General features: G+C 42.0%; 393 protein-coding genes and 2 tRNA genes (1 of these 395 only partly in view). 204 read left to right on the forward strand and 191 right to left on the reverse strand.

The features are described 5' to 3' along the window. Positions 1–327: 327 nt before the first annotated feature. Entirely contained in the window at positions 328–1,956 is a 1,629-nt protein-coding gene (locus WJR50_RS00005) for a S41 family peptidase (protein ID WP_341291146.1), read from the reverse strand. Between the two features lie 239 nt (positions 1,957–2,195). On the opposite strand from WJR50_RS00005, the gene WJR50_RS00010 reads away from it, so the two are divergent. From WJR50_RS00010 to WJR50_RS00030, 5 genes are read left to right on the forward strand one after another with little or no spacing between them, the layout of a single operon-like run. Continuing rightward, entirely contained in the window at positions 2,196–2,942 is a 747-nt protein-coding gene (locus WJR50_RS00010) for an iron-sulfur cluster repair di-iron protein (RefSeq protein WP_341291147.1), read from the forward strand. After that, entirely contained in the window at positions 2,943–3,359 is a 417-nt protein-coding gene (gene ruvX / locus WJR50_RS00015; protein ID WP_341291148.1) for a Holliday junction resolvase RuvX, read from the forward strand. It begins immediately after the preceding gene. 3 nt (positions 3,360–3,362) lie between these two features. Next, positions 3,363–3,929 (forward strand): peptide deformylase, encoded by a 567-nt coding sequence (def, locus tag WJR50_RS00020; protein WP_341291149.1) that lies wholly within the window; start codon positions 3,363–3,365, stop codon positions 3,927–3,929. A 4-nt stretch (positions 3,930–3,933) separates the two neighbouring features. Continuing rightward, on the forward strand, positions 3,934–5,097 hold the full coding sequence (locus WJR50_RS00025; RefSeq protein ID WP_341291150.1) for a methionine aminotransferase: 1,164 nt from the start codon (positions 3,934–3,936) through the stop codon (positions 5,095–5,097). Next, positions 5,094–5,900: an amidohydrolase gene (locus WJR50_RS00030; RefSeq protein ID WP_341291151.1), complete on the forward strand. Its 807-nt coding sequence runs from the start codon at positions 5,094–5,096 to the stop codon at positions 5,898–5,900. Before WJR50_RS00025 ends, WJR50_RS00030 begins: the two co-directional genes overlap by 4 nt. Here the strand turns inward: WJR50_RS00030 and WJR50_RS00035 are convergent. The 5 genes from WJR50_RS00035 to rpmH form a co-directional block, all read right to left on the reverse strand. Beyond that, entirely contained in the window at positions 5,889–6,284 is a 396-nt protein-coding gene (locus WJR50_RS00035; protein WP_341291152.1) for a hypothetical protein, read from the reverse strand. The genes WJR50_RS00030 and WJR50_RS00035 overlap by 12 nt on opposite strands. Continuing rightward, on the reverse strand, positions 6,281–8,500 hold the full coding sequence (locus WJR50_RS00040; protein WP_341291153.1) for a T9SS type A sorting domain-containing protein: 2,220 nt from the start codon (positions 8,498–8,500) through the stop codon (positions 6,281–6,283). Before WJR50_RS00040 ends, WJR50_RS00035 begins: the two co-directional genes overlap by 4 nt. 207 nt (positions 8,501–8,707) lie before the next feature. Continuing rightward, complete coding sequence (locus WJR50_RS00045; RefSeq protein ID WP_341291154.1) at positions 8,708–10,369, reverse strand: S41 family peptidase; 1,662 nt, start codon at positions 10,367–10,369, stop codon at positions 8,708–8,710. A 31-nt stretch (positions 10,370–10,400) separates the two neighbouring features. Then, positions 10,401–10,763 carry a ribonuclease P protein component gene (gene rnpA, locus WJR50_RS00050; RefSeq protein WP_341291155.1) on the reverse strand — a complete coding sequence of 121 codons (363 nt, stop codon included), beginning with the start codon at positions 10,761–10,763 and terminating at the stop codon, positions 10,401–10,403. Positions 10,764–10,889: 126 nt separating this feature from the next. Further along, positions 10,890–11,048 carry a 50S ribosomal protein L34 gene (rpmH, locus tag WJR50_RS00055; protein ID WP_341291156.1) on the reverse strand — a complete coding sequence of 53 codons (159 nt, stop codon included), beginning with the start codon at positions 11,046–11,048 and terminating at the stop codon, positions 10,890–10,892. Between the two features lie 205 nt (positions 11,049–11,253). Here rpmH and thrA point away from each other — a divergent pair, with 205 nt between their 5' ends. The 3 genes from thrA to WJR50_RS00070 all read left to right on the forward strand — a co-directional run bounded on the left by thrA (position 11,254) and on the right by WJR50_RS00070 (position 15,405). Then, complete coding sequence (gene thrA / locus WJR50_RS00060; protein ID WP_341291157.1) at positions 11,254–13,740, forward strand: bifunctional aspartate kinase/homoserine dehydrogenase I; 2,487 nt, start codon at positions 11,254–11,256, stop codon at positions 13,738–13,740. A gap of 117 nt (positions 13,741–13,857) precedes the next feature. Further along, the gene (locus WJR50_RS00065) at positions 13,858–15,033 is read left to right on the forward strand and encodes a thiolase family protein (protein WP_341291158.1); all 1,176 of its coding nucleotides are present in this window, start codon (positions 13,858–13,860) and stop codon (positions 15,031–15,033) included. 114 nt (positions 15,034–15,147) lie between these two features. After that, positions 15,148–15,405: a hypothetical protein gene (locus tag WJR50_RS00070; RefSeq protein WP_341291159.1), complete on the forward strand. Its 258-nt coding sequence runs from the start codon at positions 15,148–15,150 to the stop codon at positions 15,403–15,405. A gap of 31 nt (positions 15,406–15,436) precedes the next feature. Here WJR50_RS00070 and WJR50_RS00075 read toward each other — a convergent pair whose 3' ends face one another. After that, complete coding sequence (locus WJR50_RS00075; protein ID WP_341291160.1) at positions 15,437–16,792, reverse strand: peptidoglycan DD-metalloendopeptidase family protein; 1,356 nt, start codon at positions 16,790–16,792, stop codon at positions 15,437–15,439. A 511-nt stretch (positions 16,793–17,303) separates the two neighbouring features. On the opposite strand from WJR50_RS00075, the gene WJR50_RS00080 reads away from it, so the two are divergent. From WJR50_RS00080 to WJR50_RS00105, 6 genes are all read left to right on the forward strand, one after another. Continuing rightward, positions 17,304–20,051: a 2-oxoglutarate dehydrogenase E1 component gene (locus WJR50_RS00080; protein WP_341291161.1), complete on the forward strand. Its 2,748-nt coding sequence runs from the start codon at positions 17,304–17,306 to the stop codon at positions 20,049–20,051. Between the two features lie 40 nt (positions 20,052–20,091). After that, positions 20,092–21,723, forward strand: coding sequence for a 2-oxoglutarate dehydrogenase complex dihydrolipoyllysine-residue succinyltransferase (gene odhB / locus WJR50_RS00085; RefSeq protein ID WP_341291162.1), 1,632 nt, complete (start codon positions 20,092–20,094; stop codon positions 21,721–21,723). Positions 21,724–21,816: 93 nt separating this feature from the next. Next, positions 21,817–22,230 (forward strand): hypothetical protein, encoded by a 414-nt coding sequence (locus tag WJR50_RS00090; RefSeq protein WP_341291163.1) that lies wholly within the window; start codon positions 21,817–21,819, stop codon positions 22,228–22,230. Between the two features lie 180 nt (positions 22,231–22,410). After that, entirely contained in the window at positions 22,411–23,814 is a 1,404-nt protein-coding gene (gene lpdA, locus WJR50_RS00095) for a dihydrolipoyl dehydrogenase (protein WP_341291164.1), read from the forward strand. Positions 23,815–23,899: 85 nt separating this feature from the next. Next, positions 23,900–25,198, forward strand: coding sequence for a serine hydrolase (locus WJR50_RS00100; protein ID WP_341291165.1), 1,299 nt, complete (start codon positions 23,900–23,902; stop codon positions 25,196–25,198). Beyond that, positions 25,176–26,375, forward strand: coding sequence for a C40 family peptidase (locus WJR50_RS00105; RefSeq protein ID WP_341291166.1), 1,200 nt, complete (start codon positions 25,176–25,178; stop codon positions 26,373–26,375). The genes WJR50_RS00100 and WJR50_RS00105 overlap by 23 nt, the downstream gene beginning before the upstream one ends. Before the next feature lie 56 nt (positions 26,376–26,431). Here WJR50_RS00105 and WJR50_RS00110 read toward each other — a convergent pair whose 3' ends face one another. The 6 genes from WJR50_RS00110 to tpiA form a co-directional block, all read right to left on the reverse strand. After that, on the reverse strand, positions 26,432–26,974 hold the full coding sequence (locus WJR50_RS00110; protein ID WP_341291167.1) for an NUDIX hydrolase: 543 nt from the start codon (positions 26,972–26,974) through the stop codon (positions 26,432–26,434). 188 nt (positions 26,975–27,162) lie between these two features. Further along, a complete protein-coding gene (locus WJR50_RS00115; protein ID WP_341291168.1) occupies positions 27,163–28,530 on the reverse strand; it encodes a dipeptidase in 1,368 nt (455 codons plus the stop codon). Positions 28,531–28,603: 73 nt separating this feature from the next. Beyond that, positions 28,604–29,245 (reverse strand): glycerol-3-phosphate 1-O-acyltransferase PlsY, encoded by a 642-nt coding sequence (plsY, locus tag WJR50_RS00120; RefSeq protein ID WP_341291169.1) that lies wholly within the window; start codon positions 29,243–29,245, stop codon positions 28,604–28,606. A 117-nt stretch (positions 29,246–29,362) separates the two neighbouring features. After that, positions 29,363–34,213 carry a hypothetical protein gene (locus WJR50_RS00125; RefSeq protein WP_341291170.1) on the reverse strand — a complete coding sequence of 1,617 codons (4,851 nt, stop codon included), beginning with the start codon at positions 34,211–34,213 and terminating at the stop codon, positions 29,363–29,365. Between the two features lie 166 nt (positions 34,214–34,379). Beyond that, complete coding sequence (prmA, locus tag WJR50_RS00130; RefSeq protein ID WP_341291171.1) at positions 34,380–35,216, reverse strand: 50S ribosomal protein L11 methyltransferase; 837 nt, start codon at positions 35,214–35,216, stop codon at positions 34,380–34,382. Positions 35,217–35,218: 2 nt separating this feature from the next. Next, a complete protein-coding gene (gene tpiA, locus WJR50_RS00135) occupies positions 35,219–35,977 on the reverse strand; it encodes a triose-phosphate isomerase (RefSeq protein ID WP_341291172.1) in 759 nt (252 codons plus the stop codon). Between the two features lie 132 nt (positions 35,978–36,109). On the opposite strand from tpiA, the gene trmD reads away from it, so the two are divergent. Further along, a complete protein-coding gene (gene trmD, locus WJR50_RS00140) occupies positions 36,110–36,787 on the forward strand; it encodes a tRNA (guanosine(37)-N1)-methyltransferase TrmD (protein WP_341291173.1) in 678 nt (225 codons plus the stop codon). Here trmD and WJR50_RS00145 read toward each other — a convergent pair. Further along, positions 36,784–37,416 carry a hypothetical protein gene (locus tag WJR50_RS00145; protein ID WP_341291174.1) on the reverse strand — a complete coding sequence of 211 codons (633 nt, stop codon included), beginning with the start codon at positions 37,414–37,416 and terminating at the stop codon, positions 36,784–36,786. The two genes, trmD and WJR50_RS00145, sit on opposite strands and share 4 nt — an antisense overlap. Positions 37,417–37,766: 350 nt before the next feature. On the opposite strand from WJR50_RS00145, the gene WJR50_RS00150 reads away from it, so the two are divergent. Beyond that, positions 37,767–39,227, forward strand: coding sequence for an MltF family protein (locus WJR50_RS00150; protein WP_341291175.1), 1,461 nt, complete (start codon positions 37,767–37,769; stop codon positions 39,225–39,227). On the opposite strand, the gene crtD is transcribed toward WJR50_RS00150, so the two are convergent. The 4 genes from crtD to WJR50_RS00170 all read right to left on the reverse strand — a co-directional run bounded on the left by crtD (position 39,224) and on the right by WJR50_RS00170 (position 42,921). Continuing rightward, positions 39,224–40,699 (reverse strand): 1-hydroxycarotenoid 3,4-desaturase CrtD, encoded by a 1,476-nt coding sequence (gene crtD, locus WJR50_RS00155; RefSeq protein ID WP_341291176.1) that lies wholly within the window; start codon positions 40,697–40,699, stop codon positions 39,224–39,226. The two genes, WJR50_RS00150 and crtD, sit on opposite strands and share 4 nt — an antisense overlap. After that, complete coding sequence (locus WJR50_RS00160; protein WP_341291177.1) at positions 40,692–41,063, reverse strand: transmembrane 220 family protein; 372 nt, start codon at positions 41,061–41,063, stop codon at positions 40,692–40,694. Before WJR50_RS00160 ends, crtD begins: the two co-directional genes overlap by 8 nt. 102 nt (positions 41,064–41,165) lie before the next feature. After that, positions 41,166–42,092, reverse strand: coding sequence for a sugar phosphate isomerase/epimerase family protein (locus WJR50_RS00165; protein ID WP_341291178.1), 927 nt, complete (start codon positions 42,090–42,092; stop codon positions 41,166–41,168). Positions 42,093–42,144: 52 nt separating this feature from the next. After that, on the reverse strand, positions 42,145–42,921 hold the full coding sequence (locus WJR50_RS00170; protein WP_341291179.1) for a 3-keto-disaccharide hydrolase: 777 nt from the start codon (positions 42,919–42,921) through the stop codon (positions 42,145–42,147). Between the two features lie 348 nt (positions 42,922–43,269). Between WJR50_RS00170 and WJR50_RS00175 the strand changes: the two genes are divergently transcribed. Together WJR50_RS00175 and WJR50_RS00180 are read left to right on the forward strand one after the other, a co-directional pair. Beyond that, on the forward strand, positions 43,270–44,415 hold the full coding sequence (locus tag WJR50_RS00175; RefSeq protein WP_341291838.1) for a Gfo/Idh/MocA family protein: 1,146 nt from the start codon (positions 43,270–43,272) through the stop codon (positions 44,413–44,415). A 220-nt stretch (positions 44,416–44,635) separates the two neighbouring features. Further along, on the forward strand, positions 44,636–45,376 hold the full coding sequence (locus WJR50_RS00180) for a head GIN domain-containing protein (RefSeq protein WP_341291180.1): 741 nt from the start codon (positions 44,636–44,638) through the stop codon (positions 45,374–45,376). 64 nt (positions 45,377–45,440) lie between these two features. Here WJR50_RS00180 and WJR50_RS00185 read toward each other — a convergent pair whose 3' ends face one another. Continuing rightward, positions 45,441–45,689, reverse strand: coding sequence for a hypothetical protein (locus tag WJR50_RS00185; RefSeq protein WP_341291181.1), 249 nt, complete (start codon positions 45,687–45,689; stop codon positions 45,441–45,443). Between the two features lie 112 nt (positions 45,690–45,801). Then, positions 45,802–46,968 (reverse strand): magnesium/cobalt transporter CorA, encoded by a 1,167-nt coding sequence (corA, locus tag WJR50_RS00190; protein WP_341291182.1) that lies wholly within the window; start codon positions 46,966–46,968, stop codon positions 45,802–45,804. A gap of 170 nt (positions 46,969–47,138) precedes the next feature. Between corA and WJR50_RS00195 the strand changes: the two genes are divergently transcribed. Further along, entirely contained in the window at positions 47,139–47,570 is a 432-nt protein-coding gene (locus tag WJR50_RS00195; RefSeq protein WP_341291183.1) for a high-potential iron-sulfur protein, read from the forward strand. 42 nt (positions 47,571–47,612) lie between these two features. Here the strand turns inward: WJR50_RS00195 and WJR50_RS00200 are convergent, their stop codons facing one another. Continuing rightward, positions 47,613–48,938 (reverse strand): DUF58 domain-containing protein, encoded by a 1,326-nt coding sequence (locus tag WJR50_RS00200; RefSeq protein ID WP_341291184.1) that lies wholly within the window; start codon positions 48,936–48,938, stop codon positions 47,613–47,615. A gap of 64 nt (positions 48,939–49,002) precedes the next feature. On the opposite strand from WJR50_RS00200, the gene WJR50_RS00205 reads away from it, so the two are divergent. Both WJR50_RS00205 and WJR50_RS00210 read left to right on the forward strand, forming a co-directional pair. Further along, a complete protein-coding gene (locus tag WJR50_RS00205) occupies positions 49,003–49,257 on the forward strand; it encodes a DUF6364 family protein (RefSeq protein ID WP_341291185.1) in 255 nt (84 codons plus the stop codon). Continuing rightward, on the forward strand, positions 49,226–49,669 hold the full coding sequence (locus WJR50_RS00210) for a type II toxin-antitoxin system VapC family toxin (protein ID WP_341291186.1): 444 nt from the start codon (positions 49,226–49,228) through the stop codon (positions 49,667–49,669). The genes WJR50_RS00205 and WJR50_RS00210 overlap by 32 nt, the downstream gene beginning before the upstream one ends. On the opposite strand, the gene WJR50_RS00215 is transcribed toward WJR50_RS00210, so the two are convergent. From WJR50_RS00215 to WJR50_RS00235, 5 genes are all read right to left on the reverse strand, one after another. Next, the gene (locus WJR50_RS00215; protein ID WP_341291187.1) at positions 49,666–50,295 is read right to left on the reverse strand and encodes a transposase; all 630 of its coding nucleotides are present in this window, start codon (positions 50,293–50,295) and stop codon (positions 49,666–49,668) included. The two genes, WJR50_RS00210 and WJR50_RS00215, sit on opposite strands and share 4 nt — an antisense overlap. 112 nt (positions 50,296–50,407) lie before the next feature. Next, positions 50,408–50,926, reverse strand: a complete 519-nt coding sequence (locus WJR50_RS00220; RefSeq protein ID WP_341291188.1) for a helix-turn-helix domain-containing protein — start codon at positions 50,924–50,926, stop codon at positions 50,408–50,410. A 106-nt stretch (positions 50,927–51,032) separates the two neighbouring features. Continuing rightward, a complete protein-coding gene (locus WJR50_RS00225; protein ID WP_341291189.1) occupies positions 51,033–52,019 on the reverse strand; it encodes an AAA family ATPase in 987 nt (328 codons plus the stop codon). A gap of 4 nt (positions 52,020–52,023) precedes the next feature. Further along, positions 52,024–53,163, reverse strand: a complete 1,140-nt coding sequence (locus tag WJR50_RS00230) for a DUF4350 family protein (protein WP_341291190.1) — start codon at positions 53,161–53,163, stop codon at positions 52,024–52,026. Then, positions 53,160–53,912 (reverse strand): DUF4129 domain-containing protein, encoded by a 753-nt coding sequence (locus WJR50_RS00235; protein ID WP_341291191.1) that lies wholly within the window; start codon positions 53,910–53,912, stop codon positions 53,160–53,162. The genes WJR50_RS00230 and WJR50_RS00235 overlap by 4 nt, the downstream gene beginning before the upstream one ends. 235 nt (positions 53,913–54,147) lie before the next feature. On the opposite strand from WJR50_RS00235, the gene WJR50_RS00240 reads away from it, so the two are divergent. Then, entirely contained in the window at positions 54,148–55,293 is a 1,146-nt protein-coding gene (locus WJR50_RS00240; protein ID WP_341291192.1) for a Gfo/Idh/MocA family protein, read from the forward strand. A gap of 67 nt (positions 55,294–55,360) precedes the next feature. Here the strand turns inward: WJR50_RS00240 and WJR50_RS00245 are convergent, their stop codons facing one another. Next, positions 55,361–56,254, reverse strand: coding sequence for a DUF7847 domain-containing protein (locus WJR50_RS00245; protein ID WP_341291193.1), 894 nt, complete (start codon positions 56,252–56,254; stop codon positions 55,361–55,363). Further along, positions 56,241–57,239 carry a stage II sporulation protein M gene (locus WJR50_RS00250; protein ID WP_341291194.1) on the reverse strand — a complete coding sequence of 333 codons (999 nt, stop codon included), beginning with the start codon at positions 57,237–57,239 and terminating at the stop codon, positions 56,241–56,243. The genes WJR50_RS00245 and WJR50_RS00250 overlap by 14 nt, the downstream gene beginning before the upstream one ends. Before the next feature lie 89 nt (positions 57,240–57,328). Between WJR50_RS00250 and WJR50_RS00255 the strand changes: the two genes are divergently transcribed. From WJR50_RS00255 to WJR50_RS00300, 10 genes are all read left to right on the forward strand, one after another. Further along, positions 57,329–58,027 (forward strand): RDD family protein, encoded by a 699-nt coding sequence (locus WJR50_RS00255; protein WP_341291195.1) that lies wholly within the window; start codon positions 57,329–57,331, stop codon positions 58,025–58,027. A 9-nt stretch (positions 58,028–58,036) separates the two neighbouring features. Then, complete coding sequence (locus WJR50_RS00260; RefSeq protein WP_341291196.1) at positions 58,037–58,255, forward strand: hypothetical protein; 219 nt, start codon at positions 58,037–58,039, stop codon at positions 58,253–58,255. A 205-nt stretch (positions 58,256–58,460) separates the two neighbouring features. Next, positions 58,461–59,018, forward strand: a complete 558-nt coding sequence (locus WJR50_RS00265) for a Uma2 family endonuclease (protein WP_341291197.1) — start codon at positions 58,461–58,463, stop codon at positions 59,016–59,018. A 154-nt stretch (positions 59,019–59,172) separates the two neighbouring features. Continuing rightward, positions 59,173–60,270, forward strand: coding sequence for an alginate lyase family protein (locus tag WJR50_RS00270; protein WP_341291198.1), 1,098 nt, complete (start codon positions 59,173–59,175; stop codon positions 60,268–60,270). A gap of 195 nt (positions 60,271–60,465) precedes the next feature. Further along, complete coding sequence (locus tag WJR50_RS00275) at positions 60,466–61,722, forward strand: parallel beta-helix domain-containing protein (protein WP_341291199.1); 1,257 nt, start codon at positions 60,466–60,468, stop codon at positions 61,720–61,722. A gap of 4 nt (positions 61,723–61,726) precedes the next feature. Then, a complete protein-coding gene (locus WJR50_RS00280) occupies positions 61,727–62,839 on the forward strand; it encodes an SO2930 family diheme c-type cytochrome (protein ID WP_341291200.1) in 1,113 nt (370 codons plus the stop codon). 160 nt (positions 62,840–62,999) lie between these two features. After that, a complete protein-coding gene (locus tag WJR50_RS00285; RefSeq protein WP_341291201.1) occupies positions 63,000–64,100 on the forward strand; it encodes a helix-turn-helix domain-containing protein in 1,101 nt (366 codons plus the stop codon). 85 nt (positions 64,101–64,185) lie between these two features. After that, positions 64,186–64,512, forward strand: coding sequence for an ArsR/SmtB family transcription factor (locus tag WJR50_RS00290; RefSeq protein ID WP_341291202.1), 327 nt, complete (start codon positions 64,186–64,188; stop codon positions 64,510–64,512). A 49-nt stretch (positions 64,513–64,561) separates the two neighbouring features. Further along, positions 64,562–65,443, forward strand: coding sequence for an arsenite methyltransferase (locus WJR50_RS00295; RefSeq protein ID WP_341291203.1), 882 nt, complete (start codon positions 64,562–64,564; stop codon positions 65,441–65,443). Positions 65,444–65,494: 51 nt separating this feature from the next. Next, on the forward strand, positions 65,495–66,109 hold the full coding sequence (locus tag WJR50_RS00300; RefSeq protein WP_341291204.1) for a low molecular weight phosphatase family protein: 615 nt from the start codon (positions 65,495–65,497) through the stop codon (positions 66,107–66,109). A 4-nt stretch (positions 66,110–66,113) separates the two neighbouring features. Here the strand turns inward: WJR50_RS00300 and WJR50_RS00305 are convergent, their stop codons facing one another. Beyond that, on the reverse strand, positions 66,114–66,767 hold the full coding sequence (locus WJR50_RS00305) for a phosphoribosylanthranilate isomerase (RefSeq protein WP_341291205.1): 654 nt from the start codon (positions 66,765–66,767) through the stop codon (positions 66,114–66,116). A 36-nt stretch (positions 66,768–66,803) separates the two neighbouring features. Between WJR50_RS00305 and WJR50_RS00310 the strand changes: the two genes are divergently transcribed. The 3 genes from WJR50_RS00310 (at position 66,804) to WJR50_RS00320 (ending at position 69,768) form a co-directional block, all read left to right on the forward strand. After that, positions 66,804–67,847 (forward strand): methyltransferase, encoded by a 1,044-nt coding sequence (locus tag WJR50_RS00310; RefSeq protein ID WP_341291206.1) that lies wholly within the window; start codon positions 66,804–66,806, stop codon positions 67,845–67,847. A 115-nt stretch (positions 67,848–67,962) separates the two neighbouring features. After that, positions 67,963–69,018, forward strand: coding sequence for a sugar phosphate isomerase/epimerase family protein (locus tag WJR50_RS00315; RefSeq protein WP_341291207.1), 1,056 nt, complete (start codon positions 67,963–67,965; stop codon positions 69,016–69,018). Positions 69,019–69,042: 24 nt separating this feature from the next. Continuing rightward, a complete protein-coding gene (locus tag WJR50_RS00320) occupies positions 69,043–69,768 on the forward strand; it encodes a 3-keto-disaccharide hydrolase (RefSeq protein WP_341291208.1) in 726 nt (241 codons plus the stop codon). A 433-nt stretch (positions 69,769–70,201) separates the two neighbouring features. Here the strand turns inward: WJR50_RS00320 and cysN are convergent, their stop codons facing one another. The 4 genes from cysN to prmC form a co-directional block, all read right to left on the reverse strand. Beyond that, positions 70,202–71,488, reverse strand: a complete 1,287-nt coding sequence (cysN, locus tag WJR50_RS00325) for a sulfate adenylyltransferase subunit CysN (RefSeq protein WP_341291209.1) — start codon at positions 71,486–71,488, stop codon at positions 70,202–70,204. Positions 71,489–71,522: 34 nt separating this feature from the next. Next, complete coding sequence (gene cysD, locus WJR50_RS00330) at positions 71,523–72,428, reverse strand: sulfate adenylyltransferase subunit CysD (protein ID WP_341291210.1); 906 nt, start codon at positions 72,426–72,428, stop codon at positions 71,523–71,525. A 24-nt stretch (positions 72,429–72,452) separates the two neighbouring features. Further along, on the reverse strand, positions 72,453–73,052 hold the full coding sequence (gene cysC / locus WJR50_RS00335) for an adenylyl-sulfate kinase (RefSeq protein WP_341291211.1): 600 nt from the start codon (positions 73,050–73,052) through the stop codon (positions 72,453–72,455). A gap of 96 nt (positions 73,053–73,148) precedes the next feature. After that, a complete protein-coding gene (prmC, locus tag WJR50_RS00340) occupies positions 73,149–74,033 on the reverse strand; it encodes a peptide chain release factor N(5)-glutamine methyltransferase (protein WP_341291212.1) in 885 nt (294 codons plus the stop codon). Between the two features lie 28 nt (positions 74,034–74,061). Here prmC and WJR50_RS00345 point away from each other — a divergent pair, with 28 nt between their 5' ends. Continuing rightward, positions 74,062–75,060 (forward strand): bifunctional diaminohydroxyphosphoribosylaminopyrimidine deaminase/5-amino-6-(5-phosphoribosylamino)uracil reductase, encoded by a 999-nt coding sequence (locus WJR50_RS00345; protein WP_341291213.1) that lies wholly within the window; start codon positions 74,062–74,064, stop codon positions 75,058–75,060. On the opposite strand, the gene WJR50_RS00350 is transcribed toward WJR50_RS00345, so the two are convergent. Further along, a complete protein-coding gene (locus WJR50_RS00350) occupies positions 75,050–75,682 on the reverse strand; it encodes a cytochrome c oxidase subunit 3 (RefSeq protein ID WP_341291214.1) in 633 nt (210 codons plus the stop codon). The genes WJR50_RS00345 and WJR50_RS00350 overlap by 11 nt on opposite strands. 135 nt (positions 75,683–75,817) lie before the next feature. Between WJR50_RS00350 and mfd the strand changes: the two genes are divergently transcribed. Both mfd and gldJ read left to right on the forward strand, forming a co-directional pair. Beyond that, on the forward strand, positions 75,818–79,168 hold the full coding sequence (gene mfd, locus WJR50_RS00355; RefSeq protein ID WP_341291215.1) for a transcription-repair coupling factor: 3,351 nt from the start codon (positions 75,818–75,820) through the stop codon (positions 79,166–79,168). Between the two features lie 255 nt (positions 79,169–79,423). Next, positions 79,424–80,638 (forward strand): gliding motility lipoprotein GldJ, encoded by a 1,215-nt coding sequence (gene gldJ, locus WJR50_RS00360; RefSeq protein WP_341291216.1) that lies wholly within the window; start codon positions 79,424–79,426, stop codon positions 80,636–80,638. A 50-nt stretch (positions 80,639–80,688) separates the two neighbouring features. Here the strand turns inward: gldJ and WJR50_RS00365 are convergent, their stop codons facing one another. Continuing rightward, positions 80,689–81,366, reverse strand: a complete 678-nt coding sequence (locus tag WJR50_RS00365; RefSeq protein ID WP_341291217.1) for a ComF family protein — start codon at positions 81,364–81,366, stop codon at positions 80,689–80,691. Between the two features lie 119 nt (positions 81,367–81,485). Here WJR50_RS00365 and WJR50_RS00370 point away from each other — a divergent pair, with 119 nt between their 5' ends. The 8 genes from WJR50_RS00370 (at position 81,486) to WJR50_RS00405 (ending at position 93,196) form a co-directional block, all read left to right on the forward strand. After that, entirely contained in the window at positions 81,486–81,845 is a 360-nt protein-coding gene (locus WJR50_RS00370; RefSeq protein WP_341291218.1) for a hypothetical protein, read from the forward strand. Positions 81,846–81,848: 3 nt separating this feature from the next. Beyond that, complete coding sequence (gene xth, locus WJR50_RS00375; protein ID WP_341291219.1) at positions 81,849–82,616, forward strand: exodeoxyribonuclease III; 768 nt, start codon at positions 81,849–81,851, stop codon at positions 82,614–82,616. 104 nt (positions 82,617–82,720) lie between these two features. After that, on the forward strand, positions 82,721–86,035 hold the full coding sequence (locus WJR50_RS00380) for a DUF4175 family protein (protein ID WP_341291220.1): 3,315 nt from the start codon (positions 82,721–82,723) through the stop codon (positions 86,033–86,035). Between the two features lie 3 nt (positions 86,036–86,038). Then, positions 86,039–86,440, forward strand: a complete 402-nt coding sequence (locus WJR50_RS00385; RefSeq protein WP_341291221.1) for an ATP-binding protein — start codon at positions 86,039–86,041, stop codon at positions 86,438–86,440. Between the two features lie 56 nt (positions 86,441–86,496). Next, positions 86,497–86,898 (forward strand): rRNA maturation RNase YbeY, encoded by a 402-nt coding sequence (ybeY, locus tag WJR50_RS00390; RefSeq protein ID WP_341291839.1) that lies wholly within the window; start codon positions 86,497–86,499, stop codon positions 86,896–86,898. Between the two features lie 39 nt (positions 86,899–86,937). Then, positions 86,938–88,800: a tRNA uridine-5-carboxymethylaminomethyl(34) synthesis enzyme MnmG gene (gene mnmG, locus WJR50_RS00395; RefSeq protein ID WP_341291222.1), complete on the forward strand. Its 1,863-nt coding sequence runs from the start codon at positions 86,938–86,940 to the stop codon at positions 88,798–88,800. A gap of 83 nt (positions 88,801–88,883) precedes the next feature. Then, positions 88,884–90,935, forward strand: coding sequence for an Ig-like domain-containing domain (locus tag WJR50_RS00400; RefSeq protein WP_341291223.1), 2,052 nt, complete (start codon positions 88,884–88,886; stop codon positions 90,933–90,935). A 416-nt stretch (positions 90,936–91,351) separates the two neighbouring features. Further along, complete coding sequence (locus tag WJR50_RS00405; protein WP_341291224.1) at positions 91,352–93,196, forward strand: tetratricopeptide repeat protein; 1,845 nt, start codon at positions 91,352–91,354, stop codon at positions 93,194–93,196. A gap of 59 nt (positions 93,197–93,255) precedes the next feature. Here WJR50_RS00405 and WJR50_RS00410 read toward each other — a convergent pair whose 3' ends face one another. From WJR50_RS00410 to lysA, 6 genes are all read right to left on the reverse strand, one after another. Further along, positions 93,256–94,272, reverse strand: coding sequence for a sodium:calcium antiporter (locus WJR50_RS00410; protein ID WP_341291225.1), 1,017 nt, complete (start codon positions 94,270–94,272; stop codon positions 93,256–93,258). A 62-nt stretch (positions 94,273–94,334) separates the two neighbouring features. Continuing rightward, positions 94,335–95,174: a hypothetical protein gene (locus WJR50_RS00415; protein ID WP_341291226.1), complete on the reverse strand. Its 840-nt coding sequence runs from the start codon at positions 95,172–95,174 to the stop codon at positions 94,335–94,337. A 74-nt stretch (positions 95,175–95,248) separates the two neighbouring features. Continuing rightward, positions 95,249–95,323: transfer RNA gene (locus WJR50_RS00420), tRNA-Val, on the reverse strand. Between the two features lie 47 nt (positions 95,324–95,370). After that, positions 95,371–96,465 (reverse strand): S41 family peptidase, encoded by a 1,095-nt coding sequence (locus WJR50_RS00425; RefSeq protein ID WP_341291227.1) that lies wholly within the window; start codon positions 96,463–96,465, stop codon positions 95,371–95,373. Positions 96,466–96,487: 22 nt separating this feature from the next. Further along, a complete protein-coding gene (locus WJR50_RS00430; RefSeq protein WP_341291228.1) occupies positions 96,488–97,297 on the reverse strand; it encodes a hypothetical protein in 810 nt (269 codons plus the stop codon). Position 97,298: 1 nt separating this feature from the next. Beyond that, complete coding sequence (gene lysA, locus WJR50_RS00435) at positions 97,299–98,558, reverse strand: diaminopimelate decarboxylase (RefSeq protein WP_341291229.1); 1,260 nt, start codon at positions 98,556–98,558, stop codon at positions 97,299–97,301. A gap of 112 nt (positions 98,559–98,670) precedes the next feature. Here lysA and WJR50_RS00440 point away from each other — a divergent pair, with 112 nt between their 5' ends. Next, positions 98,671–100,485 (forward strand): MutS-related protein, encoded by a 1,815-nt coding sequence (locus tag WJR50_RS00440; RefSeq protein ID WP_341291230.1) that lies wholly within the window; start codon positions 98,671–98,673, stop codon positions 100,483–100,485. An 89-nt stretch (positions 100,486–100,574) separates the two neighbouring features. Here WJR50_RS00440 and WJR50_RS00445 read toward each other — a convergent pair whose 3' ends face one another. Then, positions 100,575–102,017, reverse strand: a complete 1,443-nt coding sequence (locus tag WJR50_RS00445) for a sulfatase (protein ID WP_341291231.1) — start codon at positions 102,015–102,017, stop codon at positions 100,575–100,577. An 89-nt stretch (positions 102,018–102,106) separates the two neighbouring features. On the opposite strand from WJR50_RS00445, the gene WJR50_RS00450 reads away from it, so the two are divergent. The 4 genes from WJR50_RS00450 to WJR50_RS00465 are packed head-to-tail and all read left to right on the forward strand — an operon-like array spanning position 102,107 to position 105,527. Beyond that, positions 102,107–103,249, forward strand: a complete 1,143-nt coding sequence (locus WJR50_RS00450; protein WP_341291232.1) for a 5-(carboxyamino)imidazole ribonucleotide synthase — start codon at positions 102,107–102,109, stop codon at positions 103,247–103,249. Then, positions 103,246–103,776: a 5-(carboxyamino)imidazole ribonucleotide mutase gene (gene purE, locus WJR50_RS00455; RefSeq protein WP_341291233.1), complete on the forward strand. Its 531-nt coding sequence runs from the start codon at positions 103,246–103,248 to the stop codon at positions 103,774–103,776. The genes WJR50_RS00450 and purE overlap by 4 nt, the downstream gene beginning before the upstream one ends. Before the next feature lie 24 nt (positions 103,777–103,800). Continuing rightward, positions 103,801–104,589, forward strand: coding sequence for a DUF429 domain-containing protein (locus WJR50_RS00460; RefSeq protein ID WP_341291234.1), 789 nt, complete (start codon positions 103,801–103,803; stop codon positions 104,587–104,589). A 14-nt stretch (positions 104,590–104,603) separates the two neighbouring features. After that, a complete protein-coding gene (locus tag WJR50_RS00465; RefSeq protein WP_341291235.1) occupies positions 104,604–105,527 on the forward strand; it encodes a bile acid:sodium symporter family protein in 924 nt (307 codons plus the stop codon). A gap of 351 nt (positions 105,528–105,878) precedes the next feature. Here the strand turns inward: WJR50_RS00465 and WJR50_RS00470 are convergent, their stop codons facing one another. The 4 genes from WJR50_RS00470 to WJR50_RS00485 form a co-directional block, all read right to left on the reverse strand. Then, entirely contained in the window at positions 105,879–106,016 is a 138-nt protein-coding gene (locus WJR50_RS00470) for a PIN domain-containing protein (protein WP_341291236.1), read from the reverse strand. A 439-nt stretch (positions 106,017–106,455) separates the two neighbouring features. Continuing rightward, on the reverse strand, positions 106,456–107,529 hold the full coding sequence (locus tag WJR50_RS00475; protein WP_341291237.1) for a VWA domain-containing protein: 1,074 nt from the start codon (positions 107,527–107,529) through the stop codon (positions 106,456–106,458). Next, entirely contained in the window at positions 107,519–108,430 is a 912-nt protein-coding gene (locus WJR50_RS00480) for a hypothetical protein (protein ID WP_341291238.1), read from the reverse strand. The genes WJR50_RS00475 and WJR50_RS00480 overlap by 11 nt, the downstream gene beginning before the upstream one ends. Before the next feature lie 13 nt (positions 108,431–108,443). Next, positions 108,444–109,340 (reverse strand): DUF58 domain-containing protein, encoded by an 897-nt coding sequence (locus tag WJR50_RS00485; RefSeq protein WP_341291239.1) that lies wholly within the window; start codon positions 109,338–109,340, stop codon positions 108,444–108,446. 278 nt (positions 109,341–109,618) lie between these two features. Between WJR50_RS00485 and WJR50_RS00490 the strand changes: the two genes are divergently transcribed. Continuing rightward, positions 109,619–114,583 carry a translocation/assembly module TamB domain-containing protein gene (locus tag WJR50_RS00490; protein ID WP_341291240.1) on the forward strand — a complete coding sequence of 1,655 codons (4,965 nt, stop codon included), beginning with the start codon at positions 109,619–109,621 and terminating at the stop codon, positions 114,581–114,583. Here the strand turns inward: WJR50_RS00490 and WJR50_RS00495 are convergent. Together WJR50_RS00495 and deoC are read right to left on the reverse strand one after the other, a co-directional pair. Further along, complete coding sequence (locus WJR50_RS00495; RefSeq protein WP_341291241.1) at positions 114,580–114,852, reverse strand: acylphosphatase; 273 nt, start codon at positions 114,850–114,852, stop codon at positions 114,580–114,582. The genes WJR50_RS00490 and WJR50_RS00495 overlap by 4 nt on opposite strands. 2 nt (positions 114,853–114,854) lie before the next feature. Then, a complete protein-coding gene (deoC, locus tag WJR50_RS00500) occupies positions 114,855–115,511 on the reverse strand; it encodes a deoxyribose-phosphate aldolase (RefSeq protein WP_341291242.1) in 657 nt (218 codons plus the stop codon). A gap of 163 nt (positions 115,512–115,674) precedes the next feature. Between deoC and WJR50_RS00505 the strand changes: the two genes are divergently transcribed. After that, positions 115,675–116,325: a porin family protein gene (locus WJR50_RS00505; RefSeq protein ID WP_341291243.1), complete on the forward strand. Its 651-nt coding sequence runs from the start codon at positions 115,675–115,677 to the stop codon at positions 116,323–116,325. A 62-nt stretch (positions 116,326–116,387) separates the two neighbouring features. Here WJR50_RS00505 and WJR50_RS00510 read toward each other — a convergent pair whose 3' ends face one another. The 4 genes from WJR50_RS00510 to WJR50_RS00525 form a co-directional block, all read right to left on the reverse strand. Then, a complete protein-coding gene (locus WJR50_RS00510; protein ID WP_341291244.1) occupies positions 116,388–116,852 on the reverse strand; it encodes a hypothetical protein in 465 nt (154 codons plus the stop codon). Between the two features lie 61 nt (positions 116,853–116,913). Continuing rightward, positions 116,914–118,056 carry a cysteine desulfurase family protein gene (locus WJR50_RS00515; RefSeq protein WP_341291245.1) on the reverse strand — a complete coding sequence of 381 codons (1,143 nt, stop codon included), beginning with the start codon at positions 118,054–118,056 and terminating at the stop codon, positions 116,914–116,916. 46 nt (positions 118,057–118,102) lie between these two features. Then, entirely contained in the window at positions 118,103–119,497 is a 1,395-nt protein-coding gene (gene glmM / locus WJR50_RS00520) for a phosphoglucosamine mutase (protein ID WP_341291246.1), read from the reverse strand. 54 nt (positions 119,498–119,551) lie between these two features. Beyond that, a complete protein-coding gene (locus tag WJR50_RS00525) occupies positions 119,552–119,782 on the reverse strand; it encodes a hypothetical protein (protein ID WP_341291247.1) in 231 nt (76 codons plus the stop codon). A gap of 133 nt (positions 119,783–119,915) precedes the next feature. On the opposite strand from WJR50_RS00525, the gene mazG reads away from it, so the two are divergent. Further along, positions 119,916–120,704 carry a nucleoside triphosphate pyrophosphohydrolase gene (mazG, locus tag WJR50_RS00530; RefSeq protein ID WP_341291248.1) on the forward strand — a complete coding sequence of 263 codons (789 nt, stop codon included), beginning with the start codon at positions 119,916–119,918 and terminating at the stop codon, positions 120,702–120,704. A gap of 29 nt (positions 120,705–120,733) precedes the next feature. Here the strand turns inward: mazG and WJR50_RS00535 are convergent, their stop codons facing one another. Further along, complete coding sequence (locus WJR50_RS00535; RefSeq protein WP_341291249.1) at positions 120,734–120,886, reverse strand: lmo0937 family membrane protein; 153 nt, start codon at positions 120,884–120,886, stop codon at positions 120,734–120,736. 68 nt (positions 120,887–120,954) lie between these two features. On the opposite strand from WJR50_RS00535, the gene WJR50_RS00540 reads away from it, so the two are divergent. Further along, the gene (locus WJR50_RS00540) at positions 120,955–121,824 is read left to right on the forward strand and encodes a UbiA family prenyltransferase (RefSeq protein WP_341291250.1); all 870 of its coding nucleotides are present in this window, start codon (positions 120,955–120,957) and stop codon (positions 121,822–121,824) included. A gap of 30 nt (positions 121,825–121,854) precedes the next feature. Here WJR50_RS00540 and WJR50_RS00545 read toward each other — a convergent pair whose 3' ends face one another. The 3 genes from WJR50_RS00545 to WJR50_RS00555 form a co-directional block, all read right to left on the reverse strand. After that, positions 121,855–124,563, reverse strand: a complete 2,709-nt coding sequence (locus WJR50_RS00545) for a cation-translocating P-type ATPase (RefSeq protein WP_341291251.1) — start codon at positions 124,561–124,563, stop codon at positions 121,855–121,857. A gap of 333 nt (positions 124,564–124,896) precedes the next feature. Continuing rightward, positions 124,897–125,082: a hypothetical protein gene (locus tag WJR50_RS00550; RefSeq protein WP_341291252.1), complete on the reverse strand. Its 186-nt coding sequence runs from the start codon at positions 125,080–125,082 to the stop codon at positions 124,897–124,899. Positions 125,083–125,293: 211 nt separating this feature from the next. Further along, positions 125,294–125,920, reverse strand: coding sequence for a toxin-antitoxin system YwqK family antitoxin (locus WJR50_RS00555; protein ID WP_341291253.1), 627 nt, complete (start codon positions 125,918–125,920; stop codon positions 125,294–125,296). Positions 125,921–126,234: 314 nt separating this feature from the next. On the opposite strand from WJR50_RS00555, the gene WJR50_RS00560 reads away from it, so the two are divergent. From WJR50_RS00560 to WJR50_RS00570, 3 genes are all read left to right on the forward strand, one after another. Continuing rightward, the gene (locus tag WJR50_RS00560) at positions 126,235–127,875 is read left to right on the forward strand and encodes a sodium/sugar symporter (RefSeq protein WP_341291254.1); all 1,641 of its coding nucleotides are present in this window, start codon (positions 126,235–126,237) and stop codon (positions 127,873–127,875) included. Positions 127,876–127,885: 10 nt separating this feature from the next. Beyond that, positions 127,886–129,043, forward strand: coding sequence for a galactokinase (locus WJR50_RS00565; RefSeq protein WP_341291255.1), 1,158 nt, complete (start codon positions 127,886–127,888; stop codon positions 129,041–129,043). An 80-nt stretch (positions 129,044–129,123) separates the two neighbouring features. Then, positions 129,124–130,173 (forward strand): UDP-glucose--hexose-1-phosphate uridylyltransferase, encoded by a 1,050-nt coding sequence (locus WJR50_RS00570; RefSeq protein ID WP_341291256.1) that lies wholly within the window; start codon positions 129,124–129,126, stop codon positions 130,171–130,173. Positions 130,174–130,351: 178 nt separating this feature from the next. On the opposite strand, the gene WJR50_RS00575 is transcribed toward WJR50_RS00570, so the two are convergent. Together WJR50_RS00575 and WJR50_RS00580 are read right to left on the reverse strand one after the other, a co-directional pair. After that, a complete protein-coding gene (locus WJR50_RS00575) occupies positions 130,352–134,488 on the reverse strand; it encodes a carboxypeptidase-like regulatory domain-containing protein (RefSeq protein ID WP_341291257.1) in 4,137 nt (1,378 codons plus the stop codon). Beyond that, complete coding sequence (locus WJR50_RS00580; RefSeq protein WP_341291258.1) at positions 134,485–134,886, reverse strand: BlaI/MecI/CopY family transcriptional regulator; 402 nt, start codon at positions 134,884–134,886, stop codon at positions 134,485–134,487. Before WJR50_RS00580 ends, WJR50_RS00575 begins: the two co-directional genes overlap by 4 nt. Positions 134,887–135,208: 322 nt before the next feature. Here WJR50_RS00580 and WJR50_RS00585 point away from each other — a divergent pair, with 322 nt between their 5' ends. The 4 genes from WJR50_RS00585 (at position 135,209) to rsgA (ending at position 138,689) form a co-directional block, all read left to right on the forward strand. Continuing rightward, entirely contained in the window at positions 135,209–135,661 is a 453-nt protein-coding gene (locus WJR50_RS00585) for a Fur family transcriptional regulator (protein WP_341291259.1), read from the forward strand. A 48-nt stretch (positions 135,662–135,709) separates the two neighbouring features. Further along, positions 135,710–136,339, forward strand: coding sequence for a peroxiredoxin (locus WJR50_RS00590; RefSeq protein WP_341291260.1), 630 nt, complete (start codon positions 135,710–135,712; stop codon positions 136,337–136,339). Positions 136,340–136,513: 174 nt separating this feature from the next. Next, positions 136,514–137,761 (forward strand): 3-deoxy-D-manno-octulosonic acid transferase, encoded by a 1,248-nt coding sequence (locus WJR50_RS00595; protein WP_341291261.1) that lies wholly within the window; start codon positions 136,514–136,516, stop codon positions 137,759–137,761. Between the two features lie 4 nt (positions 137,762–137,765). Further along, positions 137,766–138,689, forward strand: coding sequence for a ribosome small subunit-dependent GTPase A (gene rsgA / locus WJR50_RS00600; RefSeq protein ID WP_341291262.1), 924 nt, complete (start codon positions 137,766–137,768; stop codon positions 138,687–138,689). Position 138,690: 1 nt separating this feature from the next. Here the strand turns inward: rsgA and WJR50_RS00605 are convergent, their stop codons facing one another. After that, on the reverse strand, positions 138,691–139,224 hold the full coding sequence (locus WJR50_RS00605; RefSeq protein ID WP_341291263.1) for a DUF421 domain-containing protein: 534 nt from the start codon (positions 139,222–139,224) through the stop codon (positions 138,691–138,693). A gap of 120 nt (positions 139,225–139,344) precedes the next feature. Continuing rightward, the gene (locus WJR50_RS00610) at positions 139,345–140,250 is read right to left on the reverse strand and encodes an alpha/beta fold hydrolase (RefSeq protein ID WP_341291264.1); all 906 of its coding nucleotides are present in this window, start codon (positions 140,248–140,250) and stop codon (positions 139,345–139,347) included. Positions 140,251–140,413: 163 nt separating this feature from the next. On the opposite strand from WJR50_RS00610, the gene WJR50_RS00615 reads away from it, so the two are divergent. The 3 genes from WJR50_RS00615 to WJR50_RS00625 all read left to right on the forward strand — a co-directional run bounded on the left by WJR50_RS00615 (position 140,414) and on the right by WJR50_RS00625 (position 142,782). Then, complete coding sequence (locus WJR50_RS00615; RefSeq protein WP_341291265.1) at positions 140,414–140,830, forward strand: hypothetical protein; 417 nt, start codon at positions 140,414–140,416, stop codon at positions 140,828–140,830. 18 nt (positions 140,831–140,848) lie between these two features. Continuing rightward, positions 140,849–141,517, forward strand: coding sequence for a DUF2306 domain-containing protein (locus WJR50_RS00620; protein ID WP_341291266.1), 669 nt, complete (start codon positions 140,849–140,851; stop codon positions 141,515–141,517). A 98-nt stretch (positions 141,518–141,615) separates the two neighbouring features. After that, positions 141,616–142,782 carry a Gfo/Idh/MocA family protein gene (locus WJR50_RS00625; protein ID WP_341291267.1) on the forward strand — a complete coding sequence of 389 codons (1,167 nt, stop codon included), beginning with the start codon at positions 141,616–141,618 and terminating at the stop codon, positions 142,780–142,782. Between the two features lie 49 nt (positions 142,783–142,831). Here WJR50_RS00625 and WJR50_RS00630 read toward each other — a convergent pair whose 3' ends face one another. Both WJR50_RS00630 and WJR50_RS00635 read right to left on the reverse strand, forming a co-directional pair. Beyond that, complete coding sequence (locus tag WJR50_RS00630; protein WP_341291268.1) at positions 142,832–143,176, reverse strand: hypothetical protein; 345 nt, start codon at positions 143,174–143,176, stop codon at positions 142,832–142,834. Between the two features lie 2 nt (positions 143,177–143,178). Next, the gene (locus tag WJR50_RS00635) at positions 143,179–143,754 is read right to left on the reverse strand and encodes an RNA polymerase sigma factor (RefSeq protein WP_341291269.1); all 576 of its coding nucleotides are present in this window, start codon (positions 143,752–143,754) and stop codon (positions 143,179–143,181) included. A 216-nt stretch (positions 143,755–143,970) separates the two neighbouring features. On the opposite strand from WJR50_RS00635, the gene WJR50_RS00640 reads away from it, so the two are divergent. The 6 genes from WJR50_RS00640 (at position 143,971) to WJR50_RS00665 (ending at position 148,032) form a co-directional block, all read left to right on the forward strand. After that, positions 143,971–144,534 (forward strand): hypothetical protein, encoded by a 564-nt coding sequence (locus WJR50_RS00640; RefSeq protein WP_341291270.1) that lies wholly within the window; start codon positions 143,971–143,973, stop codon positions 144,532–144,534. A 6-nt stretch (positions 144,535–144,540) separates the two neighbouring features. After that, on the forward strand, positions 144,541–144,846 hold the full coding sequence (locus tag WJR50_RS00645) for a winged helix-turn-helix domain-containing protein (protein ID WP_341291271.1): 306 nt from the start codon (positions 144,541–144,543) through the stop codon (positions 144,844–144,846). Between the two features lie 2 nt (positions 144,847–144,848). Next, a complete protein-coding gene (locus WJR50_RS00650; RefSeq protein ID WP_341291272.1) occupies positions 144,849–145,346 on the forward strand; it encodes a DUF2306 domain-containing protein in 498 nt (165 codons plus the stop codon). A gap of 30 nt (positions 145,347–145,376) precedes the next feature. Next, positions 145,377–145,943: a hypothetical protein gene (locus WJR50_RS00655; protein ID WP_341291273.1), complete on the forward strand. Its 567-nt coding sequence runs from the start codon at positions 145,377–145,379 to the stop codon at positions 145,941–145,943. A gap of 614 nt (positions 145,944–146,557) precedes the next feature. After that, positions 146,558–147,199, forward strand: a complete 642-nt coding sequence (locus tag WJR50_RS00660; RefSeq protein ID WP_341291274.1) for a hypothetical protein — start codon at positions 146,558–146,560, stop codon at positions 147,197–147,199. Between the two features lie 110 nt (positions 147,200–147,309). Beyond that, positions 147,310–148,032, forward strand: a complete 723-nt coding sequence (locus WJR50_RS00665) for a DUF72 domain-containing protein (RefSeq protein WP_341291275.1) — start codon at positions 147,310–147,312, stop codon at positions 148,030–148,032. A gap of 29 nt (positions 148,033–148,061) precedes the next feature. On the opposite strand, the gene WJR50_RS00670 is transcribed toward WJR50_RS00665, so the two are convergent. Further along, positions 148,062–148,769 (reverse strand): YciC family protein, encoded by a 708-nt coding sequence (locus WJR50_RS00670; protein WP_341291276.1) that lies wholly within the window; start codon positions 148,767–148,769, stop codon positions 148,062–148,064. A gap of 158 nt (positions 148,770–148,927) precedes the next feature. Here WJR50_RS00670 and WJR50_RS00675 point away from each other — a divergent pair, with 158 nt between their 5' ends. Beyond that, entirely contained in the window at positions 148,928–149,845 is a 918-nt protein-coding gene (locus tag WJR50_RS00675; protein ID WP_341291277.1) for a response regulator transcription factor, read from the forward strand. Positions 149,846–149,863: 18 nt separating this feature from the next. Here WJR50_RS00675 and WJR50_RS00680 read toward each other — a convergent pair whose 3' ends face one another. The 4 genes from WJR50_RS00680 to WJR50_RS00695 are packed head-to-tail and all read right to left on the reverse strand — an operon-like array spanning position 149,864 to position 153,239. After that, positions 149,864–151,045, reverse strand: a complete 1,182-nt coding sequence (locus WJR50_RS00680; RefSeq protein WP_341291278.1) for a serine hydrolase domain-containing protein — start codon at positions 151,043–151,045, stop codon at positions 149,864–149,866. 33 nt (positions 151,046–151,078) lie between these two features. Continuing rightward, on the reverse strand, positions 151,079–151,414 hold the full coding sequence (locus WJR50_RS00685; RefSeq protein ID WP_341291279.1) for a DUF4238 domain-containing protein: 336 nt from the start codon (positions 151,412–151,414) through the stop codon (positions 151,079–151,081). Then, positions 151,414–151,962, reverse strand: coding sequence for a DUF4238 domain-containing protein (locus WJR50_RS00690; protein WP_341291280.1), 549 nt, complete (start codon positions 151,960–151,962; stop codon positions 151,414–151,416). Before WJR50_RS00690 ends, WJR50_RS00685 begins: the two co-directional genes overlap by 1 nt. Positions 151,963–151,976: 14 nt before the next feature. Continuing rightward, positions 151,977–153,239, reverse strand: a complete 1,263-nt coding sequence (locus WJR50_RS00695; protein ID WP_341291281.1) for a serine hydrolase domain-containing protein — start codon at positions 153,237–153,239, stop codon at positions 151,977–151,979. Positions 153,240–153,356: 117 nt separating this feature from the next. Here WJR50_RS00695 and WJR50_RS00700 point away from each other — a divergent pair, with 117 nt between their 5' ends. Both WJR50_RS00700 and WJR50_RS00705 read left to right on the forward strand, forming a co-directional pair. Further along, positions 153,357–153,710: a PadR family transcriptional regulator gene (locus WJR50_RS00700; protein ID WP_341291282.1), complete on the forward strand. Its 354-nt coding sequence runs from the start codon at positions 153,357–153,359 to the stop codon at positions 153,708–153,710. Further along, the gene (locus WJR50_RS00705) at positions 153,695–154,798 is read left to right on the forward strand and encodes a CPBP family intramembrane glutamic endopeptidase (RefSeq protein ID WP_341291283.1); all 1,104 of its coding nucleotides are present in this window, start codon (positions 153,695–153,697) and stop codon (positions 154,796–154,798) included. Before WJR50_RS00700 ends, WJR50_RS00705 begins: the two co-directional genes overlap by 16 nt. Positions 154,799–154,930: 132 nt before the next feature. On the opposite strand, the gene WJR50_RS00710 is transcribed toward WJR50_RS00705, so the two are convergent. After that, positions 154,931–155,128, reverse strand: a complete 198-nt coding sequence (locus tag WJR50_RS00710; RefSeq protein ID WP_341291284.1) for a hypothetical protein — start codon at positions 155,126–155,128, stop codon at positions 154,931–154,933. Between the two features lie 226 nt (positions 155,129–155,354). On the opposite strand from WJR50_RS00710, the gene WJR50_RS00715 reads away from it, so the two are divergent. Together WJR50_RS00715 and pafA are read left to right on the forward strand one after the other, a co-directional pair. Then, on the forward strand, positions 155,355–157,034 hold the full coding sequence (locus tag WJR50_RS00715) for an arylsulfatase (protein WP_341291285.1): 1,680 nt from the start codon (positions 155,355–155,357) through the stop codon (positions 157,032–157,034). A 141-nt stretch (positions 157,035–157,175) separates the two neighbouring features. Beyond that, positions 157,176–158,819, forward strand: a complete 1,644-nt coding sequence (gene pafA, locus WJR50_RS00720; RefSeq protein ID WP_341291286.1) for an alkaline phosphatase PafA — start codon at positions 157,176–157,178, stop codon at positions 158,817–158,819. A gap of 183 nt (positions 158,820–159,002) precedes the next feature. On the opposite strand, the gene WJR50_RS00725 is transcribed toward pafA, so the two are convergent. Both WJR50_RS00725 and WJR50_RS00730 read right to left on the reverse strand, forming a co-directional pair. Further along, the gene (locus WJR50_RS00725) at positions 159,003–159,872 is read right to left on the reverse strand and encodes an alpha/beta fold hydrolase (protein ID WP_341291287.1); all 870 of its coding nucleotides are present in this window, start codon (positions 159,870–159,872) and stop codon (positions 159,003–159,005) included. Then, the gene (locus tag WJR50_RS00730) at positions 159,862–160,404 is read right to left on the reverse strand and encodes a TetR/AcrR family transcriptional regulator (protein ID WP_341291288.1); all 543 of its coding nucleotides are present in this window, start codon (positions 160,402–160,404) and stop codon (positions 159,862–159,864) included. Before WJR50_RS00730 ends, WJR50_RS00725 begins: the two co-directional genes overlap by 11 nt. A gap of 121 nt (positions 160,405–160,525) precedes the next feature. Between WJR50_RS00730 and WJR50_RS00735 the strand changes: the two genes are divergently transcribed. Both WJR50_RS00735 and WJR50_RS00740 read left to right on the forward strand, forming a co-directional pair. After that, complete coding sequence (locus WJR50_RS00735; RefSeq protein WP_341291289.1) at positions 160,526–161,584, forward strand: class I fructose-bisphosphate aldolase; 1,059 nt, start codon at positions 160,526–160,528, stop codon at positions 161,582–161,584. 181 nt (positions 161,585–161,765) lie between these two features. Further along, positions 161,766–162,161 (forward strand): BT0820 family HAD-type phosphatase, encoded by a 396-nt coding sequence (locus tag WJR50_RS00740; RefSeq protein WP_341291290.1) that lies wholly within the window; start codon positions 161,766–161,768, stop codon positions 162,159–162,161. 14 nt (positions 162,162–162,175) lie between these two features. On the opposite strand, the gene WJR50_RS00745 is transcribed toward WJR50_RS00740, so the two are convergent. Continuing rightward, positions 162,176–163,312, reverse strand: a complete 1,137-nt coding sequence (locus WJR50_RS00745) for a BamA/TamA family outer membrane protein (RefSeq protein WP_341291291.1) — start codon at positions 163,310–163,312, stop codon at positions 162,176–162,178. 28 nt (positions 163,313–163,340) lie between these two features. Continuing rightward, positions 163,341–165,947 carry an AsmA-like C-terminal region-containing protein gene (locus tag WJR50_RS00750; protein WP_341291292.1) on the reverse strand — a complete coding sequence of 869 codons (2,607 nt, stop codon included), beginning with the start codon at positions 165,945–165,947 and terminating at the stop codon, positions 163,341–163,343. A 224-nt stretch (positions 165,948–166,171) separates the two neighbouring features. Here WJR50_RS00750 and WJR50_RS00755 point away from each other — a divergent pair. Next, a tRNA-Val gene (locus tag WJR50_RS00755) sits at positions 166,172–166,246 on the forward strand. A 72-nt stretch (positions 166,247–166,318) separates the two neighbouring features. On the opposite strand, the gene WJR50_RS00760 is transcribed toward WJR50_RS00755, so the two are convergent. The 6 genes from WJR50_RS00760 to WJR50_RS00785 all read right to left on the reverse strand — a co-directional run bounded on the left by WJR50_RS00760 (position 166,319) and on the right by WJR50_RS00785 (position 172,997). Then, positions 166,319–168,703 (reverse strand): hypothetical protein, encoded by a 2,385-nt coding sequence (locus tag WJR50_RS00760; RefSeq protein WP_341291293.1) that lies wholly within the window; start codon positions 168,701–168,703, stop codon positions 166,319–166,321. After that, the gene (locus WJR50_RS00765) at positions 168,678–169,244 is read right to left on the reverse strand and encodes a hypothetical protein (RefSeq protein WP_341291294.1); all 567 of its coding nucleotides are present in this window, start codon (positions 169,242–169,244) and stop codon (positions 168,678–168,680) included. The genes WJR50_RS00760 and WJR50_RS00765 overlap by 26 nt, the downstream gene beginning before the upstream one ends. Positions 169,245–169,270: 26 nt before the next feature. Further along, positions 169,271–170,077 carry a DNA-primase RepB domain-containing protein gene (locus WJR50_RS00770; protein WP_341291295.1) on the reverse strand — a complete coding sequence of 269 codons (807 nt, stop codon included), beginning with the start codon at positions 170,075–170,077 and terminating at the stop codon, positions 169,271–169,273. Positions 170,078–170,322: 245 nt separating this feature from the next. Next, positions 170,323–171,537 (reverse strand): primase-helicase family protein, encoded by a 1,215-nt coding sequence (locus WJR50_RS00775; RefSeq protein ID WP_341291296.1) that lies wholly within the window; start codon positions 171,535–171,537, stop codon positions 170,323–170,325. A 63-nt stretch (positions 171,538–171,600) separates the two neighbouring features. Beyond that, entirely contained in the window at positions 171,601–171,945 is a 345-nt protein-coding gene (locus WJR50_RS00780) for a helix-turn-helix domain-containing protein (protein WP_341291297.1), read from the reverse strand. 125 nt (positions 171,946–172,070) lie between these two features. Beyond that, a complete protein-coding gene (locus tag WJR50_RS00785) occupies positions 172,071–172,997 on the reverse strand; it encodes a hypothetical protein (protein ID WP_341291298.1) in 927 nt (308 codons plus the stop codon). Between the two features lie 134 nt (positions 172,998–173,131). Between WJR50_RS00785 and hsdR the strand changes: the two genes are divergently transcribed. From hsdR to WJR50_RS00820, 7 genes are all read left to right on the forward strand, one after another. After that, positions 173,132–175,507, forward strand: coding sequence for an EcoAI/FtnUII family type I restriction enzme subunit R (gene hsdR / locus WJR50_RS00790; RefSeq protein WP_341291299.1), 2,376 nt, complete (start codon positions 173,132–173,134; stop codon positions 175,505–175,507). A 2-nt stretch (positions 175,508–175,509) separates the two neighbouring features. Beyond that, positions 175,510–176,751, forward strand: a complete 1,242-nt coding sequence (locus WJR50_RS00795; protein ID WP_341291300.1) for a PDDEXK-like family protein — start codon at positions 175,510–175,512, stop codon at positions 176,749–176,751. After that, positions 176,717–178,156, forward strand: coding sequence for a type I restriction-modification system subunit M (locus WJR50_RS00800; RefSeq protein ID WP_341291301.1), 1,440 nt, complete (start codon positions 176,717–176,719; stop codon positions 178,154–178,156). The genes WJR50_RS00795 and WJR50_RS00800 overlap by 35 nt, the downstream gene beginning before the upstream one ends. Positions 178,157–178,271: 115 nt before the next feature. Beyond that, positions 178,272–180,131 carry a restriction endonuclease subunit S gene (locus tag WJR50_RS00805; protein WP_341291302.1) on the forward strand — a complete coding sequence of 620 codons (1,860 nt, stop codon included), beginning with the start codon at positions 178,272–178,274 and terminating at the stop codon, positions 180,129–180,131. A gap of 194 nt (positions 180,132–180,325) precedes the next feature. Then, positions 180,326–181,483: an ImmA/IrrE family metallo-endopeptidase gene (locus WJR50_RS00810; RefSeq protein ID WP_341291303.1), complete on the forward strand. Its 1,158-nt coding sequence runs from the start codon at positions 180,326–180,328 to the stop codon at positions 181,481–181,483. Further along, positions 181,480–182,052, forward strand: a complete 573-nt coding sequence (locus tag WJR50_RS00815) for a DUF4411 family protein (protein WP_341291304.1) — start codon at positions 181,480–181,482, stop codon at positions 182,050–182,052. The genes WJR50_RS00810 and WJR50_RS00815 overlap by 4 nt, the downstream gene beginning before the upstream one ends. A gap of 42 nt (positions 182,053–182,094) precedes the next feature. Next, positions 182,095–182,973 carry a hypothetical protein gene (locus WJR50_RS00820; RefSeq protein ID WP_341291305.1) on the forward strand — a complete coding sequence of 293 codons (879 nt, stop codon included), beginning with the start codon at positions 182,095–182,097 and terminating at the stop codon, positions 182,971–182,973. On the opposite strand, the gene WJR50_RS00825 is transcribed toward WJR50_RS00820, so the two are convergent. The 4 genes from WJR50_RS00825 to istA all read right to left on the reverse strand — a co-directional run bounded on the left by WJR50_RS00825 (position 182,966) and on the right by istA (position 187,462). Then, positions 182,966–183,682, reverse strand: a complete 717-nt coding sequence (locus WJR50_RS00825) for an HNH endonuclease (RefSeq protein ID WP_341291306.1) — start codon at positions 183,680–183,682, stop codon at positions 182,966–182,968. The two genes, WJR50_RS00820 and WJR50_RS00825, sit on opposite strands and share 8 nt — an antisense overlap. Further along, positions 183,679–184,425 (reverse strand): hypothetical protein, encoded by a 747-nt coding sequence (locus WJR50_RS00830; protein WP_341291307.1) that lies wholly within the window; start codon positions 184,423–184,425, stop codon positions 183,679–183,681. Before WJR50_RS00830 ends, WJR50_RS00825 begins: the two co-directional genes overlap by 4 nt. Positions 184,426–185,121: 696 nt before the next feature. Beyond that, positions 185,122–185,859 carry an IS21-like element helper ATPase IstB gene (gene istB / locus WJR50_RS00835; protein WP_341291308.1) on the reverse strand — a complete coding sequence of 246 codons (738 nt, stop codon included), beginning with the start codon at positions 185,857–185,859 and terminating at the stop codon, positions 185,122–185,124. A 25-nt stretch (positions 185,860–185,884) separates the two neighbouring features. Next, a complete protein-coding gene (istA, locus tag WJR50_RS00840; protein ID WP_341291309.1) occupies positions 185,885–187,462 on the reverse strand; it encodes an IS21 family transposase in 1,578 nt (525 codons plus the stop codon). Here istA and WJR50_RS00845 point away from each other — a divergent pair. Further along, positions 187,461–187,586: a hypothetical protein gene (locus WJR50_RS00845; RefSeq protein ID WP_341291310.1), complete on the forward strand. Its 126-nt coding sequence runs from the start codon at positions 187,461–187,463 to the stop codon at positions 187,584–187,586. The genes istA and WJR50_RS00845 overlap by 2 nt on opposite strands. Here the strand turns inward: WJR50_RS00845 and WJR50_RS00850 are convergent. From WJR50_RS00850 to WJR50_RS00870, 5 genes are all read right to left on the reverse strand, one after another. Further along, positions 187,567–189,306 (reverse strand): SBBP repeat-containing protein, encoded by a 1,740-nt coding sequence (locus WJR50_RS00850; protein WP_341291311.1) that lies wholly within the window; start codon positions 189,304–189,306, stop codon positions 187,567–187,569. The genes WJR50_RS00845 and WJR50_RS00850 overlap by 20 nt on opposite strands. Positions 189,307–189,508: 202 nt before the next feature. Beyond that, positions 189,509–189,829: a helix-turn-helix domain-containing protein gene (locus WJR50_RS00855; protein ID WP_341291312.1), complete on the reverse strand. Its 321-nt coding sequence runs from the start codon at positions 189,827–189,829 to the stop codon at positions 189,509–189,511. Further along, the gene (locus tag WJR50_RS00860; RefSeq protein WP_341291313.1) at positions 189,819–190,307 is read right to left on the reverse strand and encodes a hypothetical protein; all 489 of its coding nucleotides are present in this window, start codon (positions 190,305–190,307) and stop codon (positions 189,819–189,821) included. Before WJR50_RS00860 ends, WJR50_RS00855 begins: the two co-directional genes overlap by 11 nt. Before the next feature lie 328 nt (positions 190,308–190,635). Further along, positions 190,636–192,090: a site-specific integrase gene (locus WJR50_RS00865; RefSeq protein ID WP_341291314.1), complete on the reverse strand. Its 1,455-nt coding sequence runs from the start codon at positions 192,088–192,090 to the stop codon at positions 190,636–190,638. 326 nt (positions 192,091–192,416) lie between these two features. After that, positions 192,417–193,178, reverse strand: coding sequence for an NUDIX hydrolase (locus tag WJR50_RS00870; RefSeq protein WP_341291315.1), 762 nt, complete (start codon positions 193,176–193,178; stop codon positions 192,417–192,419). Positions 193,179–193,258: 80 nt separating this feature from the next. On the opposite strand from WJR50_RS00870, the gene WJR50_RS00875 reads away from it, so the two are divergent. From WJR50_RS00875 to WJR50_RS00890, 4 genes are all read left to right on the forward strand, one after another. Continuing rightward, positions 193,259–194,131 (forward strand): alpha/beta hydrolase, encoded by an 873-nt coding sequence (locus WJR50_RS00875; RefSeq protein ID WP_341291316.1) that lies wholly within the window; start codon positions 193,259–193,261, stop codon positions 194,129–194,131. Between the two features lie 36 nt (positions 194,132–194,167). Continuing rightward, the gene (locus tag WJR50_RS00880; RefSeq protein ID WP_341291317.1) at positions 194,168–195,793 is read left to right on the forward strand and encodes a carboxylesterase/lipase family protein; all 1,626 of its coding nucleotides are present in this window, start codon (positions 194,168–194,170) and stop codon (positions 195,791–195,793) included. Positions 195,794–196,068: 275 nt separating this feature from the next. Beyond that, entirely contained in the window at positions 196,069–197,541 is a 1,473-nt protein-coding gene (locus tag WJR50_RS00885) for a carboxylesterase/lipase family protein (RefSeq protein WP_341291318.1), read from the forward strand. A gap of 236 nt (positions 197,542–197,777) precedes the next feature. After that, complete coding sequence (locus WJR50_RS00890; RefSeq protein ID WP_341291319.1) at positions 197,778–200,057, forward strand: PAS domain S-box protein; 2,280 nt, start codon at positions 197,778–197,780, stop codon at positions 200,055–200,057. Between the two features lie 17 nt (positions 200,058–200,074). On the opposite strand, the gene WJR50_RS00895 is transcribed toward WJR50_RS00890, so the two are convergent. The 8 genes from WJR50_RS00895 to WJR50_RS00930 all read right to left on the reverse strand — a co-directional run bounded on the left by WJR50_RS00895 (position 200,075) and on the right by WJR50_RS00930 (position 207,337). Next, on the reverse strand, positions 200,075–200,977 hold the full coding sequence (locus tag WJR50_RS00895) for a bile acid:sodium symporter family protein (RefSeq protein ID WP_341291320.1): 903 nt from the start codon (positions 200,975–200,977) through the stop codon (positions 200,075–200,077). 76 nt (positions 200,978–201,053) lie between these two features. Beyond that, the gene (locus WJR50_RS00900) at positions 201,054–201,329 is read right to left on the reverse strand and encodes an Rdx family protein (protein WP_341291321.1); all 276 of its coding nucleotides are present in this window, start codon (positions 201,327–201,329) and stop codon (positions 201,054–201,056) included. Between the two features lie 98 nt (positions 201,330–201,427). After that, on the reverse strand, positions 201,428–201,550 hold the full coding sequence (locus WJR50_RS00905; RefSeq protein ID WP_341291322.1) for a hypothetical protein: 123 nt from the start codon (positions 201,548–201,550) through the stop codon (positions 201,428–201,430). Between the two features lie 93 nt (positions 201,551–201,643). Then, positions 201,644–202,006 carry a hypothetical protein gene (locus WJR50_RS00910; protein WP_341291323.1) on the reverse strand — a complete coding sequence of 121 codons (363 nt, stop codon included), beginning with the start codon at positions 202,004–202,006 and terminating at the stop codon, positions 201,644–201,646. A gap of 174 nt (positions 202,007–202,180) precedes the next feature. Next, entirely contained in the window at positions 202,181–204,370 is a 2,190-nt protein-coding gene (locus tag WJR50_RS00915; RefSeq protein ID WP_341291324.1) for a glutamine synthetase III family protein, read from the reverse strand. A 317-nt stretch (positions 204,371–204,687) separates the two neighbouring features. Continuing rightward, a complete protein-coding gene (locus WJR50_RS00920) occupies positions 204,688–205,767 on the reverse strand; it encodes an AI-2E family transporter (RefSeq protein WP_341291325.1) in 1,080 nt (359 codons plus the stop codon). Positions 205,768–205,858: 91 nt separating this feature from the next. Further along, a complete protein-coding gene (locus tag WJR50_RS00925; RefSeq protein ID WP_341291326.1) occupies positions 205,859–206,095 on the reverse strand; it encodes a hypothetical protein in 237 nt (78 codons plus the stop codon). Between the two features lie 216 nt (positions 206,096–206,311). After that, positions 206,312–207,337, reverse strand: coding sequence for a toll/interleukin-1 receptor domain-containing protein (locus WJR50_RS00930; protein WP_341291327.1), 1,026 nt, complete (start codon positions 207,335–207,337; stop codon positions 206,312–206,314). A 664-nt stretch (positions 207,338–208,001) separates the two neighbouring features. Between WJR50_RS00930 and WJR50_RS00935 the strand changes: the two genes are divergently transcribed. Further along, positions 208,002–208,652 carry a PQLLE family protein gene (locus WJR50_RS00935; RefSeq protein ID WP_341291328.1) on the forward strand — a complete coding sequence of 217 codons (651 nt, stop codon included), beginning with the start codon at positions 208,002–208,004 and terminating at the stop codon, positions 208,650–208,652. 389 nt (positions 208,653–209,041) lie between these two features. After that, a complete protein-coding gene (locus tag WJR50_RS00940) occupies positions 209,042–209,347 on the forward strand; it encodes a hypothetical protein (RefSeq protein ID WP_341291329.1) in 306 nt (101 codons plus the stop codon). A gap of 31 nt (positions 209,348–209,378) precedes the next feature. Here WJR50_RS00940 and WJR50_RS00945 read toward each other — a convergent pair whose 3' ends face one another. From WJR50_RS00945 to WJR50_RS00990, 10 genes are all read right to left on the reverse strand, one after another. Beyond that, positions 209,379–209,714: a hypothetical protein gene (locus tag WJR50_RS00945; protein WP_341291330.1), complete on the reverse strand. Its 336-nt coding sequence runs from the start codon at positions 209,712–209,714 to the stop codon at positions 209,379–209,381. Positions 209,715–209,767: 53 nt separating this feature from the next. After that, entirely contained in the window at positions 209,768–209,995 is a 228-nt protein-coding gene (locus tag WJR50_RS00950) for a hypothetical protein (RefSeq protein ID WP_341291331.1), read from the reverse strand. A 261-nt stretch (positions 209,996–210,256) separates the two neighbouring features. Then, positions 210,257–210,496: a hypothetical protein gene (locus WJR50_RS00955; protein WP_341291332.1), complete on the reverse strand. Its 240-nt coding sequence runs from the start codon at positions 210,494–210,496 to the stop codon at positions 210,257–210,259. Between the two features lie 182 nt (positions 210,497–210,678). After that, the gene (locus WJR50_RS00960) at positions 210,679–211,026 is read right to left on the reverse strand and encodes a hypothetical protein (RefSeq protein WP_341291333.1); all 348 of its coding nucleotides are present in this window, start codon (positions 211,024–211,026) and stop codon (positions 210,679–210,681) included. Positions 211,027–211,029: 3 nt separating this feature from the next. Beyond that, the gene (locus WJR50_RS00965) at positions 211,030–214,611 is read right to left on the reverse strand and encodes a fibronectin type III domain-containing protein (RefSeq protein ID WP_341291334.1); all 3,582 of its coding nucleotides are present in this window, start codon (positions 214,609–214,611) and stop codon (positions 211,030–211,032) included. Between the two features lie 58 nt (positions 214,612–214,669). Further along, positions 214,670–220,753, reverse strand: a complete 6,084-nt coding sequence (locus WJR50_RS00970) for a T9SS type A sorting domain-containing protein (RefSeq protein ID WP_341291335.1) — start codon at positions 220,751–220,753, stop codon at positions 214,670–214,672. Positions 220,754–220,785: 32 nt separating this feature from the next. After that, positions 220,786–222,867, reverse strand: coding sequence for a hypothetical protein (locus tag WJR50_RS00975; RefSeq protein WP_341291336.1), 2,082 nt, complete (start codon positions 222,865–222,867; stop codon positions 220,786–220,788). Beyond that, complete coding sequence (locus WJR50_RS00980; RefSeq protein WP_341291337.1) at positions 222,861–227,264, reverse strand: hypothetical protein; 4,404 nt, start codon at positions 227,262–227,264, stop codon at positions 222,861–222,863. Before WJR50_RS00980 ends, WJR50_RS00975 begins: the two co-directional genes overlap by 7 nt. Positions 227,265–227,269: 5 nt before the next feature. Continuing rightward, positions 227,270–228,982: a hypothetical protein gene (locus tag WJR50_RS00985; protein ID WP_341291338.1), complete on the reverse strand. Its 1,713-nt coding sequence runs from the start codon at positions 228,980–228,982 to the stop codon at positions 227,270–227,272. A 565-nt stretch (positions 228,983–229,547) separates the two neighbouring features. Continuing rightward, positions 229,548–230,222 carry a haloacid dehalogenase type II gene (locus WJR50_RS00990; RefSeq protein WP_341291339.1) on the reverse strand — a complete coding sequence of 225 codons (675 nt, stop codon included), beginning with the start codon at positions 230,220–230,222 and terminating at the stop codon, positions 229,548–229,550. Positions 230,223–230,330: 108 nt separating this feature from the next. Between WJR50_RS00990 and WJR50_RS00995 the strand changes: the two genes are divergently transcribed. Together WJR50_RS00995 and WJR50_RS01000 are read left to right on the forward strand one after the other, a co-directional pair. Then, positions 230,331–231,464 (forward strand): sialidase family protein, encoded by a 1,134-nt coding sequence (locus WJR50_RS00995; protein ID WP_341291340.1) that lies wholly within the window; start codon positions 230,331–230,333, stop codon positions 231,462–231,464. 291 nt (positions 231,465–231,755) lie between these two features. Next, entirely contained in the window at positions 231,756–232,085 is a 330-nt protein-coding gene (locus WJR50_RS01000) for a hypothetical protein (RefSeq protein ID WP_341291341.1), read from the forward strand. Positions 232,086–232,158: 73 nt separating this feature from the next. On the opposite strand, the gene WJR50_RS01005 is transcribed toward WJR50_RS01000, so the two are convergent. After that, the gene (locus WJR50_RS01005; protein WP_341291342.1) at positions 232,159–233,133 is read right to left on the reverse strand and encodes a sugar phosphate isomerase/epimerase family protein; all 975 of its coding nucleotides are present in this window, start codon (positions 233,131–233,133) and stop codon (positions 232,159–232,161) included. 80 nt (positions 233,134–233,213) lie between these two features. Here WJR50_RS01005 and WJR50_RS01010 point away from each other — a divergent pair, with 80 nt between their 5' ends. Continuing rightward, entirely contained in the window at positions 233,214–234,257 is a 1,044-nt protein-coding gene (locus WJR50_RS01010) for a carbon-nitrogen hydrolase family protein (RefSeq protein ID WP_341291343.1), read from the forward strand. 30 nt (positions 234,258–234,287) lie between these two features. On the opposite strand, the gene WJR50_RS01015 is transcribed toward WJR50_RS01010, so the two are convergent. The 7 genes from WJR50_RS01015 to WJR50_RS01045 all read right to left on the reverse strand — a co-directional run bounded on the left by WJR50_RS01015 (position 234,288) and on the right by WJR50_RS01045 (position 244,671). Beyond that, entirely contained in the window at positions 234,288–237,167 is a 2,880-nt protein-coding gene (locus WJR50_RS01015) for a T9SS type B sorting domain-containing protein (protein WP_341291344.1), read from the reverse strand. A gap of 103 nt (positions 237,168–237,270) precedes the next feature. After that, on the reverse strand, positions 237,271–238,800 hold the full coding sequence (locus WJR50_RS01020; protein ID WP_341291345.1) for a tagaturonate reductase: 1,530 nt from the start codon (positions 238,798–238,800) through the stop codon (positions 237,271–237,273). 30 nt (positions 238,801–238,830) lie between these two features. Continuing rightward, positions 238,831–240,483, reverse strand: coding sequence for a UxaA family hydrolase (locus WJR50_RS01025; RefSeq protein WP_341291346.1), 1,653 nt, complete (start codon positions 240,481–240,483; stop codon positions 238,831–238,833). A gap of 55 nt (positions 240,484–240,538) precedes the next feature. Then, positions 240,539–241,330, reverse strand: a complete 792-nt coding sequence (gene blaOXA, locus WJR50_RS01030) for a class D beta-lactamase (RefSeq protein WP_341291347.1) — start codon at positions 241,328–241,330, stop codon at positions 240,539–240,541. A gap of 14 nt (positions 241,331–241,344) precedes the next feature. Continuing rightward, positions 241,345–242,577: a serpin family protein gene (locus tag WJR50_RS01035; protein ID WP_341291348.1), complete on the reverse strand. Its 1,233-nt coding sequence runs from the start codon at positions 242,575–242,577 to the stop codon at positions 241,345–241,347. A 100-nt stretch (positions 242,578–242,677) separates the two neighbouring features. Next, positions 242,678–243,550 carry an aldose 1-epimerase family protein gene (locus tag WJR50_RS01040; protein ID WP_341291349.1) on the reverse strand — a complete coding sequence of 291 codons (873 nt, stop codon included), beginning with the start codon at positions 243,548–243,550 and terminating at the stop codon, positions 242,678–242,680. Positions 243,551–243,633: 83 nt separating this feature from the next. Further along, complete coding sequence (locus WJR50_RS01045) at positions 243,634–244,671, reverse strand: RluA family pseudouridine synthase (RefSeq protein WP_341291350.1); 1,038 nt, start codon at positions 244,669–244,671, stop codon at positions 243,634–243,636. Between the two features lie 158 nt (positions 244,672–244,829). On the opposite strand from WJR50_RS01045, the gene WJR50_RS01050 reads away from it, so the two are divergent. Together WJR50_RS01050 and WJR50_RS01055 are read left to right on the forward strand one after the other, a co-directional pair. Beyond that, positions 244,830–245,762 (forward strand): 1-aminocyclopropane-1-carboxylate deaminase/D-cysteine desulfhydrase, encoded by a 933-nt coding sequence (locus tag WJR50_RS01050; RefSeq protein WP_341291351.1) that lies wholly within the window; start codon positions 244,830–244,832, stop codon positions 245,760–245,762. Between the two features lie 42 nt (positions 245,763–245,804). After that, a complete protein-coding gene (locus WJR50_RS01055; protein ID WP_341291352.1) occupies positions 245,805–246,518 on the forward strand; it encodes a TapB family protein in 714 nt (237 codons plus the stop codon). A 37-nt stretch (positions 246,519–246,555) separates the two neighbouring features. Here WJR50_RS01055 and WJR50_RS01060 read toward each other — a convergent pair whose 3' ends face one another. Together WJR50_RS01060 and radA are read right to left on the reverse strand one after the other, a co-directional pair. Then, positions 246,556–247,158, reverse strand: coding sequence for a DUF2179 domain-containing protein (locus WJR50_RS01060; protein ID WP_341291353.1), 603 nt, complete (start codon positions 247,156–247,158; stop codon positions 246,556–246,558). Positions 247,159–247,259: 101 nt separating this feature from the next. Beyond that, a complete protein-coding gene (gene radA, locus WJR50_RS01065) occupies positions 247,260–248,651 on the reverse strand; it encodes a DNA repair protein RadA (RefSeq protein ID WP_341291354.1) in 1,392 nt (463 codons plus the stop codon). Between the two features lie 197 nt (positions 248,652–248,848). On the opposite strand from radA, the gene WJR50_RS01070 reads away from it, so the two are divergent. The 3 genes from WJR50_RS01070 to WJR50_RS01080 are packed head-to-tail and all read left to right on the forward strand — an operon-like array spanning position 248,849 to position 251,554. Then, positions 248,849–249,985, forward strand: coding sequence for a type III polyketide synthase (locus WJR50_RS01070; protein WP_341291355.1), 1,137 nt, complete (start codon positions 248,849–248,851; stop codon positions 249,983–249,985). Between the two features lie 37 nt (positions 249,986–250,022). After that, entirely contained in the window at positions 250,023–250,895 is an 873-nt protein-coding gene (locus tag WJR50_RS01075) for an SDR family oxidoreductase (RefSeq protein WP_341291840.1), read from the forward strand. A 20-nt stretch (positions 250,896–250,915) separates the two neighbouring features. Further along, entirely contained in the window at positions 250,916–251,554 is a 639-nt protein-coding gene (locus WJR50_RS01080) for a TVP38/TMEM64 family protein (RefSeq protein ID WP_341291356.1), read from the forward strand. Here WJR50_RS01080 and WJR50_RS01085 read toward each other — a convergent pair. Genes WJR50_RS01085 through WJR50_RS01095 form a run of 3 tightly spaced genes read right to left on the reverse strand, consistent with a single transcriptional unit; the run spans position 251,551 to position 253,375 of the window. Next, positions 251,551–252,192 carry a DUF4178 domain-containing protein gene (locus WJR50_RS01085; RefSeq protein WP_341291357.1) on the reverse strand — a complete coding sequence of 214 codons (642 nt, stop codon included), beginning with the start codon at positions 252,190–252,192 and terminating at the stop codon, positions 251,551–251,553. The genes WJR50_RS01080 and WJR50_RS01085 overlap by 4 nt on opposite strands. 54 nt (positions 252,193–252,246) lie before the next feature. Then, positions 252,247–252,957 carry a PspA/IM30 family protein gene (locus WJR50_RS01090; RefSeq protein WP_341291358.1) on the reverse strand — a complete coding sequence of 237 codons (711 nt, stop codon included), beginning with the start codon at positions 252,955–252,957 and terminating at the stop codon, positions 252,247–252,249. A 19-nt stretch (positions 252,958–252,976) separates the two neighbouring features. Next, complete coding sequence (locus WJR50_RS01095; RefSeq protein ID WP_341291359.1) at positions 252,977–253,375, reverse strand: YbjN domain-containing protein; 399 nt, start codon at positions 253,373–253,375, stop codon at positions 252,977–252,979. 108 nt (positions 253,376–253,483) lie between these two features. On the opposite strand from WJR50_RS01095, the gene WJR50_RS01100 reads away from it, so the two are divergent. Next, positions 253,484–254,158 (forward strand): NUDIX hydrolase, encoded by a 675-nt coding sequence (locus tag WJR50_RS01100; protein WP_341291360.1) that lies wholly within the window; start codon positions 253,484–253,486, stop codon positions 254,156–254,158. Here WJR50_RS01100 and coaD read toward each other — a convergent pair. The 6 genes from coaD to WJR50_RS01130 all read right to left on the reverse strand — a co-directional run bounded on the left by coaD (position 254,155) and on the right by WJR50_RS01130 (position 259,260). Next, the gene (coaD, locus tag WJR50_RS01105) at positions 254,155–254,604 is read right to left on the reverse strand and encodes a pantetheine-phosphate adenylyltransferase (protein ID WP_341291361.1); all 450 of its coding nucleotides are present in this window, start codon (positions 254,602–254,604) and stop codon (positions 254,155–254,157) included. The two genes, WJR50_RS01100 and coaD, sit on opposite strands and share 4 nt — an antisense overlap. Continuing rightward, a complete protein-coding gene (locus tag WJR50_RS01110) occupies positions 254,605–255,492 on the reverse strand; it encodes a DUF3822 family protein (protein ID WP_341291362.1) in 888 nt (295 codons plus the stop codon). Positions 255,493–255,536: 44 nt separating this feature from the next. Then, on the reverse strand, positions 255,537–256,118 hold the full coding sequence (locus tag WJR50_RS01115) for a hypothetical protein (protein ID WP_341291363.1): 582 nt from the start codon (positions 256,116–256,118) through the stop codon (positions 255,537–255,539). Positions 256,119–256,181: 63 nt separating this feature from the next. Next, entirely contained in the window at positions 256,182–256,682 is a 501-nt protein-coding gene (locus WJR50_RS01120; protein WP_341291364.1) for an NUDIX domain-containing protein, read from the reverse strand. Between the two features lie 426 nt (positions 256,683–257,108). Further along, positions 257,109–258,464, reverse strand: coding sequence for a DUF4270 family protein (locus WJR50_RS01125; protein ID WP_341291365.1), 1,356 nt, complete (start codon positions 258,462–258,464; stop codon positions 257,109–257,111). Further along, positions 258,448–259,260 carry a glycogen/starch synthase gene (locus WJR50_RS01130; protein WP_277486012.1) on the reverse strand — a complete coding sequence of 271 codons (813 nt, stop codon included), beginning with the start codon at positions 259,258–259,260 and terminating at the stop codon, positions 258,448–258,450. The genes WJR50_RS01125 and WJR50_RS01130 overlap by 17 nt, the downstream gene beginning before the upstream one ends. A gap of 127 nt (positions 259,261–259,387) precedes the next feature. Between WJR50_RS01130 and panC the strand changes: the two genes are divergently transcribed. The 6 genes from panC to WJR50_RS01160 all read left to right on the forward strand — a co-directional run bounded on the left by panC (position 259,388) and on the right by WJR50_RS01160 (position 264,943). Next, positions 259,388–260,242, forward strand: coding sequence for a pantoate--beta-alanine ligase (gene panC / locus WJR50_RS01135; protein WP_341291366.1), 855 nt, complete (start codon positions 259,388–259,390; stop codon positions 260,240–260,242). 119 nt (positions 260,243–260,361) lie between these two features. Further along, entirely contained in the window at positions 260,362–260,712 is a 351-nt protein-coding gene (gene panD, locus WJR50_RS01140) for an aspartate 1-decarboxylase (protein ID WP_341291367.1), read from the forward strand. Between the two features lie 4 nt (positions 260,713–260,716). Beyond that, entirely contained in the window at positions 260,717–261,751 is a 1,035-nt protein-coding gene (locus WJR50_RS01145; protein WP_341291368.1) for a lysylphosphatidylglycerol synthase transmembrane domain-containing protein, read from the forward strand. Between the two features lie 114 nt (positions 261,752–261,865). After that, the gene (locus WJR50_RS01150) at positions 261,866–262,570 is read left to right on the forward strand and encodes a zinc metallopeptidase (RefSeq protein ID WP_341291369.1); all 705 of its coding nucleotides are present in this window, start codon (positions 261,866–261,868) and stop codon (positions 262,568–262,570) included. Positions 262,571–262,715: 145 nt separating this feature from the next. Then, entirely contained in the window at positions 262,716–263,855 is a 1,140-nt protein-coding gene (locus WJR50_RS01155; protein WP_341291370.1) for an acyl-CoA dehydrogenase, read from the forward strand. 164 nt (positions 263,856–264,019) lie between these two features. Next, positions 264,020–264,943, forward strand: coding sequence for a helix-turn-helix domain-containing protein (locus WJR50_RS01160; protein WP_341291371.1), 924 nt, complete (start codon positions 264,020–264,022; stop codon positions 264,941–264,943). Positions 264,944–265,001: 58 nt separating this feature from the next. Here WJR50_RS01160 and WJR50_RS01165 read toward each other — a convergent pair whose 3' ends face one another. The 3 genes from WJR50_RS01165 to WJR50_RS01175 form a co-directional block, all read right to left on the reverse strand. Then, entirely contained in the window at positions 265,002–265,454 is a 453-nt protein-coding gene (locus tag WJR50_RS01165; protein ID WP_341291372.1) for a methylglyoxal synthase, read from the reverse strand. 73 nt (positions 265,455–265,527) lie between these two features. Beyond that, positions 265,528–266,136 carry an IMPACT family protein gene (locus tag WJR50_RS01170; protein ID WP_341291373.1) on the reverse strand — a complete coding sequence of 203 codons (609 nt, stop codon included), beginning with the start codon at positions 266,134–266,136 and terminating at the stop codon, positions 265,528–265,530. Positions 266,137–266,149: 13 nt separating this feature from the next. Continuing rightward, positions 266,150–267,685, reverse strand: a complete 1,536-nt coding sequence (locus WJR50_RS01175) for an NAD(P)H-hydrate dehydratase (protein ID WP_341291374.1) — start codon at positions 267,683–267,685, stop codon at positions 266,150–266,152. 216 nt (positions 267,686–267,901) lie between these two features. Between WJR50_RS01175 and WJR50_RS01180 the strand changes: the two genes are divergently transcribed. From WJR50_RS01180 to WJR50_RS01220, 9 genes are all read left to right on the forward strand, one after another. After that, positions 267,902–268,285, forward strand: coding sequence for a RidA family protein (locus WJR50_RS01180; protein ID WP_341291375.1), 384 nt, complete (start codon positions 267,902–267,904; stop codon positions 268,283–268,285). A gap of 12 nt (positions 268,286–268,297) precedes the next feature. Further along, on the forward strand, positions 268,298–268,774 hold the full coding sequence (locus WJR50_RS01185) for a hypothetical protein (protein ID WP_341291376.1): 477 nt from the start codon (positions 268,298–268,300) through the stop codon (positions 268,772–268,774). Positions 268,775–268,888: 114 nt separating this feature from the next. Next, positions 268,889–270,430, forward strand: coding sequence for a glutamate--tRNA ligase (gene gltX / locus WJR50_RS01190; protein WP_341291377.1), 1,542 nt, complete (start codon positions 268,889–268,891; stop codon positions 270,428–270,430). A 7-nt stretch (positions 270,431–270,437) separates the two neighbouring features. Beyond that, positions 270,438–270,659 carry a hypothetical protein gene (locus WJR50_RS01195; RefSeq protein WP_341291378.1) on the forward strand — a complete coding sequence of 74 codons (222 nt, stop codon included), beginning with the start codon at positions 270,438–270,440 and terminating at the stop codon, positions 270,657–270,659. 84 nt (positions 270,660–270,743) lie between these two features. After that, positions 270,744–271,382 carry a 2OG-Fe(II) oxygenase gene (locus WJR50_RS01200; RefSeq protein WP_341291379.1) on the forward strand — a complete coding sequence of 213 codons (639 nt, stop codon included), beginning with the start codon at positions 270,744–270,746 and terminating at the stop codon, positions 271,380–271,382. Positions 271,383–271,585: 203 nt separating this feature from the next. Then, complete coding sequence (locus WJR50_RS01205) at positions 271,586–272,359, forward strand: TIGR00266 family protein (protein WP_341291380.1); 774 nt, start codon at positions 271,586–271,588, stop codon at positions 272,357–272,359. A 150-nt stretch (positions 272,360–272,509) separates the two neighbouring features. Next, the gene (locus WJR50_RS01210; protein ID WP_341291381.1) at positions 272,510–273,007 is read left to right on the forward strand and encodes an RNA polymerase sigma factor; all 498 of its coding nucleotides are present in this window, start codon (positions 272,510–272,512) and stop codon (positions 273,005–273,007) included. After that, entirely contained in the window at positions 272,991–273,596 is a 606-nt protein-coding gene (locus WJR50_RS01215; protein WP_341291382.1) for a hypothetical protein, read from the forward strand. The genes WJR50_RS01210 and WJR50_RS01215 overlap by 17 nt, the downstream gene beginning before the upstream one ends. 51 nt (positions 273,597–273,647) lie before the next feature. Then, positions 273,648–274,202: a DUF3267 domain-containing protein gene (locus tag WJR50_RS01220; protein WP_341291383.1), complete on the forward strand. Its 555-nt coding sequence runs from the start codon at positions 273,648–273,650 to the stop codon at positions 274,200–274,202. Here WJR50_RS01220 and WJR50_RS01225 read toward each other — a convergent pair whose 3' ends face one another. Beyond that, positions 274,203–274,823, reverse strand: a complete 621-nt coding sequence (locus WJR50_RS01225; protein ID WP_341291384.1) for a methyltransferase family protein — start codon at positions 274,821–274,823, stop codon at positions 274,203–274,205. Positions 274,824–274,905: 82 nt separating this feature from the next. Here WJR50_RS01225 and amaB point away from each other — a divergent pair, with 82 nt between their 5' ends. The 5 genes from amaB to WJR50_RS01250 all read left to right on the forward strand — a co-directional run bounded on the left by amaB (position 274,906) and on the right by WJR50_RS01250 (position 281,602). Next, the gene (gene amaB, locus WJR50_RS01230) at positions 274,906–276,471 is read left to right on the forward strand and encodes an L-piperidine-6-carboxylate dehydrogenase (RefSeq protein ID WP_445223445.1); all 1,566 of its coding nucleotides are present in this window, start codon (positions 274,906–274,908) and stop codon (positions 276,469–276,471) included. Between the two features lie 138 nt (positions 276,472–276,609). Then, positions 276,610–276,960 carry a bleomycin resistance protein gene (locus tag WJR50_RS01235; protein WP_341291386.1) on the forward strand — a complete coding sequence of 117 codons (351 nt, stop codon included), beginning with the start codon at positions 276,610–276,612 and terminating at the stop codon, positions 276,958–276,960. A 91-nt stretch (positions 276,961–277,051) separates the two neighbouring features. Beyond that, positions 277,052–277,582 (forward strand): SRPBCC family protein, encoded by a 531-nt coding sequence (locus WJR50_RS01240; RefSeq protein ID WP_341291387.1) that lies wholly within the window; start codon positions 277,052–277,054, stop codon positions 277,580–277,582. After that, complete coding sequence (locus tag WJR50_RS01245; protein WP_341291388.1) at positions 277,579–278,181, forward strand: GNAT family N-acetyltransferase; 603 nt, start codon at positions 277,579–277,581, stop codon at positions 278,179–278,181. The genes WJR50_RS01240 and WJR50_RS01245 overlap by 4 nt, the downstream gene beginning before the upstream one ends. Before the next feature lie 202 nt (positions 278,182–278,383). Beyond that, positions 278,384–281,602 (forward strand): S41 family peptidase, encoded by a 3,219-nt coding sequence (locus tag WJR50_RS01250; RefSeq protein WP_341291389.1) that lies wholly within the window; start codon positions 278,384–278,386, stop codon positions 281,600–281,602. Between the two features lie 60 nt (positions 281,603–281,662). On the opposite strand, the gene WJR50_RS01255 is transcribed toward WJR50_RS01250, so the two are convergent. From WJR50_RS01255 to creD, 3 genes are all read right to left on the reverse strand, one after another. After that, the gene (locus WJR50_RS01255; protein WP_341291390.1) at positions 281,663–282,472 is read right to left on the reverse strand and encodes a DUF1338 domain-containing protein; all 810 of its coding nucleotides are present in this window, start codon (positions 282,470–282,472) and stop codon (positions 281,663–281,665) included. A 37-nt stretch (positions 282,473–282,509) separates the two neighbouring features. After that, positions 282,510–283,862 carry a saccharopine dehydrogenase C-terminal domain-containing protein gene (locus WJR50_RS01260; RefSeq protein ID WP_341291391.1) on the reverse strand — a complete coding sequence of 451 codons (1,353 nt, stop codon included), beginning with the start codon at positions 283,860–283,862 and terminating at the stop codon, positions 282,510–282,512. 72 nt (positions 283,863–283,934) lie between these two features. Further along, complete coding sequence (creD, locus tag WJR50_RS01265) at positions 283,935–285,356, reverse strand: cell envelope integrity protein CreD (protein WP_341291392.1); 1,422 nt, start codon at positions 285,354–285,356, stop codon at positions 283,935–283,937. 94 nt (positions 285,357–285,450) lie between these two features. On the opposite strand from creD, the gene WJR50_RS01270 reads away from it, so the two are divergent. Continuing rightward, entirely contained in the window at positions 285,451–286,671 is a 1,221-nt protein-coding gene (locus WJR50_RS01270; protein WP_341291393.1) for an NAD(P)-dependent oxidoreductase, read from the forward strand. 61 nt (positions 286,672–286,732) lie between these two features. Here the strand turns inward: WJR50_RS01270 and rho are convergent, their stop codons facing one another. Next, entirely contained in the window at positions 286,733–288,484 is a 1,752-nt protein-coding gene (rho, locus tag WJR50_RS01275) for a transcription termination factor Rho (protein ID WP_341291394.1), read from the reverse strand. 304 nt (positions 288,485–288,788) lie between these two features. Here rho and serS point away from each other — a divergent pair, with 304 nt between their 5' ends. Further along, positions 288,789–290,063, forward strand: a complete 1,275-nt coding sequence (gene serS, locus WJR50_RS01280; RefSeq protein ID WP_341291395.1) for a serine--tRNA ligase — start codon at positions 288,789–288,791, stop codon at positions 290,061–290,063. 58 nt (positions 290,064–290,121) lie between these two features. Here the strand turns inward: serS and WJR50_RS01285 are convergent, their stop codons facing one another. From WJR50_RS01285 to WJR50_RS01310, 6 genes are read right to left on the reverse strand one after another with little or no spacing between them, the layout of a single operon-like run. After that, complete coding sequence (locus WJR50_RS01285) at positions 290,122–290,484, reverse strand: hypothetical protein (RefSeq protein WP_341291396.1); 363 nt, start codon at positions 290,482–290,484, stop codon at positions 290,122–290,124. A gap of 9 nt (positions 290,485–290,493) precedes the next feature. Continuing rightward, positions 290,494–291,945 (reverse strand): glycosyltransferase family 2 protein, encoded by a 1,452-nt coding sequence (locus WJR50_RS01290; protein ID WP_341291397.1) that lies wholly within the window; start codon positions 291,943–291,945, stop codon positions 290,494–290,496. Continuing rightward, on the reverse strand, positions 291,942–293,024 hold the full coding sequence (locus WJR50_RS01295; protein ID WP_341291398.1) for a HEAT repeat domain-containing protein: 1,083 nt from the start codon (positions 293,022–293,024) through the stop codon (positions 291,942–291,944). The genes WJR50_RS01290 and WJR50_RS01295 overlap by 4 nt, the downstream gene beginning before the upstream one ends. Positions 293,025–293,061: 37 nt before the next feature. After that, complete coding sequence (locus WJR50_RS01300; RefSeq protein ID WP_341291399.1) at positions 293,062–294,282, reverse strand: YaiO family outer membrane beta-barrel protein; 1,221 nt, start codon at positions 294,280–294,282, stop codon at positions 293,062–293,064. Continuing rightward, positions 294,279–294,653 (reverse strand): response regulator, encoded by a 375-nt coding sequence (locus tag WJR50_RS01305; protein ID WP_341291400.1) that lies wholly within the window; start codon positions 294,651–294,653, stop codon positions 294,279–294,281. The genes WJR50_RS01300 and WJR50_RS01305 overlap by 4 nt, the downstream gene beginning before the upstream one ends. A gap of 12 nt (positions 294,654–294,665) precedes the next feature. Beyond that, positions 294,666–295,037: a hypothetical protein gene (locus WJR50_RS01310; RefSeq protein WP_341291401.1), complete on the reverse strand. Its 372-nt coding sequence runs from the start codon at positions 295,035–295,037 to the stop codon at positions 294,666–294,668. Positions 295,038–295,260: 223 nt separating this feature from the next. Between WJR50_RS01310 and WJR50_RS01315 the strand changes: the two genes are divergently transcribed. Beyond that, on the forward strand, positions 295,261–295,503 hold the full coding sequence (locus WJR50_RS01315) for a hypothetical protein (RefSeq protein WP_341291402.1): 243 nt from the start codon (positions 295,261–295,263) through the stop codon (positions 295,501–295,503). On the opposite strand, the gene WJR50_RS01320 is transcribed toward WJR50_RS01315, so the two are convergent. Genes WJR50_RS01320 through WJR50_RS01330 form a run of 3 tightly spaced genes read right to left on the reverse strand, consistent with a single transcriptional unit; the run spans position 295,504 to position 298,195 of the window. Beyond that, a complete protein-coding gene (locus tag WJR50_RS01320; protein ID WP_341291403.1) occupies positions 295,504–295,995 on the reverse strand; it encodes a dihydrofolate reductase in 492 nt (163 codons plus the stop codon). Continuing rightward, entirely contained in the window at positions 295,992–296,930 is a 939-nt protein-coding gene (gene fmt, locus WJR50_RS01325) for a methionyl-tRNA formyltransferase (protein ID WP_341291404.1), read from the reverse strand. Before fmt ends, WJR50_RS01320 begins: the two co-directional genes overlap by 4 nt. A 41-nt stretch (positions 296,931–296,971) precedes the next feature. Continuing rightward, positions 296,972–298,195 carry an exo-beta-N-acetylmuramidase NamZ family protein gene (locus WJR50_RS01330; protein ID WP_341291405.1) on the reverse strand — a complete coding sequence of 408 codons (1,224 nt, stop codon included), beginning with the start codon at positions 298,193–298,195 and terminating at the stop codon, positions 296,972–296,974. A gap of 115 nt (positions 298,196–298,310) precedes the next feature. Between WJR50_RS01330 and WJR50_RS01335 the strand changes: the two genes are divergently transcribed. Then, the gene (locus WJR50_RS01335) at positions 298,311–299,543 is read left to right on the forward strand and encodes an ABC transporter permease (protein ID WP_341291406.1); all 1,233 of its coding nucleotides are present in this window, start codon (positions 298,311–298,313) and stop codon (positions 299,541–299,543) included. On the opposite strand, the gene WJR50_RS01340 is transcribed toward WJR50_RS01335, so the two are convergent. Continuing rightward, positions 299,544–300,275: a polyprenol monophosphomannose synthase gene (locus WJR50_RS01340; RefSeq protein WP_341291407.1), complete on the reverse strand. Its 732-nt coding sequence runs from the start codon at positions 300,273–300,275 to the stop codon at positions 299,544–299,546. It lies immediately after the preceding gene. 106 nt (positions 300,276–300,381) lie between these two features. Between WJR50_RS01340 and WJR50_RS01345 the strand changes: the two genes are divergently transcribed. Continuing rightward, a complete protein-coding gene (locus WJR50_RS01345) occupies positions 300,382–300,978 on the forward strand; it encodes a D-glycero-alpha-D-manno-heptose-1,7-bisphosphate 7-phosphatase (RefSeq protein WP_445223443.1) in 597 nt (198 codons plus the stop codon). A 2-nt stretch (positions 300,979–300,980) separates the two neighbouring features. Here WJR50_RS01345 and WJR50_RS01350 read toward each other — a convergent pair whose 3' ends face one another. Beyond that, positions 300,981–301,496 (reverse strand): hypothetical protein, encoded by a 516-nt coding sequence (locus WJR50_RS01350; RefSeq protein ID WP_341291409.1) that lies wholly within the window; start codon positions 301,494–301,496, stop codon positions 300,981–300,983. A gap of 155 nt (positions 301,497–301,651) precedes the next feature. On the opposite strand from WJR50_RS01350, the gene cysQ reads away from it, so the two are divergent. From cysQ to WJR50_RS01375, 5 genes are all read left to right on the forward strand, one after another. Beyond that, positions 301,652–302,455 carry a 3'(2'),5'-bisphosphate nucleotidase CysQ gene (gene cysQ, locus WJR50_RS01355; RefSeq protein ID WP_341291410.1) on the forward strand — a complete coding sequence of 268 codons (804 nt, stop codon included), beginning with the start codon at positions 301,652–301,654 and terminating at the stop codon, positions 302,453–302,455. Positions 302,456–302,529: 74 nt separating this feature from the next. Next, positions 302,530–303,615, forward strand: coding sequence for a mannose-1-phosphate guanylyltransferase (locus tag WJR50_RS01360; protein ID WP_341291411.1), 1,086 nt, complete (start codon positions 302,530–302,532; stop codon positions 303,613–303,615). 25 nt (positions 303,616–303,640) lie between these two features. Continuing rightward, the gene (gene gmd / locus WJR50_RS01365; protein ID WP_341291412.1) at positions 303,641–304,753 is read left to right on the forward strand and encodes a GDP-mannose 4,6-dehydratase; all 1,113 of its coding nucleotides are present in this window, start codon (positions 303,641–303,643) and stop codon (positions 304,751–304,753) included. Positions 304,754–304,757: 4 nt separating this feature from the next. Further along, positions 304,758–305,690, forward strand: coding sequence for a GDP-L-fucose synthase (fcl, locus tag WJR50_RS01370; protein WP_341291413.1), 933 nt, complete (start codon positions 304,758–304,760; stop codon positions 305,688–305,690). 16 nt (positions 305,691–305,706) lie between these two features. Then, positions 305,707–305,889: a PspC domain-containing protein gene (locus WJR50_RS01375; RefSeq protein WP_341291414.1), complete on the forward strand. Its 183-nt coding sequence runs from the start codon at positions 305,707–305,709 to the stop codon at positions 305,887–305,889. A gap of 90 nt (positions 305,890–305,979) precedes the next feature. On the opposite strand, the gene dxs is transcribed toward WJR50_RS01375, so the two are convergent. Continuing rightward, positions 305,980–307,899 carry a 1-deoxy-D-xylulose-5-phosphate synthase gene (dxs, locus tag WJR50_RS01380; protein WP_341291415.1) on the reverse strand — a complete coding sequence of 640 codons (1,920 nt, stop codon included), beginning with the start codon at positions 307,897–307,899 and terminating at the stop codon, positions 305,980–305,982. A 200-nt stretch (positions 307,900–308,099) separates the two neighbouring features. Between dxs and WJR50_RS01385 the strand changes: the two genes are divergently transcribed. Together WJR50_RS01385 and WJR50_RS01390 are read left to right on the forward strand one after the other, a co-directional pair. Next, positions 308,100–308,855 carry a segregation and condensation protein A gene (locus tag WJR50_RS01385; RefSeq protein ID WP_341291416.1) on the forward strand — a complete coding sequence of 252 codons (756 nt, stop codon included), beginning with the start codon at positions 308,100–308,102 and terminating at the stop codon, positions 308,853–308,855. After that, positions 308,855–309,925: a lysylphosphatidylglycerol synthase transmembrane domain-containing protein gene (locus tag WJR50_RS01390; RefSeq protein ID WP_341291417.1), complete on the forward strand. Its 1,071-nt coding sequence runs from the start codon at positions 308,855–308,857 to the stop codon at positions 309,923–309,925. The genes WJR50_RS01385 and WJR50_RS01390 overlap by 1 nt, the downstream gene beginning before the upstream one ends. Positions 309,926–309,982: 57 nt before the next feature. Here the strand turns inward: WJR50_RS01390 and WJR50_RS01395 are convergent, their stop codons facing one another. Beyond that, on the reverse strand, positions 309,983–310,402 hold the full coding sequence (locus WJR50_RS01395; protein WP_341291418.1) for a nucleoside-diphosphate kinase: 420 nt from the start codon (positions 310,400–310,402) through the stop codon (positions 309,983–309,985). Between the two features lie 150 nt (positions 310,403–310,552). Between WJR50_RS01395 and WJR50_RS01400 the strand changes: the two genes are divergently transcribed. From WJR50_RS01400 to WJR50_RS01410, 3 genes are all read left to right on the forward strand, one after another. Further along, entirely contained in the window at positions 310,553–311,641 is a 1,089-nt protein-coding gene (locus tag WJR50_RS01400) for a S66 peptidase family protein (RefSeq protein ID WP_341291419.1), read from the forward strand. Positions 311,642–311,740: 99 nt separating this feature from the next. Next, positions 311,741–312,820: a dipeptide epimerase gene (locus tag WJR50_RS01405; protein WP_341291420.1), complete on the forward strand. Its 1,080-nt coding sequence runs from the start codon at positions 311,741–311,743 to the stop codon at positions 312,818–312,820. Between the two features lie 80 nt (positions 312,821–312,900). Then, positions 312,901–313,977: an aminotransferase class I/II-fold pyridoxal phosphate-dependent enzyme gene (locus WJR50_RS01410; RefSeq protein ID WP_341291421.1), complete on the forward strand. Its 1,077-nt coding sequence runs from the start codon at positions 312,901–312,903 to the stop codon at positions 313,975–313,977. On the opposite strand, the gene WJR50_RS01415 is transcribed toward WJR50_RS01410, so the two are convergent. Further along, complete coding sequence (locus WJR50_RS01415) at positions 313,978–316,218, reverse strand: DUF5916 domain-containing protein (RefSeq protein ID WP_341291422.1); 2,241 nt, start codon at positions 316,216–316,218, stop codon at positions 313,978–313,980. Positions 316,219–316,507: 289 nt separating this feature from the next. Here WJR50_RS01415 and carB point away from each other — a divergent pair, with 289 nt between their 5' ends. Together carB and WJR50_RS01425 are read left to right on the forward strand one after the other, a co-directional pair. Beyond that, on the forward strand, positions 316,508–319,321 hold the full coding sequence (carB, locus tag WJR50_RS01420; RefSeq protein WP_341291423.1) for a carbamoyl-phosphate synthase large subunit: 2,814 nt from the start codon (positions 316,508–316,510) through the stop codon (positions 319,319–319,321). A 200-nt stretch (positions 319,322–319,521) separates the two neighbouring features. Next, positions 319,522–319,815: a DUF4834 family protein gene (locus WJR50_RS01425; protein WP_341291424.1), complete on the forward strand. Its 294-nt coding sequence runs from the start codon at positions 319,522–319,524 to the stop codon at positions 319,813–319,815. Between the two features lie 50 nt (positions 319,816–319,865). Here WJR50_RS01425 and WJR50_RS01430 read toward each other — a convergent pair whose 3' ends face one another. Next, on the reverse strand, positions 319,866–320,744 hold the full coding sequence (locus WJR50_RS01430) for a DMT family transporter (protein WP_341291425.1): 879 nt from the start codon (positions 320,742–320,744) through the stop codon (positions 319,866–319,868). Positions 320,745–321,064: 320 nt separating this feature from the next. Between WJR50_RS01430 and WJR50_RS01435 the strand changes: the two genes are divergently transcribed. Both WJR50_RS01435 and WJR50_RS01440 read left to right on the forward strand, forming a co-directional pair. Next, positions 321,065–321,697, forward strand: coding sequence for a peroxiredoxin family protein (locus WJR50_RS01435; RefSeq protein WP_341291426.1), 633 nt, complete (start codon positions 321,065–321,067; stop codon positions 321,695–321,697). A 2-nt stretch (positions 321,698–321,699) separates the two neighbouring features. After that, on the forward strand, positions 321,700–323,112 hold the full coding sequence (locus WJR50_RS01440; protein ID WP_341291427.1) for a GAF domain-containing protein: 1,413 nt from the start codon (positions 321,700–321,702) through the stop codon (positions 323,110–323,112). Positions 323,113–323,132: 20 nt separating this feature from the next. Here the strand turns inward: WJR50_RS01440 and WJR50_RS01445 are convergent, their stop codons facing one another. The 5 genes from WJR50_RS01445 to WJR50_RS01465 form a co-directional block, all read right to left on the reverse strand. Next, a complete protein-coding gene (locus WJR50_RS01445) occupies positions 323,133–323,930 on the reverse strand; it encodes an inositol monophosphatase family protein (protein ID WP_341291428.1) in 798 nt (265 codons plus the stop codon). Positions 323,931–323,939: 9 nt separating this feature from the next. Further along, positions 323,940–325,592, reverse strand: coding sequence for an apolipoprotein N-acyltransferase (gene lnt / locus WJR50_RS01450; protein WP_341291429.1), 1,653 nt, complete (start codon positions 325,590–325,592; stop codon positions 323,940–323,942). Beyond that, the gene (gene rsmI / locus WJR50_RS01455) at positions 325,564–326,244 is read right to left on the reverse strand and encodes a 16S rRNA (cytidine(1402)-2'-O)-methyltransferase (protein ID WP_341291430.1); all 681 of its coding nucleotides are present in this window, start codon (positions 326,242–326,244) and stop codon (positions 325,564–325,566) included. The genes lnt and rsmI overlap by 29 nt, the downstream gene beginning before the upstream one ends. 84 nt (positions 326,245–326,328) lie before the next feature. Further along, the gene (locus WJR50_RS01460) at positions 326,329–326,559 is read right to left on the reverse strand and encodes a 4a-hydroxytetrahydrobiopterin dehydratase (RefSeq protein ID WP_341291431.1); all 231 of its coding nucleotides are present in this window, start codon (positions 326,557–326,559) and stop codon (positions 326,329–326,331) included. 120 nt (positions 326,560–326,679) lie between these two features. After that, positions 326,680–326,946, reverse strand: coding sequence for a DUF493 family protein (locus tag WJR50_RS01465; protein ID WP_341291432.1), 267 nt, complete (start codon positions 326,944–326,946; stop codon positions 326,680–326,682). Between the two features lie 544 nt (positions 326,947–327,490). Between WJR50_RS01465 and WJR50_RS01470 the strand changes: the two genes are divergently transcribed. The 5 genes from WJR50_RS01470 to rny all read left to right on the forward strand — a co-directional run bounded on the left by WJR50_RS01470 (position 327,491) and on the right by rny (position 333,298). Next, positions 327,491–328,084: a T9SS type A sorting domain-containing protein gene (locus WJR50_RS01470; protein ID WP_341291433.1), complete on the forward strand. Its 594-nt coding sequence runs from the start codon at positions 327,491–327,493 to the stop codon at positions 328,082–328,084. A 308-nt stretch (positions 328,085–328,392) separates the two neighbouring features. Beyond that, positions 328,393–330,816: a phenylalanine--tRNA ligase subunit beta gene (pheT, locus tag WJR50_RS01475; RefSeq protein WP_341291434.1), complete on the forward strand. Its 2,424-nt coding sequence runs from the start codon at positions 328,393–328,395 to the stop codon at positions 330,814–330,816. A 126-nt stretch (positions 330,817–330,942) separates the two neighbouring features. Then, on the forward strand, positions 330,943–331,239 hold the full coding sequence (locus WJR50_RS01480) for a hypothetical protein (RefSeq protein ID WP_341291435.1): 297 nt from the start codon (positions 330,943–330,945) through the stop codon (positions 331,237–331,239). A gap of 15 nt (positions 331,240–331,254) precedes the next feature. Beyond that, on the forward strand, positions 331,255–331,557 hold the full coding sequence (locus WJR50_RS01485) for a cell division protein ZapA (RefSeq protein ID WP_341291436.1): 303 nt from the start codon (positions 331,255–331,257) through the stop codon (positions 331,555–331,557). A gap of 130 nt (positions 331,558–331,687) precedes the next feature. After that, on the forward strand, positions 331,688–333,298 hold the full coding sequence (gene rny, locus WJR50_RS01490) for a ribonuclease Y (protein WP_341291437.1): 1,611 nt from the start codon (positions 331,688–331,690) through the stop codon (positions 333,296–333,298). 82 nt (positions 333,299–333,380) lie between these two features. Here the strand turns inward: rny and WJR50_RS01495 are convergent, their stop codons facing one another. Together WJR50_RS01495 and WJR50_RS01500 are read right to left on the reverse strand one after the other, a co-directional pair. Then, positions 333,381–334,424 carry an IS630 family transposase gene (locus WJR50_RS01495; protein WP_341291438.1) on the reverse strand — a complete coding sequence of 348 codons (1,044 nt, stop codon included), beginning with the start codon at positions 334,422–334,424 and terminating at the stop codon, positions 333,381–333,383. Between the two features lie 100 nt (positions 334,425–334,524). Then, entirely contained in the window at positions 334,525–335,334 is an 810-nt protein-coding gene (locus WJR50_RS01500) for an XRE family transcriptional regulator (RefSeq protein ID WP_341291439.1), read from the reverse strand. Between the two features lie 132 nt (positions 335,335–335,466). Here WJR50_RS01500 and WJR50_RS01505 point away from each other — a divergent pair, with 132 nt between their 5' ends. Further along, a complete protein-coding gene (locus tag WJR50_RS01505) occupies positions 335,467–336,648 on the forward strand; it encodes a PAS domain-containing sensor histidine kinase (RefSeq protein WP_341291440.1) in 1,182 nt (393 codons plus the stop codon). A 112-nt stretch (positions 336,649–336,760) separates the two neighbouring features. On the opposite strand, the gene WJR50_RS01510 is transcribed toward WJR50_RS01505, so the two are convergent. Beyond that, the gene (locus WJR50_RS01510) at positions 336,761–339,340 is read right to left on the reverse strand and encodes a phosphoenolpyruvate carboxylase (protein ID WP_341291441.1); all 2,580 of its coding nucleotides are present in this window, start codon (positions 339,338–339,340) and stop codon (positions 336,761–336,763) included. 323 nt (positions 339,341–339,663) lie between these two features. Between WJR50_RS01510 and WJR50_RS01515 the strand changes: the two genes are divergently transcribed. Beyond that, positions 339,664–340,887 carry a cytochrome P450 gene (locus WJR50_RS01515; protein WP_341291442.1) on the forward strand — a complete coding sequence of 408 codons (1,224 nt, stop codon included), beginning with the start codon at positions 339,664–339,666 and terminating at the stop codon, positions 340,885–340,887. 88 nt (positions 340,888–340,975) lie between these two features. Here the strand turns inward: WJR50_RS01515 and WJR50_RS01520 are convergent, their stop codons facing one another. Together WJR50_RS01520 and WJR50_RS01525 are read right to left on the reverse strand one after the other, a co-directional pair. Beyond that, positions 340,976–341,389: an STAS/SEC14 domain-containing protein gene (locus tag WJR50_RS01520; protein WP_341291443.1), complete on the reverse strand. Its 414-nt coding sequence runs from the start codon at positions 341,387–341,389 to the stop codon at positions 340,976–340,978. Between the two features lie 11 nt (positions 341,390–341,400). Continuing rightward, positions 341,401–342,930, reverse strand: coding sequence for a GAF domain-containing protein (locus tag WJR50_RS01525; RefSeq protein ID WP_341291444.1), 1,530 nt, complete (start codon positions 342,928–342,930; stop codon positions 341,401–341,403). Between the two features lie 366 nt (positions 342,931–343,296). On the opposite strand from WJR50_RS01525, the gene WJR50_RS01530 reads away from it, so the two are divergent. The 3 genes from WJR50_RS01530 to WJR50_RS01540 all read left to right on the forward strand — a co-directional run bounded on the left by WJR50_RS01530 (position 343,297) and on the right by WJR50_RS01540 (position 344,910). Then, positions 343,297–344,181: a zinc-dependent peptidase gene (locus WJR50_RS01530; RefSeq protein WP_341291445.1), complete on the forward strand. Its 885-nt coding sequence runs from the start codon at positions 343,297–343,299 to the stop codon at positions 344,179–344,181. A 240-nt stretch (positions 344,182–344,421) separates the two neighbouring features. Then, on the forward strand, positions 344,422–344,607 hold the full coding sequence (locus WJR50_RS01535; protein ID WP_341291446.1) for a CsbD family protein: 186 nt from the start codon (positions 344,422–344,424) through the stop codon (positions 344,605–344,607). Positions 344,608–344,739: 132 nt separating this feature from the next. Further along, complete coding sequence (locus tag WJR50_RS01540) at positions 344,740–344,910, forward strand: hypothetical protein (protein WP_341291447.1); 171 nt, start codon at positions 344,740–344,742, stop codon at positions 344,908–344,910. Between the two features lie 194 nt (positions 344,911–345,104). Here the strand turns inward: WJR50_RS01540 and purU are convergent, their stop codons facing one another. Beyond that, the gene (gene purU, locus WJR50_RS01545) at positions 345,105–345,968 is read right to left on the reverse strand and encodes a formyltetrahydrofolate deformylase (protein ID WP_341291448.1); all 864 of its coding nucleotides are present in this window, start codon (positions 345,966–345,968) and stop codon (positions 345,105–345,107) included. A gap of 229 nt (positions 345,969–346,197) precedes the next feature. Here purU and WJR50_RS01550 point away from each other — a divergent pair, with 229 nt between their 5' ends. The 3 genes from WJR50_RS01550 to WJR50_RS01560 all read left to right on the forward strand — a co-directional run bounded on the left by WJR50_RS01550 (position 346,198) and on the right by WJR50_RS01560 (position 350,423). Next, positions 346,198–346,935, forward strand: coding sequence for a DUF547 domain-containing protein (locus WJR50_RS01550; RefSeq protein WP_341291449.1), 738 nt, complete (start codon positions 346,198–346,200; stop codon positions 346,933–346,935). Positions 346,936–347,030: 95 nt separating this feature from the next. Beyond that, positions 347,031–347,834 (forward strand): AraC family transcriptional regulator, encoded by an 804-nt coding sequence (locus tag WJR50_RS01555; RefSeq protein WP_341291450.1) that lies wholly within the window; start codon positions 347,031–347,033, stop codon positions 347,832–347,834. Between the two features lie 96 nt (positions 347,835–347,930). Then, positions 347,931–350,423 (forward strand): TonB-dependent receptor, encoded by a 2,493-nt coding sequence (locus WJR50_RS01560; protein ID WP_341291451.1) that lies wholly within the window; start codon positions 347,931–347,933, stop codon positions 350,421–350,423. Between the two features lie 70 nt (positions 350,424–350,493). Here WJR50_RS01560 and WJR50_RS01565 read toward each other — a convergent pair whose 3' ends face one another. The 7 genes from WJR50_RS01565 to WJR50_RS01595 all read right to left on the reverse strand — a co-directional run bounded on the left by WJR50_RS01565 (position 350,494) and on the right by WJR50_RS01595 (position 364,142). Further along, positions 350,494–351,861, reverse strand: coding sequence for a sensor histidine kinase (locus WJR50_RS01565; RefSeq protein WP_341291452.1), 1,368 nt, complete (start codon positions 351,859–351,861; stop codon positions 350,494–350,496). Between the two features lie 109 nt (positions 351,862–351,970). Then, a complete protein-coding gene (locus tag WJR50_RS01570; protein ID WP_341291453.1) occupies positions 351,971–352,543 on the reverse strand; it encodes a carboxymuconolactone decarboxylase family protein in 573 nt (190 codons plus the stop codon). 171 nt (positions 352,544–352,714) lie between these two features. Further along, positions 352,715–353,590, reverse strand: a complete 876-nt coding sequence (gene sucD / locus WJR50_RS01575; RefSeq protein ID WP_341291454.1) for a succinate--CoA ligase subunit alpha — start codon at positions 353,588–353,590, stop codon at positions 352,715–352,717. A 105-nt stretch (positions 353,591–353,695) separates the two neighbouring features. Further along, positions 353,696–355,597 carry a heparinase II/III domain-containing protein gene (locus WJR50_RS01580; protein WP_341291455.1) on the reverse strand — a complete coding sequence of 634 codons (1,902 nt, stop codon included), beginning with the start codon at positions 355,595–355,597 and terminating at the stop codon, positions 353,696–353,698. Positions 355,598–355,659: 62 nt separating this feature from the next. Beyond that, entirely contained in the window at positions 355,660–358,854 is a 3,195-nt protein-coding gene (locus WJR50_RS01585) for a polysaccharide lyase family 8 super-sandwich domain-containing protein (protein WP_341291456.1), read from the reverse strand. Between the two features lie 173 nt (positions 358,855–359,027). After that, positions 359,028–360,827 carry a RagB/SusD family nutrient uptake outer membrane protein gene (locus tag WJR50_RS01590; protein ID WP_341291457.1) on the reverse strand — a complete coding sequence of 600 codons (1,800 nt, stop codon included), beginning with the start codon at positions 360,825–360,827 and terminating at the stop codon, positions 359,028–359,030. 21 nt (positions 360,828–360,848) lie between these two features. Further along, the gene (locus WJR50_RS01595; RefSeq protein WP_341291458.1) at positions 360,849–364,142 is read right to left on the reverse strand and encodes a SusC/RagA family TonB-linked outer membrane protein; all 3,294 of its coding nucleotides are present in this window, start codon (positions 364,140–364,142) and stop codon (positions 360,849–360,851) included. Between the two features lie 617 nt (positions 364,143–364,759). Between WJR50_RS01595 and WJR50_RS01600 the strand changes: the two genes are divergently transcribed. Continuing rightward, the gene (locus WJR50_RS01600) at positions 364,760–365,125 is read left to right on the forward strand and encodes a hypothetical protein (protein ID WP_341291459.1); all 366 of its coding nucleotides are present in this window, start codon (positions 364,760–364,762) and stop codon (positions 365,123–365,125) included. 187 nt (positions 365,126–365,312) lie between these two features. Then, positions 365,313–366,782, forward strand: coding sequence for an SLC13 family permease (locus tag WJR50_RS01605; protein WP_341291460.1), 1,470 nt, complete (start codon positions 365,313–365,315; stop codon positions 366,780–366,782). 48 nt (positions 366,783–366,830) lie between these two features. Here WJR50_RS01605 and WJR50_RS01610 read toward each other — a convergent pair whose 3' ends face one another. Both WJR50_RS01610 and WJR50_RS01615 read right to left on the reverse strand, forming a co-directional pair. After that, complete coding sequence (locus tag WJR50_RS01610) at positions 366,831–367,400, reverse strand: DUF3109 family protein (RefSeq protein ID WP_277485828.1); 570 nt, start codon at positions 367,398–367,400, stop codon at positions 366,831–366,833. A 64-nt stretch (positions 367,401–367,464) separates the two neighbouring features. Beyond that, entirely contained in the window at positions 367,465–369,159 is a 1,695-nt protein-coding gene (locus WJR50_RS01615; protein ID WP_341291461.1) for an N-acyl-D-amino-acid deacylase family protein, read from the reverse strand. A gap of 239 nt (positions 369,160–369,398) precedes the next feature. Between WJR50_RS01615 and WJR50_RS01620 the strand changes: the two genes are divergently transcribed. The 3 genes from WJR50_RS01620 (at position 369,399) to WJR50_RS01630 (ending at position 372,535) form a co-directional block, all read left to right on the forward strand. Continuing rightward, positions 369,399–370,490 carry a mechanosensitive ion channel family protein gene (locus WJR50_RS01620; protein ID WP_341291462.1) on the forward strand — a complete coding sequence of 364 codons (1,092 nt, stop codon included), beginning with the start codon at positions 369,399–369,401 and terminating at the stop codon, positions 370,488–370,490. A gap of 135 nt (positions 370,491–370,625) precedes the next feature. Further along, complete coding sequence (locus WJR50_RS01625) at positions 370,626–372,107, forward strand: M28 family peptidase (protein ID WP_341291463.1); 1,482 nt, start codon at positions 370,626–370,628, stop codon at positions 372,105–372,107. Between the two features lie 26 nt (positions 372,108–372,133). Further along, positions 372,134–372,535, forward strand: coding sequence for an ACT domain-containing protein (locus WJR50_RS01630; RefSeq protein WP_341291464.1), 402 nt, complete (start codon positions 372,134–372,136; stop codon positions 372,533–372,535). A 1-nt stretch (position 372,536) separates the two neighbouring features. Here WJR50_RS01630 and WJR50_RS01635 read toward each other — a convergent pair whose 3' ends face one another. Both WJR50_RS01635 and WJR50_RS01640 read right to left on the reverse strand, forming a co-directional pair. Then, positions 372,537–373,454, reverse strand: coding sequence for a serine hydrolase (locus tag WJR50_RS01635; protein WP_341291465.1), 918 nt, complete (start codon positions 373,452–373,454; stop codon positions 372,537–372,539). Positions 373,455–373,583: 129 nt separating this feature from the next. After that, the gene (locus WJR50_RS01640; protein WP_341291466.1) at positions 373,584–374,834 is read right to left on the reverse strand and encodes an amidohydrolase/deacetylase family metallohydrolase; all 1,251 of its coding nucleotides are present in this window, start codon (positions 374,832–374,834) and stop codon (positions 373,584–373,586) included. Between the two features lie 84 nt (positions 374,835–374,918). Between WJR50_RS01640 and WJR50_RS01645 the strand changes: the two genes are divergently transcribed. From WJR50_RS01645 to WJR50_RS01680, 9 genes are all read left to right on the forward strand, one after another. Next, on the forward strand, positions 374,919–375,041 hold the full coding sequence (locus WJR50_RS01645; protein ID WP_341291467.1) for a hypothetical protein: 123 nt from the start codon (positions 374,919–374,921) through the stop codon (positions 375,039–375,041). Positions 375,042–375,113: 72 nt separating this feature from the next. Further along, complete coding sequence (locus WJR50_RS01650; protein ID WP_341291468.1) at positions 375,114–375,818, forward strand: 3'-5' exonuclease; 705 nt, start codon at positions 375,114–375,116, stop codon at positions 375,816–375,818. Beyond that, a complete protein-coding gene (locus WJR50_RS01655) occupies positions 375,815–377,722 on the forward strand; it encodes a DUF294 nucleotidyltransferase-like domain-containing protein (RefSeq protein WP_341291469.1) in 1,908 nt (635 codons plus the stop codon). The genes WJR50_RS01650 and WJR50_RS01655 overlap by 4 nt, the downstream gene beginning before the upstream one ends. A 251-nt stretch (positions 377,723–377,973) precedes the next feature. Beyond that, positions 377,974–379,197 (forward strand): efflux RND transporter periplasmic adaptor subunit, encoded by a 1,224-nt coding sequence (locus WJR50_RS01660; RefSeq protein ID WP_341291470.1) that lies wholly within the window; start codon positions 377,974–377,976, stop codon positions 379,195–379,197. After that, positions 379,194–382,421, forward strand: a complete 3,228-nt coding sequence (locus WJR50_RS01665; RefSeq protein WP_341291471.1) for an efflux RND transporter permease subunit — start codon at positions 379,194–379,196, stop codon at positions 382,419–382,421. The genes WJR50_RS01660 and WJR50_RS01665 overlap by 4 nt, the downstream gene beginning before the upstream one ends. Before the next feature lie 62 nt (positions 382,422–382,483). After that, complete coding sequence (locus WJR50_RS01670; RefSeq protein WP_341291472.1) at positions 382,484–383,866, forward strand: TolC family protein; 1,383 nt, start codon at positions 382,484–382,486, stop codon at positions 383,864–383,866. Positions 383,867–383,895: 29 nt separating this feature from the next. After that, positions 383,896–384,105 carry a PLD nuclease N-terminal domain-containing protein gene (locus WJR50_RS34175; RefSeq protein ID WP_445223446.1) on the forward strand — a complete coding sequence of 70 codons (210 nt, stop codon included), beginning with the start codon at positions 383,896–383,898 and terminating at the stop codon, positions 384,103–384,105. A gap of 82 nt (positions 384,106–384,187) precedes the next feature. After that, the gene (locus WJR50_RS01675) at positions 384,188–384,580 is read left to right on the forward strand and encodes a DoxX family protein (RefSeq protein ID WP_341291473.1); all 393 of its coding nucleotides are present in this window, start codon (positions 384,188–384,190) and stop codon (positions 384,578–384,580) included. Between the two features lie 4 nt (positions 384,581–384,584). Then, positions 384,585–386,156 (forward strand): N-acyl-D-amino-acid deacylase family protein, encoded by a 1,572-nt coding sequence (locus WJR50_RS01680; protein WP_341291474.1) that lies wholly within the window; start codon positions 384,585–384,587, stop codon positions 386,154–386,156. Here the strand turns inward: WJR50_RS01680 and WJR50_RS01685 are convergent. Next, positions 386,153–386,539 carry a peptidylprolyl isomerase gene (locus WJR50_RS01685; RefSeq protein WP_341291475.1) on the reverse strand — a complete coding sequence of 129 codons (387 nt, stop codon included), beginning with the start codon at positions 386,537–386,539 and terminating at the stop codon, positions 386,153–386,155. The genes WJR50_RS01680 and WJR50_RS01685 overlap by 4 nt on opposite strands. A gap of 348 nt (positions 386,540–386,887) precedes the next feature. On the opposite strand from WJR50_RS01685, the gene WJR50_RS01690 reads away from it, so the two are divergent. From WJR50_RS01690 to WJR50_RS01700, 3 genes are all read left to right on the forward strand, one after another. Continuing rightward, positions 386,888–388,261: an MBOAT family O-acyltransferase gene (locus tag WJR50_RS01690; protein ID WP_341291476.1), complete on the forward strand. Its 1,374-nt coding sequence runs from the start codon at positions 386,888–386,890 to the stop codon at positions 388,259–388,261. Between the two features lie 13 nt (positions 388,262–388,274). Beyond that, a complete protein-coding gene (locus tag WJR50_RS01695; protein ID WP_341291477.1) occupies positions 388,275–389,351 on the forward strand; it encodes an SGNH/GDSL hydrolase family protein in 1,077 nt (358 codons plus the stop codon). An 88-nt stretch (positions 389,352–389,439) separates the two neighbouring features. Beyond that, positions 389,440–390,117 (forward strand): rhamnogalacturonan acetylesterase, encoded by a 678-nt coding sequence (locus WJR50_RS01700; RefSeq protein ID WP_341291478.1) that lies wholly within the window; start codon positions 389,440–389,442, stop codon positions 390,115–390,117. A gap of 20 nt (positions 390,118–390,137) precedes the next feature. On the opposite strand, the gene WJR50_RS01705 is transcribed toward WJR50_RS01700, so the two are convergent. Beyond that, entirely contained in the window at positions 390,138–391,349 is a 1,212-nt protein-coding gene (locus WJR50_RS01705; RefSeq protein WP_341291479.1) for a tetratricopeptide repeat protein, read from the reverse strand. Positions 391,350–391,579: 230 nt separating this feature from the next. Here WJR50_RS01705 and WJR50_RS01710 point away from each other — a divergent pair, with 230 nt between their 5' ends. From WJR50_RS01710 to accC, 7 genes are read left to right on the forward strand one after another with little or no spacing between them, the layout of a single operon-like run. Then, a complete protein-coding gene (locus WJR50_RS01710) occupies positions 391,580–392,131 on the forward strand; it encodes a YceD family protein (protein WP_341291480.1) in 552 nt (183 codons plus the stop codon). Between the two features lie 6 nt (positions 392,132–392,137). Then, positions 392,138–392,329 carry a 50S ribosomal protein L32 gene (gene rpmF, locus WJR50_RS01715; RefSeq protein WP_341291481.1) on the forward strand — a complete coding sequence of 64 codons (192 nt, stop codon included), beginning with the start codon at positions 392,138–392,140 and terminating at the stop codon, positions 392,327–392,329. Between the two features lie 3 nt (positions 392,330–392,332). Continuing rightward, on the forward strand, positions 392,333–393,274 hold the full coding sequence (gene plsX, locus WJR50_RS01720; protein ID WP_341291482.1) for a phosphate acyltransferase PlsX: 942 nt from the start codon (positions 392,333–392,335) through the stop codon (positions 393,272–393,274). A gap of 33 nt (positions 393,275–393,307) precedes the next feature. Next, positions 393,308–394,309, forward strand: coding sequence for a beta-ketoacyl-ACP synthase III (locus tag WJR50_RS01725; RefSeq protein WP_341291483.1), 1,002 nt, complete (start codon positions 393,308–393,310; stop codon positions 394,307–394,309). 31 nt (positions 394,310–394,340) lie between these two features. Beyond that, positions 394,341–394,904, forward strand: a complete 564-nt coding sequence (gene efp / locus WJR50_RS01730; protein WP_341291484.1) for an elongation factor P — start codon at positions 394,341–394,343, stop codon at positions 394,902–394,904. A gap of 9 nt (positions 394,905–394,913) precedes the next feature. After that, positions 394,914–395,435, forward strand: coding sequence for an acetyl-CoA carboxylase biotin carboxyl carrier protein (gene accB / locus WJR50_RS01735; RefSeq protein WP_341291485.1), 522 nt, complete (start codon positions 394,914–394,916; stop codon positions 395,433–395,435). Positions 395,436–395,492: 57 nt separating this feature from the next. Next, the gene (gene accC / locus WJR50_RS01740) at positions 395,493–396,854 is read left to right on the forward strand and encodes an acetyl-CoA carboxylase biotin carboxylase subunit (protein WP_341291486.1); all 1,362 of its coding nucleotides are present in this window, start codon (positions 395,493–395,495) and stop codon (positions 396,852–396,854) included. Here accC and WJR50_RS01745 read toward each other — a convergent pair. Together WJR50_RS01745 and nhaC are read right to left on the reverse strand one after the other, a co-directional pair. Next, positions 396,845–397,441, reverse strand: coding sequence for a 3'-5' exonuclease (locus tag WJR50_RS01745; RefSeq protein WP_341291487.1), 597 nt, complete (start codon positions 397,439–397,441; stop codon positions 396,845–396,847). The genes accC and WJR50_RS01745 overlap by 10 nt on opposite strands. Positions 397,442–397,487: 46 nt before the next feature. Next, positions 397,488–398,966 (reverse strand): Na+/H+ antiporter NhaC, encoded by a 1,479-nt coding sequence (gene nhaC / locus WJR50_RS01750; RefSeq protein WP_341291488.1) that lies wholly within the window; start codon positions 398,964–398,966, stop codon positions 397,488–397,490. 160 nt (positions 398,967–399,126) lie between these two features. Between nhaC and dnaX the strand changes: the two genes are divergently transcribed. Next, complete coding sequence (gene dnaX / locus WJR50_RS01755) at positions 399,127–400,824, forward strand: DNA polymerase III subunit gamma/tau (protein ID WP_341291489.1); 1,698 nt, start codon at positions 399,127–399,129, stop codon at positions 400,822–400,824. On the opposite strand, the gene WJR50_RS01760 is transcribed toward dnaX, so the two are convergent. From WJR50_RS01760 to WJR50_RS01775, 4 genes are all read right to left on the reverse strand, one after another. Next, complete coding sequence (locus WJR50_RS01760; RefSeq protein WP_341291490.1) at positions 400,821–401,777, reverse strand: DUF3078 domain-containing protein; 957 nt, start codon at positions 401,775–401,777, stop codon at positions 400,821–400,823. The two genes, dnaX and WJR50_RS01760, sit on opposite strands and share 4 nt — an antisense overlap. 65 nt (positions 401,778–401,842) lie before the next feature. Then, entirely contained in the window at positions 401,843–402,232 is a 390-nt protein-coding gene (locus tag WJR50_RS01765; protein WP_341291491.1) for a response regulator, read from the reverse strand. Between the two features lie 133 nt (positions 402,233–402,365). Further along, positions 402,366–404,378: a LysM peptidoglycan-binding domain-containing protein gene (locus tag WJR50_RS01770; protein ID WP_341291492.1), complete on the reverse strand. Its 2,013-nt coding sequence runs from the start codon at positions 404,376–404,378 to the stop codon at positions 402,366–402,368. Between the two features lie 3 nt (positions 404,379–404,381). Further along, on the reverse strand, positions 404,382–405,020 hold the full coding sequence (locus tag WJR50_RS01775) for an O-methyltransferase (RefSeq protein ID WP_341291493.1): 639 nt from the start codon (positions 405,018–405,020) through the stop codon (positions 404,382–404,384). A gap of 125 nt (positions 405,021–405,145) precedes the next feature. Between WJR50_RS01775 and WJR50_RS01780 the strand changes: the two genes are divergently transcribed. The 7 genes from WJR50_RS01780 to WJR50_RS01810 all read left to right on the forward strand — a co-directional run bounded on the left by WJR50_RS01780 (position 405,146) and on the right by WJR50_RS01810 (position 414,669). Continuing rightward, complete coding sequence (locus WJR50_RS01780) at positions 405,146–405,595, forward strand: MarR family winged helix-turn-helix transcriptional regulator (protein ID WP_341291494.1); 450 nt, start codon at positions 405,146–405,148, stop codon at positions 405,593–405,595. Then, the gene (locus tag WJR50_RS01785) at positions 405,592–408,012 is read left to right on the forward strand and encodes a 3-hydroxyacyl-CoA dehydrogenase/enoyl-CoA hydratase family protein (RefSeq protein WP_341291495.1); all 2,421 of its coding nucleotides are present in this window, start codon (positions 405,592–405,594) and stop codon (positions 408,010–408,012) included. Before WJR50_RS01780 ends, WJR50_RS01785 begins: the two co-directional genes overlap by 4 nt. A gap of 124 nt (positions 408,013–408,136) precedes the next feature. Continuing rightward, positions 408,137–408,718: a Uma2 family endonuclease gene (locus WJR50_RS01790; protein WP_341291496.1), complete on the forward strand. Its 582-nt coding sequence runs from the start codon at positions 408,137–408,139 to the stop codon at positions 408,716–408,718. 161 nt (positions 408,719–408,879) lie between these two features. Next, positions 408,880–409,833: a homoserine kinase gene (locus WJR50_RS01795; protein ID WP_341291497.1), complete on the forward strand. Its 954-nt coding sequence runs from the start codon at positions 408,880–408,882 to the stop codon at positions 409,831–409,833. A gap of 46 nt (positions 409,834–409,879) precedes the next feature. Further along, entirely contained in the window at positions 409,880–411,244 is a 1,365-nt protein-coding gene (gene thrC / locus WJR50_RS01800; RefSeq protein WP_341291498.1) for a threonine synthase, read from the forward strand. Positions 411,245–411,463: 219 nt separating this feature from the next. Continuing rightward, positions 411,464–412,801 carry an MBL fold metallo-hydrolase gene (locus tag WJR50_RS01805; RefSeq protein ID WP_341291499.1) on the forward strand — a complete coding sequence of 446 codons (1,338 nt, stop codon included), beginning with the start codon at positions 411,464–411,466 and terminating at the stop codon, positions 412,799–412,801. 185 nt (positions 412,802–412,986) lie between these two features. Next, on the forward strand, positions 412,987–414,669 hold the full coding sequence (locus WJR50_RS01810; RefSeq protein WP_341291500.1) for a DUF8614 domain-containing protein: 1,683 nt from the start codon (positions 412,987–412,989) through the stop codon (positions 414,667–414,669). Between the two features lie 4 nt (positions 414,670–414,673). On the opposite strand, the gene WJR50_RS01815 is transcribed toward WJR50_RS01810, so the two are convergent. Continuing rightward, complete coding sequence (locus WJR50_RS01815) at positions 414,674–415,627, reverse strand: DNA-methyltransferase (protein ID WP_341291501.1); 954 nt, start codon at positions 415,625–415,627, stop codon at positions 414,674–414,676. Between the two features lie 27 nt (positions 415,628–415,654). Next, positions 415,655–416,335 (reverse strand): TaqI family restriction endonuclease, encoded by a 681-nt coding sequence (locus WJR50_RS01820; RefSeq protein ID WP_341291502.1) that lies wholly within the window; start codon positions 416,333–416,335, stop codon positions 415,655–415,657. A gap of 182 nt (positions 416,336–416,517) precedes the next feature. Here WJR50_RS01820 and WJR50_RS01825 point away from each other — a divergent pair, with 182 nt between their 5' ends. The 8 genes from WJR50_RS01825 to WJR50_RS01860 all read left to right on the forward strand — a co-directional run bounded on the left by WJR50_RS01825 (position 416,518) and on the right by WJR50_RS01860 (position 432,227). Continuing rightward, positions 416,518–419,706, forward strand: coding sequence for a DUF1553 domain-containing protein (locus tag WJR50_RS01825; protein WP_341291503.1), 3,189 nt, complete (start codon positions 416,518–416,520; stop codon positions 419,704–419,706). A gap of 140 nt (positions 419,707–419,846) precedes the next feature. Further along, positions 419,847–421,304, forward strand: coding sequence for a DUF1501 domain-containing protein (locus tag WJR50_RS01830; RefSeq protein ID WP_341291504.1), 1,458 nt, complete (start codon positions 419,847–419,849; stop codon positions 421,302–421,304). A gap of 16 nt (positions 421,305–421,320) precedes the next feature. Next, entirely contained in the window at positions 421,321–424,518 is a 3,198-nt protein-coding gene (locus tag WJR50_RS01835; protein WP_341291505.1) for a DUF1553 domain-containing protein, read from the forward strand. A gap of 12 nt (positions 424,519–424,530) precedes the next feature. Further along, on the forward strand, positions 424,531–425,991 hold the full coding sequence (locus WJR50_RS01840; protein ID WP_341291506.1) for a DUF1501 domain-containing protein: 1,461 nt from the start codon (positions 424,531–424,533) through the stop codon (positions 425,989–425,991). Positions 425,992–426,148: 157 nt separating this feature from the next. Continuing rightward, complete coding sequence (locus tag WJR50_RS01845) at positions 426,149–429,379, forward strand: DUF1553 domain-containing protein (protein WP_341291507.1); 3,231 nt, start codon at positions 426,149–426,151, stop codon at positions 429,377–429,379. A 5-nt stretch (positions 429,380–429,384) separates the two neighbouring features. Beyond that, positions 429,385–430,833, forward strand: a complete 1,449-nt coding sequence (locus WJR50_RS01850; RefSeq protein WP_341291508.1) for a DUF1501 domain-containing protein — start codon at positions 429,385–429,387, stop codon at positions 430,831–430,833. A gap of 18 nt (positions 430,834–430,851) precedes the next feature. Further along, positions 430,852–431,928, forward strand: a complete 1,077-nt coding sequence (locus WJR50_RS01855) for a 6-bladed beta-propeller (RefSeq protein ID WP_341291509.1) — start codon at positions 430,852–430,854, stop codon at positions 431,926–431,928. Between the two features lie 77 nt (positions 431,929–432,005). After that, a complete protein-coding gene (locus tag WJR50_RS01860) occupies positions 432,006–432,227 on the forward strand; it encodes a type II toxin-antitoxin system HicB family antitoxin (protein ID WP_341291510.1) in 222 nt (73 codons plus the stop codon). Between the two features lie 230 nt (positions 432,228–432,457). Here the strand turns inward: WJR50_RS01860 and WJR50_RS01865 are convergent, their stop codons facing one another. Both WJR50_RS01865 and WJR50_RS01870 read right to left on the reverse strand, forming a co-directional pair. Continuing rightward, positions 432,458–433,279, reverse strand: a complete 822-nt coding sequence (locus WJR50_RS01865; RefSeq protein WP_341291511.1) for a hypothetical protein — start codon at positions 433,277–433,279, stop codon at positions 432,458–432,460. A 160-nt stretch (positions 433,280–433,439) separates the two neighbouring features. After that, entirely contained in the window at positions 433,440–434,291 is an 852-nt protein-coding gene (locus WJR50_RS01870; RefSeq protein WP_341291512.1) for a sugar phosphate isomerase/epimerase family protein, read from the reverse strand. Positions 434,292–434,817: 526 nt separating this feature from the next. Here WJR50_RS01870 and WJR50_RS01875 point away from each other — a divergent pair. Together WJR50_RS01875 and WJR50_RS01880 are read left to right on the forward strand one after the other, a co-directional pair. After that, on the forward strand, positions 434,818–435,432 hold the full coding sequence (locus WJR50_RS01875) for a hypothetical protein (RefSeq protein WP_341291513.1): 615 nt from the start codon (positions 434,818–434,820) through the stop codon (positions 435,430–435,432). A 178-nt stretch (positions 435,433–435,610) separates the two neighbouring features. Beyond that, entirely contained in the window at positions 435,611–436,774 is a 1,164-nt protein-coding gene (locus WJR50_RS01880) for a Gfo/Idh/MocA family protein (protein WP_445223447.1), read from the forward strand. 81 nt (positions 436,775–436,855) lie between these two features. On the opposite strand, the gene WJR50_RS01885 is transcribed toward WJR50_RS01880, so the two are convergent. Together WJR50_RS01885 and WJR50_RS01890 are read right to left on the reverse strand one after the other, a co-directional pair. Next, complete coding sequence (locus tag WJR50_RS01885) at positions 436,856–437,287, reverse strand: type II toxin-antitoxin system VapC family toxin (RefSeq protein WP_341291515.1); 432 nt, start codon at positions 437,285–437,287, stop codon at positions 436,856–436,858. After that, positions 437,280–437,462: a hypothetical protein gene (locus WJR50_RS01890; RefSeq protein ID WP_341291516.1), complete on the reverse strand. Its 183-nt coding sequence runs from the start codon at positions 437,460–437,462 to the stop codon at positions 437,280–437,282. Before WJR50_RS01890 ends, WJR50_RS01885 begins: the two co-directional genes overlap by 8 nt. Positions 437,463–437,658: 196 nt before the next feature. On the opposite strand from WJR50_RS01890, the gene WJR50_RS01895 reads away from it, so the two are divergent. From WJR50_RS01895 to WJR50_RS01915, 5 genes are all read left to right on the forward strand, one after another. Next, positions 437,659–438,375 carry an HU family DNA-binding protein gene (locus tag WJR50_RS01895; RefSeq protein WP_341291517.1) on the forward strand — a complete coding sequence of 239 codons (717 nt, stop codon included), beginning with the start codon at positions 437,659–437,661 and terminating at the stop codon, positions 438,373–438,375. A 269-nt stretch (positions 438,376–438,644) separates the two neighbouring features. Next, positions 438,645–438,962 carry a hypothetical protein gene (locus WJR50_RS01900; RefSeq protein WP_341291518.1) on the forward strand — a complete coding sequence of 106 codons (318 nt, stop codon included), beginning with the start codon at positions 438,645–438,647 and terminating at the stop codon, positions 438,960–438,962. A 283-nt stretch (positions 438,963–439,245) separates the two neighbouring features. Beyond that, entirely contained in the window at positions 439,246–440,460 is a 1,215-nt protein-coding gene (locus WJR50_RS01905) for a hypothetical protein (protein WP_341291519.1), read from the forward strand. Positions 440,461–440,802: 342 nt separating this feature from the next. Continuing rightward, the gene (locus WJR50_RS01910; protein ID WP_341291520.1) at positions 440,803–441,195 is read left to right on the forward strand and encodes a hypothetical protein; all 393 of its coding nucleotides are present in this window, start codon (positions 440,803–440,805) and stop codon (positions 441,193–441,195) included. 218 nt (positions 441,196–441,413) lie between these two features. After that, positions 441,414–443,270, forward strand: coding sequence for a transthyretin-like family protein (locus WJR50_RS01915; protein WP_341291521.1), 1,857 nt, complete (start codon positions 441,414–441,416; stop codon positions 443,268–443,270). A gap of 302 nt (positions 443,271–443,572) precedes the next feature. On the opposite strand, the gene WJR50_RS01920 is transcribed toward WJR50_RS01915, so the two are convergent. The 6 genes from WJR50_RS01920 to WJR50_RS01945 all read right to left on the reverse strand — a co-directional run bounded on the left by WJR50_RS01920 (position 443,573) and on the right by WJR50_RS01945 (position 453,444). Then, positions 443,573–446,089, reverse strand: coding sequence for a DEAD/DEAH box helicase (locus tag WJR50_RS01920; protein ID WP_341291522.1), 2,517 nt, complete (start codon positions 446,087–446,089; stop codon positions 443,573–443,575). 143 nt (positions 446,090–446,232) lie between these two features. Beyond that, the gene (gene pruA / locus WJR50_RS01925; protein WP_341291523.1) at positions 446,233–447,864 is read right to left on the reverse strand and encodes an L-glutamate gamma-semialdehyde dehydrogenase; all 1,632 of its coding nucleotides are present in this window, start codon (positions 447,862–447,864) and stop codon (positions 446,233–446,235) included. 163 nt (positions 447,865–448,027) lie between these two features. Further along, complete coding sequence (locus WJR50_RS01930) at positions 448,028–448,681, reverse strand: HNH endonuclease (RefSeq protein WP_341291524.1); 654 nt, start codon at positions 448,679–448,681, stop codon at positions 448,028–448,030. Between the two features lie 3 nt (positions 448,682–448,684). Continuing rightward, the gene (locus WJR50_RS01935; protein ID WP_341291525.1) at positions 448,685–449,896 is read right to left on the reverse strand and encodes an AAA family ATPase; all 1,212 of its coding nucleotides are present in this window, start codon (positions 449,894–449,896) and stop codon (positions 448,685–448,687) included. Between the two features lie 37 nt (positions 449,897–449,933). Beyond that, positions 449,934–452,357, reverse strand: a complete 2,424-nt coding sequence (locus WJR50_RS01940) for an alpha-L-rhamnosidase-related protein (protein ID WP_341291526.1) — start codon at positions 452,355–452,357, stop codon at positions 449,934–449,936. A gap of 103 nt (positions 452,358–452,460) precedes the next feature. Further along, positions 452,461–453,444: a succinylglutamate desuccinylase/aspartoacylase family protein gene (locus tag WJR50_RS01945; RefSeq protein WP_341291527.1), complete on the reverse strand. Its 984-nt coding sequence runs from the start codon at positions 453,442–453,444 to the stop codon at positions 452,461–452,463. Between the two features lie 303 nt (positions 453,445–453,747). Here WJR50_RS01945 and WJR50_RS01950 point away from each other — a divergent pair, with 303 nt between their 5' ends. The 3 genes from WJR50_RS01950 to WJR50_RS01960 are packed head-to-tail and all read left to right on the forward strand — an operon-like array spanning position 453,748 to position 459,799. After that, positions 453,748–456,438: a TonB-dependent receptor gene (locus WJR50_RS01950; RefSeq protein WP_341291528.1), complete on the forward strand. Its 2,691-nt coding sequence runs from the start codon at positions 453,748–453,750 to the stop codon at positions 456,436–456,438. Then, a complete protein-coding gene (locus WJR50_RS01955) occupies positions 456,438–457,502 on the forward strand; it encodes a DUF4249 domain-containing protein (RefSeq protein WP_341291529.1) in 1,065 nt (354 codons plus the stop codon). The genes WJR50_RS01950 and WJR50_RS01955 overlap by 1 nt, the downstream gene beginning before the upstream one ends. After that, positions 457,499–459,799 carry a hypothetical protein gene (locus WJR50_RS01960; RefSeq protein ID WP_341291530.1) on the forward strand — a complete coding sequence of 767 codons (2,301 nt, stop codon included), beginning with the start codon at positions 457,499–457,501 and terminating at the stop codon, positions 459,797–459,799. Before WJR50_RS01955 ends, WJR50_RS01960 begins: the two co-directional genes overlap by 4 nt. A gap of 1 nt (position 459,800) precedes the next feature. Here the strand turns inward: WJR50_RS01960 and WJR50_RS01965 are convergent, their stop codons facing one another. Together WJR50_RS01965 and WJR50_RS01970 are read right to left on the reverse strand one after the other, a co-directional pair. Then, the gene (locus WJR50_RS01965; protein ID WP_341291531.1) at positions 459,801–460,826 is read right to left on the reverse strand and encodes a S41 family peptidase; all 1,026 of its coding nucleotides are present in this window, start codon (positions 460,824–460,826) and stop codon (positions 459,801–459,803) included. Between the two features lie 9 nt (positions 460,827–460,835). Continuing rightward, positions 460,836–461,373, reverse strand: partial view of a hypothetical protein gene (locus WJR50_RS01970; RefSeq protein ID WP_341291532.1) — the 3' portion only. The gene runs 293 nt beyond the window's last position; the window shows 538 of its 831 coding nt (coding positions 294–831); its start codon lies off the right edge, out of view — the gene reads right to left on this strand; it ends in the stop codon at positions 460,836–460,838.

The following is a 461,373-nucleotide window of genomic DNA, read 5'->3' on the forward strand; positions in this document are numbered from 1 at the left end:
TTTTTCTCCCTTCCCTTTCTCGCGATTGGGATGACAAAGGTCTGAATATCTTTCCCAATTACCAAAACTTTTTTGAAGTTTTTTTTTCAAATCTTCTTTAAAATTTTGATGCAAATTTTAACAGCTTGAAAAGGAAAGATTATCAAAAAAGAGAAAGATGTAGTTGGATAAACTATAAACTCTCTGGTGTATTGAGGCTTCTTTTAAGCCTCAACCCCTTGCTTTATTGCTGAAGGGAGCGCAAAGGTAAGAAGCTTTTTTTTAAATGCAAAAGGGCTTGAGAAAATTTTCTCAAGCCCTTAAATTTTTTTACTAAAATTTTCCTAATTAGCGACTCGCCAGCTCTTCTGCTTCGTCAAATAAATTCAAAGCACGCTGAAATATTTCGTTCTCTTCATAAATGATTTGGTAAAATTCATCATTCCCCCATGCGCTTCGTGCCACCCAAGCTTTTATTCTTGTTCTAAGAAGGTCTTTACTGTTTTCTAACTCTTCCTTAGTAAAGTCAATATCTGCTTTTTTGGCCATCTCTGTCAAATCATTCAGCATTTCATCAGAAACCGCGAAATTCTTATAGTATTTTTTATAGCTCATTTTCTCCAGTTCCTTCTTATGGTTTTCATAGTAAAGAAGAGTGTACTCGCGAAACACATTGGTAGTCACCAGCTGGCTAAAGAAATTGCCGACATTTTCAGTAGTGTCCAGTGGAATAAAATAGTCAGGCATAATTCCACCGCCTCCATATACTGTTCTTCCTTTTAAAGTTTTAAACTTCAGGGAATCATTAAAGTGGATACTGTCTTTAGAAAAGAGTTCTCCATGTTTAAACCTATTATAAAGATCCTGGCTATATTCTTCATAGCCACTTTCATAAGGTTTTTGAATAGAACGTCCGCTTGGTGTATAATAACGGGAGATAGTAAGCCTCAATTCTGAACCATCTTCAAGAGGGATCGGCATCTGTACCAATCCCTTGCCAAATGATCTTCTCCCTACAATTAATGCACGGTCATTATCTTGTAAAGCTCCTGCTACAATTTCGGATGCAGAAGCACTGCCTTCATCAATGAGTACAATCACCGGATTATTCTCAAAAATTCCATCTTTATAAGCACGTGCTTCAGAATTGTACCTTGGCTGCTTACCTTCGGTATAGACGATCATTTTATTTCCTGCAAGAAGCTCATCAACCATATTGATCGCTCTATCCATATATCCACCAGGGTTATGTTGTAAGTCTAAGATCAATTTTTTCATACCTTGAGACTTCAACTCTGAAAGGGCTTCTTTAAACTCATCATAGGTAGTAGCGGCAAAGCGGCTTACCTTGATATAACCAATTTCATCATTTACCATGTAGCTAGCATCTACCGATTCCTGAGGAATTTTATCCCTGACAATAGTAAAGTCTTTTAATTCTTTGGCTCCTCTGCGCTTTACGCTTACATCAACTTTGCTACCTTTGGGTCCCCGTAGAAGTTCAAATACATCCTGATTGTCAATACCTACCCCTGCTACTGTTTCTCCATCTACCTTAACAATCTTATCTCCACTCACTAACCCTACTTCTTCTGAAGGACCTCCACTAAGCGGCGCCACTACATAAATTGTATCCTTAATAATATTGAATTCTATACCAATTCCTTCAAACTCTCCTTCAAGCTGAGACTTGGCGATTTCTAACTCTTCAGCAGGAATATATACTGAGTGTGGATCTAGCTCTTCCAACATTTTGGTAATTGCAGTTTCTACCAACTCATCAGTATTTACCTGATCAACATAATCGCGTTGGATATATGTAAGGATATCTTTAAATTTCAGATAACTACTAATAAGGTTATTAGAAGAATTATCACCACCTGCCATGGTTGCTCCTATCAATATTCCTGCAGCTACTGCCAGAGTAATGAAAATGGGAAGGCGTATCTGAAAATCAGAGTTTTTATTTTTACTCACAGTATTGAGATTTAAAAGTATTCACGACTAAATTATCATAGGCCATTTGCCCACTAAATAATTATTGCTAAAGCTATCAATTTAGTAATAATATACTAAATAAACATAAATATCATTCATTCGTTCTGTTAAGTTGTATATAAAATTACAAAGCATTAATTTTATATATTATGCTGTTTTGATTTCTCTCTGTTAATTTTTTAATCGCAGGGAAAATTTCTTATGAATACGAAATACTAATGAATATCGATACCAACAAGAGAATTACGGAGATTGTTGATGAGAACTATGCTTATGCATCAGTTCTTTATTACTTTGGTATCAAGTTTTATGACTATGATGAAAAGACTCTTGAGCAAGTTTGTATTGAGAAAGGACTGGATGTAAAGCATGTGATCAATAGCTTAGAGTCTGTCAATTTAGTCTCTGAAGATGAACGTCCAATATTGTCTACTTATCCTATTGATGTAATCGTTGAGTACCTTAAACATACTCATTTTATATTCATCAAAGACCGCTTGCCTTATCTTAGTAAGCTTATTAAAAATCTACAGATCGCAGAATACAAATCCATTATTGAGGATTTACAGTTCATTTTCCCTCTCTTTGTTGAAGATCTTATCTATCATATTTACCAGGAGGAAGACGAGTTTTTTACTTACCTCCTCTCTTTACAAGAGGCATTAATAAACCCTCAGGCTACCAACCGATTGTACTTTGATATGGAAAAATACTCCATTCAGGATTTCGCTATCAGCCATGATATTGATGATGATGAAATGAAGGGCATCCGCAATATTACGAATGGATACAATACTCAGGGCATTAATAGCCTTCATCTGCGAGTTGTATATGCTGAACTTCAACATTTTGAGCGTGAGCTACAAATACATGCTAGTATAGAAAACGAAATTTTGTTCCCAAAAGCTCTAATGCTCGAAAAGCAAGTACGTAAATTTTTTAGAGATAAATCCCGCATGAACTAAATGGGGAGAGTTATCGGAATTGATTATGGTACAAAAAGGGTAGGACTTGCTACTACCGATCCTTTACAAATTATTGCTTCTCCTCTGGAAACCGTCCGTACTCATCTGATCTTTCAGTATCTGCAAGAGTATTGTGGTAAAGAAGATACGGAGGCTTTCGTGGTAGGCATGCCCAGAAATCTTGATAATTCTGAAACACATGCAACCAAACATGTAGAAGGATTTGTTAAAAAATTGAAAAAAACTTTTCCGGCGCATGCCATCTTCTTGGAAGACGAACGCTTTACTTCTAAACAAGCACTTGACGCTATGATAGAAGGCGGTACTACCAAAAAATTCAGAAGAGAGAAAGGTAATATTGATAAGGTAAGCGCCACTATTATTTTACAATCTTATTTAGAAAAGAAGCATAGTTAAGAAATGATTTATCCGATCGTACTATACGGAGATCCTGTACTGAAAAAACCAGCTGAAGATATTGAGCCAGGGTCTATAGATGTCAAGCAGTTGAGTGAAGACATGTTCGAAACCATGTATCAGGCCAGCGGTGTAGGTTTGGCTGCCCCCCAAATCGGTAAAAGCCTACGTATGTTTGTGGTAGACAGCGGCCCCATGGAAGAAGAAGATGATGATGAGGGCTTCAAGCGGGTATTTATTAATCCTGAAATTCTTTCTTATGAAGGTGAAGAATGGGCTTTTGAAGAAGGCTGTCTGAGTATTCCTGGAATCCGGGCTGATGTGTCCAGATCAGAAGTAGTCACTATCCGGTATTTTGACGAAAACTGGGAAGAGCATACTGAAACTTTGGAAGATATGCCCGCACGTATCGTGCTTCATGAATATGATCACATTGAAGGTGTCCTTTTTACTGATCATGTAAAGGGACTAAAAAAACGTCTCATTAAAGGTAAGCTCAACAATATTACTCAAGGCAAAGTGGATGCTAACTATAAAGTAAAGCTTCCTCCAAAACTTGCCAAAAGATAATATTTTGAGTTACCCAATTCGTCAGCCAGAAATCCTATCTAAGCTTCCCAATACAGGGACTACCATTTTCACGATTATGTCTAAAATGGCATCTGAACACGGTGCCATTAATCTCTCTCAGGGGTTTCCTGATTTCTCAGTGCCTGATGCCTTACAGGAACTGGTGAGTAAACACATGCATGATGGGCATAATCAGTATGCCCCTATGCCTGGCTTACCTGCTCTGCGAGAACAAATCGCTGCCAAAATACTGAAACTATATCAACGAGAGATTAGTCCTGAATCTGAGGTGACAGTGACTGCTGGAGCGACTGAAGCTTTGCATGCCAGTATTGCTGCGGTTGTTCATCCTGGTGATGAAGTCATTGTGCTGGAACCAGCCTACGATAGTTATATTCCTTCCATACAACTAAATGGTGGAATTACTGTACCTGTCTCCCTTAATCCAAAAGACTTTTCGGTAAATTGGGATAAGGTAAGAGACAAAGTCAATGATAGAACCAGACTGATTATAGTTAATACACCGCATAATCCTACAGGAAGTGTTTTTTCTTCTCACGATCTGGAACAGTTGGCCGAAACAATCAGAGATACTAATATTTTGGTTCTCAGTGATGAGGTATATGAACATATAATTTTTGACGGCAGGCAGCACCAAAGTATGTTGTGTCATGAAGAACTGGCCGCACGAAGTATTGCAGTATTTTCTTTTGGAAAAACTTTTCATGCTACCGGCTGGAAAGTTGGTTACTGCATTGCACCGGCTTCCTTCAGTACTGAAATCAGAAAAGTACATCAGTATCTACAATTCAGTGTACACACGCCTACGCAATTTGCTCTGGCTGAATACATGGATACTTTGGATGGCTATCAGTACCTGGCTGACTTCTATCAGGAAAAACGTGATCTCTTTTTGAGACTTACACAAAACTCATCTCTCAAGGCTTTACCTGCGCAGGGTACATATTTTCAGTTATTTTCTTATCAGGATTACTCAAAACTACCCGACCGAGAACTGGCCGAGAAACTAACACAAGAAAAGAAATTAGCCAGTATCCCGATTAGCGTCTTTTATCACGATCAAACTGATCATCATTATCTGCGTTTTTGTTTTGCAAAGGGCAACGAAACATTAAAAAGGGCAGCAGAAATACTTTGTAGCTTATGAGCCAAATCTCCGATACCTTAAACATTAGTCTTATCCAATCTGAACTTTATTGGCATAACATAGATGCTAATCTCGCCATGTTTGAAGAAAAAATCTGGCAGATTGAGGGTAAAACTGATCTCATTGTACTCCCGGAAATGTTCAGTACTGGTTTTACAAACGCCGCAGCAGACTTAGCAGAGCCTATGAACAGCAAAACATTTCGCTGGATGAAACAGCAAGCTATGCAAACCCAGGCAGCAGTTTGCGGAAGCTTTATCGCCAGAGACGGAAAAGACTTATACAATCGTTTGCTGTGGATGCAACCTGATGGAGAATATGTGAGCTACGATAAGAAACATCTTTTCAGGATGTCTGAGGAGCATGAGATTTATACCGCTGGTACAGATAGGGTAGTGATAGAATGGAAAGGCTGGAAAATCAGACCATTAATCTGTTATGATTTGCGTTTTCCGGTCTGGAGCCGTAATGAAACTTATGCTGATGGAAGTCAGGCTTATGATCTTCTTTTGTATGTTGCTAACTGGCCAGCTCCCAGAGTCCATGTGTGGAATACATTACTGCAAGCCAGAGCGATTGAAAATCTTAGTTACTGTGTGGGCGTTAACAGGGTAGGGGAAGATGGAATGAATGTCTCTTATAATGGACATTCTGTAGCTTTTAATTTTAAAGGAGAGTTGATGAATGACCTGGGCGAAACTGAGAATATTGGGAAAATAGTATTATCAAAGTCAGACCTTAGTGCATTTCGTAAGAAGTTTCCTGCTCACCTCGACGCTGATCCTTTTCGCCTAGGCAAATAATCCTTCGGCTATCTTCATCAGTTCTTTATCGGTCGGATGCGCATAAAAATTTTCTCCTAAAGCTTTCCCCATTTTTTGTATCATTAGATGCTGACCCAGTAAAACTAGCTTAGCATAACTCGGTTTTTCTTTTATTAACACATTCATCAGCTTTACCAGTTTGTTGGGATTTGCATCAGGATGATGGCTTTCAAATACAATCAATATGTGCTCAGATCGCTTCGCTAATTCCTGGGCAAAAGAAATCATGTTCACGTCTGAAAAATTATCCAGTCCAAAAGTATTTAATTCCGGATATTGTTGCATTATCTGCTGTTCGTAAGCTGACTGGAAACTGATTTCCTCAGCTTTTTCGGCCATTTGGATACTCAATAATGCTTTCACTTTACCATCAATTTTCCTGCTCTTACTTTTCCCTGACTGTCCCAGACTCTTATCAAATAAATTCCTCTGGCCACACCAGCCACATCTAGGGTCACTTCCTGTACTTCATTTTCTGCTTCAAACTCCGCCAGCACCGCTCCATTCATACTGATCATTTGCAGCCACTTGATGGGATAAGCAGAGCGAACCTTCACCTGTGGATCCGAGAGGGGAGTAGGATTTGGAAAAACCAAGAGTGAAGAAGTTTCTCCACCAGAACTTGCGGAATAGCTCATTAGCCGAACACCTCCCTGAGGACTTCCTACGAAAATATAGATTTTGTTAGAGTTATCTATTTCGGCTGCCGCTAAACTTACACGCTTATCCATTTCCAGTTTGTTCCTTTGACCGCCTAAACTCACCAATACTGTATCTGCAATAGCTTCTTCTTCCAGTTGGGTAAGAAAATCAGGATATAAAAGCATGACTTCACTGGCATCACAACGCAAAAGATCTTCTTCTCCATCTCCTTCAAAATCATACAGCAGCACAGAAAGATTGCGGTTAAATATACTGCTGCTTATTCCTCCAGCATTCTCTGTGACAAGTTCCCAATCAGGTAGACCTTCGTTATTCTGGTTTTGGTAGTATTCCAGATTTCCTTCCCGTGTGGCAATGAAAACATCCAGACTACCATCCTCGTTCGCATCTATAAACTCAAGCTGATCAGCCGGATGAAACTCTAGGCTCAGGCTTTGTCTCTGCTCTGGCTCAAAAGTCCAGGGCATTTGCCCACTACTAGCCTGATTGACAAGCCAGTAAAAATTTGCTACAGAAGAAAAAGCATTTTCTGCTCCACTTACCAATAAATCCGGCAGGCCATCTCCATTAATATCTTCAAAATAGATATGAAGCTGTTGTAATTTCCACTGGCTAAGTCCCAGAAAGTCAGAAGTAATATAGGCATAGGAAGGCTCCGTGTTAGAACCTGTATTTTCGTAAAGGTAAATCCCTCCATAATACCCATCTTCATGTACACTTCCACGATGAGCTATGAACAAATCCAGATCACCATCCGCATCATAGTCCGCCAGAGTGGGAGCAGCATTTTCTCCTACATCTATCATTTCTGCCTGCAAAAAATTACGTTGTCTGAGCACAAATTCCGGTAATTGTGCAGTGCCAACATTTTCATAAAGCAAACTGGAATTCCTCATATCTTCGCTCCCTACAGTTTCTCCGCTTACGTTTGGTGCTATGATCAAATCTTTGAGTCTATCGTGCGTAGCATCCAGGTAGTAGGCTGCAGGAAAAGACATGGATAGCTCTTCAGGAAACTCTTCTGGATAATTGGTTGAAAAAGAAGTAAAGTGTGCTGCTTCCTGATTCCCTACGTTCTCCAGAAAATATAATACGCCACAGCCTTCATCACTACTCAAAATATCTTTATCCCCATCTCCATCCACATCAATAGCTAGTAGGGTTTTACCTCCCACATGCAGTTGCTTGCTATTTTTATTAGTACGATTATTATTAGGCCTACAGTTTTGACCTTCAAAAGCAAATTGTCCACAGCCACATTCTCTTACCTGACCCCAGCTATCATCTTTAGCTTCAAACTCTAACAGATTTTTATTATTATTTTCCACACTTTGATTTTGATAGTACTCCAGATTTCCTCTACCATTCACATTGTAGGTGATGATATCCAGATCACCATCTCTATCTATATCGCTGATAGCTGGAATATCGGAAGGATTGATCTGGATAGCTACCTCGAAGCCCGAAAAGCCAATAGTAGCTAAGGGATCAGCTACCAGTTCCCAGCTAAGTTGCTCATTACTATTATTTCTATAAACTGTAATACTTCTTTTACCGGAGGCTGTAAACAAATCCTGCCTGCCATCGCCATCATAGTCTGCAAATACTACCCAACTGCTGATATTTTCAGGAAAGCTAAAGCTATACTCAGGAGCATATATAAATTGCTGATTTTGAGAAAGGAAAGGAATAAACTGATCTGAGGTTCTGTCAAAGATAATTAAGTCCTGCTGGCCATCCAGGTTTAGATCAATATTATAATACTGTCCGGAGTTGAGCCCTCCTGCCCAGGGAAATTTCAAATTTTGATTTTCCTGACTTACTGCAATATCCTGCTCAAACTCAACAGCCCATTGAGCCTGGACTGAAAGCTCAAGCCTAAAAAAAAGCAGAATAAAAAAACTATACTTATACACTATTGTCTAATTAGCAATTTGTGGTCTCTGGAAAGATATTAGTTGCGAGGCGGACTATCCTGCAAATATATAACTGCTATCCATTAATGATATTTTACCTCATTACTCTAATGATGAAGATAATGTTTGTAAAACGCAGTTCATAAAAAAGCCGGACAGGGATAAATCCAGTCCGGCCTCAAACTTTAAATGATATGTAAATACTGATTAGCTATCTCCTTTTAGGATAGCCTTATATTTTTGTTCGTCGTTCAACACTTCCAGAGCAGCCTGTAATACTTTGTCATCATCAAATGAAGCTTCTATTTTGCCATCGCTCAGATAATAGCGAGATACAATCTCTTCTTCTAAAAGCTCTTTGATCTCATCTTTAAAGTTCTGCAAATCCTGATCTTTGTTATGCTGCACTTTTTTGCGCAAAGAAGTTATCTGACCTTCAATATCCTGATAATATTTTTCGTCTTTAGCACTTTCAATAAGATCATCAATAGTTTGTTCTACTTCAGTTGTATAATCATACTCTTTACCTTTGAGCCAAGTCACAAACTCCTCATATTCAGTATCACTAAGTTCAAATTTCTTGGCATCAGTGATTTCGGGATGAGAGTAGTAATATTCAGTTGCGTAATCAAAAAGCAGACTCTTCGTATATAAGCTGATTGAGATAGGAGTCAATCTGCCTGGTTTTACCTCAATATCAGGGTTAATTCCTCCACCATCATATACTACTCGCCCGTTCTTGGTTTCAAAAGCTGTTTTTAATGAATCTGCAATTTTTCCTACACTTCCATCATCATTGCGGTGGCTATAGTCAATTGCCTGGATACAGCGGCCGCTAGGAGTGTAGTACTTAGCTGTAGTTACCTTGAGCTGTGAATTATAAGTAAGAGGACGAGTGGCTTGTACTAAGCCTTTTCCGAATGTTCTTTCACCTACCAGTACTCCTCTGTCATAATCTTGTACCACCCCCGAAACAATTTCAGCGGCAGAAGCACTTCGGCTACTGGTAAGTACTGCGATAGGGATATCAGTATCTACCGGATTGTTAATTGCATTGTAAGCCTTATTCCAGTCGGTCACTTTTCCTTTTGTGCTTACCACTTCTGAGCCTTTAGGAATAAAAGCATTGGATACATTTACTGACTCACTTAATAGTCCTCCGGGATTATCTCTTAAATCAAAAACTAACTTTTCTGCACCTTCGGACTTCAATTTTTTGATAGCGTTTTCTACTTCTCTGCCTGCTCCAGTAGTAAAGTTACTAAGCTTGATATAGCCTACTTTATCAGTGATCATGCCATAGTAGGGCACATTATCAACTGTAATTCTTTCTCGCTTGATTGTAACATCAATGTCATCATCCTTACCATGGCGTTTAACAGTCACAGTAAGATTAGTATTGGCTTGTCCTTTGAGGAGCTTGCTAATGTCTTCTACGGTTTTGTCTTCTACATCTATTCCATCTACAGATAAGATTTCGTCTCCAATTTTAAGTCCACCTTTCTCTGCCGGAAAACCTTTATATGGCATCAGCACCATATTTTTACCGTTACGTTTTCCTATAATTGCTCCAATCCCACCATACTGACCGGTAGTCATGGTGCGGTAGTCTTCAATATCATCTTCAGGAATGTAGTTAGTATAAGGGTCAAGTGACCTGAGCATGGCATCAATCCCGGTTTTAATCAAAGTATTGGGATTGACTTCATCTACATAATAAGTGTTTACCTCTTTAAAGAGGGTAGCAAAAATGTCTAAGTTTTTAGCAATCGCAAAGTAATTGTCACCCGGACCTCTGAAGGCTAGCGTTCCCACTACAGCGACAGTCATCACAACCAGGGAGTATTTTCCCATTTTTTTAGCACTCATGAGCAATGGATTTTTCTTGATGGTTTGTCTCTTACTTCTTTAAACGATACAGCGATTCAACTATTTTAGTTTCAATACGCTGATATGAGTTTTTATCTCTAGCAATATAAATATAGCCAAGCAAAAAGTGAACTTCTCCGGGAAACTTGTAAGTAATTAGGTGTTTATGTTGGCGATAAGCTTCCCGCATCCGACGTTTAAGAAGATTGCGATCTACTGCTTTTTTGAAAGACCGACTAGGCACAGTGAACAGTACCTGATGCTGCTGTAGACCCTCAATAGGAAGGTAAATCAGGCGAATAGGGTAGTGAGTATGCGCTTTACCTTGTTTAAATAAACTCGCAATCAGCTTTTTACTGCTAAGCCTTTCATGCTTGGATAAGGTGTGGCGCAACTACGCGAAATTTAATCTGAGGAAAAGAATAGAATGTACAGCTCTGAAAATTAGAAGTCTAACTAAAAAAAGTGATAGTAAGGTTGACAAAAAAAATGAAGGAGCCAACCTTTGGCTGGCTATATTTTAACCTTTATGCTTCTTTTCGCTAGATACAGAAAGCTTTTTCCTTCCTTTAGCTCTTCTTCTGGCTAATACAGCTCTTCCATTGGCACTCGCTGATCTTGAGCGAAAGCCGTGCTTATTTGTTCTTTTTCTACGCGAAGGTTGAAAAGTTCTTTTCATAATTCGTCATTTTTTAGGGGTGCAAATATACTTTCTTTGTTTTTGAATTTCAAACTTTTATACCCCTAAAAAGTTCCTTCTCTTCTCTTATTTCTCTCAAAACACATTTTTTTACCTAAAAACAGATGATATTATGTCCAAAATAATATTCTGTATCCACTGGGATTTTATAACTTGCGCCCTCTGAAGAATATTTTAAGTGAATATGAAACTACTGAAGTTTGGAGGCACCTCTGTGGGCTCTGCCGAAAGTATAAAGACCGTAGCAGATATTGTAGCCACCTATCATCGCAATCAGGTAAAATGTGCTGTTGTAGTCTCCGCTATGAGCGGAGTAACTGATAAGCTAATTTTGCTCAGTGAAAAAGCAGCCAGTGGTGATGAAAGCTATCTGGAGCTTCTCAAAGAACTGGAGAAACATCATTTTGATACTGCCCGCACCCTTATTAATGTTCATGCCCAAAGCAGAGTTTTTGCTTACCTGAAAACGCTTATTAATGAGTTGGACGACCTGCTGCACGGCACGTTTTTGTTGAGAGAGCGCTCCCCCCGCACACTTGACCTTGTACTTAGCTTTGGAGAACGGCTTTCTGCCTATCTTATCAGTCAGTATATGAAAGAGCTGGGGATTGACGCGCAATTCCTTGACGCCCGCAAACTCATCCGTACTGATGCTAATTTTAATGGGGCCAAAGTAGATTTTGAGTCTACCAATTATAATATCTCTGAATACTTTGCCACAAACAAAGCTTTACAGATTATCACTGGCTTTATAGCCTCTACTGAAGAAGACGAAACTACTACCATGGGTAGGGGAGGTTCAGATTACACCGCATCTATCTTTGGTGCTGCGCTCAACGCTGAAGAAGTTGAGATATGGACTGATGTGGATGGAGTAATGACTGCTGACCCTCGTCAGGTGAAAAACGCTTTTTCTCTGGATGCTATTTCATATCTGGAGGCGATGGAGATGTCTCACTTTGGCGCAAAAGTGATTTATCCTCCTACTATACAGCCTCTGCTTACCAAAAATATTCCGCTTAGAATACGAAATACTTTTCACCGTGAATTTCCTGGTACCTTGATCAGCCGTAATCCTTACGCTATTTCAAATACCCCTCCCAGCAATGAAAAGATACTGGCAGTAAAAGGCATTTCTTCCATCAAGGAAGTAGCTCTCCTGAGCCTGCAAGGTAGCGGCATGATCGGTATACCTGGCATTTCATCCCGCTTATTCGGTGCGCTGGCAAGACGTAAGATCAATATTATCATTATTACTCAGGCTTCATCTGAGCATTCTATTACTTTCGCTGTAAGCCCGATAGATGCGAAAAGAGCACAGGAGGCGATGGATGAGGAGTTCTCCATTGAGATTGATTCCGGTAAGATTGATAAAGCTATTGTTGAAACCCACCTTTCCATTGTGGCCATCATTGGTGAGAATATGCGTCAGACACCCGGTATCTCAGGCAAACTGTTCAGCGCACTGGGAAGAAATGGTATCAATGTCCGTGCGATTGCCCAGGGCTCTTCGGAGATCAATTTGACGGTTGTTATTTCTCAACGTAATCTTTCTAAGGCACTGAACACTGTACACGAAGCCTTCTTTTTGTCGGAGACCAAGTCACTTAATGTTTTTATGGCAGGACTAGGACTTATCGGCAGCACTTTGTTAAAGCAAATAGCTCAGCAGTCAGACTATTTGTTTGAGAACCGCTTACTCCGAATCAACTTTATTGGAGTGATCAATAGCCGGAAAATGCTGATTAATGACAATGGCATAGCCCAGGCTAATTGGGAAGGACAGTTAGAAAAAGAAGGTATGGTAAGCGATATGGGGGTATTTGTCAGAAAAATCAAGGAGCTCAATCTGCCTAACAGTGTGTTTATTGATTGTACTTCTTCTGAGGATGTAATCAAATATTACCAGGAAATTCTTCAATCTGCTGTTTCTATCATTACGCCTAACAAACTTGCTAATTCGGGTACTTTCAAGTCTTATCTACAACTGAAACAAACTGCAATGAGGGCAGGGGTCAAGTTTTTATACGAAACTAATGTAGGTGCCGGCCTACCTGTGATACGCGTGCTCCAGGATCTTAAAGACAGTGGAGATAAGATTTTCAAAGTTGAGGGAGTACTCTCCGGTACGCTTTCTTATATTTTTAACTCTTTCCAAGAAGGAAGAAAGTTTAGTGAAGTAGTGAAAGAAGCCCAGCAAAAAGGCTACACTGAACCTGATCCTCGTGAGGACCTCAATGGTATGGATGTAGCCCGTAAAATCCTGATCCTTTCCCGTGAAGTAGGTCTATCACTTGAACCGGAAGATGTGGAAGTAGAAAATATTCTTCCTCAGGAATGCCTGGAAGCTCCTGATGTGGAAGCATTTTTCAGATCCTTGGAAAACGTAGACGAAAGCATGGAGAAAAGAAGGAAAAATGCTGCTCAAGCTGGCTGTAAGCTCCGCTTTGTAGCTACACTGGAGGACAGTAAAGCTTCGGTTAAACTGGAAGAGGTAGGGGAGAATCATCCATTCTATTCCCTTTCAGGAAGTGATAATATTATTTCTTACCATACCGCACGCTATAAAGAAAGGCCACTGGTTGTAAAAGGCCCGGGTGCCGGTGCGGAAGTCACTGCTGCTGGTGTTTTTGCTGAATTATTTAGCATCAGCAACTTCCTTTATCAGTAAGCTTATACAAAGCAGACTCCAATTCAGTCTGCTTTTTTCAGCTAAAAGTAGTATGCATGACGAACATTTTTTCTGTATATTGCGTCTATACATTGATTACCGAAAAACAATAATTATATGGATGCATACATAGTAGGTGGATATCGTACGGCAGTAGGTAAGGCCAAAAAAGGTGGCTTTCGCTTTACCAGACCTGACGACCTGGCAGTAGAAGTAATCAAGCACCTTACTTCCAGCATTGAAGGACTAGAGCCAGAAATGGTAGATGATATTATTGTCGGCAACGCAGTGCCGGAAGCTGAACAGGGCATGCAAATGGGTCGTCTGATTTCGTTGATGGCCCTCGGACGTGATGTGCCTGGAATGATTATCAACCGCTATTGTGGTTCTGGTGTAGAAGCCATTAACATTGCTTCTGCTCGAATTCATGCTGGCATGGCGGACTGTATCATTGCCGGAGGTACAGAATCTATGTCTCTCGTACCGATGATGGGCCATAAGACCGCTCTTAACTTTAAGATTGCCTCTGAGCATCCTGAGTATTATACCAGCATGGGTTTAACTGCAGAGGAAGTTGCCAAAGATTATAAAATTTCCCGCGAAGACATGGATGAGTTTGCCTATCAATCTCACATGAAAGCCATTAAGGCAATACAAGAGGGTCGTTTTAAAGATGAAATTGTGCCAATCAATGTTTCTGAGACTTATGTAGGAGAAGATGGTAAGCCTAAAAGTAGAAGTTTTGTTATTGATACTGATGAAGGACCTCGTGTAGATACTGATATTGAAACCCTTGCTAAGCTGAAGCCTGCTTTTCGCAGTGATGGAAATGTAACCGCTGGTAATTCTTCTCAAACTTCAGATGGAGCAGCTTTTGTGCTGGTTATGTCTGAAAAAATGGTCAAGCAGCTTAACCTTACTCCTCACGCCCGCATGATGAGTTATTCTGTGGCTGGCGTGGATCCACGAGTTATGGGAATTGGGCCGGTACGTGCTGTTCCTAAGGCATTGGAAAGAGCGGGCTTGAAACTTAATGATATTGACCAGATTGAATTAAATGAAGCTTTCGCGGCTCAATCTATTGCTGTTGTACGCGAGTTGGGTATTGATCCTGATAAACTTAACGTCAATGGTGGTGCGATTGCATTAGGTCATCCCTTGGGGTGCACTGGCGCTAAGCTAACCATTCAGTTGATTAATGAGATGCGTCGGCGTAAAGAAAAATATGGAATGGTAACTGCCTGTGTAGGTGGCGGACAAGGTGTGGCTGGTATTTTTGAGTTTTTGAGCTAAGCACTTCTCCAAACTTATTGATGAGCCGTAGCAGTTTGTTACGGCTTTTTTTGTCCCTCATTAATTTTTTTCCAAGTTTTTGAACAAAAGGAAAAATTCTGCCATCATATTGATATGAATTTTAATCAATACATCCGTCCGATTTTGGGAACCATAGCTTTGTTGTTAGGAATTGCTTTTTGTTTCATTCCGGCGGTACCTGTGCTGGGGATCGTGGGTTTATTTGCAGGAGCTTTTTTGTTGGCGCCTTATGTTCCCTTTTTTGCCAAGCTTAAAGAATGGGTAAAATCTAAGGACCGCTCAGGCAAAACCGTAGAGGTAGAGGATAAACTGGAAAATTTGGAAAATGAACAAATAAAAAAGGAGCGCTAAGGCTCCTCTACAATTACTTTACATCACCTGCTTACAATAGCCTTTCGTCTACATTCACAACTTTAAGACTGGTCTTAGCATTCGCTAAGATAAACTGTCTTTCCGGATAAGGCACTTCAAAAAGTTGCTCCATCAGGCCTTTCATATAGGTTTCATAAGTTTCACGATGCTCTTCAGAGATAGGCTCAGAAGGTGGCATTTCTATTTTTAAAGCATCTACCGCTTCTCCATTTTTCCAAACGCGATAATCCAAATGTGGGCCAGTAGATATTCCTGTACTACCCACATATCCGATGATATCTCCCTGCTTTACATATTTACCAACTCTAATGCCTTCTCCATATTTTGACAGGTGCATATATCCGGTAGTATAAGTGCTGTTGTGCTTTATTTTTACATAATTGCCAGCACCACCACTGTAGGTAGCTTTTGTAATTACACCATCACCTACAGCTCTAACGGGCGTTCCCCTCGGCGCTGCATAATCAATTCCATGGTGAGGCCTTCTCACTTTCAGTACCGGATGAAGACGACTGTGGGAAAAGCGAGAGCTAATACGAGAGTATTTAAGAGGTGCTTTTAGAAAAGCTTTCCTCAGGCTATTCCCTTTTTCGTCAAAATAATCTTCCTTGCCCCCCTGATCATAGTAAAAAGCGTAGAACTCTTCTTCTCCTCTTTCAAACTGTGCGGCTTTGATTCTGCCTACTCCTACTCGTTCTCCTTTGATCTGTACTTCTTCATAGATCATTTTAAATTTATCGCCTTTCTGCACCTTAAATAAATCAATTTGCCAGGCATATACATCGGAGAGTTCGTTTACCAGCTCTGTAGGAGCATCTGCATCACTAAGTGTCTGATAAATTGAATAGTCGATTACGCCCGCAAATGTCTTGGTCACAGTGTCTACAGGGTGCTGACCAGTAGAAATGCGGATTGAATCTGAAAGTTCATATACTACATAATCTACCCGTGAAGGCTCATAAATGAAGTACCGAGCCGTGCTTAATGAATCATTGCTGCATAGTACTGTGTAATTTCTGTTCGCTCTGATTTTTCTGACGTCAAATACTTGACGTGAAGCTTTGGCCAACTTATCAATTAAACCTAATGAGACATTGTACTGAGTTAATATTTGTGACAAAAACTGATTAGGCTCCACTGTAGCTTCTACTACTTGTAAAGTATCAATATTTAACCCAAATAACATTTTAGGTTCAGGAGGGACTATTACCTCTACCGGATCATTTTGAAGAGAATCTATACCTTGTGAGGCTACCTGGGGATTTGTGTACTCGGGATGTGAACTGAAAAGTTGATAAGCAACAATTACTGCTACAATAGGTATAATCAGAGCACTTAGTTTGGTTAGACTGAGGTTACTTTTCAAAATGTTTAAATTTTTTCTATTGTTTATCCTGTTTTTACAAAAATTTATTGCCTAGACTAACAAATTTACATTGTAGATACGAATTTTTTATCAGATCTAGTTCATTTCTTCAGGTTTCATTTACTATGTTTTCATACATCTCTGTTAAGCTAAAGTATAGATATTAATTTATTAATATTTCATCTTAAGCACATCTCTGAAAATTACAATTTAGTTTTTTGTGATTTAACTTACAACCCTCACAAAAATATTTCTGAACTCAATTTTTGAAATTATAATTATTTCACTAATGGATATAGCTATTGCAATATTGTTGTTCTACCCCTATCATATATCCGCTTTAGCTGCTACCTTATCTTGGTTAATTTCTAACTTTTTTACGCTTAATATGTTTTACTCTCTTGGCTTAATTTTCTGACATTCAATTGTATTTGCCTAAGCGAATACGCAATTTTACAATTATGTATTGTCTTTCTATATTTGTTTAAAATGAAAGTAACTTCTAGGGAGAATGGATAAATACTCATACATCTCAAATGCCGACGTAGGATATATAGATGAACTCTATAAGTCATACCAGCAAGACCCCGACTCGGTTGATGAAAGCTGGCAAAAGTTTTTTGAAGGTTATAATTTTTCTCAGGAACGCTTTAACGGACATGGAGGAAGCTCAGATACAGCCCTCCAAGCTGCGCTTGAAGAAGGAGAAATAGACGTAAGGGAGGCTAAGATTCTGCGGCTCATCCGCAACTATCGTAGAAGGGGACACCTGGAATCTACCACCAATCCAGTAAGAAAGCGCCGTGATCGTAAGGCTCAACTAGGAATTGAACATTTTGGCCTCACTGAAGAGGATCTGGATGTAGAGTTTGAGGCTGGTAAAGATCTGGGTATCGGAAAAGCTTCTCTTCGTAAAATTATAGATACACTACGCAGCATATATCTGGGCAATGTAGGTTTTGAATATACCTACATTCGTGATAGAGAAATGATGGAGTGGATCAAACAAAAGGCTGAGAAGACTTTTGTTACTTATGCTCCCAGTCAGGATGAAAAAAAGCGTGTGCTCAGTAAACTGAATGAGGCAGTAGTATTTGAGAACTTCCTGCACACTAAGTATCTAGGTCAAAAGCGGTTTTCCCTTGAAGGAGGCGAAACTACCATACCTGCTTTGGATGGAATTATCAATCATGCTGTAGAGAAAGGTACTGAGGAAGTTATGATCGGTATGGCGCACCGCGGCCGCCTTAACGTATTGGCCAATATCATGGGTAAAACCTATGAGCAGATTTTTAATGAATTTGAAGGTACAGCCGAGCCTGAACTGGCGCATGGAGATGGTGATGTAAAATATCACTTAGGTTACTCCAGTGAAATTACTACTGCCAATGGAAAGAAAGTAAACGTTAAATTAGCTCCTAACCCCTCCCACCTGGAAGCTGTAGACCCGGTTGTGGAAGGTTTTATTCGTGCCAAAGCTGATCACCAATATGGTAACGATTATGATAAAGTGCTTCCTATTTTGCTTCATGGAGATGCTGCCTTAGCAGGCCAGGGCATAGTATATGAGGTAGCACAAATGTCGCAACTGGAAGGGTATCATACTGGTGGAACAATCCACTTTATTATCAACAATCAGGTGGGCTTCACTACCGACTTTGACGATGCCCGTTCTAGTATTTATTCTTCTGACGTAGCTAAGGTGATAGATTCTCCTGTACTTCATGTAAATGGTGATGATCCTGAAGCTGTGCTATATTGTGTTAAGCTCGCTGTGGAGTTTCGTCAAAAATTCCACAAGGATATTTTTATAGACATGGTATGCTATCGTCGTCATGGCCACAATGAAAGTGACGAACCCAAGTTCACTCAGCCTTCACTGTATAACATTATCTCCAAGCATCCTAATCCCAGAGAAGTTTATAATAAGAGACTTATTGAGCGGGGAGATGTTGATGCTAAGCTGGCGCAGAACATGGATACAGAATTTAGAAATCTGCTTCAGGACCGCCTGAATATGGTGAAGCAAAATCCTCTGCCTTACGAATACCAGCCTCTTGAGCTAGAGTGGAAGGATATGCGTAAATCTAAGCCGGAAGATTTTGATTTGTCACCTGAAACTGGTATCACGGAAGAGTCCATTGAAAAGATAGCTACCGCCCTTACTACTCTGCCCAAAGGCTTCAAGCCCATTAAGCAGATTGAGAAGCAGTTTAAGCTACGCAAGGATATGTTCTTCAAGCAGAAGAAATACAATTGGGCAGCCGCCGAGCTGATGGCTTATGGTTCTATTCTTCTGGAGAACAAAATTGTACGCATAGCCGGACAGGATACAGAAAGGGGTACTTTCTCTCACCGTCATGCTGTAATCCATGATGCTGAAAGCAATGAGCCTTACAATAACTTAAACCATATTGATAAAAATCAGGAGCAGTTCAGAATTTATAATTCACTCCTATCTGAATATGGTGCATTGGGCTTTGAATTTGGTTATGCTATGGCTAACCCCAGTGCTTTGGTGATCTGGGAAGCTCAGTTTGGTGACTTTGCCAATGGCGCACAAGTAATGATAGATCAGTTTATCACTACCTCCGAAACCAAATGGCGCAGAATGAGCGGCGTGGTAATGCTTCTACCTCACGGCTATGAGGGACAGGGTCCAGAACACTCCAATGCTCGTCCTGAAAGGTTTCTTCAGTTGAGCGCTGACTACAACATTATTGTGGCCAACATTACGGAGCCCTCCAACTTCTTCCATGCCTTGCGCAGACAAATGGCGTGGCCTTTCCGGAAGCCGTTGGTAGTAATGTCTCCTAAATCTTTACTTCGTCACCCTAAGGTAATTTCTCCGGTTGAAGAGTTTACCCAAGGCAGATTCAGAGAGGTAATTCCCGATACCGTAGCATCTCCCCAAAAATCTGTTAAGAAGGTACTTCTATGTTCTGGTAAAATCTACTACGATCTGGAAGAGAAGAGAGAAAAAGAAAAACGTAAAGATGTAGCCATTATCAGGATAGAGCAGCTACACCCTTTTCCTGATAAGCAAGTGACCAAAGAGCTGATGAAGTATAAGTCCGCTAAAGTATATTGGGTACAGGAAGAACCAGAAAATATGGGTTACTGGGCTTATATGCTCAGAACATACCGTCAGGTTAATATGGAAATTATTTCGCGTAAGCCAGCAGCTTCACCTGCCACCGGTTATGGTAAAATGCACGGCAAAGAGCAGGAAGAAATTTTGAACAAGGCGTTTGCGTAAAAAAAGGTTATCTAACAATAAAATTCATAACCAACTTTATATGAGCTTAGAAATTAAAGTTCCCACCGTCGGCGAATCTATTACTGAGGTTACCATTGCCGAATGGACTAAAAAGGATGGTGACTACGTCGAGATGGACGAAGTAATTGCTGAACTTGAGTCTGACAAAGCTACTTTTGAACTAAATGCCGAACAAGCTGGCGTTCTCCATATCAAAACTGAAGCAGGTGAAACTGTGGAAATAGGAGCCGTAATATGCGAAATTGATACATCAGCCAGTGGAAACGGGAACAATGATAGTAAGGCAGAGAGTGAAAGCGAAGAAGAAGCTGAAGGCTCCGCTTCGGAAGCGCCTGCTGCGGAAAACAAAAAACAGGAAAAGACTGAGCAAGCTGAGGATAGTTCTCAAGAAGCCCAATCTATAGAAATGAAAATTCCTACCGTAGGAGAGTCTATCACTGAAGTTACTATTTCAGAGTGGCTCAAAGAGGATGGAGAGCAGGTAGAAATGGATGAAGTCATTGCTGAGATTGAATCTGATAAAGCTACTTTTGAACTTACTGCCGAAGCAGCTGGTACTTTAAGAATCAAAGCTCAAGCCGGAGAAACTTTAGAGATCGGAACCCTCGCCTGTGTGATTGAAACCAATGGACAGGGAGGCACGGGTACATCACAATCTCAAACTTCAACTGAGAAAGAAAAAACCTCCGCCCCGGCAGACACTAACGGAAAAGACAATGGCCGTGAAACCTATGCTACCGGGCATGCTTCTCCTGCCGCTTCCAAAATACTGGCTGAAAAAGGTATTGACCCTAAGCAGGTAAAAGGAACTGGCGTAGATGGCCGCATTACCAAGGAGGATGCTGAGAAAGCAGAAAAAACTGCTCCTGCGCAAAGCAAGCAGGCTACAACCGAAAAACCTGCCAAAGAAGAGCCTAAATCTACTGAAGCTGCAAGCACTGAAGATGGTAACCGCCAGCAGCGCCGTGAGAAGATGAGCAGTCTTCGCAAAACCGTTAGCCGTCGTCTGGTAGCCGCCAAGAATGAAACTGCGATGCTCACTACCTTCAATGAGGTAGATATGAAGCCGGTGATGGAACTTCGTAAAAAATATAAAGAAGCATTTAAGGAAAAATATGATGTCAACCTTGGCTTCATGTCATTCTTCACCAAAGCTGCATGTTTGGCTTTGCAGGAGTGGCCGGCGGTAAACGCTTTCATTGATGGTGAAGAACTGGTATATAATGACTATTGTGACGTTTCTATCGCTGTATCAAGTCCTAAAGGTTTGGTAGTGCCGGTGATCCGCAATGCTGAGGCCATGGCCTTTGATAAGATAGAGAAAGAAGTAGTAAGATTGGCAAAAAAAGCACGTGATGGTAAGTTAAGCATTGACGAAATGACCGGAGGAACCTTTACCATTACCAATGGAGGTATATTCGGTTCTATGCTTTCTACTCCTATTATCAATCAGCCACAATCCGCTATTTTGGGTATGCACAATATTGTAGAACGTCCGGTAGCTATAGATGGTCAGGTAGAGATACGTCCGGTGATGTACGTAGCACTCTCTTACGATCACAGAGTAATTGACGGTCGAGAATCTGTAAGCTTCCTGTATAGGATTAAAGAATTAATAGAAGATCCTTCTCGTCTGCTCTTAGGTATATAACTGATTGATCAAATTACATAACCAAGCCAGTGGCAAATAAACCACTGGCTTTTTTATTTGTTAGCAAATTGAGAATCAACTATTTAACAAGTTATGATTAAGAAATTGAGCAACTATCCTTTATATGCAAAGAGTATCATCTTTTTCTATACCGCCGGTTATCTGGTAATGATGTTTTACCATATTGATGAAGTGTTACAATTGGGTTTTTCTTCCCGGGATATTCCTTCAATTATCAATATATGGTATGATGCCTTAGGTTTTTTTATTGTACCTCTAACCATTATTTTACTTTATGTTCGTCCTCATGTAGGCCTCACTTTTTCATTGAGTGTGATGATGCTTACTTTTATTTTTGATGCCTTGATCCGCTACATCATACTGGAGGGCCAGTACGCAAATTGGTTTTACTATTTTGAAATGGTGTTTGCCATTCTGGTTCTGACCAGTTTCCCAATTATGCGTTTCTTGGTAAAACCTAAGAAATCCGATAAACACTTGGCATAAGCTGACCTGAGCATTTTTTTATAGCTACACATGAAGAGGTAGGATCAGACAAAGCTATTGGTTTTTTGTCTAAAGGCCTATTTTCCCTATCTCTACCTTGTAAATCTTTGTAATCACCTTAACTTTACGCAGTTTAACTGAATCATCTAAACCAATCATTTTTATAACTAATATTCACTTATGGATTTTGATGTAACCGTCATCGGCTCAGGCCCCGGAGGATATGTGGCAGCAATACGCTGTGCCCAGTTAGGAATGAAAACCGCTATTGTTGAAAAATACGATGCACTTGGCGGTACCTGCCTGAATGTAGGCTGTATTCCTTCAAAAGCACTACTGGATTCGTCCGAGCATTTTCATAACGCTCAGTCTAACTTTAAGGAACATGGAATCAAGCTTTCTAACCTGAAAGTAGACCTGCCTCAAATGATCAAGCGTAAAAACGATGTGGTAGAGCAGACCGTTGGTGGCGTATCATTTCTAATGAAAAAAAATAAAATCACTGTCCATACCGGAGTTGGTGCTTTCAAAGATAAGAACACTATTGTTGTTAAAGGCAAGGATAATAAAGAAACGGAGTTCACTACCAAAAATGTGATCATCGCTACTGGCTCCAAGCCTTCAACCCTGCCTTTCATCAAAATAGACAAAAAGAAAATCATCACCAGTACTGAGGCCTTAGAACTTAAGCAGGTGCCTAAGCATATGATCATTATTGGTGGAGGTTATATCGGGCTTGAGCTGGGTTCTGTATATGCACGTATTGGTGCCAAAGTAACGGTAGTGGAATACGAAAAACGCATAGCGCCTTTGATTGATATTACCATGTCCAAAGAGTTGATGAAAAGCCTGAAAAAATTAGACTTTGACTTCAAGCTTAGTCATAAAGTAACTTCGGTAGAAAGCAAAGGCAAAGAAGTAATCGTAAAAGCGGAAGACAGTAAGGGTGAAGAGGTTGAAGTAAAAGGTGATATCTGTCTGGTATGTGTGGGCCGACGTCCTTACACTGAAGGCCTGGGGTTGGAAAATGTAGGGATAGAGGTAAACAAGCAGGGTAAAATAGAAGTAGATGAACACCTCAAAACCAAAGTCGATAACATCTATGGCATAGGTGATGTGATCAATAAAGGACCTATGCTGGCCCACAAAGCAGAAGAAGAAGGGGTGTATGTAGCAGAATTATTAGCCGGGCAAAAACCGCATATTAATTACAAATTAATCCCCAGTGTCATTTACACCTGGCCTGAAGTAGCCAGTGTAGGCTATACTGAGGAGGAACTGAAAGCTGATGGGAAAAAATATAAGACGGGCAGTTTCCCTTTCAAAGCGTTAGGCCGTGCCCGTGCCAGTATGGACATAGAGGGTACTGTAAAAGTGCTGGCTGATGAAGCCACCGACGAAGTTTTGGGAGTTCACATCATCGGCCCGCGGGCAGCCGATATGATCGCCGAAGCAGTAGTGGCTATGGAATATCGTGCCTCTGCCGAAGATATTGCCCGTATGTCGCATGCTCACCCTACCTTCACAGAGGCGGTGAAAGAGGCATGTCTGGCAGCTACCGAAAATCGGGCGTTACATATGTAAAATTCAAGTTTTTAGGAACATATAGCTGCAAACGCTCTTTAATTAAAAGAGCGTTTCTTTTTTCAAAGAATCAATTTTTTAGCATATGAAACCTTTACCTTATATTTTTCTTTTGTTTATCGCCTTGGCTTATGGAGGGTGTACTTCCTCCGTTGAGGAGTCGGATAGTGGCGAAAATAATGAAAACAACCTGATTGTAGATATTCTTAGCAATAGGGAATCCCCGGTGATTGATACCGTACTGAATAATCCGGAGAAGTATCAGGTTCAGATTCTCTATACCCAGATTGACCGTGACGAAAATAACACTCCTACATTTACTGAGCATGCATATGGTGTCAATCGCAATACTTATTTCTACCCTGCCAGTGCGGTAAAATTTCCCATTGCGGTATTGGCATTACAAAAGCTAAACGAATTGGGCGTAGAGGGTTTGAATAAATACAGTACCATGCTGACTGATAGTGCATATTCAGGGCAGACTAAAGTGAGCTACGATTCTACTTCTGAAAGCGGTATGCCTTCTATTGCCCACTATATCAAAAAGATATTTGTAGTCAGTGATAATGACGCCTATAACCGTCTCTATGAATTTCTGGGCCAGGACTATATTAACAATGAACTTCATGAGAAAGGGCTGGAAGATTTACGCATTGTCCACCGTCTTTCGGTTTTCAATACCGCTGACGAAAACCGTACAACTAATCCAGTTACTTTTTATGATAATGCCAAAATTCTCTATCAGCAGGACATGGTCGGTAGTCGTAAAGACTGGGTAGGAGATGAGCCTATACAATTAGGAGAAGGTTATATGGAAAATGATTCGCTGATCAATAATCCTAAAGATTTTGGTCAAAACAATTATATTTCTGTAGCCAATCTTCAGGATGTTCTGAAGGCTGTAATCTTCCCCGAAGCAGTACCTGAAGAAGAACGCTTTGACCTGACCGAAGAAGATTATCAGTTTTTATTCCAATACATGTCGCAGCTCCCACGGGAAACTACTTACCCGGACTATATGGCCGATACTACAGAAAATTATTATGACAGTTATTCTAAGTTTTTCCTTTTTGGAGATACGCAAGAGACTATCCCTTCTAATATCCGGATCTTCAATAAGATTGGGATGGCTTATGGTTTTCTTACCGACAATGCCTATATCGTTGACTTTGAGCGCAATGTTGAATTTATGCTAACGGCTGTTATTTATGTCAATGAGAACCAGATATTTAATGACAACGTTTATGAGTACGATGAAATCGGGCTGCCCTTTTTGTCCGAACTGGGTAAAGCTATCTTTGAATATGAGCTGGCCCGAGAAAAGGAATATCAACCTGACCTGAGTAAATTTAAAATAACTTATGATAAAGAAGATAATAGCTAATGCACTCTACGCATTAGTCTTACTTGGCGCCTGCGCCCCTCAAGAGGAGCAAACGGATCAGCGACTTGATACGCTAAACGCTACCATAGAAGACATAAAATCAAATTATGCTCCTGATAAAAGAGTGGCTTTGTTTGATATAGAAGCTAAACTAAATGGCGACACCCTTACCTTAAAAGGAGAAACTGATCAGCCTGCTGCCAAAGAAGCACTACTTAGCCAGATAGCAGCGCAAAATGTTCAGCTAATAGACAGCATCAATACATTACCGGATGCTTCCTTAGGTGAGGATACATTGGGAGTAGTTTATATTTCTGTGGCTAACATTCGCTCACAGCCTCGCCACTCCGGGGAACTGGCTACACAAGCCACTATGGGCATGCCCTTGAAAATACTAAAGAAAGAAGGGGAGTGGCATCTGGTACAAACCCCTGACAAATACATCAGCTGGATGCAGGGAAGCTTTGTACCTATGAACCAGACGGAGTACGCTGACTGGCAAGCTAAAGAGAAGGTAATCTTTACCGAAATGTATGGCTTTGCCTACGAGCACCCGGTCAGGAATAATAACACAGTATCTGACCTTGTGGCTGGTAACGTGGTGGAATTGGTAGACGAGACGCCTTTTAGTTACGAAGTTCGCCTGCCTGATGGCCGCAATGCCTATGTGCGAAAAAACGAATCTGACCTTTTTGAGGATTGGGTAGCTGAGGCCGAAGCTACTGAAAACACAGTGGTAGAGACTGCCTTTAAGCTGATGGGAGTGCCTTACCTTTGGGGAGGAACTTCTTCTAAGGGAGTGGATTGTAGTGGATTTACCAAAACTATCTATTTCATGAATGGTAAAATACTACCCCGCGATGCTTCTCAGCAGGTTTATGCCGGAGAACTGGTAGATGAAAACAAAAACTTTGACCAGCTCCGTCCCGGTGATTTACTCTTTTTTGGTTATGCTGCTACTGATAGTACCCGAGAGCGTATTACCCACGTAGGCATGTGGATAGACGATAATCAGTTTATTCATTCTCCGGGACTGGAAGCCCGAGTCAAAATCAGTAGTGTAGATCCTGAGTCTGAGTATTACGATGAGTACAATCTCAATCGCTACATTCGTACCAAGCGAATGATCAATAGCCAGCAGGATATCATTGCACTGCGAGATGTGGAATTATTCTAGTACTTAACTGCTTTAGAGGAAAAAACACGCACCAGTTCTGATTGACTGGTGTTTTTTTATAGCTTTTCTAGCTTGGGTAAAGCATAGTAAAAAGCCGCTACGTGCATGGTCTGAATTAGCTTTTGCTCTGCCAGGAGTTGCTTTACCTCATCAATTGAGTATAATTCTACGTCAATTTCTTCGGTCTCATCCAGAATCTGCTGGGTAGTACGCTTGACTCCGGTAGCCAGAAAAGAAACAGAAAAGTTATTATGGTTGGCAGGGTTAGGGGAAAGCTTACATAGTTGCTCAATATGCGCAGCCTCAAAACCTGTCTCTTCCAGCAATTCTCGTCCTGCTGCCTCAATGGGGTCTTCCCCCGGATCTACGGCACCTCCCGGGAGTTCCAGGTCAATCACACCCAGCGCATGGCGGTACTGCTTAATGAGCACTATTTTTTTATCTTCAGTTACTGCTACTACATTGGCCCAGTTGGGATATTCCAGCACATAATAAGGCTCTACAATGGTACCATCTTCCATACGGCACTTATCCGCCCGCACACGCAGCCACTCATCTTGAATCAAGTATTTCTGTTCCAGGGTTTCCCAGACTTGCATATTATTAGGTTAAAGTTACTGGTTAAAAGTTTATAGACGAAGAGAAGGTTACCACTCTGAAATTGTAGATATTTTGAAGTTTGACCAAAATATTTGATTTGAACTTTGTCAAAGCTATTACAGAGGCGTATAGCCTGCAATGTGCGGAGTAGCTTTGACAAAGTTTTTTAAGAACTAATTCATTTAAATCATGCTTTCTTCATGTCGGCATAATGCTTATAGAAAAGCGTAATGGTTTCTATCCCTTTCAAATAATTGTAGATACCATAACTTTCGTTGGGCGAGTGGATGGCATCTTCTCCCAGGCCAAAACCCATCAGCACAGAATCAAGCTTAAGTTCTTTTTGAAATAATTCTACAATAGGAATGCTACCTCCCTCACGGGTAAGTACCGGCTCTTTTCCCCAGGCTTCAGCAAAAGCTTTTTTGGCAGCATTTATTTCTGTAGAATCCGTAGGGATTACCGCAGGTTGCCCGCCATGATGAGAAGTGACTTCTACCTTCACTGACTTAGGGGCGATAGCTTTCAGATGCTCAGCAAAAAGCTTATCAATTTCTTTATGATTCTGGTCAGGCACCAGACGCATAGAGATTTTTGCATAAGCTTTGGAAGGCAGCACCGTTTTGGCCCCTTCAGAGATATACCCTCCCCATATGCCGTTAACATCCAGCGTAGGACGGATACCAATTCTTTCCAAAGTTGTATAGCCATCTTCTCCTGCCAGCTCGTCTACGCCTAGTTCTTTTTTGTATTTTTCATCATCATGTGGCGCTTTATTCATTTCCTCACGCTCTTCCTGACTTAGCTCTACAATTTTGTCGTAGAAGCCGGGAATAGTGATACGGCCTTTTTCATCCTTCAAAGAAGCGATCATCTCACACAGCACATTGATTGGGTTGGCCACTGTGCCACCATACATGCCGGAATGCAAATCACGATTAGGACCGGTCACTTCTACCTGCATATAACTCATACCTCTCAAGCCTACGGTGATTGAAGGATTATCATTGTCTATGATGTCTGTATCTGAGATCAGGATCACATCAGCTTTGAGCTTCTCCTTATTGTTTTTGACAAAATCAGGCAGGTGGTCGGAACCAACTTCTTCTTCTCCCTCCAGCATAAACTTTACGTTGCAGGGCAGTTGACCCGCTTCCTGCATTACTTCCAATGCTTTGATGTGCATATACATCTGACCTTTATCGTCGCAGGCACCACGTGCATAGATCTTACCATTGCGCACCTGAGGTTCAAAAGGAGGAGTCTCCCAAAGTTCATAGGGGTCAGCAGGCTGTACATCATAGTGGCCATATACCAATACAGTAGGCAGCTTTTCGTCTACCATTTTTTCTGCATACACAATTGGATAGCCGGGTGTTTCGCAGATTTCTACCTTATCAACATTCAACGCTTCCAGTTTCCGCTTAAGATAGTCTGCTGCCTTTAGTACATCCTCTTTGAATTTTTTATCGGTACTGACCGAAGGAATTCTAAGTAGCTCAAACAGCTCTTCAATAAAACGGTCTTTGTGATTTTCTATGTATTCTTTTACCATGGTATACAGGCTTAAACTTTTGAAAAAATAATAGTGTAAAGGTAAAAATTCTCACGCAAACTAGCCGCTGGCGTTAATCTTTCTTGGCCCAGAGATACGTTCGGTTTTCATCTCCCTTGAAAAGACGTATAATATTTTTCTTGTGTGTGATGGCAAGCACCACAAACATCAGGAAGCCGAAAAAGATCAGGATAGGCTCGTCTGTTTTGAAGGGAGGGACCATCAGCAAAAGGGGAAATGCCAAAGTCGCCAACAATGAGCTAAGTGATACGTATTTGGAAAAAGTAAGGGTAAGGAGAAATACTACTATGCAGCTAAGTGCTACCCAGGGCTGTATGGATACTACCATGCCCAGAAGTGTCGCTACTCCTTTACCTCCTTTAAAGTTAGTATATAAAGGAAAAACATGCCCGATAACGGCAGTTACACCCAGCAGGAGTTTATATTCTACAAGTTGTCCGTGGTCAATTGCATGTATTTTGATCAGGAAAAATGCCAGCATAGTGGCAGTCAGGCCTTTCAGAATGTCTACCAACATTACAATTGATCCGGCTCTTTTGCCTAACACCCGAAAAGTATTGGTAGCACCGGCATTTCCGCTACCGTGCTTTCTAACATCCACGCCATGAAAACGAAGTCCGTACCAGACTGCTGTGGGGATAGAACCTAAAAGATATGCAACCACAATAGATAGAATAATCCAGATAATATTCATAGTTACTTTATAACCTCAATAAACAGGGTAAAGTTAGAGAGTTCGGTAATATATCCAAGTGAGTCACCTTATCCGCAAAAAATAAGGCCAACATTTGCTGGCCTTGGATATTAAAAATTAGAATCCATCTCGGTCTGCTTCCGGTTTTTTCTCTTCTGTATCCTCTCCGGCAATCACTGGTGCAGTGGTATTAAAATTATACTGCTCATCAATGCCCAGATAATCTTTACGAAAGCGGTTGATATACTTCATCGTTTCAGCAATATCGCTAAGGAAATAAGCATACTCCCCTCCATCTACTTTTCCAATATTAGACTTGCTGCCTATCACGTCGCAAAACTCCTCGTTGTAAGCCCATACTGCTAGTCGGTTATTCTGATAACTGAAATAATACCAGGAATCAGGCGTAGCCTGCATAAAAAGATTGACCATCATACCTCCCATTTCCAGCGGTTTAATTTCAAGGAAGCCAGTCATGCTTCCATTAACATCCTGCTCCATCACGTTAGATAGCCCCAGGGGAGAAGTACTGTACCAGGCTTTATGCTCATCCGACCATGCCATATCAACATCTGCAAATACTAGGGTTTTTTCTAACTTTCCTGACATAGTCACCAGAGGAGTATAGTTACTGACAGAGCTCTTATCCCAGTCGCGTGCTGCCTGGTCTCCTATCATCTCGGCTAGTTTATAGAGCAGAGTAGTTCGGTCATTGGTAGCCGATGGCGCTCCTGACTTATTGAGCGATTCATTAAGGTCTGCTCCCATAATATCAATCGCCTGAGTAGGCAGGTCAATATTGAACGTCATGAGCGCATCAAGTTTAAACTCATTTGTTTCCAGCTTTCCATCACCTATTGCCGTCGCCTCTATACCAAAAGATTCACTTTTAAATGGCATAAAATCTACCGGACCTTCAAAATTAATGGTCTGCTGGTTTTCATTATAGGCAAAAACTTCTCCTGCCAGGGCTCCTCTATTTTCTTTCTTTTGCGACCTGATAATGTACTCATCCTTTTCTTCATCGTAGGATAGCAAGCCCCTAGGTTTGAAGAAATCAAAATCATCTGGCGAACGCCTGTCCATCACAAAAGTGCTGTAAAGGCTGTTGTCTTTACTGCTGAAGTGCAGACCTGCTGTAAGTGGTTCTCCTGTGCTTGTAAGCGCCTCGTTGAAGTTAAATTCCAGTTTCTTCTGTCCTGCTTCACTGGCATAAGCTATCCAGGTATTGTAATCTGGCCTGCGTTTGAAATCCAGCTTCACTTCTCCATCCAGTTCCAGGGCTTCTTTGGCAGCATGCATACGTACATCTCCCCGATAAAGCATCCCTGGTGATATAATAATGTTTTGATCGGCTTCTGCTCTACCGTTTGCTACTGTATGATAAAATACCTGCCTGCGTTCCTGCACCGTATCCTTCTTAAAATTATTCATTTCAATAGAAAAGGTGTCGGTAGCTGCGATTAACTCATAGTATGCCTTTCCTTGAAACTCATTTCGGGAAAAAATATCAATCGTTCCATTGGTTAAGCGATGGTATTCATTAAGCGTATCAATCACCAAGGTTGCATTCTGAAATGTCTCAAACTTAGCGTTTTCCAATACCTGTAGCTGATTGTTTTCAGGGATTACTTTGGCATCTGCCGCTGCTATATAGGGTACACCAAATATATCCAGCTGTAGTAACGGAATCCGGTAGATAGCTTCTTCCGCATTAAACCAAAGTGAGTCAAGTTCCTCCCTTGTAGCATAGAAGTAGGAGTTTTCAATGTCTACATCCTCAGGTTTACTCATTTTCACGGTCTCTTCTTCCAGATTCCAGACCGCATTGGTGATTGAGGTTTTGAACTGGGCATAAGGAAAAGCAATCGCTGCTACACCTTCCTGTTCAGGGCTGATATTCGCTATGTTTTGCTCGAGGTCAAAATCCAGAAATACATCATCTCCAGCCAAAGCAGGCTTTTCAGGATTGTCTGACTTAATTTCAAAGGTAGCGTTTCTAGCGTCAAAGCGGGTTTGCTCAAAAGTCATCTTCTCTGATGAAGCTTCTGAGCCTCTTGTAAAGAGCGTACCGCTACCCAGCAAGCCCCCCTGCTCAGTGAGGATGGCTGAACCATCCATGGAAGCTGTTTGGTTATAAAATTCAAAGGGCTCGGCGTTATTGGAAATATACATACTATCCACACCCGGTAACCAGAGCATGCTGTAATCTTCTACATAAGCCTGAGGAAAGCTGGTAGTGCCCAATGTACCTTCTCTTATTTCTGCAGCAGTCCCTATAGTAGTAACTGAGTCCATGTAGAAAATAAACTCCTCTGACTCAAGGGTGGAGGTGAGAAAGTCTATGGTTCCGTTTCCTCTCAGGCCATTGGCATCCAATCGCAATTGATTTTTATAAATGGCTGAACCTCCGTACAACTGATAGCCCTCATTTGAAGTATGTTCAAAACCCATAGAGTTATCCGCCATCACCTTAAGTGTTTCATCTACTGGCGGTAAAATGTCGCTGTAGAGCGTACCCGCAAAACCGATAGAAGAAGGGTCTGCATTACTCAAACTATCAATGGCAAATGGAGGGATAACAAAATAAATGGATTTGTCATAAGCTCCATCTAGTACATTTTTATTGTCAAAATATACAATCGCTCCATTTTCGGCATCAAATTTCGGATAATCCGGAAGGGATTTTCGAGCTGATTTATTTTTAGGATCATTGATATAAAGCGTTCCTGAAGTTTGCTTGAATCCATCTCCCATTCTATCGATAAAACTTTCATCTTCAGTAGCACTTTGCAGCGTATTGTCTACTTTTTTACGCTCGCCTTTTTCATTGGGCAGATAGAAGCTGATAGAGTCAATTTTGGGAAGTTCAACTTTAAAGCTATCATAATTAAAGGTAAATCCTTCTCCTACAAACTCAAAGTTACCGGACTGTAGCTTACCATTGAAACGGAAATTTCTTTCCCCCAGCATGGTCACTTCATTGTTAGTAGGCTCAATAGAAACGCCTAAGTCTTCACTGATATTAAACTGTTTTATGCCTCTCATCAGCAGTTCTTTACTGTCAAGCATGATGGTAGCATTGGGGCCGTCATCCTCAAAAGAAGGCATCATCAGGTTATCATAATCCACTCGTCTTGCTTTAGCTAAAGTGTAGTGGATTCCTTTTTTCTTGAGTGTTACTAAGCCCGTTTCAGGTTCGTAGTCTATATAGCCCCTGGTCATCAGGTCCAGCATGGCAGCTTTAAGTGTCTTTTCATTCTGGCCCATATCTCTGGCCATATCATACGTATAAAAGCTCAGCGTATTATTTTTTCTACCATATCCCACTGCCATGATAAGAGGATGAAAACCGTACATCTGCCCTAACTTGTCGAAAGCTTCTTCATTGTAATATTCATGAGACTCAAAGATCACTGGCACCTTATCTCGCGCAGTAAGGGTAGAAACGTTCAGGCTATCAGTACGCAAATCCCAACGCATAATATCTGCCTGAATGTCCATCTTGAGGTGTGTTGCTGTGAAAGGAGTATGCTTATAGCGCCCGCTATTGGAAAGAACCGTAAGCAGGGAGGAGTCCATCGCATACTTAAATTCTACTGCCGGATGGTAGATAGAATCTGAACGCTGGTAAATGGTAATGGTAGATTTGGGGCTGGTAAGTAGTGAGTCGCCTACATTAAACCATTTTGAAATGGCACGAATCTTTTTCTTTCCTCCTCCATTTACTTCAACAATAGCTTCACCTTCCATCAGAGAAGCACTGGTAACCTTACTACCCAGGAGGGAGAATCCACCTATATAGGTCACTATATTTTCATTGACAGACTTTTTATTATATATATCAAACTCTATGTCACTATTGTAAGACATAAAGCGGGGATATCTGGCAGTCTCAAAGCCGGAATGTTTCTGACTGGCAAACTGAAAAGCGCCTTTCACCGGCTCTTTTACTTTACCCTTATAGGTCATATGACCGTTTTCTGCACTGAGGCGAGGCACCCTGGTGTCAAAGTTATACTTCTCAAATGTATAATAGACCGAGTCCTGACTTAAACCCGCTGTTACCCAATCAAACTTTCCACCTTCTCCGACTAGAATATGTTGGTGCAGCATCAAATCTGCTTTAGTCTGGGTAAGGTTCGCAGAGTCGAAGGTAGTAGTAAAGGTAAGATCCATCTTTTCCATATGCATGATAGGACCTATCAACTCAGGTTGAACAGTTTCTTCCACAATATATTCACTTAACTGCTTTACCTCTTCTTCGACTGGTGCAGCGGTAGCTTCCTCGGTAGTATCTTCTTCCCAACCCCAGCCGTCATTCCATTCAGTATCTTCTTCTGCATTTTCCCACTCATCACTGCTTTCAGGATCACCCCACGCTCCATCGCCCCAGCCATCATCTTCACTCCAGTCCGATGCTTCTTCATCACCTGAAGAAAGCGCTACTTCAGGGGTATAGGTATCCTGAGGAGGGGCAATAAAGCTGAAAGAATATTTACCATTGCGCGCGTAGACTTTATTATAGTTGGCATAATATATTGCCTGACGCTGAAAGAAATCTCTTAGGGTAGTAACAGCATACCCAAACTCCTTACGGTCATAATGCTGGGTAGTCTGCAAAAGCATAGAGAGCAGTTCATCCAGGTTTTGCTTAGAGATCTGAGCTGAGTCCACTGCAGCATTGATTGCTGCATAGTAATTGACGTAAAAGGGTGTAAGCTGAAAATTCTTAGCCAGCATCTGAGAGGAAGTGGCCATAATAGTATCTCGCTGCGCAGCAGAAAGTTCCTGCCACAAGCCAGCAAACTGATCCCCTATTTTGATAGCCGTACTATCATTGGTTTTAGTAAGTAGTCTTTTTACATCATCTCCATACACCTCTACACTATCAGTTAGCTGATAGCGTTGTGCACATACAATTTGTGCAATAAGCAGCAGGGTGCTGACGATAGAAAATACCTTCATACGCTTGCTTTTATTCATCACCTATTAAGTGCATAACGTTTTTAGCCCAAAAAAATTAGCTAACAACAAAAATATATCCAGTAAAATTATGCTTCGCCCGAAGAATTGTAAGGTTTAGAGGCATTTAACAGGCTAGGAGCAAATCATAGAAGGGGGGAGGCACTGCTTAGAAGGTTAGTTGTAGGGCTACCCAGTCATTTCTTTCTTTCCGGCCTTTTACTTTTAAGCCACTTGCTAGGGCTTTTTCTTCTATTTGGGAGGCGTCATAATTGTAAAAACCACTCAATACCAGCATACCATCAATTTTGAGTCGGGCAGCGTACATGTCCATTTCTTCCAAAAGCACATTACGATTGATATTAGCCAGGATGATGTCAAATTTTTCTTCTTCCTGAATATCTGTTACCGTACCTGAAAACATTTTGATCTCCGGACAACGGTTGATCTCAAAATTTTCATGCGTATTATCAACAGCCCACTCATTATTATCAAAAGCAATAATTTCGCTTGCACCTTTCAGATGTGCCATAATCGCAAGGATACCGGTTCCACAACCGGCATCCATCACTTTTTTCTGCTTATGGTCTATTTCCAGCTGCCAGCTCAACATCAGGTAAGTTGTGGCGTGATGCCCTGTACCGAATGACATTTTAGGATTGATCACGATTTCGTAAGGAAAGTTCTTTTCAGGCTTATGAAAATCTGCTCTTACCAGGCATTGGTCTTCTACCACAATTGGTGAAAAATTACTTTCCCACTCTACATTCCAGTTTTTCTCCTCTACCCGACTGACACTGAAAGTCACATTTCCTACTCCCTGATATCTGTCTAAAATTTGTTGCAACTCATGCTCATCATAATCAGTTTCCAGAATATAGGCCTCAAAGCCTTCATCCTGCTCCCAGAAAGAGTCATAAGCTAGCTCTGACAACTCAGCAATCAGTATTTCGGTGAGCGTCTCTTTGCACTGAAACTGTAAAGACAGATAAGCTTTCTTCTCCATTCCTAAAATGACTTAGCGATATCAATAAAATCTCTTGATTTAAGGGAGGCTCCACCGATAAGCCCTCCATCTACATCGGCTCCGGCAAAGATTTCCTGAGCATTATCAGGCTTTACGCTACCTCCGTACAGAATAGAAATTTCATCAGCCACACTATCTCCATACTTCTCTGCCAGCTGCTTGCGAATCACCGCATGCATTTCCTGAGCCTGCTCCGCGCTGGCTGTTTTACCGGTACCAATTGCCCAGATCGGTTCGTAGGCAATCACTATTTTGTTGATATCTTCTTTGGAAAGATGGAAGAGGCTTTCTTCTATTTGTTTTTGCACATAAGGATTCTGGGCTTCTCTTTCTCTTATTTCCAATGGTTCTCCGCAGCAGAATATAGGTGTTAAGCCCGCTTTAAGAACCATGTCCAGTTTCTTAGCCAGCAGCTCATTGCTTTCTTCAAAGTACTCTCTTCTTTCACTGTGGCCCAATATTACATACTGCGCACCTACTGATTTCAGCATGCTCACGGAAGTTTCGCCAGTGTATGCTCCGGATTCATGCTCGCTGCAGTTTTGTGCTCCCAGCCCTATATTTGAACCTTTGAGCATAGCATGTAGCGTACTCAGGTGTATAAATGGAGGACACATGATCAGTTGTACATCTCCCGGAAGTTCATCTTCGGCCATATGCTTCACTTCTGAGGCAAGAGCCTGACCTTCTTCCAGAGTTTTGTTCATTTTCCAGTTACCGGCTACTATTTTTTTTCTCATGACAATTGGTTTAGATCAAAAAATCTATAATGTTTTGTGTGCTGTAAAGTTAAAAGAATAGTATCACAGATGTTTAAATACTGTATTCATTTTTGATAAGCTTCTTAAATTTGTGCGTTCAACCGAAAATTTATGAGAATAGATATCATTACCTGCCTGCCCTCTTTATTAGAAAGCCCTTTTTCACATTCTATCCTGAAACGTGCTCAGGACAAAGGCTTAGTAGAAGTTGTTGTACATGATTTACGCGATTTTGCTGTGAATAAACACAAGCAGGTGGATGACTATGCTTATGGCGGAGGCGCAGGTATGGTACTGATGATTGAACCTATCGTACGCTGTATAGAACAGTTACAGGCTGACCGCACTTATGATGAAATTATTTATATGAGCCCGGATGGAGAACGTCTGGATCAGCCTATCGCCAATCAGCTTTCTCTCAAAAAAAATCTGATCCTGCTCTGTGGTCATTATAAAGGGGTGGATGAGAGAGTGCGTGAGCATTATGTTACGCGTGAGATCAGTATTGGTGATTATGTGCTCTCTGGTGGGGAGTTGGCTGCTGCTGTACTGGCTGACTCTATTATTCGTCTGCTTCCCGGCGTGCTTTCTGATGAGACTTCTGCGCTTTCCGATTCTTTCCAGGACAAATTGATTGCCCCTCCTGTTTTTACCCGTCCGGCTGAATTTAAAGGTATAAAAGTTCCTGATGTGCTGCTCTCCGGTAATGATCAGCTGATCCATGACTGGCGATATGAGCAGTCGGTGAAAAGAACGAAAGAGCGGAGACCAGGCTTGTTAGATGATTAGTTGAGGGAAAAATTCTTCAGAAATTTGCTCAGCTTATCATATTTTTCCATCAGTTGCGGAGGTGTATTCTTCTTAAGAAGGGATTTTCTATAAATATTCACCAGTTCCTGAAAGTCTCTTCTTCCTGCCAAACGAGCTAACACTATCCCTCTGAGGCAACGGTTGTAAGCATTGTATGTATATATTAACTTGTGATAAGGGTTATCATTGAATAGCTTATCTAGGCGGTTTACTTCACTATGCTCCTCCAAAAAAGCAAAACCTTTGGTTTGCATAAATCCCATAATTTGTAAAGCAGCAGCTTTGATATCTTCCTCATGCTTCGCTTCAAAACGCAAATGAGGTTGGTCTATCAGCTCTCCCATTTTTATCATCAAAGTATTACTATGTACCTGATAGTCTGATAAACCGGTCGTAAACTGATATGCTAATTGTTCAACCATCTCTATCCTTACACCTAATTTAACATCTATTAAGCTGGGGTAACCTTTTACATTTATCAATATGTTATGAAAACCATTCTTTCTCAGCTTACGAAACTGCTGTAGGTGTTGTAGCCATTGATACTCTTTGTTTCTGAAAAAGGGGTTTAATTCCTTTACAATGAGCTTTTCTGCATCGGTCATCATCTTTTGACAATATTTAAAGATATATTTCTTTTATTATTTATTAAAAAAGTATAATTTTAGCTAAATAAATTAAAATGTTACATGCGGTATGTTTATTGCTGTTTGTAACAAATATCAAAGGACTGTCGTTTATCAACAGGACTTTATAATTAGTATTTTGTAAAATTTTGCTAACATTAGTTTCAAGGATTGTCCCTCTGCATTTGAAAAGACAGCTTTTTGAGAACTAATTTTTAATATTCTGAAGATTATTACCTCGTAAGTGAAGACTGAAAAAGGTATACTAAATCTTAAAATAGAGTATAGTGATAAAGGCAAAAAGTTATATAACATATATATTCCACACCCGATTGCTCCTAACTTTTCTTTTCCTGTTCGTGTTTTCATGCAGTGAGGAGAAGAGCGGCTCAGACCATTACGAGCATCAGGCTAAGGTAACTGAACCAGTTTCATTTGATCTGGATCAGATACGTGAAAGAGGTAGCCTTGTAGCTATTCTGAATAATAGTTCTACAGGTTATTTCATTTACCGTGGTCAACCTATGGGTTATGAATATGAATTACTTACCCGCTTGGCGTCAGAGCTTGACCTCAGATTACAAATTAAGCTTACCAGCGATATTGATGAGGCGGTCCATATGCTCAATGAAGGCGAAGGAGACATCATCGCCTTTAACATGGCCGTAACAAGCGGTCGCCAGGAGCAGGTTGCTTTTACAGAGCATCATAATGAAGTAAAGCAGGTACTGGTACAGCGTAAGCCGGAAAACTGGCTAACGATGAAACGCCATGAACTTGATGAAATTCTTATCAGAAACCCTCTTGAGCTTGACGGCAAAACCATTCATGTTCAGAGAAACTCTGCTTTTGTAACCCGCCTGGAAAACCTGTCTGAAGAAATTGGTGGTAAAATAGATATTGTTCAGGCAGAGATTGGTCAGGATGCTGAAGGACTAATCCGAAAAGTAGCTAATGGCGAGATTGACTACACCGTAGCGGATGAAGATGTAGCTATGGTAAACGCTACGTATTATTCTAATATAGACGTGAGCACACCTGTCAGCTTTCCTCAAAAGATTGCCTGGGCTACCCGTAGTAACGCTCCGCAATTGCTTAACACCGTTAACGACTGGATAATTCAGATGAAGAAGCAAACGGACTACTATGTGATTTACAATAAGTATTACAAGAGTCCGAAAGCATCGCTTCGCAGGGTAAAAAGTACTTATTCTTCCTTGAGCAGCGATAAGATTTCTCCATTTGACGATATTTTCAAGCAGGCTGCTGACAGTTTGGGATGGGATTGGCGTCTGTTGGCAGCTCAGGCCTTTCAAGAGTCTAAATTTGATATTACTGCCGAATCATGGGCGGGTGCAATTGGGCTGATGCAATTACTTCCTGAAACTGGTGAACTGTATGGTATATCTGATATGCATGACCCAATGCAGAGCTTACAGGCTGGTACTGCTTATCTAAGCTGGTTGGATGGCATCTGGAGTAAATACATACCCGACAGTGAGGAAAGAATCAAGTTTGTGCTGGCCTCTTATAATGCCGGTCAGGGACATGTACTAGATGCAAGACGTCTGGCACAAAAATTTGGTAAAAACCCTTCAAACTGGGACGATGTGGCCTATTTCTTAGAAAGAAAATCTGAGCCCGAATTCTTTAATGATCCGGTGGTAGAATCTGGCTACTGCCGTGGCAGTGAGCCGGTAAATTATGTAGAAGATATCATGAGCAGATACGAGCGCTACAAGCAACTGGTAAATCCGGAAGTCATTATGGCCTCAGCCGAAGCTTCAATCTAGCTACCAGGAATCTGTTCGGTCGCTATTTTTGCCGATAGTAGGCTTAGGGGAATACCGCCCCCGGGATGCACACTGCCTCCACAAAAGAACAAATTCTTATACTTTTTACTAAAGTTGGCATGCCGCAGAAATGCGGCATACTTATTATTAGAGCTATTGCCATACAAAGCTCCCATAGAAGATGATGTCCTTGATTCTATCAGCCGGGGGTCAAGTATACTTTCACATTGGATGAGGGGTTTTATATCCTGCTCCAGAATTTGGCTTAGCTTTTTTAGAATATTTTCGCGGGACTGTTGAATGATTTTATCCCAATCCTGCCCTGAGTTATTAGGTACATTGATCATCGTAAACCAGTTCTCACAGCCCGCTGGCGAATCATCTTTCTTGTACTTGGAAGTGATATTGATGTACACTGTAGGATCTTCATACACTTTTCTTTTTCTAAAAATATGCTCAAACTCCTGCCGATAATTTTGGCTGAAAAAGATGTTGTGTAAGCCCAACTCATCAAACTGGCGCGCTATACCCCAGTAAAAAATCAATGCTGAGCTAGACTTCGGTTGATTGAGTAAACGCTTTGGTTGAGGCTGGTCAGCCAGTAGCTTTTTATAAGTATTTACGATATCCATATTGCTGACCAGAAAATCAAAAGGTTGCTTTTCACCATTTACTGTTAGCCCATTTACTTTATTTCCATCCAAATGAATCTTTTCAGCTCTAGCATTGAAATGAAAGCTCACGCCGAGGGATTTAGCCAGTTCAAACAAGCTCATCGTGATTGAATGCATCCCATCTTTAGGAAAATAAGCTCCAATATTAAATTCCAGGTGAGGAATGATATTGAGCGTAGCGGGCGTCTGGTAGGGGTCAGATCCATTGTAGGTCGCATAACGATTAAAAAGCTGTACCAAGCGGGGATCGCTGAAGAAGCTTTCGTTGGCTTCGTTCATGTTACGGAAAAAATCCAGGCGGTGAAGTTGGGTGTAGGCCCGAAGTGCCTGTGGGTTAGCAAAGGTTTGCCAGCGATGCAGAGATTTTTTCATGAACAAGTCAGAAAGCAAATCATATAGCCTTTGGCTATTCTTCAGTACTTTGTCTATCCTACTTTTTGCCTCACCCGTTTTCTGGTAAATCTCTTCCGCAAACTTTTCATGATCTGCGTAAGCTCGCAGTCGTGTACCATCTTCATAAAAATAATGACAGGTGACGGGCAGCTGGATATATTGAAAATGCTCTGCCGGATTCTTACCAGAAAGCGTAAAGAGTTCGTCTACAAGTTCGGGAAGCGTGAAGAGTGAGGGTCCAGCATCAAAGCGATATCCGTCCTGGCGGATTTCTGTAAGCTTACCGCCGGGATAGGCATTGGCCTCAAATACGTGTACTTCATATCCTTTATTGGCAAGGCGAATAGATGCTGCGATTCCTGCAATGCCCGCACCGATAATACCTGCTCTGGAGCGATCAGACATTCCTGGCTACAGTATTTTTTTTTCTGGTAAGCAGATGGAATACCAGTCCTAAAATCCCTACAAGTAAGCCTCCTGCTTCGCGGGTTTGTTCTATATACATTTTTTCTGCGTCCATGCGGTTCATTAAGTTTTCTCCGCTAGACAAAAACTCAAATACACTAGGTAATAGATAAACAAAATAAACTACAAAAATCGCTAAACCAGGAAGAATCAAAGCCATGTTGTATTTCCCAAAAATTGCCATACCTGAGATTACTGCCAGGTAAAGATACAACACAATCCAACTTAGGCTGTCAGGATCATTAAACTGAAAAAATGCAAATAGTGCGAAAAGGACAGTCAGTACAATATTGATAATTTTCATGAAAACAGAGGCTATATTTTAATAAAAAATAAGGCTAAGAAAAGAAGAAAAAAAGGCTTGCAAAATGACATAAGTCATCACAAACCTTTCAAATGGCGTTTGTTAAGAAAGTTTACCACCTACTTTTTCCAGAAGCTTCTTGGTAGCTATGATGCCTTCTTTTTCACTGAGCTCACTCCCTTCATATTCAATCCCCACATAGCCGGTATAGCCAGCATCTTTCACGATCTGCATCATGCGCTCAAAATCTATCTCTTTGCAATTTCCCTTCTTATCAAAGTTGTAAGATTTGGCGCTTACCCCTTTGGCATAAGGCATCAGCTCTTCTACCCCTTTATACTTATCATAAGTTTCTCTCTGATCTATTCTAAAATTGCCAAAGTCAGGTAAAGTACCGCAACGAGGATGACTCACACCTTTCATTACGTCTACCAGCCAGGTGCCTATGGAAGAATAGCCGCCGTGATTTTCTACTATCACATTGATATCATGCTTGTCGGCAAACTCTGTCAGTCTTCCCAATCCATCAATAGCAGCGTCTTTTACTTCGTCTGCAGTGCCTTGTCCGGCAGCATTTACCCGGATAGAGTGGCAGCCCAATTCCTTGGCAGCCTCTACCCACTTATGATGATTTTCTACCGCCTGTGCTCTTTCTTTATCATCAGGAGTACCCAAATTACCTTCACGGTCTACCATGATGAGTACGCTGGTAACTCCATTGTCATCCGCTCTCTTTTTTAGTTCTCTTATATATACGTCATCTGCTTTATCAGCAAAAAGCTGGCTTACATACTCTATAGCACTGATACCATAATCCTGCTTGGCAATCTGAGCAAAGTTGAGGGGATCTAATTCTCCGCTCCTGAAAGCTTTATGCAAAGACCACTGTGCCAGTGAAATGTCAAAAAACATGTTTTGCGATAACAGGCTTGTCTTGCTCAAAAAAGGCAGCATGCTCAAACCGGCAGTGGCTTTTGCACTGGCTGATAAAAACGAACGTCTGTTGATACGTTTATTCAATTCTTTCATAGGTTTTAAATAAAAAAGCATACCTGTGTAAAGAGGTATGTCTGTGTAAAATTTATTGATCCAGCTTTCTTAGCCAGACATTGCGGAAGCTTACGGTATTCCCATGATCCTGTAAGGCGATAGGACCATCACCATGATAAATGATTTTAGGTGTACCAATGTACTCAGTAGTCCCCTGAATCTTGGTAGCATTTTGTACGACTATCCCATTGTGTAAGACTGTAACCTGAGCTTTTTCCAGTAAAGCACCATTCTTTTCATCAAAGCGGGGAGCGGTGTAGATGATGTCATATACTTCCCATTCATTTACAGGGCGCATGGCATTTACCAGGGGAGGGGACTGCTTATAAATACTACCGGCCTGTCCGTTGTAGTAAGTACGGTTATCATAGGAGTCTAGTACCTGTACTTCGTATAAACCCTGAAGGAAGATGCCGCTGTTTCCACGTCCCTGACCTTCACCACTTACTTCCTGAGGTGAGCGCCACTCAATGTGCAGCTGAAAATCTCCGAAATTCTCTTTGGTCTGAATACCACCGGTGCCAGGCTCTACAGTAAAATATCCATCTTCTACTTTCCAGGGGGCAGCGCTGCCATCTTTTTGACTTTCCCAGGCAGATAAATCTGATCCGTCAAAAAGGACAATCGCATCTGATGGAGGTTCAGTCCCTGTGCCGGGCGTTACCTTCGGCCGCTCGGGGTCCCAAAATTCGGTGTCTTCTGGTTTCCAATCTTCTTTGATAATTTCCTGCGCTATGCTGAAGTGAGCGCAAACGAGGCTAAGCAAAAAAACCGTCAATCCGGTTTTCAAAGTTGTTGCTTTAAACATATTAATCGGTTGTGTTTATGATAATTGTTAGAAAAACTACGAAAATTCTGATTGATTATTTTATGAATACTTTCTCTTTTACTATGAGGCTCACTGGATTCTTTCATGACCTTATGCCCATTCATATTTTTTGGAAATTGTAGCCTACGTGCCTATCTCCAAAAAACGCATTTGCAGCAAGCTCAGAAGCCTTAAAAAGTGGTTTGGCTGTAGCTATTGTGTCACAAATTTATAACTTTGTGGATAACGCCCTATTTTTTAATAAGTTAATTTTCTCACCGAATTAAGTGACTGTTTTATTACAAATTTTATAACCTAACTATGGCTACAGTAAACAGAAAACTCAGAATGGGTATGGTTGGAGGTGGTATAGGTGCCTTCATTGGTGGTGTACACCGTATCGCTGCTGCAATGGATGGACAGATAGAATTGGTATGCGGAGCGTTCAGCAGCAAGCCCGAAAAATCCAAAGCTTCGGGCGAAGAACTTTTCTTACCACCTGAGAGAGTTTATGGCAGCTTTGATGAAATGATACAAAAGGAGAAAGCATTGCCTGAAGGCGAACGTATGGATTTTATTTCTATCGTAACTCCTAACCATATGCACGTGCCTCCTGCAAAACTGGCTTTGGAAAATGGTTTTGCCGTCATCTGTGATAAACCGCTTGCTTTTAACCTTAAAGAAGCCAAAGAACTGAAAGAGGTAGTAGAAAAAACAGGTTTGACCTTTGCCCTTACCCATAATTACACTGGTTATCCTATGGTGAAAGAGGGGAGAGATATGATCAAAAGTGGCAAGTTAGGTAAGATCAGAAAAGTAGTAGTAGAATATCCGCAGGGCTGGCTTTCCAGAATTGTTGAGCATGGAGAAAATAAACAGGCTGCATGGAGAGTAGACCCAAAACAGGCCGGCATTAGCAGTGCTATGGGTGATATCGGAACGCATGCTGAGAATCTGGCTGAGTTTATGACCGGTCTTCAGATTACTGAAATGTGTGCTGACCTGACTGCTTTTGGCGAAGGTCGTGAACTGGATACGGATGGTAATATTCTACTCCGCTTTGACAATGGTGCCCGTGGCGTACTACATGCCAGCCAAATTGCTGCCGGTGAAGAAAATAACCTGAAAATATTCGTGTATGGCGAGAAAGGTGGTCTGGAATGGAGACAGATGGAGCCAAACTCTCTTATCGTACGCTGGCTGGACCAGCCCATACAGATTTATCGCCCTGGTGTTGACCGGACTTACCTGGGAGAGAGTGCTATGGCTCATACGCGTATTCCTGCCGGTCACCCTGAAGGTTATCTTGAAGCCTTTGCCAACATTTACCGCAACTTCGCTATGACTTTGCGTGCCCGTATGGAAGGGAAAGAACCCGATCCTCAGCACCTTGACTTTCCTACTATTGACGATGGTATAAGAGGTATGGCCTTTATTGAGAATGCGGTAGCCTCCAGCAAGAGTAGCGAAAAGTGGTATAAGTTTACCATCTGAGTATAAAATCCTGATGGAATGCTTATAAAAAGTCTTTTGCGTATAATCATTTCTAAGCCATGCAAGCCATGGCTTTTTTTTGTGCCTTATCTTCATTTATCGTACTTCTCACGGCCACACAAATAAAGAGTGAAAAAATAAATTAATTTTTTTCCAACCCAAGGTAGGGTAAGCGGTGCCTTAGCTGTATTAATATCAAATGAGATAATGATTAACAGCTATGAAAACGAAAAACATCTTTTATAAAACTTTACCTGCCTTCTTTCTTCTGGTATTTACTTCCGGTTGCTACGTAGATTTTGATGATGATGATTTTGGCCCTGCCATCAAAGGTTCAGGAAATATTATTATTGAGGAGCGTGCTCTTTCCGAATTTGACCGGATTATACTAGAAGGCTCAATGGACCTTATCATCCTCCAGGATGATGAGCAACTGCTGGAAGTTGAAGCCGATGATAATATTGTGCCTATCATCAGTACCAGTGTAAGAGGTGGAGAACTCAAAATCAAAAGCACCCGCTCTTATCGCAGCCGCGATGATGTGAAAATATACATTAGTGTGCAGGACTTGGAAGAGCTAAAAGTACGTGGCTCAGGAGATGTGTACGGAGAAAGTGTATTTACCGGTGACCGTCTCAACCTGGAAATTTCCGGCTCTGGTAATATGGATATGGAAATTTATTATGACCGACTTTTCTCAGAAATTAATGGATCAGGAAACTTTAGTTTGTACGGTGAAGCTCTAGAGCAGGAGGTACGCATCAATGGCTCCGGAGATTATCGCGCTGCCGACCTACTCTCTGAGGAAACTGACATTAACATTTCGGGAAGTGGAAATGGTACTGTAAATGTAAGTGATTTTCTGCGGGCTGAGATTCGTGGTAGTGGAGACATCATCTATTATGGAGAGCCTGAGGTCAACAGCTCAATCCGAGGCTCCGGTAATCTGATCAAACGCTAAAAGACATTATAAAACCTGGATTTCGTCGGGTGAAATCCAGGTTTTTGTTTCTTATCACTTTTCATTAGTTAGAGCTACCTCCGTAGCGCCCTTTATCTATATCTGTTTTATCTGTATTTCGGTTAGGATTTTTCACCGGCGCTTTTTCAGGATCCGGATTATTTTGATCATCCGTATATTTTTTTCTTAATTCCTCTTCTCTTTCAAGTTCTTTTTTATTCTTAACCGTTTTGGTTTCGGATTTATCCTGCATAGTATCTCCTGGCTTTCCTTTGTTATCTTTCCCGGTATGTCTGCTATCTCTCTGTGCCATAATAAAAAAATTTTTCAGTTAAAAAAATTATTTGTATCAATATAACACACTAAAAGCCAAATCGTTATTGTTTTTTAGATAAATAATTGGTTCCGCTTCTTAAATAAACCCCTTAAAACCATTTTCTGCTCCGCATATAAATATACATACTGATACCCAATACAAGCATGCTTCCCACAGCAACAGGGTAACCCCATTCGTAGTGCAACTCTGGCATATGGTCAAAATTCATCCCGTAGATACCTGCCACGAAAGTGAGAGGAATAAAGATTGTAGCGATGATGGTGAGTGTTTTCATCACATTATTCATACGATTGCTAATGGTAGACATATACAAATCCATAAATCCGATCAGCACCTCCCGCTGCGACTCCATAGTTCCGATTACATGGTCTACGTGGCTGTATACGTCATCAAAGAAGCGCATTGTATTCTCCTGAATTAATTCTTCCTCAGTATTAAGCTTTCTTAGTGCATCCCTTAGCGGATATACAATCTTCCGCAATTCTATCAGTTGTCGCTTCTGATGAGTTATCCTTTCTACCACATCATGTTTGGGCTCATGGATAAGCTCATCCTCCAAAGCGTTCATATGGTCATTAATCTCTTCTGTGATGGTATAATAATTATCTACAATCACATCTATCAAAGCATAGAGGAGATAGTCAATTTTTCGCTTTCGGATTCTTCCCTTCTGGTTTTCCAGTCGGTGGCGGACTGGCTCAAATACATCATGTTTTGTCTCCTGAAAAGAGATCAGATAATTTTCTCCCAGGATAAAGCTGACATGCTCTTGCTCTATCAAGCGCGTTTTAGGATTTACTTTCAGCATCTTGAGCGTAATGAAGAGATGGTCTTCATAGTCCTCAAACTGAGGGGAAAGCACAGTATTCATAATATCTTCCATGGCCAGCAGATGCAAACCGAAATGATCTCCTACCTCCTGAATCAATTGCGTATTATGCAGTGCACTAATATTAACCCAGTTAAATTTTTCTTTGCTCATCCGGTTGAGCACTTCCTGCAGGTTATCGCTTTGATGTTTGCTGATGCCTTCTTCGTCATACTGATACAGCGTAATTTCAACAGGTTCTTCAGTATTTACTCCTGTGTAAATAAGAGTTCCCGGAGCAGTACCTGCACTTTCACTGAGTTTGAAAGAATCATGCTTTTTTCGCGTCAGGGACAAAGCGCTGAGTGACATATCTCTGACCGCCCGAGTTACTTTTTTAACATTTCTGGTGGTTTGCCTTACGGATTTTTCTATCTGGTTTTGCATAGCAAAAAATTATTCTTCTCTCACAATTCTATCATTTTTTACATGATAAAAAAACTTTAAAATTTAGATAGATTATAAACTAGGGTCGTCACCAAACAACCTTAAGTGTTCATCTTTTTTAAGTCTGATTTAAGGGAAAATATCTAACGCAACAAAAATTTCTAATACTTATGAAAAGGATGAATCGTAAAATGTTTATGAAAAAGGCTGGATTCTTAAGCCTTACTGCTTTGTCAGGGTCTACCTTATTGAGTGCATGTGGTGGAGCTACTTCAGAAACCAAAAATAATGTGATCCCCGATGAAAGTGCGCCTTCCACTCCCTCACAGTCTTCGCCAGACCCTGCTACTGATCCTTTAAACGAACAGCAAGCTCAGGCAGATTGCAGTGAATACAATCAAGCCCTAACTGAGGCAGATCTGGAGATGCGCAAAAGCCTGGAGTATGTGGCCGAATCTCCAAAAGAGGATCAGTTTTGTGATAATTGTCGCTTTTGGCAGCCAGAAGACTTTGAAGGAGCATGCGGAGGATGTCAGCTTTTTGCTAAGGGAGCTGTAAACCCTCGGGGCTGGTGTAGATCCTGGGTTGCTAAAGAAGTATAAGATTGAATGAATCAGGTAGACTGTATTTGTAGTCTGCTTGATTCATATCACCCCTCTTGCTTTCAGCTCCAGATACTTGTTTATCGTATCTACCGAGAGCTGAGAAGAAGTGGTCAACACACTGTAAATACCATGTTTTTGTAAGGTATCAGCCATTACCTTCTTTTCCAGCGCAAACTTCTCAGCCACAGTCTTCTGATAAACGTCCTGTATGCTTTGTACTTCTTTTTGAAGTAGTTTGTAGAGTTCCGTATTCTTAAAGAAAATTACGACCAATACATGGGTAGCCGCCAGCCGGCGGAGATAAGGAAGTTGTCGCTCCAGAGAAGAGAGCGATTCAAAATTGGTAAAGAGCAAAAGCAAGCTACGCTGCCTGATCTGCCGCTTTACCTGAACGTACAATGCTTCAAAATTAGACTCTTTGTAAGCAGTTTTTTGCGCGTACAAAGCTTCCATGATCAGGTGCATCTGGTTACTTCGTTTGCCGGCAGGCACCATTTGCTGTACTTTATGCTGAAAAGTAATCAACCCCGCTTTATCTTCTTTCTTGATGGCAATATTACTGATTACCAGACTAGCGTTGATGGCATAATCCAGCAGACTCATTTCTTCAAATGGCATTTTCATCGTCCGGCCTTTGTCTATCAGGGCATACACCTGCTGTGAGCGTTCATCCTGATATTTATTCACCATTAAATCTCCCCGGCGAGCAGTCGCTTTCCAGTTGATGGTACGGAAGTCATCTCCGGCTACATATTCCTTGATCTGTTCAAACTCACGATTATGCCCAAACCTGCGGATACGCTTGATACCAAGCTCCGTCAGATGACTGGAAATGGCCATCAGTTCGTACTTGCGCATCTGTATGAAGGAAGGGTACACCGATACTACTTTATCCTGAGAGAAACGAAAGCGACGTAACAATAAATGTATGGGAGAGGCAGCGTAAATATTTAAAGCACCAAATCCATATTCTCCTCGCTTTACCGGCCTCAAAGTATAGGTCAGGCTATGTGACTTAGCCGAAGCTAAGTCTAAGCGGATATCAAAATCTCTTTTCTGAAACTGAACAGGAATCTCATCTATGATACGGAGATGGGTTTTGAAACTGTAGTGATTAGTTATTTCAACCTTTAATACGTTCTCATCTCCATTAGATAGGCGATCGGGAGTAAGGCGGTAGCCACTAATTCCTTTTTTGATATTGTAAAGTAGGAGAATATCTGCGATGATCAGCAGCAACCAAACCAGAAAGCATACCTGCGCCACCCGAAAAAGCCAGGAAAAACTAAAGCTCAGCACAAAGAGTAGCACTACTACAGCTAGTCCAAAAAAGAAGCGGTGGGTGAGATATGTTGTACGGAGCATGGCTTACAAATAAAGGAACTTTTAACAATTTTACACGTGTATATTTATTAAAAATGACACGTGCATGAATACCAAACTAACATTAACCCTAGACAAAGAAACCATAGAACAAGCTAAAAAGTATGCCTCAGAACAGGGAAGAAGTTTATCAGAAATTGTGGAAAATTACTTTAAATTTTTAACAGAACATAAAACTGAGGATGTTAGTACTCAAATGTCTCCTAAGTTAAAGCGTTTAAAAGGTGTAATGAAGGTGGACGCCAATTTTGACTACAAAAAGGTTTTAGATGATGCCAGAAATAATAAGTATGGCCGCTAATTTTTTTGTAGATACCGATATTATTATTGATCTGCTTATTGACCGAAAACCTTTTGTAACCTCTTCCTCTAAAATATTTGAACTGGCGGATCAGGGAAAAATTGCCCTCTGCACTTCTACTCTCTGCATTAATAATGTTCATTATATCTGTAAGAAAGTGTTGGGCGATAAGCAAACTCGTCAGGTTATAGAAGATCTAATGGAACTACTTCAGGTACTGGACGTAACAGAAAACGACCTCAGGGTAGCCCTCAAAAGTAACTTCAAAGACTTTGAGGATGCTATTCAGCACGCAGTGGCTACGCGTGAAGCATCAATCAAATCTATTATCACCAGAAATGTCAAAGACTATAAAAAATCCAGTATATCTGTGTTTGATCCGGATGACTTTCTGAAGATTCTAGTGGTTTAATTCATAAATAATTTGGATAGTTTTTCACTATTGGCTCTCCATTTATAAGGTCTAGCTAAACAGTTATTATAATACTCAATAAAAGCTATTAGTTTTCTTTTCAAGTCATCAGTAGAGCTAAACTGTCCTCTTTTGATGATTTTTCTTTGCAATAATCCAAACCAATTTTCAATTTGGTTTAACCAGGAACAATGCTTAGGGGTATAGGCAAACCGAATTCGGTGTTTTTCATCTTCAAGGAATTGTTTTCGGCTTTTCTTTGATTTCAGGATGCCTTTGTACCCTTTTTTACCCAAATCTTCCTCAAATCCAATTTGCTTTGCTACCCATTCTACTAAGGAAGCTGACATATGAGTATTGAGTTGGTCGCAAACAATGATCCAAGGCTCGGCAGGGGCTATGGCCACAATGGCCTGAATATGTTCCAGATAATCTTGTTCTGTTCTGGTATCCCCAATCGAATATTGGAGGATTTGCCCTGTTTTCACATCCCGTCCGGCAATCAGGCATTGGGTACCATTGCGTTGGTACTCCGGATCACACTTTTCTATTTGTCCTGCCTTCATAGAGGCAACCCTCAAAGATTCTAAAGCCTGTATCCCCGTTTTTTCATCAGAACTAACCACATGAAAAGCAGTTTCTTCTTTACCTGCTTTCAGGTATAGGTTACATACTTTTTCTGTATCGGCTATAAATTCATCAAAATCTTCAATCTTAGGAAAAAGCCAATATTCCGATTTATGAGGGGCTAATGCCTTTTTTTAAAATTCGTCCTATGTGAGAAGCCGATATGCTTTCCACAATCCCACGGCTGACCACTTCTTCTGCTAGGGTCACATGGGTCCAATGGGTAAAAGGCAACCCATAATCTTGAGGCTTTTCACAAGCTAATGCCACAATTTGTTCCCGTTGGGCTGTAGTAAAATCTTCTTTGCGGCCTCTACCTGGGGCATCTGATAAAATCCTGTACACCTCTTTAATTAATACCCCGTCACTAACACCTGCCCCATCAACCCCTTTACTAAATGCCTGTAAGCGTTCATAATTATTAATCCATCTATTTCGCCAATAGCTTACCGTATTTTGGGATACACCCAGCTTTGATGATATACTGCCTCCTGATTCCCCTTTAAATCCATAGACAATGATCTGAATACGAGTCATAAAACGTAATTCTAAGCTTTTCCGATTCGATTCTTTTTCCAATAAGCTTTGTTCCCTTTCGTTCAAACGGATTTCTCTTGCCGGTCTTCCCATTTGTTGCTATTATTATTTTGGGAAGCAAAAGTATTTGTTTTTTACAAATTATTTGAGATTTATACCACTAGATAATGAGTAGACTATCTCTTTCCTGAAGCTTTCACTATCTCGGTACTTCTACCTTATCAATCATTTGCTTGAGTACCGTATGAACACGCTGCCCTTCCATCTCCGCCTCGGGGGTCAGGATGACTCTATGCACCATCACCGGAATTGCCATCGTCTTAATATCTTCCGGGGTTACGAAATCCCGTCCGTGAATGGCTGCGTAAGCTTTGGCAGTAGACATAATCGCCAGAGAGGCACGGGGAGATGCCCCCAGGTACAAAGCCTGGGCCTGACGGCTTTCATTAACAATGGAAGCGATGTAGCGTATCAGGTGATCTTCTACATGAATACCACCTATTTTCTCCCGATAATTTGTGAGTTGCTCTGCACTGATTACCGCTTTAACATTAGAAATGTCCTGACGATTGTGGCGACGGTGAAAGCGCTCCAGCATCATGGTTTCCTCATCCAAAGAAGGGTAATCTACTTCAATTTTCAGCAGAAAACGATCTAGTTGCGCTTCGGGCAGGCGGTAAGTTCCTTCCTGCTCAATGGGATTTTGCGTAGCCAGTACCAGAAAGGGCTCTTCCATTTTGAAAGTCTGAAGATCAGTGGTTACCTGACGCTCTTCCATCACTTCAAAGAGTGAAGCCTGCGTCTTGGCTGGAGCACGGTTAATCTCATCTACCAGCACGATATTGGAAAATATAGGTCCTTTGCGATACTCAAAATCTGTTGTTTTCGCATTGAATATTGAAGTCCCCAGCACATCAGAAGGCATGAGGTCGGGGGTAAACTGAATACGCGAAAAGCCTACAGACACTGTTTTGGCTACCAGTTTGGCAGTCAGGGTTTTGGCTACTCCGGGCACTCCTTCCAACAATACATGTCCATCAGCCAGCATGGCCGTAATGATAAGGTCTACCATGCGTTCCTGCCCTACAATCCATTCTCCGATATTCTTGCGAATCTGCTCTACACTTTCTGCCAGCTGGCTCAAATCCACCCTGTTTTGAAATGTATTTTCGTCCTTAGGTTCCATAAATTCAGATTATTGCTTCTTGCGTATAAAAGCTGTCAATATATTGGTTCAATACTAAAAGTTCATTTGAAGAAAGGTCCTGCTTACCTTCTATCGTAAAGATATAATCAAATATTTTATCTACCTCTTCCGGGGGCTTTGCCGTCTTATGAGATACCCGTTCGCGAAAATGCTGATCTTTCCATTCACCTTCCATCCGGTATCTGCTCAATAAATATTCGCGAAAGTAGATAATTTTCTTTTTTGCCATCTCCCGATGGTTGCTTGACCGCATAAAGAGGTTGCTCACTGTCTGTATAAAATCCAGCGTTGAATTAGAAGGGGGTACAATCACCGGAACTGCTCGCTGCCTCCGTTTTGATTCAAAAATCATGAATAATATCAAGCCTGCTAAGCTCAGGTATACTGCCCAGCGTAAAGCCGGTACACTCAGCAAAAAGCGCAGGGGAGTAATAGGTTCCATTCTCCCCAGATGATAATATTCGTTCCACAATACGTCCCGTACTGGTAAAAAACTAAGCGACTGGGCTGCTTCCTGAGCCAGTGTGTCTTCCAACATAAAGTAGTTAGTGTAGACTTGAGGAACACTGCTGAGCAATAATGCACCTGTACCTTTACTGTAACGAAGCAGTACCGGGTCACCCTTTTCATCCTCCGCCAGTACTTCTAAGCGTGCGGAGTCAAAGGCAGAAAAGTAATAGAGGCTTTCCCGTATTTCCAGCGTATCTTCCTCCCGGACGATACGCTCTTTTAGTCGGGTATCGGTTTCCAGCTTAAGTGTGTCTGACAGCTTACCCCCAAATGCACGGGCAGTGGCAAATACATAACCACCACTATCTAACATTTGCCATAACACTTCGGTATCCTGCTCATCAGGAGAAAAATCGGCAGCGAAGATTAACACATTTTCCTGCTCATAACCCTGCTCCTGTAGCTCATATAAACTGCGATATTGTGTATTGACTGACTGTTCAGGAAAAAGATAAGAAAGGTTTTCAAACAGGATAAATGTTCCGTAAGGACTTTTGTGCTTGTGATGCAGACTAAAGGTCCAATCCGTTGGAGTAGGGGCCAGCAGTTCTACCAGCAGCAGGAGCAGGAGCGCACCGCCCAATATCAAATAATATTTCCACTCCTTCCTCATGTATTCACTGCCAATTGATGGTCAATAGCCTGGTGTAAGCTGTTCACTTTTTCGTACAAGGCAGCATCTACCGGAAACTCGCCGTACCAGGCATACTCATAATAGATACTCAGGCTGCGAAAATCCGATTTTATTTTTTCCAGCTCCAACTCTCTCTGGTAATCCGCATTGGTCTTGCCGGGATGCCATATGATCAGGTCACTGTGTGCAAGTTTTTTCAGGGTATAGATATACAGCAGCCTCACAGCTCGGCGATAATCTGCCGCCTGCTGGGCTTTGCTGATCTCTTCTTCAAAGTTCAGTTCATGAATATCTTCATCCAGCATATCCTGTACCTGCATATTGTTCAGCCGCTTTTCTCTGCTGAAGAGTCCCGATACATTTACCCCTGATAGCTTCAACACTGCAAATATGATCATGCTTGCACAAAAGATATATAGCAACCAACCTATAGGAAAGCTAAAATTCACCTCTCCGAACAGCTTTCCCAGTTGCTGGAGTATCCACTGCCAGATTTGCTGCCAAAGACTGACGCTTTGCTGATACCCATGGCGATAATCAAAATCTTCATCCGCACGATACTGTTCTATCACCTCAATTGGTATGTTCCGCTTAATCGCTTCCTGTTTCAATGTGTCATTGAAATCATACACCAGATCCGGCACCCTTTCCTGCGCACCTGCATAAGTGCTGAGAAAGAGTATCAGCATACTTAAGATCAATTTTACTGAAGGCAAGCTTTTATGCATTGAAAACCGTTTACAGCCTATGAGCTACTTCACGCCAATTTGGCCAAATTGACTACCTATTACAATTTTTTTATGAAGAAAAGCTTACGGGCATAATCTAAGGTAGCCCTTGCCTAGAGCTTATGCTTTGTTCCCTTATGGGAATCACCGGAGGAATGGCGGACCGCATTAGCGTAAATCAATAAAAAGCATTAATATCGGCGCTATAAGTTTAGAATAACCAACCTATTGAAACATGCAAAAAATTAAGATTGGCGTAGCAGGACTTGGTTTTATCGGCCCTGCCCATATTGAAGCGCTGCGCAGAATTCCCAACTTAGAAGTAGTCGCTGTCAGTGACTTTACCCTCGACATCGCCCAGGCTAAAGCTGATTCACTCGGCATTGATCATGCTTATGGAAGTTTTGAAGAACTGCTGAAGCATGAAGGTATAGATAGTATCCATATCTGTACACCTAACCATCTTCACTATGAAATGGCTAAAAAAGCCCTGGAAGCCGGAAAGCACGTTGTTTGCGAAAAACCTTTGGCCACTACTGTACCTCAGGCCGAAGAGTTGGTTGAGCTTGCCAAGCAAAAAGGATTAGTAAACGCAGTACACTTCAACCTGCGTTATTACCCTCTGGTAAAACAGATGAAAGCCATGTGTGAAAGTGGTGAAATGGGAGAAATTTTCTCCGTCATCGGCACTTATCTGCAAGACTGGCTGTACTATGCTACCGACTACAACTGGCGGCTGGAGCCAGAAATGTCAGGTGACTCCCGAGCCATTGCTGATATTGGCTCTCACTTACTGGACCTGGTAGAATATATTTCTGGTCTGGAAATTACCGAAGTGATGTCGGACTTCAGCACGGTACACAAAACTCGTAAAAAACCACTTAAGCCTGTTGAAACCTACTCTGGCAAAATGCTAAAGCCGGAAGACTATCAGGATATTCCTATCAATACAGAAGACTATGCTACCGTGATGATGCGCTTTAATAACGGAAACCGTGGGGTGGCCACCGTGAGTCAGGTAGCTGCCGGAAGGAAAAATCGCATCAATCTAGAATTTTCTGGTTCCAAGCAAGCCGTTCACTGGTGCTCTGAATCGCCTAATGAGCTTTGGATAGGTAAACGTGATACTGCTAACCAGTCATTGTTAAGAGATCCTGCTTTGGTACATGAGAGTGCAGCGCAGGCAATTTCTTTCCCTGGCGGCCATAATGAAGGTTTCCCTGATACTTCCAAGCAAATGTTTAAGGATGTATATGCTGCTATTCGCGAAAGCAAACATGTAGAAGACAAGTACGCTACATTTGCACACGGCTTACGTGAACTAAGACTTTGCGATGCAATCGTTGATAGCGATAAAAAGCAGGCGTGGGTTAAGCTATAAATTACTGAAAGCTATAGAAAAACGAATGGCCGGGATTTGACTACCTGGCCATTTTCATTCTCTACTATTAATAGCTCTCTTCTTCTGAGCTGTGCGATTTTTGCTGCCCCAGACTATCAATCTCCTCCATCAGCCCAGCGGCTTCTTTTTTCTCTACCAGGTTACCGTATTGGTACCCTATAGCTACCAGAATGATGCTATACAAAAACTGAGAGCCCAAAGTACCCACTACCTGAGCTACAATAAATAATGCCTGTATCACTGCCGAACTGTTCTGAATGTCATAGTCTGCTGAAGTAGAAAAGAAAGCACCAAAGCCAGTCATGAGCATCACTGGTAGTCCGAAAATAGAGCCTAAGATCGCCTGGAGCATCATCATTACCAGTATCAGCCCAATGGTGCTTAAATAATTATTAGAAACCAGACTGAAGCTACGGGAAAAAGCTTCGCCAAAGCTAAGTCTTTCTTTTACCTGTAAAATAAAAATGAAAGACAGCGCAGCCATCAGTATAAAGCCGGGAATGATCAAAAAGACAAAGCCAATAATTATGAGTATGGCTGTCACGATCATGCTTAGTACGATAGGCAAAAGATTTCCTTTAACTCTTGCCCAGACTTCGTTTACGCTGATGTTTTCATAATCATCCCGCTCAGTATATAAAGAAAGATAGCTGTACACTACCGAGACTACTACAGCTGACGAAAGAATAGAAATGATATTGATCAGGCTTGTATCTCCCAAAACAGAGATGGCTTCTGCTTCCGAAAATTCACCACCGTTGAAAAGTATATTCATGGAAGTAATGGCCGAAATAATCCCCACTACTATTAATACTGGTCCGGCAATGTACAGCAGGCTCTTGCCCAGCGGAATAAAGTTCTGTCTTAGAAAGGTAAACGTAGCATTGACCTTATCTCCAAAATCACGCTGCTCATATAATTTGATCTTACTGCCTTGCATGCTGCTGTAGTTTTGCTGGGTATATGACAAAATAATAAATTACAAAGAAAGCAGAGCTTAAAATAATCGCCAGACGTAGCGGCCAGGGCCACTCTGTAAGGCGGGTTACAAACGATTCCAGAAAGCCTGCAATGATGAATAAAGGTACCAGCCCTACCACAATTTTCATCCCCTGGCGGGCTCCTTTTTTAAAAGATTCCATACGGGGGTAAGTACCCGGAAATAAAATACTATTGCCAATCACTAAACCCGCTGCTCCGGCAATGATGATAGAAGATATCTCAATGGTACCGTGAATCCAGATGGTGAGGAAGGAGGGAAGTAATACCCCCTTTTGATAGAAGAAATATTGAAAAGCTCCCAGCATGATTCCATTCTGCAAAAGCACAAAGCCAGTACCTATAGAAAGAAATATACCCGCTACAAAAGCCATGAACGAAACTTTAATATTGTTGACCGTAATAGCAAAAAACATATCACTTCTTCCCATGCTTTTATACACCGCCATAGGGTCATTATTTTCAATATTTTCCAGCGTCATGTTTACATAGCTATCCCCCAGAATCAGGCGTACAAAGGTATCATCATGTGCTGCCGAGAGTGCTCCAATCAGGCAGGCAACCGTAAAAATGAGAAAAGAATAGAGCATCTGCTTGCGTGACGCATACAGTATCTGAGGGAGTTCTGTTTTCCAGAAACGAACAAAGCGGCTCTGCTCTTCTTTTTTATTACGGTATATGGCCTGATGTACTTTAGCCGTCAGGTTATTCAGATAAGCGGTAGTATTACTTTTAGGGTAATGCGTTTTGGCATAGCCCAGATCATCTGTAAGCTGGATGAAATAATCTGCCAATTCATCCGGTTTTAAGTTACTTTTACCGGAAGACATTGCCTCGCTCAGTGCTTCCCACTTCTTTTCATTTTGCTTGACAAAGGCCGCTTCTCTCATCAATTTCGTATTTTCTGCCTCAGTTTGAGTAGCCACAAACCGAAAACTTATCGTATTTTTAGTATCTGAATGATGACCAATTTAGCGAGAGAAATTTACAAATTAAACTATCAACCATTGCAGCTATGCCGCGTATAAGTATAGAAACTACACAAAATGTACATGTAGATTATGTTTTAGCAGGTATTGGCAGCCGTATACAGGCTTTCTTTCTGGATCTGCTGGTGATCGCTGCCTATGGAATCATATTTCTATTAGTATTTTCACAGCTAGGTATTACCCCTCCTACTGCCCTTCTTGTTGTATTGAGCTTACCTCCCTTTCTGTATCATTTGCTCTGTGAAATATTTATGGATGGGCAAAGCCTGGGCAAAAGACAAATGAATATCAAAGTGGTGAAGCTGGATGGATCGGCACCGGGCATAGGCGCATACCTCATACGCTGGTTGCTTCGTTTGGTTGATATAGGCATGATGAGTGGGGCAATCGCTGTATTAAGCATTGCCATTTCTCGCAATGATCAACGTCTGGGTGACCTAGCTGCCGGCACTACCGTAGTAAAGCAAAAAGCTGGACAGCCTTTATCTGTCTTTTCCGTTGAGCAAGACCATCAGCCTGTTTTTCCTGAAGTGGTGAACTTACGGGATCAGGATATAGACATCATCATGCGGGTGATCCATACTTATCGGGAAAGCGGGCAAACTGCTCCTCTTACGGCTACAGCTCATAAAATTCAGGATTTACTGAAAATACAGAGCGATTTGCGCCCGCTACAGTTTCTCTACACTGTGGTAAGAGATTATAAGCATTTGACATCAAGGTAGATTTTGAAAATGAAAAATTATTTAAAATACATCCTACTTGGATTATTTACGCTTACTTTGATTGTTATGATCTTTTCAGTCTTAGTTATTGGTCAGATAAAAACCAGTGAAGCTTATAAAGTAGCTACAGAACAATTAGCTTCTGATGAGATGGTTCAAGAAGCTACTGGGGAGTTAAAGAATATGGTTGGTACGTTGAAGGTTTTGTTAAACAAAATTCTCAATTAGCTTCTGCTAATCTGCTTCTGACAGCAGAAGGTTATGAAAAAGATATTAAGGTTTTTTGCTTGATGGGTAAGAATGAGAATAAAGAATGGTTTTTGAAAGAATACAGAATTCTTTAATTATCTTTTTGCTTTTTCATCTTTGAAGTCTTTAAGCGTAATTTTTTATATTGTATTACATAAGTTTTCACCCTTTTTTCTGATAAAAGATGGAAGTTGAAGTAGCTAAGCGATTGTTCACTATTCAAGAGTACCACCAGATGGCAGAGGCTGGTATCCTGGGCACAGATATCCGAACAGAATTAATCCACGGAGAAATAATAAAAATGAGTCCTATTGGAAATCAACATGCAGCAATAGTAAGACGTCTTTCTACTTTGCTCATCCCCCAGTTAGTTCCAAATTTTATCGTGGATGTTCAAAACCCTGTTCACATCAAAGATCATTCTGAACCTGAGCCTGATATTGCGGTTTTGCCTTTCCGAGAAGATTATTACGCTACCACCGGGGTGACGCCTGCCGATGTGCTTTTGCTCATTGAAGTATCTGATAGTATCCTACATTATGACCGTCAGATCAAGCTTCCGCTATATGCTACTGCCCAGATTCCCGAAGTATGGATTATTGATGTGATTAAAAAAAGGTTATATGCCTATCGTCAACCGGTAGAGGGTGAGTATCAAGAAAAAAAGACAATCAATAATGAAAGTGAAATATCAGCAACTCAACTTCCATTAACAGTGAAGCTTAACGACATGCTGGTTTAAGTTAGCTATCTTTTTTCTATGCATATCAAGCTTGAAAAAATACTTCAGAAATATGAAAGTATTATCATTATAATCCTTCCTTTCAAGGATTTTTCTCTGCGCCGGTAAAAGCTTATATAGAAAAAAAGGCTTTATGTCCTCTACAATATTTACTATGAGATTTTTTTACACCATTTTTTTCTTAGTTATCATATCAACTTCAGCAGTAGCGGAGGTCAGCATACGGCAAACGCTTTTGCTCACTCCCGAAGAGCAGCAGTATTTGATGAAGCTCATTCAGGAGAATAAAGAAGTGCAAAATCTTTGGTATCCTGTCAAAGAAGCTGCTCAGGCAATCCTCTCTGAGCAACCTCATCCTCTAAAAGTGATTCATTATGAAGGCCTGCTGGATACAGATCCGAAAAGAGTAGCAACCGAAAAAAGCCTTCGCGACATGGATAAGATAGCCATGTTGTTGAATGCTTTTTATGGCACACAAAATAAAGCCTATGCCGCAATGGCAAAAAAATATATCCTGGCCTGGGTAAATGTTTATCAGGCAACAGGAAATCCTATTAATGAGAATAAGTTTGAGCCTCTGATCCACACTTATCAGGTAACGAAAAGCTACTTTAGCCCTGCTGAGCAAGAACAGGTAAACCAATGGCTGGTCAAGATAGCCGAAGCCGAAATGGCTAATCCTAATATTCCGGAGAACAACTGGAAAGCCAAACAGATCAAACTGGTGGGAACAATCGGTCTGGTAACAGAAAATCCGTCTTATGTAAAATATGCTAAAGAAAACTTTAAAGCATACGTGGACAAATCCCTATACGGTGATGGTACCAGCCGGGATTTAGAGCAACGGGATGCTTTGAGTTACCATACTTCCGGCCTTGATCCGCTGCTTACTTATGCCATTACTTTAGATCAGCTTGGTGAAAATACTTCTGACGATCTTTTCCGCTATGAGAATCCGGATGGGGGAAGCATACAGAAATCCGTTGATTTTGTAATCCCTTATGCCACCGGAGAAAAAGAATATAAGGAGTGGGTAAATACCAAAGTAGAGCTAGATAAAAGAAGAGCAGAGGCCGGACTGGAGAAGTACCAGCCCGGTAAACTGTTTGATCCTAAAGAATCTCTAGACACTTATGAACTGGCCTACTACTTTGACCCAAACTATAGAGACGTAATTCAGCACTTAACTAAAGATGATTTTAAAGAATACAATAGCTGGTTTTTAGTTTTAGTGGATGTATCTCGCCAATAAGTAAATTCATTAGACAAAAACCACCTGTTAATTTGTAAAAGCTCAAATACCAGGGGTAGCAGCTGTATGAAATATAATACTTACATTCATAAGCAGCGTTTGAATAGCTTTGAACCCGCTTAACTTGTCCGAACTCCGGAATTCGGACGTTTCTTCTGTCTCTATTGATTTATTTTGCTGAAAATAATCGCCACAATGAAACAATATCTTCTTCTCTTCTTTCTATTCTTCCTCCTTTGTGCTTGCGGCCCTGATCGTTATGATCCTGAACGGAATTATCAGAATAAGGAAAAAGAAATCCTCACCCAGTTTATCATTGCTGAAGATAGCAGTGTGATTGAGCTGCCAGAAGGGCATTTTCTTTTTTCGCGCAGCCTCATTATGGATGGAAAAAACCATATTACTATCCGGGGCAAAGGCATTGACAAAACTGTGCTCAGCTTTAAAGGGCAGCAGGAAGGAGCCGAGGGTATCCGCATTACCAACAGCAATAACATTAGCCTGGAAGATTTAACGGTAGAGGATGCTTCAGGCGATAACATCAAAGTAATGGATACCGACGGCATCACTTTTCGCCGTGTCAAAGTAGCCTGGACCGGTCCTATCAATGAAGAAAACGGAGCCTACGGCTTTTATCCCGTCATCTGCAAAAATGTATTGATTGAAGAATGTGTGTCTATGGGTGCTTCTGATGCAGGTTTGTATGTGGGCCAATCGGAAGATGTCATTATTCGTAACAACAAAGTGTTCCAGAATGTAGCTGGTATTGAAAGCGAAAACAGCGACCGGGTGGAGATTTATGGAAACGAATGCTGGGACAATACCGGAGGCATTTTGGTATTCAACCTCCCTGGCCTCACCCGTTATGGACGAAACATCAAAGTGCATGACAATGTGGTGCATGATAATAATAGGGAGAATTTTGCAGTGCCTGGCGCCATTGTGGGTACCGTTCCTCCCGGTAGCGGTATCATCGTTCTGGCTACCAAAAATGTAGATGTTTTTGATAATGAAATCAGAGACCACAAAACAGCAGGTATCTCAGTAATTAGTTATGAGCTGATGAGCGCGATGGAAGGAAGCAATGAAAATGAACAACCTGACCCGGAAAGTGGAGTGCGGGGCATACAATCAGACTTTCGCAGTGATAACAATTACGATCCTTTTCCCGGGCAAATCAGCATCTATAACAATCTGTTTGAGAATGACCATTGGCTACCCTACCTGGGCTCAGACTTTGGAAAACTCTTTTTATTTAAGCTAGGCCCTACTATACCTGACATAGCCCTGGATGGTATCAAAGCTGATGATTATTTTCTGGCAAATGGAGAGGTAAATCAATCTTATAAAGTTTGTATTGACGAGAAGCAGCGTATCAGCTTTGTAGACCTGGACGCTGCTAATGACTTTGAAAACCTGAGCACAGATGTTACCAAGTTCAGTTGTCGATAAGCTTATGAAAAGGTTAGGAGCGTTCATGATAACCTATACTTTTTTGGCTGCTTGTAGTTCAGAACCAAAACAGCAGCAACCGATAGCTGCTGAAAAAACCACCGTCCCTGAGGAAATTAACACCCATGGCATGGGCAAAGCCTGGTTATCAGAGTACGGTTTTTTTGAAGGAAAACTGGCCGATTTGCAGCCTGCTGCTCATGTAGTGCCCTACGAACTAAACACACCCCTGTTTTCTGACTATGCCCACAAAAAACGCTTTATTTACTTCCCGGAAGGTGCTTCCGCAAATTATCAGGAAAAAGAAGTATTGGAGTTTCCGCTAGGTACGGTGCTTATCAAAAATTTCTACTACCCTAATGACTTTCGGGATACGGCAAAAGGAAGAAAAATACTGGAGACACGCTTACTGGTGCATGAAGAAAAAGGCTGGCAACCTTTGTCGTACATCTGGAATGAGGAACAGACCGATGCTTATTTTGAAATTCTTGGCGCTACTATACCAGTACAATGGACACACACCGATGGGGCGATAAAACAAACCAACTACATTGTACCTAATCTGAATCAGTGCAAAAGCTGCCATGTGAAAGACAAAACACTTATGCCCATTGGCCCAACAGCGTGGCAGCTAAACCGGAATAATGAATTTGCCACTGAAGAAGTGAACCAGTTAGATTATCTGGCAGCACATGCTTACCTGTACGGTTTGCCTGAAGCGAAAGATCGCCCTTCATTACCGCTTTGGGAGGATCCTAACTCAGGCACGCTTAATGAACGGGCGATAGCCTATCTGGACATTAACTGCGGACCTTGTCATAACCCTTTGGGACCAGCCAAAACTTCAGGTTTAAACCTCACTGTCTTTGAAACTGATCCTTACAAATTGGGGATTATGAAACCCCCTGTGGCTGCCGGAAAAGCCTCCGGTAATCTGCTGCATGATATTGTGCCGGGTAAGCCTGAAGCATCCATTTTGCTGCACCGCATGAACAGCACCAATCCGGAGGTAATGATGCCTGAACTGGGGCGCACCCTTATCCATGAGGAAGGGGTGGCATTAATTCGCAATTGGATTGAGCAGTTGAATAGCTCAAAGTCAATCACCGGCCCATAGTAAGGTAGAAATCTGCTTTGCTAAGTGTAATTGTAAGAGCGGTTTTCCCAGTCTGCGTATGGCGAAATAGTAATCTGGTTTTACTTTATTCATCCGAATCTTCTATTTTCCCTACTGTTAACCAACAGAAAGGAATAGCTTGTACTTCAACGTTTATAATTTGCTGATATTCTTTGGGGTAGGACAGGGGCTTATCTTGGGGCTGCTTATCCTACTCATGAGAAAAGAAGGTGACAGGGCTGCTATCTTTCTGGCTTTACTTATCATCAGTTTTGCCCTTACCACCGGCAAACATTTGGTAATAGATTTACAGGCACAAAACCCCTGGCTAACTCCACTGATACTGCCTTTTTCATTTTTTTTGCCGATAGGACCATTGCTCTACTTTTATATTAAACGCACTGTTTTTCCTCAGTTCCGAATGTCATTCAGGGATTGGCTACATTTCTTTCCGGCTTTCACATTTCTTGTCTTGCAACTAAGTGTTTTTCTGTCAGAAACTGTATTTGTTGATACCCAACGGGGTCATTTAGCTTTCCTTTTACAGTTTACAGAACAAATAGCCGGGTTACTTTCTTTTTTTGTCTACGGTTATTCAGGACTACAATTGGTCAAAGAATACCAGCGGTGGATTAAGGAGGAATATTCTAACCACGAATACATCACACTGGCATGGCTACAAAAACTGCTGGTAGCACTCCTCATTAGCTGGATATTACTTTTTGGATTCACATTATTTGATCTGATTGGTTATCAGTTTCATTTGCCTCCTTCTGCCTATTATCCCCTTCTGCTCTATGTTTCGGTATTAATCTACTGGATAGGATTGAAGCAACTTATTAGGATAAGTCGACCTAAACCTGCAATTACTCATGCTCACAAAAACCAATCTCTTTCTACTGAGCATCTGGAAAATCTGCAGGATGAAATTGCTGGGCTAAAATTTTTTGTAGCTCAACAAAAGCCCTATTTAGACCCTGAATTAAAACTGGATAAATTGGCTTCTTTGCTAAGTACACATCCCAAAACATTGTCCCACCTGCTGAATCAAGGACTTCAAACTAGTTTTTATGATTTTGTCAACCGCCATAGGGTAGAAGAAGTAAAAAAGAAACTACTTGACCCTCGCTATGATAAGTTTACTTTGCTGGGCATTGCCCTTGAGTCAGGTTTCAACTCCAAATCTACTTTCAACCATATTTTCAAAAAATTTACGCATCAAACACCAATGGAATACAGAAAAAAGCATAGCCAGACATGAAAATGTTTATTATCCTTTCATTTTTTGGAGCTTTCCTTAACTTTATTTTTATTTCATCGTAATATTGCAATATAGCGCAAGAATTATGGGAGTAACCAAAACTGATCTTTTTACCACCGAGCAAAATCAACTGGCACAAATCGCCAAAGCCATGGCGCATCCCGCAAGGATTGCCATAGTGCAGCATTTGCTTAAAACGAACCAGTGTATTACCGGAGATCTGGTGTTGGAAATTGGTCTGGCCCAGGCTACCATTTCTCAACACCTGCGAGAACTGAAAGCTATCGGTATTATTCAGGGAAGTATAGAAGGTACTTCAGTCAATTATTGTATTAACCCTGTCAAATGGAAAGAAATCAAAGATCTATTCAATTTACTCTTTGACCAGTATACTGGAGAGAATTGTTGCTAAAAAAATTTTATATTCATTCATCGTAATATTGCTATAAACCAAATATATCATGAGTACATCAGAAGAACTAAAAAAAATCGTCAGAGATAAGTACAGCAAAATTGCTGAGCAGGATAAAGCCCTCAATGCTTCTTCCTGCTGTGGATCCGGTACTTCCTCTACGGAGGTTTACAACATCATGACAGATGATTACAGTACTGTACAAGGTTATAACTCCGATGCAGACTTGGGCTTGGGCTGTGGTTTACCCACCCAATTTGCCAAAATACAAAAAGGCGATACTGTCATAGATTTAGGATCAGGCGCAGGAAATGACTGCTTCGTTGCCCGCCACGAAACCGGAACTACGGGTAAAGTTATTGGTATAGATTTTACCGACTCAATGATTAAGAAAGCGCGAGCAAATGCAGAAAAGCTTGGTTTTAACAATGTAGAGTTTCGCGAAGGAGACATTGAAGAAATGCCTGTTTCGGATAATGTGGCTGATGTCATTGTAAGTAATTGTGTACTTAACCTAGTGCCCAATAAAGAAAAGGTGATCAGCGAAATTTTTAGAGTACTTAAGCCTGGCGGTCATTTCAGTATTTCAGATATCGTACTGGTAGGTAAGCTGCCCGAAGCACTGCAAAAAGACGCGGAAATGTATGCCGGATGCGTGGCCGGGGCTATTCAGAAAGAAGAATATCTGGGCTACATACAGGAAGCTGGCTTTGATAATATCACTTTGCAAAAAGAAAAAGTGATCAGCTTACCTGATGATATTCTAAATTCATACCTGTCCGCTGAAGAAATAGACGCTTTCAAAAATGGTGAAACAGGAATTTTCAGCATCACCGTTTATGCTGAGAAGCCCGGAACAAAAACATCAAAAACTTCTGCGAGTAAAGCAAAAGAGGAAGCTTGCTGCGAACCCGGATCTGGTTGCTGCTAATATTAACTAATTTGGGGCGGCTTTAGCAGTCGCCCTTTATCCATTAATTTTATGTATTCTAAACTTACCCAATACATCAGCAGACTGGTCAATAATTTTAACAGTATTCCCCAAAGGCGTAAGGAAGTTTTACAGCAGATCGCTCAGGCTATACAATCTCAACGCTACACACACCAGGAGAGTCAGCTTATTTTTATTTGCACACATAACAGCCGACGTAGTCATTTCGGGCAAATCTGGGCTGCAGTAGCTGCTTATTACTATGGTATTGAAAATCTGAAAACTTTTTCCGGAGGTACGGAAGCTACTGCCTTTAATCCTCGTGCTGTAGCTACTTTGGAAAAGACAGGTTTAAAGATAATAAATCCCGGAGGAAAAAATCCTGAGTATGAAGTACGCTTTGCAGATAAAGCAGAAGCTATGCATTGCTTTTCCAAAACTTACGATCATCCCACCAATCCCCAAAAGAATTTTATCGCACTGATGACCTGTGATGAGGCTGATCAGAACTGCCCTGTAGTTTTAGGCACGGAATACCGCTTTGCTATTCCTTACCGTGATCCCAAAGAAGCTGATGGAACAGATGAAGAGACCAGACGCTACGAAGAACGTTGTCAGCAAATCGCTATTGAAATGTTTTATCTGATATCTTTACTCCGAAAATAGCTTTCTAAGCAGAATGAACTGCGCTTACAAAATGCTTCAGTTTTTCAGCATCAAGCTTTCCATCAGTGCGCACACCGCTACAGATATCTACGCCAAATGGTGTTACTTTTCGGATGGCCTCCTGCACATTTTCCGGTTTTAGTCCGCCTGCCAAAAATAATGGTTTATCAATCGCTTCTCTGATCTTTCTGCTGATTTCCCAATTATGCACTCTTCCGGTTCCACCTAATTCTTTCACTGACAAATTAGGATTACCGGAATCTAACAATATCGCATCCACATCCCGCGAAACACTTTTTGCTTCGTTTAAGGAAGATTCATCTACCACATGAATCACCTGTACCAGTTTTACTCCTGGTAGCGCCTTTCTGATTTCCTGATATGAGCCATGAGAAAGCGCATCTACGATCTGAATGGTGTTCGTTCTTACTTTCTGCTGATGCCGAACAATAGCCTTCACCTGGGTTTCGCTGGTAAGCAAAAAGGTAGCGATAGGAGGGGGCACGCTTTCCGCCACGTCTTTAATAAGTTCATCTGAAATTACACCCGGACCACTGGGCATATGTCCTACAAGCCCCAAAGCATCAACTCCGGAGCGAATGGCCAACTCAGCTTCTTCTCTACTGCTGATGCAACAAATTTTGATCCTGGTCTTCATCTGATAACTATATGCTAAATAATCAGTTTTTTTTTCATGAAACTCACCTCTACTCCCGAAAACTTATTGGAACGCCTTGCGCTATGGCTAGGCATAGCACCTACACCCATCAGTGACACTCATGTAGCTTTTATGATGGCTCGTACCATTATGGTGGGTGCTAAATTAGGCATTTTTGAAGCACTTGCACAACAACCCGCTACCGCAAAAGTAATCTCCAGAAATTGTCAGACACACCCTAATGCTACCCTTAAGATACTCAACTCCCTTGTTCATCTTGGCTATCTAAGCACTACCCCTCAACAGGAATATCAACTTACCAGATTATCCCGCAAATGGATGTTGCAGGAGAGTGAAAAATCTGTCTATGATAAGATGATATTACAGTTTGTAGAGTGGAAGTTGGTGGAGCATTATGAAAATTATGTGCGCTCTGGTGAGCCTGCTGATATGCACCAGATATTGAGTGAAGAAGAATGGGAAATCTACCAGAAAGGGATGCGATCCATGGCTAAAGTTTCGGCCTGGGAAGTAGCCAAGCGTACGCCTATACCTAAGAGAGCCAATTACCTGCTGGATGTGGGAGGAGCACACGGCTATTATTCTGTTGCTCTTTGCCAAAAATATCCTGATTTGAAAGCCACAATTCTTGACCTTCCGGAAGCTATCAAATATGCCGGGCCGCTTCTTTCTGAAGAAAATATGGCTCATAAAGTAAAACATCAGGCGGGAAATGTACTTACCATAGATTTAGGAGAAGCGGTATATGATGTTGTTTTTATCTCCAGTCTGGTTCATCATTTTGATGCTGATACCAATACTATGCTCGCTCAGAAAATTTTTACAGCCCTCAAACCCGGTGGATATTACATTATTCAGGAGTTTATCAGGGATGACAAAGCTCGCAAAGGAGATTATCTGGCGATACTAGATTTATACTTTGCTGCTACCAGCCAGTCAGGTACCTGGTCGGTGAAGGAAATGTCGGGATGGCAGAAGAAAGCAGGCTTTGAACCTTATAAAATCATTCGGCTACGCTCCATTCCCCGGCATGTACAGGTCGTTGGAAAAAAGGTTTAGGTTTTCCCTACTACTTGCTTTACACTTGTATGTACTACGATTTGAATAAGCTAAAATAAACCTTAATTTAGGCCATAAATTTTTTTGTTGAACCCAAACCGCAACCTAATATCCTATGAAAACTATTAAAGGTCCTGCCGTATTTTTAGCACAGTTTATGAGCGATGAAGCTCCTTTTGATACTTTTGAAAATGCTTGTAAGTGGATGGCCGATGCCGGTTACAAAGGTGTGCAAGTACCCACTTTTGATCCTCGTTGCATAGACCTGGAAAAAGCTGCCGAAAGCAAAGATTATTGTGACGAATTACAGGGCAAAGCTAAGGAAGCAGGCGTTGAGATCACCGAGCTTTCTACACACTTGCAAGGTCAGTTGGTAGCTGTGCACCCCGCTTACGATAAAATGTTTGACTCTTTTGCCCCTGAAAAAGTACATAACAACCCTAAAGCCCGACAGGAGTGGGCGGTCAACCAAATGAAAATGGCGGCCAAAGCCAGTCGTAATTTTGGTTTTAAAGTTCATGCTACTTTCTCTGGTGCCCTGGTATGGCCTTATATGTACCCCTGGCCACAGCGTACACCCGGTATTGTAGATATGGCCTTCAAAGAACTGGCTGATCGCTGGACACCTATCTTGAATGAGTTTGATGAAAATGGCGTAGATGTTTGTTATGAAATTCACCCCGGTGAAGATTTGCATGACGGTGTGACTTTTGAACGCTTCCGTGAAGCCACTGGCAATCATAAGCGCGTGAACATGCTGTATGATCCCAGCCACTATGTGTTACAGCAACTGGACTATATCGCCAATATTGATGATTATCATGAGTTAATTAAAATGTTCCACGTAAAGGATGCAGAATTCAACCCTACCGGGAAATCCGGAGTATATGGTGGGTATCAGGACTGGGTAGATCGTCCTGGACGCTTCCGCTCTTTGGGTGATGGACAGGTAGATTTCAGTACGATATTCAGCAAATTGACCCAATACGATTATGATGGATGGGCCGTGCTGGAATGGGAGTGCTGCATGAAACACCCTGAACAAGGTGCTCTGGAAGGCGCTCCTTTTATTCAGGATCACATTATCAATGTAACCGAAAAAGCATTTGATGATTTTGCCGGAGGCAAATCGGATGATGAAACCAATAAAAAGATTTTAGGATTATCTTAAAGTAAAACCAAAGACGAATAACTTATGAAAATGAACGGATGGCCTCTGGGCTTGATGGTAATGGCATTTGCCATTGTCTCTTGTGGACCTTCTTCTCAAAATGAAGCTGAAACCACAGATAGTACTCCCGCTGAAGAAACTACTGCCGAAGCTTCTTCTGAGTGGGAAGAAATTACTGCTCCTGAAAACTGGAGAAACTTCAAAGCTGATACTATCTCTTCCCAGTGGGAAATGCAGGATGGTGTGCTGACTTTGGTAGGTGAAGGTGGGGGTGACATTGTCACCAAAAAGCAGTATGATAATTTTGAGCTGGAGATGGAATGGAAAATCTCTGAAGGTGGTAATAGTGGATTAATGTTTCATGTAGTAGAGGCTGATTCACTTGGCGCTACTTATCATTCAGGACCTGAATATCAGCTTCTTGATAATGAAAGACACCCTGATGCAAAAATTGAAACACACCGCTCAGGAGACAATTATGATCTGCAAAAATCAACGGTAGAAACAGTGAAGCCTGCCGGTGAGTGGAATACAACCCGCCTGGTAGTAAACGAAGGCAAAGTAGAGCATTATCTCAATGGTGAAAAAGTAGTAGAATACGAACTGTGGACACCCGAATGGGAAGAAGCGGTTGCGAATAGCAAGTTTGCCCAGTTTCCTGCATACGGGAAAGCCAAAGAAGGACATATCGCTTTGCAGGATCACGGTGATCAGGTTTCTTTTCGTAACATTCGCATACGCGAACTTTAGTAGCATCCGTTTTTTTAAATCAGATATAGAAAAGTACCGGCCCAGTCGGTACTTTTTTTGCCCCTCTCTACAAGCTTTTTTTATATTGGGATATTGTTAATTTCAGCATTATCATAGCATAACACCTTCATTCACTATATTTTCGTGAACTTGCAATTTGTTTTCCAACAAATAATCTTGAGATAACAAGACAGACAGTCCAACTATTTGCAAGTTTCTCACTTTTGCTTTATCTGTCTCCTAACTTCATGTGACATCTCCGCAGAACACTAAATACTGATATGTTTTCAAGTGGTTATTGCCTTGATTTATTTCGATAATAATGGTAACGCTAATAAGTTGGCCGTGAAATAAATTATCAAAGTAAACAAAAAAAGAAAGCCAACGCTGAATGTCCAGCATTGGCTTTTTATTGCCTATAGTAAATAGATTATCAAATAATCATTCCGGCTCCTACGGTTTCGTTGGTAAATTCGTCTATAAGAATCATACTACCGGTGGTCCTATTTTTCTTATAGCTATCATAAATTAAAGGAGAAGTAGTACGGATTTGTACCCTTCCAATATCATTTAGACCTATCTCCTTATCATCCTCAATGCGGTGTAGGGTATTGATATTTACCTTGTACTTTACCTCTTTTATTACGCAGCGTGCATCCTTGGTGGTATGTTTGATCGCGTATTTTCCTCCTGGCTGGAGTTTTTTCTCATTGAGCCAGCAAAGCATCACATCAATATCCTGACCCACGGTGGGTTGGTTGTCTGGCTTACAGATAGTATCTCCTCTGGTAATGTCAATGTCATCTTCCAAAGTGAGTGAAACTGCCATAGGTGGGTAAACTTCATCCAAAGGCCCATCCAGAGTTTCAATTGACTTGATTTTAGAAGTAAGGCCTGAAGGCTGAACAATAATTTCGTCGCCCGGCTTAAATACGCCACCTGCTACTCTACCTGCATAGCCTCTATAGTCATGGAATTGATCTGACTGAGGACGAATGACTCTTTGTACAGGAAAGCGAGAGTCTATAAAATTGTAGTCACTGGCAATTTGTACATTTTCTAAAGCATATAGCAAACTTGATCCCTCGTACCAAGGCATATTTTCTGACTTATGCACTACATTGTCGCCTTTTAGCGCACTGATAGGAATGTAGCGAATGTCAGGAATATCTAATTTGGAGCTGAAGTCCTCAAAGTCATCTTTAATTTTTTCAAATGCTTTTTCGCTGTAGTCTACCAGATCCATTTTATTGATACAAAGTACAAGGTGCTGGATACGCAGAAGAGAAGCAATAAAAGCATGGCGACAGGTTTGTTCTACCACACCATGACGCGCATCCACCAGTACAATGGCCAGGTTAGCGGTAGAGGCACCGGTGACCATATTTCTGGTATACTGAATATGGCCAGGAGTATCGGCGATGATAAATTTACGCTTGGGTGTAGCAAAATAACGATAGGCTACATCTATAGTAATCCCTTGTTCTCTTTCATCACGCAAACCGTCTGTCAGCAGAGCGAGATTGATATTTTCATCTCCACCACCCAGGCTGGCACGCTGCACAGCATCCATCTGATCTTCAAAAATAGCTTTGCTATCAAATAATAGCCTCCCGATCAGAGTACTTTTTCCATCATCCACACTACCTGCGGTGGTAAACCGCAACAGATCCATGTTGAGGTATTGTTCGTTTACTTCTTGTGTTAATTCTTGGTTCATTGCTAATTTTTTTGCTTTGGGAGAAATGTTCAGTCTAGAAGTAGCCTAACTTTTTACGGTCTTCCATGGCTGCCTCCGAACGCTTATCATCAGTTCTGCCACCTCTTTCTGTAACTTTGGCTGAGGCTACTTCCTGAATAATGGCTTGCAAGTCAGCCGCTTCTGATTCTACTGCTCCCGTACAAGTCATATCACCAACCGTTCTGAAACGGATGCGTCTGGTTTCGTATTTTTCTTCTTTCTGTAAAGTGAGGAACTCTGACCTAGCCAGTAATACACCATTGCGTTCTATAACTTCACGATCATGAGAAAAGTAGATTTCAGGAATCTCCATTTTTTCTGCGGCTATGTACTGCCACACATCCATTTCTGTCCAGTTACTCAAAGGGAATACGCGAAAGTGCTCGCCTACATTTTTCTTACCATTAAACAGATTCCACAATTCAGGGCGTTGGTTTCTAGGATTCCACTGTCCGAATTCATCACGGTGAGAGAAGAATCTTTCTTTGGCCCGGGCTTTTTCTTCATCTCTGCGGGCTCCGCCAAAAGCAGCATCAAACTGAAACTCCTCAATAGCATCAAGCAAAGTCACTGTCTGCAAAGCATTTCTGCTGGCATTAGGGCCTTTCTCTTCTACCGCTCTCCCTTTATCAATCGACTCCTGTACGGTCTTTACAATTAATTTTGCTCCTACTTTTTCTACCAGATTGTCACGAAACTCTATGGTTTCAGGAAAATTATGTCCGGTATCAATGTGCATAAGCGGAAAAGGTAGTTTAGCCGGCCAAAAAGCCTTTTGTGCCAATCTGACCATGCATATTGAGTCTTTACCTCCCGAAAAAAGCAGCACTGGTTTTTCAAACTGAGAGGCTACTTCTCGCATTATGAAGATAGCTTCTGCTTCCAGCTGCTTTAAGTGCGTCAAACGATAAGATTTCATAGCTGATATATTAATTTCTTTATTTTAAACGGATAGTGAAGTAACTTCTAATATTTTGTCAACCAATTGCTGGTGACACTCTTCTATACTCTTTTCTCCTGTTTTCAAACGTAGATCAGGATTTGCTGGTGCTTCAAAAGGAGAGCTGATTCCTGTAAAGTCTTTGATTATACCTTTCCTTGCTTTTGCATACAATCCCTTAACATCCCTTTGTTCACAAACCTCCAATGGACAGTCAATGTATACTTCAAAATAGTTTTCCTCTCCAATGATTTCCTTCGCCATCCTGCGAATACTATGGGTAGGGCTGATCAATGAGCAAATTGTTATGATTCCGCACTGAGCAAAAAGTTTAGATACTTCCGCTGCTCTACGTATATTTTCACGCCTCTCTTCCTCGCTAAATCCCAGATTGTTATTTACGCCAGTACGAAGATTATCCCCATCCAATAATATAGTAAGTTTTTTTTGCTGATGTAGCGTATTCTCTGCTGCTCTCGCTAGGGTGCTTTTTCCTGAACCGGAAAGCCCAACCATCCATATCACTTTTCCTTTCTGTTGAAGAAGCTCTTCTTTATCTTTTTTCTGCAGAATAGTATCAAAAATCGGATAAATATGGTCCAATATTACTTAAGTTAAATTTTTAGTAAAAATAATATAAAAATATCATTATAAAAAAGTAGTGTTCATCAAATTACTACAAAACTAAAGGACTAATCTTTAAAAAGTAAGTTTTGCAGAAATAAACCTGTCTTTTTGCTGCAAGTCTTTCCTGAGATTAATATCCGTAAACCCATATTTATCAAGCAGTTCTGCAACTTCTGTTCCATACATCTCATTAATTTCAAGATATAGGCATCCATTATTATTAAGCAGCGGTTGTCGGGTACAGAGATTGGCTATTTGTCTGTAAAAAAGTAATGGATCATCATCAGATACGAATAAAGCTTGATACGGCTCAAATTCCAAAACGTTTTTTTTCATTTCTAACGCCTCACTTTTTCTTACGTAAGGAGGGTTACTAACGATAATATCAAATGATGATAAACGATTAGCAGTTGGCTTCAATATATCTTCCAAGTACCATCGTATAACTGCCTGATGCTGTTGAGCATTTGCTTTTGCCACTGCCAGAGCTTCTTGACTACTATCAAGTGCATGTATCTCAGGAGAATTAAGTTCCTGACTTAGAGTTATAGCAATGCACCCACTGCCTGTTCCGATATCCAACACTTTCAACCTCGGTTGAGGGTTCTCTTTTATAATAATATCCGTAAGCTCTTCAGTTTCTCTTCTTGGAATTAGCACGGCAGGAGATACATATAATGATCGGCCATAAAAATATGTTTCGCCGATCACATATTGAATAGGTTCATGGTCACAAATACGCGCTATTGCCTTTTCCAATCGATCTTCCTGATGGCTATCCAACTGGATTTGCCTATCCAGTAAGATATCGTTTCTCAGATAGTGAAGATAGTGTTCCATCAGCATTAGAGCCATATACCTGCTTTCTTCTATAGAGTAAATTTCTCCTTTATTATAGTGTATTTGTTGGGTTATGGAATGATATAAAGCTCTAGCGCTATGCAGCTTTTCTTTCATAAGTATTAATTGATACATTAGCAGTGAAATGCCCTGCAAAATTGACCTTTTAAATCGTACTCTGCAACTTGCCTCATCTGGTTTGGGCCAAGTGTCGCCCAATCCACTCTTGGGTTGGGTGCTTGTCTCCGCTCACTCTGAAATAATGGCTGAGGGTTGGGCACCTCAGAAACCTCTTTTATCCATTGATTTTATTGGTGAGTCAAGGGGCCCAGGCACTTTATATGTTAATTCATTGTACGACATTGAGCCAAAGTTTTTTCAAACATTGTCAAATTTTGGGGTAAACAAAATTTGCAGTGCCGGTCCAGTTTCAGCGCCTTTTCAACAAAAGCTTCCTGCGAGCATCACCTGGAAAGATAATCTCATTCCCGAAGTAGAGGCTTTTCTCAACCGAAGGTATCTTAGCTTTTCTTCACAAAAACGTCCATATATTATTCTTAAATGGGCAGAAACAAAGGATGGCTTTGTAGCTCGTAAAAACTACGACTCCAAATGGATTAGTAATACGCATTCCCGCAGATTAGTTCATAAATGGCGTGCTGAGGAAGATGCTATTTTGGTGGGTACCAATACGGCTCATTATGATAATCCAAAACTTAATGTTAGGATGTGGTCTGGTAGGAACCCTGTAAGAATCGCCATCGATAAACACCTCCGGCTTGATAAAAATCTTTCTTTATTTGATGGCTCTCAACCTACTTTATGCTATAATTCACAGATTGACCAAACTCAGAAAAATCTCACTTGGGTAAACATCCCTGCTTCTAATAATCAATTTGAATTTTTTTCGCGCCTGCTTCAAGACTTATGGCAAAGAGATGTTCAATCCGTGATTATAGAAGGAGGTGCTCAACTGCTACATTTTTTGATTGAACATCAATTGTGGGACGAAGCCAGAGTTTTTACCTCTCCGAAAACTTTTGAAAAGGGGATAGCTGCTCCTAAAATTGGACCCTTATTACTTGCCGAAACTTCTTTTATCAGTGATGATATTTTAAGAATATATCACAACACTAGAAGCTAAACAGAAAATAGAAAAATAAAGCTACCCATAGCGCATCTATAAAATGCCAGTAAGTAACCAACATTTCCAGACGTACACGCTGGTATGGATTGGTCACTAAAATCAAAGTTTTTACCGGGTCACGGTAAACGGTACTTATTCGGGTATAAGCCAATGTTAAAAATACTAAGCCCCCTGCTAAGTGCAAAATATGCAAGCCGGAGATGATATAGAGGTATGCCCCTGAATCTTCACCTGTAAGATGTATACCTGACTTATTCAATTCATACCATCCTATGTACTGGCTGATCGTAAATGCAAGCCCCAAGAACAAAGCGATTTCTATTGCTCTTTTTACATCTTTTATCTTATCTTTTTTAAATGCAGGTAAAGCTTTTGAAATAGCGAAACTCGATAGCAACAGCAAAACCAGACTTACCACAAAAGATTTTGGCATGTTGAAATTAATAAAATCTTCTTCCGGACGGCTAAATGTATATGCAGTAATCATAAAGAGAAATACCAAACTACTACCAAAAATGGCCAGGTAAAGTAACATTTTATGAGGATGGATTCTTTCCAGCCGTGCCATAGTACTTTCTCTTCTTTTCTCCTCAGTATTATTTTTATTCTGCTGTCGCATATCAAGCGGGGTGTAAGACGTTGTTAATGATAAAACATAATTGCCCTAGGGTAGTTTTGATATATTTGAAATTAGTAAAGCGCAATCCCATAAATTATCTAATTTTGAGCATTATTTCATCAAATAAATTTTGGCGTGCAGATTCAGACTTTCATTGAACTTTACTCTTCCGACAGTCTTATTCATACCCTTGCTAACCGGATAAAAAATGATTCCGGAGGCTTTATCCAAATTAAAGGATTAGTAGGCAGCCTGGATGCCGTATTGGCTTCCGCTTTATATCAGATACACGCACAGAATCATGTCTTTGTTGTAAGTGATAAAGAAGAAGCCGCTTACTTTCATAATGATTTACAAAATCTGAACCAAAATCAAGAGGTTCTTATTTTTCCTTCTTCCTACAAAAAGCCTTATCAGTTGGAAGAGACTGAGAATGCTAACGTATTAATGCGGGCAGAAATTCTCAATCGTATTAGTAATCCTCTGAACAAAGGTGAATTGATTGTCACTTACCCAGATGCTTTAGCAGAAAAAGTCATTAACAAAAAATCTTTTCAACAGAATACCTTTGCCGTCAAAGCTGGTGATAAACTGGATACGCAGTTCTTAAGTGAGCTGCTGATTTCTTATGACTTTGAAAAAACAGACTTTGTCTACGAAGCTGGGCAGTTTGCTATCCGTGGCGGGATCGTGGATATTTTCTCTTATGCCCACGAAATGCCCTACCGTCTGGAGCTTTTTGGGAATGAGGTTGAAAGTATCCGGATCTTTGACGTTGAAAATCAGCTTTCTCAGGACAAAGTACAGCGCCTGAGCATTATCCCTAATGTACAAACTAAGCTTCTCCAGGAAGAGAGACAATCGTTTATTGATTTTTTACCGGGAGAAAAAACTAAGATTTGGTTCAAGGATTTTGATCAAACGAAAGATATCATTAACCGCTTTTTTGCCAGCGCTGAAGATAATTTTGATAAAATCGTCAGTGCTTCCGGCAATACGCAAGTGATCTCAAAACCAAAAATCCTCTTTGAAACTGCTGAAAGCTTTGAAGAAAGTATTTCAGCCTATACCAAAATTGAATTTGGGAACCGTTTCTACAGCCGTACCGATCAAGTTTTTCAGTTTGAAAGTGAACCACAGCCTTCTTTTAATAAAAACTTTGAACTGCTGGTTGAGAATTTGAGGTCTTTGCACGAGAAGAGCCTACAGGTTTTCATTTCCTCTGACTCTGAGCATCAGATTGAGCGCTTAACCACTATTTTTGAAGAGCTTGATTCTACCGTACATTTTGAGCCTTTGTATGTATCGCTTCGTCAGGGTTTTATTGATAAAACGCTTCAGCTAAGCTGTTATACCGATCATCAGCTATTTGACCGTTTTCACCGATATAAAACACGTACGGCTCATGCTAAATCCAAAGCGTTAACTTTAAAGGAATTGCGCTCTCTCAATACCGGAGATTATGTAGTCCATATTGATCATGGTATTGGTCGCTTTGCTGGTTTGGAAAAGGTAGACGTAGGAGGTAGAGAACAGGAAGCGGTACGCCTGGTTTACCGTGACAATGACCTGCTGTACGTCAGTATTCATTCCCTTCACAAAATCTCTAAATACAGCGGACAAGAAAGCGTACCCCCCTCTATTAGTAAGTTAGGTTCACCTGATTGGGATAACAAAAAGAAGAAAGCGAAGAAAAAGGTTAAAGATATTGCCAAAGATCTCATTAACCTCTATGCCAAGCGAAAAGCTTCACCGGGCTATGCGTTTAAGAAAGATGACTTCCTTCAGGCTGAGTTGGAATCTTCCTTTATGTACGAAGATACGCCCGACCAGGCTAAAGCCACCGAAGATGTAAAATCCGATATGCTCCAACCTTACCCTATGGATAGACTGGTATGCGGAGATGTAGGTTTTGGTAAGACTGAAGTAGCGATTAGGGCAGCTTTCAAAGCTGTTAATGAAGGGAAACAAGTGGCAGTATTAGTGCCCACTACTATTTTGGCCATGCAGCATTACCAGACTTTTAAGGACAGATTGGTTAATTTTCCTATCGCTGTGGAGTATATCAACCGTTTCAAATCCACTAAAAATATCAAGGAAATTCTTAAAGAAGTACATGAAGGTAAAGTAGATATTTTGATTGGTACTCATCGCATTGTCAATAAAGATGTAGTCTTCAAGGATTTAGGGCTGATGATTATTGATGAAGAGCAGAAGTTTGGCGTGAAAGTAAAGGAGCGTCTGAAAGAGCTTAGAGTAAATGTGGATGCACTTACCTTAACTGCCACTCCTATTCCCCGCACATTGCATTTTTCTCTCATGGGAGCACGTGACCTCAGTATCATTTCTACTCCACCTCCCAATCGTAGACCTGTTACTACAGAGATTCATACCTTCAATGAAGCATTAATTCGTGATGCTGTGAGTTTTGAACTAAGACGAGGCGGACAGGTTTTCTTTGTCCACAACCGAGTACAAAATATTGAGGAAGTAGCTAACATCATTCTCCGTCTTGTTCCAGATTCCAGAGTAGCAGTAGCTCATGGTCAAATGGACGGTTCTCGTCTTGAAAGAACGATGCTCAAATTTATCGATGGCGAATATGATGTACTAGTATGTACTAATATTATTGAATCCGGGCTGGATATTTCTAATGCCAACACCATTATCATCAACAATGCCCACATGTTTGGTCTATCAGACTTGCATCAGATGAGGGGTAGGGTAGGACGTTCTAACCGTAAAGCTTTCTGTTATTTACTGGCACCTCCCACTATAGGGCTCACCGCTGATGCTCGTAAGCGCCTTAGTACCTTAGAAGAGTTTTCTGAACTAGGCGATGGTTTTAAAGTAGCCATGAGAGATCTGGACATTCGTGGGGCCGGAAATCTTCTGGGAGCAGAGCAGAGTGGTTTCATTTCAGATCTAGGTTTTGATATGTACCATAAAATTCTGGATGAAACTGTACAGGAACTAAAAGAAACTGATTTTAAGGACTTATTTACTAAAGAGTTAAGTGAATATATTAAACCTTTAGTACAGGACTGCTCTATTGAAACAGATTTGGAAATTCTTATCCCCGAAGAGTACGTAAGCAGTACTACAGAAAGACTTAGTTTATATTCCAAGCTGGACAATATTAAAAATGAAGAAGAGCTTAAAGCTTTTCAGTTAATGCTTGAAGATCGCTTTGGGCCCATACCCGAACAAGTTCAGGAACTGATTTCTACGGTTCGGTTACGATGGAAAGCTGAAAAGCTGGGATTTGAAAAGCTAACGCTCAAAAATGATTCTTTGAAGTGTTACTTTGCTACTTCTGAGAACCAGGAGTACTTCAATTCTGAAACTTTCGGCAAAATATTACAATTTGTCCAACAACATTCTAAGTCTTGTCGACTTAAAGAAACTAAAAAAAGGCTTATTTTGGTTATTCAGAATATTGAAAACACTTACAAAGCTATAGATGTACTTGATGGTATGCTTTAGAATTACAAAATTCTCTCTTAATTGCATACTTTGCAAGGCATTTTATACGTTAGGTGTATAGTCTGCAATGAGGGTGTATTTCTTGGTTATTTTATATTTTAACTTACATACATTAAATTTGTAAGTCTAATTGCTGTTAATATCCTTTTTTTGTTTACAATTTAGTGGCTCAATTATTAACGCAATATCTTTACATAGTTACATGAATAACTAGCTGAAGAGCTTCAAAACTTAGAATATTAATAAACAGGTGTTATGAACAAAACTTGGAAACTGGTCAAAAGCGCATCTCTTGTATGCTGTGGGGTGGCTATTTTATCGTCCTGCAGTAAAACTCATCCTACCAGTGTTAACCCCGGACAGTCAAGTTCCGCAACAGGCATTGAGTACAATGTAGAAGGAAATTTTACATTGGATGAATACAGAGGACAGCCCGAAGCTCCTAACATGGTGTATATTGAGGGCGGAAGATTTGTAATGGGTTCTTTCGAAGAAGATTTAATGGGCACCCGGGATAATCTTGAAAGAACTGTAACTGTTGCTTCATTCTACATGGATCAAACAGAAATTGCCAATATCCACTGGCTTGAATATCTGTTTGACATCAAGCAAGATTCTACCACCGAATTTTATAGATCTTCTTTACCTGATACCACTGTATGGCGCAGAGATCTTGCTTATAATGACCCTTATGTTGATCATTACCTCAGATATCCTGGCTTTCGTTATTTTCCTGTAGTAGGAGTGAGTTGGAGACAAGCCAATGATTACTGTAAGTGGAGAACAGCAGTAGTGAATGAAAAGCTTATTGAAGAAGCCGGAGTTGATATCAATGTTCCTGAAGGTAGCAGGGTACCTTTAGAAACAGGCGTAGTACTTCCTGATTTCCGTTTGCCTACTGAGGCAGAATGGGAATATGCTGCTAAAGCGCTAATAGGAACTCAGTACCTTGATGAGAACCATACCAATCAACGTATTTATCCTTGGGATGGTCACTCTACCCGTAATCCTTATGGCAAAGAGATGGGTTATTTCCTGGCTAACTTCAAGAGAGGACGTGGTGACTATGCTGGTATTGCCGGTAAACTAAATGATGGTGCGATGATCACAGATTACATTTATGAATATCCACCTAACGATTTTGGCTTATATAATATGGCTGGTAACGTAAATGAGTGGGTAATAGACGTATACCGTCCGCTTTCTTTTCAGGACTTCAGTGATTTGAACCCTATTCGTCGTGACGGAACTCTCGACCCTGAAGAAGCATACGATAACGAAGAACATCCGAATTATGCGGGAGACTATAACTCTCTTATTACTAATGAGCTTAGAGTTTATAAGGGAGGATCTTGGGCGGATGTAGCTTACTGGCTATCTCCTGGTACTCGCCGTTATATTGAACAAGATTCTGCCACTGCTACTATAGGTTTCAGATGTGCGATGATCCGTGCGGGTACTAACTACTAAGAGTTAAAATATATTGCTATGGAAGGCTTGGCATTTTGTCAAGCCTTTTTTTATTCTGCTGCTGCTAATGCTCCTACACTTACTTCTTTACAACCTTCTTTCAGTAACAATTCTGCACATTGACTGACAGTAGCTCCGGTGGTTATTACATCATCTACTACCAGTATTCTTTTATCTTTTATCGAGGAAGAATGCTTAACCCCATAGATATTTTCAGTATTGCTAAATCGCTCAGCTCTTCCTTTCTTTGTTTGAGTTTGGGTATTTACTTTCCTAAGTAGGACATCTCCGGACCACTCTATTTGCAAAACCTCTGCTATCCCCTGAGCGATATAATCGGATTGATTGTAGCCTCTTTTCCTTTTCTTCGCTTTATGCAGGGGAACAGGTAATATCAAATCAAACTTATCCTGGTAGCCTGCTTCTATTAGTGCATTACCAAACCATTTTCCTGTAAGTACACCTATTTCTGGTAAGTTTTTGTATTTCAGCTGATGGAGTATTCTTTGCACTCCACTTTTCTTAGTGAATTTGTAATAAGCTAATACAAACTTTACATCCACCAGACCAGAAAATTTTCTTTCCAGATTTACGTTTTTTTGAGATAAACTGTATTTAGGAAGAGTGTTAGCAAATGAAGTAGAAATATATTGTTCTCCTCGCGATAATGGCTGCTTACTTACTACACAGCAATGAGGAAATAGCAACGAAATAAAATCATTCAGCATATTTGGTACGTATATATTTACTCACTGAAGATATCAATTACTTTTCTGTATCATTTTTTACTTTATGATAGGGCATTACAGAAGTAACATTTCTAAACAATGGCGAACAAACAAATTTTATGTATAAGAAAGACTTAGAACTTGAGCGGAAGTGGCATAAGCTTTTAAACAGAGTAGAAGGAATGCTAGGCAAAAAACCCAAAGATCTTAATGGCGTTCTTTTTCTTATAGGGGTTCAAGAGTTAGGAAAAGGTTTTCAGCATTTTTCTAAAGAAGAAAAACAGGATCTGATGCATATCGCAATATGTAAAGTTCTATCTCTTTCTGGCTTCTATATACTAGAAGGAGTAGACCAACAAGGATGGCCTCATTGGAAATTAGTTAAAAAGCTTCCTCACTTTGATTTACTTGATCAGGAAAAGCTTCTGAAAATGCATATTATTGACTATTTTGATCAAGAACTTGGGATAGAAATATAGTACATGAGAATTGTTTCTTATAACGTTAATGGAATTCGGGCAGCAGTCCTTAAAGGTTTAGTAGAGTGGATAGAGGAGGATAAAGCTGACATCATTTGTTTGCAGGAAATCAAAGCACAAGCTGAGCAAATCAATGTTAAAGATTTTGAGGATTTAGGATATCATACTTACTGGATGCCTGCAATCAAAAAAGGCTACAGTGGGGTAGGGATATTAAGTAAAATTAAACCCCAGCATGTAGAGTATGGTTGTGGTATAGATGTGTACGATGCAGAAGGCAGAGTGATTAGGGCGGATTACTCCGGCTATTCTGTGATGAGTGTGTACATGCCTTCTGGTTCAAGTGGGGACATCCGGCAAGATTTCAAAATGAAATGGCTTAGTGATTTTGATCAGTACATTTTATCATTAAAGAATCAACACCCGAATCTTATTGTTAGTGGAGACTATAATATTTGTCATCATCCTATTGATATTCATGATCCTGTAAGAAATAAAAACTCATCTGGCTTTTTGCCTGAAGAAAGACAATGGATGACAGATTTTTTAGAAACCGGCTTTATTGATACATTTCGCTACTTTGATAGCTCTCCTCATCAATATTCCTGGTGGAGCTACCGAGCCCGTGCTCGTGAGAAAAATTTAGGCTGGCGAATTGATTATCATATGGCAACTCAGAGTATGGAGAATCACTTAACAGGTGCATCTATTCTGAGTGAAGTCAAGCACTCTGATCATTGTCCAATTGTGTTGGAACTGAAAGACTTATAGAAAGAGTAATATATTTCTTAATGTAACTTTTTTGTCAAGTTAGCCTGAACTATATATCCTGTTTTATAGGTTCTATACATTTAACCCTTTTCATCTCTAAGCGTATGGCCTCAGAAGCGAACACCAATAACGTAATTACGCAACTTAAGCTTTACAAGAGAAAATTCTATCTCAACAAGCTTGCTCGCGGTAGTATTTATTTTGGAGCAGTGCTTCTTACCATTTATTTGGTAGTAAGCTCTCTAGAGTACACTATCCGTCTCAACTCAATAGGTAGGACCATCCTCTTTTTCCTTTTCGTCTCAGTGTTTCTTTTTATACTGTATAAATGGGTAATTGATCCTCTCATTCGGATATATAATAATAAGAGGCAGATTAGTGACGAAGAGGCAGCAAGGCAAATTGGTGTTTTTTTTCCTGAGGTTAAAGATAAGCTTCTGAATGTTCTTCAGCTACAAAGAAATACCGACATTGATAACACCTTATTAAGTGCGAGTATTGCCCAAAAAACACAGCAAATCTCAGTAGTTTCTTTTCCCGTTGCCATTAATCTTAAGGATAATCTCAAGTACATTAAATATCTGGCTATCCCTGCCATACTGGTTCTTTTCCTGTTTGTTTCTATCCCACAACTGTTTTCTGAGAGTAATAAGCGCCTGGTAAATTTCAATAAAGAGTTTGTACCTGAAGCCCCCTTTACCTTTCAACTTCAAAACGAAACTTTACTAGCGTTTAAAAATGAAGATTTTACAGTTGATCTAGCTATTGAAGGAGAGGCCATTCCTGACAAAGTTTACCTTAATACTGCTGGTCGTAAGTTCCGCATGGCACCTAATGAAGCAGGTGTTTTTCAATATAATTTCCAGAACATTCAGCGTGATGTTAACTTTTCTGTAGAAGCGGCCGGATTTAGTACTGAGGAATATGACATAAATGTAGTAGAGCGCCCTAATTTAAAAGACTTCAGCGTATTTTTGAATTATCCTGATTATTTGGGAAAAGAAGATGAGCGCCTTAATAATGTTGGAAACCTTCAGGTACCTGAAGGAACAAACGTTACCTGGAAGTTTAATGCGCTGGCCTCTGATAGTATGCGTCTGACTTTTGTCAACCAGGAAGAGTCGCATAAACTGGAAGAAGAAACTACTCAGGTTTTTTCTTTTGAGAAACAAATCTTCCAGCCTGACCACTATCAAATTGACTTGAAGAATGAATACAGCTCTAATAAGCAGAATATACGTTATTACCTGGACGTAATTCCGGACCAACACCCTAAAATAAGTCTAGAACAATTTCAGGATACAACCATGTACCAGTTTTTGGTATTGGGAGGCAATGTATCCGATGATTATGGCCTAACGCAACTTGCCCTATATTATAAGTTTGAGAAAGCCGATGAACCTGATAGAGCTGAAAGTAATTATCAAAGAATAAATCTGGGTCTGGATAACAGGCAAAACAATCAGAGTTATTACCATCAGTGGAGAATTGATAGCTTTAATTTACAACCGGGCGATAAAATCCGCTATTTTCTGCAAGTCTGGGACAATGATGCCGTCAACGGATATAAAGCTTCTAAAACATCTTCCTATGTATTCAGTATTCCCGACCGCAAAGCCATTAAAGAGAGCTTGAATAAATCTTCTGAACAAACTCAAACTCAGATTAGCAAGACTGTTCAACAGGCTGAGCAGCTCAAAAAAGATATTGAAGAGGTTGAGAAAAAACTGAGAGGTAAAAAAGAACTATCCTGGCAGGAAAAGCAAAAGCTGGAAGATATTATTAAGAAAAGACAGGAATTGGAGAAAGAGCTTCAGGAGCTAAAAGAGCAGAACGAAGCCACCAATATGAAGCGTGAGCAGTTCAATCAGCAATCCGAAGAGATGCAGGAAAAGATCAATCAGCTGCAAAACCTGATGGATGAACTGTTGGATGAAGAAACGAAGAAACTCTATGAAGAACTTCAAAAAATGCTTGAGGAACAGGCGGAGCTTGATAAGATTCAAAATAAGCTCAGAGAACTAGGTGACAAAGAGCAGAACCTAGAAGAAGAGCTTGAACGTAGTCTTGAACTTTTCAAGCGCATGAAGTTTGATATGAAGCTGGAAGAACTTGAGGATGAACTTTCTGAGAAAGCTGAAGAACAGGAAAAATTAGCTAAAGAATCTGAAAATAAGGAAAACAGCACCGAAGAGCTAAGTGAGCAGCAAGAAGAGATGAACAAAGAGTTTGAGGAGTTTCAAAAAGAAATGGAAGAACTTGAAGAGCTCAATCAGGATCTGAAAAACCCTGCACCTATGCAGGATATGTCTGAAGAAAATCAGCAGATTCAGGAAGAACAGCAAAAGGCAAAAGAATCTTTAGATCAGGGCAAGCGTAAAAAAGCCCAACAATCTCAGAAAAACAGCGCCCAGCAAATGAAAAAGATGGCGCAGAAGATGCAGCAAATGCAGCAGAGTATGGAGATGGAAATGCTACAAGAAAACATGGATAATCTTCGTAATATTCTGGATAACCTGATTACCCTTTCATTTGATCAGGAAGATATTATGAAGTCTTTCCGTGATGTAAAACAAAATGACCCTCGCTTTATAGATCTTTCTCAGGAACAACTCAAAATAAGAGATGACGCACAGGTGATCGAGGACAGCCTTTTGTCTCTTGCTGAACGTGTATTTCAGATTCAATCCTTTATCACGCGTGAAGTAAAAGACATGAATCAATACATGGAGGAAAGCATGGAAGCACTGAAGGAAAGGCAACAATATAAGGCCATTAGCAAACAGCAGTTTACTATGACCTCTATGAATAATTTGGCACTGCTGCTTAATGATGTACTAAGCCAGATGCAGCAACAAATGGCTGATGCTATGGGTAACCCCCAGAAAAAACCTGGACAATCACAGCAGAACATGAATATGAGTGAGCTTCAGCGTCAGTTAAATGAGCAAATTGATCAGCTTAGAAAAAGTGGTAAATCTGGTAGAGCTCTTTCAGAAGAACTTGCTAAGTTAGCAGCCGAACAGGAAAAAATTCGTAAGATGATGCAAGAGATGAAAGAGTCTGATGAAGAGGGTGGAGGAGGCACTGGTGATGAACTCTCCAAAAAAATGGAAGAGACAGAAACAGATTTAGTTAATAAGAAGTTAACCTCTGAGCTAGTAGAACGTCAGAAAGAAATAATGACACGCTTACTGGAAGTAGAAAAGTCTATGCGTGAACAGGAACTTGATGATGAAAGAAAAGGGGAGACTGCCAAAAGCGAGTATGAGCGTAAAGCTTCCGAAAGTTTTGAGGAATATATTAAGACAAAAAAACAAGAAATAGAGCTTCTAAAGACAGTCCCTGTTCGATTAAATCCGTATTATAAAAATGAGGCTAATAAATATTTCCAACGATTAAACAATAATTCAAAATAAAGAATGAACTCCATAAACATTGAAATCCCCTCTCTGTCTGAAAACATCCGAATGATTGAGAGCTTTATAGACAATGCCAAAGAACGCTTTAATTTGAATGATGATATTTATGGGAATATCATGATAGCGGTCACTGAATCTGTACACAACGCTATCCGCCATGGCAATCAGGGGGATGCCAAGAAGAATGTTAGCCTCTCCCTTTCTCTTCTGGATGATGCCATTAGGTTTACGGTCCGAGATGAAGGAAAAGGATTTGATTATGACAACCTTCCAGACCCTACCTCACCTGAAAATATTGAGAATCCTGGTGGCCGGGGTATCTTTTTGATGAAGCACTTATCTGATGAAGTTAATTTTCTCAACAATGGACAGGTAGTTGAGCTTATTTTCTATATCAACTGATTATTAATTTTTCTTCTCTATTGGTTCATTTTTTTACTGAGGATATTGAATTTGATTTGAGTATCCTTTCTTCTACTTCTTCTTGGATTAACAAAGCAATTTTGAATGAAGGGTTTCAACTGGAGAACCTCAACTATATTTTTTGCTCTGATGCTTATCTTCTCCAGATCAATATCACTTATTTACAACATGACTACTACACTGACATTATCACCTTTGATAATAGTGAATCTTCTAAGCTAATTGATGGAGACATTTTCATCAGCACTGATAGAGTTCTGGATAATTCTCAAGCTGAGCAAACTACTTTTTTCCAAGAGTTGTTGAGAGTTATCATTCACGGTGCTCTCCACTTGATGGGGTACGACGATAAAGATGATATTTCTAAAAGTAGCATGAGGAAGATGGAAGACAAATATTTAGATTTGTACTTTCAGGATTTTCACAAATCTGAATAATGTTCCACGTGAAACGTTTTTAAATTTTACTATCCTATTATGTTTCAAGAATACGACGTGATCGTAGTGGGAGCAGGGCATGCAGGAAACGAAGCTGCCGCTGCATCCGCTAAGATGGGATCAAAAACACTCCTTATTACTATGGATATGACTAAAATTGGTCAGATGTCCTGTAACCCAGCGATGGGAGGAGTTGCAAAAGGACAAATTGTAAGAGAGATAGATGCGTTGGGTGGCTATTCAGGCATTGTGTCTGACAAATCCATGATACAATTCAGAATGCTCAACCGCTCCAAAGGACCTGCAATGTGGAGTCCTCGTACCCAAAACGATAGAATGAGATTTGGCGAAGAGTGGCGAACGGCTTTGGAAGGGATTAGAAATCTGGATTTCTGGCAGGAAATGGTAACTGGAATTCTGGTAGAAAAAGATAACGTAGTTGGTGTAAAAACTAGCATAGGCTTAGAGATCAAAGCCAAATCAGTAGTGCTTACCAATGGGACTTTTCTTAATGGGCTTATCCATATTGGTGAAAAACAAATGGGTGGGGGAAGATCAGGAGAAAGAGCTTCAAAAGGAATTACTGAACAACTGCAAAATTTAGGATTTGAGTCAGGACGGATGAAGACCGGTACTCCTCCCAGGATAGATGGAAGGTCACTTGACTACTCAAAAATGGAAGAGCAAAAAGGGGATGAAAATCCAGGTAAGTTTTCATTTACTGATATTGCTCCTCCGGAAGTTCAAAGAAGCTGCTACATTACTTACACTAATACCAATGTTCACGAAATACTGGAAACAGGCTTTGACCGTTCACCCATGTTCAATGGGAGAATAAGAGGGCAGGGGCCAAGATATTGCCCATCTATTGAAGACAAAATCAATAGGTTTAAAGAAAGAGAAAGGCATCAGATATTTGTAGAACCAGAAGGATGGCATACAGTAGAAGTATACGTGAATGGATTTTCTACCTCATTACCTGAAGATGTACAATACAAAGCAATTCAACAAATACCGGGTTTTGAAAAAGCTAAACTTTTTCGCCCGGGCTATGCGATAGAGTATGATTACTTTCCGCCAACCCAGCTCAAACTCACCCTGGAAACTAAATTGATTAATAATTTATTTTTTGCAGGACAGATAAATGGTACTACTGGATATGAGGAAGCGGCTTGTCAGGGCATGATGGCTGGGATTAATGCACACAACAAAGTGCATGAAAAAGAAGGCTTTATTTTGAAACGATCTGAAGCCTATATTGGTGTATTGATAGATGACCTGGTAAATAAAGGTACAGAAGAACCTTATCGTATGTTTACCTCTCGTGCAGAATTCCGCCTTCTACTAAGGCAGGATAATGCAGACTTACGTCTAAGTGAGAAGGCCCATACATTAGGCTTAATTGGTGATGACCGTCTATCCAAAGTATATGACAAACGAAGAGACATTGAACGTGTACTTGAAGAAATTAAGGGCCTCAAGGCTTCACCTGAGGAGCATAATGAAGGTCTGGATGAACTCAATACCGCTTTGCTTAAAGAAAAAATTTCTATCCAAAAATTACTCAAGCGACCTGAAATTGGAATTGCCAACCTGAGAAAGCTTGATAAGGAACTAGATATATATTTCTCTGCCTATGAGCAAGAGGTACTAGAGCAGGTAGAAATTCTTACCAAATATGAGACTTACTTAGAAAAAGAAAAAGCGCATGCCGAGAAAGTAGAAAGCCTGGAAAATTATAGAATACCAGAAAGCTTTGATTATGCCAAAGTCAAAGCACTGTCTGCTGAGGCAACAGAAAAGCTTGACCGAATCAGGCCAACAACTATCGGACAAGCTTCCAGAATAAGTGGGGTATCCCCGGCTGATATATCTATAATAATGATATATTTGGGGAAATAAGATAATTCGTATTTTGACATACAAAGTGCCTGTTTTACACGTTAAAAACAGGCACTTTTTGTTTTAGCAGGAATTAATAAATTATGAGAATAAAAAATATTTGCCTTTGTATTTTCTGGGGTATACTAATAGTCATTGGCTCATGCGCCAGAAGAGGGGTTCCTACCGGAGGTCCCAGAGATACTATTCCTCCTACACTCGTCAATATGTATCCACCATTGGAAACTGTAAATTTTGATGATGACGAAATCTACCTTGAATTTGATGAGTATGTAGAAGCAAGATCCCTTAAGCAAGATATTATAATCAATCCGCCGGTTGAGGATTTTGACTTCTATGTAAACCGGCAATCAGTAGTGGTAGAATTGAATGAAGATCTTCAGGAAAACACCACCTATACATTCAATTTCAGAGATGCCATTAAAGATATTTCTGAACAGAATCCTGCCGACAATATTATCATGGCTTTTAGCACGGGCAGCCAAATTGACTCTTTTCAAGTGCAGGGAAGAGTTACAGATTTATTAACTGATAAGCCTGGAGAAGATATTTTGGTCGCATTATATCCAGAGGGTGATACTTTAACTCCTTTTGAGGACCCTCCCATGTATCTCACCAAAACAGATGAAGAAGGTAATTATGCTATCCGCTATATCAAAGTAGGTACTTATAAGATATTTGCATACAATGATAAAAATAATAATCTGAAAATAGATTCTAATACTGAAGCCTTCGGCTTTGAAGCAAACCCTATAGCGTTACTTCCAGAAGATGCTAACCCGATTGCACCTCCTGACTCAGTGGGTGGAGTCAAAGATAGCACACTATTACCTCAAAAAACTTTGTATGGAAAGACTGTAAACTTAAAGTTATTTAACCAAGATGTGCGAAAAATAGAAATCCAAAGTGCAAGAGCTAATGGAAAATATTTTGAGATTAAGACAAACAAAGGCATAATGGATTATGAACTGAGCATAGACCAAGATGACCTAGAGGAAAGTTCGCTCCAATATTTAGACTCCCTCAATCCTGAACTACCAAGAGATACTACGAGATATGTGTACAGCAACTTTCAGGACAATCATAAAACAATCAGGCTGTACCAGACTATAAACCAGGACAGTTTAAGAGCTTATCTTAGTGTGCAAGATTCTATAGGTCAGTTTAAAGAAGATACGCTCTACATTAAATTTACTGAGACAAGGAGAGAGAAAGAACAATTAAGACAAAATTTTTCTTCAAAAAGTGATATAATAAATAATATTAGTGCAAATATTGAATTTAGTAAACCTATAGCCAAAGTCAGTACAGACAGCATTCTCTTAAGCTATGACACTCTGTTTTACCTTCCTCTTAATTATGACGAGCTCTTACAATGGAATGAAAGATTAGATAAAGTAAGTCTACAAAAGGAAATTAATAAAAACCACTTGATAGATTCGTTAATCTCTTATCTACAAGAAAGAGATAGTACAGCATTCATTGAATTGCAAAATCAAAATCGGCTTTACTTGGATAGTCTTCAAGGCGCTGAGGAGGTGGAGGAAAAACTAGAATATTTCAATGTTTTAACTCAAAACATGTCTTCTTTACAAGCAGTAAATGACACTTTGAAAAAAGTAGAAGATGTCACTATCAAGAATAGCATACTGAGTCAGCTGGCCGATACCCTAGATATAAGTACACAAACATTTGAACCCGTAGCCTATGATCGTGAAGAATTACGTAATTCACTTAAGCCACTAGTACTTTATATCTCAGGCGGTAGTTTTATGACTATAGAAAATGACAGTAGCCAGCGAATAATACAAAGATTCAATTTCAAAAAACCCTCCGAAAATGGCACAATTACTGGTACCATTTCTACAGCATATGAAAGCTATACTATACAACTGCTCAACAATAATTTTGAAGTTGTAACAGAAACACAACCTGCCAATAGTTCATACTCTTTTGAACTTATTCCTCCGGGAGAATACCATATTCGTATACTGGTAGATGAAAACCAAAATGGTGAATGGGACAAAGCAAACATTCTGGAGAACCGAAATTCTGAACCCGTCTACTTTTATACTGAAGAAGAAGTAATTGATTTGAGGGCTAATTGGAGCCGAGAAATCAACTTAGCCTTTTAAGTTATCCACAATATCGAGTGAATAACATGTGGATACCCCGGTTATTCGATGTGGAAAATAACCTAGTTATTCACTCGATAACTTTCCTGACAACCTATCTTTCTTCTATCAACAGTTAAAGAATAATTATTAACAATGTTATGCACAGTGTTAATCACTAAAAAAGTTATTCACATATTAGTTAACATTTTATAAAATACTTCATAACTTGCTGTAATTCAATAAATTAATTGTGGATAAGTGTGTTAATAACCTCGAAATAATCGAACAGGTTATGAAAGGTCGTGGATAACAACTAAGCTTATTCTAAGTTTTCCACTTATTCACACAGTAATAAATAATAATAGTTCGATTTAAATAATCTTTCGATAATATAGTATGTTAGTGAATAGGTTAGAATCCATAACTCGATACTCATGAAAATAAATCAACCTCTAACATTTGTTATTCTTTTGTTATCGACTATTTTAGCTTTCTCAGTACAAGCGCAAGATGAGGAGCAAATAGAACTTGCTCAGCAATACGATGATAAAGGAGAAGTAGAAAAAGCTAAGTCGATATATGACGATTTGGCAGACAAGAAAAAATTGATACCCGTAATTCATAGCCGATACTTTAGGTTGTTGGTGAATAATGGATATCTGGATGAAGCAGAAAAATATGTTAACAAAGCCCTTAAGTCTTATCCCGAGAATATTATCTACCGGCTGGATGCCGGCATCTTACAAATGCGTATGGGAGAAGATGATAAGGCTGAAAAATATTTTGATGAAGTACTCAATGAAGTTCAGGCTGATCCTTACAAGGTGCGTCTGGTGGCTACGCACTTTATCAAAAGTGATATGCTTGAAAAAGCTATTGAGTACTATGAGGAGGGTAGGCGAGCCAGTAACGATCCTAACCTTTTTGCTTTGGAACTTGCCAATGTTTACCGTCGGCTTAACGAGAAAGACAAGATGGTACTGGAGTATCTCAAATATGCCGATGAAGATGAAGCCAGGATAAGTTATGTGAAAAATGTACTACAGAACATACTTACCGAAGAAGAGGATCTGCAGAGCTTATCAGACATGTTGCTCAATAAAATCCAGGAAGAGCCCGATAAGCAGCTGTACAATGAACTCCTTATCTGGATTAATCTACAGCAGAAAAACTTTTACGGAGCATTTATGCAAGCCAGGGCCATAGATAGAAGAAACAGATCAGAAGGAGAAAGAGTCATGGATGTGGCTAGCATTGCGCTGGAAAACCAGGATTATGAGAATGCGCTGAAGATGTATGATTACATCATTGAAAAATACCCTCGCACTTCTAATTATGTATCTGCAAGACGGTATAAAATTAAAGCCAGGGAAGAAATGGTTAAAAACCGTTACCCCGTAGCACAAGAGGATATCATCAAGCTGATTGAAGATTACCAGAATTTTATTGATGAAAGCAGCAAGTCGGCCATCGGACCTAGTCATGCTACTTTAGAAGCCATGCGAAGTCAGGCATTGTTGTATGCATTTTACCTGGATGAAAAGGATAGAGCAATTGAAGCGCTGAATAGGGTGGCCCAGCATCCAAAAGCCAGTAGAGAGTTAAGAGCAAGGTGCAAATTAGACATGGGAGATATTTACTTGTTGATAGACCAGCCATGGGAATCCACACTTTTATATTCTCAGGTAGAAAAAGACTATAAAGAAGAACCGGTGGGGTATGAGGCTAAGCTAAGAAACGCCAAACTATCTTATTACAAAGGAGAGTTTGAACTAGCTCAAGGCCATTTAGATGTGCTTAAACTAGCTACTACTCGTGAGATAGCTAATGATGCAATGTCGCTGAGCCTGCTTATACAAAATAACACAGCGCTGGATACCACTGAGTCGGCAATGCAGGACTATGCCAATGTGGAGCTACTATTGTTTCAAAATAAACAAGATAAAGCATTGGCCAAACTGGATAGTATGCTTAACCTATATGAAAATCATGAATTAGCAGATGAGATCCACTGGCTTATGGCCAATATAGATATGAAACTGGGTAATTTTGAAGCATCTTTAAATCATCTAGATGTTATTACCCAATCTTTTGGGTACGATATATTGGGAGATAATGCATTATATATGACTGGAAAAATTTACGAGGAACAGCTTCAGGAAGAGGATAAAGCTATGGAAGTTTACACTACCTTCCTGAGAGAGCATCCAGGGAGCGTATATATTGCTGATGTACGCAAAAGACTTCGCAATCTGAGGGGTGATTTTAGTGTCAATTGACAGCAGAAACTTTTAACAAATTAAACCCGCTTACTTTAGATAATAAGCGGGTTTTTTTATTACATCAGATAGAGTAAAATATAGCCGCTAATAAAAATAAAAATGGAAAGAATACTTTCCCATCCAACACGGCCTATACCATATTTCTGTCGGTGAAGCAGACCCATCAATAATACAGTAGTCAGTAATATGGTAAGAGAAATAATAAACAACTGCGAATTTGTAGCAGCATGGTAGATGGAGTCCTCCTGATAAGCGATATCTGCGAAAGCGAGAAATAAAACATCAAAGCTATTGCCACCGATAATGTTACTTACTGCCAGAGTAAGTGCTCCTTGTCTTACTGCTGAAACAGATACCACCAGCTCGGGCAAGGAAGTAGCTACAGAAGTAAAAAGAGCTCCCATAAATGAAGCGGATACACCCGATTTTTCAGTAATAAGAATACCTATCTGAGCGATGTAATAGCCTGCAAAGCCTACCACTATGGCTAAAACTACGAAACGCACAAGCAGCCAACCCATACTTACTCCTTCTTGATTGTCATCATCAGGTACATCTTCCACAGTTTCTGAGGTATCAGAGGGCTCCCACATAGGATGCTTTTTTGCTTGTGAAATCAAGCGGGTCCCAAATACATAAATTGCAATTAACACGAGCGATGCAGGATGAGTACCGATTACAGTAAAGGAATTTGTAGACATCACTAAAATCACAAAGCCGAGCATACCGATCAGTAACACTCCTTGTAATAAATTGGTGAATGAGGCAGATGCATGTTCTAAATTAGCGCGAGGATAAGCAATATCAGCAACCGCTAAAAAAACTGTCTGAGCTGCGATGCCCCCTACAGCATTACTAAAAGCTAACTCAGGCTGACCTTCGTAAGCTGCGGTAACAGAAGTAACGATTCCTGAAATAGAAGTAATAGCGCCTAATAAAATACCCCCGACCAGGGCTTCACCGAAGCCTGTCAGGTCAGCAAGTTGATCAGCAGCCTTAGTCAGATGTGTGCCGGCGAAACCTACTACTGCAGCTAAACCGATAAAAATTACAATTGCCAGCCATAAACTCATAGTTGAAAAAATTAGTCACAAATGTAATGGTGACAAAGCAGACAATAAATTGTTTAGAAAAACTATATAAAAAACCAATATAGGATCAGAAGTAGTATTACTGCGAAGAGGATTACCGCAATAATCCAGTTACGTACATGTTTACGTAATCCAATTGAAGCTACTTTACCATTTTGCACAGTGATATACCGACGCTTGCTTAAAAGGTAAATTCCTTCTACCGGAGACATCCCGTTAACTATTACAGTATCCCCTTCAGAAATATCCTCAGGGTCTTGCTGCTCTATTTCAATCTTACGGTTATTATAATTGTATTGAGTCATTTGCAAAATAGCCTGAATTTTTCCTTTGGCTACTTCCAGTATCTGACTATCATTCTTCAGATAATATTTACCAGGAGGAGCGGGCTGCCCACCCACAATAGTTACTCGATTACCTACCACTGGAAAATTGGTATCATAATCACGTTCAGCTTCCAGGAAAGTACCATCAGCAAGTTCCAGCTTGAGGATATTATGTTTGCGATAACGGAGCTTTTCTAAATACCCCTGAACATCTAGATCAGGCAATACGTTTTCGTTGGCAAGCGTAAGATACTCATTATCCTTACCATCTACTTTCAGGATCAAAACCGCTTTGTCTAGAAAACCTTTGTTGTACAGAAATTTACCATTTTCCCTATTGATCAGGAAAGAATGCGCTTCCTCAAGAAACTCCCATCTTCCCATTTCTACCTTACCCTCTTTGGAAATAATAAGATCGTGATTTTTCTTAAAAATAAATTTTTCTTTATCCTGTCCCACTGAAACCCAAGGCTTATCCAGAATAGATGAGGTTTTGTCCAGACTGATGCTGAAATCCAGAATCACGGGAAATACTTTTTTGACGTAATCTTTAATCATAGCTGAGTAGTAATTCGCTATGAAGATAAAAAAAAAGCTTCACATGAAAAGGTGTGAAGCAAGCTGAAAAAAAGTGGGACGTACTGGATTCGAACCAGTGACCTCTGCCCTGTCAAGGCAGCGCTCTAAACCAACTGAGCTAACGTCCCAGAGGTGGTAAATATACTATTTCTATCAATCTGACAAAAAATATTATTCAAGGAATAGTGGGTTGTACTCTTTGGCCCTGTTGTTGAGCTCTTGTATAGGCAACATTAATAATCTCAAAAGCTCTTTCTATCAATGTGTCTTTGCCTTCATCCATGTCTTCTTTCCTCATGTCTATTTTTAGGTCAGGGGCTACCCCGTCTTCTATGTTTTCTCCACTTACAGTAGTAGTTACTGTAGAAGAAAAGCGGTAGCGCCATCCATTAGGTAACTCCCGGTTGATAGGGAGCCCACCTCCGCCACCAGTGCTATCGCCTACTACCAATACATTGGGAAAGTTTTTCATGATCTGTACAAAAAAATTGGTGGCACTGTAGCATGAGCGATTGGTGAGAATGACTACCGGAGCTTTATATTGATAGTCACCCTCAGGTTCTACATATTTTTCAATAGGATCAGTAAGGTCATTGTGTCCCGGACCATTTTTATATTGCCAGTAATGAACAAGCCTCTTTTCATCAGCGAAACGTCCCACAATATTTTCAACATTACTCAATGAGCCTCCTCCATTATTGCGCACATCAATGACTAAACCTTTGATGATCACAGTATCGCTTTCGTTTTCTACCCGGCTGGAATATTTGGTGACAATATAATCTACCAATGACTCACTAACATCATTTTCAAAACTGGAGTAGTAAACATAGCCTATAGAGTCAATTACCCGGTTGCGGAAAGGGCCGGAAATCTCATAGTCGTCACCCAGATAGTTTCTCTCAATGATTGAATAATCAAAATTTTGAGGATAATCTAGATACCACTGCCAGTTACGGGCCAGGTCAAAACCCGCCTGTAGGTTTACGTGTCCATCACGCAAGACGTATAGCATATCTGCCAGTACATTAAATAGTGAATCCCTGCGCATACCATCTTCTACACGGGGACGGTTAGCGGCATATACTGCATCCCAATCAATATTTTTAAAATCAAAAAACGTATAATTCTCATCTACGGTGGTCCAGAATGAATGGAATACATCTACTGCATTATCTTCATACTCTTCATTGATCAGTACTTCCTCGCAGGAGACGCAAAATATGCTGATCAAAATAGTACCCAATATACTGATAGAAAATGCTTTCATAGTTTCTACAATTAACGGTGCCTCAGAAATTAAACATAGTAGAAAAAGTAATATTGTGCGAAGCAGATTGTGTAATCCGGGGCTCACTATAGCGTAGATAATTCCACTCGTAGCTCAAGCGGATACGGTTGGGATTATTTTTAAAAAAGTATTCCAGGGCAAAGGTATTACTGTAGCGGAAAAATTTATTCAGTGACACCAGCTTACTGCTTTCCACAAGCTGCCTGAAGGTATCATCACGCTCATCGTCCAGAAAACCAAAGAAGTTGCTGGAGCCGTAAGAGGGACGCATAGCTACAGAAAGAATAGGAAGATAAGCAGACCCTATTAATTTAAAGTCTCTGTTAAACAGGTTAAAGTTATATACTAAAGAAGTCCGAGGGCTAAGAGATCCATATACACTATTGTTAAAAGCATTATTGTTAAAATTTCTATGCTGAAATAATGTCCATAATGCATTAAAGGAGCCTCCTACATGCCATTCCAGACGATCTTGCCAAATATTTTTTAGTTTTTTTTCGTAGCTATAGTTTCCTTCAAAACGATAATACGTTAAATAGGCAAGGCTGGTACTATTAGTGAGTTCGCCTATATCAAAACGAAAATCCAGATGATCCATTACCTTTTCGCTTCGCCTATGATACTGAGCAGCTACTGAACCTGCATATCCACGATAAACGATGGTAGAAAAACTTTTATCATAAGAGACAGGTGCCGTAAAACCCCCTCCAATGTTGATATAATGAACAAATTTTTTCTCTTCTTGAGCGTAAGCAAAAGAACAGTAAGCAAAAGTCAGAAGGAGAAATAATAGGGAACGGATTTTTATCATATTATATGTCTATGATAATCTGATTTTTTAATAAATCATCAAGCGTTTCTCGCTGACGGATCAGGTGGGCTTTGCCCTGATAAATCATCACTTCAGCCGGACGGCGGCGAGAATTATAATTGGAAGCCATGCTAAAACCATAGGCTCCGGCATTTTTGATAGACAAAATATCTCCCGGACGCACCTCATTCAGCTCACGATCGCTACCAAAAGTATCAGTTTCGCAGATATATCCTACCACATGGTACTTCTTTTTAGGTCCATCAGGATTAGAAATATTTTCAATGTGCTGGTAAGCATCATAAAACATAGGACGAATCAGGTGATTGAAGCCAGAATCCACGCCCACAAAAGTCACGGCAGGGTTCTCCTTTACCACATTTACTTTTGCTAAAAACTGACCGGCTTCACTGACCAGAATTTTACCGGGCTCCAGCCACATCTCCAGAGGCTTGCCATAATCTTCACAAAATTCAAGAAACTTATCCTGCAAGCGATTAGCCAGTTCCTGCAGATTGGTAGATTTATCCTCCTGATGATAGTTGATTTTGAACCCACTACCAAAGTCAATGAAACGCAGGTTTGAAAAATGTCTTGCCACTTCAAAGACTACTTCCGCACTCATCAGAAACACATCCACATCCAGAATATCGGAGCCAGTATGCACATGTACGCCGCTGATATCTATATCATTCTTTTCCACAATCTCAACCAGTTCACGCACCTGTAATGCAGAAATCCCGAATTTAGAATAGCTATGGCCTACAGAAATCTTGGTGTTTCCACCCGCCATAATGTTAGGATTGATGCGCACACAGCAAGACACAGTATTGCCATAGGTTTTGCCAAACTGTTCCAGCATGGGGAGATTATCAATGTTGATGGCTACCCCAAGTTCTACCGCTTCCTGTATTTCTTCAAAGCTCACACAATTGGGTGTATAGGAAATTTCCTGCGGAGCAAAACCTGCCTTAATTCCCAAATGTGCTTCTTCAATAGATACCACATCCAGGCCAATGCCTTGTGCTTTGACCAGCTTAAGCACCGATAAATTAGTTAGGGATTTGGCCGCATATTTGATTTGTAAAGGTGTCCTTGAAAAAAGGTTGCGTAGCATGTTAATCTGCTGTACTATTTTGTCAGCATCATATACATAAAGTGGAGTACCAAACTCTTTACATACATCAAGCAAATCAATGCCCTGAATGGTATTCAATGTTAACGGTGTTTTATTATAAAATGTATCAGTAATTGTTTCCATCGCTTATATAAATAACAAATATAGCCGAAGAAAGGCGAAAAGGTGATACGATTAAGAAACAATCTTTCATATTTACGTTCAAATACATGCTATAAAGAAGCTATGCAAAGCCATGAATAAAGAAATCTACTCAACATACGAAGAAAGAATACAGCTTTTTAAAACGAAAGCTTTCAGATTAGCTGAGCAGCACACACGCATGTCCTGGATGCGTACCCTGCTTTTTGTCTTTTTCCTGGTGGGGATTGTTTATTTCGCCAATGCCCAAAATAGCAGTGCCATATTTATTGTGTCTATCATCTTCATCATAGCTTTTCCTTTATTGGTAAGGCGCCATAATCAATTGAAGAAAAGAAGGTTTCATATTGATAGCCTGGTAGAAATTAATGAAGAAGAAATAGCCAGGCTGAATGGAAAACTAAAAGGCATGGAGACCGGGGGGAAGTTCCTTGACCTTCAGCACCCCTACACCGGTGATTTGGATGTGTTTGGGGAGCACTCATTGTACCAGCTGATCAACCGGGCTAGCACCTACAAAGGAAAAGGACTGCTGGCATCCTGGCTCATGTACCCGGCTAATAGGGAGGAAGTACTGAGCCGACAAGAAGCGGTACAGGAGATGAAGGAAAAACTGGACTGGCGACAGGATTTTCAGGCCAATGGGAGAGTAGCCAAAGAAAACGAGGAAGATACAGACACCCTGCTTCGCTGGGTGGAAGAGCCCATTGCCTTAGAAAAGAGAAGTTTGTACAAGATGGCTATGATTGTTATGCCCCTGATCACATTAGCGGGTATTATTCTGTACTTCACCTCTGATATAAGTGGGTACTGGCCGATTACTGCTATTTTTGTTAACGGCTTTATTTTATGGTCTACGGCTGAAAAAGCGAGCCTTACGCATAGAAAAACCTTCAGCAGCATCAGCGCTCTGCAAGCCTATCGGGCCATGATCCGAAGTGTTGAGGACACAGATTTTCAACATGAGCGGTTACAAAAACTTAAGACTAACTTTCTGCATGAAGGGATACAAGCTTCCAAAGAGATCAATAAGCTGGAGTATATCCTGGATAATTTTAACTCTAGAGGCAATGTATTCTATCACATTTTCAATATTGTTTTCCTGCTGGATGTATACTGGCTTTTGAGAGCAGATAAGTGGAAAAGTAATCTGAAAGGCGACATCAGCCATTGGTTTGATAGTATTAGTGAGTTGGAAACCCTCAATAGCCTTGCCGGTTTCTCTTTCTCTCATCCCGAATATATAGTACCGGAAATTGTGGAAGTGGGCTACGTGTTTGAAGCTGAGGAATTGGGACACTGTCTGATTGATTCCAAAAAAAGAGTGAGCAATGATTTTAGTATGCAAGGGAAAGGAAAAGTTTGCATCATTACCGGATCCAATATGTCAGGCAAAAGTACCTTCCTGAGAACAGTAGGCGTTAATGTAGTATTGGCCTTGATGGGAGCTCCGGTTTGTGCCAAAAAACTTAAAACCTCGGTTACCCAGGTATTTACCAGCATGCGTACTCAGGATTCATTGGAAGAAAGTGTGTCCTCTTTTTATGCCGAACTAAAACGGCTGAAACAACTGCTTCAGATGCTGGAGAATCCGCAGCAAAACCCCGAAATGCCAGTCATGTATATGCTGGATGAAATTCTAAAGGGTACCAACTCACAGGATAGACATAATGGAGCAGCTTCACTGATCAAACAACTGAGTAAGCTTCCCGCCTTTGGCTTCGTTTCTACCCACGATCTGGAATTAGGTAAAATGGAAAAAGAGCTGAATACTGTGATCAACTATAGCTTCACCAGCAGTATTGAGCAGGACGAAATTTACTTTGACTACAAAATCCACGATGGAATCTGCAAAAGCTTCAATGCCAGCAAACTAATGGCTAAGATGGGCATCGCGATAGAAGGGTGATAGATGATAGTATTATGGTGTTATGGTTAATAAGTGCAATTCAAACCATCCTACCATAACACCATAATACTATCGCACAATAACACTATCTATTCAAACTCTTCCGGATAGGTGGCGTATAAAGTTTGCTGCATTTGCTGGATGATGCTTTCGCTCTCCGCTGTTTCAGAAATATTAACATTTTCCAGGGAGTCCGTACGGTGATCATAGAGCATGCGGGCGTAGATTTTTCCCTGCTCATCACTCCATTCCGTATAGCGATAATCATCATTTTTAATGGTATATCCATTATGAAATTTACTTACCGTATGTTTTTTCCACGTTTGATCAGGCTGAGTGAGTAAGGGCACAAAACTGGTTCCCTGCAGATGATGAGGTACCGGAATACCAGCCAGTTCGCAAAGTGAAGGGTAAATATCCACAAACTCAGTAAGGGCATTGGTCATTTTTCCACCTTCTATATCGGGTACTTTGATCATCAATGGTGCGCGGAGGGAGGTTTCAAAATTAGCATGCTTACACCAAAGGCCATGTTCCCTAAGATTCCATCCATGATCTCCCCAGAGAATCACAATGGTGTTTTCTGCTAAATCAAGATCTTCCATCGCTTGTAAAACTTTACCAATCTGGGCATCGGTATAGCTAATGCAGGCATAGTAACCATGCACCAATGAGTCTGCTTTTTCGTCTGTCAGTGGTCCTTTGGCAGGAATATCAATGTAGTTGCGGAGCTCACCCCAATTGTGCATAGCAGCATCCGGCGCATTTTTAGGCCTAAAATTATTCTCTGCCGGACTGATCGTTTGTTCATCGTACAAATCCCAGTACTTTTTAGGGGCGTTAAAAGGGAGGTGAGGCTTCAGGAAACCAGCGGCCAGGAAGAAAGGCTGATCTTTTTCGGCCAATCTTTTTAAGTCATCAATCGTTTTTTGAGCGGTCTTGCCATCAAAATAAGCATCATCTTCTACCTCCGCTATTTCATAAGAAGGACCATTGCCTCTTTCGCTTTCAGCTGATAGTTTTATGTTTTCTTCCAGCACATAATCCCGCCAGTTGGTGCCGCTTTCATTAGGGTGCCAGGGTGCTTCGCTCCAGCTCTCAATCATATCATTGAGATGATGAAAAACCTTTCCGTTAGAAATAGTATAATAACCATGATCTTTCAGATGCTGCGGTAAGGTGAGCGCTTCAGGAGCGTCTTCATCTACTCGGGTTGCATAATCAATAAAGCGATGGCGGGTAGGCCGTAGGCCGGTAAGCAGGCTGGCCCGGGAAGCACCACAAACCGGTACCTGGCAGTAAGCCCTTTTGAATACCAGACTTTCAGAGGCGAGTTGATCAATGTTGGGAGAAATAATTTGAGTTTTTCCGTAGCAATTCAGTTGAGGCCTGAGGTCATCTACTGCAATGAACAGGATATTGGGCTTGGGCATTTCTACCATTTGCTCAGAACGGTAGGCCTGCGATCGACACGACCAGAAAGAAAAACAAACAAAAATAAGGAAGATAAACTTAATCAGCAGTCTAGGCATGTATTGAAGGTTTTGAAACTTATACGACAAAAGAAGCATCTCTAGACGAGAAACTTTAACTTTGCGCATTAATCTATAAAAATTAAGAAATGTCAGCAGCATTTTACCAAAATTTTAAATTAGGCGTGTTAGGAGGAGGCCAACTGGGCCGTATGTTGATACAATCCGCCATAGACTTTAATCTGGATGTGTGGATACTTGACCCTGACGAAAACGCCCCCTGTAAAAATATCGCTACTAAATTTACCCAAGGCTCACTTACTGACTTTGATACGGTGTATAATTTCGGTAAAGCTTGCGATCTGGTTACTATAGAAATAGAAAATGTAAATACGCAGGCACTAAAAAAGCTACAGGAAGAAGGTATCAAAGTGTATCCGGAGCCCCATATCATTGAGCTGATTCAGGATAAACGGGAGCAGAAAACTTTCTATCAAGAAAATGACATCCCTACGGCAGACTTTGTGCTTACTGAAAATAAAGAGGATGTTCGTAAGTACATCACCATGCTACCTGCGGTACATAAACTGGGAAAAGAAGGCTACGATGGGAGAGGCGTACAGAAAATTACTACTTCGCAGGAACTGGATAAAGCTTTTGAAGCTCCTGGATTGCTGGAAAAATTAATAGATTTTGAGAAAGAACTAGCCGTAATTGTAGCTCGCAATGAAAAGGGGGAGATGAAGACTTTTCCGGTCGTGGAGCTGGTTTTTCACCCTGAACATAATCTGGTAGAATATCTTTTTGCCCCTGCCAATATCAGCGAGCAGATTGCCACTGACGCGGATGCTTTAGCCAAAGAAGTGATAGAAAAACTAGATATGACCGGCTTACTGGCAGTAGAAATGTTCCTGACCAAAGAAGGGAAACTGCTGGTCAATGAAATAGCGCCCCGCACGCACAATAGCGGACATCATAGCATTGAGGCCAATGTGACTTCACAGTTTGAGCAACATCTGAGGGCGATTTTGAATATGCCTTTAGGTTCAACCGCTACTAAAGTACCTGCCGCTATGGTTAATTTGCTGGGTGAAGATGGTTTTACTGGATTGGCAAAGTTGGAAGGTTTGGAAGAAACGCTGGCGGTAGAAGGGGTAAAAGTCCATTTGTACGGAAAAAAGCTGACCAAGCCTTTTCGCAAAATGGGCCATATTACCATTATTGATCAGGATGTCAGAGTATTAAAAAATAAAGTAGAGCAAGTTAAACATAGTTTAAAAATCAAAGCATGAGCAAACCCAAAGTAGGTATTATTATGGGTAGCAAATCAGACCTGCCGGTCATGATAGAGGCTGCCAATATATTAGAAGAACTGGAAGTTCCTTTTGAAGTCACCATCGTTTCGGCTCACCGCACCCCTCAGCGCATGATGGACTATGCGGAAAAGTCCAGAGATAAAGGATTGAAGGTGATCATTGCCGGAGCGGGTGGTGCTGCCCATTTGCCGGGTATGGTAGCTTCTGTTACTACGCTGCCCGTCATTGGTGTGCCTGTCAAATCCAGTAATTCCATTGATGGCTGGGATTCAGTACTCTCCATTTTGCAAATGCCTGGTGGTGTGCCGGTAGCTACTGTAGCACTCAATGGCGCTAAAAATGCTGGTATTCTGGCGGCTCAGATTATTGGTTCCAGTGAGAAAAAGGTAGCTGAACGTTTGGAGAAATATAAAAATGAACTGAGAGAAAAAGTAGAAGAAGCAGCTGCTAAAATGGAAGAACAGGGCTATAAAGGCAGTAAAATAGGTTTTGGCAGCAATTGAACGTTCGTTTAGTATCTAATGGTTATGCCTGAATACATATTAGGCATAGATGCAGCCTGGACCCCAGGAGGAAGTAGTGGATTAGCCCTTTTAGAAAAAGACGATGAAGGGAAAATAAAGCTGAAAAGGCTGGTTAGTTCATACAAGGAGTTTGTTGATGAGAAAAGGGATTTGCCTCAACTAACACTTCCTGATTTACGCCAAGTAATTGAAATAATCGGAAAACTGCCAAAAGTCATAGCCCTGGATATTCCGCTATCTCCTCAACCCATAACAGGCTACAGAGAGGCAGACCGCCAAATTACCAGCCAATATGGCAAGAAAGGAGCGGCGGTGCACAGCCCAACCCAAGACAGGCCGGGAAAAGTAGCCGATCATATTTTTGCTCAGTTGAGTGATGCGGGGATAAGTTGGGCTGGAGTAGATGCCAAACCAGAAAATGCTCCATATTTTATGGAGGTTTATCCCCACGTGAGTATCATTGAATACCTGGAGCTGGATTATCGTCTGCCTTATAAGGTGCAGAAAAAAGGTAAATATTGGAAAGAGTATTCTCAGGAAGAGCGTTATCGCTTGAGCATTAAGCAACTACAAAAGCTTCGCACAGCCTTGCAAAAGAGAGTAAATAATTCCTTAGATAATTATCTTCCTCTGCTTAATCAGGAGCAGAAATATAAAATCGCCTATTTAAAAGCTTACGAAGATCAACTGGATGCCATTGTTTGTGCATTGACCGGCTATGATTTTTTGCAGGGAAAAGCGATGGCTTTAGGAGATGAGACCAGTGCCATCTGGATACCTAATTCAATCTAACCGGACTATCCCACATGGAAGTATTAGATGAAATAAAGTTAAATTTTAACCAGGATAGCTTACTGCTGCTCAACATCTGTATGGGCTTGGTGATGTTTGGAGTAGCGATTGAATTAAGATTAGCGGACTTCAAAAACCTGTGGCATAAGCCTAAAAGCCTGATTATTGGCTTAATAGCCCAGTTCCTGATTTTACCTCTGCTAACTTATCTTCTGGTATTACTGATTGATCCCATTCCCAGTGTAGCTTTAGGGATGATACTCGTAGCTTGCTGCTCAGGAGGAAACTTATCCAATATGCTCTCCGTGATGTCAGGCGGAAATGGAGCTTTATCGGTAAGCCTAACCGCCATTGCTACTTTAGCTGCAGTAGTAGCTACACCGGCCAATTTCGCCCTCTGGGGAAATCTGTATTTAAGCAGCGGAGCCTCACTGCCACAAATCAGCATCAGCTTCATGGAAATGCTGGAAACCATACTGCTCATTGTTGGCATTCCCTTACTCCTGGGTATGCTTTTCAACCATTATTTTCCTAAGCTAACCGCTAAAGTTCGTAAACCCATCCGCATTATCTCGGTCGTTATTTTTGGCGTTTTTATCGTAGGAGCATTTGCCGCCAACTTCCATATTTTTCTGGAGTATATTCATTTCATTATGCTGCTGGTGATCATACACAATGCTTTAGCTTATGGTGGGGGGTATAGTTTGGGACAAATATTTAGTTTGTCATTGCCCGATAAAAAAGCCATTGCCTTGGAAACAGGGATTCAGAACTCAGGTATCGCTTTGGTACTGATCTTCAATTTCTTTGACGGACTGGGAGGCATGGCCATCATCGCCGGATGGTGGGGCATCTGGGATATCATTTCCGGTCTGGCACTCGCCTGGGGATTGTCTAAGGTAAAAAAAGGAATTTCTACCGAGCAGGTGGTTTCGTAATATAATAATGCTTCCAGCGCATATAATGCTGCTATTAAACCAGCCTCGTCAGGAAGATGCAAGCCAGGGGGCAGGGGGCATCACAGAGCTTCAAGATTACCATGTCTCCAAAGGCAGCCCATCTATCTGTTGAAAATGTTTATCCCGACTAATTAACGTATATTGATTTTGGCGCGCTATTGCTGCAATCCAAATGTCATTTTCTGGAATAGGCTTACCTTTCTGGCGTAAACCATCTCAAATATAACCATACCAATAGCTCGTTTCTTCATCAGCTTTCAGCACAGAACATAATAACAAAAAAGCACGGATACGTTCAATGTTATGTTGAGTTTTAGCTGACTTGAATGCTCAATAATAAAGCTCACCTAGTACCACATAAGGAAGTTGTACACTGCTTAAAGCCATTATTTTTTCTACAATAGCAGTCTCACCATTAAAAAAAGCTACAATAATATTGGTATCTAATAGATAGTTTTTACCACTCATTCGTATCTATGGTTCGGCATTCTTCCGTAGCCTGTCGAATCTGAGCAGTTTCTTCGTTACTCCACATACCGGCAAAGTCGGATAGGTTTGATTTCTTCAGCTGCTTTTCAGCCTGTAAAGTTTCGTAAAGTTTGCGTACAACTGATTCATCTTGTAAAGAAATAAACTCTTCAAGAAACTTGATCTTAATGGTTTATAAAGACATAGCTATTGATATTTTGTTTACTAAAGATAACGGTTTTCTTCAAATATAGATTTCTTACAAAAAATGATGTTGCTGTACTTGTAGGGTTGAGGCTATAAAAAAAATAATGCAGTGCTAGCTAGCTAAGTATAGCAATGTTTTCAACACGCATCATACTATCAGCTCAGCTTCGGCAGTAAGATATGCTCAAAGAAGAATATTTCACCATCAAAATTACAACGCACTATTAATTTTTTAATCCGTTAGCACATTACTAACGAAAGTGGATTTGAGGATGAGCCAGAGCAGGAAAAACCCGATGGCCCAGGAGAGGTAAATCCAGTAGAAGTCAGTGGTATCTTTATAGCGGGTTTCCTTGATCTCGGCTTTCTCGTATTCGTCAATCAGCCTGAACACTTCTTCCAGCGCTTCTTTATTGGACACCCGATAAAACTGTCCTTCTCCAATTTTGGCAATTTCCCTGAGCGTAGTTTCATCCAGCGAGTTTTCTACATAACGGGTATTGCCAAAAAAGTCTTTGCCGAAAGGTACTTTACCTTCTTTACCAATTGCAATGGAGTAAATTTTAATGCCATAAGCATGGGCGAGTTCAGCAGCCGTGATCGGGTCCAGGTTACCGGCGGTATTATCACCATCACTTAACAGTACCATCACCCGAGAAGCTTCTCCCTGGCGTTCGGGACCTTCATCGCCCTCTTCCACATCCCGCATACGATTGGTAGCCACCGCTAAAGCACTGCCGATGGCGGTTCCCCGGCTTTCAATCAGGTTGAAGTCTATGTCTTCAATAAACTTGTACAGCAGGTCATAGTCGGTAGTCAAGGGGGAAAGCGAGTAAGCGTCCCCGGAAAAAACAACCAGGCCGATGCGGTCCTGCATTCTGCCGGCAATAAAGTCACGAGCTACATCTTTGGCCGCCTGCAAGCGGTTGGGACGGAAATCTTCAATGCGCATGGATTCCGAAATATCAATCACCAGCATAATATCTATCCCTTCGCTCCATTGTTCTACCTGCTCATCTGATTTTTGTGGGCGAGAGAGTGCCAATAGCAATAATGCACTTACGATGGCAATCAGCAAATTTGGAATCAGGCGCAAATAGGTGATAGGGCTTTGCTTGATAGCACTTTTGGGAAATGCGATGGGAAGCTTCTGCTTGGAGCGTAATCCCACCAGCCAGCGAACGATAAAGAACAGTGGGATGAGAGGGAGCAGGTACAGAAAAAAGGGATGCTGATACTCATAATTTGAGAATACAGCAGGTTGGAACCAGTCCAGAGAAAACCAACTTTCGCTTTCAATCGGCATTTTTTATCTCCTCTATCTTTTGTTTAAAACGATGATTTGTATGCTGTTCTAAATGCTCAAAATAACGAATAAGTTCGCCATTAGCATGCTTACCATAGATACTGCGATCAATGGCTTTCAGGTCTTGCTGTAAAGGTTCTCCGGCAGGAGAGTTTACAATTTCCTTAGTAGTCAGTTTGGTATAGGGCATCTGGTCCAGCCTTTCCATATACTGCTTCCATACCAGCAGAGTAGACTCCGAACGACGTTTATTGGGTGATTTTCGTAAAGCTTCCAGTGCCTTGGCAAATTGCTCCTGAAACTTTTTCTGATTCTTCTTAAGCTTATATAACTTCCACTGCCTACGTATTTGCTTACCAAAGATCACATATACCAATGCGGCAATCAGTAGTGTTGTGGCTATGGCTACCAGCAAATAAGGATAGTTGAACTGCAACGCCACATCGCGGAAAGATGTATTTTGCTTTAAAGCAACACTATCGGGCATTTGTTTGATCAACCGGTCCAGGTAAACAGAATCAATAGAGGCATAGATGGCAGTGCTATCCGCCTCCCCATCCTGATTAGTATTTACTACATACACAGGAAGAGCCAGACTTTGAATACTATCCAGCTCAAAGGTAGTAAGTTGGTAAGCCACACTGTCGTAGCTATATACGCTATCCGAATAAGTAGGGGCAAAAGTCCGGTCCAGGTACTCAAAAGGAGCATACGGATCGTCCTCTCCCGGAAATACCACTTCCAGATTTTTAGGGTAACGAAAGGTAAGGGTATAAGTCAGCGGCTCGCCTACCTTAAGCGTATCGCGGTCAAAGTAACCCTGTGGCTTCAGCTCCTGAGCCAACAGCATAGAACTGCTCAAAAAGTACAATCCTACTAAGGTAAACAAGACCTTCTTCATGCTTTGCTCCATGTTACGCACTTTTCCTGATCTTATTTCTTATCCTGAATAGATTGATAAGTTTGGGCACATAATCCTCTTCGGTAGCGATTGACAGGTAATCTGCCTGATGCTTGCGGCAAAAATCTTCCAGGCTTTGGCGTGTGCCTGCATAAGTACTGTTCACTTTGCTCTGAAAGTAAGAGGAAGAAGAGTTTACCCAGATGGTTTTTTTACTTTCCTTATCATAAACCGGGATGATGCCCAGGCTGGGAAGCTGCGTTTCCCGCTTATCCGATAAGTGCACTACAATAAGGTCATGCTTACGTGCCAGTGCTTTTAAGTTACCGATATAATCTTCGTCAATAAAATCTGAGACGAGGATAATAATGCTGCGCCGTTTTACGATATTCAGCAGATAATGAATACCTGCGTTGAGGTTAGTTTTGGTAGAAACCGGCTGAGTGTTATAGAGTTTGGTAATGATCTGGTAGGCATGCTTATCACCCTTATTAGGTCTTACGTAGGCCTCTTTTTGATCAGAAAAACAAAGCAGACCCACCTGACTGGCTTCTTTGATGGCTGAAAGCGCCAGCACCCCACATATTTCTTTGCCAATGTCTACTTTTTGGTGGCCGGGATCGCCTATTTCCTGAGAAGCACTTACGTCCAGCATCATGTAAACAATCTGCTCTCTTTCTTCTTTATAAGTTTTTACGTATACGCTATGACCTTTAGCCGTGGCATTCCAGTCAATGCTTCGGATATCGTCACCGTACTGATATTCGCGTACATCGTCAAAAGTAATGCCTGAGCCTTTGAATACGGAGTGAAAGTCGCCCTGCATCTGCGTAGTGATCGCTTTACGAATAGATATTTCGTACTTGCGGAGTTTTTTGAGCAACTTTCGTAAATCTTCCTTATTGTTCATGGTCAAATGTATAATCTTTCACTATATGCACGTTAGAAAGCTAAGCTTATGATATTGCAAATTAAAAAAATTATGTGGTTAAGATATATTTGTTTGCATCAAGCTTCATAAACCATAACAATATCAGCTACATTAATTGTTATATGTGTATTTGATAGCAACTTTTTAGCATAACCATTTTTTTGACAAAATAATAACAAGCTATTAACTCTCCTAAAGAAAATATATCACAGCTGCCGAAGTGGGCGCAACGTTTGCTTTATATATTAAGTACACTTATGGTACTATGGCTGATCATATATATAGCCTTTCGTACCCCGGCAGTGCAATCTTATCTCACCGGCCTGGTAGAAGATAAGGTTTCTACCATGCTGAATACCAAAGTTAGCCTGGGAGGCATAGACATAGACTTTCTGGACCAGATTGTGCTGGAAGAAGTGTATGTAGAAGATCAGCAGGGCGATACATTATTATATAGTGGTAAGCTGGATGTAGCCTTTGACCCCTGGGCTGCCATCAGTAAAACCATCAGTATTGATCACGTCATTATTGCCAATACCTATATTAACCTGTATCAAAAGGAGGGTACAGACTCACTGAATTTTGAGTTTATCCCCGAAGCTTTTGCCTCCGATACTACCACGCAGACTCAGCAGGACACTACTTCTTCTTCCTGGACCTTTCAGGCCAATGAGCTTTTACTAAGTGATATTCGCTTTGACTATGAGGCGGATAGCACGGTTATGAATCTGGCGTTGAATAAGCTTAACCTGCTTTTTGATAAGATTTCGCTGGATGAACAATTGATCAGCGCCAGTGAACTGGATATTGATGGGCTGGCATTCAGCATGCAGCTACCTGCTACCTCGGCAGATACTACACAGCAGGAAGAGGCTGATACTACCGATAGTAATGTGATCAATCCCAGTGGGTATACCTTTGAGCTGGATGAAATATTAATTGCCAACAGCGAAATCGGTTATCAGGTAGGTCAGGTAAAGCAGGATACAAGTAAGCAGATGAATTTTGAAAACCTGGCACTCTCTAATATTCAGCTTGAAGTGGAGGATGTAAGCGTAGGAGCCAAAACTGTGTTTTTAGACTTACCATTACTAGCTTTTGTAGAGAGTAATAGTGGCTTCCAAATCCAAGAGCTGGCGGCGCAGGTAAATATGGACATGCCTACTATAGCGCTTACGCTAAATGAATTGCGCACCGGACATTCCGAACTGAATGGTAGCATAGACTATAGTATGCAGCTTGCTGAAACTACTGCCGAACTGATGAATAGCATCAGCCTGAAATCTGATTTGAACAGTACCGTCTTAGGTTTGGAGGATGTAAGCTATTTTTCTGATGCATTGAGTGCATATCCGTCCTTAATTGAAATGAATGCGGAGCTCAGCTGGCAGATAGACATGCAAAATGGTGAAGGAGTAATGGACCGCATGGAACTTAGCCTGGCCGATAAAGCAAGCTTACTGGCGGAAGCAGCCTTTAGAGATTTAAGTGCCTTGGATTCTACGGTGAATGGATCACCCTATTTTAATTTTAACCTGAATGAATTCAGTACAGATTATGCTTTTTTAAGAATTCTGCTGGATGATTCTACCGCTCAGTATCTCAATACATTACAACAAAAGAGGCTCTCACTACAGGCGCAGGCCAAAGGGACCCTGGAAGACATAGAAGCCAACCTTAACCTTCAGACAGGTATAGGTAGGTTGCTGGCAAATGGTACTTACCAGGTAACAGAAAGTAATGCGAAAATAAGCGCAAACTTGGATGCCAATCAGCTAGATTTGAAGGCGGTAATGCTGGCTTTGGGAAATCCTGACAGCGTAGCCCGGGATTATGGAAACCTATCCATGACAGCTGATATCAATGCGGTACAAACTTACGGACAGGATACCAGTTTGAGCGATTTGAGTGCAAATCTGTTGGTTGAAAACCTGGGCTATAAAGGCTATGAATACGAAGGCTTGAAGGTGGAAGCCCAAAAAAATTATGATGACATAGAAGCAACTATTGATTATGCGGACAGTCTCCTGCAAATGCATGCCAATGCAAACGCCAGTTTGAAGGGCGAGAATAGCCAATATGAGATGGAGATGAACATTGAAAACCTCAATCTTTTTCGCCTTAATCTGGTACAGGATAGTATTATCATTGAGAACACCCGCCTGCGAGCTCAGGCTCAGGGCAATACCGTAGACAATATTGTAGGTTCATTTAAAGTAACAGAGTCCAGCATCATCAAAGATGAAGAAATGTATACTTTGGATTCACTGGTATTGGTAGCGGAAAAATCAGATAGCAGCCGTTCCATCAATTTCTATTCTGATTACATAAATGCAGGAATAAGTGGCCAGTTCAGCTTGGAAAGATTACCCAAAGCCATAGAAGATTTCAGGCAATATTATATGTCCGCCTACCAGGCTCCGCTCAATGATGTGGACACAATCAATACTGATGAGACCAATCAGGAATTGTTTATCAATTTTGAGATCAAAGAAACGCCGGTACTGGCCAGAGCTTTTGTGCCTTCTCTTACAGTGGCCAAACCTATCAATGCCAATGCCTATTTTAACAGCAGCCGTAAAAAGCTCACCTTCCGTTTCTATGCACCCAATGTTATCTATGATGATTACAGCGTAGATAGTCTGTTGCTCACCGCCCAGACTTCAGAAAAGGCGATAAAATTCAACACTAAATCTGACTTCATACGGCTGGGTGGACTTACCATACCCGAGGTGGCGCTTAGGGGTAACCTCTCTGGAGTTGCGCAGGATTCTTTGCAGGAAAATAAACAACGCCTTTTTGCTACAGAAATTGATATGAATCTGAAAGTAGGCTCAGATGATGCTCCCTACCGCCTGGACCTGAATACGGTGCTCAGCAATAGCCAGGATACTATTACGGTTAGCTTAGATGATTCAGAGCTGGTACTGGAGCAAAAGCCCTGGCAGCTTTCTCCCTCTACTCGCATTTTGTATGCTGCTGATTACCTTCAGATTGATAGCTTTTACCTGGCGCAGGAAAACCAAAGGATAGAAGTAAGCACCACCAATCAGGAAGGAAAAACTAATCTGCAACTTCTAATAGACCAATTAGCACTGGGGCCATTGTTGGCCAGTCTCGACCTTGATGACTATATGATCGGGGGTACCCTCAATGCCCAGGCTTCACTCCAGAGCCTCTTTGAGCAGGGTGATTTGGAATCCCAGCTTAGCATTAATAACTTAGAGGTAAGAGATACTCCGGTAGGTACTTTGGAATTAAGTGCAAACGGAAAAGGTCTGGCCGCGCCAGAATCCGACGAACCTCTTCTGATAGAAATGGGGCTTAGCGGAAGTACTAATGAACTTGCTATGCAAGGTAGCTATCGTCTGGACTCCGGTTACTTTGATTTTGACATCAATATGCAGCGTTTCCAGTTAGAGCCCTGGCAGACCTTTATGCAGGATTATGTAGAAGAGCTGCAAGGGGTACTCAAGGCGGATATGGAACTCAAAGGGACCCCGAGCGATCCTTCACTTACCGGTAATTTCACTTTTGCTGATGAAGTAAGCCTCATTCCTACCATTACAGGTGCTCAATATTATATCAACAACCAAACCCTGGAATTTAATGGGCAGGAGCTGCTATTTGATGAGTTCACCATTCTTGATTCTGCCCAAACTGAGGCTACCCTTGATGGCAGCATCAATTTTGCCAATGTAAGTGACCCGGTAATGGATTTGTCCTTTGAAACAGATAACTTTTTGTTTGTAAGCAGTGAAAGCTATCAGAATGAGAGCTTTTATGGGAGAGCTTTCGCTTCTGCTAATATGGAAATACAGGGAGCATCCAGTGACCTGAGAGTTAGCGGAGATGCTGAAGTAAACGAAGGTACTGATATGACCATTGCCATGGTAGATGAAGCAGAAGAAGCCTCACAAGCGGAATATATCCATTTTATTGATGCGACCAGAAACGCCTTCAACGAAGCAGATCCGATAGCTGGTGAAAATGAAGATAGTACGCAGGTAAGCAGTAGGTCTGATTCTCTCAGAAATCAGGCAGTAGAGATTACAGGGCTGAGTCTAGCCATGGATGTAAGCGTTAATCCGGAAGCTCAACTTACCATCGTGATAGACCCGGTAAACGGAGACAGAATCACAGTATCAGGTGATGCGGATTTAAATGTAAGCATGAACCCAGCTGGTGATATGAATATGCAGGGTACTTACGTTATCCAAAGCGGACAATATGTACTTACCTTTGCCCAGATTATTCAAAAAGAGTTTGATATACGGGAGGGGAGTTCCCTTAGCTGGAATGGAGATCCGGCTAATGCAAGATTTGACATTACCGCTGTCTATACAGCCGAAACTACTCTGGATGGGCTGTTTTCTTCAGATATCCGAACCGAAATAATGAATAGTGGTGGTGAGTCTTATGTGACTACCAGGCAGCCAGTCAATGTGGTTATGAATATTAGCGGAGAGTTATCTGAACCTCAATTGAATTTTGATATTGAGATTCCAGAACTAGCCGCGAGTGGATCTAGTGTTATTATGATACAAAATATAATAAACCGGATGCAGCAGGACCAGACCCAACTGTACAAGCAAGTATTCTCCCTGATTGTGCTCAATAGATTTTTACCTGTAGAAGGTGGTTTTGGCTCAGGCGGTGGCTCCACTTTGACTACGGTCAACCAAAATATAGATAATAGTGTAAGCCGTCTGCTTTCCAGTACGCTTACCAGCCTGAGCGAAGATTATCTGGGAGGGGTACAAATAAATATGAATATAGAATCTAACGATTTACAGGCACAAAATACTGCCCTGGCCGATCGTGATCTGGATGTGGCTCTCACCAAGCAGTTCTTCAACGATAGGTTGACTGTAAGCGCCGGAGGTATGACCAGCCTGAATACCAATAGTTCCTCGGGAGGAGGTAGTAACGAATTTTATGGAGAATTTGAAGTACTGTACCGTCTGGATGCCAGAGGTAATTTGAATATCAGAATATTTCAGGACAGTGAGCGAGATATATTTACCAATGATGTTGACCTCCAGCAAGGCGTCTCCCTTACTTATCAGAAGTCTTTTGATGAATTCTTTGAGAATGATGATCAGGTACTTCAATCGGCACCGCCGCCTGAAGAGGAGGAGGATAATGAAAATGAAGAAAGCGAGGAGAAAAAAGATAGTACGGCACTGGATAACTCTCAGCGCCGAAAAAAGAAGAATTAATGTCTGACCTCAAAGCGGACAAATCCCTGAGGATTATCTTCTTTGTAATCTACTTTTTCTACTTTCGCATGATTAGGGCCTTGTTTGCACCACTCAATAAATTCCTGCATTTGCTGCTCAGGTCCTTCAGCTTCAATGCGTACCGAACCATCAGCTTCGTTTTTTACCCATCCCAGTATGCCTAAGGATTCTGCTTTATCCTGGGTGCTGGCTCTAAAGAAAACACCCTGTACTTTGCCGTATACACGAATGGTATAGTGAACGCTCATATCTACTCTTTGGATTGGTTGAAAATATGTATTGCCGAAGAGGTGCCGATCCTGTCGGCACCAGCTTCCAGCATGCTCAAAGCTTGTTCCAGTGTTTTAATACCTCCCGAAGCCTTAATTCCCACATTTGAAGGTAGTATTTCTCTCATCAGTTTGATGTGTTCTACCTTTGCGCCTTCAGGAGCTGTCCCTGTGGAAGTTTTCACAAAATCTGCTCCTGCATCCGCACAGATTTTACAGGCAGTACGAATTTCTTCCTCCGATAAGTAAGCTGTTTCTATAATCACTTTCAGTAAAGCTTCTTCCTCATGAATAAGGGTGGCGTACTTTGCCAGTTCTATCTTGACCCAGGGCAAACCGGACTTAAAGGCTGAAATGTTCATGACAACATCCAACTCATCGGTCCCATCCTTCAAAGCCTGCCGGATTTCAGCTTCTTTGGTTTGGCTCATCTGGTAACCAAAGGGAAAACCTATCACGGTCACCATTTGCACATCGGCATCACCCAAGTCTCTTTTGGCTTTCTTTACCCAGAAAGGAGGTAGACACAGGCCAACAAAAAGATGCTCCCGGGCTTCTTGTATCATTTTTTCTACCTCCTGATAGTTTAAGGCAGGGGAGAGGGCGGTATGTTCTAAAAAACGGTGGATATTTTTCATCTATTCCAATGTAAAAAAAATAAAGTACTCATAAAACTACCACCTTTTCAAAGGGAAATTCATCAAGGCAAAAAATAATTATGGTAGTATGATTAACAATACATTATTTTTCCTGTTACCAATTAAATGAATTCAATGATTATTAATTTAAATTTTTTTATCTATGAAATTTTTTAACAAACTAGTATTTTTTGGAGCATTTTTCGCTCTATTATACTATCCATCTACAGTTAATGCGCAGATGGAAGATTCAAGAATAGGGGTGAAAGGAGGACTGAATGCTTCTAACTTTTATCGCGAACAAGTAGGTGACCAGAATGCCCGTATAGGATTCCATGTAGGCCTGTTTACAGAGATAGCTGTCAGTGAATCTTTTAGTATACAACCAGAATTGGTGCTCTCTACTAAAGGTAATCGTGCTACTTATGGTACTAGCGATGGTGTACTGGATTTGGTAGGAGCTGAAGGAGAAGTAAAAACCAACCTGACTTACATAGACATTCCGGTACTTGCGAAAGTAACTTTAGGAGAAGTCGTCAATCTTCATGTAGGCCCTTATGCCAGCTATCTGATAGGAGCCAGTAGTTCTACAGAGGGAGATTTAGCCAGTGGTTCTGAAGAATTGAACAGAGATAATTTTAAAACCTGGGACTATGGATTGGCTGCCGGATTAGGAATAGATTTAGCAGCGGTAACTATTGGCGCGCGTTATAATCTGGGGTTGGTCAACATTGCCAAGACTACTGCAGCGGAAGGGATATTTGACAATTCTAAAAATTCAGTACTACAGGCTTATATAGCTATAGGTTTATAAAAACTGGATAGTGATTTAATTTAAAGGACTCCATTAGGAGCCCTTTTTTTTGTAACTTATGATTATTTTCCAACCTCACCCACCATTTCGGCATCTTCCAGAATGTACATCAACTGTTCATAATCTTCATCATTGAGCTTTAGCTTGCCTTTAAAAGCAACAATTGCTTCCGTATAATCAATGGGTTCTTTCAAATATACTTCCATTACAGTTTCAGGGCCACCTGAGCCGCAAAAGAAGCACGAAGCCAGGGGCAAAGAAGAAACAATCACATGGTCTGGTTTGAAAAGGCCTTCAAAAGGAATTATATAGCCGGGTACGGTCACTTCTTTGCCTTCCATAGCCTTGGCTTCCTCGCTAAATTTAGGTACATAAAGTTCTCCATACTCATCTTCGGTAATGGTGTAAGTCACTCCCGACAGGGCTTTCCATATTTTATTATCAATCGCTTGTTGTGCCTTGCTGAAAGAGAAAGTGGCAAGCAGCAAGGTAAAAGTAGCAGCAAAAAAAAGGGTATATCGTTTCATAGGCGGTTTTTGTCAGCGCATTAATTATTCAATATAGCAAACAAATCTCAGGAAGATAAATTCAAATTTTGACAGAGGTGTACATATCTGCCAATTTATCTACCACATAATTAATCTCTTCCAGCGTATTGTATTTGCTGAATGAAAAACGTATCGCGCCCCTTTCAGGATCAGCGGATAAAGCTTTCAGCACATGCGAACCCAAATTTGAACCACTGGAACAGGCAGAACCTCCCGAAACAGAAATTTTATGCAAATCCAGGTTAAATAATAACATGTCAGTATCTTCTGAAGGAGGCAGGCTCACATTCAGGACAGTATACAAACTTTTAGTCAGGTCGGCAGATTCTCCATTGAAAGCGATACCGGGCACTTTTTCTTTCAGTCCTTCAATCATACGTTTTTTGAGGCCCAAAATATGGTGGCGATGCTGCTCCGCGCCTTCATAAGCGATTTCCAAAGCTTTGGCAAGGCCAATAATGCCATAAAGGTTTTCTGTACCACCCCGCATATTCCTTTCCTGAGAGCCCCCGTGCATAAAGGGCGTAATCTGATGTCCCTTTCTGAGGTAAAGGAGCCCTACACCTTTAGGTCCATGAAACTTATGGGCAGAACCAATAATACTATGAACTTTGAGCTTACTCAGGTCATGAGGATAGTGAGCCAATGTCTGAACAGTATCGGAGTGAAAAATAGCGTCGTAGGCGTCGCAGATTTCACCAATCTGCTCAATATTATTGAGGTTGCCGATCTCATTATTACCATGCATAATGGATACGAACGAACGTTCATTCTGCTCCAGAAGTTCTTTCATATGCGCAAGCTCAATATTTCCCCGCTCATCAGTACGGACATAGTCCAGGTGAATTGTATTTCTTTTGGCGAGTTCTTGCAAGGTATGCAGTACGGCATGGTGTTCCAGATGAGAAGTAATCGCATGTTTGATTCCCAGCGTTTCAATACTGCATTTGATAGCAGTATTATCTGCTTCTGTACCGCCAGAAGTAAAGAAAATTTCTGAAGGAGAGGCATGGAACAGATCTGCTACTTTCTTACGTGCTTTTTCTATGGCCGAGCGGGTAGTTCTTCCGTGGGCGTGCGTAGAAGAAGGGTTACCGTAAAACTCCAGCATATAAGGCTTCATGGCCTCAAACACTTCAGGTGAAAGCTGGGTAGTAGCAGCATTATCCAAATAGACCTGCATGATGTGTAGTGTTTAATTTTGCCACAAAAAGAGGCATAGGAAGTGCCTATGCTCTTTCTGAAATGACTTCGCGAATATCGCTGATAAGCTTATTGGCAAGGTGGTCAGCCGTAACCTGCGAGTGTGATTCGGCAATGATACGAATAATAGGTTCGGTATTCGACCTGCGTAAATGAACCCACTCTTTGCCAAAACTGATCTTGATACCATCAATAGGATTGACAGGCATATTGCTGTACTTCTGCTTTATGCCCTTCATAATATTGTCAATATTGATATCGGGCGTCAGCTCAATCTTATTCTTGGAAATATGGTACTGAGGGTAAGTAGACTTCAGCTGCGTCATGGTCTTACCAAACTTAGCCAGATGGGAAAGGAAGAGAGCTATGCCGGTAAGGGCATCGCGTCCGTAGTGCATTTTAGGGAAAATGACGCCGCCATTACCTTCTCCGCCTATTACCGCATTAGTAGCCTTCATGGATTTTACCACATTTACTTCACCAACGGCTGCTGCGGTATAGTTGCCTCCGTGCTTCTCCGTAATATCCTGTAGCGCCTGGGAAGAAGAAAGATTGGAAACGGTATTTCCTCCCTGGTTTAGTCCCAGAATATAATCTGCCACGGAAACCAAAGTGTATTCCTCCCCAAAAGGAGCTCCATTGTCCTGAATCAGTACCAGGCGATCTACATCAGGGTCTACCACAATGCCCAGGTCAAATGCGCCCTGCTCTATTTTTGAACAGATATGATTTAAGTTTTCAGGAAGAGGCTCAGGATTACGCTTGAAGGCTCCATCAGGCTCGCAGAAAAACTTTTCTACCTGTTCTACCCCCAGGGCTTCCAGAAGCTGTGGTACTGCAATACCTCCTACAGAGTTTACACAGTCAATAGCAATTCTAAAATTACTGGCTTTTATAGCCGCTTTGTCCACTTCAGCAAGGGATAGTATTTTCTCTATGTGCTTGCTGATATAGTCTTCTTCTATTACATAGCTGCCTAATTTCTTGGAAGTGGCAAACTCAAATCCACCTTCTTCAGCGATGCGTAATACTTCTTCACCAGCTTCAGCAGATAAAAACTCGCCATCCGCGTTAAGAAGTTTCAGCGCATTCCACTGGCCCGGGTTATGGCTGGCAGTAATGATAATACCTCCGTCAGCTTTCTCATCCTTTACAGCAAGCTCCACCGTAGGGGTAGGGGCAAGCTGAATGTCTACAATGTCAATACCTAATCCCTGCAAGGTGGAAGACACGAGTGAAGATACCATAGGTCCTGAGACACGAGCATCCCGCCCGATGACTACCTTGGCGTTCGCATTTTTCTCTTTAATATATGTGCCATAAGCGGCAGCATACTTTACAATGTCTACCGGGGTAAGCGCATCTCCTACTTCTCCTCCGATAGTACCTCGTATACCGGAAATCGATTTAATTAAAGTCAATGAATGGTAATTTTATGGCTAAATATAGAAAGGCTGCAAATTTAGAAAAAAGCATTAATCAAACTTAGCTAATACTTTATTTACTTCAGAGTCAGGATTACCACATTGAGTATCTTTCCCTACTTCTTTGCCGCAGTACCCGCAGGTAGCGCCTTCCTTATTCAAAAAGGGACTTTGAGATGCACAAGTACCCTTAAATTCTCCATCTTTCAGGAAAATAAGCCTCACACACATCAGAACGAAAAATAAACCTAATACACCTATGCCTAAAAGTATCGTTGTCATATGTTGATGATTTTCTACTGTTTTGATTACAAAGTTAAAACGAACTCCTTAGAACCAAAGTTTCTATTACTTATTTTTGATTGAGATTTAGAGAGTAAAGCAAAATAAAAAACTGTAAATAAAGAACTTACGCATGACAAAAGATAAGCGAGAAAAGGCACTACAGGCATTTAACAGATTGTTGACCATTATGGATGAGCTACGAGAACAGTGCCCCTGGGACCGAAAGCAAACGCTGGAAAGCCTGAGGCACTTAACGATAGAAGAAACCTACGAACTCTCTGATGCCATCATTGAGGCAGATATGCAGGAGATTAAGAAGGAGTTGGGTGATCTGATACTACATATCGTATTTTACTCGAAAATAGCGGCTGAACAGGAAGCTTTTGATATTGAGGGTGTACTGGATGGTATCTGTGAAAAACTGATCGTGCGTCATCCTCATATTTATGGAGATGTAAAAGCCGAAGATGCTGCTACCGTAGAGCGCAACTGGGAGCAGATTAAGCTGAAAGAAAAAGGAAATAGCAAAAAGACAGTATTGGGTGGGGTTCCTAAATCATTACCGGCCCTGATCAAGGCAATGCGCATACAAGACAAAGCTAGGGGTGTAGGCTTTGACTGGGAACATAAAGGTCAGGTATGGGAAAAAGTAGAGGAAGAGATGGAAGAGTTTCGTGAGGAGGAGAGGGCAGATAATCTGGAGAAAATGCAGGATGAATATGGTGACCTGCTTTTTTCTTTAGTTAACTATGCACGATTTACCGGCATTAATCCTGAAGAAGCGCTGGAAAGAAGTAATAAGAAGTTTATCAAGAGATTTAACTATCTGGAAGAAAAAGCAAAAGCGGAAGGGAAAGATTTGGGAAGCATGACACTAAATGAGATGGATGCTTACTGGAATGAGGCGAAAAATATATAGCCGGAAGTAAAATGCTCCCGGCTTTTAAGTTATATCCCTCTTCCTCTGATTAATCTGAACAGAATAGCAATAACGGCTATCACCAGTAAGATGTGAATAAAGTTACCCACACTGAACACAAAAAAACCAAGTAGCCATCCGATTAACAAAATAATGGCTACGAGATATAATAAACTACTCATAGGTAAAAAAATTAGTTAATAATGCTTAATAACTATAGCAGGTTTTAATTGTTTGGTAAATTTACTGTATGATTAGCAAGTCTACACTTCTGCATCTACGCATCCCCTTTTCTATCTTTCTGCTGCCCATTTTCCTTTTTGCTTTAAGTGTAGATGTACCTGAGGATTGGCCTCGTGCGTTACTGGTATTTTTTATACTGCATTTCTTACTCTACCCAGCCAGTAATGGATACAACAGCTATTTTGATAAAGATGAGGGAAGTATCGGAGGATTAGAAAAACCACCTCCGGTTGATAAAGAATTATACTGGGTAGCCCTCTTGCTGGATTTGCTAGCGATTATTTTAGGCTTACTGATCAGTTGGCAGTTTGCCCTGATGTTACTAATATATGGGCTGGTGAGCAAGGCTTATAGCCATCCAGCAATCAGATTAAAGAAGTTTGCAATAGCCAGTTGGTTTATTGCAGGATTCTTCCAGGGTTGCTTCACCTGGCTGATGGCTTATATGGGTATACACGATGTAAGTATCAGGGAGGTCTGGTCACTTCCTTATGTGTTACCTGCACTACTTAGCAGTCTCATGCTCTGGGGGTCGTATCCTATGACCCAGATTTACCAGCATGAAGAGGATGCCAGAAGAGGAGATATTACCCTAAGCTACAAACTGGGCATTCGGGGGACCTTCCATTTTACAGCTTTTGTTTTTGCACTTTCTGCAGTAGGCTTCTTCTGGTATTACCAGCATTTTTTTAGTTTATCGCATGCCCTGGCTTACTTGGCTTTTTTATGCCCCATTGTGCTGTATTTCTTTTACTGGTATGGGCAGGTGCGGCAAAATCGGGATAAAGCCAACTTTAGTTCCACTATGCGGCTCAACATGATTTCAGGGCTTAGCCTGAATGTTTTTTTTCTGTTGATGCTTTATTGGCACATTTAATCTGTTCAAACAGTATCTGATAAGCGTTTACTAGATGGAGCTACTGCCCCTTACTCTCCTGACCCACTTTTCAGTAGCAATAATCAGGTGTACAATCAAACCTGCGCCTACCACCCTTATCCAGGAATCTAGTCCTATGGGTGCAGTGTTAAAGAGGGTATTCATGATGGGAAGGTAGATGAATAACAACTGCAAAACCAGCATGGTAGCAGCACCATAATATACCCAGGGGTTGGAAAAGTAACCAATTTGATGGGCGGGTTTGATCAAAGACCTGCAGTTGAATAAATAAAAACCTTCTACTACTACAAATACAGTGGCTGCTACGGTTTGCGCTTTTATTTCGCTTGTCCCTAAAGATAATTCGTATTGGAATAAGCCAAAAGCGCTTACCAGCAATAATAATCCTACAAATAAGGTGCGCATCACAAGAGGAAGGGTAAGAATTGGCTGGTCCGGATCACGGGGAGGTCGTTCCATAATATCCCCCTTAGGCTCAAAAGCAAGTGTAAGACCCAGCAGCACAGCGGTAGTCATATTAATCCAGAGGATGTGCAGTGGTAGTATAGGCAAGCTTGTTCCCAAAATGATAGCTGCCAGAATCACAAGGCCTTCACCCAGGTTGGTGGGCAGCGTCCAGGTGATGAATTTGGTGAGATTATCAAAAACACCTCGCCCTTCCTCCACCGCTTCTTCTATGGAAGCAAAATTATCATTTGTTAACACCATATCAGAAGCATCTTTGGCCACATCGGTACCCGTAATACCCATTGCGATTCCAATATTAGCTTGTTTAAGTGCGGGAGCATCGTTTACCCCATCGCCAGTCATCGCTACTATGTTGTTTTTGGCTTGCATAGCTTTTACCAGCTTAAGCTTTTGTTCAGGATTCACCCGGGCAAATACAGCGATATCCTCCACTACGTTTTCATAATCTTCGTCCGAAAATTTTGACATGGCTTTTCCCGTTAGTGCTTCCAGACGATCTTCTTTTTTCCTTCCTTGAAGCCCGATCATACCGGCAATGGTGGAGGCAGTGAGGGCATGATCTCCGGTAATCATTTTTACATGTATGCCGGCTCGCTGGCACATCTCAACGGCTTTTTTAGTTTCTTCTCTCGGAGGATCAATAATACCCTGTAAGCCCAGGAAAGTCAGCTCTTCTTCCAGATCTTCATGACTAATCTCTTTTTTACCATTGCTCAGTTCTTTTTTAGCCATGGCAATAACTCTTAAGCCTTCTGCCGAAAGTTCTTCCGCCACACGTTCTACTTTATTTTTGTCTATGGAATTTGTCTCACCCTTGTTATTCAAATGATTGCTGCATCTTTGTAAGATAGCTTCCATGGAGCCTTTGATATAAGCCCGCGTACTTTCACCAGTATGCAAAGTGGCCATATACTGGTATTCAGAATCAAAGGGAATGATATCTGCCCTGGGAAACTGATCGGAAAGCTGGTTTTCATTTAAGCCAACTTTGCGCGCAGAAACCAGTACAGCTCCATCCGTAGGATCACCTTCAATAGTCCACTGTTCTTCTTTCTTATACAGGTTACTTTCATTACATAGTATACCGCAGCGTAGACACTCTTGCAGGCTCAGTTCTTCTTTCGTATCAATCTCCTGCTCTTCCTTTTTGATCTTGCCCTCTGGTTCGTAGCCAGCACCCTCTACCTCATAATAGGCGTCACCGGCATATATTTTACGCACAGTCATCTGGTTTTTAGTGAGTGTACCGGTTTTGTCCGAGCAGATCACTGTAGTACTTCCCAGCGTTTCTACAGCTACCAGCTTTCTGATGATAGCCTGCTTTTTGGCCATTTTGGATACGCCTAAGGCAAGCATAATGGTAACAGCTGCCGGTAAGCCTTCCGGAATAGCACCTACTGCCAGGGCTACGGCAGATAAGAAAATTTCATCAATAGCTTGGCCTCTGATCAACCCAATCGCCATCGTAGCTGCTGCCAGCGCAAGAATGACATACAGGAGAATTCTGCTAAACTCATTGATTTTTTTGGTAAGAGGGGTCGCCAGATCAGGAGCAGAAGATATATAACCGGATATCTTACCCACCTCCGTATTGTCGCCAGTTGCGATTACAATACCCCGGCCCTGTCCGCTGGTAGCTACAGTAGAAGCATACACCATATTTGTACGTTCTGCCAATATCGTGTCCTCCTCCAGCGTATCTTCTGCCTGTTTGGCTGCAGGAACAGACTCACCCGTTAGGGCAGACTCATCAGCTTGCAGATCACGGTCCCTGATCAATCGGAGATCTGCGGGTATTCTGTCTCCTGCTTCTATCAGCACTATATCCCCGGGCACAAGTTTTTTAGCCTCCACCCGCTTCTTTTCTCCATTGCGCAATACTGAGGCTCCGGTAGTCATGGACCTTGAGAGGGCTCCAATAGCTTTTACTGCTTTATTTTCCTGTACAAAACCGATGATAGCATTGACCAGCACTACCCCAAAGATAACAGCCGCATCTACGTACTCTTCCAGCACAATAGTAAAAGCGGTAGCTCCCAGTAGAATATAGATCAGGGGTTGATGAAACTGGAGCATGAAACGCACAAAAGCAGATTTCTCTTCTTTCTCTTGGATCACATTTTCTCCGTAGGTTTCCAGCCTCTTTTGTACTTGTTCATCATTGAGTCCGGCTTGACCGTCGCTTTCCAGGGTTTGAAAAATCTCTTCTTTAGCAAGGTGGTGCCAGGCCTTTTCAGAAGTATTCGCCATAAAAAAGTAGTGTTTGTATTAGGACTTGATGTTAAACTAAACAGTATAGAAATAAAAAACCAGGACTGGATATGTACTTGAAAAGTTTACAATACTCCAGACTTAAATTAGCAGTTGGTAATTAAAGCAATTTGTAGTAAGGCTTGTTTCAAATTATCCAGATACCAGGAAGCTTTGGAAGCTTCATTAACCGTTATTTTGATTGAAGCATGTTTCACCTCCGATTTACAAGCATTTCGGATTTGTCAATAGCATAAGTGCTTTAACCGAAAAAAAAACCAGACAAGAGTGTCTGGCAATAAAAAAGTTTAAAACTAAAGTGTTTAGTGAATGCTATCGTTGCTGTATAGGGTCACTTTTGGCTTTCTGCTGAATAGGATCGCTCATAAAGCCTTTCTGTTGTATAGGGTCACTATTAAAACCTTTTTGCTGAATAGGATCACTCATGAAGCCTTTCTGTTGTATAGGATCACTGGCAGAATTGATAGGTTTCAGGATAAATTTTTTGGATTTGAGCATAGCTGACAAATGTTTAGGTAAACAAAATGGAAGTGATTCTAATGAATAACTCTCTTAATATAAGTATTTTCAACTAAAAACCTTAGGAAATTCTGTAAGAATAATTTACGGTAACAATATAGGTTCTTCATCAAGAGGTCAATGAACAAGGTCTAGACAGTTTTTGAAGAAGAGTCAAGTTGGTTTTACCCCCGATAAACATTGTGGTTTGCTAATATTCTACCTTTTCCTTTCTGCCCTTTTTGTCTACATAATACCAGTCCCCGCTGCGCTCACCTTCAGTATATTGACCTATGTATTCAAGGCGTCCTTTCTTGTCATAAAACTTCCATTCGCCATGCTCCAGGCCATTCTTAAAACTACCTTCCTGTTGGAGTTCGCCATTTTCCTGATAAAAAATCCACTCTCCAGCAGGTAAGCCCTCCTGATAGTATCCAATACGTTTGGGAGTACCATCTTCATAGTAAAAAAGCCATTTGCCTTGATAAAGCCCCTCTGTAAATATTCCCTTTTTCTCCAGTTGACCGTTGGGGTAAAAATAGTATGAGCTATCTTCCTGCTGGCCCTGCTGCCAGTTTTCTATTGCTTCCAGGCGTCCTTCAAAGTCAAAGTACTTTACTTCTCCATGCATTTGCCCTTCCTGGTAATGTTCAATGGCGTTGAGCTTCCCGTTAGGGTAGTAATAAGTCCACTCGCCAGTTTTCTGCTTCTCTATCATTTGACCGCTAGCTTTGATTTGTCCGTTATCATAATATTCTTTTTGCAGCTGTGCCCAGAGAGGAGTATTTAGCAGCAATACTATGTTGATAAGCCAAATGAGGTAGAAAAGTATTTTCATTATTGTCAATATTTTTGGCGCTCTGACAGAAATTGTGGATATAAAATTAGGCAAAACTATCATCAGCAGAATTAGCTTTGCCAAATGATTTCGCAAGAGTGCTAAAGAATCTTATTATTTATTGGGCTCATTATTTTATAACGCAAGAGGTAAGCCTATACGTTACCTTCTCATCTTCCAAGTAAGTTCCCCTTCTGTCTTTAGTAAAAAGTATAATCCTAATGATGCAAACTATCAAACGCGTAATACAACATTAAAATTATTATACTTGTAGAACGGACTAACAAAAACCAAACTACTTAACAGATTTACATATGGGATTTTCTGCATTAGATTTTGGGGTATTCATTGGCTACTGCCTTTTTATTATCGGTCTGGGCCTTTGGGTATCGCGTGATAAAAAAGGACACGAAAAAGACTCACAGGACTATTTTCTTGCCAGTCGCTCTTTACCATGGTGGGCAGTAGGAGCATCACTGATTGCTTCAAATATTTCTGCAGAGCAGTTTATCGGCATGTCGGGTTCAGGCTATGCGTTGGGGCTGGCGATCTCCACATATGAGTGGATGGCTGCCGCTACACTGTTGGTAGTAGGTAAATTTTTCTTGCCTATCTATATTAAGAAAGGTATTTACACCATGCCCCAGTTTCTGGCAGACAGATATAATGATACCGTACGTACCTTTATGGCTATTTTCTGGCTGCTCGTATATGTATTCGTAAACCTTACATCGGTCATCTACCTGGGAGCCTTAAGCATTGAGACAGTGCTGGGAGTTGATCTGATTTACGCCATCATTGGACTGGCATTGTTTGCCCTCTTGTACTCTATCTATGGAGGGTTGATGGCAGTAGCCTGGACAGATGTGGTGCAGGTAATATTTCTGGTATTAGGCGGTTTGGCTACTACTTATCTGGCACTGGATATCGTAGGAGATGGAGATATATTTGGAGGGTTGGCGCGGCTCCGAAATGAAGCACCCGACCACTTTCATATGATTCTGGAAGAGGGTTTTATGATTACTGATGGGCAGGGAGGTACTACTGATGCCTACCAGATGCTGCCTGGTATAAGTGTATTGATCGGAGGAATGTGGATTGTAAACTTAAGCTATTGGGGCTTTAACCAATATATCACCCAGCGGGCATTGGCAGCTAAGAACCTGGATCATGCCCAGCGAGGAGTAGTATTCGCAGGAATACTTAAATTATTAATTCCCCTGATTGTTGTTATTCCCGGTATTGCGGCTTTTGTGATTGTACAGAATGATGCGATGGGGGGCAACTTCACCAATATCATGACGGATCCCGACTCTGGCTTTATCGTTCCCGACAGAGCCTATCCTTCGTTATTAAGTCTTCTGCCTGATGGTATGAAAGGGGTAGCTTTTGCTGCACTTACTGCTGCCATTGTGTCCTCACTGGCTTCTATGGCAAATAGTACCTCTACGATTTTTACGATGGATATTTACCGAAACTATATCAACAAAGGTGCTTCGGAAGCTTCCCTGGTGAGGATGGGGCGCATCGTGGTAGTGGTTTCATTTATCATTGCCTGTCTGGTAGCTCCTGCTTTGCAAGGCTTAGGTCAGGTGTTTCAGTATATTCAGGAATACACTGGTTATGTATCTCCTGGGGTGTTTGTTATCTTTGTTTTTGGGGTATTCTGGAAAAAGACTACTGCAGATGCTGCACTTACTGCCGCTATTCTTACTATTCCATTATCGGCTGCATTAGCATTCTTTTTCCCCCAACTGCCTTTTATTGATAGGATGGGAGTGGTTTTCCTGATACTGGCTACATTAATGATTATCATCAGCCTGATACAGTCCGGTAAGGACCAGCCTAATTCTATTGAGCTTTCCCCTGAATTATTCAAAACCAGCCGCAAGTTTAACGTGGGTGCTTTGTTAATTATCGGTATTTTGGCAGCTTTATATATTATTTACTGGTAACCTATTTTTTATGGATGCTTCCATTATTCAAAACAAATTTTTAGAACTTTATGAGAAGGAACCGAGCCTGGTACGCTCTCCGGGCCGGGTGAATCTCATCGGAGAACATACAGATTATAATGAAGGCTTTGTACTTCCGGCAGCCATCAATAAGGACATGATCTTTGCCCTGGCTCCCAATGACCACCCACGTTGCCGGGTATATTCGTATGACATGCGGGAAAGTGTGGATTTTGATCCTGAAGCTTTTCAGCCTTCCGAGCATGCCTGGGTCAATTATATTCTGGGCATTATAGATCAGTTGCAAAAGCAGGGCTTATCTGTAAAGGGTTTTGACTGCGTATTCGGGGGAGATATTCCCCGGGGAGCAGGCATGTCTTCTTCTGCCGCACTGGAGTGTGGCCTGGCTACTGCGCTCAATCATATATTTGAGTTCGGTCTGGACAAGCAAAGCATTGCCAAGCTTTCCCAAAGAGCAGAGAATGAATATGTAGGGGTTCAATGTGGTATCATGGACCAGTTTGCCAATCTTTTCGGCCAGCGTCACCAAGTGATCAAGCTGGACTGCCGTACTCTGGAATATGAAATGATACCCTTTAAGATCAGTGGACATAAAATCGTACTGCTGGATACCAATATCAGTCATTCGCTGGCCTCTTCAGAGTACAACACCCGACGTCAGCAGTGTGAGGAAGGCGTACAGCGCTTGAAAGAACAGGAGCTAAAAATTAATAGTCTCCGAGATGTAGACATAGATACACTCACCCGCTTTCGTACCATGATGGATGAAGTGGTATACCGGCGTTGCCGTTATATTATTGAAGAAAACGCCAGGGTTGAAGAGGCCTGCCGTTTATTACAAAATGATGATTTGGTAGGCTTTGGGCAGAAAATGTACGAATCGCACGATGGGTTGCGTTCGGACTATGAGGTGAGCTGCGAAGAGCTGGATTTTCTGGTAGACCAGACGCGGGATAATGAGAGTGTGCTGGGTGCCCGTATGATGGGCGGCGGCTTTGGCGGCTGTACCATCAATCTGGTAAAAGAAGAAGCTCTGGCCGAAATGACCATGGACATAGAGCAGGAATACCAGCAGCGCTTCCGCCGAGAGCTAAAAGTATACATTGGCGATATTGTAAACGGCACAGAAGTAATGAATAATGATTGATGATGCATGATAAATGAGTAATCTCGCTGTTCATTAATCATTATTCACTAATCATTATTCATTCATCAATCATTCAAAAAATGAGTTTTGAGCTGAACGAACATCCACATAGAAGATATAATCCGCTTAGCGGCGAATACGTACTGGTCTCACCCCACCGTATGAAGCGTCCCTGGCAGGGACAGGTTGAGAAACTGGATGAGGTAGAGCGACCACAATACGATCCCCAATGTTATCTCTGTCCGGGCAATAGCAGAGCAGGAGGGGAGCAGAACCCGCAGTACGAAAGTACTTTTGTATTCACCAACGATTTTGCCGCGCTCAAAGAAGATGTGCCTACCGGTAGTGAAGAGAAAGGCAATCTGCTCAGAGCGCAAAGCGAAAAAGGCATATGCAGAGTCATCTGCTTCTCTCCACGCCACGACCTTACGCTACCTCAGATGGAAATTCCAGCTATTGTGAAAGTTGTAGAACTGTGGCAGAAGGAATTTGAGGATTTGGGAAGCCATCCGGAAATCAACTATGTGCAGATCTTTGAGAACAAAGGTCAGATGATGGGCTGTAGCAATCCGCATCCGCACGGGCAGATCTGGGCACAAAGTACTGTACCTATGGAGCCGGTACTGGAAGGCAAGCACCAGGGAGATTATCTGCAAAAATACGGCAGTAGCCTGCTGCAAGATTATGTGAAGCTGGAACTGGAGGAGAAGGAACGTATTGTGCTGGAGAATGAGCATTTCATCACAGTAGTACCTTTCTGGGCGGTCTGGCCCTTTGAGACCATGATCATCAGCAAGCGCCATTTGCAAAATATCCTGCAATTCACCGAGGAAGAAAAACAGGCCTATGCTAAGATGCTCAAGCAGCTCACCATCTTGTATGACAACTTGTTTGAGACTTCTTTCCCTTACTCTGCAGGTATTCACCAAGCACCTACGGATGGGCTGGAACATACTGAATGGCATTTTCACCATCACTTTTATCCACCATTGCTACGCTCCGCTACCGTCAAAAAATTTATGGTAGGCTACGAAATGCTGGGCGATCCGCAGCGCGACATCACCGCCGAGTCCAGCGCCGAAAGGCTGAGGAATTTGCCACAGGAGCATTATAAGGAAGGGAAATCCTAAATGGGATTTTATTACTATTCTGTTTCTGGAGATGACATACTTTTCAGAGTCATCCTGTAGCCGCCGTGGAACGAGAATCTTTGATGTAAAGCAATTAAAGCATCTGATTTATTGTGGCAAAGATTCCTTCGGAATGACTGAGTGGTTAAATGAAAAAACAGGTTTTAAGTGATACTATTTACTTCAGAATTACCCTTCTCATAATTGATTCACCGTTTAACTTAATTCTGAGTAAATAAGTATCCGGCGGAAATTTTGAAACAGGAATAGTGATTTCCTGTTCTCCGGCAGAGAAAAAATGATATTCAAATGAAGTCAGAAAGGTGCCTTCCTTATCCAACAGCTCAAATTCAACTGCATTAGCTTCTGCCAAAGTAAAGTTCACTTTGATGTTTTCATTCCCGGGATTGGGAAAAACTTTGAGCTGGTCTTCAAATAAGAAAGATTTATTGGATAAAGGTATTTTTCTTGTTTTGATGTTGATCACTCTTTTATATCGTTTTTTTTGAGTTTCGGTCATCAATTCGTAAGCTGACTCTCCCTTTTTCACCTCAACAATCTCAATATCCTCAGGCTTGAGCTTAATGTCATCTATACGATTTAAACCTTCATGAGGAATGTCATCAATGATCACGAGCACACTGTCTAAATCAGCGGAAGGTTTAGAAACTTTCATGTCTGCTGAAGGAAGTTTCACATTCAAAATTTCTGCATCACCGATAAGAATCTGGGTGTGCGTATAACCAGGCGCTGAAAGTAGCAGGCTTTCTGCATTTTCATTCATACGAATCTGATACCGTCCATTCATATCAGTAACAGTTCCGATGCTAGTACCACTAAGTAGAATATGAACTCCCGGGACAGCTTGCCCGGTTTCAGCATCAGTCACTTGTCCACTGATATTTCTCTTATTATCAGCTCTCTCATTAAAAGGATACTTTGTCTTAATTCCTACAATAGCCTTGTATTGGTTTGCAACATCCTCTTCAATGCCAAAGCTGCGGGTTAGATTGTCAGGATAATTAATAATTGCTTTTTCTCCACTTATCAAGTACTTATCAGGCGGGTCTTTAGTATATACAATTACTTCTTCAATATTATCCACTTTAAGCTGTTTAGGTAGAGAAGGATAACCTAATCCATTGATCATGTACAATACACTATCACCAATATCTTGCACATCTGTATAAGTGTGTATAACTTCTTCTTTGCTTTGCTCTGGAAAGAGAGAGATATTTAGAGGAGAGTTGTTAAAAGCTAAAGTAGCTGGATGTAAGGTAGAAGCACGCATAGCTTTATAACCTTCAAGTTTAAATACTATATCTACCGGATACTCTTCCAGTACAGCAATTCGATATCTTCCTTTCTGATCAGTTAGTAAAGTATGCGTTGTTCCTTTGATGTATATTTTTACTCCGGCAAGAGGCTTATCTGTTGCTGCATCAGTCACTTGTCCACTTATTACTTTTGGTAAAGGTTGAAGGGTGGGAGACTGGAAGTAAGGGTTGATAGCTACTACAGCATTGTATTGGGATACACCCCTGCCATATTTTTGAACGGCCTCATCAGTATTGTACAAATGAAAAACGGGTCCCTTTTTGTCCTTAATAGTTTGATCTACGATATACAGCTTTTTGTAGCCTTTCGGGTCAGCAAAAGTATGAGCTTGTGTGTTTTGCTTTTTAAAATCAACCTGTAAATTTTTTCCCTGCTCCAAGCTAAAGGTTTTTGGTTTGAAATCGTTAAACGAGTAAAATAAAGTATCATCATTCTGATTGACTTGTAGATCAAACTGGCTTCCGTCATATTCAAAGATGCTTCCTACATTCTTTTTGCCTACAAAAAAATCTACTTTCTCAACCAGGGCTTTGCCATTTTCAGTATTTACAAGCCTACCTTCAATTCTTATACTTTCATCATCCGATGAGTCTTGTTTTTTAATTTCCTCAGGCCTCTTTTCTAATTCTTCTTGAGATGAGGATATCAGAGAGATGTCAAGTATTTTCCTATGATGGACAGCTTCTGTCCGTGTTTCGTATCCGGTATAGGTAAAAAGGAGCTCACCACTTCCCTGAGGTATCTCTATCTGATATCTTCCGTGAAGGTCAGCAATTGTTCCCTGAGTAGTTCCTTCTACTACGATATGGGTTCCGGGTAGAGGCTTACCGGTCTTTTGATCGGTAACAGTTCCTTGGATAACAGTTTTTTGTTGTTCCTTTCTCACAGCTTCCGCTGCCTCTTTGGAGATGGCCTTGATTTCCATTAAGTATCCGTCGGGTACACTTTGCGTTTCAAAACTTGCATTCTCAACTAGGGTTCTATCTACCGTACGGGGATCAGTAATTATACCGTCCAGAGTAAAAAGGACCTCAGGGTCGCCGATAGTATAGTAAGTATGAGGATCATCTTGAGAAGCAGGCACATCAGATTTTATCTTTGCAGTATTGGTCTTTGGATCAATCAAAATAATGTCTTTCATCACATCATAAATAGAAGAGTCAAAAGGGGATGAACTTTCTCGAAGTAATCCCATACTCTTCCTAATCTCCACAGGCTTTACCCTATCTTTCAACCTTTCCAAAAGCTTTTCAGCTGTTTTGCTAGAATTGGGTATGTAAGCATATAAGCCAAGATATTCCCTTCCATCCACAGGTACTTGAGTGGGCTTACTGTAGGAAGGTGTATGGAAAAGTATCGTATCATTTTTTCTAACCGAAGGAAAACTAAACCTTCCCTGTGCATTGGTAGTAGTTTTTTGTCCGCTACTTTGTACTTCCACCATAACGTCTGCCAGCGGAATACGCATATCATTCTTCGAGCTAAATACCTGTCCACCGACTCTGATATGACTACTTTTACGAATCTCTTCGGGCATCTGACTGAAAGCTCTTACTACAGAACTGTAGGGACGCTCACTCAGATTCTGCAAAGCTCTCGGCAAAGGTTCATGGTATACTTCGTATCGGCGTATATCTGAAATATGAATTTGCTCAGGATCTTGCACAATCACTCCATCCAGCAAGAAGATCGCGGATGTATTGAAGTATTCTCGTACATCAACCGGCTCAGCTTCGCTGGCTGCTTTGCCGATGATATAGTTTTCGTCATTCATGGAAGAATAATCCAGCATTTCCGGCAGGCTCTTTTCATCAAATAGCCGGTAACGATAATCTACATAGTCTGGAGCCCGTAGAGAATCATAAAGTGGGTCGCTTATTTCTTGAGTTGTCAAAGTGTCTTGATCCTCAAAAGGGCTTTTAAGGGTAAAGGCGAAGAGCAGAAAACCGATCAGGCAGAAGCTGAGCAGGAAGGGTAGGGGTTGTACGCCTTTCTTTTTTTGCTGAGGCGCCACGATTCTGCGAATTCTCTCCGCAAAGCCGGAGCGGCCTTTGCCCCGCCCCCGGGCAGAGAGCCCTACGGTAGATAAAGTAGTGCGTAGCGAAGCCACCTGCAACAATGCCTGGGCATACACCTGTGGCCTTCCGGTAAACATGAGGGTAATCACATCACAGGCATGCTCTCTTTCCTGCTCCAGCACAGAAGCGATATACCAGTAAGCCGGATGGTAAAAAAGAATGACTTCCGCTACGGATTGCAGGAGATTCCACAAATAATCATGGCGACGGATGTGCGCCAGTTCGTGTACCAATATGCTTTCTATCTGCTCAGCAGGCATGGCCATCAGCATACTGGCCGGAAACAAAATCATTGGTTTGAGCCAGCCCAAAGTAAGCGGGCTGTCCAGCGAATTGTTGATACAGACTTCCACACTTTGACGAATGCCTAATCTCTGTTGAAATTCCAGAGACTTAGTTTTCCAGAATTCGGGTAAAGTTTGTTTTTCTCGTTTAAGCTGATGAATCTGCCACAATCCCAGGCTTAGCCGAAAGCTGAACAATAAACTACCTGTAAGCCATGCAATAGCCAGCAAATGGGCATTTTCGGCCAGTTGGTAAAATATAGCATAAGTCTCACTTTTGATTTGGGCCCAGAAGCTTGTATCGGAGGTGACTTGTAAGTCAGTCAGTGCTATAGGTTGACCAATGGCTTGGGTGCTAAAGCTTTGGTTTACAGAAGGTAAAGGTTTGAGATTGTCCCATTCGTAATAAAAAGTAAGGGCAAAACACAGCATTATCAGCATGAGACTGCCAAAAGCGAGAATAAAACGTAAGTTGGCTTTTTTGTAACGGATAAAGCGCAGCAATATCCAGAGCAAAAGCATAAGCAAAAAGCCTTGCCAGAGCGAATGCAGCAGTGTGATACCGAGGGCTTCAAAAGCACGCTGAATTTGTGGGGAGGAGCTTAAAAAATTCATGACTCATCGCTGTTATCAAGATTATCCAAAAACTTTTTGATCTCTTCTATTTCCTCGGCGGAGGGATTTTTTCTGCCTAGTGCCCGCATCACCAACTGGCTGGTAGAACCCTTGAACACACGCTTGACAAACTGATCCAGCAGATGATTATTGACCTGCGACTCCTGTACTTCTGCCTTGTAAATATGAGAGCGACCTTTAGCACCTTCGGTAGTGCGGCTCAGCAAACCCTTATCGTGCATAATCTGCATAAACTTCAGTGTGGTGGTATAGCCGGTAGGTTTTTCTTCACTAAGCAGTTCGTTGACCTCCCGCACTGTGCTTGGCCCTTTCTCCCAAAGTATCTGTAAGATGGCCAGCTCGTTTTCCGAAGGTTTGATGTTTTTTTTCTTCCCCATAGCTTATTACGAATTTGTTCGTAATGTAATGGTAAGAAATTCAGAGGAAGGTGTCAAGCTATTTACGAATTATTTCGTAATAGGAAAAATTTATGATTTTCCGGCTCAGGAAAAGGAGGGAAGGGGCGAGGGGTGAAAGGTAAGAATTACACAAAATTTATACGAATGCATTCGTAATGTAAATATTACAAAAAAAATGCCTAAAGAGGAACATTTGGTCTAAAGAAATGATTGTGTAACGAGTAAATACGCAATACGAAGGCAGAAAAATTTCTATCTGAGAAATTTTCTCCATTAAATAAATTTATACCTTTGCAGCTTTATGAAAGAGCAGCTGGCAGACATACGGGAAATACTAAGTGGAGCAGGGTTGAAAGCTACGCAGCAACGCATGGTGGTATACCAGGCATTGCTCAAAACCATGAATCAGCATCCTACCGCGGAAAGAATTTTTGAAGTGGTGCGACCCCAAAATCCCAGTATCTCTTTGGGCACAGTCTACAAAACGCTGGATACTTTTGTGAGCAATGGATTAGCGGGTAAGGTGGCTTCGGATGCAGGTTTTATGCGCTACGATATAAATATGGAGCAGCATAGCCACATTTACTGTAGCAATACTCAGGAGATCATTGACTATCACGATGACGAACTGGACCAGCTGATTCAGCGGTATTTTGAAAAGAAAAATATCAGAAACCTGAAGATCAAAAATATTCATGTGCAGATCAATGGCCTTAAGGAAGACCCTGCACAGGAGATTGAAATCAGTAATTGATTATAAATTAAGTAAAACCAAATATTCATTTTTAATTAAATTTTATCTATGTCATTAGTAGGAAAAAAAGCTCCTTTGATCAATGCACCGGCGGTTATCAATGGTGAGGAAATCGTTGAGAACTTTTCGCTTGATCAGTATATCGGCAACAAATACGTTGCGTTTTTCTTCTACCCTAAAGATTTCACTTTCGTGTGCCCTACCGAAATCCTGGCTTTCCAGGAGAAACTGGCAGAATTTGAGAAGCGTGATGTAGCGGTAGTAGGCTGCTCTTGCGATACTGAAGAAACACACCTGGCCTGGATGATGACGCCTCAGGAGCAGGGCGGTATTGAAGGGGTCACTTACCCTGTAGTAGCTGACGCTGCCAAAGTAGTAGCCAGAAAATTTGGTGTACTGGCTGGTGAATATGATTATGACGATGAAGGAGAGCTAATCTTTGAAGGTCTGCCGGTAGCTTACCGTGGTACCTTCCTGATTGACAAAGAAGGAACGGTAAGACACGAGACGATCAACGACCTTCCTCTGGGAAGAAATATTGACGAAACACTTCGCCTGGTAGATGCGCTGCAATATGTAGAAAAGCATGGTGAAGTTTGCCCTGCCAACTGGGAAGAAGGCAAAGAAGCCATGAAAGCTACCAAAGAGGGTGTTTCTGAATATCTTTCAAAAAAATAAATCAAGAAACTACTTGAATAAAGAAAGGCCCTTCTGTTCAGGAAGGGCTTTTTTTTGTAGAAAAGCATAACAGAAAAAAAACGAAATCCGTTAATTTCAATTTTAGTACTTGGGTTAAGCGTATCTTGACCTGAATATTTTTAAGATACACCATCAGATTAAAAGACAGAAATATTGTTTATATACAGAATTGTAGTAAGTCTGATCAGGCTGGCTCTTTGGATAAGCTATCCTTTTTCAGCGAATAACAGGAAGTTTTTAAAAGGCAGAAAAGGCGTTTTCAAAAAGCTAAAAGAATTTAGCCAAACCCGTAACCCGCGTCAGCCGGTGTACTGGTTTCACTGCGCGTCATTGGGGGAGTTTGAGCAGGGCCGACCGCTGATGGAGGCTATGAAAGAAGAAAACCCTAAGCTACAGATTGTACTTACCTTTTTCTCACCCTCCGGCTACGAAGTAAGGAAAAACTACGAAGTAGCGGACCTGGTGTGCTACCTGCCACTGGATGGGAAGCGTAATGCCGAACGCTTTCTGGATTATGTAAAGCCAAAAACAGCGTTTTTTATTAAATATGAATTTTGGTACGGCTACTTATCTGTTTTAAAGCAGCGAAATATTCCTTCTATATCAGTTTCTACTTTATTGCGGGATAATGCGGTTCCTTTCCGCTGGTACGGAAGTTTCTACAGGAATATGTTGCGCAAAGTGAGTTATTTCTTTCCCCAGGATCAGAATACAGTAGACTTACTGAAAAAGATCGGCATAAAAAAAGTAAGCCTGGCGGGCGATACCCGTTTTGACCGGGTAGCGGATATTTGCAGTCACGTACCAAAAAATGAACTTGCCGCCGCTTTTAAAAAAGAAAGTCCTGCTATGGTCATTGGCAGTAGCTGGGCCGCTGATCTTGACGTGCTTCTTCCCTTCATGAAAGAGTTTGTAGACGACATCAAATTTATCATTGCCCCGCATAACATTGAGGAAGAAGTGCTGCAAAGAATAGAAAAAGAACTGCCTTATAAAACGGTGCGTTACTCAAAAGTCAAAAAAGAAACGATCAGCAACTACCGAGTGCTTATCATTGATAATGTGGGTATGCTTACTTCTTTGTACCGCTATGGAGAGTACGCATATGTGGGAGGAGCTTTTGGCAAAAGTCTGCACAATATTCTTGAGCCCGCTACTTTTGGTATGCCTATTTTCTTTGGAGACAAAAGTTACCGCCATGTGAATGAAGCCAATGCATTGCTCAAGCGAGGCATTGCATTTACAGTAGGTGACTTTAAGGAACTAAGAATGAAGTTTAAGCACTTCTTTAATCATGAAGAGAAAAGACAGGCGGTGTCTGCTGACTGTCGTGCTTATATACAGGAAAATACCGGGGCAACCAAATTGATCATGGAGTATATTGCAACCAAAAGAAAGTGAGTGAGTGGAAGGTACAGTAATCAAATCTACCGGATCGTGGTATAATGTACTGGCTGAAGATGGACAGGTCTATCCCTCCCGGCTGAGAGGCAAGTTCAAAATCAAAGGCCTGAAAGTAACCAATCCGGTGGCGGTAGGTGATAAAGTAGCGCTTGAGCTAGAAGAAGGTGAAGATGGCACCGCGGTGATCACGGATATTAAGCCCAGGGAGAATTATATCATCCGAAAATCTACTCATAAGAAGCATCATGGCCATATTTTGGCGACTAATATTGACCAGGCGGTGCTGGTGGCTACCCTGGTACTACCCCGTACTTCGCTGGGCTTTATTGATCGTTTTTTGGTGTCAGCAGATTCTTTTCGTATTCCAGCCTTAATTATTTTCAACAAAAAAGACCTGCTGGAAAAGGAACAGCAGCAGCAACAGCAGGAATTAATGGAAATGTACGAATCCATCGGATACCGCTGCATGGAAATCTCAGCTTTTGATAAAGATGATGTAGCTGAAGTAAAAAATGTTCTACTGCACAAGACCAGCCTTTTGTCAGGACACTCCGGAGTGGGCAAATCCACTTTGCTCAACCGCATTGACCCCTCTCTGGAACAGAAAACAGCCGAGGTTTCTACTTTTGCCAATAAGGGCGTACATACCACTACCTATGCGGAAATGTTTGCCATAGAAAAAGACACTTTTGTCATAGATACGCCCGGTATCAAAGAGTTAGGCCTCATGGATATCAACGAAGGTGAACTCAGCCATTATTTTCCGGAAATGCGTGAATTGTTGGGAGAATGCAAATTCCATGACTGCACCCATACTCATGAGCCGGGCTGCGCGGTGATGGATGCTGTGGAAGAAGGTAAAATTGCCGGCAGCCGCTACTACAGCTACCTCAGCATGCTGGAAAATGAAGATACGCATCGGTAGTTTATAAGCGCGACACTCCCTGCACACCTTTCAGGATATCGGTATCGAGTTGGGCATCTTCTCCGGTGTGGAGTACAGAGACATCACCGGTTGATTCAAAGACAACGGCTTTTACCTGATTGTAGTTAAGTACATTCGCTTCCCTAAGTTTGGAGCGCAGGTCATCTTCGCTGAGCTGTGCCTTTCGTAGATTTTCATGTAAAATTTTGGGGCCATCCATGAGCAAGAGCGGCTGGTTGTCCACGGCCCTGCTAAACCAACTTAGCTTTTGCCGTAGTACTGCTACCAATAGTTGTAAAAAATACAGACTTAGTAAAGCTACTCCGCTCTGGACCACACTGGGGCTTTTATTGATAATGGTGGAAGATAATAAAGTACCTACTGCTACCGTCATGGCAAAGTCAAACGCTGACATTTTGGAAAAGCTGCGTAAGCCAAATATGCGGGTATAAATGATTACCAGTGCGTAAACTAAGACCGCAGAAACTACGGTGGGTAGCAGCACATCAAAAGAAGAAAAAATCCATTCTTTCATAGAGATATAAGTTTAAAAAGTAAAAAACCTAAGGCTTGGTTAAATAAGGTTGGAACTACAGATATGTTTAAGATTCTTCAACAGAAATAAAAAAGAAAAAAGAAAACATCCCTCTGCAATTCAGGAGTAGGTATCTTTTTCTTCCTCTTCGGTACGCTCAGGAGTACCTATAAAAGCTCTCAGGGCTTTGACCAATTGCTCGCTGGCTTCTTCCTGAGGATAGTGACCACTATTGGCAATTCTGATGACTTGCTTATCAGTCAGCAGTTTTTCCCAACGCTGAAGCTCTTTTTCACGAAATCCAATATCTTTCAGGCCCCAAAAAAGTAAAGTAGGCTTATTGATAATTTTTTCTCGCTGCTCCCAAAGCTTGCCTAGCCAGGCAGATGAACCAACAATTTGCCCCGGAAAAGTCCAGTTGCCTTTTCGGTATTCCGGCTTTTGGAGAGGAGCACGATAATGTTTCCATACTTCTTTGGTAAAAGCCTCTTTATTACCTACTACAGCAGGTACAATGATACGATTGAAAAAGTCAAAGCGCTGAATCAGCCATTTACCTAACTTACTTCCCATAAACCCACTGAAAATGCGATAATACCAATCATCATTCACCGGCCACATCCAGGTGTTCATAATCACCAGGCGCTTTACATTTTCGGGATAGCGTAGGGCATAATGCAGTCCAATAGGCCCACCCCAGTCATTCAATACCAGCGTAATATTGCGGAGATGAAGTTTGCGAACAAACAATTCAAACTGATAGGCATGGTCTGCGGGCAGATAAGACCAATCCTGAGGTTTGTCAGAAAGTCCAAAACCTATAAGGTCAGGTGCTATGCAATGATAATCATTGCGTAAGGCTTTGATCACTTTGCGGTAAGCAAATGACCAGTCAGGATTACCATGTAGCATCACTATCGTTTCACCCCTGCCTTCATCTACATAATGCATGCGCCCTGCCGGAAGATCCATCCAGTGAGGAGAAAAAGGATACTCTAAGCGATTGAGCCAGTCTGGAGTCTGCATCTCATAAAAGTTTTAGTCAAAAAAATGTAATACTATTCATCTGTTAATCTTCCCGTTTGTCCGCTTTCTTTTCCCACTCATTCATAAAAAATAGTTGGGCTGCATCGTAACAAATACATTGTAATTATTAAAGCAAATAAAAAAGACCCTAAAAGATAGCATTATGACATATATCACCAAATTAATGTGCGGGATCATTTTGTTAACGGTTCCGATTATTCAGTACGGAGGATATTTCCTTTTACAGATTTTGGCTGGGAAACATACGGAGATGGGCCTGAATGCATTTCAAAAATCCATGTTTCGTGCCGGACATGCCCACGCCGGGGTAATCGTAATCTTGTCTTTGATAGCACAAATTCTGGCTGATTATGCTGCACTTCCCAAAGGCTTGGAATGGTTAGTACGCATAGGTTTTCCCCTTTCTGCCATCCTGATATCAGGAGGTTTTTTTGGCGCAGCAGCAGGCAAACAAGTTACAGAGCCTACCCAATTGATCTGGCTGCTTTATATAGGTGCCCTCGTCCTCTTTGTATCACTACTAAGCCTGGGAATCGGGCTGATAAGAAGTAACGGGTAACATTTTAAAAATAAACCTATGGAAATATTTCGCTCTATTTGCCTGATGCTACACATCGCCGCGGGCTTTACAGCATTAGTAGTAGGTGTTTTTGCCTTCGCTTCCAGCAAAGGAGGTAAAGTACATCGCTTTTCTGGAAAAATATATGTAATAGCGATGCTGATCGTGGCTTTCTCATCTTTTATTCTCGCACTGATTCGCTATAACCCTTTCCTCTTCATGGTGGGTGTTTTCACGCTCTATATGACAGTAACCGGCTGTCGTGGACTGGCAAGAAAACAGAAAAAGCAATCTCCCATGTTGGATTGGTCCTTGATTGTTTTTTCTATCATTATGGCGGCTTATATGCTCATCAAAACCTTCTCATTAACCGGAGATACATTAGAGGGGTTTGTGCCGGTAGTGATTGTTTTTGCTGTTACGCTCTTTGTGTTTATTATAAGAGATATTCAAATCTACTCAGGAAGAGTGCAAATGACTGCCAATAAATGGTTGCTGTACCACATCGGGCGCATATCCGGAGCGTATATTGCTACATTTACCGCCTTTTTGGTGACAAATATCCAAACAGATCCCGCTTATATTGCATGGCTTTTGCCCACAGTGGTAGGGAGTTTTTTGATCGCCTATTTTCAGCGTAAGTACAAAGTAAAAGCCCGAAAGCATACGCAAGAAGTGAGACTTTAGAATAGAATAAGCGGAGGGGTTAGTGTTTGGCCATATTGGTGCGGAAGCAATTTTGTGAATAATTGCCTAAATTATAGCTGAACGCTAAACTACTTTTTATGAAGCAGAAGAATAATTTTTTTAACAGCCGTCGCAAATTTGTCAAAAGATTTAGTCAAAGCGTAGCTTCAGGACTATTATTACCCTCAGGATTGGCGCTGAGCCAGGGGGCTTGCTCTTCGCAGCAAGAGGATGAGAGTAATGAAGCTTCCTCACCACATAATGACCGCCTGGGAATAGCGCTGGTAGGGCTGGGAAATTACAGTACCGGTCAGCTGGCTCCGGCACTGCAGCAGACGGAAAAATGTTATCTGGCAGGTATTGTAACCGGTACACCCTCTAAAGCAGAAGAGTGGAAGGAGCAGTACAATATTCCTGATGCCAATATCTACAGTTATGATAATTATGATGAGCTGGCCGATAATCCGGACATCGATATTATCTATGTGGTATTGCCCAATTCCATGCATGCTGAGTACACAATAAGGGCCGCACAGGCAGGTAAGCATGTGATTTCGGAAAAACCCATGGCTACCTCGGTAGAAGACTGCCAGCGAATGATTGCTGCTTGTGAAGAAAATAATGTTCGCTTGGGCATTGGCTATCGCCTTCACTACGAGCCTTATAACCTGGAAATGATGCGCCTCGGACAGGAAGAAATTTTTGGTCCGGTAGAATCTATAGAAACAGGCTTTGCTTTTACGATCGGTGACCCTACCCAATGGAGGCTGGACAAAGAATTGGCCGGTGGTGGTGCCTTGATGGATGTGGGTATTTATACCATACAGGGCGCTTGCTATACTTTAGGTGAACAGCCCGTTTCTCTGATAGCACAGGAGTATAATTCTGGTAATGAAAAATTTAAGGAAGTTCACGAAACGATAGAGTTCAGCATGAATTTTCCTAGCGGCCTGACCTCAAAGCATGAAACCAGCTATAGCGAAAGCTATAATTATCTGAAAGCTACTGCTGAAAATGGCTGGTTCCAGCTGGATCGTGCCTTTGATTATGGTCCGCTTTCCGGAAAAACCAGCGAAGGACCAATGGATTTTCCCCAAATACGTGAACAGGCAGTACATATGGATGCTTTTGCAGAGGCAGTGATGAACGATACTAGCTTCAAAGCTCCCGGAGAAATGGGCCTAAGGGATATGTGTATCATAGAGGCGATCTATAATTCTATTGAGAATGGCAACCAGGAGGTGGAGATTAATTACAGGAGCTAATATTTGCAAAGGTAATGAATAAAAAAGGCGCCCTGAGCGCCTTTACCGATTATGCGGTTTCCATTTTTTCTTTGTTTTTGTGCTGATGACAGCGCCCCCAGAAGCTGTTTTTAAATTTTTCCTTTTCCTCGGGTGTCATCTGCTCCCACTTACGTTGAAACTTCTTTTTCCAGGCCTGTCGGCGGTAGCGATGACCACCACCCCAGCCACCGCGTCCGAAGCCTACCAGAATTTTTGCCAGGGCCAATAAACCAACTGCCTGTACAAAATTGACCTGGGGGCCATTGAATATCTCCGGTACCAGCCAGTTCCATAGCAGCATGACTGCTAAGCTGAATGCAAAAGCTATAGCTATGGCGAAGAAAATAAACTTTAAAATCCAAGTAAATTTCATGGCTATAGGTCGTTATAAATGTCTTCTAATTTTTTTCTTAAAAACTGTACAGCATAGCGCTTGCGTGAAAGTAGGGTATTGATGGACTCCCCGGTCATCTCTGACATTTCGCGGAAGCTGATGTCTTCAAACTCATGCATCACAAATACCTCTCGCTGTGCTTCAGGCATTTCTCCCAGCGCAGCTTCCAAAGCTTCCCAGATGACATTGCGCATCATCGTATCTTCCGGATCTATATTCATATCCGGAAGCAGTTCCTCCAGTCCTAAGGCTTCGTCATCTTCCGCATCGCGGGGGCGCAGCTGGCTGAAGGTTTCAGGTTTCTTTTTACGATAGAGATCGGCAATCTTATTTCGGGTTACCCGAAATAGCCAACCTGTTACTCTTTCTATAGATTCTATCGTACGGTAGGCCTGGGTGAATTGAAAGAAAACATCCTGCAGGATGTCCTCCGCATCGTCACGGTCAGGCACTCGCTGACGGATAAAGTTGAGCAGACGACCGCGCTCTTTGTTTACGGTGCGTTCTATTTCAAGATTCCGTCTATCGGCTAATGAAGTTATTGATATCGCGTCCATTTGGTTTAATGTCGTTGTCAGGCATAATTTTATTGTACGTGAAAAATAGTATTAGGGTATTATGGTGCTATAGTTCTGGAAAACATGGGCTTGATTATATTTTTATAAGCAAAAATTCAGGAACTGAAAAAGCAACCATAACAATGGGATATTTTACAATATAATTTAGTTTATATCGTAAACTACTTTATATTTGAAGAAACAAAATTTATACTTATGGCACAACAAACGTTCACCGAAGCAGAATCCTGGAAAATTATCCAGGAAATGATTGCCAACGCGAAGCAGGAAATACGCAATGACAGCTTCTATTATCTATTATGGGGTTGGTTGGTTCTGATCGCCAGTCTGGCGCATTTTGCATTACTCTATACATCATTTGAGCATCCTTACCTGGTTTGGTTACTCATGATCGTAGGGGCAATTGGGACAGTATATAGGTCAGTAAGGGCCAGCAAGAAATATAAAGTAAAAACCTACGTAGATACTTTTATCATCAATCTCTGGATCGCCATCTCAGTAGGAATAGCAGTAAGCTTACTTAGTGCTGGCTTTGTCACTGGTTGGCAGGCTGCTTATCCTTATTTAATACTTATGTATGGCATAGGCACTTACCTGTCGGGAGTGATCTTCAAGTTCAAGCCCTTGAAAGTAGGAGGCATCATCAGCTGGGGAATTGCGCTCGTAGCATTCTTTGTCAGCTTTCCCATTCAGCTTTTGCTCCTGGCTCTGACTACACTGGTAGCTTACCTGATTCCCGGTTATCTTATCAAAAAGTAGGGGAGCATGACTGATTTTAAAAAGTTAAATCCTCTGCTGCATTCACAACTCCGCTTGGCAGTCATCTCGCTGCTGGTGGGAGTGGAAGAAGCTGAGTTTACCTACATCAAAGAAAAGACAGGTGCTACGGCTGGCAATCTGAGTGTACAGATTAATAAACTCAAAGAAGCAGGATATATAGAGGTAGATAAATCCTTTAAAGACAACTATCCGCTTACGCGTTGCAGTATTACTCAGGAGGGTGTAAAAGCTTTTGAGGAATATGTCAATGCCTTGCAAACCTATATAGATCAATCCCCTAAAAAAGAATAAATATGGATACTTTATATCACGACTGGATAGGTTTCATCCATCTGATGGCCTCCGTATTTGCCCTGGTGAGTGGTACCCAGGTGATGTGGATGAAGAAAGGAACCAAACTGCATAAGCAGATCGGCTATCTCTACGCCGCAAGCATGCTGATTGTCTTTGTGACATCATTTTTCATCTATCGGCTTTTTGGAGGCTTTGGTATTTTTCATATTGCCGCCATTGTGGGGTTTCTGACACTACTGGCCGGTATGGTTCCGGTCATTACCAAGAAACCCAAAGGTAAATGGCTAGGCTTACATTATTCATTTATGTACTGGTCAGTCATCGGCTTATATGCAGCTTTTATTTCTGAAACCCTTACCCGTATACCCGATACTCCATTTTATGGTATGCTGGGGCTGGCTACTTTTGGCGTAATGCTGGTCGCAAGCATCCTTTTCAAAAAATATAAGAGGGTATGGGCAGAGAAGTTTTCGGAGAAAAAGCTTAAGCATTCATAATGCTCAATAATACTTAAAAACATTAAAATAATGGCAACGAAAATGAAAAAAGTAGCAATCATTTGTATGCTCTGCTGTATCAGCACAGTATCTTTTGCCCAGGATTATTATTCTGGAGGTTATGGAAGTCTTCAATTGCGCTACGGCGAAGCCAATGGTCAGGGGTACATATGGCTGGGAGGTTATGGAGGGTGGCTGATTGCAGGAAAGCTACTACTGGGAGCAGGAGGAGCAGGCGCATTCGGCGAAATTGAAATAATTTCTAACGGTAATGTGGATAAGTACGAAATAGGTTACAGTGGTTTTGTATCTGAATATAGATTGTCGTTGTCGCCAAAATGGAAGTTGGTACCGGGCTTCCTGATCGGAGGTGGACGGCTGGAAAAAGAACTGGAAGAAGGACTAAGCCTGAGCAGTAGCTTCTTTGTTGTAGAACCTCACCTCCAGGCCGAACTGGAAGTTTTGTCCTGGATGCATATCACCTCAGGAATTTTTTATCGCCACATAGGAAAGCACAATTTGCCCAATGTTACAGAAGATTACAGTCTGAACGGATTGAGTTATGGAATAGGCATCAAGCTGGGCTATTTTCAGTAGAAATTATTGTCAAAGAAAACGAACTATCGAGAGAAACAGATAAACCAGTATGACGCATCTCGCTTGAAATGGGTAAACTGCTTGTTATTTATTGGCTATAGAAAATCAAAACAAGAAAAATATCTCTCCTGATGTGTTTATGAAAAGAGGTAAAAACTCTACCAGTTATATGATGATTTATAGCGTAGGCTAACTGGCATTGATGCTGAGCTTCGCGTTTTTCTACCGCTGTGCATATAAAAAGAGAGGAGAATTAGCATAAACCCGGGAGAGGAAGAAAAAACTTTCTTATTTATGATGCTGTCCTAAGCATAATCTTACATCTGCCAGAGAGTTTAGGTCTTATTTAAGGAAGGTCATATATAATTCAAGAAAGAATGTATTAAAGGTTTTAAAGAATTTTCAGAAAAGTGATTTCTCTTGAGTCGCCGCTGCATTATAAGCTTCCCACGATATTTACTAACATTTTAAAAATTTATTGAAGTAAATGAATAAATAAGGAATTATTTATATTGTTAATAATTTATTAATCAAAACTATATTTTGTTACCATATAACTAATCAAAATTTAGTTTCGTTAGAAGAATTGTATTTCAGTAAAACCACAAAAAGAGATGAAAAGACTTCTACTAACGTTAATGCTGACGGGCTGGACCTTTATGGTAATAGGGCAGGTTCCGTCGCTACATCAATTGTACTGGAGCGAGGGCAGTATTGTCCTTGAGAATAAAGAAGTATTGACAGGATTAACCAGCTACTACCCCAGTCTTGATGTGATTTTCTTTAAAGGAAAAAATAACCATCAGGTCAAAACCTATCATATCAGTCGTATTCTGGGCCTGCGTTTTTTTGATAATGGCATGCGGTTAGACCGGGAGTTTGTCAAACTGGACAGACCGAATCGCCATGGTAAAACGCTGTTTGAAGTGATACCGGTCAGAGACTTTATAGTACTCAGAGTTCCGGAAGCCAGAAATTACCAGTATGACCACAGAAGCCGACAGTACATTGACCAGCAGGGTGAATTTACCGGCTACAGATACTGGATTGCACAGGAAAAGCCTCATCAGGCAGGTAGCCTGGCGGTGATGCCAAAGTCAGAGGCAAACAAGCTTATCGCTTACATCAGGTCAGGAGATTTGGATTGCTATGATCAGCAGGACCAAATGCTGATAGAAGAATTTTATCAGGAGAAAGTAGGGGATAAGCTGGCACAAAAGACAGAGAGTAACTTGGTTTCCTTGTCATCAGAATAAATATCTCCTTAAAAAACAGTCGGTCTAATTCATTTTTTCAGTTTACCCAAACATGCATCATTTATTTTTGCTTACCCAACAAAGAAAAAATAAAAAAGTAAGCATAAACTATGAGCGTTCATATAGGTACATCGGGCTGGAGTTACAATCATTGGGAAAATGTATTGTACCCGCCTGATACACCTCCTTATGAGCGTTTATCCCACTATTTACAGCACTTCCGGACAGTAGAGCTCAACAGTAGTTACTATCACTGGCCCAAAGTAAACACCTTCAAAAGCTGGAGAAGAAGGTTGCCGCAAGGCTTTCTGATGACTGTAAAAGCACCACGAGGCCTTACCCATGCAAAAAAGCTATACGGGCCCGAAAAATGGCTGCAAACCATAGAGGCAGGCTGGCATGGACTGCTGGACAAAAGAGGTATACTACTGGTGCAGCTCTCTCCCCTGATGGAATACGATTACGATCGGCTGGCCTTTTTTCTCGATAAGCTACCCTGGTGGATGCGGACTGCCGTAGAGCTACGACATCCCAGCTGGCACAGAAAAGAGGTATTTCAATTGCTGGAACAGCATCAGACAGCCTACTGCATCATGAGCGGTGCTTATCTGCCCTGCATACTCAGGACCACCGCACCCTTTGTGTATATACGTTTGCACGGCCCTGACCACCATCATCTGTACGGAGGCTCCTACGCTGACCAGGATCTGAGCTGGTGGGCCGACCGCATCCGGGAGTGGCAGTACCAGGGTAAAGAAGTATTTGCCTACTTCAATAATGATGGGGGAGGCAATGCAGTAAGGAATGCCTGGAAGCTCAAAGCATTGTTATAAACCTTACTGCTTACGCTACTACATGCTTCTTATTCAGGCTGATTCGCTTCCTGCGCCACGAAAAGGCTATCATCGGTCTCCTGCAATACAGCCTCATACATAGTGGCAAAAGAAGATTTGATCCACATGATTGCGGGTAATACACCTACAAAGAAAAGGAGGAGACCACCAAAAAAGATAAAGATGGAAGTAAAGCCCAATGCAAATATTTTCCATCCGTGTGATCGGGTCATCTTCCAGCTGGTTTCTACCGCCGCGATAGGGTCCAGGTCTTTATCCATCACCAGGTAAGAAACAAAGGCCAAACGGCAGGCCACGATGATTCCCGGTATGATAAAGGCTACCAGAGCCATGCCTACCAGGGCAGTAGCCAGCAGGTTTACGAGTACAATGGTTACAAAATTATTAAAGCCAATGATGATGTTTCTGACATCTATCCGTTGATTGCGTACTGCCTGAACAAACAGCAGATCTGCTCCAAAGCCAATGACCGGCACAAATAAAAGCCAGTAAGCCAGCCCTAAGATTTCAAAGCCTATCGGCCAAAACATATCAGGATTCCACTCTTCTTGATCATGAGAGATATTATCCCTTACCATTTCCAGAGGAGCATCTACGATGGCCAGTACGATGACGATCAGGAAGAAAGGAAGAAAATATTTTTTCATGGTAGCCCATCCGTATGAGAGGCTTCCCCTCCAGCTGGGATTCGGAATGGCTTGATTTATATCATTCATCTTGTATGGGTTATTGTTGAAAAGAACATACCCAAATGAAAGAAAAACCTGCATAGCAGCATAGCTACTTTAGTAGTGAATTGGTAAATCAATACTTTAGTAGTAGGGCTAAAAGGCTAAGAAAAGCTATTTTTAGGCAAACCAATACATTCAACCGCATGGAACTTCAGCGACTGCTGATCTGGATCTGTTTTTTCTTTTGCCTTGGCCTTACAGTAGGAGGAGTGCTGGTGTTCTTTCATCAGAAGGAAAAAGAAAACCTTCCGGCACTTCGCTTCCTGCAGTATTACCTGATCATGATGTATGCTTTTGCTTACTATGCCATGTGGAGCGATGTGTTTATCCGCCTGCTGTTTCCTGTAGAAGACAAAGCCTTTATCTCTAAAATTTCTAATTTTTTAACGCTCATCAGTACTCCTTTTTTATTGATTGGTTTGATTATGCTGATCGTATGGGGGCTACGGCTGCTGAAAAAGAAATCTCTACCCCTGATCATAACAGGAGGTATGCTGTCAGTGCTGCTGGTCCTTATCCCTTTTCTTTTAGATCAACGCTTTGATGTATTGCAGCATACGGAGCAATTGTTTGCCTTCTTAATAATTGCGGTAGTGTTATTTACCATGCTTCAGCTGGTATCATTCCCGATCCATTATTTTAAAACAAGGCATAAAATACTACTGATCTTTATTCTTTTTTTATCGGCCATTGTCCAACTGCCATTGATTTTCAATTTACTAAACCAGGCTGAATGGGAGCTGGGCTATATTTTTCTATTCTTTCTGGTAAATACAGCCCTGGGGGTATACTTTATTTATGCCGGAGATTTTCCTAAACCGAAAAAAGAAAGGCAAAAGGCTGTTTCCTTTAACGATTTTGTGGAAAAATACGGGATTACTGCCCGGGAGGTAGAGATCATTCTTGAGATCTACAAAGGCAAAACCAATCGCGAAATCGCCGATTGCCTGTTCGTCACCGTGCAAACCATCAAAGACCATACGCACCGCATTTATCAAAAAACAGAGGTAAGGAACAGAAATCAGTTGGCTTCATTGCTCCGAAGGTTTGAAAAGGTATGAGCCACTTCCACTAGAAACCTATTCCTTATAAAGCGTAAACAAATGTCGGAATACATAATGGCTCACATCCAGCCGAATCTGGTCGGGATTAAGCGTTTCACCATCGGTATTGGTGATGGCAATACATGCACTTTGTGATGGTGGATGAATGTAAAAGAAAGAATAAAAAGACTTTTGTGTACCCGTATGCCCCACCACCTGCATGCCTTCAAAGGCTTCGGGAAAGAAGGAGAGGGCAACTGAAGATGTAATACCATCACCTTCGCTGATAGGATGCTGCACCTGCCACAACTCTTCTAAAGAGGAACGCTTTAGTATCTCATAGGCTTCGGGCTGACCCGTCAGGAAATTAAGATATTTGATCATGTCTTTGAGCGGAGCATTCAGTCCGCCATTGGAGGCAGTGATGCCCGTATCAAAATCCAGTCCGTTAGGCTGAGGCTCTGCATTACGGATGGTATAATTATTCGCGCGATACTTAAGCAGATGAGAAGGAGTGATATCGTAATACGAACTATACATCTCCAGGGGTTTCAGTATGTTCTTGTCAATGTATACCTCATAATCATCTCCACTCAGCATCTCTATGATACGTCCCAGAAAGATGATGGCCGGATTGGAATAGCTGAATTTTGAGCCGGGTTCAAACAGAATTTCAGTATACGGCAGCATAGCTACAATCTGTGACCACTCAGTAGGTTCAAAAGGATGCCAGCTTTCATTGCCTCCCCAGGGCCAGGTAGGATCCCGGAAACCCGCCGAGTGGCTGAGTACCATTTTGAGGGTGATGTCATCCATGCTGCCATAAGGGTTGTGTACCTGCCGGAGCTCGGGCAGGTATTTGGTGATCGGATCATCCAAAGTAAGTAATCCACGGTCACGGAGCTGCATGATGGCAATCGCCGTAAAGGTTTTGGTAATAGAGGCCCAGTGAAAAATCGTATTTTCATCTACTTCCCGCTGCTGACGGATATCCGCCATCCCATAATAGCGACTACCTTTGACCTGACCTTTTTCCAGAAAAAGCAAAGCACCACCTACAATCTCATTCTCCTCCATCGTATTTTGGAAGTAAGCATCGGTTTCACTCCAAACTTGTTCAAAATCTCGGTTGGATTGTGCCTGAACATGAGTAAAGACAAAAGAAATTGATATAAAGAGTAAGGCAATTAATATGCTTCTACATTGAGCAAAGTTCATGGAAAATTATAGGTTAGGGAAACTTTATATAACTTAAAGGCTTTTATCTAAATTATCTTTTATCTGAATTTTTCCTTTTTTAAGAATTTTAATAATACAATCCTCATTCTTAGAACTATAGACGTAATTTGTAGCATTTTCAATAGTCCTACGATTTATTTCTTTGATCATCTGAGAACGAGCAGATTGATAAGAACTGTCAATTTGGTATTTTCTTCGACTTGTTGCCCATAAGGCTATATCCTTTCGGATTGGAAAAGTAAATTCTCCTTGAGAAAGCCCCCTGCTTTTGTGAATAAATACAGGGTTATCACATGTTATGAAGTGATCTTCATTAGTATACAAAAAATACCAATGCATATTCATCATTATTGGTAAAGCTTTAGAGGTATGAAAAGGTGTAAGAAATAAAGGAGAAGGGTTTTCTTCTTGTTCATATATAAACGATTTGGCAATATCTCCAGTACCTTCTTTTTTGCATCATTGTAATGGCTAAAATGTGAATCTATCATTTGAGATGTTTCTGAAAGCATAGAGTTAGCAACTTTAGGTATAAAATCCTTAGCTCTTTCTTTAGCAGCAGGTACTCTTCTGTATAATGCATATATGTAAAAGCTCAAGTCTTTTTTCTCTTCAGTATTTATTTTTTTCTTTTCAGAAATTTTGTCTAAAGTAATATTTACAGGGGTTTCCACTTCTTCAGCAAAATATTTCTCTAAAGCACTAACATCATTTTCTCCTTCATACAAATTCAATTTATAAAAGTCTCTCTCAACAGCAACGTTTATAGGATTTGTAGAAAAAGGAGCTTTTTTACTACGCTTACTATATGTCCAAACAAGATTTGAATTAGGATTACTAAATCCTTTTAAATAATATCTAGGGACGTAATGATGTCTTCTTGGAATAGTGCTCATTAAACAAATTATAACTATTCACCAACTACCAAAGCCTGATACACCAGCACCCGGTACTTACGCACAAACTCGCCATAATGCGCAAAAGGCATTACATTGGTATACACCTGTAATACCAGTTCATGCTCAAAGTCAATGGTGTATTCAGAGCAGTAAGCGCCACCCCAGTTGGCTGAACCTACCGGAGCCAGATCGCCATAGCGGCTATTGGACGTAAAAAGCATCAGCCCGTAGCCAAATTTATCTTTTCTATCCCATACCTCCAGCTCACCGATATGGTTACTGGCCATAAGGCGAATAGTAAGTGGGCTGAGTAGACGTACGCCATTATAAGCCCCACCATTTAAGATGAGTTGACAAATATTATTATAGTCAGCAGCGGTGCTTACCAAGCCTGCACCTCCCAGATAATAAGTTTGGGCACCACGCTTGGGAAAATTCTGATAAGTTTCGTTATCACTTATAGTCAATGGACCTTCAGTACTTTCCTTACTATAGAGGGTAACCAGGCGCTCTTTTTTTTCCAAAGGCAGATAAAAGTAAGTGTCGTTCATGCCTAGAGGCGTAAAAATGCTCTCTTCAAAAAACTCAGCCAGTGTCTTTCCGGAAACCACTTCCACCAGCCGTCCCAATATGTCGGTATTAGGACCATAAGTAAACTGTGCCCCTGGCTCGTGGATCAAGGGGCGTTTCGCCAGTCGGTTGATAGCATCTCCCAGCACCATATTTTCTGTTGAAGCCAGGAAAGGAATATCAAATTCGGGGTGTGCATTCAAAGGATGATCATAAGAAATACCCGCGGTATGGGTGAGCAAATCCCGGATGGTAATTTCCCGGCTGGCTGGTCTTGTTTCATATTCCAATGTGGCAGAATCATAAGTTTCCAAAACCTGTGGATCAGCAAAAGCCGCAATATAGCGGGAGATGGGATCTTCCAGTAAAAATTCCCCCTGCTCATACAGCATCATCACAGCTACCGAGGTGACCAGCTTGGTTTGGGAGGCGATGCGGAAGATTGCGTCAGTCGTCATGGCTTCTTGCTGATCAGCGTCTTTCCAGCCATAGGCCTGATGGTGTACTGTTTCTCCCCGCTGCACAATCATAGAAACAGCATAAGGAATTTTCCCCTCCTCAACCCAGGATTGCAGAAAGGAATCTACCCGGCTGAGGCGCTCTGATGAAAAGGTTAATTCAGGGAGGTCATTTTCTGAAATGCTTTGTGCCTGAATAGAGATGGAGATGATCAGGCAAAGAAGGAGAGTAATACGGTATGTCATATGAATTAGGTTGTAGCAGGCAAAATAAAGAATAAAATGAAAGCAAGCGAATTGGATAGAGCAGAGAAATATATATATAAGATTGCAATATATTATACTTTTATATATAATTGTCTTATGTATTCACAAGAACTGATCAAAGGGACGGTTACGCCCCTCATTTTAAAGTTATTATCCGACAACAAGCGCATGTACGGATACCAGATTACGCAATCCATCAAGGAAGCTACCGAAGGAAAAGTGACGCTGACTTTGGCGGCCATCTATCCGGTGCTGCACAAGCTAAAGGCCAGTGGGGAACTGACCACCGAGAAAGAAAATGTAGGAAAGCGGGTACGTATCTACTATTCGCTGACTGAGCAGGGAAATGAGACTGCCCGGGAAAAGCTTAAAGAATTTGCGGATTATCTGAACACTATGAAATCGCTGCTGGACCTCAAACCCGGATTACAAAAATGCCTGACGATCTAGCATCTCTCAACAAAGCGCAGGTAAAACGCATCAAAGAGAGGATCAGTCAGGAAGGGGTGGAAACTCCCGAGCTACTGGAAGATCTCCTGGATCACTTTTGTGTGGCTGTTGAGGAAGAGATGAAAGGAGGGAGGAGCTTTGAGTCTGCTTTTACACAAGTATTTGATAGTCTACAGGAAGATGAACTAAAAACTACCGAGATGAAAACACAAGAACTTACGGAAGGCAAAAAGATCTTTTATCCAGATGTCAAACAAAGCTTAGGTTTGATGATCATGATAGTAGGTTTGGTAATATTGTGGAGTATAGGAGTCATAATAGTATTGAGTGTATTGACTGGTGTTGGAATTATTGAAGGAGGAGGAGGTGAAGCACATCGCAACTTATTCATGGATCAATATTATCCTTTGATAGTCACCGTAAGTAATTTGCTGGTGTTCGGGGCAGTAATTGCATATGCTATCCGAGAAATCAGAAGAACACAAATCAGCGCTCCAGTTTTTTCATTCCGTGCTGTACCAGTTTATGTATTTGGAGTAGTGGTATTGACTGCAATTTTGAGTCAGTTTTGGCTAGATCCTGTTGCCATGATCTCTATTCTTCCTGAGGATGCTATGGCAGAACATATGGAAAGAATCAGAAATGTCAGCCCTATTTTGATGATTTTAGTCGCTTGTGTAAATGTAATCCTCTTTGAATTATTGTTCAGAGGCATAATTCTGAAAGGTTTACTAATGACCACCACTCCGCTCAAAGCCATTCTCTGGAGTAGTTTTTTGAGTGCTTGTGTAGGCTTTCAGTTACCCCTATTTTTCTTTTTAATCAGTCTGATACTGGGCTGGATTTATTGGAAAACACGCTCACTATACCCTACTATTTTGTTGTTTGTTACAGGAACTCTTTTCAGTTATGGTGCTTCAATACTGGTAGGTAATCCCGCAGAAAGTAGTTTTAGCTGGTGGGAAGTGGCTGAGCATGATTTGACAATTTACCTTCCTTTAGTCATAGGTTCATTTCTGCTGACCTTAGGTTTATTTTACTATCTGCACAAAAGATCAAACGTAGCAACTTCTTCAACAGAGAGGTGATCATTTAATTGGAAATGCCTTGATTATCGGGCTTTTTGGCAGGCAACTATGAAGATCGTTTTGATTTTAACGGGGATAAAGTAGGCTGACCTTAGCTTATAAAGCTAAAATTGTAACCTTGATTAATTGCACTTATAGCTCCTTTTTTTCGCTCTTCACCAGGTAATATACCGCCAGTATAAATACCATGCCTCCCAGCATCAGCGGAACAAAGAACCTTTGTTCTGTAATGCTACCGTTCAGCGTATCAGATACGTCAAAGACTACATAAGCCACTACACAGATATAAGCCACACCGGACAGCAGAGCATAAAAAAAATCTTTGGACATAGGGGAAAGATTTTAAAATGAATGCATAGATAACCCGAATAGTGAATGTTTGTTTGACCTTCGGAGGGTTCTATCTGAATATTTTTGTAGTTCTACAAATGCCAATCCACTTACTTCTTTCAGCGAGTAATTGGATATTGTGCTCCCGCTTTCTCAAAAAAAGTAGTAAATTTTATCTCAAGCGCTGATAAGTCTTCTTTTTTGTAAAACACAAGTTGAACTCTACATGAAACACGTCTATCTTCTACGCAACTATATCACCGGCCTCTGCCTACTGGGTATCTTCTTCATTACTTCCTGCGAAAATACACGCCGACCCGAATCTGAACAGGAAAGCACTCTTGCGAACGAGCGGCCTAATATTCTGCTCATCATGGCCGATGATATGGGTTATTCTGATATTGGCTGCTATGGCGGTGAAATCAACACCCCCAATTTAAATCAGCTGGCTGCTAATGGATTGCGTTTTTCCCAGTTTTACAATACTTCTCGCTGCTGCCCCACCCGGGCCAGTTTACTGACAGGCTTGTACCCGCATCAGGCAGGGGTAGGGCATATGATGGATGACAGAGGCACTGATGGTTACAGAGGAGACCTCAACCGCCAAAGTGTAACCATTGCGGAGGTGCTGAGGGCATCGGGCTATGCCACATTTATGAGTGGAAAATGGCATGTCACCCGGCAGGTAGGCCAATGGAGCGGAGATAGTAGCTTAACGTCCAAACACAACTGGCCTATGCAAAGAGGGTTTGAGAAATTCTACGGAACCATAACCGGAGCAGGAAGTTTTTACGACCCTGTTACCCTCACTGCTGAGAATGAGCCCGCCGAACCGGATACAAAAGATTATTATTATACCGACGCAATCAGCAGCAAAGCAGTACAGTTTATCAATGAGCATGAAAAAGAGGACCAACCTTTCTTTGGCTACGTAGCCTATACTGCCCCTCACTGGCCCTTGCACGCCCTTCCCGAAGACATTGCACGTTATGAAGATCGCTATAGCATCGGTTGGGATAGCCTGCGGCAGGAACGCCTGGCCCGCATGCAGGAGATGGGTCTGATCAAAGCAGACTGGACACTTACCCAAAGAGATGAGCGTGTGCCTGGCTGGGAAGATGCCGAAGATAAAGCATGGCAAAGCCGGAGAATGGAAGTCTATGCTGCCCAGATAGATCGTATGGATCAGGGAATTGGCAGCATCATAGAAGCGCTAAAAGAAAAAGGAGCATTGGATAATACTTTAATTTTTTTCCTTGCGGATAATGGAGGTTGTGCGGAAGAATTGAGTGAATCCTGGGGCAATCCACTCTTTTTACCCGAAAGGGCAAGAGATGGAAAGGAAGTGATATTTGGTAATGAACACCGGGATGTGATGCCTGGCCCGGAAGAGACCTACCAAAGCTATGGCGTACCTTGGGCCAATGCCTCTAATACGCCCTTCCGTCTCTACAAACATTATGTACATGAAGGAGGCATCTCCACGCCACTCATTGTACATTGGCCCTCAGGAATCAGCAATAAAGGAGAGTGGAGGGCTGAGCCAGGACATCTGATAGATATCATGGCCACCTGTGTGGATGTAAGCCAAGCTGACTATCCTGAGGTTTATGCCAATGAAAATATCCAGCCTATGGAGGGTATAAGCTTGCTTCCCGCGTTTGCTGGAGATAGCCTGCAAAGAGAGGCCATTTATTTTGAACATGAAGGCAATAGGGCAGTACGCAGGGGTAAATGGAAACTGGTAGCCCAGGGCAGAGAAGGGGGTTGGGAACTCTATAACATACAGGAAGACCGCAGTGAAACTCATGACCTTGCCACTGAACATCCGGAACTGGTAGAAGAGCTGTCGGGCATGTGGCAGCAATGGGCAGAACGGGCAAAAGTGATTCCCTGGCCAGCTTAGGACTTCATTTTAAGCTTTTTCAGTTTTTCGGTGGAATCCGCAGAAAAGAATGAGATATTTGAAAATCATGTGCTTATCATTCTTGTTATAGGCATGTCAATCTCTAAGCTATCTTTTTTGTTGAATTGAAAATTGAGTAAAATGTTAAGAAAAATGATGCTGCTGTGGGCACTGGCCTGCTTCAGCTTGCTCACAGCCTCCGCCACACCCGATACCGACCCATCCGAGCAACCAAAACTGGTAGTAGGTATCGTCGTAGACCAGATGCGTCAGGAATACTTACTGCGATTTTATGATAAATTTGGCGATGATGGATTCAAGCGTTTGATGAACCAGGGTTTTATGGCTCGCAACGCCCATTATAACTACATTCCTACTTATACCGGCCCCGGCCATGCTTCTGTATATACTGGCACTACGCCTGCTACCCATGGCATCATCTCCAATGACTGGTATAGCCGCGAACTTAAACGTACCGTTTATTGCGCGGAAGATACCACAGTATCCGCAGTAGGTGGCTCAGAAGGAGCCGGTCAGATCTCTCCCCGGAACATGTTGAGCAGCACCATCACTGACCAGCTTAAAATGACTACTCAAGGCAGAAGCAAAGTAATCGGTATTTCTATCAAAGATCGTGGGTCGGCACTACCCGCCGGCCATAGAGCGGATGCCGCTTATTGGTATGATGGAAGCACAGGGGAGATGATGACTTCTACTTTCTACATGCAAGACTTGCCGCCGTGGGTGAAGCAGTTCAACCAAAAGAAACTGCCGGCGAAGTATCTCAGCCAGACTTGGAATACCCTTTTACCTATTGAAGAATACACTGCCAGCGCTGACGATGAAAGTGCTTACGAAGTGCAGCTTTCAGATGATAAGGCTTCCACCTTTCCCTATGATCTAAAAGCTTTGAATAAAAATTCAAATGGATATGGGCTATTAAGCACCACGCCTTTTGGAAATACCTTAGTAGTAGACTTTGCTAAGGCTGCTTTAGATGCAGAGTCTTTAGGACAAGGGGAAGAAACAGATTTTTTAGCGGTCAGCTTTTCATCTACTGATTACATAGGCCATGCCTTTGGAGCACAATCCAAAGAGTTGCAGGATACTTATATTCGTCTGGACCGGGATATGGCAGACCTGCTCAATACTTTGGATGAACAGGTAGGAGAAGGCAATTATCTGGTATTTTTAACTGCGGACCATGCCGTTCTGGATGTGCCTAAGCTATTGGTAGACGTAAACATGCCCGGAGGATACCTGGAGATTTCAAAAATTGCTAACATCATTCAGCAGGAACTGATACAAAAGTATGGAGAAGGTAAGTGGATAGAGCATGCCAGCAGCCAGATTCTACTCGATCATCAATTGATTGAAGATAAAGGTATAGAACTGGAAGAAATACAGGATTTTGTGGCCGATCGCCTGATGGATTTCAAAGGAATTAAAGAAACCTTTACGGCCACCACCATGCGCAAGTTTGAATATACCCGAGGTCAGCGTCAGTTGCTGCAGATGGGCTATAATTTTCAGCGTTCAGGCGATATATTATATACTCTGGAGCCCGGCTTTCTGAATAGCAGCCGCATGCAGGGAACCTCACACGGCACGGGTTATAATTATGACACCCATGTGCCCATGCTGTTTTATGGCTGGGGTATTAAGGCTGGTGAAAGTGTACAATATCATAGGGTTACCGATATCGCACCGACACTTTCTATGCTGCTCAACATAGCCTTACCTGATGGGGCAAATGGGCAGCCGGTGCAGGAGCTATTTGAATAATTGCAAAAATATTAAGGCAGGAGCTTAAAGATGATAGTAGATCTGCCAGGACTAGGCGTCGCCATTTCTAAAATCTGGCAGATCTGTAAATAATTTTTGTCCTTCCAAATATTTAAGTTTGGAAGGACTTTTTTCTATTACCGAGACCTTCTTTTTAGCATTTGAGTTTGAATGTTTACTCTCCTATTTTTCACGCTTCTTTAAAAATTGACTGATATGCTCTAAAACCTCCCTTGGCTTTTCCTCCTGTACAAAATGTCCGCTTTCAAGTTCAATTACTTTAGCATCAGTCAAGCATTCTTTCCAGCGCTTGAGCAATGCAGGGCTTAACAAAGTATCTTTATTGCCCCAAAGTATTAAGGTGGGTTTTTCTTTGAGAATTTGCCTCTTCTCCCAAAGCTGGTTGAACCAATCACTACTTGCCAGGAGGTGTTTGGCAAAAGCAACGGGTCCGGAGCGGGATTTGGGGTCAGGAAATGCCTGTATGTACTGCTGATGTGTAGCTGTGCTCAGTTTGCTTTTATCGTAAAAGGCCTGATTGATCAGTACCTTGGGCGAGAAGTTAAAGTATTTGAATAACACCTTTCCAAAAATACTTCCTGCAATCTTTCCCACTCTTACGAATTCCGGATAATCATTAAGCGACCACATCCAGGGGTTGAATAAGATTATTTTCTTTACTTTCTCAGAATACTTGAACAAATAGCTTAATCCTATTGGTCCTCCGAAGTCATGAACCACCAGCGTCAGGGGTTCTAATTGAAGTTGCTCCAGCAGGTTTTCCAGTCGTTGAGCATGTGCTTCAGGTGAATAGTCAGCATTCTGCGGTTTGTCAGAGAAGCCAAAGCCCAACTGGTCTACGGCAACACAGCGATAGTGGGTAGAAAGATCTTTGATCAGGTGGCGGTACACATAAGACCATACCGGAGTACCATGGACAAAGGCGGCTACCTCACCTTCACCCTCATCTACATAATGCATGCGGCCTTGTTCAGCCCCAAAATAATGCGCCTGAAATGGATAATTTTCCCAGTCTACCCAGCTACGATCCATACTGAGGCAACTTATATTTTTCTACCAACAGAGCAGCCATTTTAGAAATTGGATACCTCTCATTGAGCAGGAAATGTGCGGCCAGCCCATCAATACTGGCGTACAATAAAATAGCTTCAGGCATAGGTTGTGTATAACCCATTTTTTCCAGAATCACACTGAGTTCTGTGAGGATATAACTTTTAATTTCTTCCTGTTCTGCTTCAAACCTTTTCATCGTAGCCTCCTGCATGCGTATGCTGTGGATCAGTCGCCAGTGTCTTCTTTTTTCATGGAGAATACGAAAAGTATTTTCCACCAGATCTTTCAGCGGATCCTCAGAGTCTCTTGGAAAGGTAAAGGAAGCTTTGATATCCACTAAGCCTTCCATCAGTATTCGCTCAAGTAAAGCATCTTTGCTTTTGAAGTAATTATACATCAGACCCAAAGAGAGGTTGGCCGTTCTGGCAATTTCCCGGATTGATGTTTTTTCATATCCATTTCTGCTAAACAGCTCCAGTGCAGTGGCTATAATATGGTCTTTAGTATTCATTGAATATAATTGAACGTTTGTTCAAATATACTCTTAAGTTTTTAACAAACAAGTTCTCTATTAATTAGTCACTATATATAGTGATTCAAGAGATCAAGTGTGAACCAAAATATACAAAGCCATGCCAAATGAAAAAATCATACAATATCTGGGAGATGATGCAGAAGCGCTGCTTTCCTATACTTCCAATACTTTTTCTAAAGAAGATATTCGTCAGCCCTCACCAAACTATGTAGATGAAAGCTTTGGGCTTTCCAACCGTTCACCACAGGTACTGCGCAGCCTGCAACAAATGTTTGACCACGGTCGGTTGGGAGGCTCGGGCTATATTTCCATCTTACCCGTAGATCAGGGAATTGAGCATACCGCCGGAGCTTCCTTTGCACCTAACCCTATATATTTTGATGGAGAGAATATCATCAGACTGGCTATGGAAGGGGGCTGCAATGCTGTAGCTACAACTTTCGGTGTACTCGCCCAAAACTCTAGAAAGTACGCTCACAAGATTCCCTTTATTGTCAAAATCAATCACAATGAGTTGATGACCTATCCCAATAAGTATGATCAGATTATGTTTGGCTCAGTAAGAGATGCCTGGAATCTGGGTGCAGTCGCGGTAGGGGCAACAATTTATTTTGGCTCAGAAGAATCTGACCGGCAGATACAGGAGGTAGCGGAAGCTTTTGAGTATGCGCACGAACTGGGCATGGGAACCATTCTTTGGTGTTATACCCGCAACAACGAATTTAAAGAAGATGGAGTAGATTACCATAACGCCACCGACGTAAGTAGTCAGGCTTGTCATATCGGAGTCACGATTCAGGCAGATTTAATTAAACAGAAGTTACCAGTCAATAATGGAGGGTTTAAGGCACTAAATTTTGGAAAATTTGACCCTGATATGTACGACAAACTTAGCACAGATCATCCTATAGATCTCACTCGTTATATGGTAGCCAATTGCTATATGGGAAAGATTGGATTAATCAATTCGGGAGGAGCTTCTTCCGGTGAATCAGATACCAAAGATGCAGTACTGACCGCAGTAATCAATAAAAGGGCAGGAGGCCTGGGCTTGATTATGGGACGTAAAGCCTTTCAGCGACCTTTCAACGAAGGTGTTGAAATATTGCAAACCATTCAGGATGTATACTTAGACAAAGATATTACAATGGCTTAAACAAGACTTTTAATATTTGTACTGAGCGAGATCTAAAACAGGTCTCGCTTTTTGTTTATAGACAAACTATGCTAGATCAATTCACGTTAAGCTGAAGTAAGTGAAGAGGGGACATTTTTTTAAAACTTGATTTATTCTTAGATTTGTACCAAAAAGATTAAATTTAAAGCAAAATAATTATATGATCATAGCGGTAGATTTTGACGGAACCGTCGTAGAAGATGCATACCCTAAAATAGGCAAACCTCAGTTGTTTGCTTTTGAAACCCTTAAGGCCTTACACCAAGATCGGCATAAGCTAATACTGTGGACCTGCCGCAGAGGAAGAAGTCTGGAAGAAGCCGTCGCATTCTGTCGGGAGAACGGAATAGAGTTTTATTCTGTTAACAGTAACTATCCGGGAGAAGTACTGGACCCTGAAGATAGCCCTAAAATAGTAGCTGATATTTATATTGACGATCGTAATCTGGGTGGTTTTCCGGGGTGGAGCGAAGTATGGAGAGTACTGAAGCCTGAGGAAGAAATGCAGATGCCTGAGCCTAAATCAAAAGGATTGTTAGGCAAAATATTTGGCTAAAAGGTTTACTCAGTCTAAAAAGCTTCGGATATATTGATGTAAAAATTCTGCGTATCCTTACCAAAAGCATAGTCAAAACGAATGTTAAGACTTTCTCCAGGGAGCACAGAATAACGTAAGCCTCCCCCCAGCGAATATTTGAGTTCTCTAATTTGAAAGGTACTTAGCTGAGGAGAAACATCTCCAAAACCAATAAAGGCAACCGCACTCAGTTTTTTCCATACTGGCATCCTATACTCAGCCTGAGTGGCAAGGAGGTTTTTATCCAGGTAGCGGCCCTGGTAATACCCTCTCATGATCATATCGCCTCCCAGCGGAGCCAGTTCATTAAAAGGTACATCTCCATCGCTCAGATAAGCATAAAGCTGCCATGCCAGTATATCACTTCTGTTCTGGAAAGGTGACCAATACGTACGAACATCAAGTTTACTTAATGAATAATCAAAATCACTGCCCAGCCATGAGCGGTGTACCTGATGCTTAAACTCCGCCAGCACTCCGGTAGTGGTGCTCATCAGGTTATTCCGGTTATCAAACAGCAGTCCGAAGTTAAGTCCGGCAGCAGAATACGCCTTACTTCCTATAGGCTGCTCGGTAGCTAAAATGCCCCCTTCTTCAAAGTCCAGTTGATAAGTCCGAAGAAAACGAATGCCCGCTCCTGCATAGAGTTTTCCGATAATATTACGATACGTCAAATGCTCAAGACTCAATGTGCTGATCCCGTATAACTCTTCGTTTGACTCAGGGGTGTCGTTGCCAATGTCATAATAAAAGAGGGGAAACTTCCGAAAATCCAGCTTTCCTTTATGAAGATACTTTTCACCCCGGCTAAAAACAGCATAAGTTGGTGAGGCAGTAATCTGCTGATTTAGGGTATAACGGGCTGAGAAAAAAAGCGAAGACGGACGATCCTCTTGCAGCGCATTTTTAGGCTTAAATAATATCACACTACCCAGGCCAAGTTGTACACTGGTTTCGGGTGAATAGGCTAGGAGAGGAGCCACCACCCAGCTGACCGGATAGGCACCGGAGTCGGTTTCAATAGTGCCGGAAAAAAAATCTATGACTTTATCTGCAAGGTCGGTTATGGATTGTGCCTGAACAGCAGTGGTATAAAAAAAAAGAAGGGCAAATAGGCAAATTTTACGCATGGGGCGCAAGATATAAAATACTCTACAATCAGGGCTTTCTGTTAGAGGAAGATTGTTTGTCTTCAAAATCAAAATAATCGTCTTCGTCCAACTCTAACTGATAGGTGGGCTGAGCTCCTTTATTTTTGATGATTTGTTTTAACTCTTCTTTCTCAGTTTGCAGGTTATCCTTGAATTTGGCTTTGGCAGATTGCATATCGTAGCTGATCTTATAGTCATCCACTGTGCCTTCGGCTTTCAAGAAGAGCTGAATAGGCGCAGCATCGTCTTCCAGAATTTCTCCAAACTGCTCTTCCCGGGCTTTGGCCCTTTCTCTGGCCGCAGCTTTACGAATGCTGAAAGTTTTCATAGGCACCTCAAAGCGATAATCAATATGGTTATCAAAAGTATGCACACCCTCTACCCAGATCTCGGAGACGTTGGAACTAACCTGCATGCGGGGAATAAAAATTTTCTGATCCTGAATACGAATGTGGTTGTTGAGTTCCGCAAAACGAAGGCGGGAAAGGCTTTCTTCCTCTACAAAGCGAGCGAGCTTTTGCATAGGCTCAAAGTTATTCAGCTTTCCTTCCCGTATGGTTGCTAGAATATCAACTTTCAAAGAGGGATAGTCCAGTTGCAAACTGTGGTTAAAAGTCATGTCCCAATCTACATCGGCATAAATCTTACCTTCTAGGTGGCGGGTGGTAAGGAAGTCCTGCCCGAAATCTTCAAAAGTATAGAAAATGCTGTCTGCTCTTAGATGTTCAAAAGCGGTATTCGCATTAACTGTAATAATATCGGGTCTACGGGCATTGACATAAGCCTGAGCTGTAACTTTACCTCCTGTTGTCAGAATGGATGATTGTTTAAGTCTGGCGATCTGATCATCTACCTCCAGTTTGCCCTTTAGGTTTCTACCCCTAAACCTTCTGAACTTGATTTTCTCCACATGGCAGTCAAAAGCAAGCTGAAGCTTAGGATCTAACTTGAAGCGATAAGGCTGTTTGTCGGCAACTTCCTGCCAACTGGCGGAGGCAGGATGAGATGAAGTCTGCCCAGAAAGCATTTCGTCCATGTCAATTTGCCGTGAATAAAGGTCGGCTTCTATATGGATGGGCTGGGTATCGGACAGTAAATAGGCGAAAGCATTGCGCAGCATACCATTCAGCACCATATGGCTATTACCTACATAGCCCTCCATATTACTAATGGATAAGTCATTTCCCTTGAACATCAGATTACCATTCAGCTTCTGTATTGGAAGTTTATCGGCCTGCCACAGCAGGTCTACGTCCTGTAGGCTGATATCTCCGCTGCTTTTGATGCGCTGCCAGTAATTGTGGCTTTCTCCCTTCAGGTCTTTCAGCCAGCCGCTGATCTCAAAATCCGCATCCAATTCACCTCTTGCTGCCTTAATTTCATCTACAGGATAAAAAGCAAAAAGCGAATTGATATCCATATTTGTTTTGACCTGGCAACGAAGAAAGTAGTCCTCAAAATTACTTACCGTCAGGCTTCCGGCAATGGGTCTACCATCCAGTTGACCATGGATATTTAGTAAATCAAGCTGAGAAGTGCGTAAGCTGTGTCCTTTGCCATTGGTAAAACTTCCATCCAGGCTGATATTTTCCATCCTCTTCTGATAGTCAGGATGGTAAAAGGAAGCATGATGCGCACCAAATTGTAACTCTACCAGAGGGTCTTCTGTACGGTTTACTTTTCCTATAACTCTTCCCTCAAAATAAGCATCTCCTTCGCTCCGGTAAGCCTGCCACTGCTGTACGATAGATTCTGGGAGCAGGGATAAAAGTGTTTGCAAATCTGTATGCTCTCCATGAATTTTAAGGTCTACAAAATTATCATTCTGCTGATCAACCAGACCACTCAGAAGAAACTTTCCCGAACCCACACCAATGCGGGTAGTATCAATACTGAGGTGACGATTGGCATAGTCATAGTAAAGCTGAGTTGCCAATTGTAAAGGCTTATTTTGGAAGTAAGCGTCTGAACCTATACGGATAAAGTGACTCGTCAGCTCTCCTTCAAGGGCAATGTCATACTGCTCACCTACTACTTCAAGTTCAGCTTCTACCTCTTGGGCGAGTAATTTGTGGTGCTGCAGGACGGGAAGGTCCTCATAGCTAACGCTTACATCTTTCAGATAAATTTTTTGTAGCTGAAACCGAAGAGGAGTGGCATTATTTTGATCTGTAGTGTCAGTTTCTCTTTTCTTGAATATGCTGTAGTTATTCTCTCCATCTCCGTTGATGGCCAGCATCACTTCGCTATGGGTCAGGTACACCTTATCAATTACATATTCACCCTGAATGAAATGCCAGATGTTAAAGGTAAAATCCAGTTGCTTAGCGTGCGCTAAAAGGCTATCCGTCTCAGATGGCTCCTGTCCGGCAGCAGTATTTCTGGCTATACTTCCCATAATTTTTACATCCTCAAGGGAAATCGCTATTTGAGGAAATTTTTCCCAGAGTGAGAGCCGGATATTTTTGACTTTTACGGGAGTAGCCAATAGCTGATTGGCCTGGGTAATAAAATGCTTAACCAGCTGATCCTGATAAAGATAGGTCAATATGCTGCCCCCTGCCAGAAGGAGAAAGAAGGTGACACAAAGTATAAGGAAGAGCTTTCGGATCAAAGTATCAACTGGTTTAGAAAGATAACGGGAAGATCTGTTCAAATATGATACGCAATATCAATTATGACTCAGCTTATTATGTTTAAAAACTTACACACAAAGCCGAGAAAAAGTTTAGGCTAAAAAAATTAAAAAAAGTAATTGATGAGAACTTGTATTTCCAGAAATGACTATTACCTTTGCAGGACCTTTTGGAAAAAGACATTCTCAGAAGGACAAATAATGGGTTCTTAGCTCAGTTGGTTTAGAGCACCTGCCTTACAAGCAGGGGGTCGTAGGTTCGAATCCTACAGGACCCACTTGATTATCAAGCACTTACGAAGAAATTTGTAAGTGCTTTTTTATTGAGTATACACAAAAGTGTACACGTTTTATTTAAAAGTAATGTAATAGCTATCTGTATTATCAGGAAAATCTACCTTTGAATTTTTATATAACCTGATCCACACTTTTCTCAAAAGGTAACTTTTTTGTTTTTCTGAATCTTTACCCACTTCGTTAGTTAGCCAATCAGGATTCTTTTCAATTAGAGAGCTTCTTTCTTTTTCTTCTAATGAAAAATCTACTATGTTAAAGTATATACCCTCTCCTATTTCTTCATATTGGATTGCTCCTTCTGTTTCTATTGGCATTTGATAGAATTTACCAATCTGTTTAGGTAAAATGTAGATAGACCTTTGGAAAAATCTATCGTTAATTTCAAATACATTAGCCTCTTTATATTTTCCAATAAGTTTATCCATTAAGACAGGACTCAACTCTGGTCTTTTTTTCTCCGGTTCTTCCTTTATTTGAAAATTTTTATTTTTTCTTAATTTATAATTTAGACCAACATTGCAGCTAATTAGGATCTTCTGCTTCAAATCAATATTATCTAAAGTGTCTTCTAGCTCATATTCGTAAATTGGAACTTGACTTTTACTTTCAATACTCCCCCGAATTTCGCTTAGAATAAGAGAGTTCTCAATTGTAGAAAATTGCATACCATACGAACGTGCAGAACTTACGTAACCACTTGAAATTTCTTCTAAAAATTCTATCCTATCTCTTATATCGCTATAACCAAAAGAGTACTGATAGTTGTAAATATCTTTTCTTATTTCATAATTACCATAATACTTAAATAACTCCTTTAATAAAGAGGCTTTATTATAAGAATTAAGTAAGTTTTCTTTGAAACTTTTTATGGTCTCTTCAGAGATAGGAGATGACTCTTCTTGAACTTGTAGATTTTGATCTATGTCACTAATAATATCTTTTAAGAATTTGGTTAATAATTTTTTCTTAGCTTCATCAAGGTAACTTTGATATAAATATTCTGAGGGACGTTTAGGAAAGTTTTCAAGAGAGTTAAGTACACTTTGGATATTACCCTTTAGGAGTTCTGTTTCAGATCTTTTAAGGCTATTTACATGGTTTGTTACTACACGCTTTCTTTCTTCCTCATCAATATGATAATTCTTTAAAAACAGTAGAATAAATAATTGGGTCACGTAGATTCCACTTCCATGATGATCGGGAAAAAAATAAATTAATTGGTCGGCAATAAAACTTGAATGCTTTATAATTGGAAGAAGTTCAAATAGGTCTCTAGGTAAAATATCTCTATTTGCCCAAATGGCATCATTATCAGGAGGGTTGTGGAAATTAAAGTAAAAGTCAATAATATTAAATGTCTTTTTAAACAGGCAATATGCTAAAAATGATAATACAATTAGTCTTAGTCTATTGTACTTAAAAGCACTTAGAAATAACATTTTAAGCTCTCTTATTATAGATAAGTATTCCTTGTTATCCCTTACTACCTTAAGTTGCCTTATCTTTTCAAGATCATCTAAATATGCATCAAATTCATTTTTAGTGAAAATTGAGTGGTAATTTCTTAGTTTTTCTTCAAATCCATTGCTCTCACCAGTTTCATCTTCACTAGCTAAAATTCTTCTAAGTTTAAAGTAGCTATCACTTGATTCATGAAAACTATAAGAGCCATGAGTAATGGACCGTAAGAAATTCTTTATTTCATTGTAGTCTTCATAATTTACACGAAGAATTAATTCATTTAGTAATGACTTAAAGAATATGTTCTCATCTCTAATGTTAAAGTCTTCTTTAAAAATTATTTCTAATAGGATTCTATAAGAGGACAGTAATACATTACCTTTTTTAAAGGTTAAAAATGTCTGTAAATTTTTCTCAGTGAAATATATAATATTTTTAAGGTATACAGATACAACACTATTAAAATTTATGTTTTCTATTTTATCTAATTTATTCAGTTTATACAGCCAGTTACCAGCTATGTATTGGCAGTTTCTTAAAATAATATCCTTGTTGGAGCTTACAGCAGCAACTTGAACTTTGTCAAGCACATCTTGATAAATGAATATTATACTATCATATGCAGAGTAAGAAGAAATTAACTGATTGGTGGAAGGGAAAATATTATCCTCAGTAAAAGTTTTAGGGCTGGTATTTACATAAGATTCCTCAAAATTAATAGAACTATAACCTAGTTGAGAAATATCAACCGAAAGTTTTGTGTAGGACTTGTATGGATTTATAAAGGCATTAAACTTGATTGGGTTAGTTTCGCTCAATTTTAATAGTTTATCAAAATTTGTTTCTAACCAAGAAAGATTTTTAGCTACTGATAATTCATTCTCTTTCCTTGTTTTTATTGCTAATACTTTTCCAAACTTTTCTAATTTCTTAATAATTTCAGCTAAACTTTCAATGTAAAATATCTTCAATTTCATTTTGAAGTTTTTCTAAATAATAATTTTCAAAGTTCGTAGAATAAATTTGAATGGTTTTTATGAACATGTAGAAAAAGTAGATACACATTGTAAGTAGTAAAAAACAAATTACTTCTATTATCCAATGTCGTTCTTTCCATAAATGCATCAGCGCAATAATCCCGATTAATGGGATAACGAACTTAAGTTGAATTATATAGTACTTTTCTTTTAAAAATACTTCTTTTATTTCACCATCATCATATTGCTCAGAAAGGCGAGAGAGGATGCTAAGATAAATTGGCAATGAAACTCCAAGTAAAGTGCCGATAATAGCTACTAAGCCTAAAATAGGAAGTTTTATACTTTGAAAATATGAGTCAATAAGTGAATAACACCCATAAAACCATACTCTTTCGTAGCCCAAATAGTATATCCAAGTTATATGAAGGATTGTAAAAACTATAATAATAAAAAGAATTATTACCATTTTAAAGCACCCTATTGCTTTCTTAAGAGACCAATTATCAGTGATTCTATTAGAAATAGTTAGTAGGTTCATTGCCTAAATTTAAACTTTAATATCCATTATAAATTTAGGGAATTCAAATTAAGTCTCTTCTTAGCATTCTTAATCGTAGTCCATACATATTTTGGTCCGTGTTTTCTTTTTTCTACGGCTTTGTCTCTTAATATTAAGGTTTCATAAATTTCCTGATCACTACATCCTCGTTTCAACATCTGGCAGGTAATTGCAAAATCTTCACGGCTTCTGTCTGCAAATGATTTTTGTGGAATGCGTTTAGCAGCAGGAAAGTGATCATTTGAACACAAGCCCCCGGAGGGGGGAGAAATGTTGGAAATTTGATTAAATGCATATTGAAGTTTGACAAAAGGAAATAAACCACCCTCAGATTGATATTTTGGTTTTCTGTTTGCAAAATTTGGTAATCTACCTAAATGATCTGGATCGGCACTGCCAAGGTCAGCATTGAACCTTTCAGCTATAAATCTACAAATATGTAATGCTTCCTCTCTGGATTTGGGAGTTTCCTTAAGCTTTAGAAAAGCCTGATAATTATCAGGACTACTTTCCATAATGATTACAGGCTTTATTTGTCGAACTGATGCCAATTGATCCTTTGAAATATCATCAATAAATATATATCGCATTGATAGCGGCCTTGCGTAAATATGGAAACCTTGAGCGTTTAAACTTTTCAAAAAGTCAATGCTTTTGAATACCTGCGGGCCAGACCATATTCTTTTTTGCGGCTTTTTACCTTTTTCCTCTCTTTTTAAGTCATCAAAATACACCATTTGTACTCTATACTCCTTACATGGCATCATTTTCAGATATGTATCTACGGCTCTATGTGTTAGATCATTTTTCATTTGTATATAAATTTTATCCCCCAGGGGGGTGTGAAAACCAAATTGGACGTAGGTTGGTAGGAAAACTTAATTAATTGAAAGACAGCAGGTTATTTGATAGGTTGAACCAACATGATAATTGAAGAAAAAAATATGATGTTGGTTTGTTGGTTCAATGTTGGTTCTATGTAGGTGTTATAAGTAGCTGAAAAACAGTTACAAAAGACAAAATAACCAACAAGCCAACACACAAATTATAAAACCAATTATTTTGAGATTGCTCCGCTGGTATCAGTCTCTACAAAATCCTCTCTCAAAAAAGTGTAGTATCTACCTTGCTTGGTCATACTTAAAATCTCTGTACTCTCCGCTACAAAATAGTATGACTTGTAAGTAGAAGCATTAGCCTTGGGTTTAAGTCTCCATTTGTCCCTTAAAATAGAGCTTATATAGTGCCTATTAACATTTTTAACTCTAGCCTTAACAAGGCGCTCAATTAGCTCATCAATGACAAAATGAGCTTTATCTAAATTAAAGGTGAGCAAATAGTCAGAGATAATTTCTTTCAACTCTTTTTCTGCAATAGACTCGTTATTTTGCTTTAGTACAAGAAGTGCATCAGTTTCTATTTCCTCTGGAGGAAACCACATACGACTTTTACGTTCAGTTGTAATACCTCGGGAAATTAAATAGTGAAGGAAAGCAGGTATCTCTTGATTTAGTTTATCAAGTAAAAAGGGGTCATCATGAGTTAATGGGTTAATTTTTCTTACCCAATATCTGATTTCTTCACGATCTATGTAAATGAAATTCTTTTCATTATTTGAGCATAGGATAAACTTACCAAAAAAGGGAATTTCAATTTTATCCTTGCCTTTACCTTCTTCTTTTACTGTTTTAGATGTACTAAGATTTTTCATCCTCTCACTATCCTCTTTTCTATCTAAAAAGGTTTCATCCACGCCAATAATTGCTTTCCCAGTCCAGTCTGCATTAAACTTGCTTTTAAACTCCTCATTGGTATTTAGAGTCATGTTTCTCTGAAAAATAAGCTTAAGCCAATTTAGGAAAGTGGTTTTACCGGTATTCATTTCTTGACTGACTAAACATAGCACTGGTAATTTTTCAATAGGCCTTAAATACAATAAAGCCATATATTCTATCCCTAACTCCAATTGGTCACCAAAAATATGTTTAAGGAAAGTCATAGTACTACTGATCTCACCCATTTTAGGTTGATGAGATAATTTGTGGTATATATTATAACAGCCATGTATTTCCTGTTGAAAGTTTAGGTGATCGGGCACCGAAACAAAAGAGTTATATGTAGGAATATCGTAAATAAACTTTTTACCGTGGTCATCCACAATTGCTTGTCGGCTCCAGGGCACCATAATGGTATCAGTAGAGCCATTAAAGAGATTAGGCTTTTCAATGATTTTGTAATATTGGGTTCCGACCCTGATATATTCGTTAGTCATAATTTTTGTACTTTAACGTGTGAAAAATTTAAAAGTAGAAGTGCAAGTAGATTAGGTGAGAATCTATCTACTCCACTTCCTTTTTCGGATATCAGCTCTTATCTCTTCTCTTTCAGCATCTTTTGTTTTAGTGCGCTGCTTTTCCTTCCAGGCAGCGAGTTCGGAGCGTTTGCAAAAAATCCTTTTTCCAGAGCCGTAGGTATTGATCTCACCTCTGGAAGTACGGCCGTAAAAAGTTTGAAGTGCATCACCTAGAAATTCTGCGGATTCTTTGGCAGTCAGGTATTCATCACCTGATGAAAAATTACTGTGTTGCTCATTTTTCTGAAGCTCTTCTCTTATGATCTCTCGTAGAGAAGGGTAGACATGTGATTTCAGAAACGAATTGATTAATTGATCTGTATTCATTTTAGCGATATTTAGATTTAATTATCGCTAAGAGAAAAAAAGCAAGATGTAAGAGGAAAAGGTTAGTACTCTAGTACTAAAAAAATTTGATAAACACGGTTTTTTCAGACTTATGTACTAGAGTACTAATCTTTATTATTGAGCCATTTTAGGTAATGGTCTGGAAATTCAAATGACTCAGTGGAAAAGTCTTTATTAAAGTTGGTGGAAATATTAGCTACTTTTTTCTTCCTAAAATTTTGAGTATATCTGGTCAAAATCTCAGCATAGTCTTCTTTATCTTGACTTTTTTTCAATTTATGATTGTCCTTACAGAACCTATAGAAACAATAGATAAATGATTTGATAATTTGCTCCTGGCCAGGGAATAAATTTAATTTTACTGGCTCAGTGTCATCCCCTGAGCAAATCATGTTTACAAGTTTATAGACTATTTTCTCTTTAAGAAAGGGGTTTTTATCCCTAGGGTTCAATTGGGTTAAAAGTATAAAATAGTCAAGCATATCTGTTGGAGAGAGAGCATTAAAGCTATTAAACTTTACCAATTTCTTTTCAGTCTCAATCTCTTCTAATAACTGATGAGTTAAGTCAGAAAGATTATCTTTTAGGTCATAATATGCATTGTATGCTCCTAGCAGCTTTGCGATATCTTCCGGAGAGGCTTTTTTAACATATTCATAATCAAAATAGTGTGTAGTCCTGGTTGACGCATTTGCATCTTGATGCTTCTGATGAAAGGATTCTTTAATGTCCTTAAAAGGACCTTCTATAAACCTTTCAAGCTCATAGTCAAAATCTGGATTCTTATACTTCTGGAATTTTCTGAATAACTCTCTTCTAAACCAGCTTTTTCTTGGCTTTCCCTCAGATGTATATCCTTCACACTCCAATTCTTTAATTATATGAAATCTATGCAGGTTGTATTCTTCAATGATATCTTGATGAAGTTGGTATACTTCTTTATTTAAAAGCATGTCTTTCAATATACTTCTTTCAATTTGCTGAATGTTTTCATATTCCTCACGATAAATTTGCGTGTATTTCCCTGCCATTGCGATAAAAAAGTATCAAAAACAAACATAATTGTTGAAAGGAAAATAGAAAAAAGCACATTAAATCATACAAATAAATGTAAAAATCCATAAGTATTGGTTATTATTAGTCCCCCATAGGAGAAACCCATAATATGACAACCAAAAAATCCTTTTCCGAACGTGACATTTGCACAAAATACATTGTCCCAGCTTTACAAAAGGCGGGTTGGGATATTCAGAAACAGATTAGGGAGGAATGGTCATTTACGGATGGGAGGGTAATAGTCAGAGGACAAAAACATACCAGGGCTGCGCCCAAACGAGCGGATTATGTACTGTTCTATAAGTCTAATATGTTGGCCGTGATTGAGGCCAAAGATAATAATCACTCCATTGGTTCCGGTATGCAACAGGCAAAGGAATATGCTGAAGTGCTGGACACACTCTTTGTATACAGCACTAATGGCGATGCTTTTTTGGAGTTTGATAAAACTAAAACTGAAGGTGATGTAGAAAAAGAGTTGAGCCTGGATAGCTTTCCTTCTCCAGAGGAGTTGTGGAGGCGGTACTGCCAATACAAAGGTATTGGGATTGAACAGGAGCCTATCGTAAAAGAGGAAAACCATCTGGATGAAACCGAGATGGAACCTCGCTATTACCAGCAGATTGCTATCAACCGTACCGTAGAAGCAGTGGCGAAAGGACAGGATCGTATTTTACTGGTAATGGCCACTGGTACGGGTAAAACTTATACCGCTTTCCAAATCCTTTGGAAGCTGTGGAAATCCAAGCGGATCAAAAGAGTATTGTTCTTAGCTGACCGTAATATCCTGGTTGACCAGGCCCGTACTGGAGATTTTCGTCCTTTTGGCAGTGACATCATGACCAAGGTACAGAATCGTGAGGTAGATAAATCTTATCAGGTTTACTATGCGCTTTACCAAAGCCTCACCGGTAATGAAGAGTATAAGAATATATTCAATCAGTTCTCACCAGACTTTTTTGATATTATCGTAGTAGATGAGTGCCACCGGGGGAGTGCCAAAGCTGAGTCTGCCTGGAGAGAGGTTTTAACTTACTTCAATACCGCAATTCATCTCGGACTTACTGCGACACCCAAAGAAACCAAGGACACTTCCAACATTCACTACTTTGGTGAACCGGTATATACTTATAGTCTCAAGCAAGGGATTGAAGATGGCTTCCTGGCTCCCTACAAAGTTATTAGGGTAAGTCTTAATGTAGATGAAGGTTATCGCCCTGAATCCGGTAAGGTAGATAAGTACGGCAATCTGATAGAAGATAGGGAATATAATACAAAAGACTTTGACCGTTCGCTGGTCATTGATAACCGTACACGTGAAGTAGCCAAAAGGGTAAGTCAGTACCTTAAAAAAACGGATCGCTTTGCCAAAACCATTATTTTCTGCGTTGACACGGAGCATGCGGAACGGATGCGTCAGGCTATTGTCAATGAAAATAGTGATTTGATACAGCAATACCCCAAATATGCAGTACGCATCACCGGAGATGATGAAATAGGCAAAAATGAGCTGTACAATTTTACCTCAGTAAAAGAAAAAGTACCTGTAGTAGCGACTACTTCCAAGCTGTTAACCACTGGAGTAGATACCAAAATGGTAAAAATCATAGTGCTTGAATCTGGTATACAGTCTATGACAGAGTTTAAGCAGATCATTGGTAGAGGTACTCGCTTGCGAGAGAAGGAAGGTAAGCTATTCTTTACCATCATTGACTTCCGCAAAGTAACGAAATTATTTGCTGACCCTAACTTTGATGGCGATCCGGTACAAATCTATGACGTTGATGAAGAGGAAGATATTCCCTCACCGGATGATGAGCAGACCGATGATATCCCAGGGGATAATTCTGATGATGCAGGAGATGATTTTCCCCCGCCACCGGACATTCCCGATACTCCAGATGATGATAATCACGCAAAACCCCGCAAGTACTACGTGAATGATGTTGCGGTACGGGTAATTAATGAAAGAGTGCAGTATTACGGGGCAGATGGTAAGCTGATTACCGAATCTCTAAAAGATTATTCCCGCAAAAAGTTACTGGACGAATTTGAATCTATGGATGATTTTCTGCTAAGATGGTCGGCCAGCGAGCGAAAAGAAGCTATTATAGACGAACTGGCTGCCAAAGGAGTGTTTTTTGAAGAGCTGGAAGAGGAAATAGGTAAAAAGATTGATCCTTTTGACATGATTTGCCATATCGCATTTGATCAACCGCCTCTTACACGTAAAGAGCGTGCGGAAATGGTGCGTAAAAGAAATTACTTTACCAAGTACGGTGAGGAAGCCAGGCAGGTACTAAGTGCTTTATTGGATAAATATGGCGATGAAGGTATTTCTTCCCTGGAAAATAACTCCGTACTGCGGGTACGCCCTCTTAGCGATATAGGTACGCCATTAGAGATTGTTAAAAAATTTGGCAAAAAACCTGATTTTGAGCAAGCGATAAGCGAATTGGAACAAGAACTATATAAAAGGGCATAGGCATGACTGAAGAAATACTTCAACGAGAATATCTGAATTTTATTCATAGCCAATCTGTATCAGAATTAGATCAAGCCTTATCAGAGCCTAATATTTTTCAGATTCTCAATATTGAGCATCGTGAACTCATGCACTCAAACTTTCTTGCCTGGTTGATGCAGCCTAATGAAACACATGGCTTGGGATGTGTATTTATTAAATCATTTCTAAGAGAAATTTTTATTGATAACAAAGCCATTGGCTTAAGCGCAGTAGATGCGGAGAAACTTGATTATGAAAAGCTGGTAGTGCTTAGAGAGTGGAGAAATATTGATCTCTTTTTGAGATTTCCAAATTTGGTGATATGTATTGAGAATAAAATACACCACTCAGAGGATCCAAACCAGCTTACTAAATATCGTGACATTATTTTAGGTGAGTATCCATCTGAAGAGATCAAGAAGGTATTTATATTCTTAACGCCTTACGGAACTCCTAGTATTAAACTATCAGATATTTATATTTTCTGTTCATACAATTTAATAGCTAATAACCTTAATAGAATATTAATTACACGTCAAAACTTCCTCAATAATAGCTCAAAGCTATTCCTACAAAATTATTACACCTCAATCCAAAGTTATCTTATGAATAGTAGCAATAGTATTGATATCGCTAGGGAAATATACCAAAATCATCGTAAACTGATAGAGTTTATCTATGCACACAGACCTATTCCGAAAGACGATTTTATGCGATTTGGAAAGGAGTTTCTTCAATCTAAAGGACTGTATATAGGAAGCTGTCAAGATTACTTTATTCGTTTCTTACCTCAAACAATTAAAGAGCTGGTTCCGGTGAACATGGGAAGTGTCAATGAAGGGTGGGCAAATGGTGAAGCATTTCTGTTTGAGTTTAAGTTACACGCTGAGGAAATTGCTTTTCAAGTAACTGCCGCACCAACACGAAGCGATGAAGAAAAAGCCTACAGAAATTTTTTAGAAACTATAATGCCTGGATATACTCCAGATACTAAAACTTCCCAAGAAAGTTGGATTTACTTTTATTGGAATAAAATATCTATCAATATTGAGGATGGATTTATTAGTATGAATAAAGCTATGCGAGAATTTCAATACTGTTGGGATAAATGCAAAGAAAAGATGGAGGCTGTGGAGCAAGCTTTTTTAGAAAATAAGGATGAACTAATTAAACTAAAAGAAAAAGTAGATGAGCAACTTAAGCGGAACGATCAAATCAATTAGGGATATCATGCGGCAGGATGCGGGAGTGGATGGTGATGCTCAGCGTATCTCCCAAATGGTTTGGATGATCTTTCTGAAAGTATTTAGCGATAAGGAAAAAGAATGGGACCTGATGATTGAAGGTTACACTTCTCCCGTACCGGATAAATTGCAATGGGATAACTGGGCTGCCGATGAGGAAGGGATGACAGGGGATGAACTGCTCAACTTTGTGAATAATGAGCTGTTTGAAACGCTGAAAAACCTGGACGTTACCCCCAAATCTAACCCCCAGGGCTGGATTGTAAAGCAGGTGTTTGAAGACACCTACAACTACATGAAAAGCGGTACGCTGATACGCCAGGTAGTGAATAAAATCAACCAGATTGATTTTAACCGTTCAGAGGATCGCCACCTTTTCAATGATATTTACGAAACCATACTGAAAGAACTGCAATCCGCTGGTTCTGCGGGAGAGTACTATACGCCCCGTGCGGTCACGCAATTTATGGTGGATATGACTGATCCTCAGATCGGTGAGGCTATGCTTGATCCCGCATGTGGTACGGGAGGCTTTTTGACCTGTGCCATAGAGCATATGCGTACCAAGCTGGAAAACCCTACTGACATACAGACCTTGCAAAACAGCTTCAGAGGGGTAGAAAAAAAGCCCTTGCCGCATATGCTGGCTACGACCAACCTGATGTTGCACGATATGGAAGTGCCGGTGATACGGCATGATAATTACCTGAGCCGTTCGTATGATTCCTGGACGGATGAGGATGCGGTAGACGTAATTCTGACTAACCCTCCTTTTGGAGGTACGGAAGAAGAAGGAATAGATACTAATTTTCCGCCCAAGTTCCAGACTAAAGAAACAGCAGACCTTTTCCTGGTACTGATTCTGGCCATGCTTAAAGAAGGTGGGAGAGCAGCGGTAGTATTACCCGATGGTACGCTCTTTGGCCAAGGTGTGAAAACCCGTATTAAGGAAGAGCTACTGAGCAAATGTAATCTGCATACTATTGTACGCTTACCAAATGGAGTATTTAATCCCTATACCAGTATCAAAACCAATTTGCTGTTTTTTGAGAAGGGTAAACCCACCGAAGAAATTTGGTATTATGAACATCCTTATCCTGAAGGGCAGAAAAGCTACAACAAAGGCAAACCCATCAACATCAAAGAGTTTGATGCGGAAAAAGCCTGGTGGAATAACAGGGTGGAGAGTGAGTACGCCTGGAAAGTAGGTATAGAGGAAATTAAAAAGCGGAATTATAACCTGGATATCAAAAATCCTAATGCACCAGAATCCATCATTGGTGATCCGGATAAGCTGTTGGAAGCCTACCAGCAGAGCCATGCCAAAATGAATGCGCTACAACAGCAGATTCTACAGGTATTGGACAATGCCCTTAGTCATTAATGATACCATAGGTACGCAGCCTCTGCGAAACGAGGTACGCTGAATCACGCAAAACTCATTACGCAAATGTACGCAGAGCTTGCGTACATTAAACCCACAAGCTTAAAACAACTTTATGCAGCAGCTATTAGCACAACTACATACATTAACCTTAAACCCCGCCAATGCTGAGCGTTTGAAGCAATTGGTACTGGAATTAGCCGTAAGGGGCAAGCTTACGGAGCAATGGCGTAAAGAAAACCCAATTGCGGGAACAGGTACGCAAAATGGTACCGAGCCTGCAAGCGTACTTTTAGAACGCATCCAGGCTGAGAAAGCCCAACTCATCAAAGAGAAGAAAATCAAGAAAGAAAAGCCTCTCCCTCCCATAGAACCTAATGAAATTCCTTATGAATTGCCGGAGGACTGGGAATGGTGTAGGTTAATCAATATTTGTCATTTAATAACCGATGGAACTCATCATACTCCGAAGTATCAGGAAAGCGGGATTCCTTTTTTATCGGTAAAAAATATCAGCAAAGGTTATCTTGATTTTTCAGATACTAAATTTATTTCTGAAGAAGAGCATTCAAAATTAATTGAAAGGTGTCATCCAGAATACCAAGATATTCTACTCACAAAAATAGGTACAACCGGAATAGCAAAAGTCATACATACAGAAACTCCATTCAGCATTTTCGTGAGTGTTGCCTTATTAAAGTTTAACCATGAAGTACTAAACCCAAACTATCTAGAGCTTGTGTTAAATTCTCCTTTTGTAAAAAGACAATCAGATGAAGGAACTGAAGGAGTAGGAAACAAGAATCTCGTACTAAAAAAAATTAAGAACTTCTTAATTACAATCCCTCCCCTTGCCGAACAAAAAGCTATCGTCAGTATCGTAGATGAGTTGATGGAGCGGATAGATGCGCTCAATGAGGAAGCCAAAGTACGCATACAGACCAAACATAAACTTGCCGAAGCAGCCCTCCACCATCTTACCCAGCCGAGTGCTGCCCAGCCTGGAGAGGCCCAACCGGGTGCTGCCCAGCCTGGAGAAGATTTCAGTAAGCGTTGGCAATTCGTCAAATCCAACTTCAAGCTACTTTTTGATGATGAAAGTACGGTGAAAAAGCTGCGGGAAAGCATACTGCAATTAGCGGTACAAGGCAAACTTACTGAGCAGTGGCGTAAAGCCAATCCGGTTACGGAAGCAGGTACGCAAAATGGTACGGAACCTGCGAGCGTACTTTTAGAACGTATCCAAGCCGAGAAAGCCCAACTCATCAAAGAGAAGAAAATCAAAAAGGAAAAACCCCTCTCCCCCATAGATCCTGATGAAATTCCTTATGAATTACCGGAAGGATGGGAATGGTGTAGGTTGGGGGAGGTAATTGAATCTCTGAATAATGGACTTTATAAGCCTGCAAAGTTTTATACTGATAAGGGTATTATAAGCTTAAGGATGTACAACATTAATAAGGGTAGAATTAATTTTAGGGACGTAAGAAGAGTAGAACTTACAAATGAGGAGCTTGAAGCTTATTATTTAGAAGCAAATGATATATTGATAAATAGAGTAAACAGCGCAGAGTTGATTGGAAAATCTGCCATCATCCCTATGCATAATGAAAGTTTAGTTTATGAAAGTATGAACATGAGAGCTAGATTAGTTTTTAAGGATAGACTCGCTTTTTATATTAATCTACTTCTTCAAACACAGTATGCAAGGAACTATATGCAAGAAAGTGCGAAACATGCTATTGGCCAGTCATCAGTAAATCAAACAATTGTTGCTAATTTATTTGTACCTCTTCCCCCCCTTGCCGAGCAGAAAGCCATCATCAGCATAGTAGATGAGTTACTAAGCTTGTGTGATCAATTGCAAGCCCATGCAGTCACTGCTAAAGAACAGGAAGAAGCCCTCATGCAAGCTCTCATGCATCAGGTCTTCCATCCGAAGGAGGAGGAGAGAGAAGTTAATGTAGTATCCTAAGTTTATCTTTGTTTTTCTTTACGAAATGTAATGGTGTAAAAATTCGTTATCTTAGCGGAAAAAACCTGATGCGCCGGCAGTATTCTGAGCAACGTTCTAACTGAATGATCTTCGTAAATTAATGAATTGCGAAGGTGAATAATATTTTTCACCAGCTTAACAAGTCAACCAATTAGAGAGGAGAAATTAAATTCTTGAAAGTAGAGCATAACATATCACGTCTCAGGCATCTGATGCAAATGTACCGTCTTTCAGAAGATGATCTTTTGCAAGTTGTTAGTGAGGGATTAAAAAAGCCCCTTAACTGGGAGGATATTTTTGGAAATGAAATCACGCTCAATAACCTGAAGAGATTAGATAAATTATTTAACAAGGGGTTACACTACTACCTTGACCCGGCAGCTCCCGAAACTTCTAAGGATACAAGTATTTTTTTCAGAAAGCAAAACTTTGTGACTAATGAACTGAGCTTCGGGGCTGTCAAGATTGTCAATGAATTTGAAGAGCAAAAGCTTTCACTAGAATCAATTGCCAGGCTTTCCGATGTGGAATTTACCAGGATCATACAGCCTTACAGTACAGGGAATAGCCCAAAGGAAGTAGCAGGAGCAGTACGGAAGCTGCTGTATCCACAGTTTACAATACATAGAAGAGATTTTTTAAAATCATTTATTTCCAATCTTGCTGATTACAATATCCTGGTTTTTGAGTTTGTAGAAACCTGGAATAAGAAGGAAAAAGCAAACATTGATGGCTTTTTTTTAAAACCCAATGCAATTGTCTTAAAGAGGCATCAGGCATTTAGAAGGGAAATTTTTACGCTGGCCCATGAGTTAGGACATTATCTACTTGATGAAGAAGAAATTGAAAGATTAGAATACAACCAAATGGCGAATAGGAACCTTTCAGGTGTTGAAAGGTGGTGCAATGATTTTGCTTATTTCTTTCTGGCGGGAGAATACGCTGATATTTTGGATGCACTTGAAAAAGCAAACTCAAAGAATGATTATCACTTTGACACTGTTGAGGAAATTTCAAGAAATACACATCTAAGCGAATTAGCATTATTTACCAGGCTCCTGTATCAAAACCAGCTATCCGCCACTAACTATAATAAGATAAAATCTGATTATGATGAGCGACACAGGTTAAGGGAAGAGGAAAAAGAAAGAGAAAAGCTTTTATTGAAAGAGCAAGGTATTGAGCAACGTGGCGCTGTTCCCAAACCCATTTCTTCTCCATTATTCATATCTACTATCCAATCTGCTTACTACGAAGGTATTCTCAATGAATACGAAGTAAGTAAAAGGCTTAAGATTAAGCCTGAGAAATTAGATCAATTTATTCAATGATAATAGTAATTGATACAAGCTCCCTGCTGGCTTTAGTCCGTTACTACGGACGATTTGACAAGGATAAAAAATTGTTCAAGTTCTTCAGATCAAAGGTGGAGACGGGTGAAATCGTTGTTATTGATGAGGTCTTAAATGAATGTAAAGGAACAGCAAAAGGCTTGGTCGTCAAATTCTTTGAATTTTTGGTGAACAAAGAATTACAAAAAGAGCACAAATACCCTGTTAGAACAAAGGATATAATAGCTCCTGCCCCTGCAAAATTTTTAAATCAGGTTGATAATAATTTTAAAGCTCCCGGCGCTAAAAAGTTAACCGATGCACAGTATCAGGTCATGAAAAATGATTTTTTGGCTTCTGCCGATATGAGAATGATCTTGTATGTCTTGAACGAACTACATATAAACCCTGAGTTGGATATCAGAATAGTAACAGAAGAAACTGAGGGAAGTAATGATAACAAAGCTTTTAAGAAAATACCTGCTATATGCCAGTTCCTGAATATCAAAGTTCAAACTATACCGGAACTACTTGAGGACGTTGACGGGATAGATTTGGAAATTGGATGAGAGACACTAACGAATTGCCTCAATCTACCAACAATATCTAAGATGAATAGCTTCTACAGTATCATACGATTTGTGAGTAACCAATGGAGCAACGAAAATATCGCTGTTGGATTACTCATTGTGTCCAGTGAAAAGCTATTTTTTAAAGTTTCGGATCGGAAACTTCGTTTAGCAAAAAGTCTTGACTCTAATGCTCAGAAGTTGTTTAGGCTTTCAATCAAACAGCTAGAAGATTTTGTAGAAGGTGAAAAGAAAATCATCAGAGAAAGCAATTATTCTGTCCTTCCTCTGGAAAAATCTAAATTGAATCAGGCTTTTGTGGAGCGTCTTCACCGTTATAGCAAAGGCATCTTACAATTTTCTTCTCCTGAACTTATTAATAAGGATTTTGATGAGAGTTCATTTTTGAAATACTATGGGAAAATGGTAGATGCATCTGAGATATCTCATAAAAGAGAAAGAGTTGTAACAGAATTTCATAGAAAAATTGAGAATAGACTGCATGATCCATTAAGGGAAAGAGTAGATGTGAACTACTCTCTTAAAAAAGAATCTTTACCTAATTTGTATTTTGATTATGACTTAGAAAATATCGGTGTGAATGGAGCTGTGATTGCTTCAGCTTCCATTGATCTAAATCATGATCGTATAGATGTTTTGCAGAAAAAGTTAGCCGAATATGAAACCGTAGTTGATCGCTTAAAGCTTTTTGCAAAAAGTAAAGATATAGGGGGTGATCATAGCTTTTTCCTCATTGCTGATAATTATAAGGGTAAAACTCCCTCCAACATGGAGCTAGACTCATTATTGAAGGGAGGAATTAGTAATAAATTTAAGCGTTTTACTACTTCTGAGCTTGATAAAATCGTGAAAGAAGTAAAGAAGAAAAAAGCTACTAAGTTTTCAGAACTTGTTAAGTAAGCACTAGCTTATTTTCTTTAATCACCTTCCTTAGCTCTTCAATGGGTATTGGAGGGTTTTTCTTATGCAGCATAGCATGGCAATTTGGACAAACCGGAATGAGGTCTTTTTCAGGGTCTACCTGGTAAGTCTCATTTTTGGCTGCCAGAGGCTCTACATGGTGTACATGGATAAACCCTTTTCCTAACACCCCATAGGTCTGCTCAAAGTCAAATTCACAAACCTGGCAGCTAGCACCGTATTTTTGAATGCATATTTTACGAGCCTCTCTGTTTCGTTCGTAGGCATTGACTATAATCTGCCTTTTTGCTCCCTCTACATACTCTTTAGGGTCATCAGGCAACTCATCGGGAAGTATAGTCTCACTTTTCTGAATACCATAGTCGTTTAATGCAGCTACAAATGCGGGCCTCAATATCCATTTGAAAGAATTATCTTCTTCTTTGCCTTCAGCTAAGGTAAACCACCACCTTGAAGTCTCATCCTTTCTTAAAGGAGGGGCATAATCAAGGAAATCAGCTATTCTTCTACCTAATCTTCCAAACTTACCATTAATCACGACAAGCGAAGACTTACCTAAAATCCTGGCAATTTGTTCAGAGGAAGCTTTGCATCCATCTAAATCAATATACGCCTGTAGCATATCTCTGTCATGTTCTTTCCAAACAGCTTCTAAAGCATTCAGATATTGTTCTTTGCTAATGTTCATTTCAGATTAGTTTTTATGGGAAGTTTTTCAATTCTAGCCAGGAAAATGAGGGCGGGTAAGTAGGTTGTCATACCATTTTCATTTTCAAAGCATGTCATCTCAGCTAATTCAGGCTTAATTTTCCATACATATCCCCAACTTGGAGAGTTAGGCGACAATTCCGTTTTAATTTTCTTGTAGGCAGCGTCAATATCAAAACCCTTCATCACATCTTTATAGGTAGTATCTTGCTTGATTTTTAGATAGACAGGGAGAATTAATAAAGGAATTGAGACTGCTGAGTTAGATATACAGTAGCCAGTGAGATTCTTATTATTAAAGCTTTTGATCTGTTCGTTGACTCTTTGGCATTCCGTTGATAGCTCCTGAGTAACTACATTGGAGTGTAAATAAAAGTAGCTTTGCTTTAGCTCAATAAAAAAATCTGTATTACGATAATGTGCCCAGAAATCAGCCCATCCAAAAATCTCTTTTTTTCCAGAAGCAAGCTTCTTCTGCATTGGGCATTCTGTTTGGAAAGTATCTGCAAATTTGGATAATGCGTAAGCCAGCATACCCGTAGATTGCTTTTCTCTGTACGCAAACGGAGGCTCATGCACAGTCTTCATGAATGTTTCTGAATATTTTATGCATCCAGCAACAAGTTCTTTGAGAAAATCATTGGCCTTACGGATATTAGGGCCATCGGGTACTTTGTTTTCAAGCTTAGCCTTTCCAGCACCTCTCAGTGTAATACTTTCCATTGGTTTTTTTTGAGATAAATATCTATAAAAAAACCGCTATAGATTTGTACATATATAAGCATAAGGTATTTGGGTAAGTAAATTTGAAAAAGAGGAGGGGGACTAGCAATGAAGGTTCGCAGATACTGCGTAATACTTTGCGTAAAGATTAGCGTAAAAAATCTGCGTGCAAATCCGTGACTTATCAAGACATCTTAAATGCAGGGCACTACCTACAAAAAGCCCTTTCATTGGGCCATTTTAAAAGCTTTCTTTAGATTAGTACCATAATAGTGCTGCTATGTATATATGCCAGAACAGTGTATTGAGATAATCAATTTTGGAAAAGAAATGATATTCTTCAATCAAGGTACGCAATCATTGCGATATTATCTGCGTAAAAACCTGCGTAACACTCCGTACTCTACTATTGTGTAATATTTTCTATCACTGACTATGTAAGAGAATCATTTAGTATTGTTCACACTTGATATAGCGATAATCCAACCTAAAAGAATACTAAGAACATAAAATTACTAGTAGAGCTTTAAAGATTTCCCTGCTGTAAATGCATGGGCTGCCAAACACTCTGAAGAGGGCACATATTACGTCCTTCAGTTAGAACTTTAGTGCTACCGTGCATATTTCGGTGATACCGTGCCACCCATTTCGCTCCAAAGGGTGCCACTTTTCCATGACTAAAATAGGAGATAATTTTTATCCTTTCAGTTTTTTCTTTTTCCTCAGTGACTCACCCTCTAAAGAGATTCTATGTGAGGCATGCACTAGTCGGTCCAAGATAGCATCTGCAATAGTGCCTTCACCGATCGTACCATGCCATTGAGCTACCGGTATCTGAGAGACTACAATGGTAGATGACTTGCCATACCGATCTTCCAGGATGTCCATCAGAGCCTGCCTGGCATACTGATCAAAGGGATTGAGCCCAAAGTCATCCAAGACCAGCAGATCCATCTTCTGGATTCTCTTGAGAAGCTTAACATAGGTACCATCTAGCTTGGCAATCTTTACTTCTTCCATCAGACGAGCAGTACTATAATACTGTACTTTGTGGAGCATCTGGCAAGCTGCCACACCAATGGCCTGAGCCAGATGGCTTTTGCCGACACCTGTGGGACCTGTGAAGATGATATTTTCAGCTTGCTTTAAGAAGTTCAGTCCCAGTAAGCGTTCACACTGATTCTTATCCAGATTTCTGCTGGTAGTGTAGTCTATGTCATGAGAGGATATCTGAGACCTGAAGCTGGCCTGTTTGATCAGGCTTTTAATCCTTCTGTTCTGCCGCTCTTCCCATTCCTGATCTACCAAAAGGGCGGTAAACTGATCTAGAGTGTAATCTTGATAGAGGTGATTTTGAAGGCTCTGGTGGTAGGTTTCAGCCATACCAAAGAGCCTGAGGTGTTTCATCTTTTCAATCGTTGCCTGTTGGTTCATAATGTATTGAGTTGGTTATAATAAGTTACTGATATGCCTGTGCGCCCCGGATGTTGTTATGCTGGGGTACGTGAGTATGTCTGGGGTCATCTGCCTGCTGTTCATCCATGTGGTTCTTGAGGATATTGTCAATGATCCTGTAGCTGTATTTACTTGCCATCAGTCCTAGCTTGCAGGCATTGCTGAGACGTTCTTTGCCATAGGATTTGACTAGCGATAAAATGCCCTGTGCCTGTTTGTAGCCCAGTTCCGGATAGTTGTACTGTGCGATGAGCTTGGTGATATAAGCCTCAATCTCAGGACTGATGGCTGCTCCTCTCTTGGCAAAGAACTCTGGACTCCAGGAGTTATAATACCGATGTGTGCTGGCCATGTGTTCTTTAATAATCGTATATCTTCCTGCACGATAGTCTCTGATGTGTGTGGCTATGCGATGGCGATTATGGAAGATCTCCACCACATCTTGAGTGTATTCAATTTGTACCTGTTGACCTACATACCGATAGGGTACGCTATAGAAGTGTTTGTCCGATGAGAAGAACACACACCCCATTCTCTGGACCTTGCCACGAGCATAATGCTTGATGGAATACTCTGTGGCAGGTAAGGCAGACAGCAAGGGTTTTTCTATCTCCAGAAAAAGCTCTTTCCTGCTGTAGGGCAAGTGTTGGAACCTGTACTGGTTATACTTTTCCACCAATATTGCTATCTCCCGGTTGAGTTCTGCTAATGAGAAGAATTGGTGTTGGCTTAAAGGATAAAAGATGCGCTGATAGACAATCTTTACTGCATTCTCTACCAATGCTTTATCCTTGGGATGATAGGCTCTGGCCGGATCTACCACACAGCCATAGTGTAGAGCAAAGTCCTTCAGCGTCTTATTAATCTGAGGTTGATATTTACAGCTTTTGCTAACGGCTGACTTCAAATTGTCCGAGACAATGGCTTCCGGTACTCCGCCGCAGAACGTCAGGCAATCGTTCATAGCCGATATGAAGTCTTCTCTACCCTGGCTGCGTACTGTCGTGACAAAGGTATATTGGCTGGCAGGAAGAACGGCTACAAAGACTTCTACCTCTATGACTTCTCCGGTATTGCGGTCAATGTAGTGGAGTTTCTTTCCTGTAAAATCAACGAATACCTTCTCCCCAGCTTTGTGTTCCAACTTGCTGCTAACCTTCTTACGGTCCTGCCACTGGCGAAAATAATGAACGAACTGCGTGTACTTATAGCCTTCGGGATGTTTATCCTGGTACTTTTGCCAAAGATGAAGCAGGGTACATCCAGGCTTGGTAAGTTCTTTCTGAAAAGAAGGGAAGTAACCACACAATTGCTCGTACAATACCTGATCATGATTTGTTCTAATAGGAAATAGGCCTTCCAGAGTAGCATCGTCCATAGCCAGTAGTTCCGGCCAGTTGTAGTCCAAGGAAGATAGATACTGCACGTAATCATTAACTGTGTTACGGCTTACATGTAGGAGATTAGCCGCTTCGCGATTGCTTTTTCCCTTTTGCTTCAGTAAAATAAGTTGTCTTAAATCCATGATATCAATTCTTTTTCCTGGCATCGTCTTTTTGATGCCATGTTCAAAAATTATCATGGAAAATTGGCATGGTTTGGAGCGAAATCCCTGGCACAGTTTCCTCCGAAATGACTGGCACTATATCAGCGAAATGGGTGGCACTATTTCGCCCGTTTTATCCACTACCGAACTAATATTCTGAAAGACTGACTGATTTTTTTTCCACTGACCAATAAAGTGTATAGTCCTGGCTTAATGTCACTCATGCTGAAATTTACTTTAGAAGAAGAGTCCGTTCGCAAATCTCCTCTTCTTATCAATATTCCTTTAGCGTTATAAATATGTATCTGTATTTTTCTATTTGGATAGCTTACTAAATTGATATAGCCTACCCCTGTAAGTGGATTAGGGTATATATGAGGCAAATTCAGCTCAATCATTTCTTTCGTGTTGGTAACTGTATTGTTTTTTTCACCAAGCTTTGCCCAAAATATACCACCACCATCTGTTGTACCGTTGTCGTTCAGAGCAACGCTTCCCCATTGAAAAGGCTGAGTAAATACACCCGTAAAATAAATGTCTCCAGATGAGCTGACAGAACTACCAAAAATAGCTTCATTCTGATTGCTTCCAAGACGGAAAGCATCATTAACATCCCCTGATTGATTTAACGTTGTGATATATATATCAGACCATCCACTTGATGAATCTGCTTCTAATTTTAATTCATCAAAATACCCAGTTCCTCCAAAAGTACCAGCTAAAACCGGCCCTTTGTTTTTGTTCAAAGCTAGACTGGTAGGATTAATATTTTGCGTACCTCCGAAGGTATTCAACCATCTAACTTCTCCTTCAGTATCAAATTCAGTAATTAATGTACTATTGGTTCTAGAAACGACCGGAAGGGCCATTATTTCCCCATCCAGTAGAAGCGTATCTCCATAAACACCCGCCATGATGGGATTTCCTTCTTTACCTATAATTACATGAGTACCTTCAGTAATTGTAGAAAATTTAGGTGTATTTAGCAGTTTTAACCATAGTGCTTTACCGGCAGAATTGTACTTAGTGAGAAACATTCCATTTGCTGGTTCATCAATTTGTATTTCGCCAAAATTGGCTGTTCCTTTACAACTACCGGTAACATAGAAGTTATCCAGCGAGTCAATTGCAATAGAAGTTACTGTATGAGAATCGGTTCCAGTACCACTTATACCTCGTACCCAAATCAGTTCACCATTTGAATCAAGTTTTGTTAAATAGATATTACTGCACCCACTACAGCTAGAACTTACTAAAGTAGTATCTTCAAAAGAAAAATTATTTTGAGGGAATTCGCCTACTACATATACATTGTCCTCAGAATCTGTTGCTAAGTCAATTCCATAATTAATTGCAAGAGCTTTGGGAAATTTTACCCACAAAAGATTACCAGTAGAATCATATTTGGCTAGAAAAGAATTAGTTGTACCAGAAGAAGGCTCAACTTGGTCTTCAAAAAAATAGTCATCTTTAATAGAGCCTGTAATGTAAATATTGGATTCTGAATCTATTGCTATGGCTGAGCTATAATCGTCAAATGTACTTCCAGCTTGCAGTACCCATTTGACGGTACCAGTAGTATCCAATTTAGCTAAAAAAATATCTCTGTTCCCAGTAGATGTTAAGGAATACTCTCCAAAGGTAGCCGAGTTACTGAAGACACCTGTTACAAATGAATTCCCTAAATTATCAGCTACAACATCATAGCCAACATCACTACCACTACCACCAAAAGACTTAGCGAACTTCCATGTAGATTGAGAAAAGGATACATTGAACAGGGACAAAATGATGACAGTAGTTAGACTAATTTTTTTTATCAAGGAAGAATCCTTAATCGTTATCTGACATTCTATCTCCTTTTTCAAGAATTTCTTCATACTAAAATCTGAATTTTGACAAAAATATATGCATTAAATTATTAATGAAGATAATATCGGAGTTCGTAGAAGTAGAATTTGCTCAACTAAGAAGATCGCTTCTAGAGTTGACCTTATAGCGGGTTTTAATCAAAAGATTTAAATGAGGGGGGTAAAGTTTTACCGGAAAGTAAACTACACAACTGAAAAGCAAGAGCTGGCTTTACTGTGACTGATAAGTTTCTTCTTTCTTTTGAGCCTGCTGAAGTAAGTCAACCATGCTAGTTTCTAGCACCTGACAGATATCAACCAGCGTATCAACGGTAAAATTATGGGTGCCACTGAGCCACTTGGACACCAGAGAGCGTCCAACACCTAATTCATTGGCAAGTTTACTTCGGGTCCAACCTTTTTCTTGTATCGCCTCATCAATGTTGGCAGCAATTATCATTTTTATACGAGCCTTTTGCTTATCAACGGGCTTACTTTTGCTAAGAAGCCCTTGAATTAATTCACTCCTGTGTTTTTGTGCTTTACTCATCATCTTCAAAATTTAGATCACCAATTAATTCCATTCCATCCTCTGTCCAATAAAGTGAGCCATCTCTTAATCGGTTGGCAATGTCCTCTGATACTTTCATCATTTTTCGGACCTCTTGGCTAAGCTTTTCATCTTCCTGCCAACTTCTGGTATTCTTAGGGCCACCACCTCCCAGGATAATAGCTACTGAACCGAAACGGATACAATATAGCCTTAAATGCCTTCCTGGTTTATCATAGAGAGCGCAAACCAGATCTCCGGGCTTACCTTCATTGTGCTTAAAAAAATGATCTCTGGCACCAACAACCTTCCCTATGCTGTCTATTCTGTTTACTATGTCTAATATTTCATTTTCATAAGCTGTATGATGCTCTGCTATAAATTGCTCAAAAGCTGTATCATCATTATCACTTTCAATGATAGAGTATATGGTAGCTTGGTCACCCGATAAATCTTCAAGCTCAACAATGCGATAGTTCAATTTTAGGCTTAGTTAAATATACGAATTATTTATTAATATGTTCACTTATAGGTGAACAAAAATTGATAGCATTACTTACAGTAAATATGAGAAGAAGATGCTAAAGAAGCCGAAGCCTTGCGTTCCCAACATCAATGACTTCATTATCAAAGCTGGCAAGGTAAATTTATGTAATCTGCTCAATTTTGTGGACCTGGCTGTTACTAAGGATATCTATATTTATAAGATTTTTAAAAGGCTGACATGCTACTCAAAAATTAAGGGCCAGAATAAAAACAGTATTTTTAGTTTTAACCCTTTCTCGGATCTGTTCCATAGCACCTACTAATTATTCTTTTATGAGTGTGGCAAAATCAATATTGACTACTTGGCATATGTCAAATAGTACGTCAATGGTAAAGTCATAGGTACCGCTCAACCAATTGTTGACTAGAGAAATGCTTACCTGCATTTCGTCAGCAAATTTACTTCTAGTCCAAGCCTTATTTTGAATGGCCTTATCAATGTTAAAGGCAACATTTGATATAAACTTAGATTTTTGTTGGTCCCAGGGTTTAGATTCATTTAAAAGACCTTTGTTTGCCTCATCAACTACATCATTGTCAAAACTATCCAGATAAGTTTGAGTCATCATTTCTGTTTGGTGTGCCATGCCTTCACTTATAATAGACGTAGGTACTTTATTCCGTTTCAAAACAGTCCCATAAGAATGGCGAGCTACGTAAGAGGTGATTTTTCCATGCACACCTACTCTGCCAAATAGTATTTTAAGTTGAGCATTAAACGCCTTTCTTTTAGATTTTATAGTGTTTTTAATCGTCTTGGATTGTATGTCTTTCTTTAGAATGGGAAATACATAGTCATCAAATTTAGCATTGGGTCTACGAAAAGCATTTAAAATGGTATCAATTCTATGAGTTACTTTGATGGAGATAGTTTTTGGATTTTTTGAGGTGCGAATTGTTTTGACTCTTTTATATACTATTCGTCCATCAATAATATTCTCCCACTTTAGGTGAGCCATATCGGAAAAAGGCATGCCTTGGCACAGATACGAGAAAAGAAAGTACTGTTGCGCTACCCATTGTTTAGACATTGGCTTGATGTCAAGTTTTTCAACTTCTTGAATGACCTCTTTTTTCAAAGCCCTTTTAGCAGTGGCTTCTTTTTGGATCTGGTAGTTTTTAAAAGGATAGTTTACTTCTTTAGCGAGTTCACAACTAATTGCTTTGTTGTATGTAGACCGCAAAGTCCTCATATGGATACTGATAGAATTGATACTATTAGTCTTTGAAAGAAAAGTTTCCCAGTTGTTTAGAAAAGAATAATTGATGTCATCAAAATTTAAGTCTTTATTATTTCTAAACCTTGAAATCGCATTTTTTGTACCTCTATAGACCTCGGCATTTCCATCTCTGCCTTGTTGTTCATATTGACTGATAAGTTGATCAAAAAAGCTGAAAACTGTAGTGTGATTTTCCTCGGTAAAAAAAGCTCTTTCAAACGCATCAAAGGTAAAAGCATCTTTTTTCTCTAACTCGTTTATTACCTCTTCAGCAAGATTTTCAGTTTCAGTTACTTTTTCTCTAATCTTTTTAGAGCTTCCCCTACTGGATATATCTTTAATTTTTATCCACTCATTTTCAGTAGCCCTCTCACCAATAGAGTAATACTTTCGCTTTCTCCGGAAAGTGAGGCGTAACACTATCGGATGTTTTCCATCTTTTAGAGTCTTCGTCTTATGCAGAATGACTTTGTACTTAACTTGTGTTTCTTTTGCCATATCAAAAATAGTATACACAAAAGTATACACATTTTTGATAAAAACCGAAAATCATCAAAAGTAAAGGATATGATATTTCATCATAAATAATTGATTATCAATGATATAATACATATTGATAAACATTGAAAAAAATAGTACTCCTGCCTTACAAGCAGGGGGTCGTAGGTTCGAATCCTACAGGACCCACCAAAGCCAGTCTTCACCGGAGATTGGCTTTTTTATTTCCCCTCAAAATATATTTGATATTACCCATCCCAGGCATGAAAAGCTTTCTTGCTCAAGAAATGTTGTGGTTTGCTGCTGCTCGTTTTGATGATTGGTAGTTACATAAAAGAGAGATCGCCTTCCTTCAACCTCGCCTCGTACGCCTCTTGGTTGAAACGGTAAAGGTAAGGAGCTTTGTGAGCGCCTCCTTTTTTGCGTTCTTTTAGCCTTTCCAGTATACCAAGTCCCATGATTTTTTTATAAAAATTGCGAGGGTCAAGGCTCTTGCCTAGAATGGTTTCATATAATTTTTGCAACTCAGGCATGGTAAATTTTTCGGGTAATAAATTATAACCAATAGGCTGCAAACTCAGTTCTACACGTAGTGCTTTTAGCGCCAACCTGATCATATGGTTATGATCAAATAAAAGTTGAGGGATTTCATGAATGTCCCACCACTGGCATTCCTCAGTGTATAGGTCTGGTGTAGGAGATACTTTAGAATAATCTACCAGTGCGTAGTAACCAACGGAAATAGCCCTTTCATACCAGATATCCGGAGGGACAATATGCTGTAGCTTTTCCTTTATTTCCGACAGCTCGTAGCGGGGAAGCTCACCAAAAGTATGAAACTGTTTCAAAAAGATCTGATCCAGACAGGTCCGCTCTTTTAATACCCTATATGCAGCCTCATCCAGAGATTCTGTCTGGTAGATAGGACCACCCGGCAAACTCCACTCCTGAGTACCTTTCCAGCGTAGTAATAACACCTTGAGCTGTCCTGCATAAAAGCCTAATACAATGCAGTCCAGCGTCAACTGGGGAATCAGTGAGCTTTCAGTGCTGCCCTCGCCTCTAGCAAGCATTTCTCTTTTAAGCATTTCCTAAGGTAAATTTTCTAATGTGTATTTTTGACATATTAAGAACTAATTTATATCATTATGTAAAAATTACACAATAGATGAAGGTTTTAATATTTTTTCTATCCACCCTTTTTCTTACCCCCGCCTGGAATAGTTGGTGTGCTACGGTTGATACTCTAGAAGTGGATAGCAAAGTGATGCAGAGAAAGATAAAAACTGCAGTGGTAGTTCCAGACAGCTATGATCAGCATACAGAGGCTTATCCTGTCTTGTACCTGCTGCACGGAGGTACCGGCAGTTTTAGCGACTGGCATCACAAAACACCTGATAAGACCTTGTTACACCGCATGGTTGATCAGTACAATATCATCATCGTCACGCCAGATGGAGGATCTACCAGCTACTATTTTGACAGTCCGGTAGATAAGAGTAGCCAATATGAGACCTTTATCTCCCAAGAAGTAGTAGAAAAAATAGAAAAGACCTATCGCACTGTAAAAAACCGTAAAGGCAGAGCGATTGCTGGCCTGTCTATGGGTGGACATGGTGCTTTTTTTATAGCTACCCGCCATCCTGAGCTTTATTGTGCTGCCGGAAGTATGAGTGGTGTAATGAATATCAATACTGCTACCTGGAAGGTTCCGGAAGAATTTGCACAATCAAGGGCTGCGAATTTTGCCAAACTCCTAGGCCCTCCTGAAGAGGGTGCGCATCCTTATCCAGACTATACGGCGGTAGGCATGACCGAGCAGATGAAAGCTAATGAGGTAAAGTTAAAATTTGATTGCGGTGTAGATGACTTTCTGATTGATACCAATCGTGACCTGCATCAAAAGTTACTTGCCTTACAGGTGCCACACGAATACACCGAGCGACCCGGCAGCCACAGCTGGGAATACTGGCAAAATGCTTTGCCTTATCACCTCCTGTTTGTGCATGACATATTTAAAGAAAATGGAGTAGCCATTTAAGCTTTGAAACAATACTTACTATAACAATCTAATACTATGAAAAAACAGCTATTACTTTTCTCAATAATCATTCTATTGGTTCCTTCTTTAGTGTTGGGACAAAATAAGAATGAAATCGATACGCCAATCAGGGCAGGAATGGATTATGCCATTGTGGATACTGATTGTGGTAAGGTAAGAGGCTACTCGCATAATGGGACTTTTATCTTCAAAGGAATTCCATATGGCAAAGCCGAACGTTTTATGCCTGCTGAAAAACCGGAAGCCTGGGAAGGTGTTCGTAGCTCCATGACTTACGGTCCGGTTTGTCCGATTGTACCTACCGCCCAGGTGAATGATGAATTTGAGTTTCCTTTTCAGCACAACTGGGGTTATCACAACGAAAACTGCCTGAACCTGAACGTGTGGACCCAGGGTATCAACGACGGCAAAAAACGTCCGGTGATGGTATGGTTACATGGAGGCGGCTTCTCCGCCGGGTCTTCTATAGAGCTTCCTTCTTATGATGGTGAAAACCTAAGCAAAAACGGAGATGTGGTGCTGGTATCCGTCAACCATCGCCTGAATGTATTGGGTTTTCTTGACCTGTCTGCTTATGGCGAAAAATACAAATCTTCTGCCAATGCAGGCTTGCAGGATTTAGTCAGGTCACTGGAGTGGGTGAAGGCCAATATTGAGCAATTTGGTGGTGATCCCAATAATGTAACAATTTTTGGTCAGTCCGGAGGAGGAGGAAAAGTGACCTCCCTGATGAATGCCCCTTCGGCCAAAGGTTTATTTGACAAAGCTATCGTGCAAAGCGGAAGTTATTTACAGAGCTTTATGGATCCTGAGTTAGCTCAGCGGGTAAGTGCGGCCACCCTGAAAGAGCTGGAAATTTCCCCCGAACAGATAGATCAGATACAGAAAGTACCTTACCTGGAACTGCATGCTGCGGCAAGCAAAGCGCTCAAAAAAGTAGAGGAAGAACTGAAAGCGGAGGGCAAACCTGTAGCAGGTTTTGGCCTGGGTTGGGGACCGATTCTTGACGGAAGCTTTTTGCCTTATCAGCCAACAGAAGCTGCTGCCCTAGCGCTCGCTCAGGATGTTCCCTTGCTGGTAGGCTCTACCAAAGCAGAATTTATGCCGTTCCGTCCTGGTGCAAGAGGCATTTCTATGGAAGAGGCCAAACAAAAGTTACAGGAGCAGTACAAAGATAAAACGGATACCTACCTTACCGCCGTAAAAAAAGCGTATCCCGGCACTGCCAAGCCTTCCGACTATATTGATATTGATTTGATGTTCCGGGGAGGAGCAATCAAACAAGCCAATATGAAAGCAGAAAATAGTAGTGCTCCTGTATATATGTACCTCTTCAGCTGGGATTCGCCCGTGCTGGATGGGGTATTCAAGTCTATGCACTGCATGGAGTTACCCTTTGTATTTGACAACATTGAACTATGCGAAGAAATGACCGGAGGGGGAAAAGAAGCGCATGATCTGGCAGAAAAAATGAGCCTGGCCTGGATCAATTTTGCCAGAAGCGCAAATCCCAACCATGCAGGCTTACCTAACTGGCCGGAATATACCCCTGAGAATGGTGTGAATATGATTTTTGACAATGTATCTGAGGTGAAAAATCACCACGATAAAGAGCTTTTGAAATTGGTTTCAGGAGAATAATGCTTAACACAGAGAGGGTTAGCACTTCGCTAGTGACAAACATCTGCAAGCCAAGCTGGGGTGCCATTGAAAAAGAGGTGCCCTAAGGCTTGGTTGTAGTTTTTCAACTAAAAAATACTCATAATAGTCAATAGTTACCAAGCTTAGCATTTGATTAACATATTGAATGCTAAGCTTTTTTATATTGAATTCCCATGAAAAAACCCACTCCCTACTTACTGACAAAGCTTTTTTGCATACTACTTCTATCAGCCTGTACTTCAGAGACTGAAAATTTGAAGACCGTCCAAATTGAAGCTGGTTTAATCTCTGGTACCCAAAACGAGCAAGGAGACATTCGTATCTTTAAAGGAATTCCTTTTGCGGCTCCGCCGCTAGGAGATTTGCGCTGGAAAGCTCCTCAGCCCGTAGCACCCTGGGAAGGAGTGCGTCGGTGCGATGCTTTTGGCCCCAGCCCTATGCAGAGGAGTCCCGAGCCTTTCAGCATGTGGACAGAAGAGTTTTTGATTCCGGCAGCACTCATCAGCGAAGACTGTCTGTACCTGAATGTATGGACAGGAGCAAAATCCCCGGAAGAAAAACGTCCGGTGCTGGTCTGGATTTATGGAGGTGGATTTACAAGTGGAGGAAGTGGCGTGCCTATTTACGATGGCGAAGCCATGGCTCAGCAAGATATCGTATTCGTCAGCATCAATTACAGCGTAGGTATTTTTGGTTTTTTTGCGCATCCCAAGCTCACGCAGGAATCTGCCCATCAGGCGTCCGGTAATTACGGGCTGATGGACCAGATCGCTGCCCTGCAATGGGTGCAAAATAACATTGATGCCTTCGGCGGTGACCCTCAAAATGTTACCATTGCCGGCCAGTCAGCCGGCTCTATGAGTGTCAACTGCCTGGTGGCTTCTCCATTAGCCCAAGGTTTATTTAAGAAAGCTATTGGGCATAGTGGTGCTAATTTTACCAGAGGCAACGCCAGCCTGCAACAGGCAGAAGAAAGCGGGCAGCAAATAGCACAATCCCTGAACGCCTCTTCTCTTACAACGCTCAGAAATATTCCTGCCGATACGTTGATGAAAGTAGCCCAGGGCACGCGCGGCCCTATCATTGATGGCTATGTACTACCTCAGCATATTGCTGATATTTTTGCGGAAGGAAAACAGAACGAGGTAGCCTTACTGACAGGTTGGAACGAAGATGAGGGGCTGCTTTTTGGTCCTGTCAAAAGTGCGGCTGATTTTCGTCAGCAGGCCAAGCAGCAGTATGGTGAAGATGTACTTACATTTCTTCAATATTATCCTGCTACCAATGATTCCGTAGCCGAAAAGTCACAGCTTTATCTTTCCAGAGATATGATTTTTGGCGTACAGAACTATGCCTGGGCAAATATTCAGAGCAAACACGGCAATTGGCCGGTGTATGTCTACCGCTTTACACGCAAGGTACCTGCCACCGGCGAGTACGTGAAGTATGGTGCTTTCCATACCGGAGAGGTACCCTATGCTTATGACAATCTGCAATTTGTGGACCGCCCCTGGGAGGAAGTGGATCACGAACTGGCTACTTCCATGTCATCTTACTGGGCAAATTTCATCAAAGATGGTGATCCTAATGGTGAGGGTTTACCCCAATGGCCTACCTATACTACCCCAGATCAAGAAGTAATGATACTGGGTAAGGAGGTAGAGGCAAAACCATTACCTGATGCTGCTTCTCTGGATTTTTTGTATGCAAAAATGATAGGAGAATGATCAATACTTTGAAAGTTAATGGTTATTCACATTAGGTCATATTGCTCAGTGATTAAATAAAATTTGATAGTACTTTTGTAAAGCCGAATAAGATTTTCATAGAAAGAAAGTGGTTATTTTTGATAAAGACATACATTTCTGAGTAAGGGCAACTTATCACCACATATTAATTCACCCTTTAAAACCATTATTATAATCAGTAAATTGGAAGCTGCATTTGGTAAAATTTGCACTATATGGAATCAAGACAGTTGGAAAGCAGTGAGAAGGTTTCAGAGATTCAGATCCACGCTGTTTATCAATTTATAGGATTACTCTCCCCTGAAGGTATTTTGGTAGAGATAAACCAGACAGCCCTCTTCTTTGCAGGACTGGAAGCTGATGATGTGATCGGTAAACCTTTTTGGGAAACTTACTGGTGGAATTATTCTGAAGAGATACAGAAGCAATTAAAGCATGCCATAGCAAATGCAGCCTCTGGAAAGCTTGTAAGGTATGAAGTAGAAGTGAGAGGAGAAAAAGACAAGAGAATTACAGTTGACTTTTCGCTTGAACCCATTTTTGATGCTGAAGGAAATGTAATATGGATATTACCTGAAGGCCGCGATATTACTGCCCAGAAGTATGAGCGGGAAGTTAAGGAGCAAGAATACCGCAGACTACAGGCTTCCCACAACATGCTGAAGAGCATTATTAACAGTACTTCTGACCTTATCGGAGCGATTGACAGCAATTATAATTTTACGCTCTATAATGATGCTTATCAGAATGAAATTCATAAGCTTTTCGGTACTAAGGTAGAGCAGGGCATGAAGATGCACCAGGTTGTCAAAAATCATCCTGAATATCTGGAAGATGCCTTAGCATTGTGGGGAAGTGCATTGAGTGGTAAATCCTTTACCGTGACAAGGATGTATCATCATCAGAGAACCCACCCTCTTTACTATGAATATACTTTTAATCCTATCTATGACCAGGAGGGAAAAATCGGCGGAGCCGTGCAGGTAATACGTGATCAGACAGAGAGGATAAAGGCGGAGCAGGAGATAAAAGATATGAATGAAATCGTACTGCTGGCCGAAGTGATTCCTCAGAAAGTATGGAGCTCAAAACCTGATGGAAAGAACGATTATGTAAACAATCGCTTCCTGACATATGCAGGGCTGACTTTTGAGCAAATGATGGGTGCGGGTTGGGAAAAAATAATTCATCCTGATGATTTGCCTAATACCCTACAAAAGTGGAAAGAAAGCCTGAAAACAGGAAAAACCTATGAAGTAGAGTATCGCCTCCGAAGTAAAGATGGCGAGTACCTATGGCATCTGGGGCGCAGCATTCCGATGCGTGATAATAATGGTGAGATCATCAAGTGGATGGGAACGGCTACCAATATTCACCGGAGAAAACTTCTGGAGCACGCTATCAAAAACCAGGTAGAAGAGTTTGAGTTTTTGATAGATTTTATCCCCCATATTGTCTGGAAAGCTTTGCCCGATGGGAAAGTGATATTCTATAATAAGCAATGGTTTGAGTTTACGGGCATTTCGCAGGAGGAAGGAACACAGGGCCTATGGAAAATGAGTCCTCATCCTGAAGATCAGGAGCGTACAATTAAAGCCTGGCAGAACAGCATTGAGACAGGCGAAAACTATAACATTGAACATAGAATAGCCAGTAAGGATGGAATGTATCGCTGGATACACTCCCGTGCTCTGCCACTGAAAGATCACGAGGGTAATATTCTGATGTGGTACGGAACAGCCACCGACATACACGATGAAAAAACTTATCTGGAAGAACTGGTATGGATTCAGAAACAACTACAGGAGAGGAATAAGGAACTAACTCGGATCAATGTAGACCTGGACAACTTTGTATATACTGCCTCGCATGACCTGCGAACGCCTATTCTGAACCTGGCTAGCCTGCTAAGTTTGTTGCAGGAAGAACTGGAAACCAGGGAGAAAGAAGGTACTACCAAGACCATCCTGGATATGATGAAGCAATCTATTGACAGGCTGGAAAAAACCATCAACGAACTTTCGGAAATAGCCAAGCTTCAGAAAGAAAAAGAAAATCAGGAAGATGTATCTTTTCAGGAAATGTATGAGGAGGTATATCATGATCTGGAACATCTTATCAATAAAACCGGAGCAGAGGTACATACAGATTTTCAGCAAAGCCAGATATATTATCCTCCCAAACATTTGCGCAGCGTACTCTATAACCTGCTCTCTAATGCAGTAAAATATACTGCTCCCAAAAGAAAGCCATTGATCAGACTGAGCACTTATGCCAAAAATGAAAGGGCGTGCCTGACAGTAGCAGATAACGGATTAGGCTTAGACAAAAGGCAACAGGCCAAACTCTTTCAAATGTTTACCCGCATCCATACCCATGTGGAAGGCACAGGTGTAGGCTTGTATATGATCAAGCGTATCGTTGAAAATAACGGCGGAAACATTTCGGTAGAGAGTGAGCCGGAAAAAGGAACAACCTTTACCGTTTGTTTCTGATCAATATTTGACTCCACCTATCTGCCTGTGAGCCTAATCATAAGTTTACGCACAGGAATCAAAACCAGTACCCAAACAATCTCACTCACTACAAAGAATACTCCTGTTTCTGTAGGGAAGTATAAAAAACTAATCACTACACCTAAAGCGACATTGTTTGCCCCTGAGCTAAAAAGTAAAGCAACTTTATTGGCTCTATGTGCTCCAAACCAGATGCCATAGCCAAAAATATAGAGGAAGAGAAAAGCCAGCAAATTGACTAAAAAATAAGGAAGTATTTGCTGCGTATCAGTCAATAGTACGGGGCGGTACTCAGCAATGGCTAGTGCAAAAATGGCAGCGATGCCAAAAATGGAAATAAAAGAATCGTGGTTGCGCATCCACCGACTGATTCTCTGATGTCTCCGTACAAGTAAATGAGCCAGATAAGGAAAAATAACGGTGATAAAAAGCGTTGCAAAAAGCCTGAATTGGTTGACTTCCAGGGTCTCTGCCATAAGCTGGCTACTAAGGTAGGGAAGAACAAGAGGCGTAAGTGAACTGCTTAGAATTAGCAAAGCCAGCGCCAGGGTCACATTACCATTAAACACATTGCTAAAAGCCGGTGAGGTAACTCCACAGGGCAATACGCACAACAAAAATAAAGCAGTGGCATAAAAAGGAGAGAAAGGTTGGATAATCCAGAACAGAAGCAAAGGAAGTAGTATAAAGCGAATTACATAAAAGCCAGCTACAGTTTTTGTCTGCGCCCGGAAAAAATCCGGTGAGAAATCTACTTTGAAAGAAGAAGCAAAAATAATGAAGCAAAGTACTGCTAGTATCAGGGGGCCGGAAAGCTCACCCGGCTGAGGCAGAATAAAACCCAGCACAGTAGCCAAAAACAGTATGGGATTAAAGTACTTCTTGGCAAACTCATTCATCCTGCGAAAATAGCTGTAAATGAGTAGAACACCAGTATTTACTACAATAAGTGTAAGGGGTATTGCTACATGCCTTTTATTTGCGATCGCTGTGTCCTAAGTCCCTATCAGGATCAATGCGGTCTCTGATGAGCTGTTTTAGCTCTTTGGATTCAGGAAAACGGCCTTCTGCTTTGCGGGAGTAAATCAGTTCGCCATCCAGTTTCACGTCAAATATGCCTCCGGTACCTGGTTGGAGGGCTACTTCCCCCAGCTCAGACTCAAAAGTAGTTAAAAGTTCCTGCGCTATCCAGGCAGCTCTCAGCAGCCAGCGACATTGTGTACAATAGTTGATTTCTACTCTGGGTGTCATATTCAGCTTGTATGTAAGTTCGATCTAATATTAATGACTTACTAACCTACTACAGAGTTATCAAAAAGTAAAAGCCTTCCGAAGAAGGCTTTCATATATCAGAAGGTGAAGGCGTAAATGATAGCCGCCAGAAGAATGAGTAAAATTGGTAGTACTACCGGCCAGTTTACCTGTTCTACATACTCTTCCTCTTCCTTTTTAAGGATTTGTTTTTCTTTCATGCTGGTAAAATAATAAGGGTAAAGAATATAAATAAGCACGCTGCTTATCACCACTTAGGATGATAAAATTGCCTGCAGAGAATGGATGTTACCCTAAGGAGCATGAATAGAGGTAAAAACATAAAACGGATTACGCAGGAAAGACGGAACGGAAAGACTTTCCTTAAGTGCGTACGTAAGAGCATAGGCTTGATAAGCAGGCCTATAGGTACAATAGATAAATAAATAAACAGAGAATGATAGCTTTATGCAGCTATCAATGATAAGCGCATCGCTGGAGGATACGGCAGGAACAAATTCAAGAACTTCCTGCTGGCTGTGCTTTACTTTTAGCTGGGCAGCCGTCTGCTGAATAGCGAAGGTAGAAAAAATCAGTATGATACCCGCCAGGAAGATGGAGGACAAACGGGCAGGCAATAAATGCTCATCACCTTTTTTTGCAAAAGGCTGATGCATAAAATTACTTCTTAAAGAGCCAGTGATAGGTATCATATATTTCTATAGCAAACGTAAACAGAAAAGGATTGATTGCTAAACTTTGAAAAATATTTTTGAGAGAAGATAGCAAGAATTAAAGTAAAAAAAGCCTACCCAAAGGGCAGGCTAATTCCAATTGAAAACTAATGTAAACTAGAATAATAGCTCTCTATACTTTGCTAATGGCCATACGGCATCATCCACTAAAAACTCCAGTTTATCTACGTGGTAGCGGATCTCATCAAAGAAACCTTCCTTGATATCTTTGTACATGACAGCACGCTCCCGGTTATCTTCTACCTTATTAGCTTTCTTACGTGCCTCAATCATCTCATGCACCTTGCTCTTTACGATGTTCAGGTGAGCGGTGATCTCGTTGACAGTCTGAAAACCTACCGTATTCTCATGATCCAGTCCCAGGCTCTTCATATCACTGAGGGCAGAGATTAGTTCGTTCTGATAACGAAGCGTAGCGGGAATGATATGGTTGAGTGCGAGATCTCCCATGATACGGGATTCTATCTGCACCTTCATAATGTAATGCTCCCACATTATTTCCAGGCGTGCTTCCAGCTCTGCTTCTGTATAAATATTGTTTTCTACAAAAAGCTTCTTGGATTTTTCGGTAAGGTATTCGTCCAGCGCTTCCGCACTGTTGGTAATATTGGACAGCCCTCTTTTCTCGGCTTCCTGCTTCCACGCTTCGCTGTAGCCATTGCCTTCAAAGCGAATATCCTTGGATTCTTTGATATAGCGGCGTAGTACGTTGACCAGTGCCATCTCCTTTTTGTCTCCTTTCTCTATCAGTGCATCTACATCTTTCTTGAATTGCATGAGCTGGTCCGCTACGATGGTGTTCAGCACCGTCATGGCAGAAGCACTATTGGCCGATGAGCCTACCGCCCTGAACTCAAACTTATTACCCGTAAAGGCAAAGGGCGAAGTACGGTTACGGTCAGTATTATCCAGCAGTATGGGAGGAATTTTGTCAATGCCCAGCTGCATAAATGCATTACCTCCTTTACCGGCTTCTACAGTAGCATTACTTTCCAGCTCGTCCAGCACGGTGCTGAGCTGAGAACCCAAAAATACGGATACAATAGCGGGAGGTGCTTCATTAGCACCCAGGCGGTGATCATTACCAGCAGAGGCAATAGAAGCTCTCAACAAGCCATTATGCTCATGTACTGCCTTAATGGTATTGATAAAGAAAGCCAGAAACTGAAGATTGTCCTCTGTTTTAGAGCTGGGAGCCAGCAGGTTTTTGCCGGTGCTGGTGATCAGTGACCAGTTGTTGTGTTTTCCACTACCATTGATTCCTGCGAAGGGCTTTTCATGCAGCAGTACCTTAAGCTCATGCCTTTCAGCAATCTTCTCCATGAGGTCCATCAGCAATTGGTTATGGTCTACCGCCAGGTTAATTTCTTCAAACATGGGGGCGCACTCAAACTGACGGGGAGCTACTTCATTGTGGCGGGTACGAATCGGTATACCCAGCTTATGTGCTTCTACTTCCAGATCTACCATAAAGTTATGCACCCGGGTAGGGATGGAGCCAAAGTAATGGTCTTCCAACTGCTGACCTTTTGCTGAAGAATGGCCAAACACGGTTCTGCCGGAAAGCACCAGGTCGGGACGTACCCGGAAAAGTGCCCGGTCAATCAGGAAATACTCCTGCTCAATGCCTAAGGAGGCTTTTACCTGAGTCACATTTTTGTCAAAATATTCCTGACAAATGGTGGTCGCCGCCTTGTCTACAAAAGCCATTGCTTTGAGTAAAGGAGTTTTGTAATCAAGGGCTTCGCCGGTATAGGAGACGAAGATGGTAGGAATGCAGAGCGTTTTGGCGCTGCCGTTTTCCATGATAAATGCCGGAGAAGTAGGGTCCCAGGCGGTATAGCCGCGTGCCTCAAAGGTATTGCGTAATCCACCACTGGGAAAAGAAGAAGCATCTGGCTCCTGCTGCACAAGCGCAGAACCTTTAAACTTTTCCATATGGCGCCCCTGTATGTCCGGCTCAAAGAATGAATCGTGTTTTTCGGCAGTAGCGCCGGTCAAAGGCTGAAACCAGTGCGTATAATGCGTCACTCCCCGGGAGATGGCCCAGGATTTCATGGCGGATGCTACCGCATCGGCTACATGAGTTTCAATTTTGGCGCCCCTCTCAATCGCCATGATCAGCGATTCGTAGATGTCGGCAGAAAGTACCCGGCGCATGGTTTCTTTGTCAAACACATTCTGGCCGAAATACTCAGAGATTTTGTCAGATGGTAATTTCACTGGTACAGGCTTTCTGTCCAGGGTCTTTTCCAATGCTTTGAAACGAAAATTGGTTGATTGCATATTGTATATTAGTATAAATATTCAAAGCTAAAATTTTTCCAATGAACTGGAAATTCGTGTTCAAATCTTTTTTTATTCTCACCATCTAATCCGGAACAGAGGCTATCCTCATAAAAAACGGAAGGCTGTCAGGCTTTATCCTAAGCACCCTGCTCTGCCTAAACGCTGGTGCACGGCGTAGTAAAGTTCCTTAAAAACAAATAAAACATCAACGGGTAAGCGACAGCAAATAAGGAATGTGACAAATTTATTTTGCCCTGATTTTCAGTGAGGAAATGCAAGCATAGCTTTTAAAGTGCGAAGTTTCAGAGAAGCAACTACTCTTTTTTATTCTGCATGCGCTTCTCCGGTTCCAGCAGCGTGTCCGTATCGCCCAGTACATCTTCTACGTACAGCATTTTTACCGCTACCATCACCAAAGCAAAGATAGGCGTAGCCAGTACCAGCCCCAACACACCAGTAAATACGCCCAGCACCAGCTGAGCGACCAGTACCATTGCCATCGGCAGCGAAATCTGGTGACGCTGTATCATGGGTGTGAGGAAATTACTCTCTACGATCTGGGCCACGATATAAACCAGCGCGGTAAGCAGCATTTTGTGCAAGCCCAGCGGAGCAGCCACCAGTACTCCCAGCAATAAAGCGATCAGCGGCCCGAAGTTAGGCACAAAGGCCAGAATACCGGCGATAATCCCCAGGATGAGTGCCAGCGGAACACCGATCAGCCATAAACCCAGCCAGGTAAAGACCGCTACGATCAGCATGGACAGCAGCTTACCGGCCAGCCAGCTCCGCAAAGTGACACCCAGCGTATCCAGTACTTCCTTGGCCCGTTTTCTCCGGGCTTTGGGAATCAGGTGGAGGAGTCCCTGCTGATAAGGTTTGGGGCCGGCGGTGATCAGGAAACCCATGAACAGTATGATATAGATATCGCCCAGCACACCGAATACGCCAAAGACTGCCGAGAAGAATCTGCCCGAATTGCTCTGTAGCTTCTGCTGAATGTCGTTGCGCTCCAGGTATTGAATCACCTCATCGCCCCAGGAGGTTTGCCGGAATTGCTGCCGGGCTTCCTGCAATGAATTAGGAAGCTGCTGGCTCAGTTCCTGAAACTGATGACTGATGTAAGGACTGAGCGCCCAGCCTATGCCACCCAGCAATATAAAGAAGCCGATGACTGAGATAAGTACCGCCCAACCCCGGGAAAGAGACGTACGATGGGCGATCCAGCGACCGATGCCCCTGAAAAAAGCGGCAACTAATATGGCAGCGATGATGATCAGTATGACACGAAAAACAGCACCCAGGAATAAGATAAGGAGTACTAGGGCACTGATGATACCCGTAGCGACTAATACTTTCCGGGGGAAGCTATAGCTTTCAGAAGAAGATGACATGCGTAGAAGTTTAAAAAATAGTTTGTTTTCGGTCTACCAAGCTAACCTGATAAGGAAAGGATGGTTTTGAAAAGGGGGAAAAGCTATCTTACTAATAAGTCTTGCCAATGAAAAACTGTATCAATTGTTTGGTTCGGGTAATCATTTCTTCAGCATCAAGGGGTTCCGATAATAGCTGATTAATTCTGTTGCTGCTGAGTGTTGGAAAAGTCTGTTTTATGGCCTCAGGCTGATCGGTAGACTGTCGTTTGATGTTGACCATGATGGATTCCAGTTGTGCTATGGTATCTTCTATTTCAGTGCGCGAAAATTGGGCATGTTCTTTCATAGGTATGAGCTTTAAGCTTGTTGAAACGGCATAAACCCGAAGTGAGTTCTTAACTATACCTCACTCCACCTACCGCAAGTTTGAGCGAAGCGGTAACTTGTGGTTCTTCTCACATTCTAGCTTGCCTTCAAGTTACGCTTCGCTAAACTTGAAGGAGAAAATGTTTTTAAAAATGGAGAGGAATATATATTTACATTAGATCATCAGCACTCAAATTTATTGTCTAAACCTTTTGCTTTTCTCTTTCTTAATTTCCTCAATAATGAATAAAAAAGCTGATTGAACAATTTCTCTTGAGTTATAACTTTCTTTATTCAAGAGCCAAACAATTTCTTTTTTATAATTCAAATCAATATGGTAACGTTTCTCATTTACTATTTTAGGTTCATTGATAGGAAAATAACCTGACCTGCTTTTTAATCTTACAACCCCATTCCAGTATCGGACTAATAAGATGGAATTTTTAGTGCTATTAACATATGCCGTTCTCCAATAAAAGCTTGCTGAATATCCTAATGCATGTACAATTATAGATTCATAATCGTCACTCTCACACACAAAAGGAATATCTGTAGTACTCTTATATAATGTTACTTTTTCCTTAATTAAAGAATTAAGTTTTTGAGTCTCGCTTCTAAATATTTCTACTCCTTTTGGTGAATCCAAAATTGAATCAATCTCCTTATTAATTTTTTCTTCATCCAATAATGAGTTTGCTATATCAATGATAGGATCAATATCATTTTTAGAAAAGTTAGGAATTTTCCCAAGTTTGGGCTTTTCTAACAAAGTTTTTTCATAAATTATCCTGGTTAAGTCATATAGTTTATTGATGAAAAGATTGTCATCATCCATTTGGTGATACACTTTAGATTTTAAAAATTTAGGAGCAGAAATATTCAGTGACCCTTTTCTTAGAATAGGTATAAACTTAACCTTAGAAATAGGAGATTCAAAAATCTCTTGAGTAATCATTGAAGTTTCATAACCTACGCCACTTTTTCTTCCTTCAGCTTTTAATTTATAATCTGGTGTTAAAATAATTAAAACTTTATCAGCTTCTTCAATAGAGCTTTCCATAAAATATGTCAAATCTTTACCTGCACTCAATTCAAACTGATCAAGTATAACATTGATACCAAATTTTTCAATCAAGTTCTTTGCTAAATTAAGCACCCATTCTTGATGTTCAGGACTGTCCCATGAATATGAAATAAATACTGTTTTTCTTTTATTGCTCATTCTTTATAAAATTGATTACCACCAAACTTTAGCCCGCTCCAAGTTAGATTTTACATTCCAAACTGAACTAAACCCACCTACCGCAAGTTTAGCGCTAGCGTAACTTGTGGTCCTTGTCTTTAAGGGAAGTTTGCCTCCACGTACCTTTAAACCTCAAAAAGATACAGGAATTATTAAATTTTACCAATCCCTACAAAAGGGCATTTTCACCCTTTTTCATTTTTCTGCATTGCGCCTTTTTTCAGCAAGTAAGAAGGGCGTGCTATTCTTTTCATCAGGTGGAAAAAATGGTAAATCAAGGCTGCATGTCCACTGATCCTGCCGGAAAAATGCCTGCGCAGTTTTCCTGAATCTTTTTTCTTACATCAACCATACACCAGCAGGGCTGCGGCACCTCTTTTCCCTATGGAAAAAGGCTTGCGCAACTTTACATCACCATTTTTCCTCAGGAAAAATGCTTGTGCAATTCTCCCCAAGCTCTTTTCCGGGCGTCTCACTGCTTCCGCAAATTTTCTTAAGCTTATTTCCGGGTGGATGAGTGCTGCTGCGGCATGCAGGAAGATGAATTTTCTGCGGATGTAAGCTTTTCATATTGGCGCAATAGTAAAAGTTAGGGAGAAGTAGGAATTTCATCTTTACAATAAACTTTTCAACCACAAAGCTTATGGTAAAGAAGAAGAATATCCCCCAGCGGATAGAAGATGTGAGGCTGTTGATCTACGGAACGATGAACCAGCCCCTTGTAAGTGAAGAAATGGCCAAACTTGGCTATTCCTTCAAGGAAATGCAGAAAGCACAGGCGATGGTAGATAAGGTGACGAAGCTACAGACCGAAAAGTCCAGCAAGTATGCTTCCCAGTATAGTGCCTCGGAGCGCTACAAGGAGGATCAGGCAGCCGCCTGGGAGTTGTATAACTATCATATACGCTCCGCCAAGCTGGCCTTTCGCCGTGACATTATTATGCGGAAGCAACTGCAACTGGATATGCCCCGCAAGCGTAGTCTTGCCGGATGTATAGAGCAGGCAAGCTATTTCTATGGCACGCTACAGCAGATGCCGGAACACTTTGGCAAAATGGGTGTTACTGCCGAAGAACTGGCGCAGGCACAGGCCATGATGGAAGCCCTGGCCGATGCCCATCGCCACTATAAAGGTTTGCAGGGAGAAGCTCAGATGGCTACCCAGACCCGCAACATCGCTATGAAAGAGCTGGATGCCTGGGTACGCAGGTTTAACAAAGCCGCCCGCCTTGCCCTGCATGAGCACGACCAGTTACTGGAAGGCTTAGGGCTGCTGGTAAGGAGTAAAGTTTAGTATTGATTGAGATCTGGCAGATTTCTGAAATCCGTATGTGATTAACACAGGAAAACATCCTTTATATTTGTCATTCAGAAAGAATCGCAACGGCGAACCGTCTTGCTGATTGTTAGATAAGAAACTTGTTTAGCGATGTTTAATTAGGCGCTTTGATGTTAATTAAATGACATCCAAGCCAAGTTTAAAAAGATTTCTCCTGAAAGACATAATGAGACGCTCATATCACATACCTAAAATCTGCCAGATCTTCTCCTCACATTTTGAGCCAATTTAAAACGTGAATAATTGCTGTTGTTGTGCCATTTCTATTTACCACTCAGCCATTATCTAAAGTGTACTGTAATTAATATGGCTATTGGGGATATGAACATTAAACGTGCTTACTCATGAACTATGTACAAGAACAACAAAAGAGGTTAATGAAAGAAAAACTTCTATGTAAAGCAGAACTTACAGACAAGGATTTCGGGGATATTATTTACTCATACCAGACTGCATCAGGTAACTCAATGGGGTCAGGTAAAATAATGGGTATTCTTAATTTTTTAAAAGAAGGTAATTCAGTAACACTTTTTCATGAAGATGGAAAAACTGAAAAGATCAAAGACAAATTTGATCTTGCAAATTTAATTAAATCCATTGATAGTCTAATTGACATAACTTCAAGCAGGTTTTTTAAAGAGTATTTTTAAACTAATTCATTTGATTGTGAAGGGCAGTTTCCTACCAAGGGATGTAATGATACTCTGTTCCGCTTTTACTTATAAATTTTTCAGAGGAGAGAATGGTAAACCTTTTTGTTACCTCAAATCTCGAACCTTTATCAAAGACCAACTCTATCTCATTTCCATTTATCAATAGATTAGCGTGCCTTTTCTCTTTTAATAATTCCTGCCTTGCAAATTTTGGATTATTTGATTTGCTAAAAGTCATTACAAACCCTCCCTTTCTAAACCAAAGAGCTGTATACACATCCTTTCTAATCACATTTCCAGCGTGCAAATCTTCATAGTGGAAAGGCTCTGAAATATAGTAACCTGATTCCTCAATTATCTTCATTCAACAAATTGATTTATGAGCTGCGAATACAATTGCTTTAATATGGAGATGAGTTATATTTCCACGTGTCTTGATTGATATTTTGAAGGAGATTGCTGAATTTTTCTTGCTAAATTTTCAATATACTTTTCACCATATTTATAATATTCTTCAATTTCCGAAGGTTTTAAAACTACATTTATTTCAAAAATGCCAACACTTCCGCAGACAGCAGACAATATTAATTTCTCTGCTTTCTTATAAAGAGAATAATCCCACTTCTTATCGATAATTTTATCCATTTGTAGATTTTAGAAACTCTAGCAGGAAGGTGTGTTCTTAAAATCCCACCATCAGACCGAATAGTTTTGATAAGATATAAATCTGTGCTGTAGCCAATACCTATCTCTACTTCATTGTTATCATGATCACAAAACTTAAATTTCCTTATCATTTCAAAATATATTCAATAGGTACTAATCTATCTACAACAAGTTTGAGCAAAGTGGAAGAGGGTATTTTATAAAAGACATGCCGTATCAGGAAGAGCAAGCTTATATTTTTTACATCTTTATTACTGGAACAATTTCTCGGTCTTTAAATACTTCATAATTGCTTCTTATTTGTTCTGATAATTGCTTGAGACCTTCAAAATCTAGGCTTGCTTCCTCATTGGTAAGTTTAAAACTCCTGGAAAAATCTACCATGCTGGATGAAAAAACAACATTCAAAACAAAACCATGGTTAGTCTTGTACAAAATGAAGTCCCAGTTATTTTTAGCCACTTTTTCTAATACTTTCATCTTTATAAATCTTTTACTGTATAATCAATATCAAGCTGCATACCTTCAGTTTTAATAATAATCTACCTACCGCGTTTGAGCGAAGCAGAAAAGGGTAGTTAGTAAAACACCAGACTATTCCCGAGACAGTACAAAATCTTTGTAAAAGCCATTTGAATCAATGCTTTTTACACTTACATCTTTTAGGACTTTTTGATTTTAAGCTGCCTAATTATATCTTTAGCAAGTTTAAATGCAAGTTCATTTCCCAAACTATCAGGAGATCCTAATAATTTAGGATACACTTCATAGTCATTTTTTACCTTACTACCATTAATAACTAAATTAATGTTCCATGGCATATCTAAAGGGTGAGTGCTCAACTTTAAAATTATTATATCCTTGACATTAGAAGAAAATGTTATTTCAAAAGAAGTGTTGTGTATTATACAACTTTCAAATGAATAGTATCCGATAGTTTTTTTTTGAGATATTAATTCGCTTTTCAAATTAGAAACTATACGTTCGGCAAGTAGAAATATATATTCCATAGACTAAGGGAAAATAGTGTTTAGCTCCATGTTGTAAAATAAACTAGGGTTATTAACATTTAATGGATACCCAATATCTATTACTTCATAATCTTTGTCAATCAATTTTTGAGCCCATTTTTGATTTGCTTTATACATAAGTGTTTTTGGAATAGCTTCATCTGTAATCCATCCTTTACTGTTTGTAGCATATTGGCCACTAGTATTGCTAAAATCATCTACTATCTCCTGCCAACTGTATGTATTCCCATCAATATCAAATGTATAACTTGACTGATATGCGTCATTAAATGCTTCAACTTGTTTCCCTTGAGCCTGAAGAGTAGAAACCACATCATTAACATGAGCATCCATCTTTCTACCAATTACAGCTATTTTACCATTACTACCAGCCTTTACTTGAATAATTCTCCTACCTGCAATCTTATCGCCAGCTTTAAATATTGTAACTGTAACATGTGAGGTTTCATCCACCCATTTTTGCCAGCCTTTTGATTTGACCTCACTTGAGACCTGTTCAGCAGTTTTACCAGGGTTACTTTTCAAATAGTTATTAACAAATTTAATCTCATCTATTTTGGTGGCGAGATCATCAATTCCCGCATCATGAAGCGCCTTCCAAGCATCCACTAATCCATCTTGATTGGCGGCATTTTTAAAAGTATTATCCCAAAGTTCCGTACTAGCTACTTCATCATAGAATTTGTTGTATACATCATCAGGCCAGCTCTCCAGGATACTTTTGCTTTTGGCCGATAAGTTGTCAATTCCTCGGGCAGCTGCCCCAATAGCCACTCGTATGTCTCCAATATCCTCAGCGTCAATAGCTTTTCTAAGCTTAGTCAATTCATCGGCGGGGCTTCCAAGCTTCTTGAGTTTATCCAGTAGCTTAAGCTTAAACGCTTTGGAAAGTTGCTTTACTTTGCCAAAAGGCGAAAGAATGCTCAATACAAATACAGTTGCTCTACCCTGATCGTAAGGATCGTCATAGTGGGCGGCTACATATGCTGTAGTGGCATCATATAATTGTGTGGCTTCTTCCGGACCAATGTCAATACCCAGAAAACATTGGTTTAAGGTGCGGATAATGTCTGAAGGATTTTCAGAGCTGAATACGCTCACTAACTCAGTACCCTGCGTCAGGCAGTCTGTCCGATTCTTTATGTAAGCCCTAACAGCTTCAGTACCGGCATCCAGCATTCCGTTAACATCAATCTCTTCTACCAAGGCGTGTGTAGCTCCGCAAGCGAATTGTCCCCAATCTCCCTGGCTGGGGCAATTCTCGCGGCTACTCAGGCAATAAAGAGCTTCTACCTCACCTGCATTGACCGCCAGTACTACAACTTTTTCCAGGGAGTAGTCCTCCTTCATGCGCTGCCAGAATACTTCTTTCGCCTTTTGAATCCCTTGATCCAGGCAGCCTCCGTTGAGACCTATCTCATTGAGGAATTCTTTCAGCTCGTCAATTAGGCCGTAGAAGGTAATTTGTAATGCTACCGCTTTTTTCACCTGAGCAAGCTCTTCCTCATTTAAGCTAGCTTCATCCTGCTTCAGCAAAGAGGCAATGTGACTTTGATGATTTGTAAGGTCCTGCTGAAAGGAGGCAGTATTCTCACGTACTTGCTGAAATGTGTGCTCGCTGATATAGGATAAAAGTTCAGCATCGGCAGGAAATCCTTCGGGCAAACTGGCAAGCACCCGCATCTCCTTCTCACTTAAGGGACCTTTGCCGTGTACTTCTAACCAGGCATTAACCGCCTCTTCAAACTCATCCAAAATAGCCAGGAGTAATGCATTATCAAAATTTACTTGTTTATCTGAATTACTATTGGTTGAGCTACTGCTTTTTTCATGATGTACACCTCCACTACCGTCTACACTATACTTATTACCCTGACTATCCTCTACGGCTAGGGCTTCCCCCTCCTGAGGGGCTTCTTCGGCTACTATAGCTTCCTGGCCCTGAGCGTCTACCGCTATGACTTGCCCCTGTTCGTTGACATAGACCTGAGCAATTTCTCCGTCTACAATGATGTTGGTAATTTCCTCTTGTGCTGAAGATTGTTGATCTGGCTGGGAATCCGATACTGTTTTTTGCTGAGCAAGCGCTTCTTGATCTTCTTCCGGTTGCGGGGGATGCTCCTCTTCCCAACGTTTTTGAAAAGCTTCTAAATTCTCGCTCAAGGCCACGACCTCCCCTTGTACAAGATTGTAGTCTTCGTCTACCCAGACCTCATCAAATTTTACAGGGATTTGCAGGCTCAGATAGGGCACATGCATAACGCCCCAGCCGCTGAAAATACCATCACCTCCTCTTACTTCTCTTAGCTGCATCTCAAAATCTCCTACCTGCCAGTATTGTCCGGCCATAGCCGTAGCCAGGGGTATGCTGGAAGCCGTAATATTAGGAGAGAAAACTGTTCCGCAGGCAGCCACAATGACTTCAGGTGTAATAAAGGTCTGTAGTTGGCTGTAACGAGACACATAATTGTTAAACAGACTGGCTACCCTGAGTTCATAGGTAGTTTCGGGTTCTAAATCCCTTAGTACTACCTGCTTATCACTGGTCTCTATGCTAAACCAGCTTAAAGCTTCCTCTTCCTGCGCTGTCTTACGTCGGTACTCTACCCGGTAGCTATCCGGATCAATAGAAAGATGCCAGTTGACCAAAGCTTTGCGGGCGTTTTCGGCATACACCCGAATGCCATCAGGAGGGTTGAGCAGCAGTCCTTCTCCAAAAGTGAAGCTGCATACTTCGCTATATCCTTCGTTTTTGAATACCGCCCGGCCTTCAATATCCAAAGCCCGTACCCGGAAAGCATACTTCTGACCAGGAATTAATGCGGCATCGGTGAGGCCATAGAGATAGCTGGTTTCCGTAGTGGTAGTTTGCAGCAAAGGAATGGAAGAGCGGATAGCATCATCCACATTACGGTCGGTAGGAAATACTTCTACCAACGTGAGTTCATATTCAGTAGAGAAGGGTGAAGCAGGGTTAATATTCCCCCCATCCATCCACTGAAACAGGATATGTGTGGGGTCCATGAGAGGCAGCGTGGTTCCACAAATAGGCGCGGTGATGCGAGGGGGCTCGTTGAGGGTAAACCAGGCCATAAAAGTAGCCGGACGACTCAATGAACGATCGGCTCTGCGATAGTCAAGTACTTCTATGGTAAACTGATAAAAGCCTTCGGGCAGTGCCCTTCTTTGTTCATACTCCGCTCGGCTGATACCCGAAAACACTAGGTTGCGACTATCCAGATAAGGCGCTAAGGTTTCACCGGATACTATCAGAGGAATACCTCCTTCTAATGTGATGGGCGGCGGCAGATAAGAAGGGTTGGTTTGCAGACGAATGCCTGAGCCTTCTATGGTTAGGCGAAGCTGCACGTCATATACTGGCTCGCTAAGGTCGCGGAGCAGTAGGTAGACCTGCATTTGCTCGCTACCGGGACGGGCATAGTCTGCCAGATATACTGAATAAGGAGGTGTAATCTGTAAGGTAGCATTTACCGGCCGATTCTGTGCATATAAATTTCCTCCTGCTATAAGCAATACTCCTATCAGCACCCATCTTATCAGCATAAAGGAATTCTTTGGCAATTTCAGTATATATTCTTTCATCTTTCTTGTCTTCCTCTGCTTAGCGTAATAGTATTCTGGCTGCTTTTTGATCGTACTGAGTCATCAGGCGTAAATAGTATTGCCCGGAAGCATACCTGCTGATGTCAAACTCAAAAGAATAGGTGTCACTATCCTTTTGCTGAATCCTGCCTATTTCCTGCCCATTAGTATCATTAATGAATGCGAAAAGAGAGGTTACGGAGTAGAGCGTTACCTCCACCTGAAAACGCCCGTTCGTTGGGTTTGGAAAGATCATTACGGATTTGATTCCCTGTGATCCCTGGGCTAAGCGAGCGTTGGTATTCAAGTCTTTTTGAGGTGGAAAGAAAGCCACTGTTTTGGTGATAGAATCCGTGCATACGCTATAATAACCTACCAGGGTAATCTGGTAATCATCGGCCTCTTCAAACGTAATCTGTGGTTCCCAGGAGGAAGCATTTAGGATATCTGCTTCCGGTGGAAAGTGCCAATGTACACTATCCGGTAGCGGAAAGCATACTTCGGTTAGGGTAAGGGTATCACCAACTATAAGCTCACTAGTTTGCAGAAAGTTTACTTCAAATAAAGTATCATAAGTCAGCACTTCAGTTTGTGCTACTTCATGACAGCCTTGCTCATTGGTAACCCTAACCTGATATGTTCCGGCCTGATCCACAGTAAGATAAGCATCTGTGCTCAAAGGCGATCCGTTATGGGTCCACTGGTATTGCCCCTGAGGTATGCTGGCATCCAGTGTTACGGACTGATCAAGGCAGAGCGTCACGGTATCCGGTAGTTGCACCGCAATTTGTGGGGCTTCTTCAATCACCACTGTCTGCTGTGCCTGGCATCCCTGTGTATCCGTCACAGTAACCTTATAAGTTCCTGAGCATAAATTCTCAGCCTGTGCATTGGTTTGCCCAGCTACATCACTCCACTGGTATTGATAAGGTGCTGTGCCTCCCTGTACCGCAATTGCCGCCTGACCATCACATCCCTGAAAGCAGGTAGGAGCCTTGCTGCTGATAAGCTCCAGTTGTAAAGAATCCGGGGGTGACATGCTGAACTCCTGTGAAAGTGAACAGCCTGAAGCATCCGTAACGGTCAGGGTATATTCCCCCCGACAGAGATTAGTCAGAGTAGGTGCAGTTTCGGAGCGCCCTTCCCATTGGTAGGTATAAGGAGTTACTCCTCCCGAGATCTTCAATTCCAGTTGGCCGTCACAGGCCTCATAGCAAGTAGGAGCTTCCCAGTGAAGCGTGTCAATCCGGAAGGCTTCGGGAGAGCCAATGGTGACAGAAGAAATACTTACACAGCCACGTTCATCTGTTACGGTAACAAAATACTTACCTCGAGCCAGTTGAGTGGCAGTAGGGCTAGTTTGTACCAAAGGGTCATTCCACACATATTGATATGTCCCACTGCCGCCGGTAGCTTCTACTGTAGCCCTTCCGTCTGAAGAGGTGAAACAGCTAGCATCCTGCCTCCCTACAATCTCACTAACAGGACCATCCAGGTCATTGATGACTTGCGTGAGGTGAACCATACAATTTTTAGCATCTCTCACATATACATCATAGACACTTGCGGCCAGATTAATAGGATGAACTTCTTCTGAGATAAGCTCCCTTTTTTGATTTATCCATTGATAGAGGTAAGGGGGTGTTCCCCCATTTACAATAAGCCGGGCTTCTCCATTGGCCTGTGTACATGCCGCTTCCACCACATTTTCTATAGTAGCTGTAAGTAGAGAAGGCTCAGTAATATCTACCAGAGTGAGGCTTTGGCAAGCCAGGGAATCCTCTACCAGCATGGTATACTGACCTATTGGATAACCGGTGAAAAGAGCTTCCTGTTGCCAGCTAATACCCTCATCCAATGAATAACGGTAAGGAGGTGTTCCTCCGTTAACATTGGCTTGGAATTGGGCATCACTAGCTCCGAAGCAGCTTACATATTGCACTACTTCAGGCGTAGCTGTAAGCATATCAGGTTGGGATACATAAATATCAACCTTTACCTCGCAACCCATAGTATCACGAACGGTCACTTGATAATTTCCGGCTGACAGTTTATCATAAGCTGTTACATCAGAAAAAGCCTCTCCCTGCCAGGAATATTGGTAGGGTGGATAACCTCCCAGAGCTTCTACTTCCACAAATCCATCGGATAAGCCATAACAGCTTACATTAATTTGTTGAAACATGCTTGCCTGAAGCGCTACTTCAGGTTCTGTTACCGCAATCGTATCTACCAGCTGACATGCATGAGCATCTGTAACTGTAAGTACATAATCACCTTGAAGAAGGCCGCTAACCATAGCTGTATTAGCTGAAAGTTCATGCCAGCGATAAGTATAAGGAGGCGTACCTCCGATTACTGTAGTGGCAATGCTTCCACTTGCTGTTCCTTTACATTGGACAGGTATTGTCTCATAGCTAAGCTGTAAAGGAGCATCTGGCTCGCTAAGCGTTACGGACAGGCTGGCTTGGCAGCCTCTTGTATCCTGTAGATGTATTTGGTAGTTACCTGCTATCAGCTCTGTAAACAGCGGACTGTCCTGCCAGTTTTCTTCGTCTAAAGAATAACGATAAGCCTGTGTTCCTCCACTTGCAGCTACTTCAATCATCCCGCTGGACTCAGCATGACACAAGATGTCTGTTTTGCTTATCAGCGAAAGTACCAACGTATCAGGCTGCATGATGGCAGCTTCAGCTGTAAACGCACAGCCCCGACTATCTTCTGTGATCGTTGTATAGGTTCCCGGAAGAAGCTGCTTAAATAAGCTATCACTTTGAAAGGTAGCTCCCCCATCTATGGAATAGCGATAAGGAGGAGTACCTCCGTCTGAAAGTATGGCAATCTGTCCATTCTCTTCATCAAAACAACGTACGGGTGTGACCAAGGGAGTAGTATACAAAGCAGATGTTGGTTCCTGAATCTGGACGCTGTCTATAAGGACACAGCCCTCCGCATCAACCACTGATAGGGTATACCAGGCAGGAGCGAGCTGATCTATATGAGCGTCCGAACTGGCTGTTTCCTTCCAAAGCAGATGATAAGGCGCTTTTCCTCCGCTGATGGTAGCGGTAATTTCTCCATTGTTCTCCTCATAGCAGCGCACATCTGTTTTATTAAAAGAAATGACTAAAGGGTTGTTAGTCGTTATGCTTTCTGTGAATACAGTCAGACATTCCTGCGAATCCTTAGCGGTGAGGCTATAAGTACCGGAAGGTAATTGCGAGAAAGTAGGGCTATCCTGCCACTCACTGGTACCCATCCGGTACAGGTAAGGACCGACACCTCCTTCGGCTTCTACAGTAATATATCCCGTACTATCACCAAAGCAACGGATATAGTTTTTCTCCTTTGTGGTTAGGATTAACTTTTCAGGAGAATTAAGCTTGACAGACTGGGTAAAAACGCAGCCTCTTTCATCTTTGACTTTAAGCTCATAGATACCGGCGGTAAGCCCGGTAAATATAGATTCGGTAGAAAAATTTCCTTCGTCTAAAGCAAACCAGTATTGGTTGCCAAAAGGGTTGCCATTGCCTCCAATGGCGCTTGCTTCTACCCATCCATCATTACCACCGAAGCAGGATACCTGATAACCATTATATTCGGAAACTGTATGCTGAAGAGATAAGGCTTCCAAAGGCTCAGTGATGGTAAGTATTTCGGGGTAAGTTAGGGTACAACCTTCCCGGTCACTTATCCGGATATGATAGTTGCCCGGAGCAAATAAAGATTGCTCTGTAAAAGGGGTAAACTTAGTCTGTGCTTCTTCCCGATACGTGAATATGTAATCGCTCCAACCTCCACTAACTAATGGGAGAATCTGTCCGTCATTGGCTCCTTTACAGCTTACATGCTCCACATTGATTTCATCAATAACTAACTCTTCAGGATCTGTAAGGATATGTTCATCAGAAGTAAGCTGACAACCATTTTTATCCGTAACGATAAGGCGATAACGGGCATCATAGAGCTGGCTTATTTGATGAGATACTGCACCACTTCCGGCATAGTTATACCATGAATCTGATACTGATTCTCTTTCCTGCCACTGATAAGTATATGGAGCAGTTCCTCCATTTACCGCAGCTGTCAATTTTCCATCATAGGCTCCTGAGCAAATGATATTTTGCTGACTTATGGTAAGGGTGAGAGGGGAAGGCGCAGTGATGTTTAGCGATTTGCTTATGACATCAGAACAAGCGGAACCACTATTCTTTACAGTAAGCGTATAGTTTCCTCCACGATTTACAGTAAATGATCCATTGGTATTACTTTGGTTATAACTTCCAGAAGCATGTGCTAATGTATACTGATAAGCACCACTACCTCCACCAGCCTTAGCTTTAACTGTACCTGTTTCTCCGGCACAGCGCATATCGTTTTTGGAAAAAGATGAAATGGATAAAGGGGTAAAGCCAAGACTGATCGCTTCTTCCTGAAAAGGTAAACAACTTCTGCGATCATGGTCATATACCCTAACTTCATAGTTATTACCTGCTGAAAGACTACTAAAAGTATGTGATACATTTGTAGTGTTACTTTTCGTTGCTATTCTGCTTGAGCCTTTCCAAAGTTCATAGTCATACCTACCCGGACCGTTGGATATGTTTACCCTGATTTTGCCATCATCCGGATTGTCACATTTTGGGTTTACTGTAGAAACTGAGGCTACAATTTTGGGAGGAGCAGTTAAGGTAAATGATTTGCTTAAGCTTGTACCATTACACGGATCAGTAGCCGTCACGGTATAAGTACCAGCAGGTAAATTAGAGAAATTTGCCTTATTGTAATTTTGACCTTTGTTGCTTACAGGAGGTCCATCTGCTATTCTGAATACTATAGGCTTATCACTATTGCCACCATTTACTTCTACATAGATACTGCCTGTACCATCAGAGCAGCCAGGGTTATAGCTTTGGCTACTGCTATTCCAACTGATATTGCTGACTGTGCCTACTGTAACAGTTTGAGTCATATCACAAGCACTCAGGAAAGGAGCATTATTGCGGTAATTGCTAAGCCTGAGAGTATAAGTCCCTGATTCCAGATTATTCAAAGTATAATCATTGGTTGTGACTCCTCCGGGAACAGTAAAAGTATCTCCTCCGACTTTGGTGTAATCAAGACGATATTTACCTGTACCATTTCCAGTGACTTGTACCCTGATCTTGCCGGTTCCTTCCACAGAACAGGAAGGCTGAATAGCCGCAGCGGTAAAACTGGGACCCACAGGGTCTACTGCTATGCTACTTACATCACTATAGCTACCATACGCATCATTGGCCCAGGACCGTACCCTAAAATGGACTTCTTGACGATCAGTTAAATTTTCTAATTCCGGTAGATCTTTAAGCGATATGGTTTTATTTCCGCCATTATCGCTAGCAATAGTAGTACTTCCCAGTGATTGCCAACGAGGTATGTTTAAACCAAAAACTGTATAGTAGTCACCCACAATCCAGTATTCCCAGTTGAGATGTACCTGATCAAGAAATGAAGGGTATACATATGTCTCGGTGCTTAAAACAATATCATCATTTACACACAAGTTTGAGGAGCTTTTGTTAATGCCAGGAACACTCGGCTCCGGAGGTGTATAGTAAAACTCATACGTAACCCTGTTATTAGTATTATAAGTAAAGGCTTTTCTCATCACAGAGCCAGTTGAGATACCTGGAGGTTGTTCTCGATAAAGGTCGTAAACTGCTACCGTACCATTGGGGCCATAGTGGTTATCATCTCCACTACTATAGCTGCAATTATCTCCCTCATCCTCTTCCCAACTTTCCATGGTAATACAGAGTGCCGGGTTATCACTGTCATAGCCAGGTACTTTATCATGCTTTATTTCATTTACAATTTCATGTTCGTCGTACCACCATCCAGGGTCTTTAGCATGTTCTTCAACACAAATAGAGGTGCCTTTGTATGAGAAGTTCCAACGATATTCATTCCAACCCTGGCCAACTCCGTCACCATCCTCACCCTGGTAATAAGCCACTACTTTGATACTTACCTCAGTTGATCCTGCTTGTCCCCAACTCAAGTGAGTTATTAATAACAGGACTGGCAAAAGTTGCCCTACCCGATATATCAATCTATCCATACTTTATTGCACTTAAGTTTTCATTATGATGACTAATATTCTACCAGCACCTCTTGAGAAAGCTCACTCTCACTACCATCTTCAAATACTGCCTGTATGGCATAGCGGAACCGATGATTGATTGTTAATCGTCTATCCAGAAACTGCGATTCAGTTTCACTGAACTGATAATATCTAAGGGGGTTATCATCCACTGCCCGGAAAATACGATACCCATTAATTGCTTGCGTAATAGGAGCTTTCCATTGGAGCAAGATAAGCTTTTGCTTACGGTCAACTTTTCCATTCAAATGGCTTATTCCTTCATGAAGTTGTATGTCTAAAGCGGTTAATGTCACAGAAGGATGGGCCGCGCTTAGGCCTTCATCATCAATGCTTTGTAAAATGTATCGATATTCAGTGCCTGCTTTCACGGAAGCATCCAGATAGTGGTATGCACTATCACCTGCTTCAAACCGTTGTAGAATCTGGAAACCAGAAGAGTTGGTATGCCAGCGAAGTAGTACATATTCCGCTAAGTCATCACTGGGGCTTGCCCACCACTTTAACTCAATACCATCTTTCTGAGCCTCTACTGAGGTAAGCTGTGCAGGTACCGGAGGAACCACATCAGGTCTTTTTAAGGGTAAAATTTCTGAGTAATCCGATACATTAAACCGACGATCTACCGCAACGAGGCGATAATATACCTGCTCAGTGAGGGTAGCTAATTCAACACTGTCTATAAAGGTCGTATCCTGAATAGTTTGGGAAGAAACCATAACAAACTCTTCTTTCGGGTCATTGGCACGAAATACACGATAACCCAATACATCTGGTGAAGTACTCTGCGTCCAATGGAGATGAACAGCGCCATCTTTCTTTACTTCTCCTTCAAAATGACTAGGTAATGCTGGAGGTAAGCTATCCTCTAAAGCTACCATATAGGGAACAGAAGTAGTGAATATACTATCCGGCCCCATCGCTTGCACCCGATAATAACTTGTACTCAGGGGCTGGGGGTCGGTAAAAGAAAAAGCGGTAGGTTTAAGGAGATTCTTATGAAGAGGCTCATAACTCCCGTTGAGCGAAGCACTCCGAATGATCTTATAACCAATCACATGATTCTGTAGGCTATCAGGAAAAGCCCACTGAAGTTGAGCGGTACGGTTATCAATAACCGAAATTGTATCGATGACAGGGTATACTCCACTCAAGGATATCATTCCCCTACCTGAGATAATCTCTGACGGAGGGCCTAGTTCGGCAAATGCAGTGATCCCCCGCACCCTGTAGTAGTATGTCTTATTGTTTTGCGCTAATGAATCTATTAAGACTAACTGCTGTGCCTCTCTGCCAGGGCGGTCACCATTTACGATAGGCAAATTATTTACTGGCGTAAAATGAATTCCATCTGCCGACTTCTCTACCTGATAAGAGACATACATATGATTGAAGTAAAAACCATTCCAGCTTATACTTACTACCCGATCTCCAAATTGGGCTTCTACCTCTGGAGGTCGTGGTAATGGAGGTGGTATGATGGCTTGTGCAGTTACCAAAGCGGTATCTATTGGAATAGAAGAAGGATTTTGCGCCAGGTAAATTCTATAGAGGTACTCTTCTCCCGACTTCACTGAAGTATCTTTCAACCATAATCCTGAAGCTTGGGCAGCATTTGGAGAGTGATCTGCAGCCAGTAAAGCGAAGCCAAAGCGATTACGTTCTTCTTTTACCTGATTCACCATAGTAATCATATTTCCCGAAGGACCATTTACTTCAAAACTTTCTCCATAAATGGCCTGAGCAGCAATGGCAGCGTAATGATCATCAAGCGCTATCTTTTCCCAATCTTCCAAAGACCAGGGTTTGATAGGTGAGGAGTTAAGCTGCACTCGTAGCCACTGACCAGTGGAATCAATACGGCCATTATTTCCTATAGTAAAGCGTTCAATGGCATAGCCATAACGGTTACCCAGTCTCCAGGTCATAGGGTCATTAGGAGCCCAGCGTAATAAGATCTCTTGTTCTCCAGAGCGGGCAATGGCACTTACTTTCCCCCGCTTTTCCTGAGCTTGGGCTGATGAAGCTATCAGGCAAAACCCTATGAGCCATATAAAATATATCCTTACCATTGAATGTTGAGCGTTTTAGTGCTGCTTAGTCGTTGTATACCAGGCAGTCGGTATTCTAATTTGACCTTGTATGTACCATCCATGAAGTTTTGGTAAGCATCATGCATCAGACGCTTAGCCCCAACGGGGATGCTTCTGCTATGTACTCTTGTATATTTGTTGATGGCTTTTAAGCGAAGATGGCGATGATCTTTGTAGGTATAAGTAGGTATTTGATAATGGAGTTTTATCTCTCCGCTAATGCTCAGAGCATTACCAGATGTCATTTGTGCCTGGGTTAGCATTGGGGCTGTTGCCCTGAGTTCAGGTACTACTGAATAAATAGGGGGAACGCCTGCGGTCTCAATATTTCGCCAACTTATCTTCACCTGAGGGTGCACGGGATAATGCTCATACAGTAAAGGATGCATGTACTTTGAAAACCAGGGGTTCTGCGTATCTGCATACATTTTTATCAGAGGAGCCTGACCAGGTGTACCACTTAACTCTGCCTCATCAAATACCTCAGGCATAGTAAGTAGTGTTCCTACCTGATAGATTAGAATATCATGTACGATACCTGAAGTCGTTTTTTGCCCATACATGGCATCAACTTTGGCAGAAAATGTATTGAAACGGCTAGTACGGAATCCATAGGTGAATAAGATCTCCGTCTCCGCTATGGCAAGTGTACCTTCAATGTTTCGCTCAGCGGTAGTCACATTGGTAGCCTGTGCCAGTGTTACTTCTTTTTCTACCCTAAGCACGTTTTCATCCACCCGGCTCGTAGTCACAGGCTTCTTGAGGAAGCTTAGGCTGTATATGGTTTCAATATCCAGTTTGTCGGGAACGGCAAAAGTAATAGTACTCTCACTATACGTGAGTTTTTTATCAACATAAGTGGAAGAATTTGAAGTTTTGAAACGCGCTATATATTCATAGTTTCTTCCTTGTCCGTCAGTAGTCTCAAATAAGTAATCCATATCGTAGCTTAGCTTCATGTATCCGGTGCCGTACTCATCCTGAAGAAATGTGTATTGATTTCTGACGGGGTAACTATATTCCACAACGTGCTCAGGAATATAATTGGGAGCCTCGCCAGTAGTAAAGCTTACCTCTCTGCTTTCAGAAGCATCTAAATCTGTCCAGTGGTTATCAATTCGTTCTTGCCAGCTGATACTTACTACTGCTTTGAGCTCGGTTTTGGGAGGAAGAATTTTAGTGCTTTTAAACGCAACCACTGTTTTATCTTCATTCCATTTTAGTGCTCCGGTTACTTCTGTTCCCTGTTTTGTTACTTTAAGATAGTTAAGTTTTACTCGATAACTTTTGTATTGTTCTTCAGCAGTTAGCATCTCAAAAGCCTCTTCTACCGGAAGATTGAAGGCCACCTGGGGTGTAGTAAAAACGTCCACTTCTCTACTGCTGCGGAATGGCTGCATATCGGCAATCACCTCCATCGCTATAGGAGCCTCATTTTCAAACTCACACTGCTCACCGATGGTAACCTGGAAGCTACAGTCACCTTTTACCAAACCGTTGAGAATATTGAATTCACCAAAAGCAGTGCCCTGTAGCCAGGTAGGATTAGGCAGTTGAGCCTGCATGACAATGGCTGCCAGAAAGCGAAAAGCTTCAAATTTCCCTTTGATGAACTTAAGATTAACATTAATACCCACCGCTCCTTGTAAATAAGCCCAGGCCTGTCCACTAGCATACCAGCCATTGATTCCAATAGGACCGGATTTTCCCGAACAGCTTACATTACCCATATCCAGCAACATAATATCAAAGCCTGCTCCGGCTTTAAAAAATCCGTAAAATATGGCCCCTGGATCGTCTTTTCCTATGGCTGAATGAAAACTAGCCCCAAAAACAAATTCTTTACCACTGGCTGCATGGACAGTTGTGCTTGCCATGTTATTTTGAAGCTCATGTAAGACTTCTTGGAGGTTTTTGGATGTAACTTGTACCCCTTCTAAAGGAACAGGCAAACTTTCAATTTCATCTCCTACCATCATGTAGGCTGAGGCCTCGGCCAAACCGAAAACATTGATACCAATTCGCTGGCTGGGAGAACCCAACCACACGTACCACTTTTCCTGACCAAAGTGCATAATCGCTCTCCCGGCCAGATTATTGGCATTGATACCTTTCATCACACCGTAGGCATCTACGTACAAGTCTAGCAAAGCATTCAGCTCATCATTATCAAAATCATAGTTAATATTTACATTGGCGTACATGGGTGGATTACCGTTTCTTTCATCCAGGCCAGTGAGAAAGTATCCCTCCCCGCGGAAACGGATGTACTTGAGGCCCATACGTTGGTTAAAAGCCATTTCAAAGGTAGCATCCGCATTAAAAGACCGGGGTGAGGGCGATGTACCTATTACCACAGTAGCTTTGAGTCCTAACTTGACCGATGGGTCCGGAACGTAAGACGCCCCGCTTCGGGTAGCACCGATGGTTGTCTTATCATGTTCGCCTTGGATTGTATAGAAATCTCTTGCTGCTAAAGTGGTCCTGTCCAATGACATTTGGTAGTAAGCTCCTCCGCCAAAACCATAGACAGAAAAACCTGGTGAGGTTCCTGTTTTTCCAAAGTGCATTAAAGCGTCGGCATACCAGTAACGATCATCGTTCACTCGCCCAAACTGTGCGATAGCTTTCACAGTAGGTCCTGCCTTGAAGGAAGCATCTATTTCGCCCCGGAAACCCTGTCCGTAGACTTCATGCTTTTTGTACAAACTTAATCTACCCTTAAACTTGAAAGCATCCATATCCACGTCTACTTCAATATCGCTTACACGTGTTTCCTTATGCTTCCATTCTTGACGGCTTACGCCTAAAGTATTACCTTCCTGCATTTCAGGCTCTTCTTCTACAATTTCTCCGGAAACACTCACGATTGACTGAGCGGAGAAGCCTTTGTCATTTTCGTTCATCAGTCCCAATAATACGCCTACATTCAACTGTAAGTCCTGGTCATTATGCTGGAAAGAAATAGACTCAATGGATATGGGATAATTAGCCACTTTTTGAGTATTTCCATTGGCGAAAGACCAATATCCATTGCGGATGTAGGGCTTTTCAGGGGCAATGTGTAAGTCGGTAAAACCTAACTGCTTTAGTTCTACACCTATATCAGTATGGATGCTTAAAGCTCCATGTAGGATAGCTTCAGGGAGTAATTTACCTTCTTTTTTACTGATGATGATGGTAGAACTGGGAGCCAGGTCTACCTTAGCCGCTAGAACTGAAGCATTCAGGTTTTTTCTGGGTTGAACGGCAAAAGTATATTCAGTCTCTCCGGCTTCCTGAGTAACGAAGGCAGTGTATTTCAAGGGAGCATCTTTGCTTAACAGAGGAATGTTCATTTCTCCTTTAAAACCCCCGCCACTAAGCTTATTTTTAACCAATACAATACCTAAAGAATCTACGGAGAAAGGCCAGCCATTTAATGATCCCTCTTCCCTGCCGAACAGCTTATTTACTCCGATGTCTCCCGTTATTCCTTCTTTATCCAGAATAAGGTTTTCGGCATTGATGTATCTCCTGTCACCCTCTTCAGAAAGTTCTTTGAACAAGCCTATTTTGGCCCGCCGGATAAAAAAACCTTCCCAAAGCTGTACATTAGCCCCGTATTGATGTTCATACTGCTGAGGAAATTTTATGCCAGCAGGATTTGCAATATCGCTCATGTCCAAGGTGATTTCCTCTGCCTTAAAGTTGATTCCCTGAAGATTAGGTATGCGGAAAGCAGGAAGAGAGACAGATAACATCAATGCATTCCAATCGCTACTATTGACCCTAAAAAGAGTTTCTACCTGTCCTGGCAGGGGGTTGCCCTCTTCGTCTTCTGGAATGAGCATCTCGCGGCTGAATGAAATTTTTCCCTGAAGGTTTACGGCTTTAAAACCATTACAATCAATAGCTACATAATTTTCATTTCCCTGAGCAGGCAGGGTAAGCTTGGTTTTTGAACCTAAAGGAAGTGTGGCTTCATTTACTAATGCAAGCCTCACCTCATTTGACGCTGACAGTCCTCCTCGGTGGAAAGCCACATTACGGGCAGCAAAAGCAACCCTTTGTCCATTTGTTTTGAATTGTAGGGAAATATAGGCGTCAAAGAAAGCTCCCTTAGGTGTAAAGCGTGCCGAATCAATGATTACCAAATATTCATATCCTCCTACATTTTTAGTAATGCCCACTGGCAAACTGGCCAAATCTGACTCACTTAGCTGCTGGGTAGTTTTGCCTGTTTCAAGCAAATGATCGTGTAACTGATGAATACGTTCGGAAAGGCTCTCAGTAGGTGGGTTCATGCCAAAGGCACCCAGCCTTATCAAACAGAATAGAATAGCCAGTATCTTTCCTATCCTTCTTTTTTCTATGCTTCCTGTGCTCCAACTCATCTTTGTCAAAATGTATATCCGTAACGTGCAGTTGCGGTGAATTCTGTAAATGCCTCTTTTTCTCCCGTGGGAAAATTGTTCAATAGGTTGAGGTTAAGCGAAAAACGATGATTTTTTTGGTAGGAGTAACTACCTGACATACGTGCCGTCAGTACCTGGCTGCTGGCTATCATATTTTGTAATACCCGATTGTAGCTTGTGGAAATTGAACTCCTTAGCTTTTTTTCCAAGAATCCTTTACTTATGGAGAGTAAGGGACCGACAGTAGTTGAATTAATTTCCTGTAAAACGCTATAGTAAAAATTACCTCCCAGGCTTAAACCTAAGTTTGTAGGAATAATGCTGATCCGGTAAGCCATGTTATTACTGTAATAATAGGATATCTGCTCACTTGGAAACTGCTTAGGAATAACATCGTTAGCTTGCTGATAAGTAGAGTTCATGCTAAGCGCATGTTTCCGCTCTTTGCTACCAAAAGTGTAAGAGGAGCTTAATGAAGCATTTTGGTTGACCTGATAAAAATTAAGTGAATCAAACTCAGTGGTAAAGAAAGGGTCCGATTGGGGGCGAATATTTGTAAAGCTGGTAAAGTTAGAGTAGGTGGTATTAAGCTGCCAACGATCTGTGGGATGAATATTGACAGAATAGTTACTGACCCACCGGCTGGTTTGTGTAATTTCTGATTGATCCAGATTGTTATGTTGTAGCCCTCCCTGAAAGTTAACACTAAGTCGGTTTTCCCAGAACTTCCAGTTAATTCCCAGCGTGATATTTTCCAGGTCATTGTTAAAAAAGTAAGCTCCCAATGTTTGATAATCAGGATCAACCCGTTCGTATCGCCACTGGATAAAACCCTTAGTCAATGCGAAGTTTAAACTTGTCTTCCAGGCCTGATGCTGCGTAGTGGACTGACGTATAGGTATTAGCCATGTATCCCATGAAGGTTTAAGTGAATCTTCTGATATGGGAGAAGACTTTATATCTCGGGTCAGTAAGCTACTGGCCCATTCACCTTCCCAGCTCAAATGTTTACCTATTTGCTTTTTCGCTATCAGGCTAAGAGCAATGTTTTGCGTAGGAAATACCAAACTGCTATCAGATAAAGTTACCAGCGAGTTTGGGTCATCCTTAGCATAAAATACAATTGTACTGATACTTCCCTGAGGGGTTTCATATCCGACTTTAGTCGCCATCCCTTTACGGGCAAATACCGGAGGTTGGGCCTGGTCTGATAATGTATCTATTTCTACAGCTTTTCTAAGTTGGCCATACATAGCATGAACCCGGAAATTACCAGGAGTCAGTTCTATTCCTCCACCTAAAAAAATGTGCCCGTTGAGTGTGTATGATGAGTACGAAAGACTATGGTACCCAACGTATGTTTTTATCCACTTGTAATTAGGACTGATTCCATAACGATTAAAAGGCTGTTGAAACCTTCCTTGATGGTTAGTATAGCTGAAAGAAAGGGGTATACTCCATCCGTATAAGTCAATATTGAGATTTCCACTGGCGATCCATGTGAACGGATCACGGCGTGCGCTTATGCCACCTGCTGCATAGCCAGTTGTCATAAAATTGAATCCTCCTGATACTTTTAATGGAGGCTTTTCACCAAGGTTTTCCAGATTCTGTCCTTGTATTTCATACACCAGCATAAGTAATCCTGCTACTATAAGTAAGTAACGAAAGAATTTTCTCCACTTATTCCATCCCATAATTCAAGACTTAATGGTGGAATGTAAAAGTACAGTATTGGTTTCAATGGAACTCGGAGATTCCTGCGCAATCGCCTTAATGTAAGTTTTTGCATATAGAACAATTGTATCAAATTGTAAAATTGGCGCTTTCAGATTATCCTTTAGTTAATGGAAACCATATTTTTTTACTTTAAAATATTTTACAGATCAAAAAAGGAAGCATAGATTAATTGATAATATTACGTAAGTAAAACAACGATCAACATACTTTTTTATAGTAAAATTTCACTAAATAATTTTTTTATATCATGTTTTTCATGAGAATACACTTATTAGTTTCCGACTTTTCTTAGGGAGGAAATAAATATTATTAATAAATAAATTTTTATTTAAGTAATAACCCACAAATACTAATAGTAAAAACTCTGTTTTAGATAAAAATGGATTTTTAGAATTAGATATTCATGAAGTTGCCAGCCTTCTATAAACATATTTCTAATGCTATCAACAATCATATAAGTTTAGCCAAAAAGCAGTTGGGCATAGAGAATTTATTATCAGAAAGAAAAAAAAGTATATAATCTTATTTTTTAAGGATATGAGCTAGTGCATTGAGATCAGAAACCACAAACTGCGGCTGGGGGGCGAGGGGAAATAGCGTTTGTCCCGGCCGGACAATGAAAGCGGATTGCATACCGGCATGGCTGGCCCCGGCTACATCCCAGCCGTGTGCGGCGATCATCATACAGTCTTCTGCCTGGCTATCCATCTGGTAAGCCGCCCAGCGATATACCCGTTGATGAGGTTTATATATCCCGATATCTTCCACGCTCAGGCTGCGGTCAAAGTAAGTATCAATTTTGGCATGGCTTAGCTGAGTTTCCATGGCATGACGGGAAGAATTGGTCAGGGCCACCATCGTATAGCCTGCGCTTTTTATAGCCTCAAGCCCCTGCACCACATCTGCATGAGGGCTTAAGCTAAGCATGGGTTTGAGTACTTCTCTTGCTTTCGCTTCGCTTATCTCAATATTGTTTTGCTGAGCCACCATTTGTAAAGTAGCTACACCGATAGAGGTAAAATCACGAAACTGCTGGCTCACCGTCATCACCAGGCTGTAGTGAAGCAGATGGGAGAACCACAGTGCAACTAATTCAGGCTTTTGCCCCAGAGCCTGGTCAATGGAGGTTTTGACCGGCTGCATATCCAGCAGGGTTTCGTTCACATCAAAAAAAAGTACGACAGGTCGGGCTTGCATGTGCTAAAATTTTAGGTAAAAGAAGAAATGCTAAAAGTAATAGTCGGAAAAGGGTAAATTGTTTCTGATTTTTAGAGACAAACAAAACAACCTACTACGCAAGACAAGATGAAATTTTCTTACCTATCCTGCTTAATTCTCATTCTACTGTTCCTAAAGCTCTCCACAGCAAATCCTGCTTATGCTCAGTTGGCAGCAGCCATGCCTGTTTTCGTAAGCGGGGAAGAAGGCTATGCCTGCTTCAGAATACCGGCCATACTTACTACAAAAAGCGGGACTTTACTGGCTTTTGCTGAGGGAAGAAAAGGAGGCTGCAGCGATACCGGAGACATTGACCTGCTGCTGAAACGCTCCGAAGATGGAGGCAAAAGCTGGAGTAGCTTAGCGGTGGTATGGGACGATGGGCAGCATACCTGTGGCAATCCCGCGCCCGTACTGGATGAAGAAAGTGGAGATATTGTGCTCTTGACGACCTGGAACAGGGGAGATGATAAAGAATCGGAGATCATTGCGCAAACCAGTACTGATACCAGGCGGGTATTTGTGCTGCGCTCTACCGACGATGGGCAAAGCTGGACCAGTCCGAAGGAAATTACCAGCGATGTAAAAAAAGAAAACTGGACCTGGTATGCTACCGGCCCCGGCTCAGGCATACAATTAAGCAAAGGCCCTTACGCTGGTCGGCTCATGGTGGCCTGCGATCATATAGAGGCAGAGAGCAAAAAATACTATTCGCATGTCATCTATTCGGATGATGGGGGAGAGAGATGGCAATTGGGAGGAAGCACCCCCCGGGATCAGGTCAATGAATGTGAAGTGGTACAACTCAATGATGGAAAACTGATGCTCAATATGCGGAATTATGACCGTGATCAGCATGCCCGCCAGCTGGCTTATAGCGAGGATGGAGGCATGCACTGGGAAAATATGCGCTATGCCCCCGAGCTGATAGAACCTATCTGCCAGGGAGCCATGCTGCGCTACGATAGGGATGATGAATCCTATGTGCTGTTTTCCAATCCTGCCAGCAAGGAGCAGCGCGTGAATATGACACTCAAGGCGAGCAAAGATGGAGGAAAAACATGGACGGAGCTAAAGCAGCTATATGCTGGCCCTTCCGCCTATTCTGATCTCACAAGGGTGGGAGCGCATCATGTTGGCATATTATACGAAAGGGGGGAGGAGCGTGCCTACGAAGGAATATTTTGGGAAACGATAGATATGGAGGAAGTGCTGCCCTGATGTATTTTGAGCTGGCTATATGAAATGAAGGGTGAAATCGGTTGGAAAAATAAAGTATGGTAACCTAATGAGGGGGGCTTCTGCTCATTTTTTATTTCAATAGCATCAGTAAAACAATAATATGACGAATATGAGAACATTATTTTGTCAAAATTTACATTTATTTATTGATCTATAGCAGGATAGTGTGTAAACATTTTTAGAATATTCCCGGTTATTTGCTAGTTTAGTAGTTAACAAATTTTTATTCCATAGCTTCTATAAGCTTTTTTTTAACTAAATTTTTTTCCAATGAAAACGAAATCCATTTTTTTCTCCCTGATGCTTAGCCTTTTTGTTTTTTCATCCTTTGGTGCATTTGCTTCTGATGATCCGGTTCCTGAAGAGAAGCAGATGACAGAAAAAGAATATCAGATGGCGCTGGATGTGCTGAAAACAAAGGTAGACGACTTAAGAGATGCCAAAAGAGAAGCAGATACGCCTGCCGAACGTAAAGCCTTACGCAAAGAGATTAAGGATGTAAAAAAAGAAGCGCGTGAGCTAAAGCAACAGGCCTCCGGTGGCATTTACATCGGAGGAGGAGCCCTGATAGTAATTATCCTTCTTCTTATCCTCCTGTAAGAAAGACAATGTAACCCTCTTAAGATGATTAAAAGGTATAGAACAGGTCTATACCTTTTTTTATGGCCAAACTTTAGCTTTTCATGGCCTGATCTACTGCGCTTTTCATTTTTTGCAATCCGGTTTTAGCTACTTCCAAAGGGTCCTGCTTCCAATAGTCAGGGTTAAAGAGTTCCAGAGATAATACTTTGGGCGTGCCACTGGCAGCCAGTATCTGTAGAATCTGGTTGATAGGAGCCACTCCATCCCCGGGATATACACGATCTTTGTCAGCGATACTCTCACGGGGAGGATTGGCCGGATAGTCATTCATATGGAAAACCTCAATCGTTTGTCCGCTCAGCATCTGTAAAGCGGTAAATTCAGTTCCTCCTTTATAAAGGTGGTACACATCGGGCAGGATACGTGCTTTGGGGTGTCCACTTTCCATTGCCACATAGGTGGTTTGTCCAAGACGATGCAGGTTGGCCGAGAATCCCCAGACTTCCAGTTGAGGCATTACGCCCATTTGTTCTCCCAATTCCAGTAATTGACCGTAGCGATCGGCAGCGGCTAGCAGGTCCAGGCCGGGCTCCTGAGTAGCTCCCGCCGGAGGTGCAGCAATACGAGAGCAGCCAATCTGCGCCAGCATATCCATTTCTCTCTTGGCCTGCTCAAAGGCATCTGCTCTTACCTTAGGATCATCTACGATCCACTGGGCAAAGCCGATAGCATCTTCCACTTTAATACCCAGATCGTCAATGCGCTTTTTTACGTCACTGAGCTTGCCACCACCATCCAGATAAGCCTGCATGGTAGGAATCCATACTTCTATGCCGTCATATCCTGCCTCGGCAGCGACTTCTATTTCTTTTACCAATCCAAGCTTTTTCTCACGGATTGTGCTGGTATTAAGGCAATAGGTAAAGAGATTTTTCTGTTCATCAGCGGGTGGAGCAGGAGCGGCAGTAGTATTTTGCTCAGATGCAAAAGAGCTACAGCTTTCCAATAGGGAGGAGCCGGCTACTACTCCAAGGGAAGCCAGTGCCTGACGACGGGAGACTTTCATGGTCAAGAGTTTTATAGGTTATTTTTAGTGTGCTGCATGAAAAATATATAAATTATAATACTACAACAAATAGAAGCCTGATGAACCGAAGGAATTTTATCAATAAGTCGGCAGCTGCCCTGGGGAGTGTTAGTCTGGTAAGTCAATTTGCCTATGCTAAACCTAAATACCATACGCCTGAAAAAGTTCCTAAGCTTAATCGCCTTCCCCGTGAGATTTGGGTTGCTGCCCTTACCCAGCAGGGTATAGCAGGGGATAGCCTGGAAGAAGTGGTACAAAGTGCTGTACGCAAAATGGAGTCGGTAAGCAGTTATGAGCCAGATATTATTTGTTTGCCTGAATACTTTCATGTGCAGGGCCTCCGAAACAATCCATTATCAATAAAAGAAGCCTCAGAAGTACCTATTGGCAAGCTAACTCAACCGCTGGCAGATTTTGCCCTGCGGCAGCAGTGCTATGTAATTGCTCCCGTATTTACGCAGGAGAAAGGAAACTGCTATAATGCTGCGGTGCTGATTGATCGCGCTGGTAAAATGGTGGGAGAATACCGTAAAGCCAGGCCGACCGAAAGTGAAATTAAAGGTGGGGTAACCCCCGGTCATCTGGATCCACCAGTTTTTGAAACAGACTTTGGCAAGATCGGCATACAGATCTGCTTTGATATAGAATGGTTAGAGGGTTGGCAGAAGTTACAGGAAAAAGGCGCAGAGATTGTCTTTTGGCCCTCTGCTTTTGCAGGAGGCAGAAAAGTGAATACCATGGCAATGTGGCATAAGTACTATGTGGTTTCCAGCACCCAAAAGAATACCACCAAAATATGCAAACCTACGGGAGAAGAATTGGCCTGGAGTGGAAATTACAGCCAGTGGGGGGTATGCGCACCTCTCAATCTTGAGCAAGCCGTACTCCATAGCTGGCCTTATTCACTCAAGTTTCCTGAAATCCATAAAAAATATGGTAATCAGGTATATACCTATACCTTACATGAAGAAGAAATATCAATTATTGAGAGTAGACACCCGGATATCAAAATCGCGGATGTACTACAGGAATTTGAGATTCCTACCTTTGAACAGTTTAAGCACAGCGCAGAAATAGCCCAGCAAAAGGAGCGGAGTATATGATTTTGCTAATGAGGAATGCCTTTTGGGAACTCACTCAATAACATGAACCCATCCTTTAAGGCTCTTTTTGTTTTTGAGCGTAGTGAAGTAATAAAAATACACTGCTTCAGGCAGGCCAATCGCGTTCCAATCATTAGCATATTGTAGCTTCCGATAAACTAAGCGGCCATTTCTATCAAATATCTGTAGTTCGTTTTGATGATACAGTTCCAGATTACTGATGACAAAAAAGTCATTTTTACCGTCGCCATTGGGAGTGATTACATTAGGAATAAAAATGGGATGATCATATGAAAGACATACTTCATTTGACGAGGATGTATATTCAGAAGTGTTTGAAATAGCTTTCACATAAAAGCAGTGATCAAAGCCATCATTTAATGTATTCAGAAGCTCTTTTAAATGCTGGCTGCTTCCTTGCAATTCAAAGTTTTCTGATTCGTCCAATTTGCGGTACAATTCATACGTTTTCACGCCCTCATCCCAACCCACATAAGAATTCCAGCTAAGTTCTATTTGCTTCTCCCCCTCATGTATTGCTGCTGATAATACAATATTGTGATGCACTTTTGACTCTACTGCTTCTCCACAGATATTATATCCCTGAATTTTATATGCATAAATTAGCTGGCCTACCGAAGCTTCGAGAATAGTGATCTGAGTCTCTTCTGAATTCAGCGGAGCTACTTCTTCCCATGCAGCCTGTACTTCACCAGCTTCTCTTCTCAACAGTTTAAAGTCTTCCTCAAAAAAAGCCTGGTGGTTAATCAGGTAATTGAATTGAATGGCTTCAGCTGCCTGAGGTACGGCCGAAATGGACAGAAGCTCTACATTTGAGCTTCCAAAAGCTCTGGGGTTCACAATCGTCAGGGTATCGGACCGACCAAAACAGATTTCCAGTTCTGTATTTACGCTTTCTTCAATCCATAGCTTACCATAAGGGCTTTCTTCATGCCATGCTACCTTCACCTGCTCACTTCCCTGCCCTTCAATAATTTCTCCATTGATAATTTGCCACTCATACACTGAACCATTGGTGGGTAATATGCTATAGATGTGGTAGGGACTATCACAATCTAAGGTATCTGGACCATTGGGTGTCTCAGTATCCAGTTGTTTAAAGATTTTAACGCTAAAATCCGGGACAATATCTTCACAGCCATAACTGTTGACGGAGAGCAGTTTCACTTTGGCATCCAAATTACTTTCTCCCCAGTTTACGAATATACTATCTGTACCCTGACCAGCTATAATTTCTCCTCCCTCCACCGACCATTGCAAATCGGAGCTATGAATATCTTCCACCCAGTATGCTACTTCCTGCACACCCGGACATACCGATTTGCTACCCCGGATTGTCAATGCGTAGGCGGGTAACACAATAAGCTTCATAGAGTCATATTCACTACAACCGTATTGGTTAGTAATTTTTAAAAGATAAGTTGTTGTATCTGGTGCCAGGTTTGGTGTATTGGGCAATGTAAATGTTGGGCCAGCGCCCTGAAATTTTTGAGAAGTTTTGGTATTTGTCCATTCGTAAGTAAAAGCTGAGCTTACTGGCAGAGCGCTGAGTTTGACCGGTGTTCCAGGACAAGCTATTATTTCTTCATCTTCTACTTCAGGCCAGATATCATTTTCCTGTCTGAAAAAGAAAGCCGGAAAAGTAGGCAGTATTCCCGGCCACTCCGAAAAAGTAATCGCTTTGTAGACAAAATCCGGATCATTACAAGAATTAGGCTGGTTGATCACTGATAAAAACTCCTTATCCGTACCAATCACGATCTTTCCATCAGGACTAAGCTGTAACCTTCCGATAATACCAGAATTGGTAGCGGGGTAGTCATAAATTTTTGTACGGGAATCTTCAAAAAGCTGCTGATTGGGTGCTCTAAGGTCGTACCTAACCAAGGAAGCATAGTTGGTGATGTTTTGCGCAGAAGTATTCACTATGCTATCCTCTATAACATATAGATTTTTGCTGTCAGGAGAAAACTCATAAAAGTAGGTAAAAACATATCTAACGTAAGGATAAGAATTTTCCTCCTGTCGATCATCTCTCTTGATCAATTCGTATCTCAGGTTAAAGAGTCCTGTCTCATTATCAAAGTGATATAGTTCCAGATAACTGCTATCATACATATCTCTACCCATCACAAGGTATCGATTATCAGGAGAAGCTTTGATATGGAAATGCCCGCCTCCGCTATCTCTGATCAAGGGAGTAATCGCCGGGATATCACTTATCCCTTCGGAGGTGATTTGATAAGCGTACAAAGCAGCTGCTCCAAAACCTCCCAGCGTGATCAGCCAGTAAGATTTACCATCAGATGCTTCATAAATCGCCAGTGCATCACTCATACCATCAGTGAGCACTCTATTTTTAAATATAACTGTCCCCTTACCGTTGTTGGCAGTTACATCTACTAGAGAGTAATGAACAGTCCAGTCATTGTTAGAAAGCTCAGGATTAGTAAGACCAAACTCAGTGATAAAATTGTAGTACAGATGATCACTACCCGGTTTGGGTATGATGTAAGAAGTCTGGGTTGATCTCCCCCCTTCACCATAATAGCTGCCAGCGCCGTTTTCCATAACTTCCTGCTGGCTGTTGTAAAAAGTACGCCCATAGGTATAAAACAGCAGGTTTCCTAAAGAGTCTGAAATGCTTGCCTGGAACTGACCATTATTAGTCCAATTGTAAGGATAAATTTTCGGTTGAAGAGGTTTCTGATTAAAATCCAAATAACCTCCCGGACTCAAAAACCAATGATTAGCCTCTTGCTGTGCCGAGCCTGGAGATACCCAAAAAGCGGTTAAACAAATGATGATAAAAACTCGAGGGCACATAATTACCCTGAGAAAAACCATGTCAATATATTGGCGATAGCTTTTGGCCCAATTGCATCTCATAGATACAATTTATCGCTTTTTTATATGACTATAAGATGGTATAGCACAAAATATTTATGCAAAAAAGTCAATAATTAAAACATAAATAGCAAATATTCACATCTTATACTATCTCAGCCAGCGTTGCTTTCACTCCTTTTTGCACAAATTCGCCCAGATAATGCTTCACCCTGGCAGCAAAATCTCCCATGTTTTTTAAGTCCTGTTCCCAGATTTGATAAAGAAGGATTTTATCCACTACATTATTCACTAATACGGGATCGTTGAGGTCAGCGTCCATCCAGAGTTGATAAAAGTAATCTGCCTGATCGTCATTGATGGGATAGTCGTGACCCTTAAACTCACCATAATATTTCCCATCTTCCTTTTTTACCGGACGTAGAAACATCAGATAAGCAGCGAAGCCAGCACACATCAACTCGGGCGCATGGCCATATTTATCATAGTAGCGCTTAAAAGTAAGACCATTGCGCATATTCATTTTAGAAGAGTACTGTAGGGTAATACTGATGAGCTTATGGTTGAGAAAAGGATTACGGAAACGGTCCAGCACATCTTCAGCAAATTCCATCGCCATTTTTTGGTCAATCTCCAGCGTAGGAACAATCTCCTGCTTGATCACTTTGCTGATAAATGGTGACATTACCTCATCTTCCATACAATCGTACACAGTTTCCAAAGCACAGAGGTAGCCCGCTGCCACACTGATGGTATGTCCGCCATTAAGAATACGGAGTTTTCGCTCTCTGTATGGGGTAATGTCTTCGCTAATGATGATGCCTTCGTCTGTCGCCAGCCAGGGAGCCTTGGCAAGAATCTTTTCCTTATCACCTTCTACAGCAAAGAGGCGGTAAACCTCACTTACGGTGAGCAGTTGGTCTTCAAATCCTAGTTCTTCCTCTATTTTTTGCTGCTTGGCCTCTTCCGGTTCTCCCGGTACGATGCGGTCTACCAGTGTATTACAAAAAATATTGTGCTCTTTGATCCAGTCCGTAAAATCGCTGCCCAGACGATTGATCACTGCCAGTTCAAGCACGATGTCTTTCAGTTTACTGCCATTATCCAAAATCAACTCGGTAGGTAAAATCAGCATACCGCTGTCTGCTGAGCCTCCTAAAGTGGTAAAGCGCTCATAAAGAAAAGCAGTAAGTTTACCCGGGAAAGATTGAGGGGGATTTGCCTTCAGGTCATCGTCTTTCTGCAAAGTAATTCCGATCTCAGTAGTATTGGAAATGACCGTACTAACTTCAGGATTACGAGCGTAAGCTAATATGTCCTGCCAATGATCAGCAGCAGGTAGCGCTTTGCTGATGGCTGCGTTAACTATATATTCTTTTACAGTTTCCCCTTTGGCAAATCCTTCCACACAAAGCGTAAAAAGACCGTCCTGTTCATTGAAGCGGGTGCTCCTGCCCGATTTGGTATTATTGACAATCACGGTGCGCCCATCAAACTTTCCTTCTCTTTGGGCTTTGTCAATGAAAAAATCAATCAGGCCTCTCAGTAGAGCACCGGAGCCAAACTGGACAATCTTATCAGGAGATTGAATTTGACCTTTGCTGGGTAGATGTAGTTTTTCGTTAGGTTTTACTTCGGATTTAAGTGCAAGTTGCTGATTCAAACGCTCAGACATAGTCAGGTTGTTTTGATATGAAAAAATGAATTATAAAGAAACGCCTCGCTTCCAGGGGATAAAATCATCCTGCCCGATGGCTACGGCTTTAGGGGTATAAGTGCCACTGGCGGTACGAATGATAAAATCCAGAATCTCTTCTCCTTTACTATTGATGGTATCCTCTCCGCTAATTACTGTACCTGCATTGATATCTATGATATCTTCCATACGCTTGGCTAGTACCGTATTACTGGAGATTTTAAGGGTAGGGGCGACAGGATTACCAGTAGGTGTACCCAGACCAGTAGTAAAGAGAATGATAGAAGCACCGGAGCCCGCTAAGCCGGTAGTAGATTCTACATCATTACCAGGAGTACATAGCAAATTTAAGCCGTTTTTGGTGACCGGTTCGGTATAATCCAGTACATCTACTACAGGAGAAGTACCTCCTTTTTTTGCCGCTCCGGCGGATTTGATGGCATCGGTAATGAGACCATCTTTGATATTGCCGGGAGAAGGGTTGGCGTCAAAACCACTGCCCACCGCTTCTGCACTGGCGCTATAAGCCCGCATAATGCTGATAAACTTTTCGGCGGTAGCGTCATCAACACATCGGTCGGTAAGTTCCTGCTCCACACCGTTGAGTTCAGGAAATTCAGAGAGTATAACTGATCCTCCCAACGCTACCAGAAGGTCAGCGGCATGTCCTACAGAAGGATTGGCAGAAATTCCGGAAAAGCCATCTGAACCGCCACATTCCAGGCCAACCACCAATTTACTCAGCGGGGCAGGCTTACGTTCTATTTTGTTAGCCTCAGTCAAGCCTACAAAAGTTTTTTTGATGGCTTCGCTGATAAATTCCCTTTCAGATTTACTTTTCTGCTGCTCCATGATGTAGAGCGGCTTACTGAAGTTAGCGTCACGTTTCTTGATTTCTTCCTGTAGGATTTTAACCTCGGCATTCTGACATCCCAGGCTAAGTACGGTAGCTCCGGCTACGTTAGGATGGGTGATATAGCCGGCAAAGAGGGCACAGAGCGTATTGGCATCGGCACGTGTACCTCCGCAACCACCTTCGTGGGTTAGAAATTTGACACCATCTACGTTAGGGAAGGTACGCTTGCTCTCCATCTCCTCGGCAGTGACTACAATTTCGGTAGTGAGCAAATCATCAGAAGATGCTCCGTGTTGGTGTTTTGAGATAAGCGATTGAATATCAAAATCTACGGTACGGGTGCGGTCATAGCCCAGATCTTTCACCAAAGCCTCCCGGATGACATCGATATTACGATTTTCGCAGAATACCAGAGGAATAAACAGCCAGTAGTTAGCTACGCCCACCTGTCCATTCTCCCGATGATACCCCATAAACTGTTTTTCTTTCCAGGAGGAAACTCTAGGGGCGTTCCAGTCTGCTTTTCTTTTGCCAAGAGAGAAGGTATTGGCCTCATGTTTTACATTTCCCACCGTGATCGCTTCTCCTTTTGTAATCGGTTGCATAGCTTTGCCAACCAATACCCCGTACATATAGATTTTATCTCCGACCTTGAGATCCTGTGTTACAAATTTATGCTTGGGAGGGATGTCGCCGTGGATTTCGTAAGTTTCGCCCTCAAGCTCAACCACTTCTCCATCACTTAAATTATCCAGGGCCACGATCAGGTTGTCGTCGGGATGTATTTTTAGAATCTTATTCCGCATAAAGATTATTGGTTAGGACTACTGTTCAAAATTAATCAATTTTTAGACAATAGTTTTAGTCAGTGATATTTAGCGCTTTAAGTACATTTAAAGTAATTTCTTTTCTGGCTTTACCAAAACTCTCCTTAGCCTGAGGACTTTCAATATTGGTAGCAAAGTAGTATACATGATTATCTTTTTCCAGATAACCTACATACCAGCCTACATCTTTGGAATGTGAAGTATTATTCCAACCGGTTTTGCTGCTTAGTATAAAGTCATCATTTTTTTCTTCAACTAAAATTTTCTTGACGATTTTCATAGAACGCTCGGAAACAGGAAGCTGCATGTGATAGAGTTTTCTTAGAAAATCAATCTGCTGCTCCTGATTAATGCGTAGATTACCATCCAGCCAAAAAGAATTGTTTTCACTACCGCTGGGATCTTCATTGCCATATTTGATATCTGAGAGATACTGCTGATATTTTTCTTCAGGAATTTTTGAAGCGATCTGTATGTAGCAAGGTACACAAGACAAGCGGAAAGCATGCTGTAGGTCTAGGTCCTGATTCCAGGTCTCAACCGGCCAGCTTTCTCCATTCCAGTAGATCATGGAAGTTTCGTCTTGCAGAATTTTTTCTTCCAGAGCGATCAGTGTGTTAGGAATTTTAAAAGTAGAGGCGGGACTAAACGCTTCATTACATCTCCGGGTATTATAACGAATAAATTCATTCCTGGCCTCGTCATACAGGATGAAAGAGCCCTTGACCTCATAAGCATCAAAGTATTTTTGTAAATCCCTCTCCTGATTTCCCGTACAACTAAAAATACCAAGGTAAAGGAGAATAATGATTATGCTGCGAGGCATTTGCAAACGTACGATCACTCTTGTGCTACACCAGGGTTTTTGATAACTCCTGCATATAAAATCACCCCGGTATGTTGTTCACGAATGAAGAAAATAAACGGCCGGTTGATACGTACTACTGGAGTAGCAGCAGAAACGCTTGCTGCGGCTACGCGAGGCATAACCGTCTGTATGCCACTTTCATTTACTTCTATCCCAGCCTGATGGATCAAATCCGCAACTTTAATACGAGCGGTAGAGTCATTCAGAATGCCACTAAAATCTGCCTGAGCCGAAAAAGCATCTTTAATGCCTAAATTAGATAAAGGCTCTTTTAGATTGAGCTGTGAATTGACATTAAATTTGGGTAGGTATAGATGGTAATCGAGCGTGTCGGCTTGTTCAAGGCTCTGCTCTAAAGATTTTATACTTAAATTTTTAAGCTGGTCAGCGATGCTATCCCCCTGATGAGGCATCAGTATAGTCATGCTATATTGCTTATTCCCATAAGGAATATCTATTAAGGTTTTTTGGGCATCCTGGTGGTAACGGTAAGCGGCCTGGTCGGTGAACATCATGGGTACGGTAACCTCCTTTTTGTCATTAAGGTAAAAAGTACCGGGTGCGGTATTTTCTTTGGCAAAAGGAAAAGTCCAGTATCCTTTGAGGTGGGTGGCACTGATCAAGTAGAGAGACTCATAAGGTATTAGAGCCGGAATTTTTGCCTCAACCTTTCCGGAAGTGTGTTCTTCAACCCATTTATTAATTGTCAGTGGCGCTTTGCGATCGTCAAAATCAAGGGCTTCCACCCCTGCACCATAGTATGCCATGATGATGTCGCTAAAGAGAGGACGTATATCAATTTCTTCTCTATGCCAAAGCGCATGCGCGGAAACAAACTGTACCTGATTATCTATGCTTCCCAGCAGCGTATTGAGGCTATTGTAAAGTTTGTTGACCTCTAAACGTTCCAGTACATCACATTGCTGTACTTTTTGCATTTGAGCCAAAGTGTTACGCTCTGCCCCGTTGATGGCCATACTTAAATCCATATGGATGTAGTAAGGAGAGAAAAAGAGATTTTGTGAACCTTCCTGTACGAGTTCTTTGGTAAGATCCATAGCAAAACTATTGCTGGCATTCAGCAACTCTTTCTCTTCAATACTAAGCTTGCGTAGCTGTATTTCCTCTCTGGGAGCTACCTGATCCTGCTGGCAACTCCATAATGCCAAAAGCAAGCCGGTTAAAAGTAATAACTGTTTCTTCATCAAAATCTTTACTTTACTTTTCTCACACACTCTGTCATGATAAATATATAAAATGATGAACGATAATCATAGCATTTTTTCAAGATAGTAAATGCTTAGTCTAGTGAAACTTAATACTATAGCTACATTCAAATCTCTGCTCAGATTCTAGCAGTTGTATTCCTTCTTTCTCGGTAAGCTCGCCTTCAAAGTCATTATTATCTGCTACGCCTAGCCAGGGTTCAATGCAGATAAAACCGGCTTTCTCTTTTTGCCATATACCTAGGTAAGGAAAGCCTGTCACCGACATTTCTACTAATTTTTCCCCACTGGAATGTACTACTAAACTTACCCATTTGGATTGGACACCCTTAAATACAATGGCATCATCTTCAAATAGTTTGGGGTGAAGCGGGAGTTTATGCTCATTTTCTAACAGTGCTCTGGTTTCTCCGGTGCGTAAACCATCCTTTATCAAATGTCTGTCTAGTGTTTCGGCTTGTTCAAATACCAGATGATACTCCTGCATCTGCTGATCAATAATCCTGGGAGTAGCAAAAGCCGGATGAGCCCCAATGGAGAAAGGCATGGTCTGCTGATCTTTATTACTTACTGAGTAGGTAACTATAAGCTCATTTTCCTTAAGCTGATAGCTGATATCCAGCACAAAATTAAAGGGATACTTTTCCATAGTCTGATGGTCAGCTGTCAGGCCTAAGCTGATACGGAGCTTTTCCTGTTCTACCAGACTAAAGTCACGATCACGAGCAAAGCCATGCTGCGACATCTTGTAGTTCTTACCTTCCAGGCGATACTGGTCATTCTTTAGCCGCCCTACGATGGGGAAAAGCACAGGTGCATGGCGTGCCCATACCTCAGGGTCAGCCTGCCATATGTATTCTCTGTCAGTTTTTTTATTTTTTACACTACAAAGCTCAGCTCCCTCACTCTTAATTTGTACGGTCCAGTTTTCGTTTTCCAGGATATAATTCATAACTATAGTTTAAAAAGTTAAAAAGCTATGTCTACCTTAACGCCCAATCTGTAATTAATAATTTTCCAGTTTGGAATTTGTTTTCAGGTATACTGCACATAGCGCTCCCATTTCTCAAGTACTTCTCTAAAATCGTCCGGCAGATCAGACTCAAAATGCATTTTTTCTTTGGTAATCGGATGGATAAAGCCCAGGGACTTGGCATGTAAAGCCTGCCGGGGCATGAGCTTGAAGCAGTTTTCTACAAAGGCTTTGTATTTGGAGAACTTTGTACCTTTTAAAATCTGATCTCCTCCGTAGGTAGCATCATTAAAGAGGGGATGCCCTATGTATTTCATATGCGCTCTGATCTGGTGTGTGCGGCCAGTTTCCAGTTTGCACTTGATTAAGGATACGTAGCGGAGGGTTTGTAAAACTTCGTAATGGGTAATGGCGGTACGACCAATATCGCCATCCGGAAAAGCCATGGTGATACGCCTGTCTTTGGGGCTGCGACCCAGGTTTACGTCAATGGTCCCCTTTTCTTCTTCAGGCTCTCCCCATACAATGGCGTAGTATACCCGGTCAATGCTGTGGTCAAAAAACTGTTTGGCCAGCCCGCTCATTGCCTGCTCACTTTTGGCAATCACCAGCAGCCCTGAGGTGTCTTTATCAATACGATGTACCAGCCCGGGGCGCCCTTCATTTCCTTCCATAGTAGGCAATTGCTGAAAGTGATAAGTCAATGCGTTTACCAGCGTCCCAGACCAATTATTATAGGCCGGATGTACCACCATGCCAGCATCTTTGTTGACAATCAATAGATGCTCATCTTCATAGACAATGTCTAGTGGAATATTTTCCGGCTTCACCTCAGTATCTCGGGGTGGCTCGGGTAAAGAAATAGAAATTTCGTCTAGAGGATGTACCTTATAGTTAGGCTTGATGGTTTGTTTATTTACCAATACATACTCACTTTTGATAGCATCCTGTACTTTATTTCGGCTCACATTGGGTAAGCGGTCCATCAGGTATTTATCTATTCTCACCAAAGATTGGTTAGCATCTACTTTGATAAAATGATGCTCAAATAATTCTTCCTGCTCCTGTTCCTCTTCTCCTTCTATATCGTTAAGTTTCATATTGCTTTAGTTTAAGGCTGCAAGTTACGTAATCTTCAGTTAGTTATGCCTTTTGGCATTGCGACTTAGCGTGTTGATAATAAATTATCGCTTTACTGCTTATTTCTTAAATTTTGAAGTTAGACTTATGTTTAAGAAATGCGATAAATTTACTGTCTATGCAGTTAGATGATATTCCTGAAATTAAAGTACAAAAGATAAGTGATAAGTTTTTGGATGAGCATCAGGTTCAGCTAGACATTCTCCGCTTAGATCAAATTCATCCGCATATTTCCGGTAACAAATGGTTTAAGTTAAAATATAATCTACTTGAAGCCCGGAAAAAAGGCTATGACACACTGCTTACTTTTGGCGGAGCATTTTCCAATCATTTGTACGCTACCGCCGCTGCCGGAAAAGAAGATAGCTTTAAAACTATTGGTGTCGTACGCGGTGAAAAAGTGTTGCCGCTCAATACTACACTGGCTTTTGCTGAAGCACAAGACATGCAACTAGAATTTATCAGTCGTAGTGATTATCAGCATAAAGGAGAAGCTACATTTCAGAAAGAGCTACAGAAGAAGTTTGGTGACTGCTTCATCATTCCCGAAGGAGGCTCTAATGCTTTAGCAGTAAAAGGGTGTACTGAGATTGTTCAAACGCCTGAAAATTACGACTATATCTGTTGCAGTGCAGGGACCGGAGGTACGTTAGCGGGCATCATAGAGAAGGCAAAAAATAAGGCTCAGGTGCTAGGTTTCTCAGCGCTGAAAGGAGGAAGTTTTTTATATGATGAAATTAATAGGCTTACACAAGCGTATAGTGGCAACCAATATGAAAATTATCAAATTGTAGAAGATTATCATTTTGGAGGCTATGCCAAGGCGAATACTGAGCTTGTTAATTTTATCAATGAGTTCAAAAGAGAGCAGGAGATACTTTTGGACCCTATTTATACCGGCAAAATGATCTATGGCATCATGGATATGATCAACAAAGGCTACTTCAAGCTTGGCAGTAAGATTTTGGCTATTCATAGCGGGGGCTTACAGGGAATTATCGGTTTCAACGAGCGCTATCTGAAAAAAAATCTTCGTATTTTAGTCAGTTAGTGTTTACCTCAATCTTCAAATACTTATTAATCGGAAAAAAGTATGAAAAAACTACTCCCTATCTTATTCCTGACCTTGTTTGCCTTTGCAGAAGTAGAAGCTCAGTGCGGAAATTCCTTCTACCGCCTCCAAGAAGGCACTGAGTTTGAAATGACAACTTATGATAAGAAAGATCGTCCGCAAAGCCGTACAGTCAATGTCATTAGTGACATAAGTGAAAATAATGGTGTGTATGAAGCTACCTTCAAAAGTAAAATCTATGACAAAAAAGATAAACTGGTGACGGAAGGAGAATTTGTCATCCTTTGTGAAGGAAATACACTAAAGATTGATATGCAGCGCATGCTTAACTCTATGGAGCAGATGCAGGCTTATGAAAACATGGAAGTAGAGGCAGAAGGAGATTTTATGGAACTGCCTTCTGATCTGGAAGTAGGCCAAAGTCTATCTGATGCGCATACCACTATGACGGTAAAAATGGGCGAAGCCAATGCCACTATGAGTAAAATAGATATTGACATCAATAACCGTAAAGTAGAAGCTCAGGAAGATATTACGACCCCAGCCGGTACGTTTAATTGCTACAAAATCTCTTATAATACCGATATGGATATGAAAGTCATGGGTTTTGGTAATAAAAGTTCTTATGGCAATGCCGAATGGATAGCCGAAAATGTAGGCACAGTGCGATCTGAGAACTATGATAAGAAAGGAAATCTGAACTCTTATACGCTGCTTACGGCTTATAAAGAATAAAAAAAGCTGGGACTTTTGGTCCCAGCCATCTCTTATTTTATTTCCTCACCAAAGGGAGGTACCTGCTCAGATTGGTCTTCGGCCTTTCCACCACGATATCATCATCACTTACACGTTTTACGCCTTCTACTGTATAGTAAGCATCTGGCTGATAATAGCGAACTACTTTTAGGTAAGAATCCAATTTACTACGAGGTACTACCGTAAATATGATGTTGGCATTACCTTCATGGTCCATGGCTTCTACACTATTGTAGCGATATCCTTTATCCACCAGCCAGCCAATGAGTTCACTCACATCGGATTTGCTGATGACTCTTACCACCATACGGCCCATCGCTATTTTTTCCTCAATACGCATCCCGATGAAAGTACCGGTAGCGTAGCCGCTGGCATAAGCCAGATATGACCATACATTACTGATGTTCTGAATAATTTGCCCTATAGCCAGCAACCATATCAAAGATTCAAAAAAGCCTAACACGGGAGCCCAACGCTTGGCTCCGTTCATGATATACATGACACGCAAAGTAGACATTGAGACATCAGTGACCCTGGCCATAAAAATAAGCAAGGGTAGTATCAGATAATTAAAGAGTTGGGGGCTAATTCCCAATGCGTTGACAATAAATGTTTCCAATTTTTATGTTAAAGTTTCAGTAAAAATCGGAACGCAATTTTGGGGCTAAAGATGCCAGCTAGCCAAATTTTATTTTGTGCGAAAACTGATCAAAAATTACCTCACTCCAGCAACTGTCTGATCATATCTTCCAGCTTGCTGTAAGCGTGGATTTTGATATTAAATTTCTTAGTATCCACGCCTTTTAAGCTGAATTTAGACACATAAATTTCTTCAAAACCCAGCTTCTCCGCTTCGCTAATACGATTTTCTACCCGATTGATTGCGCGAATTTCTCCTCCTAAACCTACCTCTGCAGCAAAACATATTCTACTGGAAATAGGTACATCCAGAAAAGAAGAAACAATAGAAGCACATACGGCAAGGTCAATAGCCGGGTCCTCTACCTTTAGTCCGCCCGCAATATTCAGAAAGACATCCTGCACGCCTAAGCGATAACCCGCACGTTTTTCTAGCACTGCCAGCAACATATTGAGGCGCTTGGCATCAAAACCAGTAGAACTTCGTTGTGGTGTACCGTAAGTAGCCGAGCTCACCAAAGATTGTATCTCTATTAAAAGAGGGCGATTGCCTTCCAGTGTAGCGCCTACTGTAATGCCGCTCAGCTCTCCTTCTCTCTGGGTGATTAAAATCTCGGAAGGGTTAGAGACCTGGCGTAAGCCAGTATCCGTCATTTCATAAATTCCCAGTTCGGAGGTGGAGCCAAATCGGTTCTTGATGGTCCGCAGTATGCGGTAAGCCATATGCCGGTCTCCTTCAAACTGCAAAACGGTATCTACCATATGTTCCAGTACCTTGGGACCAGCAATATTACCCTCTTTGTTGATATGGCCGATCAGGAAAACCGGAATATTGCTCTCCTTTGCAAATTTCATCAACTCAGCCGTACACTCTCGCACCTGTGATACACTACCGGCAGCAGACTCTACGTATTCAGACTGCAAAGTCTGTATGGAATCTACAATCATCAGGTTGGGCTGAAGTTGTTCTGCCTGCTGAAAAATTTGTGCGGTTGAAGTTTCTCCTAACACATAGCAGTGCTCCATATTGCCATTAAGTTGAGGATGATTGAGCATGCGCTCCGCTCGCATTTTGATCTGCTGATCGCTTTCTTCACCGGAAATATAAAGTACTTTATGTTGCTTAAGTTGCAGGGCTATTTGTAGCATCAGTGTGGATTTGCCGATCCCTGGTTCTCCGCCAATCAATACCAGGGAACCGGGCATGATGCCTCCACCCAAAACCCGGTTGAGTTCTGCATCCTGCGTATTGGTACGGCTTTCCTGTTTAAAATCTATTTCATTGAGCAGGCGCGGCCGACTGCTACTCCCCTTAGTTTTTGAGCTGCTTTGCCAGCCAACAGAGCGTGTGGTTTTGCTAATGATTTCCTCTACATAAGTATTCCATTCTCCACAGGCATCGCACTTTCCCTGCCATTTGGGAGAAGAATTGCCACAGTTCTGGCAAACATATACTGTTTTAGTTTTAGCCACTTTGTTATTAGTGTTATAGTTCTGGATGTTAAAGTGTTAGGGTGAAAGGTGTTTAGGTTTCAGCTACAATAAGCTTGAGCACTAAAAACCATAACACCATAGTACCATAACACTATCTACGCATAGTTAACAAATATTGAAATAAAACCTTCCTCTAAAATCATAAGAACAACTGCCTTATTTTTAGTTTATACAACATGCCTTCATTTATCAACGCCATAGGAACAGCAGTTCCCCGGCACAAAATAGAGCAGTCTAGCATTGTCAAATTTATGACAAAAGCCCATCAGATGGATACTGAGGAAGAACAGAGGCTCAAAGCCCTCTATCGTGCCTCAGGAATTAAATACCGCCACTCAGTATTACCTGATTTCGGACTTACCCAGGATTTTAGTTTTTTTCCGGATGATGAGGACCTGGAACCCTTCCCAAGCATTGGGCAGCGGATGGAGTTGTACAGAGAAGAAGCTTTGAAGCTTAGCCTGCAAGCGGTAGAAAACTGCTTGTGCTCACAGAGTATTATCCAAACGAAAGAGATTACACATCTTATCATGGTTAGCTGTACTGGCATGTATGCGCCAGGTATAGACATTGAATTAGTGAATAAGCTTGAATTGCCGGGTAGTGTACAACGCTCATGTATTAATTTCATGGGTTGTTATGCCGCATTCAATGCACTCAAAGTAGCCGACCACATTATCAGCTCAGTTCCTCATGCAAAAGTATTGGTGGTGTGTACAGAGCTATGTACGATTCATTTTCAAAAGAAAAAAGACGAAGATACACTACTGGCGAATGCACTTTTTGCCGATGGTTCCGCAGCAGTATTGCTCAGTGGTCAAGCTGAAGAAGGAAAAGTCCAACTGGCTTTGGAACAGTTCTATTGCGATTTGGCTCCTGAAGGTAAAGAAGATATGGCCTGGCACATTGGTGACTTTGGGTTTGAAATGAAATTGTCTGCCTATGTTCCGGAAGTCATTCGTAAGGGTATCCGGCAGTTGACTGAACGTTTAGTCAGTCAGCTTTCACTGGAAAATGTAGCCTTTGACGAGGAGGAAAGGGATAAGATTGCGGATTACTTTGCTATTCACCCTGGAGGGAAGCGCATACTTCAGGTCATAGAAGAGCAGCTTGATTTATCGGCGGAAGATAACCGCTATGCCTACCGCATCTTACGGGAGTTTGGTAATATGTCATCACCGACCATCCTTTTTGTACTCAAGAGTTTACTGAATGATTTAACCGCAAGCGCCCACGATAAACAGGTGCTAAGCTTTGCCTTCGGCCCTGGCCTCACCCTGGAGAGTATGCTGCTGCGTATTCATTCTCTATGATTTTTTCTTAACTTTCTTTCCTTTACTAACCATCCAAATTATGAAGACAGAAGGAATGCTCAAAGAAGATGCGCTGAAAGGGAAAACCATTATCGTGACCGGCGGAGGCACAGGGCTAGGCAAGTCTATGGGGAAGTATTTTTTAGAATTGGGAGCCAATCTTGTCATTACCAGCCGCAAAATGGAAGTGCTGAAAGCTACTGCTGAAGAATTGAAGATAGAGACAGGAGGATCAGTATTGCCAGTAGCTTGCGATGTACGCAAGTACGATGAAATCATGGAGGTACTAAAGCAAGCGGAAGCAAAGTTTGGACAGGTAGACGTGCTGCTCAATAATGCGGCAGGAAACTTCATCAGCCCTACCGAAAGACTTTCACATCGTGCTTTTGACATTGTGGTAGATATCGTACTCAAAGGAACGTATAACTTTACACTGGCGGTAGGTAAAAACTGGATTGAAAAAAAGCAGGCAGGAGCCATGCTCAATATCGTGACTACCTATGCCTGGACTGGCTCCGGCTATGTAACCCCCTCAGCCTGTGGCAAGGCAGGGGTGCTTGCGCTGACTCGTTCCCTGGCGGTAGAATGGGGGAAATACAATATCCGAATGAACGCAATTGCTCCCGGACCTTTTCCTACCGAAGGAGCCTGGAGCCGTTTGCTTCCCGGAGAGATGGCTGAAAAATTTGATCCCGCTAATCATAATCCCCTAAAAAGAGTAGGCGATCATCAGGAACTGGCAAACCTGGCCGCTTATCTGGTGTCTGATTATGCAGCTTATGTGAATGGTGAAGTGATCACTATTGATGGAGGTGAGTGGCTGATGGGCGCCGGAGAGTTTAACCATCTGGATTCAGTACCCCAGGAAATGTGGGACCAGATGGAGAAGATGAGAAGTAAGAAATCGTGAATCGCTGATCATCCTGTTTCATGCGTTTAGTACTAATATTTTTGGGCTTAGCACTCTTAGTCCTTATTCCTTTTGCCATTTGGGGAGAACAGATAGAAATTTTTTTTACCCAGGCATCTACCGTAAGTCTTCTGGAAAGTTATGGCTACTGGGCATGGATAATAGGCATAGGCTTACTAATGCTTGATTTATTACTTCCTCTGCCTGCTACAGTAATTATGGCTGCTATAGGAATTATCTATGGTCCACTGCTGGGAGGAATTAACAATGCGATAGGCTCAGTTTTTGCCGGAACCTTAGGCTACGAACTCTGCCGTCAGTTCGGAGAGTCAACGACCAGACACTTATTAGGAGAAAAAGACTGGCAGAAAGGGCAAAAAATTAATCACAAAATAGGGGGATTTATAGTGGCCCTATCACGCTGGACACCAGTGCTACCGGAAGTAGTAGCCTGCATGGCAGGGATGATGCGCATGGAAAGGTTAAAATTTTATCTGGCACTAGCCTGTGGATCTGTTCCTCTCGGTTTTGCTTACGCTACTGTAGGGAATATTTCCTGGGGCATAAATTCACCCCTTTTTACACTGGGCGTAGCAGCCGTAGTACCCATACTGCTTTGGGTCCTTTTGAGCCCACTGATTGATAAATATGCTTCTTAATAAGCAGCATTACCATCTCCCAGGCTATATATTTTGATCTGGGAAGACTTCAGAGGAACTGCAAGGGTTATTTCAAACTTACCATTCTCCCATTCTTCAATGGTAATGAACTGATCTTCATTTTCATTCTCAAATTCCCAATAGTAGAAGAAAGATTCATTATCCCTGGAGGTGTTTCCATTGCTGAAGAAGGATGCTTCATTGGAATACTCAAAGTAAAAGGTCTGTCCTTCAAATTCAAATTCTCCTTCTGCACTCTCATCCATAATATCGAGATCAGAGCGGTTAATGGGAAGGTCTCGGAGCTTGAGTGTACGCAGGGCAAGAGTTACATCTAATCCGTCATCTTCCTCTATGCTAATCCACACTTTCTGTTTGCCATTATCTCCTTCTAACTCATACCATTCTGTGCTTTCCCCTTCCCGGTAAATGCTTTTAGAAAGAATAGTTACATCATATTCTTCCATATCAGGTCCCACGTTCATCAGGTGAATAACACCTCCCGGCTCTACATTTTCAAGGGTTAGCTCTTTAGGCGTATTAGGTTGCACCTCAGCTTCTTTTTTTCGTTTATTTTTTTGCCAGAAAAACACGCCTACTCCAATAATTACGATGATAAAAAAAATGAGTGACCACATAGGTTGAATTAAATATATGACTCCGAAAAATAAAATTCGGAGTCATCAGGTTTATTATTGATCCTTATTGATGCCCATCTTAGCTTTCAGGGCAGCGAGTTTATCACTGGTAGCAGGTGAACTAGAACCCAGAGCTTTATCTATCTCATCATCTACTGATTTAGGCGCTGCTGCTATTTCGCCATAGGATTCAGCTAGCGATTCTTCTTCCTCGACTTTGGTTTTCATACGCTCCAGCATAGAAACTGTGCTGGAAGAGTCAATGCCTGCCATCTGTTTGTTGAGCTTTTTAGTAGCGCTGCTCACTTTTGCACGAGCTTTTAGGGTACGAAGTTCGTTTTCCCATTTGGATATCCTGCTTCTCAGATCGTTTACTTTCGCCTCAAGATTGGCAGTCATGTTATCGTACTTTTCTACCTCTGTCTGAGTACGGGCAATTTCCTGATCAGCATGTTCTTTTTTATTGAGTGCTTCGGTAGCTAGGCGGTCAGCCTCAGTGGGGTCTATTTGCCCCTGCTCGGCTCTTTGTAAAAGCAACATGGCTTTTTTCTCATAGTCAGCTGACTGTTGCTCGTGATTTTTCATTTCGCGGCGGGTACGGATGGCGATGGCTTTCACCTCAGCCAGGCTTTCCATAGCTTTACCTAAATCATTTTTAAGGTCACGGATGGCCTGCTCACTCATTTTCACTGGGTCTTCCATACTATCTATCAATGAGTGAGATTGTGCTTCACCCACTTTGAAAAGTCTTCTGAATATGCTCATAATCTATATTTTTTGAAATTTAACTTATTTTTGCAAATTTGAGAAAATCACTGGCGTATTCGGCCATCATGAGACCTATGGAATTGATCGTGGCCTCTATCTCATTCTGATCCATATTTTCAAGCTGAAGTGTATCACGGAAAATAACGCGATCTTCTTCGTCCAGGACAAGCGCTCCATGCACCAGATTACGATTAATTTGTAAGAGCTTTTTCAGCACACTACTGTCATCCGGTGATTTTAGCTTAAAAATAAACTGCTCAAACACCAAAATCTCCCCCTCGCAGTCAATGATCAGATGGCTGATGCCCTGATCTTCATCAGTGATCACAACAATTCCTTCTTCAGTATCTTCTGACTGAATGTCAAAGCCAAGTTCAAACAAAAATTTCTTTACTTTGTCAAAATGCGAGACCATAGTATAGTTCAGTTTAATGGATATGGTAAATAGGTTTTCTTCTTGTAGTCGCTTAAGCTATACGAGAAATTTTTACTATCTAACTACTTTTTTATTAAATAGCAATTTATGAAGCTGTTCGTTAATGATACTCCGGTAGAGATTGTGGGTCAGGACAAACATCTTGATGAAAACCACTTTGAGTACACCTTTGATGCCAGGCAACATAAATTCAGCAGTATCAAGCTTAAAGATGATGTTTTGGTGAATTATGCCAATGAAGCCTATATTAAAGACTGTCTGGATTATTTTAATAAGCAAAAAGTAAAAAAACTGGATAGTATTACTTTTGTAGTCCCTGATATTAACCGGGCCAAAGATTTTGTAAAAAGCCAGTACCTAGTGATAGAAGCAGCCGGAGGGCTGGTTAGAAAAGACCACAAAATACTTATGATTTACCGCCTGAAGAAGTGGGACTTACCCAAAGGTAAAATGGAAAAGGGGGAATCGCCGCTTGTGGGGGCACTACGCGAGGTGGAAGAAGAGTGCAGTGTAAAAGCAGAGCCCATCAAAGAAGTGTGCCATACCTGGCATACTTACACGCGTAACAAGAAAAAATACCTGAAAAAAACCTATTGGTATGCAATGGAGTGTACCGATGATAGCAAAATGAAGGCTCAGGTAGAAGAAAAAATAGAAGCAGTAAAATGGATGAGTGAGGCAGAAGTCAAAGAAGTATTGTACGACTCTTACTTTTCAATAAGGTACGTTTTTAGAGAGTATTATAAGCAGTTCGGTTTCTAAATTTGGTAAGGGAGAAATTCGTTCACATCACCGCCGTAGCGATGTACTTCCCGAATGATAGATGAATTGATATGAGCATATTGTGGAGACGTAATCAAAAATACAGTCTCCAGGTAATTATTCAGGTGACGATTGATTTGCGCGATACTATTCTCATATTCAAAGTCGGTAGTATTTCTCAGTCCTCTTAATAGATAGTTAGCCTCGTATTTGCGAGCCAGCTCAGCAGTGAGCTCATCATAAGTAATAACTTCTACCTGACTATTTTCAGAAAAAGCTTCCTGAATATGACCAATGATTTTTTCTACTGGAAAATAGCGCTGCTTTCTACTATTATGTCCTATGCTGATAATAATTTTATCAAACAGCTGAAGACCCCGATGGACAATATCCGCATGGCCATTGGTAAAGGGATCAAATGAACCGGGAAAAAGTGCTGTTTTCATCTATTCACAGACATAAATGCTATACAGATCAAAGTACTGATGATCTGGCACTTCGTCAAACATATAGGCAAAATTAAGATAGGAAGGGCGACCACCAAAAGATATATTTTTGATATAGCGATACAACTCCTTAAAATGTGATGAGTCCGAACTGATGTTACCCCAGACTGTGGTTTTGGTATCTTGCTGCCCCATGCCCATTTCCTGCATTGTCAGCATAGTATATTTGACAATATCTTCAGACCCTTGATATGGGAAGCGGTTGTACAGCAATATTTTGTTGTCCTCAGTGACTACCAGACTGAAATTGTTACGACCGATATTCACATAGAGGTCTTTATAGTAAGTAAAATCACGATGACTCTGAATACCTTCAATAAATGCGCTTCCGTGATGGACAACCTGTACTGTAAGTGTAGGATAGATAGAGCGGACTTTTTCAATGATTTTCCGTTCAGCAGCAAATACACACACTACATCAGACTGTACGTGCTGATAATAATAAAAATCATCCAACTCACTATCTACTTCTGTGCTCAGTTTAAGATAATCTCGCAGGTGCTCACTAGAGAAAAGGTGAGAGGGAATCATTGTAAATTTCTGATTTTTCATAGCTAGCTTTACAGACTTCCAATAGCCTGCCATGAGCAGATGATGCCCCTCAAAGAGCTTGTACAAGGTATTGATTAATACATTGGTAGAATAAATGCCTTCAAGCTCATAATCTTCAAGCAAAAGGCACTTATTTTCCCTGGTATCTATTACACAAAACTGAAAATCATTCCTGCCTACAAGAAGAGACAGATTATAGTGTGTAAGATCATCAATACTGAAAGTAGTATCTTTAATACGGTTGATTAAATGGAAATTTCCAACTTCTTGCTCCAAAATGAGAATAATTTATACTCCTCAGCAATAAATCCCTACCTCTACTATTCCCAGTTTCCAGCAGTAGTTACCTCAGTACGAGAACCGACTCTAAGGGGGCCTTTGATACTGTTTTCGCCACGGCGAGCAGGATTAATAGGTGAAGGATCTTTTACCTCAAACACATCAACGTCTACGCCACTACGCTCAATCTTATCAGCGAAGAGTTCAAATTTAGCACGAGTGACAGGAACATACATCAAATCGCTCAAATCAAACTTTTGATATACGGGATTATTGTAAATAGAATCTCGAACTGAAATACTTCCTAGGGTATCAATATGGATGGTAGTTTCTTCTGCACCATAGTCAAGAAGTACGGTTTCTTCCCTCCGCTGAGTGATAAAAATCTTGCCAGTATCTATGAAGTTGATCAGCTTGTCCCAATCACTGGTATACTGGCCGTGGGCGTCTTGATAAGCCATTTCTGCATCCCTGATAAACTGTAGCTTTTCAATAACCCGGCTCTCAATTGCGGCAATACGCTTCTCCTCTTCTACACTACTAATGATGCTGTTAATCAAGAAGTAACCAATACCGACAGCTACTATTAAAAAGACAAAGGTCAATACTTTAGTAAGGTTCATTGTGTAGTAAGTTTTTTTACAATTATAGACATTTTAACAGGTAAAACATAACCGAATAATCCGCTATTTTAATGTTTTATCATCAAATTTAAAATAACCTTGCATCTTTAATAAATCTCTGGGGTGTTGTGAGAGGTTAATCATTTGATGCATCTGGTACCCTTTTTCTTCATTTATCTTGCGTGGAGACATGAACTCTACCTGCTCAATGATTTGTTCCTGCTGGCTCATTTCCGGGTCAATACCCGTTTTTAGAGTGCCTCCTGTCATTTCTACTGTAAAGAACATCTCAATTGCATGCAAGGGAGGTGCGAGAAACTCATGTGTAAACAGGAAGTGGTTAACCTTTATCTCAAGTCCCGTTTCTTCAAAAAATTCTCTTTTGAGACAGTGCTCCGCAGATTCTCCGAATTGCATTCCACCCCCTGGGGGAGAAAAAAAATAACCTTTGGCCGTTAAAGCTTTATGCTTTACCAAGAGGAGACAGTCATCCGAATAACACAGTCCTACCACTCTTACTCTTAACTTTTTTCCATATATTCTTTGAATAGCCTTCTTGTGCATAAGCAGAAATATACAAATATGAAATTTTACTTATTAAAAAGTGAAACTTCATTATATTGAAATTACTTCTTTGAGCAAACTAATAATCGCTAGTTCTTTATATAATATGATATATATATGCTCTTGTGAAGAATTACTTTCAGAAAGATGTACTCACTTTTTGTATGGCTATGAGTCCTGTTTATTTCAAAAAATTATCCTTAAGTGCTCAATCTTCTTTATTGTGGCAGAGAGGGAATCACCTTTGCAGCAAAGAAACTTCCTTATATCTACTGCATCTCTATGCTATACATAACTTTTATGTGGAAGTAAGCTTTTCGTATGGGCTGTGCCGGGTAGAGAATATCCGTGTGATAAACAGAACTCATGAACTTGAGCCATACCTACAAGATATCCTTCTACCCGGAGGCATATTTTGATCAATTATTATTTGAGCGTAGTATAGTATACTCGCAGCTTTATGCTATCAGCTTCAGTAACCAATTGACTAAAACCGGTAGTAAAATCATTGGGCTGAATGAGTACTGCCGGATTATCCACAAAGCCATCTATCAGGTTTTGAGCAAAACTTGTTACTTTTTCATTATAGGCAATGTTGGTAGTATCATACCGAATTGGTGAAGGTCCGACTATAAAAGGTTTCCTTTCTATATCATCATACCTATAATTTTCGTCGTTATATAATCCGGATAATATACGAGCATTCTCTAAACGACTAAATTCTATCACTCTGGAAATACCATCATCCTCAAGCTGGTAACCAAAAAGGGCAGCAGGTGCAGGTTTTGTTTCCTCCGGTTCGCTAAGTCCAATATGCAGGATCACTCTGTTCAACAAAACACGATTTGGGTTTTCTGCCACAAAGTTTACCAATGGCTGAAAGTCAATCCTGGGTACTATCCCTGAAGAGGCCTGCAGATAAAAACGATTATCGGTGGCAGAACCCACCTCTCTGGGTTGATCAATATTGGCTAGCGCTGTACCACTCCTATCATAGTTAATATGGTAGAAACTAAGAGGAAGAGTTGAATTAGGTGAGCTAGCTATTGCCGCAATTCCGAAAGAGAAAACTTTGGATACCGTATCAGCAGGAGAACTAAAATACAAATTCATTCTGAGGCTGTTTGGAGAAAAGCCTGTAATAAAACGCTTCTCTTCAGGTGATATAAGAGCTAACCCTTTAAAGTATTCTGTAAATAGTCTACTACTATCTAGTTCAGCAGCATTATTTTTTATCTTGTCTAACAATTCATTACCCATAGCCTCACTAAGGCGCACACTCAGCGTATCATTGCTCTCCGGATTTACGGTATACCTTAGGCTCCCAAGTGCATTGGGGTCGTAGGCCAGAGATGAAGACGTATAATAAGTAAGAGAATCTATGACAGGCTCTCTAAGCTGATGAATATTTACAGTCTGCTCCAAACTTTCATCATCAGAACCATAGAAGTAGTTCCTTGTAAAGGTCAATACTAAAGAATCTAACTCATCCTCAGTGCTTGCCTCCCTTCTGGAACCTATTCCAAGGGTCATATAGCTGATAGCCTCAACTTTGCCAAAATCATCACTAAGATAGTTACCTACCAGCATGTTGCTAGTATAAGATGTTCTTATAGAATCCCGCTGTATAAGTTGAAATGGTAATGTTAATTCGGTAAAGGAGAGGTTGATATTTTCGTCTTGGGGGTCAAAATCCAGGCTCAGCAGGTCGTCGTTCTCACAAGAAAGGAAGAGGGCTGATAAAGCTATCAGCCCAAATTTTCCCTTAGTTAACCAATTCATTGTATAAGTTAAAGTATGAATCGAGGAGGTTATCGTCTTTCTCAATGGTGTCAATCTTTTTCTCACTGTCGAACTCTTCTAATAAGGTGTTTAAATTATCGTTTACACCGTCTTCAGCTTTGATGATAGCATCTGCGTACTCAATTCCAATTTTTATGAATCCATCATAATCGGCAGATTGCAAATTCACCAGCATACTGTCATCAATGTCCATCATTTTGACCTTGTCCAGAAGGTCTCCATCAAATTTATGCTTGAACGGATTATTATAAACGGTAAATACTGTCTTTGTATTTTTGAAGAGCGGATCATTTTTATAAGTCGTCTTCAAATACATAGGAATCAGGCTGGTCATCCAGTCGTTGCAATGCACAATATCCGGTGTCCATCCCAGTTTTTTGACAGTTTCAATTACACCTTTACAGAAGAAGATCGCACGCTCATCATTGTCTTCATAAAAGTTATTTTCTTTGTCAAAGAATACTGATTTCCTATGGAAATAATCCTCGTTATCAATAAAGTAAACCTGAAGTTTAGCATTAGGAATAGAGGCAACTTTGATTGTCAGGGGCTTCTCTTCTTCACCCACTGCAATGTTAATTCCAGATAACCTAACTACTTCATGCAGCCTGTTTTTACGTTCGTTGATCAGACCAAAACGAGGGACCAGAATACGGATTTCCATACCCCTCTCTTGCATACCCTGAGGAAGCTGTCTTACGAAGTCAGCTACTTCAGAAGTTTGTAAAAATGGATTGATCTCACTTGCTACATAAAGAATTCGGAGTTTTGACATATCTTTGGGGATTTGAATTGTGTTATTGGAAAAGCATGCGCAAAATTACGAAAATTTTACCATATTTCCACTTTTTTTCAATTGCACATAGCGTTTTGCGATTTTATTCGTATTAGAACTGGTAATAATGCAAATATTTAAAAACATTAAATCGCTACAGCATTTTTTAGACGAAAAACGCCTTGAAAAGCGCTCAATCGGGTTTGTGCCAACTATGGGAGCCCTGCACAAAGGGCATCTCAGTCTGCTGGAAGAAGCTAAAAAAGAAAATGAAATTATAGTTTGTAGCATCTACGTAAACCCGACACAATTTAACAACACAAATGATCTCAAAAAATATCCCCGTGACCTGGATCATGATAAAGATTTGTTAAAAAAAGAGGGCTGTGATGTGTTGTTTTGCCCCTCAGATGAAGAAATGTACCCCCGGGGTTATCAAACAGGAATAAAGTTTGAGTTTGGAGATCTGGAGCAGGCACTGGAAGGTAAGTTTCGTCCGGGCCACTTTAGCGGGGTAGGACTTGTGGTGTCAAAACTATTTCATATCGTTAATCCTGATAAAGCCTACTTTGGACAGAAAGATCTGCAACAATGCAGTGTAGTCAAAAGACTTATTGATGAGCTCTTTTTCAATACACAACTCGTCATTGTACCAACCGTTAGAGAAAGCAGCGGATTGGCAATGTCATCCAGGAACAAAAGGCTCTCTGAAAAGGGAAAAGAGCTGGCTACAAATTTGTATAGTGCCTTGGCAGTAGTAGAAAAATTAATGAAAGAAGGGAAAAGCCCAAAAGTAGCTCTGCAAGAGGGTATCAATGCTCTAAATCAACACCCTGAAATTGAACAGGAATATTTTGAAGTGATAGATAAAAGAAACTTTGTGGAGGCTACTGACTCAACACCTAAAGCAGAAATAGCCGTATGCGTAGCAGCCTTTGTAGAAGAGGTAAGATTGATAGATAACATATTGGTTTTTTCTTAAACCAAAGGAATTTTATTAGCACATAAGTGTTGTAGTTTATTGCTACGCAGAATACAGTAAGTTAGAAATTTAGTTAAGCAAACACCTGGCATGCTTTAACATGATATGCATGAAGAAAAATGAATATTCAAGTTCTAAAATCTAAAATACATCGCGTAAAGATTACGCAGGCAGAATTACATTATGTAGGGAGCATCACCATAGATGAAGCATTAATGGAGGCTGCAAACCTTATTGAGCATGAGAAAGTGCAAATTGTAAACGTGAACAACGGTGAACGCCTGGAAACCTACGTCATTAAGGGTGAAAGAAATAGTGGTATGATCTGTATGAATGGACCAGCTGCCCGAAAAGTGCAGGTAGGAGATGTGATTATTATTATTTCTTATGCAGGTATGGACTTTGAAGAAGCAAAATTATTCAAACCTACAGTTATTTTTCCTGACCAGAATAACCATTTGATTAGCTAATACCTTGGGCAAGATAAAGAGCTACCTTAAGTATGTGATTTCTCTTCTGATTGCAGGAGCATTACTATGGTATGTATTCAAGGACTTTGATCTTACTACTCTGGTTGACAAACTTAGAGAAGTGGATTACCGATGGGTAACATTGGCCATCGGCTTTTTTTTGCTGAGCCATACGCTCAGAGCCTATCGCTGGAATATACTTCTTTATCCTCTAGGGTATCGGCACTTGACGGTCTTTAGAACTCTTTTAGCGGTAATGGTGGGTTATTTCGCCAACCTTATCATACCCCGTATGGGCGAAGTGAGTCGCTGCGGAATGCTGAAAAAAACCGACGATATTCCGATTACCACTTCTTTAGGAACTGTGGTAGCAGAGCGTTTGGTAGATTTAATTTGCCTTTTTATAGCTATGCTCTCGCTTTTTATATTGGAGTTTAGCAGACTTAATGAATTTATCCTTTCCTTTTTAGGAGAAAAACTGGGCACTATACAACAAAATGTAGGTACTATTTATATCCTTATCGGAGTGGCAGCAGTAGCTTTACTTCTCTTCTTTGTATTAAGAAAAGTGATTAAGAAAAGTCTGAGGGGAAATAAATTGCTCATTAAGCTGAAAAACCTGGGGCGGGAAGTAGTTAAAGGACTTACTAGTATAAGTAGAATAGAAAATAAAGCTGGCTTTTGGATATCCACATTTAGTATTTGGTTGTGCTACTACATGATGTCGTATGTAGTATTTTTCGCTTTACCAGAAACTTCAGAGCTGGGATGGAGAGCAGGATTGGCAGTACTGGTGATGGGCAGCCTGGGAATGGCAGCTCCAGTGCAGGGAGGCTTTGGTACTTTTCATGCCTTAGTTAGCGGAGTCTTACTACTGTATGGAGTAGCAGAGCAAGAAGGAGTATTATTTGCTACACTTATCCATAGTATGCAAACTATCTCGTTTATTATTTTTGGAGGAATTAGCTTCTTTATAGCCTCTGTGCTCTCTACCAAAAAGCGAGAAAAAAATCTTCAGCCCCAGAAATTTAATGCCTGAAAAAACGACTCAATAATTATAACCTCAATTAATATACTGTCGTAAATAGCTATGCATAAATGAGCTTATTACGCTAAATTTATGTTATAAAAAGAAACAAACAAGCATAAAACTATGTCCATATACATTATATTATTTATAGGAGTAGCCATTCTGAGCTTCGCAGTAAGCCAGAGGCTAAAGAATAAATTTAAAAAATACTCGCAAATACGCTGGAATGCGGACCTGACAGGACGTGAAGTTGCTGAGAAAATGCTTAGAGATAATCGTATCCATGATGTAAGCGTGGTTTCAGTGCCTGGTCGTTTGTCTGACCATTATAATCCGGCGGACAAAACAGTTAACCTGAGTGATGACGTATATCATGGACGCTCAGCAGCCGCAGCCGCAATTGCTGCTCACGAGTGTGGGCATGCAGTACAGCATGCTACAGCCTATAGCTTTCTGGAGTTCCGCTCAGCGATGGTACCTGTCCAAAATGTGAGTGCCAAGATTTTGAATATGGTTGTGCTGTTCCTGTTTTTTGGTGGAGCTTTCATTTTTGGTATGAAAGGCGGTTTTTTTGACATTGCAATATTGACCATCATAGGCTGTTATGCGGTGATTACATTATTTTCGTTAGTTACACTGCCTGTTGAGTTTGATGCCAGTAAACGTGCTTTAGCATGGATTAAGCAGCAAAATATTGCTTCTCCCAACGAGTATGGAATGGCCAAAGATGCATTGAAGTGGGCTGCCATGACTTATATGGTCGCTGCTTTAGGCTCTATAGTAGGTCTGCTTTACTGGATATCTATCTATTTGGGAGGTCGTGATTAAATGATAAAAATAGCCGAGTAAAATATTTAAGCATCTTCGTTTGAGCGGAGATGCTTTTTTTTGCAATACACCGTCCAAGGCTTATATTGCATAAAATACTCTGCATGCATAATAAATTAAGTCTTTACCCGTAAATATCAATCATATGGATTTTCAATTTACAGAAGAACATCTGGCGGTGCAGGAGGCTGCAAGAGACTTTGCCCAAACCGAATTACTACCTGGGGTAATAGAAAGGGATGAAAAACAGCAATTTCCAGCAGAACAGATAAAAAAGATGGGAGCACTGGGATTTATGGGTATGATGGTGAGCCCAGAATACGGAGGAGGAGGTATGGACACTAAGTCGTATGTATTGGCAATGGAGGAAATTTCCAAAGTAGATGCGTCCGCTTCGGTTTGTATGTCAGTAAATAACTCATTAGTCTGCTGGGGAATAGAAGAATACGGAACAGAAGAACAGAAGCAAAAATATTTGCCTTTTCTGGCTAGCGGTGAAAAGCTGGGTGCTTTCTGTTTGTCAGAACCGGAAGCGGGCTCTGATGCGACCATGCAACGCACTTCCGCTATTGATCAGGGAGATCATTATCTGGTGAACGGAAGTAAAAATTGGATCACCAACGGTAACAGTGCTTCCATTTATGTTGTAATGGCGCAAAGCGAGGCTGAGAAAAGGCACAAGGGAATTAACGCATTGATTGTAGAGAAAGAATGGGAAGGTTTTGTAGTTGGAAAAAAAGAAAATAAGATGGGCATCAGGGCCTCAGATACCCACTCCCTAATGTTTAATGATGTAAAAGTGCCTAAGGTTAACAGAATAGGGCAAAACGGCTTTGGCTTTAAATTCGCCATGTCAGTACTCAATGGCGGGCGTATAGGCATTGCTGCTCAGGCGTTGGGCATTGCATCTGGAGCTTATGAGCGCTCTGTGCAATACGCAAAAGAACGAAAGACTTTTGGACAGGAGATCAGTAAGCATCAGGCAATACAGTTTAAGCTGGCCGAGATGGCAACCAAAATCAGTGCGGCACGCCTGCTCTGCCTTCAGGCTGCCGACTTAAAAGATCGGGGCTTATCTTACATTCAGGAAAGCGCTATGGCTAAGTTATATGCTTCTCAGGTAGCTATGGAAGTAAGTAATGAGGCTGTACAGATTCACGGTGGCTACGGGTATGTGAAGGAGTATCACGTAGAACGTATGATGCGTGATGCTAAGATTACACAAATTTACGAGGGTACTTCTGAGATACAAAAACTAGTAATCGCAAGGGAAATATTAAGATAGAGTGATTTTGATGTAATATTTATGGGAAAAATTAAAAAAATTTGTATTTTGCGTACAAGTTTATAATTTCTTATTTGGAAAGTTACATAGGTTTATTAAATTTGAACTATTATTTCAAAATAAGAATTTTTGTTTTCACCATATATATTATACTCCTAAACTGAATGGAAGATTATAATAAAATTATTGAATCACTCAGCGTAAGATTCATTAAGTCCAAAAATATAAGAATCTTACAACCTGTAAGAATTCAAAATTATTATGATGTAGAAAACACCATATTAATTTTGAATCGTGGAAAAATCAGGTACGGAAGTGATAACACTGAGGTAAGTGGTGGCAATGTTGTGTTTATTCCCGGAGGAAAACAGGTTTCCGTAACCTACGGCTCCGGAGATCCTGTAAGCCTGTCAAATGACGACTTTATCAATAATAAAGAGTTATATTTTCAGTCACTAGAGACTACAGATGTTAAGACACTAGAAGCTGAGAACTTTAGCTTCATTAATTTTGAGGCAAAAGTATTCGACTCAGTAAACTTCTTTGCTTCTCTGGATATCCCTCCGTTTGTCCTAGAAGATAATAGCAGAATTCCTGAAATCATACAGGAAATACTGAGAGAAAATAATTCTGACACTCCTGGAAAAGACAGAATTATCAAGCTGAGTACTGAGCGTATGGTGATTGAGATCATCCGCTATATTCTGGATAACAGAATGTTTGTGGAGCAATTGGCTACCAATAGTACTTATTTCAAAGACCCTCGTCTGATTGATATTTTTGCCTATATCAAAGATAATATTGGTGGTGATCTTTCAAATAAAGTGTTGGCGAATGTTGCAAACGTATCAGAAGATTACGTTGGCCAATATTTCAAAATGCTGACGGGCATTAATCCTCAGGATTACATTGAATATCAGCGCATGGAGAAAGCGGTGAACCTGTTGAGGACTACCAAGAAGAGTATACGTGAAATCGGTAAAGATGTAGGCTATAAAGATACAGCTTACTTCTGCCGTCGTTTCAAAATGATGTTCGGCATTCCTGCTGGAAAAATGCGCCGCAGAGAATCTCTCATGAACGTATAAAGATTATACTGCCTATACTACCTAACATGGCCCGGAATTAAGTCCGGGCTTTTTTTATCTATTTTTTTATATTTCGGTTCAGATATGTGGTAAAGTCAGGCTTTTCTCTTTCATAATTACCAGTGATTTTGGCAGAGGCAAAAAGGAAATTTGCAGATGCTTTATTACAAGCAAAAGGAATATCCCAGGTTACAGCAATGCGTAAAAGAGCCTTTACATCAGGATCATGGGGTTGAGGTTCCAGAGGGTCCCAGAAGAATATTAAAAAGTCAATTGTCCCTTCTGCAATTTTGGCCCCAATCTGCTGGTCACCTCCCAGCGGACCACTCAGCAACTTATGAATATTGATAGCTTTAACATCCCTAATGCCTTCTTCCAGCATTTTACCCGTTGTACCGGTCGCATATAGTTCATACCCAGCAAGAAGATCAATATGATTTCTTACCCACTGTAGCAGCTCAGGCTTTTTATTATCATGAGCAACAAGTGCCACCGCTTGTTTCTTTTTCATATTTTTTTATGATTCTTTTTCATAAAGATAAAAAAATGAAACATGCAGATGGTAGCTTCTGTAATTTTACCACTTACACTAAAGCTACCCCTTGTATCTGACTGAACTGTTCTTTGGCATTTTGCCACTGGCTACGGGGGATATCTAACTGATAAAAGCAATCTTCAGCAAAGTTTTGTGTGCTGATTTGAGCCTGAAAATGATCAATTAGCTGCATCACTTCATTGGTAGCGGTGTACTCAAACTGTATAGACAAATCTTTATAGATAGTTTTTTTCACTATCTGATTTTGAGCTATAGCATCCGCCGCCGCTGTTTTATAAGCATGAATGAGGCCAGGTACACCGAGTTTTGTGCCACCAAAGTAGCGCACTACTACCACCAGCACATCATATAAATTTTGAGAACGGATCTGCCCTAAAATAGGATCGCCAGCGGAATGGGCAGGCTCTCCATCGTCATTGGCACGATAGGTCTCTTCTCTGCCTTCTTCCGGCTTTAAAATAAACGCAAAGCAATGATGCCGGGCATCATAATATTGTTTCTTAAGCGCATCTACTTTTTCTTTCACTTCTTCATCAGAAGTGACAGGGAAAACAAAAGCCAAAAACTTACTTCCTTTTTCTTTATATAAACCTTCAGAAACTGTTTTGACTGAATAATATGTATCCTTCTCCTCCAATAATATTTATCTATCAAGTTAACGTCTTAAATGCTGCACCTAAGTAATCAATAAGGTTTGAAGCCAGCATTGCCTCCTGACTCAGTGCCTCGGCGGCAAGGTCGCCTGCCTGACCATGCAAATATACACCCAACAAAGTAGCATCAAGAGGGTCATATTTTTGAGAAAGTAAACCAGCAATAATGCCGGTGAGGGCATCACCGGTACCTCCTGAAGCCATACCAGGGTTACCAGTACTATTAAAGCATATTTTCCCGCTAGGTGTACCTACTGCAGTATTGGCACCTTTCAGCACTACAAAAACCTGGTACTGCCGACAAAACTCCATCAGCAGTTGTAAGCGATGAAAATCATTTTTGGCAGGCTGAGTGAGTCTTTCAAATTCTTTGGGGTGAGGAGTGAGGATAGCATTTTCAGGGAGTAAGTCCAGGAGTTCACGGTTTCTGCCGCAGATATTTAGTGCGTCAGCATCCAGTATCATAGGCTTTTGTAAAGATTTGGCTTTCTCTAAAATGTTTTTTAGCGCCATCTTAGTCTCCTCAGCAGTACCTAAGCCTGGGCCAATGCCCAACACATCGTATTTTTCAATAGCAGTGCCGCCTTCCTGCGGCAAATCTGTAAAAATATACTGATGTCGGTCTACCGTAGTCATCGCTTCAGGATTCGCAATTTGCATGATCTGATAGCCACATTCGGGAATGTGGACGGTAAGTAAACCTGCTCCGGCATGAAGACAAGCGCGTGCGCAAAGCACAGCAGCGCCCATCTTACCGTAGCTACCACTAATAAGCATGGTTTTTCCAAATGTTCCCTTATGAGAGTGTGTTGCCCGCTTCTTCAGAAGAGATTTAGCCAACATAAGGTCTGTAAAGTAGTAATCTACCGGAGTTTGCTCAATAAAAGTACGGTCAAGCCCTATATCAAGTATTTCCCATTTACCTACAAAATGTGCGCTTTCAGGAAGTAGGAAAGCCAGTTTAGGCATCTGAAAACTAAATGTATAATCAGCTCTTACGATGACAGCGTTTTTGTCTTCAACTTCTAGAGGCTTATCGGCAAAAAGTCCCGAAGGAATATCAATAGAAACTACTGCTGCTTCTGAGAGATTGATCTTCTCTATCACTTTGGCAAATATGCCTTCTACTTTACGGGAGAGTCCTGAACCGAATAGGCCATCTATAACAATTGCTTCTCTTGGAATATCAGGAATATCACTTTCATGCTCAATATTATTGATGGTGATATGCTCCGTAAGCCTTTCTCGGTTGATCTTAAAATCCTCTGAACCCTTATCGGCGGCATGTACAGTAAAAACACTAATTCTACAATGATGCTGATGCAGCAATCGCGCAAAGGCCAGGCCATCCCCCCCATTATTACCAGGCCCGCTAAATATGTATACGGGATTAACTGTAGCGCCAAAAGTTTCAAGAAACTGATGCTTGAAAACGGTAGCCGCTCTTTCCATCAGGTCTGTAGAACTAATAGGTTCATTTTTGATGGTAGCTGCATCAGCGTCGCGGGTTTGTTGAGCGGTGAGTATCTTCATATGTATAACTTCTAAAAAGAAAAATTCTAGATGTAGAAAATGATAATGAAAAACCGGAGAAAAATTCTCTAACAATAATCCATAATCCAAATTTTGTCATTAGCATCTCATTACCAAGGTAATTTCTAAAAAATTAGGAATTAAGGTGTTTTTGATTACTCTAATCAAGTAGATTTGCAACTTGTTTTACAAACAGTGTATAAAAAAGCAGAAAACATGGCAAAAGAAGTAATCAATACCTCAGAAGCTCCTGCCCCCATTGGGCCATATAGCCAGGCAATCAAAAGTGGAAATATGCTCTACGTTTCCGGACAGATAGCACTTGATACCGCCAGTGGAGAATTGATAAATGACAATATCACTGAAGAAACCCATCAGGTAATGAAGAATTTAGAATCTATCCTGAGAGCGGCAGGTGCTGATTTTAGTCAGGTTGTAAAGTGTTCAATTTTTGTCAAGAACATGGATGACTTTGCAACTGTAAATGAAGCTTATGGGCAGTATTTTAAGCAAAATCCTCCAGCTAGAGAAACTGTGGAAGTAAGTCGCCTACCCAAAAATGTGAATGTAGAAATCTCCTGCATTGCCGCTTTAGACTAATTTTTAGTCCCAGTGTTAGCCCTACTTCCCCTAAGCAGAGAAACTATTGTATCCTCATATGATGCCAGGCAACTCTCAAAGCGACTGTGGAATGTGACCAAACCAAGTCATAGGGAAGAGTGGATGCCTGATGTGCATGAAGACAAATTGCTATTCAATGGCTGGGTAAAAAAAGAGAATTTTAAGCTTTCCCGTAAAGTGAGTCGAGCCAACAACTTTCTCCCTTTGATAAGCGGCAGAATAGAAAGCAGCTCAATTGGCAGTATTGTTCTTATCCGCTACCGACTGTTTATGTGGACGCTTTCATTTTTAATATTCTGGTCAGTGCTAACCGGGCTTTTTGCATTGTATTTTTTTATCTACGAGCGCATTTATATCAACGCGATATTTTCTCTTCTTCTGGGAGTCGCCAACTATGTCATTGCAGTGCTCAACTTTCACAAACAGGTAAAGCTTAGCAGCCGTATACTACACGAGGTACTGGAATAGTGGATAGCTTTGCTAAAGCGGTGGTTTGCAATTGACCTGCTGCATATTATAATTTTACACAACTATCATTTACAGCCATAGTTTATAAGTATAAATAGAGATCAAGCATAAGTAATGGAAGAAAATATAAGAGTAAGGTTTGCGCCCAGCCCAACCGGGCCTCAGCACATTGGAGGAATACGTACTGCATTATACAACTACCTTTTTGCCCGGCAGAAGAAAGGAACATTTATTCTGCGTATTGAGGACACGGATCAGACACGCTACGTGCCCGGCTCAGAGGAATACTTGAAAAAAGCCCTGCAATGGTGCGGTATACAGCCCGACGAAGGCGTAGATGAAGGAGGACCTTATGCTCCTTATCGTCAGTCGGAGCGCAAGGAGATATACGGAAAATATGCACAGCAACTGATTGACTCCGGCCATGCATACTATGCTTTTGATACCGACGATGAACTGAATGAAATGCGGGAGCGCCTGAAAGAAGCCCGGGTGGCCCAGCCTCAGTACAATGCCATTACCCGCATGACCATGAAAAACTCTTTGACCCTCTCCGAGGAGGAAGTCAAAGCCAAAATGGATGCTGGCGAACCCTATGTGATCCGCCTAAAAGTACCCCGTAAAGAAGAAGTTCGCCTCAATGACTTAGTCCGTGGATGGATCATGGTGCATTCCTCTACCCTGGATGATAAAGTAATCATGAAATCCGATGGTATGCCCACTTACCACCTGGCCAATGTGGTAGATGATTATTTGATGAAGATCACCCACGTGATTCGAGGAGAGGAGTGGTTACCTTCTGCACCGTTGCATGTGCTTTTATATCAGTTCTTGGGCTGGGAAGCGAGCATGCCTAAGTTTGCGCACCTTCCGCTTTTGCTGAAGCCGGATGGTAATGGTAAGCTAAGCAAAAGGGACTCTCTAAAGCACGGTTTTCCAGTGTTCCCGATGGAATGGACAGACGAAAATGATAATCACCTGCCCGGCTTTAAAGAAGATGGTTATCTGCCTGAAGCTTTCATCAACTTTCTCGCCTTTCTGGGATGGAATCCGGGGACAGAACAGGAAATGTTTAGCAAAGAAGAACTTGTGGAAGCGTTTAAAATAGAAAATATAAACAAGGCAGGAGCAAGGTTTGATATTCACAAAGCCCAATGGTATAACCAGCAGTACCTCCGCCTGAAATCTGATGAGGAACTAGCCGATATGCTGCTGCCAACTCTGGAGAAAGCAGGAGTAGAAAGCAGCCGGGAGAAGGCCTTGAAGGTAAGTGGTTTGATGAAAGAAAGAGTAACTTTTCCTGCGGAAATATGGGGAAATGCGAAGTTCTTTTATGTAGCTCCCCAACGATATGACGAAAAAATCGTTAATAAAAAGTGGACGGATGAGGCCGTAACTGTGCTGCAGGCTTATGCAAATGCTCTCAAGCGACATAATGCGGACTTAAGTGCAGATCAGGCCAAAGCCGTTTTAGAACAAGTTCTGAATGAACTTGATGTTAAGATGGGCAAAGTGATGCAAGCATTACGACTGGCTGTTACAGGAGAGGGTTCGGGACCTGACCTCATGCCAACTATTGAGGTTTTAGGCAGAGACGAAACTGTAAGCAGAATTGAAAATGCCCTACAAAAACTAGATAAGCACGTAAAAACGTAGATACATTATGAGCAGAAAAAGATTGAGTAAAAGAAGCAAACCGAAAGTTAATGATGAACTGAATGGTTTTGATATCAAAATTGATTCTTTTGGAGAAATCCGATCAACGCTGGATATTGATAAAATCAATAAATTTCTTAATCGCCATGTAGACGATAAGAAATTGCGTGATCGGGATGATATAGACAAAGGATCAGAAGAAGCATCCGCTAAGAGTAAAGAAGAATAAATATTCATACTTTTAGAAGTATATTTAAGTTGTAGTTAAATTGGAGAGCAACCCGGGAGGGTTGCTTTTTTTAATAGCATAATTATGGAAGAAAAAAGTGAGGCTTTACTTCATGAAACGCAATTGGAAAAGCTGGTAGATCAACTGGCAGAGAATGGATACGGGCTGATAGATCATTTTTTTTCGCCTGAGCAAGTAAATGCAGTAGTTGACAGGTTTCAGGATTTGTCAGAAGAAGGTGAGTTTAAAAAAGCGGGAATCGGGAAGATGCAGAATTTTGCAGTGGACAAATCTGTGAGAGGAGATTACATACGATGGATCAACCCCAATGATATGACGGAGGTCACAGCCAACTATGTAGGGAAGATGCGCCAGCTGATGGAATATCTGAATTATACCTGCTTCCTAGGACTTAAAGATTTTGAAGCTCACTTTGCGATGTATCCGGCAGGTACATTTTACAAACGACATGCCGACCGCTTTCAGCAAAATGCTCATCGCGTTATTTCTACCGTCTGTTATCTCAACAAAGATTGGGAAGAAAAAGATGGAGGTCAGCTAAGAATGTTTTTACCTGATGAAGAATTTGACATTGCTCCTCTTTCTGGCAGGCTGGTTTGCTTCAGAAGCGAGATTGAGCATGAAGTTTTAATCACCACTCGTTCCCGCTATAGTATTACAGGGTGGATGCTGGACCAGCACACCAGCCTCACCTTCCTCTAATTCCTCTGAAAAAATCAAGCGCTTCCAATATTAAGAGGCTGACTAGTCAGCCAATTGTAATATTCTGAGAAATCAAGCATATATGGGCCTGCTACCGCTATATTTATCAATACTGATCTGTTTTTTTGGAGCGTTAGCAGACTTTTAATTAAATTAATCAGCAAAGTGTAAACACAATTTTTCAACTTAACCCACAATAGCTAATGAACAGATCGCACGAAATTGATTATGAAATTCACGGACACGGTATACAAGTAGTAGAGGTAGAACTTGACCCTAATGAAACAGTGATTGCAGAGGCCGGAGCCATGGTGTACATGGATAACGGTATTGAGTTTGAAACCAAAATGGGAGATGGTTCAAATCCTAACCAGGGATTTTTTGGGAAACTGCTCTCTGCTGGCTCACGCATGCTTACCGGAGAATCTGTATTTATGACCCACTTTACCCATAGGGGCCAAGGTAAAGCCAAGGTAGCATTCTCTGCTCCATATCCCGGTACTGTGATTCCTATAGATCTTTCCGAAATGTATGATTACAGCCTCACAGTACAAAAAGACGCTTTCCTTTGTGCTGCGCTGGGTACCAAAGTAAATATTACTTTTAACCGTAGGCTTGGCTCAGGCCTGGTTGGTGGTGAAGGGTTTATTCTCCAGAAATTACAGGGAGATGGTCGGGCATTTATCCATGCTGGTGGTACAATCATTGAAAAACAGCTGAATAACGAGACTCTCCGAGTAGATACGGGATGTGTGGTGGCTTTTGAACCTTCTATCAATTTTGATGTACAATCTGCCGGAGGCCTGAAATCCATGATTTTTGGTGGCGAAGGCATGTTTTTAGCGACTCTTAGCGGAACGGGAAGAGTTTGGTTGCAGTCTATGCCGCTTCGTAAACTTATCGCCGCACTGGCCCCTTATGGTAAGAACAAAGATAAGGGAGAAAGCTCGATACTCGGAAACTTTCTGGAGGATTAATGCTAAATTACGTTTGTATAGAAAATTCTGGCCGGAAGTGATTCCGGCTTTTTTTATGTTTTTTTCAAAAAAAAAGAAACCAAGATGAAATAATACTTCTCTTTTCTCTACACATAAGATAAACAAGTTCATAGCGGCTAAGCACAATACATGAGTCAGCCAAACAAGGAAAAATTTTTACAGCTCGTTCAGCAACATCGCGGGATTATGCAGAAAGTCATTTTCCTCTATATAGATGAGGCTGAAGAACGGCAGGATATGCTACAGGAAATTCTGCTGCAAGCCTGGAAATCTTATCCTGCATTTGAAGAGCGTTCCAAATTTTCTACCTGGCTATATCGTGTTAGCCTCAATACGGTACTTACCGCACAACGCAAAAATTACCGCCAGCCAGATATAGAACCTTTGGAAGCAGCCGCTCATTTGGGTGAGCAAAATGTTGATCATAGTGAAAGAGAATGGTTAATGTTTACCATCAAGCAGTTATCGGAAATAGAGCGTATGATCATCAGCCTGCATCTGGATGGATATCAGAACGAAGAAATCGCTGAAATTACAGGGATGCAAAAAGCCAATGTAGCCCTGCGCCTGCATAGAATCAGAAAAAAGTTAGCTGAAAAAAGACAAAAATATGAAGGACTTCAATAAATCATGGAAAACCTGGCAGCAAAATGAAGAGCAGCCGCTGCTGGATGAAGCCTTTCTCAATAAGGCTTTACAGAAGAAATCCATAGACCCTTTGGTAAAGCTCAAGAACAATATAAGGTTAAAACTACTTTGGATCATGGCCTTCACGCTAGTGTTCTTAGCAATTATCATCACTACGGATAAATTATACAACAAAATCCTGATGTCACCTTTGGTACTCGCTTATCTCATTGGGTTGGTACTGATTTACGGGCAATATCGGGTATTGAACTTTGTAGACAAAAGCCTGAGTCTGAGAGAAACGCTGGAAATTTATTATCATAGAATTTCTCTAATCAACAAATATGAGCAGAGCGTAGCCTTGTTCATTTATCCAATTTCTGTTACTGCGGGTTTTGTATACGGATTTACTTTAAACCGTAGCGCGGAAGAAATTTTATCGGATCAACGTATCCTGGCTATATTAATAGGACTTAATGTAATACTGGTTCCCGCCTGCTACTATCTGGCCAGGTGGATGGAAGAAAAGGCTTACGGAAAATATCTGGCGCATATCAGGGAAGATCTTAATCAACTGAATGCTGCCTGACACAAAGAATTGTAAAGAAATATGGTACTTTAAAACTTAAAATAATTTCTCATGGAGTATTATTTAGGTAAGAAAGGAATAGATATGTCGGTGCCCACTGCCAAGATTCAGCTCCTTGTATTGCCATATGTAGCAGGTTCCTTTCTTTTCGCCATACCCTTCGTTGCCCTTTGGGGGTGGCGGGCTTTTGCCTATGCCTGGCAGGAGATGTTTGCCAACTGGTGGGTTTTACCAGCTATTTTGCTGGGTATCTTCTTCCATGAAGTTATCCATGCCATCACCTGGAAGCAACTGGCGGGCTTAAGCTGGAAAGAAATGAAGCTGGGTGTACAGTGGAGAACGCTGACGCCCTATGCCCATGCCAAAAAACCAATGCAGATTACACCCTATCGCTGGGGCGCTCTGATGCCTGCATTGCTGCTAGGCTTTCTTCCTTACTTCATTTCCCTATTTACAGGAAATGGCTGGCTGTTTGCCTATGGCATGCTGTTTATTGTAGCCGCCGCCGGAGATTTTTGGATACTGGCCGTACTCAGAAAAGTGCCCAAAGGTAGCTGGGTGGCCGACCATCCTAAAAATGCAGGCTGTATCGTCTATCAGGACTGACTATTTCCGAAGATTTCTCAATCCACTGCGTTTGGGAAAAAGCATGGGTACTTCTTCCTGGTATTTTTTGTAAGCCTCTCCGTATTGCGCTACCAATTTCCGCTCCTCAAAACGAATACCTACCAGAATATACAATATGAGCATAATGACAGTGATCAGATTGGCCAGCGAGGGAGCAAACAGCCAGAAACCGATGATGATCAGGAGACCACCAAAGTATAGCGGATGACGCACCGCCCCTAAAATTCCTTCCGTATTGAGGGACTCATCTTCATCATTTTTCAATTGCTTTAAGCCCAGAAATTCTTTGAAAGAATACTGACGAAAAGCCAGCCGTACAATGATAACCCCATAGGTGGAAAGTGCCAGCCCCAGAAAACTGACGATATCTTTCCAGTCAGCAGGAATAAGCACTTTAGTGGAGATCAGTGCGTTGTAAAGCAATACAGGCAGAATACTAAGTATTGCGAATATATTATAAAGCAGGCGATAGTATCGGGCAGAGCGGCCCATTTTGTTTTTCAAAAAATCTTTGACCTGATTAGTCGCCAATACACTGTGCAGCGCAAAGTAAACCATCCAGAGCAGAATAAGTATAAGGTAAGGGGTGAAGTCTTCCATAATTTGCTTTGAAGGTATGAAAAACTGATAAATTCTTTTAAGCTTGTATAAGGATAGATTGTGAGCATAAATTTTTTACATGATGGAAACAACAAAAACATTGACCGAAGAAATACAGCAAATGTTGCAAACCCTGAAGGTAGACAGCCTTAACCCGGCTTTTAGCACCGGGCAGCATTTTGGGAGTGCCACTGAAGGAAAAGTTACGCGTGAAATTCATTCTCCGGTAGATGGTGAGTTAATCGCTACCGTTACTATGGCGGATGAAGCTGTCTATGAAAAAGTGATAGAACAGGCACAGAAAGGTTTTGTGGTGTGGAGTAAGATGCCTGCTCCCCAGCGTGGAGAGATCGTTCGCCAGATCGGACTTAAGCTACGTGAGTACAAGGAGCCGCTGGGCAAACTGGTAACTTATGAGATGGGAAAAATTTATCAGGAAGGCCTGGGGGAGGTACAGGAAATGATAGACATCTGTGACCTGGCCGTAGGGCATTCCCGCCAACTCTATGGATTTACCATGCACTCCGAGCGGCCTAACCACCGCATGTATGACCAGTATCATCCGCTGGGCATTGTGGGCGTAATTTCTGCGTTTAATTTTCCGGTAGCCGTATGGGCCTGGAATGCTATGATCTCCGCAGTCTGTGGCAATGTAGTAGTATGGAAGCCTTCCGAAAAAACACCACTGACCGGTATTGCCTGTCAGAAAATTATAGCCGAAGTCCTCAAAGAAAATAATCTGCCCGAAGGAATTTTTAATCTGATATTGGGTGATGCGGAAATTGGTTCGCTCATGTCGCACGATCGACGTATTCCTTTAGTCTCAGCGACCGGTTCTACCCGCATGGGCAAAAAAGTAGGCGAAGCAGTAGGTGCTCGTTTGGGTAAATCGCTACTGGAACTGGGTGGAAATAATGCTATTATCATTACCGAGCATGCTGATCTGGAAATGGCTATCCGGGCTACCGTATTCGGAGCAGTAGGTACCTGCGGACAACGTTGCACCAGCACTCGCCGCCTGATTATCCACGAAAATATGTACGAGGAAGTGAAAAGCCGTTTGCTCAAAATCTATCCTTCCCTTTCTATTGGAAATCCGCTGGACAAGAAGACTTTGGTAGGACCAATGATTGACAAAGAAGCAGTAGAAAACTTCAAATCTGCCTTACAAAAAGTGCAGGACGAAGGAGGAAAACTTTTACTGGGAGGAGAAGTAATGGAGGGTGATGTCTATAACAGTGGTAATTATGTAAAGCCTGCTCTGGTAGAAGCTGAAGGTCATTATGAAACAGTACAGGAAGAGACTTTTGCGCCTATTCTCTATCTTATCATGTACAAAGGAGATGTAAAGGATGCCATTCGTATTCAGAATGATGTAAAACAGGGACTTTCTTCAGCTATTTTTACCCAGAATCTTTTAGAAGCAGAGACTTTCCTTTCTCATCAGGGCTCAGACTGCGGTATTGCCAATGTGAATATTGGTACTTCGGGTGCGGAGATTGGCGGAGCATTCGGAGGCGAAAAAGATACAGGTGGCGGACGTGAATCTGGTTCCGATGCCTGGAAATTCTACATGCGTCGTCAGACCAATACCATCAACTACAGCACGGAGCTACCGTTGGCGCAGGGGATCAAGTTTGATATCTGATAAGCGTAATCATATTTCTATTCAGCTGTCTCTCACTTAGGGAGATGGCTTTTTTTGGATAAACCCTCAATCAGGGTGATGTATGCATGATCTTTTTTGAAGTACATTTGAAAAATCATTCATCATATTTCCACACCTATGAAACATTTATTGAAAGCTGCCCCGGTACTTGCCTCGCTGGATATGGATAAAACCGTAAATTTTTATACCACTAAGCTCGGCTTCAAAGCGACTTATCACGATGCCGGTTACGGTATTGTAGTACGTGATGATATTGCGATTCACTTCTGGAAGTGTGATAATAAAATCTTTCCGGAGAACACCAGTTGCTATGTTTATGTGCAGGAAGTAGATCAGTTATATCAGGAAATGCAGCAGGCAGGAGTGATTCACCCCAATGGAAAACTGGAAGACAAACCCTGGGGGATGAGAGAATTTGCGATTCTGGACGAAGACGGAAATCTGATTAGGTTTGGACAAAACCTTTAGGCAATAACTTCTCCCCCAGAATACGGGATTTTTCACTGAGAGTATACTTATTTTAAGTATTTTTTTATCTTGCTTAAAAATCCCTAAGCTTATGTCACTACTTAAAAAACTTCTTTTGGGAATAGCCATCGTAGTAGGACTGTTCCTGATTGTCGCCCTATTCCTCCCCGCTTCTTATCACGTAGAGCGCTCCATTGTCATTGACAAATCTGTGAGCGAAGTGTACCCCAAAGTTTCTAATCTGCATCATTGGGCAGAGTGGAACCCCTGGACAGCCAGTGATCCCAGTGTGAAAAATTCTATCTCCGGAACAGGTAAAGATATAGGTTCTGTCTGGGCCTGGGATGGAGAAGAAGTGGGTGTCGGTTCACTTACCTTGCATCAGATAGAGCCGAATAAAAAAATTACTTCTAAATTAGCTTTTGTAGAACCACAAATGTTTGAATCTGACGATATTTGGACTTTTGAAGAAATACCTCAGGGTACCAGAGTCACCTGGATTAATGAAGGAGAACTAAGTTATCCGATAGACCGGATATTCGGCTTATTTCTGGACGGTATGCTAGGGCCGGATTTTGAAAAAGGATTGTCTAATTTAAAGGAGGTAACTGAAAACTCTTGAACGTAAAACTTGCTAACCTTTTTGAGCAGCATATTGAACTCTCTGATAAGCATGTGCTGCTCACCCCCTTTCAGCCTGAGCATGAGGTAAGCTTTGCCAAAATTGCTTTTGATTTTGATATCTGGAAGGTAACCAGCCCTCATATTCGTACAGAGGAAGATCTACATAAGTATACTGAGGAACTTCTTAATGCTCAGAAAAGTAAAAGCAAGTACCCGTTTACCATTATTGAGAAAGCCAGCGGTAGGGTGGCAGGTTGCTCAACCTATATGTCTATTTCACCGGAAAACAATCGTTTGGAAATAGGCTCTACCTGGCTGGGCAAAGACTTTCATGGCACCGGCTTGAATAAGCATTGCAAATTTCTGCTCTTTCGCTATGCTTTTGAAGAACTGGGTGTACGCCGACTTGAACTAAAAACCGATGTGCTCAATATGCGCTCTCGCAAAGCCATAATGAAGATGGGAGCCAAAGAAGATGGGATACTGCGCAGCCATCAAGTGATGCCCGGAGGCAGAGTGCGCGATACTGTGTACTATAGTATGCTGGATCATGAGTGGCCTGAAGTAAAGCAAAGAATATTCGGAGATTTAGCCTAAAATGAAAACACATGAATTCTTGAGCCAAGGTGAACTACTCACTTTGGCTTTTTTTGTGTAATTTAAGCAGCAGTACTGATAGTGCTTGCACTATCCTTTTCAAGCCTAAAACAAGCTACAACGCATGAGCAAATGATGTAGTGTACATACTCAATCGTATGTAATTTCAGCTTGTAATATTTGAAACCCAACCTTATACCTTATGAGAAGCCTTTATATTTTTTTGATTGTTATAGTATTACCGCTGCAAATATGGGCACAAGATGCCCAGCCTTTTGTAAGATACCCGGCCCTTAGCCCGGATGGCAGTACAGTGGCTTTTTCTTATCAGGGAGATATCTGGACAGTACCCGTAGATGGCGGAAGAGCCTATCGCCTTACCATTCACGAAGCCTACGAAGCTATGCCTAAATGGAGTCCTGATGGCTCACAAATCGCTTTTTCAGGAGACCGCTATGGCAATGATGATGTGTATGTGGTTAATGCACAGGGAGGTACCCCCCAAAGGCTCACTTATCATTCTACCGGAGATGAAGTCTCTGGGTGGACGGCTGATGGAAAAGTGCTGTTCGGTACAGAGCGTACCTTTGTGCATGTAGAGCGGGAGCAGGAAATTCACAGCATTAGTGCCAGTGGAGGTACTTCTAACCGAATTCTTGATGCTGTTGGGTATACTGCCGTAAGTTCTCCTGATGATCGTTTCATTGCATTTACCAGAGGTTCCTGCCGTATTGCCCGTGAGGCTTATCGTGGCCCCGCCAACAAAGATGTGTGGCTCTACGATACCCAGTCTGAAGAATATATGCAGCTTACCGATTTTGACGGTAATGACATTTATCCGCAATGGGGTGGAGACCGTACGCTTTTCTTTATCAGTGCCCGAAGCGGAAAGTACAATGTATATCGTCAAACGCTGACAGAAGATGGACAGGCGGAAGGAGAAACTGAGCAAATCACTAGCTATGAAGATGACGGGGTGCGTTATTTTAGTGTGAGTGAGAATGGCAATACCTTGGCAATGGAAAGAGAAACTTCTATTTATATAATGTCGGTCGGAGCAGAAGCTAAAAAACTAGATGTTCAGTTGGCCTCTGATTATCGTTTTGATCCGGAAGAATATAAGACCATGAGCAGTGATGCTGCTGATTATGCGGTTTCGCCTAATGGTAAGTATAATGCCTTAGTTATCCGTGGTGAGATTTTTATTAAAGAAAATGATAAAGACAAAAAAAGGGCGGTCAACGTGTCTCAGCACCCCTACCGCGATATGAACGTACAGTGGCTGAATGACTCCAGTCTGATATTCACTTCCGACCGGGAGGATAACCAATATGACCTCTACCTGCTGCGTTCGGCTGATCCTCAAAGAACCCAATTATACAATACGCTTAAATATGAAGTAGAAAGGCTCACTGACACCGATCAGGACGAAGCTTTCCCTAAAGTATCACCCGATGGAAAGCAAATAGCCTATCTGAGAGGCAGAGGACAAATGGTAGTGGCCGACATTGAAGAGGATGGCAGCCTGGATAATGAAAAAGTGTTACTGGATGGCTGGGATACTGCCGAAGGTGTAAGCTGGAGCCCTGATAGCCAATGGCTCGCCTATTCTCTAAGCGGCTTAAACTTTAACAGCGAAATTTATATTCATCCGGCAGATGATAGTCAGGAGCCGGTTAATGTGAGTATGCATCCTCGCTCCGATTATAGTCCTAGCTGGAGCCCTGACGGTAGCAAGCTGGCTTTCCTGTCAGTGAGGAATAATGGCGATGCTGATGTGTGGTTTGCCTGGCTCAAGGAAGAAGATTGGGAGAAAACACAGCGCGACTGGGAAGATGAAAGTGATGAGGAGGATAAAGAAGATTCCACCAAAACTGTCAATGTGCGCATAGACTTGGAAGATATCCATGACCGGTTGACACAAGTAACCTCTATGCCGGGTAACGAATCGGATATTGCCATTTCAAAAGATGGAGATACTTTCTACTTCGTTACCAATCGGGAAGGCAGGCAGAGTTTTGAGGCAGACCAGGATTTGTATAGCATACAGTGGGATGGCAGTGAGAAAAAAGCCCTGACCAGTGGCGGACAGCAGCCTTATCAGGTGATGATAAGTCCTGAATATAATTACCTCTACCTGCTCAAATCTGGAGGTAATCTGGCCAGAGTAGAATTAAAAAACAGCAATATGGAAAGCCTCCCTTATGCTGCTCAGATGAAAATTGACCATCAGCAGGAGCAGGAGCAGATTTTTGAAGAAGCCTGGCGTACGCTCTATCATGGTTTTTATGATCCTGACTTTCACGGACAGGATTGGCAGGCCCTTCACGACAAATACAAAAGCTGGACAGTACAGGCATCTACCAAAACGGACTTTAGAGACATGTTTAACATCATGCTGGGACAGATTAACGCCAGCCACATGGGGCTGTATAATTCTGACAGGGCAGAGACCCAGGAAGAAAAAACCGGATTGCTGGGCGTAGAAATTGAACCACTTGAAGAAGGGGTAGAGATAGTGCGTATAATACCCGAAAGTCCGGCAGAAAGGAATAATAGCCGTTTGCATCCCAATGATGTGATTCTGGCCATTAATGGTGAACCGGTGAGTGCTTCAGAAAACTTCTATCAGCCCCTTATTAATAAAGCGGATGAAGAAATCTACCTGACTGTCAGGAGAGAAAATAATGAGCAAAGAGAGGTAATCATTCGCCCTACAAGCAGTTTAAATAGTGCGCTATACAATGAGTGGGTAGAAGATCGTCAAAAGCTGACTGAAGAATATTCAGGTGGACGACTAGGCTATCTGCACATACAGGGGATGAACTGGACCAGCTTTGAACGTTTTGAAAGAGAGCTTACCGCCAGCGGCCTGGGCAAAGAAGGCATCGTGATAGATGTACGCTTTAATGGCGGAGGCTGGACAACCGATTATCTGATGGCAGTGCTCAATGTAGATCAGCATGCCTATACTATTCCCAGAGGTGCCGCTGAAGATCTGGATAAAGAACATCGCCAGTTTAAGGAGCACTATCCTTTTGGCGAAAGGCTACCCCTCGCTTCCTGGACCAAACCTTCTATTGCGCTCTGTAATCAGAATAGCTATTCCAATGCAGAGATTTTCTCCCATGCTTATAAAACTCTGGATCTGGGAACGCTGGTAGGTACGCCTACTTTTGGCGCGGTGATTTCTACCGGAGGCAGAGGGTTGATTGACGGTTCATATGTTCGTTTGCCATTCCGTGCCTGGTACGTGAAAGCTACAGAAGAAAATATGGAAAACGGCCCGGCAGTACCGGATATCGTAGTGGAAAACGCCCCCGATAGCAAAGCCAATGGAGAAGATCCGCAACTGAGAAGAGCAGTGGAAGAACTCTTAGAACAGATTGATGATCAAAAATCTTCTTCTTCCAGTGAGTAGAAAATACAAAGGCCGGTAATTGAAATGACCGGCCTTAATTTTTTGCGAATTAAAAGTTCTTTAAGAACTCCGCTTGTCGGTACTTTCAAAGATTTTGTCGGCAGATTTGGCCACAAAACCCTGGTACAGCTTACCATCGGGTAAAGTATAGCGTTGGGCAAACTCATAATAGCAGGAAGGAACTTCCTGCTTACCATCAGAGAAATCAACTTCTACACTGTCTGCCAGAGTAGAAGATTGCTCCAGATAAACGTCTTTAGAACCTTTTACCTCCCCACCACTGTCATTCAGTTTAAAGCCATTTTGTTTGATAAAAGCATTGACCTCACGGATATCGTCAAAGCTAGTCAGCGCATTGACGAAAACAGTAAAATGATTAGGACGATAGCCATGGGCAGCCATCCACGCGGCATATTCACTTTTGGCCCTTAGCTTTTCATAAGTCTCAAAGCTCACTTCCCAGGGACGACCGTTGGAGCAGAAATCAAACTGGCGGGGCGCATTTTCAGGAATTTGCCCGATCAACTCACCCACTAATCGCTGTAATTCATCATCAAACTCTTCAAGCTTCAGTTCGCTGATAAAAATTTTGGGCATTTGCTCATCAGGATGCTGAAAATGCTTGGCATACAATTTCTTTTCTGTGAAATGATAATCCTGCTGATACTCGTAGCCTCCTTTCAGGAAAGATTGTGACAATGCATCTATGCCTACCTTGGGATGGTTAAAAGTACGAAGGGCAATATGATCGTTAATTACTTTGTCACCTCGTTCCAAAAAGAGGTTATAGATCTTCAGGGCCTGAGGGTTCATGCGGGTATAATCTTTCCACATCTTATCAAGCAAATCGGGTAATGTCGTAATACTCATACGAAATGAATTTATGGTAAAAAAATATTTTGATGTATTAAGTTATGGAAGGAGAAGTCAATTGCTCTTCTTCCTCAATAAATTTAATATTTAATTGTGCTAATTCTGCTAATACCGGCTGATAAACTTCTTTGTGCACCGGTATCATCAGTCCACGCTCAGTAATTTTATTTTGCAAAATAAGCTTGGCCACAATGCCAAGCGGATAGCCCACCGTTTTAGACATGGCAGAAAAAGTAGCGATCTGACCAATAGTCACAAGGGATGAAGTTGTTTTTCTGAGTTCACCTTCTAGCTGATACTCTAGCTGATGCTGCATCACGATCATATCTTCATCCTCCGGATCAGCTTTCCATTTATTCTCCAGCAACTGCTGCATCACCTGTGCCGGCGTCGCTTTTTTCAGTCCAATAGGTTTTTCATCCAGTATGCCCAACCACTTGATACGCTGCATTACCTCCGAGCTGATGTCTACGCCAATATAACGGCTAAAATTGGTCAGCAGATCATCTTTACTGTAAGGAAGGTAAGAGCGCGTAAATTCAGCATAAGTCATATTCTCAACATTGCGCACCAGATAGCTGTCATCGGTTAGGCCCAACTGCACAAAAGCATGCCAGGCCGAGCAAAAACCGGGACGACGCAATGTGCCTCTCAGTACGGTTTCAGCCTTATACAATCCGTAAAGCTCTCTATAGTTGAGTGAATCCCGGTTGGGATAAGACTCAAAATCGCCGAATTCAGGAATCTCCACCATCGTCAGTCTTTTGAACAGCTGATGATGCGGTATGTTTTTATAAATGCCTTTGTAAATATATTGGGCCGTACCACCTTTACCGGCCAGTACAACATTGCGAGGATTCCAGGTAAACTTATATCTCCAGGGATTATTATCGGAGCCAGGAGCCATCAGCCCGCCACAAAAAGATTGAAAAGAAGTGACATACCCTCCTTTGGCACGTATATCGTCAATCATTTGCATAGCTGACATATGATCTATTCCGGGGTCCAGGCCACATTCGTACAAGAAGATAAGCCCCTGCGCTTTGATCTGTTCTTCTAACTGCTTTACTTCATCGTCTACATAAGAAGCGGTGAGCAAATGTTTTTTCAGCTCAATGCAGGATTCCGCCACATGGATATGAAAACGAGCCGGAAGCATGGAAATGACCAGATCGGCTGCTTGCATTAAGTTTTCGCGAGCAGAAGTATCTAATACATCCAGAGAGGAAGCCTGCACATTCTCATACTTACTTTCGTATTGGCGGGTAATATCAGGAGCGGCATCCACAACCTGAATCTGCCAGTCATTTTTTTGCCCTTCTTTGCTCAAATAATCAATCAAAGCAGCTGCAGACCTACCTGCTCCGAGTATTAAAATCTTCTTCATACTAAATACATATTAATATTGGCTGACTCTAATCATATCTACGAAGAGCCACCTCAATAGATTTTGTGTTTTCTACTCATCCTCCCGCTCGGATATCGCGTACCAGTCTATTTTTCTGGAAATGTACATAACCACTGCCAGAATAATAAACAGCGCAATACTGCCAATAAGCAGCGCATAATCCTGCAACTGCAGAAGCGTAAAAATAAAGCCGTACATCAGCAAAAGTAGTAAGGTTAACATGCTGGTAAGCTTTTTATGTTTAAAAATCGCCTGTACGTAAATCGCAATCAGGCTGGTAACCATGACAGTAGCAATGATATAGGCGAGGTTAAAACTGGTATGCTCAGAGATAGCGACCAATAAGGTAAAGAATATACAGAGCGCCAGCCCTACCAAAAGATATTGGATCGGATGAATCCGTTTGCGGGTCAGAATTTCTACAAAGAAAAAAGTAAGAAAAGTAAGGGCAATGAACATGATCGCATATTTCACCGAGCGCATACTTTTCTGGTACTGATCTACCGGCAACAGTAGGTTAACACCAAAGCCATAACTTTGACTATTTCCCTGTAATGCAGCTTCTGTGCGATAAGGAGGATACAAATAATCATCCTCAGGAGGAGCAATGTTTTCCAGCGGAAAAACGTACTGATCGCCTTTCCAGACTTGAGGAAAATTTCGGTTGAGATGCAAAACCTGCCATTGGGCATGGAAGCCTCCCTCATCAACATTGTGCTCATCAGGTAAGAACGCACCCACAAAACTGGGGTTGGTCCATGGTGAAGTCAGTTCAACATTAGTTGTTTTCCCTAATGGTAAAAAGCCTAAAGAACCACTTCCGTTGAGTTCAATGCTGAAATTAAAATTATAAGTCCGGGAAGTAGAATCTATCGGAGCATTAACACTTACGCCTGAAGACAGCACATTGCCCGGACCAGCTCCCGGATCAAAAGCATACTCCTTTTCTTTCCATTCTATGATAATACTTTGTTCAATGCCCCGCATATCTGGTATGCCAAGTGCGATGGAAGCATCTTCCCAACGCATTTGGCCCTCACTAAGATTGATCATTTCCAGGTTCGGAGCAGGAAAATATCCACTAAAATTCAAAACTGAACGATATACTACAGCTTCATAAATGCCCCGATGGCGCAGCTCAGGAGAAATGGTAGCATTTATGGATAATTCATCAGGAAGGAAGTGAGCATATTCGGTAGTCTCTACCAATTGATTATCACTATTTCTATAAGAAGTACGAAAGGGAATCGTTAAGATAGGGCCAGCCAGTGTTTGTGCATTTGCCCAGGAAGAACTCACTTCGCGTATGGCCTGCTGACGATAGTTTTGCCGCTCCCGGATCAGGCTTTCAATCATGGAAGTAGGGATCAGTAGCAGTAGTATCAAAATGACTACGGATGCAATGCGAAGCGTGATAGAATTACGAGTCCAGGTGCTGAACCGCTCGTAAAAAGTTTTGGTTTTTCCCGGCATAGAATTTTAATAAGTTCGCGTCATATGTAACGAATGAACGGATTAAATATTAACATTCCACGGGGAAGTAAGTAAAATAAGAAAACAACATTTTATGCCTGAAATAAATATAGCCCTGATCAGAGAAGGGAAAATACCTGTAGATAGAAGAGTTACTTTAACTCCTCAACAGGCTGTTGAGGTGCAGAAAAAATTTCCTCATGTAAAAGTATACTGCCAGCGCAGTGAACATCGCTGCTTCAGTGATGCTCAGTATCAGGAATTGGGTATTACGCTGGTAGATGATGTCAGCCACTGTGATATTTTGCTGGGGGTGAAGGAAGTGCCTATTCCAGAACTTATAGCGGATAAGACCTATCTTTTTTTCTCCCATACCATCAAAAAGCAGGCTTATAACAGAGAACTGTTGCAGCAAATCTTGAAAAAGAATATTCGCCTGATTGATTATGAACGCCTTACCAATGATAAAGGTAATCGCATTGTGGCCTTCGGCCGTTTTGCGGGCATTGTAGGCGCATATAATGGTCTTTACACCTATGGCCAAAAATCAGGTTTGTATGATATTCGTAGAGCCAAGGATTGTTATGATCTGGAGGATCTAAAAACAGAATATGCAAAAATAAAATTGCCGCCCATCAAGATTGCGCTTACCGGGGCAGGAAGAGTAGCCAAAGGGGCAATGGAAGTATTGGATGGTGTAGGTGTACGTAAAGTCACACCCAAAGAATATTTGGAGGAGAGTTTTGATGAGCCAGTCTACGCCCAATTATTTGTGACAGACTATAACCTCAAAAAAGGTGGCGGAGATTTTAGCCGGCAGGAGTTCTTTAAGCATCCCGAACAATTTGAGCCGGGGTTTCAGCCTTACACTAAGGTGACAGACCTATTTATCGCAGGCGCATTCTGGGATCATAGAGCGCCTGTCCTGTTTTTCAGAGCAGATATGTTGGCGGATGATTTCCAGATCAAGGTGATCGCCGACATCACCTGCGATATTGAAGGTTCCATTCCATCTACCAAGCGACCTTCCACCATTGAAAAACCGGTATATGATTATGATCCTCAGGAAGATAAAGTGGTAGATGAACCTTATACAGAGAATACAAATGTAAGTGTGATGGCTATTGATAATCTGCCTTCTGAACTTCCCCGAGACGCATCCCGCTCCTTTGGAGAAAATCTGATCAAGTATGTGTTTCCAAATTTGCTGGGTGAAGATGATGGTATGATTGCCCGAGCCACCATCACCGATCAACGTAGGCTTACTCCACCTTATCAATATCTGCAGGATTATGTAGAGGGGAAAGGTGAATAAGTAATTAAAAAGGCTATTGACATTTGCCAATAGCCTTTAGCTAAACTGTATAGTGTATGTCTTAACCGTTCATGGATACCAGGAACTCGTCATTATCCTGCGTACCTTTCATACGCTGCAATAAGAACTCTATAGCTTCCTGAGAGGTCATATCAGACATTAGCTTTCTGAGTATCCATACGCGAGAAAGTTCGTCTTTTTCCATAAGCAGGTCTTCACGACGTGTACCCGATGCAGGAACATCAATAGCAGGGTAAATACGCTTGTTGGCCAGCTTACGGTCAAGCTGAAGTTCCATATTACCAGTACCTTTAAATTCTTCAAAGATCACCTCATCCATCTTAGAGCCGGTTTCTATCAGCGCAGTAGCGATAATGGTTAACGAACCACCGTTTTCTACATTACGAGCTGCCCCAAAGAAACGCTTAGGCTTGTGTAGTGCATTTGCATCCACACCACCAGAAAGGATTTTACCGGAAGAAGGAACAGTAGTGTTATAAGCGCGGGCCAGACGAGTGATAGAGTCAAGCAGGATCACTACATCATGTCCGGATTCTACCAGGCGCTTGGCCTTTTCCAGTACGATGCTGGAAACTTTTACATGCTTTTCAGCCTGCTCATCAAAGGTAGAAGCGATGACCTCACCATTTACACTGCGCGCCATATCGGTTACCTCTTCAGGGCGTTCGTCTATGAGGAGGATCATCAGATACACTTCAGGATGGTTCTCAGCAATAGCATTAGCCAGTTCTTTGAGTAATACGGTTTTACCAGATTTGGGCTGAGAAACGATCATACCACGCTGTCCTTTACCAATAGGAGAGAAAAGGTCCAGAATACGGGTAGAATAACGGCCTGATTTGGTCTGAAGATTTAGTCTTTCATTAGGGAAAAGAGGCGTAAGGTATTCAAAAGGAACACGGTCACGAATCTCATCGGTGGTTTTACCGTTGACCGACTCTACTCTTAAAAGCGCAAAATATTTTTCACCTTCCTTAGGAGGGCGAATTTGCCCTTTTACGGTATCACCGGTTTTTAAGCCAAACAGTTTAATCTGTGAAGGAGAAACATAGATATCGTCGGGGCTGGCTACATAGTTGTAGTCAGAAGAACGAAGGAAACCATAACCGTCCTGCATAATCTCCAGCACCCCGTCATTCTCAATTAAGCCATCAAATTCTTTGATAGGAACAGCTTGCTGATTTCCTCTGTCTCTGTTCTCTCTGTGTGGCTTTTTGTTATCGGGACGAGAATCGCGGTTCTCGTGATTTTCTTTTTTGTGCTTAGGGTGTTGGCTCTCTTTACCTTCTTTTTCTTTACCACGATCTTCTTTGGATTCTGACTTAGGCTCTGATGGGCGGGAAGTTTTTTGATCTTTATCGTCAACCTCAATATTGAAAGAATCTAGCAAGTCGCTGGTATCGTCGGAGTCACCTTCATTTTGAGGATTGTCAGTAACATTTACACGGTTCATGCGGCGGGGGCGAGTACGCTCTTCGCGTTGCTGATCCTGAGACGAGGGTTTGCTTTCCGGCTTATTACTTTCTTCTTTACCTTTATTAGTATTAGATTTTTGACCAGGTTTTCTTCTAGCTTTAGGTTTAGCCTTGGGTTTGGCCTCTTCTTCGCTTTGTTTACTTTCGGTTGGCTTCTTGCTCGGAAGCTTATCATCAGGCAGCACAGCCTGCTGATCAAGTATTTTATAAATTAAATCCTGCTTATTAAGTTTTTTGTAATTTTTTAAATTTAGCTCTTCAGCAATCTCTCTCAACTCAGAAAGAAGTCTGACCTGTAGTTCATCAATGTTGTACATAGGAAAAATTAAGTGGTGCTAAAAATTAAATCCATCTAGGAAAAAGTCTAGCTTAATTTAATTTGGAATGAATTTTTTAAATAAATAAAAGGCTTTCAAAAGGACAATGCAGTGTTGTGAAGTGTCTGACTGAGGGTAAAGATACCTTTTCGTCCGAATTGATGATGCAATTATATTTTACCCACTGCTAATTGTCAAGAAAAATAAGATAATTTTGTGAAGTCAACGCAAGCATGTCAACTTGAGTTCACAACTACATAGTTAAAAAGAAAAATTTACTTCGTTAACAAATTATTTTTTCAAAATGTTACAAATCTCCTTTTTAAGAGAAAATCAGGAAAAAGTAGTAGAAGGTTTACAGAAAAGACATTTTCCGGAAGCAGGAAAGGCAGTAAAAACTGTGGTTGAAAAAGATCAGCAACGCAGGAGTACCCAAACTGAGTTGGATGAGATTCTCAAATCGCTTAACATTCTTTCTAAAATGATAGGGCAATTCATGAAGGAAGGAAAAAAGAGCGTAGCAGAAGAGCACAAGAAAAAGAGCATAGCACTGAAAGAACGCAGTAAAACTTTAGGAGAACAGCTCAAACAATATGAGGAAGAACTGTCTCAACTTTTATACAATCTACCCAATCTTCCCAATGATAAAGTGCCTGAAGGCAAAACCTCTGATAATAATCAGGTGGTAGAGCAGCACGGAAAAGTACCTGAGCTACCGAATACAGCCAAACCTCATTGGGAGCTGATTGAGCAGTACGACATTATTGATTTTGAGCTGGGCAATAAAATTACCGGTGCAGGTTTTCCGGTATACAAAGGAAAAGGAGCGAAGCTGCAGCGTGCTTTGGTTAATTTCTTTTTGGATGAAGCCGAAAAAGCAGGCTATCATGAGGTACAGCCTCCAGTGGTGATCAATGAAGATTCGGGATATGGCACAGGTCAGTTACCTGATAAAGAGGGACAGATGTATCAGCTAGTGAATGAAAAACTGTACCTGATCCCTACTGCTGAGGTTCCTATCACCAATTTATACAGAGATGTTATGCTGAAAGAAGACGATCTTCCGATCAAGCATGTAGGGTTTACACCCTGTTTTCGTAGGGAAGCAGGTTCATGGGGCGCTCATGTAAGGGGGCTTAATCGTCTGCACCAGTTTGATAAGGTAGAGATTGTGCGTATTCATCGTCCGGAAGATTCTTACCAGGCGCTGGAAGAGATGGCATTGTATATCCGCTCATTGTTAGAAAAACTTGAGTTGCCTTACCGAGTACTTAATCTCTGTGCGGGAGACCTTGGGTTCACTTCCGCCCAAACGTATGATATGGAAGTGTATTCGGCTGCGCAGAAAAAATGGCTGGAAGTAAGCTCAGTAAGTAATTTTGAGACCTATCAGGCAAACCGCCTGAAGCTTCGCTATAAAGACAGTAACAATCAGACGCAGTTATTGCATACGCTGAACGGAAGCGCACTGGCCTTACCCAGGATAGTAGCGGCCATTCTGGAGAATAATCAAACAGAAAAAGGGATAAGAATTCCTAAAATTTTGGTGCCTTATACAAGGTTTGAAAATATTGATTAACTTCAGGTACAGCTGGAAAATTTAGATAAGAAAGCTCTTTTTTATAAGGCTTTCTTATTTAATCAAGCCATGAGTAATGGAGCTGTAATTGATGAATGATTATCTCGCAATGGCTTTTTACCCTACTAGCGGACTCATTCAATTCTTCAGCAGTCTTCAAGTGATTGATGATATTGATAGTGGTCTTAATCTCATCTGATAGTTCAGTGAGATCAAGTTTCCTGAAGGTAGGTTTGTATTTCTGATAAATAAAGGAAAGCAGTCTTGAGTCCTGATTGATCAGACTAACAGCATAAATATCTTTCAGGTCCTGAAAGGATTTGAAGTATTGGTCAGCTAACTTTTTTTCCTGCACAAAATCTCCCTGAGATAATTCCAGCAGCTTCTCTCTTATGTTGTATAGCTTGTTATTTATCTGCATATAGCATTTTTAGGCAGTTACCTTGGTCTGTTGCTCAGAAATCGTATTCTTAAACCCTTTTCTTTTCATAGTACCCCAGCTTTTCTTCCCAAAAAGAAGATCAAGGTAGCCCTTAAGTACATTGAAAAGGATAATAGGATGGTATAAAACAGGCTCTAAAAGAGCAGTAAGTGCAAGCTTGGCTGTATCTGAGCGTTTACTGTATTTGTGAAACGAAAACTCTTCTGCTACCAAGGCAAGCATTGAAATAAATACGGCAAAAGCATATACCAAAGCCAGCAAAGCAAAGAAATATGTCCAATTGATAGCTCCCCAGATCAGCAACCCAATGAAATACAAAATCCCGATAATTTCTATGTAGGGAGCAAGGTATTCAAATAAGAACCAGTAAGGGAAACTCAATATTCCCATTAGACCATAACGAGGGTTAAGGCAAATCTGGCGATGACGGTACAATGTTTCGGCAGTTCCTCGGGCCCAGCGGTTTCTTTGGCGCCCCAGTATTCCAACTTCTGAAGGTGCCTCAGTCCAGCAAAGAGGGTCAGGAATATAAGATACTTTGTACTTTTGTTTAATCTTATGCATGTAGCGGCGCATGCGTACCACCAGCTCCATATCTTCACCCACAGTATTGGTAGAGTACCCTCCTGCTTTGATAGCAATCTGCTTGTCAAATAAGCCAAAAGCTCCGGAAATGATAAGCAGTCCATTAAGCTTGCTCCATGCAATACGGCTGAGCAAAAATACCCTGAGATACTCCAGTGTCTGAAAGCGCGCCAGCAGGTTTGAAGGAAGTTGTACGTTAACTAAACTGCCATCTTCTACTTTGCAAGAGTTGGCTACTCTGACAATGGCACCAGTTGCGATCACTCTTGTCTTACTGCGGAGAAAGGGACGTACCATTTTAAGCAGTGCATCAGGAGCGATGATGGAGTCAGCATCCATCGTAGCTACCAGTTTGCTGGCAGAAATGTTGAGTCCGGCATTGAGTGCATCTGCTTTGCCTCCGTTTAGTTTATCTATGAGGATCAGCTTTCCGAATGCCCTGTTTTTAGATTTGTATATCCCTAAGATTTTGCGGGTAGGAAGCAAACCTGATGTTTTTTGTTCAATAGGAATTAGTTGGAAGTAGTCAATCAAACTTCTTAGGGAATTATCAGTACTTCCATCATTGATGACAATCACATCATAATTATTGTATTGTAATGAAAGCAAAGACCTCACGCTATCTATAATATTTTTCTCTTCATTATACATAGGTACTAGCAGTGAGATGGATGGAGCTGAAGGCGATGATAAAACAGCCTGATCATCTACGTGTCTGTTCCTGCGGATATATTTTCTTGTTTCCAGAATAGAGACAATAGCTAAAAATAGGTTTACCAATGAAATAGCTACGGCATAAAAGAAAATCAGATGCTCAGAGATAAACACTATAGTTCTTACACTTAACTCTTTCATAGGGTATTACTGTTATGAAGTGTGTGCTTATAAAGGCTCTTTGGGTTGCTAAATGATCTTTCATGAATTTCAGCGATTGCCAGTCGGGCTGCATCGCAAATCCCGGGAGATTGCTGGTGCAAAAAAGGCTGGAGTAAATTGGCATGGAAAACCTGGCCAAGCTTACCAATTGCGTAGATTGTTCTGATTTTTAGCGACTCGTTATTACTATCCAACAGGTTGAATATGCTGCTCAGGTACTGCTTGGCTTCCAAAGCTTCCAGTGTGCTTACTGCCTCAGCTTTTACTTCATCATCAAGATGGTAGAGTAAGGTCGCAATGTCTTCTAAAGCATCATTCTGCTTAAAGAGAGCCATCATTCGCAGAATAAAAACAATTGCCGAAGGCTCGTATACATTTAACCAGCGAGAAAAATTAGAAATTGATTCATGAGGGAGCACTTCTAAATGATAGCGAAGCTGAATTTGTAACCACTCACTAATTGTGCTTTTTTGTTGAGGCAGAAAACTAAGCATGTGAGGAGAATTCATCCGGACGGCAGCTAGCTTAACTTCATCGGCTAACAAGGTTTGAGGAACAGTCTGCCATTCTACAAATGCTTTATCCAATTCTGGACAATGACACCCAATTTCTGATAGTTCACGTACGCCCTTAATTTTTTGAAGTGTATGTTTACTTTTGAGCTTCGCAATAGATTCCTGTTGTAATCCTAAACAAACGTACAGCTGCTGAAATTGCCTTTTTGCATTACCACTAAAGCTTTTCTTAAGCTCAATAAGGAGGTCTATCATCAACTGCTTTTGCTCCCTGTTCTTTAGCTCATTTTCTTTGAATTTGTTGACGATCAAAGTGGTAGAAGATAAGACTTCTTCTTTATTGCTCTCAACCAGGGCATCATAAATAAAGTACTGATAGCGAAACCGCAATGTAGCATGTCTTTGCTCTCGTAGTACCAAATACCATCGGCGAGCATAAAGTATCATCATCGTCATGATACTTAGCGTAATCAGTAGTATGGCAATGAATATAAAATAAACAATCTCGGTAGGATACTTACTCAATATATCCCAATAGGACATAAAATAGGAGAAGGTATATGACAGAATATTTTTCAAACTAAAACCTCCTTTCCAGATGGATAGTAAAACTAAGGCGATCAGTAGTCCTGACCTCAGGATATTCTTCCTGTTGAAATTCTACAGATGAGCGGATGAGCCACAACCTTTTCTTTATGGGGTGCTGATAATCAATTCCTATCCAACTGGCATTCAGTCTTTGTACTTCTACCAGACTATTAACCTTTAAGGGCGTAGCACCACTTCCCAGATAAAGTGTAGTATAATGATCTTCATTTTGAAGATATCTCCTTGCTGTAAGTAATCCAGTAAAAGGGGTAGTGTTTTCTAAAGTAGACATATATACTCTTGCAGAAAGCCAGTAGGCAGGAAAATAGCGTCCTAACTGAGCAGTGTAGATATGGATAGGCAAATCTTGAAAATAAAGTCCTCTCACTCCGGCTGAAGCCTCCCAAGCATTAGGAAGGAGCCTGAAAATTTCTGCACCCCAGCGGGCTTTGGGAAAAACTGTCGCGTTTGAAATACCCACATTCAAATAAGCATAAGTACTGGCATCAATTTGAGGATATGCATCTACTTCTGCCTGAACTCCCTGCTGATCAAACATCTGAGCATATTGTATCCTGCCAATCAACAAAGTATGAGGGAGCTTTCTCTGATAAAAAGCAGTGAACTGATGCCAGGGAGTAAAAGTGTTGCTGAAACGGCTTTGTGTATATTCCACTCCAACAGCATTTTTTCGTCTTAGCACTTCCACCTTTTCCTTTAAATCTTTTGCGTCTTTGTGGAGCTTTGCTGAATCTTCTGCTTGGAGGAGGGTATCTAAGGTACTGATGGCTTCTTCATATTGCTTTTGGGCAGTAAGGGCTTGTGCACGGATATACATTAGGGTTTCATTGTCAGGGAAAAGCCTCAACCCTTCATTGGCAGCTACTACAGATTTTACATTCTCCCCAGCCCAATAATTAATTCTGGCGATGGCTTCCAATACTTCTTCCGTTGGTGAAAAACGTTTGGCAAGAAAGTTAAGCTGACGTAGCGCAGGCACGAATTCTCCATCCCACGCGCTTACCATAGCGCGCATGAAAAGAGCATCATAATGTTCAGGAAGCTGATCTAAAATAATATTTAAATCATGATGTGCCTGGGCATAGTTACCATCAAAAGCATGCTGACGGGCTGCATGATAAAGGGAGTCAGTCTGACTAAAAGCTAAAAAAGCAATGTGTAATACGACTATAGTACACAGATACCTTTTCATGAAGCCTGGGTCATCATGTTAACCTCCTGTATACACTCCATAAGTTGTCTAAGGTCAAAAGGCTTAGTCATAAAACGGTTAGCCCCCATCTCCAGGGCTTCTTTTTGGATATGCTCTAAGCCAATTGAAGAAACCACAATAATATAAGCGCTGAGCTTTAGAGTTTCCCTGATGTACTCAACCAATTCAGTACCTGAAGCTACTGGCATTAATAAATCAGTAATAATCATATCAGGCTGGTGTTTCTTAGCAAGCTGGATGGCATTTTTTCCATTGGCCGCAGTGAAAACATCGTATTCCCCCAAATTTCTTAACTGATGTGCTACCAATTGTAACATGATATCATCATCATCCACTATCAGTATTTTCATAGGATTAATTCTTTATCTGATGAAACTAATCACTTTTTGTCCTTCCATGCTTACTTGCCAGTAATTCAAGCTTTCCGAAGAATTTTTAGGTAAAGCAAACTCATAAAAACCTGGATTTAATGCCTGCTCACGTACTGCCTCCTTTGATTCACCCATAAGGTTATAAGCACTGATTGTCAGAAGCTGAACAGAGTCGCTCAGGTGGATTAGTATTCTTGATTGACCCTCTTTATCGGTATCAAACTGAAAATGAAGGACTTCAGAATCTTTGACTTTGTCTTCGGGAATTTTCTTCTTCTCGATACTTGCATGAATTTGCTCTGTAACCACAGAATCTGCAATTGCCAGCAGAGGAGTATCCTGTGCATAAACGCTATAGCTCAAAGACCACAAACTATATAAAAATAGAAATATACAGTATTTCATATGCATGTAAATATATTTCAAAAATAATATAAAATATATTAATAATACAAATAAATACTTAATAAAATTGTACCTGAGCAAGAAATACAGTGAATAAGACAAAAAAGTGGTTTGCAGGCTGAGGAAAAGTATGTTAGATTAAAAATGTAATAAATTGGTGACTTTAGAATAAAATTAGCACATGAGAGTAATTGGAGAAGTACCACATGAGAAGTGTAAGATTACAATTTTTGCCTGGAACAATAAATATTTAATCAAATTGGAAAGAGGAGTGATTGAACAAACCTTCAAGGTACCTGAAATGGATGTAACAGGTGATGATGATATAAAAAAGATGCTTGAAGGAAAGTTTATGGAAAAAGCAGTGGCCCGATTTGAGGAAATGGAGGCTTCTCTTTTTGAAGCTTTAGAATCTTTATATTAACTACCTTTTCAGATATTCTACAAAAGCGTAGGGGTAAGGGTTCTTTTCATCAGCTTCATGCTCTTCACGATTACTTTCTTTCCAGTAGCTACTATCAATATCAGGGAAAAAAGCATCACCCTCAAAAGTTGATTTGATTTCTGTGATGTACATTTTATCAGCTTTATTAAGCGTTTGCTGATAAATTTCAGCCCCACCTAAAATAAAAACCTCGTCTTGCTGGTGTTCTTGAGCTATCTGAAAAGCTTTGTCGATATTATCTACTACAAAACAGCCTTTAGCCTCAAAATCAGGATTGCGGGTAATAATGATATGAGTACGGTGGGGTAGCGGCCCATTCATAGATTCAAAAGTTTTTCTTCCCATAATCACATAATGCCCTTTGGTAGTATTCTTGAAGAATTTCAGGTCAGCTGGCATATGCCATACCAGATCATTTTCTTTACCAATGACATTATTGACCGATTTGGCAGCAATTATAGATTTGATCATAGGGTGTTACCTCTTAAAAATTCCTCTACAGACATTCTTTTCCTTCCTTCAATCTGAAGTTCATCAAAGGATAAAAGGTAGTCTTGTGTCTGAATATGAATAAAGTTTTTATTATCAGTGATGTATTGTCCGGCTGCAAGATTGGGGTTTTTCTCATGCGTATTGGAAATGGAATAGACCTTACAAATTTTTTCACCTGTACGAGTATCCAGGGTAGTCCAGGCAGCAGGGTAGGGGGATAGCCCTCGCACAAAATTTCGTATCTGTTCAGCGGACTGGTTCCAATCAATTTTACATGTTTCCCGATGAATCTTGGGAGCCGATTGAAGCTTTATACCTTTTGTATTTTGAGGCTGCAATTGATAATCATTGTTGGCAATAGCATTTACGGTTTTAAGGACCAGCTTACTACCTTTTTGCATGAGCCTTTCATACAATGAGCCCGCTGTATCATCAGGGTGTATAGGTTCTTTTTCCTGAAAAAGTATGTTTCCGGTATCTATTTCATGGGTAAGCATAAAGGTGGTAACGCCGGTTTCGGTTTCACCATTCATAATGGCCCAGTTGATGGGCGCTGCCCCACGATACTGGGGCAAATAAGAAGCATGTAAGTTAAATGTCCCTATTTCCGGCATATCCCATACAAGTTCAGGTAGCATTCGAAATGCAACTACCACCTGTAGATTAGCATGGTAGCTTTTTAGCTCCTTATGGAAATCAGGACTCTTAAGATTGGTAGGCTGAAGTACAGGGATGTTATGTTCTAACGCATAAGCTTTTACCGGAGAAGGTATCACTTTCTGTCCTCGTCCCCGTGGTTTGTCTGCCGCAGTAACCACTGCCACTACCTCAAATTGATTTTCAACCAAGATTTGTAGTGAAGGAACAGCAAACTCGGGAGTCCCCATAAAAATGATCCTGAGATTTTTCTTCATAAATAGTTAATGCTTGTGCAGTATTAAATGTTTTATGATAGCTACTCGAAATCCTCATAAAGCAGATACTTCTTCCGCATGCTTTTATATTGGTTTAGATCATCCGTCCAGCTTCTTCTAATTTCCTGAGCGGTAACTCCTGAAGTAAGTTGCTCTCTGAGTTTCTCGGTGCCTGCCAGTAAATCAAAGAAATCTTCACGAAAAAAATCTTCATTACTGATACCCAGATCAGAAGCATTCTGATAAAAACCTATCAAATAATTTAAGTTAAGATTTGTCAGCGGCTTTCTTTCCCTCAAGTCCGCTCCATAGCAGCGTTCTCCTTCATGCTTGGGGTTCATGGCTACGCCAGCTATGTCCTCAGGTACAAAGCTTAAAGTATCTGGTGCTTGCATTTCTTTTATTGCTGCTACCGAAAAGACCGGATCGGGGTAGCCAATTACCTGAAAAGGGAAAGGAGTGCCTCTTCCTATGCTCATTACGGTGCCTTCAAAAAAACATAGAGAAGGATAAAGGTTAATTGCCTGGTCATTAGGCAGGTTGGGAGAAGGCCGGATGGGTAATGAGTAGTTATCCTGATGGGTATAGTTTTTTACTTTGACCACCTCTATATCACAGGTTTTTCCATCGGGAAGCCAGCCTTCCCCATTGATCATCTGGGCTAGCTCTCCCACGGTAAGTCCATGGACTACCGGAATAGGGTGCATACCTACGAAAGACTGATGTTCCATCTCCAGCACCGGTCCATCCACATAATATCCGTTAGGATTGGGTCTGTCCAGAATCAACATTTTCTTACCCTGCTCTGCGCAAGCTTCCATCACATAATGCATAGTGCTGATGTAGGTATAAAATCTGGCACCTACATCCTGAATATCAAAAATGACGATATCAATACCTTCTAACTGTTCAGGAGTCGGCTTTTTGTTGCTACCATACAAAGATATGATTGGCAGGCCTGTTCTGCTATCAGTTGAGTTCTGTATGTGCTCACCTGCCCCTGCTTCACCCCTGAAACCATGTTCGGGAGCAAAGATAGTCTTGAGATTTACTCCCCTTGCCAGTAACGAGTCTACCAGGTGCGTATCTCCGATATGTGAAGTGTGGTTGACTACAGCCGCTACACTTTTACCTTCCAGAAGAGGTAGGTAGGCATCTGTCTGCCAGGCGGCAGGCTGAATCGTATTATTATCTTCTGTAAGTTCGGGCTGGCAAGCCAGGGCGAATGGAAGAATAAAGAGGGATATTAGTGTGATGAGACGCATAAAGTTGTTTAATTTGCATCGGACAAAATATGGCTGTAAATGTATAAATACTTTTTAGATATAACACGCAGCCTCATTTATGTGTGATTAAAGAAGATAAATCAGCTAGTATTCCTTGAATCTCCCTTATTTCATATCAAAAAAAATTAATAAAGCTGAGAATAAGTCTTTTTCAGCCACTATTAATAAAATAGCAGTAGCAAGTATTGCGCTGGGGCTGGCTACTATGCTGGTATCTTTTCTTATTCTGGGAGGATTCAAAAGAGTAATTACCAATAAGATTTTTACTTTCAATGGACATATTCAGATAACCAAGTATTCACTTGATAATTCATTACAGGAAGAACCCATATCGGTAAATAACCCCCTGATCCAAAACCCTGAACAATTTGATTTTATTGATCATGTGCAGGTATTTGGTCATACCGCTGGCTTATTACAGACGGATAACGAAGTTTATGGTGCCTTTATTAAGGGAATAGGGCCAAACTTTGACAGTTTACGTTTTAAAGACAATCTGCTGGCAGGTTCATTCATTCATTTTGCTGATAGTAGCAGCGATAGCCCAAATAGCTATTCTACACAAGTACTTATAAGCAACAAAATTGCAAATGCGCTACAGCTTAAAGTAGGTGATGATGTAAAGATGCTTTTTATTGATCCCTACCGGGTACGTAAGCTACATGTGCAGGGAATCTACAATACAGGCATAGAAGAGTTTGATGAGCAGATGATCATAGGGGATATCGGTCTGGTGAGGAGAATTAACCAATGGCCAGACTCACTGGTGGGGGGTATAGAAATATACCTGAAAGATTATGATAGAATGGCAGAGGCAGAGAACCGTTTGCAGAATGATCTTGACTACGATTTGTTTGTAGAAAAAGTAGGGGATAAATATGTGCAAATGTTTGAGTGGCTTGACCTAATCAATAATAATGTTATTATTTTTCTTTCCTTGATACTTTTTGTAGCCTGTTTCAATATTGTTAGCATCCTGCTCATCCTGATCATGGAAAGAACCCAGATGATTGGCATTCTTAAAGCCTTGGGGGCCAGGAACCGGCAAATCAGAAAAATATTCCGTTACAATGGAATTCTGCTTATTGTGAGAGGAATGATGCTCGGTAATCTGATTGGGATCGGCTTTGGGCTGCTTCAGTATTTTTTTAAGATCATCCCCTTAGATCCGGAAAATTACTATATGGACTATGTACCTATTCAATGGGATTTACTGGCAATTGTAGGGCTTAACCTACTTACTTTTGCCATTGTGGTACTGGTGCTGAATATCCCAACCATGATCATTTTGCGCATCAATCCAATTAAGGCAATTCGCTTTGATTAATTAGCGATTGTATTTGCGGAAAAAGCTGCGAATTTTCATATGTATTACTCCTGTGAATGCCTCCCAGAAAATACGTGGGGACATCTTGGATTCGCCTTTGGTACGATTGGTAAAAATGATAGGCACTTCTTTAATCTTAAAATCGTACAGCCAGGCAGTAAACTTCATCTCTATCTGGAAAGCATAACCGATAAAACGTATTCTATCAAGGTCTATGGTTTGCAGTACGCTACGATGATAACATTTAAAACCAGCGGTAGCGTCGCGGATAGGCATACTGGTCACCATTTGTATGTAAATACTGGCAAAAAAAGAGATGAGCACCCTGCTCATAGGCCAGTTCACCACATTCACCCCACTGACGTAACGTGAGCCAATGGCCAGATCGTAACCTTCATGGGCACAAGTTTCATAGAGCCTTACCAGATCACTGGGGTTGTGAGAAAAGTCTGCATCCATCTCAAAAATGTAAAGATAGTTCATGAGCAGTGCCCGCTTGAAACCCGCTATATAGGCAGGTCCAAGACCGCTTTTTTTCTCGCGTTCCATCAGATGTATTCTATCAGGATACTTATACTGCTTCTCTTTTACCAACTGAGCAGTGCCATCAGGAGAATTATCGTCTACAATCAGCACATCAAAAAGGATAGACTGATTAAGAATATCTTCCAGTAAAGAGTTGATATTTTCGCTCTCATTATAAGTGGGAATGACAACTAGGCAAGTGCTCACAGTATAGAATCCTGATGGTGGTTAAAAAGTCTCAAAAATAGAGAAGTTTAGGCTACAGTAAAAATCATTTTAGGGCTTTAATCAAAATGATGCTTGTCTGTACTCTTTGATATTTGTTATTTCGGGCTACGGTTTTTTTTTAGAAACGGAAGAATCAGATTATTTAATATTCATAAGACTTCATATTTACAAATACATGACAAAATGTATCTTTCTGGACAGAGATGGGGTAATCAATCGGGATAGGGTTGATTATGCTTATGATCTGTCTCATTTTGAAATTTTACCAGGTGTGCCTAAGGCCTTGGCTCGTTTGAAGAAAGCGGGCTTTTTGCTTGTAGTGGTGACAAACCAATCCGGGATAGCCAAGGGAATTTATACCCGAAGGGATATGAGAGCCTGTCATCATTACATGCATGAGCAAACAGATGATGTGATTGATGCAGTATATTATGCTCCTCATCACCCTACAGTTACTGAGTCACTTACCCGAAAGCCGGACACCCTGATGTTTGAGAAAGCGATTGCTCGTTTTGATATTGATCCTGAACAGTCATGGATGATAGGGGATAAAGAAAGAGATATCATTCCGGCAAGACAATTTGGTATTCCATCCATTCTGATTAGTCCAACAGAAGCAAAAACGCAGGCTCAGTACATTGTAAAAGATCTGGCAGAGGCTACAGAGATAATTTTGGGATAATCTTAGCGAAGAATGGTTTTAAGGTGCTCAACCCCTTCTTCGCTTACTTTATAGCGTCCCTGTCGCATCTTAAAGACCTTTTTGTAATCCTGGTTCAGCTTATTGAAGTGAGAAGTATTCGTTAGGTCAATTCCATGTTCACGAAGTAGTTTGTTTACTTCCTGGGTAGTAAATGTGCCTTCATCATTTTTGGATTGAATATAGTAGCTGGCAAGGAGGACAATATCAGTCTTGCTGATGTTTTTAGGGGCTTTGTAGTAAAGTTCTCCGAAAGAAGCAGCAGTCAATTTTCCGTTCGGAGCGCTAGAAGAAGGTTTCGGCTCCGGGGTTTCAAATATACTAAATTGCCTTCCTGAAGCATTAACATCTTGCTCGGTTTGAATGTTAGCAGGAGCTTCCCGAAGTATTTTAGTAAAGCTTTTAATCGTATCTGCATAAGAATTCACAAAATCTTCAGTACCCTCGATCTCAAACTCACCTCCATTAATAGCAATTCTGATTCTCGCTTTGCTTTCCATTGATTTTAGATTGTAATTGTCTTTATTTGCATGAGCCGAATATCAGCAATATATATTTTTTACCATACTTAATAAACTACTTTCAGCAATCCCCTCATTTGATTTCGGTTTTTCTAACAAAATACACATCAACATATCATTGATTCCAAATCATTATGTCGCAGAAGATTAATATTAGCACGCTAGGTGAAATTGCCATAGAGGCAGGCAAAGAAATTCTAAATATCTATCATAATGCCGATTTTTCTCAGATTGTAGATTTTAAGGCAGATGATTCTCCTTTAACAACTGCAGATAAAGCCTCGCATCATGTAATTATGGATCGCCTGAGCAGTGCATATCCTAATATTCCGGTAATTTCTGAAGAGGGTAAAGATATAGACTATGCTACACGTAAAGATTGGGAATACTTTTGGCTGGTAGATCCGCTGGATGGAACTAAGGAGTTTATAAAACGTAACGGGCAGTTTACTGTAAATATCGCTTTGATTCATAAGGGGACACCAGTAGTAGGGGTAATCTATACACCTGTCACAGAAGAACTATACTTGGCTACTAAAGAAGGTTATGGGGAAGATCTAAAAGCGGGCGCCTATAAACAACAGCTACCCGGCAATCCTGTAGCTATCAAAGTGAATCAAAAAACAGAAAACTTGGTAGCTGTACGGAGTAGCAGCCATGCATCTGACGAAGAGGAGTACTTACTGAAAAAATATAAAGTGACGGAAAGCATTTCAAAGGGAAGTTCGCTGAAATTTTGTATGGTAGCAGAAGGTAAAGCAGATATTTATTATAGGCATGGTCCCACCATGGAATGGGATACGGCTGCCGGTCAGGTGGTAGTAGAATGTGCGGGAGGAAAAGTTCTTCAGGGTACAGGCCCTGAGCCTTTTGTGTATAATAAGGAATCTTTAAGAAATGGAAGCTTTTTGGTGCTATCTGCAATTCGTCCTATGTAATAAGTGCGTAAGATTTTGATTATTTAAAGATTTATCTATATTTGCATAGAATTATTAAATTAAATATTAAATAAGTGCAAAAAAATAAGAATAACTTTGCGCTCATCATGGCGGGTGGCATAGGGACGAGGTTGTGGCCAGTGAGTCGTAAGCATTTTCCTAAGCAGTTTCATGATGTATTAGGAGTAGGTGAAAGTCTTCTTCAGCTTTCCTATAACCGACTGTTGGATGTATGTCCTAAGGAGAATATTTACATCATCTCCAATCAGGATTATTACAATCTGATCAAAGAACAGCTTCCTGCCATGACCGATGATCAGATTCTCTTAGAACCCCAACTGCGTAATACAGCCCCCTGTGTGGCATACGCAGTACATAAAATTGCTCAGAAAAATCCTGAAGCAAACCTCATTGTGTCTCCTGCTGACCACCTCATCCTCAAGCAGGATCAGTTTATTAATGTAGCATTAAAAGCTTTGGAAGTAGCCTCCCAAACGGATGACCTGATTACGTTTGGCATCACACCAACCCGTCCTGATACAGGCTACGGTTACATAGAATATGATCAGGCCAAAGCCGAGGATGGCGTTTATAAAGTTGCTGCTTTTAAGGAAAAACCTGACTTGCCTACTGCAGAAGAGTTTCTGAAAGCAGGTAATTTTGTCTGGAACTCAGGTATTTTTGTTTGGAGCGCCTCTGCGATAATAAAAAGTTTTGAAAGATACTTGCCGGACGTTAACAAATTGTTTGAAAAAGGAGCAGATATTTATTATTCTGAGAAAGAAGAAAGCTTTATCAAAGACACGTATGAAGCTTGTATCAATATCTCCATTGACTATGGTATCCTAGAGAAGGCAGATAATGTATATGTGATTCCAGCAGATTTTGGCTGGACTGACCTGGGAACCTGGAAGTCCATTGACTCACAGCAGGAAAAAGATGCACACGGCAACAGCCTGCAAGGCACAGTGCTTGCTTACGACACCGAAGAGTGTTTCATTAAAGTGCCGAAAGACCATCTTGCTGTGGTACAGGGTTTGGAAAACTACATCGTCATCTACGATGGTAAAGCGTTGATGATATGCCAAAAGGACCAGGAACAAATGGTCAAAAAATTCTTAGGCGACATCAAAGAAAAGGGATACAACGAATTCGTTTAAAATATTTATTTCTAATTAGTTAATCATGAAAAAGGCGTTAATCACAGGAATTACCGGACAAGACGGAGCCTACTTAGCTGAGTTTCTTCTCAAAAAAGGTTATGAAGTTCACGGAATCAAACGCAGAACTTCTCTTTTTAATACCGATCGTATAGATCACCTTTATCAGGATCCTCACGAAAGAGATCTTAAGTTCAAGCTGCATTATGGTGATCTTACAGATTCTACCAATATCATCCGTATTGTGCAGGAAGTGCAGCCGGATGAGATTTATAACCTGGGTGCTATGTCTCATGTAAAAGTGAGTTTTGACGAGCCTGAATATACTGCCAATGTGGATGGTTTAGGTACGTTAAGAATATTGGAAGCAGTTCGTATCCTGGGTCTTCAGGACAAAACTAAAATTTATCAGGCTTCTACCTCAGAATTGTATGGTCTGGTACAGGAAGTGCCTCAAAGTGAGAAAACACCTTTCTACCCCCGTTCTCCCTATGCTGTTGCTAAAATGTACGGCTTCTGGATTACGGTTAATTATCGTGAAGCTTATAATATGTTTGCTGTCAATGGTATCTTGTTTAACCATGAGTCTCCTATTCGGGGAGAAACTTTTGTAACCCGTAAAATCACCCGTGCTGCTGCTCGTATTGCATTGGGCTTACAAGATATCTGCTATCTGGGAAACATGGATGCCAAACGTGACTGGGGACATGCCAAAGATTATGTAAAGGCTATGTGGCTCATTTTACAGCAGGAGAAAGCCGAAGATTATGTGATTGCTACCGGAATCACTACAACGGTTCGTGATTTTGTGCGTATGTCCTTTAAAGAGCTCGGTATTGAGTTAGGTTTTGAAGGTGAAGGTGTAAATGAAATAGGTAAAGTAGTAAGCTGCTCTAACCCTGATTTTCAGCTTGAAATTGGTAAAGAAGTGATCAAGGTTGATCCTGAGTACTATCGTCCTACTGAGGTTGAATTACTGATTGGTGATCCCACCAAAGCCCGTGAGCAACTTGGATGGAAGCTGGAATTTACACTGGAAAGCCTGGTAAAAGATATGGTACAGTCAGATGTGGCCTTGTTCAAGAGGGATAAATTCTTATTGAAAGGCGGTCATAAGGTGTACAGCTATCACGAATAAGATTATGGAAAAAGACGCTAAAATTTATATAGCCGGCCATAGAGGTATGGTCGGTTCTGCTATTCTACGCAACTTACAAAGTAAAGGCTTCAGTAATTTTGTCCTGAAAACCTCCAAAGAGCTGGATCTAAAAGATCAGCAGGCGGTGGCTAAATTTTTTGCAGAGGAAAGGCCTGAACATGTATTTCTGGCGGCCGCTAAAGTAGGAGGTATTCATGCCAATAATACCTATCGTGCCCAGTTTCTTTATGAAAATCTGATGATTCAGAATAATGTCATTCACCAGAGTTATGAGCATGGAGTGAAAAAGCTACAATTCTTAGGTTCATCCTGCATTTATCCCAAAATGGCTCCTCAGCCTTTGAAAGAGGATTATCTGCTCACAGGACCTTTAGAATATACCAATGAGCCTTATGCCATTGCTAAAATTGCAGGGATTAAGATGTGTGAAAATTACCGTCTTCAATATGGTTGCGATTTTATTTCTACCATGCCGACTAACTTATATGGGCCGAATGATAATTATGATCTGAATAATTCTCATGTATTGCCAGCATTAATTCGTAAATTCCATGAGGCTAAAGAAAGTAATGCTGAGTTTGTAGAAATCTGGGGTACCGGAAGCCCTAAGAGAGAATTCTTACATGTGGATGATCTGGCAGAGGCCTGCGTGTATCTGATGGACAATTATAATGAGCCTGAGCTTGTTAATATAGGTACAGGCGAAGATATCGCAATTAAGGACCTGGCTCTTCTCATCAAAGATATAATAGGTTTTGAAGGAGAGTTACGTTTTGATACTTCCAAGCCTGATGGTACTCCCCGTAAACTGATGGATGTAAGTAAACTTCATAGCTACGGCTGGAAACATAAAATCGGCTTACGTGAAGGAATTGCCTCCGTATATGAGGAGTTTAAGAAAGAAGTAGTTGCTTAAATAAAATATAATAATCATGGCAAAGCTAAGCTTATCTTATACCAACAGAGTCATTGGTGGTGTGTGTGGAGGCATAGCAGAGTATTTTGGATGGGATGCCACTATCATAAGAATATTGTTTGCCATAGCTGCTATCATTGGCTTTGGTTCACCAATAATCTTTTATTTGGTACTTTGGTTGATCATGAAGTTTAGTTAGCTTTCCTTAATGTATAAAAATTAAAACCTCTCAACTTAATATCCTGAGAGGTTTTTTATTTCATAATCAATCTGAGTCGTAGCGTAGCAATTAACTCACTAGAGAATTTACGTTGAGTAGAGCTCTTACTTCATTAGATATGCTTTCTGCATCATACCCACACTCACGGTGAAGTTCTATCTGCTCACCATGCTCAATAATACGATCCGGTATGCCGAGGCGTTTTACCTGAGCTGCATAACCATGCTCAGCCATAAACTCTAATACTGCACTACCAAAGCCTCCCATCAGACAGCCATCTTCTACGGTAATTACTTTTTTATAACGATTAAATACTTCATGCAGCATTTCTTCATCCAGTGGTTTGACGAAGCGCATATCATAATGCGCAGGGTGCATATCATCAACAGCTAATTGCTTACAAGCCTCTACTGCATAATTTCCGATATGACCAATCGTAAGAATAGCTACCTCTTCTCCCTCCTGTATTTTTCTTCCTTTTCCTACTTCAACTTCTTCCATCGGTGTTTGCCATTGAGGCATTACCCCTTGTCCGCGAGGATAGCGGATGGTAAAGGGGCCGTCTTTATACAAAGTAGCGGTGTACATCAGGTTTCTCAGCTCAGCTTCATTCATAGGCGCAGATACTACCATATGTGGTAAGCAGCGCATATAGGCCAGGTCGTACGCTCCATGATGGGTAGGACCATCAGCTCCAGCCACTCCGGCTCTGTCAAGGCAAAAGATCACAGGGAGCTTTTGTATGCAGACGTCATGAATAACCTGGTCATATGCCCTTTGCATGAAGGTACTATAAATGTTACAAAAAGGAATCAGACCCTGAGTAGCCAGTCCGGCAGAGAAAGTAACTGCATGCTGCTCGGCTATGCCTACATCAAAAGCACGGTCGGGCATGGCTTTCATCATAATATTAAGGGAAGAACCGGAAGGCATAGCAGGGGTGATTCCCATAATCTTTTTGTTCTTCTCTGCCAGTTCTACAATAGTATGCCCAAATACCTGCTGATATTTAGGTGGCTGGGGCATATCATAAACTTTCTTGCGGATTTCTCCAGTTACTTTATCAAATTTACCAGGCGCATGCCACTTAGTCTGGTCTTTCTCGGCTAGTGAGTAGCCTTTACCTTTTACAGTAACACAGTGAAGTATTTTAGGCCCGGGAATCTTCTTCAGGTCTTTCATTACATGTACCAGATGATCCACATCATGACCATCTACAGGACCAAAATAACGAAGATTAAGTGACTCGAAAAGGTTACTTTGTCTGAGTAAAAATGCCTTAAGGCTAGTTTCCACTTTAGAAGCTACTTCCTGGGCACTCTTTCCAAATTTACTAATCTTGCCCAGCATTTTCCACACATCATCTCGAACCTTATTATAAGTTTGAGAAGTCGTAATATCAGTCAAATAGTCCTTCAAAGCGCCAACATTTGGATCTATAGACATGCAGTTGTCATTGAGGACAATAAGCAAATTTGTATCGGATACACCGGCATGATTCATGGCCTCAAACGCAATACCACCGGTCATGGCACCATCACCGATAACCGCAATATGCTGCTTGTCATTAAGCCCTTCATAATTAGATGCAACTGCCATGCCCAGTGCAGCCGAAATAGAAGTCGAGGAATGTCCTACGCCAAAAGCATCATACTCGCTTTCGCTTCGCTTGGGAAAGCCCGAGATACCATTATAGATACGGTTGGTATGGAAGAGATCACGACGGCCGGTGAGTATCTTATGCCCATAAGCCTGATGCCCTACATCCCAGACCAACTGGTCATAAGGAGTATTGAATACGTGGTGGAGTGCTACGGTAAGCTCTACCACACCTAAGCTGGCCCCAAAGTGACCTCCATAGACAGATACAGTGTCAATAATGAATTGTCGTAGTTCCTGGGAGAGTTGGACCAGTTGGTTTTGACTTAGGGCTGTAACGTCAGCAGGGCTATTAATCTGGGCTAGAATCGGACCGGGCTTAATGAGCATGATGAAATTTTTCTTAATTGTATTTCTGAAACTATGACAATCAATGAATGTTTTACTTTTCTAAAACCGTTTTGCAAGAAATAAGGTGCAAAGGAACGATGTTTTTTCATAAGAGAACATTTATTGCATAATAATGTCATAAATTTGCTTAGATTTTATGCTAGTAAATTTACTGATTCATCAGATAAAAGAAAGACACTGTGAGTTTTGAGATCAAACTTCCCCGTTTTGAAGGGCCCTTCGATTTGCTACTCTTCTTTATTGAAAGAGATGAGCTGGATATCCATGATATCCCTATATCCAAAATCACGGACGACTTTCTCAGCTACATACGGCATCTGGAGGCAATGAATATAGAGGTAGCCAGCGAATTTATACTGGTGGCGGCTACCCTTATGCGTATCAAAGCCAAGATGCTATTGCCTCGCCCGGTCTTGAACGAAGAAGGTGAAGAAGTAGACCCACGTGAAGAACTGGTGAAACATCTACTGGAGTACAAGAAGTACAAATCGGTGATCAAGGAACTGGCTGAGATGGAAGAAGACCGGGCTTTAAAACATGAGCGCGGAAATCTGGTTCAGGAAATTAAGAAACTTGCAGAAACCAATAATGTAGAAGCCGAGCTTCAGGATGTAACTTTATACAAGCTATTGAAGGTGTTTGAGCGGGTTACTCAGCGATTTGAGCTTAAACAACGCGAGAAACCTCATCAGGTAGTACAATATCCATACACCATTTCCGGACAGAAAGGTTATATACTCAACAATCTTCAAAACCGGAAACGGGTTTCATTTCAGGATATCATTAGTGATGATCCAAATAAAATAGCTGTCATTTTTAATTTTCTTGCGATCCTGGAATTGCTCCAACTGAATGAAGTAACATTGCAACTCGGTGAAGGCTACAACAACTTCTGGGTTTTGAAGAAAGAGGACGAAGATGTACATGTTGACTAATGGATATTAACTCCAAAAAAATATTTAAGACGCTTAATCCTAATAAAATATGGATACCTGTAGTCATTGGACTGGGTATTGTATTTTATATGTTTTATAGCGATCCTGACCTCACAGCAGACAAGCTTAAGCTGATATTTGAAGCTTCTGTTCTCCCTATTGTACTGGCTTTTCTGGTCATTTTTGCCCGGGATGCTGGCTATGTATACCGTATCAAAACATTAACCAATCATGAGCTCTCCTGGAATAGTAGTATTTATGTGATTATTTTTTGGGAGTTTGCCTCAGCAGTTACTCCTTCTATAGTAGGAGGAACATCAGTAGTAGTCTTTATCTTGGTAAAAGAAGGGATAAGCTTGGGAAAGTCTCTGGCATACGTGATGCTAACGGCTATACTGGATAACCTTTTCTTCGTACTGGTGGCCCCGGTAGCCTTGTTATTTACTGCACAAGAGCTTTTTCCCGATGCCAGTGAGATGGAAGTGAAGCTGGGCAACAGCCTACAAGTGCTTTTCGTGATCAGTTACGTCCTTATCACCATCTATACCTTTTTTATGTTTTATGCCATTTTTATCAGGCCGAGAGGGTTTAAATGGTTATTACTCAAAGTAACTTCCATCAGCTTTTTACGCCGCTGGAGGCATGCGGCAGGCACGCATGGAGATGAAATTATTATTGCCTCGGAGCTGCTAAGAGGTAAAAAGTTTAGCTACTGGGCTAAAATCATTATTGCTACTTTCTTGATCTGGTCAGCACGCTACCTCATGCTTAACTGCCTGATTGCGGCTTTCACCAATGTTACACCTATAGAACATCTGCTGATCTTCTGCCGGCATTTGATGATGTGGATTACCATGCTTATCTCTCCGACTCCAGGAAGTAGTGGTACAGCGGAGTTCTTTTTTGCGCAGTTCTTTACTGAGTTTCTGGGCGATTACACTTTTGTAACCAATATCCTGTGGAGGATGCTCTCTTATTATCCCTACTTGATTTTAGGAGCGATTTTTCTTCCAAAATGGATCAGAAGAGTGTTCTTCAAAAAAAAGTCCTCTAAAGTAACACAGCAATAAAAAAGGAAGACAATAAGTTGCCTTCCTTTTGAAAAAAGTTGTTTCAGTATTAGGCTATCAGAAGCGCTCAGTTGCTGCGAAGAAAAAGTTAGCTTCATTGGCAGCAGTTTCGTCTGCATCTGAGCCATGTACGGCGTTTGCCTCTATTGACTTGGCAAATAACTTACGGATGGTTCCTTCTGCTGCATCAGCAGGATTGGTAGCGCCAATTAGTTTGCGGAAGTCTTCCACCGCATTGTCTTTTTCCAATATCATGGCAATGATAGGTCCGGAAGACATATAAGTAGTCAGATCCTTATAGAAAGGACGCTCCTTGTGTACTGCGTAGAATTGTCCGGCGGTTTCTTCGGTCAGCTTCGTCATTTTCATCGCTGAAATTCTAAAACCAGCCTCCTGGATCATTTTGATGATTGCTCCTGCATTGCCCGCTTCCATAGCGTCGGGCTTGATCATGGTGAATGTCTTTTTTCCTGCCATATTGAGTTTACGTTTTAATATGAGTCAATGAAATTTTCCGCAAAGCTAAGAGTTTATTTTTTAACACGCATCATTTTGCGCAAAAGAGCGGCTTTGCCTACGGCTTTGTTGCAAAACACTTAACTTGCGGACTTTATCAAGTATAATCCCATGCACAGAAGAAAGTTTATCTCTCAGCTATCTGCCTCAGCTTCTACATTGCCATTTTTGGGTCTAACCCATTCTCCGCCTATGGCACATTTGCACTCAACTGCCGAAAAAATTATTCCCAAACGTCTTCAGCCGGGTGATACTATTGGTTTATTAACGCCGGCTACTTATCTCACTGAAGAACAGTTGCGCAACGCTATTTTAGCGCTGGAGAAATTAGGATTCAGGGTGCGATACTCTCCCAACATGCTGGTCAGAAAAGGTTACCTGGGAGGAACGGATGAGCAAAGGGCCGAAGATATCAATCAGATGTTTGCTGATGAAGGAATTGACGGAATTATGTGCGGGAGAGGAGGGTATGGAAGTGGACGAATACTACCTTACCTGGATTTTGATGTGATTCGTAATAACCCCAAACCTTTCATTGGCTTCAGTGATATTACTGCGCTTTTGTATGCATTCTACGGACAGGCAGGACTGGTTTGTTATCATGGACCTATGGGGACCTCTGATTACAATGAAGTGACAACCAGCTACTTCAAAAAAGTACTGATGGAGCCGGAGAATCCATTGGAGTACGACAATCAAAAAGTAGAAACCTCCGTAGATATGGATACGGAAGAAGGTGAAGTGGAGGTAGAAATAGCACCGCCACCACAGATAATTACCCTTACACCCGGTCAGGCCGAAGGTGAACTCATGGGGGGCAACTTATCCCTGATGAGTATGCTGGCCGGTACAAAGTACGACCTTGATATGCGGGGCAAAATCGTGTTCATAGAAGAAGTAGGAGAGGCTCCTTACAGAGTGGACAGAATGCTGACACAACTGTTGCTGGACGAAAATAAATTACCCGCAGTCGCAGGAATCGTGTTGGGTGTATTCAACGATTGCGAAGCAAAGGATGAGGACAACTCCCTTTCTTTGGCTCAGGTGCTGCAAGACAGACTTGCCGGTCTGGGAATTCCTGTTATCTACGGTTTGTCTTTCGGGCATATTAAGCAAAACATGACTTTGCCTTTTGGGATAAATGCGCGGCTCAATGCAGATGAAAAGAAATTGGTACTGCTGGAAAAACCAACTACCTAAAAATTGGAATATTTTTATATAAATTTGCGCAGGTGTAAATTGGTATAAAGGAGTAAGTACTTTAAAATATAGATCAAGAAGAGAATAAATTCAGAGGAGATGAAAATTAAACTACACGCTTTTGACCTAAAAATCAGAGATAGATTTACCATAGCCAGGGAAACCAGAGATATTCAGGAGACACTAATTGTTGAGCTGGAAGATAAAAATGCTAATGGCAAAATAGTAAGTGGTTTGGGTGAAACAACTGCTAATCCCTACTATGGCTTTACGGTAGAGAAGATGCAGGAAGAAATAGAAGGCCTGAGGGAGATGATTGAAAGTTTTGAGATTAGCGATATCCAGGAGGGAAGTGGGCTGGCAGGCAAACCTGCGGCTTTCTGGGAGCACCTTTTTCCACACCTACAAAAAAGTTCTTTTACGCTTTGTGCTTTGGACATGGCTGCGCATGACCTGTACGGTAAGAAGCTAGGCAAACCCCTGTACCAGATTTGGGAGCTTGATCCAAAAAAAGCACCTGCCTCCAACTATACTATCGGGATAGATACCATTGAAAAAATGGTGCAGAAGATGAAAGCCATGCCCTGGCCACTTTATAAAATCAAGCTGGGTACGGAAGAAGATCTTGAGATTGTCCGAGAACTGCGAAAGCATACCGATGCCATATTCAGAGTAGATGCCAACTGTGCTTGGGGAGTAGAAGAAACCATTAATAATTCGGTAGAGCTAAAAAAACTGGGAGTAGAGTTTATAGAGCAGCCTATGCATGCTAATGATATGGAAGGCATGAAAGAAGTATTCAAACATTCGGTCCTGCCACTGATTGCAGACGAAAGTTGTATTACCGAAACAGACGTAGCGAAGTGTCACAATCATTTTCATGGCATCAACATTAAGCTGACCAAGTGCGGTGGATTAACGCCTGCCCTCAGAATGATCGCTGAAGCACGAGAATTGAATATGAAAGTGATGGTAGGCTGCATGACAGAATCTACCGTGGGTATCTCGGCCATCGCACATTTATCACCCCTGCTGGATTACGTAGATATGGATGGTGCACTTTTACTAGCAGAAGATATTGCTACCGGTGTAAAAGTGAAACCTGATGGCGTAGATTTCGCGCAGGAAAACGGTACCGGTGCAAAACTGATTACGTCTAATCAGTTACAAGCGTTATAACTTTACTAGAACTGCCAGGACTAAGCGTCGCCGACTAGGCGTTCCCATTTCAGAAAGCTGGTAATTCCTAATTTTCACATATGCCATATACTTATACTGATGCACTTCCCGGACGTACGGTCAAAATAGATGGACAGGAAAAGCTGTACTTTAGCGGCACCTCCTATCTGGGCATCAATCATCAGCCTGCTTACCAGCAACTTTTGATGGAAGGTATCAGAGCTTATGGAGGAAACTATTCCAGCTCGCGCTCTTCCAATCTGCAATTGGCGATTTATGAGGAAGCAGAGCATTTTCTATCAATCTTATTAGGGCTGGATGCTGTACTCACTTTTTCTTCCGGCTACCAGGCAGGGCAAGCCTTAATGAATGCTCTGCCTAAGGATGTGCAGTATATTTTTGCACCCCAAACACATCCGGCAGTATGGCAGACAGACCAGGAGGTATGGCCGGGCAGTTTTCCATCCTGGGTATTATCCTTACCTACTCAGCTTTCTTCTGCTCCTACGGAAGAAGTGATTATCGTGACTAACTCACTAGATCCGCTCTTCGCAGAGAAATACAAATTTAACTGGCTGGCTGACCTTCCGGCTGAGAAAAATATTCATGTGATCATTGATGACTCACATGGATTGGGTGTTTTAGGGGAAAAAGGAGAGGGTATCATTTCACAAATAAAGTCTTACTTACCAAAGCACATCCAGCTTACTATTGTAGGTTCAATAGGTAAGGCTTTGGGAGTTCCCGGAGGTATAGTAGCGGGTTCAAAAAGCTTGGTCAGTCAACTCAAAAAAAGCCCTTTTTTTACAGCTGCCTCTCCAATTCCTCCTCCTTATCTGTACGCTTTCCTCAGAGCCCAACCACTCTATCAGTCAGCAAGAATAAGTTTAAAAGAAAGAGTAAAACAGTTTCAACAGCAGATTAAAGACAGTGGCCTTTTCAATTATTTTGAAACTTACCCGGTATTCTATACGCCTCATAATGAGCTCTCTAAGGCAGTAGAGGATACATGTGTGCTTTCCAGTTTTCCTTACCCCAATCCTGATAGCGCACCGGTGACCAGGGTAGTACTGAATGCATTGCATAAAGAAGAAGATGTGAAAATACTTTCCTCAAAAATAGCATCTTTCATGGCTATGCAGGAAGCCCGTTCCTGATCAGATATTCAACCAATAAGTAAGCTTTACCACCAGGGCCCGGTTTTTTACATCAAAATTGTTAATCCGATCGTGGATGTCATACACGTAGTTATCGGTATACACTATAAAGAGGTCAGATACTGGCTTGAAGCGCCACTGAAAACGACTGTTGACATTGATGTTATCAAACTGACTATTGTACTGAACAAAGGTGGTGAAGAAAACGCTCTTGGTAAAAGTGAGGTCCAGACGAGGCCCAATCAGGAATAAATTAGCACTGGTATAAGGTTCATCCAAAGTGATGCGGCTGTAGGTCATGTCTAAAGACAATAGGCCGTAGGGCTGTGCCCGATAGGTGAAAGTACCTTTAAAATAATTGAGCATGCCGTCATAATATTGTCCCTGTATCGTATTCAGGTCATAAAAAAAGTTTTTGCGTCGGTCGGATAAATAGGTGATGTCTATACTATTCATTTGGAAATCTTCACCGGTAAAAAAAGGAACACCTTCGCGGCTGGGGGCAAAGGGGGCAAACAGATACACATAGTCATTCAGATAAGCCGCAGTTAATTCACTGGTATTGGAGAAAATAAGTTCATAGAAAAACCGCAGGTTAGCATCGGTCATGCCCAATTCCTGATTCCACCAATATTGATATTCCAGGCCCGGCCCGTGGCTCACCAGCTTTCTGGATTTGGGAAAGAAACGATAAGCCACCGAAGGCATAATGCGATTGAAGCCGGTACGAGGCACAAAACCAACCTCAGCGTTAAAATTTTCACCAATCGTCTGGTGCAGCCAACTGATATCCCATCGTAAGGTGCTATAAATGAGGTTGGCTCCATGTGCGTAGGTGTTTTCAGGATTGGCCGGATCAATAGAATGGTGATAATAGAACTTTCCATTCCAAGTGTTGTCAGCGGAGGCCATGTTATAATCTACTCCAAAGAGACGGTTGTACTTACCAGATTGTAGGGTAAAATCATCTGTTATGGTATCGGTGAGGGATTGCTTATTGATCGCAATGAATGATAAATTTGAGCGCTTGAACATTCTTCGTTGCACTGCACCGACAGTATAATTGAGACTGGGCAGGTTGATAGTTTTATCTTCTCCGGTTTGCATATTCATCAACCCTACCCTCCAATTTCGATTAATGCTTCCACTGAGGCGGGCACCGAAACGAATGGGGTTTTGTACGTTCTGGCCGGTGGCAGAATCAATAGCAACGCCTATGCGGCGGGAGAAAAAGGGGCGGGCATTTTCCATTCCGAAGTTGGCAAACAGATCAGCATTTTCCAGAAAAAACTGCCGCTTTTCCGGGAAGAAGATTTCAAAACGATCCAGATTGGTTACCTGCTCATCTACTTCTACCTGAGAGAAATCAGGGTTTACCGTCAGGTCAAGGTTAAGCGAAGAAGTAACTGCGATCTTGGCATCACCCCCTACGTTCAGGTTTTTTTCTGTTGGCGTACCCTCCAAGTGATTACGGTTGACTCCCCCGGCAACGTATGGGATAAGTGAAATATTAGCACCTGGCTTTTTCAGGGGCTGATCCCATATAAGCCTTCCGGAATGAGCGAGAGAATACAAACGAAAATTACGCGGAATATGACTCCATACGGCTCGTTCATTGGTATGGCTATCCAGCCGATAAAAATTCATGAACCACTCGGTACTTCCTTCTTTGAAACGCAAGGTTTTGAACGGTATGGCTACCTCCGCAGTCCAGTAACCCTCAAAAATCTTGGCAGATGAGTACCATTTATTATCCCATGAGAGATCAAAATCTTCCTGCAAAGAACCTCCATTAGCGATGAGCCCCTCTCTTTGTACTCCATAAGGGTTGAGCCCAAATGAAAAAGCATTGGTCTGCCCCTGAAAAGTATCAAAGTTGAAAGTGATCATGTCATTACCTGAGCCCCGAAAATCCCGTCTTAAAGATGGGGTCACATAGTAAATATCCCCATCCTCAGAAGTACTGTAGCACTTGGCAAAAATGTAGATAAACTGATCGTCGTAAGTCATACGGATTTCAGACTGAGCGATTGCCAGCGAAGTATCCATCGGAAAGTTTTGCCAGAAGTTTTTAGCTACATCCGCTTTTTGCCATACATCTTCACTCATTACACCATCCAGTTGGATAGGTTCATTCGTTTTATTGATGTTTAAGCCGGGGCGCTCAATATTTTTTTGCCCAAAAGCAGAGAAATAACACAAAACGAAAATAAATATGGGATAAGGGTAAATCTTATTCATTCAGACCAAGTATATGCGCGATATGTAAAATTAAATTTGGACAGAAGGCGTAATTTCAGGCGAACATACAAAGGAAAAATGGATAAAGCCACTTTAAGATTTCATTAATTGAGGTTTAAAGGATGTTTTATCAGCGCTTTCATTTATTTCCCGACTTTTATCTACTAAATTCGCAGCCAAATTGGCTTTAAGTGCTGAGGCTCAGTATTCCACTCATTGACGTTATCAGTGAAAATTGTGGTTACTGTAAACTTGAAATTTATAAACACAACTCATAAAATACCTATCCATGCCAAGAGATCATAGTATCAAATCAGTCCTTATTATTGGAAGTGGGCCTATCATTATCGGTCAGGCCTGCGAGTTTGATTATTCTGGCTCACAAGCAGCTCGTTCATTAAGGGAAGAAGGAATTGAGGTTACGCTAATCAATTCCAATCCTGCCACCATCATGACCGACCCTGTGACAGCAGATAACATATACCTGAGGCCGCTGGAGAAAAAATATATTATTGAGATACTTGAGAAGCATAATATAGATGCTGTACTCCCTACCATGGGAGGACAGACTGCGCTGAACCTGGCTATTGACTGTGAAAAAGCAGGTATCTGGAAAAAGTATAACACCAGACTGATTGGAGTGGATATCAATGCGATAGAGACTACTGAGGATAGAGAAAAGTTTCGCCTCAAAATGAAAGAGTTGAATGTGAATGTGTGTGAAGGGAACACTGCTACTTCATTTCTACAAGGTAAAGAGATAGCCCAACGCATTGGTTTTCCGCTAGTCATTCGTCCTTCTTATACATTAGGAGGTTATGGAGGAGGCTTTGTAGAAAAAGCTGAGGATTTTGAAAAAGCACTTACGCAGGGTCTGCATGCTTCTCCCATTCACGAAGTACTGATTGAGCAAAGTATATTGGGCTGGAAAGAATATGAAGTGGAATTGATACGCGACAATATTGGTAATATCATTATTGTCTGTTCTATCGAGAACTTTGACCCGATGGGCGTACATACCGGTGACTCTATCACCGTAGCGCCTGCTATGACATTGCCCGACACCGTATATCAGGAAATGCGTGATCTGGCTAAAAAAATGATCAATGGAATAGGCCAGTTTGCCGGAGGCTGTAATGTACAGTTTGCCGTAAATCCTGAAGATGATTCTATTGTAGGCATTGAGATCAATCCTCGTGTATCGCGTTCATCAGCACTGGCTTCCAAAGCTACCGGTTACCCTATAGCAAAGATAGCTGCCAAGCTGGCGATTGGTTATAATCTTGACGAACTGAAGAACCAGATTACTGGAAACACATCAGCTTTCTTTGAACCGGCCATTGACTATACCATCGTAAAAATTCCTCGCTGGAATTTTGAGAAGTTTGTAGGAGCAGATCATCGTCTCGGCTTGCAGATGAAAGCAGTGGGAGAGGTGATGGGTATTGGTCGTACTTTCCAGGAAGCCCTTCAGAAAGCCTGCCAGTCACTGGAAATTAAGCGTAATGGCTTGGGAGCTGATGGTAAAGAAGAAACCAATCAGAAAGTGATTCTGGAAAAACTGGAGCATCCTACCGGAGACCGCCTGTTCAGAATCTATGATGCATTCAAATTAGGCATTTCGTTTTCTACGATCCAGAAACTTACCAAGATTGACAAATGGTTCCTGGTTCAGATCGAGGAACTGATAGAGCTGGAGAAAGAAATAGAGCAGTATACGCTGGATACTTTGCCCAAAACCTTGATGATGACTGCTAAGCAGAAAGGTTACGCTGATCGGCAAATTGCCCACCTGCTACGTTGCTTGGAGAGCGAAGTACATGAGAAGCGTATAGAAATGGGTATCAAGCGGGTGTATAAGTTAGTAGATACCTGCGCGGCAGAATTTGAAGCTAATACTCCTTATTACTATTCCACTTTCCAGGAAGAAAATGAGTCCATTCCTTCCGATCGGAAAAAGATTGTAGTATTGGGTTCCGGTCCCAACCGCATAGGGCAGGGAATAGAGTTTGACTACAGTTGTGTACATGGGGTATTGGCCGCCAGAGAATGTGGCTATGAGACCATCATGATCAACTGTAATCCTGAAACTGTCTCTACCGACTTTGATGTGTCTGACAAGCTGTATTTTGAGCCGGTTTTCTGGGAGCATATTTATGATATTATTCAGCATGAAAAACCAGAGGGTGTTATTGTACAGCTTGGAGGGCAAACCGCTCTTAAACTTGCGGAGAAACTGGATCGCTACGGTATCAAAATTTTAGGAACTAGCTTTGAAGCACTTGACCTGGCCGAGGACAGAGGTCGTTTCTCTACTCTTTTGAAGGAGAATGATATTCCTTATCCTCGCTTTGGTACCATTACCGATGCTGAGTCTGCCCTTGAGTTATCTAAAGATATCGGCTTCCCTCTGCTGGTGCGCCCTTCTTACGTATTGGGTGGACAAAGTATGAAGATTGTAATTAACGAAAAAGAACTGGAAGAGCATGTGGTGGAAATTCTCAAAGACATGCCCGGTAATCAGATTCTGCTGGATCATTTTCTGGAAGGCGCAATTGAGGCTGAAGCGGATGCGATCTGTGATGGTGAAGAGGCTTACATCATTGGTATTATGCAGCATATTGAGCCGGCCGGTATCCACTCCGGGGATTCTTATGCAGTACTCCCTCCTTACAATCTGGGTGACTTTGTGATGCAGCAAATTGAGATGTATACCAAGAAGCTAGCCCTGGCGCTGGGAACAGTAGGGCTCATCAATATCCAGTTTGTAATCAAAGATGACAGAGTATATGTGATAGAAGCTAATCCAAGAGCATCACGTACAGTACCATTTATTTGTAAGGCGTACCAGGAGCCGTATGTTAACTATGCTACCAAACTCATGTTGGGTGAGAAGAAAGTGAAGGACTTTAAGTTCAATCCTGTGAAAAAGGGTTATGCTATCAAAGAGCCGGTTTTCTCTTTCAATAAATTCCCGAATGTAAATAAAGAACTGGGACCTGAAATGAAATCTACAGGAGAAGCCATTTACTTTATTGATGATTTGATGGACGATTATTTCCTTAAGATATACAGTGAGAGAAACCTGTACTTGAGTAGGTAAAGTAGAAGGAAATAAGTAGTAAAAGAGAGGTAGCCAATAAGTAAAGACGCGGAAAGCTATTCAGAAAAACTGATTTAGCATATTTCGCGTCTTTATCAGTCTACAGTACTAGAAAGTCTTTTTAAGACAGTGATGCGAAACTAATACTCCGGTATGTAAGTTTAAAATGTAGTATATTGTGAGGTAAAACGCTCGTAATTATGTTATTGAAAATCTTAGTATTCTTCTTCTTTCTATATTTACTTTTTAGAGTTGTCAATTTTTTCTTTAAAGTGATGCGTACAGTGTCTGGTGCCAAGCAGCAGGCAAAAAATTTTAATCGTCAGCGTCAGAATGGTTACAACGCCAGCTATGGACCAAAATCGCGTAAGTATAAGCAGCCTGCCGATGGCAATGTGAACATAGATTATATTCCTGAAGATGATAAGAAAAATGGCAAAGGTCCCCGCCATTTTAAAGGAGGTGAATATGTAGACTATGAAGAAGTCAAATGATTAAAAGACACTTTTGCAAGTAAACATGAAATCAAAACCCTGTAACTGATTCAGTTTTTCACTTTAGCCATTTTTTTAGTTGCCCTCTTCGTTTTACTCTGCTTATACCATAGGTTAAGCACTACTCCTAGAATAGCCACTCCCATTCCGGCATAAGTATATATATTATAAGTCTCGTCAAAAAACAGGTAGCCGAAGATTAGTGCATATACTATTCCTAGGTACCGAATAATACTCACCTTGGAGAGTTCTTCCATCTGTATGGATTTTGTCATAAAGAATTGCGCAAACTGAGTAAACAAGCCAATCGCAATCAATATTACCCAGTCCCAGGTCTGAGGCGCTTCCCAATGAAAAATAGAATAAACTCCTGTGATGGGGGTAGTGATTAGCGGAAAGTAAAAAATAATCACCAGCGGATGCTCATTAGTATTTAGTTTCCTGATAAAGTTTTGGGCTAACCCGGAGAAAAAAGTGGCAATAATTCCAATGATGAAGTAAAACGGAGTGATTCTACTATCAAAGCCTTGAACCATAACTACTCCACCAAAAGCGGCAAGGAAAAATAACCACTGTAAAGGATACACTTTTTCTCGTATGATAAACACTCCTAGTAAGGTGGTAAAGATAGGGGCCAGAAAACCTATAGTAACCGCGCTCGCCAGCGGGATGTGCTGTAAGGTTTCATAAAATAAGATAAGCGCAACAGCACCACTCATCCCTCTAAAAAGAAGATACTTCTGGTTATTACCCCAAACGGAAACATTTTGACGCCTGAGCATCAGGAAACTCAGCACTAAAGATATAATTGAGCGGAAGAAAACTACTTGAGTTGAAGGAATATGGGGTACAAGCTTAACCATGAGCCCCATGCACGAGAAAAAAAATACCGAGACGATCATGTACCAGACACCTCTGGAAAAAATCATGTAAATATATTAAATAAACCTAAAAAGCTAGTTGATGTGATACTCTGCTTGTAATAAGCATTTTCTATAGTGTAACGCTCACCTTATGGATAAGTTTATCGCTGTTACTAGATGTAAACCATTAAAAATTCCCTTTCACAATACCTTATTTTCAGTGCAAAAGGGCTCAGATGTACAAGTTTTCTATAATCTCTACTAGGCTCTTACACTTTTTTTCACAAAATAAAATCCAGTAAGCAGTTGATTTACGTACTATGTAATAATTGTACTTTAATTAAAAATAATATAATTTTTATTATATTTGCCTAAATCACATTATCATGAAAGATTCAGGAATAAGAACATATTTTACTTTAGTTTTTTTAACAGGCATCGTTTCCGTCATTGTGTATATATTTTGGAAAGAGCAGGCGGTTTATATGTTGCCTACTCCCAAGCCAACTGATCATCAGGAAATTTCTTTAGGTTCTAGACCTGCAATGGATGTAAGCCAACTTAATTTCAGCGAGAATAGAAAACCTGTTTTTCTGCACTTTTATAATCCTGACTGCCCGTGTTCCCGCTTTAATCTGACACAGTTCAAAGAGATGGTCAGCCAGCATCAGGACTCAGTTGACTTTTATGTAATCTTACACCAGTCAGATAAGTCTCAAAGAGAGGTGGAATCTGAGTTTGAGGTTCCGGTAATTCGTGATGATGATGGGAAGATTGCCGACGCTTATGGTGTCTATGCTACTCCCCAGGCATTAATTTTAAATGGTAGTGGGACAATATATTACCGAGGTAATTACAATAAAGCAAGATACTGTACAAGCAGAGATACCCGCTTTGCAGAATTAGCGCTTAAAGCTTTGGTTAATAAGCAGCCTTTACCTCAGTTTGTAGAGATGGCCAGTATTAGCTATGGATGCTCGCTGCCCTCTGATAAAAAGTCAACATCTTTCTTTTTCTAAAAATGAGTGAACAAAAGAGCTTACATTCAAAAGCAGATTATTCTTTCAAAGAAGTAAATCAGCAGTCAAATAAAGTTATCCAGATCGCTTTAGGCCTGTATTTTATTTGGGGTTTGGGATTAGCCTCTGTTTATGATACTTGGTTTATCGCCCTGAGCGTAGGCCCCTTATGTTTATTGCTATATTATGTGCCTTTATGGTTTCTTCCCGAGAGGAAGCTTCACCATTATATGGCAGGAGTTTCATTCTCCATTTTCATGGCTCAGTTTATTTATCAGATGCATGGGCTTTTTGAGATGCACTTCTTTGCCTTTATCGGAGTCATATTACTGATCACTTACCAAGACTGGAAAATATTTATTCCTGCCACCTTGTTTATTGTGATTCACCACGGAACCTTTGCATACCTGCAATACGCAGGTATGGAAGAAATCTATTTCACGCAATTGGCTTTCATGGATCTCAATACTTTTATAATTCATGTCAGTTTGGCTGCAGTGATTATTGGCTTATGTGCGTTTTGGGCATACGATTTTGGGAAAAAATCTAAAGTAATGATAGAAGGGAGAGTGCAGATTGAGGAACAACTAAAACTGGCAGATAAAAATGTAAGTATTGCTGCTGAAATCGCTGAGGGAAATCTTAATCTTGAAATTGATGAGAGTCAGACCTCTGATAAATTGGGACAGGCATTATTTCACATGTTGGAAAAATTGCGTGAAGCAGACCAAAGAGAGAGACTGGAAAAATTTATTAATCAAGGAATCACCGGTATTCATGATATTCTTAGAAAGAAGGAACTCTCCCTTAATGAGGCTTCTGATGCAGTGTTGCAGTATCTAGTAAGATACGTAAGTGCCAACCAGGGTTCGCTATTTGTACATAAACCGCAAACCAAGACGCTGGAACTCTTAAGCTGCTATGCATATGACAAGAAAAAATATGTAGAAAAAGAATTGGCTTATGGCCAGGGTTTAGTAGGTCAAACTTTTCTGGAAAAAGAAACTATTCTCTTGAAAGAGGTACCTGAGTCTTATGTGCGCATTACCTCCGGGCTGGGTGCAGCTACGCCACGTTTTCTGATCCTAGTGCCCCTTAAAGTAAATGAGACTGTGGTTGGAGTGTTTGAGCTGGCTTTCTTTAAAGCAATTACGGATGATATAATTCAGCTTCTAGAACTCTCAGCAGAGCATATCGGGTCTGAAATTTTAGCTGCTCAAAAAGCAGAAGAGATGAAAAATCTGCTTGAGCAAAGCCAGGAACACACAGAGCAAATGCGTGCACAGGAAGAAGAGATGAGACAAAATATGGAAGAGCTACAAGCTACTCAGGAAGAGCTGGCAAGAAAAGAAAATGAGTATCTGGCCGAAATTGCAGCGCTGAAAAGCCAGGTCGGAGAATTAAAGCAAGTTTAGCACCTTACTCACGTGTCTGCTTAGCCGGAGTGCCAATGCCTATTTACTACTTCAACAAAGGCGGGGTGAATGGCACATCCCGCTACCAGTTCTCTCCCAAAAATAAAATCTGAGCTGGATGTGAAAGTAGTAACTCTTCCTCCGGCCTGCTGTACTATAAAACCTCCGGCGGCCACATCCCAGGGCTTTAAGTTATATTCAAAAAAACCTTCAAAACGACCGCAGGCTACATAGGCCAGGTCTATTGCAGCACTACCCATCCGGCGTAGACCATGGGTTTTTTGCATAAGCTCCTCCACAATCTTAATGTAAGCGGGTACATTCTGTAGCTTAGAGTATGGAAAGCCTGTTGCAATAAGGCTTTCTTCTAGTTTTTGAACCGGAGATACGTAAATTTCTTTTGCGTTTAAAAAAGCTTTATCGCCTTTAATAGAATAAAACATTTCATCACGATTGGGTTCATAGATTACCCCCAAAACTACTTCGTCCCCTTCCATTAGTGCTACGCTGATAGAATAGAGGGGAATACCGTGTACATAGTTTGTTGTGCCATCTACCGGATCTATTATCCAGTTGTACTGTTCTGCTTTGCCCTTTTCAGCCGTTCCCTCTTCGGTGATAAAACCAGCTTCTGTAACAATATTTCCTAAACCAGCCACTAAAAGCTTTTCCGCCTCTTTGTCTACATAAGAAACCAAATCATTTTTGCCCTTATACTCAATGGAAGAATGACTAAATTTCTGTGCTTCAGTATGAATAAAATTTCCTGTTTCTTTGACTACTTCTAGTGTCTCTTTAAGCGTAACGTATAAATCCATGGTAAAAAATTAGGCGTTTTTCAAAAGTTGACGTTTGACTACTGCTGCCAAAAATACAAAAACCGAAAGCCATGCTGTAGTTCTGGCAATATAATCTCCATAACGGGCGTAAAAGGTGAGTTGTTCTGACACCATAATAGTACCGCGAATTACATCCTGCTCCCAATATCGGGTAGCTTGCAGTATATCTCCCCGCTGATTGATAAATGCAGAAATTCCCGTATTGGCAGAGCGAGCAATACTACGTCTAAGCTCAATAGCTCTTAGCGTAGCGTAAGCCAGGTGCTGCTTATGTCCGGGGGTGTTACCCCACCACCCATCATTAGTGATAATAAAAATTGCATTAGCATCATTACGGATATATTCTGCCATAAAATCACCATAAATGGACTCGTAGCATATAGCAGGAGCAATGCCCACACCTTCATTATTTTCCAGAACTGTACGCTCATTTTGCCTTCCAAACCCACCAGAGGTTCCCCCCAGGCTAAAAAGTAAGTCGGAAACAAAACCAAGTGCCTTAGGGTAAGGCATAATCTCTACACCGGGAACCAGCTTAGATTTGTGATAAAATGTCATTTCATTATCTTCATCCAAATAAAAAGCTGTGTTAAATACATCATAATAGCCCACATCTTCGCGATAACGGGCAGTGGGTGTAGATTCTTGTGCATTCTCATATAGCACAAAAGTTGTCATACCCGTGATGAGGGCAAGCTGAGGATATTGAGCTTTAAATTTTTTGATCCTTTGAATCAACTCGTTACTGTTGATAGTCTCTTCATTATAAATACCATCAAAGGCAGTTTCAGGCCATACCAAGAAGCGGGTTTGAGGTGTGATTTTCTGTTCGGAAAGCCTGATGAAAATTTCTAATTGCTCCTCAAAAGGAATGAAATCATCTGAGCCGATAAACTTTTCAGTAAAGGGATCAATATTGGGCTGCAACACCACTACTTCTTTGTCTTCTCCTTTACTTTCATAATTAGCATAACGAATATATGAGTAAATGATAGGAATGAGTAGCCAGAAAAGGGTAAGTACAAAACTTCTCCAGCGAAACTGCCGGTTCTGAATAGCCCGGTCTTTAAGAAAGACGAAGAAAAAAGCAATGTTAGCGAGCAGTATCCAGAGTGTACCCCCAAATACTCCTGTGAATTCATACCATTGTACCCATTCAGGAAAAGAGGCGAAGCCATTTCCCAGCGTAAGCCAGGGCCAGGAAATATCCCAGTTAAGATGGATATATTCAAAAGTGATCCAGTATAATACAAAGCCAAAATAGCCCCAGTTGGCTCCTGCAGATTTTTTGGTGATGCGAAACAGCACGAAAGGGATAGTCATCAATGCCGCGTTGGCGATAAGCATAAAAACAGCTCCCACTAAAGTGGAATGATACACCCACCAGGTAGTAGTAATATTCCAGAGAAGGGTAATCAGGTAAAGATATCCATAGAAAGTACGTGCAGGATGCCTATAATTTCCCCGGGCTATGTAATCTTCAATGGCAAAAAGAGGAGCAATTGTGAAGAATAATAAAAATGGAAGAGGTTTTACCGGCCAGCCCAGCCAGAATAAAAGACCACTGATAAGAGATAAAATCAGTAACTCATACCTCTTTTTGATAGCTGGCTTATTGTTTTCCTTCAACGACGATGACAATTTCTCCTTTAATTTTAGTTTCGGAATAATGCTGTACCAATTCGGCAAGGGATCCATTAATAGTCTCCTCGTGCAATTTGGTTAACTCTCTGGAAACAGAAGCGTTGCGTTCTTCACCAAAATAATCTGCAAATTGCTGAAGACTTTTTAACAAGCGATGAGGTGATTCATAGAAAATCATGGTGCGAGTTTCTTCACTTAGTTGCTGCAGTTTTGTTTGTCTGCCTTTTTTGTGAGGAAGAAAACCTTCAAAAGTAAAACGATCAGCAGGTAGCCCGGATTTAACCAGGGCGGGGATAAATGCAGTAGCACCGGGCAGACATTCTACTTCTATCGCATGTGCCAGGCATTCTCTTACCAGCAGAAAGCCCGGATCTGAGATGGCCGGAGTTCCGGCATCGGTAATTAAGGCCATCCTTTCACCTGCCTTTAGCCTTTCTACCAGTTTATCCAGTGTACGGTGCTCATTAAAAGCATGATAACTTTGTTGCTTGGTGGCAATACTGTAGTGTTTCAGCAAGATTCCTGACTTACGGGTATCTTCAGCCAGGATAGTATCTACCTCTTTGAGGATACGCAGGGCGCGAAGGCTAATATCCTCGAGATTACCAATTGGGGTTGGGACTAAAAAAAGGGATGCGTTTTCCTGCACAAAAAAAGTTGTTTAAAAGACACGAAAGTTTATGTAAAATTAAACGTAATCCTTCAAACAACTCAATAAATTGGCAATAAACTATCAGGTGAGCTTGTCAATAGCTTCTGCCAGTTTGTGGTCTTTTTCAGTTACCTTATCTCCGGCATCGTGCGTGCTCAGTTCAAAGCTCACAGTATTGTAAGTATTACTCCAGTTAGGATGATGGTTCATTTTCTCTGCTACAATAGCCACCTTAGACATAAAGCCAAAAGCTGACACAAAATCTTTGAACTCAAAAGTTTTCTTTAGCTTGTTATCTTCTTCTTTCCACATAGGTTAAAAAGTTTTTGTGTATTTATAGTCTAACACTGCAAGGCATGCTATGTTTATTTTAGAGTCTTACCTAAAACTGTACTTTTTCAAAACCACTAATATTACAAAAAGCCACCGGTACTATAATGCCAATACGCCATCAATCTTATCGGCTTCTACATATTTTTCCATCACAGCATCACTAGAGCCCATCATTACTTTTGCAGTAACGCTTATATAGTTTCCATTACTGGATTCCTTAGTAGTAAGTTTATTCTTAGGAAAAAGCGCAAATACTTCATCTTCTTTTCCGCGGGGTACGATAAACTTAAACATATATAGAGACGGCCATTTGTGTGCTCCGTCCAGTTTTTGCTTAAATGCTTCTAAATCTACTGTTCTTGCCATAGTTTCAATATAAATATTTAATAGCACTGATGAAACATATTCTCTAGCCTATTAATTCCGCTTGTTTGAGCGCTACATTTGCAGAAACAAGCAAGCAGAAAATAAGAGATAAACACAGAAAATATTCTAAATAAAGGTCTATTTACAAACAATTACTTGCTGTTATCGAGTATAAATTTCAGATTAATTTGCCTTAGCAGGATAAAAAGTGATGTTGAAAGGTAGGGAAGGCGGGAAAAAAGTACTTTTTTTTATAAAAAAGAGTACAAATAGCATAATTACAAAATTCATAATTTACCTGCCCCAAAATTGCTATTTTATTGAACCAAATGGTTTAAAACAGTTCAGTTTTATACTTCAATAAGTTGATTTGCGGTTTTATTCAAAAAAACTCCTATTTCGTTGATAATTTTTCAATGAAATAAGAGTTTTTTGATTTAATGTGTAACGAAAATTTAAAAACCTTCGTAAATTTGTAGTGTAAACCGAAATCAAAATTATTAAAAACGAATTGAAAGTTTTTAACCACGAAAAGAGTAGAATCATGAAAACAATGAAAATCGCAATTTTGGCAATGGCTGCTTTGTTTACAGTAAATACTGCAACACTCGCAGCTGACGAGGTAGACGCACTTATCAGTGTACGTCAGGTGAAGTCTTCTGAAAAGAAAGCTTTTATCCGTGTAACAAACCTTTCTAATGAAGCTTCTGCTGTACTTAGAATTAAAGACATGGACGGTAAAACTTTGCACCGTGAGGTGATCGCTGACCAGTCTTACATGAAGAAGTACGACTTCTCTAACTTACCAAGTGGTGAGTATGAAGTAGAAGTAAGAACTAAGAATGGTATTTCTAAAGAAGTTTTCCAAATCTCAGCCGGACAAACTAATGCTGTATACTTTAAGCCAGCTATCCAGGTAGAGCCTGAAATGGTAAAAGTTGCATTCTTAAACAGAGTAAACTCTCCTGTTTCTCTGAAGCTTTATAACCAAGACGGTAAAGTGCTTTATGAAGAAAGCGTAGCTTCTCAGGCAACTTACTCTAAAGGATTGAACGTAGCTAAATTACTTCCCGGACAGTACTCTCTGGCTATCGTAGGTGATAACTACACTTACTCAAGAAGTATTGATCTGAAGTAATTACTTAAAGTAATATTCTAAAAAACATTGAGGTGCAGGCGTAAGCTTGCACCTTTTTTTGTTTTAGCACATTTTCCCATCAATAAATAAGGCTATCTGGCTGAGATGTAGCCAAATATGTTAAAAATATAGCTAAGCTTTCGTGTCATACCCACCTAAATGTTTAATTTTGCTTTCTTATTTGGAATTCTATTTTCGGAATTTCAAAATAAAGTTTTCAGAAGTAATTCTGGAGAAATAGCTGTGCATAACTGAAGCTCAGCTTTTTTATTTTTTATAACCGTACGACAAAGAAAGATTAATTAGAGATGAAAATATCTGTCAATTGGCTGAAAGACTATATCAACTTTGAGCATAATACGGAAGAAATAGGCCACAAGCTTACGATGTCTGGGCTGGAAGTGGAAGGAATAGAAGCATATGAGCAGGTAGAAGGAGGGCTCAAGGGTTTGGTAATAGGCGAAGTACTTACTGCTGAAGCGCACCCTAATGCAGACCGTCTGAAAAAAACAACTGTAGATATTGGCAATGGAGAGGTAAAACCTATTGTCTGCGGGGCTCCTAACGTAGAGGCTGGCCAAAAAGTAGTGGTAGCCACTGTAGGAGCAAAACTGTTTCCGGAAGAAGGAGATGCTTTTGAAATTAAAAAAGCAAAAATCAGGGGAGAAGTATCGGAAGGTATGATCTGTGCCGAAGATGAGATTGGGCTTGGTTCTTCTCATGAAGGCATTATGGTGCTGGATACAGATTTACCTAATGGAACGCCTGCTGCCCAGTATTTTGACATTTACGAAGATCAGGTACTGGAAATCGGTCTGACCCCTAACCGGGCAGATGCCGCTTCGCACATAGGCGTAGCCCGAGATCTTAAAGCTTTGTTGCGCAAAGAGCTTCAGTGGCCATCGGTAGATAGTTTTGCAATAGACAATCAGGACTTTCCGGTGCAGGTAGAAGTTGAAAATATGGAGGCCTGCCCGCGCTACTCAGGTGTTACCATTAGCGGGCTTACAATCAAAGAATCTCCTAACTGGCTACAGCAGCGTTTGCAGGCTATCGGTTTGACGCCCATCAACAATGTGGTAGACATTACTAACTTTGTAGTGCATGAGTTAGGCCAACCCCTCCATGCTTTTGATGCGGATGCCATCACCGGAAATAAAGTAGTGGTAAAAACTCTGCCCGCCGGAAGCAAATTCACTACACTGGATGAAAAAGAACGCAAATTACAAGCAGAAGACCTGATGATTTGTAATGCTGAGGAGGGAATGTGTATTGCCGGGGTATTTGGAGGTATTAAATCAGGCGTAAAAAAGAGTACAAAAAATATATTTCTGGAAAGCGCCTACTTTTCGCCGGAGTATATCCGCAGAACAGCCCAGCATCATATGCTTAAGACTGATGCATCCTTCCGGTATGAGCGTGGAACAGATCCAAGGATCACGGTATATGCCCTGAAACGAGCTGCTCTGATGATCAAAGAGCTTGCCGGAGGAAGTATCTCATCAGAAATCGTGGATATTTACCCCAAAGCTGCCGAGGATTTTCGTGTAAAAATGGCCTACAAAAATATTGACCGCCTGATTGGGAAACGCCTTGATCGCGATGAGATCAAATCCATTCTGGAGCACCTTGACATTGGTGTTGAAGAGGAACATGAGCAGGGATTTACTGCTGTTGTGCCTCCTTATCGGGTAGATGTACAACGGGAAGCGGATGTTATTGAAGAAATTTTGCGGATTCATGGCTATGATGAAGTAGAAACTTCCGATCACTTAAGCGCAGATTTTCTCTCCAGTTTTCCCGAAATGGATTCGGACAAATTACAGGCTCGCATCAGTGAAATGATGGTAGGGAATGGGTATTATGAAATAATTACAAACTCACTTACAAAACCTGCTTATGCTGAAGCATTGCATAAAGGAGCACACTCAGTAGAAGTGTTGAACAAGCTAAGCGAAGATCTGGGTGTAATGCGTCAGAGCCTCATATTTAGTGGCTTAGAGGTAATGGCTTATAATATTAGCCACCGAAAGAAGAATCTGAAGTTTTTTGAATTTGGTAAAACTTATCAAAAATCAGAAGGCAAGTATTTGGAAAAAAGACAATTGGCCATTTTTATGAGTGGACAACAACAAGCTGAGAGCTGGCAGGCTAACAGTACAGAAGTATCTTTTCACAATTTGTCTTCGATAATTAGAAAAATATTTAATAGGTTTGATATAGTCGACCCTGCGCAAAAGGTAGTGGATGACCCCAGGTTTAGCTACGGTTTGGATTATCAGCTGAACGGGGAGTCCATCGCCCAGGCCGGATTGCTACATCCTAAGCTGGCAGCACTGGCTGGTGTAAAACAATCTGTGTTTTTTGCGAGCTTAGACTGGCCCGCCCTGTTGGAAAAAGTGAGAAAAGTTAGTGCTAAAGAAAGATTGATCTATCAGGAAATATCCAAATTTCCTGAAGTAAGGAGAGACCTATCTTTGGTATTGGACAAACAACTAGGCTTCAGTCAGGTTGAGTCAGTAGCAAAAAAATACAGCAATACTCTGGTCAAAGATATTAACGTATTTGATATCTATGAAGGAGAAAGTATAGGGGCAGGCAAAAAAGCTTATGCACTTAGTTTTGTACTGCAAGATGCGGAAAAGACACTTACTGACAAAGTGATAGACAAGACGATGAACAAGCTAATGAAGGTCTTTGAAAAGGAGTTGGGTGCTGTAATTAGAAAATAATACTTGCTATTCTTAGCAGGATGTATAAGTTAAATATCTGATCCTGATCGTAGAAGTTACGGTTTTAGTTGAGGATTTTAACTTGAGTGAAATACTAACCATAACCAAAAGTAGCAATAGCTATTTATGAATCAGAAAAAACTGGTCACTGAGATTTCTGTCTTAGAACGGAAGGTCGAGCTGCTGGTAAGCCAGCACAACGCCCTGAAGGATGAGCTTAAGCAGCTGAGAGAGGAAAACAAGATGCTCAGATCAGTTGTAGATGAAAAAAATGAGCAAATTGATCATTTTCAAAAGACATTAAAATTAAGTAAAATTGTAAACAACGCAGTAGCAGATCAAGACGATACTACTGAAATAAAGCGTACGATTAACGAGTACATCAGGAAAATTGATAAATGTATTGCTCAACTAAGTCAATAAATTGCGGAATATCTAATGGGTGAACTTTCAATAAAGATAAGAATAGGTGACCGAGAATACCCCATGAAGATTGAGGCGGATGAGGAGGAGCAAATTAGAAAAGCCGGGCGAATGGTCAACGAACAGTTGCGTAAGTATAAAGATCGCTTTGGTACTAATGATAAACAGGATTTGCTGGCAATGGTTGCCTTTGATGCTTTCATGGAAAAAATAGACTATGAGAGAAAACTTTCTGATACGGAAGAGAGGGTTTCAGACAAGTTGGGTAATCTTAATAAGCTAATTAGTCGCGCCCTTACGCCCGAGCGTAGTGTTTAACATCACAAAGCTTGTATTTTATCAAATCTACTTATCACTTATCTGTATAACTGAACTTGTTAATATTTTCGCTCATCAGTAGTTAAGCTGCTATTGTAAATAGTGGTACTTTTTAACAAAACTCGGAAAAATGAGTGAAATGATATTTCTACTGTTAGCCGTAGCCATTGGGTCGCTGGGCGCAGGTATATTCATCGGCAAAGGCCTTTCTAATAAATCCAACCTAGATCAGGAAAGACAACTTCAAAGCAGAGAAGAGGCGGTAAAAGAAAAAGAGCAGAAGATTAAGGAAGAGGCAGATTTCATTATCCGCGAAGCAAAAATCAATGCGGAAAATATCAAAAAGGAAAAAATTTACGAAGCCAAGGAGAAATACCTGAAGCTAAAGTCTGACTTTGAAGAAGAAGCTAACCGTAAGAAAAACATACTGGTTACGAATGAGAATAAGCTAAAACAGCGGGAACAGCATCTGAGAGAGCAGATAGAAAAAGTGAAGACCCAGGAAGCTGAGCTTAAGTCTAAAGAAGAAATGCTGGAGTCTCAGCAAGAACTTGTAAGAAAGAAACAATCCGAACTAGATAAAATCAAGCAACAGCAGGTAAGCATATTGGAAAAGGCTGCCAGCCTTACCGCTGAAGAAGCCAAGCATCAACTTATGGAAAGCCTGGAAGCTGAAGCGCGCACCCAGGCATCAGCCCATATCAAAAATATCATTGAAGAAGCTAAGCTTTCAGCAACCAAAGAGGCTAAAAAAGTAGTATTAGAGACCATACAACGCACGGCTACTGAACATGCCATTGAAAACTGTGTTTCTGTTTTCAATATTGAAAGCGATGATATCAAAGGTAAAATTATCGGACGAGAGGGTAGAAATATCCGTGCTCTGGAAGCTGTCACTGGCGTAGAGATTATTGTAGACGATACACCAGAAGCCATTATTATTTCTGGTTTTGACCCTGTACGCAGAGAGATCGCCCGCCTTTCGCTGCACCGCCTCGTTACAGACGGTCGTATTCACCCTGCACGTATTGAGGAAGTGGTAGCCAAAACTACCAAAAACATGGAAGAAGAGATCATAGAAATTGGGGAACGTACAGCTATTGATTTAGGTATTCATGGTTTGCATCCCGAACTTATACGCATGGTAGGTCGTATGCGCTTCCGCTCTTCTTATGGACAAAATTTGTTGCAGCATTCTCGGGAAGTAGCTAACCTGGCGGCTACCATGGCTTCCGAACTTGGCCTTGCCCCCAAGCTTGCCAAACGGGCTGGTTTGCTTCATGATATCGGTAAGGTGTGGCCAGAAGAACCAGAGCTTCCCCATGCGCTATTAGGAATGAAGCTGGCTGAGAAGTATAATGAGCATCCGGAAGTATGTAATGCCATAGGTGCGCACCACGATGAAGTTGAGATGACCTCTATCATTTCACCCATCATTCAGGCCTGTGATGCGATTTCAGGATCGCGACCTGGGGCAAGACGAGAAGTAGTAGATTCTTATATTCAGCGTCTGAAAGATTTGGAATCTTTAGGGATGGATTTTGATGGAGTAAGCAAGTGCTATGCCATTCAGGCAGGACGAGAGCTGAGAGTAATCGTAGACGCTGAGCATGTAACTGATGATCAGGCAGGTACATTGTCTTATGAAATATCCCGCAAGATAGAAAAAGACATGCAGTACCCTGGTCAGGTTAAAGTGACAGTAATTCGCGAGATGCGCTCAATCAGCTACGCTAAGTAGAATTGAATTGGTAAAAGATTAAGAAGATAAGTTATTGCTAACCGATATGGCTAAAAACATGTCGGTTTTTTTTATTTATACTTCATGGCGCATAGATTCGTGAATTGTTAAAGGTTTGGAATTTGAGGGTCAACAGCGATTTGAGTTCATTTTGATATGTATCTATGTGTTCAAAGAAGCTTGTCACCGCATAATGAAAATGAGTTGGATTTGGGTAGTATTGCCCGTATAACACTTTCTTTTTAGCCATTTTCCAGAGTCGCTCAATAAGATTAAGATTGGGCGAATACGGTGGAAGAAACAGCAGTTTGATATGGATGCTTTCGGCAAAAGCGATAACGGCTTTACAATGTTGATAGCGTGCGTTGTCTAATACAATGGTGATGGGTAAGCCAGGATACTGCTTTCTTAGCTGTCCTAAGAAAGCTATAATTACCTCAGCATTGATGTAGGTGGTGTTAATCAGCGTGGTAACTTGTTGATTGATTGCATTGAGTGCGCCTAGCACGTTGATGCGGTTTCTTCCTGCCCCTGAACGGATGAAGAGTCGCTTTACGCACCACATCATGCAACAGAAGTGGGATAGGACAAAGTGCGCGGCATCCATAAAGAGCAGCACTTTTTTTCCTTGCTGAGCGGCCCGAAGTTCTTCTTCAAAAGATCCTTCCAGCCACTGCTGTTGCTTTTCGGGATTAGCCTTACCGGGCAAATAACCGCATTTGCGATAAGTAAATCCATTCCGTTTTAAAAAGGCTTCTACACGACTGATGTCTCGCTTGATACCAGTAAGTTCCACGATGCGATGTCGGGCTTCAGCTAGACTCAACGGGGGGCGTTCGTTGAAGGAGGCAATCAGTACATCGGCATGGTCTTCCAAAACACTACGGTTCGTACCGTAGTGAGTGGTAGTGAGTTTGACCAACCCTTCGGCTTGATAGCTACCGATATACTGACCCACTTGATTAGCATGTACGTTCATACACCGACCGATCTGCTCGTTGGTCAGATCCATACGCGCTTTCAGATATACGCAGTGCAAACGTCGCTGTACGATCACTTGCTTGTATGAGAATCTTTCTGTATCTAGTTTTTGCATTTCAGCTTCGCTGATCTGTAGAGTAGGCATAGTTTGAATGCTTGGTCGCTTCAAATTTGCCGCTCCACGGAGGACTACTTTTTTTAAGTTTCTCAACTCATGAATTCATCCGCCACAAAGAATAACACTATTAGCTTTTATTTTTCTTTACCGGCTCCAGCTTACCATTTTCATGGACTTTCCCATCTAACTCAAGAGCTTCTTTTAGTACTTTCACAGTTTTTTCTAATTCATCTAGTCGTTGGGTAATGAGACTTTCATCAGCTGGCAACTTAGTTTCATTTAGAAAGGCGGTAGAGATTTTTCCTTTGATTTCCCAAATTTCAGTCACTTCACTATAAGTAAGCTTATATGTTTTGTACTTAGGGTTATCACTTTTGAGGAGAATGGAATCACCACCATCCTGAAATACCCGCTTAGCTACAATACCATCCTTGGCAATGATTACACATAGCCGATTATCCTGTATACTTTCAATTTTCTCAACGGCCTGGGTAATGACGATTTCGTTTTCAAAAAGAGAAGGATGCATACTATCTCCACTGATATTAAACATACGGAATGATCTTTCCTCAAAACCGGGAATACGGTAAGAGCCCAGTGTTTTTATATACTCAGCATCTTTACAATTCTCCGGATAACCAGCTTCAGCATCTTGCCCTACAAAAGGAATAAGCTGATCATAGCTTTTCTGAGCATTGGGAGGAGTGCCTTGTGCGGTATCAATTTTCTGATGAGCAAAGATTTCTCCCTGGCCAAAAAGCAACCAGTCAGGACGTAATTCAAAAGCTTTGATCAGACTGTACACTGTTGAAATAGAAAGGGTAGTTTTGCCACTCTCTATCTGAGAAAGCGCTGCCTGGGTAATGGAGATTTTATTGGCAAACTCTTTTTGAGAGAGACTTAGTAGCTTTCGTAAGCTTAAGATACGCTCTTCCATAACAGTATTAGATTTGTATTTGATGAAATATTAAATATTCTTATATTTCTGAGAGATATATAAGTTTACTTAAAATTAGGGTAAATAATCTATTTTTACGTTTATCCGCAAACATTTCCTGAAATAGTTTTAATGGAACAGTCAGAGTATCTTGAAGAACCTTACAAAGAGAGTAGCAAACAGTACCTCACCTATTTAAGAGATAAATTTAATGATAGTGGCCACGCCCTTCTGCCCAAAATACATCAGATCCCTCTTGCCATTTGTGTAAGTAATAAGGAAGGTATTTTGGAGCAAGTCAACGAAACATACTGTGAACTATACCAATATTCCAGAGACGAACTGATAGGACAGCATTTTACAAAAGTAGTACCCGAGCAAGATAAAACAAAGCTGATTCAACAACATGAAGCTTTTATGATCCACAAACATGAAATGGGTAATGAGTGGGAGGTACAGCGAAAAGATGGTAGCCAGATCGCTATTTATGCAAATGCTGCTTATGTTATCAGAAATGGAGAGCCTAAAAAAGTAACTTTCGTAGTAGATATCTCAGACACCAAAAAAACGGAGAAAGAGCTTAAAGAAACCATAAGTAAATTAAATACACTGGTTACTTCACAGGAACATGCCATGGAACTGCTATTGCACGATCTGCGTGGCCCGGTAAGTAATATACTTTCATTATCTGAATTTCTCTCGCATGAGAGTTTCTCTACTTCTCAGAAGACCGAGTTTGTTAAACGTCTACAACAGTCTGCCCAAAGAGCATTTGATCTCACAAACCGTTTGTATGGTATCATTCAGATTGAAAGCGACAAATATACCCCTAGCCTGGGGATTTTTGATCTGCACAAAATGATAGACGATATCTGGGCTGACCTGTCAATACTAGTGAGGGCAAAAGAACTTACTTTACAGAAACAAACAGACACAGGCAGCCAGGAAGAACTGATGCTCAATAGTGATGCTTTTCTGTTTAACATTATATTCTACAACCTTCTTAAGAATGCTGTGGAGGCTTCTCCCAAGTTCAAACAAGTGAGTGTTGAGCTTACGCAACAAAATGAATGGCTGAGTGTAGTAATCCATAATGAGGGAGAGATTCCTCAGGAAATACAGCAAAACTTTTTCCAAAAATATATCACCTCCGGAAAAGCCAAAGGTACAGGTCTGGGTACATATATGGTCAAAAAGACAGTTTCGCTTTTACAGGGAGGTATTGCTTTTAACAGTTCAGCAGGGGAGGGGACCTCTTTACATTTAAAATTTCCGATTGATATTATAGCATCTGAGAAGAACGGGAAAGCGTAATTGCCACAACATCAAGTTATGTATGGAATCTGAGTACGAAAAAGTGCTTTCCTCAACTACAACCACCATATAGGATAGTTAACGAAAGCACTCAATTGATTTATCTTATTCTTTAGGCAGAGTTTCTACCTGCATTGATAATACCAAAAGAGCAGCGTACCACCATCTTCTCATATACCTTCATATTAGCGCTTTCTGAATCGGTATTACCTTCTCTTTCTTCCCGAATCTTATTGAGTGCATACTGCTGAATGGTCAGTAAGGGTAACTCAATACGTTGCCGCATCTGTATAGAGAGGCTGTTAATAGGTTTGTCTTCCATCAGTTGGGTAGTACCTGCCAGCTTAAGCATATGGGATTTGGTACGCTGAAACTCTTCATGAATCAAAGTCCATAGTGCGCCATATTTCGGATGTTCAGCAAGAAATGCTGTCAAGGGGAAAAAGGATTTGCACATAGCCATCTCACAATTATCCATCAATGTTTTGAAGAATAGGGAGCTTTGGTACAATTGTCGGACTTCTTCCCACTTACCTTCTTCTTCTAGTTTTTCCAAAGCAATACCTACACCATAATATCCGGGTAGGTTTTGTTTTAGCTGGCTCCATGATCCCACATAAGGCACTGCCCGGAGGTCATCCAGATTAAGTTTACCAGGCTTACGCTTAGATGGCCGGCTGCCAATATTGGCCTGACCATAATAACGAAGTGGGCTGACTTCGTTCAGATACTCTAAAAAGCCAGGGTGATTTTTTAAAGCATTATAAGCTTCATAACTTTTTTCGGATAGGCTCAATAGTAAATCATCTTCTTCTTTGGTTTGTGTCAGTTTATCAGAGTAGAAAAGCGCGTTACTGATACCGGCGTGCATCAGTTGCTCCATGTTAAACTGTGCACTATCTACTGTACCAAAATTAGAACTGATGGTTTGACCCTGGATAGTAAGCTGAATTTCTTTGTTAGCAATATTACTTCCCAGAGAGGCGTAGAACTGATGAGTTCTTCCTCCTCCACGAGCAGGAGGTCCTCCTCGTCCGTCAAAAAAGACTACCTGTATGCCATATTCTTTGGAAACCTGCGTGAGTGCTTCTTTAGCCTTATATATACTAAAATTAGCCATCAGATAGCCTCCATCTTTGGTACCATCAGAGAAGCCTACCATGATGGTTTGTATGTTATTGCGCTTCGCCAGGTGTTTGCGGTACACTTCATTCTCGTACAGTGCTTTCATTACTTTTGAGGCGTTCCTGAGGTCTTCAATAGACTCAAATAGTGGCACAATGTCTACCTTCATTTCATCAGCCTGCCATCCCCCGAGCTTCAATAATCCGTAGACGTGCATCACATCCAGAGCACTGGTACTGTGGCTGATGATATAGCGATGGCAGCCATCTTCACCATTGCGTTTTTGAATAGTTTTGATCGCTGAAACTGTTTCCAGGGTATCTCTGAAAAGCTCATTCTCAAAAATGGAAGGATCAAGGGTTTCCTGAATATTCAGTAGAATATTAATTTTTTCTTCTTCAGAAAGCTCAGTATAATTATCAGGAAGGGCAGAAGATTTCTTGGCTATCTCCGCCATGAGTTCAGAGTGCACTGAGCTATCCTGACGTATATCCAGTGAGGCAAAATGAAGGCCAAAAAGCTCTACTTTTCTCAACAGGTCCTCAACCATTTCCTGGAAGAGGCCATTATGTTGCTCCAGCAGTGTAGCCCGTATTTGCTTAAGCGTACTAATGATTTCCTCTTTAGTGAGATCAGAGTGATGATTGGGGTCAGAAAGGTTTTGGTAGATTTTTTCTTCCAAACTTGCCAGTACATTGGATATACCTTTGAAAGTAAGACGACCTTTCAGCTGGTGAACATCAATATAGTAAGCATTAAGAATCCCGCTACGTAACTCTGCGGCTACTTTGAGAGTGGTATCTACCTTTACGTAAGGATTACCATCCCGGTCACCGCCCGGCCAGAACCCAAGCCGTATCAGCGGATTTTCTTCATTCACCTCTTCCTGGAACTGATTTTTGAAATTGGACATGATACGACCCGCCGCAGGATAAAATCTGTTCTGCAAAAACCAGATTAGGTTAACCGCTTCATCATAGGGTGTGGGTTTTTCTTTCTTAAAGAAAGGAGTCTTACCCAACTGCTGTAAAAAGCTATTGACCTCAGCGGTATTGTCGTTGACAATGGCATTGGATAAGTCATTGATAATACCAAGTACCTCACTGGGGTAAAACTGTGTAGGGTGAGCTGTAAGCACTAATCTTACAGAAAAATCTTTTAGCTTTTCAGCCAGTTGCACTCGCTTGTTAGAGTGCAGCACCTCAGATTGTAGGTGCTTAAGGGTACCTATTCCATTCAAATCATAAATATCGCTGAAGGCAGCATCTTCCACAGCATCAAAAAGAACTACCTGCCGCTCAGCATATTGCACAAATCTAAAGAGCAGATCAATTTGTTCCTGCTCATTTTGGTAGGAGGTGTACTGCTTAAAAAAGGAATCTATAATCTCTACCGGGCTTTGCTCTTTGTTGTATCCCTCTTCGCAGTGTAATAAAAAAGTAGATAGTAGAACCCCGGTTTTTTCTACCCGGTGAAAAGGAAGAGCAGTAAAAAGGCTATTGTACAACTGAAACTTTAAGCCTACTTGCTTATTGTAATTTTGGATCTTAGCGTTGGTAGAGTTCATAAATATTCATTTTTTCTCAGGTACTTAGGGCCGAATTATCAAATGGTCCTCAGTTAAGAGGAGTATTCCGGCTCAGATAGTTTCTAATGACAATAATAAGGTATATATCTTTAATATGGCAGTACATGGCTTTAAGTATAATATAAGGCTTAAGATAAATTTGAGAATGTTAAACCAGATAAATTTTATTCAGCTCATTTCTTTTAAGATAAAGAAACCTACCAATATAAATGTGAGTAAGGTTAAGCTTTAAATAAATAGAAATATTGTAGGCAGCCAGCATATTTTAGCTACTATTATTTTTTTACATAAACTGATAAAAAATGCAAGGTATTGACATTCTAAGTCCGGAATTTGCTAAAAATCCCTACTATTTCTATGAAAAAATGCAGAATGAGTTTCCGCTATTTTTTCATGAACCTACTAACAGCTACATCATCAGCAGATATGAAGATGTGGAAAAAGCCTTTAAAGATCCGCGATTCTCTTCCCGAAATTATGACTGGCAGCTTGAGCCTGTACATGGGAGAACCATTTTACAAATGGAAGGGAAAGAACATTCGCGGCATCGTAATTTGCTTACGCCTTCCTTCAAAGGAAAAGAGCTTTTTGAGAAGTTTGTTCCGGTAATACGCAAAAATATTTTGGAACTGATTGAGCGTTTCCCTGCTGGCAATGAAATAGATTTTATTCATGATTTTGCTACACTTTTTCCTATTGGAGTCATCGTAGATATGCTGGGGCTGCCCAAACAAGACATGATGCGTTTTCACGGCTGGTATACCTCCATCATGGCCTTTCTTTCAAACCTGACTCAGGACCCTAAAATTATTGAAGAAGGACTGAAAACTAAAGTTGAGTTTGAAGAATATATGTTGGCTATCATCCAGGAAAGAAGAGCTAATCCCGGAAGCGATCTGCTTTCTACCCTTTGCATGGCAGAGGTAGATGGCGTACAGATGAGCGACCAGGAGATCAAGGCGTTTTGTAGCCTGCTCCTAACTGCTGGCGGAGAGACTACCGACAAGGCCTTAGCTAGCCTTTTCAAAAATCTGATTGAGCATCCTGACCAGATGGCGATGGTACGCCAGGACCGTATGCTGGTAAGCTACGCCTTTGCCGAGACTTTGCGTTATTCTCCTCCCGTGCACATGATCATGAGGCAGCCGACTGAAGAAGTGGAAATGTCTGGTGGAGTGATCCCTGCTAATGCTACGGTAACCTGTCTGATTGGTGCGGCCAACCGTGACAAAAGAAAGTACGAAGATCCACATAGCTTCAACATTATGAGAGAAGATCTTAACATGGAGAGAGCTTACTCCGGAGCAGCCAATCATACTGCATTTGCGTTGGGAAGGCATTTTTGTGTTGGAGCAATGCTTGCCAAGACAGAGGTTGAGATGGCTACAAATATGCTTTTGGATGTAATGGAAGAGATTAGCTTTGCCGATGGAAAAGCTCCTGAAGAAGTTGGGTTATTTACCCGCGCTCCACAGGTGATGCCAATCAGGTTTAGCAAAATCATCAATGAAAAGATACGCGCATAAAAAAGTGAATCCACTAAAATGGTAAAAAAATAGAGCCCGGCTATCAAATTAGCCGGGCTTTTTAGTATATGACTGAGATTACATCTAATTATTTGGCAGCAAATTCTGCTTTCTGCTCTTTAAGCCAGCTTTTGGCTTCGTCAGCCTCCTTAAAATAGTGCGTAACCAGGCCGGTACCAGCTACAGAATTCATAATGTTTTCTACAGAAATACTGTTAAAAACATCTTCAGAGGGCACTAGTGCCATTCGGTTTATACCAGCCTGTAGAGCTCTGGGGAACCAGTTCTCGTTGCTCCACTGCTCATCTTCCGGATCAATAGCTTCCATTTTACGAAGGTCGGCTAGCCAATTGGAAGCGTTTTTTTGTTGAATAAGCTTTAACCCTTCATTAAGACCATGACGAAACTCCTCACTGGTAGCAAAGCTTTTCCATTGCATCATCACGCAAGCTGCGTCTGCATCATAACTGATTTTCAGATAGTCTTCATCTAAATGTACCATACAATTTGAGTTTAGTTGTTAATTTGACTTTTAAGTTCTGCAATTAGTTTTTCCTGTTCTTCTACAGTTTTCTGATAAGAAGACTCCTTCTCTTTCATCTTTTCCAAAACCGCATTCATAGACTTTTTCTGTGTGGCTATCTTAGCTTCAGCCCGGGCCTTTTCTGACTCTCTTACTTTCTCTACTTCCTGCTGCTTCATTTCAAGGTCTATCTTGATTTGCTCAAGTTCTTTCTGCTTACGGGTCATTTCTTCCTGGGTAGCCTGAAGTTCTTCCATGTTCTGGCGCATTTCCTCTTCCTGGGCTCTCATCTCTTCTGTCTGCTGCTGAGATTCTGCTAACAACTCTTTGGTTTTCTGATTGATCTTAACATTGCGCACAGTGGAAGCAATACTCTCGCCCAAAGTATTGATAAACTGGATCTCGTGTTCTTCCATTTTCTTAAATGAAGCAAGCTCAATAATTCCTTCAATGGTTTCATTGGCCATCAGGGGAACAATCAGCAGGTTGCGGGGAGGAGCCATACCTAAGCCGGAAGTGATATTAACGTAGCTAAGAGGAATGTCAGTCATATAAATATACTCTCTCTCCAGATAAGTCTGGCCAATCAGTCCTTCGCCAATCTCTACTCTTTTCTGAATATGCTTTTTACGTTCGTAAGCATAGCATGCTTTGAGTTCAATGATCTTCTGGCCACCTTCTTCGTCCACAATAAAAAGTCCCCCCTGATTCGCCTCTATGTAATGGACAATAAATGAGATCAGGCTATCATATAGCTGACTGATGTCATCATACTGCCTAAGTATTTTGGTAGCCTGAGCCAGACCCTCGGAGGCCCATTGCCTTTTCTTTTCTTCTTCCTGGCTTTGTCTAAGTCTTTCCAGGTTCTCTTTCAGTTCGTTTTCTGAAGCTTCAGCTTTAAGATTACTCTCACGAGCTTCATCCAGAAGTTGGGTAGAGCGCTTTTCTGCTAATCTACTTTCGTGGATGAGTATGTGAATACAGCATAAACTAACTGCTGTTCCTAAAAATGTGCAGAGGTTATTTACAAATCCATTTTGGAGTAGTGAGGTATCCAGATCCATCTCTATCCATTGGTTGCTCAGGTCAAAACTCAGAAAGATGACTACTGCAATCCCTATAGAGGGAAAGAGGTAGAGCTTCTCCCGAAAATCAAAAACAATAAGCGGGATAAAAACAAAGCTTAGCTCGATAATGTATATGCCTGTGATCGGCTCTGCTCCCGTAGGAGATAAGGCAGCGTTGTAAATAGCTGCCAGCGCTATAAGGGTAAGTGAGAGTATGATCCGGCTGGAGTGAATGAGTCCTAAGTGATTAAGCAAAAGAACTCCTAAGCAAGCTATTATCCCTACGATGGGTACTATGGTAAGGAGTGGAAAGAATAATAATGAGATAAATATAAATGGAAGACCAACGAATACAGCCGAAATTAAGGCAATCTGGTTAGATAAAATTATTTTACGCTCCAGATGCGCGGGATGCTGCTCCCGAACTCCCGTCTGAAAAATTTTCTTTAACATTATTATTACCTAATTATTGATTTAACTTTTTGAATTCATTGCTGTACAAATTAAAGAATTGATTAAGAGAGTGTTTTACCTAAGGAAGGCTTTTGCTTACATGTCTTAAGAATTAGGTAAAAGCGTAGGGTTTTTATTTAGGCTGAGTCCGAGAGAAATGAAATAAGCCCGATTTTATGAAGTATAGTGAAGCCATACTTTAAGCAAAGCAGTAGTGATTTTTGTCCCTTCTTTGGCATACTTAGGTAAAACCCAAACCTTTTCGGTAAAGGGCTGTTAAGCCTGAGGTCTTTTAATACGTCGTCAACCTATTTAAGATAAATCAATAATGGAGTCGTAAATTTTTTAATCTTATTTGTTTGCACTATGAATGTATTTTTTACTGTGATAGGTTTTCTATTGCTGGGGTATCTGGGGTTCTGGGCGTGGTACAGAAATCGTCCTGCTTATTCCCTTCCTTCTAAGTTTCCCACAGAATGGAAAGAACTGCTACAGAAACATGTTCACTTCTATCAAAATCTGAATGAAAAAGAAAGACGGCGCTTTGAGAAGAGCATCCGTAACTTTCTGAAGCAGGTGCGTATCACGGGTATCAGAGTGGAGGTGACAGACCTGGACCGCCTGCTGGTAGCTTGTAGCGCAGTAATTCCTCTCTTTGGTTTTCCCCGCTGGAAATACAATTACCTGCATGAAGTCTTGCTTTATCCGGCCTCATTTGACAGAAATTTTTCAATGGATAATCCTGAAGAGGTAATTACTGGTATGGTGGGTAGCGGACGAAATATGGAAGGAGTAATGGTCCTGAGCAAGAAAAGTTTGCACAATAGCTTTGGTAATACCAGCGATAAGCATAATGTGGGGATCCATGAGTTTATCCATATTCTGGATAAGCAGGATGGCGAGATTGACGGGATACCGGGAGAATTAAATGATAAAGAGTATGCCAAGCCATGGCTCAAACTTATGCGCCGGGAGATGCAGCGCATTCGTAAGGGTAAAAGTGATATTGATGAATATGCTGCTACCAGCGAGGAAGAGTTTCTGGCAGTAGCCAGCGAGTATTTTTTTGAAAGGCCAAAGCTATTTCAGCAGAAGCATCCTGATTTGTACAAAACTCTTCGCAAAGTATATCATCAGGATATGAGGCGCAGGTTGCGTAATCCTTTTCGTAAGCCCAAGCGCGTCGGGCGTAATGACCCTTGCCCCTGTGGTTCAGGCGAAAAATTTAAGTACTGCTGTATGAAAAACTAATTGATATCCAGAGTAATAAAATACCAAATGATTCTTGCAAGGTGGTTATGAGTTGCTAAAAAAAAATGTCACAATGTGGCTGATGCAGTCAGTTGCTTCAGCGCACATTACATAGGATAAGGATAACTTTCAATCCAGATATAGGACAGAGGAGAAAATTTTCAATTCAAATAGAGAACAATTCTGATTTTGGTAGGTTATATTTTATTTAAACCGATGTATAACTTAATTTTTTTAGCTATGGATGATTTAAGAATAAAAGGTAGATGGAATGAAGTGAAAGGTAAGCTTAAGCAGGATTATGGTGAGCTTACTGACGAAGACTTAACCTATGCTGAAGGTAAAGAAGACGAACTTTTAGGACGGTTGCAAAAGAAAACCGGTAAGAGCAAAGATGAATTGAGAAAAAAGATTAACAGCTATTAAGAAATAGTAAGTTAGAGAATACCTTTTTGAACGGGATATACACTTTGACTAGAGGTATATCCCTATTTTTATCATAAGCAAATACATTCCATGTCCAAAGGACAGGATTCGTCTCCAATAAAAAATATTATTATGAATTACACCTCTATTAAGACCTTACTTTTGGCATTTGTTCTTATGGTCAGCATGAGCGGATGCGATTTTATAGGCGATATTTTTGAAGCAGGATTCTGGACAGCCATTATCCTGATCATTATTGTAGTGATTATTATTGGAGTTTTGGTAAAGAAGTTTTTGGGATAATCTGGAATCAAGTTTTCTTAAAGTATTGATTTTTGACAGTTACCAGTACACAAACATCCTCATAAGCCACGCCTAAACCGTAAGATCATTCTAAACAAGTATTTCATTACTGTAAATTTTACCGAACTATAGCCGGGAAGCAATTTTAACACTCTAAAATAGAGCCAAATAAAAAGTAAAATAACACTATTAAATTAATCAAAAATGATGGTCTTGTTCTCATTCACCAGAATACGGTGCTCGCTATGATGATGTAAGGCACGAGCCAACACCAGCCGCTCTAGATCCCGCCCTTTTCTGACCAGATCTTTAACCGAATCCTTGTGCGAGATTCTGATAATATCCTGCTCAATGATAGGTCCCTCATCAATTTCAGCAGTTACATAATGGCTGGTAGCTCCAATAAGCTTTACCCCCCTCTCATAAGCTTTTTTGTAAGGATTACCCCCGATAAAGGCCGGTAAAAAAGAGTGATGAATATTGATAATCTTATTAGGATACTTCGCTACAAATTGAGGGGATATAATTTGCATATAACGAGCCAAAACAATGGTGTCGATCTGATGTTCCTTTAGGAGTGCAATCTCTTTTTCTTCCTGTTCCAGGCGGTTCTCTTTGCTGATGGGAAATACATGATATGAGATATTATAATGCTTCGCCAACGGCTCCAGATCAGGGTGATTGGAGATGATCAGCGGAATATCAAAATCAAACTCTCTCATACTTTTACGCCAAAGTATTTCCTGCAGGCAGTGATCGTATTTGGATACAAATATGGCCACCCTCTGCGCTACCCCTGAAAACTGCAATCTCCAACTGGCATCAAATTCATTAGCCAGAGGGGCAAAAGCTTCTTTTACCTTAGAGGCCGGAATAGAAAAGTTATTCATATCCCAGGCTACTCTGGCTGAGAATATATTTTGGTGTGTATCTACATGCTCGTCCAGGTCAAGAATATTTCCTCCACGTTCAAAGATGAAATGGGAGATTCTGGAAACTAAGCCTACCCTGTCGGGGCAGGAAAGTAGTAATATAGCGGTAATCTTTTGGTTGCTCATGAATAGCTAAATTATTTCAAAGGCCTCAAACTGTGGTTAGCCTTTGCAAAGTAAAATAAAAGATTTGGCAAAAATGTGCGACTCCATTTGTGCTTTTTACGCTTCTGGGTACTGAGATAATTATCGTAAATATTTCATGCTTCCCAAATTCAGCTTATACGTAATAGAATCTGTCAAGCTAAATTTTAATAGTACAATAAACTATTAGATTTGTATAAAATTTAGCTATATGAAAAATATACTTTGTTTACTCATTATTTACGGATTTACCGTTACGAATACTCAGGCCGGGATGTATTATCAATCATTTCTTAAAGAAACTGATAGCTTTCTCAAGCAGTGGGTAAATGATGGAAAAGTAGATTATCAGGGGATACAGAATCATTTTGAGCCGATGGAAACACTGTATCAGGCTATAGGGCAGATAGAAGTAAATAAAATGACAGTAGAGGAAAAAAAGGCATTTTACATCAATGCTTATAACCTCATAGTATTGTATCAGGTCTCTAAGTATTATCCGATGAGTTCACCTCTGGATCATGAAGGTTTTTTTGATCAGGTAAAACATCAGGTAGCTGGTGAAAGCATGACGCTTAACCATCTGGAAATCATGAAAATTATGATACCTTACCGTGACCCGCGTATTCACTTTGCACTTTCTAATGCTGCGGTTTCATGCCCCCAAATGGCAAACTTTGCATATCTCCCCCATAAGCTTGATCATCAACTGGATCAGAGCACTCGTTTAAGTTTGAATCATGAAAATTTTATTGAAATAGATCACGAATCACAAAAAATACTGATCTCCCGAATTTTTGCCTGGTATAAGAATGACTTTACCTTTCACGGACAAAGTGTTAAAGCCTTTATTAATCGGTACAGGAACGCCAAACTTCCCGACAATTACGCCCTGGATTATCACGAATACTATTGGATATTGAATGCAAAAGAAGTAATTGGTAGATAAAAAAATCGCCTTAATGAGGTAAGATTGAAGGTTGCATGAAGTTGTATGCAGAATGTATTAACTTTCTGCGGCATCAAGTGTTACGATAAGTGTCCATGCAAAATATTCCTCTTAAAGCCAAGATTGAAACTCATCAACTATTTAAGGTGAGTAAAATGAAGGAAGTGATCAAACCTACCCGTCCTCATAAACACGATGGCTATTTTGAAATTATCCTGCTCAGTGAAGGTGCCGGATTCCATACCATAGATGACAGCAGCTATGAAGTGTTTCCACCTTTAGTGCATATCCTTAAGCCTGGACAGGTACATTGCTGGGATTTTTCGCAAATTCCCAAAGGTTATGTGCTGATGTTTAAGGAAGAAGTTTTGCAAAATTATCCGGCTGCACGCACCAAACTTTATGAGTTTCAGCCGGAAATCAAACTGAAAGATGCCCACGATCTGATAAGTATTTTTCAGCAGTGCATGGAGGAGTATCAGGAGGAGGATAAGTCAGAAGAGATGCTGTATGCTTACCTCAACTTGCTTATCTTAAAACTATCTCAAAAGCTGACGCACCAGCAGCATGGCAGTCAAAATAAGCTGAATCTCCTTTACAGTTACAAAAAAATGGTAGATCAAAAGTTTCAGGAACTGAAGCTGGTCAGTGAGTACGCAGAAGCGCTGAATAGTTCTACCACTAAACTGAACGAAGTATGCCAGTTCACTTTAGGCAAGAATGCCAGTAGCATCATCAAAGAACGCATCGTGCTGGAAGCTAAAAACCTGCTATTTCATACTGATAAAACAGTGACTGAGATTGCTACTGACCTGCAATTCAGTGATACTTCCAATTTTGTCAGGTTTTTCAAAACCCAGACCCGACTGACCCCTCAGAAATACCGTGATATGATGTAGCAACAACTAAAATCACCATAATCAATGGCAAAATGACCATGATGGTACGGCAGATGGATGATAACTTCATCTTTTTCTTTTAGCCATGCTTTATTTATGTTCAAGCCAATTTGCCTAAGCCTATTTTTTGCCTTTCTACTTCATCAACTCAGTGCCCAGCAAGCAATCATTCAGGGAAGCGTATTAGACCAAAGCAGTAATGCTCCTTTAGAATATGCTAATGTTGTACTTTTCTCTCCGGCTGATTCCTCCATCATCAGCGGGGTTGTAACCCAGGCAAATGGCTTTTTTAAGCTGGAAAATTTGAGTGAAGGACAATATTATCTGCAAGTACAATTTGTAGGTTACGAAAATAAAAAACTGGAAAACATCCGCTTATCCAAAGCACAGACTTATGATGCCGGAGCCATTGCCCTTCAAGCTAATGAACAACTCTTGAACGAAATACAGGTGAGTGGACAAAAAGCTGCTACTTACCACAAAATAGACCGTCAGGTGTATGATGCCGGGCAGTTCCAGTCATCTATGGGAGGTACTGCCACCGATGTATTGAGAAATGTACCTTCAGTAGCAGTAAATGCTGAAGGGGAAGTTACGGTACGGGGTTCTTCAGGCTTTACCATATTGCTTAACGGCAAACCTATACAAAGTGATCCTACAGTAATTTTAAACCAGCTTCCGGCCAATGCCATTGAGGATGTGGAAATCGTCACTGCACCATCCGCCAAGTATGATCCGGAGGGGAAGGCAGGTATTATCAACATCATTACCCGCAAAGGCGCTACCGACGGCCTGTTTCTTCAGGTCAATGCCAGAGTGGGTTTGCCCAGCATAGAGCCTTATGACAATGCCGAGCCTGCCCATCGCTTTGGCGGAGATTTCACCCTTAACTATCGGAAGGATAAGTGGGATATTGCCTTAGGAGCCAGCTATCTCAGGAATGATATCGCTGGAAGAAGAGAAGGTGATGTATTCACTATTATCAACGATACTTTGACACGATTCCCTTCCGATGGGGAACGTAGTTTTGATGAAAAAGCCTATACGGCCCGGGCAACAATAGGCTATACTCCCACTGCAAATGATAATCTGAGTCTGGGCCTGTATGCCGGTAAGCGCAGCAAGGATCGCACTGCGGATATTCTTTATAACAATAGCAAAGTGTACCTGCCTGAAAACGATACTATAAGTCAGATCACTTACTATAACGAGAACCTGCGTATCCGCCGAGGAGATTTTCTGATCAGCAGCCTGGACTATGCCCATACTTTTGACGGTCAGTCTAAGCTTTCTGCTTCTCTGCTATATGAGTACACCATGCTGGGAGGCCCTACTACCAACCTAAATCTTTCCTGGCCTACACTGTTAGATACCCTGCAGGATCAGTATAATACCAATGACAATCCTTTGCATGGTATCCGTTTTCAACTGGATTACAGCAAGCCACTGGGACAGGGTAAACTGGACGCTGGCTATCAGTTTCGGAATCTGGACCATCAGGGAGACTTTTATTACGAAGAAAGAATTATCGGTACGGATGAATATGTGCTGATCCCTGAGTTCTCCAGTACGGTAGATCTTAACCGACGAATTCATTCTTTATACGGACAGTATTCTTCCAAGTGGGATAAGCTTTCTTATGCGGCAGGTATGCGAGTAGAGATCATGGACAGGCAGCTAGTACTTACTAACCAATTTGTAGACAGTACTTACAATTATGATTTTGTGAAACTTTATCCTTCTGCCAATCTGCTTTATGACTGGACAGAAAGCTTCCGGTTAAAAGCCGCATATAGCAAAAGGGTAGAAAGAACTACCACTTTTAAGATGAATCCTTTTCCTGAAAGAGAGCATTCCGAAACGCTGGAGCAGGGGGACGCGGAACTGCTACCTGAATTCATTGACCTGGTAGAAGTGGGAGTCATCAAAGACTTTGGTGATAATTCAGTATTTGCAACTGCCTACTTTCAGGATGTACAGAATCTAATCAATCGTGTTAATACAGTATATAATGATACCATTCTGAACCGTATATATTCCAATGTAGGTCGGGGAAGGTCTTACGGATTAGAGGCGGGAGCGGAGCTTAATCCAACCGACTGGTGGCAGATATATGCCGGAGGAAATCTATACAACTATAATATTGATGGAGAATTTGCCGGTGAGCCGGTCAATACCAGCAGTTGGATTTATTCTATCAACGCCAATACTACTTTTAAGATCACGCCTGACTTTAATATACAATGGACGCTCAATTATATTTCAGACCAAAATACTGCCCAGGGTGAAGATTCCCGTTTTCTTTCTCCCAACCTTACTGTGCAGAAATCCTTTCTGGACAAACGCCTTACCGCTACTTTGCAGTGGCTCAATATGGATATGGGCTTATTACCTACCAACGAGCAGAGGATTACTACTTGGCGTGACGACGCCCGGGGCAATAATGCAGAAACGACCGGAGAGTTTTATACCACTACCAATTACGTGTATGAAGTAGATGTAATTATGCTTAACCTTAGCTACCGCATCAACCAGCCAGCAGGCAAATCCAAATTTATCAAAAGTGAATTTGGAGAACAGGAATTTTAAGGCATAAAAAAGAGCCCGCTAGGAGTTCGCTTGAAAATTATTTTTTGTTCTGATCAGGACTGAAAAATTTTTACCTGACCATCATCTTCAGAGTTGACAATGAGCAGGCTTTTTCCGGCTTGTCAGATTCCTCAGGATAGGGGAGAGTAAGGCTTACAGTTGTTCCCTGTTTATAAATGCTTTCTAAAGTGACCCGCCCTTTTAGTTTTTCCACCAGTTTTTTTACAATGTACAAACCTAATCCATTGCCGGTAGAGCGTTCACTGGTTTTGGTATACATATCAAACACCTTGTCTTTATACTGCTCCATTACACCATCACCATTGTCTTCAATTTGAATCATCAGCTTATTTTCCATCTCTGTGATGGTAAGTTTGATATAGGGCTCCTGAGCCTTACAATAACAGATTGAGTTTTCTGTGATGTTGACAAGGATGGCCTCCAAAATCATAGGATGGGTAAAAAATGGATGCTGCAACTGAATATGGGAAGTAAAGCTAATCTTATATTGATTAAATTTTTCTTCAAAATGATCTTTTAGGCTGTTTACCAAAAGCGAAAAGTCTATCATTTCTACAGCTTCATCATCCACTTCAGTTAGGCTGATGGTTTGCAGCTTAATAAGCATCCGGTCCAGTTCAGTTACTGAAGTTTTAAGATGTTGCGTAAGTACCGGCATCTCTTGAGGATCAGGGTTGATCTCCATCAGGTTGATCAGTCCCAGCATGGCGGAAAGTGGACGACGAAAATCATGAGAAGTACGATAAAAGAGGGTGTTGAGTTCATGATGAGCTTCACTGAGCTTATGGGTTCTTTCTTCAACTTTGATTTCCAACTCATTATTCAGGGTACGGACTTCTTCATTAAGCTGAGAGAGCTGCTGGTTTGCTTCAGACAATGCTTTGTAGTTTTCAGCAATTTTTTTGATCAGTAATAGCTGAGAGATCTTAGTAGTAAGCAGTTCACTGATCAGGCTGGCGAAGCGAAAATCCACCTCATTGTAAGGGTAGGTACTTTTGTTGGCAAAAAATAGAATCAGTTTCTGTTCAACGCTGGTGGCAGTAGGTAAAACCAGTAGGTGAGTGGTTTTAGGGTGGCTGAAGATACTGTCCTTAAGTGCATCTGAATTTTCAATATCTTTTCTTTCTAATGACAGAGGTACACCATTGGCAAAACATTGGTGTTCAAAGGGAGTAAGCTGATCCTGATGATTCTGATAAAGATTGCATTCGCCACGAAACAGCTCCATAGTATAATTTCCCTGGGGGCTGACCATACTCAGCCTGAGCACGAATGCATCAATAACAAACTTGATATTGGAGGCAATGGCCGCTCCGATAGCCTCCATTGATTTAACCTGATTGATGTCGGTGGCAAATTTAGAAAGCGCCTCATACCGTAGCCTTAGCGACTTATTGACAAAATCTAAATGATCCATTTATAAAAAAGTAAAATTTTGCCCAAATGTGTAAAAAAAGACTACCAGGTATCAGGGTAGTCTGCGATGGTAAATAATAGGCCTAATGTGACTAGCAAATATTCCTTACCTACTGTTTGGTTTCCATAAGCTCATTATCAATCTTTATTCCTGAGATATCAGCAATGGTATTGAGCATATTGGTGAGATCAGCCAGACTCATCAACTCCTGAATTTCATGCTCTGAGAATCCTTCATCACGTAGTTCCTCAAAATCTTCATCAGTAGTATTGGTAGGATAAAGAGCAGCCTCAGTAACGATGCGTATGGCACTCTTGTAACTGGATGGGATGAAATCACTTCCCATGTTTTCAGTTACCTTAAAGCCTTCCTCATCAGTAAGCGTCTTGCTCATGCTGTCTGCCATAAGACCGTGAGCGTGAGCGCAATACTTACAGCCTTTTTTCTGGGAGATGTTATATATAATGAGCTGTTTGAGGATAAAAGGAACATTGCCTCGCAGCAGGCTTGACTTGAGCTTTTCCCAGTTACCCCGAAGTAGAGTGGGGTTGCTGCCCTGGCATTTAAACCAATTCAAAACAAAAGGGATACCCATCTCTTTCATGGTATCGCTATAAATAGCACGAACTTCTGGGGAAGCATCGGCAAATTCAACTGTGGAGAATCTTTTGAAATTTTTCATATCTAACATTTAGATCAAAAGTGTCTCCATTATTCTGTATAAACTCCTTAATAATATCTTATAAATTACATTTTACAGAATACATAAAAAAACGGTCTCCTGGGAGACCGCCTTCTTTGCTTATTCGTAAATCACTCAAATCTGACAAGCAAAATCTAAAGAATTGCGTTTCTATTTTTTTATTGCGTCAGCAATAGTAGTACCTATCTTGGCAGGAGTATCAACTACTACAAGGCCACATTCTTTCATAATTTTCATCTTAGCTTCAGCAGTATCGTCTTTACCGCCGATGATGGCTCCTGCATGTCCCATACGACGGCCGGGAGGGGCAGTCTGGCCAGCAATAAATCCTACAACCGGCTTTTTATTGCCATTCTCCTGAATCCAGCGGGCTGCTTCAGCTTCATAGTTACCACCAATCTCACCAATCATTACGATAGCCTCGGTCTCAGGATCATCCATCAGTAGCTGTACAGCCTGTTTGGTAGAGGTTCCGATAATAGGGTCACCACCAATACCAATAGCAGTAGAAATGCCCAGACCTGCTTTTACTACCTGGTCGGCAGCCTCATAAGTAAGCGTACCAGATTTAGATACAATACCTACTTTTCCTTTCTTGAACACAAAACCAGGCATAATACCTACTTTAGCTTCTTCGGGAGTGATAACGCCCGGACAATTAGGGCCGATGAGCGTTACATCTTTATCTTTGATGTAATCTTTAGCAATCATCATATCTTTTACCGGAATACCCTCGGTAATAGCTACGATAACTTTGATGCCTGCATTGGCTGCTTCCATAATGGCATCGGCAGCAAAGGCAGGAGGTACAAATATGATGGAAACATTGGCCCCCGTCTGGTCTACACCTTCCTGTACAGAGTTGAAAACAGGACGGTCAAGGTGAGTCTGTCCACCTTTACCAGGGGTAACACCTCCTACTACATTGGTCCCGTATTCAATCATCTGGCCGGCATGAAAAGTGCCTTCTGAACCGGTAAAACCTTGTACCAGGACTTTGGAATCTTTATTAACTAAAACGCTCATGCTGTGTCGGTTAAATTTTTTCACAAAAATAGGACAATTAGCGGCATTGACAAGGAAGAACGGTACATAATCCGATTTCCCTCAGCTTAGCCTGTCCTGTATTTCTTAATCTGCGGCAGATAAACGTACCCGTAACTCACCTTCTTTTTCGGGGAAAAGATAGGCAGGCATTCGGATTTCCAGCCGTTTTAAGTTGTCTATTGTTCTGTCAAGTTGCAGAGGTGGAGGGTCAAGGGAAATGATAGAAACAGTGAGCTCCGGATGAGATAAGTTTTCCAGTTTTAAGCTCTTGCCCTCCTGACGCAGGATAGCTCCTCCATCTACGATTTCTACATCGGCAGTAGTCATGAGTTGCCAGGTGATGTTTTTTGTATTCTCATTGGTCTGAAACTGGTCTTCAATGAGCAATGAGTTATCATCCTCTTTTGCAAATCTTCGGCTGGCAGAAGCCAGGTCCTCACCAAACACTTCTGTCATATCAATAGTGGCTTCGGGGTTCTCACCTTCTTTAAAGTCTGCAATGCTGGCAAAACCATCTACATGGTGAAGCTTATCATTTACAGTGAGCGTACTATGACCATAATTATTTTTGGTGAGCAGCGTCCAGCGCTCACAGTCCTGGCAGCGATCCCATAAGTCAAATCCGGTTTTCTCCAGCTCATGATAGCTTTGATTACCGGGATCAACTATCCAGCGTACACCATCGAGTTCAAATATAAAAGAGCCTGCATCCATGTTTCCGTGATTGACAGTGCCTCGCCCTCCTTTACCTCCGAAATAATAGTTAGAATCTTCATCCCTGAAAAACACAACCGGGTTGGAGCCTTCTCCCATCCATGCCTCAGGAAGGTTTTTGTCAGTCTCTTCTTCAAATTGTGACAGCCAGACCAATCCTGCTCCAGCGTATCTGGCAAGCTTTCCCATATCTTCAGGGCTCTGGAGGAATCTTTCTTCTTCAAAATAAGTCTCATTGCCAGTTTTTTTGGCAAACCAGGCGAGCGTTAAGTCTCCGGTTTCACTTCTTTGATCGCCACAGTCGGCAAAGTTATAGTACCAGCCGGAGGGGGCTACACTTAATACTCTGAAATCAGCACTTTCCATAAAAGCAGGATACTCTGCCAGGCCAAAATCAGTATCAAAAGCACTTTCCAGCATAGAGGCAGTTAATACTGAAAAACTGGTTCCATAACTCCAGTAAGTAGAGCCTTCAGGGTAGACGCCATCAGGGCCGTATTCTTCCAAGGCATGAGGTATACCATCCAGCGCACGGGCGATGGTTTGGGACGCTAGTTCAGGATCTTCTTCAGCGATAGCAATGGATGCAGCAATCATTCCACCATTGCAGACCTGGTTCCAGTTGTTGTTACCACTGATCCAGCCCACATTCCCATCTTCATTGTAGCTGGGCATGATTCCCTTTTCTATAAGGGCACTTTTTGCCAGCTCCACAGTAGATGCTGGCAAATCTTCTCCCGCCCAGTCAACAGCCAGGGCCACCGCCATAGCCATTTCGGCTACATCCAGATAATGAGAAGGGTTCCAGTCCTGGAAGTCACAAACCGCAATAAGCTCATCATTGATTCTGTTCAGTACTTTTTCATCTCTGTCGATACGGTAGACGATGCCAAGAATATTCATGCGGTAGAGCATCTCGCGGGAGACTCCTAATAATCTCCGACCTTCCAATTCACGTTTTAATAAAGGTTCAGTCTGAATTTCCTGAGCGTTGAGTTTGATCGCTTCATACATGTTTTGAACCACCGGATCAGTTCTCAGGTCTTTCTTGAGATTCCTTTCTATAGAGGGGGTAAGTATAAGGCGGGGCGTACTTTTCCTAAGATTCTTCTTCAGGTATTGTACACTCATGGGATTATCCAACTTGATCGGATCGTTAATTTCCGGTTCATGCTGATCATGTTTCTCTTCCGAACCTGCCGATGCGGCCAGGGGAAAGACAAAAACCAAAAACCACAGTAGTAGTTTGTTGTGCATTAGTAGCTTCATCATGATTTGTTTTGATTGGTTAAAAAGTATAGGTTGTTTATAGACGTTTAAAATAGTGTTTTTTATTACAGGCTGTTTTTAATAGTTACACTTTTACCTGCGAACTCACCTTTTGGTAAAGTGATGACGATATCACTATTTCCCTCATCTTCATGCCAGCTGATTTCACAGTTTTCTGCATAAGTATTGATACGGCTATTCACTTTCAAATGTATAGTATCTAGTTTACGGCTGGGATCAGCTACACTAATTTTCTCAACAGATTGTCCATTCATCTGAATCATCACAATGGCGGGATCTACGGCAGTGAGCTTAACCTCTTCAGAAAGCTGAACTTCGTTGGGCTGGTAAAATATGATCTGGTTACTTCCTAAGCTTGTATGTTGTACTGCCTGTATCTCCTCAGTGTTTGCCAAGATTTTGATAGGCAGATTCTCACGATAATTTTCAATAGAACCTTCCTTAATTGAAGGGACTACAATATAGGCGTAATCTTCATTTTTAGGCTTTTTGCCATGATCCAACCATACCGTAAATGTTTCGTTACTGATTTCTTCCTTGGGGCTGTCTGCCTGACGATTGATGCTGTACCAGCTACCACTAGCCTCCTGATTTTTGAGGTGTACTTCAGTAGCATTAGGAAAAATATAAGCAATATCGTCATGATAAATCCAGCCCACTTTTTTCAGCTTATGCTCACCTTTTTGAAGGGTAGATTTACGCTTCTTTTGCATTACCACCACATCATTGTGCAGATATGCCTGATTCAGGGTAGTGGCTACTGGATAGTTTGCCTCTGAGCGAATAGCTGTGCCCAAACAAACGTATTCTTCATCAAACATGAACCAGGCTTTTCTTGCTTCCAGCGGGTCAAGAGGACTTTTAAAGTCAAAGCTGGCTGCCCCGTAGGTGCCATCGGTAACCGCTCCTACAAAGTCGGTCAAGCCTTCCTTCTGAATTTCTTCCTCTGATGGCAAATCAGGCTTTTGTACCACTGTAGTTCCAGGAATTTTCTGCCAGTCCCAGATCGGAAAGATATCAAGGTATTCTTCTCCAGTTTTGGAGATGAAGTTAGCACCATCGCCCAGATGATGGTTCTTTAAACCTTCCCCATTGTAAGGCTGCTCCATGCTATGATTGCGGGAAGAAAACATACGGACTGAAGTAAAATAATCAGGGCGCTGATGGCTGAGGTATTCGGTATGCCAGAAAAACTTATTGAAAGTAAGTTTTGGTGCTGCTTCCCCATTTCTGATATCCGCTATTTCTTTCAATTCTTCTTTTCTGTAGTCGGTAGCCTGTAGTAACATCAAAGGCGTTTCCGCATTGTAAGGTTGAAGCGTGCCTGCTCGGGTAATGCTTCTGTTTTTCGCACCCGGATCAGGATACTTACCGTACACCATGGTTTTGCTGATACCATCCAGGTAGAAATCCACCAGCAACCTAATCCTATCTTCCGGGAAGCTGTACTGGGTACCTGCTACTTTGGCAGCCCACTCGGCAAAAGCATCAGCATAGCCTAATCCATAGGATAAAGTTGATGTTACCCGATCACGTCTATGGTGAAAACTCAGGTCGGTTTGCAGGCCCCTCATGTCTTCAGGTGTATTTCTCTCTTTGGCGTAGGAAATTTCACTGGCCATGGTTTTCACTACCTCTTCCAGTGTTTCACTACCTCTGGTAAAAAGGGCGTATTTTCCCAGAATACCTGCAATTTTAATGAGGTCACCTCCTGGCCGTGCTCCCCAGGCTCCCAGGTTAGCTCTGCCAACGATAGGAGCTACTTTTTCCTTTTGTACATCGGACAATGACTCATCCATAATGAGCAGGATGCTAACCAGACGATCAGGAGTGCCAATCTGGTTCCACCACCAGTTATCGCAGATAAAATTATGCTCCAGCCAGAAATTAAATGAAGCATCAATCACCTGCTTGAGTTGGGGGTCATGATAAAATTTGGATTCCTGTTTTTTATAGGCTCTACTCAGGGCTATCATGTTTTGGAGGTGTATGGCATGCTCAAAGCCGGTACGTGATACATCTTCGTAGTTGATACCTGGCCAGCTACCATCTTCTTGTATCGTGTTGATCAGTTGCTGAATCTCACTTTGATTTATCGGGCGCTCCATAAGCTCAGTAATCACACGTTCCCTGATCACTTCCAGGTCTTGGTTGACGGCACTATTTTCATACACCTTTAATGGTTTCATAAGGGTAGGAAAGCTCCAGGCGAAATGATGCATTGGATAACTTAGAGGGCGAGCTTTCTCCACATAGGCTTCGTAGGCCTCATCACCGTAGATGCCATGCATGGCTTCAAACAGATTTTCTGGCCATACCTCAGGGCTGCCGGGCCGTGGATGCTCAAACCACTTCCATTGCTCAGGATGTTGGGTATGGTACAATAGATAGTCAAGGGCAGACTTGATGGATTTTCCATTCACCTGATAGGTGAAAAGGTCAATTTCCTCGGCTTGTAAGGCTACCCAGCAGGCTGCAGTGATAGGGGCTAATGAAAAGTAAGTATACCAGATGCCATTTTTCTCCCTCCTTACTTCCTCCGGCATATGTCCGTCGTCAGCGATCTTGTGAAAAAGGTCGCTTCTGATGAGTTGGATATTTTTTTCTACTTCTGTAGTATCATCCAGCAGATGGGCGGTAAGTATCGAGCCAAACCGGCCCCAATCGGCCCAGTTATTTTTTCGCTCTCTTATTTCATTGCAAGCTTTGCGGTATACGTTTTTTGCCCAGGAAAAAAACTGTGCTTTATCATCTTTTCCCCAATTTGTATAAGTGTAAAGTAAGTCAGCCGCTATGATCATGGATGTACCAGAGTAAGCCATTACCAGGCTTCCGTCATGGTTTGAATATTGAGTGTTTTGGTTAGCCCAGGCCATCAGAAAATCAAGGGCTTTTTCGGCGTATTTTTCATCTCTGCTTAGCTGATAAGCTAAAGCAGCGGCATAAGCATCAAAAGCATCAGATTGCAAGGATTTAGAATTGGCACGGTGAGCAGCCGAGTCAATGTAAAAACCAGGTACATCAAAGTCGGTCAGTGCATGACTTTCATGTTTTAAGGCTGCATCGGCATAATCTATTAACTGGAGATAAGCTTCGTAGTAAGGTTTTTGTTGAATTCTTTCCTTTACAAAATCAATCTGCTCTTGGGTATGCATTCCTCCCGGATGTTCATAAGCAGTAGCGTAAAAGAAGATAAATAAAAAAAATATGAGTAGTGTAAGTGGACGGTTGACATGCATAATAAGGTCATTCAATAAATAGGATAATCTAAAAATATAATCAATTGTAAGAAGCTGGAGAGCGCATATTGGAATGGCATTGCTAAAAAAAGGAAGTATTCAGCTGTAGAGAAAGCCGGAAAAAAAACCCGTAATTCCACTGAATTACGGGTTTATATTTAGAAAATCAGCTTCTATTCACTAGCTCCCCAACCAGGATTCTGACCAAGGTTTGGATTCTGTGATATTTCACTAATGGGGATCGGCCATAAGTAATGTTTGCTCTCGTCGAAGATAGGATCAGCATAATCTGTACCTGCATATACATCAAGATAGGGCACCCCATCTACCTCCGAAACGCCAATGGTTACCTCATTATTGGGATCAAAGCGGGTACGGTTTGCTTCATCCCAACGCATACCATAATCTTTGTCTTCCAGCTTTTTACCCTGTTTCCAGCGGCGTAAGTCATCGTAACGGAAGCCTTCCATAAACAACTCAATGCGGCGCTCACGGCGAATCTCCACGATCAGTGCAGAAACTCCATCCTCAGCATAACGAGGATCCATACGAGGATTAATATCCATGGATGGCATGCCTACTCTGGCTCTAAGCAAATTGACACTCATGTCCAGATCAGCTTGCGTGATGGTTCCCAGTTCTGCCTTTGCTTCTGCATAATTCAACAATGCCTCACCAAACCTCAGGATAATTGCCGGGGTGGAGGAAACATTATAAGTAGCATAGGCAGCATTATTTTCATAAACTTTGATGATATGGTAGCCTGTAGTACTCTCCTGTCCGGGTATAGCCATCCCCTGGATTTTGGGATAACTGGCTACGTCTGGTCCTATGTTTCCGTATTGGTAAATAGCCTGATCGTCAGGATGAAGGACTGTTTGTCTTAATCTGGGGTCACGATTTTCCCAAATATTCTCATAGACTTCATCTCCTTGGTATAAGGGTGACAGAGTAATAGGTAAGCCATCAGTGCAGAGGTAGTCCTCTACCAAATCTTTAGTAGCCCCACCATTATAACTACGGTGATAACTTTGTACGTGATTGGTAAAGATTCCTAGTTCATATCTTCTCCAGTATAGCACTTCAGGATTACCGGAAAGATCAGTCATACGGTGGATGGCATTGTAATCCATGCTAGGGTCACCGGTGGTGTACAGTGAGTAGGGACCATTTTGCATTAGTTCCAGCGCAGCATCGGCAGCCTCCTGTAACCACATATCGGCATTTGCTCCACCATGATACTTACGCCAGGTACCTTCAAAAAGGGCTACTCTAGATTTGACCAATAAGGCTGCCCAGCGATTGAGTCTACCGGGCGCATTGCCATCCCCCCAGTCATCAGGTAGATTCTCAGCAGCAAAAGTAAGGTCTTCCAGCACTTTGCCCATTACGAACTCACGGTCATCACGCTCACCATTCAGTACATCTTCATCGTCAACACTTAAGGTTGTCTCTACCCACTGCACATCACCAAATTTTTGCACTTTATCTCCGTAGAACCAGCCTCTGAACAAACGTGCCTCTCCAATGTATTGATTGCGCACTTCTTCAGTTACATTGGCTTTATCGTAATTTTCCATGCCAAAATTGATCGCTCGTACAAAGTTCCAACCTTCGTAACCATACCACTGTTGGCCTGTATTATCGGGAACCTGATATCTTCCCGCTCGTACTCTCTGGTAAAGGTCGTGGCGCGGATGCCGGGGGGCAGTGTCATCAGAAAAGCCTGATACATGCCATATTCCCAAATAGTGACTATCAAAACCATCATCGTGCCCCATTAAAATAGGGACATTGTCATCGTTACGAGCCAGATCATAAAAACTATTATTGTACACCCGTAAATCATTCTCGGTATTCCAGAAAGCATCATTACTGATCTCATCCAGTGGTTGTCTTTCCAGAAACTCATCGTTGCAGCCAAACATGATGACTACCAACGCCAAGCTTATTTTTGAAATATATTTTTTCATCTTGTTTCTCTTTTGGAATCATTAAAAGGATACTCTCACACCCATTGAGTAAGTACGCTGCTTGTAGTATTCCTGGGTTAAAGTAGGTCGTACTTCAGGATCCAAAGGCTTACGCATTTTGGTGTATTCCCACAGGTTCTGACCGGCAAAGTAAATTTGCGCGTTAGCCAATCCTATTTTGCTCCCGATACTCTCCGGTAGATTGTAGGCCAGTGTCAGGTTTTTCAAACGAACGTAAGAAGCATCCTGCACATAGCGCGTCTGAGGCTGAATATTCTGCTTGGTATTGGTAGAAATGTGAGGGGCAGCAAAGTAAGCATCAGGGTTATCTTCACTCCAGGTATCGGTCAGATAATAACCCTCTACGTGTCCGGCATTGTAAGGGTAAAAAGCCTGCCAGTTTCCATTAGGCGGCCAGTACTGGTACTTGAGGATTCCCTGGAAGAAAACATTTAGTGAAAAGTTTTTCCATCCAACAGTACTGTTTACTCCAAAATTATAGCGCGGATTTTCATAGGCAATGATTTTTTGGTCACCAGGGTTATCCAGCGTATTGTCTCCTCTGTTGATCACTCCATCACCATTCAGGTCAGCATAACGGATATCACCTGGGCGCCAGTTTGAACCACCAGGAATAGCACTTTGGTCAGGTGCGTTGTCAATTTCTTCCTGTGTCTGGAAAATACCCACTGTTTCGTAACCCCATCTTTCGCCTAAACCTCCGTCGAAGACTACCTGCCCCTCATAGTACTCATCCAATGATCCGGTAGGGTTATCGTATTTGGTAATTCGGGAGACATTATCAGAAAGAGCAAGGTTAACACTGTAGTTCCAGTTGTTATTAATTCTGTTTTGCCAGGTGGCTGATAGCTCCCAGCCTTGGGTACGCAGGTCAGCTGCATTGGCCCGGGGAGCACTGGTTCCTAAAATAGAAGGAAGCTCCACATTGGTGAGCATATCTTTAGTATCCCGGGTATAGACATCAAAAGATACATCCAGACGATTACCGAACATAGTAAAGTCTAAACCAATATTTTGAGTAATTACCGTTTCCCAGGTCAGGGTGGGGCTTACCAATCCAGGAGCAGAAACATAGGGTGTTCGTGCACCGGCCCTCATCATGTATGGGGCATTACCTGAACCTAAGGTAGCGATGGCTGGATAGTAATCAGGTACATTATTACCAAAGTCAAGGTAGAGTAACTGGTTACCCAGCTGCCCATAAGATGCGCGTAGCTTCAGATTATCCAACCAGGAGGAAGTACCACTCATGAAACCTTCGTTGGAGATACGCCATCCTACGGAAACAGAGGGGAAAAAACCGAAGCGATCCTCTTTGGGGAAGCGGGAAGTACCATCATAGCGGCCATTGGTCTCGATCAGGTAGCGATCATCATAAATGTAATTTATTCTATAGAATGCTCCCCGAAGCGCCGTATGCTCCTTTGCACCGTAAGTTTCCTGATTGCCGGTAGTCGCATTGATATCGGTAATACCGGGTGTAATAAGACTGTAGGCACGGGTAGCTATTTCTTCCCAACGGCCCCACTCCTGGTTAAAGCCCACCATGGTCTTCAGGAAGTGGCGGTCTTTATCTATGGTATAGTCAGCATAAGTATTGATTACATAGTATTGGTCATTGTTTGATTGGTTATAGATCCAATCATTACCGCTGAATCCGTTGCCAATGATAAGCCCACCTGCCAGGTCTTGATTTTCTATGATATCAACCTTGCTTTGTACATCCTGCTCATCTCTGTAGGTTAAGTTGGCAGAGAATTCACCCCGGATATTCAAACCTGGGATAGGTTGTAGGGTAGCGCCCTGGGTTAGGATGATATCATTTCTGGTCCAGGTTTGGCGGCCACCATCCTCCAGATAAGGGAAAAAGTTAGTACCACCAAAGTACATGCCTATATACTGTGCAAAGTCTTCCCGATCACCGGGTTCCAGATAATAAGGGAGGTCAGGAAACTGAATAGCATCTATGGGATCTTGGCGTGCTGAAGTATTGATGTTCACATCCCAGTTATAGAAGTGGGGCTTATCACTTTGTTCGGTGGTTACCAAAGCACGGCTATCCAGGCTCAACCAATCGGTAACATTAAAGCTACCTTTCAGGAGAGTATTATACCTTTTATAGTTTTCATTTTTTTCCTCATTCTTCAAATAACCATCCTTGCTCAAGTATCCAAATGATACATAAAAAGATGCTTTTTCGGTAGATCCTGAAACACTGGCGTCATACTTACGCTGAGGAGCAAAGTCAGTAATCAGGCGGTCAACGTAATTATTATAACCATAATGACGAAGCTGACCATTAAATACGCCCCAGGCATTCTCAAAAGTGGGATTTTCGCTGTACCTTCTGGTGCCATCTACATAATCCTGATCATAAGAAGGCGCACCATTGGTACGTATATTAGCTTCGTTACGTGCTTGCACAAACTGATAAGGGTCAGTAACCGGATCTATGAAGAATATAGGCTTGGACATAGCGAGTTCCGCCCCAAAAGAGACATTGATTCTATCCCCTTTCCCCTTTTTGGTAGTAACCAGTACCACTCCGTATGCTGCACGGGCACCATACACAGCAGCGGCTGAAGCATCCTTAAGGACTGATATACTTTCGATATCATTCGGGTTAATCCTATTTAAGTCCATAGGAACGCCGTCTACCAAGACCAACGGACCACCACCGTTGATAGAGGTGAAACCCCGTATGTTAAAATTAACAGGTTCGGAAGGGTCACCATTGGGGATATTAACATTTAGGTTGGGAACTACGCCTTGCAGTCCTTCGCCTACGTTAGCGATAGGTCTGTTTTGCAAAACCTCTCCGTCGGTGACACCAACTGCACCGGTAAGGTTTACTTTTTCCTGGGTACCATAGCCTACCACTACTACTTCCTGTAGGCTTTGTATATCTTCTACCATGACCAGATCAATGGTTGTTCTTCCATTTACCGGTACTTCCTCGGCAGTGTAGCCGATTGAGGTAAAGATCAGGACATCATCATTATTAGGAACGTTGATGCTGTATTTACCATCTATATCGGTTACCGTACCTGTTGTGGTTCCTTTGACCAGCACATTGACTCCAGGGAGTGCTTCGCCGGTAGATTGATCTGTTACCGTACCACTAACGGTTATGAATAAAGGGTCTGCGTTGGCTGGAAAATCTTTTTTGATTGCGAAATCGTTTGCGCTATCAGGCAAAGCAAACGAAGGGAGCGTGCTTATCAGTAGCACGAGCAGCAAGATAGAGGCAAAATACTGCCAACACCTGCCAGGTTGTTGTAGTTGTGTAAACATGAATTTTCGTTTTAGGTGTATTGTTAAAATAAAATTAGCGGGGATATGCCTCGGAGTGTTAGCTACTGTTGTACAGTTTTTTCATAAAGATGTAGTTAAAGGTTAGACATGATTATTCTATCAAATATTGATGTTATACAAAAGAATTCAGGCTCTCTTGAAGATTAAAAAATTTGTAAAACTCATTAAGCATGTTGTCATACAATTAGCTGCATGACAAGTCATGATACTGATACTTGCAATTAGGAATGCTCTGTATGTTCAAATCAGAATGGTGAACGCTGGGTTAAGTACCAAAATACCATCAGTGCAACTGTAATACTTTAATGCAAGTCAGATAATTAACTGAATAGAATCTTGTTACTCAATATTTGGTAAAGAAGGCTCTATATATTTTATGTATAATTTTAAGGGATTACCGCTTTAATTCCAAATAGAAATGGAATAAATCATCCACCTAGGGAAGATTCAGATTATTCAAAAAAGAACTTATTACAAGTTTTTGTCTAATCAGACTTTAACTGCTCTATATCAATGGTTTATATGAGTTTACTTTATTATATTAGGTATCAGGTAATGAAAGTTAAGAAAGAGTTTTTCACTTTATAGTATATGTCATGAGGATACGTATTTTGTTTTGTGTACTATTTTCAGGAGCATTTTGTCTTACCCATACTTCATTCGCTCAGGAACAAAAGCAATCAGATCCGCAAGCAAATAGTGAGTATGATATGCCCAATCTTACTCCTGATATCAGTTCAGATAATATGCCTAATACCGAGTTTTTGAAGAGCTACGGTAGCGACCCGGATACAGGCAAACCTCACTACTATATGGATACTGAAAGCGGGCTTTACTTTGGTTTTGACGAAAAAAAAGTGCGCAACTTTAAAAATGGTGAAGTATATACTTTTGAAGAAGTAAAAAAGCTGCTTCAGCAGAAGGATTCTAAAGGAGCTAAACCTAAGAGTAAGATTATCTGAGGAGGGTACGTATAGGGTATATGATTTGCAGTGTAAACAGGTTAAGCCTGATTTACAGGCTAATGCTCATCCATTTCATGATCCAGACATTCTGGTTTTTTAATATTTGAGTAAAACGTCTAATTTAGGGGAATCTGTGGCAAAAATTTTTTGCACGGATATATGATTCAACCTAAAATTATTTCGTTTGACTAAGCCTACACAAGAGTCCTTCAGCTTCATCAAAATTGCCGCCTTACTGGCTGGCCCCATTTTTTTTCTAATTGTGCTGAATACCGTAGCAGTAGAAGGTCTAAGTGCAGGCGCTACCCAGGTGATTGCGGTAGGGGTATGGATGGTAATATGGTGGATGGCGGAAGCTGTTCCCTTACCGGTAACCGCACTGCTGCCCCTGGTACTCTTTCCCGTATTGGAAGTTTTTTCTACTGGAGAAGCCGCTTCCCCCTACGCTAGTCCTATCGTTTTTCTTTTTATGGGAGGGTTTTTAATTGCCCTGGCCATGGAAAAGCGTAATCTGCATAAACGTATTGCGCTCAATATCATTCGGATTACCGGAACAGATGCCAATGGTATCATCCTCGGCTTCATGATCGCCACGGCCTTTCTGAGTATGTGGATTTCCAATACCGCTACTGCCGTAATGATGCTTCCTATCGCACTTTCAGTGGTAGACCTCTTGCGCGACACTAAAGATGGGGATTCCCCCAGCAAAGGATATCGCCGCTTTGCTTTATGTCTGATGTTAGGTATTGCTTACGCTGCCAATATTGGAGGTACTACCACAATTATTGGTACACCTCCTAATGTGGTTTTCGTAGGATACATGCAGGAGTTTTATCAGCGCGATATTGAATTTGGGCGCTGGCTTTATATTGGTGTTCCTGTCTGTATAACGCTTCTTACCATCACTTACCTAATGATGACCAGGGTTCTCTTCCCTCATCGTTTGAAAAAACTAACCGGCTCAGGTAGCCTAATTCAGGATAAACTGAGAGAACTGGGACCGATGTCCAGAGCAGAACAACTGGTAGCGGTAATATTCTTTCTAACGGCTGCCTGCTGGATATTCCAATCCAGTATCAATGATCTACTGGGTGGAGACTATCTGGACAATACCATCGTCGCTATGGGCGGTGGTGTGTTGATGTTTATTACTCCGGTGAGTTTCAAGCAGCAAGAGTTTGTGCTGGATTGGGAAAGTACCCGGAGATTACCCTGGGGTATACTTTTGCTTTTTGGGGGTGGCTTATGTTTGGCTAAAGGCATGGAAAGTACAGGCATCGTACAGCTGGTGGGGGATAAAATTGCCGGAAGTGGAGAAATTAATCTGTGGGTACTTTTGCTGCTGCTTACTGCCTTTATGCTATTCATGACAGAGATTATGAGCAATGTAGCGCTTACAGTGATTTTTGTGCCAGTAGTATTGGGCATAGCCGATAGCCTGGAGGTTAATCCACTTTATCTGGCTATACCGGTGACTCTGGCAGCCAGTTGTGCTTTTATGATGCCTATCTCTACGCCACCCAATGCAGTAGTATTTTCCAGTGGCCACATCCGCATGTTTGAAATGGTGAAGGCAGGTTTTTTCCTTAACCTGATCTCTATTCTGATACTCCTACTGGTAGGACTTACCCTGGTAAGGTGGGTGTATGGGTAATGGGTTAAAGGTTAAAAGTTGAAGGTTTTTAAAACCATTGTGAGCAAATTACTTCTTTTTCTTTTCTGCTTTTTCCTGTAGCTCCTGATACCACTCACGGCCGTATTTGCGGATGAGCGCGTCTTTGACAAATTTATAGATGGGTACGCTCAGTGATTGCCCCAATGTGCAAGCTGGATTACAGATGTGCCAGCGGTGATAATTGAGTGCGTCGTAATGATCGTACTTGGTAATACGGATGGGATAGAGGTGACAGGAAACAGGCTTGCGGAAAGTGGTGCGTCCGGCTTTATAGGCATTTTCAATACCACACTGTAATTTACCATCTTTGGCTCGTACGGCATAAGCACATTCACGACCTTTGATGACCGGCGTGGCATATTCCCCTTCAGGATCTTTACCGTACTTACCGTACTTTTCAATTTCCTTTTTTCCTTCTTCTGAGAGAAAATCTTCTATGTCCACATAGATCATTTCCAGAATTTCCAGTTCCTCATCTTCCAGTGGAGCGCCATATTCACCTTCTTCACAGCAGGCCCCTTTACACTTCTCCAGGTCACACACAAATTGATTCTCAACTATATCATCACTCAGGACTGCATTTCCGACCGTTATCATATAAGAATGTTCTAAAAATTAAAGCTTAAAATTTTACGCATAACCTCGCTTGCCCGCATAAAGTTCAGCGACTACTCACTGCGGATTCTTCTTTATCTGCCTGATAGCCAGGGCCTCGCACAAACATGCCGGGCGTGGCTCCGGTATGCTCTCCTTCATTCAATACCTGGGTTCCATTCACAAATACATGCTCAACCCCTACCGAATATTGATGAGGATTCTCAAAAGTAGCTTGGTCAGCAATGGTCTCAGGGTCAAATACTACCACATCGGCATAATAGCCGGAATCCAGTTTACCTCTCTCTTCAATCTTCAGTTTTTGGGCTGAGAGTAATGTCAGCTTGTGGATGGCTTCTTCCAGCGGAATCACTTTTTCTTCCCGCACATATTTGCCGAGCAGGCGGGCAAAGTTACCATAAGTACGGGGATGGGTGCTGCTCTCCAGATTTTTACCTTCTGCCGCAATAGAGCGGGCATCGGAGCCAAAAGTCATATAAGGAAGCTGTATCTGCTTTTTGACATTGTCTTCATTCATCAGGAAATAGACTGTACCGATGTCACCACCATTCTGTATTACCAGGTCTATGATAGTTTCTGCGGCTTCGGTGCCGCGCATCTCACTGATTTCGCCTACGGTTTTTCCGGTCAGGTATTTCAGCGAATCTTCTTCAAATTCTACCAAAAGAATGTTATTAGGATCACCGGCAGCCACCAGAAAATTCTCCCATGCTTTAGAAGCATGCTGCATCTCCTCAATCACCTGTGCCTTGATTTTAGGATCTTTCAGCCGCTTGATCCACTCTTCTGTGCCTCCTTCCTGTACCCAGGGGGGCATGGTGGCATCCAGTCCGGTGGAGGCAGCTACATAATTGTACATATTAGCGGTCACCTTCTGCCCATCAGCATTGACGGAGTCTATCATGGCCAGTACCTGATCCAGCTTTTGCCAGTTGTTGCGCCCGGCAGCTTTAAGGTGATAAATTTCTGCGTCAATATCCGCTTCTTCAGAGATCCTCAGTAGTTCCTGCACCGCTTCTATAAAAGAATCTCCTTCGCTACGCAGGTGAGAAATATATTTACCATCGTACTCAGCAGCTATTTTAGCTAATGCAATAAGTTCTTCCGTATCGGCGTAGAAGGCGGGAGCATAAATCAGGGAAGTTCCCAGGCCCAGAGCACCTTCTTCCATAGCTTGCCGTACCAGGTCCTGCATGCGCTTTAGTTCCTCTTCATTAGGAGCACGGTCTTCGTAGCCAAGTTCATGCACACGAATGGTTGTAGCGCCTACAAAAGAAGCTACATTGGGAGCAACTCCCTGGTCTACCATGTATTCCAGCGCCTCACCAAAGGTTCTCCACTTGATCTGCTCATTATTTTCCCGTGCATACTCACTGGCGGGGCCAAGGGATGACCCCTCCCCAAAGACTTCCAGCGTTACTCCCTGCTTGATGCCACTCATGGAGCGTCCATCTTCCAGCAGCGGATAAGCTGCCCAACTCAGCATATTGATAAATCCCGGGCTTACAGCTTTGCCCTGCACATCAATTACCGTATCGGCTTCGTAAGTCCCGATATCTCCGACCGCGGCAATCTTCTGACCAGTGATAGCCACCGAGCCTTCATAAGGTTTTTCGCCGCTGCCATCATAGATCATAGCATGGGTAAGTACAATGTCATAGCTGTGCTCCGGCTGAGGGGCAGAGCAGGAGAAAGCAAATAGCAATGTAAGGCTGAGAAAATAGTAGTGTATCGTTTTCATTATTCGCAAAATAAACCTTAGGGGAGTATGATAAAAATAATAAGACATAAAGAAGTTAGAGAGTGTAGAAAAATAAAGATAATGCAGGCTTGTGTCTTCATAAGCGGTTAAAGTTCTGTGAGGACACAGACCAGGGGTATGGAAGTTAAACAGATTCATATCAAGTGCTTTTGGGCGATGAAGGTTGATTGCCTTTTATAGGCCTATTATATTGGGGACTCAAACTATCCTACCTAGCTATGCAAGAATTTTTAGAAAGAACCTACTACGAAAATACCGTTCAGGATTACCTGATCGCACTCGGGCTGATCATCTTGGGTATTATCCTGGTGAGGGTCATTAATCACGTTATTGACAACAGACTTAAAAAGTTAACCCAACAGACTGATAACGTAATTGATGATTACCTCATTGAAAGCATTGATCGTTTTGGTGTTCCTGTATTTCATTTTATTGTCATCTACCTGGGTATCAAAACACTGCACCTCTCCGATCAGGTAGCGGATATTCTTAGAATCGCCACGCTGGTTTTTGTAGTGTTTTTTGCAGTCCGATTCATTTCCACCACTGTTCTAATGTTGCTGAGAACCTATGTGCGTAAACAGGAAAACGGAGAAGAAAAAGTAAAGCAGTTGGGTGGTGTCATGCTGATCATCAATATCTTCATCTGGATAGGAGGTATGCTTGTACTCCTCGATAATATGGGCATAGACGTGACCGCCATGATCGCCGGTTTAGGAATTGGGGGTATCGCTATCGCGTTGGCAGCACAAAACATTCTGGGAGACCTTTTTAACTACTTCGTTATTTTCTTTGACCGCCCCTTTGAGATCGGCGATTTCATTATTATTGACAGTAAGATGGGTGTGGTGGAGTATATAGGTATTAAAACAACGCGGATAAAAAGCTTATCGGGTGAACAACTGGTGTTTTCCAATAGTGACCTGACCAGCTCCCGCATACACAATTACAAACGGATGGAAAGGCGTAGGATCGTTTTTAAGATTAGCGTAATCTATCAGACTACGCTGGAGCAGGTGAAAAAAATCCCTTCTGTACTAAAAGCGGCGGTAGAATCTCAGGAGCTTACCCAGTTTGACAGAGCACATTTCCAGGCCTATGGCGAGTCCAGTCTGGATTTTGAAGTGGTATATTATATCCTCAGCGCGGATTACAATCAATATATGGATGTGCAGCAGGAGATTAACCTGCGGATTTTTGAAGAATTCCAGAACCTGGGCGTAGAGTTTGCCTACCCTACACGTACGCTATTCGTCAGTGGACAGGATGCTGATGCTGACAACGAAAGCGCATACGGGAAGGCAGTTTAACAATAAGTAATATTTACTGATTCTATATGATGTAAACATATTTTAGACTAAGGAGAAGAGATTAGTTTATGTGAATTAAATCGTATCTTTCCCTTATTTTTTTTAGCAGGATAACATTAACCCAACCTACATCACATGCATATCGTCAACAGAGTAATACTCATTAGCGGCTTATTTTTTTCTTGTCTGGTTGCACAGGCACAGGAGGAGCAGATTACTTCCAGCATACACAAAAATGAAGTGGAAGCCAGTATCCGTTTTCTGGCTTCCGACGAGTTGAAAGGAAGAGATACCGGGTCTCCGGAACTGGATATTGCTGCACGTTTTATCGCTGCTCAGATGGAAAGCTATGGTGTAAAGGAGGTAGAGGGTGCGGATGGCTATTTTCAAGCAGTATATCTTCTGAGGCAAGAACCTGCCAAAGAGGCCAGTCTTAGCTATGGGAATCAGTCTTTAAGTTTGATGGAAGATCTGCTGGTGTTGCAGGGAAAAAATGGTGAACTAAGTGGTGAAACCATTTACCTGAACTTTGGCACTGAAGAAGATTTTGAAGGTGAAGACATAGCAGGGAAAATTATAGTGGTAAAAGCTGGCCTGCCAGGAGTAAGCAGCAGTACCGGTTTTATAGGTGCCGGACAGGAAAAGCTGCAACGTGTACAGGAAGGTGGTGGTGAGGGGATGATAGAGTTATATAAATCTAATCAGATTCCCTGGAATCTGCTGGTACGCTACATGAATGCCGAAAGATTGACGCTCAGTGAAGGTAGCGCAGATGATAGAGCTATGCCCTATTTTCTGGTCAATGATCCTGAAAATGTGCATATAGATGCTTTTGAGTCAGGAAGTGCTGAAGTGGAGATGCAGGTTTCTGGTAAAGTGGATGAGGAGATTATTTCCCAGAATGTAATAGGCGTAGTTGAAGGAAGCGATCCCAATCTAAAAAACGAGTATATATTACTATCAGCACATTATGATCATGTAGGTGTGGCTGAGGGTAAAAATCTGGAAGATTCCATTTACAATGGCGCCAGAGATAATGCGATAGGCATAGCTTCCATGATTAGCGCGGCAAAATATTTCGGACAAAACCCTCCCAAACGCTCAGTGCTATTTCTGGCGGTCACTGCCGAAGAAAAAGGGTTGTTAGGAAGTCAGTGGTATGTGGAGCATCCGCTTATTCCTATGAATCAGGTGGTATTTAACCTCAATACGGACGGAGCAGGATACAATGATACTACCGTAGTAACTGCCATTGGCCTGGGCAGGACGTCTGCTGATGCCCAAATAGAAGCAGCTGCGCAGGCAGTAGGCTTAAAAGCCATTGCCGATCCGGTGCCTGAGCAAAACCTCTTTGACCGCTCCGACAATGTAAATTTTGCCAAGTTGGGGGTGCCAGCGGTAACCTTTGCTCCCGGTATCACGGCTTTTGATGCGGAGATCATGAAGTACTACCATCAACTGGCCGATGAAGCAGACAGCATGAACTTTGACTATGTAGAAAAAGTATGTGAGGCCTTTGTGATCGCGGCAGATAAAATTGCCAATACTGAGCAGAACCCTTTCTGGAAAGAAGGAGATAAATATGAGTCGGCAGGCAAAGAGCTGTATGCGCAATAAGAACTGAATAACCCAACTTGATGCATATGACGGGAGTGACTAAGCTGGCTGACTTAGTAAAAAATATGTCGCCCAGGCTCAACGATGGGGAGTATGTCTTTGTCACAGTAAAGGATATCAGCAGCATTGACCGCGCGGATACTCTGGGCGAATTTAAAGAAGCAGAAGGTACTACGGTGGTGATGGAAAAGAAAAAGGCAGACGAATACAAACTTTCTTATGAATATGTCGCCTCCTGGATTACCCTGATGGTTCATTCTTCTCTGGAAGCTGTAGGTCTGACTGCCTTGTTTTCTGCCGAACTGGCCAGACACCAAATCAGCTGCAATGTCGTTGCCGGTTACTTTCATGACCATATTTTTGTAGATCAGAAAGATGGAGAAAAAGTAGTACAGATACTAAATGCTTTGGCGAAGAGAGGAGGTTAAATTAATTTCCATCGTCCTGCTGCATATAGTCATAAATCATTTTTGAGACGGTAGCCAGCGTTTCTACTCCTGCCTCTTCATCACTCAGCTCTTTGGAAAGCAGCACCAGCACATATTTACGGCCATCGGGCAAAAAGACAATTCCCGAATCATGATGAACCCCGGTGATCCAGCCGGTTTTGTGGGCTACCTTCACATCTTCCGGCAGTTTGGCGGGGATCATTTTATTGAATTTCTGATCCAGCAAAATGTCTATCATCTCCTCGCTGGCCTCCTGGCTTACTGCCTCTCCTTTGGCGATAGCGTCAAACATGAGCATCAGGTCATAAGCGGTAGTAGTATTGCTAAGGCCCTGTCGGTAAGCTTTGGAATCTTCTACGCCACGCAGTACCTGTATATCATTAGCGCCTAACTCTCGCATACTTTGAGTAGTATTTTCCGCGCCTACCAGTTCAATCACAATGTTGGTAGCCAGATTACTGCTGGCGATGATCATATTGTAAGTCAGGTCACCAATACTTTGCTGTTCGCCGATTTGCTCATACAGTAAATTATAAGAATCGTCTTCAGGGTTAAGCGAATAGAGGCTGCTATCCACGATGCTCTTGAATTCATTTTTGACCGTGAGCGAATCGTCCAGGCTAAATTTTCCAGCTTCGGCCTGTTTATAAACTTCCAGCAGCACTGGAGTTTTCATGGTACTGGCCGCATGAAAGTTCTCTTTAGCATTGATGAGCAGTTCTTCTTCCGGTTCCTGCAAGCTTTTAAAAGCTACTGCAAAAGTGCCTTCGGTTTTCGCAAGTTCAGCTTCAATATCTGCCTTGAGCTGGTCCAGAGACTTTTCCTCCTGAGCAGAAGGAGAGCAGGCAGTCAGCATAAAGAAAAGTAAAGCAGCAGTGGGATAGAAGAATTTTAGCATAGCTGATAGAAATTTTACAATTGGCAATATGTGGTATTCTAATGAAAAAAGCACTTTCTGAAGGAGCATAAAAAAATGAAGCCATCCCATTTTAGGATGGCTCACAATCAGTTCAATTTTATTAGAAGCTTATCTGCCTCTCAGGGTAACCGGATTAGCGATACCGTTAAGGTCATACACAATCTTGCCATCGCGGATAGTCATCTGGCATTCAAATTTCTGATTGCCTTCCACTCTATAGCCGGTATAATCAAAGAAACCGAAGTCTCCTTCTCTAATGGTCAGGATCGTCACATCGGCAGGGGCACCTTCTGAAAGATGTCCCAGTTCTTCTCTCTGAATAACTTGTGCGGGTTTCCAGGTGCTGGCGGTAATGACTGCATTCAAATCCATACCCATGTTCAGAAATTTGGACATCACACTAAGCATGTCTTTCATGGCATTGTTCATACTGCCGATGTGTAAATCCGTGCTGATGGTGCTGGGCGTAAAACCCTGCTCCACTGCGGGAATGGCCTGCGAATAAGCAAAGCTGATGCCCCCATAACCTACGTCAAAAATAATTCCGCGCTCCCGGGCATCCCATACAAAAGGTTTTACCTTTTTCGTATCACGATCTACGATTGCTTCCCGACTACCTAACTCGCCATAGCAATGCGTAAAGATATCACCGGGACGAAGATGTTGCATAAAAAGTTCTTCAATAGAAAGAGGAGGATCACTGCCTCCGAAGTCTACCATGACCGGGATGTTGGCTATTTTTCCTGCCTCTACCGCTCTGTCGGTAGGTGTCCAGTCATGGCCCTCAAAGTGAGCTAGTTTGATACCTACAATATCTTCAGCATGTTCTTCGGCAAAATTACCAGCGGCTTCAGCGTCCATATCTTTGATATTCTGCTCAAACGGGCCTCCTCTCATGCCTTCCCCTACAATGTTCAGAAAAGCCAATACTCTGGTTTTAGAAATGTCAATAGTCTGTGCCTTGAAGTCAGGAAAAGTGCGCCAACCGGAGCTTCCCGCGTCTACTACGGTAGTTACGCCATTGCGGAAGGTGAAGCCATCGGGTGCTACAGCATTAGGACCATTCATATAAGCCTGATTAAGTTCAGAGCCCCAAAAATTGTGAGTATGCATGTCAATCAGGCCGGGAGTAATGTACATATCATCGGCAGTGACTACCTGCCTGGCCTGAGCAGCATCAATATTTTTGGCGATCCGGGCTATCGTACCATCATTGATGGCGATGTCCATTGTTTCGTCAATATTATTTTTGGGATCAATAAGATGTCCTCCTTTGATCACGATATCATAAGTCTGGGCTGTGGCAGAGAGGGTAAGTAAACATGCCAAAGCAAAAAGGAATAAGGAAAGTTTGTGCATTGAATATTAAAGGTTAAAAATTAATCAGACGGTCAGTAATAATAGGGTAGTTTACAAATAAATCATGATAGATGATTGAAAATCATGGCTAAATTATTAGCGGGATGGTCTATGTTGAATAAACCAAGAAGTTTTTATCATTTCCAAACTGAAAAAAGAACCAAAACTCCTGATGAAATAGCGGTGATTCTTTGGGTAGAAATTTAGGCCAACAGATTACTTACCGCAGAATGTACAACATAGCATGCCACGTCCACATTTTTTTGGTAATTTGAGGCGGTGAGAGATTATTTACTTTTTGTAGACACGGAGACTTCCGGTATTCCTAAAGACTGGCATGCACCCTATGCGGATAATTCCCTATGGCCCTACATCGTGCAACTGGCCTGGGTAGTTTATACCCGGGATGGACAGTTTGTAAAAGAGGAAAACTACTACATCAGCGATAATGATTTTAAGATAAGCAGAGCTTCGCAAGAGATACATGGCATCAGCAGAGCCTATCTGTTAGAAAACGGTCAGAGCAGGCAGGAGGTGATGCAGCAGTTGAAAGAAGATTTAGAAGCATTTCAACCTCTGATCGTAGGACATTATGTGAAACTGGATTACCATATGCTGGGCGTAGAGTTTTTCCGGACACAACTGGATAATCCTGTAGCCGGGCTGCCTACTTTTTGTACCATGATGGTTACCGATGACTATATCCGTTACCCTTTCAGAAAATATTTGAGTTTGGGAGAGCTGTACAAAAGACTAACGCAAAAGCCGCTGGCCAAGCCTCATAATGCGTTGACCGATGCCCAGGCTACTGCCACTTGTTTTTTTGTTATGCGAGAGAGGGGAGATATCAATGAAGAAAAGATAAACAGACAAAAAGCTGTACAGACTGAGAAACCCTCCTCTTCTAAAACAAAAACCAGCATCTACGTTTATATCATCTTAGCCCTATTGTTTTTCATGCTCCTTATCTTTTTTCAGCTATGAATGACAAAGCCAGATTTCTGAGCAAGGTCTCGCCTTTTCATCTGCTTCCGGAAGAAGTGCTGGAAAGCATTGCAGATATATTACAGGAGGTAAGGTATAAAAAAGAGACGGTCATCTATCTGCAGGAAAAAACGAAGATGAAAGCGGTTGATATCATTGTAGAAGGCGAATACGAGGCTTTTTTTTATGATAGTACTTACAGCAAGCGTATGACTGAGTACTATCATAGGGGCGTTTGCTATGGCGGTATTTCTGTTTTATTGAATAAGAAAAAGTCTATCCGCACTGTCATTGCCAAGAAGGGTACGTTGGTTTATTTTCTCCACAGAAACGAATTCAAAGCATTATGTCGTGCTTATGATCAGTTTTTCCATCATTTTACAGTGGAGTTTGGTAAGCGTATGCTGGTAGATGAGTATGCTCACTTCGTCAAGCAGTCGCAGACTTTTGAGGAGAACTACATTGCCTCTGACCAATTGTACTCTCGCAAAATTGAATCGGTAAGCCCACGAGAGATCGTTTCCTGCCCTCATACTGCACCTGTGTATCAGGTTGCCAAGGTCATGGCAGAACAAAAAACAAGCTGCCTCTTTGTCACAGATGTTGAGGGCAAAATTATCGGCTATGTTACTGACCTTTCTCTGAGGGATAATGTGATTGCTCAGCAGAAAAATGCTGACCTGCCTATTGTAGAGGTAATGGATAATCCTATAGTATCCATTGACGATCAGCAATATGTGTATGAGGCTATTCTATTGATGTTCAGTGCCAAGATTCGCTACCTGCTGATCAGTCGTGATGGAGAATATACAGGGTTTCTGAGTCGTAATCGCCTACTGAGTGAGCAGGCACAGTCGCCCTTCGTATTTATACAGTCGGTAAAGCTGGCCTTGTCGGTAGATGAGCTCATGAAAAAATGGAATAAAGTACCCGAAATCGTATTCCAGCTCCTGAGTAGAGGCGTAAGAGCAGAGATTGTTAACCAGATGATCACCACCGTTTCGGATGCCATTCTGGTAAAGGTGATAGAAGGTGTGATTGCAGAAATTGGTGAGCCTCCGGCCAAGTTTGTGTTTATGGCACTGGGTAGTGAGGGGCGCAAAGAGCAAACACTCAAAACCGACCAGGACAATGCCATCATTTATGAAGACAAAGCCAATGAGCATCGGGAAGAAGTGAGAGCTTACTTTCTGCACTTTGCCGAATTAGTTTCCGGCCGTCTGGATCACATAGGCTTCAGCTTCTGCACGGGTGGTTTTATGGCCAAAAATCCCAAATGGACACATTCTCTTTCTCACTGGAAGAGAAACTATACCCAATGGATATCGAAGGCTATTCCTGAAACGGTGATCAATATTTCCACCTTTTTTGATTGTCGTTTTCTATACGGTGAAGAGGTGATCATGAAGGAATTGAAAGACTTTCTGGACCAGGAATTACAGAAGCCTCTGGAAAGATTCTTCTACCATATCGGGAAAAACGCGCTGCAGTATGAACCTCCGCTGACTTTTTTTAAAAACATCAAGACCTTTCAGGAGGGTGAGCGGGATGTATTCAATATCAAAAAGACAATGACACCAATTGTGGATTTGGTAAGGGTATTTGCTTTGAAACACCGAATCTTTAAGACCAATACCGGGGAGCGGATAGAAGCCCTACGAGATCAGGGAGTATTTACAGAAAAAGAGTATCACGAGCTGATGCAATCCTACTATTACCTGATGGGCATGCGCCTGAAAAAACAGGCGGTACAACTTATCAGCGATAAAGCAGAGCCGGATAACCTGATGGATATCAACAGCCTGACAAAAATTGAGCGAGTTACACTTAGAGAAATACTGAAAACGATAGAAAACTTTCAGCTGAAGATTAAAATTTCTTTTACCAATTCACTATTTGGTTAGCATGGCATAAGAAGCATTTCTAACAGTGGGGCAGTAGTTTTAATAAAAATTCAATAAATCACTTAAGAATTTGCCGAAACCAAAAAGAATATCAGAATGTTCTGAGCATACGCTAAATAAAGTTTTGTCTATTGTCTACATTTGTCAAAGGTTAGTCTAGAAAAAACGCCATTTCGTATAAGATTGAAAAACGATTGACAAGCTTTGCGTAAGCATACTTAGTTTGCAATTTAATTCCATTACCCATCAAGATGAATCGCAGGAAAGTAACAGTATTTGCAATAGCCATACTCATATTGGGTGGAGGCTTTTTTGCCATGAAACAGTTTGCTGGCATGAAGGAGCTTCCTCCTGAGAGACCCAAAGCAGTTTCCACAAATTATGTAAAGGTAGATCAGGTAGATTACCGTGAAGTAGATACTGAGGTAGTAGCCTATGGTCGTATCACTTCCTCTCAGAGCCTGGATGTGATTGCTGAGGTAGGGGGCAGATTGTTGCCCGGTTCTATTCCACTGAAGCCAGGAACAAATTTCAGAAGAGGGCAGATTCTCTGCCGTATTTATGGAGAAGAGGCAAGACTGACATTGCAAGCTCGTAAAAGTGAGTTTCTCAATCTGCTGGCCTCAAGCCTGCCCGATGTAAAGATAGACTTCTCCGACCACTACCCTGACTTTCTGGCGTATTTTGAAAGTATAGAGATTGATCAACCCTTACCCGAACTGCCCGAAATCAGAAGCAATCAGGTGAAAACTTTCCTGGCTACCAAAAACATTCTGAGCGATTACTACAATATCAAAAGCCTGGAAGAAAACCTGCGTAAGTACACTATTTATGCTCCGTATGATGGTAGTATCACTACGATAAATCTGGAGGTAGGAACAATTGTAAGCCCCGGAACTACCATCGCCAGTATCATTCGGACTGACCAGCTGGAACTGGAGATTCCTGTGGAAATTCATGAAGTAAAGTGGATAGAAGAAGGCAGCCCTGCTGAAGTAACTACCGAAGATGGGAGTGTCAGTTGGAAAGGAGAAGTAGTGCGGGTGGGAGATTATGTAGATCCCAATACTCAATCTATCAATGTATATGTGAGTGTAAGTACAGGCCCTCAGAGTGGCTTATATGATGGTATGTATATGAGGGCCATAATTCCCGGTAGCCGTCTGGAAAGCGCTATGGAAGTACCGCGCCGAGTGCTGATGAATGAGAATGAAGTATTTGTGGTAGATGGTGGCGTACTTAAGACCAGAAAGGTCAATATTGAAAAAATTACCCGCGATCAGGTCCTGATTAGTCCTTTGGAAGCTAATGGAGTGAACCAGGGCGATAGTCTGGTGATAGAAGCCCCGGCCAATGCGATTGAAAATATGAAGGTAACAACCTTTGATGCCCAACCCCAGGGGCAAGGTGCCAATGCTCCCCGTACTTCTCAAAGCGATACTGCCAACCCTGACCAAACCCCTAATGCATCATGAGGAAAATAGTTGAATTTTTTGTTCGCTATCCCATCTGGGCCAATGCGATTCTGGCCATTATCATCATCTTCGGAACGCTGGGTTTTTTAAGTATTAATATGTCCTTCTTTCCGGAGACAAAGCCTCGTGATATTTCTGTAAGGGTTACCTATCCGGGAGCTTCGCCTGAGGAAATGGAAGAGGGGATTACCATCAAAGTAGAAGAAGCTTTAAAAGGAGTAACCGGTATTGAAGAAGTAACTTCTACATCTTCAGAAAACTCTGCGTCCATCCGGATAAGGACCCTGGATGAGTACGACATAGACGAAGTACTAACTGAGGTGAAAAACGCGGTAGATGGAATTAATTCATATCCGGTAGGTGCGGAGAAGCCTACCGTGGTGAAAGACCGTTCCTTTGGGAGTACCCGGGTAGCTTTTCTTACCCTCAGGGGTAGTGATAATAGTGGGGTAAGCTTAAAAAGACTCAAAGAAGAAGCTGAACTCATAGAAGATGACTTCCTGAACTCAGGCGTAGTATCTCAGATATCAATTTTTGGCTATCCTGATCTGGAAATTTCGGTAGAAGTCTCTGAAGATGACCTTTCCCGATACGGTCTTACCTTCAGCCAGGTAGCCAATGCCATCCGCTTCAACAATCGTGATATTTCCGGAGGAGCAATTAAAACTCTGGAAGAAGAAATCAGGATACGGGCTAACTCTAAAGAAAATGCTCCTGAAGAGATAGGCAGAATTATCCTCAGAGCCAACCCTGATGGTAGTAACCTGCTGCTGCGCGATATCGCTAACATTACCTTACAGTTTGCAGATACACCCAACCGGTCTTATTCCAACGGGCAGCGGGCAGTATCTATTAGCATTGAGAAACTTCAGGAAGAAGACTTACAGGAAATCTCAGAGTTTGTCTCAGATTATATTGAAGAGTATAATGCAGAAAGTGACAACTTTGAACTCTTTGCCAGCTTTGACTTCAATGAACTATTACAACAGCGAGTAAGTCTACTGATAAGTAATGGAGGAGTAGGCCTTTTGCTGGTGCTGGTCGCACTGGGACTTTTCCTTAGCCTGCGCTTATCCTTCTGGGTGGCTATTGGTATTCCCATCTCTTTCCTGGGAATGTTTATCATCGGTAATATGGCAGGGATTACCATCAATATGCTTTCACTCTTCGGAATGATTCTCGTGGTAGGTATATTGGTAGATGATGGAATTGTAATCGCAGAAAATATTTATACGCATGCTGAACGAGGTAAGAACCCAATTAGGGCGGCAGTGGATGGAACAGTAGAAATGCTACCCTCAGTATTTACCTCGGTTGTAACTACAATCATTGCTTTTATTCCCCTGATGCTATTGGACAATGAAGGTTTTACTACTGAGATGGCTATCGTAGTGATTGGCTGTCTGGCCTTTTCATTAGTAGAGGCGTTTTTTGTATTGCCTTCTCACCTCGCCACGGGTAAAGCATTGCAAAAGAAAGAAGGAAAACCGAATAAAGACAAAATCAGGGGAGGACTGGATAAAGGCATTAAATACCTCCGTGATAACGTTTATGGGAGAGTACTCGCTTTTCTGATTCGGTACAAGTGGATATCTTTTACCGTTCCTATCGCAATATTTATGATGGTGCTGGGGATGTTCCAGGGAGGTATCATCAGATTCACCTTCTTCCCTTCTATTCCTTTTGATAACTTCAATGTATCGCTGGTACTCAAACCAGGCACCAGAGAAAATATCACCGAAGATTATCTTAGAAGGTTTGAAGATGTGATCTGGGAAGTGAATGAGGAAATCAAAGAAGACCGAGGCAGTGAGCTTTCACTCATCAAAACGCTGGATCGTAATGTGGGTAGCGATGGTGGAAGAGGAGATGCTGAAAGAGGCGGCCATACCGGACATGTGCAGGTCAACCTCATTGACATGGAGGAGATTGAAGATATTTCCAGCTTTGAGATCGCCAACCGTATCCGGCAGAAGATTGGTGCTGTGCCGGAAGCTCAGAAGTTTTCTGTAGGAGGGCAAAACCGTTTCGGTAATCCCTTTGATCTTGCCTTATTGGGTAGTAATCTGGAAAACCTGATGGCTGCTAAAGAGGAAGTGAAAGCCGAGATAGGCAATATCTCATCCCTCAAAGATATACAGGACAATACGGCCTCCGGACAACGTGAATTACAACTAACGCTAAAACCTAAAGCCTATTTTCTGGGATTCTCTCAGCAGGATATTACTAATCAGATTCGCCAGGCTTTCTTTGGAGAGGAAGCACAGCGACTGATCATCGGCACGGATGAGGTGAGAGTCTGGGTGCGCTACCCGGAAGAAGACCGTCTCACCATCTCCCAGATGGAATCTATGAAAATCAAAGATACTAATGGAAATGAGTATCCATTGAATGAACTTGCAGATTACTCCATTGAGCGGGGTGTGATTAATATCAATCACTTTAATGGTAAGCGTGAAGTACGAATTTTAGCAGATTTGGTAGACCCTTATGAGGCGGTGCCGCCTATCATAGAAAAGGTAGAAACTGAAATTCTTCCTCCTATTCTGGCCAAATATCCGGGAGTTACCTACTCCTTTGAAGGGCAGCAGCGGAGATCAGCACGTACGGCAGACTCTTTTGCCAAGATCTTCCCCGTGGCCTTCATCATGATGATTCTGACTATTACACTTTCTTTCCGTTCTCTTTATCAGGCAGGTTTAATTCTGTTGTTGATTCCATTGGGTTTGGTTTGCGCAGCCATAGGGCACTTCATCCACGCACAGCCAGTGTCTATTCTGAGTGTATATGGTATGATTGCGCTTTCGGGAGTGATTATCAATGATGCAGTGGTTATGCTTGATAAGTATAACCGTAACCTTACGGAAGGTATGACAGTGGAAGAAGCCGCTCATGACGCAGGTATATCCCGTTTCCGGGCAATATTATTAACTTCCATCACTACTGTAGCTGGTCTGTTTCCGCTGATACTGGAGAAAAGCTTCCAGGCTCAGTTCCTGATTCCTATGGCCATATCGGTGGCGTACGGTGTAATGTTCGGTACTCTACTCATCCTCCTCTTCTTTCCGGTATTCATTCTGGCTTTCAACGACATTAAGTTGGGAGTAAATCGTGGACTGGCAAGGTTGAGCAAGTGGATGAATCCTGAAGAGCCGCTGCATATTCCTACTGCCGAAGATGTAGAGCCAGCCATTAAAGAGAAAAGAAGATTGCAAAGCCTATAATTTGTGAGAGCCACTGAGATAAAGCTTAGTGGCTTTCTCTATTTTCAAAAACTACACTTATCGTGAATATTCAAAAAAAGCTTATTCTTTCATTCGGAATGCTATTGGCAATAGCTTGTAACAGTTATGCCCAGGAGCAGCTTTCGCTGTCAGATGCTATTCAACTGGGCTTAGCCAATAATTTTGACATACAAATAGAAGCTCTGAATGTAGAAATTGCCGAGAATAATAATACCTGGGGAGCAGCTGGTCGCTGGCCTACCATCAACTTTAGTATGTCTCAGAATAATAACTTCAGAGATGTGCAAAATGCTGCCAACCCTTTCCAGCCAACGGGTCTTTCCATATCCAACAGCTTTGGGCCGGGGGTAAGCGTAAGCTGGATACTTTTTGACGGCTTTCGCGTTCAAATTGCCAGAGAGCAGCTGCAAAAACTACAGGAACTAAGCCTGGGGAATGCCCAGTTGGTAGTGGAAAATACCGTACAGGCCATCATCACCCAGTATTATTTTGTAAAGCTGGAGCAGGAAAGGCTGGATGTATTGGAAAAAGTGTTTACGCTTTCCAAAGACCGTTACCAATACATCAAGCTAAAGGGAGAACTGGGTAGTGCGGTTACTTTTGACATCCTTCAGGAGCAGAATGCATTCCTGACAGATTCATCTAATTTTGTAACGCAGGAAGTCAACTATCTGAATGCAAGGCGAACGTTGAATCTGCTGATGGGCCAACCTATCAATACTGCTTATGAACTTACTGATAGTTTGGAGATTGATCCTACGCAGTACGATCTGGAAGTGATGTATGATAAAATGGTGACGAGTAATACCAACCTGCAAAACCAGTATTTAAATCTAGAGCTTGCCAGAACAGAAACTCGTTTGGCAAAGACAGAACTGTATCCTCGCCTTTCGTTAAATGCCAATGCTTCTTACGATTTAAGTAGACAAGACTTTTCTCAAGCAAGGTTTCCAGATTTTGGCGATACAGGAGGTGGTGGAAATAATCGTGCGCTAGTTACCAACCAGACTACTACCAATTATTCTCTCGGCTTCGCTGTGAATTACCTACTGTTTGACGGAGGGCGGGTACGACGCAATATAGAGAATGCTTATGTTACTGAACGAATTAACCAACTGCAGATAGATCAGTTGAAGCTTAGCCTGCGTAATGATCTGGTGGCTACTTATGATTTGTATAGTGTGAGGCAAAAGTTGCTTGCCATTTCTCAGGAGAATATTCGCAGTGCGGAGCTTAACCTGGAACTCTCAGAGGAGCGGTATAAAAACGGTACTATCAACTCCTTTGACTACCGACAGATTCAGGTCAACTATCTGAATACCGCTCTGGATAATGCGCAGGCAAAATACAATATGCTGGAGTCGGAGACAGAATTGCTCAGGCTTACAGGTGGAATTTTGAACGAATACGAGAACTTAGAATAGTGTCCTATTCTGCTGCTAAAATTTTATTAATGGCTCTCGGGGCTTTGAATGGCTGGGAGCCTTTATTATTATTAGCCTTATCTGCACTAATTCTTGGAATTTGGCTGGCGACATTGAAAGATATATTCAGAAGCTCTTTTAAAAGTAAGATATACAGATGGTTGTGGGTAGGAGTAGTAATATTGATGCCCCTTATAGGGTCAGTGCTTTACTTTTTGTTGGGGAAACAGGAGAGCTAATATTTTTTTTGAGCAAGCACTGAGAGATAATTTTCTTAAGTGCATAAAATAGTAATTTAATAATCAGAAAGAGAATAAAACTATGAAAAACCAATACCATTTAGGTTTATTGATTTTAAGAATTGGAATAGGTATAATGTTTATTGTGCATGGAGCACCCAAGTTGATGGGTGGTCCTGAGCGGTGGGAAGCTATCGGCAGTAATATGAAGTATCTGGGTATTACTTTTGCCCCGGCTTTTTGGGGGTTTATGGCTGGTTTTGCCGAAGCTGTTGGCGGACTTTGTCTTATTTTAGGTATCTTCTATATTCCCGCCTGTATATTACTTTTCATTACCATGATTGTTGCGTCTACACGACATCTGGCTCAGGGTGATGGACTTGCTGGCTCATCCCATGCCATAGAGGCTGCCATTCTTTTCTTTAGTCTTATCTTTATAGGAGCTGGCAAATACAGAGCTAGCAAAAAAATCTAAATTAATGAGAGAAGTCTACACGCCATACATTTGCTTAGTCCTTCTTGTTTTCAGTTCTTGTACAAAAGAACCTTCAACATTTGAAAAGTTCGTTCAGGAGCACCCTATAGCTCAATATGATATACTTATCAGAGGCGGAAAGGTTATAGATGGCAGTGGTAAAAACGCTTATAATGCAGATGTGCTGGTAAAGGCTGATAGCATTGCTTTTATCGGAGAAGTAGATACATCAATGATCAAGATCAGCAGGGTAGTAGATGCAACCGATAAAGTTGTAACTCCCGGTTTTATAGATACTCATTCTCATGGTGATCCTTTAGAAACCCCTGCTTTCCAAAATTTTCTGGCAATGGGCGTCACTACCATTTCTCTGGGTAAGGATGGCTCTAGTCCCCGGTTGGATAGTCCGGGGCAGGAGGAATTGACAGGATGGATGCAGCAGGTAGAAGATACTATGCCAGGGGTAAATGTTGCCATGTTTGTAGGTCATGGTACACTGCGGATGCTCTCAGGTATCAAATATAATCCACGGCCCACGCAGGAGCAGGTGGTAGATATGGGAGAAATGCTGGCCAAAAATCTGGACGCCGGTTGCTTTGGTATGACTACTGGCCTAGAATATATTCCCGGTACCTACGCTCCGGACTACGAACTGGAGCACCTGGCCAAAATAGTGGGAGAGAAAGGAAAGTTTATTACCAGCCATGTGCGAAATGAAGACGATGAAGCCATTGAAAGTTCGCTAAGAGAACTATTGCTGCAGGGTCGATACTGCCCTGTACAGGTTTCTCATATGAAAGTGGTATACGGAAGAGGAGAGAATCGTGCGGAAGAAATTCTGCAAGTGCTGGAAAAGGCTCGTGCAGAAGGTATAGAAGTTACTGCCGATGTATATCCTTATACAGCCAGCTATACTACCATAAGTATTGTATTTCCGGAGTGGGCTCTTGCTCCCAATAATTACGAAGAAGTAGTAAGAACCAAAAGGGCAGAGCTAGAGGAGTTTCTCAGAAATAAAGTAAATCAGCGTAATGGCCCGGAAGCTACTTTACTGGGTACCGCTCCATGGGCAGGTAAAACCTTGGCGCAGGTGGCGGAAGAATTAGACAAACCTTTTGAAGATGTACTGATTGATGATATCGGGCCGGGAGGAGCTTCAGGAGCTTACTTTGTCATGAACGATGAGTTGCAATCCCGATTTATTGCAGACTCTCTGGTAATGATTTGCTCTGATGGCAGCCCCACTTCCAGACACCCTCGTGGACACGGCACTTTTGCCAAAATTATTGAGCAATATGTTATGAAAGATAGCTTGTTTAGCTTAGAAGAAGCAGTCAGAAAGATGACTTCATTGCCAGCCAAGACTATGGGCATGGAAGATAGAGGAACAATAGCTCTGGGAAAGAAAGCAGATATTTTAGTGTTTGACCCCGTCGGTATAAAAGCCACAGCTACATACGAAGATCCTTTCCAATTAGCAGAGGGCTTTAATTATGTCATCGTAAATGGTCAGCTGAGCCTGGTAGAAGGAAGCTTTTCGGATAAGCGTTATGGTAAAATGCTTAGGAAATACTAAGGCTTGATAAGAATATGACGGGTATTAAAACGCCCTTCTTTTATTTCCAGCAGTTGAATGATGTGGTAGCCAAATTCTGTCTTGACTGGTTCTGAGGTTTCTCCTGTTGCCAATGCCAAGGCCGCTTTCTCATATTGAGGAACCAATTGTCCCTTCCCCATAAAACCTAATTCGCCTCCATAAACTGCAGAACCTGGATCATCTGAGTGTTCCTTAGCTAAGGTAGCAAAATCAGCACCTGCTATAAGTTCTTTCCTGATTTGCTCAGCTTTCTCCAAGGCTGCCTTTTTTCGTGCCAGAGAAGACTCTGATTGAGCATTTATACTGATAGAAAAATAAAGAAGAGACAAAGGCAGTATTACCCCTATTTTTAAAGATTTCATAGACACTTAAGTTTATCAAAAAGGTAAAGTATGAAGACAAGTGTTATTCATATCACTATGATAATGAGAAAGTTAGCGAAAAAAAGTAATTGTTTGAGCATAAAATTAAATATAATAAAGAAAGGGTGCTGAGTTTCTTAAATGTGCATCATTTTTGATCAAAAAAGAATCAGTAATTACTTTTTTTCACAATTATTATTTAAAAGTTACATTTATATTTTTTAAAATCACTGTGAAAACATATATTGTCAAATAATTTATTGTATTTTTTTAAGCAAAAACACTTAAATGTTATTTAATTCGTTCATTTTCTTGTTTTTTTTAGCGCTTATCCTTCCCATATATTACATGCTTCCTCGTAAATGGCGTTCAGTACATTTATTAGTAGTAAGCTATATATTCTATGGATACTGGGACTGGCGGTTTTGCTCCTTACTGGCTATATCTACAATAGTAGACTTTATTATTGGGAAGAACCTATATGGAGCAACAAGTCAAAAAACCAAAAAACTTTTACTCTGGACCAGTATCGGAGTCAACTTAGGGATTCTGGGTTTTTTTAAGTATTTCAATTTTTTTGTAGAGAGTTTTGAAAGTATGATAGCAGGTTTTGGAGGGCAGTTGGATTACCTTCACCTGAACATTATTCTCCCTGTAGGAATATCTTTTTATACATTTCAGACGATGTCATACACCATTGACATCTACAGGAAGAAACTCACTCCGACCAACTCATTGCTGGATTTTGGAGTTTTTGTAGCATTTTTCCCTCAACTTGTAGCGGGACCTATAGAAAGGGCTAAGCATTTACTCCCTCAGATTACTCACCTCAATACTCCAAGCAGACTTCAAATTCGGGAAGGTATAGTCCTGATCATCATAGGTCTCTTTAAAAAGGTAATGATTGGGGATGCCAGCGGGCGACTGGTTGATCGTATTTTTGGTCATATGGAGCAGTTTAGTTCTTTAGAACTCATTATTGCACTCATATTATTTTCAATACAGATTTATGCAGACTTCTCAGGTTACAGCAGTATTGCCCGGGGGTTAGCAAAACTTTTGGGGATAGAACTTATGAAGAACTTTGAGCAGCCTTACCTGTCTGCTAATATTACAGAGTTTTGGAGAAGGTGGCATATTTCACTATCCAGCTGGCTGCGTGATTATTTATACATCTCTCTGGGAGGGAACAGGAAGGGAGAGCGTAGAACCTATATTAATCTAATGCTTACGATGCTTATAGGAGGGTTATGGCATGGCGCCAGTTGGAATTTTGTGATTTGGGGAGGTTTGCATGGGATTTATCTGGCTATCCATAAATGGATGCTGAAAGGCAAAAAAATAGAGATACAGCCAAATAATATTAATAGTTCAGGTGAGTTAGCAAAATACTTATTTCATGCATTAAGCACTTACTTACTCGTACTAATCACCTGGTTATTCTTTAGAGCATCTGATTTTCAGATGGTAACCCTCTTTTTTGGTAAAATGGTGAATTGGGAAGCCAGTGAGTTAGGCTTACGATTTATTAAAATTGGGTTTACCTATATGATATTGACTATTGGGATTGATCTTATTGAACATTATACTCGATCTCATGCCTTCTTACTGAAGATTCCAATGAAGGCAGTACGCTATGGAGTAATGGTTCCAATGTTTGTGATAGTACTGATATATATGTTTCAGGCAGAGCCTTTACCGTTCGTTTATTTTCAGTTTTAATAATTACATCAATATGATGCGTTCTATTGGGTATTTTTTAATCACAGCATTCATATGCACTCTGGCAATAGAGCTGTATATCAGAGGGACTGAAATATCAGGAGTATCTGAAACAGACTATGATAAGGAAATAGGTAGAGTGATTCGCCCTAATGCTAAAATAGTGCACTACAATGAAAATTTTACTTATTCTCAGGTCAACAAATATGGTTATTTAGGTCCTTCTTACTCCCCTGATAAAGCTCCTGGTATATTTAGAGTGGCTTTGCTGGGAGATTCTTACGTAGAAGGTTTTCAAGTATTAGAAAGACATCATTTTCGTACAATCTTGGAAGAAGAATTAAGGGAAAATCTGAAATATGATAGTGTAGAAATTTTGAACTTTGGAAGGAGTGGTTTTGGTCTGGCAGATGCATATGCTTACGACCTCAACTTTGTGTCTGAGTTTGATCCTGACTTAAAGGTTTATTTGCTAAGTGCAATTGATTTTTACAAAAGTTCAGGAGATGAGTTACTTCCTAAATGGAAATTAAAGGGAGAAGAGCTTATCCAAGATACAAGTTACCGCAGTAGTAAAGAGCTCAAACTATATAATACGGTAAAAGTAGGGTTACAGCACAGTGCTACCTTACAGATGTTACGTAACTGTGTGAACATTATCAGAGATGGTAAAGCGATGGAAGTACTATTGGGTAAACTAAGTAAGTTATTTATAGATTCCGAAGTACAGCCTCTTCATGATAATGAAAAGAGAAAAAAGCTTGTGAAAGAAGAATTACCCCAAATTCCAGATGTAATTTTGGAAAAATTGGGAAAGCAAAAAGATGTAATAATTGCTAACCGTGATAGCATTCAATTTCCTCAACACTTACAGCAAGAAATTACTCAGGCAAATATTAAGTTAGTCAACCTTTCTGATACTTTATCTCCTTTAAAACAAGATAGGCATTTAGATCCAAGATATTGGCCTGTTACAAATACAAAAGGTCATTGGAATTATAGAGCACATCAGGCAGTAGGGGAATACCTTACCAAGATTTTAGTGAAACAGATCAACACTGAAAGCTTAGAATTAGGGTATAAAAAGTGATTTTATGATGTTAGTAGGTAGTATGCATATCATATGGGCATTCTGGTTAGGGGTATTTTACCAAACTAATAGTCCTGTAGACATATACTTGATAGGAGATTCTACAGTTTCTGACTACCCAGAAGATTATTATCCCAGAATGGGATGGGGGCAAGCTTTAGAATCTTTTTTCCAGGAAGATGTAAAAGTACACAACAAGGCTGTTTCTGGTCGGAGCACAAAAAGCTTTATTGATGAAGGTTTATGGAAGGAAGTTTTGAGTGGCCTCAAGGAGGGAGATTATCTTCTGATTCAATTCGGACATAACGATATGAAATCAGAAAACGAGCGCTTATATGCCGCCCCCTTTGGTGCCTACACAGATAATTTGAGGACTTTTATAGAAGCAGCAAAAAGAAAAAAAGCAATTCCCGTCCTGGTTACTCCAGTATACCGGAGAAGGTTTGATGATAATGGTTTGTTGCAAAACTCTCTTGGTGAATATCCTCTAGCTATGCGTATCCTGGCTGAAAAAGAAGAAATACCTCTTATTGATTTACATAAAAAAAGCTTCAAATTATTTTCAGAACTAGGCCCGGAAAAAACAAAAAAGATTTTTCTCTGGCTGGAAGAAGGGGAGCATAAAAACTACCCCAAGGGTATTGAAGATAATTCTCACTTTAGTGAACAAGGAGCAATTGCGCTATCTAGACTGGTGGTGGAAGAAATGCAGCGTTTGGATCTGCCTATTGCATCACCCCTAAAGAAAGAAAATACAAAAAAGTAACCATTTCACGTTTTCTCTAGCTAGCTACTCCTTCGTAGGGATTTGAGGTTTTCCCTGGCCTTTTCATGAACACGAGTATTTCTTTTGGCCAGCTTTTTTACTTCTTTGTAATAATCTTTTGCCAAATCTTCTTTGTCTTTTGCCTGAGCGATCTCACCAAGATTTAGTAATGCATATAAAAAATAACCGGAGTCAGTAGCTTCAGATTCTGTGGCAAATTCTACAGTGCGCTCATAATAATGTTGTGCTAAGTCCAGTTGTCCTCTCATTTCGTAGATTTGTCCTAAAAAGAAACCGGCATATCTTCCGCTGGTAGCCTCATACCCAGTCATGCTACTGTCAATACGGGCCAAAATTTCCAAGGATTCTTTCTCGGCTTCAGACTGTTTACCACGGCTATACAATTGACGGGCATAGTAACGATGAAAGTAAGGGTTATCAGGAAAAGTATGATGTAAATAGTCAGAAATCCGGTGGGCCTCCGCGGGGTCAGATCCCTCTGCAGTAAGTATGCGCATCAGAAAAAACTGAGCTTCAGTACGGGTATAAAAAGCATTGTTAGCTACACTTTTAAGCTGCTTGATCCCTAAATCTTTGTTTCCCTCAGGGAAAAACATCAATACTGGCTTTAAGATTGGGTAATTTTCAGGCACCCATTCGGCGTAGTAATTATATAATGCATCTCCAAAAAGCAATTCAGGACTAAAATCCTCTTTACCCTTACAGATTTCTAAAAAGTTAAGAGAATTTTTACCTGCTACAGTAGCTTTACCCCAATCTTTACGCTCCGAATACAATCTGCCTTGAAAGGCATAAGCTGCCGCCAGGAAAAAAGCTGCTTCCGGGTCTTCTTCATCCTGCTCATACATACGCTCAGCATAAAAAATGGCGGTATCCATATACGCAAGAAATTTCCTGTCATACTTGGTTACATCAACATTCGGAACGATCTTCCACCACTCGCTGAGGCCTAAGAGGAAGTAAGGTAAAGGGTGAGTATTATATTTTTGTTTGATCCAGCGAAATTGTTGTTCAGCCCTGGCAAATTTAAAATTATACATATCGTTCACTGCCTGGGTAGCTTCAATTTGCACGTTCATATCCAGTAGCAAAGGTTTTTTCTTTCCTATCTGGTGCTCTGCCATATGAGCTTGGGCTACCTGAGCTGCGCCAGGGTTAGAAAAAGCACATAATAAAAGAATGCTAAATGCTGTATATATGTAATACTTCATGATAATATGCTGTTCGACAACCTAGTAACAAAGTTTTGGGAAAAATATTTCAAAAACATGTTATAGTTTTGAGATTAGTACCCTAAACTAAGGGTAATTTTTTGTTGGAACATTTTGTTATGCAATAATAATAGAACTAACAAAAAGTGAATTACCTTATTAGAGATATATCTTTTAAATATTAAAATTATATCCTTAACTTTGCAGACTTAAAGAAAATGTGGGGTGACGTGAAGAATTTAGCACATTTCGATATTGATATATATAAGTTAGCGAATAAAGAGTATAAATATCAATATCAGATCGATAAAAGTTTCTTTGATCATTTTGAAAATAGCCTGGTGAAAAAAGGTGATTTAAATGTACAAGTTACTTTAGATAAACAGGATAACCTGATTACAACCATTTTTGATATTAGAGGGACGATTGAACTTGAGTGTGATCGTAGTCTGGAGAAGTTTGACTATCCGGTAGAGATTCATGAGAGGATTCTATATCAATATGGGGAGGAAGAGCAGGAACTGACTGATGAGATCGTCATCATTACAAATAATACACAGAAGATCAATATTTCGCAGTATATCTACGAGTTCATTGGCTTGTCTGTTCCTATGCGTAAAATTCATCCGAAGTACGCTGAGGAAGACAACCCTTTGGTAGAGGGCGAAATTATTTTCTCTTCGTCTACTACACAAGACCATGAAAATAATTCAGGCGAAGAAGATAATAATTCAGTTGATCCTCGTTGGAATGCATTAAAAAACCTGAGAAATTTAAATTAAATAAAAATGGCACATCCCAAGCGAAAAACATCTAAAGCAAGAAGAGACAAGAGAAGATCGCATCACAAGGCTACGCCTAGAACTATTGCCGTTTGTCCTACTACTGGAGAACCACATTTGTACCATCGTGCACATTGGTATGAAGGTAAGCTCTACTACAAAGGGCAGGTAGTAATGGAAAAAGAAGAGCTGGCCTAACATATGAAGATTGCACTGGATGCAATGGGAGGCGATTTTGCTCCCGATGCTAACATAGAAGGAGTTAAGCTCCTTCTAGATGAGCTTCCGGCTGATCATCAGCTCGTACTGATAGGTAAGCAGGATGTCATCGAGGAACAACTAAGCAAGCAGGGGGTCAATTCACCTGCAGTAGAGATTGTTCATGCTGAGGAAGTAATCGGCATGGATGAGCATCCTACCAAAGCATTCACTCAAAAACAAAATTCTAGTATTGGGGTGGGGTTTCAGTTGTTGGCAAAAGGAGAAGTACAGGCCTTTTGCAGTGCGGGCAATACTGGAGCAATGCATGTGGGAGCGATGTTTTCTGTAAAACCTTGTGAGGGAATCATCCGTCCAGCCTTAGCAAGTGCCGCACCTCGTGAAAGCGGCAAACTGGGCTTGCTATTAGACGTGGGTGCTAATGCCGACTGTAAACCTGATATGCTATTACAGTTTGGCGAGTTAGGTGCTATCTATGCAAAGTATGTTTATGATATAGAGGAGCCAAAAGTGGCGCTTATCAACCTGGGTGAAGAAGAACAAAAAGGTACAGTAGTGACACAAGCAGCTTACCAACTCTTCAAGCAAGACCCACGTATCAATTTTGTCGGAAATATTGAAGGGAGAGATATTTTTAGTGAGAAGTCAGATGTAATGGTTTGTAATGGGTTTACAGGCAATGTAATCCTTAAAATGGCTGAATCTGTTTACCATCTACTGGAAAAAAGAGGCTTTACTGATCCATTTTTTGATCAAATGAATTATGAAGCTATTGGCGGTAGTCCTATATTGGGTGTCAATGGCAACGTAGTAATCGGACATGGAGTATCTAGCGGCCTGGCCATCAAAAATATGTTACTACAGTCACTAAAGATGGCCGAAACGAATTTGCATCTGAAAATACGTGATGCGTTTGGCAAATAAAATTTATTTTGCCAGTCTAAAATCCTCAACTACATGAGTAATAAGTTAAGAGCTGTTATCACTGGAGTAGGTGGTTACGTTCCTGATTATGTATTGACTAATAAGGAACTGGAAACCATTGTAGATACAAATGATGAATGGATAACAACCCGCACCGGCATCAAAGAAAGAAGAATCCTTAAGGGTAAAGATCAGGGAACCTCAGTGATGGCAAATCACGCAGTAGACCAACTGTTGGAAAAAACAGGTGTGTCTGCTGAAGAAGTTGATTTGATTATCTGTGCGACTACCACTCCTGATATGATTTTTCCCGCTACCGCAAACCTGGTGGGTGAACATATCGGAGCAAAAAATGCCTTTGGATATGATTTGCAGGCGGCATGCTCCGGATTTCTCTATGCACTTACTACAGCATCCCAATTCATTGAGTCTGGCGCGTATAAAAAAGTAATCGTAGTGGGAGCAGATAAGATGTCTTCCATTATTGATTATCAGGATCGTACTACCTGTATTATTTTTGGTGACGGAGCAGCTGCAGTAATGTTAGAGCCTACTGAAGAACCACTAGGTGTAATGGATTCCATACTACAGTCCGATGGAAGCGGAGCACCTTTCCTGCACCTTAAAGCAGGAGGAAGCCGAAGACCAGCGACCATAGAGTCAGTGACTGCCCGTGAGCATTTTGTATATCAGGAAGGAGCTACCGTTTTTAAGTACGCAGTAAAGCATATGTCAGATGTATCTGCTCAAATCATGCAGAAAAACAATCTTACTGCCGATGATATTCAATGGTTAGTGCCTCACCAGGCCAATAAGAGAATTATTGATGCTACTGCCAGTAGAATGGGAGTGGGAGAAGATAAAGTGATGTTCAACATCCACAAATATGGTAACACTACCAGTGCTACTCTTCCGCTCTGTTTATGGGATTATGAGTCTCAATTAAAGAAAGGAGATAATCTTATATTGGCAGCCTTTGGAGGAGGGTTTACCTGGGGCGCTACTTATCTTAAATGGGGCTATGATAGCCAATAGGTATATAATAAATTAATTATAGTTAATATATATGGCAACCACAGCAGATTTTAGAAACGGACTTTGTATAGTTCACAACAACGATCTGTATACCATTGTTGAGTTTCAACATGTGAAGCCCGGTAAAGGAGGAGCTTTCGTGAGAACCAAACTCAAAAGCCTTAATACCGGAAAAGTAATTGAAAACACATTTAACGCAGGTGTAAAAATTACGACAGCACGTATTGAAAGGCGTCCACACCAGTATCTTTATAGAGATGATTTGGGATATCATATGATGGATAGCAATACATTTGAACAAATTGCTATTGAAGAGAGTAAGATTAATGCTCCTGAGTTTTTATCTGAGGGACAAGCTATAGATGTTATTGTTCATGATGAGACCGGAGACATCTTAGGTGCGGAACTACCCCCCTTTGTAGAGCTAACAGTGACTTATACTGAGCCAGGGCTCAAAGGAGATACCGCAACCAATACTACAAAACCTGCAACATTAGAGACGGGTGCAGAGATTCAAGTGCCTCTCTTTATTGATCAGGATGAGAAAATTAAAGTGGACACCCGAACTAAGTCGTACTCTGAACGCGTAAAATAAACTACTACCATGAAAGCAAGCGAAATTCAGGACTTATTGGACTTTATTTCAAAGTCTGGCCTAGACGAAGTTAATATTGAAACCGGAGAGATAAAGCTTAAGGTGAAGAAGAACGCTGCCGCAAAAATAAGGCAAAATATTATTACTACTCCAGGTTCTTCTATGCCTCATGATTCTACAGGTCTGGTGTCACCAACCCCGGCATATTATCAAACAGAGAGAAATGAGGCTGATAAATCTGCTCCTAAGGAAACAAGTGCTGCTGAAAGCGGTAGTGCAGAGGATAGTAAACATCTGACAGTAAAATCACCTATGATCGGTACTTTCTACCGTTCTGCTAATCCGGATTCAGATCCATTTGTTCAGGTAGGGGATAAAGTAAGTGTGGGGCAGACCGTTTGCATAGTAGAGGCCATGAAGTTATTCAATGAGATTGAATCAGAGATTTCAGGAACAATTGTAAAAATATTGGCTGAGGATGCTTCTCCGGTAGAATATGACCAGCCTTTATTTCTGATAGATCCGTCCTGACCAATTGACAATCCCTATCGTAAGTTTTTGTATGTTTGATTGTTAATTGAGAAAGCCTTGTTTAATAAAATACTAATAGCTAACCGAGGAGAGATTGCTCTCAGAGTCATCCGTACCTGTCGTGAGATGGGTATCAAAACAGTAGCTGTCTACTCAACAGCTGATCGCGAAAGTTTACACGTACGATTTGCAGATGAAGCTGTCTGTATAGGACCACCACCTAGTAATAAATCCTATCTAAGTATTCCTAATATCATTGCAGCAGCAGAAATTACTAATGCTGATGCTATCCATCCCGGCTACGGATTCCTTTCGGAAAATGCAGAGTTCTCTCGTATTTGCGAAGAATACAACATTAAATTTATTGGACCTACCCCAGAAATGATCAGTAAGATGGGGGACAAAGCATCAGCCAAAGCAACCATGGATGCTGCTGGTGTACCAACTGTACCAGGATCAAAAGGCCTGTTGAAAAACATGGAAGAGGGCTTGAAAATTGCTGTAGAGATAGGTTATCCTATTATTCTTAAAGCTACCGCTGGTGGAGGTGGCAAGGGAATGAGGATTGTCTGGAACGAAAAAGAATTCAAGAAAGCATGGGATGATGCCAGACGTGAAGCAGGCGCTTCCTTCGGTAATGATGGCTTGTACCTGGAAAAATTTGTAGAAGAACCCCGCCATATAGAGATTCAGATAGTAGGAGATAGTACTGGTAAGGCATGTCACCTCTCAGAGAGAGACTGCTCAATCCAAAGGAGGCATCAGAAGCTGACCGAAGAGACTCCTTCTCCTTTTATGACCAAAGAACTGAGAGATAAGATGGGTGCCGCTGCTATCGCAGGTGCTGAAGCTATTGGCTATGAAGGAGCTGGTACAATAGAATTTCTGGTAGACAAACATAGAAACTTCTATTTCATGGAAATGAATACCCGTATTCAGGTAGAGCACCCCATCACCGAAGAAGTTACCAAATTTGACCTGATCAAGGAGCAAATTAAAGTGGCTGCTGGTGTGAAAATATCAGGGAAAAATTATTTTCCTACCATGCATGCTATTGAGTGTCGTATCAATGCGGAAGACCCTGCTAAAGGCTTTCGTCCCTGCCCGGGTAAAATTACCAACCTTCATCTGCCAGGAGGACATGGAGTGCGCGTAGATAGTCATGTATATGCAGGGTACATAATTCCGCCAAATTATGACTCAATGATTGCTAAATTAATCGTAAGTGGACAGACTAGAGAAGAAGCTATTACGAGGATGAAGCGGGCGTTGCAGGAATTTGTGATTGAAGGTATCAAGACGACTATCCCTTTTCACATCAAGTTAATGGATGATCCTAATTTTAGAAAAGGAGATTTTACTACTGCTTTCATGAATGACTTTGATCTGTCTGATATAGAAGAGTATGCTCAAATGTAGCCTTTGCTACGCAGGTGGTTGTATATTTCAAGGCAAACCCAGGCATCAGTAGCCGCATAGCGAATCTGCTTTTCAGTAAGTTGTGGATTCTCCCAGTTAGAAGTTTGTTGGGACTTGGACACCCTGAAGTTCAGGAAAATAGCCGTTAGCTTCTTTACACCGGCATGTTCTATGCCCAGTTCATGAGCAACTTCATTAAGCTCTGTAATATTTTCTGCATTGAAAGGAATACGATGCTTCTCGCTTAGTTGCTTCAGATGTTTGAGGTCATCTCTGATGCTAATACCTACTTTTTCTATATACTCATCATTAAAAAGATCGCTCAATCCTCGTGTGAAGCCGGTATGATTAAGCCTTATCAAATATACCTTTTCAGGAATAGCAATCTGAAGTAGTGCGACCATGTGCTTTACCCCCTTTCGGAAAGCAGGCTTGGTTTCAGTGTCAAATCCAAATACTTCATATTCTCGAATATGTTGAAGTGCATAGGCCAACTGCTCATGTTCAGTAATTACTGAAACTTTGCCTTCATATTTTCTAAGGTCCAGCTCATTAATCTCTTCCTTGGTGATATTTTTTGCAAACATGGATGGATATAGGCTTTGGTCAGTATTAGTAATGTTTTCTAATGAATTAAGCATTCTTTTCAACCAGTGTTTCTTCTTCTATTTCATCATCCTCATACCTACGAATCTTAAAGTCTAGAAATCCAAATGCCATGGTCATAATCGGGCTAAGGATACAAAAAAAAGCAAAAGGGGCATAGGTAAGGGTAGCTACTCCCAATACAGAAGCCTGGGTTGCTCCACAGGTATTCCAGGGTATCAGTACCGAGGTGACGGTTCCTGTATCTTCCAAAGTACGGCTAAGCACTTCTGGTTTAAGACCTCTTTTTTTATAAGTATCCGCATACATTCTTCCGGGAACTACGATAGCCAGATACTGATCTGATGCGGTAAAGTTAAAAAAGATAGAAGTGAAACCGGTGGAAGCTATGAGTGAGCCGGTAGAATGGGCCAGTTTCACAATGGATTTGGTAATCCGCTGCAGCATACCCGCTGACTCCATTACACCTCCGAAGATCATGGCACAGATAATTAACCAGACTGTATTCAGCATCCCAAACATACCCCCCGTAGATAGCAGATCATTTACCATTTCATTATCTGTAGTGATGCTGATATCGGTATACAAAGCTTTCATAACAGCAATATAAGCTGCCAATACCCCAGTTTCTCCTCCCGCAACCTCCTGCAAAGCCAGAGGCTGGAAAATAATGGCAAACAGCCCGCCTAAAAGTGTTCCTGCCAGTAATGCCGGTAATGCAGGAACCTTTTTTACGATCATCCCAATCACCAAAACTGGTACGATAAACAACCAGCCATTAATATTAAAAGCACTGTCAATGGCACCCAATACTTCGTCAATACCTCCAGTAACGGTAGCAGTATCAGAAGTGAGGCCGATGACCAGAAATATGATAAGGGTAATAATAATGGAAGGCACGGTAGTAAAAGTCATGTAGCGGATGTGCGTAAACAGATCTGTACCAGCCATAGCGGGAGCCAGGTTAGTAGTATCCGAAAGAGGCGACATTTTATCGCCAAAGTAGGCTCCTGAAATAATAGCTCCCCCGATCAAACCTTCACTTAAACCCAAAGCTTTGCCAATCCCTAGTAAAGCAATACCTACTGTGGCTACGGTAGACCAGCTACTCCCGGTAGCCAGTGATACTACCGCACAGATGATTACCGCAGCAAAAAGAAAGATAGTAGGGTTGAGAATTTGCAACCCATAGTAAATCATAGCGGGTACTATGCCGCTGAGTAACCAGGTTCCGGCCAGGGAGCCAATGAGCAGTAATATCAGAATTGCCGACATAGATGCACTGATGCTTTTTACAATGCCATCCTGCAATTCTTCCCATTTGATGCCTGTCCTTAGGGCGACTAATGCAGCTACAGTGGCTGACAGAATCAATACAATCTGGTTGGAACCAGAAATGGCATCATCCCCAAACACATAAATCACATTCACCGATAGCATGATAATCAGGAAAAGCACAGGAATCATGGCCTCCCATAGCATGGGCTCTCTTCTTTGCTCACTCATATAGACAATCAGGTGTGTAGCTCAAACAAATAGGTATAAAAGACGAAGATAATAAAATTTTTGGTATGCCTTTTTGCCTTTGAGCAGTGAACCAGGGTAGTCATTTTTCTTTTGTCAATATTGGTTACGAATAAAGTTCAGGATTCTGTAAATTGCGTCAATGGAGAATTTCGTAGTATCAGCTCGGAAGTATCGCCCTACAGGTTTTGAGGAAGTAGTAGGGCAAGGACATATTACCACTACCCTTCAAAATGCGATTGACAACAATCAACTGGCGCAGGCACTGCTTTTTTGTGGCCCTCGCGGTGTGGGTAAAACTACCTGTGCGCGTATCCTGGCCAGAAAAATCAATGGCTACGAAAGCCAGGAACAGGCCAACTCCATGAATATTTATGAGCTTGATGCTGCTTCCAACAACTCGGTAGACGATATCCGTAATCTGATAGACCAGGTGCGTTACCCTCCCCAGCAGGGAAGCTATAAAGTGTATATTATAGATGAGGTGCACATGCTTTCCAATCAGGCTTTCAATGCCTTTTTGAAGACCCTGGAAGAGCCTCCTTCTTATGCGATCTTTATCCTGGCAACCACTGAGAAGCACAAAGTTATTCCTACCATACTTTCTCGCTGCCAGATCTATGACTTCAACCGCATACAGGTAAGCCACATTGTGGATCACCTGAAGGAGATTGCCACCAAAGAAAATATAGAAGTAGAGGAAGAAGCATTAAACCTGATTGCGCAGAAAGCTGATGGGGCCTTACGTGACGCACTTTCTATCTTTGACCTGATCGTTACTTTCTCTTCCGATCGTAAGGTTACCTACCAGACAACTATCAAAAATCTGCATATCCTTGATTATGATTATTACTTCAAGGTAACAGATTATCTGGTGGAGCAAAATGTATCGCAGGTGATGCTGCTTTTTGATGAAATCCTGAAAAAAGGTTTTGATGGACATAACTTTATTGTGGGCCTGAGCGAGCATCTTCGCAACCTGATGGTGTGTAAAGATAAAGCTACCGTTCAACTGCTGGAGGTCTCAGAAAGTGTGCAGCAGCGTTATCTGGAGCAGGCTGCCAAAGTTCCTGCCTCCTTTCTGCTCACCGCACTCAACCTGGCCGGGAATTGCGATCTGAATTACAAAAACAGCAAAAACCAACGCCTGCATGTAGAGCTTACCCTTATGAAAATGGCCTATATCAGCTCGGCTGTACAAATGGCTCAGGTAGCTCAATCAGATGGAGGGGAAGGGGGAAAAGAAGAGAAAAAAAAAAGTAGTGAGCACGCCTCAACCAATGGAAGCTCAGTAAAGCCAGAGCCAGCCAAGAAAGGTGTGGATGTATCCCAGCTTCAACAACTTCAGACAACCGTCAAGATTCCGAAAGCCGAAGAAATAAGGCAGCAGGCTGTAAAAAAAGAGACCGTGCAGGAAGAGATTGCAGTAGCAGAAGAAAAGCCTGAACAACAAGAGCAGGTAATGGGAACCCGTACTGTTGAAATTGCCCGGCTAAGGCAGGAGTGGGCCAAATTTGCTGAGCAGAAAAAGCTGGCAGGAAGAGACTCCGCCTACATGGTGCTTAATCAGGAAGTAAACCTGCTGGAAGATGGAGTGACCATTCCCCTCAAAATGACAAATTCCCTGCAGATGGATGTGCTGAATGAGGTCAGAGTAGAGTTGATACAATACCTCCGCAAAGAGCTGCACAATTCTCAAATTAATGTGACGGCTGAACTGGTAAAAGATGAGAAACAGAGAAAACTTTATACTGCCTCAGAAAAACTCAACTACCTGATGGAAAAGAACCCTCAGGTACGCGCGCTGAAAGAAAAACTGGGACTGGACCCGGATTACTAAAACCCATAAGTAAAGCCGACGTTGATGGCGTTTTGAAGCTGTAGAGCCGGGCCAACTGTACCATCATCCCTTTCCACATCCGTATCATCATCGTAGATAAGTTGCAGTGAGATGTTGGACATAATATATTTATTGACTCTGAGCACCAGCAGGGACTCCAGGTTTACATCCACGTTCTGAAACTTCTCGTAGGCAGCAAACAGATTAAGGTTAGTATTGAAAACTACATTCTTGAAAAGCTCCTGTCGTATACCCATGGTAAGGCTTGAACCTGCTTCCGCTTTTACCTTTTTTCCCTCGGTATTGTACTGATTCCTTTCAGCTAATGTATCATCCAGCACAAAAGTAAACTTACCTGAAAAAGGGGAGAGTGTAATGGCAAAGTAGTTTCCTTCACGTTTCTGCACCTTGTCATTTTCTTCAATAAGCTTGCGTTGCTTTGGAGAGTAGGTCATACCTAGGGAGGCTACTAAAAAGCCGGGAGCCATAAATTCAGAAACCTTTACATCGTCAGAAATGCTATCGTTAACTTGTTCACTCTTAAAACCCTGAGCTATCTGACTTCTGAAATCAAGAAGGGTAGATAAATAATAACGCTCACTCAGCTTACGACCATAGCGGGAGGTGAAAATCAAATTATCTTTTGACTTAATAAATCTGTCCGTATCTTCTCCGATTCTACTCAGGCCATAACTGATTTCCAGCCGGTTTTCCCAGCGTCGCTTAGTAGTATCATCAAATGTAAGAAAAGCAGTCATGATCCCACCCAGGGCAAGAGAACTCTTACCTCCACCTGCCCAGTTGTTTAAGGAAACTTGCTGAAAGGTAGCGCTTAGTCCTCCGCCTTTGTTCCAGAAACTTTCGTCTTCATCATCTTCATTTTCTTGTTGAGCGATGGCCTGTGTAAACGTGAAAAAGCATAGGGTAAACAGCAGGAGACAAAAAGGTTTCATGAATATGTTTAGCTTTACAAAAGGGAAAAGACTGTAAAATTAAGCACAAGAAAGAGTAAAAGAAATTAAAGTGTTTTAATCTCTTCTAATGCTACCTGCGTGAGAGGCTTGGTAATGTATTTCACTACATGATTGTTGTTGATCAGGCGGTTGATGTCGCGCTGGTTGTCTGAACTGGAGAGAATGACTACTTTACATTTATCACGTACAGTAGCAGGGAAGTTTTCAAATTCGTACAGGAACATAAAGCCATCTACAATGGGCATATTGATGTCCAGAAAAATAAGGTTGGGCAAATGTTCAGGCTGATCCTGATGTTTTTGAAGGTATTCTAAAGCACTCTGCCCGCTGCTTTTGGCAACGACATTACGGGCAAATTGTGTAAGCTCTATGATGCGTTTACTGATAAAGTTATCAGTTTCATTATCATCAATTAGCATTACTAAATCTATCATCACGCTCCTCGGTATAAATTTCCGTTAATGTTCCTGTGGTTTACCCAAATCAAAAGACAAAGATTTAAACTTAAACCAGAAAATAAAAACAGTAGTTGAACGAATCGTCAAGGAGGTAATATTTGGCTAAAAACTACTTCTTTCTCACCTTTAGTTTTTCTCCTACGCTCACGTTAAAGTCCTCTTTTTCATTCCATTCCATCAACTCTTTGATCGTTACATCATACTGACGGGCTACTTTGTACATGGTTTCACCTACTTTAACTTCATGAACAAGGAAACTGTTGCTGTCTTCCGATGATGAAGCCAGTTCCTGCGGCTCTGATTCAGGAGCCTTTAGTAGTAGCTTCTGACCCACTTTGAGGGGAGCATCCCATGAAATGTTATTATAGCTGGTAATTTGCGGAATAGTCAGATCATACTGCCTGGCGATACTGTATAAAGTCTCACCTGCTTTCACAGTATGGTACTCGTTTTCAGTAGTTTTGCTCTGGCTTTCGGTAGATACGGAAGGGACTAAAATCTGCTCCTCTTCCTGAGCAGTAGTTTTGACACTCTCTTTATCAGAAGGAAGGTTTTTGTTGGAAGATGAAACGTTTTCTTCAACTGCTGGCTCAGGTTCAGCAATTACTGGTTCTAATGGTTTTTCTTCCTGCTGACTGTTATCTTCCAGTACCCCCCACTCCTGCTGTTGATTTGCTGAAGAACCGAGTTCCGGCTGATTGTTTGCCTGAGAAGGGGAAGGAGAAACTGGCTTTTGAGTAATGACTTTTTTAGTAGCCTTTGGTTGCTGAGGTTTGGCATTAGGTACATTACGGTACTCTACAGGAATATGCGGAGGACGGATGAAGCGTAACCAAAGTACACGTCCGGGTTTTAGCTCCTCTTCTTCACGCATGCGGTTGTTGCGCATCAGTTTTTTGAGCTTGATGCCAAACCTTTGGGAGACGCTCCACAGGTTTTCTCCCGGCTCTACTACATGATAATGTACCGGAGCTTTATTTCCTTTTCGTTTGGTATAATAAGGTTTCCCCGCAATGACACCGGCTTGCTTAGTGGTTAGGTCATTAAATTTTACCAGCTTTGAAGGTGCCACGCCTGTTTCCCGGCTTAGGGAACGAATGTTATCATCACTATCTGCGATTACGCCAGGAATGTCATTGATCAAAGTTACTTTCTTTCCCCAGCGGCTGCCTTGCTTTACAAGGGGAAAGCGAGCAGTATTATCTACCTCAACGTAACGAGTATCTTCATTGGCTTGCTGACGATCATCAGGACCATAGTCTTCTCTTTCCTGTGAGGGTTTTGTTTGAGCAAGCAGAGGTTGGGCACGTGTAGCGCTATAGTCAGGAACAATTACATAATATTCTTTATCATTGGGAATACGATTTCTTCTTACCCATTTGTTGTAAGGCTCCAGCTCAGCTTCTTCCAGATTGAGCGCTTTAGCCACCTGAGCCAGGGTTTTGCCATTTCCATCATTGTAGGCAAACAGAATCATCTCAGGATTAGGATTTTTTCCTACTGCCTGTTCAAAAGCAAGTTTATGAGCCAGATATTTGATGACATACCAGTGGGTACGGCCATCCAGTTTCATGCGTTTGGCACCGTAATACTTTTTATCAGCGATCTTCAGCGCTCCGCCAGGTCCGGCATAATAAGCCAATAATGCATATAGCCAGTTATCAAAAAATGTATTATTGTTCTTAAAATAGCGGGCTGCTCCCCGAGTAGCAGTGATAATATTCATCCGCTCATCTACCTCATTGTTGATCGTTAGCCCTACCTCACGACCAGTGGGTGCTTTAAATTGCCAGTAACCTACTGCATTGGAAGAAGACACTGCATCGCCTACCAGCGCACTTTCCTGAATTACCAGGTATTTGATATCATCGGGGACGTTCTCTTCACGAAGCACCTGCTCAATAAGGGGAAGGTAGGCATCCACTTTGTCAACTTTTGCATTGAAATACTTTTCGTAGCGGGTTAACGCATCTACATCCGTCTGTATCTTCTTCTGGGCTTCAGGGGTAAGTTCCAACTGAATATCAGCGAAGTATATAACCTTAGGCACTTCTACTTTAAGTTGTGCCTGTAAGCTAAGGCTATAAAAAAGTAATCCGATAAGCAAAATTGTCTTATGCATGCACTATAATTTTCTGGCTACCATCAATCCATCTCGTATCGGAAGAAGAACGTGCTCAACGCGGCGGTCATTATGTACGTAATCATTAAATTCACGAATGGCCTCTCCGTTGGGCTTCAGTTTTTCTTCCTGACTTACCTTTCCACCCCACAACACATTATCAGCTACAATAAATCCGCCTCGCCTAACTTTAGGCATAGCCATATCATAATAGGCTTTGTAGTTCACTTTGTCAGCATCTATGAATACCATGTCATAGGTTTCTTCCAGTGTAGGAATTACTTCCAGCGCATTGCCAATGATGTAGCGGATTTTATGGGCCAATTGAGATTTTGCGATATAGTTTCGGACCATATCCTCCAGTTCCTCATTGATATCAACAGTAGTAACCATGCCGTCTTCAGACAAAGCCTGTGCCATCCAGATGGCGGAGTAGCCGGTAAATGTCCCGATTTCCAGAATATTTTTAGGCCGAATCATATGTACAAACATTGCCAGTACATTGCCCTGCAAGGAACCGGAAATCATCTGTGGCATAAGTACTTTCATACGAGTCTCACGCTCAAGCTCTTGCAGGTATTTGGGGGCAGGGTGACTATGTTGAGACACATACTGCTCTATGTCTTCAGGTAAAAGGTTCATAGCTTTAGATTTTCTTTGCCAATATCTTAGATATAAGTTAATCATTCAATAAGCAATGCATAATTGGCAATTATTTTCAGAATAATTGTTATGCATGCATAATAATTTATGTATATTTGAAGACGATGAAAAAGGAAGAAACAGTAGACTATAACATCAAAACTGCCTGGCATGCAATTTATCGTATGTACAATCAGGAAGCTTTAAAAAGTGATTTCACAACCTCCATTGGCTTTGTATTGTTAAACATTGACTCTAAAGAAGGAACACCTGCTACAAAAATCGCGCCTCTGATTGGGCTGGAATCACGTAGTCTTACGCGCATGCTGAAAAATATGGAGGAGAAAGGTTTCATTGTCAAAAAGCCTGATCCTAATGACCGCCGATCAGTGCGGATTTTTCTCACAGATCTAGGTAAGGAGAAAAAAGAGATCTCCCGGAAAACAGTGCTGGGCTTTAATCATTATGTGAGGGAACAAGTTTCCGAGGATAAGCTGAAAGTATTTTTTGAAGTAATTTCTGTAATCAATCGTATTGTAGAAGAAGACATATATCAAACCGTAACCGAAGAATGAAGAAATTTAATATCAAAAAGGTAGCTGTGTTGGGCTCCGGTATTATGGGTTCACGGATTGCCTGCCACTTTGCAAATATTGGGGTAGAAGTACTCTTGATGGACATTGCCCCAAAAGAACTGACTGAAGAAGAAAAGAAAAAAGGCCTTTCTCTGGAGCATTCGGCAGTCAGAAACAGGATTGTCAATAGCTCTTTTGAGAAGGCAGTGAAATCCAACCCCGCACCACTTTACCATCCTTCTTATGCGCAGCGCGTAAAGCTGGGCAACTTTGAGGAGAACATGAAAGAGATTGCCGACTATGACTGGATCATAGAGGTAGTGGTGGAGAAACTGGATATCAAGAAAAAAGTATTTGAGCAGGTAGAGCAGTATCGCAAGCCCGGAACATTGATTACTTCCAACACATCAGGGATTCCCATCAATCTGATGCTGGATGGTCGTAGTGAGGACTTTCAGAAACATTTTTGTGGGACGCACTTTTTTAATCCTCCTCGCTATCTGCGCCTGCTGGAAATTATTCCTTCACAGAAGACTGATCCTGAGGTTGTGGATTTTCTGATGCACTACGGAGATCTCTATCTCGGTAAAGAAACCGTACTTTGTAAGGACACTCCTGCCTTTATCGCCAACCGTATTGGTGTATACGGTATACTGTCTGCCATGCACACCGTGGAGAAAATGGACCTTACTGTAGGCGAAGTAGATCGCCTGACCGGACCGCTGATTGGCAGGGCCAAATCCGCTACCTTCCGTACTATGGATGTAGTGGGACTGGATACTACCGTTAATGTGGCTAACAATCTGTACCAGGTTTTGAAGCATGATGAGTCAAGAGACACTTTTAAGCTTCCGGGCATCGTCAAAGAATTATATGACAGAAACTGGCTGGGAGATAAAACCGGTCAGGGATACTTCAAGAAGATCAAAGACGAAAAAGGTAAATCAGTCATCCTGGAGCTGGACTTCAAAACCTACGAATATGGTGAAAGGACCAAAGCCAATTTTCCTTCTCTGGAAATGGCTAAGCCTAAGGACGATCTACAGGAAAGATTAAAAATTTTGATCGGAGCGCAGGATAAAGCCGGAGAGTTTTATCGTGCCCATTTTTACGATCTTTTCCGCTACTGTACCTTCCGCATACCCGAAATTGCTGATGAGCTATTCCGTATTGATCAGGCCGTAAGTGCCGGATTTGGCTGGGAAGTAGGACCTTTTGAAACCTGGGATATGCTGGGCGACACCTCGCTGGGTGTGGAAAAGACCGTGGCCAAGATGGAAGAAAATGGCTACAAGCCAGCCCAGTGGGTATATGAGATGCTGGAAAGCGGAGCCAAAAGCTTCTACAAGTCGGAGAATGGCAAGCGTATGTACTACGATATTGACAGCAAAAGCTATAAAGTAGTACCCGGTACTGATGATTTCATCTTGCTGGATACCTTGCGCGAAAATAAGGTGCTGTGGAGCAGCGATGGCGCCAGTATTCTGGACCTGGGAGATGGCGTATTAAATGTAGAGTTCCATACCAAGATGAATACTCTAGGCAATGATCCTGTTGAGGCCATCAATCGTGCAATTGATATGGCGGAAAAAGATTATACCGGAGTAGTCATTGGTAATGAAGGACAAAATTTCTCTGCCGGAGCCAATCTGGCGATGCTTTTCATGTATGCCATTGAGCAGGAGTTTGACGAAATAGAAATGATGATTCGTCAGTTTCAGAATACCATGATGCGGGCGCGCTACTCTTCTGTTCCGGTGGTGGTAGCACCGCACGGACTTTCTCTAGGAGGCGGCTGCGAGCTTACGATGCATGCCGACCAGGTAGTTGCCGCAGCGGAGACCTATATCGGACTGGTGGAAGTAGGGGTAGGCTTAATCCCTGCCGGAGGTGGTACCAAGGAGTTGACGCTGCGAGTTTCCGATAGTCTGGAAGCAGGAGATATAGAATTCAACACCTTACAAAATGCTTTTATGAATATCGCTACCGCTAAGGTGGCTACTTCGGCCAGAGAAGCTTTTGACATGCATATTCTTCGTGATCGTGATATTGTCACCATGAACAAAAACCGCCTCATCGCTGACGCCAAAGAGGCAGTACTTGTATTGGCGGAGCAAGGCTATTCTCAGCCTACCCACCGTAAGGATATCAAAGTGCAGGGGAAACCAGGCATTGCCCTCTTCCTCGCAGGTATCTACGGCATGCATCAGGGGCATTACATCTCTGATCATGACAAAAAGATTGCTGAGAAAATTGCTTATGTCATGTGTGGAGGTGAGCTGTCTTATCCTCAGCTGGTATCAGAGCAATACCTGCTGGATATGGAAAGGGAAGCTTTTTTGTCTCTTACCGGAGAAAAGAAAACATTAGAGCGCATTCAGTCATTACTACAGGGAGGAAAGCCTTTAAGAAATTGATTAAAGTTGAATAGAGCGATTGTAAGTCAAACCGGCTTCTGTATTACGGAGGTCGGTTTTCTTTTTGCTAAGCCTAAATTATCCTGCTTCGGGTAAATTTCGTATGTTTAAGAAAAGTGTCATTATGGAAACACAAGCCACAGAAACACTTACAGAAGTACACAAACTAAAATATACGGCTGGAGATATCGAGAAGCTTTATAAAGCAGGTATCCTACATGAGGATGATCGTATAGAATTAGTAGAAGGTGAAATCTTTTATATGAGTCCCATTAACTTCCCCCATGCCCAATGTGTGAATAAGCTAACCGATATATTTAATCAGCAGCTGAGAGATACACATTTTGTAAATGCACAGAATCCGTTAAGACTTGACCACCAAAGTATTGTACAGCCAGATTTAGCAATTTTTGAAAGAGGAGCTTTCTTCTCACTCACCGATCATCCTACTTCCAATATGGTAAAGCTGTTGATTGAAGTAGCCAACAGCAGTTACCAGGCAGACCGCAAAATTAAATTGCCCAAATATGCTGAGGGAGGAATTACTGAAGTCTGGATTGTCAATCTTCAGGAGCATGCCATTGAAGTTTTTACCCAACCCAGAGATAAACAATATCTCAGTCAGCAGACATATCTGAGTGATCAGTCAGTGCCTACCCCTTTTCAGTTTTCTATTGCAGTGCAGGATATCTTGCCGAGTAATTAGTTATTTGCTATAGTTCTCAGTCTAAAGCCTTTCCCTTTTCTCTCACCATTAATATTTTGGGATAATTCACTATTTTTGCAACTTGCTTCGCGAAAGGGTGAAGGAAAGCAGGTAATTTGTTGATCTGCCGTGCGCTCACCCGCTAAATATTTACGCATTCATTGGAAAAAAGTATACGCGTATTTGCCCCCGCTACGGTAGCCAATGTAGCTTGTGGCTTTGATATTATGGGTTTTGCCATAGAGCAGCCCGGTGATGAAGTGGTTATGCGACTGACCGATAAGCGAGGAGTAGTAGAAATAGAAAAAATTATTGGTGATGAAGGTAAGCTACCTTTAGATGCGGATAAAAATACAGTGAGTCTGGTAGTGCAGCAACTGCTTCGTGATGTCAACTCAAAGTATGGAGTGAGCATAACGCTTTATAAGAATATGCCTTTGGGGAGTGGTTTGGGTTCCAGTGCGGCCAGTGCGGTGGCAGGGCTATATGCTGTAAATGAGTTGCTTCTCCGATATGAGCCCAGCAAGGCTATCAAAGAAAGGAAGCATTTGATACCTTATGCCATGGAAGGGGAAAGGCTAGCCTCTGGATCAGCGCATGCCGATAATGTGGCGCCTGCGCTGATGGGTGGATTTGTATTGATAAGGAGCTATGAGCCTTTGGATGTGATTACCATACCTACACCCCTCTCACTTTGGGTTACAGTTATTCATCCGCAAGTGGAGATACAGACCCGGGATGCCCGCAGCATACTGCGTAAACAAATTTCTCTCAAAGACGCGATCGTGCAGTGGGGTAATACTGCCGGACTGGTAGCAGGCCTGTGGCAATGTGATTATGAACTAATCGGCCGCTCAATGCAGGATGTGATTGTAGAACCTATCCGCTCCATCCTGATTCCCGGCTTTGACAGTGTGAAGCTCAGTGCCATGAAGGCAGGAGCTTTGGGTTGTGGTATTTCTGGCTCAGGACCATCAGTTTTTGCGTTGAGTAGAGACGAACTGACAGCCACAGAAGTAGGAAGAAAAATGCAGAATGCCTTTGGTATGTTAAATATTGACAGCGAGGTTTATGTTTCACCTATCAATAGAAATGGTCCCCGCGTTGTTGAATAGTCGCTCTTTCAATTTTTCAATCTTCAATTTCAATCTGTAATTTCCCATGCAATTATATAGTACCAACGATCCTAAGAGAGCCAATAAAGTAAGTTTTCAGGAAGCATTGTTTCGGAGCATGCCCGCCGATAAAGGCTTATACATGCCAGAATATTTTCCCCGCCTGAAAGATAGCTTTTTTGAGAATATAGAGAATCTTACTTTTCAGGAGATCGCTTTTGAAGTAGCCGATGCTTTGCTGAATGAAGAAATTCCGGCAGTGAAGCTGAGAGAGATCATAGACGAGGCTATCAACTTTTCTGCACCGCTCGCTAAGCTGGATGAGCAGTTTTATGTATTAGAACTTTTTCATGGCCCAACGCTTGCCTTCAAAGATTTTGGCGCTCGCTTCATGGCACGCACCATGTCCTGGTTTTTGCAGGAGAGTCCTTCTGAGAGAGAAATCCATATACTGGTAGCTACTTCCGGAGATACCGGAGGAGCAGTAGCACAGGGCTTTTTGAATGTACCGGGCATCAAAGTTACGCTGCTTTATCCCAAAGGAAAAGTAAGTGAGCTACAGGAGAAGCAGCTTACTACCGTTGGGAATAATGTAGAAGCGCTGGAAGTAGAAGGTACGTTTGATGATTGTCAGCGCATGGTGAAGGAAGCCTTTCTGGACAAAGATTTACGGGCGCACCTTCAATTGTCTTCTGCCAATTCCATCAATATCAGCCGCCTTATTCCTCAGTCTTTTTACTACTTCAATGCTTACGCTCAGCTTAAGCGACAGCTATCATTCAATCCGGAACAGAAAATAGTCTTTTCCGTGCCCAGCGGTAATTTTGGCAACCTTTGCGGAGGACTGATTGCCAAACGTTTGGGTTTACCTATTCACCAGATTATTGCTTCTACTAACGTAAATGATATTGTACCCAAGTACCTGGATAGTGGTAAGTTTGAGCCTAAGCCGTCCTTACAAACTTTATCCAATGCGATGGACGTTGGGAATCCAAGCAACTTTGCCCGTCTCAAAGCTTTTTACCAGCATTTGCCAGAAATGGCAGATGCAGCGCTTTTATTGGCGATTCAGGATGATATCATCGGAAAACGCTATACCGATGCGCAAACCCGCAAAGCCATCAAAGAAGTGTATGACAAATATTATGGCTACACAATGTGTCCGCATACTGCAGTGGGCTATCTGGGATTACAGGACTATTTTACTGAGGTAGGTAAAGATGAAAATATGTATGGCGTGATACTGGCTACGGCGCATCCTGCCAAGTTTATTGATACGGTAGAAGCAACGATAGGCGAAAAAGTGAAGATGCCGGAAAGTTTATCGGCAATCATGCAGTCAGAAAAAAATGCTATGTTGATTCCTGCCGATTTTCAGGCATTGAAAGATCATCTGCTTCAGCAAGGCTAACATAAGTTCCCCCTTCAATAGTATTCCATTTTTAAGCCTGGCATATCCGTGTCAGGCTTTTTTAATGTCCTTGGATTTACCTGCAAAACTATCCGTTTGGGTTTGCCCTTATTAAAGAGGAGGGATTTTTAAAAGTAAAAAATAACATTTACACATGAACATATATTCATATGTTGCGTAAGTGTAAGTAAACGATTTTTAAACATTAAAATTGAAACCATGAAGGTAGAGCAATTTTTTGACGAAGGCTTGGCTCATGCGTCTTATGCGATCATCAGTGAAGGAAAAGCTGCTTTGATAGATCCAGCCAGAGATACCAAACCCTATCTAAAATATGCCGAAGAAAATAATGCGAAAATAGTGGCTGTTTTTGAGACACATCCTCATGCGGACTTCGTGAGTAGCCATCGGGAGCTTCATGATAAACTGGGGGCAATTATTTATATCAATGCCGATATGGGAGCAGACTACCCGCATCAGGTGCTGGAAGATGGAGAAGAAGTAAAAATTGGAGGAGCCACAGTGAAAGCACTCTATTCACCGGGACACTCACCCGACCACAGTGCGTATCTGGTGATGGATGAATCTGGTAAGCCTCATTCAGTCTATACTGGAGATTCTCTGTTCGTGGGTGATGTAGGCCGACCTGATCTGAGGGAAGGTGCCGGTAAGACCAAAGCGCAAAGAAAAGAGCTGGCCAGTAAAATGTTTCATACCATCCATGAGGTATACAAGCCGCTGGATGATGATATATTGGTGTATCCGGCTCATGGAGCAGGCTCACTTTGCGGAAAAAATATGAGCTCCGAACGTTACAGCACCATCGGTAAAGAAAAAGAAAGAAACTGGGCGTTTAAAGTAAAAGAGGAAGCAGAATTTGTAAAAGCTCTGTTGGAAGATCAGCCCTTTGTACCCTATTATTTCCCTTATGATGTAGAAGTGAATCGCAAAGGAGCAAAACCTCTGGAAGAAAGTATTCAAGCTATCCCCCGACTGCAAGCATCAGACACATTAGAAAAAAATGTACTGGTGATAGATACGCGTCCGCAGAAACAGTTTAAGCAAAGCCATGTGGAAGGAGCCTTCAATATTATGAACGGAGAAAAATTTGAGACCTGGCTGGGCTCACTCGTAAAGCCGGAAGAACCTTATTATCTGATCGCTGAGAACGAAAAAGAATTGGATGAAGTGATTCGTAAAGCTGCTAAGATTGGCTACGAAAATTATATCAAGGGAGCATTGATTTCCCATCAATCAATGGATACACAAAGTCCTAAGTTTGATCTGGATCACTTTAAATCCCATCCTGATCAATATAATGTAGTGGATTTGCGGAGTCCCAGCGAAGGTGAAAACCTATTTGAAGGTGCGCGGCGTATTCCTCTGAATGAGTTGCGGGAAAAAGCCCAGGAAGTAAAAACAGATAAGCCTATCGTAGTACACTGTGCGGGAGGATATCGCTCAGCGGCAGGGAGTAGCATACTGGAAAGTGCTCTGGATGCAAAAGTATATGACCTGAGCGAAGCAGTAGATGAGTTTATGTCTCAGGAAGCTTAGTCAGATTGTTAAATTAGATAATTGAAAGGCCTTCACCCTATGTGGAGGTTTTTTTGTTTTGAACACTTGAGTAGAATGTTTTCTTACTTGAAAAGCACCCAACTTTCTGCGTATCTTATTCATCCAATATCAGGAAAGTTAAAAAAGTAACATTTTTTTATTAGCCATTAATAAATGTCCAAGATATGAAGAACTCCTATTCTCACTTAGCATCATTTTTTTTAGTTCTTTCCCTTTTTTATGCCTGCAGCCCTCAGCCCTCAGAAGAGGAAGCTACCTCTACAGATGCCCTGGCTACAGACAGCATTGCAATAGAAGAAAGGTTAAACAAATACACTACAGTAAGGCTTGACCCCGATATGAGTCAGTTGTCCGCCAATCAGCAGGAGCTTGTGGCTCTGCTCATAGAGGCTGCCCATCTGATGGACGATATGTTTTGGTATGAGGCCTACGGCAAAAAAGACAGCTTACTACAGGTAGTCAATGATGTGGAGACAGAAAAATTTATCAACATCAATTACGGTCCCTGGGATCGGCTGGCCAATAATGAGCCTTTTGTGGAAGGTGTAGGACCTAAACCGGCGGGGGCAAATTTCTATCCGGCAGACATGAGTAAGGAAGAATTTGAGCAGGCAAATCTTCCTGGTAAAACCAGCCTCTACACTTTCATCCGCAGAAATGAAGCTGGTGAACTGACCGCCATTCCTTATCATGTAGCTTTTGAGGAGCAGGTAGTACAGGCCGCAGAACTACTTAAGGAAGCGGCTGCTCTGGCTGAGAACGAGGACTTCAAAAACTATCTGAACCTCCGGGCAGAGGCATTACTCACCGATGATTATCAAGCCAGTGATCTGGCCTGGATGGATATGAAAGATAATGACATTGATGTAGTCATTGGCCCGATAGAAACCTACGAAGACCAGCTTTTTGGCTATAAAGCAGCCCACGAAGCTTATGTACTTTTGAAAGATCAGGAGTGGAGTGGGCGCCTGGAAAAATATGCTGCTTTCCTGCCTGAACTACAATCCAACCTTCCGGTAGAAGCAAAATATAAGCAGGAGCAACCGGGTAGCGATGCTGACCTCGGAGCTTACGATGTGGTCTACTATGCCGGCGACTGCAATGCGGGGAGTAAAACCATTGCTATCAACCTGCCCAATGATGAAGAAGTACAATTACAAAAAGGTACCCGACGACTGCAACTCAAGAACGCGATGCGTGCCAAATATGATGAAATTCTCGTGCCCATTTCGGAACTTTTGATTGCAGAAGATCAGCGGCAGTACATTACGTTTGATGCTTTCTTTGCCAATACTATGTTTCATGAAGTGGCTCACGGTCTGGGTATCAAGAATACCATCAATGATAAAGGCACAGTAAGGGAAGCACTGAGGGAGCATGCCTCAGCCCTGGAAGAAGGAAAAGCAGATGTGTTAGGTTTGTATATGGTTACCCAACTTCTGGAACAGGGAGAACTGGAAGGCGATTTAAAAGACTATTATACCACTTTCCTGGCCAGTATTTTTCGTAGCGTACGCTTCGGTGCCAGCAGCGCCCATGGCGTGGCTAATATGATTCGTTTCAATTACTTTCAGGAGAAAGGGGCATTTGTTCGGGATGAAGAAACAGGAACCTATCGGGTCAACTACGAGCAGATGCGGCAGGCGATGAACGACCTTTCCAGCGAGATTCTGGTATATCAGGGTGAAGGCGACTACGAAGGCGTAGCAGCTTTGGTTGAGGCAAAAGGGGCTATCACTGATCAGCTACAGGCAGACTTAGACAGATTAGCTGAGCAAAATATTGCGGTAGATGTAGTCTTTGAGCAGGGGAGAGAAGTGCTGGGCCTGAGTGCTTCTGTAGAATAGCCATTCAAAGCTGCAACCTTCGCTCCGCCACTTCAAAGTATTCCTGCTGAGTTTCGTAGCCTACAAAATTCCGTTTAAGCTGCTGGCAGGCTACTCCTGTACTTCCGCTGCCCATAAAGGGGTCCAGTACCTGCTGGCCTTCAAAGCTGACCAGCTTCACCAGGTGTTGCATCAGATGCACAGGCTTAAGGGTGGGGTGCTTATTATACTCTTCGGCCTGCTGACGTACTTTCGGAATCAGGAAGAACTTATCGTAGCCATCTTCCCAGGCCTCGGTGCGGATGATATTAGCCGCTACCCTGCCTTTGGGATGGGGGTTATGTCCTACTTTTCCTTCTTCTCCTTCTTCAAAAGGGATACGGGTATCTTCCAGATTGAGCGCTCCGGTGCCATAGCGTAAAATATTATTAGCTACATTTCCGGCAGCCAGGGGTTTTTGGATAAGGATGATAGGCTCATAGGCGGGCTTAATACCTAGCCCTGCTCCATGATATTTTTTCCCTTCATCTGAAACAGGTTGGCAGCGAGCTCTCTTGCCGTTAAGCGTATAAGTTTCGGCGCCACCTTTTTTATAGCCCTGTATGTATTGATAATGCCCGTTGACTTCACTCTCCACACCCAGCGAGCGATCAATGGACAGACCTACATTTCGGCTTTTTGGCATGCCGTTGAGATAAGCCCAGAAGAGTACATCTTTGATCAGAAAACCACTATCCTCTATCGCTACCATGATACGGTGCATGAGACGAACAGAGGAAAAAACCAGCCCAAAAGCACCGGGCTTAAGCACACGAAGGCAGTCTGACCAGATTTGCGGATCAGGTAGTTTCTGGTCCCAGGCATGTGTCTGATAGCCTATACCGTAGGGAGGGTCAGTGACTAAGGCATCCGTACTTTCTTCAGGGAGGGGAGAGAGTCCGTAGCAACTTTTATGATAAAGGGTATAAGGCTGGCTCATGCAGGTTTAGCAATTTCAGAGGCCAAGTTAATAAATACTCTTGTATATAAAACCCTGCTCATTCACTCCCTTTACACTAAACCTGAGCAAATTATCCGAATATATTTCCTGCTGAAGATAGCGCAGGTAAGCAGGAGTGTATACCCCAAATCCATTGGGAAGGTAATACAAAGAGTTGATTCTATCATTTTTTAGTGAATAAGGCAGGTCTACATGAATTCCCTCTGCGCTTTCTACCTGCTTATAAGCCGACTTGTATTTGCGGTAGTGCCATGCCCTTTGCGTATCCACAAAAATATGGATATGGTAATAGCTTTCCTGATGTGTAATGCTAAAATCTACCCCTTTCTGATCCAGTTCAATGCTTCGGTGTACATTTTCGTTTCCAAAAACGGCCTGAGCGCCCAAGAAAGCCTGATACTCGGTAAGTATGCCGCATTGGGTTCTGTACAACCTCGCCCGCAGGCCTCTCAAAAGCTCCTGCTCATTTAATGTGGAAAATCTGTCTTTAAGTAAAGCCTGGTGTTTCTTCCAATAAAAGTCAAAGAATGCATCAAAATTCAGCCATCGGTTTTGCACGAAGAAAAGCTTGTTCAGCAGCTTACTGGGATTGAGCGCTCCCTTCAGATCAGCTTCAAAACTTTTGATCTGAGCCAAATGAGGGTTCAGTTGTAGAGAACAGAGAAATTCAAGATAGGCCTTCAGCATATACTCCTAAGGTTGGTTACAGAAGGGAATAAAGTCTTTGTAGTTTTCTGATGCATAAGGTAGTAGACAGTAATACTATTTTGATCAAATGATTGCATCTTTTGCCTTTTACCGGGTACTTCCATGCAAGAATGCTGACAATTTCTTAACTTATCTTATTAGAATAGGTAAGAAACTGTCTTATGAAGAACTTATGCTTTCTGTGCACTTTTTTGTTGCTGGCTGCCTGTGAGCCTGCACAAGTACAGTTTGCACCTGAACTGGAAGCACGCCTGCCCGAGCAGGTAGATTTCAATTTTCACATCAAACCTATCCTTTCTGACCGCTGCTTTGCCTGCCACGGACCGGACGAAAATGCCCGTGAAGCTGATCTGCGGCTGGACCTGGAAGAAAGCGCCTTTGCAGCCATAGGTGAGGAGCAGGATCATTATGCGCTGGTAAAAGGAGATGTGGATGAAAGTGAGGTTTACCACCGCATTACATCTACTGACCCCGAAACCATGATGCCGCCCCCCGAATCCAATTTGCAGCTAAGCGAGTATGAAATAGCTTTGCTTACCCGCTGGATAGAGCAGGGAGCTGAATATAAACCCCAGTGGTCCTTCATCAAAGCCGAAAAACCGGAAGTTCCGCAGCTAGCTGAAAGCGATTTAGCTAAGAATGAAATTGATCATTTTATCCTGAAGCGGCTGGAAAGAGAAAAGCTGGTGCTCAGCTCAGAAGCCAGCAAAGAAGCCCTGATCCGTAGGCTGAGTTTTGACCTGACCGGCTTACCACCCACCCCGGAAGAGGTGGATACCTTTGTCAAAGACAATTCTCCTGATGCCTACGAAAAAGTAGTAGACCGCCTGCTGGCTTCGCCCCACTATGGCGAGCGTATGGCTGCCAAATGGATGGAAATCTCCCGCTATGCCGATACCCACGGCTATCAGGATGATCAGTTTCGTTATATGTGGCCCTGGCGCGACTGGGTGATCAAAGCTTATAATGAAAACCTGCCCTATGATAAGTTTGTGGAATGGCAGATCGCCGGAGATATGTTGCCCAAAGCTACCTCAGAGCAGATCCTGGCCACAGGGTTTAATCGTAACCATGTACAGAATGTGGAAGGGGGCATCATTGAAGAAGAATACCGGGTAGAAAATGTGGCTGACCGCACCAATACTTTGGGTAAAGCTTTTCTGGGACTGACGCTGGAATGCGCCCGCTGCCACGATCATAAGTATGACCCAGTGTCGCAGGAAGAATATTACCAGATGTTCGCTTTCTTCAACAATGTGGACGAAGTAGGCAGGATTCCCCGTGATGGGGGCGAAGCTCCTGGTCCCACACTTTTGCTTACCGATGAGGAGAATGAAAAGCAACTGGCCTTTCTTCAGGAAAAAATTGCCGAGCAGGAAGTAAAGATGGAGGAGATTCAGCAGCAGGAACAGCCAGCTTTTGAGCAATGGTTGTCAAAAAATAAGGATCATCAGCTACTGAAGCAGAAAACTACTCTGGGACTGGAAGCGCATTTTCCTATGGGCAAAGCTTCCCACGAAAAACTTCAGGAACTGGATGAAACAGAAGGTAAGTTTGACAAAGCCACTTTATTCAACGGTACAGATGGAGCAGGCCTGGACCTCAAAAGTTTTGAAAGGTCAGATCCCTTTACGCTAAGCTTTTGGATAAAGCCACCTGAGGTAAAGGACTATGCCGGGGTGTTTTCCTATTCCAGTGGCTATTATGGCGGCTATCGTGGCTATGAAGTACTATTGGTGGAAGGCAAGCTGGAATTCCGCCTTTCCCATGAGTTTCCTTACAATGCCCTACAGGTGGAGACTCAACAGCCTTTCATCCCGCATCAGTGGCAGCATATAGCCATCACTTACGATGGTTCCAGCCGGGCAAAAGGCATCCGCCTGTATATGAATGGAGAAGCTGCTCCACTGGAAATCAAAAGAGACAATCTGTACCAGACAGCCATTCCTCTTAACTCCCAGTTTGGCAATAGTCGCTACCTGCGCCTGGGTACCCGCGAGAATGAGAAAGGTTTTGCCGGGGGAGCATTGGACGAACTCATGGTTTTCAACCGTGAATTAAGTTCGTTAGAAGTATTACAGCTCAGCGACCAGCAGGAAAAACTGGAGCAGCTATTAGCCAAAGTCCCTGATCAATTGTCCTCCCAGGACAAGAAGGCTTTGGAAAGCTATTATTTTTCTGTCTACAACTCTAATTATCAGAGTGCTTTAAAAGCGTTGCAGAAGCTTCGGCTGGCTGAAAATGATACGCTTACAACTGTGCCCGAAATCATGGTGATGGGTGAACGTGCTGAGCCTCGCCAGACTTATCTGCTGGAGAGAGGGGCCTACGATGCGCATGGAAAAGAGGTTAGCCCCGGTATACCGGAACAGGTATCTGACTTTTCTGAGAACTTACCGCCCAATCGTCTGGGGTTGGCCCAATGGCTTATCCATCCCGATAATCCGCTCACTGCCCGAGTGGCAGTCAACCGCCTGTGGCAGCAGTTTTTTGGTAAAGGCATTGTTGGTACATTGGATGACTTTGGTAGTCAGGGAGACCTGCCTACCCATCCTGCCCTGCTGGACTGGCTGGCAGTATCTTTTGTGGAATCAGGCTGGGATACCAAAGCTCTACAGAAAAAGATCGTTATGTCGGCTACCTACCGGCAGACTTCTATGGCTTCGGAAGAGCTGTTAAGACAAGACCCTCAAAATCTGCTGCTGGCCCATGGGCCTAAGCGTCGCCTGCCCGCCGAGATGATACGCGATAATGCACTGGCTGCCAGCGGACTGCTGGTCAGGAAGATAGGTGGTCCCAGTGTCAAACCTTATCAGCCGCCGGGCCTGTGGAGAGAAAAAGCTTCTGTTGTGGGAGAACGAGAATATAAAGCCGGAGAAGGCGATGATCTCTACCGGCGTAGTTTATATACCTATTGGCGACGCACCATACCCCCTCCTTCCATGCTCACTTTTGATGCCGATGCCCGCAATGTGTGTACGGTGGAGCGGCAGGTAACCAGTACGCCTTTACAGGCTTTGATCCTGCTCAATGATCCGCAGTATGTGGAAGCTTCCCGGATATTAGCAGAGCGAATGCAGAAGGAAGAGAAAGATAACCTGGAAGCACAACTAAATTATGGCTTCCGTCTGCTTACCGGCAGAGAGATACTGGAACCGGAATTGGAAATATTTGAAGCAATGTATGCAGATGAACTTGAAAAATATACGGCTGAGCCCCAGCATGCCAGAGATTTACTCAGCGTAGGAGAATACCCTTGGGATCAGCAACTGGATTTATCCAAAACTGCGGCCCTGGCAGTGGTAGCCAATGCGATGATGAATCATGATGAGTTTTATACACTGAGATAGTATTATAGTTCTTAGTGTTATGGTGTTATTGTTTTTTTAACTAAACCCACAATAACACCATCGCACCCTAACACTATAGCACTATTTTTCAGAGCATAAATGGAGAGAATTTAATAAGCTTATTTATAGAATAAGAAGTAATGTCAGAATACAACGATATAGAAAAATCCCTCGCCTACCAGATGAACCGGCGTCACTTTCTGTCTAAGACTAGTCTGGGCTTGGGAGCAGCGGCTTTATCTTCCTTGCTAGGTCCTTCCACAGCCTGGGCAAATACTCCGGATAAGGGCATTTTGGGTAAGCCGCATTTTGCGCCAAAAGCCAAGCGGATAATCTATCTCTTTATGAGCGGCGGCCCTTCTCAGCTGGATATGTTTGACTACAAGCCCAAACTACGGGAGATGAACGGTGAAGATCTGCCCGAATCGGTGCGGCAGGGGCAGCGCCTCACTGGTATGACGGCTAACCAACAATCTTTTCCCTTGGCAGGAGCACAGTTTGCTTTTGAAAGACACGGTAAGAGCGGCATGTGGGCCAGCGAGCTTGTGCCCCATACTGCCAAAGTGGTAGATGAACTGTGCTTCATAAAGTCCATGCATACCGAAGCCATTAACCACGACCCGGCAGTAACTTTCTTTCAGACCGGCTCGCAGCAGCCCGGTCGGCCCAGCATGGGCGCCTGGCTGAGTTATGGGCTGGGCAGCGACAATGAGAACCTACCGGGCTTTATCGTCATGCTTTCCCGCAACCGGGATGGTGGGCAGCCCCTCTATTCACGCCTTTGGGGCAGCGGATTCTTGCCTTCCCTGCATCAGGGGGTACAGTTCCGCTCCGGCAAAGACCCGGTGCTTTACCTGAACAATCCTCCCGGTGTCAGCGGCACGGATCGCAGACGAGTGCTGGATTATTTACAAAAGATTTATCAGCAGCAGTATACCCGTATCCAGGACCCGGAGATCAATACCAAGATTGCCCAGTACGAAATGGCTTATCGCATGCAGACTTCCGTACCGGAGGTGATGGACGTATCCGGGGAGCCTGAGTATATTTATGATATGTACGGACCGGATGTCCGTAAGCCTGGCACCTTTGCTGCCAACTGCCTGCTGGCAAGACGTCTGGTAGAACGGGATGTGAAATTCATTCAACTTTATCATATGGGTTGGGATCAGCATGGGAATCTTCCTAACGATATTCAGGGGCAATGCAAGGCAACAGATCAGGCTTCCGCAGCACTGGTCATGGACCTCAAACAGAGAGGGCTTTTGGAAGATACACTGGTGGTGTGGGGAGGAGAATTTGGACGAACTAACTACTCTCAGGGCAAGCTTACTAAAACCAATTACGGACGTGACCATCACCCCCGTTGCTTTACCGTTTGGATGGCCGGAGCAGGAGTGAAAAAGGGCTTTTCCTATGGAGAAACAGACGAATTCGGTTATAATGTGGCCAGCAATCCAGTGCATGTGCACGATTTTCAGGCTACATTGTTACATCTATTGGGAGTAGACCATGAACGTCTTACCTTTAAGCATCAGGGAAGGCGTTTCCGCCTGACCGACGTTCATGGTCATGTAGTGAATGATATTTTGAGCTAAGTATGTATTATTGAAGATGAATCAGCAACAACCTATTTATATTTTCCTACTAGCATGCCTGCTAAGCTGGCTGTTTACTGCCTGTGAGCAACAGTCGACAGATACAGCAGTGGTAAACAAAAAAGTACCGGCAGAAGTAGATTTTAACCTGCATGTCAAACCTATTCTATCCGACCGCTGCTTTGCCTGCCATGGGCCGGATAACAACAAACGAGAGGCTGATCTGCGCCTGGATACCGAAGAAGGAGCATTAGGTGCTCTGAAAGAAAGTGAAGGCCATGCCTTCGTGGCAGGCAAACCCAAGCAAAGTGTGGCCTATCAGCGCATCACTTCTACCGATCCCGACATGCTTATGCCACCTCTGGAATCTAACCTGAAGCTGAGTGAATACGAAATCAAGGTCATAGAAAAGTGGATTAAGCAGGGAACAGAGTGGAAAGATCACTGGGCTTTCATCAAGCCGGAGCGAGCTGACTTGCCTGAAGTAAAACAGCAGGACTGGGTACAAAACCCTATTGATCAATTTGTGCTGGCCAAACTGGAAAACGAAGGTATGGAGCCTGCCCCACCTGCCAGCAAAGAAAAACTGCTCCGTCGTGTTACTTTTGACCTGACAGGTTTGCCACCTACAGTAGAAGAGATAGAGGGCTTTCTGAAAGATGATTCTCCCGATGCTTATGAAAAAGTAGTGGACCGCCTGCTGGCTTCTGAACATTTTGGAGAGCGTATGGCCCCTGTCTGGCTGGATCTTTCCCGCTATGCTGATTCGCATGGCTATCAGGATGACCGCCCCCGTACCATGTGGCCATGGCGTGACTGGGTGATTGAGGCTTTTAACCAGAACCTGCCTTACGATAAATTCATCACCTGGCAATTGGCGGGTGACTTACTTCCTGAGGCCACTTATGAGCAGAAACTGGCTACTGGTTTCAATCGTAACCATGCCATTACCCAGGAAGGAGGGGTGATAGAAGAAGAATACCTTACCGAATACGCTGCTGATCGTACCAATACTTTTTCTACCGCTTTCCTCGGCCTTACCGTAGAATGTGCCCGCTGCCACGACCATAAATATGACCCAATCTCCCAGAAAGAGTACTACCAGCTTTTTGCCTTCTTCAACAATGTACCCGAAAAAGGACAGATCAGCTACCTGGATCAGGCACCTGATCCGGCCATACGGGTAGAGGATGCTGAACTGGAAGCCAAAAAAGCGTATGTAGATTCTACCATCCTGGCCTTGGAAAGTCAGCTGGAGCAATTGCAAAAGCAGCCAGACAACAACTTTCGCAACTGGTTGACCAACGCCTCTCCCGAAGCAGATACTGAAAGCGAGCAGCTAGCCTATTTCAAGCTGGATGTGATGGAAGCTCAGCAGTTTAGAGGAGATTATTCAGACTTACCGGGCCTGATGAATGTAGCTTTGCCCAAGAAAATTGAACTTCCGAAGCATATGGAAGGAAAATATGGCAAAGCCTTACAGTTCAACGGAGCCAACTTCCTTACGCTGGGTGATATCGCAGATTTTGATCATCACGACCACTTTTCACTGGGTAGCTGGATCAAACATAGTAACGCCCATGATCGCCGGGCAGGCATCCTCAGTCGTCGTAATGGCGAGATTTCCCGCCAGGGCTATGACCTCACCCTTACCAAAGACAATAAACTCAGCCTGCGATTGATTCACCACGAAGGGCAGGATTACCTGGATGTGGAAACAAGAACAGCAATACCTGCCGGACAGTGGACCCATGTATTTGCTACCTATAATGGTTCTGGCAAAGCGGAGGGGATAAGGCTTTACATCAATGGTAAAGTTCAGCCAGTAAAGGTGAACTTTGATAAGCTGGGAAGGCAATCCATCCTCAATGGAAATGACTTTCTGGTGGGCAACTGGTACAGCCGCAATGTGGCTACCGATACCTACGGCTTTACCGGCGGGAGTATAGATGAGGTCAGGGTGTATCACCGCACCCTTACGCCCCTGGAAGTACAGCAAGTGGCCGAAGTGCAGCCTCCCCCACAGGAAGAAGCGCTTTACGCCCACTATCTGCAAAGACAAAATCAGGATTTCCAGCGCATTACCCGTAGGCTGGACAGCCTGCGTCAACTGGATGTCAGCATCCCCAATGTGATGATTATGGCAGAAAGAGAAGAACGTAAGCCAGCATATCTCTTAGCCCGTGGTGCCTATGATGCGCCTACCGAGGAAGTAGAAAGAGCCACGCCCGAAGCTGTATTAACATTTGATGAAAAATATCCGCGTAGCCGCCTGGGGCTGGCCCAGTGGCTCATTGACGAAGATAATCCACTTACTACGCGAGTGGCGGTCAACCGTTTCTGGCAGATGTACTTCGGTAAAGGCATCGTCCGTACGCCTGAAGATTTTGGTAATCAGGGGGAACTGCCTACCCATCCGGCCTTGCTGGACTGGCTGGCGGTAGAGTTCAGAGAATCGGGCTGGGATATCAAAGCTTTGCAGAAGCTGATCGTGATGTCGGCGACCTATCAGCAGTCGGCACGCATTACCAAAAAGAAGCAGCAAAGAGATCCTGATAATCTTCTGCTGGCCCGTGGTCCTAATGTACGTTTAACCGCCGAGATGTTTCGGGATAATGCCTTAGCAGTGAGTGGCTTGCTTTACGACAGTCTGGGCGGTAAATGGGTAAAGCCCTATCAACCTGATGACATCTGGAAAGCGATGGCTAACCAGATTGGTGAAAATAAATACCGCGCCAGCAAAGGACCGGGCTTGTACCGCCGCAGCCTGTATACCTACTGGAAACGGACCATTCCACCGCCTACTATGGTGATGTTTGATGCGCCGGAGCGTACCCTTTGTGTGGCCAAACGACAAAGCACCAGCACGCCTTTACAGTCATTAGCATTGCTTAATGATCCGCAGTTTGTAGAAGCAGCCCGTAAACTGGCAGAGCGTATGCTGGACGAAGGAGGCATGACAGTAGAGCAGCAGATCACTTTTGGTTTCCGTGCGGTAACTTCCCGCCAGCCTAAAAACGAAGAACTGGCCCTGCTGACCGAGCTTTACCAAAACAAGCTGGAGTATTACCAGCAGTCACCTGAAGAGGCAGAAAGTTTGCTCAAGGTAGGGGCCTCTGCCTACGATAGCCGCAGGGAAAAAGTACAGATTGCTGCACTGGCAGTAGTCGCTAATACATTGTTTAATCTGGACGAAGCCAAGTTCAGAAGCTAAAAGACATACTTTATGAAAGATATACTCACTGAGCATTTTAACCAGATGAACCGCCGCCACTTCCTTTCCCGCATGAGTCTGGGCTTAGGAGGAATGGCATTAGGAAGTCTGTTTGGGTGTAGTAGCAATGCTTCTCCTGAGATGGCAACTGACCCCATGCAGGGCATACTGGACAAGCTGCATTTTGCCCCCAAAGCCAAACGGGTGATCTACCTCTTTCAAAGTGGAGGCCCCTCGCAAATGGACCTTTTTGACTACAAACCTATGCTCAGTAAGATGCATGGTGAAGAACTGCCTGCTTCTGTCCGCATGGGACAGCGCCTTACCGGCATGACCGCCGGGCAAAGTTCTTTTCCCCTTGCCTCTTCCCTTTTTGAGTTCAAGCAGCACGGACAAAGCGGAGCCTGGGTGAGTGACCTTATGCCCCATACCGCTGAAATTGCCGATGAACTTTGTTTCATCAAAAGTATGCATACCGAAGCCATTAACCACGATCCGGCGATTACCTTCTTTCAGACCGGTTCGCAGCAGCCGGGTCGTCCCAGCATAGGCTCCTGGCTGAGCTATGGGTTGGGAAGTGATAACCAGAACCTGCCCACTTTCATCGTGCTGCTTTCCCGGGGAGCACAACGTCCGCAGCCAATCTATTCGCGCCTGTGGGGCAATGGTTTTCTGGCCTCTCTGCACCAGGGCGTACAGTTCCGGTCAGGTAAGGACCCTGTTCTTTACCTGAACAATCCTGATGGTATCAATGCAGGTACGAGACGGGAGGTATTGGATTATCTCTCACAGCTCAACGATATGCGTATGCAGGATTTTGGTGACCCTGAAATAGAATCACGCATCGCCCAGTATGAGATGGCTTACCGTATGCAAACCTCTGTTCCTGATGCACTAGACCTTTCCAACGAACCCGATTCAGTCTTTGAAATGTACGGAGAAGACGCTCGTAAGCCCGGTACCTATGCGGCCAACTGCCTGCTGGCCCGCAGATTAGCGGAGCGGGATGTGAAATTTGTACAGCTCTATCACCTGGGCTGGGATCAGCATACGGATCTGCCACGAGAGCTAAGTTCACAGTGCCGCGATACCGATCAGGCTTCGGCCGCTTTGGTCAAAGATCTTAAGCAAAGAGGTTTGCTGGAAGATACGCTCATTGTCTGGGGAGGTGAATTTGGACGAACCAATTACTCTCAGGGACAGCTTACCGCTACCAATTATGGGCGCGACCATCATCCCCGCTGTTTCACCGTCTGGCTGGCAGGCGGTGGTGTGAAAAAAGGTTTTACCTACGGAGAAACAGATGATTTCTCCTACAACATCGTCAAGGACCCGGTGCATGTACATGATTTTCAGGCTACCCTGCTGCACCTTTTAGGGGTAGACCATGAAAAGCTTACTTTTAAGCATCAGGGCAGGCGCTATCGCCTCACCGATGTGCATGGCAAACTAGTTAACGATATCATTGCCTAAACAGGCAGCAGACGTCGCCACCATCAGGAGGAGGGAAGCCTATTGTGAATATGATAGACGCTCTCAAGAATACTTGAAGAGGCAGGATATAGGATATAAATAGTATATTCTGAGAGGATGACAACCTTAAAACGCTTAAAAAGAGAATGCACAAGGCATGAAGAACTTTTTTACATATATGTTCATGTTGGCTAGTGTAATTACACTTTTGGAAGCGTGTGGCCCACAGAAAACAGCATTTCCTCCTGAGATAGAAGCTCAATTGCCCCAAACCATTGACTTCAACTACCATATCAAACCTATCCTTTCCGATCGCTGCTTTGCCTGTCATGGGCCTGACAAAAATAAACAGGAAGCAGACCTGAGGCTGGATATAGAAGAAAGCGCCTTGGCAGCTTTGGGTGAAGAGCAGGATCGTCATGCCATCGTGCCGGGAAATCCGGCCAAAAGTGAGTTGTTTCATCGCATTACGGCCGAAGATGCTGAAGTTGTCATGCCTCCCCCTGAGTCTAATCTGAAACTTAGTGAGTATGAGATTGCGCTGCTGACCCGTTGGATAGAAGAAGGCGCAGAATACAAACCGCACTGGTCATTTATTCCTCCAAAGACTCCTGAGCTACCCACTTTGGAGCAGGAAGATTGGGTAAAGAATCCGATTGATCATTTTGTGCTGGCCCGCCTGGAGCAGGAAAATCTATCACCATCTCCCGAAGCTTCCAAAGTACAACTGCTCAGGAGAGTAAGTTTTGATCTGAACGGTTTGCCTCCTTCGCCGGAAGAAACAGATGCTTTTCTAGCTGACACTTCAGTAAATGCTTATGAAAAAGTAGTAGACCGTCTGCTGGCTTCGCCTCGCTATGGAGAAAGAATGGCGATGGACTGGCTGGATGTGGCGCGCTATGCCGATTCTCATGGCTATCACGCTGATGGTTACCGGATGATGTGGCCCTGGCGAGACTGGGTGATCAAAGCTTTCAATGAAAACCTGCCCTTTGATGATTTCGTCACCTGGCAGATGGCAGGCGACCTTTTACCCGATGCTTCCCAGGAGCAGCTGCTGGCCACAGGTTTTCATCGCAACCATCCGGCTAGTTCCGAATCAGGCATTGTACCGGAAGAGTACCGGCTGGAAAATGTTTTTGACCGTACCAATACTACTGCCAAAGCGCTGCTGGGGCTTACGCTGGAATGTGCCCGCTGCCATGATCATAAATACGATCCCATCTCTCAAAAAGAATATTATCAGTTCTCGGCTTTCTTCAACAATGTAGATGAGCTGGGTATGATCGCCAATGACGGTAACACTGCCCCCACCATGCCCCTCATGCAGGAGGAAGTAGCTGAAAAAGTAGCATATATCCGTAAGCTGATCGCCGAGCAGGAGCAAAAGCAGGAAAATTATCAGCAGAAAGCTTTGAATAAACTGTCCGGACAAGCCGTAAAAGTAGCGGCTGATTTTCTCCAACAAGGACTGATAGGTCATTATCCCCTGGATAAAATTACTGATGAGCAAACGCCTAACGTAAGCGGAACAAAGCATCCGGCTAGTCTTCGCGGTGAAGTAGAAGTGGTGCCTGGCAAAGAAGGCAGCGCGCTTAGATTTGACAGCGAATATGAATTTTTATCCCTGCCGGAAGTTGGCGATTTTGAGCGTACCGATGCATTTTCCATGGGCGCCTGGGTTTATCCGGAGAAGAAAGAAGATTATACCGTCATATTAGGGAATGCCGGAGGTAAAAACTCCCACTGGCGGGGCTATGAGCTTTTTCTGGATAGCCTGAACCGGGTGAGCGTACGCCTTACCCACGGCCTGCCTGATCACTGTCTTTATGTTACTACCGAAGATAGTATCCACTTAAATGAATGGAGTCACCTGATGTTTACCTACGATGGTTCCAGCAAAGCCTCTGGCATTACCATATATGTCAATGGAAAATCTGCCCCAGTGCAGGTACAGTATGACCGCCTGTATAAAAGCATACGCACCATTGATGATACACTGAAGGTAGAAGCACGTGCTATCCGGGTGGGGCGCAGCTACCGGGGAGCGCTGGATATAGGCCTCTTTGAGGGTGCAGTGGATGACATTCGTCTGTACAACCGCCAGCTGACAGGCCTGGAAGTGGCCGGGGTGACAGGCAATTTCTTTTGGAAAGATACCCCTTATGATAAGCTCGGAGTAGAGGAGCAGGCATTATTATCTGAATATTATTTGCACCACAAGGATCAGCAATACCATCAGCTCAGAGCACAACTCCAGGCCCTCCGAAAAGAAGAACATGCAACTCTGGATACTGTACCTGAGGTGATGGTGATGCGGGAAATGGACCCGCCCCGCAAAACTTATGTGCTGGATAGAGGCATGTACGATGCCCCCCGGGAAGAAGTGCAGCCGGGAACACTCTCAGATGTATTACCTTTTTCAGAAGAATTTCCTCCCAACCGCTTAGGCTTATCCCAGTGGCTGTTGAGTGCGGAAAATCCACTCACCGCCAGAGTGGCGGTCAATCGCTACTGGCACATGTTTTTTGGGCGGGGGATTGTAGGCACACTGGAAGATTTTGGCAACCAGGGGGACCTGCCTACCCATCCTGAGTTACTAGACTGGCTGGCGGTAGCGTTCCGGGAGTCGGGCTGGAATGTCAAGGCTTTGCTTCGCCTGATCGTCACTTCGTCTACCTACCGGCAGTCTTCTGTGGCTGGCCAGGAACTCAGGCAGAAAGATCCGGATAATAAACTACTGGCACGAGGTCCCAGCCACCGCTTACCCGCGGAAATGATTCGTGACAACGCAATGGCAGCCAGTGGCCTGCTGGTGAATAAACTCGGTGGCCCCAGTGTAAAAACCTATCAGCCGGAAGGCCTATGGAGCAAAACCCACTTTTCCCGACTGCTGGTAAACTATGAGCCGGATCAGGGAGAAAAGCTGTACCGACGAAGCATGTACACCTTCATCCGCCGTACCGCGCCTCCCCCCAGTATGACGGTGCTGGATGCTTCTGACCGCAGCACGTGTATCATACGCCGACAGACCACCAGCACTCCTTTGCAGGCGCTACTGTTAATGAATGAGCCACAAATGATAGAAGCTGCCCGACTCATTGCCGAGAGGGTGATTAGAGAAGGTGGAGAAAGCATAGATGCACAGTTGAACTTAGCTTTCCGCCTGCTGAGCAGCCGCAAGCTGCGAAATGACGAGCTACCGCTGATGCGGGAACTTTATGAGCAGGAATACCGGAAGTATCAGCATGATCAGAAAGGAGCCTCTGCTCTACTAGAGGTAGGTGATTATCCCCGGGATACCAGCCTGCCCCTGTCCAGAGTAGCTGCCCTTACAACGGTAACCAACATTATGATGAATTACGATGAAGTCTACACCAAAAGATAAGCCTTATGAGCGATTGTAAGCAATATACGCCTCACTATAGCCGCCGGGATTTTCTCACCAAAACTACCATGGGCATGAGCGCTGCCGCCCTGGGTTCGCTCTTACAGCCGACCTTTCTTTTTGGCAAGACTGCCGACCCGGCCAGTGGTGTAGGCGGACCTCATTTTGCTCCCAAAGCCAAAAGAGTGATCTATCTTTTTCAGAGTGGAGGTCCTTCGCAGATGGAACTGTTTGACTATAAGCCTATGCTGGAGAAGATGAATGGGGAAGAGTTGCCAGAGTCTATCCGCAAGGGACAACGCCTGACAGGCATGACCGCTGGCCAGAAGTCCTTCCCGCTGGCAGGCTCACAATTTAAATTTGCCCAATATGGTAACAATGGCGCATGGGTCAGTGAACTAATGCCCCACACCGCTAAGATCACGGATGAGCTTTGTTTTATCAAGTCCATGTATACCGAGGCGATCAACCATGATCCGGCCATTACTTTTTTTCAGACGGGCTCGCAGCAACCCGGTCGCCCCTGCATCGGCTCCTGGATTAGCTATGGGCTGGGCAGTGACAATGATAACCTACCTACTTTTTGTGTGCTCCTCTCCGAAGGCAGATCGGGAGGACAGCCTCTGTATTCCCGCTTATGGGGCAATGGCTTTTTACCATCTGTACACCAGGGAGTACAGTTCCGTTCGGGCAAAGATCCGGTGCTCTACCTGAACAATCCGCCCAGTATTGACATGGATGACCGGGAGAGGCAGCTTTCCTTCCTCAAACGCATGCATGAGATGCAGTACGCTCGCCTGGAAGATCCGGAGATTAATACTAAAATCGCGCAGTACGAAATGGCTTTCCGCATGCAAACTTCTGTACCGGAAACTATGAATATAGCCGATGAACCTGACTATATCTATGATATGTACGGACCGGAAGCGCGTATTCCCGGCACCTACGCGGCCAATTGCCTGCTGGCCCGTCGCCTGATAGAGCGGGATGTTAAATTTATCCAACTGTACCATCAGGGATGGGACCATCATGGTAATCTGCCGAGCCAGATTCAGAAACTGGCCCAAAGCGTAGACCAACCTTCAGCAGCGCTGATCATGGACCTGAAGCAGCGGGGACTGCTGGAAGATACGCTGGTGGTCTGGGGAGGAGAGTTTGGCCGTACCAATTATTCACAGGGAAAGCTGACGAAAACCAACTACGGCAGAGATCATCACCCCCGCTGCTTCACCATCTGGATGGCGGGAGCCGGCGTGAAAAAAGGATTGGTCTATGGCGCTACCGACGACTTTAGCTACAACATCACTTCTGATCCTGTGCATGTGCATGATTTTCAGGCTACCCTGCTGCACCTCTTGGGAGTTGATCACGAAAAGCTTACCTTTAAACACCAGGGAAGGCGCTATCGTCTCACCGATGTACATGGCAAACTAGTTAACGATATTATTGCATAACACAACAACCTGATCAAGATGAAAGATATTTCTTCCAATCCTCGCCGTAATTTTCTCAAAGGCAGTGTAGCCCTGGCGGGAGGGGCGCTATTGACTCCAGACCTCAACTTCTACATCCAGAAGAGCAAGCCCAAACTCAGTGATGAAGTGCTGGGGCATAATGGCTTCCGTTACCGGGTGCATCAGGAATGGGGTAACCTGAACCCTGCGCAAACACCGGTCAAAAACTGCCATGAGATGGTGATGGATTCCAAGGGGCGCCTCATTATGGTGACGGATGAAACCAAGAACAACATTATCGTTTATGATAAATCCGGTAAGCTGCTGGAAAGCTGGGGCTCGGATTATCCCGGTGGACATGGCCTTTCCCTGTTTGACGAAGGGGGAGAAGACATGCTGCTGATCTGCGACCCAAACATTGGTAAGGTGGTTAAGACCAACGTAAAGGGCAAGGTGCTGATGACCCTTGAGACCCCTCATGAGCTGGGCATCTACGAAGAAGATATGAACTTTAAACCTACCGAAACCACCGTAGGGCCCAATGGGGATATCTATGTAGCGGATGGATACGGCTCTCAGTACGTGATACAGTATGATAGTAAAGGAAAATACATTCGTCATTTTGGCGGAGCAGGGGATGGAGACGGACAGTTCCAGACCGTACATGGGGTAGCGATAGACCGGCGCAATGGCGCTGAGCCCAGGCTGCTATGTACTTCCCGTGCGCACAATGCCTTCAAATATTATTCGCTGGATGGTGAATACCAGTCTACCCTCTTCCTGCCCGGAGCTTATGTCTGTCGTCCGGTCATGGATGAGGATAATCTGTATGCCGGAGTCTGCTGGTCACGTTTAAAGTATCTTAACCAGACGCCTAATTCCGGTTTTGTGACCATTCTGGATAAGAATAACAAAGTAGTTTCCAATCCCGGAGGTACCAAACCCGAGTACCGAAATGGCGAACTACAACTGATGGTACAGGAAAGCCCGGTGTTCAAGCACTGCCATGATGTATGCATAGACGAAGACAAGAACATTTACGTTTGCCAGTGGAACGCCAACCAGACTTATCCTATCAAGCTGGAAAGGGTGTAATCTATAAAATCATACTAAATTAGAAGGTTATCAGGGGCCTTTTTGGATGATAGCAGAAAACCAAATGATAAGCTAATATGAAAGACTATCATATCAACATATTTCATAGCGAAGAGGATGAGGGCTACATCGCAGATATACCGGATTTAAAACATTGCTCAGCTTTTGGGGAGACAGCAGAACAAGCACTTTTTGAAGTGATGCAAGCCAAAGCCAGCTGGCTGGAAACTGCTAAGGCACAGGGTAAGTCTGTACCTGAACCCAAATACAGGCCCATGATCTACCAGATAGCTACATAGTCAAAGTAGCTGATTGAGGGAGCGTATTTACATTTGTAACCCAGGCAATGTCCTGAACTTTAAAGGGAGAAAGATCTTCACTTTGAGCTTAATTTCCGGCAGTAACTAAGCTAAAAAGTAGTTTGCTGGTTTAAGCAGAAGTAAGTCGCTGATTCCTGGATCTTTTAACACAGCTCAGTACAGCAATTCAGCTATTTGCTGTACTAAGCTATGAGCCATTTAAAGTATTTCTACTGCCGGGTGGGGTCATCCGGGAACCTGTCCTGCACATCGGGTGTACCGTCTCCGTCACGGTCATCCAGGCTAACGCCTCCGCTACTCCGGTAAAGCATCTGCCACTCTATGGCCAGGAATGTATCAAAAACCAGCTGACTGAATTCTGCAGTGGGCCCTACTGCCATGCGGATAGATACCGAAGAAGTAGGAAGGCTTTCCAGGGCAGTAACCTGCGCAGCTACCATAGCGGTAAAGCCACCGGAACGGATTAGGGCAGTAGAACTACGGGTGGTGATACCAGAAGCAGGATTGATCTGTCCCTCGTTGAGACAAAGCAGTTCAATGTTATTGCCATTTACACCCAAAAACTGTAGCATCTGCTGAATTTCACCTTGTCTGATTTCTCTTGCACTAGGAAAGCCGTTGGCCGTAGTACTAAGCCAGCGCCATACTACCTGATTGTCCTGGCGGATCAGGTTTACACCGGCAGTATGAGATGCCCGTAAGGTTTCGGTACTGTATCCGGCAGGGTATTCAAAACTGAGGGGAGGGAAATCCGGATGTAAAAAAGATCCTCCTGGTGTTCTGACAGTAGGAGGGACAAACCCGGGCAGGTCGGTACGAGGAATGCCGTTGGACAGATCCCAATAAATAGCCTCAGCGCCTCTTACGTTCTGACAGAGTTGTGAACTGGCATTGTTAAGGTTTGGCCCTACCTCTTCTGCTTCATCGTTGCTGTCGCAGGCAGGAAGGATAAACAGGAAGATCGCGAAGGCGAGCAGCTTTGTTGTAAGCCTATTGAAGTTGGTTAAGTTTTTCATAGGAAAGCGTATCATGGTTTGGAGAAATATTTTGATCTACACCTAATGTATAGAAGACCCTCAGGGAAGGTCATCATGATCTCCAGGATTTTATAGATTCGCAACCTTAGATGCTGTACCCATATGCTTGCAATAGAGAAAACCCGGCATCAGTTATGGCTGGTAAATCACTCATTTACTTACTCAGGATGCGATGTATGCTTTGGTAACTGACCTTAGCGCAGTCCAGTCCCCTGACAGCCCGCTCATTTTCTACAATAAAGTGTTTAACGCCTCCGGTATCGGCATTGGCAAAGATGCTATCAAAGTCTATAATTCCCTGTCCCACACAACTGATTCCCCCGTCGCGGTTATTGTTCATATCCTTGACATGAGCCAGCTCAAAGCGTCCCGGATACTTGCGGAAGTAAGCTACCGGATCCTGACCACCCTTCACCACCCAGTACCAGTCCAACTGTACCGTAGTATAGTCAGGATCAGTATTTTCCATGAGCATATCAAAGGCCAGCTGCCCATCCACCTCTACAAACTCTTTGTCATGATTGTGCCACGCAAAGCGTAGACCTGCTTCTTTAGCCCTTTTGCCTACAGTGTTGATCCGCTCCGCAGCTTCCATCACTTCATCCCTGCCCAGGTTTTCGGCTGAGGATAACCAGGGCCAGTAGCATGCCAGGTAGGGGGTTTCTAATGTATCGGCAGTTTGCAGGTAGTTATCCATATTTTCCATCAGATTGCCCATACTACTGCCCAAGCTTACGGATTGCAATCCCTGCTCATCCAAAGCAGCCTTGAAGGCGGTAGCCGATTTACAGGATTCAGGCACACCTCCTTCTATGTGGGTATAGCCTATATCAGCCAGTGCCTGTAAGGCCTGGCGGTAATCCTGCGCAAACTCGCTTCTCATGGTGTTGGTGATAATGCCCACTTCAATTTTCTTGGCTAGGAGATTAGCCTCGGTAAGATCGCTCAGGCCTAGTGTGCCCGCCGCCAGCAGACTGTTTTTGAGGAAGTCTCTTCTTTTTTGCATGCTATTAGGTTATTGGGGATCATGAATATATAATTTTAGCCTATAAAAGACACCATGAGAGTATTATTATGCTCAGTTAAATTTATGGTAAGTTGCCTAAGCCTTAGGCGCGCTTTGGGCAGCGAATGAACTTTTCATAAGCACAGGTTTTGTCTCAGCATCATAGTCGGTAAGCGGCTGAGCTAAGTATCAAAGGGTACAAAGATACATCGTATTATCCCCTCAAGCCCTGAGTTACTAACCTTCAGAATGATGACTTCCCACTCTGATTTGCGCTTAATCTTCTGTAGATTAAAATTAAGATTAGATAATGCAGTACTGTAATCAGCCTTAGCCATGGCTATGCAATATGAAAACGAGTAAACTTCTAGGCCTTATTGCCATCATACTGACCGCCTTTGCATCGTCAGTGGGCTTATTTGTTCCCGGCCTTTATCAGGACAATGCTTTTGTGCAGACAGCCTGGTAGGGTAATGATTGGGTGACATTGCTGGTGATTGTTCCGGCCATGCTTGTTTGCCTGTTCATGGTGAATAGAGGCATTTTCAAAATTCAGCTGATCTGGATGGGCCTGTTGGCTTACCTGGTTTACAATTATGCTTTTTATCTTTTTGGAGCAGCCTACAATGCGCTCTTTCTCGTCTATGTACTCATCTTTTCCACCGCTGTATTTGCATTGATTGGCGGGCTGTCAGCCTTACCCCTTCGCGGTATTCACTTCACAAAAGACTCGGCCCGCTGGATTATTGCCTATCTGCTGCTGATTGCTTTCATACTCTGCATGGTAGAAATTCCTCCCAACCTGCAATACCTTGTTACCGCTCAGCTTCCTGAAACTATTGTTTTGACTCAACATCCTACCGCTATCGTCTACGCCCTGGACTTGTCCCTGGTAGTACCACTTTCTGTACTTGCAAGTGTATGGCTTTGGCAAAAAAAGTCATGGGGTTATGTGCTGGCAGTCATGATGCTGGTAAAAGGGGCTACCTACGGACTGGTGCTGGTAAGTAATTCGCTTCTGCTAAAGTATAGGGGTACAGGAGAAGACAATCTACTTCCATTTTATGGCTTTGTCATGATCGGTGGGTTAAGCGGGTTATGGTGGTTGATGAAGCATATTCGCCTGGAGAAAGGGCAATAACATATTTCCTCTTTGCAGAATACTTAATAATAAGTTGATAAAGCGTAGCTTTAGGCATAGGCGTATAAGCCTATAAATAATAGATGACCTGCCCATATATGTCTTATCACTATGCTTATTTTTCATAAGTTGTTGAATCAGAAAGGCAGAGCATGTATTATTGTGTAACAACCTAAATCTGAACTCCATGTCATCTGATAGACGTAATTTCCTCAAGAATTCTTTAGCTACGGCTGCCTTTGCCCTTCCTACTAATATTTTTGGTAATGCCTCTCCCGGCAGCTCTCGTCCGGTAGAACTGAAAGTAGATACCAGCAGACCTGCCCGACCCAAAGCATCTATCCGCTTCTCGGTAATAGGCCTGAACCACGGACATATCTACGGACAGGTAGAAGCCCTGCTGGGAGGAGGCGGTGAACTGGTAGCAGTCTATGCCAAAGAACCTGATCTGCTGCAGAACTTCACCAAACGTTATCCCAATGCGAAAGTGGCTCGCTCGGAAGAAGAAATCATTGAAGATGACAGCATACAAATGGTGGTCAGTGCCTCAATTCCGGTAGAGCGTGCTCCGCTGGGCATCAGGGTGATGCAGCATGGCAAAGATTTTATGGCAGACAAGCCGGGCATCATCACCTCTGAGCAGTTTGAAGAGGTGAAAAAGGTACAGAAAGAAACCCAGCGCATCTACTCCATCATGTACAGTGAACGACTGGGCAATCCTGCTTCCATACAGGCAGCCCGCCTGGTACAGTCGGGTGCTATTGGCAAGGTGGTGCAGACCATCGGTATGGGCCCTCACCGCATGCGTCCCGAAGGCCGTCCCGACTGGTTCTTTGACCCTGCCAAAGCAGGCGGTATCCTTTGTGATATTGGATCCCACCAGTGCGACCAGTTCCTCTACTATACCGACTCCAGTGAGGCGGAGGTGACTACTTCTCAAATAGGCAACTTTGACAACCCTGAGTATCCTAAGCTCGCCGATTTTGGAGATATGAATGTACGCAGCCCCAAGGCCACCGGCTACATCCGCATTGACTGGTTTACCCCCGAAGGGCTGGACACCTGGGGTGATGGCCGTTTGTTTATACTGGGTACCGAAGGGTATATAGAGTGCCGTAAGTACATTGACATTGCCGGAAGGGAAGGAGGGAATCACCTCTTCTTGGTAGACCAGAAAGAAACCAGGTATTATGACTGTAGCGGTATCCATATGCCCTATGGAGAGCAACTGGTAAGCGATGTGGTCAACCGTACTGAAACCGCCATGACGCAGCACCACTGCTTCCTGGCTACCGAACTGGCCATCAAAGCACAGGAGAACGCTTTTCAGTTGCAGGTTTAGAGGGTGAGGGCAAGCAGTATGTTGCAAACTTGCATTCATCAGTATGCTTAAGTGGAATCTACTTAAGCGAGAGGAGTTGATTCAAAATGTGTGATGAGCAGGGTTTATCACTTGTACTCCTGCTATTCCACTAAAATCTTTTTCATTGAATGTAGCAATCTGTTTAATATTGTTGGCAAGGGCTATGGCAGCTATTTCATAGTCATGTATCTTCTTTCCTCTATGCTGGTGCTGAGTTAATAATTGAAGGAGTTTTTGATAACTTTTTTTGTCCGGATAAAGGATAGAAAATACATTAATGAAATCATCTATGTCTTCCAAGGCTTCACTTAAAGGAGAAATTGGAGTATCTCCACGCGTAGTTGCTACGAGATATTCAGTTAAATTTTTTGAAGTAGTATAGATCTCTCCCTCGTAATTATCTAAAAATTGCACTGCTTTATCATGAAAAGAGGAAGGTTGATCTTTCGCATAAACCAGCACATTGGTATCAAATAGGATAGCTTTACTCATAGGCAATGTCTCTGATGTTGACATGATCAAACTTTCCTCCGAAATCTCTTAACTTCAAATGCTTTGTCCGGCGGCCTTTTTTGCTCTTTAGCGTTTCTACCAGTTGCTCTACTTTTTCCAGGTCTTTTTCACTTAAAGTGTCCAGCGCCTGCTTGATTTTTTCTTTAGTACTCATAAGCCATTCATTTATGATTCAAGATAACGAATTTTAAAACATATAGATTCTTTTATCCTCCTGAGCTATCTTTTAAAGTTGCGGTGGAATGTTGAACAGCGTGCTTTTCTTACAAATCCGCATCAGGTAATAAATTGCTGAATTACAGCAAGTTTAGTGAGCTACTCCTGGCTATTTTAGTAGAAAAAGAAAAGCCATGCCCATCCGTTTTGCGCTCTATCGCAATCCTTTCAAAAAGAACAAAGAAGAACTGGTAGCCCGGGTGGTGCATCATAGCTGTGCCGGGGATAAGGAGGTCATGGATATGATGATGTTGCGCAACAGCGGCCTTACGCGTTCGGAGGTGATAGCCGTGCTGGAAGAATATGCGGTAGCCCTGGAATATCTGCTACAGGATGGACAGAGTGTACACACTTCGCTGATCAAGCTGGAGGCCAGCATCAAAGGGAAGTTCAGGGATGAGCACGACCGCTTTGATCCTAAGCGCCATAAGGTCTGCCTGAATGCCAGCCCCGGCAAAAGGCTGCGCAAGCTGCTCAAAGGAGAAAAAGCCTATCGGCAGGAGCCTTCCTGCCCCCAACCTTACATAGAAGACTTTAAGCACTTTGACTCCCAGCTTCCAGTACATGGCTTTCTGCCCGGCATACCGGTTCGCCTCACCGGCAGCCATCTGAAAATCAATCCCGATATGGAAGATGAAGGCATCTACCTGAAAGCAGCGAATAATGCAGTATGGAAAGTAAGCCAGTTGATGACCAACTTCCCCGGCGAACTGCTCTTCATGATGCCTGAGGATATACCCGCCGGTACTTACCAGCTGGAAGTGCGCTGCCGGGTAGGCAACAGCACCGAGCTTCGCTCAGATGTTTACAGCCCCTCACTGAGCTGCTCCCCCTCCGCAGCTTCCGAATAAGCATTTCGCACAGTCCGAAATCTGATTTCGTAGCCTCCGCTTTTTCATTTCGCAGCCTGCGCAATAGTAAAAACACGCTTAGTGCAGCCCCATACGATTACCAACGCACAGACCGGCATGTGGCTTATGCAGAGTGTACAAACCTATCTACTAACGCTATGATGTAAAGCAAAGTACACCTAACCAAGCTGCTGAGGGTAGGTTAGTGGTTTTTAGAAGTATGGTGAATGCTGTATATTAGGAAAGGTTTTACTCTTAATTCTGAAAATATGATAGATCAGGAAAGCGATATATTATTTGAAGCACACCAGGAACTAAAAGAAACTTCTCCCGAACTCGCGGCGCAGCTTCACCAGATGTGGGAAGTAAAAATGAAAGAAAGCATGCTTACCCAGCCCGATGGTTTTGAGTATGTGGAAGTACGTGCTAAAGATCTCAAAGAAGGCATGGAGATCATCAATCTGGGTGTGGTAGAGCAGGTACTTACGGATGGCCTTCAACTTACAATTCGTCTACATTCGCCTGTCACAAATGTAAATGAGGTAGTAGTCAGCAGATTGAAAAGTATGAAAGTGAGGGTGCGTTAGCTATAAAGCATATTTGTTCTTTTTTTGGAGATTACTTCACATTTCAATACTGTCCACACCCTAGGGGCTTTCCTAGAGTGTAATATTGATTATATCTATTTTTGTAGTCATTAATCCGGTTGACCTCTGGCCTAATTGCCCAATTATTATAAGCTAACAATAAGGTTTGTGAAGCTTTGCGAATATGAGGGCACTAGAATGCAGCTAAGCGACTGGTTAGTATAAAATATTTAAGAAATTGTAATTAATCTAACGGTTTTCCATATATCAATTAACACTGGAGATGCATATTGATCAATTTAAATTCATTACTTGTAATATATTAAATACATGGTTAGAAAATAATGCTTCTGTTGCATTAGATTTAATGAAAAAACAAGAGGGGGTAATTTATTCCTTTCCCAGGAAAATAAAGATTGTTGTTAGCCCTACCCACTTTATTGCTGAATTAATAGGTGAAAGAAAAATTAATGCTCAATTCCAAGAATTGGAAGTAGATACTCTCAAAAAAACTTCTGACACTTCCGCTTATATAAATGGAGGGTTTCCTATAAAATATCCTAAACCTAATAAGTCAGCAATCATAGCTGAAGATAAGACAATTAAAGATATGGCTAACATTAGGTTATGTACTGAGCATGACAACTATGCAGTTGAAAAAATATTGAAAATTCAAAATACAAACCCTAAAATAACCAGGATAGGAGGAGTGGATCAGTACCCTCTTTTTATAAAAAAAGATGCTAGCAATTTGCTTTTTTCTAATCTAGAAATATTGAGAGTTGATTCTTATAGATTGTTTTTTAGATATATATCCACAATGATAGTTGTTGGAAAAAACTGTGAAAAAGATTCTTATAAAGGAAACCTCACAAAATTTTTAACACATTTTAAGCCTGTATCAAATTATTTTTTTGGATTTAATATGTATTTTGATACAAATGATTCTACTTATCTTAAACAACTAAAAAGCATCATTTATCAGGATGTTACCGAGCCAACAATTGATAAATTTTTGCAAGACCGTTCACAAGACTTTGCCAAAGCACTGAATCACGTTGAAGCTATCTCTCAAATAAATTTAAAAATCATTGAAAAAGAGGGGTGGGACAAAAGCTCATTAAAACCTGATTATTTACTAAAAACAGAAGAAGGATACTATAACATATTAGACCTTAAAAAAGGACTTTTAAAATACAAATCATTGACTAAGGGTGGATATTCTAGGCTAAGATTTATTGATTATGTGAATGAGTTAATAGCCCAATTACAAGGTTATCAACGATATTTTGAATCAGAAAAAAATAGAAATTGGGCTAAAGAAAATTTAGATGTGGAAGTGATTAATCCTATTCTTTATGGAGTTATAGGCAATCATAATAATTTTGATCGCAGTAAAATAGATGTAGTTTTAAAAAGCTTTAAAAATAATATTATAATACTGAGTTATAATGAGCTGGTTAATCTTTATAAGGTTAATATAGGTGGTACTAAATAAATTTTTATTATTTCAGGGTTGCTGAAGCTCACAGATAAATGAAAGTTTGCAACTATGATATGCCTTGATTCAGCTTAGTAGGAAAAATATAAACTATCAATAAATGTAAAGCTAAGCCCAGGCTAATGCCTATCGCATGATTTCTAAGATTTTAATTTATCGCACGGCATGGCGGGGCCACCCTGGCCGACCAGGCGAACCGTTAAATCCCTACGCATGCCCTACAAACAACACAAATAGTACCGCCTTCCGGGTTATAATTATGCCCAGAGTGGCGCATATTTTATTACCATCTGTACCCAAGATCGGCAGCATTATTTTGGTCAGATACAGGAAGGTGTCATGCATTTGTCAGAGGCAGGTACGATTGCCAAAGACAATCTGTTGATGATTCCTGAACAATTCAATAATACGGTTTTGGATGAATGGGTGGTGATGCCAAATCATATTCATATGATATTGATTATTGATGGTGGAAATATGACCGGTAGTAGGTCCATGATTAATCATGGACCTACAAAATCCGGTATTCCCAATAACCCTATGGAATTGCCAGTAGATACCATTGGCAAAATGATGCGGTGGTACAAAGGAAAGGTATCCTACGAATGTAGAAAACAAGGCCATACATTTGCATGGCAGGCCCGGCCTGGAAGGCCCGGTTTCACGACCATATCATTCGTAATGAGCGTTCTCTGGAAAATATCCGGCAGTACATTCAGGATAACCCTCTGAAATGGGAAGAGGATAGCTTCCGTCCTGTCTCAGGGCTGTAATCCTGCTTTCCGTTAATCCTTTCTCACCACCCCATACGAATGCGAGAGATTATTGCTCTCTTCAGGTTACATTCTTCTTTCCTCTCATACTAATACACAAAGCAACATTAATCCAAACTCCGGAAGCCTGTCCGGGCAAAAGGCCGGGGCGGCTTCGGAGATTAACCTGAAACGACCATGAAGTATGTATTGAGAGGTCGCATCCATGCCACGATATGCGACGACCGACAACTACCCCTCAGCCGCACCCTGGTGAGGCTGTATCGTTTTGAAGCCAAAGACGCCACCCGCCTGGTAGCGGCTCCCGCCAAAGAAGCTTTTCAGTTTCTGGAAGAGAAAGACATCAAAGCCAAGCAGAAACGACTGCTGGCCGAAACCACTACTGATGCCCAGGGCAACTATAGCTTTGAGCTTGACGGCGACAAAAAGAAGTACAAAGGCGAAGCGGTAGAAGTGGATGTCTACTATCCCGAAATCCCCGACTACGGGCAGGGAGATACCGAAAAGCCCCGCAATTACAAGCCTTTTCAGGCTACGCTGGATGTGATACAGCCCAGATGGAAAGAGACCAACGAAGGGCTGCTGGCCCAGTGGAACTATACGCTTTCCCGCAAGTGGTGGTGTGCCTTATTGCGCCGCCTGGATATCTGGGTAATCTGCGGTACATTGCTGGACTGCGAATCCGGGCAGCCCCAGTCAGGTATAGAAGTAATCGCGATGGATGATGATGTGATCAGCGATGATACTTTGGGTAGCGCCATCACCGATGCCTCAGGTAAGTTCTGTATCTTCTACCGTTCCAAAGACTTCAAGAAGACTTTCCTTTCCCCTTTCATCAATGTAGAAACGCCTATCTTTCCGCTGGGCAACGGACCGGACATCTACTTCAAATTTGCGCTGGGCGGCTCTATCTTCCACGAAGAAGATCCTTCCCAAGCCCGCAAGCCGGGAAGGGAGAATGTGGACAACTGCCTTTGCGTACGCCTGTGCATAGAGGGTGGGCAGCGAGAACCTATCTCATCATTCTTCCATATTGGCGACGCGAGGCGGTATCATATTGTGCTGAACATCAATCCGGCCGACGGACGTACCGCCAATAAAGCCAATGCTAACTGGAATGAGCAGGCCTTTTTCAGTACGCTGGCACTGCTGGGTACACTGGAAAAAACGCTCAACGGCCAGCCGATGGAGTATAAGTTTCAGTACACCGAACTGGCCAGCCCTGCTGATCCTATTCCCGCCAATCCTGCCGCCTGGACGGATGTGCTCAAAACCGATATTGCCAACGGCACCATCATCGGCTTTACACCCAAGTTTGTGAACTCACCGCCACCGCCTCACTATGACCCGGATATCTATGCCATCAATGCCCAGGCAGGGCAGATAGATGTGGCCTTCAATGGCAACTGGATTGTAGTGCCCCAGACTGCCCAGTTCCTTACCGGTAGGCTGATCAACCTGATCTCCGGCAAACTGGCTTCAGGCAATGTGGATATGAGCACGCTGACCCCGGGCGACAGTAGCACCACGGTAGCACCTCTGCAAAAGAACCGTTACTTCAGCATTCGCATGATCAAGCGGCAGGCAGCGAATGCCGCCAGTGAAGTGGTGGCCGGTACTTCCCGTCCGATTGCTATCTTCAATACCATTTATCAGAATGTACCCCAGGGGGGCTCGTGGGCTCCCGGCCTCACCCAAAGTGAATTGGGTATTGCTACGCTGGATCTGGATGAGTTGGTGACTGGTGGTGGCTGCAGCAATATTAGCGATTCCATTACGGTGAAATATACCGCGGCCAATCCTAATCTGGGCAGTGTAGGTCTTACTTTCAGCGGACCGGGGGCGACCAATAATTTTGACCCTATCGTATACACTACGCCGGGAGAAGAAGCGAATGGCACCTCCCATTATGTAGGCAGCTTTGGTGACCTGGAGAACTGCGCCTATGAAATACGCCTGAACGCAGAACTGAACCTCACCAATGGCGAAACGCAGCACGACAATATCTGGGATAGGGTGCTATTCTGCCGTTGAGAGATGAATGAGAAGGGTTTTATCAGGCCAACCTATCCCGCATAAAAACCAGCGTATTGTTTAGTAGTTTGGTAGTGTTAATCCCAAGCATCAGCTAGGTGCTTGGGATTTTTTTATTGGAGCAAAAAATGATCTGGCAGCTTTCATAAACCTGCCAGACCTAGGTTTCCTCAGCCTTACCTGTGAGCGGCCACTGTGGCAGGAAGGCTGTAGAAATATTGAGTTGAACCTCTGTGTTCTCTACCGGGTAACACTGAGTGGGTCAGGGAACCAGAAAATCTGCAAGGTCGGGATCCACTAAATCATTTTTGCAGCATCTTGAATAAGGTGCCCAATGCACCCAGGGCTTCTTCTACCACCTTCTCATCTTCTACCGGAATCTTAAGGTAAGTCTTACCGCTTGTGGTATCTTTTTCGGTGATTGAAGCCACCAGCTTTTCAGTAGCTGACTTATCTTTGAGCGTCTGGCTAAGCTGACTGAAGAATTTGAGGCCGTTAGAAAGGAGTTCGGCGCCTTCCATAGGTACTGCTTCTGTATCTGCTGTTCCTGGCTGTCGCTTTACCTCCTGCGCTTTGCCGTTGGCAGGTGCATCTTCTTCTTCCATAAAGAGCTCGGCAGTCACTTCATGGGTACTTTCTTCAGGCTGGGCGATGGCTTCCCGCTCTTCTTCCTGCTGCACAAAACCCGTATCGGCAACCGCCCCTTCCGCTGTGCCGGGCACTACGTTTTCTACCGAATTCATGAACTGCTTGAAGCGGCTTTCCGACATAAAAATAGCATCTTCCCCCTGATCCAGTACACCTTCTGCCATGGTAGATTTGAACTTCAGTACGTCCAGCATGCGGTGCTCTATGGTGCCGCTGGAGACGAGGTTAATAATGGAAACTTTGCGCTTTTGCCCCATACGATAAATGCGGGCAATGCGCTGCTCCAGGGTAGCAGGATTCCAGGGAATGTCCAGATTGATCATATAAGAAGCCGCCTGCAGGTTTAGCCCTACTCCACCCGCATCGGTAGAGAGGAATACCACAGTTTCAGGGTCCTGGTTGAAGTTTTTGAACAGATCCTTGCGCTGGGCACTGGGTACTCCTCCGTGCAGGTATTCATACTTTATCCCTTTTTCATCCAGTTCCTGCGCTACCAGGCGGGTCATGCGTTCCCACTGGCTGAAGATCACTACTTTCTCTTCCTGCACCTCAAGGATCTCCTCCAGTATGCTCATCAGTTCGTCTACCTTGGTATCGTGGCGGGTACGCTGATCTATGATGTAGGTACTGTTGCAGGACATACGCATCATGTTTAGGCTGATCATCAGGCGCTGGCGGTCTTTCTCCGGCAAAAAGCCCATCCTTTTCCACTTATTCACCAGCCGTGCCACCACATCGGCGTATTCCTGATGTACTTCATGCTGCATAGCAGTCATGGGTACAAAGAGATTTTTGTCCTGGCGGGAGGGAAGCTGGTTGAGCACTTTCTTTTTGGTACGGCGGATCATTACCTCCTGCAGGGTCTTCCCGATCTTATTCAGGTGCTGATAGCCGATGACCTTGCCGGTATCGTCAGTGATCTGGTATTGGTTGAGAAAGCCAAACAGGGAACCCAGCAGAAAAGGGTCAATGAATTGCATAATGGAGTACAGCTCTTCCAGTTTGTTCTCCAAAGGCGTACCGGTCAGCACAATGGCGTAGGTAGACTGGACCTTTTTGATATTCTGCGAAACCTTGGTCTTCCAGTTTTTGATGCGCTGTGCCTCATCCAGGATCACCAGGTCAAACTCATGGGCATTGATATGCTTGAGGTCGTTTCCGGCAGTATAATAGCTAACGATCTTATAGAAACTCTCATCTTCATGATACTGCGGAATACGGGCCAGAGGATTGCCTTCCACTACCAGAGAGGTATTGTCTGTAAATTTCTCAATCTCCGTTTTCCACTGGTATTTGAGGGAGGTAGGGCAGATGATGAGCACCCGGCCAATGCCAAACTCTTTCTTCATCAACTCGGCGGCGGCAATGGCCTGTATCGTTTTTCCCAGCCCCATCTCATCGGCAATAAGGGAGCGGCCTGCTCGGGCTGCAAAATACACGCCTTCGCGCTGATAAGGAAAAAGTTCGGCTTTGATCAGATCATTAAAATATTCGCTTTTAATATTCTTAATACGGTCACGCAACTGCTGATGGCGGTTTTCTTTCTCACGCTGTTCAATGACATACTCCAGCGCATCATCATAGCATCGGAAACTATCATGCAGGGAATGGGCTTTTTCCAGAAACTTATCAAAGCTGGCAAAGGAACGGGCTTTCAGTACCCTGTTTTCGTCAAAGTATTGGCTGGCTAGTCTTTCAAAAACTTCCTGATTTTCGCTGCCCACTCGTATCATCACTTTGCGTTCACCCTCGTATTTGAGATATACGGAAGTATAAGGAGCTTCACTGGATTCTTTGAAATACTTGCGGAGATGGGTATTTCGCCAGAGCTTACCCAGCACCGCTTCAATATGTTTGCAGGTCCCTAGCTGGTTAGTCTTAAAGTCATAACAGGAGCAGAAGTTGGCATTGTTTCCTGCTGCCACCGCTTTAGGGCTGCTGCGTATAGCTACCTTATAAGCGCTTTTGGTAATAGGGTTGAAGACGGAAAAGTCTGCATAAACAGGATGCTCAGTAAGCTTCTCGATTTCAAATGTGCTGTCATTACCAAACTGCTTGCGGAGTGCAATCTGCCAGGCTTCCAGGCCCATATTATCCGGCTTTTTGTGGTAGGGCACCTTGCTCTTCTTGGTACTTTTCTTTTTGGTTTTACGGGTAGTCTTGGTCTTCATGGTTTTGTTATGGTAAGGGCTGCTATACTCAGTATCCAATTGTTGGATAGACTAAAGAAAGATAAAAAAAGTTAAGCCTTGAAAGAGGAATCAAATAAAAAAACCGGAAGATTTGCTAAAATCTTCCGGTATATCGTTTATTTCTACTCGCCCATGTAGGGGTAACGATAATCTTTAGGCGGTACAAAGTTCTCCTTGATCGTACGAGGAGATACCCAGCGCAGCAGGTTGATCATGGCACCTGCCTTATCATTGGTACCCGAACCTCTTGCGCCACCGAATGGCTGCTGACCTACTACCGCTCCGGTAGGCTTGTCATTGATGTAGAAGTTACCGGCAGCCTGACGCAGTTTGCGTATCGCTAACTCCACTGCCATTCTGTCCTGAGAGAAGATTGCACCGGTAAGGGCATAAGGTGAAGTTTGGTCAACCAGTTCCAGCGTCTCTTCAAAGCGCTCCGCCTGATATACATAAATGGTCACTACCGGACCGAAGATTTCCTCTTCCATCGTTTTGAACTTAGGATCATGCGCCTGAATAATGGTAGGCTGAATAAAGTAGCCTTTGGACTTATCGTATTCACCACCGGCGATGATCTCCGCCATCTCATCTTTGCGGGCGTGATCAATATAGCCGGCAATTTTGTCAAAAGCCGTCTCGCTGATCACTGCTCCCATAAAGTTGCTGAAGTCTTCCACATCACCCATCTTCAGGCTTTTGTGATCTTGCAGTATATAGCCTTTTACTTCCTCCCACAGGTTATTAGGGATATAGACACGGGAAGCCGCAGAACATTTCTGTCCCTGAAACTCAAAAGCACCGCGGATGATGGCGGTAGCCAGAGCTTTGGCATCGGCCGATTTGTGGGCGATGATAAAGTCTTTTCCTCCGGTTTCTCCTACAATACGAGGGTAAGAGCGGTACAGGTCAATATTATTACCAATGGTTTTCCAGAGCTGCTTAAATACTTTGGTGCTACCGGTAAAGTGCAGTCCGGCAAACTCAGGATGCTTAAATACTACATCCCCTACTACCGGTCCATCTACATTGATCAGGTTGATCACTCCATCAGGCAGTCCGGCCTCGCGAAAGATTTTCATGAGCAGGTGAGCTGCATAGACCTGTGTTTCGGCAGGCTTCCAGAGCACTACATTCCCCATCATAGCGGGTGCGGTAGGCAAGTTACCCGAAATAGCCGTGAAGTTAAAAGGCGTAATCGCCAGGATAAAACCTTCCAGTGGACGATGTTCCAGGCGGTTCCACAGCCCTTTGGAAGAGATAGGAGGCTGCTGCTCATACACTTCCGTCATATAATGCACATTAAAGCGGAGGAAGTCTATCAGCTCACAAACCGCATCAATCTCCGACTGATGAGCTGTCTTGGACTGTCCCAGCATGGTAGCGGCATTCATCTGGTAGCGGTAAGGACCGGAGATGAGTTCTGCTGCTTTGAGGAAAATGCTGGCTCTTTGCTCCCAGGGCATATTTTCCCAGCTTTCCTTTACGTTGAGGGCAGAGTCAATGGCCTGCTTTACGTGAGAAGCATCGCCTTCATGATAATGGCCCAGAGTGAACTGATGATTATGAGGAGAGCTGAGCCTCTTCTTATTGCCGGTAGTAATCTGTTCGCTGCCGATGTAGAGCGGAACTTCTACCGGCTGCTCTTTCATGGCTTTGAGGGTAGCCTGAAGGGCTTCTCTTTCGGGGGTGCCGGGGGCGTAGTCATAAACCGGCTCATTAGTAGGTGTGGGAACTTTATAAAATCCTGTTGACATATTGAAATGTTGTTTTGATGCGATAAAAAAATTTGTTTGCAAAGGTATAGCGGATAAAAAACAGATGATAACAATACCACTCTTTTTTTCCGGTGCACGTACTTTTTCTAACGAAGCCCTTAGCGGTATAGGTTCAGTTGGGGGAGGAGAGATATATATGCAGCTATGAATCTAAGAGGTTAGAATATTTGTCTAACATAACTTTAAACATCAGGGAGAAAGGGCGATCTGGATTTTTAAAGCTTAGTAGAGCTTCTTTTTCTTGCTCAAGTATTCCTCTAGCTTCCTGATGCATCGCTATTAAAATCTTGCTTAGAAGTTGCTCAAAATATTTTATTTGAGTTAGTCTTACTTTATCTAATTGGTCACTATTTAATTTGAACTTTTGAATAGTTCTTAACCCTAATTGAGACCCATTCTTGGTTCTGATAATTTCATCTTCAAAAATTAAATGTTCTTGAATGATATCATCAGAATCACGGCAGGGATCTAAAGCTTCAGTAACAGGAATATGAAGGTTATTCTTTTTATTGTTGCAATTATCGCAGGCCAGGTAAAGATTATCCCAGTCAAAAGCTAAATCTTTTCTTTCCGCTACTTCAATAAAGTGATCTACTTCCTGTGGGACATCTTTTAGCTTTCTTTCACAATAGAAGCACTTGTGAAAGCTCATGGTATTTAGTCTATCTCTGATTTGCTGATGTGCATATTGCTTGTTGCTAGGCCTTGGGTTATCACTATTTACAAAGCGTTCCCGCCAGCTTTCTTCTTTTCTTTCCAGAATATCAGGTTTAGGAAGTCTTTGAATAAAACGCATGAGTTACTTGCCCGATAGGTTGCTTAGTAGATCCTCTACATCAAAATAAGAAAAGTATTGTGGGTTGATACTTTTGAGCTTTTTCTCAATTTCATCCCTCTTTTTGTTATCTCCCTCTTCAATAGCTTTCTTACGCTCATCAACTAGTTTACTGATTTTCTCATTGAAAGGCTGGGTATTAAAGAGAGGAGTGAGCAGTATTTCATCAATTGGTTTGTTAGAATAAACATCAGTTTCATCTACAATTTCTGCATGATCTTCTCTGGATTCACAAACATATATGCGGGAATTCTCAACGGAAGCTACAATAAAGGGTGAGTGGGTAGTAAGAATGATCTGAAGGTTAGGAAATATTTCCAGAATGTTATTCAGAAACGTCTTCTGCCATTTAGGATGTAGGTGGTTTTCCGCTTCATCTATAAGTAGTAAGCCAGGAGTATGGCAAAGCTCTTTTAGTGGCTTTCCACTCAAAACATTGGCTGAATACATTTTTCCCAGCATAGAAACCAGTCGCTGTATCAGATAGAGGTTTCCGCTGCTCAGTTTGTCTAGAGAGATTTCCTTACCGTTTTGTTCTATGATAGGAGTAAGCGTTTTACGCGCTACATATTTAAACTCTCCATTATTCAAGCTAAGTTGGATAACTTTTTTTAATACTTCAAAAAGGGCTTCACCCATCTTCTTTTCATCATCATTGTCGCTTGACTTGAGATAATCAAAATATGTAATGAGCTGGGTGACTTCTATATTTTGGTGAATCCCAGTGAGAGCATCAAGAAGATGGTTTTCAGGTTTGGGAGCAGTCAGGCTTTGAAGGTCAAAGCTATCAGTTGCTAATTTGGAGGTCCAATAATCAACCACCCATTCTCCTTGATTATCAGCATTGCCAAATTTTTTATTAAAAGACGGTATAGAAGTTTCAAATCTATTTGGATCATGTGAATAAGTATTGGTTGACTTTACTTCTCCTATTTGAGGAATAGATATTTTAACTTCAAAATTTTGTTTATCATTTATTATTTCTCTTTCTAATCTACCTGAAATTCCAAAAAGAAGTCCCCTGATAGCATCCAGAATAATGGTTTTTCCTGTACCATTTTCTCCGGTAATAATGGTCACTGGCGGTTTTTCCTGTTTATCATTTTCGGTGATAAACTCTATGTGCCCTTCTCTGAAAGGGCCAATGTTTTTTATGTCAAGAGATTGTATTCTCATGTTTGCAATATAAAAATAATGTTGCTACTTATCTGTTTTACCTCACTTCCAGAGAAAGGTTGTTGCCACTAACTTCTACGACATCAAAATTGCCCTGCACCTTTGGCTCTACCTTTCCTCCGTTGAGCTGCCAGTCCTGATACTTGCCTTGGGGAAAGGCCAGCTCTATCGTCCAGCCAGCCCGGGCCTGGGTGAGATTAAGGGTTAAAGTTTCATCATTTTGCCGTAAAGAGACATTGATCTCATTCTCTCCTATCATCACATTTTCCAGGCTCACCTCATGCCAGGAAGAAGGAAGCTGAGGTTGTATGCGGATACGCTGCTCAAAGGCCTGCGGACGAATGCCAAAAAACTGTTCCACAATCGGGACAGCATAGCTGTAGATATTCCAGGCCTGGGCCATCATACCATAGTCGGGAGAGACTTCATACATAGAACCCGGCAAAGCGAAGCTGAAGGTACGGGTCATCCGCTGCAGATAGTCTAAAGCCTGGTCAGGACGTCCGTAATTGTTTTCTGCGATCGCCTGTACGCCGGTAGGTAAGGTCATCACCGCCCCGGTATAGGAGAAGGTTTTCTTTACCTGTGCAAACGAACTTTCGTCTTCACCCGCTGTCTCATCTCTGTCAATACCGGTGACAAACATGCCAAAGGGATTGACGAAGCGACTGCCTGTTTCCAGAGCCAGCAAGGCTTTGGCGGAGTCAGCCACTCCGGTTTCCATAGGCGTATTGACTACCCAGTTGTGATGCAGTACAAAACCCTGCTTCTGCTGCAGTGGCTTGTCAGATAGCTGTGCCTGGGTGTTTTTTAGCTCTTTTACTGCCCAGGGTTTGTGGAGAGAGTCAGCGCGTTGGATTGCATCTTCAATCAGATGTAACGCCTGTTGGGTAGTACCGATAAAGTCAGCATAAGACTGATAGGCTGGCACCCAGAAGTCAGTATTGATTTTTTCTTTCAGCAGGGCTGCTTTGCTGCGGTACGCCTGAGCCAGGGTACTATCTCCCATTTCCTCTGCCATCGCTGCCGCATCGCTGAAGGCTTTCTGCGTATACACGGCCACATCAATCATCTCGCTGTCCAGTCCGTGGATTTCCATCATGCCAAAGCCATCGGGTAGCATATTCTCATCATCATCATTTTCTTCCAACAGCCAGGCCAGCCCTTTTTTGACAGTAGGATAATATTTTTCCAGAAAAGCAGTGTCGCCAGTCCACTGGTAGACTTTCCAGATCAGCGAAGCAAACTGTGGGGTTTCATTGATGTTACCCGGGTTAAAAACTGCTCCGTTGGTAGAGACTTCATGTACGATACGTCCGTTGCCATTGGTGGTTTCCGAAACCCTGTGGATCAGCTCTATGGTGTTGTACACCAAGTCTTTCTGCCCGATCATGATGGCTCCCTGCAGCGCATATTCACTATCCACACCAAACCACCAGGGATAATCTGGTATACCTGCCGATATGCCACGACCCACTTCAGGTACATCCCGGACCAGCCAGTCGGTATTGTATTTGAGCCAGCGAAAAGCCTGTTCCAACTGTTCATCAGGAATGTCAAGCTGAGTTTGCCGGGCAATGGTCTGGTAGCGGGCTTTCTTTTCTGTAAGGAAGCGGGCAGCGTGATCACTGACTTCTTCATAAGTAGCCTTTGCTTGCTGCTCTGAGGTATATGAGCCTGCGATGGTAAATGGAATGCTGAGCGTATCCGAAGGAGCAAGGCTCAGGGCATAGGTCAGAGAAGCCTGAGCACCCTGTCCCTGAGGATGGTACTCACAGAAAGCAGCGGTGTCGGAATGTGACACAGGGCTAGTGTTAGCGCCGAAGATGACATACCAGTCATTGGCCTGGTCTTTGGCTATCCAACTCTGCAAAGATGGTTGCCAGTATATGGTGTCCTTAGCATCCTCCATAGCGGTGCGCTCGCCCAGCCATACCGGGCGCAAGTCCGTATGTCCGCTCAGTACAAAGTTAAAAGTGAGGGCTTCTGCTCCCGTATTAACAAAGGTATACTCCACCACCACCGCTTCCCGGGCATCGGGCACAAACTGAAAGCGTTCTACCCGCAAACCCTCAGCGCTGCCAGAAAAGATGTGCTGGTTGGCAAAGGGGTAATTGATAAATGTATCGGCTTCTGACAGGCAATAAGATTGCTCCTCTGTCTGGATGGCAGCAGTAAACCCATCCATCAGTTTGATCGGGTGGTCCCAGATACCGCCCATCTCACCGGCTACGTGCCAGCCCAGGTCAGGAAATTGCCCATTCTGGTGCCCTACCATATAGACCCTGTCTCCAGCCGTTACGTAGGGCGAGTTGAGGTATTCACTTCGTCCTCTGATGCTTTCCTGATCGGCCACGATTTGGCTTAAAGATTCTTGGGGAGGGGATTCACTTTTACATTGAACCAATAATAATGTGATTGAAAAAATAATGTAGTAAGGAGGGAAAGTGTACTTATTCATAGCCTTAGGGTGTTGTCAGCAAAAAGGAGTCTGCAAACCAATATAGACTTTTTTCATGTTCTGACAAGCTTCACAGGCATGACAGAAATAATATTGCGGAGACCTATTTTTTAATAATCCCCAGGTGCAGCAGCGCATCTCCCTGGTTGACGACCGGGTTATTATTCAGGCCGATGACATGCGCATGCTCGGGAGACTTTACGTACATCTGGAAGTCACCGATGGGGTCGGTGATAAATCCGATGTTTTCTCCTCTCTTTACGATGGCTCCCAGCTTGATGAGGGAGTGAAAAAGACCGGCATGTCGGGCTCTGATCCACTTTCGCTTATGGATAACAATGCTTTTATTGACACTTTTCGGATGTGTTTTGAGCATACCCACGTGCTTCATCAGCCTGCGGGTGCCATTAATACCTGCCTGTATTGCCCTTTCATTCAGACGTAGTGACTCCCCTCCCTCATAAATAATAATACTCTTGCCTTTTTTGTCGGCCGCATGTCGCAGGGAGCCTTTGATCAGTTTGGAGTGGAGGGTATAAGGAGCATCAAAAGCAAGGGCCAGCTCTTTGCTGAGTGGATTTTCAAAGTTACAGCGCACTTGTGGAATATTAGCCCGGCTGGCACCCCCGGTGTGGAAGTCAATGCCATAGTCAATTAGCGGGATGATCTCTTTCATCAGTACATAAGCCACTCTGCTGGCCAGAGATCCATTCTTGGAGCCTGGAAATGAGCGATTTACATCCTTTCCATCGGGTACGGTGCGGGAAAAGTGCACAAAGCCAAAGATATTGAGCAAGGGGATGCAGATGACTGTTCCTTTAGCAGGACGGTGAAAGCCCTGGTCGCGGATGCGCCGGACGATTTCAATGCCGTTGATCTCATCGCCATGCAGGCCTGCCATGAGCAGTAGGATAGGGCCAGGCTTAAGCGCACGGCTCACCGAAATGGGAATAACGATCTCGGTACGGGAAGGTAGGCGGGCAAAGTTGAGGTCTACCAGCATTTCCTGTCCGGGGGGTATGTCTTGACCCGCAATGGTGAGGGTAGAGGCAGTATCTTCATGGGGACGGTTAATTCTATCAGGCATGGGGTAAATTTGAGAAATTTTGATCATAAATACGCATTCTCTCCGAGAGGAAAACCAGGGGAATCCTACATCATCCTTACAACAGAGGATAATAAATCACCATCAACAGGACAGCCTCAATGCTAGTTAAGCGTTATCCGAATAAGCGTATGTACCATTAACATCTCAACCTAGCCATCTGAATAGCGGTCAAAAAAAGTAAATTGGTCTTCTAAATGAAGGAATCTGTCGATGATGGTAGGTGTCTGCTTGTAAAAGGAAATAATTACCGTTAAATTTCCTACTATTGTCTTCAACCAACCTATGAGAAAACTACTACTGGTCTCGTGTTTTTTATGGAGTATTTGCACACCATCACTAGCACAAAGCCTGGAAGAAATTCGCTGGACAGGCAGCTACAAAGAACAAAGTCTGATCACTATTTTTGAAGAAATCCAAAGCCGGGAGCCGGTGCGATTCTTTTTTCGGCAGGAGTGGGTAGAGGGGCTTACCTTTTCCGGTAATTTCAATCAAACGCCCCTGGAGCAGGTGGTAAGTCAACTGCTGGCCAATACTGAGCTTAGTTACCAGCCCTATCAGGAGCAATACATCGTACTTTTACTAAAAAACCCTAATGCCCTGAATGCTGCCCGAAGTCAGGGAGAAGAAGAGGGCCTTATCATCATTGGCGACTCACTCAGCAATAACGGACAAAAGACCGCTACCATTAGCGGATACGTACGGGAGGGGGCTACCGGGCAGGGCATTACCGGGGCTACGGTATTTGTGCAGGATATTCAGCAGGGCACCTCTACCAATCTGAATGGTTACTTTACCATAAGCCTACCGGTAGGGGTACATCAGTTAGTGATTAACTCGCTGGGTTTTGAAGATGAAAACAGAAATGTAAGAGTGATCTCCGATGGTACCCTGTCCGTGGACCTCTATGAAGGAACTGCTCGCCTGGAAGAAATTACCATTACCGAAAGAGCAGAAGACTATAATGTGAGCAGCCCCCAGATGAGTGCTACCCGTATGGATATACAGAAGGTAAAGAAGATGCCTGCCTTTCTGGGTGAAGTAGACCTGATCAACTCCATAGAACTGCTTCCGGGCGTAAGCGTGGCTGGTGAAGGAGCGGCAGGATTCAACGTAAGGGGAGGAGACGTGGGGCAAAACCTGATTCTGCTGGATGGCATATCTATCTTTAACCCTTCCCATCTCTTCGGTTTTTTCTCAGCTTTCAACGCGGACCTGCTCAAAGACGCTACGCTTTACAAGGGAGGAATTCCTTCCCGTTACGGAGGGCGTATTGCCTCCGTATTGGATGTATCACTCAAAGAAGGTAATCTGAAGAAGTTTACAGGCAGTGGAGGTATAGGGCTGGTAGCCAGCCGCCTGGCACTGGAAATTCCTCTGGTAGAAGAAAAAAGCGCACTGATGATTGGGGGCAGGGCCTCTTATTCCGACTGGATCCTCAACCGGGTTGACGATCTGGACATTCGCCAGAGCGAAGCCTCCTTTTACGATGCCAATGCCAAGTGGACTTATCGCCTTAATGAGGCTCATAAGATAGGGCTGACCGGCTATATCAGTAATGACGATTTTCTCTATGCCGGCAATACTTCTTATGCCTATCAGAACATGGGGGCGGCTTTCAACTGGGATTTTCTGATTTCGCAGGAATGGCTTTCAAGCTTTACCTTAACCCATAGTAAGTACAATTATGAGGTAGGAGATTTGCAGGATAGTACCCGAGCTTCTGTACTGGACGCTGGTTTTGCGATCTCGGAGGGGCGCTGGAACCTGACTCGTTTCTGGGGAGAAAGACATCAGGTAGATGCAGGAGCTAATCTGGCCCGCTACGAATTTGCACCGGGAGAACTAAGACCCGAAGGTGATTTTTCTCTTATTGTTCCTGAAACTTTGGATCAGGAGCAGGCCTGGGATATGTCGGTATATGTCAATGATGAGTTTAATATCACTCCCAATCTTACGCTGAACCTTGGCTTGCGCTACAATCACTACAGAGCAGTAGGTCCTAAGGATGTAGCAGTTTATGAGGAAGGTATACCCATCAGTCCAGGATCGGTAGTAGATTCTATACAGTATGGGTCAGGAGAAACCATAGCCCAGTACCAGGGCTTTGAGCCCAGAGTGGCTTTGCGTATTGGCCTGGATAGCAGAAGCAGCGTGAAGCTGAGCTATAACCGTATGCGGCAGAATATGCATCTCATTTCCAATACCACTTCTATTACACCTACCGACATCTGGAAGCTGAGTGATACCTATGTGCGCCCGCAGATCGGCGATCAGTACGCAGTGGGTTACTTCCGCAATGCCATCAGCAATGTGATAGAATCTTCGGTAGAGGTATATTACAAAGACATCAAAAACCTGGTGGAGTATAAAGATGGGGCAGAGATACTGATGAACGATCAGCTGGAAACAGACCTGCTGAGCGGCATTGGCAAAGCATACGGGGTAGAGTTTTACCTGGCCAAAAACCTGGGTCGGCTTACCGGCTGGCTGTCTTACACCTACTCACGCACCTTGCGCAAGGTAGAGGGCGAATATGCGGATGAGCGTATCAACCTGGGCGACTGGTATCCCTCCAATTTTGATAAGCCGCATGACTTTACAGTGGTGGGTAATTATCAGTTTACCCGCCGTATCCGCCTGGGCTTTAACTTTACCTACAGCACCGGACGCCCCGTCTCCTTACCGGAAGGTACTTACCGGGTGGGTAATCAGGATATCGCCCACTTCTCCGCTCGTAACCAGTACCGTATTGCTGACTATCATCGTCTGGATATATCTTTCTCGGTAGATGGTAATCTTAAGAAAAAGAAGAAATGGGATTCCAGCTGGACCTTCGCGGTTTACAATTTGTACGGACGCAATAATCCGTATTCCGTATTTTTCAGGAATGATTCCGGCGGTACGCTGAATGCTTATCAGCTTTCTATTCTGGGTCGTCCTTTTCCTTCAGTCACCTATAATTTTAAATTTTGATGAAGCAACAACTTACGATATGGCTGGGGTGCATACTGCTACTGACAAGCTGTGTGGATCGTATAGAGCTTGATGAGTCTCTTTCTGGAGAGCCTTTACTGGTAGTAGATGGGGTAATTACCAATACCAGTGAGCCTTATACTGTGAAGCTGTCTTATACTTCCTCCAGCCTGCAGACTTATGAAGGGGTAGAGTTAAGTGGGGCCGAAGTATTTATTACCGATGAAGAAAATAACAGAGCGGATATGACTGAAGTAGAGGCGGGAGAGTATGTGACTGACCCATTCTTTTTTTGCGGTGAGGTAGGTAAAACCTATACGCTACATATTGTTACACCTGAGGGTAAATCCTACGCTTCGCTACCAGAACGTATGCCGGAGGTACCAGCCATTGACAGCCTATTCTTTGAGTTGGACAGCCGCCCCTATGTAACTTCTCTGGGGACCATTCTGGATGAGTGGGGGCTGCAGTTTTACCTGAACACCGGTAGTGGAGATAATCAGACAGGCTATTATCGCTGGAGCTGGGAGGAAACCTATGAGTTTATTGCTCCCCTCACGACACCGATGCAGCTCAATATTCCTATTTGTTATCAGTCAGGTACACAGACGCGCTACCTTAACATTGCCTCTACGCAGGGGCTAAGCAGGGACAGGATAGAAAGACGAAAAATCAATTTTGTAGCAAAAAGTGGCAGGATGCTGCAACGCCGCTATAGTCTCCTGGTAAAACAGTACGCATTGACAGAAAGAGCTTATACCTTCTGGGAAAATGTACAGGCACAACAGGAAAACTCAGGTTCTGTATTTGCACCTCCTCCTTCACCTATCCCCGGCAATATGTACAATGTGAATGATGATACAGAACTGGTGCTGGGCTATTTTCAGGCATCCTCGGTTACGGAGCAGCGAAAATTTGTGACACGCTCCGAAGTGCCTCCAGGGCCGGGAGGCTCACCCGGAGGCTTTACCGAATGCATTGCCGGCGATGAAAATGCCCCTGACTATTGTTACGATTGCAGTTTACTGGTTGGAACTACTACCGAAACCCCCTCATTCTGGTGAAAACATTATTAGTCCTATATACTTTACTGTCGGCCTCTGTTTTACCCGCTGAGGCATCCGCAAAAAGCGACAGGCTGGAAACTTCCCAAACCAGTCAGCTTAAGGAAAGCTTAAGGCTACAGCTTTCTGAAGAAGTAATCGCTGCAGGTGAGGAGCTTTGGTTTCAGGCCCTGGTATCAATGGATGATACCCAGGCTGAGCCAGAAGAGGTGAGCAAGGTACTGTATGTGGAAGTGCTGAGCAGTAGTCAGGTGGTGTTGCAGGGTATTTACAGTATCAAAAATGGTATAGGCAGAGGACAGATACAGATACCAGATACACTCAGCGGTGGCTGGTATCAGCTTAGGGCTTATACGCAGTGGATGCGAAATTCTGGAGATTACAGCGCTCAGCCCTTGTTGATCGTCAATCCATATGAAGAGAGTTTAGCTGTTCAGCAACCTGCCCAGTTCTCATTCACAAAAGATGTTACTTTTTTTCCTGAAGGAGGAAATTTTATAGCGGGCTTACCCAACCGCCTGCTGGTGCAGTTGTCAGATGAAATGATGATGGATTCCATCACTTCCACAAAAGTTGTCAGTCAGCAGGATAGCCTGCCGCTTGCTGAAGTGGCACTTGAATCGGGGCGGGGAATATTCACAATTATACCTGAGGTAGAAAAAGAGTATATGCTGGAGATGTACACTTCAGGAGACACCCTCAGGCAGGCATTGCCCAAACCACAGCCTCAGGGTACAACTGTCCAGAGCCAGTTTAGCAATGAGGTCCTGAGCTTAAAGCTACATCACAGTGAAAGGGATGACTATACCCTTATCCTCCGGGATCGTGATGCGGTGCTTTACAGTCAGCAATACAATGAAGATGCCTATACTACGGACATCAATACTCAGTCATTTCCTGCCGGTCTTCTGGAGCTTTTGGTTTTGGACAAGCAGCAGCAAGTGCTGGTGCAACGCCTGGTATATCATAACCCTACAGAAAAAAGCCTGGATATAAAGCTTGACAAAGAAACTTATCAGCCGAGAGAGCAAGTTAGTGCGGCGTTAAGCCTTGGAGAAACAGATGCTCCGGCCCAGCTTGCGGTAACAGTAAGAAAAGTAAATCCACTTAGCAGCTACCTTCAGCAGCAGCGCCTGACTTCTGGTTTGATAAAGCCGGAGAAAATTCCTGCAACTTTAAGTCCTTCCGAAAGAACTGCCTGGATCAATCAAACGCTGATCAGCAAAGAAAGCCTTTTCCCACCTCGGGCAGGAAGTAGTAAGGTGATTGGATCTTATAGCCGAGAGGATGAAAGCCTGACCGTTAGCGGTAAAGCAGAAAGTATGAACGAAAAAAAGATAGGAGGAAAAGTTGTAGTCTTATCCGTTCCGGGCAGAAACCCCTACTTTGAATATGATTTTGTAGAAGCGGATGGCAGCTTTCAAATTCCAATCAAAGAGAATGTAATAGGTAGGAAAGATATTATTCTTCAAATGGCGGATACCAGCTTGCAGGTGAGCTGGACACTGGATGATAAATTTATGGAGGAGAATACTTATCAGGAAATTTTTTTCCCTGATGTTCCCGAAAGTGTACTCACCGAACTGCAAGAATCATATGCCAGGCGAGCCAGAATCAAAACCCAATACGATCTTTTTCAGGTCGGAGATTCTACAGCTACTCAGGAAAAAAAGGGTTTCCGCTTTTACGGAGCGCCCAATTTTGAGATCAGGGTGGAGGATTATATAGAGCTGCCCAATTTTGTGGAAGTCAATCGGGAACTGATGCCAGGCATTCGCCTCAGAGAAAATAAAGGGGTATACAATCTGGATGTATTTGACATCCCCTCCCGCACTTTTCTGCCGGGTGAGCCTTCAGTATTTCTGGATGGGGTATTGATCCATGATGTAAACTTTCTGGTCAGCTTTCCTCCCCGCGAGATGGAACGGATAGAGACAGTAAATCGTCGCACCTATTATGGAGAATACCGCTTTGATGGTACGATTGCGATCTATACGAAGGATGGAGATGCTTATCTGCCAGCAATATCGCCTTCCGCTAAGCAGGCAGAGATGAACTTATACAGCCGTATCCAAACATTCTCCCCGATAGATACACTGCCAGCCCATGAGCCGGACTTCAGGACATTACTGTACTGGCAACCTGCGGTAAACCCTGGCAACGAAGCTCATAGCCTGACTTTCAATAATGCTGATGAGCTGGGAGAATTTGAGATTATTGTAGAAGGGATGACAGACAAAGGAAGAAGAATCTATGGAAGAAAAACTTATACAGTTTCTCTTAATGATTTGCCATAAATCAGGGAGTCAGAATATCTAGTGCTGTTTCAAGGGCATGATCTTTTCCTGAAAGGATTTCTTCTCTGGTATTCAGGACAAGTGAATCCGGAATGAGCCCAATACTTTCATGGCTTATACCATTAGCGTCGCGCCAGTCTCCGATGCTCAATGAAAAACCCCATCCATTGGGAAGTTCCCGATTGATCTGGTTAGAAAAACCTCCCGCTGTGGTATCCCCTACAAAAGTAACATCTGGCATTACGCGCATTGCCAGCGCAAAAGTTTCTCTGGCGCTAAGCGTATAATCATGTGTTAAAATTACTTTTTCTCCCAAAAACTGAGACTCGCCTTTTGGCTTTACATACCAGGTGATAGGCTCCGTAAAATCACAATGCGCTGGCCCATTTCTGACCTTGCTGAGCATGTACGGTTTTTTTTCTTTAGCAAATCTACCGGCGATATACTGGCTCAGCACATCCTCTCCACCATAGCCTCCGCGGATATCAATAATGATATTTTCGGCATTTTTATTCATGTAGCTGATAACCTCATCTAATGCATCCTCATTGTGCCTGGGCAGATCAGAAAAACCTTCAATATGGAGATAGCCTGTACTATGGTTGAGCATGCCATAGGTATAAAAGTATCCTGCAAAATGCTCTTCTTGCAGATAATGGGCTTTGACAACATCAAGATGAAAATCGTCAATCGTATCTATTTTGCCAGCCCTGCCTCCCTGCCAGACGGGCAGATTTGTTCCAATTGGTAACAGCCCCACATGACTATCGTTCAATATTGCCAGCATGTCAATCATAAGCGTGTAAAGTTCCTCATCACTCTGTACATGCTGGATTTCCTGAAGCGCTGCGCTACGTACTGAATCCCAGTCAATGTTTTTTACCGGAAAAAGACCGTAGTATCTGTCAAACTGCTCCCATAAAGAGAGAATGTTGTTTTCGTAAGTGTCCTCTGGGATATCTGAGAAAAATGTCTCTTGGCAGGATGAAAGCAGGATGGTTATAAAAATGACAAGTAGCGTTCTCATGCTCCTGGTTTAATGCTGATAAACAATGCTAAAGCTGTTGCTAATCATTCGCAAAGGCTCGTAATAATAGTATCCCAGCCCGTAAAACTGATACATGACGCCTAATGAATGTACCTTCTCTTCATGAGTCGTTATCCTCACGCTCAGCGAAAAGTTGAGTCTTCGGAACTGATCAGGCAGTGCAATACGTGTTTCCTGTAAATAAGGGGTAAAATAGCTGTCTACAGGTTTGCTGGGATCTTTGGCATAAGGAGTGCTGGTAATAGCAGCAATAAGAGGGAATGAAATTTCCAGCGGAAAGCTGAGCTTTTTATGATTAAAAGTTTTGGCGAGTTTGGGGCCTAAGGAAAGACCGTTGAAAAACCAATTATCTAAGCCTATGCCAGTTTGATAGAAATTATCCGAGATTTCCGCTCCCAGGTATAGTGAAGTTCCTCCCAGGCTTAGCTTTGATAAGTAAGCGTAAGAAAGATTTATATTCACCAATGAGAGAGAAGGATTGGCCTCTGTTTCCCAGCTTTCCTGCACTCCATACATATCTACAGGG

Origin of the sequence: Catalinimonas locisalis (assembly GCF_038039535.1) — a bacterium.
Taxonomy (GTDB): Bacteria; Bacteroidota; Bacteroidia; order Cytophagales; family Cyclobacteriaceae; genus Catalinimonas.

Coding starts and splice junctions, on each gene's coding strand:
- WJR50_RS00010 (WP_341291147.1), top strand. CDS start 2,196: ATGAATATCGATACCAACAAGAGAATTACGGAGATTGTTGATGAGAAC.
- ruvX (WP_341291148.1), top strand. CDS start 2,943: ATGGGGAGAGTTATCGGAATTGATTATGGTACAAAAAGGGTAGGACTT.
- def (WP_341291149.1), top strand. CDS start 3,363: ATGATTTATCCGATCGTACTATACGGAGATCCTGTACTGAAAAAACCA.
- WJR50_RS00030 (WP_341291151.1), top strand. CDS start 5,094: ATGAGCCAAATCTCCGATACCTTAAACATTAGTCTTATCCAATCTGAA.
- WJR50_RS00045 (WP_341291154.1), bottom strand. CDS start 10,369: ATGAGTGCTAAAAAAATGGGAAAATACTCCCTGGTTGTGATGACTGTC.
- rpmH (WP_341291156.1), bottom strand. CDS start 11,048: ATGAAAAGAACTTTTCAACCTTCGCGTAGAAAAAGAACAAATAAGCAC.
- thrA (WP_341291157.1), top strand. CDS start 11,254: ATGAAACTACTGAAGTTTGGAGGCACCTCTGTGGGCTCTGCCGAAAGT.
- WJR50_RS00065 (WP_341291158.1), top strand. CDS start 13,858: ATGGATGCATACATAGTAGGTGGATATCGTACGGCAGTAGGTAAGGCC.
- WJR50_RS00070 (WP_341291159.1), top strand. CDS start 15,148: ATGAATTTTAATCAATACATCCGTCCGATTTTGGGAACCATAGCTTTG.
- WJR50_RS00080 (WP_341291161.1), top strand. CDS start 17,304: ATGGATAAATACTCATACATCTCAAATGCCGACGTAGGATATATAGAT.
- odhB (WP_341291162.1), top strand. CDS start 20,092: ATGAGCTTAGAAATTAAAGTTCCCACCGTCGGCGAATCTATTACTGAG.
- WJR50_RS00090 (WP_341291163.1), top strand. CDS start 21,817: ATGATTAAGAAATTGAGCAACTATCCTTTATATGCAAAGAGTATCATC.
- lpdA (WP_341291164.1), top strand. CDS start 22,411: ATGGATTTTGATGTAACCGTCATCGGCTCAGGCCCCGGAGGATATGTG.
- WJR50_RS00100 (WP_341291165.1), top strand. CDS start 23,900: ATGAAACCTTTACCTTATATTTTTCTTTTGTTTATCGCCTTGGCTTAT.
- WJR50_RS00105 (WP_341291166.1), top strand. CDS start 25,176: ATGATAAAGAAGATAATAGCTAATGCACTCTACGCATTAGTCTTACTT.
- WJR50_RS00110 (WP_341291167.1), bottom strand. CDS start 26,974: ATGCAAGTCTGGGAAACCCTGGAACAGAAATACTTGATTCAAGATGAG.
- WJR50_RS00115 (WP_341291168.1), bottom strand. CDS start 28,530: ATGGTAAAAGAATACATAGAAAATCACAAAGACCGTTTTATTGAAGAG.
- plsY (WP_341291169.1), bottom strand. CDS start 29,245: ATGAATATTATCTGGATTATTCTATCTATTGTGGTTGCATATCTTTTA.
- WJR50_RS00125 (WP_341291170.1), bottom strand. CDS start 34,213: ATGAAGGTATTTTCTATCGTCAGCACCCTGCTGCTTATTGCACAAATT.
- prmA (WP_341291171.1), bottom strand. CDS start 35,216: ATGGAGAAGAAAGCTTATCTGTCTTTACAGTTTCAGTGCAAAGAGACG.
- tpiA (WP_341291172.1), bottom strand. CDS start 35,977: ATGAGAAAAAAAATAGTAGCCGGTAACTGGAAAATGAACAAAACTCTG.
- trmD (WP_341291173.1), top strand. CDS start 36,110: ATGAGAATAGATATCATTACCTGCCTGCCCTCTTTATTAGAAAGCCCT.
- WJR50_RS00145 (WP_341291174.1), bottom strand. CDS start 37,416: ATGATGACCGATGCAGAAAAGCTCATTGTAAAGGAATTAAACCCCTTT.
- crtD (WP_341291176.1), bottom strand. CDS start 40,699: ATGTCTGATCGCTCCAGAGCAGGTATTATCGGTGCGGGCATTGCAGGA.
- WJR50_RS00160 (WP_341291177.1), bottom strand. CDS start 41,063: ATGAAAATTATCAATATTGTACTGACTGTCCTTTTCGCACTATTTGCA.
- WJR50_RS00165 (WP_341291178.1), bottom strand. CDS start 42,092: ATGAAAGAATTGAATAAACGTATCAACAGACGTTCGTTTTTATCAGCC.
- WJR50_RS00170 (WP_341291179.1), bottom strand. CDS start 42,921: ATGTTTAAAGCAACAACTTTGAAAACCGGATTGACGGTTTTTTTGCTT.
- WJR50_RS00175 (WP_341291838.1), top strand. CDS start 43,270: ATGGGTATGGTTGGAGGTGGTATAGGTGCCTTCATTGGTGGTGTACAC.
- WJR50_RS00180 (WP_341291180.1), top strand. CDS start 44,636: ATGAAAACGAAAAACATCTTTTATAAAACTTTACCTGCCTTCTTTCTT.
- WJR50_RS00185 (WP_341291181.1), bottom strand. CDS start 45,689: ATGGCACAGAGAGATAGCAGACATACCGGGAAAGATAACAAAGGAAAG.
- corA (WP_341291182.1), bottom strand. CDS start 46,968: ATGCAAAACCAGATAGAAAAATCCGTAAGGCAAACCACCAGAAATGTT.
- WJR50_RS00195 (WP_341291183.1), top strand. CDS start 47,139: ATGAAAAGGATGAATCGTAAAATGTTTATGAAAAAGGCTGGATTCTTA.
- WJR50_RS00200 (WP_341291184.1), bottom strand. CDS start 48,938: ATGCTCCGTACAACATATCTCACCCACCGCTTCTTTTTTGGACTAGCT.
- WJR50_RS00205 (WP_341291185.1), top strand. CDS start 49,003: ATGAATACCAAACTAACATTAACCCTAGACAAAGAAACCATAGAACAA.
- WJR50_RS00210 (WP_341291186.1), top strand. CDS start 49,226: ATGATGCCAGAAATAATAAGTATGGCCGCTAATTTTTTTGTAGATACC.
- WJR50_RS00220 (WP_341291188.1), bottom strand. CDS start 50,926: ATGGGAAGACCGGCAAGAGAAATCCGTTTGAACGAAAGGGAACAAAGC.
- WJR50_RS00225 (WP_341291189.1), bottom strand. CDS start 52,019: ATGGAACCTAAGGACGAAAATACATTTCAAAACAGGGTGGATTTGAGC.
- WJR50_RS00230 (WP_341291190.1), bottom strand. CDS start 53,163: ATGAGGAAGGAGTGGAAATATTATTTGATATTGGGCGGTGCGCTCCTG.
- WJR50_RS00235 (WP_341291191.1), bottom strand. CDS start 53,912: ATGCATAAAAGCTTGCCTTCAGTAAAATTGATCTTAAGTATGCTGATA.
- WJR50_RS00240 (WP_341291192.1), top strand. CDS start 54,148: ATGCAAAAAATTAAGATTGGCGTAGCAGGACTTGGTTTTATCGGCCCT.
- WJR50_RS00245 (WP_341291193.1), bottom strand. CDS start 56,254: ATGCAAGGCAGTAAGATCAAATTATATGAGCAGCGTGATTTTGGAGAT.
- WJR50_RS00255 (WP_341291195.1), top strand. CDS start 57,329: ATGCCGCGTATAAGTATAGAAACTACACAAAATGTACATGTAGATTAT.
- WJR50_RS00260 (WP_341291196.1), top strand. CDS start 58,037: ATGAAAAATTATTTAAAATACATCCTACTTGGATTATTTACGCTTACT.
- WJR50_RS00265 (WP_341291197.1), top strand. CDS start 58,461: ATGGAAGTTGAAGTAGCTAAGCGATTGTTCACTATTCAAGAGTACCAC.
- WJR50_RS00270 (WP_341291198.1), top strand. CDS start 59,173: ATGAGATTTTTTTACACCATTTTTTTCTTAGTTATCATATCAACTTCA.
- WJR50_RS00275 (WP_341291199.1), top strand. CDS start 60,466: ATGAAACAATATCTTCTTCTCTTCTTTCTATTCTTCCTCCTTTGTGCT.
- WJR50_RS00280 (WP_341291200.1), top strand. CDS start 61,727: ATGAAAAGGTTAGGAGCGTTCATGATAACCTATACTTTTTTGGCTGCT.
- WJR50_RS00290 (WP_341291202.1), top strand. CDS start 64,186: ATGGGAGTAACCAAAACTGATCTTTTTACCACCGAGCAAAATCAACTG.
- WJR50_RS00295 (WP_341291203.1), top strand. CDS start 64,562: ATGAGTACATCAGAAGAACTAAAAAAAATCGTCAGAGATAAGTACAGC.
- WJR50_RS00300 (WP_341291204.1), top strand. CDS start 65,495: ATGTATTCTAAACTTACCCAATACATCAGCAGACTGGTCAATAATTTT.
- WJR50_RS00305 (WP_341291205.1), bottom strand. CDS start 66,767: ATGAAGACCAGGATCAAAATTTGTTGCATCAGCAGTAGAGAAGAAGCT.
- WJR50_RS00310 (WP_341291206.1), top strand. CDS start 66,804: ATGAAACTCACCTCTACTCCCGAAAACTTATTGGAACGCCTTGCGCTA.
- WJR50_RS00315 (WP_341291207.1), top strand. CDS start 67,963: ATGAAAACTATTAAAGGTCCTGCCGTATTTTTAGCACAGTTTATGAGC.
- WJR50_RS00320 (WP_341291208.1), top strand. CDS start 69,043: ATGAAAATGAACGGATGGCCTCTGGGCTTGATGGTAATGGCATTTGCC.
- cysN (WP_341291209.1), bottom strand. CDS start 71,488: ATGAACCAAGAATTAACACAAGAAGTAAACGAACAATACCTCAACATG.
- cysD (WP_341291210.1), bottom strand. CDS start 72,428: ATGAAATCTTATCGTTTGACGCACTTAAAGCAGCTGGAAGCAGAAGCT.
- prmC (WP_341291212.1), bottom strand. CDS start 74,033: ATGAAAGAAAAGCTGCATAGCGCTAGAGCTTTATATCATTCCATAACC.
- WJR50_RS00345 (WP_341291213.1), top strand. CDS start 74,062: ATGCCCTGCAAAATTGACCTTTTAAATCGTACTCTGCAACTTGCCTCA.
- WJR50_RS00350 (WP_341291214.1), bottom strand. CDS start 75,682: ATGCGACAGCAGAATAAAAATAATACTGAGGAGAAAAGAAGAGAAAGT.
- gldJ (WP_341291216.1), top strand. CDS start 79,424: ATGAACAAAACTTGGAAACTGGTCAAAAGCGCATCTCTTGTATGCTGT.
- WJR50_RS00365 (WP_341291217.1), bottom strand. CDS start 81,366: ATGCTGAATGATTTTATTTCGTTGCTATTTCCTCATTGCTGTGTAGTA.
- WJR50_RS00370 (WP_341291218.1), top strand. CDS start 81,486: ATGTATAAGAAAGACTTAGAACTTGAGCGGAAGTGGCATAAGCTTTTA.
- xth (WP_341291219.1), top strand. CDS start 81,849: ATGAGAATTGTTTCTTATAACGTTAATGGAATTCGGGCAGCAGTCCTT.
- WJR50_RS00380 (WP_341291220.1), top strand. CDS start 82,721: ATGGCCTCAGAAGCGAACACCAATAACGTAATTACGCAACTTAAGCTT.
- WJR50_RS00385 (WP_341291221.1), top strand. CDS start 86,039: ATGAACTCCATAAACATTGAAATCCCCTCTCTGTCTGAAAACATCCGA.
- mnmG (WP_341291222.1), top strand. CDS start 86,938: ATGTTTCAAGAATACGACGTGATCGTAGTGGGAGCAGGGCATGCAGGA.
- WJR50_RS00400 (WP_341291223.1), top strand. CDS start 88,884: ATGAGAATAAAAAATATTTGCCTTTGTATTTTCTGGGGTATACTAATA.
- WJR50_RS00405 (WP_341291224.1), top strand. CDS start 91,352: ATGAAAATAAATCAACCTCTAACATTTGTTATTCTTTTGTTATCGACT.
- WJR50_RS00410 (WP_341291225.1), bottom strand. CDS start 94,272: ATGAGTTTATGGCTGGCAATTGTAATTTTTATCGGTTTAGCTGCAGTA.
- WJR50_RS00415 (WP_341291226.1), bottom strand. CDS start 95,174: ATGATTAAAGATTACGTCAAAAAAGTATTTCCCGTGATTCTGGATTTC.
- WJR50_RS00425 (WP_341291227.1), bottom strand. CDS start 96,465: ATGAAAGCATTTTCTATCAGTATATTGGGTACTATTTTGATCAGCATA.
- WJR50_RS00430 (WP_341291228.1), bottom strand. CDS start 97,297: ATGATAAAAATCCGTTCCCTATTATTTCTCCTTCTGACTTTTGCTTAC.
- lysA (WP_341291229.1), bottom strand. CDS start 98,558: ATGGAAACAATTACTGATACATTTTATAATAAAACACCGTTAACATTG.
- WJR50_RS00440 (WP_341291230.1), top strand. CDS start 98,671: ATGAATAAAGAAATCTACTCAACATACGAAGAAAGAATACAGCTTTTT.
- WJR50_RS00445 (WP_341291231.1), bottom strand. CDS start 102,017: ATGCCTAGACTGCTGATTAAGTTTATCTTCCTTATTTTTGTTTGTTTT.
- WJR50_RS00450 (WP_341291232.1), top strand. CDS start 102,107: ATGTCAGCAGCATTTTACCAAAATTTTAAATTAGGCGTGTTAGGAGGA.
- purE (WP_341291233.1), top strand. CDS start 103,246: ATGAGCAAACCCAAAGTAGGTATTATTATGGGTAGCAAATCAGACCTG.
- WJR50_RS00460 (WP_341291234.1), top strand. CDS start 103,801: ATGCCTGAATACATATTAGGCATAGATGCAGCCTGGACCCCAGGAGGA.
- WJR50_RS00465 (WP_341291235.1), top strand. CDS start 104,604: ATGGAAGTATTAGATGAAATAAAGTTAAATTTTAACCAGGATAGCTTA.
- WJR50_RS00470 (WP_341291236.1), bottom strand. CDS start 106,016: ATGAGTGGTAAAAACTATCTATTAGATACCAATATTATTGTAGCTTTT.
- WJR50_RS00475 (WP_341291237.1), bottom strand. CDS start 107,529: ATGCCGATTGAAAGCGAAAGTTGGTTTTCTCTGGACTGGTTCCAACCT.
- WJR50_RS00480 (WP_341291238.1), bottom strand. CDS start 108,430: ATGAAGAAGGTCTTGTTTACCTTAGTAGGATTGTACTTTTTGAGCAGT.
- WJR50_RS00485 (WP_341291239.1), bottom strand. CDS start 109,340: ATGAACAATAAGGAAGATTTACGAAAGTTGCTCAAAAAACTCCGCAAG.
- WJR50_RS00490 (WP_341291240.1), top strand. CDS start 109,619: ATGGTACTATGGCTGATCATATATATAGCCTTTCGTACCCCGGCAGTG.
- WJR50_RS00495 (WP_341291241.1), bottom strand. CDS start 114,852: ATGAGCGTTCACTATACCATTCGTGTATACGGCAAAGTACAGGGTGTT.
- deoC (WP_341291242.1), bottom strand. CDS start 115,511: ATGAAAAATATCCACCGTTTTTTAGAACATACCGCCCTCTCCCCTGCC.
- WJR50_RS00505 (WP_341291243.1), top strand. CDS start 115,675: ATGAAATTTTTTAACAAACTAGTATTTTTTGGAGCATTTTTCGCTCTA.
- WJR50_RS00510 (WP_341291244.1), bottom strand. CDS start 116,852: ATGAAACGATATACCCTTTTTTTTGCTGCTACTTTTACCTTGCTGCTT.
- WJR50_RS00515 (WP_341291245.1), bottom strand. CDS start 118,056: ATGCAGGTCTATTTGGATAATGCTGCTACTACCCAGCTTTCACCTGAA.
- WJR50_RS00525 (WP_341291247.1), bottom strand. CDS start 119,782: ATGACAACGATACTTTTAGGCATAGGTGTATTAGGTTTATTTTTCGTT.
- mazG (WP_341291248.1), top strand. CDS start 119,916: ATGACAAAAGATAAGCGAGAAAAGGCACTACAGGCATTTAACAGATTG.
- WJR50_RS00535 (WP_341291249.1), bottom strand. CDS start 120,886: ATGAGTAGTTTATTATATCTCGTAGCCATTATTTTGTTAATCGGATGG.
- WJR50_RS00540 (WP_341291250.1), top strand. CDS start 120,955: ATGATTAGCAAGTCTACACTTCTGCATCTACGCATCCCCTTTTCTATC.
- WJR50_RS00545 (WP_341291251.1), bottom strand. CDS start 124,563: ATGGCGAATACTTCTGAAAAGGCCTGGCACCACCTTGCTAAAGAAGAG.
- WJR50_RS00550 (WP_341291252.1), bottom strand. CDS start 125,082: ATGCTCAAATCCAAAAAATTTATCCTGAAACCTATCAATTCTGCCAGT.
- WJR50_RS00555 (WP_341291253.1), bottom strand. CDS start 125,920: ATGAAAATACTTTTCTACCTCATTTGGCTTATCAACATAGTATTGCTG.
- WJR50_RS00560 (WP_341291254.1), top strand. CDS start 126,235: ATGGGATTTTCTGCATTAGATTTTGGGGTATTCATTGGCTACTGCCTT.
- WJR50_RS00565 (WP_341291255.1), top strand. CDS start 127,886: ATGGATGCTTCCATTATTCAAAACAAATTTTTAGAACTTTATGAGAAG.
- WJR50_RS00570 (WP_341291256.1), top strand. CDS start 129,124: ATGAGTTTTGAGCTGAACGAACATCCACATAGAAGATATAATCCGCTT.
- WJR50_RS00575 (WP_341291257.1), bottom strand. CDS start 134,488: ATGAATTTTTTAAGCTCCTCCCCACAAATTCAGCGTGCTTTTGAAGCC.
- WJR50_RS00580 (WP_341291258.1), bottom strand. CDS start 134,886: ATGGGGAAGAAAAAAAACATCAAACCTTCGGAAAACGAGCTGGCCATC.
- WJR50_RS00585 (WP_341291259.1), top strand. CDS start 135,209: ATGAAAGAGCAGCTGGCAGACATACGGGAAATACTAAGTGGAGCAGGG.
- WJR50_RS00590 (WP_341291260.1), top strand. CDS start 135,710: ATGTCATTAGTAGGAAAAAAAGCTCCTTTGATCAATGCACCGGCGGTT.
- WJR50_RS00605 (WP_341291263.1), bottom strand. CDS start 139,224: ATGAAAGAATGGATTTTTTCTTCTTTTGATGTGCTGCTACCCACCGTA.
- WJR50_RS00610 (WP_341291264.1), bottom strand. CDS start 140,250: ATGCAGACTCCAGACTGGCTCAATCGCTTAGAGTATCCTTTTTCTCCT.
- WJR50_RS00615 (WP_341291265.1), top strand. CDS start 140,414: ATGACATATATCACCAAATTAATGTGCGGGATCATTTTGTTAACGGTT.
- WJR50_RS00620 (WP_341291266.1), top strand. CDS start 140,849: ATGGAAATATTTCGCTCTATTTGCCTGATGCTACACATCGCCGCGGGC.
- WJR50_RS00625 (WP_341291267.1), top strand. CDS start 141,616: ATGAAGCAGAAGAATAATTTTTTTAACAGCCGTCGCAAATTTGTCAAA.
- WJR50_RS00630 (WP_341291268.1), bottom strand. CDS start 143,176: ATGAAATTTACTTGGATTTTAAAGTTTATTTTCTTCGCCATAGCTATA.
- WJR50_RS00635 (WP_341291269.1), bottom strand. CDS start 143,754: ATGGACGCGATATCAATAACTTCATTAGCCGATAGACGGAATCTTGAA.
- WJR50_RS00640 (WP_341291270.1), top strand. CDS start 143,971: ATGGCACAACAAACGTTCACCGAAGCAGAATCCTGGAAAATTATCCAG.
- WJR50_RS00645 (WP_341291271.1), top strand. CDS start 144,541: ATGACTGATTTTAAAAAGTTAAATCCTCTGCTGCATTCACAACTCCGC.
- WJR50_RS00650 (WP_341291272.1), top strand. CDS start 144,849: ATGGATACTTTATATCACGACTGGATAGGTTTCATCCATCTGATGGCC.
- WJR50_RS00655 (WP_341291273.1), top strand. CDS start 145,377: ATGGCAACGAAAATGAAAAAAGTAGCAATCATTTGTATGCTCTGCTGT.
- WJR50_RS00660 (WP_341291274.1), top strand. CDS start 146,558: ATGAAAAGACTTCTACTAACGTTAATGCTGACGGGCTGGACCTTTATG.
- WJR50_RS00665 (WP_341291275.1), top strand. CDS start 147,310: ATGAGCGTTCATATAGGTACATCGGGCTGGAGTTACAATCATTGGGAA.
- WJR50_RS00670 (WP_341291276.1), bottom strand. CDS start 148,769: ATGAATGATATAAATCAAGCCATTCCGAATCCCAGCTGGAGGGGAAGC.
- WJR50_RS00675 (WP_341291277.1), top strand. CDS start 148,928: ATGGAACTTCAGCGACTGCTGATCTGGATCTGTTTTTTCTTTTGCCTT.
- WJR50_RS00680 (WP_341291278.1), bottom strand. CDS start 151,045: ATGAACTTTGCTCAATGTAGAAGCATATTAATTGCCTTACTCTTTATA.
- WJR50_RS00685 (WP_341291279.1), bottom strand. CDS start 151,414: ATGATGAATATGCATTGGTATTTTTTGTATACTAATGAAGATCACTTC.
- WJR50_RS00690 (WP_341291280.1), bottom strand. CDS start 151,962: ATGAGCACTATTCCAAGAAGACATCATTACGTCCCTAGATATTATTTA.
- WJR50_RS00695 (WP_341291281.1), bottom strand. CDS start 153,239: ATGACATACCGTATTACTCTCCTTCTTTGCCTGATCATCTCCATCTCT.
- WJR50_RS00700 (WP_341291282.1), top strand. CDS start 153,357: ATGTATTCACAAGAACTGATCAAAGGGACGGTTACGCCCCTCATTTTA.
- WJR50_RS00705 (WP_341291283.1), top strand. CDS start 153,695: ATGCCTGACGATCTAGCATCTCTCAACAAAGCGCAGGTAAAACGCATC.
- WJR50_RS00710 (WP_341291284.1), bottom strand. CDS start 155,128: ATGTCCAAAGATTTTTTTTATGCTCTGCTGTCCGGTGTGGCTTATATC.
- WJR50_RS00715 (WP_341291285.1), top strand. CDS start 155,355: ATGAAACACGTCTATCTTCTACGCAACTATATCACCGGCCTCTGCCTA.
- pafA (WP_341291286.1), top strand. CDS start 157,176: ATGTTAAGAAAAATGATGCTGCTGTGGGCACTGGCCTGCTTCAGCTTG.
- WJR50_RS00725 (WP_341291287.1), bottom strand. CDS start 159,872: ATGGATCGTAGCTGGGTAGACTGGGAAAATTATCCATTTCAGGCGCAT.
- WJR50_RS00730 (WP_341291288.1), bottom strand. CDS start 160,404: ATGAATACTAAAGACCATATTATAGCCACTGCACTGGAGCTGTTTAGC.
- WJR50_RS00735 (WP_341291289.1), top strand. CDS start 160,526: ATGCCAAATGAAAAAATCATACAATATCTGGGAGATGATGCAGAAGCG.
- WJR50_RS00740 (WP_341291290.1), top strand. CDS start 161,766: ATGATCATAGCGGTAGATTTTGACGGAACCGTCGTAGAAGATGCATAC.
- WJR50_RS00745 (WP_341291291.1), bottom strand. CDS start 163,312: ATGCGTAAAATTTGCCTATTTGCCCTTCTTTTTTTTTATACCACTGCT.
- WJR50_RS00760 (WP_341291293.1), bottom strand. CDS start 168,703: ATGAAATTGAAGATATTTTACATTGAAAGTTTAGCTGAAATTATTAAG.
- WJR50_RS00765 (WP_341291294.1), bottom strand. CDS start 169,244: ATGAACCTACTAACTATTTCTAATAGAATCACTGATAATTGGTCTCTT.
- WJR50_RS00770 (WP_341291295.1), bottom strand. CDS start 170,077: ATGAAAAATGATCTAACACATAGAGCCGTAGATACATATCTGAAAATG.
- WJR50_RS00775 (WP_341291296.1), bottom strand. CDS start 171,537: ATGACTAACGAATATATCAGGGTCGGAACCCAATATTACAAAATCATT.
- WJR50_RS00780 (WP_341291297.1), bottom strand. CDS start 171,945: ATGAATACAGATCAATTAATCAATTCGTTTCTGAAATCACATGTCTAC.
- WJR50_RS00785 (WP_341291298.1), bottom strand. CDS start 172,997: ATGGCAGGGAAATACACGCAAATTTATCGTGAGGAATATGAAAACATT.
- hsdR (WP_341291299.1), top strand. CDS start 173,132: ATGACAACCAAAAAATCCTTTTCCGAACGTGACATTTGCACAAAATAC.
- WJR50_RS00795 (WP_341291300.1), top strand. CDS start 175,510: ATGACTGAAGAAATACTTCAACGAGAATATCTGAATTTTATTCATAGC.
- WJR50_RS00800 (WP_341291301.1), top strand. CDS start 176,717: ATGAGCAACTTAAGCGGAACGATCAAATCAATTAGGGATATCATGCGG.
- WJR50_RS00805 (WP_341291302.1), top strand. CDS start 178,272: ATGCAGCAGCTATTAGCACAACTACATACATTAACCTTAAACCCCGCC.
- WJR50_RS00815 (WP_341291304.1), top strand. CDS start 181,480: ATGATAATAGTAATTGATACAAGCTCCCTGCTGGCTTTAGTCCGTTAC.
- WJR50_RS00820 (WP_341291305.1), top strand. CDS start 182,095: ATGAATAGCTTCTACAGTATCATACGATTTGTGAGTAACCAATGGAGC.
- WJR50_RS00825 (WP_341291306.1), bottom strand. CDS start 183,682: ATGAACATTAGCAAAGAACAATATCTGAATGCTTTAGAAGCTGTTTGG.
- WJR50_RS00830 (WP_341291307.1), bottom strand. CDS start 184,425: ATGGAAAGTATTACACTGAGAGGTGCTGGAAAGGCTAAGCTTGAAAAC.
- istB (WP_341291308.1), bottom strand. CDS start 185,859: ATGAACCAACAGGCAACGATTGAAAAGATGAAACACCTCAGGCTCTTT.
- WJR50_RS00845 (WP_341291310.1), top strand. CDS start 187,461: ATGGAAAATTGGCATGGTTTGGAGCGAAATCCCTGGCACAGTTTCCTC.
- istA (WP_341291309.1), bottom strand. CDS start 187,462: ATGATAATTTTTGAACATGGCATCAAAAAGACGATGCCAGGAAAAAGA.
- WJR50_RS00850 (WP_341291311.1), bottom strand. CDS start 189,306: ATGAAGAAATTCTTGAAAAAGGAGATAGAATGTCAGATAACGATTAAG.
- WJR50_RS00855 (WP_341291312.1), bottom strand. CDS start 189,829: ATGATGAGTAAAGCACAAAAACACAGGAGTGAATTAATTCAAGGGCTT.
- WJR50_RS00865 (WP_341291314.1), bottom strand. CDS start 192,090: ATGGCAAAAGAAACACAAGTTAAGTACAAAGTCATTCTGCATAAGACG.
- WJR50_RS00870 (WP_341291315.1), bottom strand. CDS start 193,178: ATGCTTAAAAGAGAAATGCTTGCTAGAGGCGAGGGCAGCACTGAAAGC.
- WJR50_RS00875 (WP_341291316.1), top strand. CDS start 193,259: ATGAAGGTTTTAATATTTTTTCTATCCACCCTTTTTCTTACCCCCGCC.
- WJR50_RS00880 (WP_341291317.1), top strand. CDS start 194,168: ATGAAAAAACAGCTATTACTTTTCTCAATAATCATTCTATTGGTTCCT.
- WJR50_RS00890 (WP_341291319.1), top strand. CDS start 197,778: ATGGAATCAAGACAGTTGGAAAGCAGTGAGAAGGTTTCAGAGATTCAG.
- WJR50_RS00895 (WP_341291320.1), bottom strand. CDS start 200,977: ATGAATGAGTTTGCCAAGAAGTACTTTAATCCCATACTGTTTTTGGCT.
- WJR50_RS00900 (WP_341291321.1), bottom strand. CDS start 201,329: ATGACACCCAGAGTAGAAATCAACTATTGTACACAATGTCGCTGGCTG.
- WJR50_RS00905 (WP_341291322.1), bottom strand. CDS start 201,550: ATGAAAGAAAAACAAATCCTTAAAAAGGAAGAGGAAGAGTATGTAGAA.
- WJR50_RS00910 (WP_341291323.1), bottom strand. CDS start 202,006: ATGCATCAGCCTTTTGCAAAAAAAGGTGATGAGCATTTATTGCCTGCC.
- WJR50_RS00915 (WP_341291324.1), bottom strand. CDS start 204,370: ATGCAATCAACCAATTTTCGTTTCAAAGCATTGGAAAAGACCCTGGAC.
- WJR50_RS00920 (WP_341291325.1), bottom strand. CDS start 205,767: ATGTCATCTTCTTCTGAAAGCTATAGCTTCCCCCGGAAAGTATTAGTC.
- WJR50_RS00925 (WP_341291326.1), bottom strand. CDS start 206,095: ATGAAAGAACATGCCCAATTTTCGCGCACTGAAATAGAAGATACCATA.
- WJR50_RS00930 (WP_341291327.1), bottom strand. CDS start 207,337: ATGAGCAATAAAAGAAAAACAGTATTTATTTCATATTCATGGGACAGT.
- WJR50_RS00935 (WP_341291328.1), top strand. CDS start 208,002: ATGGTAAAGAAGAAGAATATCCCCCAGCGGATAGAAGATGTGAGGCTG.
- WJR50_RS00940 (WP_341291329.1), top strand. CDS start 209,042: ATGAACTATGTACAAGAACAACAAAAGAGGTTAATGAAAGAAAAACTT.
- WJR50_RS00945 (WP_341291330.1), bottom strand. CDS start 209,714: ATGAAGATAATTGAGGAATCAGGTTACTATATTTCAGAGCCTTTCCAC.
- WJR50_RS00950 (WP_341291331.1), bottom strand. CDS start 209,995: ATGGATAAAATTATCGATAAGAAGTGGGATTATTCTCTTTATAAGAAA.
- WJR50_RS00955 (WP_341291332.1), bottom strand. CDS start 210,496: ATGAAAGTATTAGAAAAAGTGGCTAAAAATAACTGGGACTTCATTTTG.
- WJR50_RS00960 (WP_341291333.1), bottom strand. CDS start 211,026: ATGGAATATATATTTCTACTTGCCGAACGTATAGTTTCTAATTTGAAA.
- WJR50_RS00965 (WP_341291334.1), bottom strand. CDS start 214,611: ATGCTGATAAGATGGGTGCTGATAGGAGTATTGCTTATAGCAGGAGGA.
- WJR50_RS00970 (WP_341291335.1), bottom strand. CDS start 220,753: ATGGATAGATTGATATATCGGGTAGGGCAACTTTTGCCAGTCCTGTTA.
- WJR50_RS00975 (WP_341291336.1), bottom strand. CDS start 222,867: ATGGTAAGGATATATTTTATATGGCTCATAGGGTTTTGCCTGATAGCT.
- WJR50_RS00980 (WP_341291337.1), bottom strand. CDS start 227,264: ATGAGTTGGAGCACAGGAAGCATAGAAAAAAGAAGGATAGGAAAGATA.
- WJR50_RS00985 (WP_341291338.1), bottom strand. CDS start 228,982: ATGGGATGGAATAAGTGGAGAAAATTCTTTCGTTACTTACTTATAGTA.
- WJR50_RS00990 (WP_341291339.1), bottom strand. CDS start 230,222: ATGCAAGCCCGACCTGTCGTACTTTTTTTTGATGTGAACGAAACCCTG.
- WJR50_RS00995 (WP_341291340.1), top strand. CDS start 230,331: ATGAAATTTTCTTACCTATCCTGCTTAATTCTCATTCTACTGTTCCTA.
- WJR50_RS01000 (WP_341291341.1), top strand. CDS start 231,756: ATGAAAACGAAATCCATTTTTTTCTCCCTGATGCTTAGCCTTTTTGTT.
- WJR50_RS01005 (WP_341291342.1), bottom strand. CDS start 233,133: ATGAAAGTCTCCCGTCGTCAGGCACTGGCTTCCCTTGGAGTAGTAGCC.
- WJR50_RS01010 (WP_341291343.1), top strand. CDS start 233,214: ATGAACCGAAGGAATTTTATCAATAAGTCGGCAGCTGCCCTGGGGAGT.
- WJR50_RS01015 (WP_341291344.1), bottom strand. CDS start 237,167: ATGAGATGCAATTGGGCCAAAAGCTATCGCCAATATATTGACATGGTT.
- WJR50_RS01020 (WP_341291345.1), bottom strand. CDS start 238,800: ATGTCTGAGCGTTTGAATCAGCAACTTGCACTTAAATCCGAAGTAAAA.
- WJR50_RS01025 (WP_341291346.1), bottom strand. CDS start 240,483: ATGCGGAATAAGATTCTAAAAATACATCCCGACGACAACCTGATCGTG.
- blaOXA (WP_341291347.1), bottom strand. CDS start 241,330: ATGCCTCGCAGCATAATCATTATTCTCCTTTACCTTGGTATTTTTAGT.
- WJR50_RS01035 (WP_341291348.1), bottom strand. CDS start 242,577: ATGAAGAAACAGTTATTACTTTTAACCGGCTTGCTTTTGGCATTATGG.
- WJR50_RS01040 (WP_341291349.1), bottom strand. CDS start 243,550: ATGAATTATATCCTGGAAAACGAAAACTGGACCGTACAAATTAAGAGT.
- WJR50_RS01045 (WP_341291350.1), bottom strand. CDS start 244,671: ATGAAACTTAACGATATAGAAGGAGAAGAGGAACAGGAGCAGGAAGAA.
- WJR50_RS01050 (WP_341291351.1), top strand. CDS start 244,830: ATGCAGTTAGATGATATTCCTGAAATTAAAGTACAAAAGATAAGTGAT.
- WJR50_RS01055 (WP_341291352.1), top strand. CDS start 245,805: ATGAAAAAACTACTCCCTATCTTATTCCTGACCTTGTTTGCCTTTGCA.
- WJR50_RS01070 (WP_341291355.1), top strand. CDS start 248,849: ATGCCTTCATTTATCAACGCCATAGGAACAGCAGTTCCCCGGCACAAA.
- WJR50_RS01080 (WP_341291356.1), top strand. CDS start 250,916: ATGCGTTTAGTACTAATATTTTTGGGCTTAGCACTCTTAGTCCTTATT.
- WJR50_RS01085 (WP_341291357.1), bottom strand. CDS start 252,192: ATGTGGTCACTCATTTTTTTTATCATCGTAATTATTGGAGTAGGCGTG.
- WJR50_RS01090 (WP_341291358.1), bottom strand. CDS start 252,957: ATGAGCATATTCAGAAGACTTTTCAAAGTGGGTGAAGCACAATCTCAC.
- WJR50_RS01095 (WP_341291359.1), bottom strand. CDS start 253,375: ATGGTCTCGCATTTTGACAAAGTAAAGAAATTTTTGTTTGAACTTGGC.
- WJR50_RS01100 (WP_341291360.1), top strand. CDS start 253,484: ATGAAGCTGTTCGTTAATGATACTCCGGTAGAGATTGTGGGTCAGGAC.
- coaD (WP_341291361.1), bottom strand. CDS start 254,604: ATGAAAACAGCACTTTTTCCCGGTTCATTTGATCCCTTTACCAATGGC.
- WJR50_RS01115 (WP_341291363.1), bottom strand. CDS start 256,118: ATGAACCTTACTAAAGTATTGACCTTTGTCTTTTTAATAGTAGCTGTC.
- WJR50_RS01120 (WP_341291364.1), bottom strand. CDS start 256,682: ATGCACAAGAAGGCTATTCAAAGAATATATGGAAAAAAGTTAAGAGTA.
- WJR50_RS01125 (WP_341291365.1), bottom strand. CDS start 258,464: ATGAATTGGTTAACTAAGGGAAAATTTGGGCTGATAGCTTTATCAGCC.
- WJR50_RS01130 (WP_277486012.1), bottom strand. CDS start 259,260: ATGTCAAAACTCCGAATTCTTTATGTAGCAAGTGAGATCAATCCATTT.
- panC (WP_341291366.1), top strand. CDS start 259,388: ATGCAAATATTTAAAAACATTAAATCGCTACAGCATTTTTTAGACGAA.
- panD (WP_341291367.1), top strand. CDS start 260,362: ATGAATATTCAAGTTCTAAAATCTAAAATACATCGCGTAAAGATTACG.
- WJR50_RS01150 (WP_341291369.1), top strand. CDS start 261,866: ATGTCCATATACATTATATTATTTATAGGAGTAGCCATTCTGAGCTTC.
- WJR50_RS01155 (WP_341291370.1), top strand. CDS start 262,716: ATGGATTTTCAATTTACAGAAGAACATCTGGCGGTGCAGGAGGCTGCA.
- WJR50_RS01160 (WP_341291371.1), top strand. CDS start 264,020: ATGGAAGATTATAATAAAATTATTGAATCACTCAGCGTAAGATTCATT.
- WJR50_RS01165 (WP_341291372.1), bottom strand. CDS start 265,454: ATGAAAAAGAAACAAGCGGTGGCACTTGTTGCTCATGATAATAAAAAG.
- WJR50_RS01175 (WP_341291374.1), bottom strand. CDS start 267,685: ATGAAGATACTCACCGCTCAACAAACCCGCGACGCTGATGCAGCTACC.
- WJR50_RS01180 (WP_341291375.1), top strand. CDS start 267,902: ATGGCAAAAGAAGTAATCAATACCTCAGAAGCTCCTGCCCCCATTGGG.
- gltX (WP_341291377.1), top strand. CDS start 268,889: ATGGAAGAAAATATAAGAGTAAGGTTTGCGCCCAGCCCAACCGGGCCT.
- WJR50_RS01195 (WP_341291378.1), top strand. CDS start 270,438: ATGAGCAGAAAAAGATTGAGTAAAAGAAGCAAACCGAAAGTTAATGAT.
- WJR50_RS01200 (WP_341291379.1), top strand. CDS start 270,744: ATGGAAGAAAAAAGTGAGGCTTTACTTCATGAAACGCAATTGGAAAAG.
- WJR50_RS01205 (WP_341291380.1), top strand. CDS start 271,586: ATGAACAGATCGCACGAAATTGATTATGAAATTCACGGACACGGTATA.
- WJR50_RS01210 (WP_341291381.1), top strand. CDS start 272,510: ATGAGTCAGCCAAACAAGGAAAAATTTTTACAGCTCGTTCAGCAACAT.
- WJR50_RS01215 (WP_341291382.1), top strand. CDS start 272,991: ATGAAGGACTTCAATAAATCATGGAAAACCTGGCAGCAAAATGAAGAG.
- WJR50_RS01220 (WP_341291383.1), top strand. CDS start 273,648: ATGGAGTATTATTTAGGTAAGAAAGGAATAGATATGTCGGTGCCCACT.
- WJR50_RS01225 (WP_341291384.1), bottom strand. CDS start 274,823: ATGGAAGACTTCACCCCTTACCTTATACTTATTCTGCTCTGGATGGTT.
- amaB (WP_445223445.1), top strand. CDS start 274,906: ATGGAAACAACAAAAACATTGACCGAAGAAATACAGCAAATGTTGCAA.
- WJR50_RS01235 (WP_341291386.1), top strand. CDS start 276,610: ATGAAACATTTATTGAAAGCTGCCCCGGTACTTGCCTCGCTGGATATG.
- WJR50_RS01240 (WP_341291387.1), top strand. CDS start 277,052: ATGTCACTACTTAAAAAACTTCTTTTGGGAATAGCCATCGTAGTAGGA.
- WJR50_RS01250 (WP_341291389.1), top strand. CDS start 278,384: ATGAGAAGCCTTTATATTTTTTTGATTGTTATAGTATTACCGCTGCAA.
- WJR50_RS01255 (WP_341291390.1), bottom strand. CDS start 282,472: ATGAGTATTACGACATTACCCGATTTGCTTGATAAGATGTGGAAAGAT.
- WJR50_RS01260 (WP_341291391.1), bottom strand. CDS start 283,862: ATGAAGAAGATTTTAATACTCGGAGCAGGTAGGTCTGCAGCTGCTTTG.
- creD (WP_341291392.1), bottom strand. CDS start 285,356: ATGCCGGGAAAAACCAAAACTTTTTACGAGCGGTTCAGCACCTGGACT.
- WJR50_RS01270 (WP_341291393.1), top strand. CDS start 285,451: ATGCCTGAAATAAATATAGCCCTGATCAGAGAAGGGAAAATACCTGTA.
- rho (WP_341291394.1), bottom strand. CDS start 288,484: ATGTACAACATTGATGAACTACAGGTCAGACTTCTTTCTGAGTTGAGA.
- serS (WP_341291395.1), top strand. CDS start 288,789: ATGTTACAAATCTCCTTTTTAAGAGAAAATCAGGAAAAAGTAGTAGAA.
- WJR50_RS01285 (WP_341291396.1), bottom strand. CDS start 290,484: ATGCAGATAAATAACAAGCTATACAACATAAGAGAGAAGCTGCTGGAA.
- WJR50_RS01290 (WP_341291397.1), bottom strand. CDS start 291,945: ATGAAAGAGTTAAGTGTAAGAACTATAGTGTTTATCTCTGAGCATCTG.
- WJR50_RS01295 (WP_341291398.1), bottom strand. CDS start 293,024: ATGTCCTATTGGGATATATTGAGTAAGTATCCTACCGAGATTGTTTAT.
- WJR50_RS01300 (WP_341291399.1), bottom strand. CDS start 294,282: ATGAAAAGGTATCTGTGTACTATAGTCGTATTACACATTGCTTTTTTA.
- WJR50_RS01305 (WP_341291400.1), bottom strand. CDS start 294,653: ATGAAAATACTGATAGTGGATGATGATGATATCATGTTACAATTGGTA.
- WJR50_RS01315 (WP_341291402.1), top strand. CDS start 295,261: ATGAGAGTAATTGGAGAAGTACCACATGAGAAGTGTAAGATTACAATT.
- WJR50_RS01320 (WP_341291403.1), bottom strand. CDS start 295,995: ATGATCAAATCTATAATTGCTGCCAAATCGGTCAATAATGTCATTGGT.
- fmt (WP_341291404.1), bottom strand. CDS start 296,930: ATGAAGAAAAATCTCAGGATCATTTTTATGGGGACTCCCGAGTTTGCT.
- WJR50_RS01330 (WP_341291405.1), bottom strand. CDS start 298,195: ATGCGTCTCATCACACTAATATCCCTCTTTATTCTTCCATTCGCCCTG.
- WJR50_RS01350 (WP_341291409.1), bottom strand. CDS start 301,496: ATGGAAAGCAAAGCGAGAATCAGAATTGCTATTAATGGAGGTGAGTTT.
- cysQ (WP_341291410.1), top strand. CDS start 301,652: ATGTCGCAGAAGATTAATATTAGCACGCTAGGTGAAATTGCCATAGAG.
- gmd (WP_341291412.1), top strand. CDS start 303,641: ATGAAAAAGGCGTTAATCACAGGAATTACCGGACAAGACGGAGCCTAC.
- fcl (WP_341291413.1), top strand. CDS start 304,758: ATGGAAAAAGACGCTAAAATTTATATAGCCGGCCATAGAGGTATGGTC.
- WJR50_RS01375 (WP_341291414.1), top strand. CDS start 305,707: ATGGCAAAGCTAAGCTTATCTTATACCAACAGAGTCATTGGTGGTGTG.
- dxs (WP_341291415.1), bottom strand. CDS start 307,899: ATGCTCATTAAGCCCGGTCCGATTCTAGCCCAGATTAATAGCCCTGCT.
- WJR50_RS01390 (WP_341291417.1), top strand. CDS start 308,855: ATGGATATTAACTCCAAAAAAATATTTAAGACGCTTAATCCTAATAAA.
- WJR50_RS01395 (WP_341291418.1), bottom strand. CDS start 310,402: ATGGCAGGAAAAAAGACATTCACCATGATCAAGCCCGACGCTATGGAA.
- WJR50_RS01400 (WP_341291419.1), top strand. CDS start 310,553: ATGCACAGAAGAAAGTTTATCTCTCAGCTATCTGCCTCAGCTTCTACA.
- WJR50_RS01405 (WP_341291420.1), top strand. CDS start 311,741: ATGAAAATTAAACTACACGCTTTTGACCTAAAAATCAGAGATAGATTT.
- WJR50_RS01410 (WP_341291421.1), top strand. CDS start 312,901: ATGCCATATACTTATACTGATGCACTTCCCGGACGTACGGTCAAAATA.
- WJR50_RS01415 (WP_341291422.1), bottom strand. CDS start 316,218: ATGAATAAGATTTACCCTTATCCCATATTTATTTTCGTTTTGTGTTAT.
- carB (WP_341291423.1), top strand. CDS start 316,508: ATGCCAAGAGATCATAGTATCAAATCAGTCCTTATTATTGGAAGTGGG.
- WJR50_RS01425 (WP_341291424.1), top strand. CDS start 319,522: ATGTTATTGAAAATCTTAGTATTCTTCTTCTTTCTATATTTACTTTTT.
- WJR50_RS01430 (WP_341291425.1), bottom strand. CDS start 320,744: ATGATTTTTTCCAGAGGTGTCTGGTACATGATCGTCTCGGTATTTTTT.
- WJR50_RS01435 (WP_341291426.1), top strand. CDS start 321,065: ATGAAAGATTCAGGAATAAGAACATATTTTACTTTAGTTTTTTTAACA.
- WJR50_RS01440 (WP_341291427.1), top strand. CDS start 321,700: ATGAGTGAACAAAAGAGCTTACATTCAAAAGCAGATTATTCTTTCAAA.
- WJR50_RS01445 (WP_341291428.1), bottom strand. CDS start 323,930: ATGGATTTATACGTTACGCTTAAAGAGACACTAGAAGTAGTCAAAGAA.
- WJR50_RS01460 (WP_341291431.1), bottom strand. CDS start 326,559: ATGTGGAAAGAAGAAGATAACAAGCTAAAGAAAACTTTTGAGTTCAAA.
- WJR50_RS01465 (WP_341291432.1), bottom strand. CDS start 326,946: ATGGCAAGAACAGTAGATTTAGAAGCATTTAAGCAAAAACTGGACGGA.
- WJR50_RS01470 (WP_341291433.1), top strand. CDS start 327,491: ATGAAAACAATGAAAATCGCAATTTTGGCAATGGCTGCTTTGTTTACA.
- pheT (WP_341291434.1), top strand. CDS start 328,393: ATGAAAATATCTGTCAATTGGCTGAAAGACTATATCAACTTTGAGCAT.
- WJR50_RS01480 (WP_341291435.1), top strand. CDS start 330,943: ATGAATCAGAAAAAACTGGTCACTGAGATTTCTGTCTTAGAACGGAAG.
- WJR50_RS01485 (WP_341291436.1), top strand. CDS start 331,255: ATGGGTGAACTTTCAATAAAGATAAGAATAGGTGACCGAGAATACCCC.
- rny (WP_341291437.1), top strand. CDS start 331,688: ATGAGTGAAATGATATTTCTACTGTTAGCCGTAGCCATTGGGTCGCTG.
- WJR50_RS01495 (WP_341291438.1), bottom strand. CDS start 334,424: ATGCCTACTCTACAGATCAGCGAAGCTGAAATGCAAAAACTAGATACA.
- WJR50_RS01500 (WP_341291439.1), bottom strand. CDS start 335,334: ATGGAAGAGCGTATCTTAAGCTTACGAAAGCTACTAAGTCTCTCTCAA.
- WJR50_RS01505 (WP_341291440.1), top strand. CDS start 335,467: ATGGAACAGTCAGAGTATCTTGAAGAACCTTACAAAGAGAGTAGCAAA.
- WJR50_RS01510 (WP_341291441.1), bottom strand. CDS start 339,340: ATGAACTCTACCAACGCTAAGATCCAAAATTACAATAAGCAAGTAGGC.
- WJR50_RS01515 (WP_341291442.1), top strand. CDS start 339,664: ATGCAAGGTATTGACATTCTAAGTCCGGAATTTGCTAAAAATCCCTAC.
- WJR50_RS01520 (WP_341291443.1), bottom strand. CDS start 341,389: ATGGTACATTTAGATGAAGACTATCTGAAAATCAGTTATGATGCAGAC.
- WJR50_RS01525 (WP_341291444.1), bottom strand. CDS start 342,930: ATGTTAAAGAAAATTTTTCAGACGGGAGTTCGGGAGCAGCATCCCGCG.
- WJR50_RS01530 (WP_341291445.1), top strand. CDS start 343,297: ATGAATGTATTTTTTACTGTGATAGGTTTTCTATTGCTGGGGTATCTG.
- WJR50_RS01535 (WP_341291446.1), top strand. CDS start 344,422: ATGGATGATTTAAGAATAAAAGGTAGATGGAATGAAGTGAAAGGTAAG.
- WJR50_RS01540 (WP_341291447.1), top strand. CDS start 344,740: ATGAATTACACCTCTATTAAGACCTTACTTTTGGCATTTGTTCTTATG.
- purU (WP_341291448.1), bottom strand. CDS start 345,968: ATGAGCAACCAAAAGATTACCGCTATATTACTACTTTCCTGCCCCGAC.
- WJR50_RS01550 (WP_341291449.1), top strand. CDS start 346,198: ATGAAAAATATACTTTGTTTACTCATTATTTACGGATTTACCGTTACG.
- WJR50_RS01555 (WP_341291450.1), top strand. CDS start 347,031: ATGCAAAATATTCCTCTTAAAGCCAAGATTGAAACTCATCAACTATTT.
- WJR50_RS01560 (WP_341291451.1), top strand. CDS start 347,931: ATGTTCAAGCCAATTTGCCTAAGCCTATTTTTTGCCTTTCTACTTCAT.
- WJR50_RS01565 (WP_341291452.1), bottom strand. CDS start 351,861: ATGGATCATTTAGATTTTGTCAATAAGTCGCTAAGGCTACGGTATGAG.
- WJR50_RS01570 (WP_341291453.1), bottom strand. CDS start 352,543: ATGAAAAATTTCAAAAGATTCTCCACAGTTGAATTTGCCGATGCTTCC.
- sucD (WP_341291454.1), bottom strand. CDS start 353,590: ATGAGCGTTTTAGTTAATAAAGATTCCAAAGTCCTGGTACAAGGTTTT.
- WJR50_RS01580 (WP_341291455.1), bottom strand. CDS start 355,597: ATGATGAAGCTACTAATGCACAACAAACTACTACTGTGGTTTTTGGTT.
- WJR50_RS01585 (WP_341291456.1), bottom strand. CDS start 358,854: ATGCATGTCAACCGTCCACTTACACTACTCATATTTTTTTTATTTATC.
- WJR50_RS01590 (WP_341291457.1), bottom strand. CDS start 360,827: ATGAAAAAATATATTTCAAAAATAAGCTTGGCGTTGGTAGTCATCATG.
- WJR50_RS01595 (WP_341291458.1), bottom strand. CDS start 364,142: ATGTTTACACAACTACAACAACCTGGCAGGTGTTGGCAGTATTTTGCC.
- WJR50_RS01600 (WP_341291459.1), top strand. CDS start 364,760: ATGAGGATACGTATTTTGTTTTGTGTACTATTTTCAGGAGCATTTTGT.
- WJR50_RS01610 (WP_277485828.1), bottom strand. CDS start 367,400: ATGATAACGGTCGGAAATGCAGTCCTGAGTGATGATATAGTTGAGAAT.
- WJR50_RS01615 (WP_341291461.1), bottom strand. CDS start 369,159: ATGAAAACGATACACTACTATTTTCTCAGCCTTACATTGCTATTTGCT.
- WJR50_RS01620 (WP_341291462.1), top strand. CDS start 369,399: ATGCAAGAATTTTTAGAAAGAACCTACTACGAAAATACCGTTCAGGAT.
- WJR50_RS01625 (WP_341291463.1), top strand. CDS start 370,626: ATGCATATCGTCAACAGAGTAATACTCATTAGCGGCTTATTTTTTTCT.
- WJR50_RS01630 (WP_341291464.1), top strand. CDS start 372,134: ATGACGGGAGTGACTAAGCTGGCTGACTTAGTAAAAAATATGTCGCCC.
- WJR50_RS01635 (WP_341291465.1), bottom strand. CDS start 373,454: ATGCTAAAATTCTTCTATCCCACTGCTGCTTTACTTTTCTTTATGCTG.
- WJR50_RS01640 (WP_341291466.1), bottom strand. CDS start 374,834: ATGCACAAACTTTCCTTATTCCTTTTTGCTTTGGCATGTTTACTTACC.
- WJR50_RS01645 (WP_341291467.1), top strand. CDS start 374,919: ATGGCTAAATTATTAGCGGGATGGTCTATGTTGAATAAACCAAGAAGT.
- WJR50_RS01655 (WP_341291469.1), top strand. CDS start 375,815: ATGAATGACAAAGCCAGATTTCTGAGCAAGGTCTCGCCTTTTCATCTG.
- WJR50_RS01660 (WP_341291470.1), top strand. CDS start 377,974: ATGAATCGCAGGAAAGTAACAGTATTTGCAATAGCCATACTCATATTG.
- WJR50_RS01665 (WP_341291471.1), top strand. CDS start 379,194: ATGAGGAAAATAGTTGAATTTTTTGTTCGCTATCCCATCTGGGCCAAT.
- WJR50_RS34175 (WP_445223446.1), top strand. CDS start 383,896: ATGGCTCTCGGGGCTTTGAATGGCTGGGAGCCTTTATTATTATTAGCC.
- WJR50_RS01675 (WP_341291473.1), top strand. CDS start 384,188: ATGAAAAACCAATACCATTTAGGTTTATTGATTTTAAGAATTGGAATA.
- WJR50_RS01680 (WP_341291474.1), top strand. CDS start 384,585: ATGAGAGAAGTCTACACGCCATACATTTGCTTAGTCCTTCTTGTTTTC.
- WJR50_RS01685 (WP_341291475.1), bottom strand. CDS start 386,539: ATGAAATCTTTAAAAATAGGGGTAATACTGCCTTTGTCTCTTCTTTAT.
- WJR50_RS01690 (WP_341291476.1), top strand. CDS start 386,888: ATGCTTCCTCGTAAATGGCGTTCAGTACATTTATTAGTAGTAAGCTAT.
- WJR50_RS01695 (WP_341291477.1), top strand. CDS start 388,275: ATGATGCGTTCTATTGGGTATTTTTTAATCACAGCATTCATATGCACT.
- WJR50_RS01705 (WP_341291479.1), bottom strand. CDS start 391,349: ATGAAGTATTACATATATACAGCATTTAGCATTCTTTTATTATGTGCT.
- rpmF (WP_341291481.1), top strand. CDS start 392,138: ATGGCACATCCCAAGCGAAAAACATCTAAAGCAAGAAGAGACAAGAGA.
- plsX (WP_341291482.1), top strand. CDS start 392,333: ATGAAGATTGCACTGGATGCAATGGGAGGCGATTTTGCTCCCGATGCT.
- WJR50_RS01725 (WP_341291483.1), top strand. CDS start 393,308: ATGAGTAATAAGTTAAGAGCTGTTATCACTGGAGTAGGTGGTTACGTT.
- efp (WP_341291484.1), top strand. CDS start 394,341: ATGGCAACCACAGCAGATTTTAGAAACGGACTTTGTATAGTTCACAAC.
- accB (WP_341291485.1), top strand. CDS start 394,914: ATGAAAGCAAGCGAAATTCAGGACTTATTGGACTTTATTTCAAAGTCT.
- WJR50_RS01745 (WP_341291487.1), bottom strand. CDS start 397,441: ATGTTTGCAAAAAATATCACCAAGGAAGAGATTAATGAGCTGGACCTT.
- nhaC (WP_341291488.1), bottom strand. CDS start 398,966: ATGAGTGAGCAAAGAAGAGAGCCCATGCTATGGGAGGCCATGATTCCT.
- dnaX (WP_341291489.1), top strand. CDS start 399,127: ATGGAGAATTTCGTAGTATCAGCTCGGAAGTATCGCCCTACAGGTTTT.
- WJR50_RS01760 (WP_341291490.1), bottom strand. CDS start 401,777: ATGAAACCTTTTTGTCTCCTGCTGTTTACCCTATGCTTTTTCACGTTT.
- WJR50_RS01765 (WP_341291491.1), bottom strand. CDS start 402,232: ATGATAGATTTAGTAATGCTAATTGATGATAATGAAACTGATAACTTT.
- WJR50_RS01770 (WP_341291492.1), bottom strand. CDS start 404,378: ATGCATAAGACAATTTTGCTTATCGGATTACTTTTTTATAGCCTTAGC.
- WJR50_RS01775 (WP_341291493.1), bottom strand. CDS start 405,020: ATGAACCTTTTACCTGAAGACATAGAGCAGTATGTGTCTCAACATAGT.
- WJR50_RS01780 (WP_341291494.1), top strand. CDS start 405,146: ATGAAAAAGGAAGAAACAGTAGACTATAACATCAAAACTGCCTGGCAT.
- WJR50_RS01785 (WP_341291495.1), top strand. CDS start 405,592: ATGAAGAAATTTAATATCAAAAAGGTAGCTGTGTTGGGCTCCGGTATT.
- WJR50_RS01790 (WP_341291496.1), top strand. CDS start 408,137: ATGGAAACACAAGCCACAGAAACACTTACAGAAGTACACAAACTAAAA.
- thrC (WP_341291498.1), top strand. CDS start 409,880: ATGCAATTATATAGTACCAACGATCCTAAGAGAGCCAATAAAGTAAGT.
- WJR50_RS01805 (WP_341291499.1), top strand. CDS start 411,464: ATGAAGGTAGAGCAATTTTTTGACGAAGGCTTGGCTCATGCGTCTTAT.
- WJR50_RS01810 (WP_341291500.1), top strand. CDS start 412,987: ATGAAGAACTCCTATTCTCACTTAGCATCATTTTTTTTAGTTCTTTCC.
- WJR50_RS01815 (WP_341291501.1), bottom strand. CDS start 415,627: ATGAGCCAGCCTTATACCCTTTATCATAAAAGTTGCTACGGACTCTCT.
- WJR50_RS01820 (WP_341291502.1), bottom strand. CDS start 416,335: ATGCTGAAGGCCTATCTTGAATTTCTCTGTTCTCTACAACTGAACCCT.
- WJR50_RS01825 (WP_341291503.1), top strand. CDS start 416,518: ATGAAGAACTTATGCTTTCTGTGCACTTTTTTGTTGCTGGCTGCCTGT.
- WJR50_RS01830 (WP_341291504.1), top strand. CDS start 419,847: ATGTCAGAATACAACGATATAGAAAAATCCCTCGCCTACCAGATGAAC.
- WJR50_RS01835 (WP_341291505.1), top strand. CDS start 421,321: ATGAATCAGCAACAACCTATTTATATTTTCCTACTAGCATGCCTGCTA.
- WJR50_RS01840 (WP_341291506.1), top strand. CDS start 424,531: ATGAAAGATATACTCACTGAGCATTTTAACCAGATGAACCGCCGCCAC.
- WJR50_RS01845 (WP_341291507.1), top strand. CDS start 426,149: ATGAAGAACTTTTTTACATATATGTTCATGTTGGCTAGTGTAATTACA.
- WJR50_RS01850 (WP_341291508.1), top strand. CDS start 429,385: ATGAGCGATTGTAAGCAATATACGCCTCACTATAGCCGCCGGGATTTT.
- WJR50_RS01855 (WP_341291509.1), top strand. CDS start 430,852: ATGAAAGATATTTCTTCCAATCCTCGCCGTAATTTTCTCAAAGGCAGT.
- WJR50_RS01860 (WP_341291510.1), top strand. CDS start 432,006: ATGAAAGACTATCATATCAACATATTTCATAGCGAAGAGGATGAGGGC.
- WJR50_RS01865 (WP_341291511.1), bottom strand. CDS start 433,279: ATGATACGCTTTCCTATGAAAAACTTAACCAACTTCAATAGGCTTACA.
- WJR50_RS01870 (WP_341291512.1), bottom strand. CDS start 434,291: ATGCAAAAAAGAAGAGACTTCCTCAAAAACAGTCTGCTGGCGGCGGGC.
- WJR50_RS01875 (WP_341291513.1), top strand. CDS start 434,818: ATGGTGAATAGAGGCATTTTCAAAATTCAGCTGATCTGGATGGGCCTG.
- WJR50_RS01885 (WP_341291515.1), bottom strand. CDS start 437,287: ATGAGTAAAGCTATCCTATTTGATACCAATGTGCTGGTTTATGCGAAA.
- WJR50_RS01890 (WP_341291516.1), bottom strand. CDS start 437,462: ATGAGTACTAAAGAAAAAATCAAGCAGGCGCTGGACACTTTAAGTGAA.
- WJR50_RS01895 (WP_341291517.1), top strand. CDS start 437,659: ATGCCCATCCGTTTTGCGCTCTATCGCAATCCTTTCAAAAAGAACAAA.
- WJR50_RS01900 (WP_341291518.1), top strand. CDS start 438,645: ATGATAGATCAGGAAAGCGATATATTATTTGAAGCACACCAGGAACTA.
- WJR50_RS01905 (WP_341291519.1), top strand. CDS start 439,246: ATGCATATTGATCAATTTAAATTCATTACTTGTAATATATTAAATACA.
- WJR50_RS01910 (WP_341291520.1), top strand. CDS start 440,803: ATGCATTTGTCAGAGGCAGGTACGATTGCCAAAGACAATCTGTTGATG.
- WJR50_RS01915 (WP_341291521.1), top strand. CDS start 441,414: ATGAAGTATGTATTGAGAGGTCGCATCCATGCCACGATATGCGACGAC.
- WJR50_RS01920 (WP_341291522.1), bottom strand. CDS start 446,089: ATGAAGACCAAGACTACCCGTAAAACCAAAAAGAAAAGTACCAAGAAG.
- pruA (WP_341291523.1), bottom strand. CDS start 447,864: ATGTCAACAGGATTTTATAAAGTTCCCACACCTACTAATGAGCCGGTT.
- WJR50_RS01930 (WP_341291524.1), bottom strand. CDS start 448,681: ATGCGTTTTATTCAAAGACTTCCTAAACCTGATATTCTGGAAAGAAAA.
- WJR50_RS01935 (WP_341291525.1), bottom strand. CDS start 449,896: ATGAGAATACAATCTCTTGACATAAAAAACATTGGCCCTTTCAGAGAA.
- WJR50_RS01940 (WP_341291526.1), bottom strand. CDS start 452,357: ATGAATAAGTACACTTTCCCTCCTTACTACATTATTTTTTCAATCACA.
- WJR50_RS01945 (WP_341291527.1), bottom strand. CDS start 453,444: ATGCCTGATAGAATTAACCGTCCCCATGAAGATACTGCCTCTACCCTC.
- WJR50_RS01950 (WP_341291528.1), top strand. CDS start 453,748: ATGAGAAAACTACTACTGGTCTCGTGTTTTTTATGGAGTATTTGCACA.
- WJR50_RS01955 (WP_341291529.1), top strand. CDS start 456,438: ATGAAGCAACAACTTACGATATGGCTGGGGTGCATACTGCTACTGACA.
- WJR50_RS01965 (WP_341291531.1), bottom strand. CDS start 460,826: ATGAGAACGCTACTTGTCATTTTTATAACCATCCTGCTTTCATCCTGC.